This window comes from Parabacteroides vesiculifaciens, from assembly GCF_049860805.1.
Classification (GTDB): Bacteria; Bacteroidota; Bacteroidia; order Bacteroidales; family Tannerellaceae; genus Parabacteroides.
Genome location: NZ_CP187555.1, coordinates 1,787,816 through 2,249,188 on the forward strand (window position 1 = coordinate 1,787,816; position 461,373 = coordinate 2,249,188).

Genomic DNA, 461,373 nt, shown 5'->3' on the forward strand with positions numbered 1-461,373 from the left:
TCCCGATTTAGGAAATCCCCGTTTAGTTTCGTAATGACTATTAGCGCGACAGACTGTCGGATGCGACTTTCGTTCTTTTCTCCGCTTATTGCGGTTGTGCCGTAGCTATGTTCTATGCTCTCAAAGGCTACCTGACAAATGAGAGAGCCACGGTGTGACAATACAACTGCCTTTCGTCACAAGTCCAACATGCCTCACTGAACTATCGTTCAACCAGTATAGGTTTCATCCTCGTGTCTGTCTTTCTCCCCAGCGATGCACTCGCTCTTGGCAATTAGGGCGGCCATGCTGCAACCGACATGCGATACTCCCCATTGGGTTTCCCCGCCGGATAAGTCGGTTGGGAGTAGACTTAGAATCTAGTCTAGTCTCTTGCTAAAGAGACATTCATTACGCAACCTTTACGGGCGCACAGTAGGCGTTTAGCTTCTGATTGCTGATTACGGGAAGTATCTTGCCGTCCGGCAACTTGCCCTTGTACTTCTTCAAAATCATCTTGGGAATGTCAAGCAGGGGAACATTCACGTCCGTGTTGGTCTTTACCCGCTTGGTGATTATCCAAAGGTTGCCGTCAAAGGACTTTTGGATATTCTCCTGCCGCAAGTTGGCAACATCGCTGTAAGCCAAACCGCAGAAACAGGAAAAGACGAACAAGTCCCTGACGTGTTCCAGCCGTTCGGAAACCATTTTCTTTTTAAGGATGATTTTTATCTCGTCCTCCGTCAAGTAGCCCCTATCCACTTTTTCCAGCCGAATTTTGTAGCTGGCGAACGGGTCGCCCACCAGTATGCCGTTGTTGCGGGCAATGATGATGATGCGCTTGAAGAACTGCATGAACTTGGCGGTGGTGTTGTAACCGCACTTGCAGGCGGTACGCAAATACAACTCAAAATCGGTAATGAACATCGGGCTTATCTCCTTTATTGATATGTCCGATACATTGTACTTGCTGCGGATGAACTCGGCGAGGTGGCGGCGGGTCACTTCATACTTGCGGTAGGTCGCTATCGTCTTGGATATGCCCACAAGCTGCTTCACATCGTCATTGTGCTTTTGGAACAATGAAAGGATTGTTTCGTGGCTCTCGCTGTGTCCCAAGAACTCGTTCTTCACTTTCTCGGCGGTCACGTAGTTGTCACGCCGCTGCATTTCGTGGTAAATGGTGTTCAGGGAAGAACGTATGTCGTCCAGCAGGGCGTTTATTCTTCCGGCATCCCTGCCTTTGGCTTTGCCTGCGGCAATGCTCCAGTTATCGGGCTGGATGCTCTGTTTCGTACTGAACTGGCACTGTTTGCCGTCAATGGTGATACGTGCCATAATCATTACCTCGCCGTTTTTCTTTTCAGAACCTTTCTTCAAATAAAAAAGAACCTTGAATGTCGATTTCATAACTCACTTTTTTTAGTTGCAAAATTACTTTTTACCTCTCGTTTTTGAGTTATGCAGACTATGGACTAATCAAGTCATTATCAGGTCATTTATGGACAAATCGTTACCGTTTTTGTCCGGTGAGGAATAGGTAACGATTTAGTAACGAAACTTTGTCTTTTACCGTACTTTTGAAGTCTTGGAAGCAGGACTTTCGGGCAATAAAAAAAGCCACAAATCATTGATTTGTAGCTTTTTGTCCGTTTACTGTCCATTTCTGTCCAGTAAGTTCAGCGGAGAAAGAGGGATTCGAACCCCCGGAACCTCTCAGTTCAACGGTTTTCAAGACCGCCGCAATCGACCACTCTGCCATCTCTCCTTGTCTTTAAGACGGGTGCAAAAGTAGGTGGTTTATTTGAATTATGCAAGCATTTTGTTTCATTTCTTTTCACTTTTTTCGCACCCCATCTATCTATTCCTGATTTTCAGATACATAATAATATCCGTCTACATACAAGAACAGTCGTTCGATTTCCATATTAAAAAAATCCGGTTCCTATGCCAGGCACGGGAACCGGATACAAATATGTATGGAGAAATTAAAACACTCTTATTTTAAGAAACAGGCTATCTGTTTATTTCGTTTGCAAGCTGTTTGAGTGCAAGGCAATATGAACCTTCTCCTGCTCAATGCGGATCGATCCGGCAGCAAGAATCATAGTTACGGCCAAACCGATACAGGCCACTATAGCGATTACTTCCGTGCTTTTGCGGGAAAGATATTCCCCTATGTCCTTTTTCATGCGTATTACTTTTTTAATGAATAATCTGCTGATTTGAAATGTGTGATTCAAAATTAAGAAGAAAGAAAAGGCAAAAGGAGATAATGAATAAATAAGTGGATGCTAAAAATACATAAATTCTTATTTTACAACAAGATATAAATAATTCATATTGCTAAAAAAGTGGATCGGATATAAAAGGATTAATGAATTTCACGGATCATATTCTCAAAATCATCCCGGGAAACGCAGGCTTTGTTCTTCACTTTTGCCCTGTAATTGTAGATGGTGTTCACTGAATAGCGAAGGAATTCTGCAATCTGGGAACTGTCGTTTATACCCAAACGGATCAAAGCAAAAATACGAAGCTCGGTATTCAACAATTCATCCCTTTTCAATACTACCTGCTCGTCTTCTTGCAGAAGCGAATTAAATTGTACCACGAAATTCGGAAACAGATGGAGAAATGCGGTATCAAAATTCTTATAAAGCGCATCCAGTTCGACCTCCAGTCCTTTCGACGAACGGGTAATTTTAACCAGTTCCTCGATCTGTCCGGAAGAAATCTTCTTGTGGACCATACGGCGGTATCCGTCCAGTTTATCGATATAAGAAGAACACAAGCTCATAAAACGCCCGATATATTCTTCTTTGATCTGGTTGGACTCGGATAGTTCGAGGTTGGCAGACTGCAAACGTTGGTTCACCTGATGCAACTCGCCGTTGAGCACCTTCAACTGTTCGTTTGTCTCCTGCAAGTGGTTGCGGGCTTCCGCCAAGCGCTTCATCTGCCGGTATATATAGACGATGGCTGAGATCAATAATAAGGTAAGCACACTGATCAGAGACAGATACGTGACCAACATCCGGTTCTTTCCTTCGATCGTCGCCTGATAGTTTTTATCGATCAGCGAAAGGATATCCGCACTCTGCCAGCTTCTCGAACGGGCACGGAAACGGTTTGTCTCATCCCATGAAAAACGGATATAATGATAGGCACGCTCGATATCGCCATCTTTAAGCAGCAAATCGGCCAGCATCCACAGGGAAGCATGGTCCGTGATAGCGGACTGTATATCCGACAAGGAGGACAGGGCCAAATAATACTTTTCTTTTTCCCGGTCTTCTTTCTGGCGATAAATCATCGCCCGCTGATAAGAAGCAAGCGCGTACTCCGGAGTGCCGAACGGGATCTTAGCCAATCGCGCATCGTTGATCCGGAGGGCTTCATCCACATCTCCGTCTGCACGTAAGGCCAGTTCCTGCAGCTCGATCCGCCTGTCGGCATCAACCGGCAGCATCATTATTAAAGAATCCCGGTAGACAAGGGACCTGTCTTTATAACGGCTTATGCTTTGCGGATCACGGGAATTACCGGATATTTCACGGTAGACCTGTTCTTTGCAGGCGTAATAATCACGGATAAGAGAAACGGGCAAGTCTTCCCGGCCGACTTCTCCCAGCACATCGACAGCTTCCTGGTACATACCGGTTGCAGCATGCAGGGAAGCCAGCAGCAACTTACTTTTATATTCCCGCTCCTGGTCATGTAGCTTATGGGCAATCTGGATATTTTTTGTCAGATAGAGGACTGCCGAATCGCACATATAGGATTTATATTCCCGGTAAATGCTATCGTTCAGCTGGTAGCAGGCGATAGAGTTCGGGGGCGTTTTGGCAACCTTCTCTTTCAGTCCACGAATCCGGGCTTCTCTCCTGTTTTTATAAATTTCATGCCGGAGAATCGTTTGATCGAGGTTGATTAATAAAGAATCGAGGTTAGCTTCCGCAAAAGCCATATTTGCGGCAAAAAACAAAAACAAAATTATCCTGTACCTCTTTTCCATTTCTACTCCGGCTTATTTCCGGCAGACAAATGTAAAACAAAAAAGCTTTTCCCCGGCCATTTGCCCGCAGGAAAAGCTCTTAAATACATAAAAAACAATCTAATATTATGGGGTAGTATGAGCCTGTTTCTTCTTCGATAAGAAATTGTGCGCCATCATCGGGAAAAGTTCCAGAAGTAAGACTTCTTTCTCGTTTTCGGCCAATTGGACACCGTTTTCTTCTATAACAGGATTCTCCTGCATTTCATAATCGGAAGGATCATAGGGTACTTCATCCCGCGAACCCGTAATCTTCAAGCGGAATTCCGGATCGACCGGGACAGGCGTCTTTCCATATTCTCCTTTGACTAAGGCGATAAACTGGTTGGACGGATTACTGTACATCGGACGTCCTTTCAATTGATCCAACGCACATGACACGGCTTGAGCCCCGATGATCTGGCTCGTCGGCGTAACTAAGGGCGGCAGGCCTGCATCCATACGCACCTGGGGAATCAGCGACATCGCCTTCTCCAACAAGTCCAACTGCCCCAATTGCTTCAACTGGGCCACCATATTCGTATACATGCCTCCCGGTATCTGGGCTTTCTTCACCAATTCATTCGGTTCGGGGAAACCAAAATATTCTTCTATGGCATGACAGAAGATAAGCAAATCTTCCTCTTTATCTTTACGGGCCGCGTCGATCGCATCGTTAAAGAAACGGTCGATCTCGGTGGGTATTCTGTCTGTCAACGGATTAAACGGTTTAGGCAATTGTTTTGCCATATCGAAAGCGGATAAATCCTTGCGGATATCCAACAAATGAGCATTAATCTTTGCAATTGCCTCCATATTGATATCCAGCTCGATACCCATTTTCTTGCAGAACACGTACACCAGTTCGATTGCCGGAGCAGCCGTTCCACCGGCGAAATACCAAATATTGGTATCGACGATATCCACTCCGTTGACAATAGCAGCCAAAACCGAGGCCAGACCATATCCGGGCGTACAATGGGTATGAAAATCTACCGGAACTTTGAGGTGCTTTTTAAACAAACGCACCATTTCGGCACTTCTTCCCGGCGGGATCAGACCGCTCATATCTTTAATCGTGATCATATCGGCTCCCAAAGCCTCCATTTGAAGCGCTTTGTCTAAGAAATATTCATTTGTAAAAACAGGCTTATGCAACGAATGTCCATGCAAAGCCGCTACAATTCTTTCTACGGCCGAATGATACGGATCGATCGTGTAGCAAACGGCACAATCGGCTATTCCTCCGAAGCGTTTTACATATTTGACTGTCGATTTTATATTCTCCACATCATTCAGCGCATCAAATATGCGCATGATATCCAATCCGGATTCTATGGAATTGCGGCAGAAGCCTTTAATAATCTTATCGGGATAAGGATTGTAGCCAAACAGGTTACGTCCGCGTGAAAGGGCGGCCAACTTGGAAGCATTCCCAATGGCTGCTTTTATCTTTTCCAATCGTTCCCAGGGATCTTCTCCCAGATATCGCATGATAGAATCCGGCACGGCACCACCCCATATTTCCATCGCGTAAAAACCGGCTTCTCTATAAAAAGGAAGCACTCTGTCTATCTGTTTTTGTGACATTCGCGTTGCAAAAGCAGATTGCTGACCATCCCGGAGAGTCAGATCCCGAATCAATAATTTTCGTATCATACCTAATAAATTGTTTAGACCGTTTCAGACTTAAATCTATCTTTATAACAAAAATTAAACTGTTTTGATTAGAATTACCTGGTTAAGAATAGCAAATGTTTATAAAAACGGGCTTTTCCGCTTATCATTTTGACATTTAGGGCAACCGCACCAAATCCAGCAGTAACAATTCTTTATTTCTATGGAGAGAAAAACCCGTTTTTGTCCCGAATAATTCTTTCTTAAGTGCCTGCTAATTCTGTAATCGGTGTCAGTGATTTTATAATCAGTGGTTATGATTATATAATTGCTGGCACTGATTTTATAATCACTGGCACTGATTACAGAATTGATAGGCACTCCGATGTTTTTTATGCCTATGTAGATAAGTTTTCTTGTAGCAGGGATAGATTATTACTTATATTATGTAGTCCATAAGATCGTATCGCTTAAAAATGAATTTGGTGCGGTCGCCCTGTTTCGACATTCCATATCGCATTGAAATAATAAAATAAGAACTATCTTTGGGGATTCATAATATAAACACGAAAGACGAATGACAACCTCAGATACATCCGACATATTCCGAAAAGCAGCAGAAACAGATATCGAGCGGATCTGGCAAATTATCGGGCAGGCAAAAGCCCAAATGCAACGTCTTGGAAGTCAGCAATGGGACGAGAACTATCCGGCTATCGAACATATCCGGCAAGACATACAGGACGGCAACGGATACGTCATCTGCCGGGAAGGCCGGGTTATTGCATACGGAGTTATTTCATTCGACGGCGAACCTGTTTATAAAGCTATAGAGGGCAAATGGTCGAACGACCTTCCTTATGTCATCGTTCACCGGCTTGCCATTGCCGATGAGATGAAACGGCAGGGCATGGCAAAACAATTTATGTTGCAAGCCGAAGAGGTGAGCCGCCAGAAAGGCATCTACAGTTTCCGTGTAGATACAAAATATGACAATGCTTATATGCTTCGCCTGATCGACACGCTGGGTTTCCGATATTGCGGTGAAGTATATTACCGCAATAACAGCGCAAGAAAAGCATTCGAAAAGACGATTCGTCCCCACTCCCATCCGATCGGTATTTCCGGCTATACAATCAGGGAAGCGACTTTCGAGGATGCAGCTCCGATCTTTGAAGCGATCGACAAGAACCGGGAAGACCTGCGCATCTGGCTGCCTTTTGTAGACGAGCTCAAAAGTGTTGCGGGCGAAGAGGGATTCCTACTGTCCGTACTGGCAGTTCCTTACAAGCAACGCGATCCGGTATATATTTTGGAACAAGGGACAAATATCTGCGGGCTGGCAGGCTTCCATTTTTCCGATGCCCCCAACCACCGCACGGAAATAGGTTACTGGCTGCTTCCTGCCTACCGGGGAAAAGGGATTGTCACACAAGCAGTCCGTTATCTCTGCCAATGGGCTGTCCGTGAACGTAACATAAACCGCATTCAAATCCGGTGTGCCGTCGGCAACATCCCGAGCAATGCCATCCCAAAACGTTTGGGATTCACATTAGAGGGAACGGAGCGGGATGGTGAATTGTTGATATCAGGTAAATATGTAGATATTAATGTATATAGTATATTAAAAAAAGAAATAGAATTGTGGAACAGGAAATCCAATTAAACGAACACAACAAACAGGAATATCCTCCTATGCATACGGCAGAACATATTTTGAATCAGACAATGGTTCGTATGTTCGGTTGCCCACGATCGAAGAATGCTCATATAGAAAGGAAAAAGAGTAAATGTGACTACGAGTTACCGGAAGAACCGACGGCCGAAATGATGGCCGAGGTGGAACGCAGGATTAATGAAGTGATCGACCGGCATCTGCCGGTTACAATCGAATTTGTGCCGAAAGCGGAAGCCGGGAAGATCGTCGATCTCAGCAAGTTGCCGGAAGACGCAAGCGAAACGCTGCGCGTTGTCCGCATCGGAGATTACGACGCTTGTGCCTGTATCGGAGCGCATGTCAACAACACGTCTGAAATCGGACATTTCAAAATGCTGACATACGATTATACTGACGGCCGGCTACGCTTGCGTTTCAAATTAACAGAATGATAAATAATGCGCCACTGTGAATAATGTGCCAATATGCCAATAAACAGGAAACTCCCATTCATTGGCACATCGGCATATTAACACATTGGCACATTATTCACCTTGACCGTACCTCTTTCCTCATAAACGAGACATACGACAAAGCAAAACATACAACTGTTGCTGCAATCAATCCTGTCAGTTGCGGCCAGACAACCAAAAGGCTCTGGCCTAAAGGCAACGGGCTTGGAATCGCACCATGCACCTGCTCCATTGTCAGCGGACCCAGACTCCGCACGGAGGGCATTAACAATGTCATCGTCGCCTCATTAAACAACTCGCTCGGTGCAAAGCGGAGTAAATTCAGCATAAACCGTTGGTAAGCGATCACCTGATAGTCAGAAACCCAAGCCGAAGGGCTCAACGCTTTTCCTACCAAGTTGATAATCATATTATAGAATACGCTGAAAAACAACCAGATCGCCACACAAGCCAATGCCGAAGTTGCCGCCTGTTTGAAACGGATCGAAAAGAATATCGACAGGTTCAACCAGAACGCCACATAAAAGAGGCTTACGACCAGGAAGAAGATGACACGCATAAACTCCTCTGCCGTAGGCGGAATCCCGATCGCAATCAATCCGAATCCCATAACTAAGAATCCCAGCATGAACAACATGATGCCGATTACAGTCAGAGCCGCCACAAACTTCGCATTAATCAGATAATCCCGGTGGATCGGCTGAGACAAGATGCGGCTCAGCGTTCCTTTGTTTTGCTCTGAATTAATAGCATCGAAACCCAGTGAAATCCCCAACAAAGGTCCCAGAAAACTGATAAATACGGCAAAAGAAGGCAGCGTCCCATCCGATACCGTAAACAGTTTCAGGAAAAGGAAAGCTCCGTCCGGATCATTCGGCTTTATCGCTTCGCGGATATTTGTCAGGGCCGTATACAACGAACCCATACAAGTCAACGCAATGATAACGATCAGGATAATAAAACGCCAACTTCTTACATAATCGGAAATTTCCTTATTGACAATAACCCAGAAAGGATGATTCGTATTACTCATGGCTGCGTCCTCCCCCGAAATATTGATTATAGATATCGTCAAGTCCATGCTCGGTCTTATGTAAATCGGTCAGTTCGACCTCCGCCAGCAGCTTCCCCCCACCAAACAATCCTACCCGGTCGCAAACTTGCTGGACCTGGTTCAGATGATGGGAAGAAAACAAGACGGTCAACCCTTCTTCCCGGCTCAGTTGCCGGATCAATCCCATAAACTCCTGCACACCGGCCGGATCTATTCCGGAAGTCGGCTCGTCCAGAATGACAACTTCAGGGCTTTTGATCAACACATCGGCCAATCCGAGACGTTGACGCATTCCTTTGGAATATTTGCCAGCCTTTTTATCCGCCTCCTTCGATAGTCCTACCCGATCAAGCAATTGTTCCGCTTTCGTACGCGCCTCTTTTTTCCGAATACCATTCAAGGCAGCTGTATAAATAAGGTTCTCGATCCCCGTCATGTCCTCATAAAAGCCTACATCCTCGGGCAGATACCCGACTTTACGTTTCACATCTATCGGATGAGTGGTGGAATCGACGCCACATACTTTTACGGAGCCGTCTGTCGGCTCGGTCAGGCCCAGCATCATCAGTATGGTCGTAGACTTCCCCGCCCCGTTCGGCCCCAGCAACCCGAATATTTCACCTTTACGGATCTGCAGGTTCAGATCATTCACGGCAGTAAAGTTTCCATACTTTTTCGTCAAACCGGTAAGTTCGATCACATACTGGCACATGGCTTACCTCCTTCCATATTTACGGAACAGATAAAACACACCGCCCAGCACGAGCACAATAATTAAAATTCCCAACCAACCGTAAATCATAGGAGTATGAACAGATATGCGGAACTCCGCAGTCGTATTGACTTCCGGCGTTTTAGCCGTCATCTTCGTCACATAATCGCCCGGCAGAGCCTTTCCGGATGCTTTTATCGTCGCAGTAACATTCGTCGTGCTGCCTGCCGTCAGTTTCTCTATTTTGGAAGGTTCGAAGGTTACTTCCCAGTCAACCGGCTTAGTGGCTGTCAATTGGACATCCTTCAGTTCGGCAGATCCATTGTTGCGTACTACCAGATCAATACGTTTCATATCTCCTGCCGTAATTTCAGCGCTCAATAATCCCCGCGGAGTCGTCAGTTCGATATCATAAGAGCCGGTGACTACCACCTCCAGCTCGATATCGGCCGAAGTCGAACTGGTGGTCGCATGGACCGGAATCTTATAAGTGCCCGCCTGCACATTTGCCGCCGGATTGATGTCGATACTGATATTCTCCGTTGCATTGGCTTCCACCTGTGCGGAAGTAGCCTGCTTGCCGGCAACCCGGAAAGTGACGTTCCATCCCCTCGGAGCGTCCGCCATCAGTGCATAAAGTTGCTGGTCGGCCGTCTGGTTCTTCAATGTAGCATTAAAGTTGAAAGTCGATTTCGAATTGCCCTGCATATTGGGCTGCTTCGTCATAAATTCAGTCTGATAAGTTCCTTGTTCGGACACAGTTACAGTCAATGGTAGCTCCGCCACACCTGGGGCAGTCAGTGTAAAATGGTACGTTCCCTTATTAACCTTAAACGGAACATCCACTTTAAAAGAAAAATTCTTCTTCTCACCCGGCAGAACGGATATCTGGTCAACCGTCCAACCTCCGGCTTTCATCTCATATTTCCATCCCCGTGGCATTCCTGAGACGGAGATAGAAGCATTCTTCACTTCGTCACAATTATTAATGACATCAACACTGTAATTGATAGACTCTCCCGGCGGAACCGCAATCTTTGTGTAGGGAGTGTACAACATCACACATTCACCGGCGCCATATGCGCGTGTACTCATCGGAAATAATACAAGTACGAGTACAAGTAGTAGATTAAGATGATTTGTTCGCATTGTCATAAAAAATTTTAGTACAAAATTGTTTATCAATAGCTGGCGACAAATATAAAAGTCTTATTTATTACCGTCTATTAAAAGAATTAAAAAAAATTTATCACAATAACCCCTGCTTTCCGATTCCCTATACATATAATAGAAAAACGCAACCGGAAACTACCTTTTTCAAAACACATATGTTTCGCATTCAAAGCATATATGTTTTAAACGCAAAGCATACATGTTTTGATCGAAGAGTATGGAAGTTTTTCATTTAAGCCAATAATTATAGAATATGAAACAATGAAATAAAATATTTTTGTGTAAGTTTGCGTCCGCTAAGCGTGATATTTTAATACAGAACTTAAATATAAGAGTTATGCAATCAATTGACAATTTCAATTTTGCCGGCAAAAAGGCATTTGTAAGAGTTGACTTCAACGTTCCTCTGGACGAAAACTTCAACATCACAGACGACACTCGTATCCGTGCCGCCCTTCCTACTCTGAAAAAGATTTTGGCAGACGGTGGTAGTGTAATCATCGGTTCTCACCTGGGACGTCCGAAAGGCGTTACTGACAAATATTCACTGAAACACATCCTGAAACACGTTTCCGAACTGCTGGGTGTCGATGTTCAGTTTGCTAACGACTGTATCGGTGAAGAAGCCGGCGCTAAAGCTGCCGCTCTGCAACCGGGCGAAGCATTGCTCCTTGAAAACCTTCGTTTCTATGCAGAAGAAGAAGGCAAACCAAGAGGTTTGGCAGAAGATGCAACAGACGAAGAAAAGAAAGCGGCCAAGAAAGCCGTTAAAGAAAGCCAGAAAGAATTTACAAAGAGATTGGCATCTTATGCTGACTGCTATGTAAACGACGCATTCGGTACAGCTCACCGTGCTCACGCTTCTACGGCATTGATCGCCGATTACTTCGATGCTGACCACAAGATGTTCGGCTACCTGATGGAAAAAGAAGTAAAAGCTGTCGAAAAGGTATTGAACGACATCGCCCGTCCGTTTACTGCAATCATGGGCGGTTCCAAAGTTTCTTCGAAGATCGAAATCATCGAAAACCTCTTGAACAAGGTAGATAACCTGATCATCACCGGCGGTATGACTTATACTTTCACAAAGGCTATGGGTGGCAAGATCGGTAAATCGATCTGCGAAGACGACAAGTTGGATCTGGCTCTCGACCTTATGAAAAAAGCAAAAGAAAAAGGTGTAAACCTGGTATTGGCTGTCGATGCTAAGATTGCTGACGATTTCAGCAACGATGCCAAGACTGCTTATGCTGATGTAAACGAAATTCCTGACGGATGGGAAGGCCTTGACATCGGTCCGAAGACAATCGCTCTTTATGCTGATGTTATCAAGAACTCCAAGACGATCCTGTGGAACGGTCCTACTGGCGTATTCGAATTCGAAAACTTTACAGACGGTTCCCGCGCAGTAGGCGAAGCTATCGTTGAAGCAACTAAAAACGGCGCCTTCTCATTAGTAGGTGGTGGTGACTCTGTTGCTTGTGTCAACAAGTTCGGTCTGGCAAGCGGCGTCTCTTACGTTTCTACAGGTGGTGGTGCTCTGCTGGAAGCTATCGAAGGCAAAGTTCTTCCGGGTATCGCTGCTATTAAGGGCGAAGCATACAAATAAGAAAATTTCTTATCCATAAATAAAAGGCTGCTTCTTTCGAGGAGTGGCCTTTTTTGCAAATATTTTTGTACCTTTGCACGTCATATTTGGAATCAATAGAAAAAACATATAGAATTATAAGGAAATGGCAAAAGAGCTGAAAGAACTGACTCCGAGAAGTGTAAACTACTCGCAGTGGTACCAGGATCTGGTAATCAAAGCGGATCTGGCAGAGAATTCTGCAGTGCGCGGCTGTATGGTGATCAAGCCTTACGGATATGCAATTTGGGAAAAGATGCAACGTATCCTCGATGATATGTTCAAGGAAACAGGTCACGTAAACGCTTACTTTCCCTTGCTGATCCCGAAATCATTCCTAAGCAAGGAAGCCGAACATGTGGAAGGCTTCGCCAAAGAATGCGCCGTTGTAACACATTATCGTCTGAAAACAAACCACGACGGTACAGGTGTCGTAGTCGATCCGGCCGCCAAACTGGAAGAAGAACTGATTATCCGTCCGACATCCGAGACAATCATCTGGAACACTTACCGCAACTGGATCCAGTCTTACCGCGACCTGCCTATCCTTTGCAACCAATGGGCAAACGTAATGCGCTGGGAAATGCGTACCCGCCTCTTCCTCCGTACCGCAGAATTCCTGTGGCAAGAAGGACATACCGCTCACGCAACCCGCGAAGAAGCCGAAATCGAAGCAAAGAAGATGCAGGGTGTATATGCTGACTTTGCCGAAAACTATATGGCGATGCCGGTTATCAAAGGTGTCAAGTCTGCAAGCGAACGTTTCGCCGGAGCTTTGGATACTTACACGATCGAAGCGATGATGCAAGACGGAAAAGCACTGCAAGCCGGTACGTCTCACTTCTTAGGACAAAACTTCGGCAAGGCATTCGACGTTACTTTTATCGACAAGAACGGAAAGAGCGACTATGCCTGGGCTACTTCATGGGGAGTTTCAACCCGTCTGATCGGTGCCTTGATCATGTCCCATTCCGACGATAACGGTCTGGTATTGCCTCCACACCTCGCTCCTATCCAGGTGGTAATCATTCCGATCTACCGCAGCGAAGAACAGTTGGCGCAGATCAGCGAAAAGGTAAGCGGTATCGTTGCCAAGTTGAAAGCATTGGGTATTTCAGTCAAATATGATGACGCCGACAACAAGAAGCCGGGATGGAAGTTTGCAGAATACGAACTGAAAGGCGTTCCCGTACGTTTGGCTATGGGCGGACGTGACCTGGAAAACAACACGATCGAAGTCATGCGCCGCGATACACTGGAAAAAGAAACCGTGACTTGCGACAACATCGAAACATATGTTCAGAACCTGTTGGAAGAAATACAGAAAAACATCTTCCAGAAAGCATTCGACCACCGGGCTGAGAAAACAATCGAAGTAGACACCTACGACGAGTTCAAGCAACGGCTTGACGAAGGCTATTTCATTATGGCTCACTGGGACGGCACTCCCGAAACGGAAGAACAGATCAAGAACGAAACAAAAGCTACGATCCGTTGCATTCCTTTGGATAGCGATAAGACACCGGGCACATGCATCGTTACCGGTAAACCTTCCGCACAGCGCGTATTATTTGCACGCGCTTACTAAACCGTCCGATACATACGGAAGAAAATAAAGTTCCATAAGCATGAAACTCTTGTTCCATGCTTATGGAATTTTTGTTTCATGCCTATGGAACTTTTGTTTCACGCCTATGGAATTTTTATTTACCTTTGGGGAAACTAATCGAAGACCAGTTATGGATTTAATTCTTCCTACCAATCAAAATACTTCAGCTCCCGTTACCCTCGACACGAAAGTGCTGGTAGTAATCGGGGCTAACGGAGCCGGTAAAAGCTCCTTCGGCAGAAATTTGCACCAGCGCTACACCGGACAAAGCGTATGGATATCCGGAATGCATTCCCTCTTCCTTAGCAGCGAAGAAAACAAGGCACCTGCGAACGGCAACGAGCTGGCACGGCTTCAATCCATGATTGCGGAACGGCTTTTCATGCCGCGTATGTCAGAATACGAAAAACTGATCCTGCACCTCCAAACCGAAGAATTCGAAGCAGCCGTCCAGTATAAGGAAGAAAGTAAGCTAACGCCCGATTTATTGCCGCCAGTCACCAAGATAGACCGCATCCAGACAATTTGGGAAAAGATGTTCCCGCATAACCGCCTGGTCCGCAAATCCGGCTTTATAGAACTGGCCTCCACCAGTATCGACGGAGATTCCTACACGGCCGGCCGGATGAGCGACGGCGAAAAACTGGTGTTTTATCTGATCGGCGCCGTACTCTGTGCCCGGGAAAACGCACTATTAATCATTGAGGAGCCGGAAATCCTGCTCCACGACTCCATCAAAAATCCTTTGTGGGACGAGATAGAAGCCATGCGACCGGATTGCACGTATGTATATCTGACGCACGACATCGACTTTGCCGCCTCCCGCGACAACAGCAAACGCCTTTGGATTCGCTCTTACAATGCAGATGCCCGGATATGGGACTACGAACTGATCGAAAGCAACGACAGCTTCCCTGAAGAAGTCTATATGGAAATATTAGGCAGCCGCAAACCGATCCTGTTTATCGAAGGAACCGACTCCAACAGCATAGACAGCCGCCTCTACCCGCTTATCTTCCCCGACTACAAAGTAAAACCGATGGGAGGTTGCCAGAAAGTGATCGAAACGACAAAGGCATTCGGCCAATTGAAAGATTTCCATACCCTGGATTCGAAAGGAATCGTAGACCGTGACCGCCGCACGGAAGGAGAAATAGCTTACCTGCGCGAGCAGCATATCTACGTGCCCAACGTTGCCGAAGTGGAAAACCTGCTGATGCTGGAACCGGTTATCAAAACCGTTGCCGCCCGCCTGATGAAAGATCCCGAACAGGTCTTCAATCAGGTCAAAGAAAACGTTATCAAGCTTTTCCTGAAAGACCTTGAAAGCCAGGTTCTGCTCCATGCCCGCCACCGCGTGCAGAAAAAGTTGGAGACAGCCTTGAATCGGAAGATGAGTACGGTAGACGAACTGACCGAACATGTGGAAAGCATCCGTGAAACCGTCCACGTAGACGAAATATACAGAGGAATCAAAGAGAAATTCATCCTGTTTGCCGAAACCGGAGATTACAAAAATATTCTTCGCGTCTACAACCAGAAAGGAATGTTGCCGCAGTCCCAACTCTGCAAATACTGCGGCATCAGTAATAAAGAAAGTTACTTAAACCTCATCCTCTCTATTCTGAAAGAAAATAAAGAAGATGCAAATATCATCCGGACTTCCATCAAAGAATGTTTAGGAACATAAAAAAAATTCTCGAAATGAACAAAAAGTCCGTAAAAAGTCGTTCTTTTGCATTTTAATAAAAATGAATAGAATGGGGCGAAAGCTCCTTACCGATTTAAACTATGCGCACACCTACTCTTCAATATCTTTATCTGCAAAAGCCGGTAACGATGGTTATCGTCATTTGCATAATCTCCGTCCTTCCCTGGATCGGGCTGGGAGATTTTTCGACTAAGGGAGAACCCCGTGAAGCGGCCGTAGCCGTTTCCATGCTCGAAACCGGCAACTGGGTTTTGCCACAGGTCTATGCAAACGAATTTGCTTACAAGCCGCCGTTGGCACACTGGCTGATGGCAGCCGCTTCCCTGCCGCAGGGATATGTTTCCGAGTTCACTTCCCGCCTGCCGTCTGCGCTGGCCTTTATTATACTGATCGGCTTTACGCTGGTTTTCTTTGGCAAACGGTTGCGGTTCCAGCAGGCATTCATAGCGACATTATTACTAATCACATGCATCGAGATACACCGGGCCGCCATGACGACACGTGTGGATATGTTGCTGACGACATTTATCGTGATCGGGCTTTTCCAGCTGTATCGATGGGAAGACAAACTGGAACTTAAAGGCGTGCCGGTCGCTATTCCGGCCTTATTGGGCTGTGCCGTGCTGACAAAAGGGCCTGTAGGTATAATCCTGCCGCTGTTTGTCTTCGGAGTCTATTTGTTGATGCTTCGCAAATATTCTTATTTAGTGATATTCAAAGCACTTCTTTATGCAGGTATTTCTTCTCTGTTCCTGCCCCTATTGTGGTACGTTGCAGCCTGGAAGCAGGGTGGCGATGCATTCCTGAATGTGGTACTGGCAGAGAATTTCGGGCGCTTCTTCCATCTCAGCACGCCTGAAATACATTACAATCTGGGACACGAGAACGGAGTCTGGTATAACTTCATGACATTGGCTGCAGGATTTATTCCCTGGACAATCTTCTTCTTTTTCTCTTTATTCGGATTGAAGCTGCACAAACCGGAAAAGCCGGTGAAGGAGATGCTGGCAGATATCTGGAATAATATCCGGTCGATGGAAAAAGAGAAACTGTTCAGCCTGGTGGCATTGGTTTGCATAATCTTCTTCTACTCGATACCTTCCAGCAAACGAAGCGTATATCTGATGCCGGCTTATCCGTTTATTGCAATATTCCTGGCTCAATATACCTTGTATATTACGGAATACCGGACGAAAGTAACCCGTGTATTCGCTGCATTCATGGCTTCCATCACGGCCGTTGTCGTGATCGCCATCGGCTTGACGATGGCCAGGGCAATCGATCCCGTCAGGATTGCGAGCCAGTACACAAGCCGTCAATCCACATTGGAAACGGTCGAGTTGGTATCGAATATGTTCGCACATCCCTGCGGGCTGACAATATGTATCCTGATCGTTCTTTTGGCTATTCTGGCAACAGTCTATTACCAGATGTTCAAGAAGATCAATATTAAGATCCTGTATGCAACGATCGCATTGGCTTTTGCCATTAACCTGCTGATCGACGGGGTTGTCATGCGCGGTATACGCCAAGGAAGTTCCGCCCGCCCGTTTGCCGAGCAGGTTCAGAAAGAATATCCGTTGGATGACATGAATATGTATGTGATGAATGATCTGAAGACATACGCTAATCTTTACGGGCTGAATTTCTATCTGGGCAACAAGTTCCATAATTTCGGGCAGGAACAGCCGGTAAGCGGCTTCTTTTTCTGTACCGTGAAAGACTTGGAAACAGTACAAAAAAATTATGGAGATAAGTACACATTCAGCTTACTTACCTCCACAAAGAATGTTATTGCCGACGTACGTCAAAGAATCGTACTATGCAGCTTCTTACAGAACGAATAATCAATATTTAAAGACTTTGCCGCCGGCAAGCACTTCCTGTCTTGCTTCGTCAAACGTAGCTTTTTCTCCTGTACGAAGAGAAGCTGTACACATGATGTTGGCGATGGAGTGGTTATAACCGGCATCTACCGGAGCATTCGGTTGCTTGCGGCTCTTTACGCATTCCATCCAGTTGCGCATATGCAGGTTTGTCATCGGATCGGCTCCGGTGTTGGAACCTGTTTCCACCTTGATAGACGGCAATTCGTATTCTTCCAACAAGTTCGGTTGCATTCCCATTTCATCAGCAAAACGTTTGGTCAGGCCACCTTCCGATGTTACCTTATTCGTATCCAGATTCAACGTACCGCCATTGGAGAAGTACAACTCTTTTGTTCCTCCTGCCGAGTTATGCATACGGGAAGAATATACCACCTGGAAATTCTCACCTGCTTTTCCATAATCAAAGACAGCCGTCATCGTATCATAACTGCGGCGTCCGTCATTCCATTGATAGATTCCGCCATTGGCAGCGACACTGTTCGGATGGTTACAACCCGTAAACCAGTGTACCGTATCGATCTGGTGCGACATCCACTGTCCGGGTATGCCGGAAGAATACGGCCAGAACAGGCGATATTCCAGATATTTACGCGGATCCCATTCTTCATACGGACGATTCAGCAGGAAGCGTTTCCAGTCAGTATCTTTTTCAAAACATTGTGCAACCAACGCCGGGCGACGCCAGCGTCCGGGCTGGTTCACGTTCCAGCACATTTCCACCATCGTGATCTTGCCGAACTTACCGGAACGGATAAAATCGTTGGCGGCATGGTAGTTAGGAGCCGAACGGCGCTGGGAACCAATCTGCACGATCTTTCCACTTTCCAACACAGCTTTGCGGGCGGCACGGGCATCCTCCATTGTTTCAGCAAAAGGTTTCTCTACATAAGCATCGCATCCGGCTTTAACCGCTTCGATGCAGTGCAAGGCGTGCTGGAAGTCTGAAGTGGCGACGATCACCGCATCACACATTTTTGCGTCATACAGTTCTTCGTTGTTACGGAATGCTTTCACCTTCTTTCCATATTTCTCCTGGAAGAAAGCAACGCCTTCTTCCCTGCGCCGTTTCCAGATGTCGGAAATAGCGACGATTTCAAATCCCAACTCATCGGCACAAGCCATAAAAGCAGGGATCAGAGAATGGCGGGCACGGTCTGAAAAGCCGACGATACCCACACGAATCTTCTCGTTTGCGCCCATTATGTTAGCGTAACTCTCTGTACTGAACCCCAGTCCGCCAATAGTCAGACCGGCTGCGCCCAAGGCGCTGTGTTTAAGGAAATCTCTACGTGTTGTCATGGTTCCTGTTTTTTAGTTAACTATTTGAGTTCTCTAATCTTGATATTACGGTAAGAAACTTCGTCCCAGTGGTCCTGCAAAAGGATATGGCCTTTTTCAGCAGTACCGAAGCCACCGAATTCATTATATTCTTTCTTCGCGAATTTACTACCCTTCACTAATTCGAGGAATGCATCCGAAGCCCAATCATATTCAACGGTCTTAAAGCCGTTCATCCAATGTTCGACGTGTTTGTTAGGGAATACTTTGATAACACCCTTGTTCCATTGTCCGACACCATTGAAACGTTTGTTTTTCGCCGGGATAATATCGTACAAGCTGGAAACCGTACGGCTACCGGGATAAGTCGTGTACAACTTGGCATCCGGATGAAGCTGGTCGTCCAATACCTGGAATTCCGGACCGATCACGAAGCCTTTATTCTTTTCGCTTTCCTGGATCATATATTTCATACCGCTATTAGCACCCGGAGTCAACTTAAATTCAAAGCTCAGTTCGAATGCACCAAACTCATCGTTTGTCAGGATATCACCGCCTCTTTTGCCTTCCGGACCGCCGTTTTTCATAACTGTCAATTCGCCATTTTCGATCTTCCACCCGTTTTCGGGGAATGCATCCTTTCCGGCACCACGCCATCCGGCAGAAGTCTTACCGTCAAACAATAGCTTCCAACCGGCAGCTTTTTCTGTTTCTGTCAACGTATTCGGAATACAGTTTACTTCCGGAGCCAACTGACCCTGCATGCGCTCAGCTTCCAGGTTTTCCGTTTTAATACGGATATTACGCCACCAGATTTCTTTGCCTTCTTTAGATGTATCTTTGCCGATTCCATGAACCTGGAAAGCGATAAAGCCTTTCGGAGTCAGATCATCTACCAAGTTTGCCGTATTCACGCCGTTCAACCAGATACGGATGCTGTTACCAATGGCTTCAATACGATACTTATTCCAGTCATCTCTTTTGTAAGCGGCACGGCCGGCATCATTATCCGTCAAAGGAACCAACCATCCGCGACGTGCTTCATCATAAACGCCTCCGCTCCAGGCACGATCGGACGGGTCTATTTCACACTGGTAACCGTGTACACGTCCATTCTGGTATTCCGGCAAGCTCTCGCTACGGAACTGTACACCGGAATTCAGGCTCGGATCACACTTCACTTCAAATTCCAGGATGAAATCGCCATAATCCTGTTCGGTAGCCATAAAGCTATTCGGCTGGCCGGATACGGATTTGCCGACCATACAACCATCTTCCACACGGTAAGGAGCTTCCCCGTTCAATTGCTTAAAACCGGTGAAATCTTTCCCGTTAAACAATTTCTGCCATCCGTCGTTTGGCTGGCATGCACCACACAGCAAGGTCAATGACAAAGCTGCTAATTTTAAATACGCTTTCATTTTGTTTTATTGATATTATAATTAGTTAGACAATCAATTTACATTAGTCTTTCTTCATGTGCACGTGCACAAAGATAGAAGTTTTTATACTTCTACGATACTAATTCTCAAAAAAGTCAATAAGATTTATAAATTTGTTCCTTAATTGAGGCTACAGAAGCAGCCAATTGATCATCCATATTCTCCCATTTGCATTCAATCGAAAGCGAACCGGTATATCCGGCCCGGTGCAACGCCTTGAAGAACGGCGTAAAATCATCCCCTTTCACCCCCGGTGCAGAACGGATTTCTTTCTCAGCAATATGACAATGTTTCAACCATTTACCGGCATCGACCAATGCTTCCGCATCTTCATTTTCTCGCAGCATGTGGAAGAAATCCGCCAACACCCCCAAATTAGGATGGTTAACCTTCTCTGCAATCGCAGTCCCTTCGCGTACCGTATTAATAAAATTGGTTTCCGAACTTTGCAAAGGCTCGATTGCGATACACACATCATAACCGGCAGCATACCGGGCCAGCCTCCGGCATAAGGCAGTAAATTGCCCGGTAGCCTCTTCCCTACTGAAGCCGTCGGGAATATTACGGGCGCTTCCACTCCCCAGTACCAACACCTTAATCCCGGCTTCCCGGGCACGTCTGATCGCAACCTCTCCATATTCCATAATCTTATCCAGACAAACATCCGGCCCGGTCAGCCGGAGATCTCCGGGGAAAAAGCTATTTCCCGAATACAACGGTAATACAGCATCTTTTGCCGCCTGCAAATTAGCTTCGAAAATACTGTCCGGCTTATCCGGAACCAGAAAAGAGCGGATGCCGATCTCTACATAAGAACAACCCGCCTGTTTCAACAAAGGAGCTTTATTTACAGAAGCGCAAACGCCAATACGGTCTGCCAATGATTGTGCCTGTAAAAAGGGTACGATACAAAATAAAACAACAAAAAGGAAAATAAATCGTGTCTTCATGGTCTAACGATTTTTGTGATTTTACGCAAATGTAACTAATTATATTCCAATTAAAAGTATATTTGCAGGCAAATTATTTTAAATGAATTGATTTTTATGGAACAACAGTTTATGAAGACTGCTTTTTTTGACTTCGACGGTGTGGTCGTAGACACAGAACCTATTTACGATATTTACTGGAATGAAGCGGGAGAACGCTACCAGACAGGAATCCCCAATTTTGCATCCCATATCAAAGGGACGACATTACCTTATATACTTGATAAATATTTCTCCGACCGGTCGGAAGAATTTAAAGAAATGGTAACCCGCGAATCAATGGATTTCGAACAAAAAATGCCTTTTCCTCCTGTTCCGGGTGCGATGGAATTTATTCATCTTCTGAAAAGCAAAGGTATAAAAATCGGTTTGGTCACCAGCTCCGATGATGTCAAGCTAAAACGGGCCTTTCGCCTTTTGAAACTCGACAATCTGTTCGATACAGTGGTGAGTGCCGACCGGATTACTAAAGGTAAACCGGATCCGATGTGTTATTTACTTGCCGCCTCCGATCTGCATGTATCGCCTTCCGACTGTCTGGTATTTGAGGATTCTTTTGCCGGAATACAGGCCGGGACAAATGCGGGTATGCGGGTTATCGGGCTTAGCACGACTAATTCCGAAGACTCTTTAAAGGGCAAAGTATATCAGGTGATTCCCAATTTCAAAAACATTACGTTCGACACATATAAACAATGGTAGAGCGAAGAATCATAGCCACCTAATATTCAATCAAATACCAGGAAAAACACATCAAAACACAGTTTGTTTCTTGACAGATGTGAATCATAAATGATGATTTATGGGTATATTTAAGGTGTCGCTGTAGGGGCGGGTTCTAAACCCGCCCGATTGCAACATGTATATTTGTCGATATCGGGCAGGTTTAGAACCTGCCCCTACGGAACGACAATCATTTTGCATGACCATGTCATCCATGTTTCACACCCATAAATCATCATTTAATTGGCTCATTATTTCCTCAAAACGAATCTTATTGTCATCTATTACTTATTGTACGATTCACTAAAATACCCGTTGGTCTGAATCGAAACAGTAGCGCATCTAATTTGGTTTTCTACCCCATATATTTCAAATTACCCTTGCGGGTAATATTTTTTAAGAAACTCGAAATAGTACAAATCACTGGATAACAGACAAATATAAATATCCTCCTTTTTGGAGAACTTATTGTATGAAATTTATCAAAAAGACAGATTTACCTTTGCCAAGAAATGAGGTTTTTGATGCGGTTGCCCTGATCCAATACATAATCATGATAAAGAAGAAGCGGTATTGTCTAATTTAAGAACAAAAAAAGGGGATGTGTCGCCACTCCCCTTTCTTATATGTACAAATATCCGATTACTTAGAAATTATATCCGACACGTACAGCCAATGCTGCGGCATCCAAATCTTTTATAATGTTATATTTAGCTTCCAATCCGACAGAAATCCGGTCTGTAGCATACACTTCACCACCTAAACCGACATTGGCTCCAAAGCGGGTTTCATTGAAGGGACCTGCTTTCCAGAAAGAAAGGCTTAACCCGGCCAACGGATAAAAACCAAACATATCACTCAATTTAAACACATAATGGGCATTCATATCGATCGCCCATGCATTCAAACCATCATTCTTTACAAAATGAGTAATAGACGGAGTCAGACGGAACTCATCAGTCACACAATAACGGTAATCGATGCCAATAGTAGCATTGCCAATGTCATTAAAATTGTAACCTAAATTAAATCCAAACGACGATTGCCCCTGCTGTGTCTGTGCATAAGCACCCATACTGAACAAAGCCAGCATCAACATAACAACTAATTTTTTCATACCTTATTTTTTTAGTTCAACAATATCGGCAAATATACTATTTTACTTTTAATCTATCACCTGCACTCTTTACAATACTGCGATAATATTCCTCATCATAGCCGGGGAAATCCGGATATTCGGATAGTCCGTAACCATTCTGCTTGAATTGTCCGTTTTCCTCCTTCTTTACGTTACCGTCCATATATTTGACTAACAGGTATTCTCCCAACTTCTTCCAGCGAGCCGTAGCCTGGTCGGCAGTCGTTGTACTGAACCAGGTCAGGAACTTGACTGCTTCCGCCGGGTTCCTGGCATATAATTCCATCGCCGCCTTATCGATAGCCGGGACCGTTTGTTGATAGCCATTCTCCAACTCCTGCTGGACAGGGCGGATATCCTGAATCATATAGCTATATTTGCCATACGCCATATTAGCCACCCAGTTATGAATCCAGAATGCGGATGTCCAGGAGAAATTCATCATATCGCCGTTTCCGACACGGTAACATTCGGGAGAAGCGGTCACCGAACAATAGATCGGCGTAAAGACTGCCATATCCGCATCGTCCACCCCGAACCAGAGAATACCACCGACAGCATCCGGCAACCAGTTACGCATCTGCGGAACAATCACAAAGCCGGTCTGCTGCGTGGCAATCGCACGTTCGTTCGTATATTCCTGACCGTCCACTTCGAAAGTCATCGGACGCCAACGGTAGGGAACCTTGTAAGAACCGGCACCGGCATCTTTTGTCATATCCAGATCCGTACCTTCAAAATGGTCGCGCATACCGTTCTGCACATCCTGAACAGATAACAAACGATCCGGTTTGACATACAAAGGCATCGGCTTTTTCGTCACGTCCCCTTTGATCAGGTCGGCATATTGGTCCATCGACTTGTCATATTTGCGGAAGAAAGACCATACACGGGCTTCACAACCACGCAAAGAACCGAAATCATACGGGCAATAGGCTTTCTGGAAACTGAAATCCTTGTCCTTCCCGCTGAAATAGCCTTTTTCACGGGCAAAAGAGACAACGTCCGGTGAATAGATGCAGTTTTCCTTATCGTTAAACGGGATCTGCTGGATGCGTGATTGGTTGGCATGAGCCGAAATACAATCGTCCGGAATGCGGATAGCCACCCAGACAGCCCCTTTATTACCCGGCCCTTTACCGATCATTTCCATCACCCAGGCTTCATTCTTATCGGCAATGGAAAATGTTTCGCCACTACTATAGTAGCCATAATCCTTAACCAAACCGGTCATAACCCGGATAGCCTCCCGCGCCGTCTTGGAACGTTGCAAAGCTACATAAATCAGGCTACCGTAATCCATGATACCGGTCGTGTCGACCAGTTCGGAGCGGCCCCCGAAAGTACTTTCCGTAATCGCCACCTGATGTTCATTCATATTACCGACTACAGAGTAAGTCTGCTCAACCTGCGGGATCTTTCCCAGCGGTTTATGGGTATCCCACTCGATGATATCCAGCATCGCCCCTTTCGGCCAGGTCGCTGCCGGCCAACGGTACAGTTCACCATATAGCGTATGCGAATCTGCCGCATAGCTAATCATAACGGAGCCATCCACCGAGGCTTTCTTTCCCACCAACAGCCCCGTGCATGCAACGGCTTCCACTGCGGAAAGCATAACGGCACAGGCTGCCATCAAAATCCATGTTTTTCTCATATAAATAAAGTTTATGCAAATAATAACATATATACGCCGGCACCGCAGCAATAGCCGATCAGTGCCAGTATTGAAAATCGTTTTGTATAATACATAAAATCGATCTTTTCCAACCCCATCACCGTAACGCCGGTTGCAGAACCGATGATCAGGATGCTACCACCAGTCACGGCACAGTAGGCAAGGAATGTCCAAAAACCTCCGTCCGAAACGAAGAACTGTGCGTAAGAAGCCAGATTAGCTGCATCCGGTACAATCGGGTACATACCCATTGTTGCAGCCACCAAAGCCACGTTATCCACACAAGAGGACAGAACACCGATCACAAAACTAATCAGATAAGGTTCGTGCACATGCTTGTCCAAGAAAGCCGACATCAATCCTAACTGGCCGGAAGTTTCCAAAGCTCCTACCGCCATCAGGATGCCCAGGAAGAAAAAGATCGTCGCCAGGTCGATGTTCGGAAGCAACTGGGAAATACGCAATTTATTAGATTCGTGCATATGCAACTTGCTATACATAATATCCGTATAAAACCACAAGATCACCAACCCCAGCAAAACACCCAGGAAAGGCGGAAGATTCGTCAACATCTGGAAGACCGGAACCAGTGCCAGTGAAAGAACGCCGATCACAAAGATGACCCGGCGAGAATGGTTCGGAATCTCCGGTGTATATTCGTCTGCCATTTCCTCTTCGCTCATCACGCGTAAAGTAGCATCTTTCTTAAACAACCAGAAATTGGCAATCGTCAGAGGCACAAGCAGGTTGATTAATGCCGGGATGAACACATGGGAAATCTGGTGCATAGCCGTGACATTCTTACCCACCCAGAGCAAAATGGTGGTCACATCGCCGATCGGAGACCATGAACCACCGGCATTTGCGGCAATAATGACCATACAGGCATACTTCAAACGATCCGTCCTATCCGGAACCAATTTCCGCAACACAGCCATGACCACAATAGCAGCGGCCAGATTATCCAACAAAGCAGAGAAGAAAAAAGCGGCAAAACTTATATACCACAATAATTTCCTCTTGTTGGCCGTGCGGATATATCCGGTAACAGAGCGGAAACCACCATGCTTGTCCACGATATCGACAATCAACATGGAACACATGACAAAGAAAAGCGTTTCGGCTACATTCCCTAAATGGTAAACAATCGAACGATTTGTAATAAATGTAATGAATTGATCTTTCAAAGGGGCATTTGCCATTTCCGGATTTTGAGTCAGGAACTCCTGAAACAAAGGACTGGAGCGTTCGACAAAAATATTATAGGCATCAAACATCAATATCATCCACAGTGATATTGCCATAAACAGAGCTATCGCAGCTTTATTTATCTTTATCTTATCCTCCAATGCAATTGCAAGAATCCCTAAGACAAAGATGACAGGCATTAAAATAAACATAATATAATGTATTTAATTTGTTATTTATTCGCAAAAGTAGAACTTATCTCTCCCAACTCTTGCTCGTTTAGAAAATTCATTGTACATTTGGGCTTTCATAGTTAAGGTTTTGGTTAAATAGAAAGGAGTGACTTGTGAAAGCCGCTCCTTTCGCTTTTATATAGAATACAGATATTCAATCTCTTCCGCCCAAATAGACTCATCCGGTGTTTCCAGAATCAAAGGAATATTATCAAACCGGGGATCTTCCATCAACATTTTAAAGGTAGTCAATCCCATTACTCCTTTTCCGATACTGTCATGGCGGTCCACACGGGTTGCCAGGTCTTTCTTGGAGTCGTTAATATGCATACCTCGCAGATAAGAGAAACCGATTATTTCGTCAAAGCGGCGGAATGTATCCGTAAAACCTTCGGCAGTCTTGATATCATAGCCTGCCGCCAGCGTATGGGCAGTATCGATACAGACCCCGACACGTGATTTATCTTCTACCTTATTTATAATGTAAGCCAACTGCTCGAAGGTATATCCCAAGTTGGTCCCCTGCCCGGCAGTATTTTCCAGTACGGCACAGACACCCGAAGTCTGGTCCAGCACCCAGTTGACCGATTCGGCTATGCGTGTCAGACAGTCCTCCACATCCATCTGGTTCAGATGGCTTCCGGGATGAAAATTCAGACGGTCCAGTCCCAGTTGTTCACAACGTTGCATCTCGTCCAGAAAAGCATCCCGTGACTTCTGCAGACCTTCGGCCTCCGGATGTCCCAGATTGATCAGGTAACTGTCGTGCGGAAGAATATGCTCTGCCGTATAACCGAATTCTTCACAACGTTCCTTGAAAAGGGAAATACTCTTTTTTGTCAACGGAGCGGATTTCCATTGACGCTGATTACGGGTGAACAAGGCAAAAGCCTCCGCCCCGATCGCATTCGCATTCACCGGAGCATTCTCAACTCCACCTGATGCCGACACATGTGCTCCAATATACTTCATTTGTTATTTATGTTTTATTGTTTATTCACCTTCTGCTTTGCATCCTGCGAAATGAAATTTTTCCGTCGCCTGCTCCTGCGTGACAATGAAATAGACCAAGTCTGCACGCGTACATAATTCATCTTGCGAGTTATAGATTTCAGTTTCGATAAAGATTGCATTTCGTTTACGGTCTTTAATACGTCCCCGGATAGTCAGTCTGGGTTCACGGGTGGAAAGACTTTTCAGAAAACGGGCATCCAAACGGGAAGTCATTCCCGAAGTCTGCAACTTCCTAAGCACCACCCAGCCCGCCAGTTCGTCCATCAATGTTGTCAGGATTCCGCCATGCAACGTGTTCAACCAACCTTGATAATGAGCTTCCGGCTCCCAGTAAGCCACTATATCGTCGCCATCCTCATAAAACTCCATGTGAAGTCCCATCGGGTTACTCGGAGCACAGCCAAAACACATGTATCCATCCAGTCCCTCCCAGGGATTAATAATCTTTTTCATACTCGATAATTATTTGCCACAGCCCTATTAATTTACAAAGGTAACAAAAAAAGCAGAAATAAGGTTTTAACATATTCCGGTTCTTTTCTAAATATATTTTCAATAAAACATTATCTTTGTCGCGATTCTGTTATGCATTTTAATCAATATGAGGGAAATATGAACGATCAGGAATTGTCCGGGAGGACAAATAACCGGCTACAGCCCGAAGTAGCAAAACGAAAAAGATATATCTACGCACTATTTATGATCCTGCTGATGATAGGAATGGCCGAAGGTCTGGAAGAAAAGGAAATCATCTTCCCGGAAATGGCCGCACTGGTAATCGGAATGTGGATAGTTGACAAAAGAGTTTGGAAGATCAACCGTTTCCTTTTGGTATTCCTGATGACGATAAATGCATTGGTTGGTATCTGTATCGTCATTTTTTCTCCATTTCCTTTGATCATAAATTTACTCTTATCCTTTCTCTTTCCGGCAATATGCCTGATACTGTCAAGAACAACCTTGATTCCTCAAATCTCCGCTTGCATGCTTCCTGTCTTGTTACAGACAGACAGTTGGGTATATCCGGTAGCCGTATTCATCATGTCGCTGATGATTGTATCGGGACAAGTGTGGATGGAAAAACAAAGGTTACGGGAAAAAATCGAATATATCCCCGATCAGACTGAAAAGAAAAAGAGGCTCATTAAATGGGGCTTATTGTTTATTTCGTTACTGATAATAGCAGCACTGCCAATCTATGCATCATGGAAATATTGCATCCTTCCGCCACTGGTCGTGACCTATGTGGAATTTGCTACTTCAAAAGCCGGATTCAGAAGCCGGCCGACCCAGACATACCTATTATTAGTAATAGTGGCGACTATCGGTACACTTTTCCAACTGGCAGGACATCTATATCTCGGCCTACCGGAAAGTGTCATCGCATGCCTGATCTTCTTCTGCTTGTTTACCCTATTTGAATGGAGTGGTAAATTATTTGCCCCAGCCGGAGCGGTCGCCCTTGTCCCGATGATCATCCCGCAACAGGATCTTTACTGGTTTCCTTTACAGGTAGCCATCGGGGCGGCAATATTCATCTCGGTAGCCATGATCCTTTTCCAGCAATGCTACAAATGGCAAAGATCCCAACTGATCGTTTGTATCATACCCGAATCTATCCGTGTACACCGGAAAAAGTAGAGCAGATCAGAATAGCGCTGCAACAAAGCAATAGATAAAATAGCCGCAAACCGATACTTTCACTACCACACTGAACAGAAAACCGATAAAAGCCCCTAATCCAGCCTTAAATGCTTCGGCAGACTTCTTTCCCCCAAGCAACTCACCGATTACAGCTCCAGCAAACGGACCGATCAGTATGCCCCAGGGAGGAAAGATGAAAAGTCCGGCAATCGTCCCGATCATGCATCCCCAATTCCCCCATTTGCCGCCTCCACTGTATTTCGTGCCCAACATGGGCGTCACATAATCCATAACCTGGACAATTACGACCAGCAAAGCCCATAAGATCAATTGCGTAGTACTAAAATGAACTTTGTCTGTAAAATGCAAAAGCAGCAAGCCCGCATATGAGACAGGCGGACCGGGCAATACAGGCAAGAAACAACCGGCCAGGCCGGCCAGCAAACAAAGCATCCCCAGGATAATGAGAAGGATATCCATAAAGTTCTATTTTAGCTGTATGAGTATTCGTATGCAATAATACGAAAAAACACAAAAACAGTAAAATATATCGGATTATCTTTTTCAGACTTCAGATAGCAGTCGAAGACAGAAGATTTTCTTTTGCACCGGGAGCATGCTGGAGAACGGCACCAACTATCTGACAATCATCCAATTCTTTGCAGTCGCCACAAGTATTAAATCCTTTTTTATTTACACATTTACGGATTTCGCAATAATCACTACAATACGCAAATTTCGCTCCGTCCACACGACAACCCATACAATTTATGGTTGCTGCCGTAATCTCAGGTGCGTTGTTCATTACACTCCACTTTTGGGCGGTCTTTTCTCTTAACTCATTATCATCTCTGACAGTAGCTATGCGGGCATCGCAACTTTCGCAATCTAATCCGCAACACGCAACTAATTGTTTCATCTTCTGTTATAGTATTTATTTTCTTCTCAACCATTCAAAAACACCCCTATTGAAAAATCTCCCTCTAATTTTGAATTAGAGAGAGATTTTTCAATAGCAAACTAAACCAAGGGGGCTTTCAATGACTACAAACTTTAGCCACAAGCCGTAAAGCCATCCTTAGAGCAAATCGGAAGCTAATTCGGATAACTGGCTACGTTCGCCTTTTATCAGATTGATGTGGGCAAACAGTTCTTGCCCTTTCATCTTATCAACCATATAAGCAAGACCATTGCTCTGTGCATCCAGATAAGGAGAGTCGATTTGCTGGATATCCCCGGTAAATACCATTTTCGTTCCTTCTCCCGCACGGGTGATAATCGTTTTGATCTCATGCGGAGTCAGGTTCTGTGCCTCATCGATGATACAGAATGTTTCCGAAAGGCTTCGACCACGGATGAAGGCCAATGCCTCAATCACAAGTTGCCCGTTCTTTTGCAAATCATCTATCTTACGGGCATCCGAGCCACCGGGCGTAAACTGCCCTTTGATCACATTCAGATTATCAAACAAGGGCTGCATATAAGGAGCCACCTTCTGCTTTTCATCACCAGGAAGGAACCCCAGATCCTTATTTGCCAAAGCGACAATAGGACGCGCCAACAGGATCTGCTTATAAACATTCGCTTGTTTCAAGGCCGAAGCCAAAGCCAGCAAGGTTTTACCAGTACCGGCTTTTCCTGTCAGCCCGATAAGTTTCACATCCGGATCATTCAGCACCTCAAAAGCAAAACTCTGTTCCGCATTGCGAGGCTGAATGCCATAATTACTGCTCTTGTCTACTTTTTTGAATTTGTTTGTAAAGGGATTATAACGGGCCAAGACAGTATTACGAACGCTCTTTAAGATAAAACATTCGTTCGGATCCAGCTTCGACTTTATATCGAACAGATCAGCATCGACACCGTCAGGTGAAGCATACATCTTATCAATCAAATCGGGATCTATATTTTCGTAAGTATCTTGTGCACGTTCAAAAATATCGACATTAATAACCTTGTCAGTTATATAATCCTCCACTTCGATACCCAATGAACGCGCTTTCATCCGCAGGTTCACATCCTTCGTTACCAGAATAGTTTTTACCTTCCGGTCTTTCTCTGCTTCGGCAACCGAGAGCGTACATGACAAAATACGATGGTCCGCGGTCTTTTCCGGGAACGACTGGTAGATCTTTTCCTGATATTTATCACCGGTCACCACATGCAAAACACCTTTGCCCGGTCCCAAAGAGGCGCCTTTTAAAAAGAGATCGTTGCTGGTCAACGTATCCAACTCGCGTACAAACTCGCGGGCGTTGTAATTAATCTGGTCGCTTCCCTTTTTAAACTTATCCAACTCTTCCAACACAACGATCGGAAGATAAATATCATTCTCCTGAAAGTTCTCAATACACTTGTAATCGTGCAATATGACATTCGTGTCAAGCACAAAATTCTTCTTTACTCCCATGATCTTTCGATTTAATGATTATCTAAATTATCTATAGCAAAACCTTCTTTTCATCAATCTTTGGCCCCGACTTTCATCATAAGGCTCCTTTACAAAGATACATTATTATATGAATCAGCATTCTTCAAAACAAAATCTTTTTTAGGTAATAATGAATTATGCTTTATATTTGAACCTAATATTATCCGGACAAGTGTATTATTTATGTACGTTTTGCAACGTTGACGTTAAAATTGGATGTGAACGACCCGGCTCTCGCCCCTGACGGCTATATTATCTATACGAATTTTTCTTTTGAAGGCTGCAAAGATGCAGGTTTAGGTTATATACGATATGACAATGCCCGGAAAATCTTCAAAGAGATGGAAGCAGAAGGTTTCACACCCCGTAATATCTTCAGGAAAGCATCCTGCTCTTTTTATAACAGCCTGATGGATATCGGACTTATGAAAGAGGACGGAGATCCGAACCGTCGTTCCGGCAGGTTTGTCGAGCAAGACTTTATCCTCCGCTCGGAAAGCACGGCCTCCATCGTCATACAAGTTGTCAAACCCGGAATGGATGCGGCACTGACAACTATGGAGGCATCTTTAGGTTATCCTCCCACTTCCATGATAATCCATTTACGGGTAATGACAAGACGGTGCAACCTTTTGGAGAGCTCAATCATCATTATTATATAAACACATAAAACATTCAGTTATGAAAACGACACAAGGACTTTGCTTTTTACTTCTTTCGGCTCTGATCGGATGCAATGATATAGATTACGAGCATTCCGCAATGGATTCTTTCAGTGCGTATCCGGTTATAGGAGATCAATCTATCCGGATAGACCTGAGCAGAACCCCTAAATTTGTCTGCGGTACAGTTGACGGGCCGCCAACCGAATACTACGCACCGGATCAGTGCGAACTCTATGTCTCCAACAATCCGGACGGGCCTTTTGACAAAATCTATACAGCCGGCCAATTGAACAACGATAGCGACTCCTATACATTCAAGGCAGTGAACGGTAAGCCGTATTACATCTATACCTTGTCCCATAAAAAAGGATTCCCTACAATTCAGACTCCGACAATCATGGTTGTACCCAACCCCCAACCGGCACAATATGTCATAACTTCAGTGGCACAACAAGATTATGCTTATGGGCAGCACATCTCATATAATCCTGTTCAAGACAAAATCGTTTACTATGATCCTAATTATAATGATGATTCTTCTGCAATTCTGCTAACAGATTCCGACGGATCATCTACAGAACAAATTGCAACAGACGGAACTAATCCCAGTTGGGACAGAACAGGGGAAAAAATATTTTTCTTGAAAGAAGGGCAGCTTCTCTTGTACGATTTTAAAACAAAAGAGATAAATCCTTTTCCCACGGACAATCCTTTAAAATGCAGCAAAGAGGTACTCATATCCCCTAATAATGAACGGCTTCTATATTACTCACAGGATGCCTCATTAAAAAATATACATATATTCAACCTGTCATACAAGAAAGATACGGTTATCCAAAATTTTAATAAGAATTATGGCCTCTCGAGCCTTTGCTGGATAAATGAGAATGAATATCTTTTCAGTGGAGGACCACAAAACGAGAATATCTACAAAGCATCCATACCAGGACAAAGCATCGCTTCGATCATAACTTCCGATTGGAACGATTATGCTCCTTCACTATCTCCCGACCAACAGAAACTTGCTTTTATTTCGGATCGTTCCGGGAGTTTTCAAGTATGGATTTACGACTATATATCCCAATCTTACAGGCAAATAACCGGATATCAGCAAAAAGAGTTCACAGATCCCGTTATGATACAAAGCAACATCGAATGGATGGACAACTCGAGTATATGCTTTATATTTGACAAACAAATCATCCGGATGGACCTATAAATATTCTTTCAGCCGTCCTTCCCTTGCCAACTGAATGAAGAAAAGATTCCAGTTTTCGGAACGAATTTCTTCATTCAGGCGGATAAATTCTGAAATCTGCTCAACAAACTGATGGTTACTTTTGAAAACTTAACGAATATTCCCTACTTTTACAACCGGATTTTGAGAAACCGGCATCAACGAATACATTAAAATTAAACACATAACAGATTTATGAAAAAGATTTTCAGCTTATTGTTAGCAGCCTCCGCGTTTGCGTGCACGCAAGAGAAAGTAGTCGAAATAACCATCAGCAATCCGTCTGCCACGGACCGCACGGACGAAATCACCGAAATCAGTTCGGACGCCGTTGCCAAGCTGAACGGTGAGACATTCATCATTTCGGACAACACAGGCTCACAAGTTCCCTATCAGGTAACGTATGACAACAAGATCATTTTCCCGGTTTCCGTCAAAGCCGGCGAAAACGTGGCCTACAAGATCACCCCGGGAACCCCCGAAGCGTTCAAAACAATTGCTTGCGGCAAACAATATCCCGAACGTGTGGACGATGTTGCCTGGGAAAACGACCGCATCGCTTTCCGTACCTACGGCCCGGCTTTGCAAGCTAGCGGCGAGAAAGCGTATGGTTGTGATATCTGGGTAAAATGTGTATCCGAACCCATCGTCGATATGCGCTATAAGACCGAACTGGACCCGGAAACAAGAGCTAAGATTGCAGAGCTGCGCAAAAGCGATCCGAAAGCCGCACAACAGTTGGCTGAATCTGTTTCCTATCATATCGATCATGGCAACGGATTGGATTACTATAAGGTAGGCCCGACGTTAGGTGCCGGAACTTCGGCTTTGCTGGCCAACGACTCTATCGTTTATCCGTATTGCTACAAAGATTACCAGATTCTTGACAACGGTCCGTTGCGCTTTACTGTCAAGCTGGTTTACAATCCGCTGACGGTAAAAGAGAATAACAACGTGATCGAAACCCGCGTGATCTCTCTCGATGCAGGTTCCCAGATGAATAAATATACCATCACCTACGACAACCTGACTGAAGCGACTCCGGTTGTGACCGGTATCGTCTTGCACGAGCCGAGCGAAGACTACCAGGCCGACGCTGCCAAAGGTTACATCGCCTATGCCGACCCTGCAGACCCTGCGAACGGACAGATTTATGTAGCCGCCGTATTTCCGGAAAAGGTCAACGAAGCTAAAGCCGTTACATTCTCCGACAAAGAAAAGGCGGAACGCGGCGCAGACGGCCATGTACTGGCTTACAGCACTTACAATCCCGGTAGCAGTTATACGTATTACAGTGGTGCCGGCTGGAGTAAATGGGGCTTTGAAAACTCCGCCAAGTGGTTCGACTATGTTCAGAAATTCGCACAGGATCTGAAACAGCCGCTTACTGTAACGGTAAAATAAATCAGAATCTAAAGAAGAAAAAGGCTGTCTAAAAAGTCATTACCCTGTCATCCCAGGCTTGCCCGGGATCGCATCCTAAGCTGATTATCAACGCTTAGTATAAGATAGCGGATCAAGTCCGCCATGACAGGAGAGTGACTTTTTGGGTAGTCTCTTTTTTTTAGTCCGTTTTCGCAGGTTCGAACCTGTTCGAATCAGGGGTGATTTTAATTATTACGCTTGTCTCAAGACTGCCGCAGGAGTTTTTTGTACCTTTGCCAGAAACTATATAAATTGATCAAATGAAAAAAGAAGTCCTATTTCTCATTCTTAACGATTATGCGGATTGGGAAAGTGCATTTTTAGCAACGTCCCTTAATACCGGAGTGATGCCGGATAGTGAAATTAAATACGTATCCAAAACAGTCGCGCCGACTTTGGAAGAAGTTCATTCGATAGGCGGTTTTCGCACATTACCGGATTATAGCTTTCAAAATATGCCATCCGACTATGCCGCATTGGTCTTGATCGGCGGTATGCAATGGAAATCACCGGAAGCGGAGCAGGTTGCACCTATCGTCCGGGAAGCGTTAAGGCAAGGAAAAATTGTAGGGGCGATTTGTAACGCCGCCTCATTCATGTGTGCACATGGTTTTCTGAATAACGTCAAACACACAGGCAACACATTGGCACAACTCAAACTGTGGGGGGAAGCAAATTACACCAATGAAGCGGGATATGTGGAACAGCAGGCCGTCAGCGACAAAAATATCGTTACAGCTAACGGAACGGGGCATCTGGAATTCACCCGTGAACTACAAATACTCTTGCAAGCCGATTCGATTGACAGGATAAATGGGGCCTATGATTTCTATAAAAATGGCCTTGTCAGATGAAATTTGCCCCAGGACGCGACCGACGAACCGGGGCATTTCGGGATCAATATAAATGGAACATCCGCTCCATCATCCGCCACTTCTCTGCAGAGGTGGCACCCGGACGGGCAACCTGGAAGACGGACATATACGTTTCCCATTCCTCCTGGCGAGGCAAAGCAGCCAGCCGCGTAAAAGCCTCGTCCCAGTCAAAATCGAGCGGAGTTTCCACGATCATGAAAAGACGGTTATCCAGGATATAAATCTCCATTTCCAGAATGCCGACACTCCGTATGCCTTGCAGAATTTCCGGCCACGCTTCGTTCTCCGTATGCCGCTTTCTGTATTCGGCGATCAGTCCGGGATCATCTTTCAGATCCAATGTCTGGCAATACCGCTTTGTCGGCACACCGTACTCCTTTGTCTTATATCCTGTCTGTTTCATCTTCCGAAATCCGATTATAGAATTATTTAAGACCTCTGTTCTTCAATAAAGGCTCCGTGTTCGGCTCCTTGCCGCGGAAGTTCTTGTACATATCCATCGCATCGTCGATTCCGCCCGGCGTCAGGACATAGGTGCGGAATTTGGCAGCCATTCCAGGATCGAAGATATCGCCGGTTTCCTTAAAGGCTTCATATGCATCGGCATCCAGCACTTCCGCCCAGATATAACTATAATAGCCGGCTGTATAGCCGCCGCCCATCGTATGGTTGAAATAAGTCGTCCGGTAACGGGGAGGTATTTGTTCCAACAAGCCCCGGTCACCCAGGACCGCCTTTTCAAACATCATGACATCCGCACCGTCGTGCACTTCTTTCAGGATATGGAAATCCATATCGAGCAACGAAGCAGCCAGATATTCAGTCGTAGCGAAGCCCTGTCCGTATTTGCCGCTCTTATCCAGTTTCTCGATCAGGGCAGCCGGAATGACTTCGCCCGTCCGGTAATGCTTCGCATATACTTTCAGGACTTCCGGTTCGAACACCCAATGTTCCATGATCTGGGACGGCAGCTCGACAAAATCGCGGGGTACGCCCGACACACCGTAATAATGGACATCCTTGAAAAGATTATGCAGGCCATGGCCAAATTCATGGAACAATGTTTCCGCTTCGTCGGCACTCAGCAAGGCAGGTTGTCCTTCCGCAGGCTGGGTAAAGTTGCATACGATCGTAACAACCGGAGCCAGCCGCTTGCCATCCTGATAGGTCTGCGAGCGATAGGTTCCGCACCAGGCTCCCCCCCTTTTGCTTGCACGCGGAAAGAAATCGAAATACAGGATTCCTAAGTGCGTACCGTCTTTATCCTTACACTCGAAAGCCTGTGCTTCGGGATGGGGTAACGGAATATTCCGGACCGGCGTGAAAGTGATTCCATATAATTTATTGGCGACATAGAAAGCGCCGTCGCGGACATTATCCAGCTTCAGGTAAGGACGAATCTGGTTCTCATCCAGGTCGAACTTCGCCTTTTTCGCTTTCTCAAAATAATAACGCCAGTCCCAGCCTTCCGCCTCGAAGTTTCCGCCCTCTTTCCTGATCTCGGCATTGATATCGGCCAGCTCTTCTTTGGCTTTAGCGAGAGCAGGCGTCCAGACTTCGTTCAGCAAAGCATACACTTTATCCGAAGACTTCGCCATGCGATCTTCCAAAACGAAAGAGGCATAATCGTCATATCCCATCAGTTTAGCCTTTTCAAGGCGCAGGGTGATCAGGTCTCGGACCACTTTATTATTGTCGGCCTCATTGCCGTTATTTCCCCGGTTGATATAACCGTTGAATATTTTTTCACGCAAGGCCCGGTTATCCGCATATTGCAGGAAAGGCATCACGCTCGGATTATGCAACGTGAACAACCACTTGCCCTCCATCCCCGCAGCTTTGGCGGCATTCGCTACCAAGCTTTCGGGCAGGCCGGAAAGGTCTTCCTTTTTATCGATCACTAACCGGAAAGCGTTTGTTTCCTTCAGCATGTTCTGGCCGAAAGTAAGCTGAAGCATGGAGATACGGCTGTTCAGCTCCCGCAACTTTTCCTGTTTGCCGGCTGGCAGATTAGCACCACCACGAACAAAATCCTTATAAGTTTCTTCCAGCAGCTTCTTCTGCTCCTTGTCCAGATTAAACTTGGCCTGATTGTCATAAACGGCTTTCACACGGGCAAAAAGAGCCGGGTTCAGACTGATATCGTCACTGTGTTTGGAAAGCAACGGAGAAAGTTCGCGGCTCAGCACCTGCATTCCGTCATTCGTATTCACGCTGTTCTGGCCATAAAACACGGAACTCACTCTTTTCAGCAGCTTCCCGCTCTGATCAAGCGCCACAATGGTATTCTCGAAATCAGGCACGGAACGCTGGTTCACGATCGCATCGATCTCCTGTTTCTGTTCTTTCATACCTTGCAGGAATGCAGGCTTGTAATCGGCTAACGTAATCTTATCGAACGGAGGGACGCCAAATGGGGTGGCAAACTCTGTCAGGAAAGGGTTTCCCGTTGTATTCGCACTTTTGCCGGGTGAACCGTATGCACTCAACACTACAGCTAAACCGGCTGCAATAAATGTTCTCTTCATTCTTATTCTTGGTTTATATATGGATAAATAACAAATTCTGTAATTGTCACAAAAATAGGCAATATCTTTCGAAGATAAAAACGATCAGGACGATCGCGGCTGATTTTGTCACCGTCCGCTTCACTTCTTATCCGGAACATACCCTGCCTGTTTCACACCTTATTGTCATATTCATAAAAAAGCCATTGGTTCAAATCGAAACTACTACCGCATCTATTTTGATTTTCTACCCCATCTAATTCAAATTACCCGCAAGGGTAATATTTTTTAACAAACAGTCATTTTTCCATACTGCTAAATATCAAAAACTTATGCAAAATTCATATTTTAAGTGGGATATTGTCGTTTTTACAAAATTACACATTGTGCCTTGTTACGGACAAACCCGTCCGGTAACAATAAAAAAACCTCTATTCTCTCATGTGAGAACAGAGGTTTTTGCGCTAAATAAAGTAGTATTCTTATTTCAATCCGCGATTACGCAGTAGCGGATCGATACTCGGTTCTTTACCCCGGAAGTTCTTGTACATGACCATGCCTTCGTCAATGCCTCCCGGCGACAAGACATAGGTACGGAACTTGGCAGCCACTTCGGGATTGAAGATGTCACCCGTTTCCTTGAAGGCCTCGAAAGCATCGCAATCCAGCACTTCCGCCCAGATATAGCTGTAATAGCCGGCCGTATAACCACCTTCCATCGTATGGCCGAAATATGTGCCCCAATAACGAGGAGCGATCTGTTTCAACAAACCGCGACCGTACATAGCATCCGATTCGAACTTTTCTATATCCAAATCAGCCGGGATCTCTTTCAGAACATGATAGTCCATATCCAACAAAGAAGAAGCCACATATTCGGTTGTTGCAAAACCTTGCCCATACTTGCCACTCTTCACTATTTTATCGACAATCGCCTGCGGGATCACTTCACCCGTTTCATGATGCTTGGCATAGACTTTCAAGACTTCCGGTTCGAACACCCAGTGTTCCATCACCTGCGAAGGAAGTTCCACGAAATCGCGGGGAACGCCAGCCACTCCATTATAATGCACATCGGCAAAAAGGCCGTTCAAGGCATGTCCGAATTCGTGAAAAACGGTCCCTGCCTCGTCAGCACTCAACAAGGCGGGCTGTCCCGTTGCCGGCTTACTGAAGTTGAACACAGTCGTTACGACCGGAGCAACGCGCTTGCCATCCTTATACGTCTGGTCGCGGTAACCGCCGCACCAGGCGCCGCCGCTCTTTCCCGGACGGGTAAAGAAGTCCATATAGAGTACGCCTAAAGATGTACCGTCCTTATCTTTACATTCGAAAACCTGAGCATCCGGATCGGGAAGCGGCATGTCCTGCAACGGAGTAAAAGTGATACCGTACAGTTTGTTTGCCACATAGAAAGCACCTTCCCGGACATTGTTCAGTTCCAGATACGGGCGGACTTCGTTTTCGTCTAAGTCAAACTTCGCTTTCTTAGCCTTTTCGAAATAATAACGCCAATCCCAGGCTTCCGCTTCGAAATTACCACCTTCTTTCTTAATCTCGGCATTGATATCCGCCAGTTCTTCCTTAGCTTTTACAAGAGCGGGAGTCCAGATCTTGTTCAACAAATCGTATACATTCTTTTCATCCTTCGCCATGTTTTCTTCCAGCACGTATGTGGCAAAGTCTTCATAGCCCAACAATTTAGCTTTCTCCAAACGGGCGGAAACCAGCTTTTTGATCACGTCCTTATTGTCGTTTGCATTGTTGTTGTTGCCGCGGCAGATGTAGGCATTATAGATTTTCTCACGCAAAGCACGGTTTTCGGCATATGTCAGGAAAGGCATCACGCTCGGATTATGCAAGGTGAACACCCATTTTCCTTCCATCCCGGCTTCTTTTGCCGCTTCTCCCGCGGCAGCAATCAATGTTTCGGGCAGGCCGGCAAGGTCTTCCTTCTTATCGACAACCAACTGGAAAGCATTTGTCTCTTTCAACGAATTCTGTCCGAAAGTCAGTTCCAGCATGGAGATCTGTTCGTTCAGTTTACGAAGCTCCGCCTGTTTACCTGCATCCAGGTTGGCACCGCCGCGCACGAACCCTTTATAGGTTTCTTCGAGCAGCTTCTTCTGTTCCTTGTCCAAGTTCAGGTTTGCCTGATTCTCATACACGGATTTTACGCGGGCAAAAAGTTCAGGATTCAGGCTGATGTCATCCGAATGCTTGGAAAGCAATGGTGAAAGCTCCTGTTCAAGTGCCTGAATCTCGTCGTTGGTGTTAACGCTTGCCTGGCCGCCGAAAGCATAGGCGACCTTCATGAGCAGTTCCCCGCTCCGGTCCAGTGCAACAATCGTGTTTTCAAAAGTAGCTTCGTCGGGATTGTTGACGATTGCTTCCACTTCAGCAGTTTGTTCCTCCATGCCTTTGAGGAAAGCAGGTTTGTAATGCTCTACTTTGATTTGTTCGAAAGGAGGAACGCCAAACGGTGTCGTGTACTCAGTAAAGAAAGGATTCGGAACGGCAGCATCTGCCACATCGCTTTTCTTCGATGAGTTACATGCTCCTAAAACGACTGCCAGTCCGGCAGCCATAAGTGTCTTATTCATGTTTATAATTATTAATTTGTTCTGACTGCAAAGGTATGTAATTAAACTAAAAATTAGTCTTTTTGCCAGTCTCTCTTTTCAATTGCTCAAAGCGCATCATCATCTGCCGTAGACGGCGCGGCTCCTTGGTTGCCAGATTATTGCGCTGCCCGGGATCATCCTTTACATTATACAACTGGAAAGAATCGCTCAAGCCGGCAAAATCAGCCTCTTCCTGATCACCGTAATAATTGGGATAAGGCGGGATCATCACCCAGTCACCCTGTCGGAAAGCATAGTTATAGTAACCTTCTATCACCAGTTCGCGGCGCCCCTGATCGCTATTCCCCAAAAAGACTGGCAATGTGTTCTGGCTATCGGTCTTATCCGGATAAGCCTGCCCCGTCAGAGCCGCCAGCGACGCCAGCAAGTCCATCTGGCAAACCAACGCATCCGAAACAGCCGGCTTGACTGCTGCCGGCCAGCGAAGAAGGAAAGGAACACAGGTTCCCCCGTCATACAGACTTGTCTTGCCGCCACGATACGGCCCGGCAATCTTATGGTCTCCCACCATCTCGACCGCCTGGTCCTGATAGCCGTCATCCAGGACGGGACCGTTATCGCTCGTAAAGATCACCAGCGTATTTTCGGTCAGGCCGAGGCGGTCCATCTCTTTCAGAAACTCCGTCACGCACCAGTCTGCTTCCAAGATGACATCGCCACGAGGTCCCATACCCGACTTGCCGACAAATTTCGAATTCGGTACGCGAGGCACATGCGGCTGGTGCAGACCATAATATAAGAAGAAAGGTTTGTCTTTATTATCCTGCATAAAACCTTTTGCCTTTTCGAGAAATAGCTCCGCCATGTCTTCATCCTTCCATTGTGCCGCCTTGCCGCCCTTCTGGAAACCGATACGGGGGACGCCATTGACGATAGAGCCGGCATGCCCTACGCTGGGATGCATACGAAGCAGTTCAGGATTATCCTTTCCGGTCGGCTCGCCGGCAAAGTTTTCCCGATAGCTGACATAGAGAGGATCATCCGGTTGCAAACCGACACCTTTGCCGTTTTCGATAAAAATACAAGGAACCCGGTCATTGGTTGCCGCCTGGATAAACGAATAGTCATACCCGACTTCCTTCGCCCCGGGGTAGACGGTTCTATTCCAGTCTACTCCGCCGTCACCCAGGCCCAGATGCCATTTGCCTACGGAACCGGTCACATAGCCGGCCTGTTTCATCACTTTCGGCAAGGTCACTTGCTGCGTGTTGATAATCAGTGCGGCATTTCCCGGCAGGATCTTAGCCTCGGTATTTGTCCAAGGATAAAGGCCGGTCAGTAGAGAATAGCGGCTCGGCGTTGAAGTAGCCGCCGTGCAATAGCCTTGCGTAAAACGCAGTCCTTCGTTCGCAATCCGGTCCATTCCCGGAGTATTAATAGCGGTCGCACCATAGCAACTCAGGTCTCCGTAACCCAAGTCATCCGCAACAATTACTACTATATTAGGCTTTTGAGGGGATATTTGCGCCAGTAGCGGCAGGGAAAAAGCTCCCATAACTCCCATTAATGGAATAGAATAATGTCTCATTTGTTTATTGATTGTGTGTTAGATTGTAATAGCCATTACTTAAAACTTGTGATAAGTCGCAAATATAGCTATAGTTGATGAGAAAAGGCAGCATATTTTCATTAATATTGCATTCCATATGAACTAAATAGAAGATGAATATGAATAGAATTTGTCAACTTTTCGGTATTCAATACCCGGTTATACAAGGTGGAATGGTTTGGTGCAGCGGCTGGCGGCTCGCCTCGGCAGTCAGCAATGCAGGAGGTCTCGGATTAATCGGTGCAGGCTCCATGCATCCGGACGTTTTACGCGAACATATCCGCAAATGCCAGGCTGCCACCGGCAAGCCTTTTGGCGTGAACGTCCCTTTGATGTACCCGGAGATTGATGCCTTGATGAATATACTGGTAGAAGAAGGTGTAAAGATTGTTTTCACTTCAGCCGGTAATCCCAAAACATGGACAGGGTTTCTGAAAGAGCACGGGATGAAGGTCGCCCATGTCGTCAGCAGTTCCAAGTTCGCCGTCAAATGCGAACAGGCCGGTGTCGACGCCATAGTTGCCGAAGGTTTTGAAGCCGGCGGTCACAACGGCCGCGAAGAGACGACGACACTCTGCCTGATCCCTGCCGTACGCCGTGCCACGACCCTCCCGTTGATGGCTGCCGGCGGTATCGGGACAGGTAGCGCCATGCTGGCTACTTTCGCCCTCGGAGCCGAAGGGGTCCAAATCGGAACCCGTTTCGCCCTGACGGAAGAAAGTTCGGCACATGAGAACTTCAAACAATTGTGCCTCAGCCTGAACGAAGGCGATACAAAGCTCTTGTTGAAGAAGCTCTCTCCCACCCGCCTGGTAAAAGGAGATTTCACGACAGCCGTTGAAGAAGCAGAAGCCCGTGGTGCTTCTGTCGAGGAAATGAAAGAGTTGTTAGGAAAAGGTCGCGCCAAGAAAGGAATCTTCGAAGGCAACCTCCAGGAAGGTGAACTGGAGATCGGACAAGTCGCATCCTTATTCCGGGAAACGCAAACGGTTGCCGATGTCATGAAAGAAATCATAGACGATTTCCGCAAAGGAATGGAAAAAATACAACAAGCCTTGTAGGAGGGCGGTTCGCAAACCGCCCGGTCGCGGCAGCCACAAGGGCGATCATTCAATCCGGTTCACCTCTCCGATGAAATAGATTGCCCCTGTGCTGAATTCGCTTATCAGGTAAATAAACGGGCGGTTCACGAAGAAATCCATCCTCTGCATTTCCGGCCTGGGTCCAGGGGAAGATACCCATCCCTCGCCCAATGTTACCACTTCGGCTTTCGTTCCTTCCTCGTCGACCTCGATACGGGCTTTTTGCAGGGCGCGTGACAAGAAAATCTGTGTCGTACTTAACTTGGAGAAATCAGCATCAGAAGAAGAAAATGCCGAAACAACCCCTAACGACCGTAATACATCATTGAGTTCAATATCGTAAGAAGTAACGAACCGGGGCAGCTTCAAATGAATCTTGTAACCATTGCGGTTCTCAGGAAGTTGCTTCCAGGATTCACTGTTCAGCAAAGCGATCACTTCGGCGTTTGTCACACCTTCGTCCGGCAACAAGATCGACATGGAAAAAGCTCCGTTGCCATACGAGCGGGACAACATCCTGAATTTTTCATGTTCACAAACGACACCATCATACGTGGCATTCATCATCTGCACTTCCTGTTCACGCCCCCAGGCATCGGTAAAGACATCCTTACCGGTATTGCTTTTTTCGAAAGGCGTGCTCCATTCGCCCCGGAAAGAAATCGCATTCAGCAGATAAATACAGGCGTTCGGATTGATCTTGTCCAGAATCGCAGGAATCCTGCCATCCGTATTCTTGGAAGCCCATCCGTTAATCTGCTTCAATGCGTCCGGCCTGGAGAAATCCATGTTCTGAACGGAGGCCTTATAATAAGACTCATTGCTTTTCCGGAAATCCGGCAGGATATCCAACCCGTCCCTTACCCAAATGGAATTAGCCGTATGCACCGTCACCTGCGGATCGAGATCAGCCGAGGCGACGATCATTTTCTGATTATACGCGTTTATTTCCTCCGTCTTGGAATCACCGAAACCCAGCGTACGGGCAATCTCAGCCGCTGTTTCCCCGGCAGCTCCGTTGTTCAGCATAGACATCATGTAGTTTACGCTGATCGGCGACAGGATAATATTAGACGGCTGTGCATGGCTGCTGCTGACCTCACGTAACAGGGAAAAGGCAAAGTCATTGCCGGCATCGGCCAATGTCTGCTCGGACTTCGTCAAGGGAATATCCGTGCGGTCTTTCTTACGGGGAATATCGTCACCATTTTCACAAGAAGCGAATGCACAAAGTGCAAGCAAAGCAAAAACAAGATTTTTCATGATTCTTTTCGTTATTTGATTATCGTTTATATACAATAAATGCAAGGCGAAAAGAAACCTTGCATTTATCGGAGAAAAAAATTATACTTTAGCTCTATTCAAGTACCAGCACCTCATTATCCTTATAGCTCTCATAGCTGGAAACGATCACTTTTTCACCGGCTTCGAGGCCGTCAATGACTTCGTAATATTGCGGGTTCTGGCGACCGATCTTGATTTTGCGGCGATATGCTTTCTTGCCGTCTTTGTCAAGAACGAAGATCCAGCTGCCGCCTGTGCTCTGGAAGAATGTTCCGCGCGGGATGATGATGCTTTCTGTCGGCTGTCCAAGTTCCAGATTAATGTAATAGGTCTGTCCACTGCGGATATTATCGGGGCGTTCGCCGGTGAAGACGAAATCCGTACGGAACTTACCGTCGCGCACTTCCGGATAGACTTTGCGTACATTCAATTCAAAATCCGATCCCTGGCGTTCGAATGTTGCGGACAATCCCTTTTTCACGCGGTCGATATAATGTTCGTCGATCAAAGCTTCGATCTTATAGTCCGACAAGTCGTTTATCTGCCCGATTTTCTGCCCGGCCGAAACATTCTGGCCTAATACTACATCCAGCAATCCCAATTCACCGTCTATCTGTGAACGGACATTCAAATGCTCTTTGCGTTCATGCACCAAAGCAATGTTTTTACGCATATTGGACAAACTGGTTTCCATTTCGTCCATCTGGATCGTGCGGGAAATCGAATCCTGGCGCAAACGTTCCACTACCAGATCGTATTTCTTACTTGCCAGCTCATAATCTTCTTTTGCTTTCAGGAATTCTTCCTTTGCAATCAGGTTTTCTTCATACAACTTTTTTTGTTGGTTATAAGCGCGACGGAAGCGTGTCATATCCACATCCAACTGGGCCTTTTCCAACTGGTTATTCAGCTTGTCTTGTTCCATCGCCACCTGCGTATTACGAAGAAAATTCTGTTTTTCCGCCAGTTGGGCTTCGGCATCCAGTATCTGCAGGTCAAGGTTTGAATTGGAAAGACGGATGATCACATCCCCTTTCTTCACCTGTGCCCCTTCCTCTACGACTTTCTCCTGCACGATGCCCCCTTCTTCAGGGCTTAGCTGCACAACCGTAATAGGCTGTACCTGGCCGTTCACACGAACGAAATCGTTAAACTGTTCTTTCGTTACATTCCCTATATTGACACCGCGTGCATCCACCTTCAACGTCGAAGCGTGATCACCAAAAACAATCCATCCTACCAAAACCAGGAAAAAAGCGCCACCTGCTACATAAGGAATATGCTTCTTCTGAAGACCTTTCTTTTTTTCTAACTGTATATCCATGATTGTATGTTTTTATTTCTTAAACTTTCAATTTTCAACTTTCAATTTTCAACTTTCAATTTTCAATTATCAATTATCAATTATCAACGGTTGCCCTTTATAATAATCAACCTGACGGCATTTCATCATGTACAGCAAACGTCTCTGTAAAAGGTCAGCCTTCGAGTTCAACAAAGTCGTTGCATTTGTCTGTACGTCGAGCGGACTCATCAGCCCTTCCTCGAATTTACGGAGAGTAACCTGATAGGCCAATGCATCGGCTTTGACTTTCTTCTCCATCTGGATCGTTTCTTTAGCATAGCCTTCCCGGTCTAAGACAGCCAGTTCGACATCTTTTTGCAACTGACGAAGTGTTTCGGTCTGTTTTTCATAAGCGATGCGGACATTATTGCGGGCACGACGTAGGTTGGTAATCCGTGACAGGCCATCAAACAAAGGAAAACTAAAACTGAAATAGATATATTCTCCCCGGTTATTTTTAAACTGATCCTTAAAGGGTGTTGGAGCGTTTTCCGATTTCAGGTTTTCAAAGTAACTGGTAGTGATACCTGCTTCGACAGAAAGAGTCGGAAGTAATTTCCCTTTTGTTATCAGATAGTTCATTCTGCTGGTTTTCAACTGAAATGCTGCTTGCAAAGCAGTCGGATTGTTTGCCATGGCATAATCTTGTATGGCGCTGACAGATTCCTCGGCCAATATATCCTGCACGGGAGGAACAACCGTATCGACATCGAGTGCCAAATCCGACGGATAGTTCATCGCATTCTTCAAAGTCATCATCGCCGTATTATAAAGATTCTGCTGATGCGTCAAGTTATAATCGTCACCGGCTACCTGCGATTCGATCTGGGCAACATCTGCCTTTCCTTTCAAACCCAACTCTTCCTGACGGCGTGTCTTGTATAAAAGCCGCTGGCTGTCTTCCAACTTTTCGGAGCACATCTTCACCAATCCCTGGTAATAAACAACCGTAATAAATGCATCCATTATACTGATTGCCAAATCATCTTTCTGCTTCTGCAAATCATTTCTGCCCATGTGGCGGTTCACATTTGCCAGGCGCCATTGGTTAATCAACTGTCCGCCTCTGAAAAGCGGCAAGGAAGCATAAGCTCCATAGCCATTATTAAAGGTAGATGTGTTTACATAGGTATTTGTCTCCGGGTCTACAGAACGTCCAAACCTATACTGTGCATCCACCTGTGTACTGATTGAAGGCAAAAAAGAGGCTATGGCAGACTGTTGCTCGGCTTTATATGTATTATTGGTATAAATCTGCTGCTTTACCTTCGGACTGTTTTCCACCGCATACCGCATGCAATCGTCCAAACTCCATATTTTATCCTGCGCCATTACCGAGGCAACCAGGGTAAAAGAAAGTACTGTTGTAAATATGATCTTTTTCATTGCTATATTATTTTCTACCTGATAAAGTGCAAAGAGCGTGCCAAAATAGATAAAACAATAATATACAACGAGTTAGTATAATATCATTTGGCAACAGATGTCAAAAAATTGGACAGTGGTGTAAAATAATTAGACAATGCGAAGACACTATCCGTAAAACATATCCTCTTCCCACCGACCAGGATTATGGTGGATATAACAGGAGATTCGGTCGTAGTCATCATAATTCCGGATGATGTGCTCATAATAATTCCGTTGCCACAAACGATGTCCTTTGGGATAGTGCCAATGCCTGTTATAACGTTTGGTAGACAACGATTTGAACGCACAAACAACATCTCCCACCGTAGGGGCAGGGCTCTGCTCTGCCCTCTTGTCTATTTCCCGGAGATCTCCTATCCGGGCAGAGCAGAGCCCTGCCCCTACGAGTTCGATAATGGCATGAAAATGATTAGGCATAATCGTGTATTCATGCAAAACCACAGGAAAACGTTGTTCTATGCTTAACCATTCTTGTTGAACAAGTTCTCCGATATCATTTATTTCCATGATACCTTCCATAATATTTCCAAGTAGCTGTTTTCTGTCTTGTACACATACCGTCACGAAATATAATCCTTTGCAAGAATAATCATACCCTTTTAGCCGAATAGAGTGTCTATCATATTTTTTCATAGTCTATCTGTTTTAATTAACGATAAACAAAGATACAACTCTCATCAAAATCACAAAATTTCTTTTAAATTATCAGTTACTCCAACAGAACAAATTATCTTTGCAACAGACATACAAGAAAAACAAATGACAAAACAAGGCACCATACTGGTAGTAGACGATAACAAAGGGATCCTTACCGCAGTACAGATGCTGTTAGGCACTTGCTTCGAGAAGGTAATAACCATCTCTACTCCCAATAAGATAAAAGCCACACTGCACGACGAAAATATAGATGTGGTTCTATTGGATATGAATTTCAGTGCCGGTATCAACACCGGCAACGAAGGGCTGTTCTGGCTTTCGGAAATAAAAAAGGAAGATGCATCGATACAGGTGGTTCTTTTCACGGCCTATGCGGATATCGACCTTGCCGTACGGGGGATCAAGGAAGGGGCGGCCGATTTTGTTGTCAAGCCCTGGGACAACGCCAAGTTGCTGGAAACATTGAAAACGGCCTATAACATCCGGACCTCAAACCGCAAAGGCATTGCGATCGCCGACAATAAACTCGTCGTCTCCAAAGAGAGCGGAATGTTCTGGGGAGAAAGCAACGCCATGCAGCAACTCCGTTCCCTGATAGAGAAAGTCGCCCGCACAGACGCCAACATATTGGTTACCGGCGAAAACGGGACCGGCAAGGAAATGCTTGCCCGCGAGATCCACCTGCTTTCCAACCGAAAGAAAGAAACATTGGTTCCGGTCGATATGGGAGCCATTACGGAGACGCTTTTCGAAAGCGAGCTGTTCGGGCACGTCAAAGGTGCATTTACCGACGCACGGGCAGACCGCCCCGGTAAATTCGAAGTCGCCGATAACGGCACGCTGTTCCTCGACGAGATCGGGAACCTCTCCTACCATCTGCAGGCGAAGTTGTTGACCGCCTTGCAACGGCGCAGCATTGTCCGCGTGGGAAGCAATACGCCTATCCCGGTCAATATCCGCCTGATTTGTGCAACCAACCGCGACTTGCAGGAGATGGTACAGAAAGGAGATTTCCGCGAAGACTTGCTCTATCGTATCAACACGATCCATGTGGAGATACCGCCCCTCCGGGAACGGCCCGAAGACATTGTTCCGCTTACCGAGATATTCCTTTCCAAATATGCCAATATCTATGGCAAAGCCGCCATGCGCCTCAGTCCGGATGCCAAAGAGAAACTGAAAGCGCAACCCTGGTTCGGAAATATACGGGAACTCGAACACACGATCGAGAAAGCCGTTATCATTGCCGAAGGAAGCGTACTGGACGATTTCGATTTTCCACGGCCGAAAAAGGAACCGGCGACAAAAGAGGCGACAACCTTGGAAGAGATGGAATATAATATGATCAAAAATGCAATGGACAAGTACAGCGGCAATTTGTCGCTCGTCGCAAGCCAGTTGGGGATTTCCCGCCAGACTTTATACAATAAGATAAAACGTTACGAACTATAATGCTGCTGAAAGGATGTTACCATAATTTCCATCTCCGTATAGCTGTTTTCATTCTTCTGACAATAGCCGAGACCTATTTCGCCCTCCGGCAGGAATGGATATGTTTTATCCCGCTCCTATTAATCTGGGCTTTACTTCTCCGGTTAATCCTGTTGTCCGATAAGCGAAACGCCCAAAAAGTCGCTTTCATGTTCGACGCGATAGACAACAGCGACTACGCTTTCCAGTACGCGACACGCGGCCGCTCGTCGAACGACAAATTAGTCAGTGAATCGCTTAACCGCATCACGCAGATTCTTTTCCAGGCCAAAGCGGATGCCGTCCAGAAAGAGAAATATTACGAGTTGATCATGAACTGCGTAAATACCGGTATTATCGTTCTTGATGACAACGGCGTGATTTTTCAGACGAACAACGAAGCATTGCGGCTGCTCGGACTGACCGTCTTCACCAATGTGCGCCAACTTGCCCGCATAGACGAGAACCTGAAAACCGTCATACAGAATATCCAGCCGGGCGACAAGCACCAGATATCCTTCACCAACGAACGCGGCAACGTGCACCTGTCCATCCGCGTTTCGGAAATGACGCTACAGGAAAAGCATGTGCGCATCCTGGCAATCAACGATATAAACAGCGAATTGGACGATAAGGAGATCGATTCGTGGATACGCCTGACACGCGTCCTGACGCACGAGATCATGAATTCGGTCACTCCTATCACTTCCCTCAGCGACACGCTTCTCTCTTTGCATCAAAATGCGGACGACGAGATACGCAACGGGCTGGAAGTAATCAGTACGACAGGAAAAAGCCTGATCTCTTTCGTGGAGTCATACCGTAAATTCACACATATCCCGACACCGGAGCCGACTCTTTTCTATGTCCTGAAATTCACCGAACGTATGGTGAAGCTGGCGCGGCACCATACCAATTACCCCAACATCACAATCAATATCAGCGTAGAACCTTCCGACCTGATCGTTTATGCAGACGAGAACCTGATCTCGCAGGTTGTCCTGAACCTGCTGAAGAACGCTATGCAGGCGATCGGCAACGAACAGGCGGACGGCCTGATCGAACTAAAAGCCTATTGCAACGAAGAAGAAGCCGTCCTGATCGAAGTCAGCAACAACGGGCCTGTCATTCCGCAGGAAGAGGCCGAACATATCTTCGTCCCGTTCTTCACCACCAAGGAAGGCGGCAGCGGTATCGGGCTTTCCATCTCCCGCCAGATCATGCGCCTTTCGGGAGGCAGCATCGCCCTGAAGAGTGCGCCTGCCGCCAAACGGACGACGTTCATATTGACATTCCCCTGATGAATCGACAATTATAAAGATAAAACAAATCAGCCGATAAAAATTATCAATTATCATAAACATTTACACCGGTAAATATTTTATATCTTTGGACGGTAAATAATGATTTATTGGTATATTTAAGGTGTCGCTGTAGGGGCGGGTTCTAAACCCGCCCGATTGAAATATGTATATTTGTCGATATCGGGCAGGTTTAGAACCTGCCCCTACAGAACGACAATCATTTCGACAACGATGTCATTCCATCACACCCATAAATCATCATTTACAACAATAACATAAACTATCAATATGAATCTATTAGACAAACTCAAAATCAACCACCGTCCGAGTGCCGGCGCTCTGGACCTGCTAAAATATATCGGACCGGGATTACTTGTTACCGTAGGCTTTATCGATCCGGGAAACTGGGCGACCAATCTGGCTGCCGGTTCCGAATTCGGCTATGCCCTGCTTTGGGTAGTCACTTTCTCCTCCATCATGCTGATTATCATCCAGCACAACGTCGCCCACTTAGGGATCGTTACCGGACTTTGCCTCTCGGAGGCGACCAACAAATATATGCCGCGCGCACTAAGCCGCCCCATCCTGGTCTCCGCCATGCTGGCCAGCATTTCGACCTCGCTTGCCGAGGTGCTGGGAGGCGCAATTGCTCTGCGGATGCTGTTCGGGATGCCGATCAAGGTCGGCGCTGTCATCGTGACAATTGTCTGCCTCGGGATGTTGCTTACCAATACGTACAGTAAGATAGAACGCTGGATCATCATGTTCGTTTCGATCATCGGGCTCTCTTTCCTCTATGAGCTGGCGCTGGTCGACGTACAGTGGGGAGCCGCCATCGAAGGATGGATAAAGCCGACTTTCCCGGAAAACTCCATGTTGATCATCATGAGTGTGCTGGGAGCCGTCGTCATGCCTCACAACCTGTTTTTGCATTCGGAAGTCATACAGAGCCGCGAATGGAACCTCGAAGACGAATCGGTGATCAAAAAGCAATTGAAATATGAATTCTACGACACGCTGTTATCTATGGTTATCGGCTGGGCGATCAACTCGGCCATGATTATCCTGGCAGCAGCAACCTTCTTCAAACAGAATATTGCGGTAGACGAACTGGACCAGGCACAACAACTATTGGTCCCGCTGGTCGGAAACAATGCGGGTGTCATATTCGCCGGAGCACTCCTGCTGGCAGGTATTTCCTCCACGATCACATCCGGGATCGCCGGAGCATCCATCTTTGCCGGATTCTACGGTGAAGCATACAACCACAAAGACCTTCACTCCAAATTAGGAGTCTTGTTGTCGTTTATCCCTGCTTTACTCATTATTTTTGTCGTAGGCGATCCATTTAAAGGCTTAATATACTCGCAAATGTTGCTGAGCGTACAGTTGCCGATCACCGTTTTCACACAAGTTTACCTGACATCCAGCAAAAAAGTAATGGGCAAATTTGTGAACTCGCGATCCACAACGATCATTTTAGTCACTTTAGGGGCACTTGTGACCTTCTTAAACGTTGCACTTCTGATAAGCCTGATTTAATACAATAACCCCGATAAAAAAGATACCAGATGCGGGAGTAGTATTTCACCTCCTGCATCTATGTTTTATCTTATCTGCATCCAATGTTCGCCTTTCCGCATCCAATTTCATTTCCATGCCCATATATTCTAAATTCCATGCAAGTGCAATTATAATTTCATGCAAGTGTATTTACAGTTCCATGCAAGTGTATTCAGACATCCGTACAGACAAAATCAAGATCATTTTCAACTATCAAAAACAACAATAAGTCAAAAAATTAAATCCGAAAAAATCCCGTTTTTGTCGAAAAAATCCCGTTTTTATCGGTTAAAAGTACACAAAGAAAAGAAAAGTAAAGAAAATCTCTCTCTCACTTCGTTCGAAAAGAGAGATGCGTGCGAGAACTCTTTTCCTCGCGAAAAAATCAGAACAAAAGAAAAGAAAAGAAAAGCCGGAAAACAGTTGCATTCCGGCCTTTATTTCACTATCTTTGCAAACTTTGAATAGAAAACATTTAACTACAAAGATGAGCGATATCAAAACAAACGAAGAAGAAGGTAAAAAGAGCTTGAACTTCATTGAAGCAATGGTAGAAAAAGATTTGGCGGAAGGTAAAAACAAGGGACGTGTACAGACCCGTTTTCCGCCTGAACCAAACGGATACCTGCATATCGGACATGCCAAAGCCATCTGTATGGATTTCGGCATTGCCCAAAAGTACGGGGGTGTTTGCAACCTGCGCTTCGACGATACCAATCCGGTAAAAGAAGATTTGGAATATGTGGACGCCATCAAAGAAGACATCGAATGGCTTGGTTACCACTGGGATAATATATACTACGCTTCCGACTACTTCCAGCAACTCTGGGATTTCGCAATCCAGTTGATCAAGGAAGGAAAAGCATATATCGACGAACAGACCTCCGAACAGATCGCTTCACAGAAAGGAACGCCGACACAGCCGGGCACAAACAGCCCCTATCGTGACCGCCCGATCGAAGAGAACCTGGCACTGTTCCACAAGATGAACAGCGGCGAACTGGAAGAAGGTTCGATGGTGTTGCGTGCCAAAATCGACATGGCAAACCCGAACATGCACTTCCGCGACCCGATCATCTACCGCATCGTCAAGACTCCGCACCACCGTACGGGCGACAAGTGGAAAGCATACCCGATGTACGACTTTGCACACGGGCAGAGCGACTTCTTCGAAGGTGTCACTCATTCGTTGTGTACGCTCGAGTTTGTCGTGCACCGTCCGTTGTACGACCTGTTCATCGACTGGCTGAAAGAGGGCAAGGACCTCGACGACAACCGTCCGCGCCAGACAGAGTTCAACAAACTGAACCTGAGCTACACGCTGATGAGCAAGCGAAACCTGCTGATCCTCGTGAAGGAAGGCCTGGTACATGACTGGGACGATCCCCGTATGCCGACCATCTGCGGTTTCCGCCGTCGCGGTTATTCACCGGAAGCAATTCATAAGTTCATCGACAAGATCGGTTACACCACTTACGATGCGCTGAACGAATTTGCATTACTGGAAAGTGCCGTCCGCGAAGACCTCAACACCCGCGCAACCCGTGTATCGGCCGTGTTGAACCCGGTCAAGCTCATTATTACCAACTATCCGGAAGGACAGGTGGAAGAGATGGAAGCGATCAACAATCCGGAAGATCCGTCGGCAGGCAGCCATACGATCGAATTCAGCCGCGAGCTATGGATCGAACGGGAAGACTTCATGGAAGATGCTCCTAAGAAATTTTTCCGTATGACTCCCGGCCAGGAAGTGCGTCTGAAAAATGCCTATATCGTGAAATGTACGGGCTGCAAGAAAGACGGGAACGGCGAAATCACGGAAATCTACTGCGAATACGATCCGAACACCAAGAGCGGTATGCCGGACAGCAACCGGAAAGTAAAAGGTACGCTCCACTGGTTGAGCTGTGCACACTGTCTGCCGGCCGAAGTACGCCTGTACGACCGCCTTTGGAAAGTGGAGAACCCGCGCGACGAGATGGCGGCTATCCGCGAAGCAAAGAACTGTTCGCCGCTGGAAGCGATGAAAGAGATCATCAACCCGGACTCTCTGAACATATTGACGAACTGTTATGTAGAGAAATATCTGGCAGACGCCAAGCCGCTCGACTACCTGCAGTTCCAACGTATCGGCTATTTCAATGTGGACAAAGATTCTACGCCCGGCAAATTAGTCTTCAACCGTACCGTATCCCTAAAAGATACTTGGAGCAAGATGAAGGATAAATAATGTGCCAATGAGATAATGTGCCAAAGGGAAGAGATCTTTTTAATTGGCATATTGGCACATTGATTAATTATTAATAGTATGAAGAAAAAAGATATTTCACGCCTGTTACAACGTTATCTATCCGGCCACCAGGAAGGTAAGGAAGCCTATTTTGATGCTGATGAGATCGATGAACTGTTGGACAGTTTTGAAGAATCTGATGATTATACTTACTATGATGAAGTCCTGGCCTTAGGGCTGAGGCTTCATCCCGGTAATCCCGATTTGCAGATCAGGCAATGCAAGTCGTTCGTCTACAACGAAGACTATGACAGCGCGCTCGTCCTGATCGAATCGATAGCTGAAACCGACAATCAGGATCTTGACATGCTACGTCTCGAATGTTATGTCATGCAGGATTCGTACGACAAAGTAATCGAATATATAGAAAAGCTCATCGCCGATAAATGCGAATACCTGGAAACGATATTCGAATATATCGCACCGATCTTGGGGGATGTGGAGATGACGAAGGAAGCACACGATTTCATCAATCGCGGGCTTATGCTCTTCCCTGACAACCTGATCCTGAAAGACGAACTTTGCTACAACCTGGAATTGGAAGGCGATATAAAAAAAGCGATCGAGGTCTGCAACGAACTGATTGACAAGAATCCCTACTCCAACGACTATTGGTTCACATTAGGCCGCCTCTACTCCATCAGCGGAGACTATGAGAAAGCGATCGAAGCATTCGACTTTGCTCTCACATGCGATGACTCGGACGTAGAGCTGAAGATACTGAAGGCTTATTGCCTGTATATGAACGAGAATTACGAGAAGGCGATCGAAGTGTACAACGACATTGCGACGACCGACGAAATCCGTACCCGTATCATGCCTCTGCTTGCCGAATGTTACGTTAAGTTGGAGAACTACGAACAAGCTTATGTTTTGCTGAAAGAGCTACTTAAGCATAACAGCCAGCAAGAGGATTCAAGCACCTATATCAACTATATCCGTTGCTGTGTCGAAACAGGCCGTGAAGAAGAAGCCTCCAATGCCCTGATGAAAGCGTCCAAATTATTCCCGAAGAATATCCGCATCCTTTCCTTGCTGGCTCTGACCTATCTGGAAAACGGGGACGAGCATAAAGCTATGGAAGCGACCGACCGCCTCTTCACCGCCCTCGACCAGGTGGACGATAAACAGCAGGAAGACTTCGAGAGTTTGTACCGTGCCGGACAATATCTGTTTATGAAAGGGGATATAGACAAAGCTCTGCAATATTACAAAAAGGTATTGGAAGCCAATCCGGAAATGCCTTATATGCACCTTCATATGGCAATGGCGTATCTGGCTAAGGGAGATATGAAGCATTTCGGCGAACATTACAAGCAGACTTCCTCCGAAGAGTTGCTCGATTATCTGAAAGACGCCGGACTCAATTACGAAGGGATAATTGAGAACATCGGCAGCAAACATATTCCACCGGAAGACTTAGTGAAAGAATTCCTCAAGAATAAGGATAACAATAATTAAACATGAAAAGAAATCTAAAAGACTACGGCCTCTTAGTTTTAAAAGGCATGGGTATGGGTGCGGCAGACGTCGTTCCCGGCGTTTCAGGCGGGACCATCGCCTTTATTGTTGGAATTTATGAAGAGTTGATCGACTCGATCAAAAGTATTAACGGAGCCAGCCTCAAACTGCTCTTTACCGGAAAGATCGCTGCATTCTGGAATGCGATCAATGCCAATTTCCTGCTATCCATCGTCGCAGGGATCGGGATCAGTATCTTCTCGTTGGCAAAGATCATCACCTGGCTGCTGACCGACCATCCGATCTTAGTCTGGTCCTTCTTCTTCGGCTTGGTACTGGCTTCCACCTGGTTTGTTTCCAAAGATATCAGGAAATGGGATTGGAAGACAGTCCTGAGTTATATCGTCGGGATTGCCGTCGCGTTCTACATTACAGTAGCAACGCCTGCCGAGACGCCTTCCAACCTGTTCTTTATCTTCCTTTGCGGGGCGATAGCCATCTGTGCCATGATCCTGCCGGGCATATCGGGCAGCTTTATATTGGTGCTGCTGGGTAAGTATTTCTATATTATGGAGGCGGTAAAGACATTCAATATTCCCGTGATGCTGGTGTTCATCTGCGGTGCGGCAATCGGCATCACCAGTTTTTCCCGTGTGCTTTCGTTCGCCCTTCGCCGGTTCCACGACATTACGATCTCCGTGCTGGCCGGTTTTATGCTGGGCTCGCTGAACAAGGTTTGGCCTTGGAAAGAAACGATCGAGACCTATACGGATAGTCATGGTATTGTAAAACCTTTGGTCGAGGCTAACATTATGCCTAACGAGCTTGTCTGGGAAGCTGTCGGCCTGATGATTTTAGGCTATGCCATCGTCTACTTCTTAGAGAAACTCTCGATGAAGACGGCTAAATAAACAACATATCATTATCCTCCCGTAAACCATTCTTTGAACTCTCCCACCCTGGCTTTACTCACCAGGATTTTCTCGGCGACAGGGACTTTCAGGTTGATGGAGAGACGACCGTTAAACCAGAGGTCGATGTCAAGCACCGCCTTCCGGGAAATCAGGTATTGGCGGTTGACACGGAAGAAAAGAGCCGGGTTGAGGCTGTCGGTAAGTTCATCTAAGGTTTGCGGGAAGAGGCATTCCTTGCCGTCGGTCAGTACGGCCTTCACTACGCCGTCGTCGATATGGAAAAACAGGATCATATCGGTAGAGACAGGCATCAGCTTATCTCCTTTAGCCGGAATCAGAAAATGCGTCTTGTAGCTCTCCTCTTTTTTCAAGGCACGGATCAGCGAGCGGTAATCCGGTTCGTTGCCGGAGGAGGAAGGCTCCCCATGCAAGTGGTCCAGCTTGTCAAGCGCCTTGCGGATATCGTTTCCGTCGATCGGTTTAAGCAGGTAGTCGATGCTGTTCACTTTAAAGGCTTTCAAGGCATATTCGTCGTAAGCCGTGGTAAAGATGATCGGGCAGGAAATCTCCACATGACCGAATATTTCAAAAGCGGAACCGTCCGCAAGATGAATATCTAAAAAGACCAGATCCGGCATATCATGTGTTCCGAACCAGTCGATCGTCTCGGTGATGCTGTCCAAAACAGCCAATATCTCCATATCGGGAGCAACTTCCGAGAGCAAGGCCTGCAAATTGCGGACTGCCGCTTTTTCATCTTCTATTATTAGTGCTTTCATAGCGTTCTTATATCAAAGGTATTGTGACTATAAATGTGTCGTTCTCCTCGCGGACCACGATCTCCTGCTTGAAGAGAAGCTGATAGCGTTTTGCCAGGTTGGCCAGTCCGATACGGGTTCCGTTACTGGCTGTCAGCTTCGGTTGGAGAGGATTGCTGACCGTCAGGCAATGCCCCTCCGCCTGTATGCGGATGGTGAGCGGGCGACGGTTACTGATCTCGTTATGCTTGACCGCATTCTCGATCAGCAGTTGCACGGACATCGGCGGAAGCTGCAAAGACCCCGTTTCGGCATCCATCCGGATATCGAAGGAAAGATTATCTTCGTAACGCATCTTCAGCAGGAAAATGTAAGCCCTCACAAACTCCATCTCTTCACGGAGCGTCACGCTCTGGCTCTCGTTTTCCTGCAAGGTATAGCGGAGGACGCGCGAAAGTTCCTGCAAGTAATCCTGCGCCTTGTCGGGCGTCTCGCGGATCAGGGAACGGAGCGTGTTGAGCGAGTTGAACAGCATATGCGGGTTCAGTTGGCTCTTCAGGGCTTCATATTGGTTCACCAGGTTCTCGGTGCGAAGCTGCTGGTTCTCGACCTGCACAAGCTGGCTCCGCCGGAGCAGATAGCTCATGTAGCAACTTCCAACCACAATACAGGTGATAATAAAGTCGCGCAACGGATGCAGGTAATGATGGACCATCGCATCGATGGCCGGTATATCGAAATGATGGTGCAGGAAGACGAACCCCTGCCCCAACAAATTACTGACGATCCAGGTCAGGACGAAGGACAGGAGCAGTTTCCACCAGGTGATATGCTCCGTCGGCCGGTCGAACTTGAACAGCACCGTATTCATCACGAAGAGCAGCAACAGGGCGATAAAGGTGAACAATATCTCGTTCGCCACATCCGCCCAATGCATCCCCGGAAACAGGTTGTTCTGCCCCGAACGGTCGAACAGGGAGATCAGCTCGGGGAAATGCGTCAGGAAAGCGACCACAAGGGAAATCACCCCCAGCGCTATCACATACCGGTCTATTCTATTTATCCACTTCATATCCATCGGGGCAAAGATACTCATTTTTCAACATGGGCAGACACATACATACCGGGGCGGAAGCGAGCGTTCGATTCCTTCACGCGGGCATAGACTTCCAGCGAGCGGCTCGTCTCGTCGACTTCCTGGCCGACAGACAGCAGGGTTGCATGGAATGTCTGCTCGCCCATCCCGTTCACCCGGAACTGCACGCGCTTGCCGGGTTCGAGGTCCTGCAAATCCTTCTCGTAGGCGGTCAGGCAAAGCAACGTTTCCCCTTTGTCGATCACATCGCAGACGGGCTGGCCGGCTTCGATATATTTCCCTAAGTTCAGATTCATCGAAGCGACATAACCGTTTAGGGGCGACTTCACTTCCAGATACGGGCGAATGCCGTTCCGCAGCAACTCATCCGGATCAATGCCCAAAATAGTCAACTGAGCGGCGGCGGCTTCGAGGCGGCTCTTCATCGAGAGATAATCCGCCTTGCTCTGCTGGAAACGTTTTTGCGAGGCTGCCTCCTCGGCACTCAGGCGTTCCTGGCGTTCGTATTCCTTCAGCAGGTATTCAGCCTGGGCGTGGGCATCGAGATAGGTTTGCTGAAGGTCGATGAAGTCCGGGTTCTCGAGCGTCACCAAGACGGTGCCTTTCTTCACATACTCGCCGGGGAGCAGGGAAGTGCTGTGGATGGTCCCTCCCATTGTCAGCGTAACGGTGGCGTGGCGCTGGGGCGGTATCACTAAAGTGCCGTTAAAGGAGGAATGGTTAGGCATAGCCGTAGCAGAGGTGACGGCATCCACTTGAGTTGCCGAATCGGATGTTGCCTGGGGTTCCACGATCATCGCGGCAGTGTCAGAAACGGTTGCGGCTGCTGTTTCCTCCGGTTGTGTCGGGCGGTTGCAAGCGACCAGCAACAAAGCTGCAACCGGGATCAGTATTCTTTTCATTCGTTTTTACGTTTATACATTAATAATTCATTACCTTTTTTTATTTTCGGGACATTCGTACCGACTATCAAATTGTCATTCCATACCATCTAAATCGAATTAGTATAGCGGGTATTTGAAATTACCATAGCGGGTAATATTTTTTAACAAATCTATTTGTTTTAAATTGCCCGATTTTCCCGACGAAATGACAAAATCAATATGTGTACATTTCCAGTTCCAACGCAGCTACGTTATAAGCATAGACAGCCTCGATATATCCCCGCCGGATTTCCCGCGCGGCGGTTAGGCTTTGCACGAACTGGGTGATATCGGTTTCGCTCTCCTTAAACAACAGCAAGGCACTCGACAACAAAGCGTCCGCCTCCGGGAGGGCGCCGGTCGTATAGTAGCGGATGCTTTCGGACTGCTTGCGCAAGAGGGCTTGCAACTCGTCTACCTTATTATTCAGGCCGCGGATATTCGCTTCCGCCTCGGTGCGGGCGATATAGGAGTCGATCTTCGCCTGCTTCACCCGGCTTTGTTGCGGGAAAAAGAGGACGGGAAAGGAGACGCCTACCATCCACGAGTTCAGACCGTTCTGCGGGGCGATCTTCTGGCGCACATATCCTAAGGAGAGTTCCGGGAAGAAGCGGCTGCGTTCCACCCGGAGCATCGCCTGTTTCTCCTCCGCCTGGCTGCGGAAGTAGCCCAAATGGGACTCGGAAGGGACAGGCGTATCCGTCTCTGCCGGGAAAAGCGACAAGGCCGTATCGGCCGGAACCAGCGACCCGTCCGCATAACAAACCCACGCCAGGCGGCGGCCTGCCAGCGCGAGTTCCTCTTCCGCCTGCATCAGGCGGGTACGGAGATCAGCCGCCAACGTGTTCGTCATGTTTCGTTCCAGCAACGTGATGTCACCCTGCTCGTAGCGAAGCTGTCCGGCTTTCTGCAAGCGTGCAGCCAGCTCGTTCTGCTCCCGGTAGAGGCTACGGAGATTGGCGGCATAGAGGTAATAGGCCCAGGCACGCTTCACCTCGGCGGTAATCTCCTTTTTCACCATCTCGCGATAATACTCGCCGGTTGCGACCTGCCGGGACACAAGGGCATTCTTATAGAAGGGAGTCAGCAGGGAACCCAAAGATTGCGTCACCTCCAACTGGTTGTCGTGCCGGTACTCGCCGTTGATCTGTCCCCATGAATAGGAGAAAGAGGCAGGCGCCACTTCCCAAGCCTCGCCACGTGCCGCACGGGAACGGTCGACAGCGGCCGTCGCCGTCTTCAGGCGGGGATGATTACGGAGGGCGATTCCGATCGCTTCGTCCAACGTGATGACGCGGGCGGCAACCGTGTCACCGCCTTGCACCCGTTCACCGGCCTGCACCAAGGCAGGGCTCACCGACAGAGCGGCCACCAACAAGAGCAGTGCCCCGCCTTTCGGCTTCCTGCGCCGTTTCCACCAGACCGGGGCGGCATTGACTAAGCGGTAGAAGACCGGAATAACGATCAGCGTCAGGATCGTCGACACGATCAGCCCGCCGATCACCACCGTCGCCAACGGACGCTGCACCTCGGCTCCGGCAGATTTGGCGATCGCCATCGGGACAAACCCCAGCGAAGCGACCAAGCCGGTGAGGAAAACGGGGCGCAACAGATGCGGGCACCCTTTCGCAATAATCTTATCCGTCGTCATCTGATATCTCGTTTGTTTCCGTAAGTCGTTAAAATGATTGATCATCAGGATACCGTTCAGCACGGCAACCCCGAACAGGGCGATAAAGCCCACTCCCGCCGAAATGCTGAAAGGCAGCCCGCGCAGCCAGAGTGCCACGACCCCCCCGATGAGCGACAAAGGCACGGTGGAGAAGACCACCAGCGTATAGGTCACGCTCCTGAAGGCGAAGAACAGCAGCAGCAGGATCAGCGACAATGCCACGGGAATCACGATCAGCAACGTGTTGATCGCATTCCGGAGATTCTCGAACTGGCCGCCGTATTCGAAGTAATAGCCGGGCTTCAGCCGGATGTTCTTATCCAGCGTGTCCTGGATGTCCGCCACCACCTGCTGGATATCGGCATCGCGTACGTTCACGCCGATCACGACACGCCGTTTGGTGGCGTCGCGGTTGATCTGCAACGGGCCGTTCACAAGGGAGATGCTCGCCACCTCGCCGACCGGGATCTGTACGCCTTCCGCCGTGCGGACGAAGAGCTTGTCGAGATTGAGATCTTTCACCTTCCCGCTATCCAACCGCACGACTAAGTCGAAACGGCGTTCGTTCTCGAACACTACGCCTGCTGCTTCACCGGCGTAGGCGGTCCGGATGATCGTGTTCAGTTCCTCTATATTCATGCCGTAGCGGGCGATCCGGGCGCGGTCGTATTTCACAACCAACTGCGGGAGTCCCATCGCCTGCTCGACGATCACATCGGCGGCTCCCGGCACTTCCTCCACGAACCGGGCCGCTTCTTTAGCTTTTGCATACAATTCCGCCATATCCTCGCCATAGAGCTTGATGGCGATATCGGCTTTCGCACCCGTCATCAGTTCGTTGAAGCGCAACTGGATCGGCTGGCTGAAGTTGAACTCCGCGCCGGTAAGCGGTTCGAGCGCCTTCTTCATCTTCTCGACCATCTCCGGACGGCTTGTCGCGGAGGTCCATTCCTTGAAAGGCTTCATGATGATCATGACATCGGCGTCCTCCACCGCCATCGGATCGGTGGGGACTTCGGCCGTCCCGATCTTCGCCACCACATGCTTGATCTCTGGGAATTGTTCTTTCAGCACCTTCTGCGCCTGGCGGGACAGTTCGACGCTTTGCGTCAGCGAACTGCCGGCGGGCAACGTCATCTGCATCGCGAAGTCGCCCTCGTCGAGCGTCGGGATAAACTCGGCCCCGAGGCGGGTAAAGAGCAGCAAGGAACCGGCAAGCAGGGCAAAGGCGGAGACGACCGTCGCCGCGATATGGCGCAGGCAGAAATGGAGGCTGCGCCGGTAGACTTTATTCAGTGCCGCGAAGAAGCGGTCGGCAAAAGTGGGCTTCACGGAGATCGTACGTTTCAGGAAAAGGGAGGCCATCATCGGCACATACGTAAGCGAAAGGACGAGCGCCCCGATGATGCAAAAGACCAGCGTCTTCGCCATCGGCGTGAAGTATTTGCCCTCGATCCCCGACAGCGTCAGAATCGGGAAGAAGACGATCAGGATAATCAGGACGGCAAAAGTCGCGCTGCGCACGACACCGCCTGCACCGGCTTCGACCTCGGCCGCCATCTCCTCACGCGACAGCGTGCGGCCTGCCAGCCGCCGGGTGTAGAGATGGGCCAGGATTCCCTCGACAATCACGATCGAGCCGTCGACCACGATACCGAAGTCAATCGCCCCCAAACTCATCAAGTTGGCCGACACCCCGAACAGGCGCATCATGATGAAGGCGAACAGCATCGCCAACGGGATCACGGAAGCCACGATCAGCCCCGCCCGCACATTCCCTAAGAACAACATCAGGACGATAAAGACGATCAAGGCTCCTTCGATCAGGTTTCGCACGACCGTCGAGATGTTCCGGTTCACCAGCTCGGAGCGGTTCAGGTAAGGCTCTACGCTGACGCCTTCCGGCAACATCTTCTGCACTTTCTCCACGCGGGCTTCCAGCTCTTTGGTCACCACATTGGCATTCGCGCCTTTCAGCATCATGGCGATGCCGCCGACACATTCGCCGGTGCCGTCCATCGTCATCGCCCCGAAACGTTTGGGCGCTCCGAAGCGTACGGTTCCGATGTCGCTGATATGGATCGGGATGCCTCCGCGGTTGGTGATGACGATGCGTTCGATGTCTTTTGTCCGGCCGATCATTCCCTCCGACCGGATGTAATAGGCGCGGTTTGCTTTCTCGATATAGCTGCCTCCGGTATTCTGGTTGTTACGGTTCAACGCCTCGAACACTTCGCCGATCGTTATGTTCAGCGAGTACAAGGCGTCCGGATCTACCGCCACCTCATACTGTTTCAGATATCCCCCGAAGCTGTTGATCTCGACGATGCCGGGGATGCCCGACAGTTGCCGCTTGACGATCCAGTCCTGGATCGTGCGCAGCTCCATCGCGTCGTACTCCTTCTCATATCCGGGAGCTACCTTCAGCACATATTGATAGATTTCCCCCAGCCCGGTCGTGATCGGCATCAGTTCCGGCGTTCCCAATTCGGCAGGGATCTCGCCGGAGACGGCCTGTATCTGCTCGTTGATAAGCTGGCGGGCATCCAGCGTCGGGACACTCTCCTTGAAGACGACCGTCACAAGTGAGAGGCCGAACCGCGACACGGACCGGATCTCTTCCACATTCATGATGTTGCTCATCGCAATCTCGACTGGTAGCGTGATGAGTTGCTCCACCTCCTGAGGAGCCAGGGTCGGCGAGACTGTCACGATCTGCACCTGGTTGTTGGTGATATCCGGGACAGCATCGATCGGGAGGGTCAACATCGCATAGATTCCCCCGATCAGCAGGAACAATGCCGTCAGCCCCACAAACAGCTTCTTCCGGACGGAAAAACGGACAATAGCTTTAAACATATATTCTTCGATTAATTGTTAGTTCGCGTTATTTGTCAATAAATAAACAAAGGCAAAGATATTCTCCATATCTCTGCCTTGAAATAAAAATCGTTTAAAGCTGCTCGAATCGGATCTGAACTGTCTGATTCGCCTTACGAACTTCCGGCTGCCCGGATTTCTATCCGTTCGTCGTATAGACAAACGCCTCTACCGCATGGGAAAGGATATAGGCGGCAGGTGTAGGATTGGTTGCGGAATAGCCTTTTTTCAGTTCTTCAAGCATCTCTTTCTTTCCCGGCCCGAGGACCGGGATCAGTAACGGCGAGTCATTCAGAATCAGCGGACCGGTCATCGTGATGCGGTACTGTCGGGATTCGGGATGTTGGGAAACGGCATAATTACGGCTGTCCGTCAATAACGGCAAGGTATCCGGAAAGATGGACGCAGTATGCGCATCGCCACCGATCCCCAGGATGATGCAATCGAAATAGGGCAATTGCCCGTGCCGGGGCAGATACTCCTTCACGATACGTGAATAGCGCATCGCTTCCGTACCAGGCTCCACTTCGCCGTGAATGCGATGAACATGGTCGGCGGGTATATGCAGAGGCTTGAACAAAAGCTCGTTTGCATGTCCATAATTGCTGTCCGGGTCGGTCGGCGGGACACACCGTTCATCCACCCAAAAGAAACGGATCACATCCCAGTCGATCTTATCTTTATATTCATCCACCCAAAGAGCGAACATCTTCTGTGCCGTCCCTCCTCCCGACAAAGCGAGGTTGAAAGGCAGGCCGTCATCTTTCCGGTCCATATACCGGACAAGCTCCCCGGTCATTGCCCGAAGAGCCTCTTCATCGTCTTTAAAATTCTCTATTATCATAATCATCTATTTTATATCATTGACAACTTTGGCAAGGGCAATCCTTCGGTATCATCCCCAACTTGGCCTTTTCGATCGGGCCGTCTTCACCGGGAGCGTAGAAGAACAGGTTCTTCGCCCCCTCTTCCTTCCAGTGATGAAGGATCGGGTCGATCAGTCGCCAGCTTGCCTCCAAAGCATCGCTACGGGCATACAAAGTCGAATCGCCCAGCATGGCATCGAGCAACAGACGCTCATAGGCATCGGGCAGATAGTTCTTCGAAAGCGAATCATAGCGGAAATCCATACCCACCTGCTTCACTGTGAAACCGGCTCCCGGCATCTTCAAGCCGAACTTCAACGTGATGCTCTCGTTCGGCTGGATACGGATAATCAGTTTGTTACAGGAACCTCCCGAACATTGTCCGGCGAACAGCTGATGAGGAGTGGACTTGAAGTTCACCACGATCTCCGAACTCTTCTCCGGCAATTTCTTTCCGGTAAAGATATAGAACGGGACATCGCTCCAACGCCAGTTATCGATAAACATTTTCATAGCGACGTACGTCTCCGTAGTGGAGTCAGGCGCCACATTCTTCTCTTCCCGATAGCCGTCGTACTGGCCACGCACTATCAGGTTGTCCATATCGTGCGTCTTATACGGACGCAAAGCGCGGAACACCTTCACGATCTCGTCGCGGATCGGCTCCGGGTCGAACACCGAAGGCGACTCCATTGCCGTAAATGCCATCAGTTGCATCAAATGGTTCTGGATCATGTCGCGCAAGGCTCCCGCCCCGTCATAATACTTCCCGCGATTCTCCACGCCAAGCGTTTCCGAGGCGCTGATCTCGATCGAATCGATATAGTTACGGTTCCACAACGGTTCGAAGATACCGTTGGAGAAACGGAGCACTAAGATGTTCTGAACCGTCTCTTTCCCCAGATAATGGTCGATACGGTAAATTTCCTTCTCATCGAAGATATGGATGAGATGCTTGTTCAGCCGCTCGGCCGATTCGAGGCTCGTTCCGAAAGGTTTCTCCACGATCACCCGACGCCAGCCATCCTCGCTTCCGGCAACATTCATCCCGTTTTCTTTCAGGCAGGTCGGAACCAGCTCATACATCACCGGGGGTGTGGCAAGATAATAAATAATCTTGTCCGGCAACTGCTGCTCTTGCTGTAACTGATGAATACGATCTTTCAGTTTATAGTACTCGGCGGAATTGGTCGAATCGAACGCAAGGTAAAAGACACGGCGGAGGAAATTGTCCAGTTCCGTTTCGTCCACCTCTTTGTTCTTCAGGGATTCCCGGATATGCACCTTTTCGAAGGCGCGGTATTCGTCGTCGGAATATTCCGTACGGGATGCTCCCAAGATACAGAAGCGCTCCGGCAATAACCCACGAACGTGCAGTTCGTAGAGCGAAGGCAGGAGTTTCCGCCCCGTCAGGTCGCCGGAAGCTCCGAATATAACTAATAATTGATTGCTTGCTGTTTTCATTTGCTTTTAAATTAATTGAATATCGGGACCCGTAGAGGCGGGGCTCTACTCCGCCCAATGAAAATAACGTCACCTTATCGGATACCAATGGGCAGAGCAGAGCCCCGCCCCTACGATATACGATGTTGGTAATTCAGACGCTATACGTTCCCGAAACCGTGTTACCTCCTTCCCCGGTCCAATTGGTGTGGAAGAAATGACCGCGTTCGCGATCGGTACGTTCGTAGGTATGGGCTCCGAAATAGTCGCGTTGCGCCTGAATCATATTCGCAGCCGAATGCAGCGTGCGCAGCCCGTCGAAATAGCTTAAAGCCGAACTCATGGCAGGCAAAGCTACACCGCTCAGCGCACCTTCGGCGACAATCCGGCGCCAGGCGGGAAGGCAAGCCTGTATCTTACTATGGAAAAAGTCATCGAAGAGCAAGTTTTCGAGGCCCGGGTTCTTCCTATACGCATCCGTAATCTTTTGCAGGAAGACGGAACGAATGATACATCCCTTGCGCCAGATGCGGGCAATCGTCCCGTAGTCCAAATCCCAACCATAATGTTCGGAAGCACGGCGAAGCAAAGAGAATCCCTGTGCATAGGAAACCAACTTGGCTGCATATAGCGCCTGACGAACGTCTTCAATTGAAAGTTGAAAGTTGAAAGTTGAAAGTTGAGTGTTAGAAGTTGAAAGTTGAGCGTTGTCTGATAACTTTCCACTTTCAACTTTCAACTTTCCACTATAAAGGCTTGCCGCCTTTACCCGTTCAGGATACAAAGCCGAGAGCAGGCGGGCATAAACCGCTTCCGTAATCAGCGTCAGCGGATCGTTTTCGTCCATCGCCGCAATCGCGCTCCATTTGCCGGTTCCCTTCTGTCCGGCGACATCTAAGATTTTATCGAGCAACGGCTTTCCATCTTCGTCGCGGAAACGCAGGATATTAGCGGTAATCTCGATCAGGAAACTATCTAACTCCCCTCCGTTCCATTCATCAAAAACGACGGCCATCGCATCGTTGTCCAATCCTTTCCGGTTTTTCAACAGCGAATAGGCTTCGGAAATAAGCTGCATATCGCCATATTCGATGCCGTTGTGCACCATCTTCACAAAATGGCCGGCGCCACCCGCTCCGATCCATTCGCAGCAAGGCGAACCGTCGTCCAACTTGGCGGAAATCCCCTGCAAAATGTCTTTCACCAGCGGCCAGGCTTCCACCGAACCTCCGGGCATCACGGACGGGCCGTGCAAGGCTCCTTCTTCTCCACCCGAAATACCGGTCCCGACGAAATAGATTCCTTTTCCTTCCAACTCCTTCACACGGCGTTCCGTGTCGTGGAAATCAGAATTGCCTCCGTCGATAATCACATCGCCCGGCGAAAGGAAAGGGAGCAGTTGCGAGATCAGCTCGTCTACGGGACGCCCTGCCTTGACCATCATCATGATGATGTGGGGACTTTTTACCGAATCGACCAATTGTTCGATAGAATGCGTCCCGATAAAATGTTTGCCTTTGCCCCGGCCATTGACAAAACGGTCTACAACACCCTCTTCGCCCGGTGCGCTCCGGTTATATACGGCAACCGTGAAACCTTTGCTTTCCATATTGAGTGCCAGGTTCTCGCCCATCACGGCGAGCCCGATCAATCCTATATCTGCTTTCATATTTTATTTGTCTTATTTTATGTTGAATAAATCATTCAGAGACTCACTCATAGAAGGGTGAGTGAAAATATTGTCACGAAGGAGGACATAATCATTGTCAGTACGCATCGCCAAAGACACGAGGTTGATGATTTCGCTCGACTCGGCGCAAAACAGCGTAGCTCCCAATATCTGGTTCGTATCGGCATCCACAACCGTCTTCAGCAATCCTTCCGTCTGTCCGATCGTGCGAGTTCTCGGCATCGAAGCGGCCATGACTTTGGAGACTTTTATGTTACGTCCTGTCCGCCGCGCCTGCTCTTCGTTCAAGCCGACATGCGACAGGGGCGGATCGATGAACACGGAATAGGCGACCGCCTCCCGGTCACCGGTGTTGCGTTTGCCGTCTCCAAAAAGTTCATCACGTATGATGCGGTAATCATCCAGCGAAAGATACGTGAACTGCAAACCGCCGCGCACGTCTCCGATCGCCCATATATTATCGGCGGTCGTATGCAGGCGGTCGTCCACCTCGATCGCCCCGCGCTCCGTCAGCTTCACACCGGCAGCCTGCAAGTTCAGCCCTTCGGTATTCGGACGGCGTCCGGTAGCCAGCAGGATCGCATCGGCATCGACCCGCACCGTATCGCCTGTCAGTGCTTCGCGGTAGACAACGGTAGCTTTGGCGGCATCGTGCTCGATCTCCTGTACGACAGCGTTCAGGCGGATCGAAATGCCTTTCTTTTCCAAAACCGTCTTCACGGCATCAGCGATATCGCGGTCTTCACGGGGAATAAACTTGTCGCCTCCCTCCAAAACCGTCACGTCCGATCCGAAATTGGCAAAAATAGATGCGAACTCAAGTCCGATATAGCCGCCTCCCACGATCGCCAGGCGACGGGGCAGCCGATCCAGTTCCAGGATCGAAGTGCTGGTGTAAACGAAAGGATTGCCTTCGATCCCTTTTATGTTGGGGACGATGGTGGAAGCGCCGGTATTGATAAAGATTTTGCCGCCTTGCAGCACGATCGTCTCACGATCGGTTTTCACCTCCACTTCCGTCGGGGAGAGGAACGAGGCGACACCTGTATAGACAGTTACCGTCTCTTTGCTGTCGAGATTTTCAAAATTCTTCTGACGCAAAGCAGCCGTGATCTTTCTTTTTTCCTCGATTGCCTTGTGAAACGCATCGGCATATTGCTCGAATGTCGTGAAGTGGGAATATTGCGCTACTTTGGAAAGGTGTACCAACATCTTGGTCGGAATGCATCCGATATTTATACATGTCCCGCCGTACATTTCTTTCGAACGTTCCACTACGGCAACGTTCCATCCGCGACTGCCTAAATCAGCGGCCAGCGTCTTTCCGCCTTTACCGAAGCCAATGATGATTGCATCATACTTTTTCATCTTTTGTTTTCCTCCTTTTGATTTTCTACTTAAGGAACATTTCTTTTAACCTAATTGTTCCCAATAAGCATCTATTAATTGTTCTGTTTTTCCAATAGCACAAAAATACAGAGCCTTTAGATTTCAGAGGATAATGATTTTGCCCTTAAATTTGGCAATATTCCCTATTTCGCCACTGCCTCTTTCTTATTCTGGCGACGATATTCGGTCGCGCTCAGCCCGGTTGCGTTCTTGAAGAAGCGGCTGAATGTCGCCTGATCTTCGAAACCCAGCATCAGGGCGATTTCTTTCGAGCTTTTGGCGGTATAGAGCAGCAGGCGTTGGGCTTCGGCCTGGATACGGTTGTGGATGATACGGATGGCGGAAGGCTGCTGATAGGCCGAAAGGATATTCGCCAGTGTCTTCGGAGATTTGTTCAACATATCCGCATATTCCTGAACCTGTTTCTTCTCCTTAAAATAAGTATCGACCAGGACATGGAACTTGCGGATCGTCTCGAACTGGAAACTGTTCTCCCGAACGACTCCCTGCCGGTCTTCTGCTATTCGCGTACATAATATGATAAAACGCTTCAACAATACTCGCAACATCTCGTCCTGCAGGTGGTCGGTACTCTGAAATTCTTCCTTCATGATCCCCGTCAGCGTGTCGATCTTCCGCCGTTCATCTTCCGAAAGGACGAAAGTCAGCACGTGCGACGAACCATGGAACAGCAGTCCGTTACACGACACTTCATGATCGTTTCCATATATGCAATAGAAATTAGCGTTGAACATCAGAGCATAGTACCTGCCATCGATGCGCATAAATTCCAGATGATGTAAATGGGATAGCGGAACCAGTTGCCCTTCCTTCAAAACAATCTGCTGGTGGTCGATATCCAACTCAATTTCGCCGGAACTCACCCAGATAAATTTATACAGCGTCTTGTCTTTCAGAAGATCCAGGTCTTCATGGAGCGAATCAGTCAAGACGACCCGCCCCTTTATCTTTGCATTCTCAAATGTCCACCTCATGGTATTTTAATTTTCAATTTTCAATTCTCAATTCCCATCACCTCCAGTTTCCCGGTAATTCCCCGGTATGTCTCCTGAACCAACGTGCAAAGGTATCATAATTTGAGAAATTCAGCATCACGGCAATGCGGGAAGGTCTCAGGCGAGTCTTAATCAACAAGTCTTTTGCCTCCAGTAATACATACTGGCTTATCCATTCCGCCGCCGAAATACCGGAATACGATTTACATTTATTATTCAACTCCATCGAAGTCATCCCCAACTTCTCCGCGAAATAATAGACCGGATAATGATGGTAGCGGCTAATCAGCAAAGCGAAATCGTGGAAAAAAGGCGGGACTTCGTCATCCCGATCGTCTGCCAGATGTCCTCCCTGCTGTAGGAAGAAAATGAGGGCACGCAACAGCGATTCCACCACTTTGACGCGTACATCACTCATTCGTTCGATCTGCGACTGGATCAACCGGATATAAAGGCCGGCCTCTTCCATCTCGTCCGGCGTAATAGTCCTGGACATCAGACGCTGCCGGTTGATCAGCAGATCGCTGCCGGCATAGATCACAACCCCTTCAAACCCCGTCTCTGAAAAACGGGATATATCGCTCACATCGTCTGTTGCCGCCAGAAACACTTGGCCGGCAGTTATGGATATCTCCTTTTCAAACGCTCTGCATTCGAACTTCCCTGCCCGGCAAATCACGGCAAGAGTACCCGGTTCCAATGGCAGCAATTCATGATCCTGCCCGATTTCGACGTGAATGATCTTCAAAGAACTTTCCAATGTCAAATTCGCGGTTGACACAGCATGATAGAGGTCAATCGGTAATATTTTATTTGTATTCATTTCCTTCTCACTTTAAAATAAAAATCATTTCACTTCGAACATTTAAAGATAGATGTTAGTTTAATATGCACAATCATTTTTATGTTTAGTTAAATTGCTATTAATAACATTTATAGGGTTTATCACGCGATATACAGAATCGATTGATATTATTCCGCATAAAACATTCATGCATTCTTATTAGTTCTATATTTGCACATCAAAAAAGAAAAAGATGAAGATACCGTTCAAACCAATCAGAATCGAAGATAGAGATATTATAACATCCTTTACGATACCGAGCAATTACAAGAATTGCGACTATTCATTTGCTAACATTTGTAGCTGGAGATTCCTATACGACAGTGAGTTTGCCGTTGTCGACGGTAGTCTGCTGATCCGTTTCTGGATCGAAGAAAAATCGAGAGTTGCCTATATGACGCCAACGGGACAAGGGAACCTGAAACAGATGATCGAATTGCTGGAAGCCGATTCCCTCGAGCAAGGGCATCCTCTCTGCATGCTCGGTGTTACGCCTGATGCAAGGGAAGAACTGGAAAAAGCGATCCCCGGAGGATTCTTCTACATTCCCGAACGGGATTATTTCGATTATATCTACCTGCGTGAAGACCTGGCAACCCTGAAAGGGAAGAAATACCAGGCAAAACGTAATCATATCAACAACTTCAATAAAAAATATACGTACGAATACATCCCTATCACCCCGGAACTCGTACCCGAATGCCTGCAACTCGAATGCAAATGGTACAAAGCTAACCGGGAGGATAACGACGAAGAAGATCTGAACGACGAACGCCGCTCCATAATCTATGCCCTGAACCATTACGACGAACTGGGACTGATAGGCGGTGCCATCTGCGTAGACCATCAGATTGTGGCTTTCACCTTCGGCGCTCCGATCAATCACGATACTTTCGGGGTACATGTCGAAAAGGCCGATGTGAACTATGAAGGGGCTTATGCTGTTATCAACAAAGAATTCGCCTCCCATCTGCCGGAGAAGTATATATATGTGAACCGGGAGGAAGACTTGGGCATTCCGGGTCTGCGGCAGGCTAAACTTTCGTATAACCCGTTCATCCTATTGGAAAAATCCGCAGCAATAAAGAAACCTGCTAAATAATATTGAACGATGGATAACAACAAGCCTCAATTGATCGACCTGTGGCGTACTTCTTTCGACGACAGCGAAGAGTTTATCAAACTGTTTTTCGACCGGGTTTACAAAAAGGAAAACGCCCTGTTTATAAAGAAAGACGGAAAGATCGTTTCCGCCCTTCAAATGCTTCCGTATGTCATGACCTACTACGGGAAGGAGATATCCGTAAACTATATATATGGCGCCTGTACCTTGCCTTCCGAACGTGGCCAGGGGCTTATGCGCCAACTGATACAAGACGCTTTCAAAGTGATGGAAAGCCGGAAAGTGGCCTTGACGGTCATCATCCCGGCCGATCCGTGGCTGTTCGATTATTATCGCGATTTAGGATATACGGAGGCTTTCGACTATTCGGAAGAGACCTATATCCGTCCTTATGAGATTGCCTGGGAACAGGGGGTTTTGGTCGTCCCGCCGGAAGTGCCCTCTGTGGATTCGCTCTATAAATTCTTCAATAAGAAACAGCGGGAACGCACCTGCTATGTGTTGCATAGTTATGACGATTTCGTCACCATCCTGCGCGATTTACAGATGTCCGGCGGACAGATGCTGACCGCTCTGAATATTCAGGACGAACCGATCGGCATGATCTTTTTCTATCCAGCCGGCGATCATATCTATGTCAAAGAGTTGATGTACGACAACGATCATATCAAAAACCTGCTCCTGCAGGAAGCGATAACGCAAAGCAAGGTGGAAAAGGCCATCTACCGCACTCCTTTCACCGGCCCGGGCACTTTCCCCTTAGGCATGGCACGTGTCCTGGACCGCGACCGCCTTATCCATCACTGGGCCTCCACCCACGAAAACTCTGTTCTCAACATCGGAGAACTCAAAGAAATGGACACCCAGTCACTCACCCGCCTGCTGCTCGACTACCAGAGCCGGGAAGCTTATATGAGTTTGATGCTTGATTAGTTATTAATATTTATTACATAGGGATACCACAGGAGAGTTGAAGGAATGGTTATCTGATTAAATTCGTACTTTTGCAAACTCATACAAAAATTATACGGATAAAAAGAGTTGACAATGTTACGGAAAGGAGACCTTACACAAGGAGGTATAACCACTACCCTGCTACAATTCACTTTACCGATGTTGGCAGGATCGCTTTTGCAACAATGCTATAACATAGCCGATACGCTGATTGTAGGGCAATGTATCGGTGCAAATGCCTTGGCCGCAGTTGGTTCCGCCTATACCTTGATGGTTTTCCTTATCTCCATTCTGCTAGGGTTGTCGATGGGTAGCGGCACTGTATTCTCACTGCAATACGGAGCCGGCAACTTACCTGCCTTGCGACGCAGCATTTATGTTTCTTTCCTTTTGATCGGCATGGTGACCGTCTTGTTGAATGTGGCAGTGTTCCTCTGGCTCGATCCGATTTTACGCTGGTTGCAAGTCCCCTGTGATGTTTATCCGTTGATGCGTAACTATCTATGGGTCATTTTTTGGGGAATAGCCTTTACTTTCCTGTATAATTTTTATTCGGCGCTGCTTCGGGCCGTAGGCGACTCCGTAACACCTCTATGGTTCCTGGCCGTATCGGTTGTTTTGAATATCGGGCTTGATTTATTTCTTATCCTCATCCTGGACCGAGGCATCGAAGGAGCGGCGGTCGCAACGGTCATCGCACAGGGAACGGCGGCATCCGGAATCTTGTTGTACACTTATAAAGCCCGTCCCGAACTGCGGTTACACCGGGAAGATATGCGCTTCGACCGTTCCAGCCTGAGAGAAATCACTTCCTTCTCCACACTGACTTGCGTCCAACAATCCGTGATGAACTTCGGCATATTGATGGTGCAAGGATTGGTCAATAGTTTTGGTACGGCTGTCATGGCGGCATTCGCCGCGGCTGTCAAGATCGACTCCTTCGCCTATATGCCCGTTCAGGAATTCGGGAATGCTTTTTCCACTTTTGTCGCCCAGAATTTCGGGGCACGGAAAGGGGACCGCATCCGCCGGGGAGTACGTAGCGCATTTCTTATAACGATCGTCTTTTCCCTTGTCGTCTCGCTGTTGGTTTTCTTTTTTGCCAAGCCGTTGATGCTTATTTTCGTCCGTCCGGATGAGACTGAGATACTTCGCATCGGAACAGAATACCTGCGCATCGAAGGGACTTTTTATTTAGGCATCGGAATCTTGTTTCTCCTTTATGGCTATTACAGGGCCATCCGTATGCCGGGAATGTCCGTCGTGCTTACCATTCTGTCTTTAGGTACACGTGTCGTCCTTTCCTATTGGCTGGCATCCATTCCTTCCATAGGGGTTACCGGTATTTGGTGGTCTATTCCTATCGGTTGGTTTCTGGCTGATTTGGCAGGCATCGCTTATTACCGTTATCGCAAATATGCAGTCTCACGAACTTGACAAGGTAGCGCGAGCCGAAAAAATGGTTCTAAACTAAAAATCCGCTTTACCTTCACAGGCGAAGCGGATTTTAAATCGATAAGCTTTTTCTAATCAAATATCTAATCAGAAAACAATATCTCGGGAAGGATAATATCTAATTCTAACAATTAAGTCGCAAAGAATATGCCAGGAACGGGCAAGAAGATATATTTCAACATAAGACACTGGTATACATCGCAATAAATAAAACACACATAATATAGTTGAAATCGGGGAAGTGTGGAACGAATTGTGGAAAGTGTGTAAAAATTCCACAACCCGGTGTGGAATTCTTACTTTTTGGTGTGGAAAGAGCAATAATAATCGATAGCCTTTTTCAGCAAATCTTCCGGGATATTGGAAGCTTCATCGAAAAAAGAAGTTTCGACAACAGGAGCTTTCTTCTTCGAGTCTTTTTTCCAGTTACCAACGATACGACCGTTGTATTGGATAACGGGGTAAAAAATGCCGAAAGTATTGAAAGCCTTAGGATGATGTTCGCGTTGCATAACAGTCGTCCGGTCTTTATAACTGATCAGATATTCATCATACGAGGGCAACAGATGCAGCACCTTCCGGCAACGGGCCTTACAATCACAGGAAGTATGCAAATAAAAGGTTTCCGAATCATACTTTTCCTCAAGCAGATTACCTTCAATCAAAGCGATTGCATGCCGCGCTTCAGTCGCCGTTAAGCCGGACCACCAGATAAAATCGGGCAATGTAGCCGGAGAATGGCTCTGAAAATATAAGGTAGCCAACCGGGCAAGCGCCTCTTCCCGATGAAGTTCTTTCACAGGAGGCACACGTTCTTCCAGCAAAGCATAGGTCGACTTCCTGTTTTTATCCACCCCGCTACATACAAGGCCATCCGTTTCGGCACGGATCAGAAAATGAGAGATAAGAAAATTGTCAACCTCCATTCCCGCCTTACAAAACCCATCTTTCAGTTCCTGTTTGGTCAGGCTGTTATTGCCTCCCAGCAACTTTTCCAGCAAATTGCAACCTCTTATATAATCGCTCCCGGTAATTTCGATTTTATGACTCCTGGCATACGATTCGAAAGCAGTCCTGATACGGGCTCCGGACAATTGCATCATCCAGCGGATATCCCCAGCAACGACAAAATGCCAGGTCGGCCGTAATATATGGGTACGCAGGATTTCCCCCTTTGCAAGCGCATCGTCCACCGCCTGTAACGAGGAAGACTTCAAACGAGTACCGACCGCCCATTTCGCCATGGCATATTCCTGTGCCTGGATCGCTCCCATCCAGGCAACCAGTTCCTTTGGACTCTTAAACCGGGGTTTTGCCAATTGATGGCTTAACAGACGGATATCGGTCAGCATATTCTTTTCGTTAACAGGATTTTCCAGTCATAATGTCCAACACCAGTTTATCAGTAGCTTCCATACCTTTGGAACCGATAGAAGTCAGGTTGACGATCGACTTGTCGACATCCTCATCGATGATGCCCTCGACCGGAGTCACTACCTTGTTTTCCATTGCCATCAGCGCGGACAGCATTGCAGTCGAAACACCGCTGGAAACTTTCATGGCACAACTGGGCTTTGCCCCGTCGCAGATCATACCGGTGATATTACCGATCATGTTCTTGATCGCATAGGAAACCTGCACCTTATCGCCCCCCATCAGATAAGTGATACCGCAACTGGCTCCCGTGGCAGCCACAACACAGCCGCAAAGGGCGGACAGGCGTCCCAGGCTTTGTTTGATATAGATGACCATCAGGTGGCTTAACATCAGGGCACGGATCAACTGTTCTTCCGTACATTCGATATCTTCGGCAAAAGAAAGAACGGGAAGCGTCGCTGCAATCCCCTGGTTCCCACTGCCGGAGTTGCTCATCACCGGGATCATGGCGCCATCCATACGGGCATCACAGGCGGCAGCCGTCATTGCGAGCATGTGGGTATAGGCAGAGTCGCCCATATATTTACGTCCGTACGCACCGGAAACGGTCTTGCTCACCGTATGACCGAAATTGCCCTTCAGGGAAGCCTCGGCCGCTTTCCGGTTGAGATCTGCAGTCTCCAGGATAAAGCGGATCTCGTCGACCGGCATTTGCATCGCAAATTCATAGACGGTAGAGAAAGAGAGTTTCAGTTCTTCATCTTCACCGGCAGCATCGCAGGCATCCCCTTCTTTCCGCAGATCGGTCAGAACCGCACCATTCTTCTCTACATACACGATATTCGTATGTCCGTGGCAGATAATCACCCGCGAAGTTTCATTTCCGGCAGAACAGACAACTTCTATATATAATTTGTCGACATTTTCCTTTAAAGCGATATGAATGCATTTATCTTCGATCATCTGCTTTCCTTCGGCAAGCGCTTCCGGTGTCAGGTCGCGCAACACTTCAAGGCCATAAGCCGATTTACCGATCAGCGTCCCCAAAGCAATCGCTATCGGCAAGCCGACCATCCCAGTCCCGGGAATCCCGACGCCCATTGCATTCTTCAGGATATTGGCACTCAGGAATACTTCCGTCTTTTCCGGCTTGCGACCTAAAACTTCGGCAGCCTTAGCAGCAGCCAACGCGACTGCAACCGGTTCCGTACAACCGATAGCGGGAATCACTTCCTGATGTATAAGTTTGATGATTTGTGTTTGAATTGTTTTATCCATGGATATATAGATTTTTGACTTTACCGGACAAAGGTAATGATTAATTGAAAATAGAGAAATGCTTTGTACAAAAACAATCCGAGACTTACTTATCGAGTAAGTCTCGGATTGCCTTTCGAAAGCTCCAATCTATCATAAATGAAGATTTACGGGTATGAAACATGGATGTCAGGATTATACAAAATGATTGCTTCTTTTGAAATATAGGCATACCCGGTCAATTGCCCATCGTTTCGACGGTAAAGGTTTCCTCTTCCGTACCATTGCCGCGGCTTTCCCGAAGGCGGACGCTGAACACGGCTTCGCCCGTACGCAGTTTCGGGGAGGCCTGTACCGTGACGTTATAAGTGATACGGTCATCGCGGGTGATTTTGGCTATCTTGACCGGCTCGGACAGTTTCAGGTATTTGCCCTTCACGACTTTCACGATCGGCTCCACGTCCAAAGCATCCTGAAAGCTGTTGTTCACGATTACCAGGGAGATGCGGCAGGTTTCGCCTGCATTGATCTTGTTATCGCGGCTGACGCTGTCCTCTTCCAGCAAGATATCTTCGATCTTCAAATCGGGAAGGAGGACATGAGAAGAGGGCGTATAATTTCCCGGATTCCTTTTCTCCACTCTTACCTGATCGCCTGTATTTGCAGCGATCTGCGCACCAGCAATTCCTCCGACCGCCGTCCCGACAAACGCCCCTATGTCACCACCGATATCATCGTCTATAGCATTTCCGACCGCTCCACCGAAAAGCCATCCGACAAAAGCACCGATCTGGGCGCCTACGCCTGCACGTTCCTCCCGGCTCATATTCTTCATCGATCCGCATCCCGTCAGAATCAACAAAGACATCATTACGCATAGAACTCTGTTTTTCATACTCTGCTATTTTTATCCTTCTATTTTAGAAACAAAGATAATCATCTGTTTGACTTCATGACACCGGAAAGGGCAAAAACCCCTATCCGATTGCGTTTTTTTATGTAAGTTTGCGCCCGATTAAACAAAGAACGATGACTACCCAATTCAAGACTCCGGCAGCAGACCTGCAACATCAGCACGATCTCCTGCAGAAAGAATTCGAATATGAAAAGGAGATGTACCGGGAACAAACCGAACGGGCCGGCATACGCCGCCGCATCCAGCAAGGGCTGTGCTGGTATCCTGTCGTACCGGGAAAAAGCTACTATAATTCCCTGAACCAGTTTGTCGTCGAAATCGAACGGCTGGAAGACAAAGAGACCGAACATAATTTCGAATATGGCCGCCCGGTCTGCTTTTTCACGACAAACGGAGGCGGCAAACCCGAATACCTGAACTTCTCAACTGTCATCAGTTATGTACAGGACGACCGGATGGTCGTAGTATTGCCCTCGCCAAGCGCACTTATGGACATACAAAAGGCGGGCGGGATCGGCGTCCAACTCTATTTCGACGAGACCAGCTACAAGACGATGTTCAACGCCCTGTCCACCGTTATCCAGGCGAAAGGGAACCGATTGGCTTACCTGCGGGACGTGTTGCTGGGTAAAACTCCCGCCAGCCGGCGCACGCTTTTTCCCGTTCGCTTTCCCTGGCTGAACGTATCGCAGGAAGAGGCGGTCAACCATGTATTGGCGGCTAAGGATGTGTCGATCGTGCACGGTCCTCCCGGAACCGGCAAAACGACCACCTTGGTTGAAGCGATCTATGAGACTTTACACCGGGAAAACCAGGTAATGGTTTGCGCCCAAAGCAATACGGCGGTAGACTGGATATCGGAGAAATTAGTGGACAGAGGTATTAACGTCCTGCGCATCGGCAATCCGACACGTGTAAACGACAAGATGCTTTCCTTCACCTATGAACGGCGTTTCGAGTCACATCCCGACTATGCCGAATTATGGGGAATCCGCAAAGCGATCCGCGAAATACAGTCCAACCTCCGCAAAAAGAGCCACAGCGAAAAGGAGACGGCACGCAACCGCCTCTCCCGCCTCCGTTTCCGGGCTACCGAGCTGGAAGTAAAGATCGACACGGAGCTGTTTGACGAGGCGCGTGTCGTAGCCTGCACGCTGGTCGGATCAGCCAACCGGGTGTTGACCAACCGTAACTTCACCTCCCTCTTCATCGACGAGGCAGCCCAGGCACTTGAAGCCGCCTGCTGGATTGCGATCGGCAAGGCGGACCGGGTCATCCTGGCCGGCGACCACCATCAACTCCCCCCTACCATTAAATGTATAGAGGCGGCACGTGGCGGCCTGGACCAAACATTGATGCAAAAAATAACCGACCGGAAGCCCGAAACCGTCTCACTACTGAAAATACAGTACCGGATGAACGACGACATCATGCGCTTTCCTTCCCGCTGGTTCTACAACGGCGAGTTGCAATCCGCACCGGAAGTCAAGCACCGCGGCATTCTGGAATTCGACACGCCTGTCGTCTGGCTCGACACGGCGGATTGCCATTTCGAGGAAGACCAGCTCACCGACAGCATGAGCCGTGTCAATAAAGAGGAAGCGGCGTTGCTTGTCTCGACCTTGCAGAAATATATCGAAAAGATCGGCAAGGAACGGGTCTTGGAGGAAAGCATCGACTTCGGACTGATTTCGCCTTACAAATCACAGGTTCAGTATATCCGCGGACTGATCAAGCGCAACGCTTTCTTCAAACCTTTCCGCCGCCTGATAACCGTCCACACGGTAGATGGCTTCCAGGGACAGGAACGCGACGTGATCATGATCAGCCTCGTTCGCGCCAACGACAAAGGCCAGATCGGTTTCCTCGGCGACCTGCGCCGCATGAACGTCGCCATCACCCGAGCCCGCATGAAACTGATGATCCTCGGAGACGCACCGACACTGACACGCCATGCTTTCTACAAAGAATTATACGAATATATCCGGGAGACAGGACAGGTGATCACCGTCCAACCTCCTCCCCCGATATGATCTCTTATTGTCATATTCGTAAAAAAGCCATTAGTCCAAATCGAAACTACTACCGCATCTATTTCGATTTTGTACCCCATCTAATTCAAATTACACGCAAGGGTAATATTTTTTAACAAACTGCTATTTTCATAAGCTACAGGAAATGAAGCGACTATGCCAAATCGCCATTTTCAGGGGGATATTGTATTTTTTTTGATAAAAGCCACATAGGGTTCACCGTATTTATACCGCCAGTCGCATTACAAGTTCGCATCAATCACGGAAACAAGATAGTTTTGATATAGCCCTACAAATGAAAAACGAACCTCTTCCGTTTCGGGAAACTCGAAAATGTTGTTCGAAGAAGTATCAGCCCACTGAAACGCTTCAATTTGTTAATCACAATAATTTATTTCATAAATAATTGTAAATAACAGAAAACTCAATACAAGGTATCTCAAATAATAATAACTTTACAAAAAAATGGCACTAAGGCTGTTCATTATATTCTGTCTCAATTTTGTGATTTTTGCCAGTTGCAAAAATCATGATCAAGCACAGATCGCTCAACTTATTAAAGAATGGCGAGGCAAAAAAGTCATATTTCCCAACAATCCTATTTTTATAACAGCAAATGGTGACACTATCAATTTTCCTATTGCTAAAAATCAAAACAAAATTTTAATATATATAGACTCCGCAGGATGTACAAGTTGCAAACTTCAATTAGGTCAATGGAAAAATTTCATATCTTACATTGACTCAACTACTGATAATGCAATCACATTTCTATTTTTTATCCACACTAAGAATTATCAAGACCTACGATATCTACTAAAACAAAATTCATTCAAATATCCTATAAGCATTAACACAAGAGATAGTTTAAATATATTAAATCAATTTCCAAATCGTATTCTTTTCCAAACTTTCCTATTGAATGAGAAAGATGAAATAGAGATTATCGGTAATCCTATTCACAATACTAATCTAAAAGATTTGTACATAAAACTTATAAAAAAGCGATATCAATAAAAAATGAGCAACATTAAAACAAGAAATTAGTCATACAGTTATAAATCGACAAAGAAAGGAGGTGATTCGAAGCAAACAAATTACAAAAAATACTATATTGTCAATAAACAAGTAGTATTAGTTTAAAACAAAATTAATATTTTTCATCATGAAGACAAAATTTTTTGCAATTATTCTTTTTATCATAATTGGCATATCTATAATATGGTATTCCAACACAAAAGCGCCTAATGCTCAATTGGAAGATTTTGAACAATCTAATATTGATGCTTTTGCAAATATCGACCCTAAATGTGCAGATGGCTGCGTTGAAGGGGAAGATATGTGTTATTGTCACGGATGGCATCCACTAAAACGTGGATTACCTCCAACATAACACAGACTCAATAAACTTCTATTTATCAACAAATTTAATCATTAAGTAGCAGTGTAAGTCATCAACTAAAAAGATATTTGCACTGCTACTAAAAAATAACAATAAAATGAAATACACATTTTATTTACTATTCATCATATTGTTTATTTGTTGCAAAAAACAAATTGAAACAGAAAAAATACAAACAGAAAGGGACAATATCATTAATGTCAAAAACAAGATAAAAGAGATAAAAATAGACAGTATTCTTCTCAGCTCCATCTCTAAACCTTATTTAATTTCAGACTATCTACTCATCGCTGATTTTAAAGCGTATGACGAATGTGTTCATATTTTCAATAAAAACGACTTTCACTACATTAAAAGTTTTGCTTATGCAGGACCAGGTCCAGAGGAAATAACACGTCTTGGATATGTTGGAATTAATGAAATGTGTAATGAAATAGAGCTAACAGACTTAGGTAAACAACAAATATACTATTACAATTTGGACAGTCTACTCCATTATAAGCTCTATACCCCATCAAAAAAACAAAAAATTATTGGAGAAAAGCTCTTACATTATTATCAATATATCAATATTACAACAAGAATGGGATTGATTTTAACTCCTAATGGCTCATCTAACTATAATGTATCAGTCGGAACACAAAACACACTCAGTAGGGAATTTAAAGCTATGCCCTATACTCATCCTTATATAAACAATAAACGTGTATACTTCGATGTATCTCCAAAAAAAGGAATCTATGTTGAGTGTTACCAAGGACAAGATCTAATGTCTATTTGCTCCATAGATGGAACTCTTAAATATAATATATATGGTGGCCATAATTGGAAAGAAAATCAAAAAGGCCGTAAAGAATACTATCGACCAGTACATTTTGTAGGTGATAAAATCTTCGCTTTATATCTTAATGATGCAGGAATAATCAACCAGCCTGCAAAAGGACAAATAGGAAATACCGCTACTAAATTTTTAGTTTTCGACCTATCCGGAAATTACTTATACACTTTAGAAACAGAATATCATATCACAAATTTTTGCTATGACGAATCTAATAACAGGCTCATATTGGCCTGTAATGATGACATACAATTTGGATATTTAAACCTTAAAGAAATACAATGAATGGTATCAATAAGAGAAACAAGTATTAAAACGCATTTATTATCCGTTAACAATATATTCAATATTATTATATTAATAATATTACTTTTTATATCATGGATATGCTACAATGTTTTCTTATTTGCATCCTTTCAAATCAACACAGAGTCCATGACTCCCAGTATTTTACCAAGAGATAAAGTAGTCGTTTTAAAGCCACTAATAGGTGCTAGATTATTTGATTTTTTTTCATTATTAGGAGGTGAAGATGTCGAAATATTTCGTATTCCAGGAATAAGCACCATTAAACGGAACGATGTATTAGTATTTAACTACCCTTATTATTATGGTATAGACAAAATAAAAATGCAATTAGAGAAATATTACGTCAAACGCTGTATTGGTCTTCCCAAAGATACAATTTTCATAAAAAACAAAAAGTATACTATTAAAAAACGCCAAAATGAACTTATCAAAATAAATCATACATATTCATCAAGATCCATTCAAATAAGCACAGATTCAATTTATTCATTTTTTAAAAATTCAATAGAAGAATTTGGGCCACTAATAATTCCTTATAAAAATAAGGAAATACTTATAGATCGGAATAATTATGTGCTTTACAAAACATTAATAGAATGGGAAACAAGCAAAAAATTGCACTTTAACGAACAAATCAATCAATATTATATCGAGAATCAATCAATAACAAAATATAAATTTAAATATGATTACTTTTTTGTTATAGGTGATAATCTAAAAAAATCCGAAGACAGCAGATATTGGGGGTTAGTACCAGAACCATTTATAGTAGGAAGAGTTTATTTTATAATTAAATCTAACAATTCCAAAGGAACAACTATCCAACGAATACGTAATAGCCTGTGATAATCATTATAAAGAAATGATTATCACGAGAATATATGAAACTTCCAATGATTTGACTTGGTGAAGAAAAATAAGAAATGATTTTTACACTTTTGTAGGTAACTACTCAGCCCTCCTCACTACTTCCATCTTACTGGTTTTAACTATATATATTAACCGACCGAGTCTAAATCTTCCCTTTTTTGCACTGACAAAATGTCAAATTTGCCTGCCTCAGATTGCTCTATATGTGTCCCTGGACGGAACGATTACAAATAAGGCCGGGAAACTGCGTTTGCCATTATCATTTTGTCGGTATAAATATCCCGGTAGCTCCTTTTTGCTATCAGGAAACCGGAGGAGGACAGGAAAAATAAACGAGATTGTGAGTTAAACGGAAGGATTGCTGACTAAACGTCAATTAAAAACAGGTTGCTTTATAGAGCCTATGAGATGTTAAAAGGGCATTTTGAGTTCTTTTCGGAACCTTGTCTGACCGTTTTTTCTCACTATTTTGGTTCATCTGGAAAAATCATCTAAATGATTTGCCGAATTCATCTGAATGGTTTGCCCAAAACATCCAAATAGTTTTCCAAAATCATTTAGATGATTTTTAAAATGATCTAAATGATTTTAGGAAAAAGGTAAAAAGACAAGAGCTTTTCAGGCCAAAAGGATGAAAAACGAATATTCGCCCGTTATCAAAACAACTCAAAGCAAATCAAATAGATAGCGAATGAGGCTTGTTTGTGTCAGAATCGTACTTCTGTGGAGATAGGAAGAAAAAATATATTTAATATTTTTCAAGAAAAGAATTGTTTATTCAAAAAAAGTTTTTAAATTTATGGCATTCATATGAAAAGGATAGCTGCCATATTGTTGTTGTTGCTATTTTCCTGTTCAGAAAAGAAGCAAAGTTTGCCAGAGTTATTGGAAACATGGCAAGGCAAGACTGTGAGTTTCCCCGCGAATCCCGTATTTACACGATATGGAAAAGATACCGTTGATTTTAATATCCATCCGTCCCCCTATACTATATTGTTTTATGTCGATTCTAATAGCTGTGTGGATTGCAAATTGAAGTTGAACGAATGGAAACAGTTCAAGCAAGAGGTCGATTCGTTAGGTGGAGAGGTGCAGTATTTATTTTTCATCCATAACAAACGGCCAAAGTATGTGCGAAATATTTTGAGAAGTGGAAATTTCGACTGGCCGGTTTGTTTGGACGAGGAAAACGAATTGGATCATTTGAACCAATTTCCGGAAGACGAGCGGTTGCATGCTTTTTTATTAGATCGTAACTTCTGCGTGCTGGTCGCCGGTGACCCGATGCGAAACCTTGAAATCCGTAATTTATATTTGAAACATATATTAGGAATGCAGCCCGATTGGGTGAAGATGAAAACGGCGGCTATAGTCGATGATCCCATAAAGGACGTTGGTGAGATCGCCGAAAACAAACCAATCCGACACTCGTTTAAGATCCGAAACACAGGATTATCACCTTTGATTGTCACTGATGTTGCTACAACATGCGGTTGCGTGCAATACGAATATGATAAAAAACCTGTAGATTCTGGAAAAGAGTTGATTTTTACGTTGATTTACACACCGAAGCATTCAGGCTTCTTTTCAGAAACAATTCTTGTACGTTGTAATACGAATAAAGCTATCAAAATAATATTGAAAGGAAAAATCAAACCTGCACAGCAGGAATTATAAACCATAAAAACGATGCCTTATGAAACAGAAACTGTTTTCTCTGCTCGCCTTGTTCCTATTTGTGAGTATGGGGCTTACTACCGACACCAAGGCCGGTAGTATAGGTGATGAACTGAACTCTTCCGTTTTGGAAAATCTGAAAGCGTTAACTGCCGGGAATCTGACTCAGCAATGTTGGATGGATGTAACTAAACCAAACACCCCTTGTGCCAAAGAAGGACGGTATGGTTGTGCACCATGTGACAATTTGTTACCCCCTGGACCATTTCCTCCGACACCACCACCTCCTCCTACTCCTGCAAAATAAGGTAAATGTGGTATGCTTTTTATCGAGAGGGTATTTTATCCTCTCGATATTTAAAATCACTCATTAATAAATGTATTATGGCCTACAAAACATATATCTTTATCACTCTATTGATGCTTTCCTGTTCAAGTCCTTCTTCTGATATGACGAACTTGACGCCCGTAGATATCGTCGAGCTTCGTCCTGCGAATAAATGGTTGAAGTTTCCAGTGGATGAGGATACGGAGATCGGGTGGTATCCGAAAGTGATAGAAAAAGATGAACGAGAATATATTGTGATTGAAAATGTCGGCCAGCCACAACTTCTATTTTTTGATACATCTATTGAAAAATGTATCAGAAAAGTAACTTGTCATAAAGAAGGCCCCAATGGCATCGGTAATGCGTATGATTATTATGTAAAAGATTGGGATGAAATATATTGGAATGAACCTGGTGGAGGCCAGTTCTTGATACGTGTAAATGGAAAAGGAGAAAGACAAGGCAATTATTCTTTCAGGCAGGATATTAATGGAGACTATCTACCACCCTTTAAAGATGTCATATTCGTTGATTCTCTTTTTTATATACAGTTATATCATTACAATCATAATCAAAAAGAAGATATAACTCATGTTGTGGCAGTATTGGATACTACAAATAAAACTGTCAAGCAATTGCCCTTTTACCATCCAACAGAGCCGACGTTGGATGATTTGTACCAAATGCGATTATGTGTTGGCGATGAAGATGTCAATTGGCTATATGATGGAAAAAACTTCATCTACGTATTTGGTCAAAACGATTCAATCTATGTAGCTTCTCCGAATCATGAAAAGACAGAGGCTTATAATGCTAAAAGTAAATATTTGAAGCCTGCTAAATATCATATCAAGGAACCTTTTCCGAACCTGAATAGCTATTTCATTGGATGTAATCAGTTGCAATTCTATGATAGGATCTACTACGACAAATACCGTGAAGTCTATTACCGCCTTGCCTACCCCGAATCAGAGGTCGATCCGAAGGAGAACCAGCGAGATATTTGGAGTTTCGGCCGCCGGACCTGTTCGATCGTGATTTTGGACAAGAACTTCCGCATCATCGGTGAGACACTGTTGCCGGACTACCGCTATCAGAACCGTTCGATCGTTGTCCTGAAAGACGGCCTTTACATCTGCGACAGCCATTACAAACGGGAGGATTATGATGAGAATATATGGAGTTTCCAACGGTTCGACTTGGTGAAGAAAAAATAAGAAAAGATTTATGCACTTTTGCTGAATAGACAAGGTTATTTTATCACAGTTGTCCTCTCACGTAACCGCCGGAAACGAAAATTTGTTATATTTGTATCATTAACAAAAAATACAGAGAGGCCATGAAGTATAAATTATTAGTTCTCGACGTAGACGGGACGCTGCTCAACAACAAAAAAGAGATCAGCCCCCGTACCCAGGCTGCCCTTCTGAAGGTACAGCAAATGGGAGTACATATTGTATTGGCATCAGGAAGACCGACTAATGGAGTCATGCCCATCGCTGAAAAGCTGGAACTGAACCATTATGGCGGTTACATTCTTTCTTACAACGGCGGCCAGATCATTAACGCACAGACCGGCGAACTATTATTTGAGAAACGTATCGATCCGGAATGGATCCCCTACTTTGAGAAGAAAGCAAAGAAAAACGACTTTGCCATCTTCACCTATCACAAAGATTCCATCCTGACCGACAAACCGGATAACAAATATGTCATCCAGGAAGCAAACCTGAACAACATGCAGATAATCGGTGTCGACAACTTCGCCGAAGCCATCGACTTCCGGCCATGCAAATGTATGCTGGCCAGTGACGACGAAGAGGCGCTGGTCGGTTTGGAAAACCATTGGAAGAAACGCCTCGACGGTGTGTTCGAAGCATTCCGCTCGGAACCCTATTTCTTAGAAGTCGTCCCCCAGTTCATCGACAAAGGAAACACATTGGGCGTGCTGATGACCAAACTATCCGTATTGCCGGAAGAGGTGATTGCCATCGGTGACGGCGTTTGCGACGTGACCATGTTGCAGCTCGCCGGAGTCGGTATCGCAATGGGAAATGCGGAAGACTCGGTTAAGGCTTGTGTGGACAAAACGACACTCACCAACGAAGAGGAAGGTGTGGCAATAGCCGTCGAACGGGCGATCCTGGCGGAAATTCGTCCGACGGAAGTACCGCTCGACCAATTGAATATGCGGGCCAGACATGCCCTGATGGGAAACCTCGGCATTCAGTACACCTACGCCTCCGAAGACCGCGTCGAGGCGACCATGCCGGTAGACGAACGGACCCGCCAGCCATTCGGCATCCTGCACGGCGGAGCAACCCTCGCACTGGCGGAGACGGTTGCCGGCCTGGGTTCGATGATCTTAGCCAAACCGGACGAAATCGTAGTCGGGATGCAGGTCAGCGGCAACCATATGTCATCCGCACACGAAGGAGACACCGTCCGCGCCGTCGGAACCATCATTCATAAAGGACGCTCCTCGCACGTTTGGAACGTTGATGTATTCACATCCACAGATAAATTGGTATCTTCCATCCGTGTAGTCAACAGTATATTAAAAAAGAAATGACACCAGACGAATCAAAGGTTTGTAACGCAATCGATACATTAATCAACGGGAACCGGAGTTTTGCACTTTGGCGGATACCGGGAGAATCGCCCCGCTTCGCCATGCAGGCCTCCGGTTCTGCACGTCTTCTCTATAACATCGAGGAACTGGACGAACAGAGTGGTTTCGTCATTGCTCCCTTTCATGTGAGTAAACAACATCCGATCGTACTGATCCGGCCGGACATCCGGGAACTTCCGCTCGACGAGGGAAAAAACATTCCATGCCCATGGGACAAAAGTTCCATGCCTATGAAACAAAAATTCCATGCCTATGAAACTTTTGTTTCATGCCCGGGAAACCCGAAGGAAGATTACAGCCGCCGTTTCAACACCTTCATCGAACCGTTGCGCCGGAAGCAATTCGATAAGCTCGTGCTGTCGCGCAGCCAGACGATCCCGGCGGACAAAGCGGGCTTCTCTCCTGCCGCTGCTTTCCATAAGGCTATCGAGCGGTACAAGTATTCCTACGTCTATCTCTGCCATACGCCCGAAACAGGGACGTGGCTCGGCTGTACGCCCGAGATCATCCTCGCCGGGGAGAAAGGGGAATGGCATACGGTCGCCCTCGCCGGCACGCAGCCGCTCCAGAACGGGGAACTGCCGACAGAATGGGACGACAAGAACAGGGAAGAACAGGAATATGTAGCCTTTTACATCCGCAAACAACTGCAAGCATTAGGCATCAAACCGGCAGAAACTGCGCCGGCCCCGGTACGCGCCGGCGAACTGTCGCACCTGAAAAGCGATTTCAGTTTCCCCCTGCCCGATAACAAAAAGCTGGGCGACCTGTTGAAACGGCTCCATCCCACACCTGCCGTCTGCGGACTGCCTAAAGAAGATACCTACCGTTTTATCCGGGAAAACGAAGGGTACGACCGGAGCTACTATTCCGGCTTTATCGGCTGGCTGGCTCCCGAAGAGAAAAGCGACCTGTATGTAAACTTGCGGTGCATGAACATCCTTCCCGACGCGTTTGTTTTGTATGCAGGCGGCGGTATCCTCGCTTCTTCCGAAACGGAAAGCGAATGGCTGGAGACGGAGGCAAAAATGCAAACGATGAAACGGTTGCTCGAAGCATAGACAAATTTATAATTCATAATTCATATGGCACACATAGCAAAAAAACTGACTGACCTCGTAGGTAATACACCGTTGTTGGAGTTCTCGAACTTTAACGCAAGTAAAGGACTGAAGGCGAAAGTAATCGGAAAGCTGGAATATTTCAATCCGGCAGGTAGCGTAAAAGACCGTATCGCATTGGCGATGGTCGAAGATGCAGAAGAAAAAGGCTTACTCAAACCGGGGGCGACGATCATAGAACCGACCAGCGGAAACACCGGTGTGGGACTGGCTTTCGTCTCGGCCGCCAAAGGTTATAAATTAGTGCTGACAATGCCGGAAACCATGAGCTTAGAACGCCGCAACCTGTTGAAGGCATTAGGCGCCAACTTAGTCCTCACTCCCGGAGCGGAAGGCATGAAAGGGGCAATCGCCAAGGCGGAAGCGCTGCGCGACGAGACACCGGGTTCCATCATTCTGCAACAGTTTGAGAATCCGGCAAACCCTGCCCAACACGCCAAAACGACCGCACAGGAAATCTGGCGCGATACGGACGGCAAAGTCGATATCTTCGTTGCCGGCGTCGGAACAGGCGGTACTGTCAGCGGCGTTGGCAAAGGATTGAAAGCGCATAACCCGAATGTCAAGATCGTTGCAGTAGAGCCGACCGACTCGGCAGTGCTCTCTGGCGGCAAACCCGGACCACACAAGATACAGGGGATCGGTGCAGGCTTTATTCCCAAGACCTACGACGGATCGGTCGTAGATGAAATCATCCGGGTAGAAGGAGACGACGCCATCCGCACATCCCGCGAACTGGCTCAAAAAGAAGGCCTACTGGTCGGAATCTCTTCCGGAGCAGCCGTATATGCCGCCTTGCAACTGGCCAAACTCCCGGAGAACGAAGGGAAGACGATTGTGGCTTTATTGCCGGATACGGGCGAAAGATACCTGTCCACGGCGTTATATGCATTCGAAGAATATCCGTTACTTTTGGCTTGATCCAAAAGTAACCAAAAGTTCAAGGCTGAAGCTGCTTCGCTACTCAGTTTCCTCCATTCGCTGTCGCGTCTGAAACTCGCTTCGCTCAAACAGCAGACGCTCCGGACGCTCACTCCGGTCACTTCGCTTAACGCTCACCAGCTTAGGCCGGAGATAGAGCCTGACGGCTCTTTGGGGATTGCCGATACCGGCAGTTTTCCTGCGATCCCGCATCAAGTGCGGGAACAGGCTTGTCCCCGTGCCTGACACGGGACCGCAAAAGAGTTGTCGGTGTCGGCAATCCCAAGAGAAAGCGCAGCTTTCTAAGAAAGGCCTAAGCGGACGGTCGTTAAGCGGAGGGTAAAGGTGTAGCGTCCGGAGCCTGCGCTGTCTGAGCGAAGCGAGTTTCGCAGGCGACAGCGGAACCTTTGCCCGGAGTAGACCGGACGGTTAAGCCTTGATCTTTTGGTTACTTTTGGATCAAGCCAAAAGTAACAATCACTTATAATCTTTCCGGTAAGAACAAGTCGTCTCCGTCGGGAAATCTTTCGGGACCTTTTGAGTTACTTTTCCGGTTGCGGCCCATTCGGCGCCACGAAGCAGCAATACCTGGAAACCTGTGCACTGCATGGCAATATTATCTTCCGGCGTTGCACCGGCATGGCCAAGCATCGTATGGAAAATGCGGGCATTCCCGTAATCGACCGTAAAGATCAACGGTTCTTCACGACCGGAGCCGTTTGTTTCCTTATCCGAATAAGCTGTGTACAAAATATCCCGGATATTGCCCGGCCCCCGCATACGGTCGTAAAGTTCATCTTTGGCATGGCGCCATTTCAAGGGCAGGCCTTTCACGATAGGATGCACTTTGTCACGTCCGTTCAATACATATTCGTGCTGACGCCCATGTGAACCGCCGACACCTGCCGAACTGTCCTTGACCAGCTTGCCGTCCTGCCAGTACACATACGGACCGGAACTTTCGTTACGTCCTTCCCAGCCGCCCAGTGCACAAATCTTATTGAACTCCGGCCATTTGGAGAAAGCATTATCGGCCGCATGGTAGATGACAACCCCACCGCCGTTCTGCACATATTCCAAAAAGCGCCGGTTTGTCTCCTCCGGCCACGAATCGCCATTATAATCCAGTACCACCAATTGGTAAGGACTGAAGTCGAGCACGAAGCCGGACATATCTTCTCCCTGCCCGGGAGAAATGGCAAAGTCAACATCGAAGCGGCCGGAATTTTCGAGAATCTGCTTCAGCACAACATGGCTCACCTGCCAGTTATGGTTGTTTTGTCCAGTGATCAGTAATGTCTTAACCGGTTTGCGTGCCGAAACCGTACAGGCCAGCAAGAGGGAAAAGACAACAAAAAGCAATTTTCCAAAGTGTAAATGTCTCATGGTATTTTATGGTTTAAAGATTTATTTGAGGCAAATGTACTAAATCAATATGAAATATGTACTTTTGTTGCCTTAAGAAAAAATGCATCCATGATGAAATATTTATCCCGAATACTACTGATAACATCCGTATTTGCCCTTTCCGTTGCCGATTGTTACGCCGATAGCTGGCGCGATAAGACGGAACTGCTCATCTATTCCCCACACTATTTCGGTCCGAACGCTTTCCCGATCCCGGAAATGAGGGACGGGCAGGTGAGTGAACGGTACGAGGTGGAAGTACGGGGCGAATACCATTATTATACGGGTGATAAAACCTGGGACATCATGGGGCGCGCCCTGTTGCCGTTCTTCCGGGGACGGGCGGGAGTCGAAGTGAACTGGTGCTTCAAGGAAAAGTATAAGATGACGCCGGAAACGCGCGACGAGCGCTTTGCCGTGGAGACGGAAAGCCCGATCAAATATAACGGCGACATCGTTATCAGCTCCTTTTTCCAGGTTTTGAAAAGTGAGAAATGGGTGGATGCAACCATCAGCGCCAACATCAAGACTGCCAGCGGAGGCCGCTTGTGCGACGCCCGTTTTACAGACGCCGCTTCCTATTGGTTCGATGTAAACGTAGGCCGTAACCTGTGGAAAAGCGCCGACGGCAAGGCTTCCGTCCGTATGCAGGCCCTCACCGGGTTCTATTGCTGGATGACGAACGACATGGTGCATCGCCAGAACGATGCCATCTCCTACGGGGTCGGATTCACGGGAAAATACAGGGGCTTCACGCTCGCCACCAACCTGGCGGGATTTTACGGATACGAGAACAACGGCGACCGTCCCATACACTGGCGCAACAACCTCAGGTACGAGATCAAGAAAAACATAATCTCCTTCCGATATACGCACGGGATGAAGGACAATCTGTACGAGACCTATTCGTTAGGATATATCCGGTGCTTTTGAGAATTGGAAATTAAACCAACTGGCGTTCCTCTGTGTTTAAAGGGGGATGAAGGTTAATCGGATAGTAAAACTGAAGCTGGTAGACGCCAGGCTCTATTTCGTGAGTCTGATTGTGGGACTGCTGACCGGGTTGGTGGCGGTTCCTTACCACTATTTGCTGCAACTTTTCTTCACTATGCGGAAGGACTTCTTCCAGTCTTCACCTCCCTGGTATGAGCATATCGCCTTATTCCTTGCCCTATGGGGCGTACTCTGCTTTGTCGCGTGGATGGTAAGGCGATGGCCTTACATTGGGGGCGGAGGCATTTCGCAGACACGGGGCGCGATCAACGGGCGCATCGAGTATAAACATTCACTCCGCCAGTTATTGGCTAAGTTCGCAGGGGGCGTCCTGACGCTCAGTAGCGGCCTCTCGATGGGACGCGAAGGACCTTCCGTGCAAATGGGTTCCTATATAGGTGACTTAGTCAGCAAATGGGGACATATCCTGAGCGGCGAACGCAAGCAACTCCTCGCCGCCGGTGCAGGAGCGGGACTGGCCGCCGCCTTTGCCGCCCCTCTTGCCGCCACGACGCTTGTGATCGAATCGATCGAACGTTTCGATGCGCCTAAAACAGCTATTACGACACTCCTGGCAGGTGTCGTCGCCGGGGCAATCGCCAGCACGATCTTCCCGATCAACCCCTATCACGACATACAGGCCATTGTGCCGGACCTTTCACTGGGGTTACATATCAAACTGTATCTTCTGTTTGCCGTCATCGTGTCGGTCTTCGGCAAATTCTACTCCCTACTGATGCTTTATGCCAAACGGACATTCCCGGCTATCCGTCAACCGGAATACATCAAGCTCCTGGAGTTGTTGGTCATGGCCTATGCCATCTCCCTGACGATCACCGACCTGACCGGCGGAGGCGAACAGTTTCTGATGCAGCAGGCCGAGGGCGGCAACAGCAACCTCTATTGGATCGCCGGCATGATGCTCCTGCACATGGTGTTCACGGTCTTCTCTTTCTCTTCGGGATTGCCGGGCGGCAGCTTCATCCCGACGCTGGTGACAGGAGGGTTGCTCGGCAAACTGTTTGCACTCGTCCTGGTGCAGCAGGGGATTATCGGGGCGGAAAGCGTGAGCTATATCATGCTGATCGGAATGGCGGCGTTCCTGGTAGCCGTCGTGCGGACACCGATCACGGCGATCATACTGATCACGGAGATCACCGGACACTTCGAGGTCTTCTACCCTTCCATCGTCGTGGGCGGCCTCACGTATTATTTCACGGAACTGTTGGAAATAAAACCGTTCAACGTGATGTTCTATGAAGAAATGATCAACAAGCCGTTCTTCAAGGAACAGAAACGGCTCACCCTGAACGTGGAAGTCATGGCCGGCGCTTATTTCGACAGGAAAGATATCGATACGCTCCAACTCCCCAACCACTGCGTGATCATAAACATACACCGCGACCACAAGGACATCCCTCCTGCCGGGCAAACGATACTTCCGGGCGACCAGCTCACGATCGAGATAGACGCCCAGGATATAGAGAAACTATACGAACCGCTGGTGAGTATGGCCAATATCTATTAAAAATACCCTGTTTCGTCGATGAAATATCCCTATTCATTGATTTCTCATTTCCATTTTTGGCAAACACGTATCTTTGTAGAAAACAATTCAGGGTATTAAACAGATCCCAAATGGAAAAACAGGAACGCAGGCTTCAACTATTAGAAAATTTCATCTACCTGATCATTTGGGTAGTGGTCTTAGTCATGCCTTTATGGGATATCGACAAGCTGGAAAACTCCTCCGAGATCGATTGGGAATCGGTTTTCCATGCCTGGAAGATGATTTGTCCGCTCCTGATACTGTTTTTAGTCAATAATTACATCCTGCTCCCGTTCCTGCTGATCCGAAAGAAATCGTGGTTGTACCTGCTGTTCACTATTTGTGCGATCACCTTGACAATCTTTGTCAGCGTCCAGATCATGCCCGGCCAGGAGATGCCCGGCAACCGGCCGCCGTGGACAAACCGCAACGGGGAACAAGTACAAAGGCAACGGCCGCCGATGATCCCTGAAGGGATGCGACATTCCGATCGTCAAATGCCGAACCGCCGGTTCAAGCCTGACAACAAGGCCAATCCGGGGGTTTTCCGTTTTCCGCCATTCATCGCGCCTCATTTCCTGATCGTCCTGTTGATCATAGGGGTAAACATGGCGATCAAGTTCCTGTTCAAATCCATCCGCGACGACCACCGGATGAAGAGCCTCGAGAAGCAGACTTCCGAGACCGAGCTTGCTTACCTGAAACACCAGATCAACCCGCACTTCTTCATGAACACGCTCAACAATATCCATGCCCTCATCGACATCGACAAAAAGAAGGCGCAAAAGACCGTGCTGGAGCTATCCAAGATCATGCGGTATGTCCTCTACGACGCTTCGCAGCCTTCCGTCCCGTTGGAGAAAGAGATACATTTCCTCTCCAACTACATCGAGCTGATGAAGATCCGGTACACGGAGCAGGTGGATATCCGGGTCTCTTTGCCCGGCGAAATCCCGCACACGCAGGTTCCGCCCCTGCTCTTCATCTCCTTCCTGGAAAATGCATTCAAACACGGCATCAGCTACAAAAACGAATCGTTTATCCATCTTTCAATGGAGACCAGGGAACGGGAACTGCATTGCCTGATTGTAAACAGCAACTTCAATTCAAAGAAAACAGGAGAGACAGGCATCGGCCTGGAAAACACCCGGAAACGCCTTCGCCTGCTTTATGATACGAATTATACACTACATATAGAAAATAAGGATGATCAATATCGTGTCCTTCTGATAATACCCATACAATTATGATACGATGCATTACGATAGATGATGAACCCCTGGCACTTATCCAGCTGACGGGGTATATAGAGAAAGTCCCTTTCCTGGAACTGGTCAAAGCGTGCAACAGCGCCCTGGAAGCACTCGACCTGCTGGCAAAAGATCCGGTAGACTTGATCTTTGCCGATATTAACATGCCCGACCTGAACGGGGTGGACTTTGTCAAATCGCTGGTCAACAAACCGATCATAATCTTCACAACTGCCTACACGGAATATGCCATAGAGGGATTCCGGGTAAACGCACTCGATTATCTGCTGAAACCCTTCGGTTACAACGAATTTCTGAAAGCGGCCAATAAGGCGTTGCACCAGTATGAGCTACAACAGGCGAAAGCCCAACAGCATCCTCTGCCTGCCCCACCGGAAGTCCTGGCGGAAAACGAGAACGATAATCTGTTTATCAAAGCTGATTATAAAATGATCCGGCTGGATATGAATAATATTATTTACATGGAGAGCCAGAACGAATATATCCGCATCTTCTTTGAAGACCAGAAGCCGATCATGACTCTCTTAAGCATGAAGAAGCTGGAAGAACGGTTGCCGGCGGACAGATTCATGCGCGTCCACCGCTCCTATATCGTCAACCTCGAAAAGATAACGGCTGTCGCCAACAACCGCATCATATATGGGAAAGAGACTTATATCCCGATCGGCAACCAGTACAAGGAAAAGTTTAACGAATATCTTGAAAAGCATTATTTAGGTAAATTATAAGTCGGAAATTATCCGATACCTGTGCAGAGGAATTTTATTTTTTATACTTTTGTCAGAATAACAAACGCCATATTCTGCCATGAAAGTAATTATCTGTTGTTTTTCCTTCCTGTTCCTATTCATGTGTTGCCCTCCGCTCCCGGCAATGGAGGGTGCGGGAGTCGCCCTAAAAGTCAGCCTGTCCGGGAAAATCTACAAACGTTTCTCTTTCGTTTTGGAAGAAGACATCCGCCCGCGCGATGATCTGCGGGAAGCCGGATGGTTTCTTACCACAGGAGAGATCAACTACCGCATTTTGCCGGGTTTACGGGCGGGAGCCGGCTATATGTCGTTAGTACGCTACAAGGCTTCGGAAGAAGTGCGCAACCGGTATTACCTGTACGCCTCCGGCTCACACAGGTTCGGGGCATTTAAAATTGCTATCCGCGAACGTTTTCAGAGCACGTACAAAAAAGATTGCCTGCATCCGACCAACTACCTCCGCAGTATGCTCACCCTCTCCTACCGGATCGCCTCTTCGGGATTCGAGCCTTTTATCTATATCGAACCTTTTAACAACGTAGGCTACAACGGAAAGATGCATGCCGATAAAATCCGCTATTCCACAGGATGCGATTACCGGATGAACACCCAAAACTGCATCCAACTCTATTACCGCTACCATACTTTCAACGTATACGACCCGATCAACTACCGCCACGGGATCGGAGTTACCTATTCGCACCGTTTCTAATTTTACGGAAGAAAGCTTTCAGTATTTGACAGATTTGACTCCTCACTTATAGTTCCTAATCTTGCAGATCTTGAAATAAATCTCTTTATATGTATTCGATGTAAATGATAATGCCTACATTTACCGCATGCCTGCTATTGGGCATAACTAAAACATTTTAGCTATGAGTAAATTTGTCAATCCTTTTTCGGACTACGGGTGGAAGTTGATTTTCGGGAGTGAATTAAGTAAAGATCTTATTATCAGTTTTCTCAATGAAGTTATCCAGCAAGAAGTGATAGTCGACATCACGTTTCGGAACGTCGAGATGCTCGGCCTGAAACAAGACCAGCGACGGGCTGTCTTCGATATCTTTTGTGAGAATGAAAAAGGCGAAGTGTTTATTGTCGAGATGCAGAAAAGCCGTCAGAAGTATTTCTCCGACAGAGTGTTATACTACGCTTCGTTTGCTATCCAGCAACAGACGATGATCGTAAAGGAAAAGTTGGAGAAGGAACCCGACGAGGCGGTTCGTAAGCGCTGGAACTACCAGATCAATAAAGTGTACGTCATTTGTGTCTTGAATTACATCATGGAACCGTCGTTGCCGGACAAATACCGCTGGGACATCGTCCGCATGGATCGTGAGTTGAAGGTCCCGTTTAGTGAAACGCTTAATGAAATCTATCTTGAAATGCCGAAATTTGTATTACCTTTGCATGAGTGTGATACGCTTTATAAGAAGTGGTTATATGTCTTAAACAACATCGAGATCATGGAACGATTACCCAAAGAACTGAACAATCAGATATTCCGGAAGCTGAAAAGCATCGTGGAGGTAGAGCGTATGACTCCCGACCAGCGCCTGGAATACGAATTGAGTCTTTCCGTCGAACGCGATCTCTCCGCCGCCCTCGATACCAGTTTTGAAGACGGGATGGAGAAAGGCAAAGCGGAAGAACAGCGCCTTATTGCAGCCAATTTAAAGAAACAGGGAGTTAATATCGAAACGATAGCGCAATGCACCGGTTTGTCGGTAGAAGAAATTAGCGGTTTGTAAATTTATCGATGCTTATCAATAAAGTCAGCCGGGTTGTTTAAAGATACAACAATCCGGCTGATTTTGGTTTACCTATTGGCAGAAGTGAATTATCAATGCTGGTTTGCCGATGTCTCTTGCCAATGCTCTCTCGATACAGAGACAAAACCGGATGCCCTGCCTCTATCCCTCCTGTATTTAAGACATTGTTTTGACTTCCTCCGCCAACAATTTGTCAAGATCGTCGATCTGATGATTAAAGAACTCCACTAATGCATTGATCATCCTTCCGTTTTGAGACATAAAGGTGACGCTATCCATCAGTTGGGCAGTCAATTGATAGGCTTTTCGTTTGCTTACCATCTCATCCGGCTGTCGCATACAATAATAGGTAAAACTTCTAAAAAGGACAGGGATCAGGCGGTCCCAGGGCAACCGGAGATGCACCATCAGGCTTTTTATACATTGCAACTGGTGAAGGAGATAATCCAAATCTTCCTCATCGCTTTTGTTGGCAAACGCTTTCCGAATGCGACTGGCTTCTTCCTCGAAATAGATTTTTTGGATTGCTTCTTTCGGAAGTGTCGAGGTGTTTACTTCTTCCATATTAAATAAGGTATTAAAGTGGGGCGAAAATAGAACGGTCCCGCCTTTCCCGTTACTCAACACATCCAAGATGCTGGAGGCACATTAATACTCTCCACGGGGGTACGGAACCGCCTATGAAGAACGCTGCAGGCATAAAAATGCCCGCAACGAATCAGATGCAGGTTCACCGCATCTTGGATAATATGTTGAGTACCGCAAATATAACTCTTTTCACGGATAAAACAATAAGAAAAGTAAAATATCACTATCTTTGCCCCCCGGAATGGCAAAGGCATTCCTTTACATTATTCACCGAGTGCTTGATAAACCTCGTTAAAAACAAGAAATATGCAGAAGACATCCACTGTAACCGTACCGTTTATGCTGTTAGGCATCCTGTTCAATATCTGCCTGGTAGCTTCCAACCTGTTAGAAACCAAAGTCGTCCAGGTATTCGGCATTACCGCCACTGCCGGACTGATCGTTTTCCCGATCTCGTATATCATCAATGACTGCATAGCCGAAGTATGGGGATTCAAAAAAGCACGCCTGATTATCTGGAGCGGATTCGCTTCGAATTTCCTGGTAATCGGATTCGCACAATTAGCTGTTATGCTGCCCGCCGCCCCTTTCTGGGAAGGCGAAAAAGGTTTTAACTTTGTGTTCGGGATGGCCCCGCGTATCGCCACAGCCAGCCTGATCGCTTTCTTGGTCGGCTCGTTCCTGAATGCTTATGTGATGAGTAAGATGAAAATTGCTTCGGCCGGAAAGCATTTTTCTTTACGGGCCATTGTCTCTACGTTGGTCGGCGAGAGTGCCGATTCGATGATCTTCTTCCCGATCGCTTTCGCCGGGCTGATACCGGTCGGTGAACTTTTCATCATGATCGGTACGCAGGCGGTGTTGAAATCACTCTATGAAGTAATAATCCTTCCCGTCACCATCCGTGTAGTGAAATACATCAAGAAGGTAGACGGGAATGATGTGTATGACGTGGGAACATCATACAATATATTGAAAGTAAAGGATCTTTAGTTGACCGGAAAATCGAGAGATTCCGTCTTTTCATTCCAGTCTTTGACCTCGAAACCGTGTGAGGAACCTTCCTCCACAAACAGGTCGCCCAGCGATATGCGCAAGACCAACCGTGTCCCTGCCGCCAGGGGACCGGCAAGCGGCTTGCGATAGACTTTCTCCTGTCCGTTCTTCAAATTCAGAAGGATCGACAGTTCAGGCGCATCTCCGGAAGGGAATAACATCACGGTCGAATTGGCCGACATCGTAAGGCTGTCGCCCGATACGGTCAGCGGGAAAGCGACCGTTTTGCTGAAATCGGAAGGTTCAGCCGTATAATAATTCAGTTTGCCGGCAATACTGCTCACCAGGATGCGGCAAGAAGCGATGCTTGAATCCATAGTCGAGCCGTCGTAATTGAGGATAGTCACGCGCAGGCCGGCAACCGCTCTTTGCAGTGTCGCCTCCATCTTGTCCGTTCCGACATGAAGCGTTTGGACAGCATGTACGAAGTCATAAACAGGGGTATAGGTGGTGTCGGAATAACTCTCTTTGCGAAGCGAATAAAACAACTCCGCCAGGTTAGCCCCTTGCCTCAGACCGGGTTCGGTCACCGAGCTTGCATCGTAGGTCGAATCAACCTGGCTATTCTTCAAAACACCCCAATAAAGGAAATTATAATCGCCCACCGGAAGGCGGACAGGAGACTGGATAGAGGTAGCTAAACCATTAACCACCGTATAGTTGGCATTAATCACACTGAGTTGTCCGTTCTTATTATAATTACCGATATAGATGGAAGTATCCGGCATACAAGGATAGACCATCAATCCCCCGGTAAATGCAGTAGTCGAAGAGACGGCCATGTTCAACAATTCCGGCGAAACGAGTTCTTCAGTATTCGGAATCTTATCATCATCGTCTTTGGAGCAACTGCCGAACAAAGCGGAGGCGGCAAGTACCGTTAGCATTAACTTATTCATAACTACCATTATTTGTTTCGTTTTTTGTCTAATGAAAACAAACAACGGCCGATATGGTTGTCCGAAATAAGTTAATTAACAAACAGATGAGACCAGTCTTCGCGAGGTTGGGGCGTATAGGTGTGGAAACCCAGCGACTCGGCCGTGCGGCAGTTGGGGACGGCATCGTCTATAAATAAGGTTTCTTCGGGGCGGATGCCGGCGTTTTGCAGGACATATTCGAAAATATCGGCATCAGGTTTCAGCATGTGGAGCCGGTAGGAAAGATAGATATGATTGAAAAAGTCGGAAGCATGATGGCCTTTATAGGAGAAACAGGTCTTTTCGGACCAGTCCCAATGAATCTCGTTAGTATTGCTGAGCAGCATCGTATTGTAACGCTTCCTCAGGTCGAGCAGAAGATCCAGCTTATAATCCGGCACATCATCGAGCATGGCGATCCAGGCGGCATCGATCTGCTCGTCCGTCAACGGTTGCCGCGTCAAATGGCGGATGCCGTCGCGGAACTCGGCGGTCGTTATGGAACCGAGCTCTATCTTCATAAAGAGATCTTTATGCTGGTAGTTGTTGACAATCTGCTCGCGTATATCGGCCACTCCCAAACTCTCGAACGCTTCAATACACCGGTTACGGGTGAGGTTGATAATCACGCCGCCGAAATCTATAACCAAATTCTTAATGCCTTCCATTTATTTAATTGAAAATTTATGATTCCAACTATTTACGTTTCCAGCGGCGGCGACGTCTGTGATGCCGTTGCTGCTGTTTATATTCACGTATCCGGCGATACACGAGCCAAACAAATAACACTCCGAATACGGCAAAAATCAACAAGACGATTCCGGTATTCAGGTTATCGCCTTTCACGCGGCTCCACATCTCGAGGACCAGTTCCGTCCGGTCTCCGAAATCGCGGATCATGGCACAACGTTCCACTACCTTGCGGTCGGGATATTGCACCGGATTGATCCGGAGGCTATCCGCACCGGGACCGAAGAAATAGCTCAGGTCGGAAACCTCCCCGATCGCCGGGTCGATCTTGGCCTCCATTATTTCGGGAGTCGCGATGGCACTGACGTAGCCGATCGCATCCATATTCCGCAAAGCGATGTCCGGACGGCAAAGATAGTCCATGAAATAGCTGGCGGCCTTTACGTTACGGGCATATTTCGGGATCGCCCAGCCATCATACCAGATATTGCTGCCTTCGCGGGGCACTTCGTAGTCCAGCTCCACCCCGACGGTCTCCGCTTCGTCCATTGCCCAGACCGCATCGCCGCTCCAGGTAAAATTAAGCCACGCTTTGCCTTTCGTCATCATCTCCTTGCCAAAATCGGCTTCCCAACCGGCAATGTTGGGTTTCATCTTCTTCAGGTATTCTTCGGCAAGGGCGATGGCTTCAGGGGAATTATCGTTCATCAGTTGTTCGACGGTCACGGTTCCGTCCGCCAGTTCCTTCGCATGGGCATAGATAATAGCCGTACCGTAGGCATCGCGATAACTGTCTTTCATCAGGATCTTATTCCTGAACTCAGGGTCCCAAAGGCATTCCCAACTTTTGACCGTATCTCCGGAAACGAACTTCTTATTATAAAGAATACCTGCCGTACCCCACATATAGGGAACGACATAATCGGTCGTTTTCCGTCCCGGCTGGCTCAGTTTGTTCAGTTGTTGCTGAATATAGGGAGAGACATTGTGCAGGTAATCCGGCGTCTTTCCGAAATTCCGGTCTATCGGGAGAAGGAGGTTTTTCTTCAACATCCGTTCGATGATGTATTCGGACGGACAGATCAGGTCGAAATCCTCATGCCCGCGTTCGATCTTGGTGAGCATGATTTCGTTGATATCGAACACTTGGTAGATGATCCGGATATCTTCGCCGGTCTGTTCCTTGTACCAGGCGGGAAATTCGGCCAGAACATCCTCGTCGATATAATCTCCCCAGTTATAGACTTTCAGAATATGGCTACGCTCCTCATCCGTACGTCCGCATGAGGACATCAGGCCCAGAAGGAGCATACAACCTGCTATTATTGTAATCAGTTTATTCATTTCCTGCTTCTCTTCATTAGCTTTTGGACTTCTCCGCCCGTTTATTAATCACGATCAGAAGGACAAGCACCGTCACGAAGATGATGGTCGACAGCGGACGCAATTCCGGCGTCAGCCCTCCCTTGCGGGCATCCGCATAAATAAAGGTCGAAAGGGTTTCCAGCCCCTCGTTGCCGATCGTAAAGATGGTAACGGCAAAATCATCGATCGAAAGCGTGAATGCAAGTATAAAGCCGCTGATCATTCCGGGACGGATCTCCGGCAGGATCACCTTACGTAACGCCTGGAAAGGAGTCGCCCCGAGATCGAGCGCCGCTTCATACACATTCTGGTTCATCTTTTTCAAGCGGGGCATCACGCTCAGTACCACGTAGGGCGTACAGAATGTAATATGCGCCAGCACGACCGTCGTGAATCCCTGCGAAACGCCAAAACTTACGAACAGCAGGAAAAGAGACACACCCGTAATAATATCGGCATTCATCATCGGGATCGCATTGGCAAAATTCATCACCTGGCGCGTCCTCGACCGCAGGTTGAAAATGCCGATCGCCGCAATGCTGCCTAAGAGCGTGGAGACGGTTGCCGCAATCATCGCAATGGCGAACGTATTCCACAATGCACTGACCAACGAACGCTGCACGCCTCCGTTAAACAGCGAACTATACAGTTTGGTTGAGAATCCCGTCCAGTTCCCCAGCACTTTCGCTTCGGTAAACGAGAAAATCATAATAATCAGAATCGGGGAATAGAGCAGTGCCAACAGCAGCCACAGGTATCCTTTTGCCATCCATTTCGCCATCATATCACACCCCCTCCTTCATTTGAAGCGTTGTCCTCTTCATTCGTAAAGAGGATGGTAACGCCGATCAGCAACAACATGATCAGGGAAAGCGCCGCGCCATAGTTCCACATACCGTTATAGATGTTTTCCTGCACGGTCGTACCGAACAGTTTGATATTATTCATCGTCAGCAACTCGGCAATGGCAAAAGTGGAAACCGTCGGCATGAAAACCATTACGATCCCGCTCATCACGCCGGGCATGGAAAGAGGCAGGATCGTCTTCATAAAAACCTGGAACGGGTTTGCCCCCAGATCCTGGGCGGCTTCGATCAGGCTGCGATCCATCTTCTGCAACGTATTATAAATCGGATAAATCATGAACGGAAGGAAGTTATACACCATACCGAAGACCAGCGCCCCCTCTCCCAACGGCAGGTTCAGAAAATCGAACAAGGCCACCGTAGCCAGCGTACGGATCAGGATGTTCACCCACATCGGGAGGATAAACAGTACGACCATCGTACGCGAGGTGTTAAAACGCTCATGGCTCAGGATATAAGCTGCCGGATAACCCAGGATAAGACAGACCAGCGTCGTGATAATCGCAATCCCGATCGAATAGACGAATGTGTTCATCGCCTCGGGATGCATCATGAACTTACGGAAATTAGCAAACGTGAACGCTCCGTCGGCATCAGTAAAGGCATAAAGCACGATCAACAACAGGGGCATCACCACAAAGACAGCCAAAAACAGAGCATAAGGAATCGTCCAGTTCCTGCGCCGCATAAAAAAAGCCGAGATCTTATTTATCACTTCCTTCCTTTTTAGTTGATTGAACAATCCGTATATCCCCGGGAGCGATCGTAATACCGACCCGGTCGCCGTCGTCCCAAACATCGTTCGTGTCGACAAAGATATCTTCGTCCCAGTCGGTAAACACCGTCAGATGGTAATGGTTGCCTTTATAGAGGATAAATTTCACTTCTCCGGTCAGGCGACCGTCTTCTTCGTTGTCTTCCAAGACGACGCGGTCAAAGTCCACTTCGACCTGCACGGGCGTTTCCGGCTCTATACCGGACACCTCGCCGCACTCGAACGTACAGCCCAAAAATTCCACATGCGTGGCGTCGACCATCTTTCCTTCGAACGTATTGCAGATGCGTTCCTTTTTCATCACGTGGATATCGAACGGTTTGACCAGCAAACCGACTTCCTGCCCGGCCTCGAAACAATGGTAGTCCTGCACCATGAACTCATAGCCTTCGGGCGTCTGCACCATCATTTCGTAGTGAACGCCTTTGAAAATGGAGGACGTAACCGTCCCGGTCAGCATGGCGGCTTCCGACGGCTCGAAAATATAAATATCTTCCGGGCGGAGCACGACATCCACCGGGGCCTGTTCGCCGAAACCTTCGTCCACACATTCGAACTCATGCCCGGCAAAAAACACCGCTTTATCTTTGATCATCAGCCCGTTCAGGATGTTGCTTTCGCCGATGAAGTCGGCGACAAACGAGTTGATCGGTTCGTTGTAGATGTCGATAGGCGTCCCGATCTGCTGGATCTTCCCCTCGCTCATCACGACGATCGTGTCGCTCAGGGTAAGAGCTTCCTCCTGATCGTGGGTGACATAGATAAAGGTAATTCCGAGGGATTTATGCATCTCTTTCAACTCCATCTGCATATCTTTGCGCATCTTGAGATCGAGGGCCGCCAGCGGTTCATCGAGCAGGAGCACCTCCGGTTCGTTCACGATAGCCCTGGCAATGGCAACGCGTTGTTGTTGGCCACCGGAAAGAGAGTCCACATCACGATATTCATAATCGGTCATTCCCACCATCTTGAGGGCTTGTTTCACCTTTTTCTCGATAACGGCCGCCGGGAGTTTTTTCAGCTTCAGGCCGAAAGCGATATTGTTGAATACATTCAGATGGGGGAACAGGGCGTATTTCTGAAATACGGTATTGACCGGACGTTTATGAGGAGGCGTTTGCGTGATTTCCTTTCCCGCAATGGTTATGACACCCTCAGAAGCAGTCTGGAATCCGGCTATCAGGCGCAACAGTGTCGTCTTCCCGCAACCGGACGGCCCCAGAATGGTTACAAACTCGCCCTTGCGGACAGACAAATTCACATCATCCAATACGGCCTTGTCTCCAAAGAATTTAGACACATGCTCCACACCGATGATGCAGTCAGATTTTTGCATAGACAGATTTCCCTTTACCAATACTGATTAAACATATTTCCGCTTCTTCACGTAAAAAGCGGCACAAAGGTAATAATTAATTGATAATAAAGAGTTGAAAATGGAAAATTACTAGGGCAACCGCACCAAATCCAGCAGTAACAATTCTTTATTTCTATGGAGAGAAAAAAACGTTTTTGTCCCGAATAATTCTTTCTTAAGTGCCTGCTAATTCTGTAATCGGTGTCAGTGATTTTATAATCAGTGGTTGTGATTATATAATTGCTGGCACTGATTTTATAATCACTGGCACTGATTACAGAATTGACAGGCACTCCGATGTTTTTTATGCCTATGTAGATAAGTTTTCTTGTAGCAGGGATAGATTATTCCTTATATTATGTAGTCCATAAGATCGTATCGCTTAAAAATAAATTTGGTGCGGTCCGCCCTATCCATATCCGATAAATCATATTATTTATGTACTTTTGCATAAGTAGTCATTCATATACCTAAATAAACGAAACATTATGAAAACAACCTTTTTTGCCATTCCTCTGGTTTTATTGTCAATCGCTACCGGATGCAAGATGAATCCGGAAAAGATAGTCCTTCCCGAATTCGATTTAGGAGCAGCTATCGGAAAACATATCCCCGATACGTTCACTTGGAACAGTATCGCCGAACAGATCACCTATATCCCTGTATCGAGTGCATCGGGTGAGGTCTTCGGTTCCGCCCAGATTGTCTACAGCGGGCCGGATTTTAACTGCATGGCAGACCATAATACGAATTCGATTTTCCTTACGGACAAGCAGGGCAAAGTCATCCGCTCTTTTTCGAAAAAGGGACAAGGTCCGGGCGAATATTCCATGATCACCTATGTGCACGTCAATCCGCAGGAATCGACCATCCAGGTGTTCGACCAAAGAGGGAACAAATATATCGTCTATGACCTGGAAGGGAACCTGAAACAGGAGATTTCCCTGAAAGACAAGGAGATTACGACCCCTCTGCTCATATCGGACAACTATACCGTAGCCAGAGGGCAAAACGATGCCGCCTACAAACTTTATATTACGGATAAAGAACTGAATATCCGCGAAAGTTTGTTCCCGATGGATTCCGCCTTGACAGATATGGAACGGATGTGCCTGACTTGGCAATTCAATTATTGCAGAAACCGCGACGAGGCCATTATCCACTATGCAAACGAAGACACCGTATTCGCTGTTAACGGGAAAGGCATACGGCCGCTCTGTATTTTCAGGAAAGGCGAATACAAACTGCCCGAAGAAGAAGCAAAGAAACCGATGGAAATGACCGAGCAGGGTTCTCCCTATATCCGGGCGATGTGGCTTTCCTCAGTACCGGGCTACTACCTAATCACCTATATGCGGGAAAACCGTTTTTACGATGAGATATGGAGCCGGACAGACAACAAGATCCTGTCGCGTTTCACGAACGAAAACGGGGAATGGGGATTGCCGGTCAGACTCCCCTCGGGGAAAAAGATACGGCTGAACTCAAGATCCTTATACATCTATGGGAATACTGTCGCCTCGTTTATCGACGCTCCAACCGCTGTCGAAGGGAAAGTACCGGGAGTGGATGAAGATGATAATCCGGTATTGATATTTATAACGTTAAAAAGCAGAATAGAATAGCTCCTCGCTAAATGAGGTTCATATTATTTCATCCATAATCAATGTTAGAACATCGATCTTAATCCTACAAAAAGGGTTCAAATGCCCAGCCCTATTGCAAACAGAAAACGCGCCCCGTCCTCGGAACCGAAGCAGGAGTATTGTGTCGTCACCTTATTGACGATCGTCAGCCAGAAGCCGCCGCCGTAGGAGGTATGCCACCGTCGGGAATGTTCGCCGGGAAACCAGACACGGCCGTAGTCGAAGCCGGCGAACAGCCCGTACTTGAGCGGCGTGAACGGATTCCTGATTTTTCCCATATCTAAACGAAAGTCGGTATGTTGGTAGAAAGATTGCTTGCCGATGAAGCGGTTGTCCCGGAACCCGCGCAACGTGATGCCGGCAGCCTGGTAGAAATCGTATTGGTTGCTATACAGCAGCTTCGCTTCCGCTCCTGTCTCGATCGAAAAGCGGTCGGAGCAGCGAAACGTTGCGGAAAGGTTCACGTCAGAGTACGGGAAGTTGCGCCTCGCATCCTTCAGGTTTATTTTCCAGCCGGACGAAGCTCCTACTTCCAGCACCGGGATAAAAGCGGCCGGAGGCATCCTGATCTGCCAGGATGCCTCTACCCCGGCGAACAAGTTCATACCGAACATAGGGTGGTCGCCGGGTAGCGCCTGGTCGATATACCGGCCTTCAGTATGTTTCGCCTTGTATATTTCGAAAGTGGCGGACAAAGTCAATTGCCGGTTCTTCTCTATCTCCATACGGAAGGAAGGGACCACCGAATACTGGCGGAGAGTGACGCGGTTATATGTTTTTCCCTCGTCTTTAAAGCCTTCCGAATTGTTTCCGTACCCGAAGAAGTTGAAGAAGTTGCGGGGCGAAGCGATAAAGGCGTCCAGATTGAAACTTTTCCGTTCATCGTAAAAAGGGAAAGTCCCCTGATACATAAAACCGCGCAGATAGTTATATCCGATACGGTGCCGGAACGTAAACGGGGATTGTTTGAACCCGTACATCGTATAAGTAAAGAAAGCCCCTAAGCTAAAGCCTACGTCCGAATCATAAAAACCCCACGGCGTGAAGTCTGTTTCTCTATATTTGACCTTTTTATAGTCATAGGTATGGATGGCCGGATTGTCTGATATGATTTTATGGACGCCGGTAACATCTTTCAGCCGCTCGCGGTCGGATTCGCAGGCGTAGATGCGAATCTTACGGGCCTGGTCCATCTTGTAGGTGTTCTGCCCAGATCCTGCAATCAGGTAGACGGGGAACTCCCGCCGCGCCTTTCCCCTTACCTCGTATTCATCGTTACCGCCCAGGCCGTACAGCCAGATTTGCTCGGTATCGGCGGCGGAGTATTTCTTTTGGAAGGAAGGGACGGGACTTCCTTTCGGGTAGATACGGACCAGCAGGCTGTCGCGTCCGAAACGTTCAAGCACGATCCGGTCGTCTCCTTCCGTCCCGGTCAGGACAGGTGTACGTTGTAATTTTTTATAATAGTGGCGTGCCATATACGGGAGACTGTCGCGACGGATCAGCAGTTTCTTTTTTATGGCCTCCGTCTCGGCTCCCTGTATCTCCGGCGGGAGAGCCAAAAACGCCTCATCGATAACCGGATCGGACAGGCGCTTTTGGAGAGCGAGGGCCTGTGCCCTCCATGCGGATTCGTCCGCGCTGCTTGCCAACGCCATATCGAGCGTATAGCCGAGCGTGTTTATCTTCCCGATATCTTTCGGATGGTTGCTGTAGTTCGTGATAAAGCCGAGCCCCAGCACTTTCAGCATCCGTTTGAAAAGAAGGCCGTCGACTTTGGTAAAGGCGTGGCTCCGGTCGATGACGATCGGGCTGAACAGGAGACTGTCGGCCGTAGGGACCGCCTGCCAGTTCCAGTTTTCGGGGATTTTGTTCCAATCCCCGATCAGCATGTCATACAGACGTTCGGCGATATACTCTTCCTGGTTTACTTGGCGGGATTTGTCCTGCCGGATCTGTTCGAGCAACGCGCCGGTAGAGAATATGTTCTTTTGGGTCGCGGTGTCGGGCACATCCCGGAGGCTGACTAACTTATTGCCGATATCGGTCCCGTTGGCAATCGTATCTCTCTCCATCCCACCTTGCATGAAATAGATACGGGAGTTGTTGAAGTTCAGGCCGGCCGATTTTGCCATCCGGTCGGCAGCAAGGAAGGTATAAGGATTTATAATGGTATAGGCATCCCCGATAAACTCATCGAGATACGTTCCCTTGAAATCATTCTTATTATACATCTCGCGGAAGAACTTGGATTCGAGAAAACTGGTCGAACCACCCAACGGCTTGAGCATATACAGCCGGTTCTGCCGGTTCGCAACAATCAGAGCATGAAAATCCGCCGCCTGATCCATAACATCCATCCCGCCCTGGAGCGATTGCAGCGTAACGGCATCGGCAGTGACCGGAGTCGAATAGAGCGCCCGGTAGTGCACGCCCCACAGCTTATTATATAGATTACTTTTGTTCTTCATATCCTGCGGATAGATCGAACGTCTCACAATGTCCTGCCCCGCAGCACCCGCGCAGAAGAAGAACGGCAGGATAAACAACAGGCAAGCAAATATTTTCCCGCAATGCCCGGGTTTTTGCTTTAATTTTCTCATTACGGAAATAACATTTAAGCGGAATCAGTTGTTTACTTTATAAAAAGACGAATAGAAATGGATTTATTAAAAGCTCTTCAATGGCGGTACGCCGTCAAGAAATTCGATCCTTCGAAAGAGGTGGATCAGAAATTAGTGGATAAAATCATAGAGGCAGCCTGGCTCGCCCCTACATCTTCGGGTTTACAACCGTTCCAAATAATCGATATAACCAATCATGATTTAAAAAACAAAATTGTCCCTATCGCATTCGATCAGCTTCAGGTAGCGGAGTGTTCGCACTTGCTGGTGTTCGCCGCATGGGATAATTATACAGCCAAGCGGATCGATCATATCTATCATTACATCTCGTCCGAGCGCGGGCAGAAGCCGGATCGCTATAAACCGTATACCGACCGGCTGAAAGACGCCTACCTGAACCGGCCTGCAGAAGAGAACTTCGAGCATGCGGCACGGCAATCTTACATCGCCCTTGCTTTCGCCATGATGATGGCGGCCGAACTGGGGGTTGACACCACTCCGATGGAAGGGTTTGACAACGATGCGCTGGATGACTTGTTGAACCTGCATGAATTGAGGTTGCGCAGCGTTACGATGTTGCCGCTTGGTTACCGGGATGCCGAAAGCGATTGGCTGGTTGATTTGAAGAAGGTCCGCCATCCGAAGAAGGAGTTCCTGATCGAAATAAAATAACAGGATAAGAGGGTGTCAAAAGTCTCTTTGCCATGGCGGGCAAATCCGGGATGGCAGGATAGCGACTTGTTTGATACCCTTGCCTTTAGTTAGTTCGTTTTGAACTGAGCCTACATTCTCCTCTCTGCAAACATAATCCAGACAGTAAAGAGATATCAATAGGCATAATATGATTCACATCTACCCATATTTAAGGCAGCCTTATTCCCAAACGTCAGCATCAAACACTGGATCGATGTGGACGAAGCGGGAAAACCACTCTACCCGGCTGCAAAATAAAAAGAACAGCCGGGAATCCGCCATTTCTCGCAAACTTTAAATACATTTGAACGCACAAATCATCTAAAGCATCATAAGACGTACAAATGAATAAAGTAGTAATAGCCATCGACTCTTTTAAAGGCTGCCTGACCTCGGAAGAGGCCGGGAACGCAGTAATGAAAGGCGTCAAAGCAATCTTTCCCGATTGCGAAACCCTGCTGTTTCCGGTCGCCGACGGAGGCGAAGGGATGTTGGACATACTTGTCTCCGCAACCAAGGGGAAATACCGGACCCTGCCGGCACACGATCCCCTGATGGAACCCATGCAAGGCCGGTACGGTATTTCGGGCGACGGGCAAACAGCCCTGATCGAGATGGCGGCCGTCAGCGGCTTGCCCCTCGTTCCCGAAGAAAAAAGGAATCCGATGCTGACGACTACTTACGGGACGGGTGAACTGATTCGCGATGCCCTCGAACAGGGTTGCCGTCGGTTTATCGTGGGGATCGGAGGCAGTGCTACCAACGATGCCGGGTTAGGGATGCTGCAAGCCCTGGGGTTCCGTTTCCGGGACAAGCAGGGGAACCTGTTGGGAACTGGCGGCAGGATCTTGCCGCAGGTGGCCTCTATCGACACTTCTGCCGTGCATCCGGCTTTAAAGGGGGCCCGTTTCACGATTGCCTGCGACGTGCACAACCCTTTCTGCGGGCCTGATGGAGCGGCTTATGTCTTCGCCCCGCAAAAGGGCGCCGATGCCGGGATGGTCAAAGAACTGGATGCAGGGATGCAGGCTCTTGCGCTGGTTATCCGGTCGGCTACCGGCAAAGACATTTCGGATGTTCCCGGAGCCGGGGCAGCCGGAGGGATGGGTGGCGGTTTCCTCGCGTTCCTGAATGCCGGGCTGAAACCGGGCATCCGCCTGATGCTCGACGCGCTGGACTTCGGCGAGAAAATAAAGGGCGCCGACCTGGTCTTTACGGGCGAAGGACGCGCCGACCGACAGACGGCAATGGGGAAAGTGCCTTTCGGTGTCCTGGAAGAGGCTCGCAAGCAGCACATCCCTGTCATCGTACTTGCAGGATGCATAGAAGATACGGAGCAGATGAACCGGGCGGGCTTTCAGGGGGTATTCTCGATCACACCGGGTCCCGTCTCTCTGGAGAAAGCGATGGAACCGGAATTTGCCGGCGAGAATATCCGGAGGCTGGTGACGCAGATCTGTTCGGTAATCCGCCCGTTATCGGGCAACACGCCGGCGTCCTTCCTCTCGAACCCTATTCCAGACGACGTTCTGCTGACTTACCTGGAATGAAAAAGTCGTTTTTTTACAATAGAGCGGAGAGGTTCTGCCCCTACATTTGCACGTAACTAATAAAACATTGAAATATGAAACTTATCAAAGAAAAAGCAGAACAGTTGTTGCAACATTGCGAGGTTGTGGTGATCACTTCCGTCAATGAAGAAGGCTATCCCCGCCCTGTCCCCATGAGTAAAGTCAAATCGGAAGGCTATTCCGTCGTCTGGATGGCAACCGGCAACGACTCCCTGAAAACGAAAGATTTCCGCCTGAATCCCAAAGCGGGCTTATGCTATAGCGAAAACGGCAACAGCGTGGCATTGACCGGCGAAGTCGAAGTGGTCACCGATCCAGAAACAAAAAAGGAGCTCTGGCAGGATTGGTTTATCGCCCATTTCCCGTTAGGACCAACCGATCCGAATTATGTCCTGCTCAAATTCAAAGGACAAAGGGCTACGATTTGGATCAACGGGGTATTTATTCACGAGTAACCAGATTCAGGATTGAGGGAGGTGTCATCTGCGTCGGGCAAGCACCGATGTAATCTAAATTCTTTGCCTTATGAAAAAAGAAAACATGGTACCGGTAGCAAGTATCCAATTAGAAGTTCTTCTTCTCGTCAATAATATATTCCGGACGTGCCTTGATCTCGTCAAACAGGATGCCGACATATTGCCCCAGTACACCGACCGTCAGCAACTGGACACCGCCGAAAAAAATGACGGAGGTCATGATGGAGGTCCAGCCCGTTTCAGCATTGCTGAAGCCGTATATCTTGCCTAAGGTAAACCAGACGGCCAGTATGATGCCGACCAAAACGGCTATGAATCCCAGGCTCGTTGCCAGGCGCAACGGTTTTTTGGAGAAATAAAGCATGGCGGTGGTGGCGAACTTCCACATCTTGCTGAACGGATATTTCGTCTCCCCGGCGATGCGCGCCTCCCGTTCGTAATAGAAAGGAACTTGCTTGAATCCGACCCAGCTGATCAGTCCGCGGATATATTTCCCGCGCTCCTGGAAACGGTCGAACTGGTCCATCACCTTCCGGTCTATCATACGGAAATCGCCTGTATCGAGCGGAAAATTCACATCACTCATATAGTTCAGCATACGGTAAAAGGCCTTTGCCGTCACTTTCTTGAAAAAACCTTCCCCTTCGCGGGACTTGCGGACGCAATAAACGACATTCGCCTGTTCCTTTTCCTGCAATTCAAGAATGGAAGGGATGAGTTCGGGAGGGTCCTGCATGTCGGCATCGAGGATAACAGCCAGGTCGGCATCACAATTATTGATGCCTGCCGTGACGGCCGGCTGATGTCCGAAGTTACGGGAGAAATGGATCACCTTCACTTGTGGATCGGCGGCCGCGATCTCGTCCAGCATCAGGCGCGTCCGGTCCCGGCTACCGTCGTTGATATAGATTATTTCCGTTAAGACAGGGAGCTTCTGCAACGCTTCCCGTGTACGCCGGTATGATTCGGCTATAACTAATTCCTCGTTATAACAAGGGACTATGACCGCAAGTTTCTTCATCTGCATTTAAGCTTTAAACGTATAAAACTTATTCATGATAAAATTAATCACCGTGTAAAAAGCCATTGCTATCAATTGGTTATAATATGGGTCGATCGACAGGCATGGATTCAGGACATACACTAATAGTCCCAACTGCAACAGATAACATACCCCGAACACGACACCGAAACGGACGGCACTACCGATCCATCCCGCCGAACTTCGGAACGTCCATTGTTTATTCCATATAAAACTATTCAATACGCCTGCTACATAACCGACCACATTCGAAACAACATCCGAACATCCGAACAACTTCATCATGATCCAGATGACGGCGGCGGTTATCACCGTATTACTCACACCCACTATACCATATCTAATGGCTTGCTTGACTGTTTCCTCCATTCTTTTTTATAATCTCTTCCACTTCCTCGGCCGACAACTCCTTCACGTTTGTAATGGTGAAAATATCGGAAAGGAAGTTGCCGTACTCATTACATTCGTTGATCACCTGATCGAGCGTCTGTTTGATATCTATGCGAACCGGGATCAGAAAGACCAACTCCATGTACTTTTCTTCTATTGTCAGCCGCTCGATCTCACAATCCGCTTTCTCCAGGAAATACGGGAATTCACGTTCGATCACTTTCTTCTGGTACTCCAGGAACGGCTTCAGCCCATTCGCCAGGATCAGCACGTAGAAGCGTAACTTTTCTCCTCGTCCGCCCAAACCGGTAGAGATGTATATCTGCTTCTCATCCGACAGTTCGGACTCCAAGGCGATACGGCTTTCCATCAAAGCCATATACGCCCAGTCCGCCACATCCGGGTCCGGTGCCTGCGCATATTCTTCCAGAATCCGGTATGCTTTTACCTGCCGGGAAGTAGCGAGCATAGACAATACATACTTCTTATGTTCCGTAGTCGATCCGGGATCGTCCAGACTATCCTCGAAAACGGAGAAATCCATTTGTGACACATCCGGTTTATCCCGATCCTTCCTGATCTTTTCCGAATATTTAAAATATTCCATCTGCCGCTCTACGGGTACGCGCTGTTCTAATATATGGAAATGTCCGTCAATCTTACTAAAAGAGTCCCGGAACTTCTTGAAAATATCATTATCCTCTTTCATAAAGCCTGCTTTTTAGTTTTGTACATATCCAATAAACAAGAAACTAAGACAAATGTAAGGCTTTTTTGCGATAAATAACTTATCGCAAGGATAAAATTATGCCCCGGCATAAATCAGGAAGCCCAAGCCGATCACAAACAGGACGAACATTCCGGCATTCAGATAATCCGAAGACCGCGGAGCTCCCCTGAACTCATGCCACACCAGAATCCCCCAAAGGGCGGATACAAGCGTCGCCCCCTGCCCCAGGCCGTACGAAATGGCAGCTCCGGCTTTTTCCGAAGCGATCATACTGAAAGACTGACCGATACACCAGATAACACCACCCAATATTCCCACTAAGTGTGTCCTGGCATTCCCCTTGAAATAACCGGAGATAGAAACCGGCTCACCTTCCACCGGACGCTTCATGGCTACCGTATTGAACAGAAAATTACTAATAAACACGCCTAAAGAGAAGATAAACACAGCGGTATAAGGCGTCAGCTTGCCCGGAGCAGGCTCTGCAAAATTGTCCAGATCCATCGAAGCCGCAACAAAACGGTAGAAGAAAGCCATGATCACACCGGCTGCGATAGAAATAAAGATACCCTTTCCCGACACTTTTTTCGAACCGACCAACGCTTTCTTATAAGCCAGCCCGTTCAGCAGGATGGCAACCGTGATCAGGGCTACACCGATAAAGATGTACAAAGGTTCCCCTTTTGCCGCCCCGAAATAGTTGACCAATACGCCTAATACCAACGCCAGCCCGATCCCGACCGGAAAAGCCACCGACATGCCGCAAATCGCAATAGCCGCCGACAACAGGATATTGGCTGCATTAAAGATAATGCCACCCAGAAAAGCGCTCCCTAACGACCCCATATCGGCTTGTGCCAGGTTAGGCAGGAAACTCTGCCCCTCGGAGCCGAAACTACCCAACGTAAAAGCGGAAAGAATGGAAAAGAGCAACACTCCGATCACATAATCCCAATAAAAAAATTCATACCGCCAGGTCTTCGAGGCCAGCTTCTGTGTATTTCCCCACGATCCCCAACAGAGCATTGTGACAACGCAAAACAGGATCGCCAACGAATAATCTTGTACTATAAACATAACTTTCTTATTTTGAAACAGGTTGATGCATCATATAACTTTCAATCAAAGCAGCCATTTCCGCCGCCGGCACTTTCTCAATCAGGCGAAGATCCCTGCCTTTTCCGTCCGGTGTCCAGCTATTGGCGCCTTCATCATTCACAACACGGAATATCCCGCGCTCAACATTGTAATAGGGTTCATATCCTTTGACGGCCACCAGCACAGCCGTGAGATCCCAGCTCATCCGACCGTCCGGATCGCCTTCGGCAAAACAGAGCGAATAGGCGTCTTTCACCGGGCTGTTCTCCACATCCATCTGCACCAGCTTCTTCCCGGTAAAGATCACATTCCCGATTTCAAAACCGCTGAATATGATTTCCGTAGGCCATTGCTCCGCCACCATACGGGATGCCGGGGTATCGCAATAGACATTAAATTCCTTCCCATCGGGAAACAAACCGGCCATCGAAACCACCCGTTTCACCTTCTTTGCGACCAGATCACGACCAGAAAGCGGACTGAACTCGTCACCTCCGGAAAGCAAAAGGTCTTTCAGGTTGGTGAAAAAACCGATCGTACAGACTACAACGCTGGTATCTGGCTGCATGCTCAAAATCCGGCGATAGACCTTCACTGCATCCGGGGCATCCGAGGTTTTTGCCGTTTTATGCGGATAACAGGCCGGAAGCTCTTCAGTCCACTTTGTCTTATGCCAGGTTGTCAACGAAGCGCCTCCCTCGCTTTTCGGGGCACCGACAGGAATGTCCGGTCGGTTGAAATAGGTGTTCAGCACTTCTATGCAGGGTACGACGTGCTCGTCCTTATTAGACGAAACAGTCGCTAAAATGTTCACTTGTCCGCTATCTGCCAACGCATGCATCAGAGCCATCGCACCGACATCGTCATAATCCGGCCCCAAGTCCGTATCCAATATCAGGTTGACAGGTTGTACCGTTACTTCTTCCGAAGCAGTAGCAGCCGGTCTTCCGGAACAGGCCGCCAGCAAAACAGCCAAACAGGTAAAAAGAATCGATTTCTTCATGTTATTAAATTTATGGGTGAACAACTTGAAGAGGACTGTCGGAATAAACCAACGCCTCGTTAAAACGAACGGATGCACCCGCCACCGGGTTCAACCATTTGAATGTAAAGATATGCTTTCCTTTCGGAATTTGGTATTTCCAGAACAGATCGTTCCTGCGTGTCCTGAACTCAGCCGGTAAATTTGCCGTTTCGACAAGCTCACCGTCCATATGCATTTCCACACGGGCCACATACTCTTCGTCGGCAGCACGCACATAACCTTTAAACACGATCCCAGTTCCGTCAAATACGATCTCGCCAACATCGGCAACCTCCCTGTTCACAGGGATGCGCCCGACCGGATACAGTCCTTCGAAGCCTTTCTCCAGACGGACCGGAACAGGTGCTTGACAGGCAATCGTCACGTCCTTCTCTCCCACTGTTCCGCCATTTCTTTCGACCATTTGCAAGGCTTGTTTGAAAGACATTTCATACGTCCGGGTCAATGAGATATCTGTATAGGCAAAATTCATATCTTCCACCTCCTTGAGATTTTCCAACCAGTATTCCGGTATCCGGCTATAGCCCAGAACCGTACCTAAAATACCGGCAGCCGAAGCCGGGTTGCAATCCGAATCCTGGCCGCAACGGGTCGCTATATCCATCGTCTTGAAGAAATCTCCATCGCCATACAACAATCCGATCAGGATATAAGCGCTATTAATGACCGCATCGATATTGAACGGAACGAAAACTCCGTCCGGGCAACCGATATCCTCGCTCCACTTCTTCTCACACTCGAACCAGGTACGTTTCCAGTCATCCGGAAACTCGGCATGCCAACGGATCACGTCCTGCATGCATTGGTAATACCGGCTTTGCTCCGGTATCGTTTTCAAAGCCTCAGTCACGATAAATCCGATATCATCCGAGATAAACGCAAGCGAATACATCGCCCCGACATATACACCACCATACCAACCATCGCCATAATTCATGATATGCCCGATCTTGTCGGATATTTCAGACGCGGAATTCGGCATACCCGGAGACATCAGCCCGGAATAATCAGCTTCTATCTGATAGTCCAGATCGTCTGCATGCGGATTGTTCAGCCAATGGCCGGATGCAGGCGGCATGATCCCCTGTAAGATATTATAACGGGCGGACTGGTTCGCATGCCAGAGCATATAACCGGCACGGGCAAAAGCCACGGCAAACGAATCGACAGGAGCATCCAGTCCCAACCGGTCGAAGACGTCCACAAACGTCAGGTCCATATAGACATCGTCATACAAACCTGGCGAGTTTTCATACCACCACTTGATATATCCGTCTGTCCAGGGAATCGGGACATATTCCTGTATCATCGTCCCGTTATACTTGAACTCTGTCGGTCCTCCATAGGTACAACCGATCGTTTGTCCTGCCCATCCCCCTTTTATCTTATCCAACAGTTTTTCACGGCTGATGGTTAATGATTCGGGAAGAGTCGTCGTTTTTGGTTTGGCTGGTTGCTGCGAACAAGAAGCTGTTCCCAACAGTATAAAACCGGCCAAGACATGTAATATTGCTTTTTTCATAATAACAAAATAAGATTTATATTAACCGAAAATATCCACTTCGTTCCGGTAAGGAGCAGACGACTGCGCCCCTACACGTGTCACCGAGATAGCCGAAGCCTTGCAGGCGAACCGGGCGGCTTCTTTCAGGCTGCGCCCTTCGGAAAGGGCGACGGTCAGAGCGCCATTGAAGACATCGCCGGCGGCAGTGGTATCGACAGCTTCCACTTTCAGGGCGGGAACCATCTCGGCCTTTCCGTCGCTATAGATAAGCGCTCCTTTCGAACCCAGCGTAATAATGACGTGTTGCACTCCCATTCCGGCAAGGACACGGGCGGCTTCGCCTGCCGATGTTTCGTCTGTTATCTTCACACCGGTAATCATTTCCGCTTCCGTTTCATTCGGTGTGATCAAATATAAATGACGAAGCAGATCTGCTGGTAGCGGATGTGCCGGAGCCGGATTCAAAATCACTTTCTTGCCTTTTTGCCAGGCGATATTAGCGACAAAACGCACAGTTTCCATCGGAACCTCCAACTGCATCAGTACCAGATCGGCCTGCTCGATAGCCTCTTCTGCTTTTGCCAGGTCGGACGGCAGAAGATTGGCATTCGCCCCCGAAGCCACGACAATGCAGTTTTCCGCCTTTTCATCCACCGTGATCAAGGCAACGCCGGAAGGATTCTCTGAATCCGAAAAGACATAAGAAGTATTGATACCCTCCTCCTCGAAAAGTTGTTGGGACTGGTGACCGAAGATATCGCTTCCGGTCTTGCATATAAAAGTAACGGCCCCCCCCAGGCGCGCTATCGCCACAGCCTGGTTCGCCCCCTTTCCTCCGGGATTCATAAAGAATGTTCCGCCCAAAATCGTTTCACCCGGACGAGGCAGATGAGCGGCTTTTATTACCATATCGGTGTTGCTGCTACCGACCACCAGGATTTGTTGTCTGGATGTTTGTGTTGTGTCCATGTTCTATTTCGTATTAAATATGAATCGTTTGCAATGAAGCGTTACAAATATAATAGGTATATCGCTTCCTTTTTCCACATAATTCTTTGGGAAAGATAAACCCAAATCTTACTTTTGCAAAAAGCATACACAGAAATACAACTTACAGACAAGCAGATAAGTTTATGAAACAGGCCGCAAAACTCAACCAGATCATCTTATTGATCCAGTCGCTTTCCAAAGCGGAAAAACGATATATCCGGCTCTGCACCAACCTGCAGAACGGGGATAAACAGTATATGATCTTATACGACCTGGCCTGTGAAGGCTTCTCTGCCGAACAAATATACGAGAAGTTTTGCAGCGAAGTGAATGAAAAGAGCTTTGAGATGGCGGCCAAACATCTTTACCGGGTACTGTTGGATTGCCTTGTCCAACTGCGCGAGAAACAAGACATTCAGGCAACCATCTTCAATTATATCACAAAAGCCGGTATCCTTTTCGAACGGGAACTTTCCGCCAATGCTTTTGCCGAATTGGAGAAAGCAAAGAAACTGGCAGTCATGTACGAAAACGATCCGCTGCTTCTCCTGATCTACCGCACGGAATTGAAATATCTGAGCATGCTCGGTTTCGAAGGTATCAGCGAGAAAGAACTGGTCGGCAAGCAGATGCAAATCAGCGACGTGATGAAATATGCCCGCAACACGAATCTCCATCTTCAACTATACGATATTCTGAAACACCGCATCACCTATAAAGGCTATGCCCGTTCGAACAAACAGAAGGATAACCTGAACGACCTGGTCTTAAGCGAACTGAACCTGGTTGCCAATCATTCCTACCAGGGATTCGAGGCACGCAAACTTCACCTGCTGTTCCAGGCGACCTACTATCTGAATGCCGGAAACTATAAATCGGCTATCCGCTTTTACCAGGAACTGATCGCACTTTTCGAAGCGAACCGGCACCTGATCCTCAACCCGCCGATCTACTACCTGAGCGCCATTGAAGGTGTATTGGACAGCCTGCACGTTGCCGGATTATATCAGGAAATGCCTTTCTTCCTCTCCAAATTGAAAGAGATTGGCGCGGGCAACTACCCGACAGAGTTCCTGACGGAGGTACAGGGTCGCCATTACCTGTACGAACTTTCGGGGTTGCTCAACACCGGACAATTTGAGGCGGCTGCACTTCTTGCAGAAGAACATACCGAGTTTTTATCAAAGAAAACAACCATGACCAGACCGGAAACCCAATTAAAGCTGGCTCTCTATTCTTCCATCCTTCACCTTTGCCAGGGTGAACCTGCGAAAGCCCGCAAGAGTATGAAAAAGATACTCGGCTCCGGCAAATCGTTCCACACATTGCCGTCTTACAAAACCGCCCGTCTCGTCAACCTCCTTATCCAAGCGGAACTGGGGAACTATGATTTCTTTGCAAACGAAATAAGCTCCATCAAACGGACGATCGGTTACGAGAAGCAGGTGTATATCACCGAAAAACTACTCTTCCGTTTCCTGATGGCCCACCCCTTGCCCATCTATAAGAAGGACCGGGAGAAACTATGGTCGCAATACCAAAAGGATATAATATGCATCCGGCAGGACAAATACGAAAAGCAGCTGCTCAAGACCTTCGATTTCACAGCCTGGATCGAAAGCCGGCTGACGCATATACCGCTAAAGGATATCCTGATCATAAAGAAGAAATAAAAAGAGGATCAGCATCCGGTCGTATTATACGCGAATTTTATGACCGCTCAGAGCATAATAGAAAATCATCAGGTATGCCGGGAAACAGATCCAGTAGGCTTGCTGCAAATCACCGAATTCATCGGCCAGCCAGCCGAACAACAGCGGGAAGATAGCGCCACCCACGATAGCCATCACCAACAAGGAAGAGCCCGTCTTGGTGAATTTGCCCAAATCTTTCATTGCCAACGGCCACAAAGCCGGCCACATCAGGGAATTGGCAAGACCTAACAAGGCAACGAACCAGATCGAAATATGTACCGGGAGGAATACGACCAGCAGAGAACTGATAATACCTATTATCGCACAGATAAACATCGCCCTTTCCTGCGAGATATATTTCGGAATGAAGAAGACACCGACCAGATAACCGGCAACCATGCCGATCACGGTGTAAGAGGTATATACCTGCGGATCTGCCAGACCGATCGATTTGGCATAATCCACGATACTTGCCATCGCCAGCGTTTCAACTCCCACATAGCACAACAAAGAAACCAGCCCCAGCAACAGGTGCGGGAACTGCCAGACACTTGTCTTCTTTGCGGCATAAGAAGAAGCCATTGCCTCCGCATCGCTCTCATCTTCACCCTCCGCTTTTACTTCCGGCAGTGGAACAAATGCAACCAGAATACCTAAAAGGACAAAAATGCCGGAAATAAAATAGAACGGCATCTTGATATCTTCCAGCTTCACATCGCTCAGGTTCAGGAATACACCCAGGAAAATCGGAGCGATCGCCCAAGCCGCCTTGTTGGCGATCCCCATCATACTCATACGGGTAGCAGCACTATCCAGCGGACCCAGGATCGTAATATACGGGTTCACGGCAGCCTGTAACATCGTATTACCGATACCGCTGATGAAAGAGGCCAGCAGGAACATGGCAAAACTCTGATTCTCGGCGGATGGGATAAACAAATACAATCCGACGGCAAAGAACAGAAAAGACAGAATCATCGTCTTCTTATACCCGATCGCTTTAATGATTAGCCCGCAGGGGTAACCGAAAATAACAAAAGTCGAGAAAGTAGCCGCCAGAACCAGGTAAGATTCGGCAGTAGTCAGATCCAATGCAGTACGCAGGAACGGAATAATCAATCCGTTAATACCTAAGGCGAAGCCAATCATAAAGAAAAGTACGCCGATAACAACCAAAGGGAATAAATACCCTTTTGAAGCAGAGTTTGTGTTTTCCATGTCTATTCGTTTTTACGTTTGTAAATTATTTCCGACAAATGTACAGATATTTTCCCAAAAGACTACGCCGTAAGGTTTATTATTTCCATGCCAGAGATAAAAGAGCCTGCAACCGGCTGCCCAAAAGATATCCCATATCTGACAAAAGAAAAATCTGTCGTTTAATATGTTAAATAATATAAATCATACAAGAAGCCCTTAAAAAAAGACAGTATTTATATTTACCTATTATTCAAGGTATTGCATTATTCCGAGTTTCTTAAAAAATATTACCCGCAAGTGTATTTTGAAATATATGGGGTATAAAATCAAATTTCATGCGCTACTGTTTCGATTTGGACTAACGAGTATTTGAGGAAACCATACAATAAGCCAGGGGTGACAATAAGCTTCATATCGGGCGTACCCATCTAACACCGTATTCTGATGCCGCTTTTTTAAATGCTTTGTATCGGCAAAAACTGTAATCCGGGGCATAATATCGGTAATTTATCTACAAAGAGAAAAGGAATACATACCGACCTTTGCAGAAAGTTCAATGTGACGAACCGGAAAAAGACGTTTAGATAGATTCAAACAACAGAAAAATATGGAATTAAAAGCATTTTTAGAGCATGTAAAAGAGCGCAGACCGCTCGACACGGCAGAGATTTACAGCTTCATGGACGACATGAGCGACGAGGCGAGGCGCATCACCTTCGAACTGAACGGCGCCTACCACACTCCCGACGAGATACGGGGGTTGCTGTCGCGCCTTTTCGGGAAACCCGTAGACCCTTCTTTCCGGGTGTTTCCCCCGTTCTACACAGATTTCGGAAAGAACATCACGATCGGGAAGAACGTGTTCATCAACGCCTGCTGCCATTTCCAGGATCACGGCGGCGTGACGCTTGGCGACGATTGCCTGATTGGTCACAACGTGGTGTTCGCCACGCTCAACCACGGTATTGACCCCGGAGAGCGTTCCTCCATGCAGCCCGCTCCCATCGTGCTGGGCAAGAATGTGTGGGTTGGTTCCAACTCCACCATCCTGCAGGGTGTGACGATCGGCGACAATGCCATCATTGCGGCAGGTTCGGTGGTAAGAACGGATGTACCTGCCAATACCATCGTAGGCGGCATCCCCGCCAAGTTCATACGGAAAATATGATATATAAGGTATGCATACCTATAAATCATCATTTAAACACGAACAACAATTTAAATAAACAATAATGAAAAGAATAATTACAATGGCCTTGTTGGTTACCGGGGTTACGACGATGGTCGCAGAGAACGGAATGATAGAAAAGAATACAATTCAAACTGATAAAAAGAATATTGAAATGGAAAATTTGGAATTGACAAAAGAATGGGATAAGATTTTCCCGAAGAGTGAGAAGGTGGACCACAGTAAGGTAACGTTTCGCAACCGTTACGGCATCACGCTTGCAGCCGACCTGTACGTACCGAAAAATACAAACGGGAAAATGGCGGCGATCGCCGTATCCGGTCCTTTCGGAGCCGTGAAGGAACAGGCGTCGGGCCTCTATGCGCAGACAATGGCTGAACGCGGTTTCCTGACCATCGCCTTCGACCCCTCCTTTACGGGTGAGAGCGGCGGAACACCCCGCTATGTAGCCTCTCCCGACATCAACACCGAGGATTTCTGTGCAGCCGTAGATTACCTCTCCAACCGCGATGACGTCGATCCCGGACGCATCGGTATCATCGGTATATGCGGATGGGGCGGCATGGCGGTCAACGCTGCCGCTATCGACACCCGCATTAAGGCGACAGTAGCCTCTACGATGTACGACATGAGCCGGGTAAATGCAAACGGCTACTTCGACTCCATGAATGCCGACCAGCGCTATGAACTGCGCCGCCAGCTCAATGAACAACGTACGGTCGACGCAAAGAACGGCTCATACGCTCTCGGCGGCGGCGTGGTAGATCCGCTACCAGACGAAGCCCCCGGATTTGTAAAAGACTATCACAACTACTATAAGACCGGGCGCGGCTATCACAAACGTTCGCTCAACTCCAACAGAGGATGGAACAAGACCTCGTCCCTTTCGTTCATCAACATGCCCCTGCTCTCCTACAGCAACGAAATCCGCAGTGCCGTGCTCATGATCCACGGAGAAAAGGCGCACTCCCGCTATTTCAGCGAAGATGCATTCAAGAAATTAACGGGCGACAACAAAGAGTTGCTGATCATCCCCGGTGCCAGCCATGTCGACCTGTACGACAACCTCTCGGTGATCCCGTTCGGAAAAATGGAACATTTTTTCCATGAATACCTGAAGTAGATTGCCTGTCCCCGCCCCGTCTTGGTAAAAGGATTAAAACGGTTCAGAAATTTTGTTCTGAGCATACCGTATGACGAATGATTTATCCAGAAAAAAGTTGACGCATAAATCCTCCTAAAATAGTGTCAACTTTTTTCTGGACAAGCCAAAGTACAAGAAGCCCGTCACCTCGAAATATTTTTTTATGGAATCGTAATCTCTCCGATCAGCGAACAATTCAGATGCTCTTTTACCTCGTCCGGTGTCATATTGTGTCCGAACAGGAACATCAGTTTGGCAACCGCACATTCAGTCGTGCTGTCATAGCCGCTCACCACGCCTGCCTGCAACAATTTGCGCCCGGTTTCATAACGATGCATTTCCACGCTTCCGGCAAGGCACTGGGTAACATTGACAATGACAATTCCCCGTTCGACCGCATCTTTCAACATTTCCAGCAACCAGTCATCCCCGGGTGCATTACCGCTACCGAATGTTTCCATCACGACACCTTTCAAGCCTGGAATATTCAAGATGCTTTCTACAACCTGCGGAGAAATTCCGGGGAATATTTTCAGGATAGCAATATTCCGGTCCAAAAGGAAATGCGGTTTCAGCGGTTTTCTGGATACCGGATGGTAGATCTGGGGAATATCATATTTAATCGAAATACCGGCATGTGCCAACGGGGGATAGTTATAGGATCGGAACGCATTGAAATTATCGGCATTCGTCTTGCTGGTACGATTACCGCGCAGCAGGTCGTTCTCAAAGAAAATACAAACTTCAGGAACTAACGGCATATCATTTTCACGGGCTGCGGCAATCTCTATCGCCGTAATCAGGTTTTCCTTTCCATCCGTACGGAGCATACCGATCGGAAGCTGCGAACCGGTCAAAATCACCGGCTTGCTCAGGTTTTCCAGCATAAAGCTCAAAGCAGAAGCGGTGAATGCCATCGTATCGGTTCCATGCAAAACGACAAAACCATCGTAATCATGATAATGATCCGCAATTATATGCACGATCTTCATCCATGAATCCGGCCCCATCTCCGATGAATCCATCGGCGGGTCGAATTGAATAGACGATATTTTATATCCAAGGTTTTTCAATTCGGGAACATGTTCCTCCAAATGTTTGAAGTTAAAGGCTTCCAGAGAGCCTGTCTCAGGATTTTCTATCATTCCGATAGTGCCTCCCGTATATATAATCAGAATAGAAGCGTCATTTTTGCATACATTCATAATACAATCCGTATTTATGTGATTTTCCTTTTTACGATGCAAAGATAACAACTATCATTTTGAAATCAAATATCGAAATATAATAATTAAAGTTTATTCAAACAATCAAATCAACAAGAATACATACGACCAAAACATTACATTTTGTCAATCATACAAACGAAAGCAATAGCTTTCGTTTGTATTGACCTGGCAATAAAAGCAGGGAAAAAGTCAAACGTTATACAACAAAATGAAAAAAAGTATGTTATTGAGTAGGGGTTTTTCCAAACATCTTAGTCTTATTGACAAAAATAATAATTTTACGAAGATGAAATACATACTGTTTATCGCAATGGATTTAGCTTTATATCCTTTTTTACTTATGCTTTTTATTGGTAAATGCATTAAAGAGAAAATACAGATCGCACATTAAAATGAAGTTTCTTATTTCCCCGATTATTCGTACCTTTGCTCTATCAACTCAATAAGGAGCAATATGTACTTCAAGGATATTATCGGTCAGGAAGAGATAAAAAAACGACTTATACATTCGGCTCGGACAAGTATCGTCCCGCACGCCCAACTATTCACTGAACAGGGCGGTGCAGGAGCTTTTCCTCTTGCACTGGCTTACGCACGTTATCTGAACTGTACGAACCGAACGGAAACAGATTCATGCGGACATTGCCCGTCCTGCTTGAAATACAACGAACTGGCCCATCCGGACCTGCATTTCGTGTTCCCGATCATATCCAAGAAAGAAAAGAAAAAGGAAGTCTGCGACGATTATCTCACCGAATGGAGAGGTTTTCTGAAAGACCGTCCCTATTTCGATATAGACGGCTGGCTGGATTATATCGATGCCGGCAATTCACAGGCTTTGATCTATTCGAAAGAGAGCGACGAAATTATCCGTAAACTGAGCCTTAAGATATACGAAGCGACGTATCGCATATTGTTGGTCTGGTTGCCGGAAAAACTTCATCCGACCTGTGCCAACAAACTCCTGAAGATAATCGAAGAACCGCCCCGTAACACTGTGATCCTGATGGTATCGGAACTTCCCGACCTGGTTTTGGGGACGATCCTGTCCCGTGCGCAACGTATCAATGTGCGCGGGATTCATCCGGAAGACATTGCCGCTTCTATGATCTCCCAATTCAACCTGACTCCCGAAGATGCCAAACATGTCGCCCATCTGGCAAACGGCAGTTATCTGAAAGCGGTCGAAGCCATCAGCCTGGGAGAAGAAAACAAATTCTACTTAGAACAGTTCAAAGGCATGATGCGTAACTCCTGGGCACGAAATGTCAGGGGAATGAAAGATATGGCAGATGTGTTAGCTAGTATCGGCCGCGAACGGCAGAAGAACTTCCTGGCTTATTGTCAACATCTGATACGTGAGAACTTCATGTACCGCTTCCAGTCACCGGAACTCAATTATATGAATATGGACGAAGCCGGTTTTGCCGTGAAATTCGCTCCTTTTATCAATGAACGGAACGTGATCGACATTATGGACGAACTGGCAAAGGCAGAGCGGCATGTGGCACAGAATGTGAATGCCAAGATGGTCTTTTTCGACCTTTCCCTACGGCTAACCGTATTGATAAAACGATAATTGCCGGACATCGATCAAGAGATTACACAATATAACAGGGAATATTTCGTTTTTATGGAAATGAATCGGCATGACCTATCGGCAAAAGGCGGTTTGTCTAAAGGTTCAATACATATTTATTAATGATATTCTTATGAAAGCAAAATTATTGCTGATATTCTCTCTGTCATTCTATCTTTTTAGTTGTAACGGACAGAATTCCAATATCCCGGCTGCGGTCACTTCGGCTCCTCCGGTCAAAATCAACCGCTTCGACAAAGATCTTTTGAAATTGGTCGAAACGGACGATTCCACCCTGCAAACCAAACTTATTCGCGAATATCCGCAAATGCTCGACATATTAGGAAAAGGTATTCTGAACATGAAGTCTCCGGCAATGCCCGGTTTCTTTGAAAAGTTGGTCAACTATTATTCCGAACCGACTTTGAAGGGCCTGTATACCGATGCTATCCGCCAGTATGACGATGCCTCACAGATCGAGCAAGCGCTCGGTAACGGTTTTGCGTGGCTGAAAACCTGTTTCCCCTCGATGCAGATTCCGGCAATCTATATGCACGTTTCCGGCTTCAATCAGAATGTATTGGTTGGCGACAGCCTGTTGTCCATCTCGATAGATAAGTATTTAGGCGAAGGGTATCCGCTGTATCAGGATTTCTTCTATGATTTCCAACGCCGGTTGATGACACCGGAGCAGATCGCCCCCGACTATCTTGCCGGCTGGTTGATGTCCGAATATCCGTTCGAAGGTAACGAGAACGTGTTGCTCGACCGGATGGTCTACGAAGGGAAGATAAAATACCTGATCCACCAGGCATTCCCGGAATTTAGCCCGGAAAGCCTCATGGGTTATACGGAAGCCTCCTATAATTGGTGTAAAGAAAACGAATCCAATCTGTGGAAAGCCATCATAGAGCGCAAGCACCTCTATACGCCTGACCAGATGACGACAGGCAAATACTTCGACAACGTCCCCTGCACATTCCTGGCAAGCGACGCGCCCGGCAATCTCGGCAGCTGGCTCGGCTGGCAGATTATCGACAAATATATGAAGGAAACCAATTCGACTCCGGAAGCCCTGATGCGAAACAACGACTGCCAGGCTATCCTGACCGAATCGAAATACAAACCCTAAAGCTACGGAAAACTGTCACAGAGGTATATAAAAAAGAAAACCGTCCTATTCTCGCGAACTGGACGGATAACCTAATCTAACTTAATTCTAATACCATGAAAAACACTATATCTTAATAACAGGATCGGTATCAAAAAGTTTAACGGAGCGGTTTATTTTTATTTCTTTCACAAAATAACGATCATGTGAGATCAACAACACCGTTCCTCTATAACTCTTTATAGCCGCTGTTATTATTTCAACACTTTGGATGTCCAGATTGTTCGTCGGTTCATCCAAAATAAATACATCCGGTGTATTATTCCCGATCATAAGACAGCAAAAGAGTAACCGGATCTTTTCTCCTCCGCTCAGGCAGGCACACGGCTTGTCCCATGTCCCGTAAGGAAACAGATAACGGTTCAAAATGGATTTCAGTTCATGTTCAGCCAAATGCGAGGTGTTAAAACGTTCCGTCTGCCCGAACACGGTCAGCCCGGGATCGATCACGGAACATTCCTGATCGATATAAAGATAACTGAAATCAGCCCGTGTAACCGTCCCGGCCGTCGGTTCCAATTCACCTAACAGCAGCTTGACCAAAGTCGTTTTCCCACTCCCGTTATTTCCGGTGATATGAATACAGTCACCACTTTTAACCTGGATATCTAAGGACGACTTCCATAGACAGGAAGAAGTGTAACCGAAATTAATCTGATCCGCAGTGATCAGGATTTTGCCGGTATGCAGACCTGAAGATTTGAAATCTGTCTGAAGTGCCCGCAAATCGGGAATCGTATCCTGAAGCCCGGCAATCGAACTTTGCAGGGAAACCATTTTCTCTTCATGGACATCATTCAGCCGGACTGTACTTTTCTCGGCTTTATCTTTCAGCGTATTGACTGCCATGCGCGAGATCCCTTTCTTGAAAGTCGACTTATCGCTGCGGACATTCGACTTATTTTTCCGTTCCATCACTTCACGCGCCGTTTTGCGGACCAGGCGAAGTTCTTTCTCCTTCTCGCTCAACTGGTTTTGCAAAGCTGTTAACGCCAACTCTTTTTGCTCCTTATAAAACTCATAATTGCCACCATAAAGCGTGACCTCACTTTTCTCAAGTTCACAAATACAGGGCAGCAAGTTCAGCAACGTCCGGTCATGGCTAACAATCAACAAGGTCGAATGTCCGCTCCGGACCATCTCATACAGCTTTTCCCGGCTGGAAACATCCAGATGATTCGTCGGTTCGTCCATCAGAATAATTTCCGGTGCATGAACAAGGATACCGGAAAGGAACACTTTCGTCTTTTCCCCTCCGCTCAACGAGCACATCGGCTGGGACAGTTGCAGATGCTCCAAATTCCAGGAAGCAAGAGCCGAAAAACAACGTTCTTCCACATTCCAGTCGTCATTCAGACAGGCAAAGTTTTCTGCCGAGACGTCGCCTGCAAGAATGGCATGGAGCGCCTTTATCCGGTCGTCCACCCGTAGGGCTTCCGCCACCGTCAGGTTGTCGAACTGTCCGAAATGTTGCGGGACATAGTAAGGCCGGGAAGAGCAGATAACCTCTCCCGAAGAGGGTTTCAAGCTCCCTTCGATAATGCGTAGCAAAGTCGATTTGCCGGAGCCGTTATTGCCGACCAGCGCAAGACGCTGTCCTTTATTGACTGTCAGGTTTATGTTCTGAAAAAGTGGTTCTTTGTCGGCATGAACATAGCATAGCTGATGTACGTATATGCACATAGTTTTCTTTGGATTAAGAAATTACAAACTAAAAAAGGATAATTCACTATAGTGCCGAAGGATGGCACTGGACAAGGCCGGACTAAACAACCGGCTTACTTAGATAATTTCATCGGAGTATTTATATAATTATGGTGCAAAGATAGTTGTTTATTTCTAATATCAAACAATATAACCAAACGGACGGGTAACTTTTTCTCACTCTTTTTTGTTCTCTTAATCCCTCTGCTACAAAATAAGACGCATTTTTGCCAAACTAAATTAATAGATTGAGATGAATACAGAAACTATTGAAAATTATCAGCTACTGAGCGATTATGTAGAGCGGCTTATCCGAAAAAAGAGAGAGGCCGAGAAAGAGAGAACGGCCAATAATTACCAGAGTGCCTGGAACAAGTTTTCCTCCTTTTTAGGCCAAAGAATAACCGGGTTCAGGCCCTCCGACTTGAACAACGACCTTGTCCGGCAATACCGGCTATGGTTACTTCAAGACGAAACATCCGGCAACGACCTGCTAAAGCCGGGTAGCCAGAACTTCTATCTGCGCAACCTAAAAGCCATTTATAATAAGATAAAGAAAGATCCGGACATCGACCTGCCGCCGGGTAACCCGTTCGAGGGGGTGCACATTCCGGTTCCTCCTACCCGCAAACGGGCGTTGCCCAAACAAAAGATCAGTATGTTGACGAAGCTCACCCTTTATGAGATATCGGCACTTCCGGAGTTTTCAAACCGGCCGGGACGATTGGAAGCCTTGCATTTATCCCTTTTTCTTTTTTATGCAAGGGGAATGTGTTTCATCGATGTCTTTCAATTAGAGCAGGAGAATGTAAAAGATGAGTACATTCATTATATACGCAGTAAAACAGGTGTCGCCCTGCAAGTGAAGATTACCCCGGAAATGAATACGATCATGCAACAATATAAACGGAGGGACAGCCGCTGGGTTTTCCCCTTCCTGCACGAGAAGATCGTAGGCAAAGGGAAAATAACGGCACAGTCGGCTCTACACCGTGTCAACACCTACCTGAAAGAAGTTGGCGAGGCGTTCAACTTCCCGATCCCCTTCACCACCTATGTGATGCGCCATAGCTGGGCATCCATGATGCTGGAAGCCGACTCGGAGATCAGTGTTATCAGCCAGTCGATGGGGCACACTTCATTGCAAACAACCGAGATTTATCTGGGCCAGCTTTCAATTGCCAAAATGGATAAAGCATCCGACAATATGCTGGATCACTTGCTCCGTAAACCGCACCCCCGGCAAAGGGAGCCGCACCCACGCCGACAGGTTCCGGCTGTAACGGCAGTAGTAGCTCCCAAACCAAAATTTATCGATAAATGTAGAAACATGATGGAGGCTATTACCTCGAAGTTTCAGCTATTCTTTATGTAAGTTTCCATCCACACCCTCATTAAGCTTCAGCAACAGATCTTTGCCAGGCTTAAATTTCAGGCTGTTACGGGCCGAGATTAAAGCAGGTTTTCCTGTTTTAGGATTACGACCCGGACGGGCTGATTGCTGCCAGAGGGTAAAAGACCCGAAGCCTTTCATCACGACATATCCTTCTTCTTTTATCGCTTCGGTAAACATATCTTCCCAAGCATTGATTATGTACAACATATCTTTATGCGAAATAGACAAATGGTCCGCCACTCGTTTTAATAGTTCTGTTTTATTCATATCAAAAGTCTACTTTTACAGGGTCCATAACCACCACATCATCAAATACAGCCACCCTGCCGTCTGTTATTGTCACCCGGACATCGGCGCTGTTCGCCCCGCTGATATTCACTTTCAGGTCATACGAATATCCCCGTTGGATATTGTAGTCGTTCGTCAGGTTACCACCCGGAAAGATTTTATATTGTACGGTAATGGAATCTTTAGAGTAACCAGACTCAAGAGGATATTTATAATACCCGCTCATCAAGATAAAAGTACATCCGTCAAGGTTACCATCCGGTCCTTTTGCCGGCATGTTCTTTTCAGGGAAAGAAGTCCCGGTTCCCATGCCCCGGAGGTTTTCGGGCATATAGAATACCTGCTCACTCCCCTCGCTAAGTTCACCGGTCGTTATAGAAGTCGCATCTGTTTTTATATCTTCTTTTAATTTCGGATATTTATCAGAAAGCTTACCACCCCCACGGGTATATGCAGCCATCTTTTTCGGCAAATTATAGACATCTACTTTTGTTATTTTGAGACTCCCTTTAAAATTGTCCTTCTTACTCCATTTTAACTTCATCCTTGCAAAAGCCCGTTCCAACGGAGCCACAATAACAGCTTTACCATTATATTTACGGATAGAGTCTTGTGTTAACAAAATCTTACCAGCCGTCACAAAAGTAGGTTCGGATGTATAGTTAGCCAACGCAATAGTCTTCTTTTTCAAACTGTCCTCTGCAATAGGTTTCGCCGTTGCTCCCTCACGAAGAGTATCTGCTTTAGCCAAAAAGTCATCGCCGGCATTCGCTATCACATAAAAGTTACTTTCAGCCTCAGAGAAACCATCTGTTTGCACTTCCAAAGTTCCAGCATTAACCTTATTACTAATTTCAGTTCCAGAAAACTTACTTGCTTTCAGCAATTCATTCGTATTGTTTGCATATTGCAATACCCACACATTATTGATGGTTATCCCATCTAATGATCCTCCTTTGGTCGTTACATCCAAAGATTTGGGCAGTTCCAACCGGATTACCATTCCATGGTCCTCATTACTATTGGCAGGCAAACTTGTGTCACATGACATAAGTAATAGACCACAAGTCATAAGAACCATAGACAGACCAGTAATCTTATTCATTGTATTATTCATCTTTCATCTGATTTATAAAGGTTATACTATTCTCCCATTCCATCCGTATCAAGCGGTATCGTATTATACTCTTTAACGGCAAGCGTCAAGTCAGATGGAACGATCTCTCCATAGAATGTTAGCGTAAAATCGAAAACGTAAGCCATTCCGGGAAGTAATACTTTTTGAATAGAAGCAGGATATTCTTTCGTTACCTCTTTTGTTCCCGAACTATACTGAACCCACAATTTCACACTAAACTTTAGCAAACTACTGCCATCTACCGGCAACAGTACCTGAGCAGGGCTTGTCCAGAAATCAAACGTATTACTTCCTGGATTTCCATTTACATCATATCGTTTAAAACCATCTCCGGGATAAGTATAAGAGGCAGCATAATCGGCATTAGTTTCCCAAGTTGTCTTACCCAATGTGTAATCTAATGAAGCCGGCAGGCCGCTTACTTTAATCTCACGCACTTCCAGTTTATCTATAGATACTGGTTGCGAACCATTCTTTGCCGCCGCCCTTACCACCACCTGTGATCCCAAGCGGATAAAAGGTGACGGGAGTGGGACGGTCATGGAGTTGCCACCGGGTGCGGTAGGTTGCACGATGATGTTTTCGAGTGTGGTGTACATGAAGTCTTTACCGTTCGTGACGTTGATCTTTCCGCCTGAGCTGCTTAGTTCGGGGTAGGAACTCTCTTCGTTGTAAGAGACTAAATACATATAATAAGTACCCCGGTAAAGTTTCATATCACCGGTAGCGACCAACTTCTCGTTTGGCGTACCGGCATCCTGCTTTTTCACCGTATAAATAGCGGAAGCGACAGGCGTCTGCGTAAAATCCGGAGTGCTGCCGGCCGTGCTATTATAAGCATAGATACGAAATGTCTTTCCTTCCTGCATCGCTTCCGTTGCAACGGCCTTAGCGGCTTTAGTCAGGTCTGCGCTATACATCTCGAAAGCGATGTTCACCGGTTCGCCTTTGTCTTCGGGTGTCTGGCTGCCATCGTCCGGCAAGTTAGCCGTACAAGCCGTAAACAAAAGCAAAGCCGCCGTTATCTGTGTGTAAATCCTTTTTATCATCATCCTTATTATTTATTATTCATGACTTTTACTCCTGTCAGATACCGATACTCGTATTCGGGCTTGCATCCGTTTGCCAGGTATTGATAGAAACATCCGTCAGTGTACCGCTCATTTTATTGATCTGGATCGCATAGGTGTACTGCTTGCCCTTCTCCCAATGCACGGAAGCAGAGACCGGAGCGGTTGTGAAAACACGTTCGACGTCCCCCACTTTCACATGCAGCGAAAAAGAGAGCGAAGGCTCCGCACCCTTCATCGGGGCGGCGAGGCAATTCACATTAGCCGCAGTCTGTGAAACCGCCAACTCGATACTCCCTTTCAGATGGAGACTGTCGGTCTGGGGAGCATTCAGCGTGCCGTCGTTCAGCAACATCGTCCCGTCTCCTTTCAACAGGCGGCTGTTACGGCTTACGATATCGATAGCAGTCAGCGTCATCTTCTCTGTCACTCCCGATGCCTTGCTGACCCGGAAGCTGATTTTTGCCAGTGCATGGTTCATTTGGAGATTGACACTCCGGGCAGTCGACGACGCCTCGGCAACAGTTGTTCCCTTAGAAGTGGTCGCATAGAGGTAATCGCTCTGGCCGGTGCCCGAAAAATCGTCGGAATCCAACAAAGTAACCGATATTTTAGGCATCACTCCATCGTTCGTGATAGTATTATCCGCCGGATAACATCCATAAACCTTAGCAGAGCCACTGGCAGCAGTCAATTCTACCTCGTGATCCGGGGTCCACGAACCGGATTTATTTGAAAACTTCATAAATGATTTACCGGCCTCATAATCCGAACCGTCGCTCTTCGTCAGATAAACATTCACGTCGCTTATAGTGCTGACGGCTGCTTTTGTCGTTCCTTCATCATCCGGCAGGGTGACAGAAAGGAGATGCAATGAGGTACCGTCCTCTCCCGGCAGATTCGCCGTGCAGCCCGTACAGAGGGCCAAGCCCATTAACGGATATAATATAAGATGTTTCATACTGTTGATATTATAATGTTTCTATTTTATGTCGCATCACCGGCGGAAGTTTCGCTTTGTTTCACGAAATCCACTACTGTAATGCTATTCAGGATTAAATACGTCTTGTTATCGGTCGAGAAATTATAGATATAATTATAGCCAGCCTGCAGATTTTTACTATTTACCGCATATGTATAAGGAGTAGCAAGATCCTTATAAGTCACAGAGATCGTGTACTTTTTAGCATCGCCCGGATGGACAAGCCCTACAAAAGTATGTTTCTTACCGGAGTTAGTAACCGGATGAAAACTGATTGTCTGCTCAGTATCGGTATCACTGATCAGCTTATTTCCTTTCAGAGAAGCTGACCCCTCAGTACTCTCCAAGGCATAACTCACGATTATCGTTATCTTCGCAGCTACCGGAGCAAATTTGAACTTTACCAGATTGGCAGTTGCCGTACTCGAAGCAGCCAGTTCATAGCATTTCTTATATTTATCTTCAGAAGTCTGGTCTTCGACTATACCCGTAAAATCTACCGGTTTCCAGGAAGCGACAAATGTTTCTCCCCCGGTGGTAGAAAGCCCGGTTCCGGTCTTTGGCAGCCAACGGTCATTTGTCAGATCGTATTTGTAGACAGCGGAAGGAGTACCGCCGCTCTTCGTCACTGTTATCGAATCAGTATCAACAAAAGCCATTTTATCCAGGCCGGAAGTACCTGCCTTTGTTTGGGCAGGAATTACCGCTTCGACTTCGAGCGGAGACATCTCGCCTATGGGTTGCTCGGGCGAACAACCGGCCAATAAGAAGCAGGCAGCCAGTCCGAGAGCCTTTACAATCATGTTCATTTGTAATCTTTCCATATTATATATACTGCATTACTTAATTAAACTCTCCTGAATAATCACCGTTAGGATCGCTCTTCCAATCTTCAACCGCACCTCCTTGCGGAACTAATATATCGTCTTTCAAGGTCATCGTATATGTATAATGCGTGCCGGCAGCAAGGCCGCAAGACAAAGACGCTTTATAAACAACCCCCTTATAAGTCAATTGCAGAGAGATAGTTGTCGATGCTCCTTTCGGGTATACGATGCCGCACCAGGTATAAGCGCTTGCATCCGGCCGATACAAGGTTATATTTTCATCATTAGACCCTCCGCTAATCAGTCCGGGGGCGGACAGCAAAGCATTCGTGAAATCTCCGTCGGGCGCCCCTCCGCCATGCAGTTTAAACACAAGCGTCAGTTTGGCATTCTGGCGTTCAAAGGCGCCATCCCCGGTAAAATGAAGTATTCCGTCGCGGGAAGTAACTGTCTTGCTCTTCAAATAGTTGCTTTTCAGGAAACCGGCCCCACCCATAGCCGACTGGTCTTGCAGGATGCCCGTATAGTCGGACGGATAACTCGCCAAGTAGGTGGAGCCGGCCTGCAAAGTGACCGGGTTGGTAGCCGTTGTAGACCAGGCGGAACCGGAATAGGCATAGTCTTCCTGCTGTACGACAGTTCCGCCTATAAGCCTGTAGACACGTATCTTGTCTGCCGAGATAAACGAGCTGCGGTCATAGCTGTTAGCTGTTGTCATCGGATCGGCTTTCGTCTGCGACAATTCTTGTATCTCCGCCATGATTTTGACGGGTGTAGCCTCATCCGCCACTAAGCCCTGTGGCAGTTCCATAGAGCAGCTCCAGCAGGCAGCCAACAGGAAACAGCCGGTTACCCGAAGCAGGATATTTGTGCGATTGCAATGTTTCATATCTCTTATTCCTTTCTTTATCAATTAAAATCCATCCGGTTTCATATCCCCGCTATCTTCCTGGGGTGTCCATTCCGTTATTGTCGTGGTGGCATCTACAGTCACGGCCCGGTTGCTCAGGTTGAGGGTGTAGATATAGCGTTTTCCTTTTGTCCACTGCACCGGAGCCGGGATCGTAACGGTCAGTTCGCGTTCGCCATCCTCCGCTGCCGGCTTGCCCAACAGGATCGTGAGATGTATCGAGCTTGCTGCCGGTGCAGTGGTCATGGGGGCGACCAAGCCATAGGCGACCACCTTCGGGTTAGCACCGTCCCCGCATTTTACGGCAGAGGCAGCAACAGATGGCGCAAAGGTGAGAGCCTTCCCGGCCGTTAGTGCGCCGAGCGTTCCGTCTTTCAGTAGCATCGTGCCAGACGTTCCGGTCCGGAAATAGTCACCGGTTGCCGTCAGCGTGATCTTCTTTACGAAATCGTAGGTATTGTCTACCGGCCGGCCGGAAACGGTTTGCAGCTTAAAGACGACCTGCGCAAGGGCGTGATGCAGATATACGGACGGCTTATAACTCGTATTGCTGGCCGTGATATCGCCAACTGTGCCTATCTCCTGCGAGGTTGTCCCGTACAGGTAATCGGTTCCGCTGCACTCCCAGCCGTTTCCTTCGCTGCCGCTTGTTCCGCCTGCAAAGGTTTGGTCGGCAGGGATGCTGATCGGGATGGTATGCGTATCGGCGTTAGTAGCAGGTGTAACCGTGTTGTCGGATGGCGAATAGGCATACATGCGGGCTTCTATATTCGCGAGCTTGACCTCGGGATCTCCTGTCCAGGTGTCGTCGCTCTGCTTGGTGAAAAGCGAGTAACCGTTTAGTTTGCCACTTGCTGTCACCCCCGGATAAGCGACATGGTTATCTTTCCGGGTGACAAAGAGCGCGACCGTGTTGATCTTGTCTGCACCTCCGGCCGAGGATGTTCCGTTGACAATCGAGCGGGTTTCCGGCGTACCGGCATAGAAGTGCGGCTGCAGCCGCACTTCCTCCTGCCCTCTACCGGCCAGTTCGTCGGAGGAGCAAGCCCCTCCGATCATCCCCATCCCCAAAATAAGCGCCCACACAGGGCTGTATATCTTTTTCTGTTTCATATCTTGTTCGTATCGTTAGATAGTTGGTATGTCCGGTTGCGATTCATCTTTCCACGCGATAACGGTAAAGCCGGTCAGTGCCAGGCCGGTCGGTTTGATGGTGATCGTATAGGAGTATATGTTGCCGGCTTCCCATTCCGGGTCGCTCGCATGTTGCATAGTCATCGCCTTGCCGTCTACGGTGACGGAAAAGGTTGATTTGGAAGCCGCGTTGGGCAGCACATAGTTGACAAGGATAACGGGAGCGGCCTTATCTCCTGTCGCTTCTGTCGTGGCAACTCCTCCCGATGCGGCAAAAGTGAATGAGCAGGGTGTATCGGCAAGATCGGCCGTATTGGCCAACGCCCCGTCTTTCAAGCTCATGGTGGTGGAGCCATCGGACTTCAAGGTCTTCATCTTGCGGGTATAGGTCACCTGCGTTATTTTAGCATCCCCCTTGTAAGCTGCGTCTTTGGAGATTATCAGTTTAATCTGGGCGAAAGCATGTTTCAGGCCGATCGCGACCTTCGGCCCGGAAGTGCCTGCCCCGGCATGGCCATTGTCGGCTACGGGTTGCGTGGTGAGAAACTTAGCTGCATCCGTGGACTTCGTGTCATCGTAGGCGACGCCATACATATAGTCGTGGGCGGCATCGGCAAAGTCATACACGTTACCGCTCACCGTTGCGATGGCTGACTGGGTATGGCCGATAGCAGCAGCCGGGATCTTGACGGTCGGAGCGGGATCGGCGGCCGTACCCCCCGATGCAATGTCGGAAGCAGAAGACGGCGCCGGATGGCAGGAAAAGATAGTGGCTTTTTCCCTGTATAACCATAGCGGGGCGGCTGCATCCTTGGGTGAAGCGACACCCTTATCGATTTTATATTCGCAATAAGTGCCGGAGGGCGCCGTACCGTAGGCTGTTTCAGTGCTTACACTGTTTACAGCATAAATGCCGAGAGTGGAAATATCGGAAGCCGTAGCCGCCCCTCCGCGCGTCACCAAGGAGACGCCCGCGATGCGGGCCTCCAAGCCGGCGGGGGCATTCGGGTTCACCTCCTCTCCCGCTTCCTTGCTACAAGAGCAGAAGAGCGGCAACGCGAGGAAAAGGACGATGTATCTATTTTTTATCATGATGTCATACTTTTGTTTAAATTGAGACGCTTAGTTGATTGGTAAATCACTGCCACCAGTCTGATTCCCCCAATCAGCAACATTGACCGTGACGACCTCCAACGAGGCATCGCTGATCGCAAGGGTGATTTCGTGCGAGACGCCGGATTGAAACGGCTGGGGAGTGCCCTTGTCAAAGGTGATGGGCACATCCGAAAAGATCCCGATAGAGGTTTCAACAGTGATGGAATAGCTTCCGCTTTCCAACGGAGGGAGCAAGAGCGACCCGATAGCGGTGAGCGTGCCGGATACCTCCACGCCGTTTGCGGGGGTCAGGTCCAACTGAGCACTGCCAGAACAGACGGGCTTGCCGGTGGCAAGGGGCACGGACAGGACGTTTTTCACGTTCTTGACGGAGATCTTCGTGACTTTGACCGATTTAGCGGTATTGTTAACTTTCTTGGCTTTAAACTTCAACTGCGTAAGCAGATGGTCGTACACGAGCGGCTTGTCGTTAGCTGAGTTCGTATTACCGGAAAAGCGTTGGTTATCCCAACGGCTTCCGCGTATTTCTTTCGCATAGAGAATGTCTTGCGGAGTATTGCTGAGGGTGTAGGTAACGGTTCCCTTCGACTGATCGATGGTAGCGGCTTTCGGCGCAGCGGCAACCAAATAAATCCAGCCACCCGTTTCCGGGTAGCTGGGTTTAGAGTTGTCTGTAAACGAAACAGAACCATCCTTTCCTACATTGGCTTCTTTCTTCCATTCATAGAGCGCGTCTAAGGTGGTGTAAACGCCGGATTGCGTACTGGCGAAAATCGTGGTACCAAACGGCACTATTTCCGTTGCTTTGGTAACAGCAGACAGGTCTTTTCCGGTGGCATACAAATTAATAGGTACAGGCGCACTTTCTTCCTGGGCCATCTTATCCGAACAGCCTGTAACAGGGAGCAGGGCCAAAAACAGGAGCAGATTTGTTATGTTTCGTTTCATGTTGTCAGTAATTTATATGAATATTAGGTTATTTCAGGTCGGCAGAACCTTTGTCGCCAGCTACCCAGTCAGTGACTGTAGCGGTTGCTTTGATTTCCGTTGCACCTGAAGCCTTATCCGGTTCCGTAACGGAAAGGGTGATAATGTGCGAAGAACCTTCAACGGCTACCAAAGGAGTCGTAGTACTTTCTTTATTTACAACTACATCATTATAGGTATAGGTCTTGCCGCCTCCATTAATTTCGACATTCACCTTGACACCTCCGGCTTTCACCATAACGGCATTACCAGCCTGTGCTTCTGTCGTACCGATTGTCCAGTTGCCAGTTCCCGGAATAGCAAAAGGAGCCGCAGCCGTCCAGCTAACCGTACCATCCGTGAAATTCACAGCTTCGGGCAATTGTGCATCTACCAAGCTGATGCTTTTCAGGGTTGCAGTTCCACCCCACTCGCCTCCTGAAGAAGCAGCTGTCATCTTCATCTTAAAAATCAACTGGGTGGTCTTGTGTGCAAATTCCAGATTAGATGCAGTTACAGTACCCGACGGTTTTACACCGAAATCTTTAGCCGGAGCATACATAACGTCCTGCTCGCCGTCTACCTTCGCCATCTTTACCGTCTGGCCATCCAATGAACCTTTGGGAGCCACAGCCGCTAAGAAAGCATGGTTGGTAGACGATTTAGACGGATAATACAGAGTCGGAGCCAAAGTCACCTCTCCTCCATCGCCTTCGGAAGCAGCAGTAAACGTTCCGGTAGAAACAGTTGCACGGTCTGTATCGGCATTGAAATCATTACTGGTTACCGTATTCTGATAAACTGCATTAAATTTGTTCCATTCCGCAGATGTACTGCTTGCATCATGCATCAACACCGTTGCCTCCACCTTGCTGCCATTTACGACGGGAGCTTTTGTCTCGAGGCCCTTAACGGTTTGTCCGATACAGATTGCCACCGCATTTGTCACTTCATCCGGATTTGTACCGGGAACTTCTTCTTTTGAGCAGCTTGCCAATACCAAGGCTAAAGCCGCCATACTTAAAAATACTTTCTTCATGTCTTTAAATAATTTATGAATAATTAGTTAGTAAATAAAAAATCACATATCTGCGTTACCGCTATCGCCCTGATTCCAGGCGATAACCGTAGCGGTCACTATAATCTTCACTCCATCCGTAACGGGAGGTTCCGGGTCGGGCTTCGGATCGGGTTCCGGGTCGGGTGTCGGATCAGGTGTCGGGTCGGGATCGGGATCAGGTGTCGGGTCCGGCTTAGGATCGGGCGCCTCGATCGAGATCTCGACATTATAGGCTTTTCCCCCTTCACCGCCTCCATCGTCGAAGCTGACCGGGAGGTCCTTGAACGAATGGTCGTGAGCCGGGTTGCCGTCCTCCGCCAACACCAAGTCGAGCGTCAGCGTAGCTTCGGGCTGCACCAAGACATAGCCGGGCAACGTAGCCACTCCGTCGACAATCGGGAAACCGCCCGTACCGGGATCGGCATAGACCACGACAGGCCCGGCGCTGCCCGATGGTTCGACCTTGCCGGTCGAGAGATCCACAACGGCAGTAGACGCCAGCCCGTTCAGCTTGACGGAGCGCACCTTATAGCCGCCTGACACCCCTTTCAGCTTCAACGTGAAGTTAAGCTGCGACAGCAGATGGCTGTAGGTGAGCGGAGTCGTCACGGCATCGAAACGCCGTCCGAGCGACCCGTTCTGTTCCACCGACAGCATCAGGTCTTCCTGGCCGGTCAACTCGTAGTGCACCTTTCCGTTCCGGAGCGGGGCGACCGGATAATACCCGCGCAGGTAGAGCGCCGACCCGTCAGCCGGATAATAACGGCGGGGCGAGAGCACGATCTCGTTGTCCGAGGCGGTTCCCTGCCAGCTGTCCGCATACTGCCCGGCAGCCGTTCCGACGGCGAGCGACACGGGTGTATCGTCGAACTCGTCCACCACCGCACGCGTCCGGATGCCTGTATAGAGGCGTACCGGTTCCAACATGCCGGGGGTGACCACCACATCGATCACCTCTCCCCCGGCGGCCATCGCCTGTTTCAGCGGTTCGGTGATGTCTTCGCTGAATGGGAAGGCATTGCCTTCGGGCGTGTGCAGGGTGAGCGTCAGCAGGTGGGCGCCTTCCTCGACGATGCCGAGGATGGAGGCGGTCGTGCTGCATCCGTCCTGCCCGCCGCGAGGTTCCAACGAGAGGGCGAGGCCGGCAGCTTCGACCGAGACGCCGTCGGACACGCGCAGGGCCGAAGCGACTCCTGAAAGCGTCCCCCCGGCAGTCAGGCCGGAGACGGGCGCGTTCACCGTCAGGCGCAACGTCTTGCGTATATCTTTGTGGACCAGTTCGAGGTTGCAGGTTTCACCTGCACGGATCTCGCACGAATGGTTCATGGCGGCATAGACCGGCTGTGTGAGCGAGGCGAGCAGCCCGTCTTGTCCGGCCCCCTTCACGGCGATACGGGCGGTAGACAGGTTATCGCCGCCGGCAAGCTCCGTCTCCGGAATAACCTCGCCGGCGGGGACGGCCCTTGCCAGCACGCAATAGGTCCCGGCAGGGAGCCATTCGTTCAGTTGCCAGGAGGCTGACAGGGGTTCGGACGTCTTTTCGAGTGCAGGTTTCCGGTCCTCCCCGTAGACATGCAATGCCAGCGAATGCCCGTCTACCGCCATGACCGTGGCGGCAAGCTGCCCTTGCCCTTCGTGCGGCTCCGGATCGTCTGACTTGCAGCTGGTACCGGCTACTAAAGCGATAGCAAGCAGGAGCAGGTGGGAAAACGATGTGTTGTTCAGTTTCATATTTTGTTCTTTGTAAATTGTATCTTTTATCAGCCTTTGACAGGCGTTTTTTACACCGATGGCCTGTGTAACGTTACCCTCGGTATCTGTGCAACGTTACCCTCGAAGCCTGTGCAACGTTACCCTCGGCATCTATGCAACGTTACCCTCGCACCCTGTGTAACCCGGCACAGGTTACCTGTGTAGCGTTACACAGGGTGTCGGTGTAGACGTGCATCAAAGTTCGCCCGGTCTTTCGTCTTCACCACCTTCCACAGTGAGCATCTTTTTATACTCGATAATGCGGGCTTCCTTCAACAGTTGGCTGCCTTGGAGGTATTGGGTGACGATACGGAGGATATAATTGCCGTTGTCCAGTGCCGGAACGCGGGCTAAGATGCGGCTGGGGTCGTTCTGGGTGAGGCGGCGTGACACTTTCACCGTCTTGCTGCCGTCTTCGGTGACGAAGAAGACGCCTACAACGGCTTCGTCGCCGGCAATCTTGATGCGGCTGCCGTCGATGCGGATGTCGTCGTTCGTCGTGATCGTACCGTCGGTCAGGGCGGTGGCGGTATCGGTGACGAGGTCAATGCCGGCCACTTCGGGTTTTCTACCGAGGCTGATCGTCTTCACTTTCTTCAAGGCTTCGCGCATACGCTTGGAAGGCACGATGTCGAGCGTCAGCTTATTGACGGCCGGATTAAACTGTGCGGTCGGACTTGGGAAAGCTCCCGGTATGCGAGGCGTGAACAAGCAAAGGTCTGTCATCACACTTTGCCCGTTCAGGAGGTTTTCTTCGATGATGCCGTTATGTTGCGAGACGATCGAAAGGATCGTTTCGTATTCTGTTTCGGAGCCGCGGCGTTTGATTTCCTTTGCGATATCTTCGTTACGCAACGTCTTGGGGCCGGTCTTCACTTCGGCTACGCAGTCGTTCGCGTCGTCTTTCGTCAAAGGATTGTCACGCAAATAGAACTCCCAGTAATACTCTTTTTCAAAGTTTTCCATAATGTCTTTCGTTTAATGTTTATAAATTTATTTTGTTATCCGGCCTGCGCCGGGGTTGATTGTTTGTTTATTTTTGTTCCTGGATGCAACGGACAGGAAGCGCTTCCTTGAGCCAACCTGTATAAGTCAATGCATTAGTTGTTAGTTGATTTGTATTCTTATTTATTCTTATCTCTAATAAACGACCAGCTTCTCTATTGTTACCATCAGTTCCTAATGAATTCACATTATCACGACACCATAGAAGAGTTGCACTTCCGATCACCGAATAAGTTGTAGTTCCATTCCAATATCCGGTAAATCGAATATAAGTTGTTCTACTGCCCTTTTCGTTGCTTTCAAAACGGACAACAGTACCACCATCTGCAGAAAAATTGCTGTTTGCCAGATTCAACGGAGTATTTGTATTTATACCCGGATCAGATTGAAACAAAGCGTTATAATCATTAATTTTTGTAACACGCCATCCGACCGGGCATGGATCATGAACAGTCTTATCCGCATCACCGCCCCATGCAGTTCTTAAAGCATCCAGCGTATTCCAACCTGTGGATCTGGCCGGTTTATAGAGGATTGCAGGATGCCGGTAGGCTTCCTGGAAACTGACAGGATTTGATGTCGATATATCTCTCTTATAATAAGAAATACCATCCGGTTGATATAAATTCAATAACCCTCTTGTCGGTTTTGACAAATCTGCAGGTATTTCAGTAATGCTTGGATCTGATGTATAAGAACTTGGGAACAAGTCTTTTCTCCCCCATTGATAATGAAAACCATGCGTTTTAGATTTCTCTAAAGCAGAAGGAGGAGTCTCTGTATAGCCGGCCATTGCTCCCAGATTACGATCCATCATCGGTAGTTGATCGGCTGTCCTATTGGTATACTTTTGTTTTCTTTTAAGCGGGTCATCTACAGATTCATTCCCTGTAGGGTTAGGACTGTATTCCGTAACCCAAACATGCCAGCTCCAAAGGATATTACCCGTTCCGTTCGCGCCGTCATAAGCGGCTATCACTCCGCTGCCGCCGGTCGTATTCGGGGCGACACGGCAGTAGATGCGGGCTTTATCGAAATTCGCGCCGTCGGTCAGGTCTACAATATTCGTATGGTCGGCCGAAGAGTTGGCCGTGCCTAAAACGGGGTCGCCGACATCGCCGTTCTCAAGGGTTTGCCACAGGACTTTTACGGACTGGATTTTTGTACCCTCAGGACACCAGCCCTTCAACAGCGTGTTGTCAACCGGGCTGCCATTGACCGTATATTTATAGGGATTGAAGCAGAACGCGCCGCCGGGAGCCACCATAAAGCAGTTGGCGGTCGGCACAAAGTTGTTGTTGTCTTGCGAAGCGGGGATCGGGTCGACAATCGTCACGCGGAGGTCATTGACCGGCAAATTCGTGGAGCTATGCTTGAATGAAGCCTCATAGGCATAGTCGTGGTTCCCGTACAGATTGAAATCGGTCGTCTCCTTGCCGCCTAAGTAGATGCGGTAGTCTAACTTCTTTTTAGCATCCGTATTATTTACGGCTATGAAGCGGATATACGAGCTGCCGGTAGGGGCGTTCGATTTGATACGATAAAGCTGCGAGGTGGCAGCAGGGTTGCTACCGCGCACATTCGCCGGAATCCAGCAGGAATAGCTGCCGGCGGTGGTGCTATTTAGATACTGTATCGTCGTGAACTGGTCGAGCAGCGACGGATAGGTATTGTCTTTTTTATCCGGTGAAGCTACCACCTTATACTGGGTCGGGATGCTGTGGATCAGGATTTGTTGCGGGGTATAACCGTCGACTTTATAATCCCAGGTAAATGTCAAACGGGCTGCCAATCGCTGGAGGCGCAGGCGGACATCAACTGCTTCGCCGTCCTTGCTATAGATACGGCCGTCGGAGGATACATTGACGTCTTTCAGGTGGAGCACATAAGGCATTTTGTTCATGTCTTGCTGGTTTGCCGGGTCCAGATCCTTAATAAGGTAAGAGCCGATCGTGTCTTTAACAGCGTCAAGCGCACCCGTTCCCAAACGGCGGTTATTACCGGCTCCCCAAGCGACAAGGACAAGCTGACAGCGAGTGGCTTCCTGTAAAGCCAGGGTTATTTTAGTGCCGAGGTCGATCTTTTCAAAGGCAGCCCCCCTCAAATGTCCATTAGAACTATTGTACTGGCGGATTTCCAGGTTGTATAGGGCATCCGGTTGATAGGAGGTTCCCGCCTTCGTCTGCTGTGACGGGACGAGCCTGAAATCGAAAGCGCTTTCACGATCCATGCCGCTTTTCGTTGCCGGCGTTGAGGACGTTGACGCCGTTCCCGACATTCCGGGAGTACCTGACAAATCGTAGCTGTCCGCCTCGTCAGCCAGACCAATGTCAAGTGTTACGTCCACCATTTTCCCCTCCCCTGACGGATGTCTTCCGCGGGAGTCGAAACGGTCGTCGCAACCGGTTGCCAATATTAAGAATGTTGTTACTGCCATTACTGCTCGTTTTTGTAATTGAATGCTCTTTGTTCTCATACCCTTTACCTTTTTTTACTACTACATCTGCGCGGTTTTAACACTTTCTCAAAATCTCTTTCTTACCGAGAAAGAGAGAGTTGGAACGTGTGGTACGCAGCTATTGTTGTTCAGCAGGTTACAGGCGTTTTCTCAGAAACGGGATTTACGTCTGTAGAGCATTCGGATTTTTAAGATTATTAAATTGTATCAAATTATAGCCCTATTCTTTGCCGTTCTCGTTAAAAGATGCTACTTTAGCACCCGATTTCGAACAGGAATCAAGCATTTTGATGCACTCTCTCTTTCTCGGTAAGAAAGAGAGAGTGTTTTGTTTTCTATCTCTTTGTTTTTCAATTTGTATCATATCTGTCACCTTTTTCATTTTTATACTGTTACTATTACTATCGCTTTCCTTTTTTAACGTTTCTTGCTACACACGGGGCTTTGCCAAAAACAGCCGTTCGTATCGTCTTTTATCAAGGGTTATTTCTTTTCAACGCCTGTCCTGGATACAACGAACCGGATGGGAATCCCGGAGCTCCCATACACCGGAAATATTATACGCATCTGAGGCAATTCCTTTTTTACTAACAGACAAGGCAAAAGCTAAATTATCGCCATTTGATTCCCGACACCATAAATTCCCCATTCCGCCAATGTTGATAAAAGAATCCGAGTGATCCTGATAGCCCGTCATACGGATATAGGTACTACGTCCGGAATTACTCTGTTCAAAATAAACGACCGCTCCCCCGTCTTTCGACAAGGTCGACAGGTTCTTCATATTCATCGGTTCTTTGGACTCAAGCTTTGAACTTGTCTCATACGAGACATTGGTGAATAACGAACGATAGTTTTGCTTGCTCGGAACACGCCAACCGGCCGGACAAGGATCATAGAAGTTCTTCGTACTGTTATTCCATAGATTAGAATTCGACTCGGAACACCATTTATGTGTCCCCGTGTATGTCGTTGTCGGATGCTGAAAAGATCCCCTAATAGTTACCTCACTTTCTTTGGCAATCCTGACAAAATAAGAAACGCCATCCGGCTGATAATAATTCAACATGCCCGGAGTCAGTTTATCTGTATTTACGGTTATCGAACTACCTTCTATAGACGAAGAATATGTACTTGGAAACGGATCTTTCCTGCCACATTGATAATGGAAACCATTCGCCTTGGATTTGGCCAGGTCGTCTTCCGGCACGTCCGTATAGCCGGCTAACGCTCCTAAATTGCGATCCATCATCGGGTATGTATTCGGATGGTTTCCATATGTATATAACTGGACTCTCTTGTTCGGATCGTCTACAGTTGCGTTTGCCATTGCATCGGGGGCATAATCAGTCACCCAGATATGCCAACTCCAAAGCGGGTCGCCAGTGCCGTCCGTGCTGGCATAAGCGGCGATCACTCCGCTGCCGCCGGTCGTATTCGGGGCGACACGGCAGTAGATGCGGGCATTCGCAAAGTCATCGCCGTTCTTCAGGTCTACGATATTCGTATGGTCGTCCGAAGAGTTGGCCGTACCTAAGACGGGGTCGCCCACATCACCGTTCTCAAGGGTTTGCCACAGAACTCTTACGGACTGGATTTTTGTACCTTCAGGACACCAGCTCTTCAACAGCGTGTTGTCAACCGGGCTGCCATTGACCGTATATTTATAGGGATTGAAGCAGAACGCGCCACCGGGAGCCACCATAAAGCAGTTGGCGGTCGGTACGAAATTGTTGTTGTCTTGCGAGGCGGGGATCGGGTCGACGATCGTCACACGACGGTCATTGACCGGCAAATTCGTGGAGCTATGCTTGAATGCAGCCTCATAGGCATAGTCATGATTCCCGTAGAGGTTGAAATCGGTCGTCTCTTTGCCCCCCAAGTAGATGCGGTAGTCTAACTTCTTTTTAGCATCTGTATTATTTACTGCTATGAAACGGATATACGAGCTGCCGGTCGGGGCGTTCGACTTGATACGGTAGAGCTGCGAGGTGGCAGCAGGATTGCTGCCGCGCACGTTCGCCGGAATCCAACAGGAATAGCTGCCGGCGGTGGTGCTATTTAGATACTGTATCGTCGTGAACTGGTCGAGCAGCGACGGATAGGTATTGTCTTTTTTATCCGGTGAAGCTACCACCTTATACTGGGTCGGGATGCTGTGGATCAGGATTTGTTGCGGGGTATAACCGTCGACTTTATAATCCCAGGTAAATGTCAATCGGGCAGCCAACCGTTGCAGGCGCAGGCGGACGTCGATCGCTTCGCCGTCGGCACTGTAGATACGGCCGTCGGAAGATACATTTATATCTTTCAAATGGAGGACGTAGGGCATTTTGTTCATGTCGGTCTGATCTGTCGGGGCCAGATCCTTAATAAAGTAAGAGCCGATTGTGTCTTTGACGGCGTTAAGCGCACCTGTTCCCAAACGGCGGCCATTACCGACTCCCCAGGCAACAAGGACAAGCTGGCAGTGGGTGGTTGCTTGCAAATTCAGGGTTATTTTAGTGCCGATAGCCGTACTGGCTTCTACGGTCGCACTACCACCCAGATATGCACCGGAAGAACTGTACTGACGAATTTCAAGATTATAGAGGGCATCCGGTTGAAGGGAGGTTCCCGCCTTCGTCTGCTGTGACGGGACGAGGCTAAAATCGAAAGCGCTTTCACGATCTATACCGGCTTTCGTTGACGGTGTTGACGCCGTTCCCGACATTCCGGGAGTGCCTGACAAATCGTAGCCGTCCGCCTCGTCAGCAAGACCGATGTCGAGTGTTACATCCACCATTTTCCCCTCCCCTGACGGATGTCCTCCGCGGGAGTCGAAACGGTCGTCGCAACCGGTTGCCAATATTAAGAATGTTGTTACTGCCATTACTGCTCGTTTTTGTAATTGAATGCTCTTTGTTCTCATACCCTTTACCTTTTTTTACTACTACATCTGCGCGGTTTTAACACTTTCCCAAAATCTCTTTCTTACCGAGAAAGAGAGAGTTGGAGCGTGTGGTACGCAGCTATTGTTGTTCAGCAGGTTACAGGCGTTTTCTCAGAAACGGGATTTACACCTGTGGGGCATTCGGACTTTTAAGATTATTAAATTGTATCAAATTATAGCCCTGTTCTTTGCCGTTCTCGTTAAAAGATGCTACTTTAGCACCCGATTTCGGACCGGAGTCAAGCATTTTGATACACTCTCTCTTTCTCGGTAAGAAAGAGAGAGTGTTTTGTTTTCTATCTCTTTGTTTTTCAATTTGTATCATATCTGTCACCTTTTTCATTTTTATATTGCTTCTATTACTATCGCTTTCCTTTTTTAACGTTTCTTGCTACACACGGGCAACATAAAAACTCACACACCCCTGCCCCCTCTCGAAGAAAGGAAAAGGTACTTTCAGACACACAAAAAGTTGCGCAACACCCGACAAGGATGTTGCGTAACGATTCGTGCACCCGGTTATTCTATACAGATGCGATTGATAAAAAAAGGAGAAAAGTCTTTAATCCGAAAGTGCGGATATGTCTTCAATGGATAGACCTGTACATTGGGCTATTACTTCGGACGGGATTCCCTGTTTTTTCAAATTGATGGCGATTTGACGTTGGCTTTCAGCTTTACCTTCGAGCAGACCTTCTGCTTTACCTTCGGCCAGACCTTCTGCTTTACCTTCTGCTTTGCCTTCTGCTCGACCATCGGCATGGCCTTCGATCCAACCTGTTTTAATAACACTTCGTTGGTAACGAATTGCCTCCATATCCGAATAATAACGTTGTTTTTCTGAAGGGCTGAGCTGGTCTATGCGCAAACGTTCACTGGCTTCCTGCAAGCCGGGAGCTGTGCTACCATGTGCGATTTCGCCGGTTTTGAGGAATTTGATCCATTCGTCAAGCGGTGTTTTTGCCTGGTCGTTGAAGCCTTCGACACGAAGAACATAGTATTCCGGAAATATATCACCTGCCTCCTCGCGGACAAACTGTTCGCGTTGGCGAACCGAGAGCTGCAGGATATCATCATAGTGGATGCCTTTGAAAACCGTACGACCATGATAGACATAATCTTTACCCTGGCCTAACTCAAAATAAACGATATTGATGGAATAGATCTTACGGATTATACCATATTCCTGGCCTTCGTTTATATACTCGGTGACAGCTTTGGATGCACCATACAGCATACGGTGAAAATAATCCAGTTCACGGTTGTTCTGAACCTCTATGATGATAAGCTCGCCTTTGCTGTCTTCAGCAAGCATATCTACACGGTTGAACTTGTCTTCACAGTCATCTTTGTTACCTTCGCTTTCAAGCAGACGCACAATCGTGATCTTCTCTTCAAGCAACGTAGAAAGAAAACCTTCCAAAATAACAAAATTGGATTTGTTACGCAAAAGGCGCTTGACAGCCCAATCGAAACGAACTAATGCAGATTGATTTTCCATAGTTATTTATTTTTATATGAATATCTTACTGCAAAGATACTATTCTTTTTGAGCTTTCAACCTTTTATACAACTATTTATAGGAACATCACGAAATAAAAAGAACCTTTTCCTTTTTATTATCAATCTCATCATGTCAAAGAACTCGTTTTCCCCGGTTGCTGCAAGGTCCGGGGAGGACCTTTATCCTCTTTTTCCTTTATCAATTTCCTTTGTCCTGCACGCAACGGACGGAAAAACCGTAGCCGTCTTCCACCGGATGCTGAAAAGAAAACAGTCCGTTCTGAATCTGGTAAATCTGCTTATACCCTTCTTTTGGGGAGATGGACGTCCAAAGAAATACAGCATTGTTTTTAACACCTGTCCGATATGTTCCATTTGTAACTTCCCGTAATGAGACACCCGGAAAAAACGCTGACTTTTCCGTATAGGCACCATCATTCTCGCCCGAGCCTCCGAAGTAAAGGAAGCCCGAACCGGGAATATCTGTTCCTGTGGCAGAAACACCACCGTTCGTTTTCATGGAAGTCAGTACCAAACCATCGTAATACATTATATTATCATTATTACCGTATGCATTTTCATAAATCGTATTGTCACTCGACGAACCGAAACCCGCACATAGCGACTTCTTGGGGTCAGAAGCCGAATGAGTCGGAACTTTCCATCCATCCGGGCAAGGATCATAGATCGTTTTTGTATCGTTTGTCCCCCAGGCATCCGACTTATCGGCATAGAGTGTCTTGCCTCCTCCGGGAGGATAGAATATCGATGGATTCTCAATCAACGTCTGATAAGGGATATTCGGTTTTGCTGGAGGAATAGTGATATCTATCCCCTTTCCGTCCCAATCATATATCGTTTTCATCTGGGTCAGTGTGCCGTCTGCCGAACTGTAAAAAGGATCTTTCCGGCCTCCCTGATAAAGTAAACCGAATGTACGGGCGGCATCGAGGTTATTGTGCTGGATTCCGGCCCGTATTGCTCCCAGGTTACGGTCCATAATCACCTTTTTATAGAAAGCGCCGTCGGTAGCAGTCCACGAAACGCCGCCATATACTTGCACGGTTCCCCCACGAGTGCCCTCCTGTGCTACCTCGATGGCATGGGTACGACTGGCTCCGTCACCGGAAGTAAACGAGCCAAGTGTAGCAGGAACATAACCGGATATCCAGATATGCCAACTCCAAACCACTTTATCTGCTTCACTATAGGCGGCGATCAGAGCGTTGCCCCCATTCGTGACAGGCACTTTAACATGGATGCGGGCAGACTGGATGTCGTCGCCATTAGTAAGGTTAGCCAGATTGCTATGGTCTTCAGCATCTACCGCATATCCCATCACCAACTCGCCCGAAGTGCCACTGTCTTTGTTTTGCCAAAGCACCTTCACATTCTTAATCTCCGTTTTGATAACAGGAATTCCCGAAGGATTAGTAACCAATTCATCGTTCCAGCCGTTTGTACCGGAAGTATGTTTATAAGGATTGAAACAGAGGTTCGTGCCCGGTTCCATCATCAGGCAGTTGGCGGTAGGCACCAGGTTCGTACTGACAACCGGCGTCCGGTCCAACAACTGAATACGGGCATCTGTCTGATAGTTTGCATTGTTGATGTTGACCACATAACTATAATCGGTATTGCCATACAGGTTAAAGTCCGTAGTGCGGGGACCTCCCACATAAACACGGTAGTAAAGGCGCTCCTGCTTGCCTGCATTATCCATCACGAACTCCAGGAACGAGGATGCTGTCGGGGCGTTTTGCTTATTCCGGTAATACAAGGAAGTGGCAGTCGGAGAAGTTCCACGTACGTTGGCGGGAAGCCAGACGGATTGCTTGCCGTTGGCTGTGGTCAGTTCCGTACCTTTCAGACGGTACAAGTCTACAAACTCTGCGGTAGCCGTAGGGTAGGTTCTCCCCCACTGCGAATCTTCCTCATCCGACAAAAGACGGTAACCGGCAGGAACCTGGCTGAGGCGTACTTCTTTTAATTCGTAACCAGTACTTATCATTTGCTCGCTGACAGTCCATGCCACATCCAGCCGGACAGCAAGGCGCTTCAACAACAAACGGACATCGAGTTTTTGCCCGTCAATGCTTTGAATCTCCCCGCCAGTACCGACTTTAACCGACTCCAAATGCAGGAAATAAGGCATATTATTCATACTAATTCCGGCTCCGAAACCCACCGCATTAATCTTACTCCCGATTGCACTGACCAACAAATCTTTATCTTTACGGATATTCCGAATATCGGATTTACTAATTATAGAAGGGATGACTGCATCCTCGCCTCGTGCCACAATCAAGAGCTGGCAATTGTCGCTCGCCTGCAAGGTTACGGTCAGTTTGGAACCGAGTTCCGCACTCGCAATCGTGGAGGTCGTTCCCATATTGGTGATCTTTGCTCCGTTCGAATTATATTGTATGATTTCGAGGTTATACAATTTGTCCGGCTTATCAGCTACCGCTTTCGTCGGGGAAACGGACACCAATCGGACGTCCAACGCCTGGCTACCGTTGCCCTTCGTCCCGGTTGCCGAGGACAAAGCGGAAGCGTCCGTCTCGTCGGCCAAGCCGATGCAGAGCGTTACTTCCACCGCTTTCCCCTCCCCAGACGGATGTCCTCCGCGGGAGTCGAAACGGTCGTCGCAACCGGTTGCCAATATGAATAATGTTGTTACTGCCATTAGTACTCTTTTCTGTGTTTGAATGCTCTTTTTCGTCATACCCTTTACCGTTTTTTCACTACTACATCTGTTACATTTTAACACTTTCTCAAAATCTCTTTCTTACCGAGAAAGAGAGAGTTGGAGCGTGTGGTACGCAGCTATTGTTGTTCAGCAGGTTACAGGCGTTTTCTCAGAAACGGGATTTACGTCTGTAGAGCATTCGGATTTTTAAGATTATTAAATTGTATCAAATTATAGCCCTATTCTTTGCCGTTCTCGTTAAAAGATGCTACTTTAGCACCCGATTTCGAACCGGAATCAAGCATTTTGATACACTCTCTCTTTCTCGGTAAGAAAGAGAGAGTGTTTTGCTTTCTATCTCTTTGTTTTTCAATTTGTATCATATCTGTCACCTTTTTCATTTTTATACTGTTACTATTACTATCGCTTTCCTTTTTTAACGTTTCTTGCTACACACGGGCAACATAAAAACTCACACACCCCTGCCCCCTCTCGAAGAAAGGAAAAGGTACTTTCAGACACACAAAAAGTTGCGCAACACCCGACAAGGATGTTGCGTAACGATTCGTGCACCCGGTTATTCTATACAGATGCGATTGATAAAAAAAGGAGAAAAGTCTTTAATCCGAAAGTGCGGATATGTCTTCAATGGATAGACCTGTACATTGGGCTATTACTTCGGACGGGATTCCCTGTTTTTTCAAATTGATGGCGATTTGACGTTGGCTTTCAGCTTTACCTTCTGCTTTACCTTCTGCTCGACCATCGGCATGGCCTTCGATCCAACCTGTTTTAATAACACTTCGTTGGTAACGAATTGCCTCCATATCCGAATAATAACGTTGTTTTTCTGAAGGGCTGAGCTGGTCTATGCGCAAACGTTCACTGGCTTCCTGCAAGCCGGGAGCTGTGCTACCATGTGCGATTTCGCCGGTTTTGAGGAATTTGATCCATTCGTCAAGCGGTGTTTTTGCCTGGTCGTTGAAGCCTTCGACACGAAGAACATAGTATTCCGGAAATATATCACCTGCCTCCTCGCGGACAAACTGTTCGCGTTGGCGAACCGAGAGCTGCAGGATATCATCATAGTGGATGCCTTTGAAAACCGTACGACCATGATAGACATAATCTTTACCCTGGCCTAACTCAAAATAAACGATATTGATGGAATAGATCTTACGGATTATACCATATTCCTGGCCTTCGTTTATATACTCGGTGACAGCTTTGGATGCACCATACAGCATACGGTGAAAATAATCCAGTTCACGGTTGTTCTGAACCTCTATGATGATAAGCTCGCCTTTGCTGTCTTCAGCAAGCATATCTACACGGTTGAACTTGTCTTCACAGTCATCTTTGTTACCTTCGCTTTCAAGCAGACGCACAATCGTGATCTTCTCTTCAAGCAACGTAGAAAGAAAACCTTCCAAAATAACAAAATTGGATTTGTTACGCAAAAGGCGCTTGACAGCCCAATCGAAACGAACTAATGCAGATTGATTTTCCATAGTTATTTATTTTTATATGAATATCTTACTGCAAAGATACTATTCTTTTTGAGCTTTCAACCTTTTATACAACTATTTATAGGAACATCACGAAATAAAAAGAACCTTTTCCTTTTTATTATCAATCTCATCATGTCAAAGAACTCGTTTTCCCCGGTTGCTGCAAGGTCCGGGGAGGACCTTTTTTATCCGGTACTTTCGTCCCTACGGGAGTTCCTGGATACAACGGGTTGTTTGGGCATCCTGGGGATACCAAACTTTCGCTATTTCCATACTGTTTGTCTCCTCTCCTAATACGAATGAAAAACCATAACTTGATTTTCCCGTAATTCCGGTATGTTCGCGTACCCAAAAAATAGCCTTCTCACCCACAAAATGAAATTCATCTAAAAACCTCCAATAACCCGTCATACGGACATAAGTGGCTTCTCCGCTACCATTGGCCGTATAATAGAAGTATGCACCTCCGTCGGCATCGGCAGTAGAGGAGTTGGCCATATTCGCATTACCAGATATCATGCCATCCGATCCGGGTGTCCCGGTAAAGAATGTATATAAATTCTTATACGAAATCACCCTCCAACCGGCAGGACACGGATCATTGAATGTCTTTTTGCCATTCTCGTTAAAAGATGCTACTTTAGCACCCGATTTTGAATCCGATTCAAGCATTTTGATACACACTCTCTTTCTCCATAAGAAAGAGAGTGTGTTTTGTTTTATATAATCCTGATATTCATTTCTTATCATGCCAACCGTCTTTTCTACTTCTATGTTGTCATCTCTCTTTATCGCTTTCCTTTTTTACGCACATTAACATTTTAATATTTACACATTCCCTTGCTTCCTCTCGAGAGGGGAAGAAGATACTCCCGGACACACGAAAAGCTGCGCAACATCGGGCGGGATGCTACGTAACGATTCATGCATCTGGTTATTTTTTTTACAGATGCGATCGATAAGGATAGATTGTTTTATATGGAGATTTTCATTCAGTATCTCCTCGAAATACTCGATATCTCCGGCATGCAACACCTGCAACATCAAAACAAGACGGTCATTTTTAACCGGACCTCCATCCAACTCTGGATGATAGTACGATAAACTGTTTTTACTTCACGATTAGGGATCTGCTACTCGTATTCTATCAAATCTTCAGAGGTCAAGACCGGATCAGAGGCTTTCAGATAACCACTGAAAAGCATAAAAGACCAGATATTACTGGATTTAACCAATAAATCAGGAAAAGCTAACTTGTCTTTTATCACGCTACGCCTCTGAATCAACATTCTGCGCCTATAAACGGTTATAGTATCATATAACATAAAATTTAAACGCTATGGGTTTTCTATGGTACATTATTATTGGTATAGTAGCCGGATTTCTTGCCGGTAAAATCATGCGGGGCGGTGGCTTCGGAGTGATAATCAATCTGATTTTGGGGATAGTCGGCGGCGTGTTAGGCGGCTGGGTATTCGGGTTGTTCGGAATTGCGGCTTCAGGTATCATCGGCAGCCTGATCACGGCAACGGCCGGAGCTATTCTGGTATTGTGGATTGCTTCGTTGTTTAATAAGCCGAGAAATGTGGATTAACTGTAATCGGGCATACTAACTTCGACACAAAGTTAGTATGCCTGATTATCTTATTCCTTCACTGTGTACATAATAAAGTAACATCCGTCAGGCACCGTCTTAAAGCGGAAGCCATCCAGGTTCAAAACTGTTCTGCCTCCATCGACCTGGATATTTTTGAAGACTTTCCGATCGATTCTCTTTCCTTTATCGTTTTTCAGTTCGATCGTGAGGTCGACCGTCCGGGGCTGTCCCAAGTTAAACAGGACCGGGTCAATACGATCGCCCGGACCGTACACGACATCGACGTTGCCGCTACCCGCCCAGACCGGCTTGAAAACAGATTGGTTGGCATAATAGGCCAGTTTGGGAACGCCGAACGGGTCGGTCAACGGTTTCTGGTAGGTGAACATATTCGATCCCGATTCGAGGCTGCACCAGGAAAAGCCGTCATAGCCAATCAGGATCTGTTTCTTCATCAACTCCCAGGCAGCAAAAGCCTGGAATGCCTGGCTGATTCTCCACTCCGAAGCATCGAGAAGGCGGCCTATGCTGCCTTTCTCATACTCCCATTCATAGGACTGGACCTCGAACCACGGCTCTTTTTCCGCCAATGTCCAGTTCGGTTGTGCGGCTGATTCTTCGTGTTCAAAGTTAAAATAAGCCTTATCGTTTGCGGCCAGGCAAGAAGCGGCCCATTTGTTGGGAGGTATGTACCTGTGCCCCGGTATAAGGGGCAAACAAGGCACTTAAAAGCATCCAAAAAGCTATATTCTTCATAATGTATTTATTCTTCAGGTATTTAACTTCAGCTTGTAAAAGCCCTATTTCAGTATCACCAATACCCCGACCGGTCCGTGTGCACCAAAAACCAAAGCCTGCTCGATATCGGCAGTTTTGGACGGGCCGGAGATGAAAGCACCGAAATCGTACATCATGTTTTCCGTCCGCCGATAGGCTTCGTGCATATTGTCCACGATCGAATTGCGGTCTATCAGCATAACCAGGCTGTTGGAGATAAAATACAATGCTTTATGCTTCACCTGGCGGGTGATCCAGACGGCGCCGTTCTCGGCTACACCGAAATGGCCTTCCACGATGGCAAGGTCGGTATTATCCAACTCGCGGGGATCGTCGAGATCGTCGAGGTTGAAGGTGGCACAAGTGATACCGGGAAGATTGGAGGCGATGCGGGTTGCCTCCGGAAAATGGCTACGGATGATATCGTTGATATCGTCGCCAGGCTGCATCAGGACGGCTTGTCCCCCGGCTGCTTTCAGAGAGTCAGTGAACTGTGCGATTTTATCTTCGTAAGTGATGGCATCCAGCGTCAGTTCCGGCATCTCGTAACGTTTGCCGGTGTGGCGGCGGATAGCGGATAATATATCGTTTTTACTACTCATTGTCGTATTATTTTATCTTGTTACTTTTCCACATCTCGTTGAACGACTGTTTGGCGAAGGTGGGCAGTTCGCGCCCTTTCCCCCATGCATTCAGAAAGTTATAGATCATAAAACGAGGCATCTCATTGACCACCGGGGCAAACTTCAAAGCCGTGTTGAACAGCTTCGGGCGTTCCATCAGGAACTTCATGCCGCCGGACATGATCTTTTTCTCCGTGCTCGCCTTCCCGACCTTGTCCAAATCCTGACGCCAGCGGTAGATCTGTTCGCCGAGGTCGATCATGACCGGACAGACATTCGAGCAGGAAAGACACAACGAACAAGCGGAAACATTGTCCGAATATTTCACCGGGTCCTTCAGCATTCCTAAATTGATCCCGATCGGGCCGGGAATAAAATAAGTATAGGAATAACCTCCGGTACGGCGATAGACCGGGCAAGTATTCATGCACTGCCCGCAACGGATGCAGTTCAGCGTGCGGATATGGTCGGGACGTGCAAGAATATCGCTCCGGCCGTTATCGACTATGATGATATGGAACTCACCCCCTGCTTTCGGTTTGCAGTAGTGTGACGTGTAGGAAGTTATCGGCTGTCCCGTGCCGGAACGTGCCAGCAGACGGGTGAAGACACCTAACGACTTCCGATCCGGAACGATCTTCTCCATGCCGAACGTAGCGATATGGACATTTGGGAAAGAGGTTCCCATATCGGCATTCCCTTCGTTGGTGCAGACCACTATCTCGCCGGTCGAAGCGACTGCAAAGTTAGCTCCCGTCATGGCGACATCGGCTGTCAGGAACTTCTCGCGCATATTCTTGCGGACAGCATGCGTCAGATAGGTCGGGTCCGAATTTCCTTTTTCCGTATCTAACACGCGTTCCATCATTTCGCCTACCTCCTGCCGCTTGATATGGATAGCGGGCATCACGATATGGCTGGGGTGTAGTTTCATCCATTGGAGGATGCGTTCACCGAGGTCGCTCTCGATGATATCGTACCCTTTCCCGAACAGATAATCGTTCATGCCGCACTCTTCGGTCAACATGGATTTACTCTTTATCAGCGTATGCGCCTTGTGTTGTTGGAGGATTTCATCGACGATCGCATTATGTTCCGCTGCATCTTTCGCCCAATGGACGATCGCCCCGTTGGCCGTGGCGTTCTTCTCGAACTCTTCCAGAAGGGTGTCTAAATGACTATTTGAATAGAGTTTGATGTCACAGGCCAGTTCGCGCAAGCGTTCCCATTCGGGGAGCGAGTGGCTCATTTTATCCCGTTTGGCACGCACCATCCAGAGGGTTTCGTCGTGCCAGGCTTCCTGCTTACGGTTCTTGATGAAGCGGGCAGCCGCTTTTGAATGTTTTGTGCTCATAATCCGGAGGCTAATATTTCAACAATATGAATCGTTTTGATCGGAAGGTTGTCGCGTTTGATCACGCCTTCCATGTGCATCAGGCAGGAACTGTCGGCACCGGTGATGTATTCGGCTCCCGTTTCCATGTGGTCCTTCACCTTGTCCTGTCCCATGCAGACGGAGACTTCGGGTTCCTCCACGGCAAACATACCGCCGAAGCCACAACATTCGTCGATACGCTTCGGTTCGAATATCTCGATGCCCTTCACTAAGGAAAGGAGGTCACGCAACTTGGAGAAATACGGGATATTCCGTTCGCTCGGCGAAGAGAGGTGCAACTCCCGCACACCGTGACAACTATTGTGGATGCTCACCTTGTGGGGAAATTCGGCTTTCAGCTCTTTCACCTTTACGATGTCGTGCAGGAACTCGCAGATATCATAAATCTTCTTGCTGTTCATACACACATGCCCGGCTTTTTCCAGGATGCCGGGATGGTTCTCTTTCACAAAAGCGACACAACTGGCGGAAGGGCCTACCACATACTCGTACGAACGGAACAGTTCTTCCATCCGCAACGCCAACCCCGCCGATTCATGCTCAAACCCGGCATTTGCCATCGGCTGGCCGCAACACGTCTGATCTAACGGATAATCCACATCCAAGCCAAGACTTTTCAATAGTTTATAAGAAGCAACACCAACTTCGGGATATACCGCATTGATATAACAGGGGATAAATAATCCTATCTTCATATTGGTTTATTTTAATTACCACAAATGTAATAATTATTTCTATTACTTTTGGCTTGATCCAAAAGTAACCAAAAGATCAAGGCCGAACCTGCTTCGCTACTTCGTTCCCTTCGTTCGCTGTCGCGTCTGAAACTCGCTTCGCTCAAACAGCAGACGCTCCGAACGCTCACTCCGGTCTCTACGCTTAACGCTCACCAGCTTAGGCCGGAAATAGAGCCTGATGGCTCTTTGGGAATTGCCGACACCGACAGCTCTTTTGCGATCCCGCATCAAGTGCGGGAACAGGCTTGTCCCCGTGCTTGACACGGAGGACGCAGAAGAACTGCCGGTGTCGGCAATCCCCACAGAAAGCGCAGCTTTCTAAGAAAGGCCTAAGCGGACAGGCGTAAAGCGGAGGGTAAAGACGAAGCGTCCGGAGCCTGCGCTGTCTGAGCGAAGCGAGTTCCGCAGGCGACAGCGTAGTCTTTGCCCGGAGTAGCCAGGACGGTTAAGCCTTGACTTTTTGGTTACTTTTGGGTCAAGCCAAAAGTAACAGTTCATTTATACTCTTGCCAACTCCGAATCTGTATATCGTCCATACTCAGCGTACAGAATGCTTCGATGAAGGCGCTTGCCAGACGGGCATTCGTGATGAGCGGGATGTTCAGGTCGATAGCGGCACGGCGGATTTTGTAGCCATTGTCCAACTCACCGGCAGAAAGGTCACGCGGGATGTTCACAACCATGTCGATCTTTTTTTCGTGGAGCATGGTAAGTGCCTGCGGCTCCTTACCCACTTCGCTCGGCCAGTAGACCTCGGTGCTGGGGATGCCGTTTTCTTCAAGGAAGCGGTGCGTCCCACCTGTGGCGAAGAGGTTGTACCCTTTCGCGGCCAGCATCTTGGCGGCATCCAGCATGGCGACTTTCTGTTTCGGCGTACCCGTCGAGAGCAGAATATTCTTTTCAGGGATGCGGAGACCGACGGAGAGCATACTCTTCAGGACCGCCTCGGAAACATCGTCGCCGATGCAGCCTACCTCACCCGTCGAAGCCATGTCGACCCCCAAGACGGGATCGGCTTTCTGCAAGCGGTTGAAGGAGAATTGGGAGGCTTTGATGCCGACATAATCGAGGTCGAACTCGTTCTTATTTGGTTTCTCGACCGGCAAACCTAACATGATGCGGGTAGCCAGTTCGATGAAGTTTATCTTTAGCACCTTGCTGACGAAGGGGAAGGAACGGCTCGCCCGGAGGTTGCATTCGATCACCTTGATCTCGTTGCCTTTCGCCAAATATTGGATGTTGAACGGGCCGGAGATATTCAGCTCTTTCGCGATCTGCTTGCTGATGCGTTTGATGCGGCGTACCGTTTCGACGTAGAGTTTCTGTGCCGGGAACTGGATGGTAGCATCGCCGGAATGCACGCCGGCAAACTCGATATGTTCGGAGATGGCATACATGACGATCTCGCCCTTATCGGCCACCGCATCCATTTCGACCTCTTTGGCATGTTCGATGAACTGGCTGACAACGACCGGATGCTTCTTCGACACGTTGGCCGCCAGTTGCAGAAAGCGCTCGAGTTCCTCCTGGTTGGAGCAGACATTCATGGCGGCACCGCTCAGCACATAGCTCGGACGGACTAAGACCGGGAAACCGACCTCGGCCACAAACTCGTTGATATCCTCCATCGACGAAAGCTCTTTCCAGCGCGGCTGGTCCACACCGATACGATCCAGCATGGCGGAGAACTTCTCGCGGTCCTCGGCATTGTCGATGCTCTTGGCGGATGTCCCTAAGATATTGACATGCTGCTCGTCGAGGCGCATCGCCAGGTTATTCGGGATCTGGCCGCCTGTCGAGACAATCACGCCGTGCGGATTTTCCAGCTCGAGGATATCCATCACACGCTCGAAGGTCAGTTCGTCGAAGTAAAGGCGGTCACACATATCATAGTCGGTCGAAACCGTTTCGGGGTTGTAATTGATCATCACCGAACGCCAGCCCTCCTTACGGATCGTTTCCAACGCCTGCACGCCGCACCAGTCGAACTCGACCGAGCTGCCGATCCGGTAAGCACCGGAACCCAGCACGACGATGGAGCGATGGTCGCCCAGATACTGCACATCGTTTTCCGTACCGCTATAGGTCAGGTACAGGTAGTTCGTCTGCGCCGGATATTCGGCGGCCAACGTATCGATCTGCTTCACGACCGGGACGATACCGTGCTCTTTACGGAACTGGCGTACCTGCATCATACCTTTTTCTATATTCCCTTCAAGGCCGAGGGCACGGGCGATCTGGAAATCGGAGAAACCCTGCACTTTCGCCTTGCGAACGAGTTCCGGATTCAAACGCCAACGCTCGATGCCTTTCATATCGAAGGCGCGCAGTTCCTTATCGGTCTGCATGATTCCGTAGAGTTTTTGCAGGAACCATTTGTCGATCTTCGTCAATTCATGTATCTGGTCGACGGTATATCCGGCGCGGAATGCTTTCGAGATAACGAAGATGCGGGTATCGGTCGGTTCATGGAGCGCCTTGTCGATGTCGGGGATCACCAGTTCCTTGTTTTCCACGAAGCCGTGCATGCCCTGCCCGATCATACGAAGCCCCTTCTGGATCGCCTCTTCGAAGGTACGGCCGATGGCCATCACTTCGCCCACCGATTTCATGCTTGACCCCAATTCGCGGGCCACGCCGTGGAACTTGCCCAAGTCCCAGCGCGGGATCTTGCAGACCACATAGTCGAGAGCCGGTTCGAAGAAAGCGCTTGTCGTCTTCGTCACCGAGTTTTTAAGGTCGAACAGGCCGTAACCCAGTCCCAACTTGGCGGCAACGAAAGCCAGCGGATAACCGGTTGCCTTCGATGCCAACGCAGACGAACGGGATAGCCGGGCGTTCACCTCGATCACGCGGTAGTCTTCGCTCTCAGGATCGAAAGCATACTGTACGTTACATTCGCCCACGATACCGATATGGCGAATGATCCGGATCGCCAGTTCGCGCAGTTTATGATATTCGCTGTTGGTCAGCGTCTGCGACGGAGCGATCACGATGCTTTCGCCGGTATGGATGCCCAGCGGGTCGAAGTTCTCCATGTTGCAGACCGTGATACAGTTGTCGAAACAGTCGCGCACCACTTCATATTCCACTTCTTTCCACCCCTTCAAGCTCTTTTCCACCAACACCTGGGGAGAGAAAGAGAAGGCTTTTTCGACCAGCACGTCTAATTCTTCTTCGTTGTCGCAGAAGCCGGAGCCGAGACCGCCCAATGCGTATGCGGCACGGACGATCACCGGATAGCCCAACCCGGCAGCCGCCCGGCGAGCATCCTCGGCGTTCTCCACCGCTTCGCTCTTGATCGTCTTCACGCCGATCTCGTCGAGCTTGCGGACGAAGAGTTCGCGGTCTTCCGTATCCATGATGGCCTGTACCGGGGTACCGAGCACACGGACGTTATATTTTTCCAGCACGCCGCTCTGGTAAAGCGCCACACCACAGTTCAACGCCGTCTGGCCGCCAAAAGCGAGCAAGATGCCTTCGGGGCGTTCCTTCTCGATTACCTTTTCGACGAAGAAGGGGGTAACGGGCAGGAAATAAACGGTATCTGCCACCCCTTCCGAAGTCTGCACCGTGGCGATGTTCGGGTTGATAAGCACGGTCTGGATTCCCTCTTCCTTAATGGCTTTCAAAGCCTGGCTGCCTGAATAATCGAACTCGCCCGCTTCGCCGATCTTAAGGGCGCCGCTTCCGAGTATCAGGACTTTCTTTATATCTTCTTTCATTTTTCGGACTCTTTTATTCGTTAACATTTTTTAGGGAGGGTGTCTCCGGGTATGCCCGGAGCTCCACTCCCCTTACGCCCGGAGGTCGTCTACGGGCATACCCGGAGATACCCTCCCGGACAGAAGTTTAGAGCAGGTCGACAAACTTATCGAAGATGAACTCCGTATCGGTCGGCCCGCTGCATGCTTCGGGATGGAATTGGGAAGAGAAGAAAGGCTTCGTCTTATGCCGGATTCCTTCGTTTGTCCCGTCGTTCATATTAATAAAGAGCGGTTCCCAGTCAGCCCCCAACGTGTCATTGTCCACCGCGTAGCCGTGATTCTGGGAAGTGATGAAACACTTCTCCGTCCCCACCATGCGCACTGGTTGGTTGTGGCTGCGGTGGCCGTACTTCAGTTTATAGATAGAAGCGCCGCCGGCTTTGGCAAGCAACTGGTTTCCCATGCAGATGCCACAGATCGGTTTGTCTCCACCGAGTGCCTTACGGATATTTTGGACAGCCGCATCGCAAGTGTCCGGGTCGCCGGGACCATTCGATAGGAAAAGCCCGTCGTACTCCAGTTGGTTGAAATCATAGTTCCAGGGGACACGTATCACCGCCACATTCCGCTTCAGGAGGCTGCGGATGATATTGGCCTTCACACCGCAATCGAGAAGCACGACACGCTTCAATTCGGGGTTGAGAGTTGCAATTTGGGTGTTACCGAACGTCCTTGCCGGAAACGACATTTCCGTCCCGCCGGGTTGGTAGCAGATAATATCTTTACAGCTCACACGGTCCACATAGTTGATGCTACCATAGTCCGGCATCTCGAAGGGCATATGCAGGCTGCCCACTTGCATTTGCAATCCGGCGATACCGCCATACTTCGCCCCCGTCTCGTCGTCGATCAGGATACGTCCCATCATTACGCCATGTTCCCGGATCTTCTTCGTCAGTGCACGGGTGTCGATACCGGTGATTCCGGGGATCATCTCACGCTTCAGCCAGTCGCCAAGGCTCTCGACAGCATTCCAATGGCTATATTCTTCGCTATAGTCACTCACGATAATCGCCTCTGCATGGATTTTCTCACTCTCCATGAAGGTCGGCAAGCCGTTCTCTTCGATCGAGAAAGGAGGCACCCCATAGTTTCCGACCAACGGATAGGTCAGAACCATCAGCTGCCCGGCATACGAAGGATCGGTAAGGCTTTCGGGATAACCGGTCATAGCGGTGTTGAACACCACCTCGCCGGCCACTGCCTTGTCGAAACCAAAAGAGAAGCCGTGAAACATGCTTCCGTCGTCTAAGACCAATGTTGCTGTTTTTCTTGTCATTCTTATTCTATTTTTCAATTTTCCATTTTCAATTTTCCATTTCCACATAATGGATAAGCGCCTCGTTCACCATTCGCGCGCCGCCCGGTGTCGGGTAATCGCCGGAGAAATACCAGTCGCCCGGATGATCGGGGCAGGCGGCATGCAACCCTTCGAGTGTCTGGTAGACGATCTCCACCTTCGCACGTGTCCCGGCGGGGGTAAGCAGTTCTGCCATCTTGGCCGAGATTTCCTCGTCGGTGAAAGGCGCATAAATCTCCTTCACATAGTTCACGGTCGCATCGCACGGCACGGACTGTTGTTGCTTGGCTTTCTTATAAGCATTGAGCAAGACGGATTCCATCCCCCTGTCTGCCAGAAGCGCCACGGCAGCCTTGAACGCGATGAACTCGCTCATGCGGGACATATCGATACCGTAATAATCCGGATAGCGCACCTGCGGAGACGAACTGACCACCACGATCTTCTTCGGGTTCAGGCGGTCTAAGATGCCGATGATGCTCTGCCGGAGCGTCGTACCGCGCACGATACTGTCGTCGATCACGACCAGATTGTCCTCGAAAGGCACGATACTGCCGTACGTGATGTCGTACACATGGGCGGCCAGGTCGTTGCGGCTGTTTCCTTCGGCTATAAAAGTACGCAATTTTATATCTTTAATCGCCACTTTTTCACACCGGACGCGCATGGACAGGATTTGTTCCAGTTCTTCCTCCTGAAGCAGGTGGCTGCGATCGGCGATCCATTCCTTTTTCTTCTTGTTCAGATATTCGTTCATGCCTTCCTGCAACCCGAAGTAGGCGACCTCCGCCGTATTCGGGATAAAGGAGAAGACCGTATGGTTCAGATCACCGTCCACTGCCTTCAGGACGGCAGGCACCAAGTTTTCGCCCAACCGTTTCCGTTCGCGGTAAATATCCCGGTCGCTCCCGCGGGAGAAGTAGATGCGTTCGAACGAGCAGGCCTTATTCTCCTTCGGCTCCATGATCTGCGACGTATGCCAGTCGCCTTGCTTGTTGATGATCAGCGCCTCCCCCCTCTTCAGTTCGTGTACGTCCGCGGCAGGCACGTTCATGGCCGTCTGGATCACCGGGCGTTCGCTTGCCAGGATCACGATCTCGTCGTCGGCATAATAGAACGCCGGACGGATGCCCCAGGGGTCGCGCACGCTGAAAGACTCGCCGCTCCCGGTCAGCCCGCAGATCACGAAACCGCCGTCCCACTGCGGGGCACAACGCCGGAGGACATTCGACAGGTCGACATTCGCCTCGATCGCATTCGTGATCTCCATTCCCTTCAACCCTTCGGCTTCGAACTTCCGGTACAGGCGTTCGATCTCACGGTCTAAGCGGTGTCCCACCTGTTCCAGCATGATGAAGGTGTCGGCATAGGCGCGCGGATGCTGGCCGATGGCTGTTATCTCTTCAAAAATATCCTGTACGTTAGTAAGATTGAAATTACCGCAAAGAGCGAGGTTCTTGGCTCTCCAGTTGTTACGGCGTAAAAAAGGATGGACATAGGAAATACCGGATTTACCGGTCGTACTGTAACGCAGGTGCCCCATGTAAAGCTCTCCTGCAAAAGGAAGGTTTGTTTTAGCAAAAAGCGGATCATTCAGTTTACCGGGCGGCAAATCTTTGTAATGCTCATGAACGGCGGCGAATATCTCGGTAATGGCTCCTGTGCCTAATGCTCTTTCCCGAAACATATATTCTTCGCCGGGGCTGGCTTCCAACTTGACGCATGCTAAACCGGCTCCCTCCTGACCGCGGTTATGCTGCTTTTCCATCAACAAATAGAGCTTATTGAGCCCATACATCCAGGTTCCATACTTCTGATGATAATATTCCAAAGGCTTTAGTAACCGGACCATGGCGACTCCACACTCGTGTTTAAGTACTTCCATTTGGTTCTATCTTGTTTATTTCGACTGCAAAGATACTTACATTATATTACATAATGTTCATACAAACGAAATTTATTTGACACATTAATAGAAATAATCATTTTATCCGTCATTTAGTTAAATTATTTTATAAAACGATATTCTTTCGACAAACCTATCAAATAAAAAGAAAAAGCCCTTTCGCCGCATACGGATTGTAAGAAAGCAAAGGACTTTTTGTATATAATCATTATCGGGGCGGTTTTGTTCCGGGGAATCCAACCTTTATCCCATCAGGACAACCGCAATCACTGTAAGTTATTTATGCGAATCGACTTTATAAATAAAATGCGGCATATCCACTCCCCTATAATGCTTTACGAAGGTTGCCACCTTTTGCATACTGTTGCGCTGCGCTACTCTTTGGGAGGCGGTATTGGTGTCCCGATACAAAAAGTCAAATACAGAAATTCTTAACCGGCGCTACTTATTATAAGGTATTAGGGCAACCGCACCAAATCCGGCAGTAACAATTCTTTATTTCTATGGAGAGAAAAAACCGTTTTTGTCCCGAATAATTCTTTCTTAAGTGCCTGCTAATTCTGTAATCGGTGTCAGTGACTTTATAATCAGTGGTTGTGATTATATAATTGCTGACACTGATTTTATAATCACTGGCACTGATTACAGAATTGATAGGCACTCCGATGTTTTTATGCCTATGTAGATAAGTTTTCTTGTAGCGGGGATAGATTATTCCTTATATTATGTAGTCCATAAGATCGTATTGCTTAAATTTCAGCCGATGTTCATTACACAAAGTCCGAATTCAAACGAAACGAACGACATAAAAAGCCAATATCGACCATACAGATTACATTATCACAAGAGACAATCATACTCTGATTTTGATGCTACAGATAATTAAACTGCTATATATGACTGATGTTCTAAAAAATCTAACATTTTCATACCCATTATTACAAAGAATTTCTATATTTGTCTAACGTTAAAATTCAAATTATGAAAATTTACTACTTTATTATCACCCTCATTATTTGTTTTTGTGTTCCCCTTCAGGCACAAAACATAGCGGACAATTTTAAACAACAGGCACAAAGTAGCTTTGAGAAAAAAGACTATACGAAAGCCCGCTATCTTTATATCCAGGCGTATAAAGATTATGCAAATGAAGGAAAAATAACGCAGGCAATCGAATGCGGTACACAGGCGGCATCCCTCTATTACCGCGAGAACTATTACCAGGAGGCGTTCGACCTTTGCCGGCAAATGGGCCAGATAGTGGCGAATCAGGAGCAGGCGGAACAAAAGAAACTGTACGACCTGCGTTTTATGATAACAAAAGAACGCCTGCAAATGTACATCAAGCTGAGAAACGCGGCACAGGCACAGCTTCAGCTTAACACGTTGGACAATCTGGCCGAAGAATCAGGCAGCCCCGAACTTTCCGAAGAGTTGTTGTACACAAAAACCGAGTACTTCTATATCTTCGGACAGAAGAATGAGGGAGATGCGGCCTTCAATAAACTGATCAGCCAATACCGGGAAAAAAAGGAATACGGTAAGGTCAGCGAATGCTATCAAAACCTGATCGCGATTGCACGTAAGGCCAATAACACCTCGCTGATGGAGCAGACCTACGAAAAATACATGGTATGGACCGATTCCGTTAAGATGCTTACCGCAGAGGACAAATTGGGAGCCTTGCAACAAAAATACGACAGCAGCCTGCAAACGATACAGGAAAAAGACGATCAACTATCCGCCAAGCAGTACATCATCGCCGGACTCTGCACGCTGGCCGCCATACTTGTTGCCGCGCTGGCGTTCCTGGCATTCCTGGTTATGCGTTTCATTATCCTGAACCGGAAACTGAAAAAGATTATCCGGACCATCACCGAACACAGCGAACAACAGACCGGATTCATCCAAAGCATATCGGCACAGATGGAACCGACACTGGACGAGATGAGCAAGTCGGTAACCGGATTGCAAGCCGCCGCACCCGGGCAGGCGAAGGCGATACAAACCCGTGTCGATGCCTTAAAACAATTCGGTACCCATATACAAGAACTTTCTTCCCTTGAAAACTCCCTACTGGAAACCTACGAAACACAGTCCTTTAATGTCAGTACCTTCTGCGAGAAAGTGATGGAACAGATAAAAGAGGATGTCCGCCCTGATGTCGAAGTCACCACGGATGTCCCGAAGATCGAAATCAAAACAAATGCCGAACAGTTGCAACGCATCTTGCTGCATCTGCTGAAAAATGCAACGATCTACACGACCTCCGGCAAAATAAAACTGGAATTCAAAAAGAAAGGAGCCCATATCTGCCAGTTTATCGTTACCGATAACGGCCCGGGCATTCCTGCCGAAAAGCAGGAGACGATCTTCAAACCTTTCACCGGGATCAAGGATCTGGCAGATGGCGACGGACTGGGATTACCGATCTGCTCCCTGATCGCCTCGAAGATAAACGGTACATTGTCCATCGATTCCGAGTACAAAAAAGGTTGCCGCTTTATTCTGGTATTACAGGTGTAACCTAATATATAACATTACCGGACGCAGAGGTACGCGTTTTCCGCACCCGCCTGCGTCCGGTAAATTTCACTCCATCCTCGCCTTTACCTTTCCCCTGGCGTGTGTATCGAAAAGGGGTAACAGTCTTTCCTTCCCTGATATCTTTCATATATTTAAAGAGACAGCCACCGATCTTATCGGCCCGGTTCGCAGGCTGATCCGAAAATCAAAAGACGACAAGTAAGGAGGACAAAAAGATACAACAAATCTACTTTTATTACCATTTTGATTATTTCCACAGAAAATAGGCATCACTTTCATTTTTACACTATCACCCAGAGATAACATTACAAATTATCACACAATTCAGCAATATTATTTCAAATAGAAACAAACCGCCTCCCGAAATAAAGAAGTCCCTTCTTATTCACCCTTATCAGTATTACATTTTGAAACAAATACAATATATTTGCCAAACATTTTGACAGATAAAACAGATATTACACAAACATAAGGTCAACAAATGATGAAAGAAAGAAGCCATTTGAACAACAAACAAGGATTATACGATCCTGCCAACGAGCATGACGCTTGCGGCGTAGGACTGGTCGTAAACATCCACGGTGGTAAATCGCACGACATTGTAGAGTCTGCCCTTAAGGTATTGGAAAATATGCGGCACCGCGGTGCGGAAGGAGCGGATAACAAGACCGGCGACGGTGCAGGCATCCTGCTGCAAATCCCGCACGAATTTATCTTATTGCAAGGCATCCCCGTGCCGGAAAAGGGCAAGTATGGAACCGGGCTGGTCTTCTTTCCGAAAGGTGAGACAGAGCGTTCGGCCATCCTCAGTATCATGATCGAAGAGATCGAAAAGGAAGGGCTGACCTTGATGCACCTGCGCAAAGTCCCTGTCAACACGGATATCTTAGGAAAAGACGCACAGGACACGGAGCCGGATATCAAGCAGGTGTTCATCACCGGATGCGACGACCAGCAGGCGCTGGAGTTGAAACTCTACATCATCCGCAAACGGATCGAGAAACGGGTGGCCGCTTCCGAGATACCGGGCAGGGAAGATTTCTACGTAGTGTCGCTTTCCACCAAGAGCATTATATATAAAGGTATGCTGGAATCGATGCAGCTTCGCCACTACTTCCCGGATCTGACCAACCACTACCTGACAAGCGGGCTGGCACTCGTCCACTCCCGCTTCAGCACGAACACATTCCCGACCTGGAGCTTAGCACAACCGTTCCGCCTCCTGGCGCACAACGGGGAGATCAATACGATACGGGGCAACCGGGGTTGGATGGAAGCCCGTGAAAGTGTCCTCTCGTCGCCCCGCATCCCGAACATAGACGAAATACGCCCGATCGTCCAGCCGGGTATGAGCGACAGCGCCTCGCTGGACAACGTCCTGGAGTTCTTCGTGGCGTCCGGCATGAGCCTGCCGCATGCCATGGCGATGCTGGTTCCGGAAAGTTTCAACGAGAAAAACCCGATATCCGAAGACCTGAAAGCGTTCTACGAATATCATTCCATCCTGATGGAACCGTGGGACGGCCCGGCCGCCCTGCTCTTCAGCGACGGACGGTATGCCGGAGGAATGCTCGACCGCAACGGCTTGCGCCCGGCACGCTACCTGATCACGAAGAACGGCATGATGGTCGTGGCATCCGAAGTAGGCGTGATGGACTTCGAGCCGGGTGAGATCGAGGAAAAGGGCCACTTGCAACCAGGCAAAATCCTGCTGGTCGACACGGAAGAAGGCAAGATCTATTACGACGGCGAACTAAAAAAGCAGCTTGCCGACGCACAGCTCTACCGCGTCTGGCTGGCAAACAACCGGGTGGAACTGGACGAACTGAAGTCGGGACGCCGCGTCCCGCACACCATTGCCGGATATGACCGGATGTTGCGCACCTTCGGGTACAGCCGCGAGGACATCGAGCGCATTATCACCCCGATGTGCACAGGCAGCGCAGAACCGGTCGGTTCGATGGGAAACGACACGCCGCTGGCCATCCTCTCCGGACACCCGCAACTGCTGTTCAACTATTTCCGCCAACAGTTCGCCCAAGTAACGAACCCGCCGATCGACCCGCTCCGCGAAGAGCTGGTCATGAGCCTGACGGAATATATCGGCGCCGTAGGGAGCAACATCCTCATCCCTGACGAGGCGCATTGCAAGATGGTGCGCCTCGCCCATCCGATACTGACCAACACACAATTAGATATCCTTTGCAATATCCGCTATAAAGGCTTCAAGTCCGTCAAGCTGCCGATGCTCTTCGAAGTGTCGCGGGGCAGCGAAGGGCTGAAAACCGCCCTCGACCTACTTTGCAAGCAGGCGGAACAGTCTGTGGCTGACGGCGTGAACTACATCATCCTGAGCGATAAGGATGTAGACGAAACCCATGCTCCCATCCCATCGCTTCTTGCCGTCAGCGCCGTGCACCACCACCTGGTCTCCGTGCAGAAACGCGTACAGACCGCATTGGTGGTGGAGACGGGGGAAATGCGCGAAGTGATGCATGCCGCCCTGCTGCTGGGCTACGGGGCAAGCGCCATCAACCCGTATATGTCGTTCGCCATCCTACAGGATATGGTGGACAGGCAGGAGATACAGCTCAACTACGAGATGGCGCGCAAGAACTACATCAAGGCGCTTTGCAAAGGCCTGTTCAAGGTAATGAGCAAGATGGGGATCAGCACGATCCGCAGTTATCGCGGCGCCAAGCTGTTCGAAGCGGTCGGCCTCTCGTCGGAACTCATCGACGCCTATTTCGGCGGGACGGCCAGCAGTATAGGCGGTATCCGCCTGCAGGAGATAGCCGCCGACGCCACCGCCCTGCATCACCAGGCATTCGGTGAAGCGGTGGACAGCCTGACGCTCGAGCACAAAGGGCTCTACAGTTTCCGCAAAGACGGCGAGAAGCACGCGTGGAACCCGGAGACGATCTCGGCCCTCCAACTGGCAACCCGCTTAGGCAGCTATAAGAAATTCAAGGAATATACGCATCTCGTCGATGGGAAGGACGCACCGGTCTTCCTCCGCGACTTCCTGGCCGTCCGCAGAGGGAAGCCCGTCACGATCGAAGAGGTGGAACCGGCAAGCGAGATCATGAAGCGTTTCGTCACAGGCGCCATGAGCTTCGGCTCGATCAGCAAGGAGGCGCACGAGACGATGGCGATGGCAATGAACCTGATACACGGCCGCAGCAACACCGGGGAAGGCGGCGAAGACTCCGCCCGCTTCACTCCCCGCGAAGACGGCCTCTCCCTCCGCTCCGCCATCAAGCAGGTAGCCTCCGGTCGCTTCGGCGTGACGGCCGAATACCTTGTGAATGCGGACGAGATACAGATCAAGGTCGCCCAGGGCGCAAAGCCGGGCGAAGGCGGACAGCTGCCGGGATTCAAGGTGAACGACGTGATCGCCCGGACGCGCCACTCCATCCCCGGCATCTCGCTGATCTCCCCTCCTCCCCATCATGATATCTACTCGATCGAGGACCTGGCACAGCTGATCTTCGACCTGAAGAACGTCAACCCGCGTGCCGAGATAAGCGTGAAGTTAGTATCGGAAAGCGGCGTCGGGACGATCGCTGCGGGGGTGGCAAAGGCAAAAGCCGACCGCATCGTTATCTCGGGGGCCGAAGGGGGAACGGGTGCTTCGCCGATGAGCTCCATCCGCTATGCCGGACTGCCTCCAGAACTGGGATTGTCGGAGACGCAGCAGACATTAGTCATGAACAACCTCCGCGGGCAGGTCCGCCTGCAAACCGACGGGCAGTTGAAGACCGGTCGCGACATCGTCCTGATGGCCCTGTTGGGAGCCGAAGAGTTCGGTTTCGCCACCTCCGCCCTGATCGTGTTGGGCTGCGTGATGATGCGCAAATGCCACATGAACACCTGTCCGGTAGGCGTCGCCACCCAGGACGAGGAACTGCGCAAGCGTTTCCACGGCCGCCACGAATACTTGGTGAACTTCTTCACCTTCCTCGCCGAAGAGGTACGGGAATATCTGGCGGAGATGGGTTTCACCAAACTGGACGACATCATCGGGCGCACGGATCTGATCGACCGGCGTTCCTCCGTGTCCCCTATGCCGCCTGCATCCGGCAAATATGCGTTGCTCGACTTCACCAAGTTGCTGCACGTCCCGGCACAGGCTGCCATGAACGCCATCCGGCATACGACGGAGCAGGTGCACCTGACCGGCAACGTGAAGGATCGCGACATCATCCATCATGCCATGCCGGCCATCGAACACCAGCAGGAGGTTTCATTGGATTATGCCATCGCCAACACCGACCGTTCGGTAGGCGCCATGCTCTCCGGCGAGATTGCCAAACGGTACGGCAACGCCGGACTGCCGGAACATACGCTCAATATCAAATTCAAAGGTTCTGCCGGCCAGAGCTTCGGTGCCTTCCTAGCGCACGGCGTCAACTTCCGCCTCGAAGGGGAAGCCAACGATTATTTAGGCAAAGGACTGAGCGGCGGGCGCATCAGCGTGATGCCTCCGGTACGGTCTACCTTCGTGGCCGAGAACAACACGATTGCCGGAAACACCCTGATGTACGGGGCGACAAGCGGAGAAGTGTATATCAACGGGCGTGTAGGCGAACGTTTCTGCGTGCGAAACTCCGGCGCTATCGCCGTTGTGGAAGGGGTCGGCGACCATTGTTGCGAGTATATGACCGGAGGCCGTGTGGTGGTCCTCGGACGGACAGGACGCAACTTCGCCGCCGGCATGAGCGGTGGTGTCGCCTATGTGTGGAACAAGGAAGGGGACTTCGACTACTACTGCAACATGGAGATGGTCGAACTCTCGCTGATCGAAGACAGCACGACGCGCAAGGAATTGCACGAACTGATCCGCAAGCACTACCATTTCACCGGCAGCCACCTCGCAGGCAAGATGCTCGACAACTGGGACAAGTATGTGGATGAGTTCATCCAGATCGTCCCGATCGAATACAAAAAGGTCTTGCAGGAAGAGCAGATGAAGAAGTTGCAGCAGAAGATCGCCGAGATGCAGCGCGACTACTAAGCAAAGGGGCGACACACCCGACAAGTGAGGACCGGCCTCACGTATGCGTGAGGGGTGGCCGTCCTTATAAGATACGACACCCGTACCTGTCCAGGCAACACATTGAAGTAAGAAACAGTATCAATATAAACAACCGATTGAGTCTTGTCAACTTTCAACTCTCAATTTTCAATTTTCAATTACCAACATGGGAAATCCGAAAGCATTCCTCACCATACCCCGGCAAGAAGCCGGATATCGTCCCGTCCACGAACGCATCGACGATTTTAGTGAAGTAGAACAAACGCTGAACAGCAGCGACCGCCGCACACAGGCCTCCCGCTGCATGGACTGCGGCGTGCCCTTCTGCCACTGGGCTTGTCCGTTAGGCAACAAACAACCCGAATGGCAAGACCTTCTCTATAAAGGCAAATGGCGCGAAGCCTTCCATGTGCTGGAGCAGACCTGCGACTTCCCGGAGTTCACGGGACGCATCTGTCCTGCCCTCTGCGAGAAAAGCTGTGTGCTGAAACTAAGCTGTGACGAACCTGTCACGATACGCGAGAACGAAGCCTCCATCGTGGAAGCTGCTTTCCGCGAAGGATACGTCCAACCGGTCCGCCCCGTCCGCAACGGCAAACGGGTGGCGGTGATCGGCAGCGGCCCCGCCGGGCTGGCAGCCGCCAACCAACTGAACCGCCGGGGGTATGAAGTGACGGTATTCGAGAAGTACGAACTTCCGGGCGGCCTGCTCCGCTTCGGTATTCCGAACTTCAAATTAGGGAAGAACATCATCGACCGCCGCATCCGGTTGATGGAGCAGGAAGGGATCGTGTTCAAAGTCAATACGATGGTCGGCAGCGAAGTGTCTGCGAAAGAGATCGCCTCGACGTTCGATGCCGTCTGCGTCGCCATCGGCTCCGAAGTGCCGCGCGACCTCCCCATCGAAGGGCGCAACCTGAAAGGCGTCCATTTCGCTCTCGAACTGCTGTCGCAACAGAACCGCATCCTCGAAGGGATCGCCATTCCGCCTAAAAGCATCATCAACTGCAAGGGCAAGAAAGTCCTCGTCATCGGTGGCGGCGACACGGGAAGCGACTGCGTCGGAACCGCCAACCGCCACGGGGCCGCAAGCGTGACACAAATCGAGATCATGCCCCAGCCGCCCGTCGGACACAACCCCGCAACGCCCTGGCCCCTGTACCCGCAGGTGCTGAAAACGAGCAGCAGCCACGAAGAGGGATGCATCCGCCGCTGGAACCTCGCCTCCGTCCGCTTCACCGGCGACAAGAACACCTTGAAAGGCGTCGAAGTCGAAGAGGTGGAATGGCTGCCCGACGAAGAAGGCTGCCGTCCGGAAATGCGTAAGACCGGCCGCACGGAAGTGATCGAAGCCGACCTCGTGCTTCTCGCGATGGGCTTCGTCCACCCCGAACAGGAGGGCCTCGTCAAAGAGCTTTCCCTCGCCGTCGACGCCCGCGGCAACATCGCCGTCGATCCGGCGACCAACCGGGTGGCAGGCACAAACATCTTCGCCTCCGGCGATGCCGTCAGCGGAGCCAGCCTCGTCGTCCGCGCCATGGCCTCCGGCCGCAAAACTGCTGCCGCTATCGACAAATACTTACGAGACATATAACTTTCAATTATCAATTATCAATTTTCAATTACCATGTGTGGCATTACAGCAATCTTCAACATCCGCAACAGCGCCGCCGGCCTTCGTCAGCAGGCCCTGAAAATGAGTAAACGCATCCGTCACCGCGGCCCGGACTGGAGCGGCATCTACCAAGGCAAGACCGCCATCCTCGCCCACGAACGCCTCTCCATCGTCGACCCGGCATCCGGCGGGCAACCGCTGAGAAGCAAAGACGGCAAACTGATCCTCACCGTTAACGGCGAGATATACAACCACCGCGAGCTCCGCGAACAGTTGAAGGACGAATATGAGTTCCAGACCGGAAGCGACTGCGAGGTCATCCTCGCCCTCTACCGCAAGTACGGCGTGGGATGTGTGGAGAAGTTGAGCGGCATCTTCGGGTTCGCCCTCTACGACGAGGCGGACGACTGCTACCTGATCGCCCGCGACCCGATCGGCGTCATCCCTTTATATATAGGGCACGACGATGATGGGCATCTCCTCGTTTCTTCCGAACTGAAAGGGCTGGAAGGCTTCGCCACCGCGTATGGCCAGTTCCCTCCGGGGCATTACTTCTATAGCCGCGACAAAGATTTCACTCGCTGGTACGTCCGCGACTGGATGCAATATGACAATGTGAAAGACAATCCCGCCAGCGTAGAGGAACTGCATGACGCCCTCGAAGCCGCCGTGCGCCGCCAACTGATGAGCGACGTGCCCTACGGCGTACTCCTTTCCGGCGGACTGGACTCGTCCGTCACCTCCGCCATAGCCAAAAAATACGCAGCCAAGCGCATCGAAACCGGAGGAAAGGCTGATGCGTGGTGGCCTCAACTGCACTCCTTCGCCGTCGGTCTTAAGGGAGCGCCTGATCTGGCGGCAGCCAGAAAAGTGGCTGATTATATCGGCACTGTCCACCACGAGATCAACTACACGATCGAGGAAGGGCTCGATGCCATCCGCGACGTGATCTACTATATCGAGACCTACGACGTGACGACCGTCCGTGCCTCCACCCCGATGTACCTGTTGGCCCGCGTGATCAAGTCGATGGGCATCAAGATGGTGTTGAGCGGCGAAGGGGCGGACGAGGTGTTCGGCGGTTACCTTTATTTCCACAAAGCTCCGGATGCGAAGGCTTTCCATGAGGAGACTGTCCGCAAGTTAGGCAAACTCTATATGTATGACTGCCTCCGTGCCAACAAGAGCCTGTGTGCCTGGGGCGTGGAAGGCCGCGTTCCTTTCCTCGACAAGGAGTTTCTCGACGTAGCCATGCGCCTCGCTCCCGAAGCCAAGATGTGCCCCGGTAGCGTGATCGAGAAAAAGATCCTCCGCGAGGCCTTTGCCGGCATGCTCCCCCCGGAGATCGCCTGGCGCCAGAAAGAACAGTTCTCCGACGGCGTCGGCTACAGCTGGATCGACACGCTGAAGAAGGTGACCGCCCAAGCCGTCAGCGACACCGATATGACAAACGCCGCCCGGCGCTTCCCGATCAACACGCCACAAAACAAAGAAGAATACTTCTACCGCACCATCTTCGAAGAGCACTTCCCCAGCGAAAGCGCCGCGCGCAGCGTACCGAGCGTTCCCAGCGTCGCCTGCTCCACCGCCGAAGCTCTCGCCTGGGACGCTACCTTCCAAAACATGAACGACCCCAGCGGCCGGGCGGTGAAGGGGGTACATGAGGCGGCATACTGATTTACGATTGAGAATGAATAATGGGGTATTATTCATTCTCAATTAACCTTCATCTTTGCAAAAGCATAAGAACAAGAATATGCATGTTAGTAAAGATATCCAAAACGAGGCTTATTGTCATTCCTGGCTTATTGTACAGTTTCCCGAAATACCCGTTGGTCCAAATCGAAACAGTAGCGCATAAAATTCGGTTTTCTACCCCATCTATTTCAATTTACCCTTGCGGGTAATATTTTTTAAGAAACTTATAATAATACAAAACACTGAGTAGCAAGCAGATATAAATACGCACCTTTTAGGGGAGGTTCTTGTATGATTTAACTTTTCTACTCCATATATTTCAAATTACGTTAGCGGGTAATATTTTTCAAGAAAGGTCTGAAACTTACTTATCGAATAAGCTTGAGTTTACTTACTAAGTAGATTGCCGGCTACTCGATAAGTAACCGGAAGTCTACTCGATAAGCAAGTTTCATATTACTCTATAGACAAAAAAACGTTATAAAAAATCCTTCCGCATCGGGCTGAACGTATCGATCAGCACACCAGCTTCCAGGCACCGGCAACCGTGCAGGACGCCCGGTTTCATATAAACCCCGTCGCCCGCACGGACTATTTTCGTCTCGCCGTCTGTCGTGAACTCGAACACACCGCTTGCTACATAGGTCGCCTGCGTATGCGGGTGCGTGTGGGGCGTACCGACCGCTCCGGTTTCAAACTTGACTTTGACCATCATCAGGTCGTCATTATAGGCCATGATCTGGCGTACGACACCTTCGCCGGCATTTTCCCACTTTATCTCGCTCTCATATTGAAAATTATTACTTTCCATCTTCATCGCGTTCTATATTATATGCAGACAAAAATAGAAATAAATATAGAAAGAGAAGTAGGATAATCCGCTAAAATATCCTACTTTTGAGGAATAATTAAATCTATAATTCTCATGAAAAGCAAGATTTCAACCGGGGCGCTCTTCGCCATGCTTCTGCTTATGGCCATGCTTCCCCGAACAGGACATTCACAAGAAATCGATCCGAACGCCTATTACGAGATCGTAAGCAGTAACAATCTGGTACTCGACAATCAAGACAGCGAAGATGACGGGACGCAGGTATTCATCAACAACCGGGTGGAAAACCGGATGTCGCAGGTGTGGCAACTGACGACGCCGGGCTATGGTGTTTATAAGATCTGCACGCCTCTCTCCGATAAATGTGTGGACAATAACAACACGAAAGAACCGGGCCCGGTGATCCAGTGGGACAATGGCGCTACGAACATGAACCAGTTCTGGAAGCTCACGAAGGTAGGCGAAAACACCTACACGTTCACCAGCATAGCCAACGGGTTGAACCTCGGTATCAGCGACGACGGGCAGCCGGGAAAAGCGGCCCTACAGCTTGTAGCCGATTCGACCAATGCCAAGCAGCAGTGGACACTACGCCGGTCGAACATTAAAATCGACGTGGAGGCCTTGCGCGGTTCAAGCGATAACGATTGGGAGAACGAAACCGTCTTTGCCGTTAATAAGGAGCCGGGGCATACGACATATGTGCCTTTTCCTTCCGTGGAAAGCCTGAAAAACTCGCCCGACTACCGCAAAGCCTGGATTCGCCCGAACTCGCCGCGCTATCAATTACTGAACGGCAATTGGAAATTCAACTGGGTGAAGCAGCCGTCCGAACGTCCGGTCAATTTCTACAAACCGAACTATGATGTTTCGGGCTGGAAAGAAATTCCGGTTCCCTCCAACTGGGAAATGCACGGATACGGCACACCGATCTATACGAACATCACCTATCCGCATCGTAACAATCCTCCTTTCATACAGGGAAAGAAGGGCTATACGATCATGGACGAACCGAATCCGGTCGGTTCCTATCGCCGCGACTTCGATATTCCCGCCGACTGGAAAGGGAGCGAAATCTTTATCCATTTCGACGGTGTCTACAGCGCGATGTATCTCTGGGTGAACGGCAAGAAAGTGGGTTACAGCCAAGGGGCGAACAACGATGCGGAGTTCAACATCACCAAATATGTGAAGCCGGGAAAGAACGTACTGGCTGTCGAGGTGTATCGCTGGAGCGACGGCAGTTATCTGGAAGACCAGGATATGTTCCGCCTGAGCGGTATCCATCGCGATGTTTACCTCTTCGCGACTCCTAAACTGCGTTTGCGCGATTACTACCTGACCGCTTCATTTGCGGGGGACGACCTGAGTAAGGCGACCTTCAATGTACGCACAAACGTAACGAGCTATGATAAAACGGTGGACGAGGCGGTTGTCGATGTCACACTGCTGGATCAGGATGGCAAGCAGGTTGCCTTTATATCCGATGTAGTCAAGGACATCCGGGAAGGACAGGAAGTGGTAAGCGAGGCCAGTGTCGAGGTCAGGAACCCGAACCTCTGGTCTGCCGAAATCCCCTACCTCTACACGGTGATCCTGGAACTGAAAGACAAGACGGGCAAGACGCTCGAAGCAATGACCTCGCAGTTCGGTTTCCGTAAAATCGAGATTAAGAACAAGCGGGTATATATCAATAATGAGCAGGTGTTCTTCAAAGAGGCCGACCGCCATGACATCCACCCGCAATACGGGAAGGCTGTTCCGGTCGAGTCGATGATCGAGGATATACTGCTTTTCAAGCGTTATAACCTGAATACGATACGCACGAGCCATTATCCGAACGATGCCAAGATGTATGCTTTGCACGACTATTACGGTATCTATGTGATGGACGAGGCCGATATCGAGTGCCACGGCAACCATTCGATCAGCAACAAGGAGAGCTGGTTGCCTGCCTATGTGGACCGTATGGTTCGCATGATCGAACGCGACAAGAACCACCCGTCCGTTATCTTCTGGTCAATGGGTAACGAATCCGGCGACGGCAAGAATTTCGACACCGTTTACAAGGAAGCACGCAAACTCGATCCGCGTCCGATCCACTACGAGGGTAAGAACAAGATCGCCGATATGGACTCCCGCATGTATCCTTCCATCGAGTCGATGAAGCAACAGGACGAAGAGAAGAGTGACAAGCCGTTCTTCCTCTGCGAATATGCACACGCAATGGGTAATGCGATCGGTAACCTCGACGAGTACTGGGACTACATCGAGAACCATTCCTGCCGCATGATCGGCGGTTGTATCTGGGACTGGGTGGACCAGGGCATCAACAAATATGGCGAGCTGCCGAACCGTTACTACTTCGGCGGGGGCTTCGGCGACAAACCGAACGACTTCGATTTCTGTTGTAACGGTATCGTGACTCCCGACCGCCAGGTAACTCCGAAGCTGATCGAGGTGAAGAAAGTCTACCAATACATCAAGTTCAAACCGGTAGACCTTCTTGCCGGTAAGGTGAAGTTGGAGAACCGCTACGACTTCCTGAACCTGAACCAGTTTAATTTGCAATGGCAGTTGCTGAAAGACGGCCAAGTGGTAGAATCGGGTGTGTTGCCATTAGGCGACGTAGCTCCGAACAAAGATATCGAAGTGACGATTCCTTATAAAACGGCCTTGGATGCAAACAGCGAATACTTCCTCAACCTGTCGGCCCAATTGAAAAAGGGTTGCAACTGGGCGGAAGCGGGACACGAAGTGGCCTCCGAGCAATATACGCTGACCGGAAAGGTTGCGGTAGCTCCTGTCGACAGGACCTTCGACGATACGCTGAAAGTGGAAGAAGAAAAGGGGCAGGTCGGTTTCCGCGCTCCGGGATTCTTCGTCGCCTTTAATCCGGAAACAGGCAAGATGGTCTCCTTGCGTTATGCCGGCACGGATATGATCTATAATAAGGAAGGCTTCGGCTTCAACTGGTTCCGTGCGATGGACAATGACAAACGGGATTACTTGCCGACCACTATCAAAAAGCAGGCGTTCAACTGGAAGCAGGCTGACGACAAAAAGTCCGTCACCGTCACCACAAGCCTCGCAGCCACAGTAGGCAACGGAGCCAAGAAAGTGACAGTGCCATTCAACATCACCTATACGATCTATGCAAACGGGACAGTCGATGTGGATGCTGCTTTCAAAGCCGGCAACGACTTCAACCTGCCGCGTCTCGGCCTCCAGATAGCCTTGAACCCGACGCTCGAGAAGGTGGAATGGTACGGCCGCGGCCCGATCGAAAACTATTGGGACCGCAAAAACGCAGCCTATGTCGGCCTATACAAAAACACCGTAACCGGAATGGAAGAAGCCTACGTACGCGCCCAGTCGATGGGTAACCGCGACGACGTGCGCTGGCTGACGCTGAAAAGCCTCGATAACCAGGGCATCCGCATCACGTCGAAAGATCACCTGAACTTCAGTGCGCTCCACTTCACCGATCCGGAGCTGTGGGGACTGACTTACGCGCACGACCTCGATAATATCCGCCGTGCGGAAGTGATCCTGAGTCTCGACTGTATCCAGCGTGGCATCGGAAACGGCAGTTGCGGTCCCGGTCCGCGTCCGCATTATGAGATCGAAAAGAACAAAGACTACAGCTACTCATTCCGCATCGAGAACGCTAAATAATCTTTGCTGTTTATTTTGCCGTCAGTTTTAACTGACGGATAGGAATAGATATAAATTATTGGACTTCAGTCCCATTTCTTACTGAATACATCTGTTGTATTTTTAATAGAAATGGGGCTGAAGCCTATATTTAACCGTCAGTTAAAACTGACATCAAGGGAGTTTGGGATGCTATGAGAACACCACTCCGACACTGACAGGCTATCCATCTAATTATAAACAACCATCTATTTAGACCCTATAAAGAATGAAGAAAATCTTATTGACCGCAGGCCTTGTCCTATTCGCATTGGGATCGACCTGCCTGGCGCAAAGTGCATATTTCAACGACAGCCAGGAATGGCTCCGGAAAGCGGAAGCCTGCCGCCCGGAACTGAGTTATCAAACCATAACGCCCGTAAAAGTCGTCCGCTCCGTCCAGGACACAAAAGCATTCCAGGGCTGGCGTATGGAAGACGCCGGACAACCGGAGATCCTTTTCAACGAGCCATTCAAAAAGCATCCTGCCATCACGCTGGATTTCGGTAACCATTATACCGGCTATCTCACCTTCTCCATCAAGCCGGACGGATTGAAAGCGGCCGATGCTCCTGTCCGCCTCAAATTCACCTTTGCAGAAGTGCCGGGCGAACTGAATACCCCGCTCGAACCGTATAAGGGCGGCCTGGCCCGCTCCTGGGTACAGGACGAAATCGTGACGATCACGAGCGTCCCCCACGAAATGACGATCCCGCGCCGTCTGGCAGGGCGTTACCTGAAAATCGAACTGTTAGGGATATCCGGCAGCTTCGACTTCGTGTTCGACAAGCTGACCTTCCGGGCACAAACCTCCGTCACCAACGAAACGCCGGCTTTGGCCTCCACCACCGATCCGCTTATACGGGACATATACCAAGTGGGTTTGAACACCCTGAAAGAATGTATGCAGACCGTCTACGAAGACGGCCCTAAGCGTGACCGCCGCCTGTGGATCGGCGACCTCTATCTCGAAGCATTGGCAAACGCCTATACGTTCAAGAACCATGAACTGACCAAGCATTGCCTGTATCTCTTGGCCGCCTTCGCCAACGACGAAGGTCTGCTTCATGCCACCCTGCTGGAAAAGCCCAAACCACATCCGCAATACGGCACGCATACGCTCGATTATTGCCTTATATATAATGTTGCCTTGCTCGAATACCTGAAAGAGACGGGCGATACGGAAACAGGCAACGACCTCTGGCCTGTCGTCGTCCGCCAGATAGAATTAGCTCTCCGCCAATTCTCACCGGAATGGATCTACGACATGGACAAAAAACCTCAATACTGGTTAGTGTTCGACTGGAAAGATGGCTACGACCGCCAGGCCTCCATGCAAGGCCTAACCATCTTCGCCCTCCAGCACAGCTACGAACTGGCCAAAATGTTAGGCAAAGAAAAAGAAGCCGGCGAATGGCTGACAACAGCCGCCAAGATGAAGAAAGCCGCCCGCCGGCACTTCTACGACAAGAAGCAGGGCGTGGTGGTCAGCGGCAAGGACAAGCAAGTCTCCTACCTGTCGCAAGTCTGGATGATCCTTTCCAACACGCTGGACAAAAAAGAAGGAGCCAAGGCGATGGCAACCGTCATGTCCATGCCCGACGCTTGCTATCCGGGTTGCCCCTACGCTTACCATTATGTCATAGAAGCCCTTCTAAAATGCGGTATGCAGCAGGACGCACGTAAATTGATCACCGATTACTGGGGTAGCATGGTAAAACGGGGAGCCGATACCTTCTGGGAGGTCTATGATCCGGACAACGACTACCTCTCTCCGTACGGTTTCTTTGTAATCAACAGTTATTGCCATGCCTGGAGCTGTACTCCAGTCTATTTCATTAACAAATATCCGGAGATATTCCAGAAATAGCCTCTTCCACACCCTCCTTTCCATTTCAAAAGTAGATGGCGCAAGCCGTGACGGGAACTTTTAACCCTAAAAGTACACGACGCAAGCCACGACGACTTTTCCCCAAAAGCAAACTTACAATAGCAAACACAAAACAGGCTATAACGTTACGAATTATAACAAAACTCATCCCTATCCGTAACAATTCATCACCAGCAACATATTTTCATACATTCAGATACTATTTACATACTTAATATACCAAAACGTCGTATATTTGTATCGCAATAAGACAAAAAGATATTTTAAACGAATTAATAGAAGTAAAATGACAGAACCAATCAGATTCACAAAGATGCACGGAGCCGGAAACGACTATATATACGTGAACGCAATGGCTTTTCCGGTCCGAAACCCGGAAAAACTTGCCATCAGGCTGAGCGCTCCGCATACCGGGATAGGATCGGACGGACTGGTTCTGATCGGTTCGTCGAAGATCGCCGACTTCAGTATGCGTATATTCAATGCGGACGGCTCCGAAGCCATGATGTGCGGAAATGCCTCCCGCTGTATCGGCAAATATGTGTACGACAAGAGGCTGACGGATAAAAAGACCGTTACGCTGGAAACATTATCCGGCATCAAGGAGTTACAACTGACAACCCGGCAACTTTCCGGTTCTCGCGAAGAGGTAACCGAAGTGACGGTCGACATGGGATGCCCGGTCGTGGGCGAAACAGCCCTCGAAATAGAAGCCGGAGGCAATTTTTATACAGGTACGGTCGTCTCGATGGGGAATCCGCACCTCGTTATTTTTGTTGAAGATATTACGAAGATAAATCTGCCGGTCATCGGACCTTTACTGGAATGCCATCCGTTGTTCCCGAACCGGACAAATGTCGAATTTGTCCAGGTATTAAGCCCGGACAAAGTTCGGATGCGGGTTTGGGAACGGGGCTCCGGCATTACGCAGGCCTGCGGAACCGGAGCCTGCGCGTCAGCCGTGGCAGCCTCAGTACGCGGGAAAACCGGACGGAAAACGAAAGTCGTCATGGATGGAGGCCCCCTCACCATCCGCTGGGACGAGAGTTCCGGACACGTCTACATGACCGGCGGAGCGGTGAAAGTATTCGAGGGGGAACTGGAAATATAAAACACAACACAAAACAATTGATTGATATGGCACTGATTAATGAACATTTCCTAAAGCTGCAAAACAATTACCTGTTCTCGGACATCGCTAAGAAGGTAAACAGTTTCAAGGTTACACATCCGAAAGAGAAGATCATCCGCATGGGGATCGGCGATGTGACACAACCGTTAGCCCCTGCCGTCATCGAAGCCATGCACAAGGCGGTTGATGAAATGGCAAGCAAGGATACATTTCACGGATACGGGCCCGAACAGGGCTATCCGTTCCTGATCGACGCCATCATCAAAAACGATTACGCCACCCGCGGCATCTTCCTCGAACCCGGCGAAGTGTTCGTCAGCGACGGCGCCAAGAGCGACTGCGGAAACATCGGCGATATGCTCCGCCACGACAACAGCATCGGAGTGACGGATCCGGTCTATCCCGTCTACATCGACTCGAACGTGATGAGCGGACGGACCGGCACGCTGGAGGACGGCAGATGGAGCGACGTGGTCTACATCCCCTGCACGGAAGCCAACAATTTCGTGCCCGACCTGCCCAGCCGCCGCGTAGACATCATCTACCTCTGCTACCCGAACAACCCGACCGGGACGACGCTTACGAAAGAGGAACTGAAGAAATGGGTGAACTACGCCCTTGCCAACGACTGCCTGATCATGTACGACTCGGCCTACGAGGCATACATCCAGGACCCCAATATCCCCCACTCCATCTACGAGATCAAGGGTGCGAAAAAGGTGGCGATCGAATTCCGCAGCTTCTCCAAGACAGCTGGTTTCACGGGGGTACGTTGCGGCTACACGGTCGTACCGAAGGAGTTGAACGCCTTTACCCTGGCAGGTGAACGGGTTCAGTTGAACCGGATGTGGAACCGCCGCCAGTGCACGAAGTTCAACGGTACGAGCTACATCACCCAGCGGGGCGCCGAAGCCGTCTACAGCCCGGAAGGGAAAGCGCAAATCAAGAAAACGATCGATTATTATATGACCAACGCCCGTATCATGCGGGAAAGCCTCCAGAGTTGCGGTCTGCGAGTGTACGGCGGAGAGAATGCCCCTTACATCTGGCTGAAGACACCAGACGGACTGTCCTCCTGGAAGTTCTTTGACAAGCTACTTTATGAAGTCAACATAGTAGGGACCCCCGGCGTGGGGTTCGGGCCCAGTGGTGAGGGTTTTCTCCGCCTCACCGCTTTCGGAGACAGAGACGACACTTTGGAAGCCATGGCCAGGCTGAAGAAGTGGTTGCTCTAAACTAACTGTCGATGCAAAAAGGGAGGGGAAACCGCGCAAACCTCTCCCTGCCAATCCTGCGAGCAAGGAATGCATTAGGCAAAGTGTTCAACGGTTATCAAAAGGAAAAATGAGATGAAAACAATTACTTTCAAGCGGACGGTCTTGTCCGCTACGGCTCTACTTATGTCCTTTTCGGTCTTTGCACAGGAAGAAAAGAAGTTTGAAATTGCGCCGGCTGCCGACCTCCTCAGCAGCTACGTATGGAGAGGAATGTACCAGACCGGTCCTTCCGTCCAACCCAGCCTCGGCATATCATACGGCGGGTTGTCTCTCACAGCGTGGGGCTCCACGGATTTCTCGACATCTTCGGATGAGTACAAAGCGAAGGAATTCGACCTCACATTCGGATACGGAATCAAAGGATTCAGCATCGCAGTCACCGACTACTGGTGGTCCGGCGAAGGCGCCCGATACGGACGCTACGGCACAGACCACTATTTCGAAGGAACGATCGGTTACAATTTCGGCGAAAGATTTCCCATGAACCTCACCTGGAGCACGATGTTCGCAGGCGGCGACAAGAACCCGGAGGATGGAAACCGTTACTACTCGTCCTATTTCGAAGCAGCCTACGACCTGAACGTCTGGGGCGTCAGTTTCACACCAGGTATCGGCATCTCCCCCTGGAAAAGCCAGTACAGCGACGGCTTCGGCCTGAACAGCATCTCACTGAAGGCAAGCAAGGAGATCAAGATCACAGACTCATTCTCGCTGCCAGTATTCACCCAGGTGGTCGCTGCTCCCGAACATGACGACGTGTTCATGGTATTCGGCGTGTCACTGTAGGACCGGCCCCGTAAAAAACAAGTTTAGGTTATCATAAAGAAAAAGGTCCGTATAGAAAAGCCCGTCCTGTTTATTGATTTTATAGAATGTTATACTGCAACCATCCCAGACTGAAGTGGCGGGCGTTCTATACACCTTTTCCGAAAGTATTAACCGGGTGAAATATCACCCTAACTCTTTAAGGTTATGAAAAAGATTGAAGCTATTATTCGCAAGACCAAGTTCGAGGAAGTGAAAGAAGCGCTTCTCGAAGCCGACATCGAATGGTTCTCGTACTACGACGTGAGAGGTGTCGGCAAAGCGCGTCAAGGGCGCATCTACCGTGGTGTCGTCTATGACACGAGTTACATCGAACGCACGCTGATCTCCATCGTCGTCCGCGACAAGAATGTGGAAAAGACCGTGCAAGCCATCATCAAAGCCGCCCAGACGGGCGAGATCGGCGACGGACGCATCTTTGTCATCCCGGTTGAAGACTCCATCCGTATCCGTACCGGCGAACGGGGCGACATCGCACTCTACAATGCCGAACAGGAGAGATGATTAGCCAATTAACAAATCAAACAATTATTTACAATGGATACTACATATACAATTACAGACTTAGTCCTATCGCTCGATACCGTGTGGATGCTGCTTGCAGCCATGTTAGTATTTTTCATGCAGCCGGGATTCGCCCTCGTAGAAGCCGGCTTTACCCGGACCAAGAACACGGCGAATATACTGATGAAGAACCTGCTCGATTTCATGTTAGGCTCGTTGCTGTTCTGGACCGTCGGCTTCGGCATCATGTTCGGTGCGGGCGGTTTCATCGGGATGCCCCATTTATTCAACCTGAATTTCTATCATTCGCAGCTGCCGGTCGAAGGATTCCTGATCTTCCAGACAGTGTTCTGCGCGACAGCCGCCACGATCGTCTCCGGTGCGATGGCGGAACGGACGAAATTCTCCATGTACCTCGCTTATACCATCCTGATCAGCGTGTTGATCTACCCTGTCAGCGGACACTGGACCTGGGGCGGAGGCTGGCTGATGAACGGCGAAGAGGGCAGTTTCATGATGAACACGTTCGGGACAACCTTTCATGACTTTGCCGGTTCCACGGTCGTCCACTCCGTAGGCGGATGGGTTGCCCTGGTGGGTGCAGCCATCATCGGCCCGCGTATCGGCAAATACGGGAAAGACAAAAGATCGCGTGCCATCCCCGGCCATAACCTGACGCTGGCTTGCCTCGGCGTGTTCATCCTGTGGTTCGGCTGGTTCGGGTTCAACCCCGGTTCACAGCTGGCGGCTTCAGGCGAAGGCAACCGCACGGCGATCTCTCATGTGTTCCTGACGACCAACCTGGCTGCCTGCGCCGGAGGTTTCCTCTCGCTGATCGTGGCCTGGTTCAAATATAAGAAACCTTCCCTTTCCCTGACGCTGAACGGTGTGTTGGCAGGCTTAGTCGGCATTACCGCCGGTTGCGACTTGGTGTCTCCGGCCGGAGCTGTGATCATCGGGGCTGTCTGCGGTACGGTGATGATCTATGCCGTCGATTTTATCGACCACGTCCTGAAGATCGACGATCCGGTCGGTGCCTCTTCCGTACACGGTGTCTGCGGATGCCTCGGCACGATCCTGACGGGATTGTTCGCCACGGAGGAAGGACTCTTTTATTGCGGAAACGCTAATTTCCTGCTGGCACAACTGTTCGGAGCGGTTGTTGTCGGTTGCTGGGCGGCAGGAATGGGATTCGCAGTGTTCAAAGGGCTTGACATCGTTCACGGACTCCGCGTTCCGGCACGTGTCGAAGAAGAAGGTCTGGACATCTACGAGCATGGTGAAACGGCTTACAATGGCTAAACAGACTTTTCGCTTATCTTCAAAAACCTTCTTTGACGGTAATCAAACAGCCTCTTTGAAGATAAGCAAACGACCTGTTCTGCGGTAAAAGAAACAGCCACAGGCATATGGGCAAATTATCACATTAAATCATTATATCTATGTCAAAGTTAAGATTCAGAGTAGTAGAGACAGCCTTCAAGAAACGGGCTGCAGAAGTACCGGCTCCGGCCGAACGTCCCTCCGACTATTTCGGACAGAACGTGTTCAACCGGGCAAAGATGTTCAAATACCTTCCCGAAAAAGCGTACGAACGGATCACGGACTGCATCGACAACGGCACTCCCCTCGACCGCGAAACAGCCGACGCAGTAGCCGCCGGCATGAAGAAGTGGGCGGTCGAAATGGGTGCCACCCACTACACACACTGGTTCCATCCGCTGACCGAAGGAACGGCCGAGAAGCACGATGCTTTCGTCGAACACGACGGCAAGGGCGGCATGGTCGAAGAGTTCTCCGGCAAGCTACTGATCCAGCAGGAGCCGGATGCATCCAGCTTCCCGAACGGAGGTATACGAAACACGTTCGAGGCTCGCGGTTATTCCGCCTGGGACCCTTCCTCTCCCGCCTTTATCGTAGGCGACACGCTCTGCATCCCGACCGTCTTCATCGCCTATACCGGTGAATCGCTGGACTACAAGGCTCCGCTGCTGAAAGCTCTCGAGGCCGTGAACAAGGCGGCCGTCGACGTTTGCCACTACTTCAACCCGGATGTAAAAAAGGTCTATGCCTACCTGGGTTGGGAACAGGAATACTTCCTGGTCGACGAAGGCTTGTATGCCGCACGTCCCGACTTGCTCCTGACAGGCCGCACGTTGATGGGCCACGAAAGTTCAAAGAACCAGCAGCTGGAAGACCACTACTTCGGCGCTATCCCGACCCGCGTCATGGAGTTTATGAAGGATCTGGAGATGGAATCCCTCAAGCTGGGTATCCCGGTGAAAACCCGTCACAACGAAGTTGCCCCGAACCAGTTCGAGCTGGCTCCCATCTTCGAGGAATGCAACCTGGCGAACGACCATAACCTGCTCGTGATGGCTCTGATGCGTAAGATCAGCCGTAAGCACGGCTTCCGTGTCCTGCTGCATGAAAAGCCGTTCAAGGGTGTCAACGGTTCAGGCAAGCATAACAACTGGTCATTGGGTACCGACACCGGCATCCTGCTGATGGCTCCGGGCAAGACACCGGAAGAAAACCTCCGCTTCATCACCTTCATCGTGAATGTCCTGATGGCCGTTTACCGTCATAACGGATTGCTGAAAGCCAGCATCTCGAGTGCCACCAACGCCCACCGCTTAGGAGCCAACGAAGCGCCTCCCGCAATCATCTCCAGCTTCCTCGGCACACAGATTTCACAGGTCCTGGAACACCTCGAAAAGAGCGAACCGGAAGACCTGATGCTGGCAGGCAAGCAGGGTATGAAGCTCGACATCTCGCGCATCCCTGAACTGTTTATCGACAATACGGACCGTAACCGTACCTCTCCTTTCGCCTTCACCGGCAACCGTTTCGAGTTCCGTGCCGTAGGTTCCGAAGCCAACTGTGCTTCCGCCATGCTCGCCCTCAACGCTGCCGTAGCCGAACAGTTGAAACTCTTCAAGACCGAAGTGGATACCAAGATTGCCGACGGCAAGGAAGTATTCGCCGCCATCCTCGAAGTGCTCCGCAAGGACATCAAGGAATGCAAGGCCATCCATTTCGACGGCAACGGTTACAGCGACGAATGGAAAGCCGAAGCTGCCCGCCGTGGCTTAGACTGCGAGACAAGTGTGCCGGTGATCTTCGACAACTACCTGAAAGAAAGCAGCGTCCGGATGTTCGAATCCACCGGTGTCATGACACGTAAAGAGTTGGAAGCCCGTAACGAAGTCAAATGGGAAACTTATACGAAGAAAATCCAGATCGAAGCCCGCGTACTCGGCGACCTGGCGATGAACCACATCATCCCGACCGCCACCAGATACCAGACTTCCCTGATCGACAACGTCTACAAGATGAGAGACCTTTTCCCTGCCGATAAGTCTTCCGTCCTTTCGTCCCGCAACCTGGAGATCATCGAGGACATCGCCAACCGCACCAACTTTATCAAAGAGAAGGTCGACGAGATGGTTGAAGCCCGCAAGGTAGCCAACAAGATCGGGAGCGAACGCGAAAAGGCAATCGCCTACCACGACAACATCGTTCCGATGCTGGAAGCCATCCGCTACCACATCGACAAGCTGGAACTGGTTGTCGACGACCAGATCTGGACATTGCCGAAATACAGGGAACTATTATTTATCAGATAAATCCGAAAAGGTATTCAGACAATAGTTTTTTGTTGATTGTTTTGTGTTTGCAAGGGGAGCATACTGTGAAGTATGGCTCCCCTTCTTTTTTAATCCAAAGGAATTGCATACCTTTGGAGCATAATTCAATAAGAAAGGAGTTTACATCATGACGGCAATGGAATTACAACAATGGAAACAGAACTTCATACGCGATTATCTGGACGAGATAGACAGTCTGGAAATGATGGAGAAACTGGAAAAGTTCGCCAAACGGATACTGAATAAAAAGCCAGTAGTTCTATCTCCGCTCGCTTTCAATATAGAGGAAGCAAATGCAGAAATCGATATTGCTGAAAAAGAGCTAAGCGAAGGTAAAGGTATCAAAGAAACAGAAATGCATCAATTCTTTGAAGGATGGAGAAAGAATTTGAAATAATCTGGGCACCACGTGCACAAGAACAAGCTAATTTAGCCATCACCTATTGCCTGACACAATTTGGGAGAACTATCGCTCGTAGATTTGTAAACAAGCTCGAAAAAGATAATTTACGTATCAAAAATAATCCTTTTATCGGAGTTGTGGAACCAGCCTTTGCAAATAGGACGAAGCAATATCGTTCTTTGATTGAAGGATACTACAAAATTATTTATACCATAGAAAATGATCATCTGATACAAGTCGTTTTATTATGGGATTGCCGTCAAGACCCCGACAAACTCGAACAATCTATAAGACAAATATAAACGAATATGAACTACGGATTTGTAAAAGTTGCCGCCGCCGTACCGTATGTACAGGTAGCGGATTGTTTTTATAATATAGAACAGATAGAAGGGCTGATGCGGCGGGCATCGGAAGAAGGCGTACAGTTGATGGCTTTCCCGGAGCTATCCGTCACCGCCTACACCTGTCTCGACCTGTTCGCCCAGCAAACATTATTGGACAATGCAGAAAAAGCACTGCTCCAACTGGCCGGCAACACGGCGGACCTCAATATATTGGCCATCGTCGGCGTTCCCCTCCGGACGGAGAACCGGCTTATCAATGCGGCTGTAGCTTTTCAGAAAGGCAACATTTTGGGAGTCGTCCCCAAGACCTACCTGCCCAACTATAAAGAGTTTCAGGAACAACGCTGGTTCACCTCCGCCACCGAACTGCAAAAGTCCACAATCGAAATCGGCGGCCTGGAGTACCCGCTCGGCAACCACCTGCTGTTCAATTCGGGACAACTCTCGGTCGGCATCGAGATATGCGAAGACCTTTGGGTTCCCGTTCCGCCCAGTTCGCTATTGGCGATGGAGGGAGCCAACATCATCTTCAACCTGTCTGCCAGCAACGAGCTGATCGGCAAACATAACTACCTGCGTTCCCTGATCGTCCAGCAATCCGCCCGCTGCATGGCCGGCTATGTCTATGCCTCCTCCGGCTTCGGCGAATCGAGCACCGACCTGGTCTTTGCCGGTAACGGGATCATTGCCGAAAACGGGAACCTACTTGCCGAATCCCCCCGCTTCACGATGGAAGAACAACTCATCATCAGCGAGATCGATATAGAGACATTGCAAAACGACCGTCTGGTAAACACCAGTTTCATGTACGGAGCACCCGGCATACTGAAGGAAAAGGCACAGGTTGTAGACTTCCAAGTCCGGGTTCCAGACGGATTCAGCCTGACGCGTCCGGTCGATCCGCATCCGTTCACCCCTTCCGGCGATGCGCTGAAGGAACGTTGCGAAGAAATATTCCACATACAGGTAGCGGGCCTCGCAAAACGGCTCGTCCATGCGCATGCCCAAACGGCTGTCGTCGGTATTTCGGGCGGCCTGGACTCAACGCTGGCCTTGCTCGTCACCGTCATGACCTTCGACGTCCTGAAGATGCCACGCGAGCAAATCATCGGTATCACGATGCCCGGATTCGGCACGACCGACCGTACCTATACCAACGCCTGCGACCTCATCCGTTCCCTCGGTGTCACCCTGAAAGAAATTTCGATTAAGGAGGCCTGTCTGCAACATTTCCGCGACATCGACCACGATCCGTCCGTCCACGACGTGACCTACGAAAACAGCCAGGCACGCGAGCGCACTCAATTGCTGATGGATGTCGCCAACCAAATGAACGGCCTCGTCATCGGCACAGGCGACCTCTCCGAACTGGCACTCGGCTGGGCAACCTACAACGGCGACCATATGTCGATGTACGGCGTGAACGGCAGCATCCCGAAAACATTGGTAAGATATTTAGTCGAATGGGTTGCCAACAACAAGGTGGACCATGCGTCTCGCCTCACCCTTCTGGATATTGTCGATACCCCGATCAGCCCCGAACTGATCCCGGCAGACGAGAACGGCAATATCAAACAAAAGACAGAGGACCTGGTCGGCCCGTACGAACTGCACGACTTCTTCCTCTACCATTTCTTGCGTTTCGGTTCCCATCCGTCCAAAATCTTTTTCCTGGCGCAGAAAGCCTTCACAGGCGTCTACGACAAGGCCACGATCAAGAAATGGCTCTACACCTTCTTTCGCCGCTTCTTCCAGCAGCAATTCAAACGCAGTTGCCTGCCGGACGGCCCCAAAGTCGGTTCCGTCAGCCTCTCGCCACGTGGAGACTGGCGTATGCCGAGCGATGCGGTATCGCGGCTCTGGCTGGAAGAGATAGAACGAATCAAGATCTAACTGCAACCCATAGCATTCGCTCTCGCTATGCTATGGGTTAGCCACTATCTTTAAATTCGCATGAAGGAAGATCATAGTGAGCCGGTCCCACAAAAAAAGGCTACCGGAACCCGATAGCCTTTTAATGGATATTTTCAGTTTTCTTATTCAGACAAAGCGAAAGCCGGTTTACGGTGGATCCACTGTCCACGTGTAAAGTCGGGGAAGTCAACCAATGCGCCTCCACGGGCGATAGACATCTCGGACAAACCGGAAATGGCACTCCATGCAGCAGCATCGTAGCAGTCCATAGGAGCCGGTTTCTTGTTATGGATAGCGTTGATCAAGTCGAACATCATCACATAGTCCATACCGCCGTGTCCGGCCTGAGCAGCTTCGGCTTCGTGTTTAGACCACAAAGTATGATCGTATTTCTTGAACCATTCTTCCGAATCATCCCAACGGTGAGGTTTGGATTTGCCCTGGACATATACATGGTCGCCATCGTTCATCCACAAACCTTCGGTTCCCTGAACACGGAAGCCCAAAGAATAAGGACGGGGAGAGTTGGTATCATGTGTCACGATGATGGTCTGTCCGTTCGCGCACTTGATCATCGAAGTCACGATATCGCCCAAGTTGAAGTTGATCTTGGCATAAGGATGGTTTTCACCGCCATTGTCCACAATAAACTTATGCAAGCCACGAGACTGGGTCGCCATAGCCGACAAGGAGAGGAAACGGTTACCGCGGTTGATGTCAAGGCAGTTTGCCACCGGACCGATTCCATGCGTCGGGTAGATATCACCGTTGCGACGGACAGAATGGTTCGTACGCCACTGAGCCTCTGCAAACGCATCCTTACCCATGCGCAACTCTCCGCCTTTCTGGTAAGTATAATGTTTTCCATCATTGAATTTGACATCGCGCAAATCATGTTCGTACCCGCAAGTAGCATGCAGCAATTCACCGAACAGGCCCTGACGAACCATGTTCAATGCAGCCATACAGTCGCGACGGTAGCAAACATTTTCCATGATGTTCAAATGGCTTCCCGTAGCTTCCGATACGTTGACCAGATCCCAGCATTCTTCCAATGTATTGGCGGCAGATACTTCTACGCCGACATAAGGGACACCAGCTTTCATGGCTGCAAGCGACATCGGTACGTGCCATTCCCACGGGCTGGCGATGATAACGCAATCGAATTCTTCGTTGTTCAACATCTTTTCAAATTCACGTTCGCTACCTGTATATACCTTCGGAGCCGGCACATTGAACTTGGCGATATGGTCCAGCGTACGTTGAATCGGACCGGCCTGGATATCGCAGATAGCCACGATCTTGTTTCCGGGGATAGACAATACGTTGTTGATATGTTCATGACAACGGGAACCTGTACCGATAAAACCGAAGCGCAATTTGCCATCGTCTTTGCCGGCAGGTTTCTTTTTCTTTTCTGCACTTGTTTCTGTTGTAACTGTAGCAGCGGCGGCGTTGCTACTCAATGCAAGACCAGCAGTACCGATTCCGGCTGCAGTCATCTTTTTCAGGAATGAACGACGAGTGTTTTCCATTTTTCAATTTAGAATTTTATGTTAAGTGGGCAAATTTATAACATTCTATGAATATTTCAAAGGATAAATGCCTGTTTTATTTACTTGCCGCTCTTTTCTTATTCCGCCAAAAACTGCCATCCCGTTTGCTACCGAACATATTCCGGCGTTTGGATTCTTCCTGGATCGCTTTTTTCTTTTCGGCAACCGCTTCCTTTACTTCGGCCGTCTCGAACATATGGCCTCCGGCAACCGGCACTTCTTTGCCGATTAGCTTCTGGATATCTTTCAGATACGGAACTTCCTCCACATCGCAGAAAGAGAGAGCGATCCCACTACGACCGGCACGACCGGTACGGCCGATACGGTGCACATACGTTTCAGGCACATTCGGCAAATCATAGTTGATGACATGCGATAGATGGTCGACATCGATGCCGCGGGCGGCAATATCGGTCGCGATCAGGACTCGGAGCGAATGGTCCTTAAAGCTGGCCAAGGCACGCTGGCGGGCGTTCTGTCCTTTGTTTCCATGAATAGCTTCAGCCCCTATGCCGGCTTTATTCAGGACACGGGCGACTTTGTCCGCTCCATGCTTCGTTCGGGTAAAAACCAAAACGGATTCAAGCGAGCGGTCTTCCAACAGTTCCTTCAGCAGGTTGATCTTTTCCGCCTTCTCTACAAAATAGACAGACTGGTCGATCGTATCGACAGTAGAAGAGGCAGGGGTCACCTCCACCTTTTCAGGTTCATGGAGGATCGTTCCGGCCAGGCGTTCGATCTCCGGCGGCATCGTCGCGGAGAAGAAAAGTGACTGGCGCTTTTTGGGCAACAAAGGCAGGATGCGTTTGATGTCGTGGATAAATCCCATATCCAGCATCCGGTCTGCTTCATCCAAAACAAAATATTCCAATGTGTTCAGGCGGATAAAGCCCTGATTGATCAAATCCAGTAAACGGCCGGGAGTTGCAATCAGTACATCCACGCCCCTTTCCAATGCATCCGTCTGCGGCTTCTGTCCTACGCCACCGAAAATGACGGTATGCTCTACGTGAGTATAACGCCCGTATGCCGCAAAGCTTTCGCCAATCTGGATAGCCAATTCGCGTGTCGGAGTCAAGATCAAGGCTTTAATGCCCGGCTTACGTCCGCTTAAAAGCTGCTCTTCGATCTTCTGGATGATAGGGATGGAGAAAGCTGCCGTCTTGCCAGTTCCGGTCTGTGCGCAACCTAATAAATCGGATCCGTCCAATACTACGGGAATGGCTTCGGCTTGTATGGGAGTGGGAGTTGTATACTTTTCTTTTTCGAGAGCCTTACGTATCGGCTCGATCAGTTCTAATTGTTCAAATGTCATATAATAAGTATGAGCCATCGCGGCTCGTTAAATAAATAATGATGACAAAGGTACACAAAAATTCAGGGCACCGTACCAAAACAGCAACAATTTCTTATTTCTATGGAAAGAAAAACCTTTTTTGTCCTGAATAATTCTTTTTTAAGTGCCTACAAATTCTGTAATCGGCGTCAGTGATTATATAATCAGTGGTTGTGATTTTATAATCGCTGGCACTGATTTTATAATCACAACCACTGATTACAAAATTTGTAAGCATTCTGATGTTTTTTTATTCATGTAGATAAGTTTTCTTGTAGAGAAGGAAAGATTATTTCTTATATTTGCGTACTTAAAAAACACTCAGTTCTTTTTTGATTCTCATGAAAGAGTTATTGTTACTACTCAAACGGTTCTTCGGATACACCTCATTCCGCCCTTTACAGGCCGAAATCATACAACGCATCCTACAGAAAGAAGATTCGCTGGTCCTGATGCCTACGGGTGGCGGCAAATCGATCTGCTTCCAGCTTCCGGCGATCTATATGCCGGGAACGGCCGTCGTAGTATCCCCCCTGATCGCTTTGATGAAAGACCAGGTCGAAGGACTGATCGCCAATGGCATACCGGCAACCACACTCAACAGTATGATGCCGGAGGAAGAGCGCCACCGGGTACGGCAACTCTGCATACAGGGGAAAGTGAAACTGCTTTATATCTCCCCTGAAGGGATCATGAGCGAGTTGTATTGGCTCCTGCCCCGTATCGACATTTCGTTGATCGCTATCGACGAGGCGCATTGCATCTCGCATTGGGGACATGATTTCCGTCCCGAATACACCCAGTTGTCCGTTCTGAAAGAGAATTTCCCGAAAGTGCCGATTGTCGCCCTGACGGCAACGGCTGACAAAATCACCCGGACGGATATTGTGAACCAATTGAAACTGCACGATCCGAAAACATTCATCTCGTCTTTCGACCGTCCGAACCTGTCACTCACCATCCGCCGCGGACTGAGCAAGAAGGAAAAGATTGCCGCGATCGTCCATTTCATCAACCGGCATCACCGGCAAAGCGGCATCATCTACTGCATGAGCCGCAACAGTACGGAATCTTTGGTTGAAGAGCTGTCAGAATACAGCATCCGGGCGACCGCCTATCATGCCGGACTCAGCCCCGAAAAGCGCAATAAGGCACAGGAAGACTTCATCAACGACCGTGTCCATGTGGTGTGCGCAACAGTCGCGTTCGGGATGGGGATAGACAAAAGCAATGTCCGCTGGGTCGTCCATTACAATATGCCGGCAAGCATCGAGAACTATTACCAGGAAATAGGCCGCGCCGGACGGGACGGCCTGAAAAGCGATACGCTCCTTTTCTATTCCGTGGGAGACATCCTGCTACTCCGCCGCTTTGCGGAGATGAGCGGGCAGAAAGATACCAGCCTGCAGAAACTCAACCGGATGCGCCGGTATTGTGAAGCGGATATCTGCCGGCGGCGTATCCTCCTAAGCTATTTCGGGGAAGAAACGGATAAAGATTGCGGCAACTGCGACGTATGCAAGAATCCGCCCCAGCGTTTCGACGGCAGTATATTAGTGCAGAAAGCGCTAAGCGGGATTTACCGCACCGGGCAAACAGCCAATATGCATCTCCTGATCGACATACTGCGGGGCTTGGAAAAGGACGAGCTGACGGAAAAAGGATACGACAAACTCAAAACCTATGGCGTAGGCAAAGACCTCAGCTATAAAGAGTGGAAAGAATATCTATACCAGATGCTCCAACTCGGTTATATCGAGATCGATTATATGTCGGCCGGCCACCTGAAAGTAACCCCGTTAGGACGCAAAGTCCTTTTCGGTGAACAGCAGGCGCTCATGACCATTTACCAAAAGACAAAAGATTTTGCCCTGCCGACCAAGAAAGGCGGCTACAAATACCGTCCGATCCGCCCGATCGAATCCTCCTCCGTGGAAGAAACGCTGCTCGACTCCCTGCAACAACTCCGCAAACAGATTTCCGAACGCGAACATACCCCGGCTCATATCATCTTTTCAGATGACGCCCTCGAAGATATGGTCCAGAAGAAACCAGTCACACTCGACGAGTTTAGCGAAATACGGGGAGTCGGACAGCTCAAGTTAGACAAATACGGGAAGGTATTCGTCGCTTTGATCCGCTTCGTCCTTCGCTTACCCAAAAAGGAATGAAAAAGAAAAACAAACAATCATTCTATTCTTTTGTTTATATTTACATCATGAATAGAACGACAGATACAATGAAGACAGTTCCCATACTCTTATTGCTTTGCCTTTCCACGCTAAGTTTCTGTACGACAAAGTCGGGAGAGCCAGAGGAATCCGTTTCCCTCGAACAAGACACTCCGGTTGCCGGAACAGCGCCGGAGCCGGAAACAGAGGCGGTCCCTCCTCCTATTGAAATCGTTATAGAGAAAGAGTTACTTTACGACCAGCATACGCTGGCCGATACCTATCCGTATAAAGATACGACACGGGAATTCCAATGGGATAAGATCCGTGCCGGCCTCCGCTTGCTCGATTCGATCCAGCAAAAGCCGACCCGTTATGCGATCTTTCAAAACTACAGGAACAAGAATGGGGAAGCCCCGTTGGTCCGGAATTTCCATCGCGATGCTTACAAGCGGGTTTCCGACACCTTAGGTATCGAACGTTACCAGTCTGTCCCGCTATATCTGCCGGAAGATACGCTGACGGCCGAACGCTATGGCCGCGACGGGGCTCTTGTGAAATTACTGGACGACAGTAACCGCCTTTTCCGCATCCAAACGATCTATACAAACGGGGAATGGCTGGTTCCCGGAAAATATGTCAAGCCGATAGCCGATAGCGTCACATTCGACAAGGCCATATTCGTCGATGTCACCAACCAGAATATCGCGACGCTCGAACATGTGGGTTCCAGATGGCTTGTCAGAAGCATGAATCCGGCAACAACAGGGCAACACCGCCCTCCATACGCACAGGAAACGCCTTTAGGCATATTTGTCGTCCAGGAAAAGAAGGCAAGGATGATTTACTTAGTCGACGGCAGCAAAGAGACAGGCGGGTTCGCTCCCTATGCAAGCCGGTTCACCAACGGAGGTTATATCCACGGGGTCCCGGTAAACGCACCGCGCAAGTCACTGATCGAATACAGTCCGACGCTTGGAACGACTCCACGCTCCCATATGTGCGTCCGGAATGCGACCTCGCACGCCAAGTTCGTTTATGATTGGGCACCTGTAAATGAGACTATTGTTTTCGTTTTTGATTAAAAGTCTTATCTTTGTGCGACATTATTCAATCTTATGTTATTGCGCATCTGTTTATATTCGGTCTTATTATTTCTTCCTGCCAATTATACGGCAACCCGAAGTTCATCCCCTTTACTCCCGGCTGAACCGGTGGCGGCTATGCCTTCGTTATGCCGGCAGCTCTATACAGACATGCAATTAGATAATGTGGTGAACTATACAGCCTTCGAGCAAGCGATAACCGGAGCACAGGCGGTCGAACGACGTAATAAAGATATCATTACCCTGATCGACTTCACGAAGCCATCCACGGAAGAACGCCTTTACGTCCTGGATATCCGGCACAAGAAACTCCTGTTCTCATCTCTCGTCTCGCACGGGAAAAACAGCGGAGGGAATTACGCCACTTCTTTCTCCAACAAAGTCAATTCATACAAAAGTTCCTTGGGATTTTTCGTTACGGAGAACACCTATCAGGGTAAAAACGGCTATTCCTTAATCCTGAACGGCTTGGAAAAAGGCATTAACGACCGGGCAAAAGAACGGGCGATCGTGGTGCACGGGGCCAATTATTGCAGCCCGTCTGTCGCAGCATCGGCAGGCCGCTTAGGAAGAAGTTTCGGTTGCCCCGCCCTGCCCCAGCCGCTTGCCAAACCGATCATCAACACCATTAAGAACGGAACCCTGCTCTATATCTATGCCAACGACAAGGACTATCTGAGTCAAAGTACGATCTTGTCTACCGAAAGATCGATTTCTCCAAACTCGATCATCGCATTGAACAACCTGATACGGGAATAGCCCGGCAAATCCTCCGGACGGATATCACCTGTAACAATCTTTCCCTGATCCAGCAAAGAGGCCCTTTTCGTTCCTGCCAGCAACGGTACGGAAGGGGTAACCCATTGCTGCCCGTTCCAGAGCGCAAGGTTGCAAATAGAGGTGTCGGTCAACAGCCCTCCCCGGACGATCAGCACGTCGTCTTCCGCTTCGCGCAACGCAAACAAACGGTTCAACACGCTCCGGTCCGTACTTTTATAACGGTAAGCGGCTTCGTCTCCGGTGACCAGCCGCAAAGAAGATACCGGACGGATATGATAGGCGGCATATTCCACTTTCAAGATATCTTTATCATATTCAACCCGGCACTTTGTCCGTTCCCGGTAGTTTCCGGGGCGGATGCATTCATCCAAATCAAGGGAACCGGTTTGGTGCAACACGTCCCGGCGTGTCTCATTCATGCGCCGGTTATGATAGGGCAAGTTATAAATCCGCCCGTTCTCGATCCGGATCGTTTCAATAAATGGGGACATAGACTTTCTGTTTCATTTCGTTATATTCGCTTTCCAAATCACTTTGGGAGGTGATGCCTCCTCCACTCTTAAAGATTAAAGAGCCATCGGCCTGTTGTTCTAAGAAGCGGATCATGACGGCACTGTTCAGGCTGTTCCCGTCAAAATAGCCCATGACACCCGTATAGAACCCCCTTTCGTATGTCTCGGCTTCCGCTATAATCTCCATTGTCTTCTTTTTAGGCGCACCAGTGATAGAACCTGCCGGAAGGAGACGGAAAAGCAATTCCCCTGTCTCTGCCTGCCAGTTCCCTGCAAGGCGCCCCCGGATCTCCGAACTGACCTGCAACAAAGCACCTTTATGTGTCGGCAACTCATCTATGTACCGGTAACGGGTCACCGTCACCTCAGTCGCCACCATACTCAGGTCATTGCGGATCAGGTCGACAATCGTAGCGTGCTCGGCCGTTTCCTTCGGATCGTCCAATATCCGCCTGCGGGCATCCGCGAGCGTGGCATCGATCGTGCCCTTCATCGGATAGGAATAGATATGTCCATCCCGTATCTTCACGAATATCTCAGGAGAGAAAACGACAAAACGGTCTTTCATCCAGAGCTTATACCGGGCTTCCGAACGGACAAAAACTTCTTTCAAATCGAGATTGGTCCGGACAGGAGTGGCACAAGTCAGATTGACCAAGTAAGAGTTTCCGGCCCGGATATGCCCGACAACTTTATGAAACGAGCCGGCATAGTCCTCCTGTGTCACTGGGAATGTCTCCCACCGGATTGCAGAACTCCGATTCTCCGGAGTCTTCATACGACTTGCAGCCGCGGCATTCGTCACCCCCTCCAGGTTGTAAAGCAACTCCCCGGGGTCGACCTTGTCCGGTTCTTCCACAATCACCCGGTCTTGCTTGTAATCGATTACAAACAAGAAAGGCCGCCTTTCCGCACCCAATCGGTTCATACGGCAGACGGCCTCTATACGGTTATAGAATCTCATATCAGAAAACGTTCGGTCAAGCCTCCAAAGGCATCGATACGGCGATCCCGGAAGAAAGGCCACCAACGGCGGACATTCTCGCTACGCGCCTTATCGATCTCCACAATTCGTATTTCTTCATCACTGTTGGAGAGTTCGGCCAATAACTCACCCTGCGGACCGCAGGCGAAACTGTTTCCCCAAAACCGGATGCCCTTCGTCTGTCCGGACGGGTCAGCCTCATGCCCTACCCGGTTTACCGTAACGACCGGAAGTCCGTTGGCTACGGCATGTCCCCGCTGAACAGTCACCCAAGCACCCAATTGGCGTTGTTTCTCATCCTCCGTGTCACTGCTTTCCCAACCGATGGCTGTCGGATAAATCAACAACTCCGCCCCTTTCATCGCCATCAGGCGGGCTGCTTCGGGATACCACTGGTCCCAGCAAACCAATACGCCCAATTTACCGACCGAAGTCCGGATCGGCTCGAATCCGAGATCACCGGGTGTAAAATAGAACTTCTCATAATAAGCCGGATCATCCGGGATATGCATCTTACGGTATTTCCCGGCAATCGTACCGTCTTTCTCAATCACGACAGCCGTATTATGATATAAACCGGGGGCCCGTTTCTCAAACAAAGAAAGAACCAGCACGACGCCCAACTCCTTCGCCAACGCCCCGAATACCTCTGTAGAAGGTCCCGGAACCGGTTCCGCCTGGTCGAAGACACCGGTATCTTCCGTCTGGCAAAAATAAAGCCCGTTATGCAACTCCTGCAAAACGACCAACTCCGCCCCTTGCAAAGCGCAAGCCCGGATATTTTGTTTCAGTTTCTCAATATTAGCAGCCCGGTCTCCCGTATTCGCCTGCTGCACCAATCCAACCTTTAATATATCTTCCATCATAACTTTCAATTTTCAACTCTCAACTTTCAACTAATAACTCCCTCCGGGTACTGCATCGTCACGCAATGCAGCGAACCATGTTGTTTAATCAACGGCAAGCAATCGATCCCTACAATCTCGCGATCCGGGAAAGCCTGTTGCAAAGCATCCTTCGCCAGTTCGTCCTTCGGAGAGTTATAATAAGGAAGCAACACAGCTCCGTTGATAATCAAAAAATTGGCATAAGTAGCCGGAAGACGTTCGCCGTTCCATATCACCGGGTCCGCCATCGGCAGTGCGATCAGCCGGTAAGGTTTGCCGTCAGCCTGCCTGAAAGCCTGCAACTCCTGTTCCATCGCCTGCAGCTCATCGAAATGTTCATCCGACTCATCCGTACACTGCACATACGCAATCGTATCTTCGCTACAGAACCGTGCCAACGTATCGATATGGCTATCCGTATCATCACCGGCCAGATAGCCGTTTTCCAGCCATAAGATGCGTTCGAAGCCAAAGATCTCTTTCAGGTAGGCTTCCAGTTCTTCCTTTTGCAGATATTCGTTCCGGTTCAGGGACGAGAGGCATTCGACGGTCGTCAGCAACGTCCCCTTGCCATCCGATTCGATGCTGCCGCCTTCCAATACGAACGGCTGCATATTGATAACCGGGACGCCTTCGGCAAATGTTCCCTGTGCCGACAGTCGGCGCGTAATCAGGTTATCCAAGTTCGCCGCAAACTTCATCCCCCAGCCATTGAACACGAAGTCATACACGACCGGTTCTCCCTGGTCGAATACCGTAATGCCGCCGTGATCGCGTGCCCAGGTATCATTCGTTGCCATCTCGCGGAAAATGATCCGGCTGTAATCCACTTCGCCCAATTGCCTGCGAACTTCCTGTTCGTCGGGACAGACAATCAACAACTTCTCCCATTTGACCACCTCTTTGGCGATCGACGCGAAACAAGGGAGCACCTCGTCCAATATAGGCGCCCAATCCGTCCCTTCATGCGGCCACGTCAACTGGACGGCACTTTGCGGATGCCACTCTGCCGGTAATACGATCTTATCTTCCATCTGCATCAATATCGTTTTTATATTTCCTGCAAATGTAAGCATTTATAAAAGATGATTAGCCCATGACCCCGTCACCGGAACGAATTTTTATCCCACGGATGACTGCGGTATGCTGCATAACATAATAAAAGCATTGTTTTTCAGGGCATTTATCTGGTTAAAAAGAGTAAGTTTGCCCTGAAAACATAAACAAATTATCATGGCTACTAAAAATTACAAATGGTTCTTCGATCTCGCCGAAAACCTTCTGACAAAAGACGTGACAAACGACTACACCGCTACAGTAAAAACCCTCCTCCCGAAGACGGTCGAAAATCTCGCCGACGACATCGTGAAGGAGACGGCCAATAACCGCGAAACGGTAATCAGTATTATCACCTTGTATGACAAGAAGATCATCGACCTGGTCTGCCAGGGCAACACCGTCAACACCGGCTCGGCACTCTACGCTCCGGCATTGCCAGGTTCGTTCGTCGGGACAAGCGGCACGGTAGACCCTGCCAAGCACAAAGCGTACGTGAACATCAACCCCTCGGCTGCGTTCCGCAAGGAACTGGAAAGGGTACAGCCTGTATTCTCCGGCAACGTGCTCGATTCGGGCGGCGCGCGCATCGGCTTGGTGACCGACTCGGCCACCGGACGCACGGACGGATTCATGACACCGGGCAACACGATCGACATCACGGGCACGAAGATCCGCAGCCTCAACGCGGACGGGTCGGGCATCGGGAGCATCAAGTTCGTCAATGCCGAAACGGAGGCAGTGGCGGCTACGATCACTTCGACTTCGATCAACGAACCGAAACGCATCATACTCGTTGTTCCGGCAAACCTCGCCGAAGGGACGTACCGGCTGGAGGTCGAGACGTATTACAGCAACACTTCCACCTTATTGAAGTCCCCTCGCACGCTGATCTACACACCGCTTTACATCGGTGAAGTACCCAATAGCGGCGGTGGCGGAGAAGAAGAACGTCCGGGAGAATTATAATTCCACATTTTCCGTCTCGTCGAGACGATGGCCATCGTTCAGGCGAAACGATGGCCACCGTTCAGGCAAGACGACGGGCACCGTTCAGGCGAGACGATGGCCACCGTTCAGGCGAGACGGAACTTACCACTCCTTCACACAATAATTTTTCTTTATCCACATACATTTCAAATCTTATGAAAACAACTGTTTTACAATCATTCTTCAAAATCGCCTTGCTGCTATTCGGCATGGCGATAGGGTTCGGATGCGACGATTCGGACGATCCGGACGCTCCGGACAAATGGGAACCGGAAGGATTACTCTTGTGAATGCAACATCATTCAATATTCCGACAAGATTCCACCACAAACCTTTTACTACATCATACTATACATCATTCCAAATCGAGGCATTTTTCCACTATCTCTGTCAGCTTCATATTTTTTCGCCATTTCTTAAGCAGGGAAAGCAATGATTTATCTCTTACTCTCGACTGGTTTACAGCCAGCAGTTCGACAAAGGCTTCGAGCAATCTCTTCAAGTCCTTCACCGGGTTTTTCGGCAAGTGAGTCAGAAAAGAGACGAACATCCGTTCAAGTTCCTTATTATGCAAGGGGGAAATATTCATCATTTCGTCTGTTACAAGGCTCACAAACCGTTGGACCGGCGACCACTCAAAGGTTTCTACTTCGCCTAAAACCCGCCCGACGGCCACACTGTCCATCTTCCCTTTCTTTACCAGGCCGGCCCAGAGCTCCGCGGCATAAGAACGGACCGTCTTGTCGATACTCAACAGGCAAAGAGCAAGATACGTCTTCGACATTTCGCCCCAACGGTAGTCCAAATCAGACAGTGTTTCGAGTGCCGCCATATTAAGACGGCTCAGTTCCATATCATTCCAGTACGCATCGCGGAAACGGTCCCGTATCAATACGGCCAGCAACACCTGGGGAGCATTGGGAGTAAGCAACATGAGCCGCTTCAAATCCCTTTCACGTAAAGACATATTCCAGAACGTCTCCACCAAAAGCGGAATACGGGAAGGAGAGCGATAGGTCATATACAAAGCATAGCCGCCGAAACGTTTCTGTATCGCCACGTTACGGCTTGCAGGCGGAATCAATTGCAAAATGCGGTCGAACTTGCCAAAAGGCTTTTCGAAGACGAACACATCGCAAGTGATATTGCCCGTCAGATAAGCACGGTTCACGGCCGAATACGGAAAATCAGCAAACTCTTCATAGACGGTATCCGGGCTCTTCACCAGACCGGCAGTCATCCACACGGACTGAAACGTAAAAGGCTTCTTGGGAAGCGCTCCGGGAGTAAACAGGAAAAGGAGCAGCTCACGATATTCCCCAGTCAGCTTTTCCTTAATCAAAGGAATCGCCTCGTCCGCCCGGTCGAGCGCCACACGGGAGACGGCTATCTGAAAATCCATATGCTCCGGTTTGCGGTTATGCTTCTGATACTTCTCTATGCGTGAAACAAGGACGGCAGGATCGATCCAGGCCGGACGGTGTGTAGGCGTCGATAATAGGGGCAAAGTATCTTTTTCCTTAATCTTTTTGAGGGCAAGCTTGACAAGTTCCCAATAGCTTTTATAATCCCGGGAGGCAACTTGCACTTTCTTATCCTTCAGCCCTTCATGTTTAAAAAGAATATGGACCAAAAGGTCGTTCAACCCCCGGTCATGCCCAGTAAACTCAGGTAAAAGCAGTTGGGCGTATTCGATAAGAAAAGCAGCTACAAAGATATCCAGATCTCCGGCCGCTTCCGTCCCTTCCGCATGGCCTTTCATGAACAGACAGGCCCGTTCAAAGGCAGGCGCCATGCGGACGGCATCTGCCAACTTCACCGACGTATGCATACGCGCCAATGATGCCAAAAGCAGATCGAGATGGAAACTCTCTTCATTGTTCACAGACCGCTCCATTAAAGAGATCAGATCATCCATACCGGCAATATCCGGTATACGCATTTCTTCACGAATAAGAGGTTGCATAAGACTAAACTGTTTTTCCGATAGATTATTCATAAGTCATAAATTCTTTTGATGCCAGCCAATAACATATCAAATATAAACACAAAAAATAAATGAAGTGTTTCCCGCCAGCAGGAAAGTTTCTCCACGATAGCCGTTCAGCAAAAAAAGGCACCCTTCACAGAGTGCCTCTTTCCAAACGCAACGAATAAATTATTAATTACTTACACACTTATTATTTCTTGCAGTCGCAAGAAGAGTAAGCCACTAACATCCAAACCAATTTTTCCTGTTCTTTCAGGTAATCGCTCATCAGCGCTACCGTTGCCTCGTCTCCGGACTCGGAAGCCAGAGAAAGCAGTTTACGTTCTTCAGCGATAAACTGTCCGTAGGTGTTCAGAACGTTCTCCAAGGCTTCGTCTGCACAAGATACGCCTGAAACCTCCTTTACTTTGGCGACTTTCAGATATTCACTGAATTTGTTAACCGGAACGCCACCCAGCATCAGGATACGTTCAGCCAGTTCGTCTACCTTCTCGGCGGCATCATTATACATATCTTCGAATTTGCTGTGAAGGACGAAGAAACCGTGTCCTTTAATGTTCCAATGGAAACCACGGAGGTTTGTATAGAATACCTGATAATCGGCTAATAACTGTTGTAATGCTTCAACTACTTTACCTGCTGCTACTGCATCCAAATGGATATAATCTAATGTCTTCATACTGCTTTACTTTTTAATTGTTATACTTTTCGTTTTTCTTGTACTGCAAAGATACATCAGATATAAGTGCTTGTCAAACAGATAATTTCTATACATACATAGATGTTTTCTATAAGTATTCGATCGGCTCCCTATTATTGGAAGCTCATTCGACAGACCACTCAAAAAGACCGGAAGAATTCTTTTCGGGTTGCACGACTTCCAGTTTTAAGGCATTTGTCGTGACAGGTGCGAAAGTGACGGTGTTGCCATTTCCTTTTTCGACTCCGTAGGCCGTACGGTTCGTGACAGGCTTCCAACTTCCTCCCGAATCCCGGTAATGCAGCTTCCAACTTGCCGGCACACGGCAACCGCCCCAAGGCGCATCGTCATACCAGTAGACCGTACTGGCGGAAACTGTTTGAGGCTTTTCGAACTCATAAACGATCCACTCCGTCGTGCCTTCTTCCGGCCACCAATGGAAATAGGGCATCGTCCGGTCGTTTTCATCTTCCGGCACCAAACGGTCGTTGATAGCTGTAATCGATTTGGACGAATGGGATGCGGTAATCCTGGAAGTAGATGCAATCGTCGGAGGCAGACTCGGACGCGTAGCGCTCATGTCCTGGGGCAACCAGACCGCCATTTCGCCGGCGCCACGATGGGCCCATGCATAATAGGGGATCAGGGTAAGCGTTACATCCTTGGCAGCCAGACGGCCGTTTTCATCATAGCTCAATGCTTGCGCCGTCGTCTTGATTTCATCGATGCCATACAGGAGGTCCGGTTTGTGCTCGACCGTAAACTCGGGTTTCTGGTTCATCAAGACGCTAAGGACGCTGAAGTCATTGTCCGGCCACTCGGCACAATAAACCACCGGTCCCCGCTCCACAGCGACTCGTCCCCGGTCTGCCACGACCTTCGTATTGGCTTTGACCGTACGCGGTTCCATATCGAAATGCACCTCTACGACATCCCCTTTTTTCCATTGGCGGGAGACTGAGAAATAGCCTTTGTCCAAATCACTCTCCACAGGTTCGCCGTTCACCTTTACGGAATAGCCCAATTGTTTGCGGTCGGAGAATGCATACAAGTTACTCGGCGCAACTTCGCCTTTCACCCAACCCGGCACACGGATCTTCAGGGTGAAATCCTGTTTGCCTTTAGGCGTCACTTCCAGCCGGATGTCGCCGTTCCAGGGATATCCGGTCGTTTGGGCCAGCTTCAAATGCTTTCCGCCCACATTCAATTCGGATGTGTTACTCATAAAAAGATTGACATACACGTCTTTGTCGTGCACGGCATATACATAACCCGGCAACGAGGGAATGAAACGGCAGATATTGGACGGGCAACAGGCACATCCGAACCACGGCCGGCGCTGATGCTGCCCGACGGACTCCAGCGGATTGGGATAAAAGAAGCCGCCGCCATCCAGCGATACGCCCGAAATCAACCCGTTATATAAGGTACGTTCCAACACATCATAATATTTGGATTCGCCATGCAAGAGGAACAGGCGGTAATTCCAATACACATTCCCGATGGCGGCGCAAGTTTCACAATAGGCCGACATATTGGGCAACTCATAGTTTTCACCGAAAGCCTCCCCGTTGTTGGTAGCGCCGATACCTCCCGTGATATACAATTTCTTCGTCACCACGTTATCCCAGATACGGTCGATGGCGTGGATGTAACCTGTATCGCCCGTCAAGGCAGCAACGTCTGCCATTCCGGAATACATATAAGCGGCCCGTACGGCATGTCCGACAGCTTCATCCTGTTCCAGCACCGGTTTATGTGCCTGGCTATAGGCATCCCGGCGTTCCGTATAACCACGTTTATCTAAGAAAAACTTAGCCAGGTCGAGGTACTTCTTCCGCCCTGTCGCCAAGTAGAGCTTACAAAGCGCCATCTCGGCAATCTGATGCCCGGGCACGCGGACAAGCTGTCCCGGCTTGTCGCCTATCGCCTTTTCCACACAGTCGGCATACCGGATCGCAATATCCAGAAACGACCTTTTCCCCGTTGCCTGATAGTGGGCGACAGCACCTTCTACCATGTGTCCGAGGTTGTAAAACTCATGGCTCAGGTCTTCCACCTTTTCCCAGCGGCTACTTCCCGCCCATTCGTGCGGATGCTGCGGATTCATGGTGCGGGCCGTGTATAAATAGCCATCCGCTTCCTGTGCCGAAGCCACGATTGTCAGGACGCTGTCGATGTAACGGTCCAGCCGCTTATCGGGATAGGTTTGCATGGAATAGCTTGCCCCTTCGATCGTCTTATATACATCCGTATCGTCGAATGAATATCCCTCCACCTTATTCTCGCTACTCGGATGAGCCGCTTTCACGAAGTTCTCATAGCGTCCCGTTTCCTCGCATTTGCTAAAGGCGAGCGGGATGGTAACTTCACGGCTTGCCCTCAATCTCTGCCCCCAGAAATTATCCGTTACCTTAACGGAAGTAAAAGGGACAGGAGTGATCGGATAGCCGCCATCATGTGTCTGCGCACTGCCCGCCAAACTTATACCGGCAAGTGCTATCAATACGATTCGTTTCATTTTTATTCAAGATTATGTTACCGATTATCTTTTCAGAGTATGGATCAATTCACTTTCCATTCGATTACTCCGCCCGACTCGCCTTTCTGTAACTGGATAACTAACTTCAATCCGGTAGTTTCGACAGGAGTGAAATCGACAGAATTATAGCAATCCTTCTTGCAACCATACTCGCCTTGTGCTGCCACATCCTTCCAACTGTTGCCGATCCGATACTGGACTTTCCAACTGGCCGGGACACGGTAGTTACCGTCATAATGGTCAAAGTCGAGCCAATAGACTTGAACATTGCGTACGGTTTCCGGTTTGTCGAACACATATTCGATCGATTCCTGTGTTCCCTCCTTCAACCAGAAGTACCAATAAGGTTTCGACATATCGTCCGAGCTTTTCGGGTCCCACTGGTCGTTCACGCCATAACACCATTCGCGACGTTCATGTGCAATTCCGTCTTTCTGGATCGGGGCGCTTACGACCGTAAATGATTGTGCCCGGGAAGCGATGCTCGGTTCGGGAGTCGGTTTGGCATAAGCAGCCGAAGCCGGAATCCAGACAGCCATCTCGGCGTTGCCACGATTATTCCAGGTTGAATAAGGTATCAGCTTGACGGGAACTTCTTTTTCTGAAACAGAACCGCTTTCCTTATCACAATCCAATTCCTTGGCGACTGTCGACAATTCAATAATTCCATTCAACTTATCCTTCTCATATTGGCAGGTGAAAGCAGCATCTTCCGGTAAGAATTTGTTGAACACATGCCGGTCAGGCATATCGACACCTTCGAGGCAATACATCACCGGCCCGCGTTCGACAGCCAGCAATCCTTCGTCAGCACGCACTTTCTCGTGTGCCTTAACCCGGCGTACTTCCATCGGTATACGGAGTTCGACGATATCTCCCGGCTTCCATTCCCGTTCAATCACGACATATCCATGATGGGCTTTCTCCTTCAAAGGCTTTCCGTTAATAAAAATAGCACACGGTTTCCGGTCTCTTTTAGTAAACGCATACAAGTCGCTACCTGGAACAGGCTCGTCGCTGGTCCAGGCAGGAATACGGAGTTTCAGATTAAAAGAGGTAGATTTCTGCGGCGAGACTGTCAGTTTGACAATGCCGTCCCAGGGATATTCAGTCTCCTGGACCAAAGCTACCGTATCATTGGGCAAAACGACCTTGCTGCTACTGCCGGCATATAAATTGACATAGATATTATTCCCTTGTGTCGCATACATATATTTAGGAATGGAAGCCATGAAACGGGTGACATTACCCGGGCAACAGGCACAGCCGAACCAAGGGGCGCGTTCGTGCTGTCCCATCGATTCGAGCGGATTGTCATAGAAAAACTTGTCGCCGCTCAGCGAAACGCCCGAGATTACGCCATTATACAAGGCCCGTTCCAATACATCTATATATTTAGCATCTCCCGTTGCCAGGAACATTCGCTGGTTCCAATACACATTGGCAATGGAAGCGCACGTCTCGCAGTAGGCGCTATGGTTATGCAACTCATATTCCGGGCCGAAGCCTTCTCCCTGAGCACGCGAACCGATTCCTCCCGTGATATACAGTTTCTTTGTCGCCATATTATCCCATATCCGGCAGAGCGCATTGAAATAAGCCGTGTCTTTCGTCAAGGCAGCGACATCCGCCACACCTGAATACAAATACCCCGCCCGGACGGCATGCCCGACAATTTCCTCCTGATCCAGAATCGGCTTATGGTCCTGGCTATAGGCATTCAACCGATGGCCGTCCGTCCCGCGTCCGGTTTCTTCCACAAAATATTTGGCCATATCCAGGTATTTCCGGTCTCCGGTAACCTTGTACATCTTGGCCAGCCCCATCTCGATGATCGGGTGGCCGGAAGGGACATGCTTCTGTCCTTCGCCCGGACCAAAGTCTTTGCAAACCAGATCGGCATTTTTGATTGCGACATCGAGCAGGTTCCGTTTACCCGTTGCCTGGTAGTGAGCGACAGCCGCCTCGTATAAATGGCCGCTGTTATAAAGCTCATGGCTGTTCAGCTTCTCCCAACGGTGGGTTCCCCACCAGCGGTTCAACCGTTCACATTTGTTCGTCACGCAGGTAGTCAGATAACCATCCGGCTCCTGCGCAGCTCCGATCAGCGTAATGACACTGTCCAGATAAGCATCCAGCTTCGGATCGTATTTGACGGCAAGCGAGTAGGAGGCTCCCTCGATTATCTTATAGGGATCAGTATCGTCAAACGGGAAATCCCCCTTATGCTCACCCTTAATCAATCCTCCGGCCAACGCGAAATTATCGAAACGGCCGTTTATTTCACACTGCCTGAAAGCGGAAGGGATAGAGACAGTCCGGTTCACCTCGATGCGGGGAGCCCAGAAATGATCGGTCAGATGTACTCCGGTAAAAGGCACTTCGACTATTAGTTCGTCGGAATGGTACGAATTAGAATGACAGGCACAAAGGACAACTGTGACTCCGATGGCTAACATTAACTTTTGCTGCATAGACTTTATTATTGTATGGTAATATATCAGTTAACAAGTACAAAGAAAATCTATTTCTCAGACTTATAAAAGTATTTAGACAATAAAATGTCTTTTTTACACAAATATTTTTCCACCACTTATCACCTTCCTTTCAGGCACAACTTAATTATAAAAATTATTATATTCCATGTTTTTTTTCTACCTTCGTAGAAATTATCACTATAGAGTCCGTAACACAAACAAAGCATATGAATATACAACAACTCGAATACATCCTGGCCGTAGATACCTACCGCCATTTTGCCAAAGCAGCAGAACATTGCCGTGTGACCCAACCCACATTAAGCATGATGATCCAGAAATTGGAAGATGAATTAGGGGTGAAACTTTTCGACCGTAACATCCAGCCGGTCTGCCCTACCCCTGCCGGCCGTAAGGTGATCGACCAAGCGCGTGTCGTACTTTACCAGACTTCTCTTATTAAAGATATCGTGAACGAGGAAGAGCAATCTTTGAAAGGGACGTTCCGCCTCGCTGTGCTACCGACGATCGCACCTTATCTGCTCCCCCGCTTCTTCCAGCAAGTATCGGAGAAACACCCCGATCTGGATATCCGCATCCTCGAAATGCAAACGGCTCCGACTATGAAAGCCCTCCTGAACGGAGAAATAGACGCCGCCATCATCGCGAACCAACCGACAGAGATGCAGTTGCAGGGAGACATTTTATATTACGAACAGTTTTATGCTTATGTAGCCCGCAACGAAAGTGTCTTTAAAAAAGACATGGTCCGTTCCGCCGATATCAGCGACGAACGTCTCTGGTTATTGGATGAAGGACATTGTTTCCGCGATCAGTTGATGCGTTTCTGCCAGATGGAGAAGGTTAAACTCCGTCAGGCTGCTTACCGCCTGGGAAGTTTGGAAACTTTTATGCGTATGGTAGAGAGCGGCAACGGCGTCACCTTCATTCCGGAACTGGCCACCTACCAGTTAAGCGAACAGCAAAAAGAACTGGTACGTCCGTTTGCCATCCCCAAACCGGCCCGTGAAATCGTTTGGGTAACCCGTAAAGATTTCATCCGGCACTCGGTCGCAAGTATCCTGATCGAAAGCATAAAAAAGTCCGTTCCCAAAGAAATGCGCACATTGCAAGCAGGATTGAAGGTAGTCTGATCACTTATCAGGGCGACCGCACCAAATTCATTTTTAAGCAATACGATCTTATGGACTACATAATATAAGGAATAATCTATCCCCGCTACAAGAAAACTTATCTACATAGGCATAAAAAATATCGGAGTGCCTATCAATTCTGTAATCAGTGCCAGTGATTATAAAATCAGTGCCAGCAATTATATAATCACAACCACTGATTATATAATCACTGGCACCGATTACAGAATTAGCAGGCACTTAAGAAAGAATTATTCGGGACAAAAACGGGTTTTTCTCTCCATAGAAATAAAAAATTGTTACTGCTGGATTTGGTGCGGTTGCCCTAATCACTTATGAGGTATTTAATATTTTTGTCTAAGTTTGTGAAGTTTGTAACACTTCATATATAATTTATGGTATCAGCTAAAAGAATCATCATCATAGGTGCCACTTCCGGTATCGGATACGAGATTACACTACTATATTGTAAACTGGGATGGCGAATCGGGATTGCCGGACGGCGAACGGAACTGCTTGAAAAAATCCGCTCGGAAGCACCTGACCGGATTGAAACGGCGCAATTGGATGTAACCAGCCTGGATGCGCCTAAAAAAATGACGGAACTGATCGACAAGGTCGGCGGAATGGACATCTTTTTGCTTAGCTCTGGCATCGGCAGCCAGAACCGAATGCTGGACCCCGAGATCGAATTGGCTACCGTCCAGACGAATACGGTCGGATTTACAAGGATGGTGACTACCGCATACGACTATTTCAAAAAGCAGGGCGGCGGGCAATTGGCCGTGATCAGTTCCATAGCCGGGACAAAAGGCTTGGGAGCTGCTCCCTCCTATTCCGCAACCAAACGCTACCAGAATACGTATATCGAGGCACTCGACCAACTGGCACACATGGAAAAGCTCCCGATCGTATTTACGGATATCCGCCCTGGATTTGTGAAAACCGATCTGTTGAAAAACGACACATATCCGATGCTGATGTCTCCGGAATATGTAGCCCGAAAAATAGTAAAAGCGATCGGACGTAAAAAACGCCATGCCGTAATCGACTGGAAATATACCCTTTTGGTATTCTTCTGGGAACTGATTCCCGGCTTTATATGGAGACGGTTGCCCATCCACAGTTAACATTTGTAGATCACCCGAGCAATCCCTACCTTTGTGCCCAATTTATAAATATGCACAAATAAACGATGGGATTATTCATTAAAAAGCCTTTGGAGGCCTTGCAGGCCGAAGCCAATCTATCAGGAAGTAAAACATTAAAACGGGTATTGGGACCGTGGAGCCTGGTCGCTCTCGGCGTGGGCGTCATTATCGGTGCCGGTCTGTTTTCCATAACCGGGACAGTGGCCGCCGGATATACAGGGCCGGCCATTACGCTATCATTTGCTATTGCGGCTATCGGATGCTGTTTCGCCGGACTTTGTTACGCGGAGTTCGCTTCGATGATCCCGGTTGCGGGAAGTGCTTATACCTATTCATACGCTACGATGGGCGAACTGGTTGCCTGGATTATCGGCTGGGACTTGGTTCTGGAATATACGGTTGCCGCGACAACGGTCAGCATCAGTTGGAGTCGTTATCTCGTCGTCTTCCTGGAAGGACTCGGGATTAATCTGCCGACAGCCCTTACGGCCTGTCCCTGGGACGGCGGTATTGTCAATATCCCGGCATTTCTAATCGTTGTCCTGATGAGCCTTTTCCTGGTCCGGGGGACGGAAGGAAGTTCCATTTTCAACGGGATCATCGTCTTTCTGAAAGTGTCGGTCGTTCTGATTTTCATTTTCTTGGGATGGAAATATATTAATACGGATAATTACACGCCTTATATTCCGTCAAACACAGGCACGCTGGGTGAATATGGATTGTCGGGAGTCTTACGTGGAGCAGCTATCGTGTTTTTCGCTTTCTTAGGTTTCGATGCGGTCAGCACGGCTGCCCAAGAAGCCAAAAATCCGAAAAGGGATATGCCGATCGGGATCCTTGTCTCACTGCTTGTTTGTACCGTATTATATATGTTGTTCGCCCACGTTATGACAGGTGTAGCCCACTATTCCGAATTTGGCGGTCAACAAGGTATCGCTCCCGTGGCGATCGCGATCGAACATATGGGAGAAGTAGATGCTTCAGGTGTGCTTCACCCGGCTTATCCCTGGATGAATAAAGCGATCGTGCTCGCGATCTTGTTCGGATACTGCTCGGTCATCATGGTGACGCTGTTAGGGCAAAGCCGCGTTTTCCTTAGTATGAGCCACGACGGGTTATTGCCTCCGTTCTTTTCGCATATCAATGAGAAGTTCAGGACGCCGGCACGCAGTAACCTGTTGTTTATGGTGCTTGTTGGTTTGCTGGCAGCTTTCGTTCCTGCACGTCTGGCTGGCGAAATGACCAGTATCGGTACGCTTTTCGCCTTTACGTTGGTTTGTGCCGGCGTACTGATGGTCCGAAAAACAATGCCGGATGTACCCCGTGCTTTCAAGACTCCGCTAGTACCGTTCGTTCCGGTAGCCGGGATTATCACTTGCCTGTGCATGATGCTTTTCCTGCCTGCCGACACCTGGATCCGTTTAGTGCTATGGATGCTGATCGGGTTGGACATCTATGCCTGCTATGGCATCAAGCACAGCAAACTGGAATATAATCATGCCAACCGCCACGGACAATTGGCCCTGAATATGATCGGGATCGTCCTCGCCATCCTCTGCGTGATTACAGGGCTCTGGCATCAGCAAACCGTCGGTTGGGAAGAAAGCAAAATCCTGTTGATTATATCTTTCGTTTTCGCTTTCACACATCTGGCCTTTTACATGATCCGCATCTGGAAAGAAACGACGAAAGCTTAATCTTCATTTGCGTAATAAGAGTGTGCCAAACCCCGGTTAATACGGAGTTTTGGCACACTTTTTTGTATTATATAAATAACAAGAATGTTATAAGACTATTAAATCAAATCTTAAACCCAGAAATAACAGCGTAAAAAAGAAAAATAAAACCACCCGAGTGAATAAACCTTTCACATCATTGACAATCTAATTTATCATATTAACCTTATTATTTTTTATCATGGAAAATCTTATAATAAAAAAGCAGAAAGCCATTATGAGGATTTGGCAGACATCAGATGCTGATGAATTTGTTACAGGGATAAAATCGGCTGATATCGATCAAAACTTACGCCCTGAGTACCCACGCACCATCGCGGATTTTATTGAATTTGTCAAGAGATGCAGATCAAAAGCTGTGCCCCAAGATTTTGCAATAACGCAGGAAAAGACAATTAAAGGAGGCATATCTTTTATAGATAATGGCGATCCAATGATTGAATTAGGTTGCTTATGGATTGCTGAACCCTATCGTAATAATGGGCTGGCAAAAGGTGCGATCAAAACCCTGATAGAACACATTATTAAAATTTATCCCAATCATGGTATTTTCGGACAAGTCTACGACTTTAATGAAAAAGAAATCTCTATGATGGATAAATTAGGTTTTAAACTGGCCGGATGCAGAAATGTACCCTATAAAGGAACAACTACAAATCTTCTTCGCTTTGAGTACAATTAATTCATAAAAACAAAATATACTATTGATAACAATGGGAATCCTATCGTATTATTGTATTATGAAAAATAAAACAAAATAGTCCATATAATTAGCTTAGAAACTAACTATATGGACTATCTGTGTACGCAGGATGAGACTTGAACTCACACGCCGTAACCGGCACTACCCCCTCAAAGTAGCGTGTCTACCAATTCCACCACCTGCGCGAGAAAAGGTGCCCAGAACAGGACTCGAACCTGCATGCCTCTCGACACACGCACCTGAAACGTGCGCGTCTACCAATTCCGCCACCTGGGCCTTTCTTCAGTACATTAAAAAAGCGGCCTCATACCGCCCCTGTTACCGAGTGGAGCGGAAGACGGGACTCGAACCCGCGACCCTAACCTTGGCAAGGTTATGCTCTACCAACTGAGCTACTTCCGCGATAACGGGTGCAAAGATAGAGGTATTTTTTTATTTTCCAAAACCTGACTGCACTTTTTTTGCACTATTTTTACAGTCCGCACCCGCTCAAAATCATATCTTATTTTAATCCAGTCGCTTCCATCCACATGTTAGCCATCAACTGACGACCGGGTAAATCGGGATGCACACCGTCGTTCGACCAATAACGTGCCGGAGCCAACTTCACTGCCGCATCGAAGCCCGACTGGAAAGGTACGAATACGGTATTAAATTCCTCCGACAACTTACGGGCGGACTTACGGAATTCGTCGAACATCGGATACCATTTGGAGTCTTCTATAGCCGCTCCATCGCGCAAGGTGAAAGGTTCGCATAAGACAATCTGTGTATTCGGAAGCTTTTCTTTCGTATATTTCAACAGGGCACGCAGATCGTTTTCATACGTCTCGACTGTTCCTTTGTAATTATGTGTCAGCGTATGCCAGTAATCGTTCACACCGATCAGGATACTCAGAACATCCGGCTGAAAAGCAAGACAGTCGAGCTCCCAACGATCACGAAGCTGATAGACTTTATTACCGCTGATACCGCGATTATAAATCTTAGGCTGCAAAGCCGCTTTCCTCTCCAACAACTGCGTAGCGGTAAAAAGGACGTAGCCGCTACCAAACTGTTCCATTGTATTACAACGGTTGCTATTCTTGTCACGGCCGCAATCCGTGATGGAATCTCCCTGGAACAGGATCACACAATCTTTCTTCAGATTAATCTTCGGAGCATGTACAGATGTATTTTCTTTTACGGCTGCTTTTGCGATCTCTGGGATCATCAGGGCACCGAACCCTGCCAATGCTCCCTTCTTCAGGAAGTCTCTTCTGGAATTCTTCATGGGTAGAAATAAGTTTATTTTATTACATTGATTGAATTGAATACAAAGATAGAAACTTTACAAAAAAACGTATCTTTGTTTCTTCATATTTTCAAAAAAGAATTAATAGCCATGTTTACTAAAATAGTTGCGATAGAGCCGGTCAGTTTGATTCCTTCGGCAGAGAAAGCATTGCACACGTTTGCAAATGAAGTAGTGTTATACCCCGATATTCCAGCGGATGACGAAGAGATCGTCCATCGTATCGGCGATGCTGACGCGGTTCTGCTGAGCTACACTTCGAGCATCGGCCGCGGAGTGATGGAAAGATGCCCCAATATCAAATATATCGGTATGTGCTGTTCGCTTTATTCACCAGAGAGCGCCAACGTGGACATCAATTATGCAAACCGGCACGGTATCACGGTCACAGGCATCCGGGATTATGGCGACGAAGGGGTAGTCGAGTATGTCATTAGCGAACTGGTTCGTTGCCTGCACGGGTTTAGCGGACCGGCCTGGGATGGCGACGTACGCGAAATCACCGGGCTAAAAGCAGGTATTATCGGTTTGGGCAAGTCGGGCGGCATGATCGCCGATGCGCTACGGTTCTTCGGTGCGGAAATATCTTATTTTGCCCGTAGTGAAAAGGAATGGGCACGCGAGAAGGGATATCGTTTCCGGCCTCTGGACGAATTACTCACGCAGAGCGAGGCCGTATTCTGTTGCCTGAACAAAAATACCGTCCTGCTGCACGAAGCCGAATTTCAAATGTTAGGTGATAAAAAGATACTATTCAACACAGGATTGTCTCCTGCCTGGGACGAAGCTCCGTTCGTCAACTGGTTATCGGGCAATAACCTTTGTTTCTGTGATACCGTCGGCGCTTTGGGCGGCGCCCATCTTTTGGAGCATCCGCATGTACGATGCGTACAGACCTCGACAGGCCGCACCCGTCAGGCGTTCGACCGCCTGAGCGAAAAAGTGCTGGCCAATCTTTCAGAATACAATGGGTGAGACAATATTCAGCAGGGTGTTCACGACCGACCATCCTGCGATCTCCGCAGTAGCGCTATACACATCCACGACGGCATGCACCTGATCGTTCCTGATCTCGACCTTCTGGGTGTCTCCCTTAAATCCGGGAGTCGACTGTATGGTCACCTGCATGGCTTCCGGACCGACGGATGCACGTGAGGCGGCCACCGTGACGTTCACTTTCGTAGGGAACAGGCGGATGGCTTCCACGGCATTGCCCGTAAACACCACTTTCTGTTCGTTTTGCAGAGCATCTTCATAAACCGGAGTCCCTTTCAAAGCGTCAGGTCCCTTCTCGTTGAAGAAACGGGCTGTTGCGTTACCCATCAAGGCAGCCGTGCGCAAGACGTCGAAACCTCCGGTAGCTCCCGAAGCGATGTAGATACGCGTCCCGTTCTCTTTAGCCGTTTCGCATACTTCTTGGTAGAACGAGTCGTCGGCCAACGCACCGATCGAAAGGGTAACGATGGAAGTTCCGTTCTTCAGGGCCGGAATGGCAAACTCACGGAGAGCGGCCGGAGAAGCCGTCTCCACCAGTATATCGGGCTTCAAGGCCAGCACTTCATCCGCCGTAGTACATACGGCGCAACGTTTTCCGATCTTTTCCATCTGGCGGGCAATACGTTCTGCTTTGACAGCCGTACGCGAATAGGCTCCCACCAGTTCATACTCAGGCAATAATCCTCTGACGACAGCTTCCGAAACTATTCCGGCAAGCCGTCCGCATCCTACTATTACAAATGTTTTCATATCAGCAAAGGTAATACATTTATATCTTGGCAACCAATTCCCGGAAGAGTACGGTCATGACCGCAGCCGCCTTATTGGCAGCCACAATCACATCGGCTCCGTCGTTCACAAAATCGTCGGCAAAATGATAGCCTTCATTCGTAATCACAGACATGCCGAATACGCGCAGGCCGGCATGACGGGCCACGATTACCTCAGGGACCGTACTCATTCCGATTGCATCGCCTCCTACCCTTCCGTAGAAAGCATACTCAGCCGGCGTTTCAAATGAAGGACCCGTAAGTCCGACATACACGCCTTTCTTCAACGAGATCCCGCGGGATGCGGCAATTTCTTCAACAAGCCCGATAAACTCCCGGTCATACGCGCGTGTCATATCCGGGAAGCGGGTTCCGAGCCGTTCGTCATTCGGGCCGATCAACGGATTAGGCATCATATTGATATGATCGCGTATAATCATCAGGTCACCGACTTTGAAACTCGTATTGATACCGCCTGCGGCATTGGAAACCAACAGGTTCTTAACACCCAACAGCTTCATCACCCGGATTGGGAATGTCACCTGCTGCATCGTGTAACCCTCATAATAATGGAAACGTCCCTGCATGGCAAGCACCTGTTTTCCTCCCAGCCTGCCGCAGATGAAGTTACCTTTATGTCCTGCGGCCGTCGAATGCATAAAATGCGGGATCTCACTATAGAGAATAACCACGGCGTCTTCAATCTGGTCGGCAAGGGAACCCAGGCCACTGCCTAAGATAATAGCGGTTTCCGGATTACCGGTAATACGGGACGACAGGTAACCGGCCGCTTCCTGATAAAAAGCATTGTCATTTGTATTCATATACGTTCAATTTTATTTTTCATACGAATAAGAAAATAGATTCTTGCCGAGGGAACTTGAGTTTCCTGCCGAGGGAACTTGAGTTTCCTGCCGAGGGAACTTGAGTTTCCTGCCGAGGGAACTTGAGTTTCCTGCCGAGGGAACTTGAGTTTCCTGCCGAGGGAACTTGAGTTTCCTGCCGAGGGAACTTGAGTTTCCTGCCGAGGGAACTTGAGTTTCATTGCCTACGATTCTTTCACCAGCTTGTAAGCAAGTTCGGCTGTATGCTCCATAATCTCTTCCTCGCCCGGAACCTTTTTATCCCGCATCAATATCTTGCCATCACAGATAACGGTATCGATACAACTGCCGTTTGCCGCATACACCAGATTGGAGATAAAGTTATGATTCGGGATAAAAGCCGGGATGTTCAGATCGACCAGGCAGAGATCCGCCAGATAGCCTTCGGCAATCCTTCCGGCTTTGAGCCCAATAGCCGAAGCACCTGCTTCTGTCGCCGCCTTGAATATTTCACCGGCAGGAATCGCCTCCGGATCTTTTCTCCAGGCTTTGCCTAAAAGCGAAGCGAGTTTCATCGCCTCGACCATATCCAGATTATTGGAAGAAGAACAGCCGTCGGTTCCTAAAGCGACGGTCACACCGGCTTTTCTCATCTCACAGAACTTAAATTGGATGCCGGAAGCCAGCTTCATATTGGATGCAGGATTATGCACCACTTTCACCCCGTGATCCGCCAACATACAAACTTCATCATCGTCGACATAGATACCGTGCGCAATGATCAGGCGTGGGGACAATATGCCTAATTTATATAAATATCGTACGGGAGTAAGACCGAACTGTTTGACCGAATCCCGGACTTCTCCCTCCGTCTCTGCCAAATGCAGATGGATCGGGACAGAATGCTCCGTAGCAAAACCATGTATCCATTGTAGCAGTTCACCTGACACGGTATAGATGGCATGGGGACCGACGGCATACTGTATGCGTTTGCTATAGTGATCCACTTCGGCAACCAGTTTCTCGTTTTCCCGCTTGCTCTTTTCAGCCAGTTCCGGTTTGAAATGATCGAAGCAGACACCGGCAAGCAAAGCACGCAAACCCATTTCTTCGACGGCATCGGCTGTGTCCCGGAACTTATGGTACATATCGAAGAATGTTGTCGTCCCGCTCTTTATCATTTCGAGGCAGGCGAGCTTCGTCCCCCAATACACATCCTCGTGAGTCAACTTCGCTTCGTTCGGCCAGATCTTCTGTTCCAGCCAGGGCATCAACGGCATATCATCGCCAAAGCCACGAAAAAGTGTCATGGCAGCATGTGTATGTGCATTGACAAAACCCGGAATCAGGGCTTTACGCCTTCCGTCTATCACCTGATCCGCCTGCACCTGAAGATCCGCCCCTATCTGCCTGATCTCCTTTTTCTCGATATAAACATCGGTCACGGCGCCATCCAGCAAAGCGCCTTTTATCAATATGCTCATATAAACTTAGCTTTCATATTCTTTATCTTTTCATCCCGGATGCGACCCAGTAAACCAGCAAGCTTGTCCCGCTTGACAGCAGCAAAAGCACAGCTTTCCTTTACCTCGACAATCCCCAGGTCATCCTTTTCCAATCCACCTTTCCGGAAGAGGAAACCGACTACATCTTTCTTGCTCAGCTTATCCCGTTTTCCCCGGTTGATCGTCAGCGTCACCCATTCGGAACAGACGGGCTTCTTTGCCACTTCCGGCAGGAAAAACTCTTCCGGTTCGCGGGTGATATAGTCAGGGACCGTCTCTACTTCGTTCAAGATCAGGTAGGCAACTCCTTCCGCATTCATACGGGCCGTACGTCCGTTACGATGTACATACGCCTCTTCACCCACCGGAAGATGGTAATGGATCACATTCTTTACTTCCGGAATATCGAGACCGCGGGAGGCCAGATCGGTAGAGATAAATACGGTAGCACTGCCGTTGCGGAAATGCGACAAGGCACGTTCGCGCTCCGACTGCTCCATTCCCCCGTGGAAGTATTCGTTATCCACTCCCATGTCGGTCAGATAATCGCTCACCCGTTCCACCGTCTCACGGAAATTGCAGAAGATAAGGGCAGAACCGCCTTTTAGTTCGCCTAAAAGTTTGTACAATGTTTCCAGCTTGTCCTTTACGGGAGACTTGACCACGCGCAAAGTCAGCCCTTTAGACTCCTTCACCTCCTTCAGGAACGATAACCGTACAGGAGTCGTAATCCCGGTAAAAGCAGGAATATCGACAGCTGCCGTTGCCGAAGTCAGCACCCGGCGGCGCACGCCGGGGAGATGTGCCACAATCTCCTTCATTTCATTGAGGAAGCCCAGTTCGAGCGATTTGTCAAACTCATCCAAGATTAGCGTACGCACACTGTCAAGGTCGATATTTCCCCGTTCCAGATGGTCGACGATACGCCCCGGCGTTCCGATCAGGACCGTCGGCGGATGTTCCAAGCTTTTCTTCTCCGTGCGGATAGGATGGCCTCCGTAACAACAATTCACCTTATATCCGGCCCCCAACGAACGGAATACCGTTTCGATCTGCAAGGCCAGCTCACGAGAAGGAGCAATGATCAATGCTTGTATCTTTTTGTCCTCATCCGTCAATGTCGTCAGCAACGGCAAGAGGAAGGCCAACGTCTTACCCGATCCTGTCGGACTGAGCAGCACCATATCTTTTGTCGTCCCGGCATCCAATACCGCCTGTTGCATCTCGTTCAAAGCAGCAATGCCGGTATTGGCAAGCGCACGGGCGACTATTTCTTTATTTGTCATATCAATTGAATCGTTTATAAAATTCGGCTACCGACTCGATTCCTTTATAAAAGAAATCAAGCGTACAGCTTTCGTTCGGCGAATGAATCGCATTCTGTTCGAGGCCGAATCCCATCAGGACGGTCTTGATGCCCAACACCTGCTCGAAAGTCGAGATAATAGGAATACTGCCACCACGGCGCACAGCCAACGGACGTTTGCCGAAGGCTACGGCAACGGCATCTTCAGCCGCCTTATAAGCGGGAAGGTCGATCGGACAAACATAACCCTGTCCACCATGTTTAGGCGTCACTTTTACCTTTACATAAGCCGGAGCCACACGGTTCATGTACTCTTCAAATAGTTTTGAAATCTTTTCATGGTCCTGATGCGGAACTAAACGGCAGGAAACTTTGGCATAGGCATTGGAAGGAAGAACCGTCTTGCTGCCTTCTTCCGTATAACCGCCCCAGATACCGCAGATATCGAAAGACGGGCGGCAACTGTTGCGTTCCAACGTCGAATAACCTTTTTCACCAAACAGCTCATCCACTCCGATAGCGGCTTTGTATTTAGCTTCGTCAAACGGAATCTGTGCGATCATTTCGCGTTCGGCCGGAGAAACTTCTTCCACGTCGTCATAGAAACCGGGGATCGTGATCCGTCCGTCGGCATCGGTTATATCAGCCATCAACTTGCATAACACATTAATCGGATTAGCGACTGCACCCCCGAAATGCCCGGAATGCAAATCACGGTTAGGGCCTGTCACTTCCACTTCCCAATAGGCCAATCCGCGAAGGCCGGTGGTCAACGAAGGTGTCTCGGCACTGACCATGCTGGTATCGGAAACCAGAATAACATCAGCTTTCAACAAATCTTTATGTGTACGGCAGAAAGCTTCGAGGCTCGGCGAACCGATCTCTTCTTCTCCTTCGAAGATAAATTTCACATTACATTTCAGCAAATCCAGCTTCAGGGCAGTCTCGAAGCCTTTTACCTGCATCATGGCCTGCCCTTTATCATCATCCGCACCACGCGCCCAGATACGACCGTCCCGGATTTCGGGTTCGAACGGACGGCTCTTCCAAAGGTCAAGCGGCTCGGCGGGCATTACGTCGTAGTGCGAATAGACCAAAACGGTTTGCGCCTCGGGAGCAACCATCTTTTCTCCATACACGACCGGATTGCCTTCGGTCTGCATCACCACTGCTTTATCGGCACCGGCGGCAAGCAGGAGTTCCGTCCAGCGTTTCGCACATACCTCCATATCAGGCTTATGCTCATGCTTGGCACTTATCGATGGAATACGGATCAAAGAGAAAAGTTCTTCGATGAAACGGTCTTTGTTGGACTCGATATACTTTTTTATTGACATACTATTTTTATTTAATTAGAAACCTTTTCTTACAGTTCAAAAAAGACAGCTTAAAACAACTTCTCCTTTACAGCATTGCAACGATCTTTCTTATATTGGAAAGTCTTTCCACAAAGGATTTATCAGCCTTTGCCACTTGCAAATTGTAATCAGACTGCATTTTAAGCAACGGTTCAGGATCAATGCCAAGCGCAGCTTCAAACAAAAGGGCATACTCTGTCGAGACGGCACGCTTACCATTTAATATTTCATTAAGCAATGTCGGAGAAATCCCCATTCGCAAGGCAAGTTTTCTTTGCGATATGCCGCGATACTCGACTTCATCTTTCAGGATCTCACCGGGATGTATCGGTTCAGACGGAATTAAATTATTGGCAATCATTTTGGGATCAACACCTTTTAATGTAATCATAACGGCTTTTATTTGTAATGGTTTGACAATTCAATTATGTTACATACGGTAACAATCGGTTCTTCCATCGAATCTCTTACGGCAAATTCGATTCGGTATTTATCATTCACCCTTATAGATGAAATACCTTTTTTGTCGCCTTTCAACGTTTCATAATTCAGCGAATTATATTTTGCCAAAGATGTAATATCCGCAACGCTTTTCATTAATTGGATACATCTTCGATAACGTTTTATGACATCAGGCTGATAACGATGCATCTTATCGTCAGTCCTTCCTTTTTCGTAAAGGTCACTTAAATATGCCTCTTCAAATGCAACAACCATATTGTTTTCGTATTTACGTACAAATATAACAGATTCTTTTTATATTCACAAATATGTGAACCGATACCTAATCGTCAAGAATCGGTATAGGATTACTTCTGCCGTTTATACAAAAACGACTGCCAGCGTTCCTCCGCATTCCCCTGGCGAAACATTTCATAGCGTGCCATTGTAAAAAACAAATCGGAAAGACGATTCACGAACTGCATGATCCCGGGTGAAACAGGATCTTTCCGGTTCAGTGTCCACAGGCAGCGTTCGGCACGGCGTACAATCGTACGGGCCAACTGTAAGTGAGCGGAAACGAGCGTGCCGCCTGGCAGGATAAAGTAGCCGTTATCTTCCATCTTCGCCGACAAGGCGTCAATCTGTTCTTCACAAATAGAAACCAGATCATCGGATATTTTGTTCGGGTTCTTATCACGAATAGCCGATGGGGTCGCCACGTGCGACATCACCGCCATCATCTCCCTTTGTATCCTTCCCAGCAAATCCTGCCACTCATGTCCGGCCGGGAGCAATGCACGGACAATACCAATTTCGGCATTCACTTCATCCAACGTCCCGTTCGCTTCGATCCGGATATCATCTTTATCCACCCGCTCGCCTCCATGAATCCCGGTGCGGCCTTTATCTCCTCCACGTGTATATATTCTCATTTTTATCAAATTTGATAAGTACTGTGACAAATATAACCATTATCTTTGACTATTGTATTTAATCTAATTCTCATGAAAGCAAATCTGATTCCCGCACTCTGCCTGTTATGTTGCATAACGGCAAATGCCAAAGTAAAATTACCGCAATTGTTAAGCGACCACATGGTGCTCCAACAGCAGACCGATGCACGCTTATGGGGAGAAGCGACTCCCAACAGTACCGTTACCATCCAGGCCTCTTGGTGCAACCTGCCCGTAGAGACGAAAGTGAATGACCAGGGATTATGGGAAACGACAATTGTCACACCCAGTGCAAACTTCACTCCGCAAACCCTTACGATCAGCGACGGAGAGCCCGTGACACTTCACGACGTGCTGATCGGCGAAGTTTGGTTCTGCTCCGGACAGTCCAATATGGAAATGCCACTGAACGGTTTTGATAAATGCCCGATCGAAAACTCCAACAACGTAATAGCTGACGCTCCGAACCATCCGGGAATCCGCATGGCGACTATCGAACGCAAAAGCGCCCTTACCCCACAAGCATATGCCAATGGAGAATGGAAACAGCCGACTACCGAAAATGCACAATGGTTCAGCGCCACCGGCTACTTCTATGCTTTGGCATTACAACGCACCTTGCAGGTTCCCGTCGGTATCATCAACTGTTCCTGGGGTGGCTCACGCGTGGAAGGCTGGCTACCGGAAGAGATACTGAAAAACTATCCGGACATCGACCTCAACGAAGCCAAACAAAAGGAACGGAGCTGGACGCATCCGATGATCATGTATAACGCCTTGCTTTATCCCTGCCGGAACTACACGATCAAAGGTTTTGCCTGGTATCAGGGATGCAGCAATGTAGGAAAGGCCGGCACCTATGCCGAACGTCTTGCCACGATGGTCAAGCACTGGCGTTCGATCTGGAAAGAAGGCGATATTCCATTCTATATCGTAGAAATCGCACCTTTTGCTTATGGCAACAAGCCGGAAGGCATCGACGGAGCCTTATTGCGCGAAGCACAATTCAAGGCTGCACATACATTGATTCCCAACAGTGCCATAATCTCGACCAATGACCTCGTGAAACCTTATGAAGCTCCGCAGATCCATCCTCAAAACAAAAAAGATATCGGAGATCGCCTGGCCTATCAGGCTTTGGTCAAGACATACGGTTATAAAGGGATCGTGGCAGACAGTCCTTCCTACAAGGAGATGCAGGCTGACGGAAACAAGATCACTGTCCGTTTCGATAACGCCGACAAAGGGTTCAGTCCGTGGATAGGCATTGAAGGATTTGAAATTGCCGGACAAGACAAAGTATTCCATCCTGCAAAAGCGGAACTCGGCTCCAAACCGAACGAAATCGTCGTATCATCCCAAAAGGTAAAGAAACCTGTGGCCGTCCGCTACTGTTTCCGTAACTTCCGACCTGGAAACTTGAAGAATCCCCGTAACCTGCCGGTTATTCCTTTCCGGACAGATAGTTGGTAAACCATTCGTTTCCGGCCGGGTCTGCCCAGTACAAATGTGTATATCCGGCTAACACATTTTTATAACGATAAAACGGAGTATCCGTTTCCACACCTTTGGCAGTATAAGCGACAGCACAGGATGGAAGCGGATTCTTTTGTTCCACCAAGCGGGAATAATGGAACTCATGCCCTTTCAGGCGATACTCATTATATAATAAGGTACGATAGCCCAGACGTAACTTCATATTCTCCATCGTAGCGGATTGGTGCAGTACGCCTGCCATCGGATAGACTTTTCCATCCTTATCCCGTATCTCGTCGCAAAGATACATCATGCCGCCACATTCGGCCAGCAGCTTTCCTCCACCCTCGGCATACCGGCGAATGGATTGAAGCATCGGTCTGTTTGCCGATAAAGCAGCAAGATATAATTCAGGATAACCTCCGGGAAGATAAACGAAACCGGCTTCCGGCAAAGAAGCATCTGCCAGCGGGCTAAAATAAGTAACTTCTCCGAACTGATGCAAATAGCGGATATTCGCTTCATACATAAAATTAAATGCAGCATCGCGGGCAATCGCAATAGGGAACGAAGACTCACGTTTATAGGAACAACGGTCTGCAGATATAGGAACGACGACTGACGCAACTGGTTTTGTTAGTTCCAGCAAACGGTTGATATCTACATGCTTCTCGACAAGTTCCGCCACACGGTCGGTAAACTCTTCAAAGCAGAAATCTTCATCAAGCGACAGTCCTAAATGGCGGCTGGGAATCTCCACATCCGCACTCTTGGGAAGATATCCCAACGCCTCGACCCCGACATCTTCACAGGCCTGTTTCAAAAAAGAATAATGGCTTTCGGAAGCTACAAAATTAAAAACAGCTCCTACAACCTCCACATTCTTATTAAACTGTTTGAACCCGTACAATAAAGGAGCCACAGAATAGGCCGTACTTTTTGCATTTACAACCAGAACGACCGGTATTTTCAACATACAAGCAATTTCCGCACTGCTCCCTTTCATACCGTCATATCCGTCAAACAGTCCCATCACCCCTTCAGTCACCGCCACATCCGCCTTTTCCGTATAACCGCCATACAGGTCGCGCACGTGCGCTTCCGACATCATAAACAGATCCAGATTCACCGACGGGCTTCCGGCAGCCATCCTGTGATGGCGCGTATCGATATAGTCCGGCCCGCATTTAAAAGGCTGCACCCTTAGCGAACGGTTCTTCAAGGCACGAAGCAAACCGAGCGTAAAAGTTGTTTTCCCGCTCCCCGATGAAGCGGCGCCGATCAGTAGGTGAGATTGCATAAATAATATGTCAATATTGTTCCTTCTCGTTCGGGAAGTCCTGTGTCTTCACATCTTCAATATAAGCCTGTACGGCACGAGTTATATCTTCTGCCAGATTTGCATAACGGCGCAGGAAACGGGGAGAAAATCCCTGGTTGATACCCAGCATGTCATGCATAACCAGCACCTGTCCGTCCACACCTCCGCCGGCACCGATACCGATAATAGGGATGGTCAGTTCAGAAGCGACCTGTGCAGCCAAAGCAGCCGGAATCTTTTCCAATACGATAGCAAAGCAACCGATTTCTTCCAGCAGATGAGCATCTTCGATCAACTTCTTCGCTTCCGCTTCTTCGCGGGCGCGAACCGTGTATGTTCCGAATTTATTAATAGACTGAGGCGTCAATCCCAAATGTCCCATGACAGGAATGCCGGCACACAGAATGCGTTCGATAGATTCCCGAATTTCCGCACCGCCTTCAAGCTTGATACAATCCGCATGCGTTTCCTTCATCACCCGGATAGCCGAAGCCAGCGCTTCTTTCGAATTGCCCTGGTAGGTTCCAAAAGGCAGGTCCACCACTACCAATGCACGCTTAACGGCTTTCATGACCGATTTACCATGATAGATCATATGGTCCAGCGTGATCGGCAGCGTCGTTACGTTACCGGCCATTACATTGGAAGCCGAATCGCCCACCAATATAACATCCATACCCGCCTGATCGATCAGTTGAGCCATCGAATAATCGTAAGCTGTCAACATGGAAATCTTCTCTCCACGCTGTTTCATTTCTATCAGGCGATGTGTGGTCACCTTTCTATTATCCTCTAAATCCCTCTTTGCAACTGACATAATGTTTTTTATTAAATGTTACAGGACGCAAAGGTATACAAAATGTTTAGAAAGTGACATCGATTCCTCCCATGAAGATCGCTTTCGGCATCGGAAAACCATCATTAATAGTATAACGGGCAGCCGTCAGGTTCTCTCCTTTCACAAAGAGATTCAATCCTTTGTCGCGCGTACCGAAACGATAAGCGACCTTCGCATTCAAAGTTGTAAAATCTTCTTTTTTGGTACAATTCGTATCAGTGTATAAATCAAAGACAGACTGTACATTCACATTCAAGGTAAAACGTCCCGGCATATAGGTTGCACCCGCATAGAACTTATGTGCAGGAGCTCCCGGAATGGGTTTGCTCATATGCAAATAACTATAATTCATGTCCAAATTCAAATTCTTACAAATTTGATAGCGGGCTTCAAATTCGATACCCTTATTTACAAATGTCCCAGTATTCAAATTCTTATAAGGAGGCCTGTTGTCTCCATTCACACTTACAGAATAGATCATATCTTTCCCGTCGATGAAGAAAGCGGTCAATTCAGTGAACAAGTCACCTTCCAGAAAATATTGTCCGACAGCGACTTCATAATTCACCATACTCTCCGGTTTCAAATCCGCATTGGCAGCCCCCCACATATACATCTCGCGGATATTCGGACTACGAAATCCTTTGGAGACAGATGCTCGAATGGTATTTCCTTCAAACGGACGTACCGTAACACCTCCCTGTGGAACCCATTCACCTCCGTAAGTGCTGCTGTGTTCATAACGGACACCGGCATTCAGACTCAATATATCAAAAAGATCCTGTTGCATGATGACGTATCCAGCTGTTTCATTCACTGTCTTATCGACCAATTCTTTTTCAGATCCGTCGTTATTATCATTCCAAGCATATCCGCCCCAGTTTTTATAATCCACACCGACAGTGAAATTGTTTCCTTTGAAAAGGCGGAATGATTCATACAGCTGGACTCCCACATTGTGATCATCAGAACGGAAAAGATAGGTCTTAGGTTCCTCTCCCGGATCGTAGCCATCATTGATTTTATGATTCCCCCAGTTATAGAACAGACGCAAAGCGCCACTCATTTTACCGTGGTTATTTTCCAAAGCCATAGAAGCCGTCCCACGCAAAATATCCATTTTATTGTCTATAATAGGTTCAAATGTCTTACCCGGATTCTGGAACTTCGATTTGGCAAGGCTTACATCGCCCGTCATCCGATAATGATCATTAAATACATATCCCAGATTAGCAAAACCATTCGTGATATTAAAATCCGAATTCAGACGGTGCCCGTCTGTGCGGTCATGATTTATCGAAATAAAGCTGCTGAATTTACCGGCGTTAAAACCGTTATTCACCATGTATTTCTGCGTATTGTAAGAGCCATACATTACGCGTGCCTGCGTGCGCCGTCCTTCTTGCTTATGGTGACGGGTAATGATATTGACAACTCCCCCCATTGCATTGGAGCCATATAATAAAGATCCCGGACCACGGATAACTTCCACCCTTTCCACATCCGAAGCGACATACGTATCAGGCAAAGAATGTCCGAACACGCCCGCCCACTGCGGTTGCCCGTCAAACAACATCAGAACCTTGTTACCGCTTCCGACACCGCGAATATTCACCGTACCTGCCGCTCCTTCCGAAACTCCGAAACCAGTAATTCCCTTTTGCGTCACAAACAATCCCGGCACATACTGGGACAACACCGGCAACAAAGCCGATTCGCTACTTGCCTCGATCTGATCCCGGTCAATCACAGAAATAGTAAGAGGCACACTATTCCGGTTCACCTGCACCTTGTTGGCTGAAATAACCACCCCTTGCAGGTTGATCAAACTATCGATTACAGCCGGATCATTTGCAAAAGCCAAAGAACTGCATAACAGTCCGGAGGCGAATAAAATTCCTTTCTTCATATCTCAAATTTGTTATATATTCCTATTGCAAAACACATCTTTCGTGTCACATTTTTTATAATTCGTGTTACCGCACGGGCAAAAAATATATCTAATCCGCCCGACTCATAACCAACTTGCCATGCTTGATCCCTTTTATCGTAGTCAACCGGTCGGACAATTCAGTCAATCGATTAGCCGTACCCATCACAGTTGCGATGTGCAGACAAAAATTCCGGTTCACATAATATTGGGAAGAAGACAGGATAACATCCTGATAATTTTGTTGGATATCGGCAATCCGGGAAGTAATTTCTTTTTTGACCTGGTCGTACATAATGATGATCGTACCCGCCACAATATGGTTGCACTGCCATTTCTTTTCAGCCACGTTCTTTTCCACCAGAAAACGGATTGCCTGCGAACGATTGGCAAAGCCATTCTCGTTCACATATTGGTCCAGGGATTCCAACAGGTTATCTTCTAAAGAGACTCCGAAACGCTTTAAAGACATATACAACTTTTTTTATTGAAATTTCGGGCGTAAAGATAATATATTTTTTAAAATAAAAAATGGGAGCAGACTTTTCACAAGCCCGCTCCTATTGTAGTCTAATCGTTCTAACTTATAATTTTACAGAATCAAATATTTCTTAAAAGTTCCGGCCGGTATCCCACCACAAGCGGGTTCCTCCCGTATCAGGGCCACCCAAAGCCTGGGTCAATTGTCCGTATTGAGTCGGATTGTCACTGATCAGTGCCTGCGGATAAAACAAACGGCGGATCATAATATCCGTATCGATCGTTCCACCACTATTGTTGACAGCCACCTTGAACAACTTCGGATATCCCGTACGTCTCTGTTCGGTCCAGGCTTCACAACCTTCCGGATAGATAGCCAGCCATTTCTGCGTAATGATCTTTTCCAGCTTCTGCTCGTTAGAAAGGGCATTATCCCATTTCGGAGTCACTGTCGAAGCGGCAGGGACATCAAATTTCTTGTCGAATGCATCCTTATAATCGGCAGGGACCTTTTCGCTTGCCAGATAATCGGAAACATTGGCAGCACCCCATTGTGCAAAAGAAGTTTCAACGCCTTTTTTATAATATTCACCCGGATCGCCGGAGATATATCCACGCAAGGCAGCTTCGGCGCGCAAAAACCATACTTCAGCAGCCGTCAGCAGGATCGCATCCGTATTCTGGGCAACCGTACTGGATGAATGGTCGCTATATTTGCTATGCGTAACGCCTGTTCCCTGGCGAACTCCCTTATACTTTCCGGCAATATCGAACAGAGCGCCTTCGGAGCCACCGACAGCCGGATTATAATATTTAGAAATACGAGGATCGTCATATCCAACCAAGTAAGATTCCATATTCGCATTCATAAAGACTTCACCCCAACCTTTGTTGATTTCGCCCAACGGGTTCGAGAATCCGCTTGTCGTAGCGTTTACGGCTATTACGTCAGCCGGTTCTTCAAGCACACCGCCTTCGTCGGACAAAGCTTTTTTCGTTTCTTCGGCAGCTTTCGACGGGTCGACACCGGACAAGCGGATAGCCAGACGCAAACGCAGGGAATTGGCAAATTTAATCCAGTCGCCATAGGTCTGGTTCGGTGTCAGGAAATCCGATTTCTTAAAAGGATTCTTATCCGGATTGGCAGCCACATACGAACGAATAGCAACCAATGCTTCATCCAAATCGGTAAAGAAAGCGTAATAAGCCGTTTTCATATCGTCCGGTTCTGAACCGGTACTTTCACCGTAATTCGTGTAGACCAGCGGTCCGTAGATATCGGCAATACGATGCATCAGTTCCACTTTCAGGATTTTAGCGACACCCAGGAACTCCGGTCTGTCGGCATTCCGGCGTTCGGCATTCTTTGCAGCCGTCATGACATATCCATACGTATAAGTCCAGTTTGAAGAAGTCCAACTATCATTCAGGTGATAGGTAGAGTTATTGCTGTTAAAACTACCGTTCATATCATGGAAATAACCGGAGAACATATCCGCTTCCAAGTTCTGCATCGTCTGGAAAGGCCAGTTCTTACCACCACCCCAATCGTAGTTGAAATAGATACCCTGCTCCACAATTGTCAGCGGCAATGTATAATACATATAGTCATACGACTGCAAATCTTCGGTAAAACCGTTTGTCTTTGTGTTCTGCGATTCAAAATCTTCCGTACAAGAAGCCATCAGTCCGGCCATTCCTGCAATTAGGAACGCAGCTATATATTTATTGAATTTGCTTTTCATAATACTCTTTTTTTAGAATGAAACCTTCAGATTAAAACCTAAACTCCGGGTAGTCGGCATACCGAATACGTCTACGCCCTGGCAACCATTGCCACTTGACAAGCTGGCATCCGGATCGAACGGAGCGTCTTTATAGAAGAAGAACAAGTTACGGGCAACAAACGAAAGCTGCACATCCTGGAACACTTTCGATTTTTCCATCAGCTTCCTCGGGAATGTATAACCTAAAGAAAGTTCACGCAAACGAACGTTCGTAGCATTGTACATATAATATTCGGAACATCCGTTACGTCCACCGACCCGGCTATAGAAGGCTTCTATATTATCCTTTTCGATACGTGTGCCTTCCAGGTCGACAAAACCGGCATTACGGGCATCGGCAGTAGCCTGAGTCACGCCTTTGGAATCCAAATCAGCTTGCGTAATAGACAATACATCGCCACCAAAACGGCAGTCAATCAGGAAATACAAAGAGAAATCCTTATAAGTGAAAGTATTGCTCCATCCTAACAATGCATCCGGATTCGAATTACCGACTTTCACATTGTTACCGGTTTCCACATTCGGCAAGTTGTTTTCATCAAAAACGATCTTACCGTTCTCATCACGCTGGAAAGCATTTCCGTACAAATCACCCAGGGAACCGCCCTCTTTGATACGCATCATATACATCATACTGAATCCCTCGTCGCCATAGGCAAAAGATTTCAGGTCAGGATGCAATTCAACCACCTTATTCTTATTGGTAGAAAAGTTGAATGATGTTTTCCAACGGAAATTATTCGTCATGACCGGAGTAACGCCAACCGTCAACTCCACACCTTCGTTCTGGATATTACCGGCATTTACATAGTAGTATTTATACGGTGCACCTGCAAACGACGGCATTTTCAGCAACTGGTTCTTCGTATTGGTCTTGTAATACGTGAAGTCCAAATCCAAGCGGTAGTTGAAGAACTTCCATTCCGTACCCACTTCCCAAGATGTGCTCAATTCCGGTTTCAGATTGTCGAATGCAGCCGCTTCGTTTACGATGATCTTGCCGCCTGCGCCGATCATATCGACCGGGTTACTTACATATAAAGGTATATCGTTACCCACTTTAGACCATGAGCCTCTCAGTTTACCGAAGTTTATCCATTCCGGCATATCGAGCGTATTATTCATAATCCATGACAAACCGACCGACGGATAGAAGAAACCTTTATTTTTATGCTTAGTGAATGCCAATGTGGAGGACCAGTCGTTACGGGCTGTAACGTCCAGATACAGGCTCTCTTTCCAACCCACCTGGGCAGTTGCGAATACAGACTGGAGCGTACGGCGCTGGTTGATAATCTCATCACAACCGGCAGAAGTGCTCATATTGATATTAGCAACCGTAAATACATTCGGATAATAGAGGGAAGCGGTTTTGGAGTCCAACCGTAGCTCGTCCACTCTCGTGCTGTTGATGCTTGAACCGACAGCAGCATTCAAAGACCAATCGTTCCATTTCTTGTTGACCATTGCCATCACGTCTCCGTAAAGCAACATTTCCGTATGGTTCAGATCGATATAACGGCCATTCGTACCGGCGATATCGACAGATGTCGTAGCATACATTTTCTGCTGGAACTTGTCGTTCGTATAATCCACATTACCACGAGCCTGGATTTTCAGCCAGTCGGTAACAGTTACGGCGGCAGTCAGCGAAGCCAGTGCACGGTAGCGTTTGTCACGGCTTGTCACACGGTTTACCAGCCAATAGGGGTTCTGTTCGAAACTGTTAATATCGGTATGCCAATTCTGTACCGGCATATTCCGTTCGAAATCCGTCGTTTCATAGCCATCTCTGTAAGGAGCGATATCCTCGCCACGCGGGAATCCGTACAAACCGACCAGCGGGTTCATATAGTAACCTCCGGAAGTCGGACGGTTCTTGATAGATTGCGTCATCAGATTGACGTTGGCGTCTATATTCAAGCGATCGTCAAAGAACTGCGCTGTTTCGCGGAAGTTCAGATTATGTTTCTGCAATTTGTTCTTTTCCACGATACCGCTTGCGCTTGTATTAGCATAAGAGAAATAGGTCTGCAACTTGTCGTTACCCCTTGTCAGCGAAAGCGAATTGATGGCAGTCACCCCATTCTGGAAGAAATCGCCGGCATTATCATAATCCTGCAGGTTACCGGCTTTGCCCCAACTCATATTATCTTTGCGGCCGTATTCGTTCTGGAATTCAGGAAGACTAATCGCATGATCGACCGTCAGGTTAGAAGAGAAAGTCACACGCTGCAAACCGGCCTTACCTTTTTTTGTCGTGATCAGGATCACACCATTGGCAGCCTGCGAACCGTAAAGAGCGGCAGCGGAAGCCCCTTTCAGAATGCTCATGCTTTCGATATCGTCCGGGTTCAAGTTGGAGATACCGTCACCGGAGTCACGGTTACCGCCGTTATTCTTACCTCCCATTGTGGAAGAAGCCTGCTCGCTGATCGAGTTCAACATCGGAACACCGTCGATTACATACAAAGGCTGGTTGTTTGCGTCTGCATTGGCGGAACGGACACCACGAATGGAAATCTTTGCCGAACCACCGAGACCGGAAGAGTTCTTATTGATCTGCACACCGGCAGTCTTACCGGCCAGGGCAGTGATCATATTCGGATCTTTGGCACGTGTCAGTTCGTCGCCTCCGACCTGTTGGCTCGAATAAGTCAGTGAAGCCGCCTTCTTCTTGATACCCATAGCTGTAACGACCACTTCGTCCAGTTTTTGCGTATCTTCGGACAAGGTCACGTCGATATTTGCCTGCCCGTTATATTTCAATTCCTGCGAATCGAATCCGATATAAGAAAACACCAATATGGCATCAGCCGGGACATTCTCGAGGACATAGTTACCGTCGACATCGGTGATCGTCCCGTTCGTCGTCCCCTTCACCAGGATATTGGCGCCGATAACCGGTTCGTTGTTCTTATCGACGACCACACCCGTTACCCGTTTGCCCTGCTGCTGCATGATTTCAATTGTTTCTTTCTTGTTCAGAATGATCTTTTTGTTGACTACGGTGTAAGCGATATCGCTGTTACCGAACATCTTGTTCAATACATCAAAGATATTCTTTTCGTTAACACTGACAGAAACCTTCTTATTTATGTTGACCACGTTTGCATCATAGATGAAGGAGAAGTCCGTCTGATTTTCTACCGCTTCCAGCACGTTGGCGATCGTACTGTTCGACATTTCCAACGATAAAGTGGTATTCTGGGCATAGGAATTGTTTGCAACTGCAATGCCAAGACTTAAAAAAAGAAATACAACACTTAATCTCATAACTAATGGTATTTTTCGGAAAAGATTGTAACTTTCCTTCCCTATAATTTCTAAGGTTACAATTTTATTCATATTTTTGTGATGCTTATTATTTATAATAAAGTTATTTGTGAGCTGCGTCAACAGCTTTTTCGACTTTTCATGCGGGGGAATGCGTCAACATTCTTCCGTATGTTTTTTTAATTTCTTTCATTTCTTCATGGGCAATCCGATTTAAAATGGTTATACACTCTACTTATTCTTTATTTTGATATTTCAATCACAGATATCTGCAAGGTATTGTCATCGTTCATCACCGGCTTCCCGATCTTATACTTGATTCCGGAAGCAAGCTTGAGATACTCCATTACCTGCGGCAGCTGCTCGTCCTTGAAACGTGCCGTAATAACCGAATTCAGCACATCGTTATCCTTCACTTCAAACTTGACATTGTAATGGCGGCTCAACGTCTTTATAACCTGCCGCATCGAATGGTTGCGGAAAATGATTTCCCCGTTTATCCAAGCCGTATCGTAATCCGCATTGACGGAAGCAATATTCAGTTTGCAGGTCGATTTGGAAAATTCGGCCCTTTCATTCGGTTTCAAAAGTTGGGAAACCGTCTTGCCGTTTTTCTGGTTAATATTCAGTTTTACAGACCCTTCCACCAGCGTCGTCCCGATCATCTCATCATCCCGGTAGGCCGACACATCGAAAGTCGTTCCTAAAACTTCCACCGAATATATCGGATCTACTTTAACGATAAAAGGCTTTTCCGGATCTTTCGTCACTTCAAAATAACCCTGCCCGGTCAGTTCCACCCTGCGGCTCTCCGGCCAGAAGTTCTGCGGATAGGTCAGTGTACTTCCCGCATTCAGCCAGACCTTCGTACCGTCAGGCAATTCGAATCGGGAAATCACTCCGGGGTTGGTGCGCACTTCAACCATGCGCACCTTTTCACTACCCAACTGCATGAACATATATGCAGATAAAACCAATACCGGAATGAATAACACTGCTGCTACTTTTTGCAATAAAGACAAACTCCTATACAACCTAACCTTTTTATTTTGTTTACGTACTTTCGATTTAAAACGGACAAGCGCCATCTCAGGATCCACAGACTGCATGACATGCAGGCGGTCCGTCACCTGTAACGTAAAATACAACTGCTCGAGTACCTTCTCATTCGCGGGCGACTCTGCCAACCAAGCCTCGACTTCCGCCTGCTCGCTTTCCGTCTGTGTCCCGTCCAGATACTTGATTAATATTTTTTCGTCTATTGTCATCTTTTTTTCCTGTTTCTATAACTAATACAATTCAGCCGAAGGATGTACTAAACGTAAAAGCGTTTTTTTTCAAGAATTTATAAAATCTTTTTCGATACTTTATTTGTTATACTAATAATCAGTCAGTTATAAAGATTAAGAATATGAAAAAAATAGTATTACTTCGCCACGGCGAAAGTGTTTGGAACAAAGAAAACCGTTTTACAGGATGGACGGACGTCGATCTTACCGAAAAAGGCGTAGAAGAAGCGATTAAAGCCGGTGACCTTTTGAAAGAGAAAGGATTCAAATTCGACAAAGCCTATACATCATATCTGAAACGTGCTGTTAAAACCCTGAATTGTGTTCTGGACCGCATGGATCAGGACTGGATTCCCGTTGAAAAAAGCTGGCGGCTGAACGAAAAGCATTACGGTTCGTTGCAAGGACTGAACAAAAGCGAGACAGCCGAAAAATATGGAGACGAACAAGTTTTGATCTGGCGCAGGAGTTACGACATCGCCCCTCTGCCCCTGAAAGAAGACGACCCGCGTAACCCGCGTTTCGAACTCCGTTATAAAGATGTACCCGATAGTGAATTGCCCCGAACCGAATCGTTGAAAGATACGGTAGAAAGAATTCTGCCTTATTGGAAAGAAGTGATCTTCCCTTCGCTCGAGACATCCGACGAGATACTGGTAGCCGCCCACGGAAACAGCCTGCGCGGAATCATCAAATATCTGAAGAATATTCCGGACGACGAGATCGTACACCTCAACCTGCCGACTGCCGTACCGTATGTTTTCGAATTTGACGATGACCTGAATCTTGTGAACGATTATTTCCTCGGCGATCCGGAAGAAATCAAAAAACGAATGGATGCGGTAGCCAATCAGGGAAAGAAGGCTAAATAATAAGTATCAGATTAAACACAAAGAATGTTCCCGGGTAACCCCTAAACTTTATTCCCTTTTTATATCAATACCCGGGAGCATTTATTTCATTTTTAATAAGAATCACGCTTAATTCAAAATAATTCATTACGTTTGCAATAAAAAAGAACCGGGTGGTCTACGAAAACGAAGAAACTATACACAAATTAAATAGCGGTGACGAACAAATGTTCGACATCGTATATAAACAATATTACAGGGGGCTTTGTGCCTTTGCCTCCCAATACGTAGCTGAATCCGAATGTGAAGAAATCGTTCAGGATGTAATGATGTGGTTATGGGAAAACCGTACCCTTTTAAATCCGGAAATGTCTCTAAAATCTCTACTGTTTACGATGGTTAAAAACCGCTGCCTGAATAATATAACCCACAATCAAATCAAGCAGCAAGTCAGGGAAAAACTATACGATAAATTCAAAGATCAGTTTGAAGATCCGGACTTTTATCTGGAAGGAGAATTGATCGCTTTGGTAACCAAAGCGATCCGGGAGCTCCCGGATGACTATAGACAAGCGTTCGAACTGAACCGTTTCCACCATCTCACTTATAACGAGATCGCCGATCGGACAGGCGTATCCCCCAAAACAATTGCGTACCGCATCTGCCAATCTCTGAAAATACTCCGTACGGAGCTAAAAGATTATATGCCGCTACTGCTCTGGCTGCTTTAGAAGAAAAATAATGAACTAATTGGACAATGTGCCAATATGCCAATGAAAGAAGGTGTAAATCTATCTTTTTGAAATGTTAAATCATACAAGAACCTATCTCCAAAAGGCAATATCTATATTCCTTTATTATCCAACCACTTACATCATTGCAAGTTTCTTAAAAAATATTACCCGCAAGGGTAATTTGAATTAGATGGGGTAGAAAATCAAATTTCATGAGCTACTGTTTCGATTTAGACTAACGGGTATTTCCGAAAACTGTACAATAAGCCAGGGATGACTCTAAGCTTCGTTTTGAAGAAGATGTGAACCTATTAAATAATGATTTACCTGTCACTTTCGGCTTGATCCAAAAGTAACCAAAAGATCAAGGCCGAACCTGCCATCACGGACGCATACAGACGAATCTGAGGATGGCAAATCTGACATTTTAACAAAAACTGACTTTGCCGCGTTTAGGCACCTACACGTTGAAGGCGACTATCAACCGGCAGGGAAGCTGTTGTAACAAAAGTAAATGTACGCTGATTTGTAATTTTCTTGATAGAGAATCTTTTCTCAAAAAAGCATGGCATTTGTCTTCAAGGAGAAAGTGACCTTGCAAACCTCTGTACAACCAGCGCCGTCCAGTATATCGGCTCGACGCCGACAGCCATCCTGGGAGCACTCGAACCGGTCACGGCTGTCTTTTTCGGGGTTGCCGTGTTTGGCGAAGCCTTGACGCCGAGGATCGGTTGCGGGATATTATTAATCATTCTGGCTGTGACGATTATTATTGCAGGCAGTAACATCACAAGCCACTTGATCCGCTTCAGAAAACTCTTCCCCCGGTTGCCAATCAAGAGAAAACGGTAAGATAAACGGATAATTCCCCATTTTTGACCTTTATTTTAACCTATTCGTATCTAAAAAACACTTATTTTGCATTCGTATTTAATCTTAATATCGAATCGCATGAATAAAGGTCTTTTTATTACATTGTTCAGCTTGCTGCTGACTTCGGGCATATTTGCCCAATCCAACGGAAAAACCGCCCGTTCCATACCATCGGAAAAAGAGATGGGGGCTTATCTGATGGTCTATTTTACCGACACGACACACAGTCTTTTTATGGCTGTCAGCCGCGACGGCTATTCTTTCACCGCAGTAAACAACGGACAGCCGGTTATCGCCGGAGATACGATAGCCGAACAGCGCGGCATACGTGATCCCCACATCTACCGCGGGCCGGATGGGGCGTTTTATCTCGCCATGACCGACCTGCATCTCTTCGCCAAACAAAAAGGATACCGTACGACCGAATGGGAACGGGACGGAGAGCTCTACGGTTGGGGGAACAACCGCGGACTGATACTGATGAAATCGTTCGACCTGATAAACTGGACACACACCTGCGTACGCATCGACAAAGCATTTCCCGACGAATTTGGCGACATCGGCTGTGCCTGGGCACCGGAGACAACCTACGATCCGGTAAAGAAGAAAATGATGATCTACTTCACGATACGCAAGGAAGGAAAAGGCAAAACCAAGTTATATTATGCTTATACGGATAACGATTTTACCCGCCTCACGACAGAACCCGCCATCCTGTTCGAATACCCGAACCCCGAGATACAGGTCTTGGATGCCGACATCACACACCTACCCGACGGACGTTTCTGCATGACATACGTGGCACAGGAAAAAACCGGCGGCATAAAAATGGCATTTTCAGACAAGATAAACAAAGGCTACAGCTACCAACCCCAATGGATAGACCTGGAACCGGGAGCCTGCGAAGCGCCGAACGTATGGAAGCGGATCGGCGAGGACAAATGGGTACTGATGTACGACATATTCAGCATCAAACCCCACAATTTCGGCTTTGTGGAGACAACGGATTTCATCACGTTCAAAGACCTCGGACACTTCAACGAGGGTGTGATGAAATGTACCAACTTCTCCTCCCCCAAGCATGGAGCCGTCATACAAATCACGACAGAAGAGGCCGACCGGCTGGAAAGGCACTGGAACGGAAAAACGGCTGTCGTTTCATTGGATTCCATTCACCTGAGTGATCCCTGTATTCTGGCGGACAAGAAAACCAATATGTATTATATGACCGGAACCGGAGGACGTCTATGGAAAAGCAAGGATCTCGCCCATTGGGAAGGCCCTTTCAACGCCGTTCAAACAGACCCCGGTTCGTGGATGGGTCCCAAGCCGGAGATATGGGCGGCCGAGCTGCACGAACACAACGGCAAATACTATTATTTCGCCACCTTCACGAACAATGCGATCCGGATCGATTCCGTAAAAGGCCATGTTATCCCCCGCCGTGCCAGCCATGTCCTGGTCAGCGACCACCCGGAAGGGCCTTACAAACCGATGAAAGATCCCGTCTATCTCCCGGAAAAGATGCCGACGCTGGATGGTACATTCTGGGTGGACAACGACGGCAAACCATACATGGTCTACTGCCACGAATGGCTGCAAAACCAGAACGGCACGATAGAAAAGATCGAACTGAAACCTGACCTGAGCGGCCCTGCCGGAAAAGGCCGGATCCTTTTCCGCGCCAGCGACTCCCCCTGGAGCCGTGAAAAGATAGACGGCAAGGTTGTTCCGAACCGGGTAACCGACGGTCCCTGGCTGTTCAGGACAGGCACAGGGCGTTTAGGTATGATCTGGACAAGCTGGATATTTCAGGATTATACACAGGGAGTCGCCTATTCGGAAAGCGGAACCCTCGACGGCCCGTGGATACAGGAGAAAAAACCTGTCACCCCTCCCAACTTCGGCCACGGTATGCTGTTCCAAACGCTGGATGGCAAATGGCTGATGTCTGTCCACAGCCATAAGGACGTAAACGGGAAATACATCCGTATTCCTCATTTATTCGAAGTCGATTTATCCGGTGATAAGCTTATAATCGGTAAATCTTACCGGCCATAACCTTGATTCTGTGAGGCCCCAAATAAACAAAAGCGGGCGCTACCTGTTTTTATAAAAGACGTCTTTTATTAAATACAACTTAAAAAAACACAGAATTTATATGAAACGTATATTTTTAACGGTAGCGCTCGCAATGGGAAGCTTTGCCGGCTATAGCCAAGCAGATGATAAAGGCTATGAAGAGGGGAAATGGGTATTGAAAGGTATCACAGGTATAAATATGTCACAAACAGCCGTCAGCAACTGGTCGGCCGGTGGCGAAAACTCCTTTGCCGGCAACGCCTACCTGAACAGTTCGCTCACGCACAAAAGTGGGAACTGGCTTTGGATCAGCAACCTCGGACTGGACTACGGATTGACGAAAACCAAATCGCAGGGCGTACAGAAAACATCCGACAAGATCGCTTTCTCCACCCAGTTAGGCTACCAGGCAAGCGAAAAATGGTACTACACGGCGATGGCCGACCTCAACACCCAGTTCTATAAGGGTTATAATTACCCCGACAAATCGCATTATATCTCCAAATTCTTCGCGCCCGCCTATTCCAACATCTCCTTAGGTATGGATTTCCGCCCGAAAAGCAATTATTCCCTCTACCTCTCCCCGATTGCCGGAAAGCTGACATTTGTGGAAGACGACTATTTGTCCAATGAGGGCGCCTTCGGTGTCGATCCCGGCGACCGTTTCCGGGCGGAGATCGGAGCATACCTAAAGGCAAAAGCTGAGCAAAAGATCATGGAGAACGTGAACCTGATCACGAGCGTGGACTTTTTCACCCCCTACGACAAGCAGTTCGGCAATGTGGACGTGAACTGGGATGTCCTGATCAACATGAAGATTAACAAATACCTCAGTGCGACGCTCAACACCACACTCAAATACGATAACGACGTGAAAACCTTCAACGATGAAGGAGAAAAACACGGCGCCAAAGTTCAGTTCAAAGAGGTTTTAGGTATCGGCGTAGCTTACAATTTCTGATAAAAAGCAGGTAGTTGCTTCTCTTTTTTCAAAAAAACCCGCCGCAATCCGTTGCAGTATTCAAAGAAAGGAGTAAATTTGCACGTTGAAAATAAAAATGATTAGAAATGATCAATAAGATTAACGCTCTGCTTAAGGAAGTAGAGAACTTGAAAGCGGCAAACGCTGAAGAACTGGAAGCTTTACGCATTAAATACCTCAGCAAAAAGGGTGAAATATCCTTGCTGATGAACGATTTCCGCAATGTAGCGGCAGATCAGAAGCGTGAAGTCGGCCAGCACCTCAACAAACTGAAAGAGGCAACCCAAAATAGAATAAACGAGCTGAAAGCCAGCTTCGAGAATGTACAGACGACGAACGATGATATCGACCTCACTCGTACAGCCTATCCTATCGAACTGGGTACCCGCCATCCGCTTTCACTCGTAAAGAAAGAAATCTGCGACATTTTCGGACGTCTGGGATTCAGTATTGCTGAAGGACCGGAAATCGAAGACGATTGGCATGTGTTCTCTTCTCTGAACTTTGCAGAAGACCACCCTGCCCGCGATATGCAGGATACTTTCTTTATCCAACATAATCCGGACGTATTGCTTCGTACACATACTTCTTCCGTACAGACACGTGTCATGGAGAACCAGGAACCTCCTATCCGTATCATCTGTCCCGGACGTGTATATCGTAATGAAGCGATCTCCTATCGCGCACACTGTTTCTTCCATCAGGTAGAAGCCTTGTATGTGGACAAAAACGTTTCTTTCGCCGACCTGAAACAGGCATTACTGTTCTTCGCCAAAGAAATGTTCAGCGCAGATACGAAAATCCGCTTGCGCCCATCTTATTTCCCGTTCACCGAACCTTCTGCCGAAATGGATATTTCTTGTAATATCTGCGGAGGAAAAGGTTGCCCGTTCTGTAAAGGAACCGGTTGGGTGGAAATCCTCGGTTGCGGTATGGTAGACCCGAATGTACTTGAAAACTGCGGTATCGACAGCAAAGTGTATTCCGGTTATGCCTTAGGAATGGGTATCGAGCGTATAACAAACCTGAAATACCAAGTAAAAGACTTACGCATGTTCTCCGAAAACGATGTTCGTTTCCTGAGACAGTTTGAGTCAGCCAATTAAGTTGAGAACCTAAATCATTTACCATCTTCCCCGGGTCCTTAACCAGCCCGGGGAAAAACACACTAAAAATGTAAATGGTATGATAAAGGTTTTACTGCTTATAACAGGGGGGGCAATCGGCACGGTATTCCGCTACGGAGTTTCCACGTGGGTACAGCGTTCGATGCTACACTCCTTCCCTTTCGGGATACTTTCAGTCAATGTGATCGGCTCTTTTCTGATCGGCTTCTGCTGGAGCATAGCCGAAAGTTGTAATTTCTCTGCGGGCGCAAGAGCTTTCCTCTTCACCGGACTGTTCGGCGGATTTACCACATTCTCTTCGTTTGCACTGGATACGATGTCGCTGATGAAAACAGGCGAATATAAACTGGCACTCCTGAATCTTCTCGCCAGTAACGTGTTAGGATTGTTAGCCGTATTCTTAGGACTGCTTCTTGGTAAAAATGTTATGTCATTAATGAAATAAGATATGCGTAAAGAGGAACGATATAAGGGTGTTTTGAACTGGTTCAACAAAAATGTGCCGGTTGCCGAGACGGAGTTGCATTACGACAATCCGTATCAGTTGCTTATCGCCGTGATCCTGTCCGCCCAATGTACGGACAAACGGGTGAATATGATCACTCCCGCCCTCTTTCGGGACTTCCCGACTCCCGAAGTCATGGCCGCCTCCACGCCAGAAGTGATTTTCGAATATATCCGGAGCGTCTCTTATCCCAACAACAAATCGAAACATTTAGTCGGCATGGCTAAGATGCTGATGTCTGATTTCGGCGGTGTCGTACCGTCCGATATCGACGAGTTGCAAAAGCTACCCGGCGTAGGCCGCAAGACGGCAAACGTCATAGCCTCGGTTGTTTACAACAAACCGGCAATGGCAGTCGACACGCATGTCTTCCGCGTTGCCAACCGCATCGGCTTGACAAACAACAGTAAAACTCCGTTGGAAACGGAAAAGGAACTGGTAAAGCACATCCCGGAAGAACAAATCCCGATCGCCCATCACTGGCTGATCCTGCACGGACGTTACACCTGCATCGCCCGTAAGCCCAAATGTGAGGAATGCGGCCTCAAACCTTGGTGTAAATATTTCCTGAGCCCAAAGAAAACATAACGCATAATGAAAGCTGACAAGCGGGAAATAGTGACATTCGTTATAGCTGCTCTCGCTACGCTGGTGGCAGTCTGGTTCTTTTTAGGCAAAATGCAAAAAGAGAAAGAGACGGTGCGGACTGATCTATATACCTTGGTTGCCCCGGCATCGGAAGCGATCCTGAGCGTAAACCGTCCCGCCGCTTTCGCCAAATATATCTTATCACGAAAACCGGAACGGGACGCTTTCGCCTCGAAAATGCCGGATATCTACCTTTCCATCATTCAAAACAACCGAAATCTCCCGTGGCTGCTTCTCTCTTTCCATCCGCAGGGAGTCGTCCTCTACGCACAGGCAGGGAATAGCCTCGTCAGCCAGATAGAGAAGAACACGTTGCAGAAGACTTTCGGTTCGTTCGCCCCGCAGAAACAGAAGAGGGATGGCATCACCTTCACCTACTACCCGGATGCAGGAAACCGTTTTTTCGGTTATTATCAACACGGCGGCGTGTGGGTGGCGAGCTACAGCAAGAAGTTACTCGAAGAAGTAGCCCAGATCCAGCGGAACCGGCATAGCTATCTGCTTCCCGACCAGGACCGCCTGCGCAGGTCATTCGACAAGAACGCCCCGCTGAACCTGATGGTACAGGCGGACAGCCTCGACCTATATGTCGCCCTCCCCGATTCGACCGAATGGCGCATCCGTAACCGGTGGTTAGGCGCCGACCTCTTCATGAACGAAAACTACCTCTGTTATTTCGGCAACCTTCCCTACAACGCGACGACCGACAGTCTATATGCACCTTTAGGCGACACGCTGGCGCTGCGGCTGGAGCAAGCCTTCCCACAATTCGAAGTGTCCAACCAAACAACACAGGAGGAGGGTCGGGTGTTTTATACAGGATGTTTCACACCTACAGATCAATAGATACCCCATCGTTTCCATAAAAAACGATCACCTTTGTCTCCACATTTGTAAAAACAACAGATATGACAGGAAGATGCAAGTTGACTACTAATTATAGTCAACTGAAAAAGTAATCAAAATATAAAAAGAGGTTTTTATATCTGGGGCGGGGCAGCCGCATCAAAAGTTTCACTTTTTGGTAGGCACGAAATGCAAATTGCCCGCGCTCTCGGTATATAATTTACCCCTACGTTCTTATGTGATTAGTTCTTAAAGCATAGCAAGCAACATCTTCAACGCCGTACCCGCCGCCAACCGGATATTCTCTTCACGCTCCGTTCCGAAATGGTAGCATTCAGATACCACCTTGTCTTTCAGGGCGGCAGCAATCCAGACGGTGCCGACTGGTTTCCCGGGCGTACCGCCACCGGGACCGGCAATGCCGGAAGTCGCAACCGCACAGTCGCAGCCTAACACGCGGATTGCTCCCAATGCCATCTGCTCCACTACCGGACGGCTGACAGCGCCGTACTGCGCCAGGCTCTCTTCCGAAACACCCAAGACATGATGTTTCACTTCATTGCTATAAGAAACCACCCCCCCGCAAAAGTAGTCGGAACTGCCTGCCACACGCGTAATCAGATGGGCGATATATCCGCCGGTACAACTTTCAGCCGTTCCCATCATCAGATGACGGGAACGAAGCAACTCGCCTATTTCATTTTCAATATTCATAGTTCACGCTAACTTATTCAACACCCGAGAGAACGGAACGGCGTCCATCGGGCAGAACTGCTTGTCGAGATATTTATAATAACCTGTTATGGCAACCATCGCCGCATTATCTGTCGTGAAAGAGAACTTCGGGATATGCACTTTCCAGCCGAAACGCTTCGCATGGTCAAGGAAAGCATCCCGCAGGCCGGAATTGGCCGATACGCCACCGGCAACAGCCACCTCCTTAATATCCAGGTCTTTTGCCGCCCGGCGCAACTTGTTCATCAGGATATCGATCACTGTCGCCTGCAAGGAAGCGCAAAGATCCTGCTTGTTCTTTTCGATAAAGTCGGGATCTTCCTGCAGCTTGTCGCGCAGGGTATAAAGGAAAGAGGTTTTCAGTCCGCTGAAACTATAGTCATAACCGGGGATATGCGGTTTGCTGAATGTAAAAGCCTTCGGATTCCCCTCGTTGGCAAGGCGGTTGACGACAGGACCGCCGGGATAACCCAGCCCCATCACCTTCGCACATTTGTCGAACGCTTCACCGGCAGCGTCGTCAATCGTCTGCCCGATCACCTCCATATCGTTATAAGCATTCACCTTGATGATCTGCGAATTTCCACCCGAAACCAGGAGGCAAAGGAACGGGAACGAAGGAGCATGATCATCTTCCGGCGTCTCTTTGATAAAATGAGCCAGCACATGTGCCTGCAAGTGGTTGATCTCGATCATCGGAATATCCAACGAAGCCGCCAACCCTTTGGCAAAGGATGTCCCGACCAGCAACGAACCCATCAAGCCCGGCCCCCGGGTAAAAGCAACGGCGCTTAATTCGGATTTATCGATTCCGGCACGCTTGATCGCCTCGGCAACCACCGGGATAATGTTCTGTTGATGTGCGCGGGAAGCCAGTTCGGGAACAACACCGCCATAGGCTTCGTGAACAGCCTGACTGGCAATTACATTCGACAGCATCACGCCGTCACGTATTACGGAGGAGGAAGTATCATCGCACGATGATTCGATTCCTAATATTGTCACACTCATATCTTCGTTTCAATTTTTGTGCAAATTAACGAAATCTATCGGGATATTGTTGTAGTTTTGTGCTTAAATATAGTAAAGATATCAAAGGACTTAAATACATAATCATCACCCTGCTCACCCTGTTCTGGATTTTCTACGCAACTCCAGCCATCTTGTTGCGCATTCCCTATGTGCAGCACAAAGTGGCAAATACGGCAACGACAGAATTATCCGGGCGTCTGGGTGTACCCGTCCGGATCGGGAATGTGGACATCGAGTGGTTCAACCGCCTGGTGCTGGAAAACCTGTATCTGGAAGATGAAAGCGGGACGGTGCTGTTCGACGCCAACCATGTGTCGGCAGGCTTCGAAATCCTGCCTTTGCTGAATGGCAGGATCGTGTTCTCGACAGTCCGCCTGTTCGGTTTCTCCGTCAACCTGAACAAAGAAACGCCGGCTGACAAACTGAACCTGCAATTCGTCATCGACGCTTTCGCCAGTAAAGACACGGTGAAAAAGCAATCCAATATCGACCTGCGTTTCAACTCGATCCTGATACGGCGCGGTAATCTCCGTTACGATGTCAAAAATGCCGCCACAACCCCCGGAAAGTTTAATGCCAAGCATATCGACATCCGGAACATGAGCGCCAAGATCTCGATGAAGGCATTCAACAAGGACAGCCTCAATGCAAACATCAAGAAGATGAGTTTTGACGAGGCTTCGGGTTTCTCGCTCAACAAACTGTCGCTCAATATCGTCGCAAACAAGGATAGTGCGATCATTAACAACTTTGAAATCAAGCTGCCTGAAACAGATCTTAAAATAGACCGCGCCCATATCCATACCCAGGAAGCGGCCAGTATGTCCGATCTGTTGGATCATTCACCCGTCGAGCTGAATATCGCGCCTTCGCAGATTTGCCTGAAAGACCTTTCCGCTTTCGTCCCGGCGTTCCGCAACTTCTCGGAGACTATCGAACTTTCGGCCGAGGCATCGGGCTATATAAACAATATCGACCTGAAACGGCTGACACTGAAATACAGCGACAAGATGCTTTTCGTCGGCAAGATGGAGATGAAAGGGATCACACATCCGGAAGACGCTTATATCTTCGGGCAGGTCAACAAGCTATATATCACGACCGAGGGAATTTCAGGACTTGCTAACAACTTCAACGAACACCCGGTCAAACTGCCGGATGCGATCGTCAAGTTAGGGACGGTCAACTTTACCGGCGAGATATCCGGTTTCTTCGACAACTTAGTGGCTTTCGGGAAATTCTCGTCGGCGATCGGTTCTGTCCAGACCGACCTGATATTCGGGAACGACAAGGAGAAGAACATCGCAGCCTACCTGAAAGGACACCTCTCGACCTCCACCCTGCATTTGAACGAACTTTTCCCGGACGGCAATCCCTATGGGACAGCTAAGTTGGACGTTACGCTGGACACGCATCGTCCGGTCAACGGATCGTTTTCGGGTAATGTCAAAGCAAATATAGACGAGTTCGAATACAAAGGCTACAAATACGAGAACATACTCCTGTCGGGGAACTTCAAGAAAAACGGTTTCAACGGCGTGCTGGACATCGACGATCCGAACGGAAAACTCTATGCCGAAGGATTATTCCTGCACGAGGGCAAAAACTCCATGTTCAACTTCACCTCGCGGCTGGAACATTTCCGACCCGACAGCCTTCATCTGACCAATAAATACGAAGCGCCGGATATATCCTGCTCGCTGAATGCCGACTTCACGGGCAATAATATCGACAACCTGGAAGGAAGCATTACGCTTGACAGCCTCTCTTTTAAGACCGAGCCGGACAGCTTCTTCCTGAAAAAGTTCCAAGTGGAGGCAACAGGCCATTCGTTAGACCGCCATCTGACCATCACCTCCGACATCCTGAACGGCGAAGTGACGGGCGCTTACTCCTTCAACACCATCGTCCCCAGCCTTATGCAGACGCTAAAAGGATATATCCCCGCTCTGATCAACGTCACGCAGAAGAAACAGAAAGTGATGGAGAACAACTTTTCCCTCTTGCTGACCATCGAAAATACGGAAGCCATGTCCAACACTCTGAAATTGCCATTCACAATGCTGAACCAGGGACGCATCACAGGACATTACAACAACCAATACAACCGCTTCCGCCTCGAAGCCTACCTGCCTAAATTCAACATCGGCAAATCCATGTTCGAATCGGGCTACCTGACCTGCGACAATCCCGAAGACAAAGTCAATCTGCAACTCAAGGCGACCAACTACAATGCCAAAGGATTACGTAACTACGTGGATCTGAAAGCAGATGCAAAAGACAACCTGATAAAAACCAGGATCGGTTGGGCAAACAACAAAGAACGCCTGTTCAAAGCGGACCTGTCCGCCTCCACCCTTTTCATTGAGGAAGAACAGGAAAAAGGCCCGGCCCGGCTACGCACCGAAATCTCTCTGAACGAAAGCCCGTTGATCCTGAACGATTCCATCTGGCACATCGCCCCGTCTACCATCACCCTTGCAGATGGCAAAATAGGTATACAGAACTTTTCCGTCTCCAACGGCACCGAATATCTCCATATGGAGGGGACGGTTTCGAAAGATCCGACCGACACGCTGTTGCTGGATCTGAAACAGGTCGAACTAAGCTACATCTTCGACATCCTGAATATCCCGGTTCTCCAGTTTGCAGGAAAAGCCACCGGGACGTTCAACATCACCGACCTGTATGGCAGCCGTATGCTGAACACCGACCTCGAAGTACAAAACTTCTCGTTCAACCAGGTGCAACTGGGGCGCCTCAACCTTTTTAGCGAATGGGACGACCAGCAAAAGGGTATTTTGATGTTAGGCAGTATCTACAAAAACGACACGACCTGGACCGACGTGAGCGGCTATGTCTATCCGGTCGGCAAGAACGCAGGTCTTTCCCTTTTCTTCGGGGCGAACGACCTGAACCTGGCTTTCCTGCATCCTTTTGTCGAGAATATCGCCAAAAACATGCAGGGGCGTGGCTTCGGAAATATCCACCTGCATGGACCGTTCAAGGCACTGAATGTGGAAGGAGACGCCTTTGTGCTCGACGGCGGGCTGGGTATCGAATATTTGAACACCTACTATACGTTCTCCGACTCCATCCATCTGACGCCGGGAGCGATCATCGGACGTAACGTAACTGTACATGACAAATTCGGCAACTCGGCAAAAGTAAACCTGACGGTCAACCACAAACATTTCAAAGATGTCAATTTCGATGTCGGAGTCCAAACAAACAATATGCTGGTATTCGATGCGCCCCAGAAGCAGAACCCGCTGATATTCGGGACCGTCTTCGGAACCGGAACAGCCTCCATAAAAGGAAACGGGCAGTTGATCAACTTCGACATCAATATGCGAAGCGATCCCAAAACATCCGTCAAGCTCGACTTCATGAACAACTCTTCTGCGGCGGAATACGATTTCATCACCTTCGTGGATAAAAAGGAATTGCGGAAAATGGCACTTACCCAACCGGTCGATTCCATCAAACCCCTTATTTTCAAAGACGAAAACGAAGGGGCGGAAATGCGTATGAACTTTCTCCTCGACATCACGCCCGATGCCGATATCGAGTTGATTATGGACCCCGTTGCCGGCGACAAAATAACGGGAAATTGCAGCGGAAGCCTCCAGATACAATACGGGACGAAGACCGACTTGCGTATGTATGGCAATATAGGTATTGTACAGGGCAATTACAATTTCAGCCTGCAACAACTCATCCATAAAAACTTCAAGATACGCGATGGCAGTGTCATCAGTTTCCGCGGCGATCCGTTCGAAGCCACGATGAATGTCAACGCCATCTACAACCTGACGGCAAACATCCAGGATCTGGATGCCAGTTTCGCCAACGAAAGTGCACGACGGAACATACCAGTCAATTGCGTATTGAATCTGGACGGGGTATTGCGCAATCCGGCAATATCTTTCGACCTGGAGTTGCCCGGCTCCAACGAAGAATTGGAACGGCAGGTAAAAAGCCTGGTCGATACCGAAGACATGATGACCAAACAGATTGTCTATTTGTTGGTACTGAACAAATTCTATACCCCGGATTACACGATCAACCCGTACAAATCCAACGATTTCAGTGCCGTCGCCTCATCGGCAATCTCTTCGCAGATCTCCAATATAATGAACAGCTTTACCGATAAGGTACAACTCGGCACAAACATCCGCACCAGCCAGGACGGCATAGAAGATACGGAAGTGGAAATGTTGTTATCCAGCCAACTATTGAATAACCGCCTTATCTTCAATGGTAATTTCGGATATAAGAGCAGTACGGTAAATAATCAGAAGAATGCATTCATCGGCGAGTTCGATCTCGAATATCTGCTGACGCCAAGCGGCGATATTCGCTTGAAAGCCTACAACCATGCCAATGATATGTATATGTATTTGAAGCAGGCCCTCACCACACAAGGGGTTGGCATTATGTACAAGAAAGATTTCACCCGCTTCTCCGACATCTTCCTCCGCCGTAAGAAATATCCTATGATCCCCTTGCGCCCAGCCGCACCGGACAGCACACAGCAAACACCGGCAGCTGCCGGACAGACAAAAAAATAATCGGGCTACGCATACATGAAAGAAGGAGCTACGCTCTTCTAAAATGAGACTTACATATATAGAAACGGGGGCTTGCATTTATGAAAATGCAAGCCCCCGTTTCTATAATCATTATATGGTTATGCGAAAAACAGGATCAACAGCTGTGCCGTCAATACCCGAAGAAACATGGTCAACGGATAGACAGTTGCATATCCTACCGACGGAGCATCGTTTCCGGCTGTCGCATTCGAATAAGCCAATGCAGGCGGGTCGGTCGTACTACCGGCTATAAGCCCCATAAGCGTGAAGTAGTTGACCTTACAGAAATAACGGCCGATGCAACCGATGATCATCAACGGCACAAACGTGATGATGAAGCCGTAGCCGATCCAGGCAAAACCACCGTTATTCACAATCGTATCGACAAAACCGTCACCGGCACTGATCCCCACGCAAGCGAGGAAAAGCGTAATACCGATCTCACGCAACATCAGGTTTGCACTTTGTGTCGTGTAAGTAATCAATTTATACCGGTAACCGAAACGGCTGATCAGAATAGCCACAACCAACGGACCACCTGCCAGGCCTAACTTGACCGGTTGCGGAATACCCGGGAACGTAATAGGAATACTACCCAGCACGATACCTAATGCTATACCAACGAAGATCGTGATCAGATTCGGTTCGTTCAGGCGCTTCATCGAGTTACCCAAAACCTTTTCCACATTGGAAACCGCCGTTTCGGTACCGACTACGTTCACACGGTCGCCGACCTGCAAGGTCAATCCCGGTTTGGCAACCAGATCGACGCCGGCACGGTTGATACGGGTGATGTTGATACCATATAGCTTACGCAGTTTCAGCTGTCCCAGCTGCTTACCGTTCAGTTCCGGCTTAGTGATCAGGATACGGCGGTTGATAAACTGACTCTCCATACGGATCCACTGTTTACGTTCCATATCGATCTCTTCCCCGATAAAAGTCTTGATCGTCTCTGCATCCGTCTCGGTCGTGATGACAAAGACCTTGTCGTTTTCCTGCAACACCGTATTGGCCGAAGCGATTTCGATCTGTTTGTTGCTGTCGCGCCAAACACGTGAAATAACGAAATCACGATGCTCCAACAGGTTCGACAATTCGGCAACCGTCTTATCGAAGATAGCCGGGTTCTTCACGACCAGCGAAACCGGCTTAGCCTCATTGGTATGCGAAGAATCTTCGCTGTTCAACTGTTCGTTCTCCTTTTCGAAACTTACACGGAAAATATACTTAATCAGGATAATGGACAGGATTATACCGATCACACCTAACGGATAAGCAACGGCATATCCCAAAGCAATCGTATTGTCGGACACTCCGTGCATATCTGAAAACGCCTGCTGTGCAGCACCCAACCCCGGTGTATTCGTTACCGCACCCGACAAAATACCGACCATCGTAGGCATCGGGATACCGGTCACATAGTGCAGAATGACAGCCGTCACGACCCCCAGGAACACGATTCCGCACGCCAGCATATTCAACGTAATTCCTCCCTGCTTGAAAGAAGAGAAGAAACCCGGCCCGACCTGCATACCCACAGAGTAGACAAAAAGTATCAATCCGAACTCTTTAAAAAAGTGAATCACATTGTGGTTGATCGTAAAACCGAAATGCCCTAAAATGATCCCCACAAACAACACAAGAGTAATTCCCAAAGATACGCCGAAGATCTTAATCTTACCTAATTGTATGCCCGCAGCGATCACAAAGGAAAGCAGAAGTATGGAGTGGCCGATGCCCTCGCCCCATAACAAATCATTAATCCAACTCATAATAATACGTGTAGTTATAATCTTAAATTTGCCTTAAAGTCTGCAAAGGTAGACATTTACTTTGTGTTTAACAACATAAATACTATCTTTACCCTCCAAATAATTTAAATAATGAAAAAGAGCTATTATATCTTATTGGGCTTGCTGGCCTGCCTCACGCCAGCCTTCGGACAAAGCGATGCAGACAGCGTAACATCCGCATCGGAACAGGTTCCTGCGAAAATAGTCACCATCAATACGAGTGCCGGAATCCTGAAAGCAAAACTGTATGACGACGTCCCCAACCACGTCCGTACCTTTATAGAACGCGCCAAACGGGGCGAATACGACGGGACACTGTTCACCCGCGTGCTTCCTGAATTTATGATACAGGGCGGCGCTCCCGATTCGCGCAACGCTCCTGCCGGCGCCCGTTGCGGTTTCGGAGACCGGAACTCGGAGATCATGCCGGAAATGCGGCCCCATCGCTTCAACAAACGGGGTGCGCTGGCTGCTCCCCGCCAGAACGACGACATCAACCCGCAAAAGAAGTCGGATATGTCGCAATTCTATATCGTACAAGGAAAAGTCTACACCAACGGGGAGCTGGACACGCTGGAAATGATCGCCAACCAGGACATCAAAGAAAAAGCTATGGAAAAGTTCTTCTATCCCGTCCGAGCCGAACTGCGTATGCAAAAGGTCAGCAACAAACGTGAATACCAAAAGCGCCTGCGTAAAATCAATGCCCAGGTAGACTCGGTAGTACGTGCCACACCCGGACACCTGCTGTTCACTAAAGAGCAACGGAAAGCCTACACCACTGAAGGCGGTTGCCACCATTTAGACGGCAACTACACCGTCTATGGAGAACTCATCGAAGGGTTCGACGTACTCGATGCCATAGCCGGACAACCCCGCGATACATACGATCGTCCCAAAAAGGATATCCGCATCCTTAAAGTGACTGTGGACAGTGGAGAGTAAACCATTAATTTTCAATTATCAATACCCCAACCATGCTCAAACGAGACTTCATCATGATACAGATCGAAGAACTTGCCAAAATAGTCCTTCAGATCATTATGAACCGCAACACGAATGCAGCCCGTCATACCCCGGAGCTGATCCAAACCGTGTACAGCTCTCTCAAATTGGACCGCCCAACCCTTATGACGGTCCCCCCCGAAGAGCTTATCCGCCGCCTCGACAGTGACGACAACGGCGGACTCCTCCGCCTCGAGATAGCAGTCAAGACGCTGATCGAAGAAAGCTACTTCTACCCCGACAAAGAGCAAGCCATGTTACAAAAAGCCAAGGTACTTCTGGAATATATCCAAACGCACGACAAAACATTCTCATTGGAACGCGTGAATATGCTGGACGAATTGGAACGACGCATTCAGTAAACAAACAGTTAAATATTTAACCAATATTTCAGGAATATTTCCTACTTTTGTGCCGTAAAAGCAAGCAAACAGCAATGGCAAATAACGAAGCAGCACACGAATTAATACTCCAAATCCTGAAATCGCGAATGACCTTTCGCCAGACCATACAAAGAGTATTAAAGTCCAACAATGTCGACATGACATTCGAAATGCTCCAAGTAATGCACCGCCTATGGAAGAACCCCGGAGTAAGCCAGCAATATCTGGCGGAACAGACAGCTAAAGACAAAGCCTGCCGCGCATCTGTCGCAGCAGGCTTATCCTCTATCCTCTTACCCTCGATGATCTGTTCCGGCTGGGTACGGAATTGTCATTAACCGTTACAATATATAAATATCTTTTCATTAAAAAAATAACAATAAATAAGACCTTCCCCATTTAAAGAGCATCCATCTCTTCAACAGTTAGGCCGGTAGTTTTTATTATCGCATCAGTGGAAATAGACAGGCTGAAGCAATTCATATTCTTCACCCGTCTTCACCTGACGGACATAAGCCTTGGATGCATTGAACAATACACGTTGGCGAAATTCAGGAGGCCAGATCATCTGCATTTCGACCAGGAACTGACGGCCTTGCAGGTCTTTGCAACGGACATCGACTTGTTTTTACGGAGTGGATTTTCGGGTACCAGTTCTGCCGGCAGATATTCGATAGAGGTAATCTCTTCCTCTTGGGAAAGCGGAAGGAGCGCGTTCAGAAAACTCTTTACAAAGTCGGGATATTCGCCGAAAACTTTTTTTAAGGTCAAATCGGCTTTTGGATCTAAACACTTCATAGTTAAACGGTTTCATTTTATTGATAGGAAAAGATAGGCATTTTCCGGTTGCAACTAAACATTAGGGCAACCGCACCAAATCCAGCAGTAACAATTTTTTATTTCTATGGAGAGAAAAACCCGTTTTTGTCCCGAATAATTCTTTCTTAAGTGCCTGCTAATTCTGTAATCGGTGTCAGTGATTTTATAATCAGTGGTTGTGATTATATAATTGCTGGCACTGATTTTATAATCACTGGCACTGATTACAGAATTAACAGGCACTCCGATGTTTTTTATGCCTATGTAGATAAGTTTTCTTGTAGCGGGGATAGATTATTCCTTATATTATGTAGTCCATAAGATCGTATTGCTTAAAAATGAATTTGGTGCGGTCGCCCTGACTAAACATCAGATTACGAATTATATATTATATTTGTCTTATCATTTATTAATCCATAGACATGAAGATTATCACATACAACGTAAACGGCCTGCGTGCCGCCGTAGGAAAGGGACTTTCCGAATGGCTCGCACAGGAACTGCCTGATGTGCTCTGCCTGCAGGAAACGAAGTTACAACCGGATCAATATCCTGCCGAAGCATTCGAAGCACTCGGCTACAAAGCCTGGCTTTTCAGTGCACAAAAGAAAGGTTACAGCGGGGTTGCGATCCTGAGCCGCCGCGAACCGGACCATGTGGAATACGGCATGGGGATCGAGAAGTACGACCAGGAAGGCCGATTCATCCGGGCCGATTTCGGAGACTTGTCCGTAGTCAGTGTTTATCATCCTTCAGGAACAAGTGGTGACGAGCGGCAGGATTTCAAGATGGAATGGCTGGAAGATTTCCAGAACTATGTGGTGGAGTTGCAAAAGTCACGTCCGAAATTGATCTTATGCGGGGATTACAATATCTGCCACGAGCCGATAGACATCCATGATCCGGTACGCAACGCAACGAATAGCGGCTTCCTGCCGGAGGAACGGGAATGGATGACGCGTTTCCTGAATGCCGGCTATATCGACACCTTCCGCATGCTCAACCCGGACAAGCAGGAATATACCTGGTGGAGCTACCGGTTCAGCGCCCGTGCCAAAAACAAGGGCTGGCGTATCGACTATTGCATGGTCAGCGAACCGGTTAAGGCACAGGTCGAAAAAGCATATATATTGAATGAGGCCGTCCATTCGGATCATTGCCCGGCGGTGATAGAAGTGTCGTAAATCAAATTCTTTACCGCTTCCTGGTAATCCCCCAAACGCGAACTTTTCAGGACTTTTTTCCGTAACCGCTTTTCAGCATCCGGCAACAGATAGTCCCACAAGGTTTTCATCTTATCAAGTATCTGGTGTTCGCCTCCCTCCAAACGCGAAGAATATTTTTCGACTAACAGGGCGTGGAAGGCGAACAACTTTTCTCTCTTCTCTTCTGCGGTAAAGAGGTTGCCGGACCTATATTCCGCCGCCAACCAAGGCGAAGACAGCAAGCCGCGTCCAAGCATAACGCCCCGCAAACAGGGAAAGCGTCCGGTCAATGCGTGTATATCCGCTAAAGTCCGGATATCGCCATTATAAAACAACGGAAGTGTGCACTGCCCGTAAAATCGGGACAAACCGTCTTTGTCCGTCTCTCCTTTATACTGTTGCATCCCAATCCTCGGATGTAGCGTGAGATGCGAAAGCGGCAGCCCGTTCAGGAAAGGGAGTAGTTCGAGTGCTTCATCCGGCGACTCCCAGCCTAACCGCATTTTAACCGAGAACTGTATTTCCGGAAATTCGAAAATCGTTTCCAACAGTGCTTTCACCTCATCCGGATAAGGCAAAATACCGGCTCCCCGATGCTGCCGCACCTGCATAGGAAAAGGGCAACCCATATTTATATCGGCGCGGCGATAACCCGACTCACGAAACAAACCGGCAATCCTCCGGAATTCTTCAGGAGACGATGCGATCATCTGCGGAACCGGCAAAGCGAATGTATTCTCATCCGGGGCAATATCCCGCAGTTCTTTATTCCGGAAACCACCCTTCTCGATGCGGACAAACGGAGTGTAATAGGTTTCGACTCCCCCGAAAACCTGCGCATGCGCTTCCCTGTAAACCGAATCGGTATAGCCCTGCAAAGGGGCGAAATGAATAGCGTAGGGTTCCATCATCCTGGAAACATTTCGACAAAGAGTGAGTAAAGACGAGCTTTGGCCGTTTCGAAATTCTGCTCCGCCCCTAATTCCTTCTGTAGAGAGGTAACGCCTTTATCTTTAAAACCGCAAGGATTGATCAGGGAGAAGTAATCCAGGTCTGTATTTATATTCAAAGCAAAGCCGTGCATGGTCACAAAGCGGCTACTCTTCACACCGATCGCACAAATCTTCCGGGCTTTCCCCGGTACATCAGGATCGATCCATACACCCGTCGCTCCTGCGAGACGCTCCCCTTTGATGCCATAGAGAGCCAAAAAGCGGATGATCGTCTCTTCCAGCTTGTAGATATATTGCTTGAGCCCCAACTTCCAGGCGTCGAGATCGAAGACTGGATATCCGGTGATCTGTCCGGGACCGTGATAGGTGATATCCCCTCCCCGATTGACGTGAAAGAAAGAGATACCCCGCCGGACAAGCAATTCTTCGGGGATCAGCAAGTTGGTATCCTTGCCGCTTTTCCCGATCGTGAGTACCGGCTGATGCTCACAGAAGAACAACCGGCTTTCACCGGTGGCACCTTGTGCTTTCGCTTCCAAGAGGGCGTTGAAAGCAGCCGTTTGGCGTTCCAGCGCTGCTTCATACTCGATACGTCCGAGATCGTGGTATGTAAAATGACTCATATTATTTCGTTCTTGTGTGAATATTCTTTTCTTCCAGACGGGCCGGCACACCGGCATCAGCCCGGAGCTTCTTCCGTTTGCGCGTTTTCTTGCTACCCGTTCCGGGATCAGGATCGCCGCTGTCATGCCCCATTTCGATCTTAAGCAATTTGCCCATCAGCGACATGATCTTCGCCTGCCGTTTCAGCATATAGGGGGAAGGTTTCGCCGAATTGAACTTGCGGGGATTCGGCAAGGTCGCGGCGATCAGGGCCGCTTCCGCCTTCGTCAGTTTATAGGCAGACTTCTTGAAATGGGCCTGTGCGACAGCTTCGGCGCCATAGATGCCGTCTCCCATCTCGATCGAGTTCAGATAGACTTCCATAATGCGCTCTTTTCCCCAGATCCATTCGATCAGGACGGTGAAGTAGGCCTCGATGCCTTTACGCAGATAGGTCTTTCCGGGCCAGAGGAAAACATTCTTGGCGGTCTGTTGCGAGATGGTGCTTGCCCCGCGTACCCGTTTACCTTTTTCGGCATCGGCACGGGCTTTCTGTATCTGCGTCATATCGAAACCGTGATGGTCGAGAAAGAGGTTATCTTCGGAGGCCACGACCGCCTGTGCCAACGGCTGGGAGATCTCCTTCAACGGCACCCATTTGTGCTCCAGCTTAGAGGGCTTTCCGTCCTGAAACTGCTCATACATCCTGATGAACATCAGAGGAGTATAATAAACAGGGACGAACTTATATGCCACCACAGCCAACAAGCTGGAAACAAACAGGAACAGCAACAAGTTCCGGCTTCCTATCAATATCTTCTTCAGTATGCGCATCGATTCTTGTCTTTTTCGAACGGCAAACTTACGGATTTATTTCCAATATTGTTCCATCTGTTCGAGTGTCTTACCCTTTGTCTCGGGGACGAACTTCCAGATAAACAGTGCAGCCAGAACTCCCATAACCCCATAGATCCAGTAGGCCATGCCATGGTTGAACGTATCGGTCAGATACTGGTTCTTATCGAGCATCGGGAAGGTCCAGGAGACAAGGAAATTGGCTATCCACTGTCCGGCAACGGCTATACTCATCACCGTAGAACGGATTGTATTCGGGAAAATCTCGGCCAGCAATACCCAGCAGACCGGTCCCCATGACATCGCAAAGCCTGCCGTGTACACCAGCATACACACTAATGAACCGACACCGACAGAGTGCATATAGAACGTCGTTCCCAGGATCATCATCGATACAGCCATAACCAATGCCCCGATAATCATCAGCGGGCGGCGACCGAAGCGGTCGACCGTAAAGATAGCCAGCACAGTGAAGGAGAGGTTCACAGCCCCCACCACGATCTGCTGCAACAAGGCAGCATCGGTGGCTGCCCCCATCGTCTTAAAGATCTCCGGCGCATAATAGAGCACGACATTGATCCCGACAAACTGCTGGAAACCGGACAACATGACTCCGACAAAGATAATCAACACACCGAACGAGCGGACCGGGAATACCAAAGAAACAAAAAAGCTCCCGATCAGGGAGATCTCCAAAGCACTCGTACTTCCGGCCAGCTCTAAAGCCCCGTACAAAAGCAAAAACAGCACCAGCCACATCCCAATAAACAGGAAATAAGGACGCATGGAAGGCTCCTGCCTCCTGAAACTCTCTTTTATCTCCTCCAGTTCAGGTACAGCCTTCTCTTTTCCCATCAGACGATCCAGGACAGACAGCGCCTTATCCGTTTTGTCACGCATCACCAGGTAGCGGGGCGTCTCGGGCACAAACATCAAGAGAGACAGGAAGAGTTGGGCGGGAATAATCTCGGATGCAAACATCCAGCGCCAGCCGGTCGCGTGTAGCCAGGCGGCATCCCCCTGCAATGCTATGCTGTAATTCACAAAGTAGACGACCAGCATACCAAAAATAATCGCAAACTGATTCCACGACACTAAGTTTCCCCGTTTATCCGCCGGCGCCATCTCGGCAATATACATCGGAGAAACCATCGAAGCCAAGCCGACTCCTATCCCCCCGACAATCCGGTAGCACACAAAAAGATACATATAAGTATGGTCGCCGCTGCCGGGCATCCCGACAAACAGTTCCGGCCATGCCGAACCTACCGCCGACAGCAGAAACAGGATGGCTGCCAACACAAGCGTAGGCTTCCGCCCGTACCGCTGGCTGATCCAGCCGGCAAAGGAGGCGCCCAGGATGCAACCGATCAGGGCACTGCTCACAACAAAGCCTTCCAGTGCATTCGCCTGGTCCAAGGGCAACCCGAAAGGTTCAATGAAGAATTTACGCAGCGACTCGACCGTCCCGGAAATCACCGCTGTATCATATCCGAATAGCAATCCCCCTAATGTCGCCACAAGGGTGATGCCAAAGATGTAGTTGTTGTTGTTTTTCACGATAGAGATTCATAGAAATAAATAATGATTTACAGGTATAAAGCATGGAATGACATTGTTGTCCGAAATGATTGTCGTTCTGTAGGGGCAGGTTCTAAACCTGCCCGATATCGACAAATATACACATTGTTACAATCGGGCGGGTTTAGAACCCACCCCTACGGCGACACCTTAAATATACCGGTAAATCATTATTTATATGTTATTAAATGTACTGGTTGATAATCATTTCATACAATTCCTGTTTCCCGCTGATTTGCTTCGGTTCGCCGGAGGCAAGAGCGATGGTGCGGAGGTCTTCGAGAAGGAGTTTACCATCTTCGAACTTCTTGCCGTCGCCTTGATCGAAGCTGGCATAGCGTTCGGCACGCATCTTTTTGTAATCGGAGTGTTCCAATATATCGGCAGCCGCCATCAAAGCACGGGCAAACGAATCCATACCACCGATGTGTGCCAGGAAGATATCGTCCAAGTCAGTCGAGTTGCGGCGCGTCTTGGCGTCGAAGTTCGTACCACCGGTAGTCAGGCCACCCGCTTCGAGGATAACCAGCCACGCCTGTGTCAGTTCGTAGATGTCGACCGGGAACTGATCCGTGTCCCAACCATTCTGGTAATCGCCGCGGTTGGCGTCGATGCTGCACAGCATACCGGCATCGGCAGCCGCCTGAAGCTCATGTTCGAATGTATGTCCAGCCAATGTAGCATGATTCACTTCGATGTTGATGGCAAAGTCCTTGTCAAGGCCGTAATGACGCAAGAAGCCGATAACAGTTTCTGTGTCCACATCATACTGATGTTTGGTCGGTTCCATCGGTTTAGGCTCTACCAGGAAAGTACCTTTGAAGCCGTTCTTACGCGCATAATCGCGAGCCATCGTCAACATCATGGCGAGATGTTCCTTTTCGCGTTTCATATTGGTGTTCAACAAGCTCATATACCCTTCACGACCGCCCCAGAACACATAGTTTTCGCCGCCCAGGGCAATACAAGCGTCAATAGCGTTCTTAATCTGCGTACCCGCACAAGCGACAGCAGGGAAATACGGATTTGTGGCAGCCCCGTTCATATAACGTTTATTGCTGAACACATTGGCGGTAGACCACAACAGTTTTTTCCCGGTTGCCTCCTGATGCTGCTTGGCATATTCGACCATCGTATGCAAGTCTTTTTCAAATTCGGCCAGTGTCGGAGCTTCATCCACCACATCCACATCATGGAAACAATAGTACGGGATGTTACATTTCGTCATAAACTCAAAAGCAGCATCCATCTTATACTTGGCACGGGAAATACGATCCGCCCCGGTATTCCAGGGAAATGCCTTCGTCCCACCGCCGAACTGGTCGGCGCCTTCCGCACACAGCGTATGCCAATAAGCCATCGCAAAACGCAGATGGTCCTTCAAGGTCTTCCCCATGACAACCTTGTTCTCGTCATAGTAATGAAAAGCCATCGGATTCTTCGATTCACGTCCTTCAAACTCTATTTTCCCGATTCCCGGGAAGAACTCTTTCTCACCTTTAAAGTAATTCATGACAATAAGTTTTTTTTTGATTATACAATTTCCGTTATCTTTTGTTAGTAATGGAAGCATCTTTGCTTTATGCAGGAACACTACCGGATGTATATTATAGATGTATATTATATAAGTAAGCCTACCTTCATAAGAACGCAAGACTACATTTGCAAGAACATCCGCCCGTGCTTCTCTGTTATGGCAAGGGGGTCATAAGAATACCTTCCCCAATCGCTCCTTCCAAATCTCAAAAGCGCCGCAATACTTGTCCGCTTTCAAGCCATCCGGTTCAATCACATCGATCTTCTTGAGAGAAGCGAACGCTTCTTCCGCCGATGTATAGATACCGACGCCGATGCCCGCTCCTTTGGCGGCCCCGACAGCCCCGTTCGTATCGTAAAGTTCGATCACCGAACCCGTCACGCCAGCCAGTGCATCGCGGAAGATGGGACTCAGGAACAGGTTGGCATTACCCGCCCGGATCACCTCGATATCAATCCCCATCTCATTCATGATATCCATACCATACTTGAAAGAGAAGACGATCCCCTCCTGCGCGGCACGGGCGATATGCGCTTTATTGTGAATATTAAAGTTTAACCCGTGGATGGAACAATCCACCTGCTTGTTCTGCAACATACGTTCCGCCCCGTTGCCGAAAGGCAGGATGGAAAGGCCTTCCGAGCCGATAGGCACAGTGGCGGCCAAGTCGTTCAAGGCAGGATAGTTTATGCCTTCCGGAGCCACATTCCGCTTTACCCACGAATTGAGGATCCCCACACCGTTGATGCACAGCAGAACCCCCAAGCGCGTTTGGTCAGCCGAATGGTTCACATGCGCAAAGGTATTCACGCGAGACAGCGTGTCGTAGTTCACCTTGCCGTTCACCCCGTACACCACCCCCGACGTACCGCCTGTAGCCGCGATCTCACCCGGGTTCAGAACATTCAGCGACAGCGCGTTGTTCGGCTGGTCGCCCGCCCGGTAGGTAACCGGCGTACCTTTCTTAAGGCCCAATTCCGAAGCCACCGAACCCAGTAGCTCCCCTTGCACTCCGAACGTAGGACGGATATCCGGTATCAATTCCCTGCTGAAGCCGAAATAGTCCATCAGATCATCGGAAACGCGGTTATTCCGGAAGTCCCAGAAAATCCCTTCCGAGAGACCGGATACGGTCGTCACGATATCACCCGTCATGCGCATGGCGATAAAGTCGCCGGGCAGCATAAACTTATACACCTGTTCGAACACCTGCGGTTCGAACTCCTTCACCCATGCAAGTTTGGAAGCCGTGAAATTACCGGGAGAATTCAGCAGATGCGCCAGGCATTGCTTTTCACCGATCGCCTTGAAGGCGTATTCGCCATAGATCACCGCGCGGCTGTCGCACCAGATAATAGAGGGACGCAGCACCTGCATCTTCTTGTCGACCAATACAAGCCCGTGCATCTGGTAAGAGATGCCAATGGCCTCTATCTCCGTCCCCTTTATACCCGCCTTCGCAATAGCGCCTTTTATCGCCTCTTTCAGATACATCCACCAGTCATCCGGATTCTGCTCCGCCCATCCGGGACGCACGGCATTGATCGCCGCCTCTTCTTTCGGATAAAAATCGGAAGCAAGCGTCAGCCCCGTATCCTTATCAACAATAGAAGCCTTCACCGAAGAGCTTCCGATATCACAACCCAATAAACACATAGTATATCTTTATAACTTATTAAACTTCGAATGCAACTTGTTGTATTTCACCTTGTCAAACCGGTAATATCGGGCGGCCCGATGACTAACTCCCGTTTCCACCTCGTCCGTTTGCACGACATATTCCATAGCCGTCATCTTCTTATGGAAATTACGAACATCTATCGCCTTGTTATAGATGATCTCGAAGATGCGCCGCAACTGATAGGCCGTAAACTTCAATGGAAGATATTCGAAAACGATACCCGGTTCGGCATCCACCCACTGCCGTATCTCCTCCAGTGCCGCCTCGACGATCTCCTGATGGTCAAAAGGCAGATGGGGCAACTCGTTGACGGGTGCCCAGATAAGCGTATCGGACATTTCTCCCATCGTCATCTTTTTTCCGACCTTGCACAACGCCAGGTAAGCGACCGTCACGATCCGCGAGATCTTCATCTTGGAAGCATTTTCCAGCCATTGCACATCCTCTTTATTCTTGGTACGGGCAGGAGAGCCGAAGCTGCGGAACTGCTTTAGGGCAACGCGTTTGAGGCCTGTCGCTTCGTTCAGTACACGATAAGCCGCCGTGTCTAAGTCTTCACTTTCATAAATCAGGCTTCCCGGCAATTTATAGTGCTTCTCATTACTACCCGCCACTTGCCTTTCGACGAGCAACACGCACAATTTATCATCGTTTGTCCCGAGCAACACACAATCGACCGAAACGTGCGGATAAAACATATCATGCTTGTTTTCCAGTGTTTCCATAACTATTACAATAAAGATTCCCGGCAAATATAAGATAAAAACAAGACGCAGCATAATGTAACCCGAACAATATCTATCGAGAAAGGCCAAAACCCCATTATTTAACATACATTACCACGCTCTAAAAAAAAGAGAGAATGCTTCTAACATTTATTTAATACATTTGTTCTTATAAAAAGACACGCAATGGATATCAAACATCTACAGTTCTCTCTCCGTATATACTGGGCCAATATGAAAGGCCTGCTGAATATGGTAGCCGAAGGGATCATACTTATTGCCTCGCTCGCCACCCTCTTCATCCTGGTCTACCAGTTCGGGTTCAAGTATTCGGCCCACATCACCTATATGCTTGAGGCGAGCCGGGTGTACCTCCTGCTGGCATTCTTTACCGGAATTTCGTTGCGTTACATACTTAAATTCAAGGAGATCATACAGGAAAAGATGCTGTATCTCGACATCGGCATCTACTTCTTCCTCTTTGCCGTGCTGTCGGGCAAGGTATTCTTTAAAGAGGCCATCCGCCGATCGCTGCCCTACCTCGGTTTCCTGACGGAACCGCTGTTCGTTTATTTCCTTTTGCTGCTGTTGAGCGTTATCCACCTGTCGCGACAGACGTTCACGCTGCTGCAAAGCCATATCAAGCCGTCGTTGCTGTTCCTGCTTAGTTTTGTGTTCGTCATCCTGATCGGCTCCGGGCTGTTGATGCTGCCGAACGCAACAGTCCATGGCATTCATTTTGTGGACGCCCTGTTCATCTCGACCACCTCCGTCTGTGTAACCGGGTTAACGACAGTCGACGTGGCCACGACATTTACGCACACCGGGCATATCATCATCATGTTCCTCATCCAGATCGGCGGCATAGGCGTTATGACCTTCACCAGCTTCTTCGCCCTTTCCTTCATGGGCCATTCCTCCTTCACGAGCAAGCTCGTACTGAAAGACATGCTGAACGAAGACCGGGTGAGCGACCTGTTCCGGGTAATCCTCAACATCCTGTTCGTGACGCTGTTTATCGAAGGCGTCGGCGCCTACCTCATCTACCTGGATATAAAGGGAGCGTTACCGGGCGGTACGCAGGAGGAGTTGTTCTACGCCGTGTTTCACGCCGTCTCGGCCTTCTGTAACGCGGGAATCTCTACCCTAAGCGGGAATATGTACGACCCCTTAGTTGCCCACAAATACAACCTGCACGTGTGGATCGCCCTGCTTATTGTCTTTGGGGGTCTGGGCTTCCCCATTGTCTTCAACTACCTGAAACTGTTGCGGCATCTGCTCGTCAATACGTTCAGGATCGCGACCGGCCAGCAGAAGCACTACATCCATACTCCCCGCATCATCAACATCAACACCTATATCGTGGTGATCAGCACATTAGTGCTGCTTGCCGGCGGCACCCTCTTCTACTACCTCCTGGAAATAGACAACACGCTTGCCGGACTGCCCGTGAAGGGGCAGCTCGCCAATGCGTTCTTAGGAGCCGTCACCCCGCGAACGGCAGGGTTCTGCGTGGCCGACATGTCGACGCTGACCAAGGGGACGCTCATGCTGACACTGATCCTGATGATAATAGGCGCCGCCCCCATGTCGACCGGCGGCGGACTGAAAGTCACGACCGTCTGCGTCGCCCTGCTGACCGCACACAATGCCGCGCGCGGAAAAGAGAATGTCGAGATACGCAAACGCGAAATATCGCCCGAAACCATACGCAGGGCTTTCGCAACGATCGTCTTTTACTTTTGTTGGCTGGGGCTGGCCGTCTGGCTGCTCTCCGTTACCGAGAAAGGCGTGTCGGTCTACACGCTGACCTTCGAGGTGGTGTCTGCACTCAGCACGGTCGGATTAAGCCTAAACTTTAGCCCGCTGCTGAGCGTCACGGGAAAGCTGGTCATCATCTTCACCATGCTGGTCGGACGCATCGGCATACTGACCTTCTTCATCAGCTTTTACAGGGTGTACCAAAAGAAGAACTACACCTACCCACAAGAAAATATATTAATGTAATATAAAGAAAATGATATGAAATACTTAGTAATCGGATTAGGCAACCTGGGACGCGCTATCGCCGAAAGCCTGACACACATAGGCAACGAAGTGATCGGAGTAGATATAAATCCGCACAAGATAGAAGCCGTAAAGCACACCATCTCCGGGGCGATCGGCCTCAACACGACAGACAAGGACGCCCTGAATACCCTCCCCCTCTGCGAAATGGATGCAATCTTCGTCACCTTCGGCAAAGACTTCGGGACCTCCATACAGACCGTGGCCTTATTGAAGAACCTCGACGTTAACAAGCTGATCGTACGCGGGATTTCTCCGATCCACGAAGCGGTAATCCGTTCGATCGGCGTCGCGGAAATCATCACCCCCGAAGACGACTTTGCAGGTATGTACGCCTCGCAGTCCTTGCTCGGCGAACTCTTCAAGCAGTGGTACCGGGTGACGGACACACACCACCTCTACAAAATAAAAGCCCCTGCCGCCTTTGCCGGCCAGACTTTGCAGACCATAGACCTGGAAGAGAACTTCGGGGTACGCTTGGTCGGCATCGAACGCCCGCATACAGCACGCAACCTGATCGGGTTGAAGCAAACCCAATACTCGGTCATCAACAAGATCACCGACGACCTGAAGATCGAAGCGGGAGACTTGCTTATCCTCTTCGGCAAGATGGAGGTGTTGCAGAAGCTGGCGGAGATATAACGCCGGCCGATCATTTACTGCGGCCTCCTGGTCACTAATACTTTGTCGATACGGGCGCCGTCCATATCGACGATCTCGAACCCGAAGTCGAGCCACTCCAGTTTCTCGCCGGTCTTCGGGACCCGTTCCAGTATCTCCAGGATCAGGCCGCTGAGCGTGTTGTAGTCGTGCTCGGCATATAGATCCTCCATATCGAAATACTCGAGGAAGTCATAAAAATTGTACTGCCCGTCTACCAGCCACGACCCATCGGCGCGCTGCACGATCTCGGCCTCTTCGCCCACGTCGGGCACTTGTCCGATCAGGCCCTCCATGATGTCCTTCAAGGTGACGATCCCCTGGATGCCACCGAACTCGTCGGTCACGATACCATATTTCACCCGTGCCTGCTTGAACTGCTCGAGCGCGTTATAGACGCTCTGGTTCTCGGGCATGAACTCAGCCGGCCGTATCACCTGCGACAGGGAGAAGCCCGGTTCGTCGATGCGCCCGAACAGGTCTTTCAGATAGACCACACCCTTTATGTCGTCAAACTTACCGGCTGCAACGGGATAGATGTTGAACAGGTTCTCTTGCACCTTCCCGCGAATCTGCTCGATACTGTCCGTCAGGTCCAGCCAGACGAGATCGCTACGGTGTGTCATGATAGAGCCGACATTCCGGTCGCCCAGGTTAAACACACGTTCGACGATATCCTGCTCCACCTCCTGCACTTCGCCAACATCAAAGCCCTCTTTGACTATCGCCTTGATTTCCTCCTCCGTTACTTTGTTTTCTTCAGTGGCATCGGTCCCGATCAGCCTGACGGTCAGGGCCGTGCTCTTGGACAAGAGCCAGACGAAAGGCGAAGCGACCAGCGAAAGCAGGTTCATCGGCTTGGCGACCAGCATCGACACCCGCTCGGCATAGCTCATACCGATACGCTTCGGAACCAGTTCTCCTATGATCAGCGTCAGGTAGGTGACGACCACGACAATGGCGGTTTTAGAGATACCCAACGCATATGGTTCGAGCAGCGGGATATGGCGGACGTGTTCGGCCAGGCCGGAGGCGAAAGCCTCGCCCGAATATAAACCCGTCAGGATACCGATAAGCGTGATCCCGATCTGGATCGTCGAAAGGAAGCGGTCCGGCTCGTTAGCTAACTTCAAAGCCGTTTTAGCAGATTTGTTACCCCGTTTCGCCTCTACTTCGAGGCGCGCTTTACGTGCGGAGACGAGAGCGATTTCAGACATAGAAAGAAGGCCATTCAATACGATAAGACCGATGATAATAAGTATTTCCATTAGCTATTTACACAGCGATTGATTTAGAGAGGCGAAGATATGAATTATTCGAACGCCCGTGACAGGCAAAATGAAAATAAATCTAATTAATATATAAGAATATCTATTTAAATTGTTAATTTAGCCACATCATTCATGAAAACAAATACAATATGAAACTAAGTGATCCTAAAGACTGCCTGTATTGCCAGCACAGTCAAACGTTAGACGATCTGATGGTCGAGATCGCCCCCCTCACGGTATCTACAGCATACCTGTTCAAAGAACAAACCTACCACGGCCGTTGCCTGGTTGCCTACAAAGACCATGTGCATGACTTGAATATGCTCAGCGACGAAGAGCGTAACGCCTTCATGGGGGATGTCGTACGGGTAACCCGCGCGATGCAAAAGGTGTTCAACCCGCAGAAGATCAACTACGGAGCCTACTCGGACACACTCTCGCACCTGCATTTCCATCTGGTTCCCAAATACGAAGGCACTCAGGACTTCGGCAACACTTTCGCCATGAACCCACATAAGGTCTACCTCTCCGACGAAGGGTATAAAAAACTGGTCGAGCAGATACAAGAGGTACTGTAACCCGATTGTTTCCAGCGGGACGCAGAAGACGCAGAAGAATGCCGGTCTATCGTGTTTAAAAACACTGAAAGACCGGCATTTTCCTGCGTCTTCTACGTTATATGCGTCTGTTTTTTTATTTGACGAACGATGATTTCAATAGATAGTTGGCGCTCTTCTTGACCCCTTCAAACTGTTTGCCGCTGTCGGTCCCTTCCATTTCGACGAAGTAGTCGCGGTGGCCGTTGGCATAGAAATGCTTGAAGATCTGTTCGAAGTTCATCATACCCGAATCGCCTAAAACATAGCGGTCCTTGATATGCAGCACTTTGATGCGGTCGCCATACTTAGAGATATACTCCACCGGATCCTGTTGGCCCATGACCGCCCAATAGACGTCCATTTCGAAGAACACCAGCGAAGGATCGGTATTCGCAAGGAAGATGTCGTACACCTTTTCGCCCTTGTTGTGGCGCCCGAACTTCATCTCCTTGCCGCCCGGAAGGACTTTGGCGAACTCCATATCATGGTTGTGGTAACCGAAAGGTATGCCCGCCGCTTTGATGATCTTGCCGGCTTCGTTGAAGACTTCGCACACATACTTCGTTTCCTCCACACTGCGCGTACTGGGCTGTCCCGGCTGTACGAGATACTTGACGCCCATCTTCGCATGGTCGTCGGCTGTTTTCTTCCAGAACTCCTTTATCTCGCCGATATTGTCTTTCGTATATTTGCCAACGGGCGGGTTGACGTGCGAGCTCAGTATCTGCAAGCCGGCATCGTCAGCCATCTTCTTGAATTCCATCATGTCGACATCGTGTATCTTGCCGTTTTTGTAACCGGCAAGTTCCAACGTCTGGTAGCCCATCTTTTTCAGTTTTTTCATTCCGCCCGGCACGTCCTTATAAAGCTCGCCACCCAAGGAGTAGATTTGCAAACCGATTTTCTTGGCCGCCATCGCTTCGCCGGCGTCCGGTGTTGCAGGCTGCGCTGCAACGGCATTCCCTACCTTGCCGGCCATCAGGCCACCCAATGTAAAGAGGGATGCATTTCTCAAAAAGTTTCTTCTATTAATCATGGTCTATTAAATTTAGATGGCATCAAAGGTATGCTTTTATTTCAAAAGACGGATATCTTTTGACTAAAAAAGCAAACCGAGATTTGCCGATGCACAGGTCAGATAAACTCGTTGACAGACGACACGATACTGCCGTCGAAGAGATTAATGATCCGGTGGGCGAAGCTGGCGTCATGCTTGGAATGGGTCACCATGACAATGGTCGTCCCCTCACGGTTAAGCTCGGTGAGAAGCTCCATTACCTCGGCGCCGTTCTTCGAGTCGAGGTTACCGGTAGGCTCATCGGCGAGAATGATCTTCGGGTTCGATACCACGGCGCGGGCGATGGCTACGCGCTGCTGCTGGCCGCCGGATAGCTGTTGGGGGAAATGGTTGGCGCGGTGGCTGATATTCATGCGTTTGAGGATGTCGCCGACCATCTGCTTGCGTTCGGAGGCTTTCACCTTGAGATAGGTGAGCGGAAGCTCCACGTTCTCGTAAACGTTCAACTCATCGATCAGGTTGAAGCTCTGGAACACGAAACCGATGTTGCCTTTGCGAACCTGCGTGCGTTCCTTCTCTTTCAGGTGGCCGACCTCTTTGTCGGCGAGGTAGTAGTCACCCGACGTGGGGTTGTCTAACAGCCCCAATATATTCAGCAACGTGGACTTGCCACAGCCGGAGGGGCCCATGATGGCGACAAACTCGCCGTCTTTCACTTCCAAAGATACATTGTTCAATGCGATCGTTTCCACCTCTTCGGTGCGGAAATACTTACTCAAACCTTCGATCTTTATCATACTCGTAATGTTTTTGAATTATTCTGACTTTATGTTATTTACAGGATTTTCGTTGGCTACATGCCAGTTCTGGTACGTCACCGTCAGCGCCGTGATCGCGCCTACGATCGCAAAGGCGAGCGGGAGCACCCACCAGTACATCGGGGTGCGGTAGGCGAAGTTCTCCAGCCATTTATAGACACAGTACCAGGCGACGGGCGCACCCAGGATGAAGCAGACCGACAAGATCCAGAAGTAGCTGATGTTGAACATCCGCAGAATCTGGCCGGTGGTCGAACCCAGTACCTTGCGCACGGCGATCTCCTTGCGCCTGTACTCGCTCTCGAACACTACCAGGCCGAACACGCCGACGATGGAGATGAAAATGGCAACAAGACTGAAAAGCGTGATCAGCGAACTGATCTTCAACTCTTTCTCGTAGGTCGATTGGAGAACTTCGTCGTAGAATCGGACGACGAAGGGAAATTCAGGATCGAACATCTTCAACGACTCGCGCACGTGCTGCATGCCGGCGCGGAGGTCGCTGCCCGCCTTGAACTTCACATAGCCGGTGTTATAGTAGTTGCCTTCGTCGCCCCACTGGTATTTGCCCCAGAGGTAGAATGCCATCGGGCTTACCTCCTGGCGGAAGGAGGCGAACTTGACATCGGGAATGAAGCCGATGATCTCCGAACCGTCGATCTGGTCGCCGAGTTTGATGTCGTACATCGCTTTCGCTTTCTCGTTGAAGATGTAGGCGCCTGTCTCCTTGTGATCGTCTTCGGGACGGAAGTCGCGCCCTTCGCTAATCTCGATGCCCATCACCCCCAGGAATGAAGACGAGACGGGGAGGCATTGGAACTCGATATCTTTACCGTTATACTTGCGCCCCCAGCCCATATACTGATCCTGGCTGGACAACAGGAACTGCGAATAGGTGACGTCAGCGACGCCGGAGAAGGACTTCAACTGGTTCGTGAAGGCGTCGCGGTTCCGGTTAATGGGGTTGTTCAGGGTGATGACGATCATCTCGTCCTTGTCGTAACCGAAGGGCGCGTTCTGCATATAATAGTTTTGCAGGTACATAAAGAGTGATCCGATGATCAGAGTGAATGAGGCTACGAATTGGATGCCGACGAGCAGGCTACGCATATGGCGTCCGGCGGGCGACAGCCCGAAGCTGCCTTTCAAGACCAGCGCGGGGGCGAATGAGGTAATGTAGTACGACGGGTACAAGCCCGCCAACACACCCGTGAGGACAGAGATGAGGGCCGTTGCTCCGATGATAGCGGGCTGCGCGCCGAACGAGATGTCTGCGTCGACGAGCGTGGAGACGAATGTCTTCTGTGCCAGGTACAGCAGCACGAGCGACAGCAGGTAGGCAAAGACGCTGACCGCGACGGCTTCGGCCAGGAGGCTGCCGCGCAGGAGGGCGTCGGAACTGCCCAGCACCTTTTGGGTGTTGATGCTCTTGATGCGCATCGGGGTCAAGGCCGTGCTGAAATTGGTGAAGTTGATGCCTGCAATAATCAGGATCACAAAGGCGATCGAAAAGAGGACAAGCAGCGTTTGGCGGCTCGCCTTCGGCATAGGATCGAACTCGACGTTACCAAGAAAATGAAGCTCCGGCAGAGAGGTGAAGCGGAGATCGATATCTTTGACCCACTCGCCGCCCTCGCCTGTTATTTTCGTGGCATCGAAGTTGGCCTTGAAGTTGGCGGCAACGGTTTCGAGGCTCTGCGGATCATCTAAGCGAATAAAAACGAGGTAGTTACTGTTGCCCCAGTTGTCAAAGTTCTCCTGCGGGTTTATACTGCCGTAGACTAAGTTGCCTAAGGCGGAGTTACGGGGGAAGTCTTTATAGATGCCTTTGACGACCAACGGGTCTGCATTGGCGTTCGACGAGATGAATTGCTTGCCGACGGCAGGTTGGTTGCCGAAGATCTTCTTCGCTAAACTCGCGGGGATAACGACAGCGTTGGGTTCCTCCAAAACATCGTAGTCTCCTTCGAGCATATCGAAGTTGAAGACTTTCAGAAGGCCGGGTGTCGCTAACCAAAGGGTCTCGTCGTAGCTCTTGCGGTCGCCGTCTTGATCGACATAGAAGAAATAGCGGTTAGTCCATGCCGTCATGATGCAGGAAGACTCGATGTGCGGGGAAGACTCGGCGACCGCTCGTGCCAAGGGGCGGCTGCTGACGGCGCACGAGCTGTTGCCATTCACACGGTCCATGCGGAAGATGGCATCCGCACCGGGGTGGCTGCGGTCGAACGTGTAGTCGTAATTCACTTGCATCATGATGAGCATGAATGCGACGTATGCGATGCTCAGCCCCAACACGTTCAGGATGGAGGCCGTCTTGAACCGGCGGAGCACGCTTAAGAAGTTTCGTAAGATTGTTTTCATATCTGTTTATTGTTTTATTCGCTTTTGAGGCTGTCCACGGGGTTCGCGTTTGCGACACGCCAGCTCTGGACCGAAACGGTCAGCAAGGTGATGGCGGTAACCGAGACGAAGGCCAACAGGAACATCCACCACGAAAGGCTTACTTTATATATGAAGCTCTCCTGCCACTGGAGGATGGCATAATAGGCAACAGGGGCGGCGACAGCGAAGCAGGCGAACGTGATTTGCAGGTACGTCTTGTTGAAGAGGCACAGCAATTCACCTACCGTGGCACCGAAGACTTTCCTCACGCCTACTTCCTTGCGTTTGTATTCGCTTTCGAGCATCACGACTCCGAACACGCCAATCAGGGAGATCAACACCGTCACCAAGCTAAAGAAGGTGATCTGGCGGCCAGCGCGTAGTTCCTTCTCATACAGGTAGTCCTGCATCTCGTCGAAAAGCCTGAGGCTAGGCAGGTAATCAGGGTCTATCTCGCAAAGGGATGCGGCGAGAGTGGTTTTCAGCTTCGTGTAGTCAGCACCGGCACGGGTACGGATCATCAACTGAGACAGGCTGCCGACCATTTGGTTCTTACCGGTGAAGAATGCGAACGGCTCCGTGATGCTTTTGAAGGAGTTGTACTTCAGGTCCGGCATAAAGCCGGCTATCTGCTCGCGCAGGTGGACTTCACCCCATGCGTAGCTCATATCCAAAGTGAGGAGGTCGCCCGGCTCGAGGCCGTATTTCTTACGCGCCATCTCGTTGAAGATGTAGACGCCCTCACTGAGTTCGTCTTCCGGCTGGAAGTTACGCCCGGCGGTCGGCCTGACGCCGAGGACATCGAGGATCGAAGGGTCGGCATGGATCATCAAGTAGCCGATCATCTCGCCCTTGTAGGAACGTCCCATACGGATGTAGTTGTCGGTCGCACCGACTAAGTGCGAAACGAGCGAGAGCGACTCGATGTCGGGAATGCCCCCCAGTTTCTGGCGGATCAGATCCGGCTGCTTGCATAGCCGGCCGGTCAGGTTGTTGACGACTACCACCTGCTCCTTGTCGAAGCCGAGGGGCATACGGAGCATTTGCCTGTTTTGCAGGTTCACGAACAGCGCGCTGATGATCAGGATGAAGGAGACGACAAACTGCAAACTGACGAGGCTATTACGCAGCAACCTACCCTTGCGCGACAGGCCGAAATTACCTTTCAACACCACGGCGGGCGGGAACGAGGTGATATAGCGGGCGGGCCAGTAGCTCGCCCCCACCCCGATCAGGATGGATAACATGCCGGCGGTGAGGACCAGCGGCAGCCTGCCTTCCAGCGAAAGGCCGCCTACCACGATGTCGGCAAATGAGGTGAGCGAGAGGTTATAGACATAGAACAAGGCGAGCAAATAGGCCGTTAAGCATAACATCACCGCCTCCAAGACCAGCGAGAAGCGGATCAGGCTGACGGAGCCGCCCAAGACTTTCTGTGTGTTGATGCTCCGCACGCGCATCGGCACTTGTGCATTGCTGAAGTTGGTGAAGTTGATGGCGGCAATGACGACGATCAACAGCGCAATGCCCGACAGCAGGCGGATCAAGGTGTAGCTGCCTTTCTGCTTCTGGGTGTCGAAACTGCAATCCGTCTCGAAATAAACGTCGGGAAGGGCAGTCAACCGGATGCCGTTCTCTTCCCAGTTCCACTGCTCATGCCGGAAGTTACGCTTGAAGTTGTCAACTAAGCCGTCGATGGACGAAGGGTGGTCGAGGCGGATGTAGCACTCGAAGTTATTTTGTTTCCAGCCGCCTTTGCCGTCGCTGTCGGGGATTTTCCGGTAGATGGCATTTCTCACGATCGAATTAGCGGGGAAGTCACGGTAGACGCCGCCGACGGTGGCGGTCCAGCCTGTACCGATGATCTCCTTGCCCGATGCGGACGATGTACCGAAGAATTTCCGAGCCATGCTTTGCGGGATCAATACTTGGCCTGCGATGTCAAGAGCGCGGCGGTCGCCTTCTATCATGGTAAACTCGAATACGTCTGCGTAGTCAGCCGAAACGGGGTATAGGATTTCCAGAAAGGGCCTGCGCTCGCCATTATACTCGACGACCAAATTTACTTTGTCAACGAAGCCGTTCAGGAACGCCCCTTTCTCTATATGTGGCGACGAAGCGGTGAATGCCTCGATCAGCGGGCGGTTGAGGCAGGCTTGCGCCCCATGCTCCCCGTTTGTTATCTCAAGCCTGTACAGGCAATCGGCATGCTTATGGAAACGGTCGAAACCCCACTCATACGTCACCTGCATCATCAAGATCAGAAACACTGCAAAAGCCACTGACATCCCGATCAGATTCAAGGCTGTCGATAACCTGAACCGCCGCAACGCGCCGGAGAAGTTATTTAACAAAGTCTTCATACCCAATTTATTTATCTGTTCTACCCCAAAACAAGCAAAAAACATGCCAAAAGGTCCAATTCGCAAATAATCAACCGAATACCCCTCTCCCCACCCACCCCCCACTGTCCAATAATTAGACACCACTGTCTATTTTCTTGACAGTCACGGTCCGCCGGCGACAAGCAGCTGGCAAGGAACAACCGACCTTGCCGAGGCTTTCCGACCGTTGAAGCCCGCTTGCCGACATCCTCAAACCAACTGTCCTGTCATTCCGAGCTTAACTCGGAACCGCATCCTACACGAACCCTTAATCTTTAATACAAACCGGCCGATCAACTCCCCACCCCGGAATCAAGCATTCCCACCCCGTAATACTTAAGATTTTCCAACTATAATACAGTATCAATCCAGAATTTGCTATCTTCGTGTATTCTAAAAACAGGTTTCAGTCATAACAGGAAAAGGCAATGCTTCTTCTATTCTTCATAAAACTGCTGATAGCGACAGCCATGTACCTCGCCACCCCCCGGACACTCTTTCCGGAGGGCTATTCCACCTTGCTCTATTCCTCCGATGGGCAATTGTTGGGCGCCCGGATCGCACCGGACGACCAATGGCGCTTTCCCCCGTCGGACTCCCTGCCCCCTAAATTTGTAACCTGCCTCTTAGCCTATGAAGACAACCGCTTTTACGGGCATCCAGGGGTAGACCCCATTGCTGTCGCACGTGCCATAAAGGTCAACTTGCGTCATGGCAGGGTGGTTAGCGGAGGCAGCACGATCACCATGCAGCTGGCACGGATCGCACGGGGCAACCGCGACCGTACCCTCTATGAGAAGATGGTCGAAACCGGGTGGGCGCTCCTGTTGGAAACGGCCTATGGCAAGGATAAGATATTGAATCTCTATGCCTCGCACGCACCGTTTGGCGGGAACGTCGTAGGGGTTGAAACGGCAGCCTGGCGTTACTTCGGGCGGAGTGCCGCCGAACTGTCGTGGGCAGAGAGTGCCACACTTGCCGTTCTGCCCAACTCGCCTGCCTTGATCCACCCCGGACGCAACCGGACGCAGTTGAAAGCCAAACGTGACAAGCTACTGGCCACCTTAAAGGAGAAGGGGGTGCTGAACGAAACGGACTATGAGCTCTCCCTCCTCGAACCACTGCCGGAAGCGCCTGTGCCCCTGCCCGACGATGCCCCTCACCTGCTGGAACGGCTCGCGGCTGATGCTCCGGGAAGACGGATAACGACCTCCGTACACAAAATGTTGCAACGGCAAGCACAGGAGATCGTGAATCGTTATGCACGCGAATATGCTTCCAACCATATCCACAACCTGGCGGCCCTTATCGCCGATGTCGAGACGGGCGAAGTGCTTGCTTATGTCGGGAATGTCTCTTTCAGGGCGGATGCACGCAAAGGGAACCAAGTAGATATCGTCACTTCGCCGCGTAGCACGGGTAGCATATTGAAGCCTTTTCTCTATGCCGCCATGCTAAACGAGGGACAGCTGCTGCCGGGGACGCTTGTCCCTGACGTTCCCCTAAATATTAACGGCTTCTCCCCGCAAAACTACAACAAGACTTACTACGGGGCGGTACCGGCACACCGGGCAATCGAGCGTTCGCTCAATGTACCATTGGTGAGGATGCTCTCGGCTTATAACACAGGACGCTTTATGTCTCTGCTGAAAAAGCTGGGGATGACCACGCTTCGCTTTTCCGAAGGGCATTATGGGGCATCACTGATCTTGGGGGGTGCGGAAGGCACGTTGTGGGACCTGGCCGGCATGTATGCTTCCCTGGCACGCACGCTCTCACACTACCGGACTCAGAACGGGCGGTATAACCCGGCGGACATTCACCCACTCACGCCATTCCCAGCCCTGCCCGCCGATCCCATCCGCTCCGTCACCGACAAGCGCCTTACGGACGAGCCGGTCCTCTCCGCCGCCTCTGTCTGGTTCACCTTCGAAGCGATGTCGGCACTGAACCGCCCGGAAGAGGAAGCAGACTGGCAACAGTTTGGCTCCATGAAACAAGTCGCCTGGAAAACCGGGACAAGCTATGGCGGCCGGGATGCCTGGGCCATCGGTACAACCCCGCGCTATACAGTAGCCGTATGGGTAGGGAACGCTTCAGGCGAAGGCCGCCCTGGACTGACAGGCGTGGGCAATGCGGCTCCCGTACTCTTCGACCTCTTCTCGCTCCTTCCCGCAAGCAACTGGTTCGATATGCCCTATGACGAACTCGAACCGATGGCTATCTGCCGCCTGAGCGGACACAAAGCCTCCGCCATCTGCAACCAGACCGACACCCTGTACATGCCTCGCTCCGCCAACAAAACAAAGACATGCCCTTACCACCAGCTTGTCCATCTTTCTGCGGACGGCCGCTTCCAGGTAAACAGCTCGTGCGAGTCCGTCGACCGGATGATCACGCGTCCATGGTTCGTCCTACCCCCTTCCGAAGAATACTATTACCGCAACTATCATATCGACTACACCCCCCTACCCCCCATCAAACCGGGATGCACAGAAGATCAAAGCCGCCAGATCGAACTGATCTATCCGGAGCACAACGCCGTCCTCTACCTCCCGAGCGGCTTCTCCGGCAAACGAGAGAAATTCGTCTTCAAAGCCGCCCACGCACGCTCCGACGCCACCCTCTACTGGCATCTTGACGACACCTTTCTCGGCGAAACGACAGACCAACACCAGATCAGCTGTTCCGCCCCTCCCGGCAAGCACCGCCTGACATTAATCGACAACCAGGGCAACCGCAAGATAATATCGTTTGAGGTGAAATAATTCATTTCTTGGCAGATTTGACTCCTCATTTATAGTTCCTAATCTTGCAGATCTTGAAATAAATCTCTTTATATGTATTCGATGTAAATAATAATGCCTACATTTACCGCATGCCTGCTATTGGGCATAACTAAAACATTTTAGCTATGAGTAAATTTGTCAATCCTTTTTCGGACTACGGGTGGAAGTTGATTTTCGGGAGTGAATTAAGTAAAGATCTTATCATCAGTTTTCTCAATGAAGTTATCCAGCAAGAAGTGATAGTCGACATCACGTTTCGGAACGTCGAGATGCTCGGCCTGAAACAAGACCAGCGTCGGGCTGTCTTCGATATCTTTTGTGAGAATGAAAAAGGCGAAGTGTTTATTGTCGAGATGCAGAAAAGCCGTCAGAAGTATTTCTCCGACAGAGTGTTATACTACGCTTCGTTTGCTATCCAGCAACAGACGATGATCGTAAAGGAAAAGTTGGAGAAGGAACCCGACGAGGCGGTTCGTAAGCGCTGGAATTACCAGATCAATAAAGTGTACGTCATTTGTGTCTTGAATTACATCATGGAACCGTCATTGCCAGACAAATACCGCTGGGACATCGTCCGTATGGATCGTGAGTTGAAGGTTCCGTTTAGTGAAACGCTTAATGAAATCTATCTTGAAATGCCGAAATTTGTATTACCTTTGCATGAGTGTGATACGCTTTATAAGAAGTGGTTATATGTCTTAAACAACATCGAGATCATGGAACGATTACCCAAAGAACTGAACAATCAGATATTCCGGAAGCTGAAAAGCATCGTGGAGGTAGAGCGCATGACTCCCGACCAGCGCTTAGAATACGAATTGAGCCTTTCCGTCGAACGCGATCTCTCCGCCGCCCTCGATACCAGTTTTGAAGACGGGATGGAGAAAGGCAAAATAGAAGGCAAAGCGGAAGAACAGCGCCTTATTGCAACCAATTTAAAGAAACAGGGAGTTAATATCGAAACGATAGCGCAATGCACCGGTTTGCCGGTGGAAGAAATTAGCGGTTTGTAAATCTTCGATGCTTATCAATAAAGTCAGCCGGGTTGTTTAAAGATATAACAATCCGGCTGATTTTGGTTTACCTATTGCCAGATGTGAATCATAAATGATGATTTATCGGTATATTTAAGGTGTCGCTGTAGGGGCGGGTTCTAAACCCGCCCGATTGCAACATGTATATTTGTCGATATCGGGCAGGTTTAAAACCTGCCCCTACAGAACGACAATCATTTCTACAACGATGTCATTCCATCACACCCATAAATCATCATTTAATAGGTTCACATTTTCTTCCATTGGTCTATTGGCACATTGCCCAAAAGGTTCATTATTTCCTCAAAACGAACCTTATTGTCATTCCTGTCTTATTGTACAGTTTTTCGAAATACCCGTTGGTCCAAATCGAAACGGTAGTGCATAAAATTCGGTTTTCTACCCCATCTATTTCAAATTACCCCTGCGGGTAATATTTTTTAAGAAACTTGAGATAACATAAAGTACTGGGTAATAAATAAATATAAATATTCGCCTTTTAGGGGAGGTTCTTGTATGATTTAACATTTAAAAAGACAACTTCACTTATTGCCTGATATGAACCATTGGCATATTGGTACATTGTCCAATCAGCCCATTATCCCTTATAATCCGAATCCCTATACCGATTTATCAAAAACATCGTATCTTTAACCCTGAAAAAAATCAATATTTATTATGAACATTATACCCCGTTTCAAACATACCCTGACCGTTGCCGGAATCTATCTGATAACCGCAGTACCGGTTTTCTCGCAATCGTGGCCGGAGATCACAACCGAAGCACGTCCTGCAACCCGTTGGTGGTGGCTTGGAAGTGCGGTAGACACGGCAAACCTGACTTATAATTTGGAAACCTATGCCCAGGCTGGGTTAGGCGGCGTCGAGATCACCCCGATCTATGGCGTACAGGGAAACGATGCACATGAAATCCCGTTCCTCTCTCCCGTCTGGATGCAGATGCTCCAACACACCCGGTCCGAATGCAAACGCCTCGGGATGGAAACGAATATGAACGCCGGAACCGGCTGGCCTTTCGGAGGCCCGATGATCTCCTTGGAACATGCGGCGACAAAAGCGATTTTCCAGGAATACGCAGCCAAAGGTGGAGAAAGGCTTCAGGTTGCGATCGATGTAGAGGACCCGAAACAACGGGACATCGCCTATCTAAACCGTCTGATGGCCTTTTCCGATAAGGGCGACCGGATCGATATCACGTCAAAAGTGAAAAACAACCGGCTCGACTGGACGGCCCCCTCGGGCAACTGGCGCCTGATAGCTTTATTCTGCGGGAAAACATTCCAGCAAGTGAAACGGGCGGCTCCCGGCGGGGAGGGTTATGTAATGGACCATTTCTCCCGAAAAGCTGTCAAGCAGTATTTCGGTACTTTCGAACAGGCCTTCAGAGAAAACAAAGTTCCCTATCCGCACAGCTTCTTCAACGACTCGTATGAGGTGTACGGAGCCGACTGGACACCCGATCTGCTTTCCGAATTCGTCCGCAGGCGCGGATACCGGTTGGAAAACTATCTGCCGGAATTTCTGAATCCCGTGCGGACAGATACGACTGCACGCATCCGCTCCGACTACCGGGAGACACTGGCGGAACTCCTGCAGGAAAATTTCACCCGCCAATGGACGGAATGGGCGCACCGGGGCGGAAGCATCACCCGCAACCAGGCGCATGGCTCGCCGGGCAACCTGATCGACCTGTATGCGACGGTCGATATTCCCGAATGCGAGGGATTCGGCCTCTCCCGCTTCCACATCAGGGGATTGCGCCAGGACTCGCTGACACGCAAAAACGATTCGGACCTGTCGATGCTCAAATATGCATCTTCGGCAGCTCATATCGCAGGTAAAAAATATACCTCCTCGGAAACCTTCACCTGGCTGACCGAGCACTTCCGTACATCACTATCACAATGCAAGCCGGATATGGACCTGATGTTCGTATCAGGTGTCAATCACATGTTTTTCCACGGCACTCCTTATTCGCCGCGCGAGGCGGAATGGCCCGGCTGGCTGTTCTATGCGTCCGTCAATATGTCGCCGACAAACAGTATATGGAGAGATGCTCCCGCCTTTTTCGATTATATCGCCCGTTGCCAGTCGTTTTTGCAAATGGGAAAACCGGACAATGATTTTCTGGTCTATCTGCCGGTATACGATATGTGGCACGAGGCAAGCGAACGTTTCCTGGCTTTCGATATCCATAAGATGCAACAACGGGCTCCTCAGTTTATTCATGCCATACATACCATATATAATAGCGGATACGATGTCGATTATATCTCCGACAATTTTATCCGGAGCACCAGCCTCAAAGACGGGAAGGTGGCGACTTCGGGCGGCTCTCTCTACAAGGCACTGATTGTTCCGGGCGCCCGTTATATGCCTGCCGATATTTTAAACCATCTGGTACAATTGGCAAAAGAAGGAGCCACCATCGTCTTCGTCGGGAATTACCCGGAGGATGTACCCGGCTTCGGAGATCTGGATAAAAGACGAAAGCGCTTTCGCCAGGCATGGGATAAGCTGCCGGAAATCACTTCTTTCGGCGAAACCACAACGAACCGTTTGCAAAAAGGACGGATCGTGACCGGCTCCGACTATGCTCTTACCCTTCAGGCTTGCGAAGTCGCGCGGGAAGAGATGAAAACCCGTTTCGGCCTGCAATGCATCCGCCGCTCGAATGCAAACGGATATCATTACTTTATCGCCTCTTTGCAGGAGAAGGATGTCGACGGTTGGGTCCCGCTGGGTGTCCAAGCCAATGCGGCTATCCTTTTCGATCCGATGACCGAGGAAAGCGGCGCCGCACGCATCCGGCGGCATAAAGGGAAAACGGAGGTTTACCTGCAAATACCCTCCGGCGGTTCGCTGATCTTACAGACTTTCACCGGAGAGGCTCCCGATTGTCCTGCATGGAAGTATATACAGGAACAGCCTGTCAGTATCGGTTTGGATCATGGCTGGACTTTGAGTTTTCCCGAAAGCGAACCGGCTATTCCGGGAATATTCGAGATAGACCGTCCCGCTTCCTGGACCACGCTCGCCCATCCGGATGCACGGCGGAACATGGGGACTGCCCGATACAGCCTCACATTCGATTTGCCTGAAATAGCGGCAGACGACTGGATTCTGGATCTTGGCGACGTGCGGGAAAGCGCCCGTGTGCGTATCAACGGACAAGAGGCGGGAACGGTATGGGCCGTTCCTTTCCGCTTGAAAGTCGGGAAATATCTGGTTCCCGGCATAAACCGGATTGAAGTGGAGGTAACCAATCTGCCCGCCAACCGGATTGCGGACTACGACCGGCGGAAAAAGGATTGGCGAATCTTCAAAGAAATCAATATCGTCGATCTCGATTACCAGAAAAAACAATACGACAACTGGGAGCCGGTACCGTCAGGATTAAACAGTCCTGTTCGCTTGATTCCTGTAACATTTCATGCTAAATATGGTAAAAAAGATTCTTTCTGTAAAGTTTTTACTACCTTTGGCAGTCGCAAATGAGATAGTTAGTGTTACATTAGTTTTTAAATATAATAAATTATGGCGAAGATAAAAGGAGCTGTTGTTGTAAACACAGAGCGATGCAAAGGATGTAACCTTTGCGTAGTAGCCTGCCCGTCGGATGTACTCGAATTACACCCGCGTGAAGTAAACAACAAGGGATACCATTATGTGTACATGAAAAACCCCGATAACTGTATCGGTTGTGCAAGTTGCGGATTAGTTTGTCCGGACGGTTGTTTAACCATCTATAAAGTAAAAATATAATAAACAGATATGGCAGAAGAAGTAAAATTAATGAAGGGTAACGAAGCCATCGCCCATGCGGCTATCCGCTACGGTGTAGACGGTTACTTCGGCTACCCGATCACTCCGCAGTCGGAGATACTCGAAACCCTGATGGCCGAAATGCCGTGGGAAACTACCGGAATGGTCGTACTACAGGCTGAAAGTGAAGTGGCAGCCATCAATATGGTATATGGAGGTGCAGGTACAGGTAAACGTGTGATGACCTCCTCGTCCAGCCCCGGTGTCAGTCTGAAACAAGAAGGTATATCCTATATAGCAGGAGCCGAACTACCCTGTCTGATTGTGAACGTGATGCGTGGCGGTCCCGGTCTGGGGACGATCCAACCCAGCCAGGCGGACTATTTCCAGACAGTCAAAGGTGGCGGACATGGCGACTACCGCTTGATCACACTCGCCCCCTCTTCCGTGCAGGAAATGGCGGACTTCGTCGGATTAGGTTTCGAACTCGCATTCAAATACAATAACCCCGCCATCATTCTGGCAGACGGTATCATCGGGCAGATGATGGAAAAAGTGGTGTTGCCCCCTTTCCACACACGCCGTACAGAAGAAGAAATCATTGCCGAATGTCCTTGGGCCACACAAGGAAAGACCGCCGGCCGTAAACCGAATGTCGTCACCTCACTGGAGCTGGACCCGGCAAAGATGGAAGAAAACAACATCCGCTTCCAGGCTAAATACCGCAAGATCGAAGAAAATGAAGTCCGTTACGAAGAATTCCAGTGCGATGATGCCGAGTATATGCTGATCGCTTTCGGTTCTTCCGCCCGTATCTGCCAGAAAGTGGTGGAAATCGCACGTGCAGAAGGTATCAAGCTCGGATTGCTCCGCCCCATCACATTATGGCCGTTCCCTAAAAAGGTGATCGCCGCTTATGCCGATAAAGTAAAAGGCATGCTTTCTGTCGAGCTGAACGCCGGACAGATGGTCGAAGACGTACGCCTGGCCGTAAATGGTAAGATAAAGGTTGAACATTTCGGCCGCCTCGGTGGTATCGTGTTCACACCGGATGAAGTACTAAATGCTCTTAAAGAATTGATAATTGAGAATTAAGGAATTATCAATCATGAAACGCGGAAGTAAAATTGATATGATATTGACAGGGTTGTTCATGGTACTGGCTGTAGCAGCCGTAATCTGCTATTTCGCCTTCCCTGAAAACCGCCTGCCATTCCTTTATTGCGGTGGCGCGGCGATTTGTTTCCGCCTGGTTCAGTATCTAATGAGATTTATAAATTAATAAAGTGCTAATTAGACAATGTGTCAATAACGATATGGAGATCAATCATTGTGACTTTTTTTCATTGGCAAATTAGCACATTGAAAAATTATTAATATGGAAGTTAACGAAATAATTAAACCGGAGAACCTGGTATACGGAAAACCCAGGTTAATGAATGAAAATCCCATGCACTACTGTCCCGGTTGCAGTCATGGCGTGATACACAAGCTGATTGCCGAAGTGATTGCTGAGATGGGTATGGAAGATAAAACGATCGGTGTCTCTCCCGTCGGATGCGCCGTTTTTGCCTATAATTATCTGGATATCGACTGGATCGAAGCGGCCCACGGACGTGCACCTGCTATTGCAACAGCTGTCAAGCGACTGAATCCGAGCAAGATGGTATTCACTTATCAAGGTGACGGCGACTTGGCTGCTATCGGTACAGCCGAAACCATCCACGCCGCCAACCGTGGAGAAAATATCGTGATCGTATTCGTCAACAATGCCATCTATGGTATGACAGGCGGCCAGATGGCTCCTACCACATTGGAAGGTATGCCGACAGCGACCTGCCCTTACGGCCGTAATATCGCCCTCAACGGCTATCCGTTGAAGATCGGCGATCTGCTTGCACAGCTCGAAGGGACCTGCCTGGTTACCCGCCAGAGCGTACAGACCGCTGCCGCCGTCCGCAAAGCTAAAAAGATGCTTCGTAAAGCATTTGAAAACTCGATGGCTGGCAAAGGCACTTCAATTGTCGAATTCGTTTCCACCTGTTCATCCGGCTGGAAAATGACACCTGAAAAAGCCAATAAATGGATGGAAGAGAATATGTTCCCATTCTATCCGTTAGGGGATCTCAAAAATAAGGAATAATAAGTAATTATTAATTTTTGAAGCAATGAAGCAAGAAATTATAATAGCAGGTTTCGGTGGACAAGGGGTTTTGTCAATGGGTAAAATCCTGGCTTATTCCGGCCTAATGGAAGGGAAAGAAGTCAGTTGGATGCCTTCTTACGGCCCTGAACAACGTGGCGGTACAGCCAATGTAACCGTTATCCTGAGTGACGACCGCATCAGCTCTCCCGTACTGAACGAATACGATATTGCCATCATCCTGAACCAGCCTTCCATGGACAAGTTCGAAAGCAAGGTGAAAAAAGGCGGCATCATCATTTATGACGGATATGGAATCCATACACCGGTGAAACGGACCGATGTCAACGTTTATCGTGTGGATGCTATGGATGCTGCTACTGAAATGCAAAACGAAAAAGCATTCAATATGTTGATCCTCGGCGGACTGTTGAAAATCGTCCCGATGGTGAAACTGGAAAACGTACTGTTAGGCTTGAAGAAATCTTTGCCCGAACGTCACCATAAACTCATCCCGATGAACGAAGCCGCCATTAAGAAAGGTATGGAGATTATCACCAATGTGCAAATGTGCCATTAAGGTGCTTTGCTAAATGTGCCAATATGCCAATAAAAATATAACTAATATTAATTGGCATATTGGCACATTGTTCATATTGGTACATTATCACTATCTTTGCCCCTCATGAAGCATAGCTTATATATATTATTACTCTTGATAATATCCGCTTCGGCCCTGCATGCGCAACGCCGACCGGGCGGAGACCGGAAAGGATTTTCTCTCGGAAACCTTTCCAAGGCCAATCAGGAAGTACCTGACAGCCTGCTTATTCCGGATAGCGCATCGACGAACAACAGACGTATCACGGCCTATCGGCTTACACCTTTGTTGGGAGATCCTTATATTGCTCCGTTGGACACATATAAACTGAATTTCGCCAACAGTACGCTGGTGGAATCCGAATCGCTGGCAGTCGGCTACCTGGCCAATACGGGGTCGCCGGCACAAACCCGTATCTTTACCGAGCGCAAGGAACCGCGCGATTTTCTGTTTGCCGATGCTTACGATTATTATATCACGGACCCTCAGAACGCCCTGTACTATAATACGAAAATACCCTATACAAATGTAATGTACACGACTATGGGGGGAAGCGAAAGCAAAAACGAACGGTTGAAAGGTACGTTGACCATGAACTTCGGCCCGAAGATCAACGTAGGCGGCGACCTGGATTATATCTACAGCCGCGGATATTACAAGAACAACGGTAACAAGCTGTTGAGCTACCGTCTTTTCGGAAGCTACAAGTCCGATCGCTACGAGGCACATGCCTACCTGAGCAACTTCAACTTCATCAATTACGAAAACGGAGGGCTGGCTAACGACTCGGTAATCACCAACCCGGACCAATACTTTGCCGGTGAAAGAAACCAGGACGACCCCAAGGCTTTCGATACGCGTTATCCGGTCAAAGCCTGGAACCGCGTGCGTGGCAAACAATATTTCCTGAGCCACCATTACAACCTCGGGTTCGAACGCGAACTGGAAGGAGAAGTGGACACGCTAGGTAATCCCGTGAAAATATTCATTCCCGTATCCAGTATCATCCATACATTAGAATATCAGGACAACCGTCGCCGTTTCCGTTCGGAAGCGGACAAGAACCTGAACGAATGCTATCTGACCCCTGATGGGGATCCGCGTGTATTCGGTTTGGAAAACGGAACAGGTGTCGACGACCGTACCTCCTATTGGAATCTGCGGAACACGTTCGGATTGTCACTCCGCGAAGGCTTCCAGGACTGGGCTAAGTTCGGCATCACGGCTTTTGCTACTTTCGACAAACGTAAATTCCAGTTGCCGGCCCAAATACCGGGACTGTCATACAATCCCGAATACGGAAGCGGATTAGATGCCTCCCCTTCCACAATCGAATTTCCGGTTACACAGGTTTATGACGAATTTTCCACTTATATCGGAGCTGAAATATCCAAACGGCAGGGAAGCATCCTGACTTACAACGCCCGTGGAGAACTCTGCGTCGTGGGTGACGATATCGGGGAGTTCCGGGCAACGGGTAACCTACAGACCAAATTCAAACTGTTCAACAAGGACGCAACGATCAGCGCGGAAGGATACTTCAAGAATGTCACCCCGTCGTTCTATATGCGTCATTTCCATTCCCGCTATTTCTGGTGGGATAACCTGGATATGAACATGATCCAGCAGATATATGCCGGAGCCAAGATCAACCTCGAATCCACACGGACCCAGTTGTCTGCCGGAATCGAAAGCATACAAAACTATGTATTCTTCAACAAACAGGGAATGCCGGAACAGAAAAGCGGAAACTTGCAAGTGATAAACGCCCGCATCAAACAGGACGTTATGTACCGGGCTTTCGGATGGGAGAACGAAGTGGCCTATCAGTTGAGCAGCGACAAAAGCGTACTGCCTCTACCGCAGATCAGCCTGTATACAAATATGTACCTGAAGTTTAAGGTAGCAAAGGTATTGACCGTACAGTTAGGAGCCAATATGTATTATAATACTTCTTACTACGCTCCGTATTACGAACCGGCCACACAGCAATTCCAGATACAGGATGAAGTGAAAGTCGGCAATTACCCGCTTGTCAACGCCTATGTCAATTTCCACCTGAAACAGGCTCGTTTCTTTGTGATGGGCTACAACCTGAGTTCCAAGTTCGTCAATCCGAACTACTTCTCGCTGGCGCATTATCCGCTGGATCCGTTCGTCCTGAAAATGGGCGTTGCCGTTACATTCAACAACTAATTTTATGAAATCGAGTAAACTGATAGGAGTCTATACCGGGCTGCTGATAATTGCCGTCGCAACCATGATCATGTTATGGCGTCTGAAAAACAAGCCGAAGGCAGAAGTTCTCCCACGCGATTATCCGGAGATCAAAGAAGAAGGAATCCTGAGGCTCGTAACCGAATACAATCAATCGGGCTATTATGTGGCAGGCGATACGATAGAAGGTTTCCAGTACGAGCTTAGCCAGGCCATCGCCCAATTATCAGGCTTGGAAGTACAGACCCTTTTAGAGATGAGCCTCGCCGAGAGCTTCGATATGCTTGAAGAGAACAAATGCGATGTCGTCGCCCGCAATATCCCGATCACGAGCGAGATCAAAGAAAAATATCTGTTCACCGAGCCGATCGTCCTCAACAAACAAGTCCTGATACAACGGACGGAGGAGGCCAACAACGGGCTCCAACCCATCCGTAACCAACTCGATCTGGCAGGTAAGACCTTATATATTCCCAAAGATTCTCCCGCCCAACTCCGGCTACAGAATCTGGGACATGAGATCGGCGATACGATTTACGTGATAGAAGACGAGTTATATTCCGGTGAACAGCTTGCCATCATGGTAGCCAAAGGAGATATCGATTATGCCGTCTGCGACCAACAGATAGCCATCCTTTCCCAAAAACAACTCCCGGAAATAGATATCAAGACAGATATAAGTTTCACCCAGCTCCAATCGTGGGCAGTACGCAAAGACTCCCCCATCCTGCTCGACAGTCTGAACAGCTGGCTCGATCAGATACGCAAGAACGGTACCTTCAACAAAATCTACAAAAAATACTATAAATAATATGCCAAGGTTCAATACGCCCATGAAAGAAAGTCACAATAAATAATTCCAACATCCCAATTGGCGCATTATTCCTCATGCGACGGCAAGACAAAAGAGAAAGTCGAACCGACCCCCAATTCGGATTCCACGTGCATGGAACCACCCATCTTGGTGACCAGTCCCTGGCAGATGGCAAGCCCCAAACCGATCCCTTCCACATAATCGTTCACTTTGACAAAGCGGGTGAAAAGGCTCTCCAGTTTATCTTTTGCAATACCGATCCCCGTGTCCTTCACATAAAACTTCAGGCATTTATCCGGCAAGCAGGTATATCCCAAAGTGATACTCCCCTCTTTGGTATTCTTAATCGCATTATTCGCCAGGTTATTGATCAATTGCAACAAGCGGATACTATCAGTACCGAAGCTACACGCGCAACTGCCTTTTTCCAGGAACAATAGTACTCCTTCCGGCATACGGAGCTTGACAGAGGCAAATGTCGTATCCATCAGCTCGTTTATATCGACCTGCTCATAACTGATCTTGATCGCATCGGCTTCGATCTTGGAAAGATCGAGAATATCGTTTATCAGTTGCATCAGTAGCTGGTTATTGGTCTTGATGATCTCATAATACCCCTGACGTTCCTCATCCGAATCGGCAAAAGCCATCAATTCGGAAAAACCGGTAATCGCATTCAACGGGGTGCGGATCTCATGACTCATATCGGCCAGATATTTGGACTTCATCTTGTCGGCAAGCTCCGCTTTGTGCTTGGCTTCTTCCAGATTCAGCTCCTGCCCTTTGCGCTCCTGTATATTGATCGTGCATCCCAGAATCACGAGCGCCCTTTCCCGTTCATCCCGTTCGTAAACGGTTGCCGACGATTCACGCCAGTGATAATTACCCATTCCCGGATATTTCACACGCAACTCGATTTTCGTTTCCGATATTTCTCCCAAACACAATTTCCGGAAAGCCTCATCGTGCATTTCCCTGTCATCCGGATGGACCCGCGCGGCAAAGCGAGGCCATGAAATATAGATCAGTTCGTCTTCCTTCCCCGGCAGCCAGTTATTCACCTGGACAACCGCGTCATTAAAATTTCGTTTGCTATCGGGATTTACAAATATGGAACAAAGGCGGATATCATTGGAATGCAGAGCCATTTTGGTCAGTACCTGCGAACGCTTCATGGTGTTTTCCATCTTATTACGGGTCGTAACATCACGCCACAATGCCAGCAAAAGAGGTTTGCCATTGCTCAATGCAATCGGAAATTTTGTCACTTCGATATCTTTCCGTATACCATATATATCCGAAAACTTACCGTTAAACTCGATGGTTCTACCCGTCTCCATGACATCACGATCCAACTCCAAACGCTTTTCCGCAGACATGATCGCATCAAAACGCAATTCAAAATCATTATGCCCCTCAACTATTTCAGTTTCGATACCGGTGATTTTTTCCATAAAATGATTCCAATACAGATATCTGAAATCATCTTCTGCATCTTTTACAAAAACACCTAACGGTAGTTTATCCAAAATCGTATTAATCAATTCATGCAATGAATCTTGCTTTTGTAAGATTGACCGGATATCCTTTCCGACATAAGTACTGCCCATAACAAAATGCTTTAAAACGCTAATTTGGGTATAAAGATATTTATTTTTATAACAACTCTCCTGTAAAACATCATTAAAATCAATATCTTCTTGAAAAAATAACTCTTTTGAAAGAAGAGCAGCGTTCTGTGTAATAAATATTCCCAAATATTATCTACCTTTACCGGGAATTTAATGATGAAAGATGAGATTTGACGAATTGGACTTAGAAGAGGCCGTATTGGATGGCCTCGACGCAATGAATTTTCTGGAGACAACTCCAGTACAGGAACTAACTATTCCGGTTATTTTGGAAGGGAAAGACATTATCGCCTGTGCTCAGACCGGAACAGGAAAAACGGCAGCTTATGTATTGCCGGTGATCAATGAACTTAGCAAAGGATTACATCCGGCCAATGCTATCAATGCCGTTATCATGGCTCCCACACGCGAATTGGCCCAACAGATCGACCAGCAAATCGAAGGCTTCACTTATTTTGTGCCTGTTTCTGCCGTGGCCGTTTACGGGGGTACGGATGGTATAGCCTGGGAACAGCAAAAACGCGGGATGGAAATGGGGGCCGACATCGTGATCGCGACTCCAGGTCGCTTGCTATCGCATATCAAACTGGGAACTGTCGATCTGTCGCAGGTCTCTTTCTTCGTACTTGACGAAGCGGACCGGATGCTCGACATGGGATTCTACGACGACATCATGCAGGTCCAGAAGCTATTGCCTCCGACTTGCCAGACCATTATGTTTTCCGCCACCATGCCTCCCAAGATCAGGACACTGGCCCAAACCATTCTGAAAAATCCGGAAGAAGTCAAGATCGCGATCTCCCGTCCGCCCGAAACGATCATGCAAACGGCCTACGTCTGCTACGATATGCAGAAACTCCGCATCCTGGAAGACCTGTTCTCTCAGAGCCGTCCGCAACGTGTCATCATATTTTCGTCTTCAAAAATGAAAGTAAAGGAGCTGGCATCCACCCTCAAACGGATGAAGTTCAACGTTGCTGCCATGCACTCCGACCTCGAGCAGTCACAACGTGAAGAGGTGATGAAAGAGTTCAAGAACGGACGTATCGACATCCTCGTCGCTACAGACGTCGTTTCGCGCGGTATCGATATCAACGACATCAAGCTGGTTATCAATTTCGACATTCCCCACGATCCGGAAGACTATGTGCACCGCATCGGCCGTACCGCCCGCGGAACGAATGGCGAAGGATTGGCCATCACCTTCATATCCACCGAAGAGCAATTCCAATTCAAACGCATTGAAGAATTCTTAGATAAGGAAGTCTACAAGATACCGGTCGATTCCAAATTCGGAGAGACACCGTTATATGAACCCGAAAAATACTCCAACATGCGCCGCGGCAGGGGACGTCCCCGCAAAGACGGCGGAAAAGGGAAAAGCAACAGCCGCCCCGGAGGTAACAACGACCAACGTCGCAGGGGAAGACCGAGAAAGGAAGCATAAACAGCTTATATAAAATATCGGCCGGTATTTAAAGAAATGCCGGCCGATATTTATAAGTGCATAAAGCCACGAAACTATAATAGCAAAGCCACCTTCCCGGTTATTCGACAACCGGCTGCAACGTAATCGGGAACGGAGCATCTAACGTTCCCTGCACACCTTCATCCGCAAACGGAAAAGATTCCGCAGCTTTATAAACACCGCTGGCCTGCATACTGTAATACATAAAATAGACAGCAGCCGTTTCATCCTTCTTGCCCCGGATCTCAAACTGATAGACCTTTCCACCAGCTTCGGCCAACTCCCCTACGCCACGGCACTCATCACCGACAAAGGCTGCCAAGATATCTTTATCACGCCGTTCAAAAGGCAAGGCTTCGGGCAAAGACACCACAGCAGTCATCGTTTCCGGATATTTCCCGGACTCTTCAAACGGAGGGACTGCCGGTGCGGATACTTTCCCATACGTTCCGTTTTGTTCGAATACAAGAAAATCCTGGCACGTATAGGTCTTCTTGTTTTTGGCACTGTAGTATTTCAACGTCACCTTCTGCGTTTCACCCTGGTTCCCGCGGATATAAAGGAAGAACAGCTTTTTCCCATTATCCTGGACGGTAGCGATCCCCCGGCATTCATTGCCGACGAAGGCGGAAACCTCGTCTTTCGGATCGGCATACTTTTCCAGAAATTCGGACAAGCGGATAATAGCCGTCATGCTGAACTGGTAAATTCCGCTTTCCGGAGCATTCCAGGCAGGATCAGGTTCATCCTCGACCAGGTCGAGTTCCCACTTGGGTTCCGGAACCACCTTTGGCCCCGGTTCATCCGTGCAGCCCCACAAGAATGTGGAGGCTGCCAAAATGATCACATAATGAATTACATTTCTCATTTTTAATCTATTCATACTATTACTTTCTTTTTACTTTATACGCATGTTTTTGTCCATTCACGACTACGACAGCCATATAGACCGTACGCGCCAGATCCTCGTAGCACTCCCAACGGTAGTGCAGATACCCTCCGTTGACACTGGTTTCAGTATGACGATGTATCATCTGTCCTGCCATCGTGTAGAGATAGATACCGATCTTGTCACCCGCCTCGGTGTTCATCACAAAGTTCAGCTCACGTTCAAACGGGTTCGGATAAACCGAAATCTGCAGATCGTTTACGAAATCGAGAATGACAGGCTGCTCGATGCTACCCTGCACATTATTCACCCGGTAGTCGAACATCGGAGACGTCTCGGCAATAATCTCCCCACCCCGTTCAAGAGCGAAAGAGACAGCTTCATTCCGGTCTCCAGCAATCGAGACAAAATACAACGGCTTGCCATCATACGGGTCTTCCGTCAACAAGGCTTCGCCCCGCAACTCACCACCGACATAGGCCTGTAATTTGTCGCCTGCATAAACCGGCAAGCTCTCTGCAACCGTCGCTACAACGGACATATTGGCATCAAAGCGAGTATTCGTATAGGTCGTTCCGGATGTCACCGCTTCTCCCGAACGAGTCTGGAGGCCGCTACTTCTCAAGCCGTTTCCACCCACCATGTCGGGATAAGCAAAAGACGTACCCTCGCCATTGTTCAGCAACATATAACCTTTACCCGGTTCCATATAGGTCAAGCTTCCTAACCAACCAGTCTTCACGCCATACATCGAGAACATATTCTGCGATTTGATAATGTCACCTTCCTTGGCGCTGTAGCCAGACAAAGCCTCAGCGATCGGCAAATTGGTCATCGGCAGATAACTGATATAGTTCCATTTGGCGGCAACCGGTATCGTCAGGTCTTCCTTTTCCTTGATTGCGATACCTGAAACAGAGAGTTTCTGTGCGGCAGAAGACTGGATCAGATACATATGTTTGTTGCCGAATGCAATATCACTGCCCAACCACGTTCCGGATTCTTTGTCGTAAGCCGCAAATGTTCCTCCCGCTTCGTCTTTCACCTGCTCGTCGCCAACCAGCATTAAATTTCTCAGGATTGTCGCCATGTCAGGCGTATCGCTCTTAACATTGAAAGAAACCCAGTTCCAGCCTTCCGCCAGGTTAATATTCTGGACCACCCGTTCTTCGGCGTCGAAGACAACCGGAGTCGAAGCCGTCCCCACAATCGAGTTGCTACCGAACGTAATCGGTGAATCGCAATAGGCATCATAAACAGTACCGGTACTGGCATCCCATACGCGGAAGCTCAACGCCTCGCTACCCCTGATCTCGTTTCCATAGACGGTCAGGAACACATACCACATATCATTCTTATCCGCATACTGGTTGTTAGCAACCCCTACGCAACGGCCGCCATCGAACACGGCAATCATATCTTCGGCATCCGTCGAGAACAGTTTGTTCACACGCAGTTTACCGTAAATATTCATGTTGTATTTGAAATCAGCCGGATCGACCGCCCAGTCCGGTTGCTGGTCGAACACCTTCAAGGTCACCGGCAAGGCTTCCGAAACATTGTTATCGCCCTTCACATAGACTACCTCGTCATAGCGTCCGACATTTGTTCCTTCATCCACCGTAAAGAGGATCGTCTGGCGTCCTAACGGATCGATCGTGCCATACTCCGGATCGGCTTTCAACCAAGCCGGAAGCCCTTCGATCGTGAAGTTCTTTTCCGTACCGCCCTGGTTCTCCACATCGACCATAAAGGTCATCGGGGCATACAGTTTCTTCTCTTTCGTAACGGAAGTCTCGCTCCACTTCAACTGGTTCCGGTTGATATAGGCACTCCAGGTCACCGGACTCTGCATCAGGTTGCCATTAAGGTCGCTCACGTCCTTCACCGTAAAGTTGACCGTCGTCTTCTCCAACGCTTCAGGCGTATCCATCAGGTTGATCACCAACGCATCCTTGTTGACCACGAACGTGAACGGGATGGAAACTTCCGGCCCCTTCGCCCGTACAGGCGCTTTCTCTTCCGAAGCCAGCCTGCTACCGCCGGTAACCAAAGTCGAATCCGTCACCAAGTCTTCACCGCTGAAGACCATCTCCTGGACATTTGCACTATTCCTTATATATTTACTGAACGGCAGATACATCATCAATCCCATTTCCGAACCCTTCGGGCAAACGTTATAGTTCTTGTTGATGATCGTCGAAGGCAACGCCATGTTCCAAAGACGGAGTTCGTCAACCTGCCCTTTCAGATACATATCCGTATGGTCGACCATCTGCCCGGCTTCCGTCCAACGGCGGGCGCCTAAATAAAGGCTCGTAGCGGAGAAGCCGCCCAACTTGCCTGCATCGAAATAAGTATTCAGCGCGCCATCGAGGAATACCTGTGCATTCCCGGCATTACGGTTCACGGCAATAGCAAAATGATGCCAGCTGTCGTCGTCCCATTTTCCGGAAAGTACCTCTTCATGCCCATTATTGCGGAACACCAGCTTGTTATCGGCAAAACCGACAAACACCTTGTTACGGTTCGTGTTGTTTTCATCACCGATACCTTTTCCGTTCGATACCAAAGCGGCATCTTTCTGTCCCGGGGCAGCCTTGAACCAGAATTCAAGCGTATAATCCTGTTCGTCCGTCAACGCCAATCTGGAAGTATTGACACCCACGACCGTATCTCCTCTGAAGGAGAGAGACAGCCCGGCGAGCGTACTCCAATCGGCGCCATAGATCCATGCCGTAGCCCCTTGTGCCTTGTCGGTCACACGGTCACCCTTGCCGTCATTCATCGGATAGTAGGCAAGCATTCCCGCTTCCTGTCCGGTATAGATGGTCAGTTTGTTCGCCATGATATTGTTCGCACTTACCACTTTGTTCCAAACACGGGCTTCGTGCATCTTGCCGGCAAAATAGCTGTCGCCCCTCACACTGCGCCCGAACTGCATCGGCCCGATCGAAGTGTTCGATTCGGTGGTCTGTACCCCGGCGATCACTTCCACTCCTCCGAAATAGGCGGAGAGCTGGCGGTTGGAGGCTTTATAGGTCATAGAGACATGCGCCCAATCAGTCGTTTTGAAGCTCTGAGGCTTGGAGGCATACGTCTTTCCTCCGATGCTTACCTGGATCGAATTGTCGGCGCCGATCGAGAGTTCCAGCGAGTTGGTTGTCGTCCCGTGGCTGAACAGCGTCATCTTCTGTCCGAGTGCGGATGGCAATACCCACATTTCGACCGATACATCTTTGTTAGACAGGTTGCGTTCCGCTTGTGTCGCCAAGTAAGAAGAAGCACCATCGAAAGTCAGCGATGTACTGTGGTCGCCATTCGAACCGTTGCGCACGGCTGTCACCTGGAAGTTCTTCACGTCGGTCATATAGCCTTCGGCAATCTCTTCGTTGAAGTTCAGCCGGATTTCGTCTTCGATGCCCAACACACCGTCGGCAGGCTGGATATTACCGAACACAACCGGGCGTTTGGTGTCTTTCACACCGGAGATAACCGGAGAAGACTTCGTTACGAATTCGTTGCCTACTTTGCTGAACGTCACGGCACGGATGTCGTACTTCTGGTCTTCAGCACCATAGAAACGGGTCGAGATAGTCGCCCCCTCGATCATCGCCTTCTCGCCGGAAGCTGCTTTATAAGGGACAGAGTCATTGAAGAAACTGCAAATATTCGTCCAGTCCTTATCGGAACCGGAAGACGGCTTATACTGGATTTCGATATGGTCGAAGCCTGTAAAGTTCACGTCAAACCCATCGATCGACAGCGGCATATAATACTTGCCGGAAGTCGAATCGAGCGAAGACTGCGTATTCAGCGTCCATTTATCCGTCGGAGTCTTGATGTTGATATCGGAAGACGAAGGGATAAAATGGGCGGAGATGTAGACGGTGTCGGCGATGTCGGCCAAGAAATCATTCGGATCCGACTGGCATTGTGATTTCAGTACTAAGGCTAGATTTTCATAATCGTATTCCGTTCCACGACCTACTTCCAATACTTTATTGAGGACATCACCAAACGGAACCTCGATAGCACGTCCATCGCTCAACGGAACTCCATCTATTGAGAATTTCGCACCATGCTGATTCTGCCAATCAACAATAGCCAAGGTATACACACCTGCAGACTGTGTTTCAGATTCCGTGTACATTTTCAAATTATACTTGGCTGTCTGGTCAGACGGGATATTGCTTATAACCGGATTATCGACCATCAATACAGGTTTCTCTATCTGCATCGTTGCCTCATCCAAAGTAGTACCCGGACGATAATACTTTGTCACCCGCTTATCTTCATACGGACAGGAAGTTGCTCCACCCCGCGTACGGAAAATAAAAGTACCGTACTGCTGTTTGGATATCAATCCCAAATTCTTTTTCTCTTCCCAGTTTTTCTGAATGCCTTCAGTCCACTTTTCATTAAACTCATCACTTTTGTTAGAGACCCGATACACATCCACACTCAGATAATCGGTATCTCCTTCATCTGCCAGCACAAAACCAGACGTACGGTCTTTCTGTTCTGTCCCGTTCCATTCGTGCCCGCCAGTTCCGAATCCCAATTCCTCAACGTTTACAGACATACCGGCTTTATTAAAAGAGAAACCTAATTCGGTTGCAACACCGGCACCTGCCATAAAACTATATGTATAGGCAGAATCCTGTACATAAGAATAAGCTTCAGAGTATTCGATCGGTGAACCTGCCTGGAAAGAATAGTTTTGAACCTTGTCTTTCGCTTCCAGTTTTTCCCTCTCGTTTTGCGTTAATACCCTTACCCACTCTTTTATAGACTGATTCAACGTAAAAATTGTATCACCCGAAGTGGAAGCCGTTCCTCCTTCAGGAGCGAATACTTTATAATGTAAATAAGGTTTATATTGGGAATCGTTATATTTATCCGTTCCTATATAGTTACCCCTTGCATCCACATTATCTTTTCCATAATCCGTATCAGTCGAATCCAACAAAGACAAATAGACGAAATTACCTGTATTATTAGCTCTCCTTTGCGCTTCCGCTTCAGTAATATTGGTAATCAGGTAGGAATTCCTCAACTTCTCTATATTTGGAATCAGCATTTGTTCAATATGGACTTGCGGATATGCAAACAATGTTGCGAACTTCGTATCTACAGCTAATGCCGTATTGCTGACCAAATAATATTCGTCATCATCCGTCTTGGCAACCACGGTTAAACTACCACCAGCTTCTAATGCACTGGATGCTTCATACAGTTTCTTCGGCATAATCCCAATATTAAACGCCGGGCCATAGACTACGTTATTAGTCGTCCCTACAAATACATCGCCATCCGCGCCGACATAAAGAGGATCATCACTCGTCTGGTAACGGCTGGTCATCTGGATTTCATATGATGTCGCATTGGAATTGCCACTTTCAGCCGACTGCCTAACGATAGCAGAAACCGAGTTGTCAAATTCCGTCTCATTAATTGCGAAAGCTCCCACACCGACTCCGGTAATCACACTGGCACCCAATAGTGCAGAAGTTGATTCTTCTCCTTCATGCGCTTTTCCGGTAGAAGTCGAATAGCTGTACGACATCGTTTCCCCTTCTTCTATATATGAATAACTGTTGCTTCCGGGAGGATCTCTCAAAATATTGAGCAAGCGGATCGGACCGGCAGTCACAAAGTCTTTCCCTTTGCTCTTGTGCCCGATCAGGAATGCCTTTATTTGTGGGGCTTGTACATTTGCCCCATCTATAGTCATAGACATATCCAATGTGCGCAATGCACTTTCTCCGGTTAACGAAAATGGCACATTGTCCACATCTATACTGACAACAGCTTTTCCATTTTCGTCCAATGTAGCAGTTGTAGGTGCCGAAGTGGTTTTAAAACCATTTGAAATCATCACTTCACCTCCTTGGACATCCACCGGGTCGACAGTCCCGTTCTTATCATTGTTATAATAATAATCCTCATGGGCAGACACCCTCATTTGATAAGTTGCCGCGTGAAATATAGGATAGCCAAACAAATACTTCTTCGCTTCTTTATCATATAAGGACACATTCTCATTTTCTCCTACCACATTTTGGGCCGTATATTCCGTATCGCCAAAATAGTCCACTTCTTTTCCATACTCATACTGCTTGAATGTCAAAGTAGTACCGGCACGGTAAATCCTATTATAAGATTCATTATACGTAACCCGATCCGTGTTACCCGTTTTTTCATCCGTATATTCGGATTCCTTCTCGGTGAATGTATTTGTCAAATCAATCGTTTCCATAGAAGTTCCATTAGGGAATAACGTCGAATATCCCTTAGCGGAGACCTCATTCACCTGGTAGGCGACCGGATATAAATAGGCGACATATTCGCCGGTTTCCCCATTCGGGCTGATCGTTATAGCCTGTTTATCCATTTTAACATGGTTGGCGTATTTAGGATTATGATGAACCTCGTTTGTTTCGACCGGTGTCTCCGAATCGACAATATAGGAGGTTTTATCATCTTTCAAAGACAATACGATCTTCAACTCATCTCCTAAATTATTCTTCGAGAGTGAAAAACCGAGCGGATAATTTCCTTGTACCGTTCCTCCGGCCACACGTCCGATCAGCTTGACCTTCGTCTGATCCCAGAAACGAATATCCGCCAACGGCTGCTGATAGTTCAGATTTGTCCCGTCCGAATTAACGAGCACACCATCGTTCAGGAACGTATGGTTCGTCAATACCGCCTGCACCTTTTGGGAGCCAGTCGGCACGCTAAATTCAAACTTACCGGCCTTATCACTCTTGATTACCTCTCCGCTCCCATTGACAACCGTTTGCCCGTTGATCTTGAACATAACACCCGGTACGGGTATCGTACTGTTCTCATAAAAGATATACCCCTCGATCTTGATAGCCGAATTATCCTTGAAATCTTGCCCTGACACTGCCGTAGCCGACCCTCCGATCACCACGGTACTCGATTTCGGGTTAAACGAATGGTTCGGATAACTCGGAGTCAACGTATAAGTACTTCCGACACCTTTATAAGGAATGCCGGAAATGGTATAGACACCATCCGTACCGGTTATGCCGATCAAGGCAAGTTGTGACGATGTCGGTATTTCAGCCGAAGCGGAACCGACCGTGGCATTCACGATCGTGCAATGATGGGCATTGTAGGTCGAAGAATAGTAAGAAATATCATAACACTCATCTAACACGCCATCGTCCAAACGCCAATAGGCCATCAGGCCGTTTTCGTTGCCGACCAGCACGCGGTTAAACGTCTGGTTGATGTCTCCCCGACCCAGCGCCCTGTTCCAGAGGCGTATTTCATCGACATATCCCTTGTAGCCCTTCCCGATCGTCACTTTTGTGTCAGACAAAGAGGAACGTGTAGCCGGATTCTCGGCGACAACCTTCGAAGTATCGACGTAAAGCGTCCAACTGCCGGTTGTCGAGTAAACGCCTGATATTTGTGTAAAGGCAGATGTGCCCAAAATCGTATCACAGACTACCCAAGAAGTTCCCCCATTGGCACTAAACGCCGGTTTCCCTTCCTTCAAACCTAATCGATAAACTCCTGCATCCACGACCACTGCCGTTTGATTCGCTTCGGTAGGTTTCACAAATGCTTGTACCGAGAAGTTTTCAGGCAATGCTATCTTTTCTTTCGTTACGGCATAGCTTTCCGCTGATCCCCCGAATAAGAGGCTACTTCCGGAATGTATATCCACGCCATCCAAACGAACGACAACACCCGAAACGGCATCCCCATAATCAAACGTGATCTTTCCTGACACCATACCGGTCGGGCTGCGGAAGCCACGGACGATGGCGGAAGGATTGCTCTTCACTTCACCAGCACAATCCGTCTGTGCCAATATGCGGTATTCGTAGATTTCCCCCGGATTGGCTGTTTCGTCCTTGCCTTGATAGCCGGTCTGTCCGTCAATTCCCTGGACGATACCATCGGAAATAGTCGTAAAACCTTGATCCTTATCCGTCACTTTTGCATCATAGAAACGCCTTTGTATGGCAAAACGCGAAATCGGTTTGCCATCCGTTTCCCAACTCAAGTCTACGCGGTCGGAAAAATAGCCTTTCGAAACCTGTAGCGTTTCGACCTTCCCGATCGAGACAGGCTTGATGGGGTTGCCACCATAATCCGCTTCTATCTCCGTCTGGTTCGCAAAATTCTTGTTCCCCGGTTTGACATAAGCGTAATATTTATATTCCATACAAGTGGCATATATCTTGTCATCGATGATATAAGAATATCCGTCCTCATCTATCTTGATTTGACTGTCCTCCTTGTCCAAAGTATAAGTACAAGTCGTTGTATTGTTATTCGTAACGTTCACTTGGCGGATTATGATTTTAGAGCCCTCCGTCCAAACCGTATTCTGGTCTTTATCAGTCAGTTTCCAAGCGACTTTCGCCTGTAACCCCTCTCCTTCCGTAACGTCTTTAGCTTTCAACTCAGCAAGGACTTGGTGGGAAACATGCTTCTCGATCTGGCATTGTTGCGATAGATTCCACCCCCAACTCGGTTGTTTATTTCGGCGTATACGATAATATTGCACTCCATTTACATTCTCGGCCCCGGTCTCATCTGGAAAACTGTAGTTTAGCTTGCCTGCTTCAAACGATATTGTACCGACATTTTTCGCAGAACTATAATCCGGGGTATTTGCCCTTTGGATTTCAAATTGATCACCTGTCTGACAGTTGGTTTCAGTGTTTGCTATAGACCATGTCAATAATGTATTTCCGTTATCCGCATCCTCTGCCTTGAAGTCTTTTGCCTGATGAAAAGCCGGTATGATTTTGGTCACAGAATTCTCCTTACTATTATAGTACTTGTTCAATTGATACTGCGCCCTAAAAGTATAGTCCGCTTTTATGTCTTGGATGCCAGTGTACAATGTACCGGAAGTTGCATTCGAATTCTTCCAATTCCCATTATCGCAGATTCTGATTGGCTCGGTACTCGTATTATAGGTCATTTGATATTTTCCAACTTCCGAAGAAAGTATCGGCTCCGTTAGTGTCGGTGCGCTAAATGTCCGCCCCTTAGCAGTTCCTATTTGCGACGAGGTAAGATCGGCGGCATTTTCATTTGTCGCCTTCAAAGTGAACTTCATCTCTACCCCTTCATACTCCGGCGGATAATACCAATCAAATGAAATAAAAGTAAGAGTATTTCCTGAACGGCTGATTTCATATGAAGACTGACTGTTTATTATAGATAATCCATATCTGGTTTGAATTTCACCCGTTCCGACATAGAGAGTCGCATAGGTCCAATACCAATTGGCTTCATTTTGCTCACTAGTCCAATACTTAAAGATTTCCGTTCCATTAACATACAGACGTCCATCACTCGTCCATTCATCTTTATCCTCATCATCATAAAATAAAATCTTGAAAGAGACATAACCACTCTCTCGATGATCTGTAACTGTAAAATTATCTAGATTTGTCAAATTATTATCTTGGCCGTATCCCTTCATGACCGACAAGATCATCAAGGAAAAAAGACAGAGATAATACCTTATCTTTTTAGAAGAAAAAGAGTATTCAAGTAAATGTCCATTCATATTTTCTATTGTTTTAATATCTTCATTCTTAATTATCCCGTTAATTCACCTCAGACGAACGCCGTCTCACCCCTAAGACGACACTCGTCTAAGCACTAAGACGACACTCGTCTAAGGAGTGAGACGGCCTCCGGGTATTTACAATTCGCCCGGACGTTCATCTTCGCCGCCTCCACTGGGTTTGCCACCGATGTAAATGGTGGTGCTTACGCTGCGGGGGGTTTTGAGCAATTGGGTCGTTTTGCAAAATTGCGTCGTCACCGCCAACGTGTAGGTCCCGGCCGCCAACGCTGCGGGGATCAACAATGTCAGTTCGGACGGCTTGTTGATGGCGATTTCGTCTTCTTCCAGCTTGGTCACCACACCGGCTTCGCTGGTCAGGGTTACGCCCACCGAGGGATCGTCACCCATAACCTTCAACATCGCGCCACGGACAAAGAAGTTGCGGCCTGCCGTCGCGCTGCCGTCTTTGAGCTTCGTCTTCTTGTCTTCGGTTTCGAGGATGTACATCACGTCGGACTTCATGCCAAGGATATTGACGGTGGTCCGGGCAATCTCTTCGCGGATCATCTTGTCCTGGATAAAAGAGACATAGACGGCGTTCTTGACCGGATCCCACTTGCCGCCTTCCACCACGCCGGTAAACTGGGCGACGGCACGGAAAAGGCCGGTGTTCACATTATAGCCATTCAAGATGAAACGCGCGACAATGCGCAGGAACAGAGTTACGACATGCACGAGTGTCTCCTTCTTGAGACCCGTGTCTTCGTTCTTCATCTCCTCGTAAATGGTATCGAGGTTAACACTTCCCGCCGATTCGAGCAGCAGGATTTTGTCGTCTTTGTTCTCGGAGGTGACAGTATTGTCTGCCAGCCAACCTTTCAAGGTATTCTGCATATTAAATATATTTAGGATAAGGAGTACATTCCCCTTACCGTTTATTTTTGACACTCTTGTTTCTGATTGACTCTTTGCTTCATATAGATTAAAAAGGCCGGCGTTAACCGAAATACGAACGCCGGCCTTTTCTCCATATGGAGAGAGCGGAGACTGACGTCGCATTCTCTTGAAATATATATGATAGTAATGGCCGGATGACCCCGGCCGGGTTAGTGAGCGTAAAGGAATGAATTATGCGACTAACGGGAGTGACAAAAAATACTTTGTTGTGACAATTTACCCCTTTAATCTCCGCTACAGTGGTATTCCTATCATATTAGTAGGTATTCCTATCACGGCAAGCTTTTATAGGGAGATTCTTTTTATAAAGGGAATACGGATTGCGGCAAAGAAAGGATGTGAATGTTTAGCATCTGTATTCATTTTTCATATCTTTGCAACAACAAAATAAGATATAAATGAAAACACTTTTCCCTATCATTAGCCTTTTCCTCGGCTTATTGGCAGGATGCCAAAGCACAACTCCTTCACAGGAAAACGAGCCGTCCTCCCCGAAAAACAGTATGTACACGTACAACTACATACAGTCCATCCATATCACCGACCCCCAGCGGGCGTTGGGTTTGACCGACACCGCTGAAGCAAAAGGCTTCCTGCCGGACATGAAAGCGGACTATTTGCGCTATATGATATACAGCAACAAACGCATGTATCATTTGGCCCATGAATATCTGGAAAAAGTCTTGAAGAGCGACTCCCTGCAGACAGCACCGCCCACATTGGAAATCCAAATAAAGAACGAGGCCTTGAACATCTACATGCTTTCAGCCGAATACCAAAAAGCCATGCAGCTGGCAACCGAGATACAAGACAAGGCAAAGCAGACCGGCCAAAAGCGGATAGAAAGCGACGCGCTGTTCCAAATCGGGACGATCTACCGCGAGCAAGGGCTGCTGGACAAGGCCGACACTTACATCCGGCAAGCAATCCAGATGTTGGAAAACAGCAATAACATACGGGAATTAGCCTCTCTCACCTTTATGTATGGGCAACAAATGGCCCACTATTATTATAAGAAAGAAATAGACAAGGCCATCGAGGTCGGAGAAAAAAGAGAGAAGCTGATCGACAAAATGGCTGAATTAGGAGGCGCCCCTTCCGGTTATGTGGATGAGCAATACGGCTTTTTGTTCAGCAAGATGGCTGTCTTCTATTATGCAAAAGGCCAGAAAGAAAAAGCGGCCGAAACATTCGAACGATATAACAAGACCCAATTCTCCCAAACCCCTAACGGCAAAGGTGAGGCCCTGAACTACCTGATACTGGCCGGAAAATATGACGAGGCGGCCAATTGCCTGGTACAGGAAGAAGAGTTTGTAAGCAACCAGGACAGCATCAGCAACAACTTCATCTGGTACTTGACGCGAAAGGCCGACATCGCAGCCGGTTTAGGAAATTGCAAGGCGGCCTTGAACTACAAAGACCGCATCTTAGTCCTCACCGACAGCATCATCGCACGCGACAAGCAGGATGCCGCCCTCGAACTGGCAACCCTCTACGAGACCAACCAGAAGGACGCACAGATCAGTGAGCAAAAGGCGGCACTCGACCGGCAAAAGATCATCATGTTTGCCACCATCGGCATGTTGCTGCTTGCCGGGCTTGCGATCTACCTGATAATCCGCCATCTGTATACAATCAAACGCAAGAACCGTTTCTTAGCCAAACAAATTGACAGCCAATTAGAATGCAGGGAAGAATTGTATCAGGCCAAAACCGAAATCGAACGATTGAGGCAGAAGTATGAGAATGCGCCCCAGGAAGAAAAAGAATCCGAAAGCACAAGCGAGGAAATAGAGACAAACAATGGCGACAAAGAGCAAACCAATACGGTAAGAAAGACTTTGTTTGACAAACTGGACCGCATCATCGAAGAAGAGAAACTCTATCTGGATCCGGACATCACCAGGGAACGCCTGATCAAAGAAATCCATATCTCCAAAAACGCTTTCGCCCAACTGATCCAAACCTACACCGGAACGAACTTCAGCGGATATATCAACAGCAAGCGATTGGAATATTCAATCCGCCTGCTACGGAAATACGATACCTACACCGTCGAAGCGGTAGCAATGGACTCTGGCTTCAGCAACTCCCGCAACTTCTACCGCATCTTCCGCGAGAAATTCGGCATGACACCCTCTGAATACAGGAATACATTCAAACAAGAATAGGGCACAACAATCTATCAAAAAGGGCTGTAAGCCCGACAGGACATATCTACTATGCTCTGTCGGGCTTACAGCCCTTTTTTGAAACAGCCCTTTGTTAAAGGAATTCTGTTTATCCGTTCATCGAAGCCAGGAACTCCATATTATCGAATGTCTGTTCCATACGTTTCTTGACAAATTCCATAGCCTCCATCGAGTTCATATCGGCCAGGTATTTACGCAGGATCCACATACGGTTAACCGTGCTTTCATCCTGCAACAAGTCGTCGCGGCGCGTGCTGGAAGCTGTAATGTCGACAGCCGGATAAACGCGTTTGTTTGCCAACTTGCGGTCCAACTGCAATTCCATATTACCAGTACCCTTGAATTCTTCAAAGATCACATCATCCATCTTAGAACCGGTTTCGGTCAATGCTGTTGCCAAGATCGTCAGGCTACCGCCGTTTTCAATGTTACGGGCAGCACCGAAGAAACGTTTCGGTTTCTGCAAAGCGTTCGCATCCACACCACCGGAGAGAACCTTGCCGGAAGCAGGTTGAACCGTGTTGTATGCACGGGCCAGACGCGTGATGGAGTCTAACAGGATCACAACATCGTGACCGCATTCAACCATACGCTTAGCCTTGTTCAGGACGATTTCAGCAATCTTGACGTGGCGTTCAGCCGGTTCGTCGAAAGTAGAAGCGATCACTTCCGCATCTACGCTACGGGCCATATCGGTTACCTCTTCAGGACGTTCGTCGATCAGCAGGATTATCATATACACTTCCGGATGATTGGCGGCAATCGCGTTGGCAATATCTTTCAACAGCATAGTCTTACCGGTCTTCGGCTGTGCTACGATCAAACCACGCTGTCCTTTACCGATCGGTGAAAACAAGTCTACTACACGTACGGCGATATTATCGTATACTTTCGGAGCCTTGCGGGCTGTCAGCATGAATTTTTCATCCGGGAAAAGCGGAGTCAAGTGATCGAAAGGAACGCGGTCACGAACCTCTTCAGGCGTACGGCCGTTGATCTTGTCCACTTTGACAAGCGGGAAATATTTTTCACCTTCCTTCGGAGGACGGATAGCGCCTTCCACCACGTCACCGGTCTTCAGGCCGAACAACTTGATCTGTGATTGCGATACGTAAATATCATCCGGGGAAGTGAGGTAATTATAATCGGAAGAACGCAGGAAACCATATCCGTCAGGCATCATTTCCAATACGCCGACGCCTGTCAGTATACCGTCAAACTCATACTGTTTCTCCTGCGCAGCATTGTTATTATTATTGTTGCGCTGGTTGTTATGATTATTCTGATTGTTCTGTCTGTTGTTATTCTGACGAGGATTATTCTGCTGAGGAGCCGCAGACTGTTCAGCCTGTGCCTTCGGTTCCGGCTTTGCAGGCGTAGAAGAGAAAGGGAAAAGCTGGTCGAGAACCGATTTGGTGTCCGGATGACGGAATACCACACGCTTAGGCTCTTCTGCCGTAGTTGAAGTCGTAGCAGCAGATGTTTCTACAACTGCCGGTTCTTCCGTTACCTTGGGAGCGACCTCTACCGGAAGCTCTCCGTCGCCGGATTCCACCACAACAGGAGGAAGCAACGGCTTCTCTACAGGCTTATCTGCTTTCTTAACCATTTTCTTTGCAACCGGCTTTTCTGCTTCTACCGGAGCTTTGGCTGGAGCGTCAGCTACCTGTACAGGAGCTTCGGATATAGGAGCATTAGCTGAAACCAGGTTCTTAGAAACGGTTACTTCTTCGTTTTTGGGAACAGGAACAGCAGCCGTAGCTACCTTTTCTTTCTTTTCAATACGAGTCCGTTTTTTACGTTCGGGTTGTTCAGGAGTCTCTGCAGCAACCTCTTCTACCGAAGCTTCAATGGGTGTGGCGGGAGCAGCGACCTTGGTTTTGGCATCAGCTTTAGCACCTTTAGGAGCTGTAGCTTTTGTTTTCTTAGCCTTAGTCTGCCTTTCTGCTTTCTTTGCTTCCTTTTCTTTCTCCTTTTCTGCCTGAATGCCGGCATACGAAATAGCCTGTTCGTCAAGAATTCTGTATACAAGTTCCTCTTTCTTAAGAGAACTTACTTTTTTAATACCCAACTCTTCCGCTATACTTTGCAACTCAGGAAGGAGTTTTTCATTTAGTTCTAGAATGTTATATTTTTGCATAATGCGAAGTAAATAATAAAAACGACGTACTACACGACCTGATACGGCACGCGTACAACGCAATCATTGTATCTTTTATAATTTGATAATTAATAATTTCATGTGAAAACCGGATTGTTGAGCTAATTTGAATCATTAGTAACACATCTGCGGAGTAAATCTTTGCAAATGTAATAATATTTTTACTTACTCTCGCTTTTTGTCGGAAAAAAATTCACAACTAACACACTTTTAGTTGTTTTATCCAGGCAAAAACGATTATCGGAACGCTCTCCCACAATCCAGACAACAGCGTCTCCGCTGCATAATAGCCACGCCTGTTCTTTATCGATGCGGCTGAATTTATGATCCGAAAAATAATCGCTTAATTTCTTACGTCCTTTCATGCCAAAGGGAATAAACCAATCTCCCTTCTTCCACGTACGCAAGGTAAGGGGAAAAGTCAATTTGTCGTAATCAAAATAGGCGATGTTTTTATCTTTCCGGATATGGAAATCTTCTTTAATAACAACCTTCTCGAAAGAAAGTTCAACAGGACCGGACCAGACTGTTTCATCGCCGGCCAGTGTAAATTCACAAGCCTCATCTTTTACAAGGAAGGACAACAATAAATAATCACGATCTTTTATCAACCGGTGTGTAGAAGAAAAAAAAGTTTTGCCCGATTCTTTCGTCAAGGACAAATAAATATCTTCAGCCACCGGACGGGTAAAATTATAGGCTTTGAGCAACTCATACAAAATTGCATCGGGAGACGGGTAACGCATCAGCGCGGCAATGGAAAGACGGTTTCCCTGCTCTATCACAGTATTCCTTGCTTCCTCCACCACATGCAAATAGATGGCCTCGACCGCCGACAGATGCCCGGACGTGCGGGCTATCGCATCTTTCACGGAGGGATTGATCTCTTCCAGAAGCGGAAGAACACGCAGGCGGATAAAATTACGGGTATAGGCATCGGAGAGGTTCGTACTGTCTGTCACATACGTCAAGCCGCGTTCGGCTAACCAGTCCAGAATATCTTCGCGACTCACGGCAAGCAAAGGACGCACCACAAAACCATTCTTAGGACGAATCCCGCTCATTCCCCGGATACCGGTTCCGCGTACCAGATTCATCAAAAGCGTTTCCACGCTATCGTCACGATGATGGGCCACGGCTATAGCTTGCGCCCCGGTTACAACCCGTTGCTCTTCGAACCAGTCATACCGTAGTTCACGGGCGGCCATTTCGATGGAAATATGCCGGGCGGCCGCGTATTTCGGGGTATCGAAGTCCGTCTTCAGAAAAGGGACATCCAGTTTTCGAACATACCCGCTCACAAACTGTTCGTCACGCATGGATTCGTTTCCCCGCAGATGAAAATTACAATGTGCCGCAATACAGGAATAGCCCGACTCGACCAAAACGGTGAGTAAGGCTATTGAATCTGCTCCGCCGCTTACACCGACCAAAACCGGACGGTTTTCCGTAAGCAACTGATATTTCTCTATATATGCACGGACAATGTCGCGCATCCGATTATTCTTCTACACCTGCCAATTCAGGGTCGATCATGATACGACCGCAGTATTCGCAAACGATAATTTTTTTACGCAACTTGATATCCAACTGTTTCTGAGGCGGAATCTTGTTGAAGCAACCACCGCAGGCACCACGCTGTACATATACGACAGCCAGACCGTTACGAGCCCCTTTACGGATACGTTTGAAAGCAGTCAACAGACGCGGTTCGATATTTGTTTCCAGTTTCTTTGCTTTTTCGCGCAGCCTTTCTTCGTCCTGTTTGGTTTCGGAAATGATCTGTTCCAACTCGCTCTGCTTCTGAACCAGGTCAGCCTTACGGCCTTCCAGTCTTTCAGACAGTTCGGCGATCTCTCCCTTCTTCAGGTTGACAGCTTCACCGAATTCACGAATCTTCTTTTCAGAGAACTCGATTTCAAGTCCCTGGAATTCTATTTCTTTTGACAAGTTGTCGAACTCACGGTTGTTACGCACGTTATCCAACTGCGTTTTATATTTTTCAATCAGACCGGTTGACTCCGTAATCTTATGTTTCTGTTCTACAACAGCATTCTCAAAGTCTTTAATTTCTGACTGATAGTTCTGAAGACGTGTTTCCAGACCTGCGATCTCATCTTCCAGGTCCTGTACTTCCAAAGGAAGTTCGCCGCGAAGTGTTTTGATCTTATCAATTTCAGTCATCATCGTCTGAAGCTGATACAGCGTAGAAAGCTTTTCTTCAACTGTAATCTCTTTTTCAGCTGATTGTTTATCTGTAGCCATTCTATAAATATTTTACCGGGTTTGAATTAACATTCGAAAAATGTACGGCAAAGGTAGGGAATTTTTTCGATATTATGTTATAAAAGATGTCTTTTGTACAGACTTCACTTTCATAATGACCTATAACCGCCAGCAGAATCCGGTCTTCCACATCGTAAAAGTCATTATATTTAGCCTCTCCTGTTATGAAAACGTCTGCCCCGTAGTTGATTGCGTCTTTGATCAGGAAAGCACCGCTACCCCCGCATAAAGCGACCTCCCGTATCGGTTTGCCAGTCAAGGCGGAATGCTTCACGCAACCCACCTGGAACAGTTCTTTGATCCGTTGCAGGAAAACCAGTTCGCCTTCTTCTTCGGGCAACTCTCCCACTATCCCCGAACCGACCTGATCCCAAGCATTATCCAATGGGTAGAAATCGAATACCGGCTCTTCATAAGGATGGACGGAAAGCAAAGCTCGGGTTACCGTCGATTTACGGAAGGCAGGCAATATCGTTTCGATACGGACTTCCGGTTCCACATGCAACTCACCCACTTCGCCACAGAACGGGTTCGTCCCTTCGCCGGCACGGAAAGTTCCGCTACCGGGCAGGTTGAAGCTACAGGAATCATAGTCGCCTATAGCTCCGGCTCCCGCATTGAACAAAGTTGTCCGCACCAGATCGGCATAGGCTTCCGGCACAAAGGTAACCAACTTCAGCAAAGCCCCCTTTTGAGGGCTTAGTACACGCACATTTTCCAGCCCGATCAGTTCCGCCAGACGGAAGTTCACGCCTCCCGCCGCATTATCGAGGTTCGTATGGGCGGCGTAGATCACCAGGTCATACTTGCATGCTTTCATCATGCACCGCTCGATATAGGTCGAACCGGTCAGAGATTTGAACGCTTTAAAGGCCAGAGGATGATGAGAGACAATCAGGTTACACCCCGTCTCTATCGCCTCGTCCACAACCTCTTCGGTAACGTCGAGGCAAAGAAGCGCACCGGTAGCAGGCTGGTTCACATCACCGACCTGTACACCTGCATTGTCAAAGCTTTCCTGCAATGGCAACGGAGCATATTGCTCGATTTCTTTCAGTATATCCTTAACCCGCATCTTACTTTATAATTTATCAATGTACCAATGTGCCAATTGTAAAATTGCCTTTTCATTGGCACATCGGTACATTATCATATTAGCTCATTATTTATTTTCAGGCATAATTCTTCCAACTGCGAATCATCCAGCTGTCCGGGTGCATCCAGCATGACATCGCGGCCGGAGTTGTTTTTCGGGAACGCGATGCAATCGCGGATAGAATCCAGGCCGGCAAACAGAGACACCCAACGGTCCAGACCATAAGCCAGACCACCGTGGGGAGGTGCACCATATTTGAAGGCATTCATCAGGAAGCCGAAGCGTTCCTGTGCCTTTTCTTCGGTGAAGCCCAGCAACTGGAACATCTTATCCTGCAATTTGCTGTCATGGATACGGATAGAACCGCCCCCCACTTCGACACCATTGATCACCATGTCGTATGCGTTCGCGCGAACGGCTCCCGTATCGCTATCCAGCAACGGAATATCTTCGGGTTTAGGAGAAGTAAACGGATGGTGCATTGCATAGAAACGCTGGTCTTCTTCGCTCCACTCGAACAGCGGGAAGTCGATCACCCACAGGCAAGCAAACTTGTTCTTGTCACGCAAGCCTAACTGACCGGCCACTTCCAGACGCAATTCGCAAAGCTGTTTGCGAGTCTTCATCGCGTCGTCGCCGGAAAGGATCAGGATCAGGTCGCCCGGTTTTGCACCGAAGGCTTCCTTCATCTGCTGCAACACTTCCTGCGTATAGAATTTGTCTACGCTCGACTTCACATTGCCGTCGGCTTCCACACGGGCATATACCATGCCCTTTGCACCGATCTGCGGACGTTTCACAAATTCGGTCAGCGCATCCAGTTGCTTACGCGTATAAGAGGCTGCCCCTTCCGCACAGATACCACCGATATAGGCAGCGTTATCGAATACGGAGAAACCGTGTCCCTTCAGGATGTCCATCAGTTCGACGAACTTCATATCGAAACGCAGGTCCGGCTTATCGCTTCCGTAATACTTCATGGCATCGTGCCAGGTCATACGCGGGAAAGCATCCTTTATATCAACGCCACGGATCACTTTGAACAGGTGCTTGGCCATTCCTTCGAAAATGTTCAACACATCTTCCTGCTCCACGAAGCTCATTTCGCAGTCGATCTGTGTAAATTCGGGCTGTCGGTCCGCACGCAGGTCTTCGTCACGGAAACACTTCACAATCTGGAAATAACGGTCGAAACCGGAAACCATCAATAACTGCTTCAAGGTCTGCGGAGACTGCGGCAATGCGTAGAACTGTCCGGGATTCATGCGGGAAGGTACGACAAAGTCGCGTGCCCCTTCAGGCGTAGAGTTCACCAGCACCGGAGTTTCCACTTCCAGGAACCCCTGCTTATCCAGATAGTTACGAACCTCGAAAGCCATACGATGGCGCAGTTCAAGATTCTTGCGGACCGCATTACGGCGCAAATCCAGATAACGGTATTTCATACGCAAGTCGTCGCCTCCGTCCGTATCGTCTTCAATCGTAAAAGGAGGAGTCACGGCAGCATTCAGGACGTTCAATTCTGAAACGATGATTTCGATCTCACCGGTAGGGATATTCGGATTTTTGCTGGAACGTTCGCGAACGGTTCCTGTTACCTGTATAACATACTCGCGTCCCAGTTTATTTGCTTTCTCACAAAGAGCGGCATCTACTTCCTGGTTAAACACCAATTGTGTAATACCATAACGGTCGCGGATATCCACGAACGTCATACCACCCATCTTACGGGTTTTCTGTACCCAGCCGGCCAACGTAATCACCAAGCCTTCATCGGCAAGGCGCAGGTCGCCACATGTTCTTGTTCTATACATATGATATGGATTAAACTATTATTTTCAAACTATGGCTGCAAAGATAATAATATATAAGGATGTTATTGCCAAATGCACCGAAAAACCGGACTGCGGCACCTAAATATTTTATCGCAAAAAGAGTTTCACAAGTATGAAACGAAAGGTTCCCTTACATGAAACGAAGGTTTCTCTTGCATGAAACAAAAGTTCCCTGCCGATGAAACCAAAATTCCATCGGCAGGGAACATCTCTTATCCGGTATCCTATTAATGTTTGCTTTCCAATGTGAACCGCAACGTCCCGGCGTTCACCAGCTCCTGCTGCGAGATCGTATAGCCTTTCAGCTTCTTTCCACCGGCTGTCACCTCCTCGATATAAATATCATCCGGTGTCCGGTGGACGGATTCGATCACCAGGCTACCTTTCGGATAGAACTTTTTGTCTAAGCTGATCGTCACCTTGTCGAAGGTCGGAGAGGTCAGTACATAATCCAGATCGCCGGGGCAAGCCGGGTAGAATCCCATCATCGAGAAGATCGCCCAGGTCGACATCGTACCCGTATCGTCGTTGCCGGGAAGTCCGTTCGGGGCATTATGATAGTATTTGCCCAACAGTTCACGGACCAGTTTCTGCGTACGCCAGGCTTCTCCCTTGAAATAGCTGAACAGGTAGGGATAGGCAATATCCGGCTCGTTTGCCATATCATAGTAGCCCTTGTCGAAGACCATCTGCAATTTATCGACAAACTTCTTCTGTCCGCCCATCAGTTTGGCAAGGCCTTTGATGTCGTGAGGGACATAGAACGTGTAATTCCAGGCATTTCCTTCATGGAAGCCGGGACTCGGCTCGAAGTTTTCCCCCTGCTTCGGATCGAAAGGAGAATAGAACGTGCCGTCGGGCAGGATCGGACGAAGCGTGCCGAATTCTTTGCTATAATAATGTTTATAGCCCATGGCGCGCTCACGGAACAACTTGGCGTCTTCCTTCTTTCCCAACGCATCCGCCAACAACGATAAATTCCAGTCGGCAATATAATATTCCAGTGCATGTGAAACCGAATTGTCATATTGTTCGCGCAAGGCGACGTAACCTTTGCTCATATAATCGTTATTGTCCGGGCGAAGCAGGTTAAATTCACCGGGAGTCGTAGCGCCTTTGCGCATACCTTCGTAAGCAGTCTCGATATCGTAATCGCGCAGGCCGCGCATATAGGCATCCACGATATACGGGATAGACGGGTCGCCTTCCATGGTCAGCGTCTCGCGTCCGTACAGTTCCCACTTCGGAAGCCAGCCGCTTTCCTTATACATGTCGATCATGGTGCGGATGATGTCGAGTTGCTTTTCCGGATAGAGCAACGTCATCAACGTACTCACATTGCGATAGGTGTCCCAGAGTGAAAAGACCGTATAACGGTTCCCGTCCGTATGACCGACTTTCAGGCTTTCCATCATCGGATATTCACCGTTCACATCCTGGATGATATTCGGATGGATCAGCAGGTGGTACATGGCGGTATAGAAGATCGTCTTATCGTCGTTCGTCCCGCCTTCCACCATCACGCGCGACAGATCGTCGTTCCACATTTTGCCGGCAGCCGCACGCACCTTTTCGAAATTGAAATCCGGCTGTTCGGTTTGCATATTCAGACGTGCATTCTCGATGCTGACAAACGAGACGCCCATTTTTACTTCGATCGATTCGTTTTCCTCGGTGTCATACTTGAACCAGACGCCGATATCGTCGCCGCTCATCTCCCGGTCGTACTTCGTGTATAATTTATATTTACCGGAATAGGCATCCCATTCGGCCTCCACTCCCTTCATCTCGCGCTGCTTCTTCCAGTAGCCGGCCTGTTTGGGGGCTTTGCTTAGCTTCATCACGAAATAGATCGGGAAAACGGCTTGCGGGTTATAACAGAATGTACCGAGCAGTTTGCTCCCCTCTATCTCCGTATCGCTCACCATACGGACGGTTGCACCGGTTTCATTGGTCAGCCCTTCACCCAAGTTCAAGAGGATATTCCCCTGCCCTTTCGGGAAAGTGAATCGTGTCAGGCCGGTGCGCATGGAGGCGGTAGCTTCTGTCTTGATGTTATATTTCGTCAGGATATTGCTGTAATAGCCGGGATGAGCCACCTCGTTCTTATATTCGCTACCGTATTCGTGATAATCCACATTCAGTTCCCCGGAAGTAGGCATCAGCAACAGGCTTCCCAATTCGGGGCAACCGACACCGCTCAGGTTCACATGCGCGTAGCCGGTGAAGAAATTATTATCCGACGAATAAGGGGTGGACCACCATTGGCTGTCCTTGTCGAATTTATTACTTTTCGACCCCATCACATTGAACGGTGTAACACTCATCATTCCCTGGGGGCAGATCGCACCGGGATTGGTCGTCCCGTAGTTACTTGTCCCGATAAACGGGTTCACATAATCTACCGGCTGTTGCGCGGAAACCAGCGCAGAACAACAACTCAATAGAAAAGAAAACAACAATCTCTTCATATCACAACTATTATTTATTAATTCTGAATTCTTAATCTACCATACGACTATCTCATCCGCAAAAATGAAACCGGGATTCGCCCTTGGCGCTTTCAAACGGACATAGCGGGCATTCCAGTTGCCGTCGAACGTATATTCCTGGAACAAGAGATTCGGATCGTCTGCCGGAATCGTTGTTGGAACAATCCCGCGGGAAATAAAGTTCTCACCATCGTCGGAAGTCAGCAGTTCTACCTGTCCGGGCTGGAACACCCCCGGACCGATCAGTTGCATGAAACGGATGGACACTTTATGGATATCCGTCTCCTCTTCCATATCGATCACACAGTCCAGGTCATCCAAATAGCCTTGCCAACGTCCGTCCAGATAAGTCAAGCCACCGCGGTAACCGTCCAACAGAGCGTTCATTCCTCCGGCCATATAGCCTTTGTAGAGCTTACTATTATAATGTATAGGTTTATTGATGGCCCGATGGTAATCCACCTTTTTTTCAGTCGGTGTTCCCTGAAGCACTCCGTCGTGGAAAATAGCGGCTTTGATATGAGCGGAATCGTGCACGACTATCGGTCCGGCATAAAGGGCGGAAGAGGCAACCGGGACAGAACCGTCTGTCGTGTAGCGGACTTCCGCCGGATATTTCTCGGCATCCAGTATGACTTTTATCTTTCTGCCTGCCGTATCGACCTGCATGGTCACTTCCAGTTCGTCTGAAAGCGTGAATGTATGGATACCCATTCCTTGTAATTGGGAGATATGAGCATTCATGCGAGGCTTGAAATCCTCCCATGTCCGCAATTCCTGAGGAGTCCACCCTATCTCGGCTACGGCAAGGGCACGCGGGAACATCATATATTCCAGATGTTCGGGTGTCTGGATATACTCGGTCCAGGTATTGGCCTGTACCCCCAAAATATGCTGGCATTCCTCCGCCGTCAACGAGTCTGCCGGGATAGGATCATAGCTATACACTTTCTTTATCGGCGTATAGCCACCGATGGCATAGGGTTGTGTCTTCGGATCGGCTTGGTAGAAATCCAAATACATATAATTACCCGGCGTCATCACCACATCATGTCCCATCCGGGCCGATTTGATCCCACCGTCTTCTCCCCGCCACGACATGACAGTCGCTTCGGGAGCCAGGCCGCCTTCCAGGATCTCGTCCCAACCGATCAGCTTGCGGTCCTTCGATATCAGAAACTCTTCAGCTCTGTGAATCATATAGCTCTGAAGTTCGTCCACGCTCTTCATCCCTTTTTTCTTCATCAGGGCCTGGCATTTCGGACATTTTTTCCAGGCGGACTTTCCTGCTTCATCGCCACCGATATGGATATACTCGGACGGGAAAAGATCGATCACCTCCGTCAATACATCTTCCATAAAAGTAAACGACTGCTCATTGCCGATACAAAAATCGCCGTTCTGGTAAGGCTTACCGGAACAACTCAGTTCGGGATAGGCCATCAGGACCTCTTCGGAATGTCCCGGAAATTCTATCTCCGGTATTATATTAATATGTTTGGAGGCTGCATGCTTCACTATTTCCCGGATGTCCTCTTTCGTATAATAACCGCCGTAAGCGCCCGGCGTTCCTTCCGGCAAATACTTACGATCGCGTCCGTCCCACCACTTCCGCCAATCCGACTCGGTGCGGAAAGCAGTCTCGGTAGTAAGTTTCGGATATTTGTCTATCTCGATACGCCATCCTCCGGCATCCGTCAGATGCATATGCAAGGTGTTCAACTTGTAAAAAGACATCACATCCAGCAATTTCATCACTTCTTCTTTGGAAAAGAAATGCCGGGAAACATCTAAATGCAATCCCCGGTACTCGAAGCGGGGATTATCCAGTATAGAAACACAGGGCACTCCCCCTCCGGCATACAACTGGCGTAACGTTTGCATCCCGTAAAACAAACCGTCCGGCGAACCTGCACGCAGATCGATTCCTTTAGCCGTCACATCCAACTGATACCCTTCCGGGCTACCAGACCAGGCGTCATCGATCATAGCATCGACATTCCGGGGAGATTGCCCGCCGAATAAAGCGAGACTATCGATCTGAAAAGTTCCTCCGGTCATTGTCATCTGTACCGGTTTGGGAATAAGATTCACCTGCTGGACTTCCTTCGGAGCGCAGGCAACCAATAGTAACGAACAGGCAACAGCCAGCCCGGTTACACAATTGCGAGACTGTTTTGGCAGTAACATAAATATTTAGTTTAGTGTGTTTAATTCTTAGAGGGTAAATATACGAAGAAAAAACAGACAACCTCTTGTTTCGGAAATAAAACATAGGTGTTTCGAAAAAAGGGTATCAGGGAAAATAAAAGAAAAGGCTCTCCCCGAAGGGAAAGCCTCTCTTATGTAAAGAAAGCCGCACCGTAGATATGAACAAACTCCGTATGACAGGATTTGAGTGCTTTGCCATCTTTGTAATCCGCCGTGCTAAGCATGCCCCGAAGGGTGCGGCCCGCCATTGACGACAAGAGCTGTGTCTCGGAATTAAAATAAACTGATGAGTTTCCCAATCGAACATGTGCGGCTAACTCATTTTTCTTATCACAAAGATAAGTAATAGGTATGAAACCACCAAACTTTTTATCATAAAAAAAAGAGCTCCAAAATGAAGCTCTTTTCCTATTGCTATATATTGTCAATTACTTAACTTTAGCAACGATTGCTTTGAAAGCTTCCGGATGGTTCATAGCCAAGTCGGCAAGAACTTTACGGTTGATTTCGATACCTGCTGCATGCAAAGCTCCCATCAGGCGAGAATAAGACATACCTTCCAGACGGGCAGCAGCGTTGATACGCTGGATCCACAATGCGCGGAAGTTACGTTTCTTGTTACGACGGTCACGGAATGCATAAGTTAAACCTTTTTCCCAGGTATTCTTAGCAACGGTCCACACGTTCTTACGTGCACCATAGTAACCACGGGTAAGTTTTAAAATCCGTTTTCTTTTTGCTCTTGAAGCAACATGATTTACTGATCTAGGCATAATACTAATCTGTTTTGAATGTTAGCGTCATCACTTTCGGATGATCTTATTTGCTAAATACATTCGGTTAATAAAAATCTTGTAAAACTCGCTTAATTAAAAAAGATTACTTCAAACCAAGCAACTGCTTAACGTTGCTTACATCTACACTGGCAACCAGACCTGTGTGAGTAAGATTTCTCTTCTGCTTTGTAGTCTTCTTTGTCAGAATGTGACTTTTAAAAGCGTGTTTTCTTTTGATTTTACCTGTTCCGGTAAGAGCGAATCTTTTTTTGGCACCGGAATTAGTCTTCATCTTAGGCATTTTCCAATATGTTTTAATTATTAAACTTTACACCCTCTATCGGGTGGTTTCTTTCTTTATTATTCAGACTCTTCAGTCTTTGGCTTGGGAGTCACGATCACCTTCTTCGCCACCGGCTTTGAAACGGCAGGCTTGGGAGCAACGGCAGCAGCCCCGGCTTTCTTCGGTGTCAGCATGATGATCATACGTTTACCTTCCAGTACCGGCAATTGCTCTACCTTTCCGAATTCTTCCAAGTCATTGGCAAAACGGAGCAGTAATACTTCTCCTTGCTCCTTGAAAAGAATGGAACGTCCTTTAAAGAACACATATGCTTTTACTTTTGCTCCTTCTTCCAGAAATCCCTTAGCATGTTTTAATTTGAAGTTGTAATCATGGTCGTCAGTCTGAGGTCCGAAACGGATCTCCTTTACGACTACTTTCACAGATTTCGCCTTCTGTTCCTTCTGGCGCTTCTTCTGTTGATAAAGGAATTTCTGATAATCAGTAATTCTACAAACGGGGGGCGCAGCATTCGGTGAAATTTCAACCAGATCGAGCCCCTGATCTTCAGCCATCTTTAATGCCTGAGAAGTAGGATAAACTCCCTGTTCTACGTTATCACCTACTAAACGAACTTCACGAACACGAATACGTTCGTTGATTCTATACTGTTCTTTCAGACTGTCATTCTTCATTCAAAAAGATTTATTCTCCTCGTTATTAGTTAATTAATTATTATCTTTCTTCCAGTGATTCATCTGTTCCTCTATCTCACCTTTCAAAAGCGCTGCAAAGGTAGCAATTTTCATCGAACCTTTATCACCTTCGCCCTGTTTTCTTACAGAAACTTCATTATTTTCTGCTTCTTTCTCTCCGACAATGAGCATATAAGGGATACGTTTCAATTCTGTATCGCGGATTTTACGTCCGATTTTCTCATTACGGTCATCAACCAAAACACTCAAGTCTTCGGCTTCGAGCTGACGTTTTACCGCATATGCATAATCGTTGAACTTTTCACTGATCGGCAGGATCGACACCTGGTCAGGAGTCAGCCACAATGGGAACTTACCACCTGTATGTTCGATCAGCACGGCAACGAAACGTTCCATTGAGCCGAACGGTGCACGGTGGATCATAACAGGACGGTGCTTCTTGTTGTCTTCACCCGTATATTCCAGTTCGAAACGTTCCGGCAGGTTGTAATCGACCTGGATCGTACCCAACTGCCAGCGACGGCCGATGGCGTCCTTCACCATGAAGTCCAATTTGGGACCGTAAAAAGCAGCTTCGCCATATTCGATCTTGGCTTTCAGGCCTTTTTCCTGACAAGCTTCGATAATAGCGCTTTCAGCTTTTTCCCAGTTTTCTTCCGAACCGATATATTTTTCCCGGTTTACCTTGTCACGCAGAGAAATCTGTGCTTCAAAGTTTTCAAAATCCAAAGCCTTAAAGATGATAAAGATAATATCCATCACCTTCAGGAACTCGTCTTTCAACTGGTCGGGGCGACAGAACAGGTGAGCATCATCCTGCGTAAAGCCACGTACCCTTGTCAAACCGTGCAACTCACCGCTTTGTTCATAACGGTATACGGTTCCGAACTCAGCAAAGCGCAGAGGCAGGTCCTTGTATGAACGCGGGAATGATTTGAATATCTCACAGTGGTGGGGGCAGTTCATCGGTTTCAACAAGAACTCTTCACCCTCCTGCGGAGTATGAATCGGCTGGAATGAATCCTTACCGTATTTAGCATAGTGGCCGGAAGTCACATACAACTGCTTCCCCCCGATATGCGGAGTCATTACCTGCTGGTAACCGTATTTCTTTTGGATACGTTTCAAGAAATCTTCCAGTTTCAGGCGCAACTGCGTACCACGCGGCAACCATAACGGAAGCCCCGCTCCTACTGCTGTAGAGAATGTGAACAACTCCAGTTCTTTTCCGATCTTACGATGGTCGCGCTTCTTCGCTTCTTCCATCAATACCAGATATTCGTCCAGCATCTTCTTCTTCGGGAAGGTGATACCATACAGGCGGACCAACTGTTTACGCTTTTCGTCGCCACGCCAGTAAGCACCGGCGACACTCATTATTTTAACAGCTTTCAGATAGGATGTATTCGGCAAGTGCGGACCACGGCACAGGTCGGTGAACGAACCCTGTGTATAGGTTGTGATCTTTCCGTCTTCCAACTCGCTGATAAGTTCTGTTTTATACTCTTCACCTCTATCGCCAAACATTTTCATGGCGTCAGCCTTCGAAATATCCTGACGTTTGATTTCCTCTTTCTTTGCTACCAGTTCAAGCATCTTTGCTTCGATAGCCGGGAAATCACCTTCTTTGATAACTGCATCACCCGGATCCACATCATAGTAAAATCCGTTTTCAATAGCCGGTCCGATACCGAACTTAATACCAGGATACAATTCCTGCAAAGCTTCAGCCATCAAGTGAGCACTGGAGTGCCAGAATGCGTGTTTACCTTCTTCGTCTTCCCACTTGAAAAGTTTGACGGCGGCATCCTGGTTGATCGGACGAGTCAGGTCCCAAATCTCACCATTCACACTTGCAGCCAGAACTTCCTGTGCCAAACGGGAACTGATACTTTCCGCAATCTGCATAGCGGTCGTTCCTTCGGCATATTCTTTTACGGAATTATCCGGAAATGTAATCTTTATCATAATCTGTTCACTATAAATTCCTAAAAATTAATCAGGATGCAAATTTAGTATTCTTTTTTTGTTAAACAGAACTTTTAGGAAAAAAGTTTCTGCTCCGCAACCTTTTATACAAAAAGAGGCACACGACAGACAATAAAACATTTATTTTTTGTGTTTGATCAGCATGATTACAGGATTGTCATCCTCATTCAATTTAGAGGCAATCTCTTTCAAACGGCCTTTCAACCGACCTTTCTGATAATCAGCAACCAACTTCGGGGCATCTAAGGATTGGCAAGAAGGAATTTCCCTGTTTAAAGGTCTTGACTTAAAAGATACTTCTTCATTCTTTGTATAATCATTATTATGCACTTGATATCGGAAACAGGCATTCTCGTGCTTGGATACTAACATAAACGGCTGTCCCGCGTAAAGTTCTGCAGCCGTGTTTTCATTAAACGAATCATGACAAATCAAAAGTTCTTGATCAAATTCATACATACTATACATTTGCCACAAATCTTTACACCCATCCCGTATCGATAACATACGGCGAAGGGATCAGAGTCGACCGAATCCACACCGTCAAGCGTTTCGGCATCGGTCTCTTCATGCACCAAACGGTCTAAATCCTAATGGATGCGTTTCAGAAGTTCTACTAAGTAGGAAGGTGCGCCAGTCACAAACCAATAGCTGCTAAACCTATAGAGTTACGATGCCTAAAGCATAAGGGACGGAAGAAGTAAATATATTGCCTTTTTTACAATAACCCTCCATTTTTCTATTTCAAGAGAAAACAGTCACTGTTCCGATCTGTCTTTTATCTGCCCATATGGCTTTTTTTCTAACACACGGACTGATCTCCTGCCTGGTTCATCCAAACAACGTTACACCTGTCAATTGATTTTCCCCAATTCCTATCATTCAGAAAAAGCTAAACTCCGGGAGAATCGAATATTTGAGAAAAGAAGGGGAGGATATGGAAAAATAGCAAAGAAAACAGGGATATTTTCAAGGATTCCGGCATCCCGTTTCCGTGACGACCGTCTTCATCGCCATGACGACCGTCTTCGTTGCCGTGAGTTGCCGAGTTCACTATGTATGAACATTGACTTCATGGCGATGAAGACGGTCGTCATTGGAATTTTCTGCGCAACTCATGGGTAAGATGCCCCAAAACTGCTTTCTCCGTTCCAGAAACAATCGTGTGGAGAACACTTGACAGAGGTCTACCAAGCCGTTTTCAAGATATTTTTTACAATAAGGGGAAACTACATTAATTACTTGTCATACGCTTGATAATGCTATAAGCATTGATGATGCCCAATTCTCCGGCTTTGCTCAGATCAGCAATGCCCCGATTGGCGTCTCCTTGCGAAAGGCGTGCCAATCCCCGGTTGAAATAGGCCTCGGCAAATTCCGGATCACGCTGGATCGCCTCGCTGTAATCCTGGATGGCAGCCCGGAAGTCACGTTGAGCACAACGCAGGTTTCCACGATTGAAATAGGCATACACAAAACCCGGATTCAACTTGATTACCATATCATAATCCCGCGTAATCATCTCATGCTCGTAAGCTCGCTTATTATCTTTCAGGGATGCAGAAGTCGGATCGGATGTCACCGGTGTACGAGTAACAGTCGGATTCTTTCCCATTTTCAGGTTCATACTCATGGCAGAAAAATCATCCTGGGCGCTAGCTGCCTGCGACATATTATAGTCAAGCTGTTTATAGCGAACGACAGCCCGGTTGAAATAAGCCATGGCAAAATCCGGATCCAGTTCGATCACCTTCGTATAATCTTTAAGCGCTTCGGCAAAGTCCTGTACAAGCATAAAATCCAGAGCACGTCCGAAATAGGCATCCGCATCTTTCGGATTCTTTGCTATCCGGGCCGAGAAATTATCGATGGATGCGAAATGTACGGCAACCTGATCTTCCGTAAGGGCAGCTTCCTCATTTGTGATACGCAATTTACGTTCCAATACCAAGCGGGCATTATAGGCTTCCACCATCTTGTCATAATAAACCAGTTTCTTTACCGGATCTACTTTTTCGTAATAGGTCAGGACAAACATCGGTTCCAGGTCCACACGCACATTGCGATCCTGTACGCGTCCACGAATTTCGCTATTATACTTCGTCTTGCGCACCTCTTCTTCATCATATACGACAAGGCGGTTGAACTTATCGATATTTTTATCCGACTGTTCACGTGTATTTTCATCCTTTGATGCCGGGTCGGCCGATTGCGCTCCGGCATTGTTACCATTCTTGGAAGCGACATTCCCCGAAGCGTTTCCGTTCTTCTTCTGCTGCTCCATATTATAGGCAGTCCAATAATCGCGGTCGGCTCCCACCTCGTCATGCATTTTCCGCTTCACTTCCGCACGGCTATAATAGCCGGCGACAAAGTTCGGATATTGTTGCAACACGACATCGAAATCACGTACAGCCCCCTGATAGTCTCCGGTCTCATAATTCAACAACGCACGGTTGTAATAAGCCATATAGTTATCCGGTTCGATCTCGATCACAACGTCGAAATCTTCGATAGCCCGGTTGTTATCCCCGATCTGAGCCCGAAGCAATCCTCGGTTGAAGCGGGCAATCAGGTTGTGGCTGTCCATGCTGACCACCTGATCATAATCAGCCATGGCACCACGCAAGTCTTTCAGCTGGTAACGGACCAGACCTCTGTTGATGTAATACCCACTCTCACGGGTATTCAGGCGAATGGCCTCGTTCAAATCGGCAAGCGCATCTTTCAAATTGTTCATCTGATAAAGCAAAATCGCCCGATTTCCATAAGCAGGTGCATAATAAGGATCCATACTGATCGCCTTGTCGTAGTCTGCAAGCGCTTTGACCGTATCTCCTTTCTCGGTGTACATCGCACCACGCGTCAAATAGTTCATGGAATATTTGGGATGAGCCGCCATCAGTTCATCAAAGACCTTTTCAGCTTCCTTAAAATCTTTCTTCTGGATATTGGCAACCGCCATATTCACCAGCATCTGGCGATCTTCCGCCTTAAACTCCAACCCTTTTCTGTAGTCTTCTATTGCTTCGCTAAATTTCTCCTGACTCTGACGGGCAATACCTCGAGCGTAGTACGCCTGTACCAGAAAAGGATTCCGCTCAAGACAAAGCGTGCAATCTTCTTCAGCACCTTTATAATCGTCCAGATTGATTTTCGCCACTGCACGGTAGAAATACGGTTCAGCCAACCAGGGTTTCGATTTGATTACCTGATTGAAATATTGTATCGAAAGAACATAGTCCTCAAAATACAAAGCGTTGCGTCCAATAGTCAGCACACGGTCGGTATTGATTTGTGCAAACATGGCTAATGAACACAACTGGAATATAAATAAAAGAATCGCTTTCTTCATCTATTATAAAAATATTCAACATTGATCGGTCGCAAAAGTAAGTAAATAATCTTAGCCGTTAAAACCAAACTATAAAAAAAGCTTTCACAGACTGCAAAACAGTGTGAAAGCTTTCTATATTTACTTGCTTCAGTAATTTACTTCGGCTGAATCTTAACCATCAAATGGTCCTTAGGGATCTTATCACCTTCCTTTACACCCAGCTCGACAATCGTACCGGCTACGGGAGCAACCACCCGGTTGAACATCTTCATCGCCTGGTGGATCATAAGCAACTGGCCGGCTTCGACTTCCTGTCCTTGCTGTACTTCCACTTTAACGATCGTTCCGGGAAGATGAGAAATCACATCACCGACAAAGGGTTTATGCCACATTTTACGGTTCTTATATTTTGCAGTCAGCAGCGTCTTATATTTACGGGCCGTCACTACAAAATCCACATATTCGTTCTCTTTCTCTTTCTTTTCCATATTTAAAAGTTTTTACAGCGTTAATTAGAACGGAGGCAATCCGTGCTTCTTAGCCGGTCTGTATTCCTCTTTCAATACAGAAAGTTTAAGTGCGTGAAGCAACAATGAACGGGTTTCTTTCGGCTCGATAACTGAATCGATAAATCCTTTGGACGCAGCCACGTAAGGATTTGCAAACTTTTCGATATATTCTTTGACTTTTTCCTGTCGCATTGCGTTCTGGTCTTCAGCTTCCATGATTTCCTTACGGAAGATTATGTTGGCTGCACCTTCCGGACCCATCACCGCAATTTCGGCACTCGGCCAAGCAAACATAAAGTCTGCACCTAAGTGGCGTGAATTCATGGCAATGTAACCACCACCGTAAGCCTTACGCAGGATAACCGTGATCTTGGGAACAGTCGCTTCGGAATAAGCATACAGTACTTTTGCACCGTGACGGATCACACCTGCATGTTCCTGGTCTACACCCGGCAGATAACCCGGCATATCTTCCAGTGTGATAATAGGAATATTGAAAGAATCGCAGAAACGGATAAAACGTGCAGCTTTATCAGCACTGTCGCAATCCAGAACACCTGCCAATACCATCGGTTGGTTGGCTACGAAACCGACAGTTTCACCGCCCATGCGGCCGAAACCGATCACAATGTTGGCTGCCCACAACTCCTGTACTTCCAGGAAGTCGGAATCGTCTACAATACATTTGATAACGTTACGTACGTCATACGGCTGTTTCGGATCTGCCGGAACCACATCTTCAATGTTCATCACCGCAGCCGGTTCCTTCGGCTCTGCCACTTTCGCACGTTCCTGGTTATTCCAAGGAATAAAACTTACCAAACGTTTAACCTGTTCGAAACATTCCTGCTCGCTCTGTGCATAAAAATGGGCGTTACCGGTCGTTTCTGCATGAACGCGGGCACCACCCAAGTCTTCCATCGAAATATCTTCGCCCAATACGGTCTTAATCACATTCGGACCTGTAATAAACATCTTGGAGATATTTTCAACAACAAACACGAAGTCCGTTAAAGCCGGCGAATACACGGCACCACCGGCGCAGGGTCCCAGAATCAAAGAAATCTGAGGAATAACACCGGAAGCGATAGTATTGCGATAAAATATTTCACCATAACCCGCCAATGCACCTACACCTTCCTGAATACGCGCACCACCCGAGTCGTTGATACCTATAATCGGACATTTCATTTTCAGAGCATGATCCATGATCTTCGTGATCTTACGTGCATGCTGCAAGCCCAACGAACCACCGGCAACCGTAAAGTCTTGTGCATAGATACAAACCGGAGCGCCGAAGATCGTACCTGTACCTGTAACAACACCATCACCTGGTAAATCCTTCTTCTCCATTCCGAAATCACGACCGTCGTGCTTCACGAACAGGTCATATTCGTGGAAAGAATTCTTGTCCAACAAGGATAGAATACGATCACGGGCAGTCAATTTACCCATCGCGATCTGCTTTTCGATAGCAGCTTCGCCGCCACCCATCTCAACGACGGCTTTCTTTTCCCTGAGGGCCTGAATGTTTTTACTTAAATCTGTCATACTGATTAGTTAATAGAGTTCTTATTACTTACCAACCGCTTTTGCTTTATAGGAGCAACGGGCTGTACCTTTAATAATACTATTTAGTTTGCTTTTGTTCAACTGGCGGCGGATTCCTGAAATATTGTCTATGAATACATGGCCTTCCAAGTGTTCACACTCATGTTGCACGACACGGGCAGCAAAACCTTCCACCGTTTCTTCATGTTCTTTCAGCTCTTCATCCAGATATTTCACACGCACTCTCGCCGAACGGGATACTTTCTCATGCACACCCGGCAAGCTCAGGCAACCTTCTTCCATCGAAACCTCTTCTTCGCTTTTTTCGAGGAAGACAGGATTGATCATTGCACGCTTAAAGCCTTTGCATTCAGGAAAATCATCTCCCATCACATCGGCATCGATCACCAGAAGACGCAATGACAAACCGACCTGCGGAGCAGCCAACCCCACGCCATCAGCATTGTACATCGTCTCAAACATATTGGCTACCAATTGTTTCAGATCCGGATAGTCCATCGGAACTTCTTCAGCCTCTTTTCTTAACACAGGCTGTCCATATAAATATACTGGTAAAATCATAACTTTTATAACTGATATTTCTTATTTTCCAAATATGATTGCAAGATAATAACGGCACTGATTTCGTCCACCAATCCTTTATCCTGCCTTTTCTTTTTCTTCAATCCTCCGTCCAGCATTGCCTTATGTGCCAAAACAGAAGTAAATCGTTCGTCGTAGTATTCTACCGGAATGTTCGGAAGGGTCCGTTTCAGATGTGTCACAAAAGCTTCCACATACTTCATGTTTTCTGAAGGTTCGTTGTTCATCTGTTTCGGAAGCCCGACTACAAACCGCTCAACAGGTTCATGCGAAACATAATCAGCCAGATATTTTGTCAGTTCACCGCTCGGCACGGTTGTCAGTCCGTTTGCAATCATTTGCAAGGTATCTGTAACCGCCAGTCCGGTACGTTTCCGGCCATAATCAATTGCTATAATCCTTCCCATCGGGCACAAAGATAACATAAATTCAGTTCCCAATTACACATATATACAAAAAGTGTGCAATTTAATACTTAGTAAGCGTTCTTTTCTCCCTTGAACATATTGAGAACCGTTACTACTATAATCTTAAGATCCAAGAAAAAAGACCAGTTTTCGATATACCATACATCTCGTTTCACCCGGCCTTCCATTTGTTCCAGTGTTTTCGTTTCTCCCCTGTATCCGGTTACCTGCGCCCAACCCGTCACGCCCGGTTTAACCAAATGACGCACCATATATTTGTCGATCAGCGCAGAGTATTGCTCGGTATGTTTGAGCATGTGGGGGCGCGGTCCAACAACCGACATTTCGCCTCTCAATACATTAATAAACTGGGGGAACTCATCCAGATTCGTACGGCGAAGAAAATCTCCGACTTTCGTCTTACGCGGGTCGTTCTTTACAGCCTGCAAAGAATCCGCCTGCGAATTTACTTTCATCGTACGGAACTTATAACATCTGAAATCCTGCCCGTACAATCCCGTTCTTTTTTGCTTGAACAGGACCGGCCCGGGAGAGCTAAGCTTGATCATAATACCGACCACTACATACAAAACCGGGAATATTGTCACCAAAATTATAGTAGAAAACAGAATATCGAACGAACGTTTCAACGCCCGGTTGTAAGCTGCCTGCAAAGGTTCGCGGCGAACAGTCATCAAAGGGATGGACTCCAACACCTCCATTACGAGACTCTTCTTCAGGTTTCGATAGAATTCCGGAACGATATAGAAGCGGATCATGTGCTTCTCCGCAAAATTCAGTAAACGTACGATCTTCTCATCATTCGTACCCGGCAAAGTACAATAGATCTCATCCACATCATTTGCCAGCACAAAGCTCTCCACCTCATGCGTCATTCCCAAATAATTCGGCAGGACAGATTTCAAAGACAAATTATCATCAAAAAAGCCCAGGATATTGAAGCCATACGACAAATCGTCTTTCATAACCTTATACAATTCCATTCCGTTCTTTCCGGCCCCGACAATCACGATCTTCTTAAAATTGTACCCTTTCCGGCGGTACATTTTCAAAGTCACACGGACAATAACGCGCCACAATGAAAATATAACGACCGTAACGACATAATAAATCAGCAAGAAAGTTGCCAACACATCTCCGACATTCAGGAATATCAGGCAAGTGGCAAACAGGAAAGTCATAATCGTAACCAAAAGGAACGCCCTTTGCACAATCTTGTCAATAAAGACAATGGACATATGCAACTGTAAAGGGACAAAATAAAGAGAGAAGAAATAGCAGAAATTCAACAATAGCACCACCTCGCGCAAACTTCCGGCGATAGCAGATGTATATAAATTATTCAATCCATAGTAGACAATAAAGAAAAGAAGATTCAGTACAATCAGATCTCCAACGCCTATTAACCATTGAATAAGGTAACCATGTTTTTTATTTAACTCCATAACTACGCGCTAAAATCATGCAAAAATAAGCATTATTTCCGAGCAAAAAAAAGGCTGCACACGATTATGTGCAGCCTTTCGGGATATAATCAAAAATTAATTAATCATTTGCAGTCATGATAACAACACGGTTCCAGTTGTTTTCACTGTACGGTTGAACGTCAGAGCCCTTCCATTCGATTGTAATCTGGTTAGAAGAGATACCGTATTTATCGATCAATTCTTTAGCAACAGCTCTTGCACGTTTTTCAGAAAGCTGCATATTGTAAGAACCTGTACCTGTTTTCTTATCAGCATAACCGATAACTTTGATAGGCACATTCGTATCTTTCATAAACTGTGCAGTATTAAAGATGCTAACCTGCTGGTTCTTGTCGATCTTAGCGCTATTGATACGGAAGTATACCACATTGTCTACATAGTTGTTAACAACGTTAGTTACGACTTCTTCACATTCAGGACAAGAAACCGGACGTTTGCTCAATTCGTCGTTTTCAGCACGCAAAGCATTGATCTGGCCGTTCAGGTCGTTCAGCAAAGCGTAATCCATCGGTTCCAATACTTCGAAATCAGTTTTACCCAGTTTGAAAGTCAAACCTGCGCTCAACTGTCCGATACCGTCAGTCAGGTGATACATAGAAACGCGGTTAAACTGTTCGTTCAGCAATGAACCCTGAACTTCAACGTTCAAATCTACACGTTTGCTCAAACGGAATGCAGTCAGGATACCGAAGTTAACCGTCGGAGATTCTGTTCTTGCAATGCTTCTGTTTTCTTCAGAGTTTTTGAAACGCTGTGCGTAACCAAGACCGACCCACGGAATCAAACGGAACACTTTCTTTTCGTTATAAGGAGCCCAGAAATTAGTTACATCCCACAACAAATCAGCATGAGCAGCTGCATATTTATTGTGCTGCATAAAAGTAGCACCGGTGTTTTCAAAACCATGTAACACACCACCATTCAACTGTAAACGCAGAGCCAAATACGGATTGAACCATTTACCAACAGAGAACTGAGGAGCGAAATTCAAGCGATTTTTGAAATCGGCTTCACTGTTCTGGTCACCAAATAAAACACTTGCGCCACCTGCAATAGAGATAAACCAGTTGTCGCCAGCTTTGTTCTTTTTGAAGTTTGTTTTATAGCCCGCTTCATTGCTAAACCCAACCTGCGGTTTAAATTCCTGTGCAGACACAGAGAAAACAAAACCTGATAACAAAGCTAAAAGTAATACTTTAGTCTTCATATTCATCAACATTTTAATTAAACAATCAATTACCTATAATCATGCTCAAAGAGGTTGCAAAATTAACTCTTTTTCTAATTATAACAAATAAAAACAATAAAAGTTCGACGCTACTCGAAATAATTCAATATTTCATAACCACCTTTTCTAAGATACGATTCTTTCTTCATCAACTTTATATCATTCAACATCATATCTTCAATTAAAGCGGCCAAATCGTACTTTGGCTCCCATCCCAAACGGGTACGGGCCTTTGTCGCGTCACCGATCAGCAGATCAACTTCAGTCGGACGGAAATACTGGGGATCGACACCAACGACCTCATCTCCAATCCGTTTCCTGAAATTATCGAGATAAGCCTCTCCGACTCTTTCAATAAACACTTTTTCGTCAATATAGTTTAAGACAGCTACCTCATTAACATTTTCACCTTTGAAAATAATTTCCACGCCAATCTCGGCGAACGCCATTTTCAAGAAATCGCGGATAGTTGTCGTGATACCCGTGGCAATAACATAGTCGGACGGTTCGTCCTGCTGGAGGATAGCATACATCGCACGGACATAGTCTTTTGCATGTCCCCAGTCACGTTTGGAAGAGAGATTTCCCATGTAAACCTTTTTCTGCATTCCCAAGGCAATACGTGAAACGGCCCGGGTCACCTTACGGGTTACGAACGTTTCCCCCCTCAAAGGAGATTCATGGTTGAACAAAATACCATTCGAGGCATGCATCTTATAAGCTTCACGATAGTTCACCGTTATCCAGTAACCATAAAGTTTGGCCACGGCATAAGGACTTCTCGGATAGAATGGAGTCGTTTCCCTCTGTGGAACCTCCTGCACCAGGCCATAAAGTTCGGAAGTAGAAGCCTGGTAAATACGCGTCTTGGGAATCAGGTTCAGCAAACGGACCGCTTCCAGAATACGCAAAACCCCCAGGCCATCGGCATTAGCCGTATACTCAGGAGTATCGAAACTTACCTTCACGTGGCTCATGGCTGCCAGATTATAGATCTCATCCGGCTGTATCTCACCGATGATACGAGTCAGGTTCAAACTATCGGTCAGGTCACCATAATGCAGGATCAGATTACGGTTTTCCACATGCGGGTCCTGATAAAGATGATCGATACGATCCGTATTGAACATGGACGACCGGCGTTTGATACCATGCACCACATATCCTTTCTTAATCAGATACTCAGCCAGGTAAGCACCGTCCTGTCCCGTTATTCCTGTTATTAAAGCAACTTTACTCATCGTTGTTAAATTAAGAATGAAATATCATTCATCGCTATTTTTTAATTCTTACTTTTTAATTCTCACTCTCCCAAGTACCATCCGTAAAGGCGTTCGACTCCTTCGTCTATTTCGATCGTATGGTGCCAACCTAAAGCGTGCAACTTCGTGACATCCGTCAGCTTGCGCATTGTCCCGTCCGGCTTGGACGAGTTAAATACGATTTCACCCGCAAAGCCGACCTTTTCACGAATCAGGAAAGCCACTTCACGGATAGAAAGTTCCTTTCCGGTACCAATATTAATATGTGTATTCCGGATATCGCCCATCGCAGGACAGAGATCGGCAAAATCGACCTTCTCCATCACATAAACGGAGGCATCCGCCATTTCCTCGCTCCAAAGAAATTCACGAAGCGGTTTGCCCGTACCCCACAACTCCACTTTTCCGGGATAGATACCGTACTTGGCAAGGACCTCCAGTATTTCGGACGCGGAAGCATCACCGGATACGTTTTCAACCGGACGTACATTCAAATCCTTCCGGACGGAATCCCAATCCCCTTCGGTAAGGCATTTTCCCAAATGTATTTTGCGGATCATGGCGGGAAGCACATGTGAAGTCTCCAGGTTGAAATTATCATTCGGGCCGTACAGGTTGGTCGGCATTACCGCGATATAGTTAGTCCCGTATTGCAGGTTATAGCTCTCGCACATCTTGATCCCGGCAATCTTAGCAATTGCATAAGGTTCGTTCGTATACTCCAGGGGCGAAGTGAGCAGGCAATCCTCCGGCATCGGTTGCGGGGCATTTCCAGGATAAATGCAGGTGCTTCCCAGAAACAGAAGTTTCTTTACCTTATTCAGATAAGAAGCATGAATCACATTATTCTGGATCATCAGATTCTGGTAAATAAAGTCGGCCCGGTAACGACTGTTCGCCATAATCCCTCCGACATGGGCGGCCGACAGGAACACATATTCCGGCTTCTCGGCAGCAAAAAAATCATGAACCGCCTGTTGGTCGGTCAAGTCCAGTTCGGCATGCGTACGCAAGACAAAGTTCGTATAACCTTTTGTCTTCAAGTTCTTCAAAATGGCGGAACCGACCAGTCCCCGATGGCCTGCTACAAATATTTTACAGTCTTTATTCATTCTCTCCTTTTATCAAATTCAGTAGATATTGTCCATATTGGTTCTTCAGCATCGGAGTGGCAACCCTCCTCAACCGTTCTGCATCGATCCATCCGTTCCGGTAAGCCACTTCTTCCAGGCAGGCGATTTTCAGTCCTTGCCGTTTCTCTATCACTTCGACGAAGGTAGAGGCTTCGGAAAGGGAATCGTGCGTGCCGGTATCGAGCCATGCGAAACCGCGTCCTAAAAGCTGGACTTTCAGTTCGCCGTCCTTCAGGAACTCCTGGTTGACAGTCGTGATCTCCAGTTCGCCGCGGGCGGAAGGTTTAATCTGTTTAGCTACTTCCACGACTTTGTTCGGATAGAAATAGAGGCCGACAACTGCATAATTCGACTTCGGGACAGCAGGTTTTTCTTCAATGCTCAACACATTGCCCGTCTCATCGAACTCAGCCACGCCATAACGTTCCGGATCATTGACGTAGTAACCGAAGACTGTTGCTTTTTGTTCGTCCTCCGCATTCCCCACGGCGCCTTTTAACATAGCGGTGAAGCTCTGTCCGTAAAAGATATTGTCGCCCAAGACCAGGCAAACGGAGTCATTTCCAATAAACTCCTCCCCGATCAGAAATGCCTGTGCCAGTCCGTCCGGCGAAGGTTGTTCGGCATACTCGAAACGGACGCCATAGTCGGAACCGTCTCCCAGCAAACGACGAAATCCGGGCAGATCCTGCGGTGTGGAAATCACCAATATCTCACGTATTCCGGCCAGCATAAGCACAGACACGGGATAGTAAATCATCGGTTTGTCGTAAATAGGCAACAACTGTTTAGACACCCCTTTGGTTATCGGATACAAACGCGTACCGGACCCTCCTGCTAAAACAATACCTTTCATATCAATATCTTATTATATAGATGTACAAATTATATAAGGGAGGACAAATGTATTAAAAATAATTCACTTTACCGGCCCTATAAAACTTTTCTTTCCAAAGGTTTGTTAGAAAGTAGATTTCAAAATAATTAAAAACGAATTTATTATGAAGACTTTTATTGACACAATCAACTTCGGAGTAAAAAACTGGTGGGTTTCCCTATTGCTGGGCCTGCTTTATATCCTTATTGCAATCTGCCTGATGTTCACACCGCTGGCAAGCTATGTTGCACTGAGTGTATTGTTTAGCGTTTCCATGTTTGTCAGCGGCACGCTGGAAATCCTCTTTGCCGTCACCAATAAAAAGAATATTTCCAGCTGGGGCTGGTATTTGGCAAGCGGTATCATCGACCTGATTTTAGGTATCTACCTGATGGCCAATATCGGCTTAAGCATGGCCGTACTGCCTTTCATCGTTGCCTTCTGGCTGATGTTCCGCGGCTTCGCTTCAACCGGCTATGCCATGGACCTGAAACGTTACGGGACCCGCAACTGGGGCTGGTACATGGCTTTCGGCATACTGGCAATCCTGTGCAGCATCGGTATTATCTGGCAGCCGGGCCTCGGAGCTTTATCGCTTGTCTATATGATTGCTTACACGTTGCTGATCATCGGGATCTTCCGCGTCATGCTTTCTTTTGAACTTAAGAGCCTGCATAAACGGAACAAGGAGTACTACGGAGAACAGGATACCCAAGAAGCATATTAATTCCCCGGCTTTACCGCTATTAGTATGATAACCGGATTGCTATCTTCCGTGAGGCTGTCGAGCATTCGATTCCACTCAGCTTCACGGAAGGGCAGCCCGGGATTCGCTATTTTAAAATCCTTCCGGTGCTCTGACAGGTAACCGGCGTTGATTGCATTTACGATTATCCCGTCAGGGCTTATCTGGAAAGGAGCGATATAAACGGCAGGAGCGCTTATCAGATCATTTTCAAGCCCTGCTTTCCCTTCTCCCGTAACTGCATTCACAAATGAATGATCCGCCTTGTCGAAAACACCTTGATAGCTGTTCTTCTCATAAACATACGAGAGTAGCAAGTACTTATCCGTCTCAAAAATGTTCTGTATCTGAATCCCTTTCATCCGGTTCCGCGGATCGATCTCGGCATTTTTCTTATCGTAGCCTGCTTTCAAATAACCACGATCGCAAACATACGCCGCGACTTTCTTTTTAGGAGACTGGACCAGATAAATTTCATCCTGAAAAGAGCCTTTAAAATAAACCTGTCCTTTATAGGGATAAAAGAAATCGAATGATGAAAGGTTTAATGCTCCCCTCAACTTCTTCTCAACCGGAGAAGCGATCTTTCCCACTATTTTCCCCTTTTGCAAATCGACGGTATAAAGTTGGGGCGCCAGGTTTTCCACCGTATTATTATAGGCGTCGTTTGCGTAAAGCAGTTGATTTTCGTTTAGCATACAGCAAGTTCCCACATTATGATTATCAGCCGGCAAAGTACGGAGGTACTTTCCGTCATAATCATATTCCAACATATCTTTGAACTGCAAGACGTAGATTCGTTTCGTAACAGGATTCACCGTGTACCGGAAAGAATTCAGATATTCTCCCGGCCCTTGCCCTTTACTGCCGATCTTATTCAGGAACTTGCCGGTTTTACCATCGAAACGATACAGGATATCCGACGAAACGAATATTTGCCCGTCGACATACTGGATATAGCAGTCATTGCCCAACAAGCAATCGTCTGTCGTTTCCAACGGAACAAAAGTCACATCGGAGGCAATCTCACTCAGATGGATTGTTTTCGCGTTATGAAGATTATCCTTGATAGGGATAACGACTTGGCTATTCAACTCATGAGCATAAAGTAATGATATGCCAAAACTTAAAAGAGACAGGAGTACAGACTTTTTCATTTTGCAATAGATTTAGATTTCCACAAATATACGTAAAGTTTTATCTCAGTCTGCCTATTACGAATAATTCGTTTACTTTTCTCATCGTTTTCAAAAGTATGAGAAAAAATTCTCATCAAGAGGAGAAAAAATTCCCATCGGCATAAGAAAAAGTTTTCTATAAGATAAAAATTTTTTCTTATGCCAGTATCGCAACCTTACGATTGCAGAAAGGAGAACTTACAAGGGCGGCTGGTCGATCATCCGCAAGGTTACCTGCTGTTCGGAGGAAGTCCCGATAAAACCTAAGCCGCCCGATACGTTTTGGGGGACAATGACCGGCTCCATAAAAGTCTCGTTGTAATCATCCGAATCCAGGCAGTTCATCGCACGCAGATAACGATAATAGGGCTGTGATATGCTCAATACGCGAACCGTAACATCCAGGAGAAGATGATCTTTCTTGTTAAACCCGCTCATAGACGGGACAGAGGTGTAGACTTTAAGAGTGTACGAACCATTTTCAAAACGGCCATCCGTGAAAACATTGTTAAGATTTTGGACGGTCATGTCGAGGATGCCGAATTCTTCGTCGTCGGCAGTCGTCAGGTGGCCGTCAGTCAAGACGATATCCTCCTGGTTGATAATTTCAGGATAAGAGGGGAAAGGGCCGTATTTGATGCCGTCTTCCGAAGAAATCCGGTATGCATTTTCTTCGATAATAAGACGATAGTAGTTTTTCTCGTCCGGACGGTCATGGATTGTTATTTTGTATTGCATACAATCTTTCATGCCATAACTGGCCCTAAGCAGAGTGCGAAGCGTATCGACATGGATGGATTCCCCGATGGGCTGCGGAATTTCTACTTCGCAGCCGGCTCGATATAGCCCGTCTTCGGCTGTCGCTTCGAGGCGGATATGGTCGCCGGGACGAAATAGGGTTTTCAAGGTACAATTGGGTTCGTAGGAAGAGTTATATAGTTTTTCCACCTGGGCTGTTTCGGTCTTTTCACCGTTGACATATACGGTGATGGAACCATTGGCAATGTTTTCTGCCTGTTCCGTATCGGAATCTATTATACGCAGGGAGACTTTGTTTTCTTCTTTTCCGGCTTCCAGGAAAGCGTTCATCAGGAGTTGCGGAGCTTGCGGTTTGTCCATATATGGCAGTTCATTCTCGCAAGCAGAAAGCAGCAGGAAAGCCAGTATGGATAATATGGATAAATTCTTTTTCATATTATATTCTTTTTTATTAGAACCGGTACGTATAGGTTATCGAAGGGACACAAGGCAGAAGTGTCTGTTTGATCAGCCTCGTCTTCCGTTTCCAGAGTGTATCATAGTGGCCATCCGGTTTGATATGCTGTACGCCGATGTATTCTTCTTCCTTATAAATAAGGCTCGGAGTCATGGCATTGTAGGCATTATAGATAGAAATATTCCAGGTTTGCGTACCACGGCGCAACTTCTTATGGAAATTGACACTCAGGTTCAGCCGGTGGCTGACGGGAAGGCGGTAATTGTTGCGGTGGGAGATGTAGTCGATCAGGTTGCCCGATGCCGTCCCGGTGCGCTGTTCGGCGACAGTGGCCGTTCCGCCCGTATTGAAGATCCAGGTGATCCCGACGTCTGTTTTCTTACTGAAAGCATGGTTGATGCAGAGGTTTATGTTATGTCGGCGGTCGTATTTATAGGGGAAGCGTTCACCATTGTTGACTGTCCCGTTTTTAAATTGACGGTCGCTCTTGGCGATCGTATATCCCAGCCATCCCGTTGTTTTCCCGATGGTCTTCTGGGCGAGTATCTCCAGACCGAACGAGCGTCCGCGGCCCATTTCGACCTTCTCCTGCCATCCGCCGGATGATCCGAAAAAGGTAGCGCCATCCTGGTATTCCAAGACATTGCGCATATCCTTATAATAGCTTTCCAAAGAGAACTCCCACCCTTTCACGCCGGTATAATAAGCACCGGCAGCATACTGGAAGGAGCGCATGGGGCGGATCTCTTTCGTAACCGGAACCCAAAGGTCGGTCGGTAACGAAATAGGAGAAGATGATAGCAGGTGCACATACTGTTCCATCTGTGTAAAGGAGGCCTTTGCCGCAAAATCGTCCTGAAAGCGATAACGGGCAGAAATACGGGGTTGTGCCGACAGATAGCCCTTCCCCTGTGTAGAGAACAGGGAGAGATGAAGACCGGCATTCAGGCTCAGGCGGTCGCCAATGTCAATATTATCTTCGGCATAAAGTGAAAACTCGTGCCCGTGCAGGTAGCTGTTCGAGGAATCGTTGTAGACGGTGTCTTGTGCCGTCTGCCCGTTAGCGGCTTCTTTCACACGCGAGGTCGTCACTTCCGGCCGGAACGTGTGATAAAGATAAGAAGCCCCGTACTTTATATGATGGTTGGGAACGGGCATATAATCGAAGTCCGTGCGGAAGCTCCAGTCATGTATGCCGGAACGGTAATCGGAGTTGTAGACAAACGACTCGTTATAGTCTGTCTTGACAGTACCGTTCTTATCGGCCCCGGTGATCTCTTTCCGGTAGCTGTCTGCCATGCCCATCTGGTAATGGTTGTAAGCAACGGTCGTATTACTGAACAGTTTGCTGTTGAAGACATAGTTCCACCGGCCGGCAGCAATCGCATTGCCCCAGTTGAAATCGATCCGACTGTTGTAGAGATACATACGAGGGTTATAGTCGTAGTTATTATCGTACTCCTTGTCCTGCTTATAGTCGTAGTGATCTTTCCCTTTGTAGAAACTGAGGAACAGGCGGCTGCGACCGGAAAACTTATGGTTGATCTTGGCATTGATATCATAGAAATAGTAATTATATTTCTTGTCCTCCGGCAGAAACGGCCTTGCCACTAAGTCAAGGTAAGTGCGCCGTCCGGTCAGGCAAAAGGATGTTTTATCTTTCAGGATCGGTCCTTCGAGATGCAGTTTGCTGGTCAAGAGGCCGACGCTGACTGTGCCGTGGTAATTCTGCATATCGCCGTCGTTTGTCCGGATGTCCACGATAGAAGACAGGCGTCCGCCGTAGCGTGCGGGGAATGATCCTTTAAAGAGCGTGACCTTCTTCATGGCCTCGGGCGTAAAGATGGAGAACACGCCTAACATGTGGTCGGCATTATAGATGGGGATGCCGTCCAGCAGGATCAGGTTCTGGTCCGGGCCTCCCCCGCGCACATACAGACCGCTGAATCCTTCCGTCCCGGCCTGTACGCCAGGCATCAGTTGGATTGTTTTAAGGATATCGGCCTCTCCAAGGATAGCGGGAGTGTTCCGTATCTGTGTCATGGGAATATCCAACGTGCTCATGGCCGTCGCCCAAATGCCTGTTTCTTTTTTATTAGAGAGGACGACGACTTCCTCTAACCGGTTATCCGTCCGGAGACGTATATTCATCACCGTGTCCCGGCTCAGCACGAAACGGCAATGCCCGGTTTCATATCCTAAATACGAATAGAGAAGTTCGGTCTCTCCCTCCGGCAAGGTCAGGCTGTAGAACCCGAAAGGATTTGTCGAAGTACCGGCATGGAGGCGAGCTTCGAGGATATTGGCGCCGATCAGCGTCTCCGACGATACGACATCCGTGATATATCCGCTGACGGTATATTTACTGGAAACAGTTTGCTCACCCAGCAGAATATGAGTGCCGGAGATTTTAAACGTTATCGCTTCCTTTTCGAACGCAAGTTGCAGGATTTCCCCGATAGTCTGCCGACTGACATCAAGGGTAACAGGCTTCCGGAGCCTTATCTTCTCGCTATAGATAAAAGAGAATCCGGTGGAATCTTCCAACTGCCGGACAAAGGTGTCTAATGTAGCCTGGCTGATCCGGAAGTCCAGACGCGCCGCCCGGTCTTGTGCGGCGAGCGGCGCTATTCTGAAGACTATCCATAATAAAAGAATAAGCCGGAACAGCCGGCGGAGACAATATAGGTAATAATTCATGACTTAGTTAAGTTTAGAACGGATCAGGATCGTATCATTTGCCTTTACATAACTGAAATTACCGGCCGACTGGAGCAGGCCGAGTATCTCGTCCAAGCTCTCGCCTTCCGTAAAATGCGCCCTGATACGGAAATTCCTTATATCTTCATCTGTAATCCTTATTTTCACATGAAAAGCGTTTGACAGCTCCCGTGCGATCTCCCGCAAGGGCAGATAATCGAAATGGAAATGACCGTCCCGCCAGTCGGCAGCCGTATCGTTTTCCTCTGTTTTTTCTTCCTGCAGCGTTTTGCCTGCCCGGTCATAGACGGCGCTTTCTCCCGGAGAAAGCACGATCCGGCTATTCATGGCCGGCGTACTGACGGCAACGGAACCTTCCAGCAAGGTCGTCTTTATCTCGGCATCACCGGGATAGGCTTCTACATTAAAATGTGTTCCGAGCACTTCCACACCGATCGGGTCCGCTTTCACGATAAAGGGATGCCGGGCATCTTTCGCCACTTCAAAATAGGCTTCCCCTATCAACTGCACTTCCCGTCTCTCCCCTTTGAAATGATCCGGGTAGGTCAGAGATGAATAACGGTTCAGCGTCACCTCCGTCCGGTCAGGCAATGTGATTACCGATATGGCAGCGCCGGCTGAAGCCGTTAGCATCTTTACCGGTCTATAATAATCATATACAAGCCAGCTTGCAAGACAAAGGACGATGGAAGCCGCAACAGCGCCCGCCAGACGGAACGACAGCAACCGCTTCTTCCGGGGAGATGAGATGCGCCTCTCCAATAACTTCCAGCTTTCCGAAGCCGAATAGCGTCCCCGGGGTGAACGCGTGGAGGCGGCGAGCTTGTCTAATATCTCTTCTATATGATCATGCGGAGGTTCCATACTTTCTTTTTCTATTGATTGGTTTCAGAGATAAAGACAGGAGAAGAAAAGAAACTCACTATGCGCTTCCGTTAAAAGAATGTTAATTGTGCAGACACCGTATTTAACCCATTTTTAAGAGGAAACACAATATTTTTTCAAAAAAACGGCCGGATTATTTGCTGTTTGTCAGAGAATGCATATATTTGCTGCCGTAATAACAACAAAAGTCATGAGAACAATTTTAGTAAATACATATTGGTGGTGGCACTCTTTACAACTCATAAGGTCGTAAGGAACCAGTCCTCATGTATATACTATGGTGATATAATAAAAGGTCTGTCGCACTTGCGGCAGGCCTTTTTTCGTTTAAGGCAATTACAAATAGGTTTGAAAAAATAATGGATAAATAATAAAAGAAAGAACGATGAAAACGTATCAAGTTGACGAAAACGGGTATTATGGTGAGTTCGGAGGTGCATACATTCCCGAAATACTTCACCAGTGTGTGGAAGATTTACAAAAGAAGTACCTGGAAGTGCTGGAAAGCGACAGTTTCAAGAAAGAATTCGACCAGTTGCTCAGGGATTACGTCGGCCGTCCCTCCCCTCTTTACCTCGCCAAACGGCTGAGCGCGAAGTACGGCTGCAAGATTTACCTGAAACGGGAAGACCTGAACCATACCGGCGCGCATAAGATCAACAACACGGTCGGACAGATCCTCCTGGCCCGCCGGATGGGGAAAACCCGCATCATCGCCGAGACAGGAGCCGGGCAGCACGGCGTAGCGACCGCTACCGTCTGTGCGTTGATGAATATGGAATGTATCGTCTATATGGGTAAGACGGATGTGGAACGCCAACATGCCAACGTGCAGAAGATGGAGATGTTAGGCGCGACTGTCGTCCCCGTCACTTCCGGCAATATGACGCTGAAAGATGCGACCAACGAAGCGATACGCGACTGGTGTTGCCACCCCTCAGACACGTACTATATCATCGGATCGACCGTCGGACCGCACCCGTATCCGGATATGGTGGCACGTCTGCAATCCGTCATCAGCAAAGAAATTAAAAAGCAACTGTCAGAGCAGGAAGGGCGCGACTATCCCGATTACCTGATCGCCTGTGTAGGCGGAGGAAGCAACGCAGCGGGTACGATCTACCATTTTATCGATGACGAGCGGGTAAAAATCGTCCTTGCCGAGGCTGGCGGCCTGGGGATCACGACCGGACAAAGCGCTGCAACCATCCAGTTGGGGAAAAAAGGTATTATACATGGAGCGCGGACGCTTGTAATGCAAAATGAAGATGGACAGATCGAAGAGCCCTATTCCATCTCCGCCGGACTGGATTATCCCGGCATCGGACCGATCCATGCGAATCTCTCGGAGACACACCGCGCTACGATCCTCGCCGTCAATGATGATGAAGCGTTAGAAGCGGCTTTCGAACTTACGCGCATCGAAGGGATTATCCCGGCACTCGAAAGCGCACACGCGTTGGGGGCTTTGTCGAAGGTGAAATTCAAACCGGAAGATGTCGTCGTCCTGACTGTATCGGGCCGGGGAGACAAAGATATGGAAACTTACATCGATTATAAGAACAATATATGAATTATACATTTAAAACAATAAGCCGGAAGGTCCTCGGCGACCTCCATACGCCCGTCAGCATCTACTTGAAGGTACGGGATATTTATCCGGAATCGGCACTGCTGGAAAGCTCCGATTTTCATGGTAATGAAAACAGCCTTTCCTACATTGCGCTCTGCCCGCTGGCAAGCATCGGGATCAATAACGGGGAATGCACGGTTACCTTTCCCGATGGGCAAACTGAAGTTACCCCCCTGACAGAAACATTTAATGTTGCGGATGCCATGAATACCTTCCTGAAGCGCTTCACAGTTGAAGGACCCGACAAAAAGGTCTGCGGGCTATTCGGATATACTGCTTTCGACGCCGTCCGCTATTTCGAGAACATCCCGGTGATGGAGGCGCACCATGAGGAAAATGATGCACCCGATATGCTCTACATTCTTTATAAGTATGTCCTCGTCTTCAACCACTTCAAAAACGAACTGACGCTCGTCGAACTGCTACAGCCGGGAGAAAGCTCCAATCTTCAGGAGATAGAGGCGCTGATCGGGAACCGGAACTACGCTTCCTACAACTTCCAGGCCACCGGCCCTGAGACCTCTCCCATCAGCGGCGAGGAATATAAAGCGATGGTACGCGAAGGCATCCGTCATTGCCTCCGCGGGGACGTGTTCCAGATCGTACTCAGCCGCCGGTTCGAGCAACCGTTCAAGGGAGACGACTTCAAGGTCTACCGCGCCCTCCGGAGCATCAACCCTTCCCCCTACCTCTTTTACTTCGACTTCGGAGGGTTCCGTATCTTCGGCTCCTCACCCGAAACACACTGCAAAGTGGCGGACGGCCACGCAAGCATCGACCCGATTGCAGGCACAGCCTTCCGCACGGGAGACGTCGCACTCGACAGGCAGCGCACAGAGGCCTTGCTCGCCGATCCGAAAGAAAATGCCGAGCACGTGATGCTGGTCGACCTTGCCCGCAACGACCTGTCGCGTAACGCGCATGACGTACAGGTCGATTTCTACAAAGAGGTGCAGTACTACAGCCATGTCATCCACCTCGTGTCGCGTGTCAGCGGCGAGATCGAGGCCGGCAGCAACCCGGTGAAAACCTATATCGACACCTTCCCGGCCGGTACGCTGAGCGGAGCGCCCAAAGTACGCGCCATGCAACTGATCACGGAGATAGAGAAACACAACCGCGGCGCCTATGGCGGCTGCATCGGCTTTATCGGTTTCGACGGCGACCTGAACCAAGCCATCACGATCCGTACATTCGTCAGCCGCGGGAATGTCCTGTACTACCAGGCGGGAGCGGGAATTGTCGCCAAGAGCAATGACGAACGGGAGTTGCAGGAAGTAAACAATAAACTGGGAGCCTTGAAGAAGGCGATCGACCTGGCAACGACGTTGGTTAATTAATAATGAATAATGAATAATTGGGGGATGGGATAAATCAGAGATTCTTATTCTACCGGATTAATTTAAAAATGACGTATTATGAAAGTATTATTATTCGATAATTATGATTCCTTTACCTATAACCTATTGCACATACTGAAGGAATTGGGGGCGGATGTAGAGGTGCATCGCAATGACAAGATCACACTCGACGAGGTCGAACGTTTCGACAAGATCCTCCTCTCCCCCGGTCCGGGCATCCCGGAGGAGGCAGGCATCCTGCTGCCACTGATCCGCCGCTATGCACCGACCAAGAGCATCTTAGGGGTATGTCTCGGAGAACAGGCGATAGGCGAGGCTTTCGGGGCGACGCTTATCAACCTGACGGACGTGCACCACGGGGTTTGTTCCGATATCCGGATAAAGGCGAAAGAGCCGTTGTTTGCCGGCCTGGAACCCGGTTTCCGTGCGGGGCGCTACCACTCGTGGGCCGTATCGAAAGAGAATTTTCCGAACTGTTTGGAGATCACGGCCGAAGATGCGGAAGAGGGACAGATCATGGCACTGCGCCACCGCGAATACGATGTCCGCGGCATCCAGTTCCACCCCGAATCCGTCCTGACACCGAAGGGGAAGACGATCATACGGAACTGGATCTTGGGAATTGAAAATTGAAAATTGAAAGTTAAAATGAAAGATATATTATATAGATTGTTTGAGCACCAGTATCTGGGACGGGATGAGGCACGGACGATTCTTCAGAATATGGCCGGAGGGAAATATAATGATTCCCAGATTGCCAGTCTAATAACGGTGTACCTGATGCGTAACATCTCCGTCGAGGAGTTGGCAGGGTTCCGCGAGGCGTTGCTCGAGATGCGTGTCCCGGTGGATTTGTCGGAGTTCAGGCCGATCGACATCGTGGGGACGGGAGGCGACGGAAAGAATACGTTCAACATCAGCACGACCTCCTGCTTTGTCGTGGCAGGAGCCGGCTATAATGTCGTGAAGCACGGGAACTACGGGGCTACTTCGGTCAGCGGCGCCAGCAATGTGATGGAGCAGCACGGCGTGAAGTTTACCAACGACATCGACCGGTTGCGCCGTTCAATGGAGGCCTGCCGGATTGCTTACCTGCATGCCCCGCTGTTCAACCCGGCTTTGAAGGCCGTCGCCCCCGTGAGGAAGAGCTTAGGCGTACGTAGCTTCTTCAACATGCTCGGCCCGTTAGTCAACCCGGTGATGCCTGCCTACCAGTTGTTAGGCGTGTACAACCTGCCGTTGCTCCGCCTCTACAGCTACACCTACCAGGAGAGCGGGACGCGTTTTGCCGTCATACACAGCCTCGACGGGTACGACGAAATCTCGCTGACGGCGGAGTTCAAGGTAGCAATGCCCGAAAAAGAAAAGCTCTACACGCCGGAGATGTTAGGTTTCTCCCGCGCAACGGAAGCGGAACTGGACGGCGGCCAAACAGTAGCCGAAGCAGCCCGTATCTTCGATGCTGTCCTGAGCAACCGTGCCACCCGCGCACAAAAGAACTGCGTAATTGCCAACTCCGCCTTCGCCATCCAGGTCATCTGCCCTGAAAAAAGAATCACAGAATGCCTCGACGAAGCCCGCGAAGCCCTGGAAAGCGGCAAAGCCTTGCAAACATTCAACCGCTTCATCGAATTAAACAGCAAATGAACATCCCCAATATCCCGGATTGGGAGGAGATTATTTATAATATAGACAATAAATTATGAAAGATATATTACAAGACATCATTGCCAATAAGCACATCGAAGTGGAGCGGCAGAAGCAGGCCGTCAGCCTCCGGACCCTTTTGGGTCTGGGCGGCGAACGGATTGAACGCCCGACCCGTTCCATGCGGGCTTCCCTTGCCGCATCGCCGTCGGGGATTATTGCCGAGTTCAAGCGGAAAAGCCCTTCGAAAGGATGGTTGCATCCCGGTGCTGCCGTGGCCGACGTGTTGCCTGCTTATGAGAAGGGAGGGGCGGCTGCTTGCTCCGTCCTGACCGATCCGGACTTTTTCGGGGGTTCCTTAGGCGACCTGTGCAAAACACGCAGACTCGTGGACCTTCCTTTGCTGCGCAAAGACTTCATCATCGACGAATACCAGCTCTACCAGGCACGCGTGATGGGAGCCGACGCGGTGCTGCTGATCGCCGCCTGCCTCAGCGCGGAACAATGCCTTACGTTTGCAGAGCTGGCCCATACACTCGATATGGAGGTGCTGTTGGAAATCCATAGCGAGGAAGAGCTCGGCCACCTCAACGGCTATGTCGATATGCTGGGCGTAAATAACCGCAACCTCGGTACGTTCCATACCGAGATCGAAAACTCCTTCCGCCTGGCGGAGGCGATGCAAACGGTCACCCGTGAAAAGGGCCTTTCCCCCCTGTTAGTTTCAGAAAGCGGCATTTCGGTCACTGCCACCGTTGCGAAGCTCCGCAAAGCCGGTTTCCGCGGTTTCCTGATCGGCGAAACGTTTATGAAAACCGACAAGCCGGGCGACACCCTCGCACAATTCATAGGAGGACTGTCATGATCATCAAAGTATGCGGAATGCGCGACCCCGAAAACATACGGAAGGTCGCTTCCTTAGGGGTCAACTGGATAGGAGTAATATTCTTCGCGGGTTCCCCGCGAAGAATATTTGAAAATGGAAAATGGGAATACCGCTTGCCGCAATTTTCAATTCTCAATTCTCAATTAAAAACCGTTGGTGTTTTTGTTAATGCTTCTTTGGAAGAGATGACGGAGGCGGCAAGCGTTTTCCGGCTCGATTATCTGCAACTGCACGGGAATGAGACACCGGACGAGTGCCATGCGCTGCAGAAGCGCGGCTATTCGCTGATCAAAGCATTCCGGATTGCGACGGCGGACGATCTCTGCCAGACAGCTGGCTACGAAGGGCGTGTCGATTATTTCCTCTTCGACACCAAATGCGACGGTTATGGAGGTTCGGGCAAGCAATTCGACTGGTCTGTCCTCGAAAGCTACAAGGGAAGCACCCCTTTCCTTTTAAGCGGCGGCATACGTCCCGAAAGCGCCGCGGCGATACGCAGTTTCAGGCATCCCCGCCTTGCCGGGATCGACCTCAACAGCGGGTTCGAGATCGAACCGGGACTGAAAGATATCGAGAAACTAAAAATATTTATTAAAGAAATTCATAATGCATAAAGAAATGAACCGTATCACAAACTTATTCAACACAAAGAAAGACGGAATCCTCTCCGTCTTCTTCACCGCCGGATATCCGAACCTGGATGATACGACGAAGATATTAAAAGAGTTACAACACAAAGGGATCGACATGGTCGAGATAGGGATCCCCTTCTCCGACCCGATGGCAGACGGCCCCGTAATCCAAGAAGCCTCGACAGAGGCGCTCCGCAACGGGATGTCGCTGCACGTCCTGTTCGACCAGTTGAAGGACATCCGCAAGGAGGTACACATCCCCGTCATCCTGATGGGTTACCTGAATCCGGTCATGCAATTCGGCTTCGAAGCATTCTGCCGGAAATGCGTGGAAACGGGGGTAGACGGCATGATCATCCCCGACCTGCCTTTCGCCGACTACATGACGGACTATAAAGCCATCGCCGACCGCTACGACCTCAAAATGATCATGCTGATCACGCCCGAAACTTCCGAAGCGCGCATCCGCCTGATCGACGAGCATACGAGCGGTTTCATCTATATGGTATCGAGCGCCTCCACCACCGGGGCACAGCAGGATTTCGACAAGCAGAAACAGGCGTATTTCCACCGCATCGACAGGATGGGCCTCCGCAATCCGCGCTTAGTCGGTTTCGGCATATCGAATAAGGCCACTTTCGAGGCAGCCACCGCCAACTCATCCGGAGCCATCATCGGCAGCAAATTCATGCAATTGTTGAAAAGCGAACCGGCAATCGGAGGTGCCGTAGAGGCATTATTGGATGCTTTAAGACAATAATGCCTTATCGGATCGCCCCGCCGGAATGTTCTCCAATAAAAAACTATCAATGTAATGTCCCGACAGCTACTCTTTCAGAAAGAAAGTGCTGTCGGGGCATTACATTGATAGATTTATTAACTATTAGCTCCCGCCGGGACACAACAACAATAGTTTTTTTAACTATTACTCCTTGCTTAGGCTCCCGAAAACAGATTAATTAACAAAGAACCTCCTATCGGAAACAAGGGCAACGATTATTCCCTTCCGCCTCCCAGCGCCTGGTACAGGTTGATCACACCCTGTATTTCTGTAAATCGGTTGGCCACTTGCGTCAACTGCGCGTTCAGCAAACTCTGGCGGGCGGTCAGGACTTCCAGATAGGTCGTATTGCCGTACTGCATCGTCAGGGAGGTGCTTTCGTATGCTTTTTCGAGCGAAGCGATCTGCTTCTCATAAAGCCCGGCTTTATCCCGGGCAGTCTGGTACTTCACCAATGCATCGTTCACTTCCGATCCGGCATTGAGGAGAGCCTGCTGGAAACTCAGTTTGGCTTCCTCCTGCTGTGCTTTGGCAATCTTCAACTGGGCGATGTTCGCCCCCCGGTTGAACAAAGGCTGGGTGAGCGATCCGACAGCCGTCGCAAGGAATTTCCCGGGGTTGACAATCATGCTACCCGCCGAGTTTGTCCATCCCGCACTACCGCTCAGGACAATGGACGGATAGAACGCCGATCGCGCCTGGTTGGTAGCATAGAAAGCACTTTCGAGCGAATGTTCCGCGTTGCGCACATCCGGCCGGTTTGCAAGCATCTGCACCGGGATGCCGACAGCAAGGTGTTCGGGCAATGACTGTCCTTCCAACTTGCCGCGTACAATGCTGCGAGGACTTTCCGCAAGCAGCAGCGAGAGGCTGTTTTCAGTCTGGTTGATCTGCTCCTTCAGGTCGAGGATCGAGGTGGAGATGCTATAATAGGTAGCTTCCATCTGCGACACAGCGGCTTCGTTGGCGAGGCCGGCAGCCATCAAGGCGCGAGTGGCATCGACGGTTTCCTTCCAGGACTGTTGGGTACGCTCCGAGATGACAAGCTGTTCGTCGAGCATCAGCAAGGTGTAATAGACGTTGGCGATGCTGGAAACAAGCTGCGTCCGGACCGCCTGCCTGTAATCATGGCTTTGTTCGAGCAACGCTTTCGCCTGGCGCTTGGCGTTGCGCATACGGCCGAAGATATCCAACTCCCAACTGGCGGTGACGGGCACGGAATAGGTCTGCGTCGCCTTACCGCCGTCGAAGCTGCTCACCGTCCCTTGCGGGGCGAGGGCGAACGAGGGCAGGAAGGCCAGGCGGGAAGACATCAGCGTGGCCTCGGCCTCCTTGACGCGCCACTGGGCAGACTGAAGGTCGGTGTTGCTCTGCAAGCCCTGCTCGATCAGTTGCCGGAGATGCGGGTCGGTGAAGACATCCCGCCAGCCGAGGTTGGCAAGGTTGTCCGTACTGTCGGTGACGGCGGCTTCTTCTCCGTAGAGGTCTTCCGGAACTTCGGTTGCCGGTTTGTAATTCGTATAGATGCCGCAGCTGTTCAGTGCGAACGCTGCGACGGTTATGATCAGGATCTCTTTTCTCATTTCTTCTCTTCGTTTTTACTTTCTAAGTAACGTTCTCTCTCCTCCTTTGCTTCCGTGCATTCTTCCTGGATCTGCCAGTCGGCCGCCGGCTGGAACTGGATGGGACGAACCTTCTCTTGCAGATATTGGAATACGATGAACAAAGAAGGTACGATAAACAGCAACGCCAGCGTACCGATCAGCATACCTCCTACGGTTCCCGTGCCCAGCGAACTGTTTCCGTTCGCCCCTACTCCCGTCGCCACCATCAGGGGCAACAATCCGAACACCATCGTTCCGGCTGTCATCAGGATCGGGCGCAAACGGGCTTTGGCGGCTGAAAGGGCGGCCGAGGTCAGGCTCATCCCGGCTTTGCGGCGCTCGGCGGCGTACTCCGTCAGCAGGATGGCGGTCTTGGCAAGCAAACCGATCAGCATGATCAGACCTGTCTGCAAATAGATATTATTCTCCAACCCCATCATCCTGGCAAAAAGAAAAGATCCGGTCAAACCGAACGGAACGGCCAGCAACACCGCGAACGGGATCAGGAAACTTTCGTAAAGCGCACTTAGGATCAGGTAGATCATGAGGAAACAAATGCCGAAGATGATGATGGTCGTATTACTCTGGGTGTTCTCCTCGCGGGTGATTCCCCCGAAGTCATAGCCATAGCCTTTCGGAAGGGCTTGCACGGCTGTCTCCTGCACGGCGCGGATGGCGTCGCCGGTACTGTAGCCTTCCGCCGGCATCGCATTTACGGCTATGGAGTTGTACATGTTGAAGCGGCTCAACGACTCGGCTCCGTAACTGCGTGTCAGCGTCACGAACTGACTGAGCGGCGACATCTCGCCGTTGGACATACGCACGAAGATGTTGTCTAAGGAGGCCTCGTCGGCACGATATTTCGGGTCGGCCTGGATCATCACTTTGTAAACCTTCGAGAAGCGGTTGAAATTAGAGACATATTGGCCGCCGTAGTAACCCGACAGCGTGTTCAGCACGGCATCCGGCGTTATTCCGGCCCGTTTGCATTTCGAAGCGTCGATTTCAACGGTCCATTGCGGGTAGCGCACGTCGAAGGTCGAGTAGGCCATCGAGATTTCAGGACGCTGGTTCAGTGCCCCTAAGTATTGCTGAGTCGTCGTGAAGAAGGTACTGATGTCGCCGCCTTGTTTGTCCTGCATGTGCAGTTCCAAGGCGTTACCCATACCGTATCCGGGGATCATACCCGGCGAGATAGCAAAGACGCTGGCGTCTTTTATATCCGCCGTCATGCCGTAGACTTGTCTGATAACGGCTTGTACGTCTTCTCCTTTACCGGTACGTTCGTCCCACGGTTTCAGTTTAAGGATCAGCATACCGAAGGAGTTTCCCTGTCCGGCCAGTAGGCCGTAACCGGCTACTTTCTGGACATGCAATACCTGCGGGATGCCCTCCATGCGCTGCTCGATGCGTTCCATCACGTCGTTTGTCGTCTTCAGGGAGCTGCCGGCTGCCGTACTGACGTTTACAAAGACGACGCCCTGGTCTTCGTCGGGCACGAGACTCGTTTTTGTCGTGTTCATCAGGTATCCGAGCAGCACTACCGAACAGGCCAGAAGCGACCAGACCATCCATTTGCGTTTGATGAAGAACAGGACGCCTGTCTTATACTTCTCGATCATCGAGTCGAACGCCGCGTTGAAGGCTTTACGGAAGCGGGCGGCAAAATTATTGTTCTGCGTGCCGTCTTCATTGATATAGGGTTTGAGGAAAAGGGCACAGAGCGCCGGGCTCAACGTCAACGCGTTGACAGCCGATATGCCGACAGCCACCGCCATCGTCAGACCGAACTGGGTATAGAACGTACCCGAAGTGCCGCTCATAAACGAAACCGGAATAAATACTGCCATGAACACCAACGAGGAGGTGATAATGGCATTGCTGATCCCCTTCATCGCATCGATGCTGGCCATGTAGGAAGAGCGGTACCCGACGTCGAACCTCGCCTGCACCGCCTCGACGACGACAATCGCATCATCGACCACGGTTCCGATCACAAGCACCAATGCAAACAGAGTGATCAGGTTGATACTGAACCCGGCAATCGACATGAACGCAAACGTACCGATCAGCGAAACCACGATCCCGACCAGCGGAATAAACGTCGAACGGATATCCTGCAAGAACACATACACCACTAAGATAACCAACAGTATGGCTTCGAGCAATGTCTTTATCACTTCATGGATAGAGGCAAAGAGGAAGTCGTTGGAGCTCATTACCGGCGTCAGTTCTATGCCTTTCGGCAAGTCTTTGCGCGCTTCTTCCAGGAAAGCGTCGATATTCTGGTTCACCTCCGTGGCATTCGATCCGGCAGTCTGAAAGATCATGCAGGAAATACCGGGATGGCCGTCCATACCGCCGTGGTAGGCGTAGCTTTCTTCGCCCATCTCGATGTCGGCGATGGTCTTCAGCTTCAATACTTCGCCGTCCTCCGACGAACGGATCACGATTTCGCCGAATTCTTCGGGTGTGATCAGACGGCCTTTATACTTCATGGTGTACTGGTAGGTTTCGTCCGAATTTTCGCCGAACGATCCGGTTGCCGATTCGATGTTCTGCTCGGACAGCACCTGCGTCACGTCCGAAGGGATCAACTTATACTGGGCCATCACATCCGGTTTCATCCATATACGCATACTGTAGTCGCCGCCCATGATCATCATGTCGCCGACCCCCTGTATACGGAGGATGTTCGGCTTCAGGTTGATGCTGATGTAATTGGCGAGGGACTTCTCGTCATACGAATTGTCAGGGCTGTGGAGTGAGAACATCTGCAAGATACTGGTCTGGCGCTTGGAGGTCGTGATACCAACCTGCGTCACCTCGGCCGGCAACTGTCCAGTGGCTTTCGACACACGGTTCTGCACGTTGACGGCTGCCATATCCGGATCCGTCCCTTGCTTGAAATAGACGGTGATGCTGACGGTACCGGCGTTAGAGGCCGACGAAGTCATATACGTCATGTCCTCAACACCGTTTATCGCTTCCTCTAACGGAGCGACTACGCTCTTCAGCAACGTTTCGGCGCTTGCCCCGAAGTAGGTCGTGCTGACCTGGATCGTTGGCGGCGCAATGTCGGGATATTGTTCTACGGGCAATGTGAAAAGCCCGATGATGCCCACGACGACTATCGAAATAGAAATGACAGCCGACAGGATAGGGCGTTCTATAAAGGTTCTTAAATTCATTTTCATGTCTTAGTTTTGTTTTACTTTAATGGGAGTTCCTTCACGCAGCAAGCCGACGCCTTCCGCTACAATAACATCGCCTGCCAGCAATCCCTCGTCGACGATATACTCCCGGCCGCCGTTCACACGGGTTACGCTGACGGGAGCGGACTGTGCCTTGCCGTCCACGATCTTGTACACATACACCTTATCCTGTATCTCAAACGTGGTGGATTGCGGGATAACTAAGCTTCCTGTCTTGGCTACCGGCAGGACGACATTCCCCGAAGTCCCGCTATAGAGCAAGCCTTTTTCATTCGGGAAAACGGCCCGGAGGCTGACTGTACCGGTGTTCCGGTCGACCACGCCGCTGATCGTCTCGATCTTCCCTTTTTCTTCATACACCGATTGGTCGTTCAACATCAATTCCACATCCGGCATTTCCTTCAATGCCTCGGCCTTCGAACCATATTGGCGTGTCAGGGCAAGCAACTGGTTCTCCGTCATCGAGAAATACACGTACATATCCGAATTGTCCGAAACCGTAGTCAACGGCTGCGGCAAACTGGCACTCACCAACGCCCCGACGCGATAGGGCAAAGTACCGACCACTCCGTCGCACGGGCTTTTCACTTCCGTATAAGAGAGATTGTTACGGGCACTCAGTTCCTGGGCCTTCATCTGCGCTAATTGCGCCTTGGCGCTTAGCCAAGCGTTCTCGGAGGTCTTCAGGTCAAAATCGGAAACTACGTTGCGGGCACGGAGTTCCTTTTTACTGTCGTAAGTCAGTTTGGCTGTCGACAGCGAAGCAGTGGCGGCCTCGACATTCGCTTCGGCTGTCTGCAAGGCTGCCAGATAGGGCACCTGATCGATCACGAACAGCACCTGCCCGCGGCGCACTGCCTGCCCTTCTTCTACGCATAGCTTGGTTATAAAGCCCGATACCTGCGGATAGATATCGATATCCTGTCGCCCGCGAATTGTCGCCGAATAAGTTGTGGAGATCACCTTGTCGGAAGGTTGTACCTGCAACACTGCATACTCCGCTTCCATTCGTACCGACGGCGCTTGCTTGCAAGACACCACTAACACTGCGCAACTAATAATACCTAAGAGTTGCATCCATCTTTTGTTCATCATTGTCATTTTCCAATCTTTAATTCGCGGCAAAGGTAGATGTGATTCTTTGCTCTGCAGAGTTCAAGACGTAGCCTACATTGTTCAAAACCGGAACAATTATTCCGATTACCCAAAAAAGATCCTTACTTTTGTTCCAAAACAGAAATAAATATGGAAATATTACGCTTACCGGATAAAGAACCGTTCATCGCTAATGCGAATGAAGTGACAAACTTCCCCGTCAACCAGATAGCGAAGCTGGATGACATCACGATCTTTTTCTGCCATCGCGGAACGGCACGCCTCGAGATCGATCTTCAGTCTTATGAGATCGTAGAAAACACCCAACTCGTGATTCTACCCGGAAGTATCATCAATTATACGTACGTCAGCCCGGATTTCACGACTTCCTACATCCATTTCACCAAGACTCTGTTCGAGGAAATTACCTCCCGCCTCGATCCCTCTTTCTTTCACTTCCTGAAAGAACACCCCTGCATCATCGTACCGGAAGAACGAGTCAAACCGATCGTCGGCCTGACGCTTGCAATGGAGGATCTATACAAAGACAGGGACAACAACTTCCGTCTGCAGATATTCAAGAACTATGTACAAAACTTCCTCTTGGATTTCTACGACAAAACCCAGCATCTCTTCTTACAGAAGAAGCCCGACGGCCCGAACCGGCAGGAAGAGCTCTTCAAACGCTTCATCCGCCTGATCCATGCCCATTGCATAACCCAGCGGGAAGTCTCTTTTTATGCCGCCAAACTGTTCATCACTCCACGCTACCTGTCTTCTATCGTCCAGAATGTAACCGGCACTACTGCCAAAAACATCATCGACCGCCATGTCATCCTCGAAATCAAAGCGCTACTCCAATCGACAGACTTGAGCATACAGGAAATAGCAAACCAACTGCAATTCCCGGACCAGTCATTCTTCGGCCGGTATTTCAAAAAGCATACCGGCATCTCTCCGATAAACTACAGACGTAATCCCGGATAACCGGCTTCCGGTCCGTCCGCACGGAATTTTAGTTTCATGCGCATGAAACTTTTGTTTCCCCTGCATGAAAATTTTGTTTCTCGGGCATGAAACTGTTTTTATCTCCTACCTTATCCGATTATTCAAAGATTCATCGTATATTTGTCGTTAGGTTTAAAACCTTGTAAACTGTATATTAACAAGATTAATTCTATTAGTAAATGGGAAGAGTATTAGTGATTGGTGCAGGGGGCGTTAGTACCGTTGCTGTTAAGAAGATCGCGATGAACGCGGATGTCTTTACCGATATCATGGTTGCCAGCCGCACGAAAAGCAAGTGCGACAGGATCGCCGCCGATATTAAAAATGTAAAGGTACAAACAGCACAGGTCGATGCGGACAACGTGGAAGAACTCACCCGCTTGTTCAACTCCTTCAAACCGGACTTAGTGGTAAACCTGGCTTTGCCTTACCAGGACCTCCACATCATGGATGCCTGCCTGGCATACGGCGTCAGTTATCTCGACACGGCCAATTACGAACCGCTGGACGAAGCCAAATACCAATACAGCTGGCAGTGGGCATACAAGAAACGTTTCGAAGACGCCGGCCTGACAGCAATCCTCGGTTGCGGGTTCGATCCGGGTGTAACAGGTGTATATACGGCTTATGCGGCCAAACATCATTTCGATGAAATCCAATACCTGGATATTGTGGACTGCAACGCCGGCGACCACCACAAAGCATTTGCAACCAACTTCAATCCGGAAATCAATATCCGCGAGATCACCCAGCGGGGTAAATATTTCGAAAACGGGGAATGGAAGGAGACAGACCCGCTGTCCGTCCACAAACCTTTGAACTACCCGAACGTCGGCCCGAAAGAGTCTTACCTGATGTACCACGAAGAGCTGGAAAGTCTGACCAAGAACTTCCCGACAATCAAACGTGCCCGCTTCTGGATGACCTTCGGACAAGAATACCTGACTCACCTGCGTGTGATCCAGAATATCGGCATGGCCCGCATCGATCCGATCATCTATAACGGGCAGGAGATCGTTCCGATCCAGTTCCTGAAAGCCGTATTGCCGAATCCCGGCGATCTGGGTGAGAACTATACAGGCGAGACCTCCATCGGTTGCCGCATCCGTGGTATCAAGGATGGCAAGGAGATGACTTACTACGTATATAATAACTGTAGCCACCATGCCGCCTTCCTCGAAACAGGCGCACAGGGTGTAAGCTACACGACCGGCGTTCCGGCCATGATCGGCGCCAAGCTGTTCATGCAAGGCGTTTGGAAGAAACCGGGTGTTTGGAACGTAGAAGAGTTTGATCCCGATCCATTCATGAAGGAACTGAACGAACAAGGTCTGCCCTGGCACGAACTGTTCAACGTAGATCTGGAACTGTAAAAGAGAATGGGCAATATCTACAGGATACTACGTCTGGGTACACAAATCAAAAGCAGAAGGCTCAAATTATTGGGCCTCTGGTTGTTTCATGTGTTAGGCAAACGGTATATCGGAGTTTTCCTCGATCCGGTGCTGGCCTGTAACTTCCGCTGTAAAATGTGTTATTTCAGTGACGAAGAAAAGAGGAAAAGCCTGCGGGGTACCCTGAGATATGAAGAGATTGAAGCCATTGCCGGAAGCCTGTTCCACCGTGCCCTGAAACTTCAGGTAGGCTGCGGAGCGGAACCGACTCTGCATAAGGACCTGGTAAAGATCATCGCATTAGGCAAACGGTACGGCGTCCCTTACGTTTCACTTACGACAAACGGGAATCTGCTGACAAAAGAGCAGTTGACCGCTGCCGTGGAAAACGGACTGGATGAACTTACACTCTCGGCACACGGCTTTACACGCGAAACTTACGAATATCTGATGACGAACGGCAAATTCGACCTGTTCCGCAGGCTGCTTGCCAACGTTGCAGAAGTAAAGAAACAGCATCCGCAATTCAAGTTGCGTATCAACTATACGATCAACAACGACAACCTCGAAGAACTGAGCCGGATATGGGAAGTTGCCGGCGACGAACTGGATATCCTGCAACTCCGCCCGATCCAGAAGATCGGAGAAAGCGAATATCAGGATTTCGACCTGACAAATATCTATGCGAGGTATGATGCCGTCTTGGTTCCGCTCATCGAGGAATGCCGCCGCAGGCATATCACCTGCCTGGCTCCCGACAAGCAGAACATCATCGTACTAAAGGAAAACGAGGCGGATGACAACAGTATCGAAAAGATTACATACTGTTACGTATCTCCCCAAGAATGCTGGCAAGACGATTTCGATTACCGGAAAGAGACATTCGAATCATACGCCGCCGCACATCACATGGGAAGAAAACTGTTCGGGAAAGTCTTCGGACGAAGAGCCCGCAGGAAAGCGGATGTAACGCGCAAAATGAACTATAACATCAAGTAAAATAAATATATGGCAATACAAATAGGTGATAAAGCTCCCGAGGTATTGGGACTCGACCAGAACGGGAAAGAGATAAAGCTGAGCGACTTCAAAGGAAAGAAGCTGGCGCTCTATTTCTACCCGAAAGACAACACCAGCGGTTGCACAGCAGAAGCATGCAGCCTCCGGGACGGCTATCAAGACTTACTGGATGCCGGCTACGCAGTGGTTGGCGTCAGCAAGGACAGCGCCAAGTCCCATCAGGGTTTTATCGCAAAACAAGAACTTCCTTTCAGCCTCATCGCTGATACGGATACAACCCTGCAACAGCAGTTCGGGGTTTGGGCAGAAAAAAAATTGTACGGACGTTCATACATGGGGACTCTCCGCACCACCTTTATTATTGATGAGAACGGCATCGTGACCAATATCATCGGCCCGAAAGAGGTGAAGACTAAAGACCATGCAAATCAAATCCTTAATCTATAAAAGGAAATGGCAAAAGAAGATTTATTCGAAGAAGGCAAGCAGCCTGCAGCCGAGAAACCGGCTGTAAACGCAGACAAGTTAAAAGCGCTCCGTGCAGCAATGGACAAGATTGAAAAGAGCTACGGAAAAGGTTCGATCATGAAGCTGGGCGACGAAAGCGTTGAAAATATCGAAGTGATCCCGACAGGCTCCATCGCCCTGAACGCTGCATTGGGCGTTGGCGGTTACCCCAAAGGACGTGTGATCGAAATCTACGGACCGGAATCGTCCGGTAAGACAACTCTGGCGATCCATGCAATCGCCGAAGCGCAGAAGGCCGGTGGTATCGCTGCATTTATCGATGCGGAACATGCTTTCGACCGTTTCTATGCAGAGAAGTTGGGAGTAGATGTCGAGAACCTCTGGATCTCCCAGCCGGATAATGGCGAGCAAGCGCTGGAAATTGCCGAGCAGCTGATCCGTTCGTCCGCCGTCGACATTGTCGTAATAGACTCGGTTGCAGCTTTGACTCCTAAAGCCGAAATCGAAGGCGACATGGGAGACAGCAAAATGGGATTGCAAGCACGTTTGATGTCTCAGGCGCTCCGTAAGTTGACGGCAGCAATCAACAAGACAAACACGACTTGTATATTCATCAACCAGTTACGCGACAAGATCGGTGTAATGTTCGGCAACCCCGAAACGACTACCGGTGGTAACGCCCTGAAATTCTATGCTTCCGTACGTCTGGATATCCGAAGCATCGGCAAGTTGAAAGACGGCGACGAGATAAAAGGTAACCAGGTCCGCGTTAAAGTAGTCAAGAACAAGGTAGCCCCTCCTTTCCGCAAGGCAGAGTTCGACATCATGTTCGGCGAAGGCATCTCCAAAGCCGGTGAAATCATCGACCTGGGTGCAGAACTGAACATCATCAAAAAAAGCGGCTCTTGGTACAGCTACAACGACACCAAGCTGGGACAGGGACGTGATGCAGCCAAACAATGCGTTGCTGACAATCCCGAACTGGCAGACGAACTGTCCGGCCTGATATTTGAAGCGTTAAAAGGATAAAATCAGTTTACCTCAACCCAGGGTCCATGCCCTGGGCTGAGTATTGCCGGGCTTACAGCTGTTAAACCCACCGATAAATCACCATCTTGCAAAACTTAAATCATTCATGAACATGAAAGACAAATACCATTTGCTTTGTAACACAGAAACAAGTATTCCCATCTTTTCCCGTGACTGGTGGCTCGATACGGTTTGTGGCAAAGATAAATGGGAAGTCTTACTGGTTGAAGAAAGAGAGAGAGTTACGGCAGCAATGCCCCTCTACATACCCCGGCAGGGAATTATCTCGATGCCCTCTTACACACAAACAATGGGTCCCTGGTTCGCACCGGAATCCGGCGATACCAAATACACCAAAGCATTAGGTCGCCGGCAAGCCTTATGCAAGCAACTGTTAAACGCGCTTAAACCCTATTCGCATTTCCTGCAAAATTTCCATTACGGAATCACCGACTGGCTGCCTTTTTACTGGGAAGGTTACCGGCAGACAACACGCTACACCTATCTGCTGAAAGATATTCGAGACACAGATGCGATCCTGGAAAACATGAGTTCCAACATCCGCCGGAACATCACTAAAGCCAGGGACAAATACCACATCACGGTAAAAAAAGGAATTTCTATCGAAGAGTTCTTGCAGGTGCAGGCACAGACATTCGAACGTCAGCAGGTCATAAACAAAGAAGATACGGAGATCCTGGTCAAACTGATCGACATCTGCCGCAAACGGAACCAGGGGGATTTATGGGGCGGCTATGACGAACAAGGGCGTTTGCATGCAGTCGCCTTTATCGTCTGGCAAGAAAGTTCCGCCTGGTATCTGGCCGGTGGAGGTGATCCGGCTCTACGGGAGTCCGGTGCGCACAGCTTGATCTTATGGGAATGCATCCGTTACGTTTCGCAATTCACGAACGTATTCGACTTCGAAGGTTCCATGATTCCGGGAGTCGAACGCTTTTTCCGCGAATTCGGTGCAATTCAAACCCCCTTCTTCACAATAACCAGAGGAAAATTAAGTTTATTAAATAGAGCCTGTCTAAAAATAGGAAGGATAATAAACAGATAGACAATTTATGATACTGAACAGTTATAATAATATATTGGTCTTGGCTCCCCATACGGATGACGGGGAATTAGGGTTAGGAGGAACCATAAGCAAACTCATCGAACTGGGAAAGAAAGTAACTTATGTCGCTTTTTCCACTGCCCAGCAGTCCGTACCCGAAGGTTTCCCGAAAGATATCCTGAAGACGGAAGTCAAGAAGGCTACCGCCCAATTGGGGATATTGCCGGAAAACCTCATCATCTACAATTACGAAGTCCGTAAGCTCGGATACGTCCGGCAGGAGATATTGGAAGAACTGATCCGCCTCAAAAAGGCGAACAACTTCGACCTGGTCTTCATTCCAAGCCTGCACGACATCCACCAGGACCATACGACAATCGCCCAGGAAGGTCTACGGGCTTTCAAAAACACTACATTACTGGGTTACGAGCTGATCTGGAACAATCTGACGTTTAATACGCAATGCTTCGTCGAACTAAACAGGGAACACATTCAGGCTAAGGTCGAAGCATTGAAAGCATACGAATCACAAGGAGCACGCGACTACCTATCCGAAGAGTTCATCTTTTCACTGGCAAAAACACGTGGCGTACAAGCCGGCTGTCCTTTTGCAGAAGCATTCGAGGTGGTCCGTCTGTTCCTGTAAAGCCGTAAAACAGTATGAAAGCCATTATTTCTTATATCATCAAATTCCTGATAGGAGGAGAAAAAGCCGGTGCGATAAGCAGCCTTGTAGGTTACACATCGGACCCGAACAAATTCTCCCGCTATCGCGTAGTCATCATCCCCTCCCCTTTCTTTCGGGATGAAGTTTACGGGACAGCCGGATCCATGCCCAAACTGCCGTTGGAAGAGATAGAAGGCGTACCCTTGCTTTTCGGTTCTTCCAAAGTAGAATGGCTGGGCGATACCTGGGTGGTGCATGCCGATATCATCGCCAGCGCCTATTTCCTGTTGACACGATATGAAGAAATACGGAAACGAAACGTGCGGGACATTCACGGCCGCTTTCCCGGAAAAGAGTCCCTGCCCTGCAAAGCAGGATTCATCCACCGTCCGGTTGTCGACGAATACGGAAGATTGCTGCGCCGATGGTTACGCCAAGCACGTGTACAGTCGGCCGTCGAACCGATCCCGCGCATACAAAAAGTATGGCTGACACACGATGTGGATGCCCCTTTCTATTGCCGGACCTTCCGCAACCTGATACGGGAAACGGTCAGAGGCATGGGACTGATGCAAGCCTGGAAAATGTTCAGCGGCCCGTTACAGGAAGATCCGTTCTACACATTCCCCTGGCTGCTGGAACAACGAAACGAATTAAAGGCGGCTATAGGAAAAGACCGTTGTGAATCCCTGTTCTTTCTCAAGTCGGGCGGATCATCCGCCTACGACAAGCCCTTTTACAAGCTGCATTCAAGAGATTTACAAGAACTATTGCTCCTTTGTAAAACCGAAAATGCACGGATCGGACTCCATTCCAGTTACGATGCAGGTAAAACCCCGGCACTCATCTCCACGGAGAAAGAACTGCTGGAGAAACAAACCGGCAAACCGGTTCTCTATAACCGCCATCATTACCTGACCTCACGCGAACCGGAAGATATGGCGTGGCTGGAAAAGGCAGGGATAACAGACGATTTCACGATGGGCTATCCGGACGTTGCCGGTTTCCGCCTCGGCACTTCCCGACCGGTACACTGGATTAACCCGGAGAACAAACGCATCTCGTCGCTCGTCCTCCATCCGCTGACGATCATGGAGTGCAGCCTCAACGAACCGGTTTATATGAACCTCGGCTACGAGGAAGCGCTGGCCTACTCGATGCAACTGGCCAAACAGGTGGCGCGTGCCAACGGCGAACTGGTGTTGCTCTGGCATAACGACTCCATCACTACCCGGATCAAGCCGAATGTATCTGTCGACTGGCAGCGAAAACTATTCGCCGCCATCATTGAAGAATTGATAAAAGCATGAAAATACTAATATTATGTGATATGTTTCCACCAGCATTCGGACCGCGAATGGGCTATTTATGCAAATACATGAAGCGGGCCGGATGGGAACCTGTCGTCGTCACTGAGCAGATCGATGACAACACCTTCTCTTTCCTGAAGGGAGAAACGCCTGTCACATATGTAAATTTCTTTCGTTTCAAAGGGAAAATCCCGCAAAAGTTAGAGTGGATATGCATATTCATACTCGATTTCTTTTTCCATTATAAAGATAAGAAGATGGCAAAAGCCGCCTCCCGCTTGCTCGAAGAAGGAGGCTATACCGGCATCCTGTGCAGTTCGTACCGGGCTTTCCCCCTGCCGGCCGCCCGGTATGTAGCAGAGAAACACCACCTGCCGTTAGTAATCGACCTGCGGGATATTATCGAACAATATGCTTCCAACGAATATATCGCCCATAACTTCCGCACCTTCCCCTGGCTGGATAGGAAGATCACGGCGGCATTCCGTCATAAACTGTTACGGGACAGGAACAATGCCCTAAGAAAAGCTGATCAGGTCACGACCATCTCCCCCTGGCACGCAGAAAAGCTCAAAGCATATAATTCCCATACGGAGCTGGTCTACAACGGTTACGATCCGGAGCTCTTTTATCCCGAACAACACCGTACCTCCCAATTCGTCATCACCTATACCGGACGCTTGATCAGCCTGGCGACACGTGACCCCCGGCTGCTTTTCGAAGCCGTCAGCCGGTTGGACCGTGAAAAACGTATCGCCCCGGAGCGGTTTCGCATCCAATGGTATGTCGACGCCGAGTCAAAAGCGCTCATCATGCAAGCGGCAGCCGCTTACCCGGTTGCCCGGTATATGGATTTTTTCGGTTATGTTCCCGCCTCCGATATTCCCGGCGTGTTGAACCGCAGTTCCATCCTGCTGCAATTAGCCAACACTTTCGCATCCGACGGACCCAAAGGATTTATGACTACCAAGCTATTCGAATCGATGGCTGTCGAAAAGCCCTTACTCTGCGTAAAGAGCGACGAAAGTTGCCTCGAAGCCACCATCCGGGAAACCCGTTCCGGCCTGGCAGCCCGCACGGCAGAAGAGGCCTATCGCTTTATCCTGCACCATTACCAGTTCTGGCAGGGGAACGGGTACACGCATGTTGATACGGATAAGGAAGCGGTGGAACGTTTCTCCCGTAGAAAACAAGCTGAACAATTTATGCGTATCTTTAGCCGGTTAAACAGCAAATGACAGACATGGAAAGATACCTGAACATCATAGCTTTCAATATTCCCTGGCCCGCCAACTACGGTGGGGTCATCGATGTGTATTATAAGATGAAGGCTCTGCACCAGTGCGGCGTAAAGATCATCCTGCACTGTTTCGAATACGAACGCGAGCATTCGCCCGAACTGGAAGCCATCTGCGAAAAGGTATATTACTACAAGCGGCATACGGGATTGCGTACCAACCTGACCCTGCTGCCTTACAACGTGTACAGCCGCAAACATCCGGAACTGATCGCCAATCTGCTGAAAAACGATTATCCGATCCTGTTCGAAGGACTCCATTGCTGCTACTACATAAACGATCCGCGACTGAAAAACCGGAAAAAAATTTACCGGGAAGCGAATATCGAACATGACTACTATTTCCACCTGTCACAGGCGGAGAGCCATCCTATCCGGAAATGTTTCTTTCGGATAGAAGCCTGGCGTTTCAAACACTATCAGAAGGTATTGGAACATGCAGACCTGATTATCGCCGTGTCGACAACCGACGCCGATTACCTCCGACGCCAATTCCCCGGCAAGCCGGTCGAATTTATGCCATGCTTCCACACCAACGACCGGATTACGGTAAAGCCGGGTTCCTCCGGTTTCATCCTCTATCATGGTAAATTGTCCGTGATCGAGAATACGCAGGCCGCCCTTTTCCTGATCCGGAACGTGTTCGGCCAACTGGATTGCCGCTGCATCATCGCGGGCATGAACCCGCCCGTCTCTTTATCGAAAGCGGCGGCTCCGTACCCGAATATCCGTATCGAAGCCAACCCGTCAGAAGAACGGATGAACCAATTGATACACGACGCCCAGATACACGTCCTGATCACATTCCAGGCGACCGGGTTGAAACTGAAGCTGCTGAACAGCCTCTTCGCCGGACGCCATACGGTGGTCAACCGACTGATGGTGGCAGGCAGCGGACTTGACCAGCTTTGCCATATCGCCGACACGCCGGACGAAATGATCCGCATCTGCCGGGAATTGATGCAGGCCGATATGGACCCGGAGCTGATCGGGAAACGTCGCAACAGCCTTTATCCGACTTATTCAAACCAACATCAAGGCGAACGCCTAAACAACATCATTTATGGAAAAAGATAAATTATACGAATTCCTGACGAATTTCGAGAAACAATTATTTGAATACGATTTTGACAAACTGCCGATCAGCGACTATAACAAACAATATATAGCCAACTTGAAATCGGCATCCAGCTATTATATCAAGATATACAATCACGCCCGGATCGTTGGGGAAAAGATCAAACCTTTGAAAAAAGAAGAACTTATCGTGGTTGACTATGGAGGTGGATGTGGCTTTTTCAGTATCTTTTTGAAAATGTTCGGTATCCACAAAGTCATTTACATTGACCGGAACCCAAACTCAGTCAAGACAGTAGAGGAATTGAGCAAAACGTACGGAATCGGACCGGATGCCATTATATGTGGCGATTCGCCAGAGCTAGTCTCCTGGTGCCGAACGAATAAAGTCAAGCCGCATCTCATCATCGGACTTGATGTGATCGAACATATTTATAACCTCCGCCACTTCTTTGCAGACATATCTTCACTCAATCAAAATCTGGGTTTGGTTTTCACGACCGGTTCCAACCCTATGAATTTCTGGAAATGCAGAAAACTCAGGAAAGAAATGGATGCATACGAAAAAGGGAATGCCTGCACCCCTAACTATTACACAAAAAGACTGGAGTTCATCAAACAGATCCATCCGGAGATGGAGGAAAGCGAAGCCCATAAATATGCGTCCCTTACCCGTGGAATGAACTATGCAGACATCCGGTATTTCATCCAATCCCACAACTGGGAGGGAACAGGAGCCGCCACATTGACCGGCTACAAGGACAAACATAACACCTGTGACCCGGAAAACGGTAATTATATGGAACGCATCCTCCCCCTTAAGGAATATTGTTACCACATGTCGGATGAAGAAGATGGCATATTACGCATACACTGTGGATTATATAACACTTCCACAAAGAACAAACTAAAGAAATGGCTTGCTAAAATAGCCAATTACATTATTTTCAACACCGGAACTTGGGGAGTCCGCATATCCCCGTTCCTCATCATTGCTTCAGTCCGCAACAGAACGGAAAAGTAGTTGCACATACTCCTTTTCCCAATCGGCGGGTTTCAGGACCACACCGTTCCAGAGGAGCAGGTCTATATCGATCGGAATCCGCCCCTTCTGTTTGCTGTCCGGCGTGCGGCCCAATTGTTTTTCCATGTTTTTCAAAGCCTGCCTCACCTCCTCAGGCGAAGCATCCGTACCGGCAACAGCCACCTGGTTCAGGAATAAGCCTGAACCAGGCAAACCTACCGGCTCCGTATAGACCGCCTCGGAAAACCGGATCGAGCTGAAATAGGTGCGCAGCAGACCGGCTGCCGACTTCAGATTCGCCTCGCAGTCCGAATTAGATCCCAAACATAATATAACCTTGTTTCGCATAGTCATATCTTAAAGCCTTTGCCGCAGCAAAACTAACAAAAAATACCTACAATACGGTATTGACCATATTACCATTTCATGCTACCTTTGCGCAAGATTAAAAAAAGATGAGACTATCAGAACTTCGCACAGGCGAAAAAGGGGTTATAGTAAAGGTAATGGGACGCGGAGCCTTCCGCAAACGCATTATCGAAATGGGATTTATCAGAGGGAAAGAGGTCGATGTGATCCAAAACGCGCCGCTTAAAGACCCTATACACTATCGTGTAATGGGTTACGACGTTTCACTGAGACGAAACGACGCGCAAATGATAGAAGTTGTCAGTGCGGCCGAATTTGCAGAAGCCAACGCCGGGCAACCGGAGAACCGCCCGGTAGACTCCTATATCCAACCTTCAGGCAAGAGCTTGCAGGCGATGGCCATGCACAAAGGCAAAACCATCAACGTCGCGTTGGTCGGGAATCCCAATTGCGGTAAAACATCTTTATTCAATTTCGCATCCGGCGCACACGAACATGTCGGTAACTACAGCGGTGTGACTGTCGACGCCAAAGCCGGCACATTCCATCAGAACGGTTATACCTTCAAGATCGTGGACCTACCGGGAACCTATTCGTTATCGGCCTACACCCCTGAAGAACTCTACGTCCGCAAGCATCTCAATGAAGAACAGCCGGACGTCGTGATCAACGTGGTCGACGCATCCAACCTGGAACGCAACCTCTACCTGACCTGCCAGTTGATCGACATGGACGTACGTATGGTTATCGCCCTCAATATGTACGACGAACTGGAACGGCACGGCAACAAGTTCGACCACAACTCGCTCTCGAGGATGATCGGTACGCCGATTGTCCCGACCATCAGCAAAACCGGTTTCGGTATCGAAGACCTTTTCAACCGCGTCATAAAAGTGTACGAAGAGGAAGATCCCGTGCTCCGCCATATCCATATCAACTATGGCGAAGTATTGGAAAAAGCCATTTATCCGGTAAGGCACGCTTTGAAGCTGAACGGGAACGTGCCTAAAAGCCTTTCAAAACGCTACTTCGCCATCAAATTGCTCGAAGGCGATCCGGAAGTAGAGTCGTTCGTAAAGTCGATGCCCGGCTCCGAAGCGGTTATCCAGGAACGCGACCGCAATGCCGCCCAAATCGAAACGCTCCTGCAAGAGGATTGCGAGACAGCCTTCACCAACGCCCGCTACGGTTTCATCTCCGGTGCACTGCGTGAAACGTATGAGCAAAACAAAATAAAAGAAGCGACGAGCACGCAGATCATCGATCTGTTCGTAACCCATAAAGTGCTGGGCTTCCCGATCTTTATCCTCTTCATGTGGCTTATGTTCGAAGCGACCTTCCGGCTGGGAGAATATCCGATGGAATGGATCGAGTCATTCGTAGGCTGGATCGGAGAGTTCGTGCGTATCAACATGAGCGAAGGCCCGCTGAAAGACCTGCTGGTCGACGGTATCATCGGAGGCGTGGGAGGCGTTATCGTGTTCCTGCCCAATATCTTGATACTGTATGCCTTTATCTCCTTTATGGAAGATTCCGGCTATATGGCACGCGCCGCTTTCATCATGGATAAGATCATGCACAAGATGGGGCTGCACGGAAAATCGTTCATTCCGCTTGTGATGGGATTCGGTTGCAACGTGCCCGCCATCATGGCGTCACGCACGATCGAAAGCCGCAACAGCCGGATGATCACCATGCTGGTCAACCCGTTGATGAGTTGCAGCGCCCGCCTTCCGGTATATGTCCTGCTGACAGGCGCTTTCTTCCCGCAGACGGCCGGAACAGTCATGCTGATCCTCTATGCTTCGGGCATCCTGCTTGCCGTCCTGATGGCGCGTCTGTTCAAACGTTTCCTTTTCAACGACGAAGATGTGCCTTTCGTGATGGAGCTTCCCCCCTACCGTATGCCGACCGGAAAGTCGATCACGATCCACATGTGGGAAAAGGCCAAGCAATATCTGCACAAGATGGGAGGTGTCATCCTGGTCGCTTCCATCATCATCTGGTTCTTAGGCTATTTCCCCCGCCACTCGGAAAAGGGGGATGTCTTTGACAAACAGATCGCCGAAGTGGAACAGTCCGATACGAACCCGGAAGATAAAGCCGAAGCCATCGCCGAACTGGAACGCCTGAAATCGATGGAACACCAGCAGGAATCTTATATCGGCCGTATCGGACAAGCGATACAACCGGCACTCCATCCCCTGGGTTTCGACTGGAAGATGAGTGTCAGCCTGCTGACCGGCATGGCCGCCAAAGAAGTCGTCGTCAGTACGTTGAGCGTCTTATACACGGGAGAGTCCGACGACAGCCAGGTCCTGACCGAACGGCTGAAACAGGATAAGAATGCAGAGGGAGAACCGGTCTTCACGCCCTTGATAGCACTGAGTTTCATGCTCTTTGTCCTGATCTATTTCCCCTGTATCGCAACGATCTCGGCTATCGTCCACGAATCCGGTTCCTGGAAGTGGGGTCTATTCGTGATCATTTATACCTGCGTACTCGCCTGGATCGTCTCGTGCGTGGTCTACCAAACGGGACATTTCTTTATAAATCTATTTAGTTAACAACATCGCTTATGTGGCAGGAAGTAATAGTCATCATCATCGGCCTTATCGTCATCTTCTACATAGGAAGAAAAATATATAATTTCCTGATGCATCCTCCTAAGGCAAACGACCCTTGCCAAGGATGCACGGGGTGCGCGCTAAAGGATATCAAAAAGAAAGACGGGGTTCACACAGTGCAAAAGATGTGAATACGGTTTATTTAAAAGAGAACTCGATATTTAAACAAATCATTAGATCCGACATAACAATTTAACAAAAAAAACAAAGATGCATATTAAAACTGTTCGAATCATAGAAAGACTATCCCATGCGATAGAGTTCATCAAGGACATCATATTATTTCCGCTTTTTTAAATAGCCATGAAAAAATGCGGGAACAATATCATATTCGGTCCTGCCCCTACCATTGTCACAGGAAACCCCAGGACAGATGTCATAAGCAAACACATCATTGCCTCGCAAGACAAACTTCTTGAGAATGATAAAAAAGCATGTTTAAAAGATGATATTCGGATAGGTGCCAATGTTGCAATACATTTAAAACCGGCAATGTAAAAGGCATAAACAAGGAGCTGAGTAGTTACCGTAATATCGAAAAAATAAAAAATAAAATATATTAAAGCAATATCAACATGAGATTTATATAGAGTAATTTTATATCTTTACAAAACAATAATTAGAGGTTCAATATGACTAAAAATATAAATTCCAGTTGGATTTGTTTCATCCTTGTTTTTTGTTTTATGAGCTGTTCTTCAGAAGACATAGAGGAAGAAATTTTAACCTATGCATTTAAATCAGAATCTCTATTTATCAAATCTTCATTAGACATACCAAGAAGAAGCGAAGGAGACATTATACAAATCAGAGAAGATCTCCTTTTATTAGTTTACACAAAATTTCATGGAAATTATTATGATCATAGCCCGGCTACATTAGTCAAACGCATTTCGACTGACAGAGGAAAAAGTTGGTCTGATGAAGTTGAATTTATAAACCGGGAAAATAGTTTAAATGTCATGTCGGCTTCTCTGCTGAAGTTAAACAACAATACAATAGCCTTGTTTTACCTTATAAAAAACAGCAATACTGATTGTTATCCTGTTGTCAGGTTTTCCAATGATAACGCTGAGACCTGGTCAGAACCAATCGCATGTATTAAGCCCCAAAGCGGATATTTCGTAATGAATAATAGCCGGGCAATTCAATTATCTACAGGAAGAATTATAATCCCTGTCTCCAAACATTCTTTTAAAAATGGAGAATTTCAAGGAGACGGTACAATCTATTGTTACTATTCCGATGATTTAGGCAAAACCTGGAAGCAAGGTAAGCCTGTTCCTTCTACCCAAAGCCAATTGATTTTTCAAGAGCCAGGAATCATTGAATTACTTAATGGGAATATATTGATGTATATCAGAACAAACGGGGGATGGCAATATTATTCGTACTCAAAAGATGAAGGGCATTCTTGGAGTAAAGTTACAGCCAGTACTCTCCAATCGCCACTGTCTCCTGCTTCAATTGCCAGAAACCCATACAATGATGCTCTAATCGCTGTTTGGAATATGAGCAGCCAAGAGCGGATGCCTCTATGTTTTGCAGCTTCCATAGATGAAGGTCAGACATGGAAAAACAAATCTATATTGGAAAATAAAAAAGGATATTCGGCTTGTTATCCTGCTATTGAGTTTTTATCAGCAAATGAATTACTTATCTTATATAGCATAGCCGAAAAAGAAAAAATGGGATTGGGCAGCTTAAAATTAGTGTATACGAAATATTAAGCAGATATGTCAAAAAATAAGATACACAATTCTATTTAAATTATCGTAGCATGAAAATTGTATATTGTATTTCCGATCATTCACGAGCCGGAGGAACTGAACGAACGCTCTCTATTCAAGCAAATCACTTTGCAGAACATGGACATGAAGTACATGTTGTGACAACTGAAATTCCTCAACGAGAAAAGCCGGCCTTTGAATTCTCAGACAAAATTAATTTCCATAATCTCAATATATGTTATGAGGAAGTTGACAACTCCATGTCTCCAGTGAAAATATGGAATCGAATACGGAAAGGAAGGAAACACAAACGTAAGTTAAATGAGCTCTTACATGTATTGCGACCTGATTTTACAATCTCCTTATTTGATCATGAACTCTCTTTTCTTCACTCGCTAAAGGATGGAAGCCTAAAAATCTTGCAATATCATTTTTCTCACTATTCGCGTGCTATTGAACTCAAATATAATGGAGCTCCCACATATAAAAAATGGTTTGCTTTAACGAAAGAATGGCGTAAACAATCCTTTATCAACCATTATGATGCGTTTGTAGTATTAACAAAAGAAGACGCGAAAAATTGGAAAAATATCCGAAACCTATATGTAATCACCAATGCAATCTCTTTTGTACCCGAAAAAAGTTCCACCAACCTGAACAAACAAGTAATCAGCGTAGGACGACTGACAGTACTAAAGGGATATGATATGCTGTTGGATGCCTGGAATCAAGTGGTTCAAAAGCATCCGGACTGGCAACTTGTCATCTATGGGGAAGGAGAAGACTATGCCAAATTACGATCAATTATCCAGCAATATGCAATTGACGATTCCGTACATATTTTTCCACCAACACGCGATATTGCTGACAAATATTTGAATGCCTCCATATATGTAATGAGTTCCCGCTCCGAAGGCTTTCCTATGGTTCTTCCGGAAGCAATGGCATGCGGTTTGCCATGTATAAGCTTCGCAACCCCTTGTGGTCCTTCAGAAATCATATCGCAGGGAGAAGACGGCTTTATTGTACCGGTTGGCGATATTCAAGCCTTATCCGAAAAGTTGTCTCTTCTTATGGATGACGAGTCTCTACGTTGTCGGATGGGAGAAAAAGCCCGATTGAACATCATGCGCTATTCTGTTAAACATGTCATGGGACAATGGGAGAATTTATTTGATAAATTATTGAAATCCAATTCATAATAAGTAATTATAAGTATGAAATGTATTTTATTTGTTGATTGTGAGAAAGAAGAAGTACAAACCTTTTCAGAAGCCATCTCATCTGTTTTGGGAGAAAATTGTACAATCAAAGTTGCACGCAGTGATTATGGACAAAAAAATAAACTTATCAATATATTGCGCTATATCAAATACTTTATAGCCCCCTTAATGTTCTTTTTAAGTAAGGAAAAATGCGATCTGTTATTGGGATGGCAACAATTTTATGCCTTGAACATGGCTTTCTATTGCCGACTGTTTAAAGTCAAGAAACACACTAAAATCGTTGCACTGAATTTCACTTACAAAAGAAAGAAAGGATTCTTAGGTTCCATTTACTATAAATACATGAAATTCTGCGTAGACAACATCTATTTGGATTTTATGCATGTGCCAAGCTATAACTATGTTGAAAGCTGTAGTGAAGAGCTTGGGATTGATAAAAGTAAATTCATCGTAAGAGGTTTTGGAGTTCCCGACTTATTTGATCACTGGAAACAATCAAAGGTTAATTGTTCCGATTACAGTCTGACCATTGGACGCTCAAACAGGGATTTTGATTTTCTGCTGTCAGTTTGGGATACACCCCAACTAGAAAAACACAGATTAATCATCATTAGCGATACCTATATGCCCAAAAGGGAATTACCAAAAAATGTTATCTTAAGAAACGATATCACAGGAGATCAACAATTTCCTTGGATTGCCAATGCTGATTTGGTCATAATCCCGATTAACGATGGGACTATATGCTCCGGAGACACCGTCTTACTTAATAGCATGATGTTGAAAAAGACCACTATTGTTACAACGCCAAGCACACTGCAAGAAATGTATATAAAAGATGGATATAACGGTGTTGCAATCGCAAAAGATATTGATTTATTTGCACAACAGATATCTGAGTTTCTATCAGATGATAGGAAACGAAATGAAATAGGCGAAAATGCAAGAAAAATGTATTTGGAAAATTTCTCTCGACACGCAATGGGAAGACAGATAGCTGAGTTTTTAAAGAAACACTTAGATATTTGTAAGCATTCAGCAAACCGCGTATTATAGGCCAATATAGTTCTTCATACCTTTGTGCGCAAATTATAAAACGTGAAAGATATGAAGAACTTAACTTTAGATGAATTCAAAAAGATTCATGAGGATTGGAAATCTACTGGCCTTTCCATTCGCGACTATTGTGGTAATACAGGTTTTGAAGAAAGTAAATTCTACTATTGGCGTAAAAAGCTTACAGAGTCATTGTTACCGCAAAGCAATGGATTTGTACCGGTACAGATGAACCGTCAAAATGGAAAAATCACTATGGGCACCACCATCATTCCAGAAGTGAAGATGGAGAACAATGCCGCTTGTGAAATAGTATACCAAAATGGTGTGACCCTTCGAGTGAATAGCGACATGCCGCTTGAGATGCTCCGCTCCTTAATCCTTTTATGCCAGTAGTCTATGTTTAATCTAAATGACTCAAACCGATTCTTCCTATACCCATATCCCACGGATATGCGCAAAAGTTTCTATTCACTAAGTGGTATCGTAACCAATCACATGGGTATGGACGTTCAGGATGGAGAAGCTTACATCTTCATCAATAAATCATTAACCGGTTTAAAGATCCTTCATGCTGAATATGGGGGCTTGGTTATCTATAATATGAAACTTGAGAGAGGAGCCTTTAAACTTCCCGAAATAGACTCGGATGATACAGCTACCTCAAGAAATATAAAGTGGTCTGACTTGATGATGATTGTGCAAGGAATATCAACTTCAGATGTTAAGCGATGCAGCCGTTGGAACCCTAAGAAATAGTAGTGTTTATTGTGACTTTTTGGCATCACAAAGCATGTGAAAATGCCTGATTTTCGTATCTTTACACCATAAATAAAGAACTAAAAGATGTCAGAAAACCCGAATCAACAAACCCTCATTGACCAGCTGCTTCGCGACCGCGATGCAGAATATCGTCGTGCTACTAAAGCAGAACAACAGCTGAAGGAATTGAGCGATGCAAAGAAAATGAAGGCTACGTACGAGGCTAAGCTGGCAGAAAAAGAGGAAGCTCTCCAGAAACGAGATAAAACGATTGAAGATAAAGACAATCTTATCGCCCAACTGGAACAGAAACTTCTCTATCTGGAACGGAAGATGTGGGGAGCCATGTCGGAAAAACGACGAATCCCCGATGATCCGAATCAACTCAAACTTGACTTTGAACAACTTGAGATGACGCCTGAAGAGGAGGAAACCGCTCGAAAGGCCATTGAAGAGATTACCGACTACAAAAAAGTAACAGTCAAAGAGCACGAAAAGCGAGTCCCTGTTCGGCAGAAGTTACCTGAAAGCCTTCCTCGTGTAGAAGAACATATCTATCCTGATGGTTACAAAGGGCATGAAGATGAATGGGTACTGTTTGATGATACTGAGACATCTGAACACTTGGAGTTTAATCCTGCTGAATTATATGTTCGAGTGACTATCCGCCACAAAGGTATGCGCAAAGACACGAAGGAGATACTGACCGCTCCTGTACAGAATGAACCCATTGCCAAAAGTTACGCAAGCGCATCGCTACTTACAGACCTAATGGTTGGAAAATATGTAGATCATCTTCCTTTCTACAGGCAAGTCCAAATGTATAAGCGATTAGGGGTTAGCATACCTCCATCAACCATCGAATCCTGGTTCCATGATGTAGCAGATTTAATGCGGCCTGCTTATTATCGATTAAGAGAACTCGTTTTAGCCACAGATTACGTTCAGTCTGATGAAACTACAGTTCCGGTTATTAATAATGAGAAGCATCAAACGGTAAAAAGATACTTATGGTTGGTTCGGAGTGTAGTAAACAATTTGATTTTCTTCTCCTATAACGAAGGATCAAGAGGCCAAAAAGTGGTTATCCAACTCTTTAAAGATTATCAAGGAGCCATACAAACAGATGGTTACGCTGAATATAACATCTTGGAAAAGTTTAAAGGTATCACCACCCTGTGCTGTTGGGCGCATGCCAGACGCTATTTTGACAGAGCATTAACCCATGATAAGGCTAGAGCAGAACATGCGTTAGCCCAAATCGGCATGCTCTATGATGTAGAACGAATGGCTGACGATCAAAATATGGATACCATCCAACGCATGGAGTTACGCAAACGACTCGCTTATCCCATTATACGTGCTTTTGAAAAATGGTGTATATGTGAACAGAACAATGTGCTTCCCAAGAGCCCTATAGGAAAAGCCATCGGCTACTTCTTGAATTACTCACGTCAGCTGGTGCGTTATACCATGGATGGTCGATATCTGCCCGATAATAATCTCATCGAAAATAGTGTACGCCCGGTAGCTTTGGGCCGCAAGAACTATCTCTTCTGCGGCAATCATGAAGCAGCTGAAGATGCTGCTGTGATTTACTCTCTGATGGGATGCTGCAAAGCGGTAGGCGTAGACTTCAAAGAGTGGATGAACTACTTCCTTAACCACGTTCATGAGTATGATAATGATTACTCAAAGGACTTGGCCGAGTTGCTTCCTCACTCGCTCAAAGAGCGTGCAATCATTTAAGAATCTCCTAAAAAGTAAGAGATGTCTCTTAAAAACTGGAACTTTTTCAGAGAAAAGTCGGAATTCTTAAGAGACATCTCAATATCTTTAAAGACCGTCGTGAGACGGGGTTTACCGAATGCTTACAGATATTTGCCATGGGGATTATATTGTCAAATAGACTGCCTCTGTCTGTTTGGCAATATTATCCCAATCATATTTTGATAAATCATATATCTGGTTCGTCTGTCCATTATTCAACAGTTCCTTAATATGATACATCATATCTTCTATATCATCCAATTTAAAATAATTCTTTTCTGGCAAACCGACTGCTTTATTTGCCGGAATATCACTGACCAATACCTTTTGCCGGCAGGCCATTGCCTCTAATAAGGTGATTGGCAAACCTTCATGAGAAGAAGGAAGGACAAACAAAGCCGCATGTTTATATAATTGATACAGTTTTTCTCCTTTAACAATACCTGGGATGATTACTTCATTTTCAAGAGCGAAAGTCTTGAGAAAATGTGCATACGCCGTAGGATAATCTGTATCTCCGGCGATTATTAATTTGTAATTTTTTAAATGCGATTTTATATATGCCTCAATCAGTTTGTCAAATCTTTTTTCTTCAACAAATCGGCCAACAGCCAATATATATTTACCTGGAGACAAATTTATACTATCCAAATAATCCGTAGAATCAGTGATTCCATCAAAAGAAGTAATTCCATTAAAGATAAGATATACCCGTTTTACCCGCTTATATTTTTCTTTCAAAATATCCGAAATAACAGTTGATATGGATATAATATCCTTTGCTGCAATTGCAGCAAAACGCTCTCCTAACCGAAGTATAAATTTAGCAAATGTCCCCCATTTATCCCGATCATAATCTGGACCATGATGCGTCATAACAACCCTGAGTCCTAACAACCTGGCCAAAGGGATCATAATTGAAGGTCCTATTGCCTGAATGTGAAGAATATCTGCATGTACTTTTTTTGCATACAGAATACCCAAGGCGGTATGAACAACTGCTTCCAAACCCGATATGGAAGGGCTTGGAATATCCTTGAATTTAACACCTTTATATTCAAGGAGAGAAGGATTCTCTTTCACAAAATTCCTCCTTCTAATCACAATGACCTCATGCCCCATCTTTGCAATTCTGGGGAATAATTCTTCACAGTGTGTCTCCACTCCACCTTGTATATTAGGAAAGCCTCTTAGCCCGACAACCACTATTCTCATAACTTACTTTTTAAAGAACCTTGTTCCGGATCTTGACCGACATCATACCATTTTTTCTCTAAACATAAAGGCTTATTCAACAAGCTATTCACCTTATTTTTCACAACCCATTGTAACGGATAGCGAATGTACTTTTTCATAACAGGCGATGCCGTACCTACCATCCAACAGTTCTTAGGACATTTGCGAACTTGTTCTCTAACTCTTTGGGCCTGTTCGCTCTGCCAAATTTCCTGAAAATCAGTTACAGCCCGGATATTCCCCATACTTTCTTTCCAATATTTTTTTTCAAGACCATTGCATGGATACACTTCACCGTAAGGGTCAACAAAAAAATTAACCAGACCTGCCTCACAAGGGAGCATTCTTCGGTTTCCTTCAATATAATTTATCAATCCATTATTAAAAAATGCCCTGAACCAAGATTTGGGAGATGCCTCTTGCATCTGCAAGGAAATAAGTTTCTCGAAATTGGAAATAACCTCCGTCTTATTAGTTATAACATTGTCATACTTGTGGAAATAGTATGAATTATGGAATGCCGCCGTAGCAAATTCCAAATTCAACTGCTTGGCCAAATGGTATAAGGATAGCATATCTTCAGAATTATTGTTTGATACGGTTATACCAAATCCAATATCCTTAATACCCATTTCGCGTAACATAAGAAGTGTTCTTAGGCCTTTATCAAACCCACCTTTACGACCTCGCAATTCATCATTTTTTTGTGATAACCCCTCAATGCTTATCCTGACACCGATTTTTGGATATTTTTCAGCCAATTTGATAACACGGTCTTCAAACCAACCGGAAGTAGAAATAACTACACGTGGAGATTTTTTGAAAAGGACTTCTACAATCTCATCCAAGTCTTCCCGAATAAAAGGTTCTCCCCCTGTAATATTGACAAACTTCACATTTGGCAACAGTTCCAACTCCTTTGGCTGAATTTCTTTACTTTTCTCCGTAGGATTCTGCCAAATATCACACATTTTACACTGCATAGGACACCGATAGGTTGTAATAATACACATATCGGTAGGGCTTTGTATTTTACTTTGTTGATTAGTCATTTATTTTTATTGTTTCTTTCTTACAAAGCGTAAGATAATATTTTCTGTATTATAAGACAAGTTAATAAAAAAAACTTCTTGTGTACGGTTTATAAACCGTACACTTTTATGAGATGATCATAATACATTTCCGCGTTTAATTTTTTTTGCGCAACCTCTGCAATAGCCTGGTAATCAAAGCCAGTATTGAACATTTTCGTTATTTTCTCTGATAAATCAGAAACATTCTTACTCTCAAAACACTTACCGTTTACATTTTCTTCTATCAACTCCGGAATCGCACCAATACGTGCACCCAATACTGGGGTTCCTAAACATTCCGCTTCTATGATTACAAGTCCCAAAACTTCATACCACTCTGAAGGAACAACTATAAAACGTGCTTTACTTACAATTGTTTTTACATCTTCCCACGATTTAAAACCCAAAAAGTCAATCGGTGCATCTTTATTTGCTTTAGCAGCCAGTTCGTCTTTCAAAGGACCATCTCCCACTATTTTTAATTTATATGGTAGCTGATTGGCTGCTTCAATTAAAGTCGTAACACCTTTTTCGGGAGACAAACGCCCGACATAACAATAGTAGTCCTCTTTGTTATAATCAACATCCATGTATTTCTTTTTATCCACAAAATGATAGAACTGTGTTATCTTTGAAGAAGAAAATCCCCCTGACTTCATTTTTTCCAACATAAACTGACTCGGAGCAATAAACTGATCCGTACATTCTTCCAGCCTGCTCCGGTTCCATTTTTTGGCCTCCAAATATGCAATAGAACTCGCTATATATGAATTTTTAAGACATTTATATTTAACTACATTATGCAGATTTTCAAAACACAGTTCGCAAATTGCTCCATTTTGCAAACAGTCATAACGAGGACAAAGTAATTTATAATCATGTAATGTCCAAAAAACTTTGATACCCCGTCTATGTGCCAATTCTGCAATAGCGGGAGAAAGCTGCGAATGAATATTATTCAAATGGACAATATCCGGTTTGAAATCATCTAATAAAGCATTGAACTTTTGTATGACATCAACCGTTCCAAATGGACGCATAACCGCTCTAAAAAAGCTCACCCCCATTCTAAATTTAACCTCTTTCGGAAAATATTTATTCCATGATGTTTGTAATGTATTCGGATGCTGCATTGCAAAAACAGCAACATCATGCCCATGAGATTTTAACAATTCAACCAAGTCGATTGTATAAATACAATCTCCCCCTCTTGGATAATAGAATTTATTCGCTACAAGTATTCTTGCCATAAGAATTATTTTGAAGACAATATTTTTTCATTCTTATCTTGCACTACAACATGTCTTATATCAGAGAACAAGAGTCCTAAAAGCACCATCATAAATAATCCACGATTATGTGTTATTGTTGTATCTGTTGTACATTCAATCATAAAAAAGGCAATAATCATTAATGCCATTAACACCTCTTTATAGGCAAACTTAAAGTTTTTCAATGCTTTTAACGCTAGTTTTCCCCAAAACAGGAAGAATAAACAAATACCGACATATCCAAATTGCGCCAATGCCGGATAATAAGTATCCGCAATGAAAGAACCAAAGTTTTTACTTAATCCATATATTCCATCCATCCCATATTGATTATATAATGGTGAATAATATACACCAGACGCATAAGTTCCATAAGTCCCGAATCCTGGACCAAAAGGGCAATAATCGGCCAAAATATCCGGCACGTAAAAATAAAGCGCTGCCCGTGCAATAGCATCTTGTATCTTTTCATCACTACCCACAAAGTCACCTCCACTGATAAAATAGATATTCAATTTTTTGTAAGTAAAAAATAAAACCAAAGCAAGGACAATTGAACTGAAAATAATATTTTTGATATTCAACTTAAATTTAAATGACGGCTTTACAAAAAGAGTCATAGCCGCACTTATGATAAAGAAGCCATAGAATTTAGAACGTCCGGAACACAATCCGACTAACATCAATAAAATAAATATAAACTTTTCTTTAGCAGTAAAATTACTACAATAAAGATATAAAAGAGCAACTATTGAAACTGCTGTAGCTAATCGAGAAGGATGCTTTAGAGTATATGAGATAGTCACAGGATAAATTACGTAAGCCAATCCTATAATACATAAATAGATACCCAGAACAATACAAATTTCACTTATCAATTTTTTATATGTTGGAGATATAATAGGCTTGATCGCATAAACACTAAAAAAACCGAGATAAGGTTTATATTGTGAGACAAAATCGACTATTACAGCAGCCTTGCTAGTAGTTCCGATGTAGAAAGAATAGCATAGATAGAAAAGAAAAACAGTTGTAGTCACTAAAAACATCTTATTTACTTCCCAATGCGGAGTGGAAAAAACATATTTGAGAAATAAGACAAACAATAATAAAGAGCACAGTTCATCTGTATAATCAAATCCTATTGTATCGTACAGCATCACTCCAAACATGAGTGTGAAAATAAGGAGTCTACAAAAGTTCTTATTTATAAAATCTTGAAACATTATTTATTAACAATTTACATTAAAACGTTTATAGTTTTCAATTATTGTATTGAAGCATTTTAACTAAACTCTTATTCTTCCTTAAACAGAAGAATAACTGCATTCACTTCCACCTCTCTCGTGATACTCAATCTGCTTGTTTACATCCGTGAACTATCACACTGTAGAATCGAAAAACCTTAAGCATGATTTGATTATCTTCGAAGTAACAAATATACTACTTTATCAGGGTTCTCACAATAAAAGTCGCATCAATAGAATGATAAAATTTCACTTTCTCTCAACACCATACCTACTACATTTTGGCAAATTGACCTAATAATATATCTTTATTAAGCATTTTAGATGTTTCTAAAGATGTCAAGTAAGAATAAATATATTTATTCCGTTCTTCCTCGCTTAATTGACATGGATAAAAATTCGACATATCATTTTTATCTATATTCCAAACTGGGATATTCAATGTTACAGACAATTTTTTCTGAACTGATTTTAAATAAAGATTTTTATCATATTCTTCATTTGTTATTAATGCAAAAGGTTTATTATACAAAATACAATACGATACAGAATTACTTGTATGCAATATAACCATATTTGATTTTTCCACTAGAGAATCAGTTTCTCCCTTCACTATTTTTCGATTACCAAATTCAGTCCCTACATATTCTGATTTCGGATGAGCAGCAATAATTATGGGCATATTGCACTGTTTCTCCAAACTATCAAAAAAAGTATTCAAACTACGTTGATAATTAACGACAGATACATTTTTATTTTTCATCATATATATGATATCCGGATGCAAGGGATAATAAACATCTAAAAAGACAATATATCCATCTTTCTTCGCGACAGGATTCAATATATACCGCTCATAATCGGGATGATTAATAGGAATTCGATCCGAATACAAAATAGAAGAAGAAAAGATCATATCAAAATCTTTTACGTTAAAGAGTACTTTATAATATTTCAACAAACACTCTTGTAATCGATTTTTTATTATTTTAAAAATCCTTTCTATTTGTATACTTTTCAACTTTTGCCATATAGAAATATTCATTATTGTATTTCCATACATATCTATTCGAACAATAAAACATTTTTTATCAGACAGCAACCTATAAAACTTTCTTGATTTCCAGTTCGTAAAAGCCTCAACAATAAATATTGTTCTTTTAATATCAATCAAATACAACCGACGTTGTATCTCCGATAAATCAGATAATTTTCTAATATAAGATTCTTCAATCTGTCCCACTAATTTCATTCCTGGGAACATATATTGAGAAATATCCCAATATTCAACAGTAAAACCCGCTTGAATAAAATCATCTATATAAAAATTCGTTTTAATTCTATTTGTCAAAGGCTCATGACAAATTACAACTATATTTTTTAACATACTATATTAACTTATAAACCCGACGACTGTATAAAAAAACTCCCAATGCAATCATCATGTTTACAATCATCGTTACATAAGCCGTATACATCACCGAATACCGTGTCAACAACACAGATAGCAGTACATGAAAGAGAGACATTGAAAATGTTATATACATTAATTTTTTTGTTTTCTTATAATAGAACAGATAATTTACAAACAGATAATATACACATTGAAAAAAGGCCCCCATGCACAACGGGAATAAATAGGATACTGCATCCGCATATTTAGGAACAAATATCGGTATAAAGACAGAAGTCCCGACATAAACACATAATGTAATGATTGCAAAAAATAAAGTCATGACTTTAGTTTGCTTCAATAAACGGCTGGATGTATCCGCCTCTATATTAGCCAGATTCTTATATATATATACTGAATTTGTCGCATTAAAAGCCAATCCTATAATCTGAATAATATTAGCAAAATTGTAAGCAAAGCTATATATTCCGACTTGGGTTGCCATATAAAAGTAATTAATCACATACCGATCCAAACCTTGACGAATCCAGGCAGAAGCACTATGAGGAATCAAAGGAATACCAAAGTCCAAAGCAGATTTTATAGTCTCTTTATTTGGTATCAATTTTTGAAGATAGCCCCTTCTTATCAAGAAATAGATACTGACAAAGAAGAACAGCATACTAACAGCGACCTGTGCATATACTCGTCCCAACCACCCCCAATGGAAACCAATAACCAAAACCAAAGTCAAGATAAAGTTTGCAAGAACTGTTGCGACACTATATATACCATATGAAAGAGGATTTTCTTCTAAACGCCAAATATCCAGATTGACCGTAGAAAATACTTGCATATAACATACCAACAGCCCCAACCATTGATACTCAACAGACAATCCGATTATTCGTTCAAAAAAAGCAGAAAAGAACAAGAGCAATAATGAAAAAACAAGAAATGAAACGGAAGATAGGCATAAAACCGTACTTAACATCCGCCGAAGTTGCGTTTTCTCCGCAGAAAAAAAATCAACAGCGATAATACCTGTTGCATTCAACGAAATAAAAATAGACAACAATGTCACAAATGTATTAAACAGATTCAACTCTCCGTATTCAGAAGGAGGTATAAAACTGGCTAACACCAATAGCAACAAGAAACCAATGCCACTATTCAGAAACGAAAAAAATGCAAATAATGTTCCGTTCCTGAACAATGTATTAGTCCGTATCTTATTTATTAAAGTAAAAAACATGCTACTTTCTTTTATTCATTACAGCTTCCAGATATATCCAATCTGTAAGGGTGTCTAAATCGACTGACATATCCAGTGGCATAACATACTTGCGTATTTTCTTAAAACTATCAAAATATCCCTTACGCAAAGACTCTACATTAAACACATAAATAGCTCCATTAAACATCCAGACAGAAGGTGTATCCTGGCGTCTCCTAAAGGCTCCATCTCCCTTTGAGATACGAAGATATCCATCACTATTCTCCTCAAATAAATTATAATATGGATTCTGAGGAGATTCGCATACGGAAACAACAGCATCAACAGATTTATCGTATAATCCGATAGCCTCCGTTACCTGCTGAGCTGTCCTCAATGGAGAAGTCGGTTGTAAAAGGACTACCGCATCATAGCTAACCCCTAAGTTCTCGTAAAAACCGATTGCATGCAAAATGACCTCGTATGTACCCGCTGAATCAGTAGCAAGGGAATCAGGCCTTTTAAACGGTACTGTCAGACCATAAGATCTAACAACCTGTATAATTTCATCATCATCGGTCGATATACAAATGTTGCAATCATCCGTCAATTGACGAGCCACATCAATTGAATAGGCAATTAAAGGCTTTCCTGATAACTGCTTGATATTCTTATGAGGAATGCCCTTACTTCCTCCTCTTGCCGGTATCAAATACAATAATTTCATTATTCAATTATAAATGGTTCACTAATTCCTGAGCTTTATCAAAATCTTCAAACTTACCGATATCCAACCAATATCCGGTAATGGGATAACGTATGACTTTATACCCCTTCGATATTAACAGATTCAGAAAATCCGTTGCATCAAAGAATCTATTTGAAGGAATAAGTTCCAATAAACTTCTTTTTATCAAATATATACCAGCATTAGCATAATAATTGAATGTCGGTTTCTCTTTTATGCCTTTAATCTCCCGTCCGTCTAAATCAAATATTCCATACGGTACTGAAACCGAGTAAGGCACTGCAGCAACAGACATATCAGCCTTATTTTCTGAAAAATGAGAGAAAAAATCTTCATAATTTATATTTGTAAATAAGTCCGAATTCATCACTAATACCGTATCATGATGAAAACATTCCACAAATCTGATCGACCCTATTGTACCTAAATACTGCGGTTCACGAACACAATGTATATTAGAATCCACACGGGATTCGGCAATATATGACTCAATCTGTTCCTTTAAATAATTTACAGTTATTGAAATATGATCAACGCCATATTCGATTAAACGATCTATATTATAATCTATAATCGGTTTATTGCCAACCTTCAACAATGGCTTAGGGACTGTTTCTGTCAATGGGCGTAAACGCAATCCTTTTCCTCCTGCCATCAAAACCGCATCTACTGGTAAAATAGACTTCTGTTTCTGAAGGTTATATATTTTAATTATACGCCTATCACAATCCAAATAGGGCAATAAAACTATCTTCTTTGATTTTAATGCTTTTATTTCATCAATAGAAATATTACCATATTGTAAATAATGAAAATTTCGATTCATAGCCATAGAAACAGGTGCATCCAATTTCACCCCATTAATCAGACACCGACGAATATCTCCGTCTGTCAATGAACCGACCATTCTCCCCTGACCGTCTACAACAAACAGAGTTAAAATATCATTTGATAGTTGATTCAATGAAACTAAAGCCTCCCCGATATTAAGACTCTCATCTATAATATATTTTGAGTTTACATCCATATTACAAATTATAAAATGATTTCTGAATCAGGTTTTCCAACGGATAAGCCTTCAACTGAGAAACAATCATATCTGTGGTTCCCTCCTTTTCATACGGATTACTCCGCAATTTTGCTACAGATTGAATTGCTTCAGAAAAAATTAATTTAAAACCCTGTTCTATTTCCTCCGTTGACGCTCCGCAATGCACTACGCTTTTTGCAGCAATACGCCCCTTTTGACGATTCCCAATATCCAGGGTCGGTATTCCGAAACTCGGAACTTCCAAGATACCGCTTGAAGAATTACCTATCGCAGCAGAGACATATTTCAATGCCGAAAGATAACGAAGCTTGCCCAAAGACTTAAAGGCGATTGCCCGGTCTTCATTTTTCGCAACAAAATCTTTTATGCAGTCTATTATGACACGCCCGTCCGTGTCTGAATTCGGAAGTGTAAAAAGTATCCGATATTCCGAATGTTTAGCCAAAACCTCCAACAAATTTTCACATTGTTTCCGTGCTGTACACGTTTCCAAAGTCACAGGATGAAACGTGACAAGCAAAGACTTATCTCCTAACTTAAAATCCAAACTATTCTCCAATTCCTCTTTCGAAAGAAAAGAGCCTTTTTTTATATTTTCAACTCCAATAGCTCCTACATTAAACACCCGATCCGGGCTTTCTCCCAACTGGATCACCCTCTTCCGATATTCTTCCGTCGAGGTAAAATGCAAATGGCTCATCTTAGTAATCGCGTGGCGGATCGCATCGTCATAGGCTCCCTCCGTTATCTCTCCTCCATGTAAATGAGCAACAGGAATCTTAAAAAACAAGGCAGTGGAAACGGCAGCCAGAATTTCATATCGGTCTCCTAATACAACTATCAAATCGGGGCACAGGTCTTCATAGGCATCGGCAAAACCAATCATACCTAATCCTACGGATTTAGCCGTAGCACTTGATGTATCCGACGAAAGCAACATTTCAACTCTCTTATCAATAACAAAACCATCTTTCTCAATTTCCTTATACGTCAAGCCAAACTCAGGAGAAAGGTGCATATTTGTTACTATGACCTGTAGTTTTAAATCTTCAGATTCTTCTATTTGCTTCATAAGGCCACTTAGTAAACCATATTCAGCACGGCTACCGGTTATAACGCATATTTTTCTCATAATTCTATCAGATCATCTGGTTCATATAATCTTGTTGCCGTCTTCCCTACTACATCCAACCATTGCATAGGAGAGATGCCGTTTCCCGGACGTTTTACAGTCAGATTCTGTTCTGTAAAAATCTCACCTTTCTCTATTTTGGATGCAGCAACGATACTTTTCCTGGCAACTCCTATATTTTTAGCTTCCGAAGGACTTATCCGTTTTTCAGCATCTCCTAAAGCCTTTTCTATATTACGAATTGATGAAACCATTCTCTTCAGTTCATCCGGCTCCAAAGAAGCTTTATGATCTGGCCCCTTTAAATTCCGATCCAAAGTAAAATGCTTTTCTATAACAGAAGCACCCAATGCAACTGCCGCAATAGGTACCTCTATACCTCTTGTATGATCGGAATATCCGACTTTGACATGAAACCTCTCGGCAATAGACTGCATAGCCCGCAAATTCACATCTTCCATAGGAGTCGGATATTCTGTATTACAATGGAGTATTATTATATCACCATGCCGGACACCATTTTCCACCAGGACAGCCAACGCCTCTTCTATTTCCCGGTATCCACTCATTCCGGAAGAGAGAATTACGGGTTCTCTTCTTCGAGCAATCTTCCTTAAATAAGGATAATTAGTAATTTCTCCTGAAGGAATTTTCCACAACCCCAAATGAAGCTCTGCAAGAAAATCAATACTATCCAAATCAAAAGCAGTAGAGAAAAACTTTACTCCTTTCTTTTTACAATAGTCTATCAATATCAAATGCTGTTCCCAAGTAAGTTCCAGTTGCTTCAGCATTTGGTATTGGGAATCATTACCATCATGCAAGTTTATTTGTTGATACTCTGCCTTGATTGCGCTTTTTGAAACCAGCAACTCGGCTTTAAAGGTTTGAAACTTAACATAATCAACCCCTGCCTCTGCTGCCACATCAATCAACTGCTTAGCTATTTCAAGCGAACCGTTATGATTTACACCTGCCTCCGCTATAACAAGAGTATGTTTCATATCTTACAATTTTATCTTTAATAAAGCCGGATTACCGGAATAAATGCCTTTTTTCACTATATTTTTACGCACAACACTACCAGCCGCAATAACACAAGATTCCATAATACCAACACCGTTCACCAACACAGATTGACTTCCTAAAAAGACACCTTGGCCAACTGTACAATTACCATTCACCATTGCCCCAGTAGAAATATGGCAAAAGTCACCAATAACTGCATCATGCTCAATATTGGCAAATGTATTGATGATGCAACCTTTCCCAATGTGAGCGCCTGCATTAACCATAGCATGATGTAACACGACACTTCCTTCCCCTATGGAAGCATGACGGGAAACATGAGCTGTTGAAGCTACAATCGTAGCCAAACAACCACCAACCGATTGAATATGTTCGTGCAACCGAATTCGCAAACTTGCATCCTTTATATGTCCTACCGTCACAAGGAACAAGGCCTTATCCACATATTTAATCAAATCATCATCCGTTCCGATAACCGGATATCCCAAAACAGAACTACCGACATATTCCGGCATATCAAGTATACCGAGTATCTTATGACCAGCACTCTCGGCGGCTTCTATCACCGATTTGCAATGTCCACCACCGCCGACCAAGACTATATTACCGAGATCACTCATAACCTAACGCTACTTGGAATATTCACAACACGCTCCTCAAACCAATACGTGTTCACCAAATCGTCTGTCTGGCAACCTGCAAACATGGGCTGCTTACTCATCAATCCCCAAATCGGCCGTGTCATAACTCCATGATCATTTGTATAAGTCAGAAATTCGTCACGTGCCGACTTATCAGGCAATAAAACGGCATTCAACCAATAATTGGAACGACAATCTTCCGGTTCGGAAAAGAACTCAATCGGTGTATCCTTGAAAAAAAATTTATACTTTTCAGCAGTTTCACGTTTATTATCTATAAAACGATCCAAATTCTCCATCTGCGCACAACCTAACGCTGCATTTATATTAGGCATACGATAATTATAACCGATATGGTCATGCATAAATTCCCAACGATGAGGAACCTTTGCTTGCGTTGTCAAATGTTTTGCATAATCGCCCAATTCAGCATCCTGAAACAACAACATACCGCCCCCACCAGTCGTAATAGTTTTATTTCCATTAAAACTTAGCGCACTGATTTTAGCAAAAGTACCAGTATGCCTACCTTTATACAAGCTGCCGATACTTTCAGCAGCATCTTCTATTAACTCGATATGATACTGTTCACATATTTGTGCAAGCTCCACTAATCTTGTAGGATGCCCGAACGTATGCATCGGGACACAAGCTTTCACTCTTCTCCCTGTTTCTTTATTATAGCAAACTCCATCCTTTATTTCAGCAAATGCTAAAAGCCATTTCCTCAAACTATCGGGAGACAACCCCATCGTTTCCCTATCTACATCAATAAAAACGGGATGAGCACCAATATAACTAATTGCATTCGCAGTAGCGACAAATGTCAAAGCCTGAGATATTACTTCATCTTCACGCTCTACCCCCGCTAATAGTAAAGCCATATGAAGAGCATTTGTACCGTTTACACAAACTACAGCCTTTGCTGCTCCTGTATAATCAGCAACCATCTCCTCAAATCGATCTACAAACTTACCAACACTTGAGACAAATGTCGTATCAATGCACTCATTCAGATATTTCTTTTCATTACCTATAAAACAAGGGGCATGAAGAGGAACAAAGTCATCCGAATGATATAATCTATGTATAAAATCAACTATAGGCTTATACATTATATATGTCAGCTTTATATTTTCTCAAATTATCTTTATCTAAAAACCAATTTATCGTTTCTTTTAGACCTTCTTCCAAAGAATAAGAAGGTTCGTATCCTGTTAAGGATTTTACCTTCGCATTATCTCCCCATAAACGAAAAACTTCAGAGTTCTTAGGACGGATACGGGCCTGATCCTCTATGAACTTAACATCTGAATTCATCAGACGAGCTATTAAATTCAAAGTATCACGCATCGAAATTTCATTGTTGCTACAGATGTTGACTTCTTGTCCTATCGCTGCATCACATTTAGCCAATTCGATAAACCCTTTACAAGTATCTTTCACGAAATTAAAATCACGCGTCGGGGTCAAGTCCCCTAACTTTATCTCCTTCTTTCCATTTGCTATCTGCGTTATAATGGTTGGAATAATAGCCCGAGCCGATTGACGGGGACCATACGTATTGAACGGTCTAACTAACACAACCGGCAAAGCAAAAGCATTATAAAAACTCATTGCAATTGCATCCGCTCCAATCTTTGTTGCAGAATAAGGTGATTGCGGTTGTCTGGGATGATTTTCGTCAATCGGGACATAACGTGCTGTTCCATACACCTCTGAAGTTGAAGTTACAAGAACTTTCTTCACCCCATTTTCTTTTGCTGCTTGGCAAATATTCAAAGTCCCTTTTATATTTGTATCCACATAACTGTCCGGAGCAACATAAGAATAAGGAATTGCGATCAATGCTGCCAAATGGAAAATAATCTCAACATCTTGAGTTATATGCTTGCAGAAATAAGGATCACGAACATCACCTGTCACCACCTCCAATTCAGGATGCTTAACATGATTTAACCACCCCCAATCATTGAAAGAATTATAATATGAAAGTGCTTTGACTTTATACCCCTGTTCCAATAACATTTCAGTCAAATGAGAACCGATAAAACCATCAGCACCTGTAACCAATACTTTTTCCATATCTTACTTCGTTTCTTTATATTCCTTCTTTAATGCCACAAATTGCTCTTTTCCAAATAAAAATGCAACCGGAACAACCATTGTGAAAATAATCATACCGATAAGAGCATATAATTTTCTAGGAGCAATTGATTTCTTCTTAACATATGCGGTCTCAATAATACGTGCTCGATCCTTATTCTCTCCAATAGAAAGAAGAAAATCTTCCCGCTTCTGCAAAAGGATCAGATAAAGAGCCTGATATATTTCCTGTTGACGGCGAAAGTCGATATATTCTCTCTCTAATGTCGGAACAACTCCCATTTTATCCATAATAATTTTTTCTTTTCCTTTTAGATCATCCAAAGTTAAAGTCAAACTTTTTTTAGCATTATCGATAGAAAGAAAAACACTCTCACGCAATTGATCTACTTGCTTATTCATTTGCCCTATCAACGGATTATCCCCTTTCGTACTTTGCAGAAGTCTTGAACGTTCTAACAACGCTTCATTATATGATAAAACAGATTTAGAAGAATTCTCGCCTTCACCAGAGGCCAGCAAAATAGGAACCAGATTATATTTATTCTGAGGATCGTTCACATATGCATCCAACAAATCAACCAAACGAACTTGGGCTTCCAACTCTATGATTTTCATCTGCAGTTCTTTCATCTGGTCAGCATAGAACTGAACGTCGTATTCAATATCCGTCATCTTATTTTTGAGTTTGTAACGTTCAATATTAACTTCAACATCCGTTAGATCGGCTACAACTGCATTTAAACGCTCATCTAGGAATTGAACGCTTTTTCTACCTTCAGCTTTTTTTATGGAGTCTTCTTGCGAATTATAAACATCCACTAATGTCCTTAACAAATCCAGTCCTCTCTTTTTTTCGTAATCAGTACATGAAATCTCCACCACATTTGCATTTTTCGCAAATTCATCAAACAATAATGATTCGGACAAATCTTGTGCGACCCATATAGACGGAGCTATTTCAAGCTTTAAGGATAAAGGCTTTATCTCTTCTTTCCTAAATGACAAAACGAAAGTTCCTTCTTCCAATTTTATTTCCGCCGGTAAAGACTTAAATTCAAAATACTTCTTGCCATCCTCTTTTTTAGCTACTACTTTAACTCTCCCTGTCTTATCTATATCAACATTAAATGCTATAGGAGATTCCAGACTCTTTTGTGTTACCGAATCAGTAGACAATAATAAAGGAGCATCTTCATACATTTTATATTTATAAGCATTAGGCTTATAGTAAACGATATTCAGACCTAACTTCAAAACAACCTCATTCAAAGTAGTCGTAGACATCAGCTTTGCCAATTCGTCATCCATATTAAAACTACCGCCGCTAATGCCTCCTAAGCCAAACGTCTTCATCAATCCCGAAGCATCACCGATATTCAATCCCGAGCTTGAAGTCCCTTTATCTTCCAACAACAATATCTTTGTCATCATTTCATAAGTACGGGGAACCAAAATCAAATATAATAGAGCTGGGATTAACGAAAAAATGCCTGCTACTAAAAAACATCGCCAGTGACAAAAATAATAAATGATAATCTTTTTCAGATTAATTACCTCATTATCTTGCTGAATAGATTCCATATGTAATTATTATTTATTTAAATTAACAATTGTAATAACCATACTTGTGATAATGGAGAGAGAACTTATCACTGTAGTCAGCAATGACATCGTAAAAGAACGGTCCGCACTAGTTCGGGAACGCTGTTTATTCTTTATCGGTTCAGCATAAACAATATCATTTTGTTGCAAATAAAAATAGGGAGATGCAAATATTGCTGGATCAGTTAAATCCAAACGATGACTTTCTTTTATTCCATTATTGTCACGAATCACCAGAATATTTTTCCGATTAGCAGTCAACTGCAAATCTCCACCTAATCCTATAGCTTCCAATATAGATATCCTATCATTCTTTATCGTATATGCACCTGGACGCGAGATATCTCCCATTAGTGTTATTTTAAAATTTAGCAACTGTACATTTACCAACGGGTTTTCCACATATTTGGAAATCATTTCTTCCATTTTATTGGCTAGCTCCTGTCTCGTCAGACCAGCGGCATGTATCTTACCCAAAACTGGGAAATTTATATTTCCTTCCTGGTCTACCAAATATGTATATAAGTTTTGAGATGCTATGATTGGCTGTTCCCCTTGTGGAGTGGCCGAATATGCATATACCGGAGGATTAAAGGGGGTAACAGCTGCAGGATCCCATGCTGTCACATTAATCGATAAAAGATCATCATTCGTTATTTTAGTCGTATATGATTGACTCATTTTCGCCAATTGTTCTGGTGTCAGAGCATCTATACCTTGAAAATAAACCACATCTTTTGGTGCCGAACACGCACACATCAATCCACAAAAAAGGGCAAACAAATAATATTTCAATCTCATGCTATTAATAAGTATTTCAAAAATTAGAACTGCAAAGATACAACTTTCATAGGAGCCGTCCATCTAAAAACTCCTTATAAAAACTATTACATCTATAACGATGCAAAAAATAATATATTGCTGCTTAGAAAATAAAAAATATAGGATATTAACCCATTTTCCCGTACTTTTGTCAGAAAACAAATAGAATCATGGTAGAAATAGGAAAATATAATAAACTAAAGATCGTAAAAGATCTGGACTTTGGAGTTTATCTGGATGGTGGGGATGGGCTGGAGATACTTTTGCCAGCCCGTTATGTACCCAAAAATGTAAAACCAGGAGATGAAGTCGAGGTTTTTATTTATCATGACAATGAAGGAAGGTTGATTGCAACAACGGCCAAGCCACTTGCGCAAGTAGGAGAATTTCAGTTTATGGAAGTGAAATCGGTTAATAACACTGGTGCTTTTCTGGAATGGGGATTGATGAAAGATTTACTGGTTCCTTTTAAAGAACAAAAAATGCCAATGCGGGAAGGAAAATGGTATCTGGTATATGTGCATGTAGATCATGTTACCGGGCGTATAGTTGCCTCCGCAAGAATTGATAAATATCTGGACAATGTTGTACCGGATTATTCCTTTAATCAGGAAGTAGATTTGCTGGTCGCAGAGGATACAGAAATAGGATATAAAGTAATTATCAACAATACTCATTGGGGGCTGGTTTATCACAGTGAAGTTTTTCAACGCCTGGAAAAAGGAGAACATCTAAAAGGATACATCAAAGAAGTTAGGGAAGACGAGAAGATAGATGTCAGCCTCACTCCTTTAGGATATCAAAAGGTCGAAGGTATTGCCAAGACTATCCTGGATTCGCTAAAAGCTCAAGGAGGATACGTTGCCGTTCATGATAAAAGCGAACCGGAACTTATTTATTCTCTATTTCGCTGTAGTAAAAAAGCATTCAAACAGGCCATAGGAGCTCTTTACAAACAAAAAATAATCGATATCGAAGCTGAAGGAATCCGATTAATCAATAAAGGCTAACCAAGATTTTCCCACTACACGGTAAGATGTATCATCTTACACCAATAACACGATACATCCTATCCGTGTAAGATGATACATCTTCCGCGTGAAGATGACAGGTCTTCCAGGAAAGTTTACAGCACATTTATATCTATTTATAATGTAGGGAAGAGTAATAGTTACCGGTTAGCGAACAATTCCTAAACAGATAATCTGTATATTTAAGGCTTGCAATTTTAAATTCATAAATAAATTGATTTTAATTTGTTTATTCCAATTAATTAGCCGTCCTTTGTAACATTATAGAGAGAAGAGAACAAAATTAAAGATCTTCTCCACATTTGACCAAAGCCTGACTATAATTTGTAATGATTAAGTGGTGGGTAAGAGCGGGCGTTCAGATTTAAGTGAAGAAAACTTCATTTTAGATCTGTCAATTTGACCAAAACGATAACTATGAAGTTAGGGGCTGTCTAGCATGTCTATGACAGTCCCTTTTTTATGTTTAAATTCATACTCTCTACGAGGTTGTTCTCTAATGCTTAATTTTCAGAGACTTTAAAACACTTATAAGATAGCCCTTTTTAATATGTAAATATCATTACTCATATAATAAACTCCCTATAGGGTTTATATTCAAAGGAAGCCTTTACTCCATAGAGGTTGCAGCTTTTCAAAAAGAGATGTATGGTCACATTCCCTGTTAAAAGAGTATGTTCATGTTTGCCGAGAAAGTATTACAGACCAAATGTTCGGTGAGAAGCTCTTTCTTTTCAGACTCACAATAAATTTCGGGTAAATTCAAATAGCACCTGAACATTACAACATTTTTTCCAGAATAAATAACGGTTGGAAAATATTTTCATATGAATTCTTATTATGTGGAAAATGGATTAATATAATAAAAGCGGGAGATAGAAAATTTCTATACTCCCGCCAACCTCATAGTTATCGTTTTAATTAGATTAATAGACTTAAAATGAAGTTTTCTTCACTTAAATCTCTGCCCGCTCTTACCCACCTCTTAATCATTACAAATCATAGTCTGGCTTTGGTCAAATGTGGAGAAGATCTTTAAATTTATTACCTTCCCTCTATGATGTTACAAAGAACGACTATTTAATTGGGATAAACAAATTAAAATCAATTTATTTTTTAATATTCGAATTTAAGATTATTAAACCCTGAAAATATTTGGATTCCACTGGCTCATACCGAAAAACAAAGAAGAAGTTTTTAGCAGCAGGAAAACAAAGGCAGCTTTCTATTGGACGCCATGTCCAATGTTATCTCACGAACCTGAAAGCGATGACGACGAGAAAGTAGTAAGAGGACTTCAGATACTTTTTCAGCACATATCTCTTTGATCTAGGCTATGATGACTGTCTCGCTTACCCTTTGCCTCTTTATTGATTAAAATCGTATAAAGATCACCAGAAGAGAGAGAGGTTCCATCCATACCTACATAGTATCCTATATTGTTCTCGAATAGAAACCAATACTCTGCAAGTGGAAGTCGATTCCAACCCCTAAAATCACTCAGACGGTTTTTGTATTGAGCCTCCAGTTTACTATTCATACCATAGTGATCTGCCAGTGAACTAATGCGCATTAGTGCGAGAGTCCATCTAATGCTTAAAAAAGACGTAGATTCCGGTATGGGCCGGAACACTTTCAGGTTGATTCTTATTATGTGGAAAATGAATTAATATAATAAAAGCGGGAGATAGAAAATTTCTATACTCCCGCCAACTTCATAGTTATCGTTTTGACTAAATTAACAGACTTAAAATGAAGTTCTCTTCACTTAAATCTGAAGGCCCGCTCTTACCCACCTCTTAATCATTACAAATCATAGTCTGACTTTGGTCAAATGTGGAGAAGATCTTTAATTTTATTTTCTTCCCTCTATGATGTTACAAAGGACGACTATTTAATTGGGATAAACAAATTAAAATCAATTTATTTTTCAATATTCGAAATTAAGATTGTTAACTCCTGAAATATATTGATCGGTGGTTCTTCTGTTCCACCGACCTTCTTAAACGAAGAAAGCCGACCCAAAACTGGATCGGCTTTCTTGCTCTAAAACGGCGGCTATCTACTCTCCCACTTTTACGCAGTACCATCGACGTGGTTGGGCTTAACTTCTCTGTTCGGAATGGGAAGAGGTGGATCCCCAACGCTATAACCACCTTAATATCTTTTTTTCTTATATATTAAGATTTTTGACTGGACAACCCCAAGGATTTGTCTTGTAACTCTTATGTTCTTTTCAAGCATACTGCCTATATAGCAACCCTTACATGATTTGAAAGTCCCGGGCTATTAGTACTACTCGGCTTCGACATTACTGCCCTTACACCTGTAGCCTATCTACGTCGTAGTCTACAACGACCCTTGAGGGATATCTCATCTTGAGGCTGGCTTCGTACTTAGATGCTTTCAGCACTTATCCAATCCAGACTTAGATACCCGGCGGTGCTCCTGGCGGAACAACCGGTAAACCAGTGGTCTGTCCAACACGGTCCTCTCGTACTAGTGTCAGAGCCCCTCAAATATCCTACGCCCACGATAGATAGAGACCGAACTGTCTCACGACGTTCTGAACCCAGCTCGCGTGCCACTTTAATGGGCGAACAGCCCAACCCTTGGGACCTTCTCCAGCCCCAGGATGTGACGAGCCGACATCGAGGTGCCAAACCGCTCCGTCGATATGAGCTCTTGGGAGCGATCAGCCTGTTATCCCCGGAGTACCTTTTATCCTTTGAGCGATGGCCCTTCCATGCGGAACCACCGGATCACTATGCTCTAGTTTCCTACCTGATCGACTTGTGAGTCTCCCAGTCAAGCACCCTTATGCCATTACACTCTACGACCGGTTACCAATCGGTCTGAGGGTACCTTTAGAAGCCTCCGTTACTCTTTTGGAGGCGACCACCCCAGTCAAACTACCCACCATACAGTGTCCTCTTTTCCAAGAGTTAGAACTCAAACAATCAAAGGGCCGTATTTCAACGGCGACTCCACAAACACTGGCGTGCCTGATTCATTGTCTCCGGCCTATCCTACACATCAATTGCCCAAATTCAATGTAAAGCTATAGTAAAGGTTCACGGGGTCTTTTCGTCCCATCGCGGGTAATCGGCATCTTCACCGATACTACAATTTCACCGAGCTCACGGTTGAGACAGTGTCCAGATCATTACACCATTCGTGCAGGTCGGAACTTACCCGACAAGGAATTTCGCTACCTTAGGACCGTTATAGTTACGGCCGCCGTTTACTGGGGCTTCAATTCAAACCTTCTCTTGCGATAAGCTCTCCTCTTAACCTTCCAGCACCGGGCAGGTGTCAGGCTGTATACTTCATATTTCTATTTCGCACAGCCATGTGTTTTTGTTAAACAGTTGCCTGGACCTATTCTCTGCGCCCAGCCTTACAGCTGGGACCCTTTATCCCGAAGTTACAGGGTCAATTTGCCTAGTTCCTTAACCGTGAATCACTCGAGCGCCTCAGTATTTTCAACCCAACTACGTGTGTCCGTTTACGGTACGGGTACTTTATGAATATGCTTAGCGGATTTTCTAGGGAGCCTGATTACATCCATATTGCCTTGTACAAGTACTCGGCATACTGTCAGGTTCAACTCTCGGGGCGGATTTGCCTACCCCGATCGACGCCTACACCCTTCAACCATCTATTCCGTCAGATGGCAGGACTGTCACTTCTCCGTCTCCACATCGCTCCATAAAGTAGTATGGGAATATTAAACCATTCTTCCATCGGAATCGCCGTTCGGCTTATCCTTAGGTCCCGACTTACCCTGATCCGATTAACGTTGATCAGGAAACCTTAGTCTTTCGGCGAGGGAGTTTCTCACTCCCTTTATCGTTACTTATACCTACATTTGCTTTTCCATGCGCTCCAGCAACGGTTATCCCTTACCTTCGACGCACATGGAATGCTCCCCTACCATGTATTACTACATCCATAGCTTCGGTAAACAGTTTATGCCCGAGTATTATCCACGCCAGACTCCTCGACTAGTGAGCTGTTACGCACTCTTTAAATGAATGGCTGCTTCCAAGCCAACATCCTAGCTGTCTCTGCAGTCTGACTTCGTTAGTTCAACTTAACTGTTATTTGGGGACCTTAGCTGATGGTCTGGATTCTTCTCCTCTCGGACGCGGACCTTAGCACCCGCGCCCTCACTCCTTATCAATATATAGCACGCATTCGGAGTTTATCTGGACTTGATAGGCGGTGAAGCCCTCGCATCCAATCAGTCGCTCTACCTCATACTATACTTAATAAAGGCTGCACCTAAATGCATTTCGGGGAGTACGAGCTATCTCCAAGTTTGATTAGCCTTTCACCCCTACCCTCAGTTCATTGGAACACTTTTCAACGTATACCCATTCGGACCTCCAGTTAGTGTTACCTAACCTTCATCCTGACCAAGGGTAGATCACTTGGTTTCGCGTCTACTCCCTCCGACTATGGCGCCCTATTCAGACTCGCTTTCGCTTCGGCTCCGGACCTGAAGTCCTTAACCTTGCCGGAGAAAGTAACTCGTAGGTTCATTATGCAAAAGGCACGCCGTCACATCTTACGATGCTCCGACCGCTTGTAGGCAGACGGTTTCAGGGACTATTTCACTCCTCTGTTCGAGGTGCTTTTCACCTTTCCTTCACAGTACTGGTTCGCTATCGGTCTCTCGGGAGTATTTAGCCTTACGGGATGGGCCCCGTAGATTCACACAGAATTTCTCGTGCTCCGCGCTACTCAGGATACCACTAAGCTTCGTCAAGGAGTCGTATACCGGGCTATCACCGTCTATGGCCATCTTTTCCAAGATATTCTACTTCCTTAATTTCTTGCTACGCCGTGGTCCTACAACCCCGACAATGCCTAAACATTGACGGTTTGGGCTATTCCGCGTTCGCTCGCCACTACTTGCGGAATCACTTTTGTTTTCTTCTCCTATGGGTACTTAGATGTTTCAGTTCCCCACGTTCGCTTTCCTTACGGAATGGCTGGCCTTCAACCAGCCGGGTTGCCCCATTCGGAAATCCCGGGATCAATGGTTATTTGCACCTACCCCAGGCTTATCGCAGCTTATCACGTCCTTCATCGCCTCCGAGAGCCAAGGCATCCACCGTCTGCCCTTACTTACTTTCTTTATCACTGACACTTGACGGATTCGCAATTTTGCAATTACTTATCCATCGCGCGTCGGATTGATATATCTTCAGTTTGCTCTTATTTATTCGTTACTTAACTTTTTTGAAGTTGTCCAATACGTCAAAGATCTTTTGTTTAATGAATAATTAATAATTAACAATTAAAAACCACTCATCTTATGTGGAGAATAACGGATTCGAACCGTTGACCCTCTGCGTGCAAGGCAGATGCTCTAGCCAGCTGAGCTAATCCCCCGTTTGTCATTTTGGTAGTCCCAGGCAGAGTTGAACTGCCGACCTCTACATTATCAGTGTAGCGCTCTAACCAACTGAGCTATAGGACTGTCAACTGTTGTGTTGCCTGAGAGTTTCTCATCTCAGCTTCATCTTTCTCTTTACTGGTTGTCCAGTTTTAAGATCATATATGAATACATATTCAACCGTAGTACACGAGAACTACATACTTGTCATTCTCCTACTTTAACCAGATTCAAGCTCCAGAAAGGAGGTGTTCCAGCCGCACCTTCCGGTACGGCTACCTTGTTACGACTTAGCCCCAGTCACCAGTTTTACCCTAGGCCGATCCTCGCGGTTACGGACTTCAGGTACCCCCGGCTCCCATGGCTTGACGGGCGGTGTGTACAAGGCCCGGGAACGTATTCACCGCGCCATGGCTGATGCGCGATTACTAGCGAATCCAGCTTCACGGAGTCGAGTTGCAGACTCCGATCCGAACTGAGACATGGTTTGGAGATTAGCATCACATCGCTGTGTAGCTGCCCTTTGTCCATGCCATTGTAACACGTGTGTCGCCCCGGATGTAAGGGCCGTGCTGATTTGACGTCATCCCCACCTTCCTCACAGCTTACGCTGGCAGTCTCACCAGAGTCCTCAGCTTTACCTGTTAGTAACTAGTGATAAGGGTTGCGCTCGTTATGGCACTTAAGCCGACACCTCACGGCACGAGCTGACGACAACCATGCAGCACCTCGTAATCAGCTATTGCTAGAAGGCCTCTTTCAAGGCCAGTCCGACTACGTTCAAACCCGGGTAAGGTTCCTCGCGTATCATCGAATTAAACCACATGTTCCTCCGCTTGTGCGGGCCCCCGTCAATTCCTTTGAGTTTCACCGTTGCCGGCGTACTCCCCAGGTGGATTACTTAACGCTTTCGCTGTAGAGCTTACTGTCTATCGCAAACTCCTAGTAATCATCGTTTACTGCGTGGACTACCAGGGTATCTAATCCTGTTTGATCCCCACGCTTTCGTGCTTCAGTGTCAGTTATGGTTTAGTAAGCTGCCTTCGCAATCGGAGTTCTGCGTGATATCTATGCATTTCACCGCTACACCACGCATTCCGCCTACCTCAAACACACTCAAGTCTTCCAGTTTCAACGGCAATTTTATGGTTGAGCCACAAACTTTCACCGCTGACTTAAAAAACAACCTACGCACCCTTTAAACCCAATAAATCCGGATAACGCTCGCATCCTCCGTATTACCGCGGCTGCTGGCACGGAGTTAGCCGATGCTTATTCATACGGTACATACAAAACACCACACGTGGTGCACTTTATTCCCGTATAAAAGAAGTTTACAATCCATAGAACCTTCTTCCTTCACGCGACTTGGCTGGTTCAGACTCACGTCCATTGACCAATATTCCTCACTGCTGCCTCCCGTAGGAGTTTGGACCGTGTCTCAGTTCCAATGTGGGGGACCTTCCTCTCAGAACCCCTATCCATCGTCGGTTTGGTGGGCCGTTACCCCGCCAACTGCCTAATGGAACGCATGCCTATCTATCAGCGATGAATCTTTAACAAATAGTCCCATGCGGGACCCCTGTTTTATGGGGCATTAATCCGACTTTCGCCGGGCTATTCCCCTCTGATAGGTAAGTTGCATACGCGTTACTCACCCGTGCGCCGGTCGCCGGCAGTGTATTGCTACACCCCGATGCCCCTCGACTTGCATGTGTTAAGCCTGTCGCTAGCGTTCATCCTGAGCCAGGATCAAACTCTTCGTTGTTAAATTGTTTTATATCTTCGCTCAGAATCTCGTTATTTTATTGTAGTTCCTTGACGGTATGTTTAGTATTTCTACTACGTCTCTTGTACTACTTGTTGATATGTAAATCTTTCAAAGAACTTGTCGCTTTCGTTTTGCGAACGTGGATGCAAAGATAATAACTTTTTATTTTAACTTCCAAATTTTATCAGAACTTTTTTCAAAAGTTTTTTGTTTCATCATTTAAACACCAGCGTTCTCTCTCGAATGCGGATGCAAAAGTAGTGCTTTATAACATACTCACCAAACATTTTTGCAACTATTTTTTAACCCGTTTGTAAGACCTTTGCTCTAATCGCTGAACCACTGAATGTTACAGGCAAAACATTTTTACTCTCTCCCATACTCCCGTTTTCAAGCTATACAGATGGATTTCATATGGGTATTATAATGTACAAGGAAAGATTTAACCAAGACCATCAACCATAATAACGAGGAAAGCCCCCTATCCTAACGGATAAGAGGCTTTTAAATCCTTTTGTCTTCCTCCGGGGGAGGTTAACCTAAATACGATTTGAGGAGCTTGCTACGCGTACCTTGTCTCAGTCTTCTGATTGCTTTTTCCTTGATCTGGCGGACGCGCTCTCTTGTGAGGCCAAATTTGTCGCCAATCTCTTCCAATGTCATTTCCTGACAGCCTATACCGAAAAACATTTTGATTATCTCACATTCTCTTTCGGTCAATGTAGCAAGGGCTCGATCAATTTCTTTTGCCAACGACTCGTTCATTAACGACCGGTCAGCGATAGGAGCGTCATCGTTAACAAGCACATCCAAAAGGCTATTGTCTTCGCCTTCCACAAACGGAGCATCCACCGAGATATGTCTTCCCGATACCTTTAAAGTATCCGAAATCTTATCTACCGGAATATCCAGTTCGTCTGCAAGTTCTTCAGGAGAAGGCCTACGTTCGTTTTCCTGTTCGAATTTAGAGAAGGCTTTGCTGATTTTATTCAACGAGCCCACCTGATTCAATGGAAGACGTACGATTCTTGACTGTTCTGCCAAAGCTTGCAAAATAGATTGACGAATCCACCACACAGCATAGGAAATAAACTTAAAACCTCTGGTTTCGTCAAATTTTTCAGCCGCTTTAATCAACCCCAGGTTACCTTCATTAATAAGGTCTGGTAAACTTAACCCCTGATTTTGATATTGCTTAGCTACAGATACAACAAAACGCAGATTCGCTCTGGTTAATTTTTCCAATGCTCTCCGGTCGCCTCTTTTGATAGCCTGTGCCAATTCTACTTCTTCTTCTACTGTGATCAGATCTTCACGGCCTATTTCCTGAAGATACTTGTCAAGAGAAGCGCTTTCGCGATTGGTAATGGACTTTGTGATCTTTAACTGTCTCATCCAATGTTTTTATATTGAGAATATCAGGGTGCAAAGATAATATTATTTTTATTGACAGAATTGGCTGGATGCACCCTACACCCAGCCAATTATAAACCTTTAACAATCTTCCCGCCAAATAAGACGAATATAACGTTATTTTATTATTCAGCCAGATCTATAGCATATACTTTCGTACGTCCATTCGGATAGAAACCTTTTACTACGATGTAACGATCATCCTCATTGTAACGATCGTCCCCATTACCTTTCAAAACCTTGTCAACTATTCTCTCAAGTTGTTCAGGAGAAGAAATCTTCTGATCGTTTACAACCATGATAATGAAGCCTTTCTTGATACCGGCATCTTTCAGTTTTCCATTCAGCAAACCGGTCACTTCGATACCATAACTTACACCCAATTCACGTTTCTGTTCGTTTGTCAACGCACTAAAAGCGGCTCCCAGAACTTCAGCGCTGTCGGCGGCTCCTTTCACTACGGCCGTACTACCCTGTGCGTTACGAAGTTCCACATTAAATGTCTTGGTGCTACCATTGCGGTCTACAGTTACCTGTACTTTGTCACCCGGACGATATTTACTGATCTGTTCCTGCAAAGCATTAGCAGATTTTACTTTTGCACCATTTACAGCTACAATCACGTCACCCTTTTCTATGCCGGCTTCCTTAGCTGTACTGCGGTCTGCGAAATCGGCCACGCATGCACCTTCAGAAACTTTTATCTTGGATTTCAAGGCACTCAGTTCTTCTTTCTGTTTAGCCGGCAAGTTCGGATAGCCCAACATATCGGCGATGTCGCCCACACTCATAATCTGGACACCCAGGATGGCACGCTGTACGGCACCGAACTGCTTCAAGTCGTTTGCCACTTTCCCGGCAATACTGATAGGCACTGCAAACGAGTAACCGGCAAAGTTTCCTGTTTCGGAATAGATAGCGGTATTGATACCGACCAACTCACCTTTCGTATTGACCAGCGCTCCCCCACTGTTACCCGGGTTCACGGCAGCATCGGTCTGGATAAACGATTCGATCTTGCTCTTATCGCCTCCTCCCATCGAAATGCCACGTCCTTTTGCACTCACGATACCGGCTGTAACCGTAGAAGTCAGGTTAAACGGGTTACCGACAGCCAGCACCCACTCTCCGACTTTCAGCTTTTCAGAATCGCCGAACGGAATAGTAGGAAGATCCTTTGCGTCGATCTTAAGCAAGGCAATATCCGTCGTCGGGTCTGTTCCGACCAATTTGGCTACGAACTTACGGTTGTCATTCAACGTCACTTCCAGTTCGTCCGCTCCGTCGATCACATGGTTGTTCGTTATAATATATCCATCGGTCGAGATGATCACACCGGAACCGGCTCCTACACGCGGCTGTGGCTGCGGACGCTGGAAACCTCCGCCTCCACGTCCTCCGAATCCGAAGAAATATTCGAACGGATCGACATATTGCGGCTGATTGCCTCCGTCGGCATATTGTTTGGCATTTGTCGTGGCCTTAATATGCACAACGCCATGAACCGTACTTTCTGCAGCCTTCGTAAAATCAGTATTCTCTGCAGCAACCGTGTTATAACCGGCTAACCGGATCGGCTGGCTGAAGGTATTTGCCGAGCCTGAAGCGCCAAATACCGGTTGATTCTTATTAATCAGGTAAGCACTCGTCCCAACAGCCGCTCCCGCACTGATTGCAGCTACGAGAACTATACCAAGCACATTTTTCCACATTTTTTTCATACTCTTACTATTTTATCAAACATTTAAATTTAACACTTTTCTTTCGGCAAAGAAAACTCAAAAAACGTGCGGATATTCTATTACCAAGTGATTTTTTATCACTTTTAACGGCACTATCTCAGCACTTAACGGCACTTAACAGTACTGTGTATTACAAAGTACCTTTTTAACAGTCACCTTCTGCCAATTCGTCATCCGTTCACCTATAAAACAGCTGATCCGGCTGAAAGTTCCGATATAACAGCATTCACGTGGTTTTAAAATAAAAATGTTGACGAAAAAGAAGTGACAGACACTTGTCTTCTCTTTCGCCAACACTCTTGTATATGTTTCCCGAGTGGAAATCTGTTTGATCCACTATGAGCACAAGCCTTCTGCGATCAGGTTACTTGGCTGTTTCGGGCATTGTGTTTGCCGGTTTTTCAATGCCTTCACCCGTGGCACGTTCTTCCATACGTTTAATACGAACATCCAAATCGGGATGAGTGGAAAATAATTGATTTAGTTTACTGTTTTTCTGCGCACCCGCTTCTTCTTGCATCTTTTTCAGCTTTTGAAATGACAATGCCATAGCCCAAGGATTCTTACCGGCTTTCTTCAAAAACTCGTAACCATAGTCATCAGCCTCACGTTCTTGCTTTTGCGAATAGGTGGCATTGACCAATGCCTCCCCTAAATCACCCAACTGCGATTCGGTCAAAGAGGCCGCTTTCCCTCCTTGCGATGAAACGCCGTCCTTTAATGCCGATGTCAGCAAAGCAGTACGGAAACCATCCTTTGAATCCCTGTGCGCCACATGACCTACTTCGTGACCGATCACTCCCAGCAATTCTTCATCGGTCATAATATCCATTAATGAAGAAAAAACACGCACACTGCCGTCTGCACAAGCAAATGCATTTACATCAATCACATAATAGACTTTGAAATTCAGAGGTATCCCATCAGCATCGGTCAACCCCTCCGTCAGTTTTTTCAAGCGGATTGTATATGGATTATCGTCTGCGCAAACCTGATTGTGTTTGTCCATCCAGTCAATGTATTCCTTTACATACTCTGCCATCTGCTTATCGGTCAATGTCACCGCCTTTACAGCTTTCAGACCTCCGCTTACCGCTTTCTTCACATTAAACTGAGCCATGACAGGTGCTGTACCAGCCAGACATAGCAGCATAAGCGCTACTTTCAATATTCCTTTCTTAATCATCACATTTTTGTTTTTACAATTACTATCCCCAAAAAGAGGCAAAACGCACCAAATATCCAAACACTTCCCCATATAAACCCATATTCAAAAGGTATCACGACCTCTTCCGTACGGTCCGGATGATACCATAATGATATTTCACTTCCCTGTAATATAAACGGATTATGCAACTGCATCCTCACATGGGTGGGGTAACGTTTTGTTTCATACTGAATGCGTGCCATACGCTTGTAGTATATTTTTCGATGACGATATGTCCTTTCCGTTTTCAAATGCGTTATGACTCCTACGGTATGTTCCATTGCTTGCGATTTGCCATACAGGTTATAAATGCCGTACGAACCGATAACAAACAAAATACCGCCAATAAAAAGCAGCAAAAATATAATACCCTTTGATTTCATATATCACCGTCATCCTGAAAAATAAAGAATTGAAGAAGGGGAAATAAAGGATTTTCCAACCGACTTCAATTCCAAGCGATGTCATATCATGCCTTATTCTTGATAATCATAACCTCTATAATAGAAATAGCGGTCTTTTCAGGAATAGACAACGCTTCTGCCAATTGATTGATAATCGCTTTTTCTTCCTCTTCAAGCACTCCGTCAGCGAGTGCGATATCCACTGCACAAGCAAAAGCTGTAAGTTTCAAATCCTCTGAAAGATTATCGGTAGACGCTTTTACCAAAGCACCAGCACCATCCTTCTTCAAAATTTTGAACACTTTGTCAAACAGCTTGTCAAAAGCTGCAGCGGAAAAATTGTCGTACAATCTTAAACGACGGATGTAATTTACAATCCCGGCCCATTCAGACTCTGCGATACTGCCATCTGCCCCTGCCATCGCAACAGCAATTCCGGCAAAAGCTTCTTGTTGGGTCAACTTGGTCTCTTCAGGTGCCGATTGAAAGATTTTGTCAAAAAGTCCCATAATATTTTCCTTATGCCCCCAGTCCCTATGAGCGTTTATTTAAACCATGAAGCGTGGGAACTGTACCTGCCACTTATCCCTCGCCCCCCAAGCCTTCGCATTCCCGTCAAACAAGAATAAGCAACGCAGGAGCCCACACCGATATGTATATAAATCCCGCCATACCGAAACGGTATAGGGAATAACACTATACAAATTCCGTGGACATCTACCGCTTCTTTATCTTCTTGCTCGATTTCAAAGTCACGAAGTTCGGAACCATAGAAGACAAGACGCCAAGCAAACGCCTCTCATTATAATTATGTACGCATATATGTTTCCCACCCGTGAAAGGATCGGGTGAGTAACGAAACAAAGGTACGACTTTTTATCACATTTCCAATTACCCTGAGGGTAACCGCTCCAAATTCTTTTTCAGCAATACGATCTTATGGATTACATACTATAAGGAATAATGTATCCCCGCTACAAGAAAACGTATCTGCACAGACATGAAAAAACATCGGAGTGCCTATTAATTCTGTAATCAGTGTCAGTGATTAGAAAATTAGCAGGCACTTCTGAAAGAATTATTCGGAACGAAAAAGTTTTTTTCTCTCCATAGGAATAAAGAATTGTAGTTGCCGGACTTGGGCGGTAACCCTAACGGAAAAAGTTTTTCCTCCAATTGTCAATTAAAATTACTACCTTTGTCGCATCGCAGTCTGCCGGTCTGTCGCTCGTCCTTCGGGACGGGAGGAACGTCCGGGCAACACAGAGCACCATACTTCTTAACGGGAAGCTGTCCGCGAGGGTAGAGTAGCGTAACAGAAAACGACCGCCGGATCTGTCCGGTAAGGGTGAAAAGGTGAGGTAAGAGCTCACCGGATCCTATAGTAATATAGGATGCCGTACGTCTTATGGGTTGTAAGGTCATGTATACCGGCGCATGTAGGACTGCTCGTCCGATGCCGGGGGGTAGACCGCTAAAGCTTGCTGGTGACAGTAAGACGAGATAAATGGCAGACGCTCCCGTGCAAGCGGGAGTACAGAACCCGGCTTACAGGCAGACTGCTTTTTTATAATGTGCCAATATACCAATTCAACAATATGCCAATTAAATGGTTTTTATTGGTATATTGGCACATTTAATTTACAGGCACATTATTATATATGAAAACTACCGATAAAAAGACGCTCGGAGAACGGATCAACGCCCTACTGACAAGAACGATCCGTTTCGTCACCTACGACATTTGGCGGATCACCGAAAATGAAGTAAGCGGCTTGAAAGAGCTTTATATCAATATCATCAAGACAATCATTCTTGCTGTCAGGGGTTTTCAGAACGAAAATCTTCAAACGAAAGCCTCTGCCCTCACCTTCAGCACCCTGCTGTCTATCGTGCCTCTTCTGGCGGTTCTGTTGGGGATAGCCAAAGGGTTCGGTTTCCAGAATACCGTGCGCCAGGAGTTGTTCGACTATTTTCCCGGACATGAGGCGGAGTTGACCAAGGCTTTCGAATTCGTGGAAAGCTATCTGGAACAGGCACAGGGCGGCGTGATTATCGGGGTCGGCCTGATCCTGTTGTTTTACACGGTTGTCAATCTGATCTCGTCCATAGAAGACACGTTCAACGATATCTGGCAGATACAGAAGTCACGCCCGTGGTATCGGAAGATATCCGACTATCTGGCGTTGTTCTTGATTTTACCGGTCCTAATGACAGCTTCCAGCGGTTTGTCCATATTCCTGTCTACTTTGCAGAATTCATTTATCAGCCAGTATTTCTTCTTCACTCCGCTGGTCGAACTTGTACTGAACATAACCCCTTATATCATTACGATCCTGGCATTTACAGGGCTATACATTTCGCTGCCCAATACGAAGGTCCGGTTTGTAAACGGGCTGGTAGCCGGGATTCTGTCGGGCATCGCTTTCCAGTTCTTCCAGTTTATCTACATCAGCGGACAGATCTGGGTGAGCAAGTACAATGCGATTTACGGTAGTTTTGCAGCTTTGCCTTTGCTGCTGTTGTGGCTGCAGCTGTCCTGGCTAATCTGCCTGTTCGGGGCAGAGATTTCGTATGCTTCCCAGAACGTGAAGAAATTCAGTTTCGAGCGGGACAGCAAAAATATCAGCCGACGCTATAAAGATTTTCTTACGCTACTGATCGCTTCCCTAATCGTTAAACGGTTCGTAAAGGGGGAAAAGCCTTATACGGCGGACGAACTGTCAGATGCTTACCGCATACCGATCCGTATCACGACACAGATACTTTACCAATTAACGGAATTGAACATCATCATCGAAGTGAATTATGGCGACGATGAACGCGTCGTCCATTACCAGCCGGCTATCGACGTAAACAAGATCACGGTCAGCTACCTCCTGACACGCATGGACGAATATGGCTCGGAGAACTTCAAGATCGACACGTCCAAACTGTTCAGCAAAGAGTGGAAAGCGTTGTTAAAAACCCGCGAGGACATGATTAAGGCGAATGATAATATATTATTGATGGATCTGTAGGGAATTGAAAATTGAAAGTTAAAAAGACACATACGGATCTGACGGAGGGGAAGGTATGGAAGGTGATCGTTCGCTTTGCTTTGCCGCTGCTGATCGGGAATTTGCTGCAACAGTTCTATAATATCACGGACAGCATCATTGTCGGGCAGTTTCTAGGGAAAGAGGCATTGGCAGCAGTATCGGCTTCCTTCTTCATCTACTATTTTATCATATCGTTCGTGATTGGGGTCGGGAGCGGGACCACGGTGGTTATTTCACAACTTTTCGGGGCAAAACAGTACCAGAAGGTACAGCTTGCATTCTCCTCTTTCTTCATCTTTATGCTGGTCGGGGGTGTGATATTATCCATTACGGGGATTATCTTCGCCGAGCCGGTTTTCCGCCTGACCAATACGCCGGAAGAGGTTATTCCGCAGGCGGTGGCTTACTTCCGTATTTATATAGGGGGGACGTTTCTGTTCGTTACCTTCAACAGTGTCATTTCGATTTTGCGAGGCGTGGGCGAGTCTGTCCGCCCGATGCTGTTCATCCTGATAACGACAGCTCTGAACATTGCGCTCGACTTGCTTTTCATACTTGTCTTCAAATGGGGCATCGAGGGGGCGGCACGGGCGACTGTCATTTCACAGGGGATCGGTATGTGTATCGCCCTGGCGTATGTGAACAATACGCATCCGCTACTGTCCATCAAAAAGCAGGATATGCTGTTCGATTGGAAACTGTTCAAAGAGAGTTTGAAAATCGGATTGCCGACAAGCGTGCAGCAATGCGCGATCGCTCTCGGGCTGATCGCCCTGTTGGGAATCGTGAACAGCTTCGGGACCAATACGCTGACGGCTTACGGGGCGGCCGGGAAAATAGATACGATCATCACGCAGGCTATCCTCACCCTTTCGGGGGCGTTGGCAGCTTTCTGCGGACAAAATATCGGGGCAGGAAAGTTAGACCGGGTGAAAAAGGGGGTACGGTTTACGATGTACACGAATATATTCCTGGGGTTATTGACTTTTGCAGCTGTCTATCTGTTCGGCGACGAGATGATGCGGGTTTTCACAAAAGACGCGGATGTCGTGGCGATCGGGAAAGAATATCTGCTGATCATCGGCGGTTTTTTCATTGTACACGGGGCGCTGAATGTATATAACGGGGCGCTCAGGGGAGCCGGAGACACTTTGTTCCCGATGCTGACCAGCCTGGTCTGCCTCTGGCTGATCCGTATTCCCCTTGCCTACTATCTCAGTTCATGGCTGGGACGCAGCGGGATCTGGTGGGCGATCGGTATCAGCATCACAATCGGGTTGATCGTGACCTTCGTTTATTATAAGATGGGGTTTTGGAAACGGAGGTGCATTATAAAGGAAGGGAGAAAACAATAAATCCGTTACTTTTGGCTTGATCCAAAAGTAACCAAAAAATCAAGGCTTAACCGTCCGGTCTACTCCGGGCAAAGGTTCCGCTGTCGCCTGCGAAACTCGCTTCGCTCAAACAGCGCAGGCTCCGGACGCTCCACCTTTACCCTCCGCTTGACGACCGTCCGCTTAGGCCTTTTTTAGAAAGCTGTGCTTTCTCTTGGGATTGCCGATACCGACACCTATATAAGAGACGGTATCGGCAATCCCCAAAGAGCCGCCAGGCTCTACTTCCGGCCTAAGCTGTTGAGCGTTAAGCGCAGAGACCGCAGTGAGCGTCCGGAGCGTCTGCTGTTTGAGCGAAGCGAGTTTCAGACGCGACAGCGAACGAAGGGAACGAAGTAGCGAAGCAGGTTCGGCCTTGATCTTTTGGTTACTTTTGGATCAAGCCAAAAGTAACAGACCATTCACCTGCAGAATTAATCTAATACCGATTATAACTAACCACCTCTTTCGGATCTTTGCGCTTCTTGGGCCGGTCCGGTTGGGTGGAATAGCCGATGACGATGTCCAGCAAGACACGTTTGCCGGAGGGGATATCCAGGAGTTTGCGCACTTTCGTTTCGTCGAACCAGCCGACGATGCAACTTCCCAGCCCTTCGTCTTCGGCGGCCAACACCAGATGGGCGGCCGTTATGCCGATATCCAAATGGGAAAAATTCTTATCCTTGATCCACGAACCGATGCCGGCCGTCAAGTTCGGCTTCTCCTCCACCACCAGGATATGCACGGGAGCCTGCTTGGTGAAATGGTTCATCCCGAGGACGCGGTTAGAGGTTGCATCCGCCACCCGATTCTTCAACTCCGGATCGTCCACCACGATAAAATGCCAGGGTTGCGAATTGCAGGCCGACGGCGCGATACACGCCGCCGCCAGGATGCGCTCTATTTTCTCCTTTTCTACCGGACGCTGCGAGTCAAAAGCCCGGTCACTCTGCCGCTGGCTTGCTAAAGAAAGGAAATCTTTCATTTGAATTGCATCATTTTGCTGATGTACTTTCCTACGATGTCGAACTCGAGATTGACAACCGTGCCTTTTTCGATCTGGCAGAAGTTGGTATTGTCGTGCGTATAGGGAATGATAGCGACCTGGAAACTGTTCTGCTTCGAATTGCAGACAGTCAGGCTCACGCCGTTGACACAGACGGAACCTTTCTCGACCGTTATATATCCCTGCCCGGCCATCTCCTTGTCGAACGGATATTCAAAGGTATAATACCAGCTACCGTTGGCGTCTTCCACACTTGTACAAACGGCGGTCTGGTCGACATGTCCCTGCACGATATGCCCGTCTAAGCGTCCGTTCATCATCATGCTGCGTTCCAGATTCACGAGCGAGCCCGGTTTCAGAAGTCCCAGGTTGGAACGTTCCAGGGTTTCGCGCATAGCCGTTGTAGTGAATGTATCTCCATCTTTACGGACCACGGTCAGGCAAACGCCATTGTGGGCCACACTCTGGTCTATTTTCAATTCATCGACAAAAGAACATTTCATCGTGATATGAATATTGTCCTTATCATGCTCGATCGCCACGACCTGAGCTGTTTCTTCTACAATTCCTGAAAACATAAGATTGTTGTTTTAATGATTATCGAAGTCCAAAGATACGGAAAATAACTATATTTGCCACTGTTTATAAAACTACTATTATAACTATATGGAAGCAGACAAAGTCGATAAATTCCTTCTTGCCCATGAAAGTAAATTTCCCGAATATGAAATACCTATTCATCGGTTGCTCGACCTTCCTCCTGAAAAAGAGGAGGTTTTAACAAAGACCCGTTTTAAAAGACCGGGCGACATGTTGCTCGTCTCTATTTTCTTTGGATATTTTGGGATGGACCGTTTCATGATCGGCAACTGGGGCCTTGGTATCTGCAAGCTGCTTACAGCCGGAGGTTTTGGACTTTGGTACATCATCGACTGGTTTCTGATCACGGGGGTAACGAAAAGGAAAAACATGAAAAGGCTGGAAGAGATTGTGAAGAAGGATAATATCTCCTGAAATAGAGGCAAAGTCCCGCGCCCTGCCCCTATCCCTGCTTCCTGAGCAATCACGACAACGTTTCGTTTTCCTCTGCCAGCAGTTTGTCGAGGTGTTTGCTGCTCCTATAATATTATAAATGCCCGCAAAAAGAAAGTACATCAGAACAGATGGGGAAACAAGCTAAAAACATTCCCTTTATTAAAGGAAAACCTCACAGAGATTCATCCGAAACACCGCATCCCTTAATCGACTCACAAGCGTGATTCGTACGGCTCACGAGTGTGGTTCGTACGGCTCACAAATGTGATTCATACGACTCACAGCTGTGAGCCGATCAGTTCATGCTATATAAGGAACTAATTCTTACCGGATTCGGAGATATCGGATGCCATTAGTACCGTGTTTTTACCTATCCTTCACAGGGTTCACAACAAACCACAGATTATCTATTATTTATACAGATGTGAACCCCGTGTTTATATTCGGACAAACTGTTATGAGGGACTTGGAAGGCTCGAATTGTTCTTGCACAGAACTGATAGCACTCGAAAGTCTATTCCGTTTTTGCCGTTTTTTTATTTTAGATTTTCATCAGTTTGACTTAACCGATTGAAGAATAAACTTTTAGCAGAGTTATTGAAATTCAGAGGTAACGAGTTAGTAACCGTGCTATTTTCAGCGTTTTGCGGTGCTATACTTGTCAAATAACTCGGGGATAAAGATAGGTTATTTCTTCAGAACTCCAAGCATATATTTTTCCTTTTTTATCTGATAAACACCTCCCTTATGGAAAGAATGAATTAGGCGACACTTTTTGGAGATTTACTCTTTTCGGTACGAAAAGGAAGAAATCTTCAAAAACCCGTAGGGCTTGGTGTTTCCGTTTCATTCTTGGAATATATCTTTGTGTCCGGATAAAGAAAGATTAGTTATATTTTTACCAAATATCGACCCGTTTTTCAGGCTTGATATACATAGAATCTTCTGAAGAAATATGAAAGGCTTCATACCATGCGCTAATATGAGGCAAGGCTCCATTGACACGCCATTTATTTATAGTATGAACATCGTTGAGCACCAAATATCGGAGGTATTCTTCGCGGACATTGGTTGCCCACAAATGAGCATTGGATAAGAAGAAACGCTGTTCAGGTGTGAAGCCTTCTTTATCTGCCAACGGTTTATCTTTCAGAACATTTTTAAATGCTTGAAACGAAATCCTCAGCCCACCGTGATCGGCTATATTTTCTCCCAGAGTTAATTCTCCATTGATATAAATACCCGGCAATACTTCAATCCGGTTGAAATAATCTACCAGAATCCGGACACGTTTATTAAACTCTTCAGCATCTTTTTCGTTCCACCAATCAGTCATATTCCCATCTTTATCAAAATGCCTACCCTGATCGTCGAATCCGTGAGTCATTTCATGTCCGATAACCATCCCTATCGCGCCATAATTATAGGCATCGTCGGCATCCATATCGAAGAATGGAGGTTGTAAAATAGCCGCAGGGAAACAGATGGAATTGTACTGTGGACTATAACCGGCATTAACCGTTTGAGGATTATAGCTCCATTCTGCCTTATCGACTGGTTTGCCAACCTGTTTCAAGTCTTCGTCAAATTCCCATGCTTTTATACGGCAAACATTGGCCCAATAAGAATCATTATTAATCTGGACTGATGAATAATCTTTCCACTTGTCTGGATAACCTATCTTGATACTGAAAGCATTCAGTTTTTCAATCGCTTTTGTTTTTGTGCTGCCACTCATCCAATTCTGTGCCTGTATACGATCTGCTAGTACATCTTGCAGATTCTCAACCATTTCGAGCACACGTTGCTTTGATTCAGGCGAGAAATATTCCCTCACATACAGTTGCCCGATCGGTTCTCCCAACAAATCTTCCATATTTCCGATAGTACGTTTCCAACGTGGCGAAAGTTCTTCTATTCCGAGTAATAATTTACCGAAGAAATTAAAATTCACCGACAAAAAGTCATCACTCAAGTAACTCGAAGCTGTTTTAAGCAAAGCATATTGCAGATAGGCAACATGTTTGGAAACAGAAATATTATTCAGTATGGCTGCCACATTCTTCATGGGTTCAATCTGTCGTAAATCAACGTATTGAAGATCCGTCAATCCCAATTTATTGAAAAATAAATCCCAATTGAAATCCGGCACAGTCGATTTTAATTCTTCGACCGACATTTTATGGTAGTTGGCCTGAAGGTCACGCGCTTCCACATTGCTAAGCGAAGCCTGCGCAATATTCATTTCAATATCTATGACATCTTCCATTTTCCGGGTCGCTTCTTGCTCTGAAAGTCCCGTCAACTTAAACAGATTCACAATGTATTTTTTATATTCTTCACGAATATAGGCCAGTTCCGGAGCTTCTACCAGATAATACTCTTTTTGCCCTAATCCCAAACCACCTTGGTTGATAGCGAATAATTGCATATTGCTATTTGCCATATCGGGCAAAGAACTATAAACGAAATAAGGAGATGCTTCCACTTTGCCTAATTCAATAATCATCGGAATAATTTCTTCTTTCCGCGTGATGGTTTCGATTTGGGCGAATAATGGTTTTATTGGTTCATACCCTTCCTTATTAAGCTTTACACTGTCCATCGCTAAATTATACAGATCGGCAATCTTTTGCTCGATGCTCCCCTGCCGATGCTCTCCGGCTGCGAGAGTTGTTATGATTCGTTTGAGACGATCATTCACAGAATCCTGTACTATGGCAAATGCATCTCTGTCGGTATCAGTATCTTTGAGAGGATTATTTATCATCCATCCTCCGCTGGCATATTGATAAAAATCATGCCCCGGATGGACGATAGTATCCAAATCCGCTAAATTAATGCCCGATGTTTGCTGTTTCGGTTGATTACAACCTGTCAGAATGGCTAAAAGTATACCAATAACGGTAAGTCTATTCCAATAATTTCGTATCATATTTATTATTTAATATACATAAATCCTATTCGGTATTTCGCCGCAAAGATATTACTTTTCAGCGAAATAGGAAAACAATCGGCAATAACCAAACTATTGTTTTAAGATCTATCATTCTATCGTTTTTCGTTTTCTATTTTTTTTCGTGTTAAGTTTTGTACGTCATAGCTGACAACTAGCTCATAAATATACGCATATCTCTCACTGAGCCTCCACGACATCAGGCGGTTATTTTTCGTGTAAAGTATTCGGCATATCCCCAAAGAATATTCTATTTGACTTAATGGGTTGTTGCCATTTGCAAATTTAGAAATATCTGGGATTCAGTCCAAATTACCTCTTAATACCTTATATTCCTCTCCCTTTCTTTTGCTCGGGTTGAATGGGCTTAATACGCAGTTTTATGGCTTGTTTCAGTTCCTGATACTTCTGTTTGAACCAATCGATGATATTTTGTCCGTTGATTGATAGTTTGAGTTTGTCGGAGTCCTTGCTCTCCTTAAATAGCTGCAATTTGGCGTCCTGCACACTGAAATCCTGATTGTATTCGGAGGAATGGAGTTTACCCGTAATCGGTACTATTTCTCCATTGAATAACTTCTTAATGGCTTCCACCGTCAATCCGATACTCTTACACAATTGTACTGTCCGCAAGTGTTCGCTTAGCTTGGGGAATACGCCGAAAAACAAATCCATATCTTCCTGCGCCTTGTACGGCTCATAATCCTTTTTGAGTTGTTCCAACCGGGATTCGGTTTCGGATATTTCATTTTCTTTCTGCTTGTTGTACTTGTGCATATTGAGAAACTTTTCCCTCGCTTCGTCCTTACGATCGTATAAGTCCCTAATTTTCTTGTTTATTTCGGCTTTCTCTTCCTGCAAAACCTCTACGTATTCCTGCAATTCATCCTTTTGGACGAACAGATCACGGTAATACTCCTGATTGGTGGTGTGTTTTGCCTCCGAGCCATCAATGCCCCGTTGTAAGCCGTATTTTGCCATTGCTTCGGCGTAGGTGTCCTGAAATAATTTGAGGTTTTTCCTTGTCATCACATCATCGGCACATAAACGGACGGCATTCGGATTTTTCTTCTGGTACTTTTTCTTGTCGGGGGCATCCTGTTCCGGCTTTTCCTCCCTCTTTTTGGTTTCTTTAGTTTTTCTTCTTTCACCGATAACAATTGGGACAACCGTAGCATGAATATGGGGCGTTTTCTCATCCATGTGCAGGACTGCCGACACGACATTATCCGCGCCGTAGGTTTTGCGAAGCCATGTGAGATTGTCCTCGCGCCACTCACCAAGTTTTCCGGCAGCCTCTATACGCTGCATATCCTCCGGTGTACCGGATAGCATAATCCGCAAAGCACGGACTTGGTTCGTACCGATTTTGCGGTTTATCCCCGCATTATCAATGCGGTGTTGGATAGCCTTTGTCCGGTTATCAACTCCTTCTGGGAACTCGATTAACTTCCGGTTCATGTGGGTGCGTTCCTTGTCGGCGTTCGCCGGGTCAATGGTTCGCTCGATGTGGGCGGTCATTCCGGCATCGTTGCCGGATGCCTTATCTATATGTAATACGACAAATCCCATAACTTAATCTAATTTGGAATGAATACTATCCCCCAATAGGCGTACATTGATAACGGAAAATTATTCTTGTTTTCCGCTTGTAAATCCGCTTTAACGGCAGCAGTCATGCAAGACCGCCGGGGTGTCCAGAGGGGTTTATCCCTTTGGCTTATTGGGGCATTTTTAGCAGTAGTGAAACGGATGCGTTAAGAAAATGCCCTAATAAGCTACGGCTTTTCTTTAAAAGCCCTTGGGAACGAGCGCGGTTAAACTCTAATAGCGATTGTCTTTAACAGCATCACTCACTTCAGTCGGTATAGTGAGTGATGTATAGCTGTTTGACGGTATGCGCTTAGATAGCCTTGCAGATATTCTTCTCCATATCTTCTAATTTATGCGAGAGGGATTCCATATCCCGGCTTATCTTCTGACTGGAATACTCAAAATCGTTGATAAAGGTCAGGTTCAGTTCTTTGAGTGGTATATCCTCCCGGCTATAGGCGTGAGGCAGGAACTCCCGGATATGCTTACAGACGGTGCGGTATCGGCTGAACGTACCCTGCGCACGGCTGTAACCTACTTTCTTTTCGAACTCAGCGTTGTGCTGTTCAAACAGTTTTAAGAGCGTTTCCTGCTTTACCCCGATACCGAGATAGGCGTTTTTCAGTTTGGTAGCGGTAACGTAGCCGTCTATTTGCATCAATTCCTGATAACGGCGGTTCACATCTACGCGGATTCTATCGACTGCAACGTTGATTTTCTGTGCTTCTGCGCTCTTTCCCGAGGCACGGTTGTTCTTCACGTCCCACAGGCGAAGCGGGATATCCATTTTACAGCTGAACTGTTTAACTTCGCCGTCCACTGTGATACGGCACATCAAAGGCAGATTACCGTTCGGTTTCTCGCTGCCTTTCTTTACATAAAATAAGACCTTGAATGTTGACCTCATTGTATATTAATTAATCGTTTTACATTTGCATAAAATTGCAACATCAGAGTGTGGAATAAGGCCGAGTTCTCATTAGTCCTAAAGACCGCGAGTTATGTTCTGTCCCCACACTTTTACATCAGAAACCGGATAGTTCAATGGGCTTTTGACCCCGCATTCGCAATGATGGCTCACGATGTACAGATGTTGTCGTTCAATAAATCATTAAGACTATGACCTACGTTGGAATTGATGTAAGACAAAAGCCTTCAAGAACACCACTAAGGGAGTTCACGAGTTCATTCAAACCTTATCCGCGGATGAGCATCATTGTGTGCTGGAAGCAACCGGCAACTACAGTTCCCTGCTCGTCTATCTCCTTTCGCAAGCAGGAATTACCGTCAGTCTGGAGAATCCGCTCAAGATAAAGAACTTCGCACGTGTAATGCTTTCTGTCACCAAGACAGATGAAACAGATGCACGCTTGATAGCCTTGTATGGAGAGAAGATGCAGCCTGCCCCTTACAAACTTCGTAGCGATGCCATTCTCACCTTGAAGCAGAAACGGACAGTCATACGCCAGCTCAAGAAACAGCTCATAGCCACACGGAACTTGAAAGGTTCTATGGAAGCACTTACTTTCTTTGACCCCAAATGCAAGAAAACCATCGAAAAGACAATCGCTTTCCTTGAAAAGCAGATCAAGAACCTCGAGGAAGAACTGGCAGTTCTGGCACAAAGTGAGTACAAGAAGCAGATGGACTTGCTCACCTCCATCAAAGGGATAGGTGTCACGCTCGCGGCAGCCTTGATAATGGCCACGGGAGGATTTACCTACTTTGATAATGCCAAGCAACTCACCCGATATTTGGGGCTGTCGCCTACTTACCAACAATCCGGTACATCAGTCAATGTCAAAGGTCACATCAACCGTAACGGTGATTCATCCTTGCGGGGCTTGCTTTATATAGCTGCCATGGCATCTCTACGATGTAACACCGAATGCAAGGAATGTTTCGACCGATTACGGTCTAACGGCAAGCCTGGCAAAGTAGCGGTCATTGCGGTCGCCAACAAACTCGTAAGGCAGGCTTTTGCAGTGGTCACTCAGGAAAAGACGTATGTCGATGGGTTCAAGTCGGCAAAGCCATAATAGCTCCTGCGGAGGGAACGCCATGCGGCAAGGGGCTGCGCAGTCAGCCCCGACGAGCCTACATGAGTGGGATAATTGCATGCTTATGCTAATTATCGTTAACTGGATTCTGTTTTCGTATTATAGTTCATAACTCAATGTTTTTAATGTTACAAAATTAGTTATCATTGAGTTACCCGATACTATGTAAAACTACGCAATACACTGAATAAGAACCGAATATAAGCAAACTTACATTCCTTATCCGGTAACGGGATAGTAACTGAACTTTTGCGTTGTCTCGCAGAAGTTGGAATTTTAACCCCTTGCAATACAAAGCAAAACAGAGCGTAATGAACGCTCTGTCAGCTAATTCGCTACACTCTGCCTAAATCTGCTTTTTAGTTAGAAGTTTATTTTAGATTTTAGCGAATTATTTTAGAAATAGAAGTAACGATTTGGCAGCCGTGCGAATTTCAGGATTTTGCGATATAAAACATCAATCTCTCAAAATATTATCACCGAATATTTTGTCTGTCTTATAAAAATATATACTTTCGCGAATCATCTGATGATATGATGAATAAAAGCAGAAACAAATAGTATGATTATACAGAAGAAGTCTTTGGCAGATATAGTAGCCGAACAGTTGAGACAACAGATTGCGGAAGGAATTTATACAATCGGGGATAAACTTCCGACCGAACCGGAGTTGATGAAAACGTTTAAAGTCGGAAGGTCGAGCATCCGTGAAGCGGTAAAATTGTTGGTAAATATGGGCGTTGTACAAGTCCGGCAAGGTTCGGGGACATTTGTCGCTGAAGCATCCGATGCGAAAGGAGGCAATATAAATATGAATATTGCCGACCGGACGGAACTCGATGAAGTGAGGAAAATATTGGATATTGCAATTGTGGAGAAAGCCGTGGCACGAAGAACAGAAAAAGATATAGAACGAATGCAGTCCTCCCTTGAAGCCAGAAAAGTAAATGCAAAAAACGGCTTGTTGAAAGAATGTATCGAAGCCGATTTGAATTTTCATATCGCGATTGCCGATGCCACCCACAATCGAATATTGGCAGATATTTACCGTTCTGCTTCCCTGCATCTGCTTTCGGAGTTCAATCGTATTTACGATGGTACGGATTGCTTCATAAATTCACAATCTTCTCATGAGAAGTTATCGAGATACATCATCGCTGGTGATTTGAAGAACGCCCGAAAGATGGCAACACAGATTGTAGAAGAACCATAGGACGAGAAACAACTAAAAATAGAACAATCAAATGATAAAGAATGCAGAAAATGGCAACGAAAGATTATGCACCGACCAACAATAAGTACGATGAAAACAAAAGAAAAGATAAAAGCGGATTGTCCGGCAAAACCTCAGGAAAAGAACATTGTGTTTTATGATACGCTTGAGGAAGCCTTACAAACCGGCTACAGGCCATGTAAAATATGTATGAAAGAATATTATAACAATAAACAGAACAATATGGAAACTATAAAGATTACACGGTATCAATCGCCCATGGGCGAGATGCTTGTCGGTTCTTACGGCGACAAGCTGTGTATTTGCGACTGGGCGGTGGAGAAACGGCGAGGTACGATAGACCGCCGCATACAACGACATCTGAATGCAAAATACGAAGAAGGGACTTCCGACATCATCGAACGGGCAATCGGGGAACTCGAAGAATATTTTGCCGGACATCGTAAGATATTCGACATTCCCGTTGTCTTTACCGGCTCGGAATTTCAATGTTCCGTATGGGAAGAATTGATGAAAATACCTTATGGAACGACCATCTCTTATGGCGAGCTTGCCCGCCGCATCCATAACCCGAAGGCTGTGCGTGCAGTCGCATCGGCCAATGCCACCAATCCCATCTCTATCTTTGTTCCCTGCCACCGGGTAATCGGCAGCAATCATAAACTCACGGGATACGGAGGCGGCCTCGATACAAAAAAAGGATTATTGGAGTTGGAATGTTCTAAAACAGAAGGAATAGGGTTATGGTAGATTCAATTTAATATACAAAAGTACGAAAAGCGCCATTCATAAAGGCTTCGAGGTGGCATTTCGTTGGCTCTACCTCATAGAAAAACAAAGCGTAACGAACGCTGTTTCAGCAAATTCACTACGCTTTGTTCAAATTTGCAATTCCGCTATGCGTTTATTTTAGAAAAGACATCCGATTTTATGGTTTGAATCATTTGAGCCATATCTTCCGAAGAGAAGATGTAAAACATGCAAATAATTTTGTTTATCTTCTGGCTTCAGGGAATAAAGAGCCTGTCCGGTAAAGATAAGAAATAGAGGTAAAGCCTGACGCCCTACCTCTACATTTATAATCTATCTCGATATAGACTTGTCTTATTTAGCCTGTTCCAGCTGCAACGTCTTGGTCGGTTCGTCGCAAACTTCAGTCGGGCCGAAGTACTGGATAGGACCCGGATAAACATAGCTGGTTGTCATAGCCCATTCGTCGCGGTTGGCAGCGAATTTCTTGAAAGGAGCACCGTCGAGCTTAACCAGAGCTTTCTGGATAACCGGTTTCATTTCGCCGTGACGTTTTTCCATATTCATCATCATGGTTACAGGGATACCGCCTGCAATCCATTTGTCAGCCGGAGCTGTCGTGTTGCGTACGGAAGACATATAACCTGTCTTGCCGGCAGCGATCAAGCAAGAAGCCGTATAACCTAAAGAATAGCAGTAGTCGGCATCGTAGTTGGACGGAGCGGCGCAACGGCCTTCGTAGCCGAAGAAGTGGTGCTGTGCAGCGAACTTGCCGGCGTATTTGCCTTCCGCCTTCCATTCAGCCAACTTCTTGCCAACCATTTCAGACAGCAATTTTTCTGTTTCGATCAGAGAAACCTGTACGTTTCCGTGCGGGTCGCGATCTAAAGACAACTGACGTGCCACGCCTTCCGGCAGAGAGGCATATAAGTCGGAGTTTTCTTTTGTCAGTTTGCTGATGATGTAAGCACGCTGTTCGCTCTTCTTGATCATCTTGAATTCGGTATCGTGTTTAGCCAGGAAGTCGTTCAGTTCGGCGATCAGGCGTTTCATAGCCGGAACAAACTCGATCAGACCTTCGGGGATCAACACCGTACCGAAGTTGTTACCTTCGGCGGCACGTTTAGCCACGATTCCGGCGATGTAAGTCACGATATCGTCCAAAGACATGTTCTTTTCCTCAACTTCTTCGGAGATAATACAAATGTTCGGCTGAGTCTGCAAAGCGCATTCCAAAGCAATGTGGGAAGCCGAACGTCCCATCAACTTGATAAAGTGCCAGTATTTCTGTGCAGAGTTACAGTCGCGCTGGATGTTACCGATAACTTCCGAATAAACCTTACAAGCCGTGTCGAAACCGAAAGAAGTTTCAATCTGCTCGTTCTTCAAGTCACCGTCGATCGTCTTCGGACAGCCGATTACCTGGACGCCGGCATTGATTGCCTTGTAGTATTCTGCCAGCACACAAGCATTCGTGTTGGAGTCGTCGCCACCGATGATAACCAGGGCCTTGATGTCCAGCTCTTTCAGGATTTCCAATCCCTTGTCGAACTGTTCTTTTGTTTCCAGTTTGGTACGACCTGAACCGATCATATCGAAACCGCCCGTGTTGCGGTATTCGTCGATAATGTCAGCCGTCAGTTCCATATATTTATGATCGATCAGACCACCGGGTCCCAGGATAAAGCCATACAGACGAGAAGCTGCGTTGTTAGCCTTGATACCATCAAACAGGCCTGCAATCACGTTATGACCGCCAGGAGCCTGACCACCGGAAAGGATCACACCTACGTTCATGGCCGGCAGCGTTTTGCTTTCATTGTTTTTTTCAAAAGTAACAATCGGCATTCCGTACGTGTTCGGGAATAACTTTTTGATTTCGTCCTGATCGGCAACTGATTGTGTGTACTCACCATCTACGGCTTTTACAGCGCCTTTCAATGCAGCGGGTACCTTTGGCTGGTAAGCTGCTCTTGCAATTTGTAATGCACTTTTTGTCATTTCTTAATCTGATTTATTTAGAAAGTATCTGATTCCTATATTAAAGGCGGTGCAAATATAGAAAATTTTCTTCAGCCATTCCAACCTGCGCATATTTATTTCGACAAAGAATGTATGCTATTATCAAGCAGCCTGTTCTCCTGAACAGGCCTAATCACATAAGTCAGTTCCTTGCCCGTCAATTCTAAATACATAAAACCGCTGGATAAGATGATTTCCATTTTATTATCAATCACGATATATCGATCATGATGGGTCAACAGTGAATCGTTCAAAGAAAAAGACCATTGAGAATTATACTTTTGCAGATCGGCAACAGCGCTATTATCCAAATGCTTCGAATGATAGACTAATTCTACTTTTTTGTTTGGCAAAATCAACTTCAAGACATCCTTACAGGCATTCAGGTATTGATCATACAGGCATATCTTTTTCGCATCCTGACATAGTGCTCTTATGTGCATAATCGCTTTATCCCTATGGACATTTCTATAAAAACAACCGGTGATATGGCTACTGATCTGATCGGACATGATATTGACATACGGATAATCCGTTCTATCATCACATAATATCAATTTATAGTCTGTCTTTCTTGCCAGTTCTTCCAAAGTCTGCTTTGTTAACCGGGCATATTTTAAAGAGTCATAAAGACTTTTCGACACACTATCGCCAATGCCGATATCATCTAATTGTCTGGTATTGGTCAGAAACTCGCCACAACGAAATTTAAGCAAGTGCAAGATTATATCTTTATCATAGTCTTGATGCTCCTTAAACAAATAATATTGCTTATACAAAGTATCAGACAACACAAAACTGTATTTCCCCATATTATTCCATTTCAAGCAGTTCAGCTAAAGTAGCATCGAAGAAACCTTCCGGGAAGTCACGAGTAAACTTGCCATCCTCCTTAAAACCAAGTACAATAAACGGATTCTGGATGCCCTCTTTATATAAAATGGTTACATCATCTTTCAAAAAACGCTTTTTATAAATTTCATAACCGACCTTATATATAAGGTGTTCGCAATGTGTTTCTATGATTACCTGTATACCGGCTCTAACAATAAAGGCCAAGAATTCGCCTACCTTTGCCTGGCTGGCCGGATGAAGATGAATTTCCGGATTTTCGATAAGAATAACATCATTCTTTTTTGCCCGCAAACACATGATCAACATTTTGGTAAGATAGCTTACGCCAGCTCCTAACTGGAAAGGCGAAATATTCCCCAGCCCGTCACTCTTATACTGGACTTCAACCACATCATCTAAACGGCGCTCTGTCTGCAACTCCGTCGGTATATCTAAAATATAAGACAACCAATAATTCACCTGAGCTGATAAAGTATAAGAGGAATCGTCTTTAATCAATTCCGGCATTAAGGGATTAGACTTTTCCTTTTCAAATGAACCGACTATATACTCGCCGACTACACCTATTTTAAACTGTGGCGAAATTTTAGAATGCAACTCTGCCCCAATTCTATTGGCTGACAAATAGTATAAATTTTGTTCTATGTCGATCGGCATGCCGGCATCCTCTTCCGGAGGAAGAAAAACCAAAGAAAGTTCATTTGTTCCGTGATAGGAAATATGCACATTATCGACATCAATATCGACCCTGACACTTTTTGCATTATAATATTTATTTCTAATTGCATCAAATGTCAGATTCACAATAGTATCCAGTAGAACCTGTCCATTTTTCCCTATCCTGCGAACAGGAAGTAATACCGACTGTATCAAACTTGACTTACCAGCAGAGTTAACACCCGTTACAATTGTAAAAGGCTTTATCTCCAGGTTCTCGTCATGAAGACATTTATAGTCTTTTATTTGTATATGTTTTATCATAACTGAATCCTATTTATTATTTTGTCCATTCGCTCAAACCTGAAAGAAACACTTGTAGTCGAGTCTATATTACCGGAAAAATAACCGGAATCATCAAACTCTTCCTTTACAGATTCTATATCCAGTATGAGTCTTGATGCCCATGTATAATCGATTTTCTCTGGAACAAAAGAAAACAAATAACTTAATGCTTCAAAGAGGGGCATGTTTATAGGTCTTCTAATCCCATTTCCCGAAAAACGAAAACCATTTTCTCCTAAAAGATCATAACTAATCTGCATACACTGAATAAATAGATTTTCATAACCTACAATCAATTCTTCAGGTGCATTATCATTCACATAAACCATAAAACGAGCCAGAAAATCATCTATATCCCCTCGGTATTGGAGAACTGGAATATCTTTAAATTCTCCACGATGCAACATCATAAAGGCGATTGCCCGTAAAACGACATATTGGTCTTTCATCCTTTCTTTATTAATAGAACGCCCTGTTGCAATCAAAAACTCAGGAGAACAGCAAAGTCTATCCAACATCTGTGTGCAACGTCCACGGTATAAGGCATTCCTCATTTCCTGCTTATTCAACGGAGTTCCTCCTCGATTTACCCGGTCAAAGATATCATATTTTACCCGCTCAGGTGTCGGAGGTTGAATGATATAAAAAAGTAATTGAAAATCCTCGATCACTCCCTGTTGCTTCAAATCCAAATCCTCAAAACAACACCCATTAAACTGCTTTAATATTCTCAGATTATTCAATTTGAACTTTCCTTCCAGAAAATCCAAAATAGCACTTATTCTTTGTCGTCCGTCGACAACTTGCTTCTTCCCATTCTTATCCTCAAACAAATACATTAATGGTATAGGAATTCCCATTAGGATCGATTCGATCAGTTCGGACTTCTGCCTCTGTTTCCAGACATCATGCCTCTGAAAATCCGGATCAATTATTAATTCTTTCCGCTTCAAACAAAGTGTATGCAAATGCATAATACTATATTGAGCCTTTTCCACCCTCACTTCGGCATTCGGATATATGGTATATGAATCATCTCCGTTTATTGACAGATCGGCTTGTTCCACATCGCTAACCACATTTTCATCATTGTTTATTATTGATGCTTCATCTTTTATATCCATATTTCCCATATATTTATCCTAATTTACGATTGAGTAATAGTCTTTAAATTAATAAAGAAATAAATGCTTCATGCAAAGATATTGAGATTTATCGGAAAATCGAATAGAAATCATTCATTTACTTGCTATCGGATTTCTGATAAAACATCGTTTTGCCCGGTAAAGACAATGAAGCCGGACGGGCGTCCGCCGAAACGGCACGCTTGTAGTTCGGCTTGTCGCTCATCACGAAATGAAGCGTGATGCCGGGTTGTACCTCTTCGTAAGTCAGATATGACTTGTCGTATTTCTTTCCGTTCACATACAAATCCTTGACATAGACGTTCTCCTTCGACCAGTTTTCAGTTGTCATACGGATCTCTTTACCGTTACTCATCTCAATAGTTAGCGCTTCGACACAAGGTGAACCCACATTATATATATTGCTGGAGGGAGCAACCGGATAGAAACCTGCGCAGTTGAACATATACCAGGCCGACATCTGGCCACAGTCGTCATTTCCACTCAGCGAACCCGGTTCGTTGCCATAAAAACGGTCTACGATCTCCCGAACCCACTTCTGGCATTTCCAGGGCTTGCCTAAATAGTTGTACAGATAGACGACATGGTGGCAAGGTTCGTTGCCGTGCCAGTAGCCGCCAATACGTCCCTGAATATCGTGCGCTCCGGGAATATCATCCGGCAGTTCGACCGTAAACAGTTCATCCAAACGTTTCTCGAACCATTTTTTCCCTGCCAGATTGATATATCCCTGCACATCATGCGGGACCGTCCAGGTATATTGCATCGTAAAACCTTCGGTTATATCCCCCCAACCATTCACCGAACCCGGTCCCTGGTAGGCGATCGGGGCGAACGGTGTACGCCAGTTTCCCTTGCTGTCGCGGCCGCGCATATACTTCGTTTCCGGGTCGATCAAGGTCTGGTAAGAAAGGGAACGGTTCAGGAAATACCGATAATCGTCCGTCTTCCCCAAAGCTTTGGCGGCTTGTGCGATACAATAGTCGTCATAGGCATATTCCAATGTCTTGGAAACAGATTCGGCTTCCTTATCAAACGGCACATAACCATTCCGGATATAGTCCGGCAGACAGTCGTAATGTTCGTTCAAGGCAGTTGTTTTCATCGCCTCATACGCCCGCTCGTAATCAAACCCCTTTACACCTTTGACAATCATATCCGCCAAAACGGAAACCGCGTGATAACCGATCATGCACCAAGTCTCGTTCCCGTAAAAAGACCAGACCGGGAGCATCTTCTCCACGCTTTTGTCAAAGTGGGCCAGCATCGAATTGGCGATGTCGGCATTCACGTCCTGGTGCACCAGGTTGAACCAGGGATGTAAAGCCCGGTAGGTGTCCCACAAGGAAAAAGTCGTATAGTTGGTAAAGCCTTTCGCCTGCTCGATATTCTTGTCCAAGCCCCTGAAACTGCCATCCGCATCCTGGAAAATAAACGGATGGAGGGCGGCATGATAGGCAGAAGTATAAAACGTTTCCTTTGTCTTCCGCCCCGCGGTTATCCGGTATTTTTGTAATTCCTTTTCCCACAGGTCCACGCCTTTCTCTCTGAGGCTGTCGAAGGTCAGTCCGTCCAGTTCCCGTATGTTCATCTTCGCCCCGGCAGTGCTGACGGAAGAAACGGCTGTTTTTACGATCACCTCATCCCCTTCCTCCGTTGCGAAAGAGAGACAGGCCATCAGGTTCTTCCCCCAGGCCTCGCGGTCACTTCTGAAGCGGGAAGTATTATAGATCACCGGCTTTTTGTCCTGCATAAAGCGTAAGCTTTCCAGCTTTTTGGAGAAGACGGCCGTAAAATAGACGTGGCGTTCAGGCCCCCACCCTTTCACTAACTTATAACCTGTGATGGTCGAATCGTTTTCCATGCGCAGATTGGCCCATTCGCACGACTGCCACAGGGTATGGTTCATGTCGATCATGATAAATGACTTTTCTGATTCGGGATAGGTGAAACGGAACATTCCGCTCCGCAGGCCCGCCGTCATCTCCGCTTTCACGCCGTAGTCCTGCAAGCGGACGGCATAATAGTTCGGAGTGGCCTGCTCCTCATCGTGTGTGTACCGGGAGCGGTAGCCCTCATCGGGGTTCTCACGGCTTCCGGGTTCCAATTTCATCTCTCCGGTTCCGGGGATAAACAGGAAATCTCCCAAGTCGGGAATCCCTGTCCCGCTAAGGTGCGTCAGGCTGAAGCCCAGGATCGAAGTGTGGTTATATTTATAACCGGCAGCCGCATCATAGTATTTGGCATCCGTATCGGGGCTAATCTGGATCCCGCCGAAAGGGATCTGCGCCCCCGGATACACATTGCCGTAACCATCCGTCCCGACCATCGGATTGACATATTCCGTCAACTTCTCATTCCGTGCCATGATAGAAAGCGCGAAGCACGACATGGCGATTAAAGTAGATATTCGTAGTTTCATATTTAAATCGTATTACAAATTATGCAGGATAAATGATGATTTATGGGTGTGATGGAATGACATCGTTGTCGAAATGATTGTCGTTTTGTAGGGGCAGGTTCTAAACCTGCCCGATATCGACAAATATACATGTTGCAATCGGGCGGGTTTAGAACCCGCCCCTACAACGACACCTTAAATATACCAATAAATCATCATTTACCATTTATTTAAAATAAAAAGGACTATCTGAAACAAGATCCAAATAGCCCTTTTGATTATAGTTAGGCTGAAAGTGCTATTATAATTAAGTGCTTATGTTAATATGAATGCTTCCAGCTAATCTATATATATTCTTGTTTATTTCCCTAATTCATTAGAGAACGAGTAAGGAGCATCGCTGTCCTGCGTACCCCGGCTCTTGTTCGGTGTGGCCGACATATTATAATTAATGTTCATGCCACGCATCAGGTCGCCGTGTGTCAGATAGTTCTTCGTGTAGTTCTTGCCATTCACTTTCATGGACGAGATGTAACGGTTTGCCTCACCATTATTGTTAGCCTTGATTACAACCTTCTTGCCGTTTTCCAGATTCAGCGTCACGCTTTTGAACAGCGGAGACCCTAAGATATATTGGTCCGTTCCCGGACAAACCGGATAGAAGCCGAGGGCCGAGAATACATACCAGGCCGAAGTCTGTCCGTTGTCTTCATCCCCGCAATAACCGTCGGGAGTTGCGAAGTAGAGCTTGTCCATCACTTCACGCACCCAATATTGCGCTTTCCAAGGCTCGCCGGAATAGTTGTACAAGTAGATCATATGCTGGATCGGCTGGTTGCCATGCGCATAATTTCCCATGTTCATAATCTGCATTTCGCGGATTTCATGGATCACGCCACCGTAATAACTGTCATCAAACAAAGGCGGTACATTGAACACGGAGTCCATCATGGCATTGAAACCGACTTTTCCCCCCATCAGATTGATCAACCCCTGCGGATCATGGAAAACCGACCAGGTATAATGCCAACTGTTGCCTTCCGTAAAAGCGTCTCCCCATTTCAGCGGGTTGAACGGAGACTGGAACGAACCGTCTTCGTTACGGCCACGCATCAACTTAGTTTCAGGATCGAACAGGTTCTTATAGTTCATGGCATGTTTGGCGAAAATAGCGATTTCGGATTCCGGTTTGCCTAAAGCCTTACCTAATTTATAAATGGCCCAGTCGTCATAAGCATATTCCAACGTACGGGCAGCACTTTCATTGATTTTCACGTTATAAGGCACATAGCCCAATTCATTGTAATATTCATAACCCAGGCGTCCGGTCGATTTTACCTTCGGATGTACGCTGTTAGCTCCATGAACGACAGCCTCCCAAAGCGTCTCGATATCATATCCGCGAAGTCCTTTCAGGTAAGCATCTGCCACAACGGAAGCCGAGTTGTTGCCGACCATGCAACCACGATGTCCCGGACTTGCCCATTCCGGCAAGAAACCGCTTTCCTTATATGTATTGGCAAGGCCCTCCTGCATCTTCGTATTCATATCCGGATACATCAGGTTCAGGAACGGAAACAGGCAACGGAACGTATCCCAGAAACCGGTATCGGTAAACATATAGCCCGGCAGCACTTCTCCGTTATACGGGCTGTAGTGGACCACCTTGCCGTTGGCATCCAGTTCGTAGAAGCTACGCGGGAAAAGCAACGAGCGGTACAAGCAAGAGTAGAACGTGCGCAGTTTGTCCACGTCGTTATCTTCGACAGCGATACGTCCTAATGTCTCATTCCAAACCTGGCGTCCAGCCTCGGCTACTTCGTCAAACGAACGGCCACCTAATTCTTTCAGGTTCTGTTCCGCCTGCTCGGGGCTGATAAAAGAAGAAGCTACGCGAGCATGGACGATCTCGCCTTTGCGGGTGGAAAAACCGATAATGGCGCCGGTATGGTTTTCTTTCGCTTCAGTCTCGCCTTTGCGGATCTCATCGTCGCCGACAGTCGCTTTATAGGTAAAAGGCTTGTCGAACACCACAACGAAATAGTTGCGGAAATTCTGCGGAACGCCCCCGCTGTTACGGGTCGTATAACCGATGATCTTGTTTTCTTCGGGTATGATCTTGACATAAGAACCACGGTCGAAGGCATCGACAATCACATACGAGTTGTCCGATTCGGGGAAGGTAAAACGGAACATGGCGGCACGTTCCGTCGGTGTGATTTCCGTCACCACGTCATGGTCTGCCAGATATACCCGGTAATAATTCGGTTTTGCCACTTCGGCCTTATGCGAGAACCAGCTGGCGCGTTTATCCTGGTTAAACACCACTTTACCGGTAACCGGCATGATGGCGAACTGTCCGTAGTCGTTGATCCACGGGCTGGGCTGGTGAGTCTGCTTGAAACCACGGATTTTATCCGCGTCGTATGTGTACGCCCAGCCGTCTCCCATCTTTCCGGTCTGTGGCATCCAGAAATTCATACCCCAGGGCATGGCAATCGCCGGATAAGTATTACCTGTCGAGAGAGAAATTTTCGACTGGCTCCCGACCAGCGGATTCACGTAATCCACCAGGTCCTTTTTGTCCGCCGCCTCCATCGTAAAGAGGCTGCTGCAAAGCATAATCGCTAAAAAAAATAATTTCTTCATGGATAGAATATGTTTAATTAATTTGAAGACAGAGAATAGGGTTTGTCAGCCCCGTTAAATACACGTTTTTTATTCGGAGAAGAGGTCATTTCGAACGTCAGCGTACCGCCGTCCATAATGTCCTGCTGGGTAATGAATCCTTTCGTATAGGGTTTGCCGTTCAGTTTGACCGACTTCACATAACGGTTCCTGTCGCTCACCTTGTCGGCCTTTACTTCGAATGTCTTGCCGTTCTCCAACGTTACCTTTATATAAGGTAAGTAAGGAGCCCCCAATACATACTGGTCTGTTCCCGGACAAACCGGATAGAATCCCATCGAAGACAGGATATACCAGGCAGACATTTGTCCGCAATCGTCGTTACCGCACAAGCCGTCGATATTATTGCGGTACATCTTATTCATGATTTCACGTTGCCAATATTGCGTTTTCCAAGGTTGTGAGGTCCAGGCATAGAGGAACGGAATATGATGGCTCGGTTCGTTGCCATGCACATAGCCGCCCAACAAGCCTTCCTCCGTCACATCCTCGGTTTGGGCAAAGAACTCGGCGGGCAGGTGCATCGTAAACAAGGAATCGAGTTTGGAGATAAAGGACTTGTCCCCTCCCATCAGGCGAACCATGTTGTTCACATCCTGCGGCACATAGAAAGAATAGTTCAAAGCATTTCCTTCGATAAAACCTTCGCCATGCGTGTTCAGCAGGTTAAAATTCTCTTTCCAACGTCCGTCGGCATAACGGGGACGGGCATACCCGATATTCGTATCGAAAACATTCGTATAATTGGCCGCCCGTTTTTTATAAGTATCGGCAACAGAACGGTTACCGGCCAAAAGCGCCGTGTGGTAGATGGTCCAGTCGTCATAGGCATATTCGAGCGTCAGGGAAGCGGCGCTGCCGTTATGGTCGAGAGCGACATACCCTTTTTCCATATACTCGCCGGTCCCGTCCAAATAAGGAATCGTGGAACTGCTCACCATCGCTTTCAAAACCTCTTCCTTGTCCAACGGAAGGCCTTTCGCTACAGCATCGGCCAAAACGGAAACGGAATGATATCCGATCATGCACCAGTTTTCATTTGCCATGTGGCTCCAGATCGGCAAAGCCTTATGTACGCTCTGCTCGCAATGCTTCAGCATAGAGCGGGCGATATCCGTATTTACCTGGCGGTTGATGATGTTGAACAGCGGATGCAGGGCGCGATAGGTGTCCCAAACGGAAAAGACCGTGTAGTTTGTGAAATCGTCCGCCTTGTGGATATTATGATCCAACCCGCGATACTGTCCGTCCACATCCGTATACACACAAGGATTGATCATGGTGTGATACAAAGAGGTGTATAGCATTGCCAACTGGTCGTCCGTGCCGTTGGCTTCGATAACGGACAATTCCTTATTCCAAGTTTCGCCGGCACGAGCCGCCAACTGATCGAAACTATAGCCGGAGGCTTCAGCCCGCAGGTTCTTCAAGGCTCCGTCGGTACTGACTCCCGAAAGGGCGACTTTCACTTCCAAATCCTCGGAAGCAGCCGGATCGAAATCAAAATAAGCGACGATCTTGCGTCCGCCTATATCCGGGAAGTTTTCTTTCATATTGAATTTGCCGTACCCGCCCCGGTAATTGATTTTTGCTTTTTCCTCGCATCCGTAATGAACGACCGGTTTGGAGAAAGACATGGCGAAATAGGTATAGTTGGTACGCGCCCATCCGTTTGTAATACGATAGCCCGTGACGAGCGTGTCATTTTCAACGCGGATATTCGTCCAAAGGACTTTTCCGTCGTAATTATAGATACCGTGGATCATATCTAAGATGATCCGCTGGTTCTTAGCTTCTTTCGGGAACGTATATTTATGTACGCCTACCCGTTTGGTGGTCGTCAGCTGTGCTTTCACCCCGTAGTCGGCCAGCATCACTTCATAGTAGCCGGGGCGGGACTTCTCCGTATCGTGCGAGAAACGCGAACGGTAGCCGCCGTCCGGGTCGGTAGCTGTTCCGGGATTGAGCTTCAACTCGCCGGTAGCCGGCATAATCAGGATATCGCCGAGGTCGGAATGTCCGGTTCCGCTAAAATGCGTATGGCTGAATCCGACGATGCTGCTGTCCTTATGCTGATAGCCGGCACAATATTCATAGGCACGCGGCTGGTATTTACCCTCCACGTTATGAGGGATCGTATCCGTATCCGGACTCAACTGGACCAGCCCGAAAGGCACGCAAGCCCCCGGAAACGTATGTCCCATACCGTTCGTCCCGATAATCGGATTCACCAAGGCGGTCTTATCCTGAGCGGACAAGCTCCCAAAGGTCAGCAATGCTGAAAATAAAAGAATCGTCTTTTTCATGATATCGTGTTTCTATTTTATTTGGACAAAAAAGCTTGATACTCGTTCCACAACCCTTCAATGCTGGCATCTTCGCCGAACATACGCTTGATGGCCTTATCGAAACTCCATACGTCGAGGTCGCGGACCGTCTCATGGAATTTACGGATGGCATCAGGGTCTTTGGTTGTCAGCCATTGGATAAAAAAGCCGGTCGTACGATAACCGTCCATCCAGTTACCGCCCGGTTTGCGGGTACTCATATCGAAATATCCGGCCTGGGCGCGTACTGCATCCGCCAGCCCTTCGATACAAGCCCAGAATGTCTTGTTGGTCGAGTAGGAACCGATTCCTTTCGGCTCGAACTGATAAGCGTGTACCAATTCGTGGTACAGAACGCCACGGGTTTCAAAATCGAGTTTATAGAGAGATTCGTTTGCTGATTTCTCTATGTGTTGTGTGCTGTAGACAATCGAGATGACAGGCGGGTTGCCACCTTTGGCGGACACTCCGTCGTAATCTTTCAACGTATATTTAATTTCCTGCACGTCGTTCATCGTATCTTTAGCCGTGTAGAACAGGATCTCCGCCACTTTACGGGCATGATAACGGATATAGGCATCCGGGTCCTGTACCAGGCCGGTATAAATGGAAGCTCCTTTCGTCTCAGGATCGAGCACTTCAAAATCAACACCGGGATATCCGAAGTTTTCCCAGTTGGCATTCAAATTAGCATCAAAAAACAAGACATCGCCCAGCACCAGCGTGTCACCGGCAGCCGTAGCGGCTTCCAGCATGTATTGTTTATAATTGGAAGGTTTGGTTATCGGACAAAGGATTTCCTGGTAGCGGGAACAAAACGTCTGGTCTTTCCGCTCATCCACAACCACCCAGTTCTTCCCGTCATAAGAACCTTTCAATGTCCAAGCAGACGGATCATGTGCAGGCGTCTCACCGGACGAATAGATTTTATAACTTTGGACAGGAACAGTATATTGTTCATCAAAAATCACTTTATTCATCCCAGTCGTTCCCACAAAACAGGTTGTCGGATTCCCATCCGACAATTCAGGAACATTGACGGGTAATTTTGCCTGACAAGAACACAATAATAAGCTTATCGATATTAATATATTTATTTTCATAACACAACTTTCATTAAAATTAAACAATATACTGTTCACACTCCAAAATTAACAAATAAAAAAACAACTCCCTATAGTTATTTCTTGTAGGAAAGACCGGTCTCTACCCTACTCTGGTAGAAACCGACCTTTTTGTCCCATATAAACATTTATCGTGTCTTATATTAATTCCATCCTGGATTCTGATGTCCCTGCAAAGCCGGATTAGCTTGCATTTCATCCAACGGAATCGGCCACAACAAAGCATATTCAGGAATAGCTCCAACACGAACCTGTCCATCCGGTTTGTTTTGGATCTTTGCAGAAGTAAGAGGAACCCAATTCAACTTGCCTGAATGTTCACCTGCTTCTTCCGGATACAAACGGGTACGACGGATATCATCCCAAACCTTGAATTCCAGAGGAAACTCATGCAAACGTTCAGTTAATATAGATTGAATCAAAGCATCACCCGTTGCTGTTTCATCCGCCAAACCGGCACGTCTACGAACCTGGTTCAAGTAACCAAGAGCTGCATTTTCCTGACCCGTACGAGCTAAACCTTCAGCAGCAATCAATAAAACTTCGGAATAACGGAACATCGGCATATTGTAGTCGCCATCATGGCCTTCCATCAAAGCTTTTTCATCAAACCAAGCCCAGTTACCATAATTGTTCAAATTATGAGTCACACCTGTAGCATCCGTATACTCTTTGAAGAAATATTGCTTTTCATGTCCGCGGATATCAGCCGGATCATAACTTTTTACAATCATATCACAAGGCAAATAAATATTTTCCAAAACATCACCACCTGGATGGAAAATAGCATTGCCATTCGCATCTTTCCATTGAAAAGCATCTGATCCCATCGAATGGACTGCATAAGAGTTACCTACTTTATGGCTGGAATAGTTATACTCTTTTGCATAGATGATTTCGTTAGACGTATTTGTCGTCTTGATCACATTAAATGCAGAATTGAGATCATCACTGCTTCCATCAGCCTGAACCAACGCATGCTGACCACCTTCGACCACCTTCAATGCCATCTGGGCAGCCTTTTCATAATCAGCATTTCCCCCGTTAAGCGGAGCACCTGCTCTTTGCAAATAAACTTGTGCCAATAAAGTTTGCGCCATCGGAAGAGTTGCATAGCAACCATTATCATAGAATGCTTTATTGGGCAGAGCATTATTGTTTACGATATCAAGCAAATCCTGTTCGATAAAACCGTAAATTTCAGCAGCCGGAATACGTTCTTTAAAGATACCATCTGTAGAAGTGTAAGGCTCGGAAACATAAGGTACATCTCCAAACTCCTTTACCAACCAGAAATAGGCAAACGCACGGAAGAATTTACCTTGTGCAACATAGTTCTTGATGGTTGCCTCACTTAAAACATCCGTCATGTTCGGAACATTGGCAATCACGAAATTTGCACGGGAGATACCTTTGTAAAACTCATGCCAATAGCTCATAGCCTGGTCGTCGAAAGAAGCGATATTAAAGTTGCAACCTTCCGATGCATTTGTAAACTGGCGGTCTTTACGTTTGTCCACATACAAACCGGAGATGATACCTCCCCACTGGGTAGCTTTGGGAGTCCAGCCGCCACCTGTATTGTGCAGATAGGGTACACCACCGAAATACAACGCGTTCACACCTGTTTCCGCATCGGCCTGAGTCTGCCAGAACTGATTTGAATCTTTCTGATCCAACGGTTTCTCTTCCAAGAAACTTTCACATGAACTCATGGCCAATGAGCACATGCACACTAATGAAATATATCTTTTCTTTAGTTTCATAATGATCTTTATTATTTATGACTGATTAAAATGCTACATTAATACCGAACATGAATGTTCTCGGACGCGGATAGGTAAAGAACTGACGGTTAGCACCCCAGTTATTGCCACCTAAACGAGATGAGTTATCCGGGTCAAATCCTAAATAATCCGAAGAAGTAATCAAGAATGCATTGTTCACATTGGCATACAAGCGCAATGAAGATAACCCAAGCGGTTTGATCACGTTAGGATCGAATGTATAACCTAACTGGATCATGTTACAACGCAAATAGGAACCGTTAGCCACCCAATCATCATCAGCAGCATTATTCGCACCCTGTCCGAAGTTGTTCAGACGAATAGCCTGTTCTTGTCCATTCGGATTCAAAGTCGGATGCCATGCTTCCGTATAGATACGGTCAATACCGTTTGTCAGGAAACGTGCTACTGTCGAGTGGTAATATTCCTGCATAACATCAACACCCCATGTGTATTGGAAGTCAACCGTCAAATCGAAATTCTTGTAGTTGAACGTATTGACGAATGATCCCGTCCAATCAGGTAAGCCATGACCAATGATTGTACGGTCTTTAGAAGTTACTTTTTCACCGATAACAGATGGAATATTCATCGTTTCAGGATCCCAGTTCTCAGGTTTGCCATCATATATACCGATACGTTTGTAACCGTAGAATGAAGAAAGCGGTTCGCCTTCACGGATAAGCATATCATAACCGACAAAACCGTCAGTCGTAATCTGGCGTTTTCCTGTAATCGGATCAACAGATGCGCTTTCATCCAATTTTTCTACACGGCTTCTATTGAAACCTAAGTTTACTGTCGAAGTCCACTGGAAATCATTATTTTGGACAGGACGTGCCGTAACCAAGATATCGACACCACGGTTAGATACAGCTCCGATATTGTCCAAAATGGAAGAATAACCTGTAGATTCCGGTACTGGTCTGTCAAGCAACAAGTCTGATGTATATTTATAATAACCGGAAACATCAAAGCTCAATCGGTCATTGAACAAACCTAATTCAGCACCAAAGTCGAACTGTGCAGTCTTTTCCCATTTCAAATTAGAGTTTGGCATATTGTCCAGATAAGAAACGGTATGCAATGCATCACCAATAATCGTGGTTGACTGGCTAACAGTAGCCAAAGAACGATATGTTCCGATTTCAGAGTTACCGGTCAAACCATACGAAGTGTGTAACTTCAACTTACTAATCGTCGAATTATCTTCCAGGAAACTTTCCTTAGACATCAACCATCCTAAACCTACAGACGGGAAAAATGCATATTTATTTCCAGATCCGAACTTAGAAGAACCATCATAACGTCCTGTTACCGTAGCCATATACTTACTGTCATACGAATAAGCCAGACGAAGGAAATATGAATTCATAGTCCATTTGTCATAATCGCTGCCTACACTCGGACGATCCGTTCCTTTTCCCAAGTTATAATAGCCATAAAAGTCATCGGTAAACTTACTATCCGAGGCACTGAAATAAGTATAATCACGTCCTTGCCAAGACAAACCAAGCATGGCATTGATAGAATGCTTATCCAACAATGTCGAATAATTCATATAGGTTTCTTCCTGCCAATAAAGAGCGCTGGAATTATTTGCAGAAGCCGAACCTTCGGAATTTTGATTGATCATCGGACGCGGGGTGAACGGAGTGTAATTGGCATCACGGCTATTCTGGTAGTCCACACCAAACTGTGTTTTCAAATCCAATCCTTTCATCAAATGGAAAGTAAGACCTGCGTTACCAAATATTTTCGTACGATATTGCATACTGTACACTCTCTTCAGCAATTCGACAGGGTTACCCACACCTTCCGGGCTGAATCCTTGATATCCGCTATTTGGATTATCCTTGTCATTCAAAATTGCATTCGTCTTAATTATATTGGTCTGCGTATATACTCCATCCAACATTACCGGTAAGAACGGCAACTGCTCAATCATCGTACGCAATGCACCTTGTCCATACGGATTATCGGATGTACGATTACCCCATGTATGGTTAACCAATACATTCACTGAAGTAGACAGCCATTTTGTAGGTTTGTCGTCATACGCCAATTTTGCATTGATACGTTTAAAATAAGAATTAAGCAAAACACCCTGCTGATCGGTATAGTTGATAAATGCACCGACAGAAGAACCCTCACCCGAACGCTGGATACTTATCTGATGGTTGTGTGAGATAGCCGTACGCGAAGTTTCATCCTGCCAGTTCGTATTATATTTAGGAGAGCCATCAGCGTTAAACAAACGCTCGTCCGTAAATATCTGCGATAAATCGGTTGTAAAATTCTTACCCTGCCATGCATTGGCATTTTCCAAACCTTGTTTGAAAGCTGCCATCCATTCGTTGGAATCCATCACATCCATTTGCTTGGCCATTGTTCCGATAGAAATAGAACCATCATAAGAGATGTGAACACCTTTACCTCCATCACCACGCTTAGTTGTAACCAAAATAACACCGTTTGCACCACGAGCACCATAAATAGCAGCAGAAGAAGCATCTTTTAAAACTTCTACAGACTCGATATCGTTCGGGTTAAGTAATTGGAAGTCGGACATAACAACTCCATCCACAACATACAGAGGAGAAGTCGATGCATTAATTGTAGACACACCACGGATCACAACACGCATTTCACCACCCGGCTGTCCTGTATTGGAAAAAATGTTCACACCCGCCACTTTACCTTTCAAACCGTCAAGGGCATTGAACGATTGTGTTTTGATAATATCAACACCTTTTGCTGTAGAGATAGATCCCGTCAAATCGGATTTGCGCATTGTACCGTAACCAACCACTACAACTTCGTCCAATGTCTGAGAATCTTCTTTCAACATTACGTTAATGGTTGATTGATTTCCTACCAGGATCTCCTGAGTCAGATAACCGATAAAAGAAATTTGCAAAACAGCGCCTGCCGGGACATTAGAAATGGAAAAACGTCCATCCGCATCGGTCATAGTACCGTTTGTCGTACCTTTCACAACGATATTTGCTCCTGCAACCGGACCAAACTCGTCATTCACAACACCCGTCAATGTCTTACCCTGTTGTACCACCATAATGTTGCTATCCGATACCGGAACGGCAAACGCGGCATTAGCAGAAAAAGCAGACATTAGCAAGCATAAGGCTGAGGCCTTCGCTATCCCACATGGAGATAATAGCTTAGATTCATTCATCATTTTTTGCTTTTAAATTTAACACATGTAACATATTTGAAATTCTTAAAAAACCGGAAGAATCACCGTCCGATCTAGTCTTTTAATTTTTTGTAATTTGACGGCAATATTAGCTGATCTTAACACGATCATAGTAACACCGGATCACAAAAAGAGTGTCATATTCTACCAATGGTCGATTATGACACTCTTTTGTACAACCAAGACACCGCTCGGAAATGATAATACTATGAGTTATGACAGCTAAAGCATAGAGTTACGATGCCTGAAGCTATGGGTTACGGGACATAAATAAATACTGAACTTGAAGGTTCGTGCGATTGTCCCATTATTCCAGCCCCTTATTGTAAATAAAAGATTATTTCACATTTGGACGGTCTATTGGCAGAGCAATCGGAATTTCGTTTTTTAGAGGACAAAACGATCCTTTTTTCATCAATCTGCCGGTTTTTCACAATAACGACCGTCTTCATCGCCCTGAAAATTGACTTCATCGCCACGAAGACGGTCGTCATACTCCATGACCCCGGCAACCCACGGCAACGAAGACGGTCGTCATGGAAAAGTTCTGCGCAGCTCATGGCGGAAAGACCGGAAAAAATTGGGGGCGTAAACGGGACGCGACCCGATTTCGTCCGCAAATATTCGATTCTCCGAAAGTTGAGCTTTACCACATTGTCACGTTTTTCCAGTTATAGCGACAAAACGGGACCGATATCCGGATGACATGCCGAACATTTGAGATATAGCGTCACTCCAAAACCGGAAAGACGAGAAAAATGCCAGTTCAAAACGAACCGGAATTTCAATTGAAATAGAAAAATGGCAAAAAAGGGGTTATTGTCTACTTTTTTCTTTTACATCGAAGGAAACTGGATTGAGGATTCAGGGCAACCTCATCAAAAACCTCATCCCTTGGCAAAGGTTAATCTGTCTTTTTTTAATATTAAATCATACAATAAGTCCACTAAAAAGGAAGGATATTCATATTTGTCTATTATCCAACAATTTGTATTATTTCGAGTTTCTTAAAAAATATTACCCGCAAGGGAAATTTGAAATATATGGGGTAGAAAACCAAATTAGATGCGCTACTGTTTCGATTCAGACCAACGGGTATTTTAGTGAATCGTACAATAAGTAATAGATGACAATAAGATTCGTTTTGAGGAAATAATGAACTATTGCCTCTGCCGGTACTGCCCCGGTGTCATTCCGTATTTGGCTGAAAACTCACGATAGAAATAGGATTTGTTGGAGATTCCGACTTGGTAGATGATCTCCTGCACACTCAGGTTCGTTGTGACTAAAAGCTGGGCGGCGTACATCATACGATAGTCTTTGATGAAATCACTCGGTGTCAATGGCGAAATCTTTTTAAAACGGCGATACAAGGCACGGGTATTCATGCCTAATTTATCAGCTATAAGTTCAGGGCGTAGCGTTTCCTGTGTAAGATTTTCCTTGATTATAGCCGTCACGGAATCCATAAACTCTTTATCCTCCTGATGGATCAACTGGCCGCCGGACTGTTCGTAAGCGCTTTCGGGGGAATAATAATAGTCTTTCAGTTCTTTCTTATTCGCCATCAACCGGTTCACGACAGAGCGGAGCACGACGGACGAGAAGGGCTTGGTCAGATAAGCATCGGCACCCAGATCCAAACCTTCCGCCTGCTCACTTTCCGAAACTTTTGCCGATACTACTATTAAAGGTATATGCCGGGTGAATTTGTCAGATTTGATACGGCTGATCAGTTCAAATCCATCCATGCTCGGCATCATGATATCCGTAATAATCAGATCCGGTGTCTGTTGCTCCATCCGGGCCAATGCTTCTTCCGCATTGAAGGCTTCCAATACGACATATTCGGACGATAATGTTTCCTTTATCAGCCAAACGATATCCCGGTTATCATCGACTACCAATATAACCGGATTATCTGTATTTAAATGAGTTTCGGCAGTCACTGCCGAAACTTCCGGTTGTACAACCGGAAGTTTCGGCAGTCACTGCCGAAACTTCCGGTTGTACAACCGGAACCTCTTCGTCGGCTTCTCCATTCAAATCCATCTCTTCAGGTTCCAGATAAGGCAGCGTAATAATAAATTCGGCAGATTCTCCTTCCTTACTCTCCACTCTTATCTCGCCATGAAGCAACTGGACCATACTGTGACAAATGAAAAGACCTAACCCATGTCTGGAAGTCATCTGAGTATAATTATTGCCATCCAGATCACCCAATATGTGGAAACGGTCGAATATCGTTTTCAGGTCTGCTTCCGCTATTCCCTTACCCGTATTATATACTTTAACTTGTAACGTATCATTTTCTATCCGGGCAGAGACATCGATCGCACCATTCTGTTCCGTGTATTTGAATGCATTCGAAACCAGATTGCGTATGATCTTTTTCAAACTGGGGACATCCGTATTCCAGTAAACCGGTTTATCGGATTCACCGAAGGTAAAACTGATTCTGTTCTGCTCGGCGACAGGTATAAACGATTCACATTGTTTCCGGATCAAACCGTCTACAGAGACTCTCTTTATATGTATATGGCTGAATCCGGCTTCCTCAATCTTTCTGAGATCCAGAATTTCCTGGATCAATTCGTTCAGGCTCGTGACATTCTCGGCCAGGATACAAGCGTATTTCTCCAGTTTCCCATCAGCCAACCGGTCGGCGGATGACTTGATATAATCATTCACGCCATTAATCAAGGTCAAAGGCGTACAAAGCTCATGCGTGATATTGGCAAAGAAATTCAGTTTGGCCTCATACAGTTTCTCTTTTTGTTCTTCCCTGATTTTCCTGGCTACATCGGCTTGTTTTTCCACAATCCGGCGACGCAGCCAATAGACGATACCCGAACATAGGACAGCCAGCAACAAGCCATAGAGAATTATAGCCCACGAACTGCGGTACCAGGGAGGCAATACCCGTATATGCAAAGAATACTCTTTGGCATCCGAATCAAACACATCATTCTTGTAACGGACTTTCAACACATAATTGCCATAGGGCAACTTCGTAAAAACAACCTGGTTCTCTTTTTGCAGTTCGGTCCACGCTGTATTATAGTTTTCCAATAAGTACGAATACTCATAATTTTCTCCGTGTATATAGTCGGTCGCCACAAAAGAAATCGAAAATGTGGATATATTGGGAGGAATGGTCACATATCCGGTTTTCCGGTCCGTATAGTCGTAGAGACTATGCGTTTCATCACCCATCTTCAATTCAAAGAAATGCAAGGCCGGCTTATAATTTTCCTGCCGGTCGTTTTGCGGATCTACCCATATCAGTCCATTGATCCCGCCAAAGAACAATTTACCTGTGTAAGGGCATTTCCAATAGGCATCATCCGAAAATTCGGTCACATCCAAATCCGGACTTCCATAATTATGAAAAAAACGGTTATGAGGATTATATTTGGTCAGTCCTTTATTCGTACTCAGCCAGATGCAACCGTCCGGATCTTCGAGAACACCATGAACCATATCGTTCTTGATGCCGTCGATCCGGCTGTATTGGCGTACCTCTGCCAAATTCCCCGAATGCAATTTCATCTGTGTCATACCCGAACTGGCCCCCAGATAAAAAGTAGAATCCTGGCTGTAACACATACAAAGCACATCACCCACCGCCCGGTTGCCAGCATTATTCATCGAAATAAATTCGTATTTCTTTGTCAACAGGTTAAAACGGACCAAGCCATATCCTCCACGACTTCCCAGATAGAGATGGGAAGCCTCATCATCATAATTCATTGCATGGAACTCATTGCAGACTTTACCATTTTTTTCAAGGATGAAAGACTCTACATATTTAATGACGGGTTTTCCTTCTTTCTTACCGATGATTACTTCCAGCAAGCCATCTCCTGTCGTTGTCATCCACAACGTCGAATCATTCACCTCACGAATGGCATGGACATACCGGATCTTCGTATCGACAAGGCTTGCCAACGTATGGACTTTCTTATCCACTAAAGAATAATAGGACAATCCCGGTCCTTCCGTCCCGATCCACACCCAGGGATTATAGTTGCTTTTACGGAAACAATAGACACGGTCGCTGGACAGGCCGTCCGACGTCGTGAAATGTTTGACCTTTCCAGCCGGTATTTTTCCTTTCCCGTAGGAATCGTAGTCTTCCACACGCACAAATCCATTTCCTTTAGTTCCGAACCAGATCGTTTTTTCGTCTTCGGTATAGATCGAACGGACCGGATTACGCATGACAATCGGCAGATTTTCGAGTTGAATCCCCGAGAACCGGTTATATTTGTCATAATACATCCGGACTCCCTGCCCGTCTGTCCCAACCCAGAGGATATCCTGCTTTCGGTCAGGCAGGACACAGAACAACCCGACATCAAAGCCCAATGCTTCTTCCGGATTGTCGATATTCAGCAAAAGCCCATTCCTGAAAACCAGATACGGGTGGGAATGAAACAAAGCAATGCGGGAAAGTTTTCCATACTTATCCATCCATCCGGTCAGGTCTGCCAAAAGCTCTTTCTTGCGGTCTTTCATCCGGTAAGAGTAAAAGCGGTTTTCCACATCCACATAGTACAGAATACCATCGAGATAGTAAGCACGGTCTATTTTTTTATCATGGACCGGACTTTTCTTTATATCCAATGTCAAAGGGAAGGATTTGAAGTCTGGACGGATCTCAAGCAGGCGACCATCGGCGTCAAGAATGAAGAACTGCCTTTCTCCGTCTGCGAACAAGATTTTAGATACTTCTTCATTCATTCCCTGCACATGTATATCCTGGAAAGAACCGGTTTCGGGAGAATAGCAGGAGATAAAATCCTTTTGCTTTATGACCAGCGTATTACCCGCCGAATCAGCCGCCACATTCAGGCATTCAGGGTATTCCGTGTAAGATTCCGTTACTTTCCGGTCTCTCAGTGAGAACCGGTTCAACCCCATAGAAGTCGATATCCACAGATATTCCTCCCCGCCATATACGATTTTATTAATGATATTACTGCATAAAGTATTTTTGTTGTTCGGTTCAAAACGAAATACATACGTGTTTTTGCCATTATACAGGTTTAAGCCATCGTAAGTTCCGATCCACATATAACCGCTCTCATCCTGGTACATGTCAAGAATCGCATTATTTGACAAGTCTATATTGCCTGCCGTATGCAAGGAAATCCCCGCAGACGCCGGGCAAGAAAACAGAAACAAGCAAACAATAACAGACTTGACAAAACAGAAAAGCGCCTCATATTTGGTATCGATACAAGATAAATTCATAATAACGGTTATTAGACCGCAAATATAGCAAATAATGTGTCAATTTTTTCTTACTTTTGCACCAAACGTCTGTAACTAATAAAGTATTAATTGTTTTAATACAACGTAAATATATGAGAAAGTATCTTCCTATCGCCGCTTCCATCCTGCTTCTTGCAGCCTGTAGCGAAAAACCGGGTTACGAAATTACCGGTACCGTTTCAAACAATGATTTGAATGGTAAGTATGTATACCTCTATGAATATGGGGTAAAAGATGCTGCGCCGCTGGACAGCGCTTTAGTACAAAACGGAACTTTTGCTTTGAAAGGGACACAAAATGCCCCTGTTCTCCGTACCCTCCGTTTTTCGGAAGAAGTAGTTGAACCGGTACGTGTCGCCCCCGGAGAAAATGCACCGTTTATGGCCACATTCGTACTGGAGAACGGGAAGTTGGCTGTCGTCCTGGATTCGACTTCTACTGTTAGCGGCACACCGGAAAATGATGCTCAAAAAGAGTTGCAGGCTAAGATTAAAGACTTACGCTCCGGTATAGACAAACTGGTTGCCGATATGAAATCGGGCGATGAAAACCTGATCAAGCAGGCAGAAGCCAAATATGAAGAAATCGACCGGAAAATAACAGAAGCTGTTGTCAACTACATTCTGGCTCATACGGACAAACAGTCTGCCGCCAAGAACCTGTACGATTTCCGTTACAACATCGACGAGGAACAGCAAAACGAAATAATCTCCAAAGCAGATTCTTCTTTCAAGTCCGTTCCGGGAATCAACTACATGATCGATCACCTGAATGTACTGAAGAATGTTGCCGTAGGACAGAAATTTACGGATTTCGAAATGCCGGATGCAAAAGGCGAAATGCACAAACTATCCGAATACGTCGGTAACGGCAAAGTTGTCCTGATCGACTTCTGGGCTTCCTGGTGTCCTCCCTGCCGGGCAGAAATGCCGAACTTAGTCAAAGCCTATAAAGACTACAAGGGCAAAGGATTCGATATCGTCGGTATCTCGCTGGACAGCAAAGCCGATGCATGGGCTAAAGGCGTGAAAGACCTGAACATCACCTGGACACAGTTGTCCGACCTGAAAGGTTGGCAGAACGGTGGTGCCGCTCTCTATGGCGTCAACAGCATTCCTCACACCGTACTGGTTGACAAAGACGGTACGATCATCGCCAAAAACCTGCATGGGCAGGAACTGGAAGACAAAATTAAAGAAGTTTTGAAATAACCGCGCCTGTTGCACGGCTGAATTAAAAATTTTATCTTTGTGCGGTCTTTAGAAAGCGATATTACATTAAAATTAGCATAAAGTTTTATTATCACTTTAATATAATAAATTAGCGATTATGATTTATTCACATGAAGTTCAACACATGTGTGTTGTAAAGAAGGGAGCTAACCACCAGTGTGCTCCGATTCCTGAAGAAGGAAAGTGGGTTAGAGCAACTCAGATTTCAGACATCTCTGGTTTGACTCACGGTATCGGCTGGTGTGCACCGAAACAGGGTGGATGTAAGCTGACATTGAACGTTAAAGAAGGGATTATCCAGGAAGCGCTTGTTGAAACTATCGGTTGCTCCGGAATGACTCACTCTGCTGCTATGGCTTCAGAAATCCTACCGGGCAAAACACTGTTGGAAGCATTGAACACTGACCTTGTCTGTGACGCTATCAACACTGCAATGCGCGAATTGTTCCTGCAGATCGTTTACGGTCGTACACAGTCTGCTTTCTCTGAAGACGGTCTGCCTATCGGCGCTGGTCTGGAAGACCTGGGTAAAGGTCTGCGCAGCCAGGTGGGCACAATGTACGGAACACTGGCTAAGGGTACTCGTTACTTGGAAATGGCTGAAGGCTACTGTACTCGTATGGCTCTCGATGCTGACGACGAAGTAATCGGTTACGAATTTGTTCACCTGGGCAAGTTCATGGATATGGTAAAGAAGGGTATGGATGCTAACGAAGCACTGGAAAAAGCGAAGGGCTCTTACGGTCGTTTCAAAGAAGCTGTAAAATATATCGATCCTCGTAATGAATAAGAAAACACTGACACGTGTCCTCTTCGGGCTGATCGCTATCACCATTGTGGCAACGGTTATCGCTTACTTCGTGATTAAGCCGGACCGTCCCTGGATGGCTTTTTATGTGGCCTGTTGCGGCGGTGTGCTTGTTTTCAATTTTCTGATATCTTTATTTCTGGTAAATAAGAATTTAAAAAAGTAAAAAAGAATATGGCTTTATTTGAAAGTTATGACCGCCGTATCGATCATATCAACGCGGTTTTAAAAGAATATGGTATCAACGGTATCGAAGAAGCAAAGGCTATCTGCGACGCTAAAGGTATCGACCCTTATACAATGTGTAAGGAAACACAACCTATCTGTTTCGAAAATGCTTGCTGGGCTTACGTTGTAGGTGCTGCAATCGCAATCAAAAAAGGCTGCACAAACGCTGCTGAAGCTGCTGAAGCTATCGGTATCGGTCTGCAGGCATTCTGTATCGCCGGTTCTGTAGCCGACGATCGTAAGGTAGGTATCGGCCACGGCAACCTGGCTGCCCGTCTGCTTCGTGAAGAAACAAAATGTTTCGCATTCCTGGCAGGTCACGAATCTTTCGCTGCTGCTGAAGGAGCTATCAAGATCGCTGAAATGGCAAACAAAGTTCGTAAAGAACCGTTGCGCGTTATCCTGAACGGTCTGGGTAAAGATGCAGCTAAGATCATTTCCCGTATCAACGGTTTCACTTACGTTCAGACTCAGTTCGACTATATGACTGGCGAAGTAAACGTAATCGAAGAAAAAGCATACTCAAACGGTCTGCGTGCAAAAGTTAAGTGCTACGGTGCTGACGATGTTCGCGAAGGTGTTGCTATCATGCGTAAAGAAGGTGTTGACGTGTCTATCACAGGTAACTCAACTAACCCGACTCGCTTCCAGCACCCGGTTGCAGGTACTTACAAGAAAGAATGTATGGAAAACGGTCACCCGTACTTCTCTGTAGCTTCAGGTGGTGGTACAGGCCGTACACTGCACCCGGATAACATGGCTGCAGGTCCTGCTTCTTATGGTATGACCGATACAATGGGCCGTATGCACGGTGACGCTCAGTTCGCCGGTTCTTCATCTGTTCCTGCTCACGTAGAAATGATGGGATTCCTGGGTATGGGTAACAACCCGATGGTAGGTGCTACTGTTGCTGTAGCTGTTGCTATCGAGGAAGCTATGAAGAAATAAAAAAGATCATTTATAGCATAGCAAAGTCCTTGCAATCGTGGATTGCAAGGACTTTTTTTATTAATTAGGGTGCATAAACATAAAAAACATATAGAAATTCAAAACAAAATAAAACATCGATTGTTATATTATAGAACAAAAACAGTTTCCACGAAAAATGCAACTTCAATAAATGATAGCATCTAAAACAGGTAAACATTTAGCTGGCTTCATCCTATACCCGATGATGCTCTTCTTATTGCTCTCCTGCCCTACCAAAAGGGAACTTAAGCAGATGATGAATATTCCTTTGCGAACAGTCAAAGTCGAGAGTTGCAATAATGTGCGCAAAACCTGTTCCTTTGAAGCCCCTGCTCCCGATAAGGAGCAAAACAATCCTCAATATATACCTTTGTATGGTCTCTCTACGACCGGTGCACAGATATGTTTGTCTTCTACAACAGCCCAGTCCGGGCAAGTAAGGCGAAACACGGATGTATTCATACAGCAATCGCTGTTCATCTGCTATCGTAAACTAATTATTTAGAAGTCTATCCAAGACAAATTACCTTCACGAAAAAGACTCAAATAAATTAGTACACTTACAAAAACATTAAGAAACATGATAAATCAGAATAAGCAAGAGATGCTCGATGCATACTCTATAGCCGGTCTATTTACCCTTTCATTGCGGCTGGTAGTCGGATGGACCTATTTTTCGGTTTTTTGGAGACGTCTCGTCTTAGAGAATAAACTGATACCAGACGTCCCCGGTTATATCGGAGAGAAATTCAACCATTTCCTTCCTAACGCCTTTGGTATAAAGCCGATGATCGAGTACCTGGTATCGACACCGGATGTCCTCTGGTGGGCAATGGTCATATTTACCATTATAGAAGGAATCGTCGGGCTATTGATCATGCTTGGTTTCTTCACCCGCCTAATGAGTATCGGGGTTTTCAGTTTGGCGACCGGCATTCTGCTGGGATCGGGCTGGTTGGGAACGACCTGCCTCGACGAATGGCAGATCGGGATATTGGGAGCCACTGCGGGTTTCACGATCTTCCTGTCAGGAGGTGGGAAATACTCACTCGATTACCTGTTACTTCGTAAGATACATGCGCTACGCAACCGGTCATGGCTTGTGTGGCTGACTTCCGGAGCACTACCGTTAAGGGCCGGTACGCTCGGCAAGGTTGCCGGGGCAGGAGCTTTCGCCCTTTTGTTTGTGTCGCTTGCGACAAACCAAATCTTCCACAACGGGGTGTGGGGGAAGTTGCATAACAAATCGGTAAAACCTAAGATTGAAATATCAGATGCAAGTATACAAGACGGCAAGTTGTCCTTTACGGTCTACCGTGTTGAAGGGGCGGATGTATATGGTTCTTTCCTGATCGGCATTACGTTGAAAGACAAGAACGGCAATGTGGTTGTGGATAAGGATGCAGAAGCATTGTCGCACTTTCCGGTATCAGACATTCAAAACAAGTACATAGCCAAGGTCGCACCGGGCAAGCACAGCTTGGTCATTCCGCTCGGGAGCAAAGCCAATCTGACGATCAGTGACAACTCTATAGCTGGTCTGCCGAAAGGGCAATACGAATTGCTTCTAACGGATGTCAGCGGCATCACCTGGCAAACGGATCTTAGATACTAACATACCATTTTCCCTAAAAGAAGAGGCTTAATACTCATCTCTTCAGAGATTAAGCCCCTTTTTTCTTCACACTAACCCTTTTTTCCTCACACTAACCCTTCTTGCCAATGCCCTATGCGTCTCACTTGACAAGAGACTTCAGATATTCAGGGAACTCGTTGGTCATCCAGTTACCCTCGTACACTTGTCCGTTCACAAAGAATGTCGGTGTACCTTCCACTCCCGCCTTATTGCCGGAGTCATAGTCTTCCTGTACCTTACGGACGAAACGTTCTTGTCCGAAGTCTTCCTTAAACTTCTTGACATCCATATCGATAATACGGGCGTACTCGATCAGATGGGCATCATCGAGCTCTTTCTGGTTCTCGAACAGGATATCATGCATTTCCCAGAACTTATCCTGTGCCGAGGCAGTTTCGGCAGCGACGGCCGCATGTACGGCATAGGGGTGAAGTTCCTCCAACGGGTAGTTGCGAAAGACAAAGCGGATATTATCGCCCTGCTCTTTCAAGATATCCTTCATAATATGGAAAGCCTTCCCGCAATAAGAGCATTGAAAGTCGGCATACTCTACGATTTCTACCGGTGCACCGGCGGGGCCCAGGATATGATCCTTTTCAGTCACATGCATATTCATATTCATTATTATTTAGTTGATAATGAATAAAGAACAGCACTTTCACCCCGTTTGTTCCGAATATTATACATTCGTTGTAGAACGTTAATTCTCTTTTTGCTTAACTTAGCAGCGATGAAAAGAGGATATGCAGATCTGCCGCTCCATTATGGGACCGTCCCCCCCTGGCTCGCCCAGCGTATGTGCCTGTTGGGGGGCGCCATTGTAGAAGCGATCGTTATGGAATATGGCCGTATGGCGTTGCTGCAACGACTGAGCGATCCGTTCTGGTTCCAGTCGCTTGGCTGCGTGTTGGGGATGGACTGGCATTCGTCCGGCATCACCACGTCGGTTATGAATGCACTGAAGAAGGCGATTAACAGGCGATCGGAAGAGTTGGGCGTGTATGTCTGTGGTGGACGGGGCAAGGCTTCCCTCCGTACCCCGGAAGAACTACTGGCGATCGCCGGCAGGACCGGACTGAACGGGGACGAACTTGTGAAACACAGCAGACTGTCGGCAAAGGTAGATAACACAGCCGTCCAGGACGGCTTTCAGTTGTACCTCCACTCTTTCGTTGTCACGAAGGAGGGAGAATGGGCAGTCGTACAACAGGGAATGAATCCGAACGAACGTATGGCAAGGCGTTACCACTGGCTCTCCTCCTCCCTCCGCTCCTTTATGGAGGAACCGCACACATCCGTCTGCGGCCGAAACCAGGGACAGATCCTGAACCTGACAGACCGGCATGCCACCCCGACCAAAGAAGGCATCCTCGAACTCACGAAAGAGACGCCCGACAAACTTATGCGTGAAGTCTCGCTCATCCTGCCCCGCCACCACGAGGTAAAAGCGGAAGACGTCAACCTCAAACGCTTAGGCACCGCCCTGATCCTGGCCCACGAGACTAATGTCGCCGATATGGAATCCCTCCTCCTGCTCGAAGGCATCGGTCCCCGGACCCTCCAATCGCTTACACTGGTGAGCGAGGTGATCCACGGCACCCCCTCCCGCTTCTCCGACCCAGCCCGCTTCTCTTTCGCACACGGCGGGAAAGACGGCCATCCCTTCCCCGTCCCGACGAGCGTGTATGACGAGACAATCGAGGTGTTTAACAAAGCGATCCGGCAGGCACGCCTGGGAGACAAGGACAAGTCGGAGGCATTGAAGAACCTCTCCATCCTCTCACAAGAGATGGAGAAAGGGTACACCCCCAACAACTATTTCGACAAACTGATCGAGCACGAACGTAGCAGCTCCTACAAGTATGGCGGCAAGACCGTCTACGGGGATGCCCAAAAGCCGAAAGGAAAAGGCGGAACCCAACTAAGCCTTTGGGACGAATAAGCAGGCTATGTTAAAGCCCGTATCTTAGCAGAGGCAGTCTATTTCCTGACCAAGGTATATTTGTAACCCGTCTCCGAGCAGTCCTGCAGGATAAGAGTATCTCCTTTGATAAACACAGGATAAGCCGGGTTGGTTTCATAGAACACATCCATCAGATAGGCTTCGTAGCCCGCTCCCGTATCCGCCTTGCGCCAGTTCAGCACTCCCGGTTCAGCCTTGCCGTCCTCCGTCCAGACATACCGATCGCCGGCAAACTCGATGAAGGTATTTTCATATTCGCAAAACTCACGGGCGTTCTGGCCACTTACCAGTTCCCACTTGCCGTCGACCTGTGCCTTGATCTCCGGCAGTTCCTTATCGTATAAGGTTATATTCATTTTCTCCGCCTGCTGCTTCCTGCTGCTATGATAAGCGAAGCCAAACAGAAGGATAGAGATAAACAACAACGGCAATACAATCTTCTTATTCTTCATACCCCCTCCTTTATTTACAATGCTCCTTTATCAACTTCTCAGCGAGCGGATCACCCAGTTCTTTTGCTTTGTTGAAGGCTTCGCAGGCTTCTGCTTTCTTCTCCAAACGGACGTAGCAGACACCCCGAAGACGGTAGCATGCCCCGAAGTCAGGAGCGATCGCGATAGCTTTCTCAATGCTCTTCAAGGCATCTTCATACTTCTGCTGGCGGACATAGACCGAAGCTTCCTCGGCATAGAAGTCAGGCGTGTCGGGACTTGCCTGGATAGCCGCCTGGATATCCTTTAAAGCCCCCTCCAGGTCACCGGCGCGAAACTTGGCCTGTTCGCGCAGATAGAAGAAGTTCGGGAGCACCTGCCCCCCGACCAGGGTATAATAGAGATCATAGTCGGCGACAGCCTCGGCATATTGTGCCAGACGCAGGCGCCAGTCGATCCGTTCCAGCACATAAGCGGCAGCCTCGGCATTCATCGTTGCCCCACATTTCTCGACCGCCTTGTCGAGCAAGCTGATCACGTCACCTATATTGAAGCCGGTAATCCTTTCCTTCGCCTTTGCAGCGAGGTAGTAGGAAGAAGCAGAGGCGATATCGCTGTCGTTGACAATCATATATTCATTGAACGCCTGTTCGAACTCTCCTTTGTTAAAGAGGATGTCCGCCTTTAGCTGATGGTAGGCAGGCAGGTTGTCGGCCTCGATCGCCTTGTCGAGCGCTTCCATAGCAGCAGCAATTGTCCATGCGGGATCAGTCAGTGTGCTGTCGGCCGAGGCCACGTTGTAAATTAACTTGGCCTGGTTATACCAAAGATCCCCTTTTTTGTCGCTATACTTGGATGCCGTCTTGACGTCATCCAACGCCTTTTGCAGGTAATCTGCCTCTTCGGCAGGCGAGCCAGCCAAGGCTGCCCGATTATAGGCATAGAGGTCGGACCGGTTCAGGTAACCGTCGGGTGCATCCGGGAAGGTGGCGATAAAGTCATTAACCGTCTCGAGGCGCGCCTTCACGTCCTGCGCGCCACCTATAAGATAGAGGGCGACGGTAGCCTGGTCCAGCTCCTTCGGCCATCCTTTCGGCAGATCGATGTTGCGGTATGCAGAGCTAAGATAATCGGCGGAACCGATTGCCAGGCTTGCCACATATCCGGCAGAGAGTCCATAGCAAACGTCCTTCTTGCCACCCGCATCCGCCTGTGCCAGCCCGAACACTTCACCATCGGGCGTCAGCAACGGAGCGTTAAGCTCATCCGCTTCCAACGGGATTGCCATCTTATAATACTTAAAGGGATCTTTGAGTTTGCTTACTTCGGTAATCGCGCCCGATTTGAAGGTGGCGTTCTTGCCGGTAGAGTATAGCAACAGAAAGGCATTCGTCCCGTTTGCCACCGGATCGGCAGCAATCGGCAGGAAAGCGGTCTTTTTAGGTACTTCGACCTGGAACTTCACGGCGTCATAGAGTTCGTCCGCTCCCTGGATATTCTTAACCGGGAACGTCTTTCCCTCGAAGTCCGTAACGGTCGCCTTCGAGGCTCCCTTGAACATATCGTATGCAGTGACTCCCTCGCCTGTTTCGGAGATAAAGAAACCGGTATTAGTCGCGAGCTTGTTGCCGTCCTTCCCGTAAGTGGTAATCGTAAAGACCGCCCTCTTGGCTTTATCCATCCATTTAGGAGCGTTTTTCTGTGCTGCCGCCGATAGACAGAGGCAGCTGATCAAGATTAAATGTAGTATTCGTTTCATTTTGTTATCATGTTATCAGATACAGGGTACAAATGTAACGATAAATACGGAACATCCTACCCCCGTTATAGAGTTTATTCGGGATGTTCTGTAAGTAAGGGTTACAAGTAGTTAGAGATTACCCGTCGGATCATCATTCGGTTAGGGCAACCGCACCAAATCCAGCAGTAACAATTTTTTATTTCTATGGAGAGAAAAACCCGTTTTTGTCCCGAATAATTCTTTCTTAAGTGCCTGCCGATTCTGTAATCGGTGTCAGTGATTTTATAATCAGTGGTTGTGATTATATAATTGCTGGCACTGATTTTATAATCACTGGCACTGATTATAGAATTGATAGGCATTCCGATATTTTTTATGCCTATATAGATAAGTTTTCTTGTAGCGGGGATAGATTATTCCTTATATTATGTAGTCCATAAGATCGTATTGCTTAAAAATGAATTTGATGCGGTCGCCCTGTCATTCGGTCGGATTCCGTAATATTCCGTTTAGTAAAGAAAATAAAATGGCTTTTTTGTCGAAGGACCATCGATAATGTTGTCGATGGTCCTTCGAAAGTATTGCCTTTATGTTAGCTACAACTCGCCGAGGCGTTCTTCGCCACCATTGTCACCCTTGTTTTCCCCTTTATCGCCTTCCGAATGTTATATCGGTACACCCAGCACGCCGCCACAAAATAAACCGCGCACTGTACCCACAGCGTAATATACTCGTGCCCTATCTCGCCCATCGAGGCTCCCATCGAGGTCAGTTTGACATAAGCCATTGTTGCCGGAGCTGCCGGGATGAGGTAATGCGCCAGTTGCCAGTACCAAGGCATTAGCTCCATCGGATAGGAAATGCCGGAGAGGAACAGTAGGCCGACAGAGAAGAAGGGGATCATCAGAGGCGGCATTTCGGAGTCCGTGAAGAACAGGGATGCCGTAAGCCCGAAAAAGCTGGTCGCCATCAGGAAAGGGATCATCAGCATAATGATATGCAGGTGTGAACCGAGATCCGGAAGACCGAAGGCCAAGGGGAGCAGCCCCAAGAGGAAGAGGGTGAAGACCACATACAGCATACTGTAGGTAAACGTCTTGCCGATCACCACATTCGCCATCTGCCCGAATGAGAGTTTCACCGGGTTGCCGGCATACCGGACAATCGTGCCGCTGTGCCGTTCGCCGCCACTTATCGTACCGATCAGCATCATGAGGATCTGGAAGATGATCACGATAAGGACGGCAGGGATCAGGTATGTGCCATAGCCCTCGGTCGGGTTGTAGAGGATCGTTCCGACAACAGTGATGGGCTGCGCGGAAGCTAACTTCGGGGCAGCTTGTTGAGGCAGGAAGACGAGCATCTCCGGCCGGTAGCCCTCGTTCAACGCCAACATGGAACCGGCCGAGGCTTCCTCGATGGAGAGGTAGTAAAGGAAGGTGATCGTCGTCTCGTACATAACAAAGACAGACTGTTCGCCACGCGACACGCGGTCCTCAAAGTCGTCCGGCAGATATAGGATGCCGGCAGCCCGGCCCGTCTTCATCATCTCGCGGGCTTCGGTGTAGTCGGCAGCCGTAGCCGTGACACCGACCTGCGGGGTGGCGTCGAGCAAACGGGTGTACCGGCGGCTCAACTCGCTGCGGGAGTGGTCGACGACGACGACCGGGACTTTGCGGACCACATTGGGCGCGTACATATAATTATAGAGCAAGCCGTAAACAAAGATGCCGCCCATCAGCACGAGCAGGATCGCATAGCTGTGGGTGATCGTCTTGAACTCTTCGCGTATAACTGTTATTACATTCATATTCATATTTCTTTTTCAGGAAAGGAGATGGCTCCATTTCGCTTCGTTCTCAATCGCTTTCTTCAAACGGGGCAACAGCAGCAACGCGGGAAGGAGGAAGGCGAGCAGCGCACTGTAATTCACCCATGTGTAAGCAAAGCCGTAATCGCCATAGAGCAGGTTCTGGCAGATCTCGGTAAAGTGGCGGACGGGAAACAAAAAAGAGCTGTAGTAGACCGGCGCATACATCGATTCCACCGGGAAGGTTACCCCTGCCAACGTAGCCCCCAGCGACCCGATCATCGACACGATGCTAATAACGATACCGAGCACGGGAAAGAGGGAAAAGATAAACAGGGCCAGCGCTTGTGTCGACATCACAAACAGGATCGCCGTCAGGTTGAGCGGCCAGAAGCCGCACGCGAAGGGGATGTGCAAGAGGCCGAACATCACGTAGTTCTCCAATACGCTCATCAGGCTGAAGATGATGGTATAGGGCAATAGTTTCCCCGCCACCGCCGTCACGATATTTCCGCCTGCCGCCGAGAGCCACTCCCTACCTGTACCGAACTTGATCTCGCTGCCGACGGCATAGAGCGTCGTCAGCAGGACAATGATCTGGAAGAACACGAAGAAGAAGGGGTTGCTGAGAAAGACCGAGTAATCCAGGTCGGGGTTGAACAAGGGGTGGTTGCTGGCGGTGACGGGCAAGAGGAAGCTGGTGATCTGCTCCTCCCCGATCCCAAGGGCGGTGGCTTGCATCACGACCGGGTCCATCGAGAGCTGGCCGAGGACGGTGGCGAACGCGCCGTTCACCTCACCGCCTACGCTCAGGAGGGCATAGTGGTAGTAGTAGGCAAGCGTAGCCTGCCGTCCGGCGATGGCGTCCGCCTCGAAATTGGCCGGGATAACGAGGTAGCCGTATATCTCCTTCGCCTGGGTGGCGCGGCGGGCGGCCTCCTGGTCAGCGTAGTGGCGGGTGACTTTGAAGGTCGGGACCGCCGCCACTGTCCGGCTGACTTCGCGTGAGAGCGACGTCTGGTCCTGGTCGACAATGCCGACGGGTATGTTCTCCATCTGCCCGTCCCCGAAGATCGTGGACATGAAGAAGATGCAGAATAGCGGCAGCACGATGCACACCCCGAAGTACAGCCGCCGCGACACCATCCGGTCGAGCTCCCGCCGGACGACGGTTCGAAAGGCGTTATGTTTATTTGTTTCGCTCATTGTTAATTACTTATCTACATCTTTTAGATTGACTAATACCGACATTCCGGGACGAAGGCCTTCCACCCGTTTGACAGGCAGGGCATGTATCTCGAACGTGCGGAGATCGTAGCTGCCCGTCTGCTTGGTCGATTTCCAGGTGGCAAAGCTACCTAAGGGGCTGACATAGTTTATCTTGAACTCGATATCCTTCTTATCGACCGCCGGAACATCGGCAACGAACGTCCCTCCCATCGGGAAGAGCGGCAGGCGGTCTTCACGTACGTTCAGTACCACATGCACGTCGTCGAGCACCACTAAGTTCATGATGGGCATCCCAGCTCCGACAAGTTCACCGCGTTTCGGAAAGATAGTCGAGATCTGCCCCGACTCCGGAGCGGTCAGCCGGGCGTCCTGAAGGAGGGCGGCGACCTCTTCGACCGTGCCTTTGGCGGCGTTCACCAAGGAGCGGGCACTCTCCTTGTCCTGTATCTGGGCGCCGTCGAGCGCCATCTGATATTGGTTCCAGGCTGCCCGCTCACCGGCAACGGCGGCCTCATACAAGGCTTTCACCTCATCGCGGCGTTGCGACGAGACGACGCTGTCCTTATACAGGGCCTCGATGCGGTTGTAGGTGGTCTTTGCCAATTCGAGGTCCGACTTCGACTTGTTCCAGAGCTGCTGGACAGTGGCAATGATCTGCTTGCGCGTTCCCTCGTCCACCTTCTGGTTCTGGAAACGGGCGATGTTCTCCAGGGCGTTCACCTGCTGATACTTGGCGAGAGCCTCGGGACTGTTGATGACGACAAGGGTGTCGCCCGCCTTGACATATTGCCCTTCCTTTACGAGAAAAGTGTCGATACGGCCGGGCAGCTTGCCGGAGATGCGTATCTCGGTCGCTTCAATCTGTCCCTGCAAGATCACAGGTTTATTCTTTAGCAGGAGCATGCCTGCAAACGATATGATGGTTACGGCGGCCAACACTACGATGAATGAGATCGCCAGGTATTTTTTCGATTTGTCCATGACTATACGGTTTAATGTTTATAAGATCTCTGTTTTACCGTCCATCCGGTATTGGTGAAAGGCTTCGGGAATGCCACAAATGGACAGGAGGTTGGCAAGCGCCACGTCGTACTGGTAGTAGGCGAGCAGGAAGGCGGTCTTCACCTTCGAGAGCACCACTTCGGCATCCACCACGTCTGACGAGGTGGCCATCCCTTCCTTGAAAGACTTCTCACGGATGCGGACCAGTTCATTGCTCATCTCTAATGTCGTGTTAAGCGCCTTCACGTTGTCCATCGCGTTCTGCATCTGCGAGTAGAACTTGTCCACCCCTACCTGCAAGTCGGTAACGGCCTTCTCTTTGCCGATGGCGAGCGACTGGCTGGTCAGGCGCGCTTGCCGGATTTTCTTCTCACGGTCGAGGCCGTCGAAGATGTTCCAGGTAAAGCCAACGCCGATCATCGTGCGCGGCATGAGGTATTTGTCGAGGCCGTCGGCATAGAGCGTCTGCTTGCCGATAAGGGCGATGTTGGGGAGGTAGCCTGTACGGCCTATCTTCAACTGGTTGTGGGCGATGCTCTCCTGTAGTTTAAGCTGGTTCACCAAGTAGTTGTTAAACGGGATCATCTCCTTGAAGTAGCCGGCCGAAGGGATGCTCTCGTTGATAAAAAGGGAGGTTGTTGTGCGGATCTCCTGTTCCTCCCCTACGTTGATGAGGCTCTTGAGGGCCTGGCTGGCGACCTCGAGGTCCTTGCGGGCGGATTCGAGTTCGCGTTTCGCCTCCTCCATGCTGACCTGGGCAACAAGGCGTTCTGCCCGGTTGATCATGCCTTGTTGTTCGAGTTTCAATGCCTGGTCGTAATGGGTCTTGAGGGAGTTGTAAGTCTCGGTCTTCACCTCGACGACACGTTGGCCGAGGCGCAGGCCGAAATAGCTTTCGATCAGCAACGCCTGT

At 47.4% G+C, this 461,373-nt stretch carries 342 protein-coding genes, 6 tRNA genes, 3 rRNA genes, 1 other RNA gene and 11 pseudogenes (1 of these 363 running past the window's edge); 148 read left to right on the forward strand and 215 right to left on the reverse strand.

The genetic code is table 11. The features are described 5' to 3' along the window. Positions 1–414: 414 nt before the first annotated feature. The 5 genes and pseudogenes from ACPYIV_RS07320 to ACPYIV_RS07340 form a co-directional block, all read right to left on the reverse strand. Positions 415–1,389: pseudogene (locus ACPYIV_RS07320) on the reverse strand (phage integrase SAM-like domain-containing protein); the annotation flags it as partial. Between the two features lie 273 nt (positions 1,390–1,662). Continuing rightward, positions 1,663–1,747, reverse strand: a tRNA-Ser gene (locus ACPYIV_RS07325). A 256-nt stretch (positions 1,748–2,003) separates the two neighbouring features. After that, complete coding sequence (locus ACPYIV_RS07330; RefSeq protein ID WP_293734933.1) at positions 2,004–2,171, reverse strand: hypothetical protein; 168 nt, start codon at positions 2,169–2,171, stop codon at positions 2,004–2,006. Positions 2,172–2,353: 182 nt separating this feature from the next. Continuing rightward, entirely contained in the window at positions 2,354–3,997 is a 1,644-nt protein-coding gene (locus ACPYIV_RS07335) for a DUF6377 domain-containing protein (protein ID WP_425886242.1), read from the reverse strand. 105 nt (positions 3,998–4,102) lie between these two features. Continuing rightward, the gene (locus ACPYIV_RS07340; RefSeq protein WP_293740383.1) at positions 4,103–5,674 is read right to left on the reverse strand and encodes a carboxylase; all 1,572 of its coding nucleotides are present in this window, start codon (positions 5,672–5,674) and stop codon (positions 4,103–4,105) included. 535 nt (positions 5,675–6,209) lie between these two features. Between ACPYIV_RS07340 and ACPYIV_RS07345 the strand changes: the two genes are divergently transcribed. Continuing rightward, the gene (locus ACPYIV_RS07345) at positions 6,210–7,298 is read left to right on the forward strand and encodes a GNAT family N-acetyltransferase (RefSeq protein WP_293734422.1); all 1,089 of its coding nucleotides are present in this window, start codon (positions 6,210–6,212) and stop codon (positions 7,296–7,298) included. Continuing rightward, a complete protein-coding gene (locus tag ACPYIV_RS07350; RefSeq protein ID WP_293734423.1) occupies positions 7,277–7,741 on the forward strand; it encodes a hypothetical protein in 465 nt (154 codons plus the stop codon). The genes ACPYIV_RS07345 and ACPYIV_RS07350 overlap by 22 nt, the downstream gene beginning before the upstream one ends. Before the next feature lie 97 nt (positions 7,742–7,838). Here the strand turns inward: ACPYIV_RS07350 and ACPYIV_RS07355 are convergent, their stop codons facing one another. The 3 genes from ACPYIV_RS07355 to ACPYIV_RS07365 are packed head-to-tail and all read right to left on the reverse strand — an operon-like array spanning position 7,839 to position 10,677. Further along, positions 7,839–8,795 (reverse strand): ABC transporter permease, encoded by a 957-nt coding sequence (locus tag ACPYIV_RS07355; protein WP_425886504.1) that lies wholly within the window; start codon positions 8,793–8,795, stop codon positions 7,839–7,841. Next, a complete protein-coding gene (locus ACPYIV_RS07360; RefSeq protein ID WP_293734424.1) occupies positions 8,788–9,528 on the reverse strand; it encodes an ABC transporter ATP-binding protein in 741 nt (246 codons plus the stop codon). Before ACPYIV_RS07360 ends, ACPYIV_RS07355 begins: the two co-directional genes overlap by 8 nt. A 3-nt stretch (positions 9,529–9,531) precedes the next feature. Continuing rightward, on the reverse strand, positions 9,532–10,677 hold the full coding sequence (locus tag ACPYIV_RS07365) for an NEW3 domain-containing protein (protein ID WP_293734425.1): 1,146 nt from the start codon (positions 10,675–10,677) through the stop codon (positions 9,532–9,534). A gap of 361 nt (positions 10,678–11,038) precedes the next feature. Between ACPYIV_RS07365 and ACPYIV_RS07370 the strand changes: the two genes are divergently transcribed. From ACPYIV_RS07370 to ACPYIV_RS07385, 4 genes are all read left to right on the forward strand, one after another. After that, a complete protein-coding gene (locus ACPYIV_RS07370) occupies positions 11,039–12,310 on the forward strand; it encodes a phosphoglycerate kinase (protein ID WP_293740469.1) in 1,272 nt (423 codons plus the stop codon). Positions 12,311–12,434: 124 nt separating this feature from the next. Continuing rightward, positions 12,435–13,916, forward strand: coding sequence for a proline--tRNA ligase (gene proS, locus ACPYIV_RS07375; RefSeq protein WP_300762050.1), 1,482 nt, complete (start codon positions 12,435–12,437; stop codon positions 13,914–13,916). Positions 13,917–14,067: 151 nt separating this feature from the next. After that, positions 14,068–15,627 (forward strand): DUF4435 domain-containing protein, encoded by a 1,560-nt coding sequence (locus tag ACPYIV_RS07380; RefSeq protein ID WP_293734428.1) that lies wholly within the window; start codon positions 14,068–14,070, stop codon positions 15,625–15,627. 101 nt (positions 15,628–15,728) lie between these two features. Next, complete coding sequence (locus ACPYIV_RS07385; protein ID WP_425886243.1) at positions 15,729–17,495, forward strand: ArnT family glycosyltransferase; 1,767 nt, start codon at positions 15,729–15,731, stop codon at positions 17,493–17,495. Here ACPYIV_RS07385 and ACPYIV_RS07390 read toward each other — a convergent pair whose 3' ends face one another. The 3 genes from ACPYIV_RS07390 to ACPYIV_RS07400 all read right to left on the reverse strand — a co-directional run bounded on the left by ACPYIV_RS07390 (position 17,496) and on the right by ACPYIV_RS07400 (position 21,207). Next, a complete protein-coding gene (locus tag ACPYIV_RS07390; RefSeq protein ID WP_293734430.1) occupies positions 17,496–18,836 on the reverse strand; it encodes a Gfo/Idh/MocA family oxidoreductase in 1,341 nt (446 codons plus the stop codon). 20 nt (positions 18,837–18,856) lie between these two features. After that, positions 18,857–20,236: a 3-keto-disaccharide hydrolase gene (locus tag ACPYIV_RS07395; protein ID WP_293734431.1), complete on the reverse strand. Its 1,380-nt coding sequence runs from the start codon at positions 20,234–20,236 to the stop codon at positions 18,857–18,859. A 116-nt stretch (positions 20,237–20,352) separates the two neighbouring features. After that, a complete protein-coding gene (locus tag ACPYIV_RS07400; RefSeq protein ID WP_293734432.1) occupies positions 20,353–21,207 on the reverse strand; it encodes a sugar phosphate isomerase/epimerase family protein in 855 nt (284 codons plus the stop codon). A 96-nt stretch (positions 21,208–21,303) separates the two neighbouring features. Between ACPYIV_RS07400 and ACPYIV_RS07405 the strand changes: the two genes are divergently transcribed. After that, on the forward strand, positions 21,304–21,948 hold the full coding sequence (locus ACPYIV_RS07405; protein ID WP_299361199.1) for an HAD family hydrolase: 645 nt from the start codon (positions 21,304–21,306) through the stop codon (positions 21,946–21,948). 667 nt (positions 21,949–22,615) lie between these two features. Here the strand turns inward: ACPYIV_RS07405 and ACPYIV_RS07410 are convergent. The 5 genes from ACPYIV_RS07410 to ACPYIV_RS07430 all read right to left on the reverse strand — a co-directional run bounded on the left by ACPYIV_RS07410 (position 22,616) and on the right by ACPYIV_RS07430 (position 27,673). Beyond that, positions 22,616–23,086: an outer membrane beta-barrel protein gene (locus tag ACPYIV_RS07410; protein WP_293733836.1), complete on the reverse strand. Its 471-nt coding sequence runs from the start codon at positions 23,084–23,086 to the stop codon at positions 22,616–22,618. 37 nt (positions 23,087–23,123) lie between these two features. Further along, entirely contained in the window at positions 23,124–24,764 is a 1,641-nt protein-coding gene (locus ACPYIV_RS07415; protein ID WP_425886244.1) for a dipeptidase, read from the reverse strand. Between the two features lie 11 nt (positions 24,765–24,775). Continuing rightward, positions 24,776–26,185: a sodium:proton antiporter NhaD gene (gene nhaD, locus ACPYIV_RS07420; RefSeq protein WP_293733838.1), complete on the reverse strand. Its 1,410-nt coding sequence runs from the start codon at positions 26,183–26,185 to the stop codon at positions 24,776–24,778. Positions 26,186–26,341: 156 nt separating this feature from the next. After that, positions 26,342–27,178: a deoxyribonuclease IV gene (nfo, locus tag ACPYIV_RS07425; RefSeq protein WP_425886245.1), complete on the reverse strand. Its 837-nt coding sequence runs from the start codon at positions 27,176–27,178 to the stop codon at positions 26,342–26,344. 21 nt (positions 27,179–27,199) lie between these two features. Further along, positions 27,200–27,673 carry a PaaI family thioesterase gene (locus tag ACPYIV_RS07430; protein ID WP_008147783.1) on the reverse strand — a complete coding sequence of 158 codons (474 nt, stop codon included), beginning with the start codon at positions 27,671–27,673 and terminating at the stop codon, positions 27,200–27,202. Between the two features lie 159 nt (positions 27,674–27,832). Here ACPYIV_RS07430 and ACPYIV_RS07435 point away from each other — a divergent pair, with 159 nt between their 5' ends. Then, a complete protein-coding gene (locus ACPYIV_RS07435) occupies positions 27,833–28,861 on the forward strand; it encodes an HPP family protein (protein ID WP_425886246.1) in 1,029 nt (342 codons plus the stop codon). A 6-nt stretch (positions 28,862–28,867) separates the two neighbouring features. On the opposite strand, the gene ACPYIV_RS07440 is transcribed toward ACPYIV_RS07435, so the two are convergent. The 3 genes from ACPYIV_RS07440 to ACPYIV_RS07450 all read right to left on the reverse strand — a co-directional run bounded on the left by ACPYIV_RS07440 (position 28,868) and on the right by ACPYIV_RS07450 (position 31,274). Continuing rightward, positions 28,868–29,344 (reverse strand): DUF456 domain-containing protein, encoded by a 477-nt coding sequence (locus ACPYIV_RS07440; RefSeq protein ID WP_293733842.1) that lies wholly within the window; start codon positions 29,342–29,344, stop codon positions 28,868–28,870. A 91-nt stretch (positions 29,345–29,435) separates the two neighbouring features. Beyond that, positions 29,436–29,783 (reverse strand): DUF3795 domain-containing protein, encoded by a 348-nt coding sequence (locus tag ACPYIV_RS07445; RefSeq protein ID WP_425886247.1) that lies wholly within the window; start codon positions 29,781–29,783, stop codon positions 29,436–29,438. A 159-nt stretch (positions 29,784–29,942) separates the two neighbouring features. Further along, complete coding sequence (locus ACPYIV_RS07450) at positions 29,943–31,274, reverse strand: PhoH family protein (RefSeq protein ID WP_293733844.1); 1,332 nt, start codon at positions 31,272–31,274, stop codon at positions 29,943–29,945. A gap of 221 nt (positions 31,275–31,495) precedes the next feature. On the opposite strand from ACPYIV_RS07450, the gene ACPYIV_RS07455 reads away from it, so the two are divergent. The 4 genes from ACPYIV_RS07455 (at position 31,496) to ACPYIV_RS07470 (ending at position 35,476) form a co-directional block, all read left to right on the forward strand. After that, entirely contained in the window at positions 31,496–31,957 is a 462-nt protein-coding gene (locus ACPYIV_RS07455; protein WP_425886248.1) for a hypothetical protein, read from the forward strand. Positions 31,958–31,976: 19 nt separating this feature from the next. Continuing rightward, positions 31,977–33,179, forward strand: coding sequence for a hypothetical protein (locus ACPYIV_RS07460; RefSeq protein WP_425886249.1), 1,203 nt, complete (start codon positions 31,977–31,979; stop codon positions 33,177–33,179). 213 nt (positions 33,180–33,392) lie between these two features. Beyond that, entirely contained in the window at positions 33,393–34,601 is a 1,209-nt protein-coding gene (locus ACPYIV_RS07465) for a DUF4861 domain-containing protein (protein WP_293733847.1), read from the forward strand. A gap of 281 nt (positions 34,602–34,882) precedes the next feature. After that, positions 34,883–35,476 (forward strand): type 1 glutamine amidotransferase family protein, encoded by a 594-nt coding sequence (locus tag ACPYIV_RS07470; protein WP_425886250.1) that lies wholly within the window; start codon positions 34,883–34,885, stop codon positions 35,474–35,476. 43 nt (positions 35,477–35,519) lie between these two features. On the opposite strand, the gene ACPYIV_RS07475 is transcribed toward ACPYIV_RS07470, so the two are convergent. From ACPYIV_RS07475 to ACPYIV_RS07490, 4 genes are all read right to left on the reverse strand, one after another. Then, positions 35,520–35,900, reverse strand: a complete 381-nt coding sequence (locus ACPYIV_RS07475) for an L-rhamnose mutarotase (RefSeq protein ID WP_293733849.1) — start codon at positions 35,898–35,900, stop codon at positions 35,520–35,522. 22 nt (positions 35,901–35,922) lie between these two features. Next, positions 35,923–38,025 (reverse strand): M3 family metallopeptidase, encoded by a 2,103-nt coding sequence (locus ACPYIV_RS07480; RefSeq protein ID WP_425886251.1) that lies wholly within the window; start codon positions 38,023–38,025, stop codon positions 35,923–35,925. A gap of 461 nt (positions 38,026–38,486) precedes the next feature. Continuing rightward, on the reverse strand, positions 38,487–40,607 hold the full coding sequence (locus ACPYIV_RS07485) for a M3 family metallopeptidase (RefSeq protein WP_425886252.1): 2,121 nt from the start codon (positions 40,605–40,607) through the stop codon (positions 38,487–38,489). A 46-nt stretch (positions 40,608–40,653) separates the two neighbouring features. Continuing rightward, on the reverse strand, positions 40,654–42,153 hold the full coding sequence (locus ACPYIV_RS07490) for a sulfatase family protein (protein ID WP_425886505.1): 1,500 nt from the start codon (positions 42,151–42,153) through the stop codon (positions 40,654–40,656). 164 nt (positions 42,154–42,317) lie between these two features. Between ACPYIV_RS07490 and ACPYIV_RS07495 the strand changes: the two genes are divergently transcribed. Further along, positions 42,318–43,259, forward strand: a complete 942-nt coding sequence (locus ACPYIV_RS07495; RefSeq protein WP_293733852.1) for an NAD(P)H-dependent flavin oxidoreductase — start codon at positions 42,318–42,320, stop codon at positions 43,257–43,259. Positions 43,260–43,304: 45 nt separating this feature from the next. On the opposite strand, the gene ACPYIV_RS07500 is transcribed toward ACPYIV_RS07495, so the two are convergent. The 4 genes from ACPYIV_RS07500 to ACPYIV_RS07515 all read right to left on the reverse strand — a co-directional run bounded on the left by ACPYIV_RS07500 (position 43,305) and on the right by ACPYIV_RS07515 (position 47,844). Continuing rightward, the gene (locus tag ACPYIV_RS07500; RefSeq protein WP_293733853.1) at positions 43,305–44,543 is read right to left on the reverse strand and encodes a serpin family protein; all 1,239 of its coding nucleotides are present in this window, start codon (positions 44,541–44,543) and stop codon (positions 43,305–43,307) included. Positions 44,544–44,637: 94 nt separating this feature from the next. Next, the gene (locus ACPYIV_RS07505) at positions 44,638–45,888 is read right to left on the reverse strand and encodes an efflux RND transporter periplasmic adaptor subunit (RefSeq protein WP_293733854.1); all 1,251 of its coding nucleotides are present in this window, start codon (positions 45,886–45,888) and stop codon (positions 44,638–44,640) included. Between the two features lie 69 nt (positions 45,889–45,957). Further along, positions 45,958–47,295: a TolC family protein gene (locus ACPYIV_RS07510; RefSeq protein WP_425886253.1), complete on the reverse strand. Its 1,338-nt coding sequence runs from the start codon at positions 47,293–47,295 to the stop codon at positions 45,958–45,960. A 147-nt stretch (positions 47,296–47,442) separates the two neighbouring features. Next, positions 47,443–47,844, reverse strand: coding sequence for a transposase (locus ACPYIV_RS07515; RefSeq protein ID WP_301705633.1), 402 nt, complete (start codon positions 47,842–47,844; stop codon positions 47,443–47,445). Positions 47,845–48,096: 252 nt separating this feature from the next. Here ACPYIV_RS07515 and ACPYIV_RS07520 point away from each other — a divergent pair, with 252 nt between their 5' ends. The 6 genes from ACPYIV_RS07520 (at position 48,097) to ACPYIV_RS07545 (ending at position 56,993) form a co-directional block, all read left to right on the forward strand. Next, positions 48,097–49,446: a sigma-54-dependent transcriptional regulator gene (locus ACPYIV_RS07520; protein ID WP_293733857.1), complete on the forward strand. Its 1,350-nt coding sequence runs from the start codon at positions 48,097–48,099 to the stop codon at positions 49,444–49,446. Further along, complete coding sequence (locus ACPYIV_RS07525) at positions 49,446–50,765, forward strand: sensor histidine kinase (RefSeq protein WP_293740485.1); 1,320 nt, start codon at positions 49,446–49,448, stop codon at positions 50,763–50,765. Before ACPYIV_RS07520 ends, ACPYIV_RS07525 begins: the two co-directional genes overlap by 1 nt. Before the next feature lie 291 nt (positions 50,766–51,056). Then, positions 51,057–52,310: an Nramp family divalent metal transporter gene (locus ACPYIV_RS07530; protein WP_293734859.1), complete on the forward strand. Its 1,254-nt coding sequence runs from the start codon at positions 51,057–51,059 to the stop codon at positions 52,308–52,310. Positions 52,311–52,818: 508 nt separating this feature from the next. Beyond that, complete coding sequence (locus ACPYIV_RS07535) at positions 52,819–54,561, forward strand: glutamine--tRNA ligase/YqeY domain fusion protein (protein WP_293740598.1); 1,743 nt, start codon at positions 52,819–52,821, stop codon at positions 54,559–54,561. A 78-nt stretch (positions 54,562–54,639) separates the two neighbouring features. After that, positions 54,640–56,082 (forward strand): tetratricopeptide repeat protein, encoded by a 1,443-nt coding sequence (locus ACPYIV_RS07540; RefSeq protein ID WP_293734857.1) that lies wholly within the window; start codon positions 54,640–54,642, stop codon positions 56,080–56,082. A 2-nt stretch (positions 56,083–56,084) separates the two neighbouring features. After that, positions 56,085–56,993: a DUF368 domain-containing protein gene (locus ACPYIV_RS07545; RefSeq protein ID WP_293734856.1), complete on the forward strand. Its 909-nt coding sequence runs from the start codon at positions 56,085–56,087 to the stop codon at positions 56,991–56,993. Positions 56,994–57,004: 11 nt separating this feature from the next. On the opposite strand, the gene ACPYIV_RS07550 is transcribed toward ACPYIV_RS07545, so the two are convergent. The 11 genes and pseudogenes from ACPYIV_RS07550 to ACPYIV_RS07600 form a co-directional block, all read right to left on the reverse strand. Then, entirely contained in the window at positions 57,005–57,775 is a 771-nt protein-coding gene (locus ACPYIV_RS07550; protein WP_425886255.1) for a LytR/AlgR family response regulator transcription factor, read from the reverse strand. 7 nt (positions 57,776–57,782) lie between these two features. After that, positions 57,783–58,850, reverse strand: a complete 1,068-nt coding sequence (locus ACPYIV_RS07555; RefSeq protein ID WP_425886256.1) for a sensor histidine kinase — start codon at positions 58,848–58,850, stop codon at positions 57,783–57,785. Further along, positions 58,847–59,752 carry an efflux RND transporter periplasmic adaptor subunit gene (locus ACPYIV_RS07560; protein ID WP_425886257.1) on the reverse strand — a complete coding sequence of 302 codons (906 nt, stop codon included), beginning with the start codon at positions 59,750–59,752 and terminating at the stop codon, positions 58,847–58,849. Before ACPYIV_RS07560 ends, ACPYIV_RS07555 begins: the two co-directional genes overlap by 4 nt. A gap of 196 nt (positions 59,753–59,948) precedes the next feature. Further along, a pseudogene (locus tag ACPYIV_RS07565) lies at positions 59,949–61,058 on the reverse strand (TolC family protein); the annotation flags it as partial. Between the two features lie 125 nt (positions 61,059–61,183). After that, a pseudogene (locus tag ACPYIV_RS07570) lies at positions 61,184–64,304 on the reverse strand (efflux RND transporter permease subunit); the annotation flags it as partial. Between the two features lie 160 nt (positions 64,305–64,464). Further along, positions 64,465–65,169: a 6-phosphogluconolactonase gene (gene pgl, locus ACPYIV_RS07575; RefSeq protein WP_293733637.1), complete on the reverse strand. Its 705-nt coding sequence runs from the start codon at positions 65,167–65,169 to the stop codon at positions 64,465–64,467. Between the two features lie 16 nt (positions 65,170–65,185). Then, complete coding sequence (gene zwf / locus ACPYIV_RS07580) at positions 65,186–66,655, reverse strand: glucose-6-phosphate dehydrogenase (protein WP_293733638.1); 1,470 nt, start codon at positions 66,653–66,655, stop codon at positions 65,186–65,188. Positions 66,656–66,788: 133 nt separating this feature from the next. Continuing rightward, positions 66,789–68,303: a decarboxylating NADP(+)-dependent phosphogluconate dehydrogenase gene (gene gnd, locus ACPYIV_RS07585; RefSeq protein ID WP_293733639.1), complete on the reverse strand. Its 1,515-nt coding sequence runs from the start codon at positions 68,301–68,303 to the stop codon at positions 66,789–66,791. A 12-nt stretch (positions 68,304–68,315) separates the two neighbouring features. After that, a complete protein-coding gene (locus ACPYIV_RS07590) occupies positions 68,316–69,692 on the reverse strand; it encodes an FAD-dependent oxidoreductase (RefSeq protein ID WP_425886258.1) in 1,377 nt (458 codons plus the stop codon). Between the two features lie 164 nt (positions 69,693–69,856). Then, a complete protein-coding gene (locus ACPYIV_RS07595; RefSeq protein ID WP_293733641.1) occupies positions 69,857–70,708 on the reverse strand; it encodes an AraC family transcriptional regulator in 852 nt (283 codons plus the stop codon). A 37-nt stretch (positions 70,709–70,745) separates the two neighbouring features. Continuing rightward, on the reverse strand, positions 70,746–71,552 hold the full coding sequence (locus tag ACPYIV_RS07600; protein ID WP_293740592.1) for a helix-turn-helix domain-containing protein: 807 nt from the start codon (positions 71,550–71,552) through the stop codon (positions 70,746–70,748). Between the two features lie 214 nt (positions 71,553–71,766). Between ACPYIV_RS07600 and ACPYIV_RS07605 the strand changes: the two genes are divergently transcribed. The 3 genes from ACPYIV_RS07605 (at position 71,767) to ACPYIV_RS07615 (ending at position 75,087) form a co-directional block, all read left to right on the forward strand. Then, a complete protein-coding gene (locus ACPYIV_RS07605) occupies positions 71,767–72,675 on the forward strand; it encodes a DUF2156 domain-containing protein (RefSeq protein WP_293733643.1) in 909 nt (302 codons plus the stop codon). A 9-nt stretch (positions 72,676–72,684) separates the two neighbouring features. Then, complete coding sequence (locus tag ACPYIV_RS07610) at positions 72,685–73,629, forward strand: GNAT family N-acetyltransferase (RefSeq protein WP_425886259.1); 945 nt, start codon at positions 72,685–72,687, stop codon at positions 73,627–73,629. A 114-nt stretch (positions 73,630–73,743) separates the two neighbouring features. Continuing rightward, on the forward strand, positions 73,744–75,087 hold the full coding sequence (locus tag ACPYIV_RS07615; RefSeq protein ID WP_293733645.1) for an MATE family efflux transporter: 1,344 nt from the start codon (positions 73,744–73,746) through the stop codon (positions 75,085–75,087). A 314-nt stretch (positions 75,088–75,401) separates the two neighbouring features. On the opposite strand, the gene ACPYIV_RS07620 is transcribed toward ACPYIV_RS07615, so the two are convergent. The 3 genes from ACPYIV_RS07620 to ACPYIV_RS07630 form a co-directional block, all read right to left on the reverse strand. After that, entirely contained in the window at positions 75,402–76,457 is a 1,056-nt protein-coding gene (locus ACPYIV_RS07620) for a winged helix DNA-binding domain-containing protein (protein ID WP_293733646.1), read from the reverse strand. Between the two features lie 10 nt (positions 76,458–76,467). Continuing rightward, the gene (locus ACPYIV_RS07625) at positions 76,468–77,760 is read right to left on the reverse strand and encodes a serine dehydratase subunit alpha family protein (protein WP_293733647.1); all 1,293 of its coding nucleotides are present in this window, start codon (positions 77,758–77,760) and stop codon (positions 76,468–76,470) included. Between the two features lie 217 nt (positions 77,761–77,977). Next, positions 77,978–78,634: a glycine zipper family protein gene (locus ACPYIV_RS07630; protein ID WP_293733648.1), complete on the reverse strand. Its 657-nt coding sequence runs from the start codon at positions 78,632–78,634 to the stop codon at positions 77,978–77,980. A 134-nt stretch (positions 78,635–78,768) separates the two neighbouring features. Here ACPYIV_RS07630 and ACPYIV_RS07635 point away from each other — a divergent pair, with 134 nt between their 5' ends. The 11 genes from ACPYIV_RS07635 (at position 78,769) to cysK (ending at position 90,786) form a co-directional block, all read left to right on the forward strand. Further along, positions 78,769–80,688, forward strand: a complete 1,920-nt coding sequence (locus ACPYIV_RS07635; RefSeq protein ID WP_425886260.1) for an AAA domain-containing protein — start codon at positions 78,769–78,771, stop codon at positions 80,686–80,688. A 465-nt stretch (positions 80,689–81,153) separates the two neighbouring features. Next, the gene (locus ACPYIV_RS07640; protein WP_293733650.1) at positions 81,154–81,705 is read left to right on the forward strand and encodes a hypothetical protein; all 552 of its coding nucleotides are present in this window, start codon (positions 81,154–81,156) and stop codon (positions 81,703–81,705) included. A 148-nt stretch (positions 81,706–81,853) separates the two neighbouring features. Further along, entirely contained in the window at positions 81,854–82,081 is a 228-nt protein-coding gene (locus tag ACPYIV_RS07645; RefSeq protein ID WP_293733651.1) for a hypothetical protein, read from the forward strand. Positions 82,082–82,187: 106 nt separating this feature from the next. Next, on the forward strand, positions 82,188–83,213 hold the full coding sequence (locus ACPYIV_RS07650) for a BF3164 family lipoprotein (protein ID WP_293733652.1): 1,026 nt from the start codon (positions 82,188–82,190) through the stop codon (positions 83,211–83,213). Beyond that, a complete protein-coding gene (gene lepB, locus ACPYIV_RS07655; RefSeq protein ID WP_293733653.1) occupies positions 83,214–84,083 on the forward strand; it encodes a signal peptidase I in 870 nt (289 codons plus the stop codon). A 1,062-nt stretch (positions 84,084–85,145) separates the two neighbouring features. Beyond that, the gene (locus tag ACPYIV_RS07660; RefSeq protein WP_293733654.1) at positions 85,146–85,784 is read left to right on the forward strand and encodes a DUF1573 domain-containing protein; all 639 of its coding nucleotides are present in this window, start codon (positions 85,146–85,148) and stop codon (positions 85,782–85,784) included. A gap of 19 nt (positions 85,785–85,803) precedes the next feature. Next, the gene (locus tag ACPYIV_RS07665) at positions 85,804–86,091 is read left to right on the forward strand and encodes a hypothetical protein (RefSeq protein ID WP_293733655.1); all 288 of its coding nucleotides are present in this window, start codon (positions 85,804–85,806) and stop codon (positions 86,089–86,091) included. Positions 86,092–86,168: 77 nt separating this feature from the next. Then, positions 86,169–87,329, forward strand: coding sequence for a DUF4221 family protein (locus ACPYIV_RS07670; RefSeq protein ID WP_299360246.1), 1,161 nt, complete (start codon positions 86,169–86,171; stop codon positions 87,327–87,329). Positions 87,330–87,451: 122 nt separating this feature from the next. Continuing rightward, positions 87,452–88,684 carry a Cof-type HAD-IIB family hydrolase gene (locus tag ACPYIV_RS07675; protein ID WP_293733657.1) on the forward strand — a complete coding sequence of 411 codons (1,233 nt, stop codon included), beginning with the start codon at positions 87,452–87,454 and terminating at the stop codon, positions 88,682–88,684. Beyond that, entirely contained in the window at positions 88,681–89,805 is a 1,125-nt protein-coding gene (locus ACPYIV_RS07680) for an isochorismate synthase (RefSeq protein WP_293740584.1), read from the forward strand. The genes ACPYIV_RS07675 and ACPYIV_RS07680 overlap by 4 nt, the downstream gene beginning before the upstream one ends. Before the next feature lie 24 nt (positions 89,806–89,829). After that, positions 89,830–90,786 carry a cysteine synthase A gene (gene cysK / locus ACPYIV_RS07685; protein WP_293733659.1) on the forward strand — a complete coding sequence of 319 codons (957 nt, stop codon included), beginning with the start codon at positions 89,830–89,832 and terminating at the stop codon, positions 90,784–90,786. A gap of 477 nt (positions 90,787–91,263) precedes the next feature. Here the strand turns inward: cysK and ACPYIV_RS07690 are convergent, their stop codons facing one another. Then, positions 91,264–92,172 (reverse strand): ThuA domain-containing protein, encoded by a 909-nt coding sequence (locus ACPYIV_RS07690; RefSeq protein WP_293740582.1) that lies wholly within the window; start codon positions 92,170–92,172, stop codon positions 91,264–91,266. A gap of 93 nt (positions 92,173–92,265) precedes the next feature. Here ACPYIV_RS07690 and ACPYIV_RS07695 point away from each other — a divergent pair, with 93 nt between their 5' ends. The 6 genes from ACPYIV_RS07695 to ACPYIV_RS07720 all read left to right on the forward strand — a co-directional run bounded on the left by ACPYIV_RS07695 (position 92,266) and on the right by ACPYIV_RS07720 (position 98,506). Next, complete coding sequence (locus ACPYIV_RS07695) at positions 92,266–93,126, forward strand: hypothetical protein (protein ID WP_425886506.1); 861 nt, start codon at positions 92,266–92,268, stop codon at positions 93,124–93,126. Between the two features lie 46 nt (positions 93,127–93,172). Then, entirely contained in the window at positions 93,173–94,714 is a 1,542-nt protein-coding gene (locus ACPYIV_RS07700) for a ClC family H(+)/Cl(-) exchange transporter (RefSeq protein ID WP_293733662.1), read from the forward strand. 110 nt (positions 94,715–94,824) lie between these two features. Beyond that, on the forward strand, positions 94,825–95,985 hold the full coding sequence (locus ACPYIV_RS07705; RefSeq protein WP_425886261.1) for a sensor histidine kinase: 1,161 nt from the start codon (positions 94,825–94,827) through the stop codon (positions 95,983–95,985). After that, positions 95,982–96,734: a LytR/AlgR family response regulator transcription factor gene (locus tag ACPYIV_RS07710; protein WP_425886263.1), complete on the forward strand. Its 753-nt coding sequence runs from the start codon at positions 95,982–95,984 to the stop codon at positions 96,732–96,734. Before ACPYIV_RS07705 ends, ACPYIV_RS07710 begins: the two co-directional genes overlap by 4 nt. 79 nt (positions 96,735–96,813) lie before the next feature. After that, positions 96,814–97,467, forward strand: coding sequence for a DUF2490 domain-containing protein (locus tag ACPYIV_RS07715; protein WP_293740579.1), 654 nt, complete (start codon positions 96,814–96,816; stop codon positions 97,465–97,467). A 163-nt stretch (positions 97,468–97,630) separates the two neighbouring features. Continuing rightward, positions 97,631–98,506, forward strand: coding sequence for an Rpn family recombination-promoting nuclease/putative transposase (locus ACPYIV_RS07720; RefSeq protein WP_301706212.1), 876 nt, complete (start codon positions 97,631–97,633; stop codon positions 98,504–98,506). Positions 98,507–98,683: 177 nt separating this feature from the next. Here ACPYIV_RS07720 and ACPYIV_RS07725 read toward each other — a convergent pair whose 3' ends face one another. Continuing rightward, positions 98,684–99,091 (reverse strand): hypothetical protein, encoded by a 408-nt coding sequence (locus tag ACPYIV_RS07725; RefSeq protein WP_425886265.1) that lies wholly within the window; start codon positions 99,089–99,091, stop codon positions 98,684–98,686. Positions 99,092–99,421: 330 nt separating this feature from the next. Here ACPYIV_RS07725 and ACPYIV_RS07730 point away from each other — a divergent pair, with 330 nt between their 5' ends. Beyond that, entirely contained in the window at positions 99,422–100,108 is a 687-nt protein-coding gene (locus tag ACPYIV_RS07730) for a queuosine precursor transporter (RefSeq protein WP_293741048.1), read from the forward strand. Here ACPYIV_RS07730 and ACPYIV_RS07735 read toward each other — a convergent pair. From ACPYIV_RS07735 to potA, 6 genes are all read right to left on the reverse strand, one after another. Continuing rightward, complete coding sequence (locus tag ACPYIV_RS07735) at positions 100,105–101,070, reverse strand: FimB/Mfa2 family fimbrial subunit (RefSeq protein WP_293734786.1); 966 nt, start codon at positions 101,068–101,070, stop codon at positions 100,105–100,107. The two genes, ACPYIV_RS07730 and ACPYIV_RS07735, sit on opposite strands and share 4 nt — an antisense overlap. Positions 101,071–101,141: 71 nt before the next feature. Continuing rightward, entirely contained in the window at positions 101,142–101,759 is a 618-nt protein-coding gene (locus tag ACPYIV_RS07740) for an HAD family hydrolase (protein WP_293734785.1), read from the reverse strand. A 28-nt stretch (positions 101,760–101,787) separates the two neighbouring features. Further along, a complete protein-coding gene (locus ACPYIV_RS07745; protein WP_293741050.1) occupies positions 101,788–103,125 on the reverse strand; it encodes an ABC transporter substrate-binding protein in 1,338 nt (445 codons plus the stop codon). Between the two features lie 16 nt (positions 103,126–103,141). Beyond that, positions 103,142–103,930 carry an ABC transporter permease gene (locus ACPYIV_RS07750; protein ID WP_293734783.1) on the reverse strand — a complete coding sequence of 263 codons (789 nt, stop codon included), beginning with the start codon at positions 103,928–103,930 and terminating at the stop codon, positions 103,142–103,144. Next, positions 103,927–104,700 (reverse strand): ABC transporter permease, encoded by a 774-nt coding sequence (locus ACPYIV_RS07755; RefSeq protein ID WP_293734789.1) that lies wholly within the window; start codon positions 104,698–104,700, stop codon positions 103,927–103,929. The genes ACPYIV_RS07750 and ACPYIV_RS07755 overlap by 4 nt, the downstream gene beginning before the upstream one ends. A 16-nt stretch (positions 104,701–104,716) precedes the next feature. After that, the gene (gene potA / locus ACPYIV_RS07760; RefSeq protein WP_293734782.1) at positions 104,717–106,123 is read right to left on the reverse strand and encodes a polyamine ABC transporter ATP-binding protein; all 1,407 of its coding nucleotides are present in this window, start codon (positions 106,121–106,123) and stop codon (positions 104,717–104,719) included. 509 nt (positions 106,124–106,632) lie between these two features. On the opposite strand from potA, the gene ACPYIV_RS07765 reads away from it, so the two are divergent. Then, the gene (locus ACPYIV_RS07765) at positions 106,633–107,769 is read left to right on the forward strand and encodes a 6-bladed beta-propeller (protein ID WP_425886267.1); all 1,137 of its coding nucleotides are present in this window, start codon (positions 106,633–106,635) and stop codon (positions 107,767–107,769) included. A 77-nt stretch (positions 107,770–107,846) separates the two neighbouring features. Here the strand turns inward: ACPYIV_RS07765 and ACPYIV_RS07770 are convergent, their stop codons facing one another. Further along, complete coding sequence (locus tag ACPYIV_RS07770; RefSeq protein ID WP_425886268.1) at positions 107,847–110,393, reverse strand: hypothetical protein; 2,547 nt, start codon at positions 110,391–110,393, stop codon at positions 107,847–107,849. Positions 110,394–110,450: 57 nt separating this feature from the next. Here ACPYIV_RS07770 and ACPYIV_RS07775 point away from each other — a divergent pair, with 57 nt between their 5' ends. From ACPYIV_RS07775 to ACPYIV_RS07785, 3 genes are all read left to right on the forward strand, one after another. Then, entirely contained in the window at positions 110,451–111,086 is a 636-nt protein-coding gene (locus ACPYIV_RS07775) for a nitroreductase family protein (RefSeq protein ID WP_301705574.1), read from the forward strand. 365 nt (positions 111,087–111,451) lie between these two features. Beyond that, positions 111,452–112,657 (forward strand): glycerate kinase, encoded by a 1,206-nt coding sequence (locus ACPYIV_RS07780; RefSeq protein WP_425886269.1) that lies wholly within the window; start codon positions 111,452–111,454, stop codon positions 112,655–112,657. A gap of 74 nt (positions 112,658–112,731) precedes the next feature. Next, a complete protein-coding gene (locus ACPYIV_RS07785; RefSeq protein WP_293732912.1) occupies positions 112,732–113,133 on the forward strand; it encodes a pyridoxamine 5'-phosphate oxidase family protein in 402 nt (133 codons plus the stop codon). 109 nt (positions 113,134–113,242) lie between these two features. Here ACPYIV_RS07785 and ACPYIV_RS07790 read toward each other — a convergent pair whose 3' ends face one another. The 7 genes from ACPYIV_RS07790 to rbsK all read right to left on the reverse strand — a co-directional run bounded on the left by ACPYIV_RS07790 (position 113,243) and on the right by rbsK (position 119,932). Continuing rightward, on the reverse strand, positions 113,243–114,175 hold the full coding sequence (locus tag ACPYIV_RS07790) for a glycosyltransferase family 2 protein (protein ID WP_293732913.1): 933 nt from the start codon (positions 114,173–114,175) through the stop codon (positions 113,243–113,245). A gap of 6 nt (positions 114,176–114,181) precedes the next feature. Continuing rightward, positions 114,182–114,565, reverse strand: a complete 384-nt coding sequence (locus tag ACPYIV_RS07795; RefSeq protein ID WP_293732914.1) for a GtrA family protein — start codon at positions 114,563–114,565, stop codon at positions 114,182–114,184. Further along, positions 114,537–115,295 carry a hypothetical protein gene (locus ACPYIV_RS07800; RefSeq protein ID WP_293732915.1) on the reverse strand — a complete coding sequence of 253 codons (759 nt, stop codon included), beginning with the start codon at positions 115,293–115,295 and terminating at the stop codon, positions 114,537–114,539. Before ACPYIV_RS07800 ends, ACPYIV_RS07795 begins: the two co-directional genes overlap by 29 nt. Before the next feature lie 96 nt (positions 115,296–115,391). Beyond that, the gene (locus ACPYIV_RS07805; protein WP_293732916.1) at positions 115,392–116,393 is read right to left on the reverse strand and encodes a GRP family sugar transporter; all 1,002 of its coding nucleotides are present in this window, start codon (positions 116,391–116,393) and stop codon (positions 115,392–115,394) included. A 7-nt stretch (positions 116,394–116,400) separates the two neighbouring features. Continuing rightward, a complete protein-coding gene (locus tag ACPYIV_RS07810) occupies positions 116,401–117,417 on the reverse strand; it encodes a nucleoside hydrolase (protein WP_293732917.1) in 1,017 nt (338 codons plus the stop codon). Between the two features lie 10 nt (positions 117,418–117,427). Beyond that, complete coding sequence (locus ACPYIV_RS07815; protein ID WP_308550281.1) at positions 117,428–118,981, reverse strand: ADP-ribosylglycohydrolase family protein; 1,554 nt, start codon at positions 118,979–118,981, stop codon at positions 117,428–117,430. Positions 118,982–119,002: 21 nt separating this feature from the next. Then, positions 119,003–119,932 carry a ribokinase gene (rbsK, locus tag ACPYIV_RS07820; RefSeq protein WP_425886270.1) on the reverse strand — a complete coding sequence of 310 codons (930 nt, stop codon included), beginning with the start codon at positions 119,930–119,932 and terminating at the stop codon, positions 119,003–119,005. A gap of 164 nt (positions 119,933–120,096) precedes the next feature. Between rbsK and ACPYIV_RS07825 the strand changes: the two genes are divergently transcribed. Then, the gene (locus ACPYIV_RS07825; protein WP_425886271.1) at positions 120,097–121,626 is read left to right on the forward strand and encodes a hypothetical protein; all 1,530 of its coding nucleotides are present in this window, start codon (positions 120,097–120,099) and stop codon (positions 121,624–121,626) included. 24 nt (positions 121,627–121,650) lie between these two features. Here ACPYIV_RS07825 and gluP read toward each other — a convergent pair whose 3' ends face one another. Then, entirely contained in the window at positions 121,651–122,865 is a 1,215-nt protein-coding gene (gluP, locus tag ACPYIV_RS07830) for a glucose/galactose MFS transporter (protein ID WP_301706159.1), read from the reverse strand. A gap of 589 nt (positions 122,866–123,454) precedes the next feature. On the opposite strand from gluP, the gene ACPYIV_RS07835 reads away from it, so the two are divergent. Continuing rightward, positions 123,455–124,015 (forward strand): sugar O-acetyltransferase, encoded by a 561-nt coding sequence (locus tag ACPYIV_RS07835; protein WP_293732922.1) that lies wholly within the window; start codon positions 123,455–123,457, stop codon positions 124,013–124,015. 130 nt (positions 124,016–124,145) lie between these two features. Beyond that, a complete protein-coding gene (locus ACPYIV_RS07840; protein WP_293740837.1) occupies positions 124,146–125,159 on the forward strand; it encodes an alpha/beta hydrolase in 1,014 nt (337 codons plus the stop codon). 182 nt (positions 125,160–125,341) lie between these two features. Here ACPYIV_RS07840 and ACPYIV_RS07845 read toward each other — a convergent pair whose 3' ends face one another. Then, a complete protein-coding gene (locus ACPYIV_RS07845) occupies positions 125,342–126,385 on the reverse strand; it encodes an asparaginase (protein WP_293732923.1) in 1,044 nt (347 codons plus the stop codon). A 478-nt stretch (positions 126,386–126,863) separates the two neighbouring features. Here ACPYIV_RS07845 and ACPYIV_RS07850 point away from each other — a divergent pair, with 478 nt between their 5' ends. Next, positions 126,864–127,988, forward strand: a complete 1,125-nt coding sequence (locus ACPYIV_RS07850) for an ATP-binding protein (protein ID WP_293732924.1) — start codon at positions 126,864–126,866, stop codon at positions 127,986–127,988. A 133-nt stretch (positions 127,989–128,121) separates the two neighbouring features. Continuing rightward, positions 128,122–129,120, forward strand: a complete 999-nt coding sequence (locus ACPYIV_RS07855) for a gliding motility protein GldB (protein ID WP_293740818.1) — start codon at positions 128,122–128,124, stop codon at positions 129,118–129,120. Positions 129,121–129,225: 105 nt separating this feature from the next. On the opposite strand, the gene ACPYIV_RS07860 is transcribed toward ACPYIV_RS07855, so the two are convergent. Beyond that, positions 129,226–130,842, reverse strand: a complete 1,617-nt coding sequence (locus ACPYIV_RS07860) for an ABC-F family ATP-binding cassette domain-containing protein (RefSeq protein WP_425886273.1) — start codon at positions 130,840–130,842, stop codon at positions 129,226–129,228. Between the two features lie 274 nt (positions 130,843–131,116). On the opposite strand from ACPYIV_RS07860, the gene ACPYIV_RS07865 reads away from it, so the two are divergent. Continuing rightward, complete coding sequence (locus ACPYIV_RS07865) at positions 131,117–132,238, forward strand: tyrosine-type recombinase/integrase (protein WP_425886274.1); 1,122 nt, start codon at positions 131,117–131,119, stop codon at positions 132,236–132,238. Here ACPYIV_RS07865 and ACPYIV_RS07870 read toward each other — a convergent pair. The 20 genes from ACPYIV_RS07870 to ACPYIV_RS07965 form a co-directional block, all read right to left on the reverse strand. Continuing rightward, the gene (locus ACPYIV_RS07870; RefSeq protein ID WP_293732928.1) at positions 132,224–132,526 is read right to left on the reverse strand and encodes an HU family DNA-binding protein; all 303 of its coding nucleotides are present in this window, start codon (positions 132,524–132,526) and stop codon (positions 132,224–132,226) included. The genes ACPYIV_RS07865 and ACPYIV_RS07870 overlap by 15 nt on opposite strands. 1 nt (position 132,527) lies before the next feature. Beyond that, the gene (locus tag ACPYIV_RS07875) at positions 132,528–133,664 is read right to left on the reverse strand and encodes a DUF4906 domain-containing protein (RefSeq protein ID WP_293740822.1); all 1,137 of its coding nucleotides are present in this window, start codon (positions 133,662–133,664) and stop codon (positions 132,528–132,530) included. Positions 133,665–133,690: 26 nt separating this feature from the next. Next, positions 133,691–134,737 carry a hypothetical protein gene (locus tag ACPYIV_RS07880; protein ID WP_425886276.1) on the reverse strand — a complete coding sequence of 349 codons (1,047 nt, stop codon included), beginning with the start codon at positions 134,735–134,737 and terminating at the stop codon, positions 133,691–133,693. A 34-nt stretch (positions 134,738–134,771) separates the two neighbouring features. Continuing rightward, positions 134,772–135,716, reverse strand: a complete 945-nt coding sequence (locus ACPYIV_RS07885; RefSeq protein WP_425886277.1) for a fimbrillin family protein — start codon at positions 135,714–135,716, stop codon at positions 134,772–134,774. A 26-nt stretch (positions 135,717–135,742) separates the two neighbouring features. Further along, positions 135,743–136,561, reverse strand: coding sequence for a hypothetical protein (locus ACPYIV_RS07890; RefSeq protein ID WP_425886278.1), 819 nt, complete (start codon positions 136,559–136,561; stop codon positions 135,743–135,745). Positions 136,562–136,580: 19 nt separating this feature from the next. Then, positions 136,581–137,453, reverse strand: coding sequence for a fimbrillin family protein (locus ACPYIV_RS07895; RefSeq protein WP_425886279.1), 873 nt, complete (start codon positions 137,451–137,453; stop codon positions 136,581–136,583). Between the two features lie 24 nt (positions 137,454–137,477). Then, a complete protein-coding gene (locus ACPYIV_RS07900) occupies positions 137,478–138,587 on the reverse strand; it encodes a fimbrillin family protein (protein WP_425886280.1) in 1,110 nt (369 codons plus the stop codon). A 15-nt stretch (positions 138,588–138,602) separates the two neighbouring features. Beyond that, entirely contained in the window at positions 138,603–139,700 is a 1,098-nt protein-coding gene (locus ACPYIV_RS07905; RefSeq protein WP_425886281.1) for a fimbrillin family protein, read from the reverse strand. A 30-nt stretch (positions 139,701–139,730) separates the two neighbouring features. Then, positions 139,731–140,672 (reverse strand): fimbrillin family protein, encoded by a 942-nt coding sequence (locus ACPYIV_RS07910; protein WP_425886282.1) that lies wholly within the window; start codon positions 140,670–140,672, stop codon positions 139,731–139,733. A 28-nt stretch (positions 140,673–140,700) separates the two neighbouring features. Further along, entirely contained in the window at positions 140,701–141,729 is a 1,029-nt protein-coding gene (locus tag ACPYIV_RS07915) for a fimbrillin family protein (protein ID WP_425886283.1), read from the reverse strand. Positions 141,730–141,771: 42 nt separating this feature from the next. Further along, complete coding sequence (locus ACPYIV_RS07920; protein ID WP_425886284.1) at positions 141,772–143,481, reverse strand: fimbrillin family protein; 1,710 nt, start codon at positions 143,479–143,481, stop codon at positions 141,772–141,774. Between the two features lie 216 nt (positions 143,482–143,697). Next, positions 143,698–144,468: a DUF4469 domain-containing protein gene (locus tag ACPYIV_RS07925; RefSeq protein ID WP_293740832.1), complete on the reverse strand. Its 771-nt coding sequence runs from the start codon at positions 144,466–144,468 to the stop codon at positions 143,698–143,700. Positions 144,469–144,535: 67 nt separating this feature from the next. Continuing rightward, on the reverse strand, positions 144,536–146,944 hold the full coding sequence (locus ACPYIV_RS07930) for a DUF4906 domain-containing protein (RefSeq protein WP_293740833.1): 2,409 nt from the start codon (positions 146,942–146,944) through the stop codon (positions 144,536–144,538). Positions 146,945–147,458: 514 nt separating this feature from the next. Beyond that, complete coding sequence (locus ACPYIV_RS07935) at positions 147,459–149,837, reverse strand: FISUMP domain-containing protein (protein ID WP_425886285.1); 2,379 nt, start codon at positions 149,835–149,837, stop codon at positions 147,459–147,461. Between the two features lie 184 nt (positions 149,838–150,021). Further along, entirely contained in the window at positions 150,022–150,240 is a 219-nt protein-coding gene (locus ACPYIV_RS07940; protein ID WP_425886286.1) for a hypothetical protein, read from the reverse strand. A 219-nt stretch (positions 150,241–150,459) separates the two neighbouring features. After that, entirely contained in the window at positions 150,460–151,398 is a 939-nt protein-coding gene (locus tag ACPYIV_RS07945) for an Rpn family recombination-promoting nuclease/putative transposase (protein WP_425886288.1), read from the reverse strand. Positions 151,399–151,599: 201 nt separating this feature from the next. After that, positions 151,600–154,089, reverse strand: a complete 2,490-nt coding sequence (locus ACPYIV_RS07950; RefSeq protein ID WP_425886289.1) for a DUF4906 domain-containing protein — start codon at positions 154,087–154,089, stop codon at positions 151,600–151,602. A gap of 242 nt (positions 154,090–154,331) precedes the next feature. Then, positions 154,332–154,493 (reverse strand): hypothetical protein, encoded by a 162-nt coding sequence (locus tag ACPYIV_RS07955; protein WP_425886290.1) that lies wholly within the window; start codon positions 154,491–154,493, stop codon positions 154,332–154,334. Positions 154,494–154,712: 219 nt separating this feature from the next. Continuing rightward, complete coding sequence (locus tag ACPYIV_RS07960; RefSeq protein ID WP_301827949.1) at positions 154,713–155,603, reverse strand: Rpn family recombination-promoting nuclease/putative transposase; 891 nt, start codon at positions 155,601–155,603, stop codon at positions 154,713–154,715. 204 nt (positions 155,604–155,807) lie between these two features. Continuing rightward, a complete protein-coding gene (locus ACPYIV_RS07965; RefSeq protein WP_293732944.1) occupies positions 155,808–156,353 on the reverse strand; it encodes a hypothetical protein in 546 nt (181 codons plus the stop codon). 589 nt (positions 156,354–156,942) lie between these two features. Here ACPYIV_RS07965 and ACPYIV_RS07970 point away from each other — a divergent pair. Continuing rightward, a complete protein-coding gene (locus ACPYIV_RS07970; RefSeq protein WP_425886291.1) occupies positions 156,943–157,197 on the forward strand; it encodes a GlsB/YeaQ/YmgE family stress response membrane protein in 255 nt (84 codons plus the stop codon). A gap of 50 nt (positions 157,198–157,247) precedes the next feature. Here ACPYIV_RS07970 and ACPYIV_RS07975 read toward each other — a convergent pair whose 3' ends face one another. The 7 genes from ACPYIV_RS07975 to ACPYIV_RS08005 form a co-directional block, all read right to left on the reverse strand. Next, positions 157,248–157,916 carry a hypothetical protein gene (locus ACPYIV_RS07975; protein ID WP_425886292.1) on the reverse strand — a complete coding sequence of 223 codons (669 nt, stop codon included), beginning with the start codon at positions 157,914–157,916 and terminating at the stop codon, positions 157,248–157,250. An 84-nt stretch (positions 157,917–158,000) separates the two neighbouring features. Beyond that, on the reverse strand, positions 158,001–158,579 hold the full coding sequence (locus ACPYIV_RS07980; protein WP_425886293.1) for a LutC/YkgG family protein: 579 nt from the start codon (positions 158,577–158,579) through the stop codon (positions 158,001–158,003). Between the two features lie 7 nt (positions 158,580–158,586). Next, a complete protein-coding gene (locus tag ACPYIV_RS07985; protein WP_293732948.1) occupies positions 158,587–159,954 on the reverse strand; it encodes a lactate utilization protein B in 1,368 nt (455 codons plus the stop codon). Beyond that, positions 159,951–160,691: a (Fe-S)-binding protein gene (locus ACPYIV_RS07990; RefSeq protein WP_293732949.1), complete on the reverse strand. Its 741-nt coding sequence runs from the start codon at positions 160,689–160,691 to the stop codon at positions 159,951–159,953. Before ACPYIV_RS07990 ends, ACPYIV_RS07985 begins: the two co-directional genes overlap by 4 nt. Before the next feature lie 536 nt (positions 160,692–161,227). Then, entirely contained in the window at positions 161,228–164,458 is a 3,231-nt protein-coding gene (gene carB, locus ACPYIV_RS07995; RefSeq protein ID WP_425886294.1) for a carbamoyl-phosphate synthase (glutamine-hydrolyzing) large subunit, read from the reverse strand. 127 nt (positions 164,459–164,585) lie between these two features. Further along, on the reverse strand, positions 164,586–165,779 hold the full coding sequence (gene carA / locus ACPYIV_RS08000; RefSeq protein ID WP_301705179.1) for a glutamine-hydrolyzing carbamoyl-phosphate synthase small subunit: 1,194 nt from the start codon (positions 165,777–165,779) through the stop codon (positions 164,586–164,588). A gap of 28 nt (positions 165,780–165,807) precedes the next feature. Next, positions 165,808–167,685: an amidophosphoribosyltransferase gene (locus ACPYIV_RS08005; protein ID WP_425886295.1), complete on the reverse strand. Its 1,878-nt coding sequence runs from the start codon at positions 167,683–167,685 to the stop codon at positions 165,808–165,810. A 1,002-nt stretch (positions 167,686–168,687) separates the two neighbouring features. Between ACPYIV_RS08005 and ACPYIV_RS08010 the strand changes: the two genes are divergently transcribed. Beyond that, positions 168,688–170,232: a sensor histidine kinase gene (locus ACPYIV_RS08010; RefSeq protein WP_425886296.1), complete on the forward strand. Its 1,545-nt coding sequence runs from the start codon at positions 168,688–168,690 to the stop codon at positions 170,230–170,232. A 1-nt stretch (position 170,233) separates the two neighbouring features. Here the strand turns inward: ACPYIV_RS08010 and ACPYIV_RS08015 are convergent, their stop codons facing one another. Further along, a complete protein-coding gene (locus ACPYIV_RS08015; protein WP_425886297.1) occupies positions 170,234–170,380 on the reverse strand; it encodes a hypothetical protein in 147 nt (48 codons plus the stop codon). 357 nt (positions 170,381–170,737) lie between these two features. On the opposite strand from ACPYIV_RS08015, the gene gltB reads away from it, so the two are divergent. From gltB to asnB, 3 genes are all read left to right on the forward strand, one after another. Next, the gene (gene gltB / locus ACPYIV_RS08020) at positions 170,738–175,270 is read left to right on the forward strand and encodes a glutamate synthase large subunit (protein ID WP_425886507.1); all 4,533 of its coding nucleotides are present in this window, start codon (positions 170,738–170,740) and stop codon (positions 175,268–175,270) included. Positions 175,271–175,457: 187 nt separating this feature from the next. After that, positions 175,458–176,885: a glutamate synthase subunit beta gene (locus tag ACPYIV_RS08025; RefSeq protein ID WP_425886298.1), complete on the forward strand. Its 1,428-nt coding sequence runs from the start codon at positions 175,458–175,460 to the stop codon at positions 176,883–176,885. Between the two features lie 33 nt (positions 176,886–176,918). Then, positions 176,919–178,583, forward strand: a complete 1,665-nt coding sequence (asnB, locus tag ACPYIV_RS08030) for an asparagine synthase B (RefSeq protein ID WP_425886299.1) — start codon at positions 176,919–176,921, stop codon at positions 178,581–178,583. 499 nt (positions 178,584–179,082) lie between these two features. Here asnB and ACPYIV_RS08035 read toward each other — a convergent pair whose 3' ends face one another. After that, positions 179,083–179,421 (reverse strand): cupin domain-containing protein, encoded by a 339-nt coding sequence (locus tag ACPYIV_RS08035; protein WP_293733553.1) that lies wholly within the window; start codon positions 179,419–179,421, stop codon positions 179,083–179,085. 108 nt (positions 179,422–179,529) lie between these two features. Here ACPYIV_RS08035 and ACPYIV_RS08040 point away from each other — a divergent pair, with 108 nt between their 5' ends. From ACPYIV_RS08040 to ACPYIV_RS08090, 11 genes are all read left to right on the forward strand, one after another. Further along, on the forward strand, positions 179,530–183,114 hold the full coding sequence (locus ACPYIV_RS08040) for a glycoside hydrolase family 2 TIM barrel-domain containing protein (RefSeq protein ID WP_425886300.1): 3,585 nt from the start codon (positions 179,530–179,532) through the stop codon (positions 183,112–183,114). Between the two features lie 247 nt (positions 183,115–183,361). Continuing rightward, a complete protein-coding gene (locus ACPYIV_RS08045) occupies positions 183,362–185,002 on the forward strand; it encodes a glycoside hydrolase (protein ID WP_425886301.1) in 1,641 nt (546 codons plus the stop codon). Between the two features lie 307 nt (positions 185,003–185,309). Next, complete coding sequence (gene dapF / locus ACPYIV_RS08050) at positions 185,310–186,134, forward strand: diaminopimelate epimerase (protein ID WP_293733550.1); 825 nt, start codon at positions 185,310–185,312, stop codon at positions 186,132–186,134. Between the two features lie 26 nt (positions 186,135–186,160). Next, a complete protein-coding gene (locus ACPYIV_RS08055; protein ID WP_293733549.1) occupies positions 186,161–187,390 on the forward strand; it encodes an LL-diaminopimelate aminotransferase in 1,230 nt (409 codons plus the stop codon). Positions 187,391–187,504: 114 nt separating this feature from the next. After that, positions 187,505–188,218 (forward strand): hypothetical protein, encoded by a 714-nt coding sequence (locus tag ACPYIV_RS08060; protein WP_293733548.1) that lies wholly within the window; start codon positions 187,505–187,507, stop codon positions 188,216–188,218. 186 nt (positions 188,219–188,404) lie between these two features. Beyond that, complete coding sequence (locus ACPYIV_RS08065) at positions 188,405–188,761, forward strand: P-II family nitrogen regulator (protein ID WP_293733547.1); 357 nt, start codon at positions 188,405–188,407, stop codon at positions 188,759–188,761. A gap of 33 nt (positions 188,762–188,794) precedes the next feature. Then, positions 188,795–190,063, forward strand: coding sequence for an ammonium transporter (locus ACPYIV_RS08070; protein WP_321781310.1), 1,269 nt, complete (start codon positions 188,795–188,797; stop codon positions 190,061–190,063). 140 nt (positions 190,064–190,203) lie between these two features. After that, positions 190,204–192,390, forward strand: a complete 2,187-nt coding sequence (locus tag ACPYIV_RS08075) for a glutamine synthetase III (protein WP_293733546.1) — start codon at positions 190,204–190,206, stop codon at positions 192,388–192,390. 157 nt (positions 192,391–192,547) lie between these two features. After that, positions 192,548–192,808, forward strand: coding sequence for a hypothetical protein (locus ACPYIV_RS08080; RefSeq protein ID WP_293740128.1), 261 nt, complete (start codon positions 192,548–192,550; stop codon positions 192,806–192,808). Beyond that, positions 192,787–193,116: a type II toxin-antitoxin system RelE/ParE family toxin gene (locus ACPYIV_RS08085; RefSeq protein WP_293733544.1), complete on the forward strand. Its 330-nt coding sequence runs from the start codon at positions 192,787–192,789 to the stop codon at positions 193,114–193,116. Before ACPYIV_RS08080 ends, ACPYIV_RS08085 begins: the two co-directional genes overlap by 22 nt. A 6-nt stretch (positions 193,117–193,122) precedes the next feature. After that, a complete protein-coding gene (locus tag ACPYIV_RS08090) occupies positions 193,123–195,054 on the forward strand; it encodes an NAD(+) synthase (protein ID WP_293733543.1) in 1,932 nt (643 codons plus the stop codon). A 143-nt stretch (positions 195,055–195,197) separates the two neighbouring features. Here the strand turns inward: ACPYIV_RS08090 and ACPYIV_RS08095 are convergent, their stop codons facing one another. Both ACPYIV_RS08095 and ACPYIV_RS08100 read right to left on the reverse strand, forming a co-directional pair. Further along, entirely contained in the window at positions 195,198–196,610 is a 1,413-nt protein-coding gene (locus tag ACPYIV_RS08095; RefSeq protein WP_293733542.1) for a Gfo/Idh/MocA family protein, read from the reverse strand. A 76-nt stretch (positions 196,611–196,686) separates the two neighbouring features. Further along, complete coding sequence (locus ACPYIV_RS08100) at positions 196,687–197,946, reverse strand: DEAD/DEAH box helicase (RefSeq protein ID WP_293733557.1); 1,260 nt, start codon at positions 197,944–197,946, stop codon at positions 196,687–196,689. 362 nt (positions 197,947–198,308) lie between these two features. Here ACPYIV_RS08100 and recQ point away from each other — a divergent pair, with 362 nt between their 5' ends. The 3 genes from recQ to ACPYIV_RS08115 are packed head-to-tail and all read left to right on the forward strand — an operon-like array spanning position 198,309 to position 202,003. Next, a complete protein-coding gene (gene recQ, locus ACPYIV_RS08105) occupies positions 198,309–200,138 on the forward strand; it encodes a DNA helicase RecQ (RefSeq protein ID WP_293733541.1) in 1,830 nt (609 codons plus the stop codon). 47 nt (positions 200,139–200,185) lie between these two features. After that, positions 200,186–201,223 carry a L,D-transpeptidase gene (locus tag ACPYIV_RS08110; protein ID WP_425886302.1) on the forward strand — a complete coding sequence of 346 codons (1,038 nt, stop codon included), beginning with the start codon at positions 200,186–200,188 and terminating at the stop codon, positions 201,221–201,223. A gap of 33 nt (positions 201,224–201,256) precedes the next feature. Further along, a complete protein-coding gene (locus ACPYIV_RS08115) occupies positions 201,257–202,003 on the forward strand; it encodes a murein L,D-transpeptidase catalytic domain family protein (protein ID WP_370648531.1) in 747 nt (248 codons plus the stop codon). On the opposite strand, the gene ACPYIV_RS08120 is transcribed toward ACPYIV_RS08115, so the two are convergent. From ACPYIV_RS08120 to ACPYIV_RS08135, 4 genes are read right to left on the reverse strand one after another with little or no spacing between them, the layout of a single operon-like run. Next, positions 201,925–202,515 carry an aminotransferase class IV family protein gene (locus ACPYIV_RS08120; protein ID WP_293740125.1) on the reverse strand — a complete coding sequence of 197 codons (591 nt, stop codon included), beginning with the start codon at positions 202,513–202,515 and terminating at the stop codon, positions 201,925–201,927. The two genes, ACPYIV_RS08115 and ACPYIV_RS08120, sit on opposite strands and share 79 nt — an antisense overlap. Beyond that, positions 202,499–203,500 (reverse strand): aminodeoxychorismate synthase component I, encoded by a 1,002-nt coding sequence (locus ACPYIV_RS08125; protein WP_425886303.1) that lies wholly within the window; start codon positions 203,498–203,500, stop codon positions 202,499–202,501. The genes ACPYIV_RS08120 and ACPYIV_RS08125 overlap by 17 nt, the downstream gene beginning before the upstream one ends. Beyond that, the gene (locus tag ACPYIV_RS08130) at positions 203,497–204,384 is read right to left on the reverse strand and encodes a carbon-nitrogen hydrolase (protein WP_370648532.1); all 888 of its coding nucleotides are present in this window, start codon (positions 204,382–204,384) and stop codon (positions 203,497–203,499) included. The genes ACPYIV_RS08125 and ACPYIV_RS08130 overlap by 4 nt, the downstream gene beginning before the upstream one ends. 29 nt (positions 204,385–204,413) lie before the next feature. Continuing rightward, entirely contained in the window at positions 204,414–205,442 is a 1,029-nt protein-coding gene (locus ACPYIV_RS08135; protein ID WP_425886508.1) for an agmatine deiminase family protein, read from the reverse strand. Positions 205,443–205,641: 199 nt separating this feature from the next. Here ACPYIV_RS08135 and ACPYIV_RS08140 point away from each other — a divergent pair, with 199 nt between their 5' ends. Together ACPYIV_RS08140 and ACPYIV_RS08145 are read left to right on the forward strand one after the other, a co-directional pair. Next, positions 205,642–206,433, forward strand: a complete 792-nt coding sequence (locus ACPYIV_RS08140; RefSeq protein ID WP_293733537.1) for a DNA-binding domain-containing protein — start codon at positions 205,642–205,644, stop codon at positions 206,431–206,433. A gap of 176 nt (positions 206,434–206,609) precedes the next feature. Next, positions 206,610–206,744: a hypothetical protein gene (locus ACPYIV_RS08145; RefSeq protein WP_293733536.1), complete on the forward strand. Its 135-nt coding sequence runs from the start codon at positions 206,610–206,612 to the stop codon at positions 206,742–206,744. 65 nt (positions 206,745–206,809) lie between these two features. Here the strand turns inward: ACPYIV_RS08145 and ACPYIV_RS08150 are convergent, their stop codons facing one another. The 4 genes from ACPYIV_RS08150 to ACPYIV_RS08165 form a co-directional block, all read right to left on the reverse strand. After that, positions 206,810–208,420 carry a DUF6493 family protein gene (locus ACPYIV_RS08150; protein WP_425886304.1) on the reverse strand — a complete coding sequence of 537 codons (1,611 nt, stop codon included), beginning with the start codon at positions 208,418–208,420 and terminating at the stop codon, positions 206,810–206,812. 214 nt (positions 208,421–208,634) lie between these two features. Beyond that, positions 208,635–209,123: a Dps family protein gene (locus tag ACPYIV_RS08155; RefSeq protein WP_008158421.1), complete on the reverse strand. Its 489-nt coding sequence runs from the start codon at positions 209,121–209,123 to the stop codon at positions 208,635–208,637. Positions 209,124–209,268: 145 nt separating this feature from the next. Beyond that, positions 209,269–211,665 (reverse strand): beta-L-arabinofuranosidase domain-containing protein, encoded by a 2,397-nt coding sequence (locus ACPYIV_RS08160; RefSeq protein ID WP_425886305.1) that lies wholly within the window; start codon positions 211,663–211,665, stop codon positions 209,269–209,271. Between the two features lie 44 nt (positions 211,666–211,709). Further along, the gene (locus ACPYIV_RS08165; protein WP_425886306.1) at positions 211,710–214,160 is read right to left on the reverse strand and encodes a glycoside hydrolase family 127 protein; all 2,451 of its coding nucleotides are present in this window, start codon (positions 214,158–214,160) and stop codon (positions 211,710–211,712) included. 230 nt (positions 214,161–214,390) lie between these two features. Between ACPYIV_RS08165 and ACPYIV_RS08170 the strand changes: the two genes are divergently transcribed. From ACPYIV_RS08170 to ACPYIV_RS08185, 4 genes are all read left to right on the forward strand, one after another. Continuing rightward, positions 214,391–215,317, forward strand: coding sequence for a hydrogen peroxide-inducible genes activator (locus tag ACPYIV_RS08170; protein ID WP_293733532.1), 927 nt, complete (start codon positions 214,391–214,393; stop codon positions 215,315–215,317). A gap of 395 nt (positions 215,318–215,712) precedes the next feature. Next, positions 215,713–216,447 carry an SDR family NAD(P)-dependent oxidoreductase gene (locus tag ACPYIV_RS08175; protein WP_425886307.1) on the forward strand — a complete coding sequence of 245 codons (735 nt, stop codon included), beginning with the start codon at positions 215,713–215,715 and terminating at the stop codon, positions 216,445–216,447. A 65-nt stretch (positions 216,448–216,512) separates the two neighbouring features. After that, a complete protein-coding gene (locus tag ACPYIV_RS08180) occupies positions 216,513–218,165 on the forward strand; it encodes an amino acid permease (protein WP_425886308.1) in 1,653 nt (550 codons plus the stop codon). A 220-nt stretch (positions 218,166–218,385) separates the two neighbouring features. Then, entirely contained in the window at positions 218,386–218,886 is a 501-nt protein-coding gene (locus ACPYIV_RS08185; protein ID WP_293734959.1) for a GNAT family N-acetyltransferase, read from the forward strand. Between the two features lie 122 nt (positions 218,887–219,008). Here the strand turns inward: ACPYIV_RS08185 and ACPYIV_RS08190 are convergent. From ACPYIV_RS08190 to ACPYIV_RS08205, 4 genes are all read right to left on the reverse strand, one after another. Beyond that, positions 219,009–219,092 (reverse strand) — tRNA-Leu (locus ACPYIV_RS08190). A 9-nt stretch (positions 219,093–219,101) separates the two neighbouring features. Beyond that, a tRNA-Leu gene (locus ACPYIV_RS08195) sits at positions 219,102–219,183 on the reverse strand. A 50-nt stretch (positions 219,184–219,233) separates the two neighbouring features. Continuing rightward, a tRNA-Gly gene (locus ACPYIV_RS08200) sits at positions 219,234–219,309 on the reverse strand. A 100-nt stretch (positions 219,310–219,409) separates the two neighbouring features. Beyond that, positions 219,410–220,180, reverse strand: coding sequence for an SGNH/GDSL hydrolase family protein (locus ACPYIV_RS08205; protein ID WP_293740117.1), 771 nt, complete (start codon positions 220,178–220,180; stop codon positions 219,410–219,412). A gap of 111 nt (positions 220,181–220,291) precedes the next feature. Between ACPYIV_RS08205 and ACPYIV_RS08210 the strand changes: the two genes are divergently transcribed. Next, entirely contained in the window at positions 220,292–221,176 is an 885-nt protein-coding gene (locus ACPYIV_RS08210; RefSeq protein ID WP_425886309.1) for an NAD(P)-dependent oxidoreductase, read from the forward strand. Here ACPYIV_RS08210 and ACPYIV_RS08215 read toward each other — a convergent pair. The 8 genes from ACPYIV_RS08215 to ACPYIV_RS08250 form a co-directional block, all read right to left on the reverse strand. Beyond that, the gene (locus ACPYIV_RS08215) at positions 221,159–221,947 is read right to left on the reverse strand and encodes an aspartate dehydrogenase domain-containing protein (protein WP_425886310.1); all 789 of its coding nucleotides are present in this window, start codon (positions 221,945–221,947) and stop codon (positions 221,159–221,161) included. The genes ACPYIV_RS08210 and ACPYIV_RS08215 overlap by 18 nt on opposite strands. A 19-nt stretch (positions 221,948–221,966) precedes the next feature. Then, on the reverse strand, positions 221,967–222,791 hold the full coding sequence (locus tag ACPYIV_RS08220; RefSeq protein WP_425886311.1) for a purine nucleoside phosphorylase I, inosine and guanosine-specific: 825 nt from the start codon (positions 222,789–222,791) through the stop codon (positions 221,967–221,969). Positions 222,792–223,015: 224 nt separating this feature from the next. Further along, positions 223,016–224,275 carry an amidohydrolase family protein gene (locus ACPYIV_RS08225; RefSeq protein ID WP_425886312.1) on the reverse strand — a complete coding sequence of 420 codons (1,260 nt, stop codon included), beginning with the start codon at positions 224,273–224,275 and terminating at the stop codon, positions 223,016–223,018. Continuing rightward, positions 224,272–225,582, reverse strand: coding sequence for a DEAD/DEAH box helicase (locus ACPYIV_RS08230; protein ID WP_425886313.1), 1,311 nt, complete (start codon positions 225,580–225,582; stop codon positions 224,272–224,274). Before ACPYIV_RS08230 ends, ACPYIV_RS08225 begins: the two co-directional genes overlap by 4 nt. A gap of 1 nt (position 225,583) precedes the next feature. Beyond that, positions 225,584–226,939, reverse strand: coding sequence for a dipeptidase (locus ACPYIV_RS08235; protein WP_425886314.1), 1,356 nt, complete (start codon positions 226,937–226,939; stop codon positions 225,584–225,586). Positions 226,940–227,006: 67 nt separating this feature from the next. After that, positions 227,007–227,351 (reverse strand): HigA family addiction module antitoxin, encoded by a 345-nt coding sequence (locus ACPYIV_RS08240; RefSeq protein ID WP_293740110.1) that lies wholly within the window; start codon positions 227,349–227,351, stop codon positions 227,007–227,009. 8 nt (positions 227,352–227,359) lie between these two features. Continuing rightward, positions 227,360–227,677: a type II toxin-antitoxin system RelE/ParE family toxin gene (locus ACPYIV_RS08245; RefSeq protein WP_293740109.1), complete on the reverse strand. Its 318-nt coding sequence runs from the start codon at positions 227,675–227,677 to the stop codon at positions 227,360–227,362. A 92-nt stretch (positions 227,678–227,769) separates the two neighbouring features. Then, complete coding sequence (locus tag ACPYIV_RS08250; protein ID WP_293734231.1) at positions 227,770–228,336, reverse strand: cob(I)yrinic acid a,c-diamide adenosyltransferase; 567 nt, start codon at positions 228,334–228,336, stop codon at positions 227,770–227,772. 72 nt (positions 228,337–228,408) lie between these two features. On the opposite strand from ACPYIV_RS08250, the gene ACPYIV_RS08255 reads away from it, so the two are divergent. Beyond that, on the forward strand, positions 228,409–229,830 hold the full coding sequence (locus ACPYIV_RS08255) for a sialate O-acetylesterase (RefSeq protein ID WP_425886315.1): 1,422 nt from the start codon (positions 228,409–228,411) through the stop codon (positions 229,828–229,830). Here ACPYIV_RS08255 and ACPYIV_RS08260 read toward each other — a convergent pair. The 7 genes from ACPYIV_RS08260 to ACPYIV_RS08290 form a co-directional block, all read right to left on the reverse strand. After that, positions 229,802–231,133 carry a cobyrinate a,c-diamide synthase gene (locus tag ACPYIV_RS08260; protein ID WP_301704951.1) on the reverse strand — a complete coding sequence of 444 codons (1,332 nt, stop codon included), beginning with the start codon at positions 231,131–231,133 and terminating at the stop codon, positions 229,802–229,804. The two genes, ACPYIV_RS08255 and ACPYIV_RS08260, sit on opposite strands and share 29 nt — an antisense overlap. A 10-nt stretch (positions 231,134–231,143) precedes the next feature. Beyond that, the gene (gene panB / locus ACPYIV_RS08265; RefSeq protein ID WP_301704950.1) at positions 231,144–231,971 is read right to left on the reverse strand and encodes a 3-methyl-2-oxobutanoate hydroxymethyltransferase; all 828 of its coding nucleotides are present in this window, start codon (positions 231,969–231,971) and stop codon (positions 231,144–231,146) included. A 46-nt stretch (positions 231,972–232,017) separates the two neighbouring features. Continuing rightward, positions 232,018–233,901: a TonB-dependent receptor plug domain-containing protein gene (locus tag ACPYIV_RS08270; RefSeq protein WP_425886316.1), complete on the reverse strand. Its 1,884-nt coding sequence runs from the start codon at positions 233,899–233,901 to the stop codon at positions 232,018–232,020. 91 nt (positions 233,902–233,992) lie between these two features. Continuing rightward, positions 233,993–234,394 (reverse strand): nickel-responsive transcriptional regulator NikR, encoded by a 402-nt coding sequence (gene nikR / locus ACPYIV_RS08275; RefSeq protein WP_293734226.1) that lies wholly within the window; start codon positions 234,392–234,394, stop codon positions 233,993–233,995. Between the two features lie 139 nt (positions 234,395–234,533). Then, positions 234,534–236,147, reverse strand: coding sequence for a SusD/RagB family nutrient-binding outer membrane lipoprotein (locus tag ACPYIV_RS08280; protein ID WP_425886317.1), 1,614 nt, complete (start codon positions 236,145–236,147; stop codon positions 234,534–234,536). A gap of 12 nt (positions 236,148–236,159) precedes the next feature. After that, positions 236,160–239,465, reverse strand: a complete 3,306-nt coding sequence (locus tag ACPYIV_RS08285) for a TonB-dependent receptor (RefSeq protein ID WP_293734224.1) — start codon at positions 239,463–239,465, stop codon at positions 236,160–236,162. 242 nt (positions 239,466–239,707) lie between these two features. Beyond that, complete coding sequence (locus tag ACPYIV_RS08290) at positions 239,708–240,733, reverse strand: FecR domain-containing protein (RefSeq protein ID WP_425886318.1); 1,026 nt, start codon at positions 240,731–240,733, stop codon at positions 239,708–239,710. Positions 240,734–240,876: 143 nt separating this feature from the next. Here ACPYIV_RS08290 and gpmA point away from each other — a divergent pair, with 143 nt between their 5' ends. The 9 genes and pseudogenes from gpmA (at position 240,877) to ACPYIV_RS08335 (ending at position 249,402) form a co-directional block, all read left to right on the forward strand. Further along, positions 240,877–241,626 (forward strand): 2,3-diphosphoglycerate-dependent phosphoglycerate mutase, encoded by a 750-nt coding sequence (gpmA, locus tag ACPYIV_RS08295; protein ID WP_293734222.1) that lies wholly within the window; start codon positions 240,877–240,879, stop codon positions 241,624–241,626. Between the two features lie 206 nt (positions 241,627–241,832). Beyond that, complete coding sequence (locus tag ACPYIV_RS08300) at positions 241,833–242,336, forward strand: RNA polymerase sigma-70 factor (RefSeq protein ID WP_301704954.1); 504 nt, start codon at positions 241,833–241,835, stop codon at positions 242,334–242,336. A gap of 606 nt (positions 242,337–242,942) precedes the next feature. Continuing rightward, a pseudogene (locus ACPYIV_RS08305) lies at positions 242,943–243,191 on the forward strand (EamA family transporter); the annotation flags it as partial. 1,176 nt (positions 243,192–244,367) lie between these two features. Further along, positions 244,368–245,273 (forward strand): annotated as a pseudogene (locus ACPYIV_RS08310) (glycoside hydrolase family 43 protein); the annotation flags it as partial. A 100-nt stretch (positions 245,274–245,373) separates the two neighbouring features. Further along, entirely contained in the window at positions 245,374–246,255 is an 882-nt protein-coding gene (locus ACPYIV_RS08315; protein ID WP_425886319.1) for a DUF3078 domain-containing protein, read from the forward strand. Positions 246,256–246,362: 107 nt separating this feature from the next. After that, a complete protein-coding gene (gene pheS / locus ACPYIV_RS08320; protein ID WP_008155519.1) occupies positions 246,363–247,382 on the forward strand; it encodes a phenylalanine--tRNA ligase subunit alpha in 1,020 nt (339 codons plus the stop codon). A 79-nt stretch (positions 247,383–247,461) separates the two neighbouring features. Further along, a complete protein-coding gene (crcB, locus tag ACPYIV_RS08325) occupies positions 247,462–247,848 on the forward strand; it encodes a fluoride efflux transporter CrcB (RefSeq protein WP_425886320.1) in 387 nt (128 codons plus the stop codon). 3 nt (positions 247,849–247,851) lie between these two features. Continuing rightward, positions 247,852–248,496: an endonuclease III gene (gene nth, locus ACPYIV_RS08330; protein WP_425886321.1), complete on the forward strand. Its 645-nt coding sequence runs from the start codon at positions 247,852–247,854 to the stop codon at positions 248,494–248,496. Positions 248,497–248,502: 6 nt separating this feature from the next. Then, complete coding sequence (locus ACPYIV_RS08335) at positions 248,503–249,402, forward strand: hypothetical protein (protein ID WP_425886322.1); 900 nt, start codon at positions 248,503–248,505, stop codon at positions 249,400–249,402. Between the two features lie 249 nt (positions 249,403–249,651). On the opposite strand, the gene ACPYIV_RS08340 is transcribed toward ACPYIV_RS08335, so the two are convergent. Further along, positions 249,652–250,116, reverse strand: a complete 465-nt coding sequence (locus ACPYIV_RS08340; protein WP_293741021.1) for a CinA family protein — start codon at positions 250,114–250,116, stop codon at positions 249,652–249,654. A 3-nt stretch (positions 250,117–250,119) separates the two neighbouring features. Continuing rightward, complete coding sequence (tsaD, locus tag ACPYIV_RS08345; RefSeq protein ID WP_293734532.1) at positions 250,120–251,148, reverse strand: tRNA (adenosine(37)-N6)-threonylcarbamoyltransferase complex transferase subunit TsaD; 1,029 nt, start codon at positions 251,146–251,148, stop codon at positions 250,120–250,122. Between the two features lie 110 nt (positions 251,149–251,258). Here tsaD and ACPYIV_RS08350 point away from each other — a divergent pair, with 110 nt between their 5' ends. Further along, positions 251,259–255,743, forward strand: a complete 4,485-nt coding sequence (locus tag ACPYIV_RS08350) for a translocation/assembly module TamB domain-containing protein (protein ID WP_425886509.1) — start codon at positions 251,259–251,261, stop codon at positions 255,741–255,743. 119 nt (positions 255,744–255,862) lie between these two features. Here the strand turns inward: ACPYIV_RS08350 and ACPYIV_RS08355 are convergent, their stop codons facing one another. Next, complete coding sequence (locus ACPYIV_RS08355) at positions 255,863–257,539, reverse strand: putative transporter (protein ID WP_293734942.1); 1,677 nt, start codon at positions 257,537–257,539, stop codon at positions 255,863–255,865. Between the two features lie 111 nt (positions 257,540–257,650). Here ACPYIV_RS08355 and ACPYIV_RS08360 point away from each other — a divergent pair, with 111 nt between their 5' ends. The 3 genes and pseudogenes from ACPYIV_RS08360 to ACPYIV_RS08370 all read left to right on the forward strand — a co-directional run. Then, positions 257,651–258,505 carry a peptidylprolyl isomerase gene (locus ACPYIV_RS08360; RefSeq protein WP_293734941.1) on the forward strand — a complete coding sequence of 285 codons (855 nt, stop codon included), beginning with the start codon at positions 257,651–257,653 and terminating at the stop codon, positions 258,503–258,505. A gap of 32 nt (positions 258,506–258,537) precedes the next feature. Further along, positions 258,538–258,927: a hypothetical protein gene (locus tag ACPYIV_RS08365; RefSeq protein ID WP_299361441.1), complete on the forward strand. Its 390-nt coding sequence runs from the start codon at positions 258,538–258,540 to the stop codon at positions 258,925–258,927. A gap of 74 nt (positions 258,928–259,001) precedes the next feature. After that, positions 259,002–259,229 (forward strand): annotated as a pseudogene (locus ACPYIV_RS08370) (MarR family winged helix-turn-helix transcriptional regulator); the annotation flags it as partial. A gap of 179 nt (positions 259,230–259,408) precedes the next feature. Here ACPYIV_RS08370 and ACPYIV_RS08375 read toward each other — a convergent pair. Continuing rightward, positions 259,409–259,746 (reverse strand): annotated as a pseudogene (locus tag ACPYIV_RS08375) (Rpn family recombination-promoting nuclease/putative transposase); the annotation flags it as partial. 443 nt (positions 259,747–260,189) lie between these two features. On the opposite strand from ACPYIV_RS08375, the gene ACPYIV_RS08380 reads away from it, so the two are divergent. Further along, complete coding sequence (locus tag ACPYIV_RS08380; RefSeq protein ID WP_293734125.1) at positions 260,190–260,951, forward strand: exodeoxyribonuclease III; 762 nt, start codon at positions 260,190–260,192, stop codon at positions 260,949–260,951. Here the strand turns inward: ACPYIV_RS08380 and ACPYIV_RS08385 are convergent. The 7 genes from ACPYIV_RS08385 to ACPYIV_RS08415 form a co-directional block, all read right to left on the reverse strand. Beyond that, positions 260,921–261,883 carry a tRNA-dihydrouridine synthase family protein gene (locus tag ACPYIV_RS08385; RefSeq protein WP_293734126.1) on the reverse strand — a complete coding sequence of 321 codons (963 nt, stop codon included), beginning with the start codon at positions 261,881–261,883 and terminating at the stop codon, positions 260,921–260,923. The two genes, ACPYIV_RS08380 and ACPYIV_RS08385, sit on opposite strands and share 31 nt — an antisense overlap. Then, a complete protein-coding gene (lipB, locus tag ACPYIV_RS08390) occupies positions 261,880–262,548 on the reverse strand; it encodes a lipoyl(octanoyl) transferase LipB (RefSeq protein WP_425886324.1) in 669 nt (222 codons plus the stop codon). The genes ACPYIV_RS08385 and lipB overlap by 4 nt, the downstream gene beginning before the upstream one ends. A 1-nt stretch (position 262,549) precedes the next feature. Further along, positions 262,550–263,362 (reverse strand): monofunctional biosynthetic peptidoglycan transglycosylase, encoded by an 813-nt coding sequence (gene mtgA / locus ACPYIV_RS08395; RefSeq protein ID WP_425886325.1) that lies wholly within the window; start codon positions 263,360–263,362, stop codon positions 262,550–262,552. Between the two features lie 36 nt (positions 263,363–263,398). Next, positions 263,399–264,943, reverse strand: coding sequence for a D-xylose transporter XylE (gene xylE / locus ACPYIV_RS08400; protein ID WP_425886326.1), 1,545 nt, complete (start codon positions 264,941–264,943; stop codon positions 263,399–263,401). A gap of 205 nt (positions 264,944–265,148) precedes the next feature. Beyond that, on the reverse strand, positions 265,149–266,477 hold the full coding sequence (xylA, locus tag ACPYIV_RS08405) for a xylose isomerase (RefSeq protein ID WP_293734130.1): 1,329 nt from the start codon (positions 266,475–266,477) through the stop codon (positions 265,149–265,151). A 192-nt stretch (positions 266,478–266,669) separates the two neighbouring features. Beyond that, a complete protein-coding gene (locus tag ACPYIV_RS08410) occupies positions 266,670–268,157 on the reverse strand; it encodes a xylulokinase (RefSeq protein WP_425886327.1) in 1,488 nt (495 codons plus the stop codon). A gap of 9 nt (positions 268,158–268,166) precedes the next feature. Beyond that, positions 268,167–268,907 carry an NUDIX hydrolase gene (locus ACPYIV_RS08415; RefSeq protein WP_293734132.1) on the reverse strand — a complete coding sequence of 247 codons (741 nt, stop codon included), beginning with the start codon at positions 268,905–268,907 and terminating at the stop codon, positions 268,167–268,169. 186 nt (positions 268,908–269,093) lie between these two features. Between ACPYIV_RS08415 and ACPYIV_RS08420 the strand changes: the two genes are divergently transcribed. Then, positions 269,094–270,914 (forward strand): TrkH family potassium uptake protein, encoded by a 1,821-nt coding sequence (locus ACPYIV_RS08420; RefSeq protein ID WP_425886328.1) that lies wholly within the window; start codon positions 269,094–269,096, stop codon positions 270,912–270,914. A 15-nt stretch (positions 270,915–270,929) separates the two neighbouring features. Then, positions 270,930–271,616, forward strand: a complete 687-nt coding sequence (locus ACPYIV_RS08425) for a potassium channel family protein (RefSeq protein ID WP_425886329.1) — start codon at positions 270,930–270,932, stop codon at positions 271,614–271,616. A 14-nt stretch (positions 271,617–271,630) separates the two neighbouring features. On the opposite strand, the gene ACPYIV_RS08430 is transcribed toward ACPYIV_RS08425, so the two are convergent. Next, complete coding sequence (locus tag ACPYIV_RS08430) at positions 271,631–272,902, reverse strand: hemolysin family protein (RefSeq protein WP_293734135.1); 1,272 nt, start codon at positions 272,900–272,902, stop codon at positions 271,631–271,633. A gap of 152 nt (positions 272,903–273,054) precedes the next feature. Between ACPYIV_RS08430 and ACPYIV_RS08435 the strand changes: the two genes are divergently transcribed. Next, positions 273,055–273,483: an HIT family protein gene (locus ACPYIV_RS08435; RefSeq protein WP_299363772.1), complete on the forward strand. Its 429-nt coding sequence runs from the start codon at positions 273,055–273,057 to the stop codon at positions 273,481–273,483. Positions 273,484–273,598: 115 nt separating this feature from the next. Here ACPYIV_RS08435 and ACPYIV_RS08440 read toward each other — a convergent pair whose 3' ends face one another. The 4 genes from ACPYIV_RS08440 to ACPYIV_RS08455 all read right to left on the reverse strand — a co-directional run bounded on the left by ACPYIV_RS08440 (position 273,599) and on the right by ACPYIV_RS08455 (position 280,088). Continuing rightward, positions 273,599–274,540: a sugar phosphate isomerase/epimerase family protein gene (locus tag ACPYIV_RS08440; RefSeq protein ID WP_425886330.1), complete on the reverse strand. Its 942-nt coding sequence runs from the start codon at positions 274,538–274,540 to the stop codon at positions 273,599–273,601. Positions 274,541–274,638: 98 nt separating this feature from the next. After that, positions 274,639–275,319, reverse strand: a complete 681-nt coding sequence (locus ACPYIV_RS08445; RefSeq protein ID WP_293734138.1) for an ABC transporter ATP-binding protein — start codon at positions 275,317–275,319, stop codon at positions 274,639–274,641. An 18-nt stretch (positions 275,320–275,337) separates the two neighbouring features. After that, complete coding sequence (locus ACPYIV_RS08450; protein ID WP_425886332.1) at positions 275,338–277,704, reverse strand: ABC transporter permease; 2,367 nt, start codon at positions 277,702–277,704, stop codon at positions 275,338–275,340. A gap of 14 nt (positions 277,705–277,718) precedes the next feature. Beyond that, positions 277,719–280,088: an ABC transporter permease gene (locus ACPYIV_RS08455; protein WP_425886334.1), complete on the reverse strand. Its 2,370-nt coding sequence runs from the start codon at positions 280,086–280,088 to the stop codon at positions 277,719–277,721. 449 nt (positions 280,089–280,537) lie between these two features. Between ACPYIV_RS08455 and pbpC the strand changes: the two genes are divergently transcribed. The 10 genes from pbpC (at position 280,538) to ACPYIV_RS08505 (ending at position 293,490) form a co-directional block, all read left to right on the forward strand. Next, positions 280,538–282,877 carry a penicillin-binding protein 1C gene (gene pbpC, locus ACPYIV_RS08460; RefSeq protein WP_425886335.1) on the forward strand — a complete coding sequence of 780 codons (2,340 nt, stop codon included), beginning with the start codon at positions 280,538–280,540 and terminating at the stop codon, positions 282,875–282,877. Between the two features lie 146 nt (positions 282,878–283,023). Further along, entirely contained in the window at positions 283,024–283,911 is an 888-nt protein-coding gene (locus tag ACPYIV_RS08465; RefSeq protein ID WP_425886336.1) for an Rpn family recombination-promoting nuclease/putative transposase, read from the forward strand. Between the two features lie 699 nt (positions 283,912–284,610). Continuing rightward, positions 284,611–287,451 (forward strand): alpha-L-rhamnosidase, encoded by a 2,841-nt coding sequence (locus ACPYIV_RS08470; RefSeq protein WP_425886337.1) that lies wholly within the window; start codon positions 284,611–284,613, stop codon positions 287,449–287,451. Positions 287,452–287,490: 39 nt separating this feature from the next. Beyond that, positions 287,491–287,718: a 4Fe-4S dicluster domain-containing protein gene (locus ACPYIV_RS08475; protein ID WP_122343683.1), complete on the forward strand. Its 228-nt coding sequence runs from the start codon at positions 287,491–287,493 to the stop codon at positions 287,716–287,718. Positions 287,719–287,727: 9 nt separating this feature from the next. Then, a complete protein-coding gene (locus ACPYIV_RS08480) occupies positions 287,728–288,813 on the forward strand; it encodes a 3-methyl-2-oxobutanoate dehydrogenase subunit VorB (RefSeq protein ID WP_293733381.1) in 1,086 nt (361 codons plus the stop codon). Between the two features lie 13 nt (positions 288,814–288,826). Further along, complete coding sequence (locus ACPYIV_RS08485) at positions 288,827–289,000, forward strand: hypothetical protein (RefSeq protein ID WP_293733382.1); 174 nt, start codon at positions 288,827–288,829, stop codon at positions 288,998–289,000. A gap of 96 nt (positions 289,001–289,096) precedes the next feature. Then, a complete protein-coding gene (locus tag ACPYIV_RS08490; protein ID WP_293733383.1) occupies positions 289,097–289,861 on the forward strand; it encodes a thiamine pyrophosphate-dependent enzyme in 765 nt (254 codons plus the stop codon). Between the two features lie 25 nt (positions 289,862–289,886). Further along, the gene (locus tag ACPYIV_RS08495; RefSeq protein ID WP_293733384.1) at positions 289,887–290,441 is read left to right on the forward strand and encodes a 2-oxoacid:acceptor oxidoreductase family protein; all 555 of its coding nucleotides are present in this window, start codon (positions 289,887–289,889) and stop codon (positions 290,439–290,441) included. A 105-nt stretch (positions 290,442–290,546) separates the two neighbouring features. Continuing rightward, positions 290,547–292,658 carry a putative porin gene (locus tag ACPYIV_RS08500; RefSeq protein ID WP_300761833.1) on the forward strand — a complete coding sequence of 704 codons (2,112 nt, stop codon included), beginning with the start codon at positions 290,547–290,549 and terminating at the stop codon, positions 292,656–292,658. Positions 292,659–292,662: 4 nt separating this feature from the next. Beyond that, on the forward strand, positions 292,663–293,490 hold the full coding sequence (locus ACPYIV_RS08505) for a transporter substrate-binding domain-containing protein (RefSeq protein WP_293733386.1): 828 nt from the start codon (positions 292,663–292,665) through the stop codon (positions 293,488–293,490). 68 nt (positions 293,491–293,558) lie between these two features. Here ACPYIV_RS08505 and ACPYIV_RS08510 read toward each other — a convergent pair whose 3' ends face one another. Further along, positions 293,559–295,103: a PAS domain-containing sensor histidine kinase gene (locus ACPYIV_RS08510; protein WP_293739597.1), complete on the reverse strand. Its 1,545-nt coding sequence runs from the start codon at positions 295,101–295,103 to the stop codon at positions 293,559–293,561. Positions 295,104–295,287: 184 nt separating this feature from the next. Between ACPYIV_RS08510 and ACPYIV_RS08515 the strand changes: the two genes are divergently transcribed. Then, a complete protein-coding gene (locus tag ACPYIV_RS08515; RefSeq protein WP_293733388.1) occupies positions 295,288–296,571 on the forward strand; it encodes a DEAD/DEAH box helicase in 1,284 nt (427 codons plus the stop codon). Positions 296,572–296,671: 100 nt separating this feature from the next. On the opposite strand, the gene ACPYIV_RS08520 is transcribed toward ACPYIV_RS08515, so the two are convergent. The 3 genes from ACPYIV_RS08520 to ACPYIV_RS08530 form a co-directional block, all read right to left on the reverse strand. Further along, positions 296,672–297,475 carry a hypothetical protein gene (locus ACPYIV_RS08520; protein WP_299362672.1) on the reverse strand — a complete coding sequence of 268 codons (804 nt, stop codon included), beginning with the start codon at positions 297,473–297,475 and terminating at the stop codon, positions 296,672–296,674. A 4-nt stretch (positions 297,476–297,479) separates the two neighbouring features. Further along, a complete protein-coding gene (locus ACPYIV_RS08525) occupies positions 297,480–306,941 on the reverse strand; it encodes a LamG-like jellyroll fold domain-containing protein (RefSeq protein WP_425886340.1) in 9,462 nt (3,153 codons plus the stop codon). Between the two features lie 252 nt (positions 306,942–307,193). Continuing rightward, positions 307,194–307,952 (reverse strand): DNA-binding domain-containing protein, encoded by a 759-nt coding sequence (locus ACPYIV_RS08530; RefSeq protein WP_299363627.1) that lies wholly within the window; start codon positions 307,950–307,952, stop codon positions 307,194–307,196. Between the two features lie 461 nt (positions 307,953–308,413). Here ACPYIV_RS08530 and ACPYIV_RS08535 point away from each other — a divergent pair, with 461 nt between their 5' ends. Then, positions 308,414–310,189 (forward strand): helix-turn-helix domain-containing protein, encoded by a 1,776-nt coding sequence (locus ACPYIV_RS08535; protein ID WP_299363625.1) that lies wholly within the window; start codon positions 308,414–308,416, stop codon positions 310,187–310,189. Between the two features lie 109 nt (positions 310,190–310,298). On the opposite strand, the gene rho is transcribed toward ACPYIV_RS08535, so the two are convergent. The 22 genes from rho to rfbA form a co-directional block, all read right to left on the reverse strand. Next, positions 310,299–312,350: a transcription termination factor Rho gene (gene rho / locus ACPYIV_RS08540; protein ID WP_425886341.1), complete on the reverse strand. Its 2,052-nt coding sequence runs from the start codon at positions 312,348–312,350 to the stop codon at positions 310,299–310,301. A gap of 182 nt (positions 312,351–312,532) precedes the next feature. Further along, a complete protein-coding gene (tilS, locus tag ACPYIV_RS08545) occupies positions 312,533–313,867 on the reverse strand; it encodes a tRNA lysidine(34) synthetase TilS (RefSeq protein ID WP_425886342.1) in 1,335 nt (444 codons plus the stop codon). A 4-nt stretch (positions 313,868–313,871) separates the two neighbouring features. Further along, a complete protein-coding gene (locus ACPYIV_RS08550; RefSeq protein WP_293733394.1) occupies positions 313,872–314,636 on the reverse strand; it encodes a zinc ribbon domain-containing protein in 765 nt (254 codons plus the stop codon). Between the two features lies 1 nt (position 314,637). Beyond that, entirely contained in the window at positions 314,638–315,732 is a 1,095-nt protein-coding gene (locus ACPYIV_RS08555; protein ID WP_299363618.1) for a Nif3-like dinuclear metal center hexameric protein, read from the reverse strand. A 74-nt stretch (positions 315,733–315,806) separates the two neighbouring features. Then, positions 315,807–317,567: an aspartate--tRNA ligase gene (aspS, locus tag ACPYIV_RS08560; protein WP_293733396.1), complete on the reverse strand. Its 1,761-nt coding sequence runs from the start codon at positions 317,565–317,567 to the stop codon at positions 315,807–315,809. A gap of 248 nt (positions 317,568–317,815) precedes the next feature. Beyond that, positions 317,816–320,059 (reverse strand): GH92 family glycosyl hydrolase, encoded by a 2,244-nt coding sequence (locus ACPYIV_RS08565; RefSeq protein ID WP_425886343.1) that lies wholly within the window; start codon positions 320,057–320,059, stop codon positions 317,816–317,818. A 36-nt stretch (positions 320,060–320,095) separates the two neighbouring features. Further along, complete coding sequence (locus ACPYIV_RS08570; RefSeq protein ID WP_425886344.1) at positions 320,096–322,270, reverse strand: family 20 glycosylhydrolase; 2,175 nt, start codon at positions 322,268–322,270, stop codon at positions 320,096–320,098. 449 nt (positions 322,271–322,719) lie between these two features. Then, a complete protein-coding gene (gene rplT, locus ACPYIV_RS08575) occupies positions 322,720–323,064 on the reverse strand; it encodes a 50S ribosomal protein L20 (protein WP_005635321.1) in 345 nt (114 codons plus the stop codon). 106 nt (positions 323,065–323,170) lie between these two features. Continuing rightward, positions 323,171–323,368 (reverse strand): 50S ribosomal protein L35, encoded by a 198-nt coding sequence (gene rpmI, locus ACPYIV_RS08580; RefSeq protein WP_005635323.1) that lies wholly within the window; start codon positions 323,366–323,368, stop codon positions 323,171–323,173. A 59-nt stretch (positions 323,369–323,427) separates the two neighbouring features. Then, the gene (gene infC, locus ACPYIV_RS08585) at positions 323,428–324,045 is read right to left on the reverse strand and encodes a translation initiation factor IF-3 (protein WP_300427909.1); all 618 of its coding nucleotides are present in this window, start codon (positions 324,043–324,045) and stop codon (positions 323,428–323,430) included. Between the two features lie 33 nt (positions 324,046–324,078). Continuing rightward, positions 324,079–326,034 carry a threonine--tRNA ligase gene (thrS, locus tag ACPYIV_RS08590; protein ID WP_301705999.1) on the reverse strand — a complete coding sequence of 652 codons (1,956 nt, stop codon included), beginning with the start codon at positions 326,032–326,034 and terminating at the stop codon, positions 324,079–324,081. A 141-nt stretch (positions 326,035–326,175) separates the two neighbouring features. Further along, positions 326,176–326,523 (reverse strand): hypothetical protein, encoded by a 348-nt coding sequence (locus ACPYIV_RS08595; protein ID WP_300427905.1) that lies wholly within the window; start codon positions 326,521–326,523, stop codon positions 326,176–326,178. 766 nt (positions 326,524–327,289) lie between these two features. Beyond that, the gene (locus ACPYIV_RS08600; RefSeq protein WP_293739585.1) at positions 327,290–329,410 is read right to left on the reverse strand and encodes a tetratricopeptide repeat protein; all 2,121 of its coding nucleotides are present in this window, start codon (positions 329,408–329,410) and stop codon (positions 327,290–327,292) included. Between the two features lie 137 nt (positions 329,411–329,547). Continuing rightward, positions 329,548–329,880: an acetyl-CoA carboxylase biotin carboxyl carrier protein subunit gene (locus ACPYIV_RS08605; protein ID WP_293733527.1), complete on the reverse strand. Its 333-nt coding sequence runs from the start codon at positions 329,878–329,880 to the stop codon at positions 329,548–329,550. Between the two features lie 24 nt (positions 329,881–329,904). Further along, positions 329,905–331,452 carry an acyl-CoA carboxylase subunit beta gene (locus tag ACPYIV_RS08610; RefSeq protein ID WP_293733526.1) on the reverse strand — a complete coding sequence of 516 codons (1,548 nt, stop codon included), beginning with the start codon at positions 331,450–331,452 and terminating at the stop codon, positions 329,905–329,907. 24 nt (positions 331,453–331,476) lie between these two features. Beyond that, positions 331,477–332,034: a peptide deformylase gene (gene def / locus ACPYIV_RS08615; protein WP_293733525.1), complete on the reverse strand. Its 558-nt coding sequence runs from the start codon at positions 332,032–332,034 to the stop codon at positions 331,477–331,479. 5 nt (positions 332,035–332,039) lie between these two features. Continuing rightward, the gene (gene ruvX, locus ACPYIV_RS08620) at positions 332,040–332,462 is read right to left on the reverse strand and encodes a Holliday junction resolvase RuvX (protein ID WP_293733524.1); all 423 of its coding nucleotides are present in this window, start codon (positions 332,460–332,462) and stop codon (positions 332,040–332,042) included. A gap of 68 nt (positions 332,463–332,530) precedes the next feature. Further along, positions 332,531–333,928 (reverse strand): undecaprenyl-phosphate glucose phosphotransferase, encoded by a 1,398-nt coding sequence (locus tag ACPYIV_RS08625; protein ID WP_293733523.1) that lies wholly within the window; start codon positions 333,926–333,928, stop codon positions 332,531–332,533. Between the two features lie 100 nt (positions 333,929–334,028). Next, entirely contained in the window at positions 334,029–335,177 is a 1,149-nt protein-coding gene (locus tag ACPYIV_RS08630; RefSeq protein WP_293733522.1) for an OmpA family protein, read from the reverse strand. Positions 335,178–335,287: 110 nt separating this feature from the next. Further along, the gene (gmd, locus tag ACPYIV_RS08635) at positions 335,288–336,439 is read right to left on the reverse strand and encodes a GDP-mannose 4,6-dehydratase (RefSeq protein WP_293733521.1); all 1,152 of its coding nucleotides are present in this window, start codon (positions 336,437–336,439) and stop codon (positions 335,288–335,290) included. A 62-nt stretch (positions 336,440–336,501) separates the two neighbouring features. Then, a complete protein-coding gene (locus tag ACPYIV_RS08640) occupies positions 336,502–337,572 on the reverse strand; it encodes a GDP-L-fucose synthase family protein (RefSeq protein ID WP_425886347.1) in 1,071 nt (356 codons plus the stop codon). Then, complete coding sequence (rfbA, locus tag ACPYIV_RS08645) at positions 337,565–338,449, reverse strand: glucose-1-phosphate thymidylyltransferase RfbA (RefSeq protein WP_293733519.1); 885 nt, start codon at positions 338,447–338,449, stop codon at positions 337,565–337,567. Before rfbA ends, ACPYIV_RS08640 begins: the two co-directional genes overlap by 8 nt. 145 nt (positions 338,450–338,594) lie before the next feature. On the opposite strand from rfbA, the gene ACPYIV_RS08650 reads away from it, so the two are divergent. Then, the gene (locus tag ACPYIV_RS08650; protein ID WP_293733518.1) at positions 338,595–339,197 is read left to right on the forward strand and encodes an HdeD family acid-resistance protein; all 603 of its coding nucleotides are present in this window, start codon (positions 338,595–338,597) and stop codon (positions 339,195–339,197) included. Here ACPYIV_RS08650 and ACPYIV_RS08655 read toward each other — a convergent pair. From ACPYIV_RS08655 to ACPYIV_RS08670, 4 genes are all read right to left on the reverse strand, one after another. Next, complete coding sequence (locus tag ACPYIV_RS08655) at positions 339,194–340,372, reverse strand: 6-bladed beta-propeller (protein WP_425886349.1); 1,179 nt, start codon at positions 340,370–340,372, stop codon at positions 339,194–339,196. The two genes, ACPYIV_RS08650 and ACPYIV_RS08655, sit on opposite strands and share 4 nt — an antisense overlap. Positions 340,373–340,591: 219 nt before the next feature. Beyond that, on the reverse strand, positions 340,592–341,587 hold the full coding sequence (locus ACPYIV_RS08660; protein ID WP_293733516.1) for a DUF4249 domain-containing protein: 996 nt from the start codon (positions 341,585–341,587) through the stop codon (positions 340,592–340,594). Positions 341,588–341,603: 16 nt separating this feature from the next. After that, on the reverse strand, positions 341,604–344,309 hold the full coding sequence (locus tag ACPYIV_RS08665) for a TonB-dependent receptor domain-containing protein (RefSeq protein ID WP_425886350.1): 2,706 nt from the start codon (positions 344,307–344,309) through the stop codon (positions 341,604–341,606). 3 nt (positions 344,310–344,312) lie between these two features. Next, entirely contained in the window at positions 344,313–345,194 is an 882-nt protein-coding gene (locus ACPYIV_RS08670) for a FecR family protein (protein ID WP_301704216.1), read from the reverse strand. 406 nt (positions 345,195–345,600) lie between these two features. Between ACPYIV_RS08670 and trpB the strand changes: the two genes are divergently transcribed. From trpB to trpA, 7 genes are all read left to right on the forward strand, one after another. Next, positions 345,601–346,788 (forward strand): tryptophan synthase subunit beta, encoded by a 1,188-nt coding sequence (trpB, locus tag ACPYIV_RS08675; RefSeq protein ID WP_293733513.1) that lies wholly within the window; start codon positions 345,601–345,603, stop codon positions 346,786–346,788. Further along, positions 346,785–348,188, forward strand: a complete 1,404-nt coding sequence (locus tag ACPYIV_RS08680) for an anthranilate synthase component I family protein (RefSeq protein ID WP_425886352.1) — start codon at positions 346,785–346,787, stop codon at positions 348,186–348,188. Before trpB ends, ACPYIV_RS08680 begins: the two co-directional genes overlap by 4 nt. Positions 348,189–348,266: 78 nt before the next feature. Then, positions 348,267–348,842 carry an anthranilate synthase component II gene (locus ACPYIV_RS08685; protein WP_425886353.1) on the forward strand — a complete coding sequence of 192 codons (576 nt, stop codon included), beginning with the start codon at positions 348,267–348,269 and terminating at the stop codon, positions 348,840–348,842. A gap of 15 nt (positions 348,843–348,857) precedes the next feature. Then, positions 348,858–349,856, forward strand: a complete 999-nt coding sequence (gene trpD / locus ACPYIV_RS08690; protein WP_293733510.1) for an anthranilate phosphoribosyltransferase — start codon at positions 348,858–348,860, stop codon at positions 349,854–349,856. A 55-nt stretch (positions 349,857–349,911) separates the two neighbouring features. Beyond that, positions 349,912–350,721 carry an indole-3-glycerol phosphate synthase TrpC gene (gene trpC, locus ACPYIV_RS08695; RefSeq protein ID WP_300761822.1) on the forward strand — a complete coding sequence of 270 codons (810 nt, stop codon included), beginning with the start codon at positions 349,912–349,914 and terminating at the stop codon, positions 350,719–350,721. Then, positions 350,718–351,356 (forward strand): phosphoribosylanthranilate isomerase, encoded by a 639-nt coding sequence (locus ACPYIV_RS08700; protein ID WP_425886354.1) that lies wholly within the window; start codon positions 350,718–350,720, stop codon positions 351,354–351,356. Before trpC ends, ACPYIV_RS08700 begins: the two co-directional genes overlap by 4 nt. A 4-nt stretch (positions 351,357–351,360) precedes the next feature. Beyond that, entirely contained in the window at positions 351,361–352,134 is a 774-nt protein-coding gene (trpA, locus tag ACPYIV_RS08705; RefSeq protein ID WP_425886510.1) for a tryptophan synthase subunit alpha, read from the forward strand. Between the two features lie 236 nt (positions 352,135–352,370). Here trpA and ACPYIV_RS08710 read toward each other — a convergent pair whose 3' ends face one another. The 3 genes from ACPYIV_RS08710 to ACPYIV_RS08720 are packed head-to-tail and all read right to left on the reverse strand — an operon-like array spanning position 352,371 to position 358,075. After that, entirely contained in the window at positions 352,371–353,738 is a 1,368-nt protein-coding gene (locus ACPYIV_RS08710) for a TolC family protein (RefSeq protein WP_425886355.1), read from the reverse strand. Then, positions 353,735–356,950, reverse strand: coding sequence for an efflux RND transporter permease subunit (locus tag ACPYIV_RS08715; protein ID WP_425886511.1), 3,216 nt, complete (start codon positions 356,948–356,950; stop codon positions 353,735–353,737). Before ACPYIV_RS08715 ends, ACPYIV_RS08710 begins: the two co-directional genes overlap by 4 nt. Positions 356,951–356,959: 9 nt before the next feature. Beyond that, on the reverse strand, positions 356,960–358,075 hold the full coding sequence (locus tag ACPYIV_RS08720; RefSeq protein ID WP_425886357.1) for an efflux RND transporter periplasmic adaptor subunit: 1,116 nt from the start codon (positions 358,073–358,075) through the stop codon (positions 356,960–356,962). Positions 358,076–358,219: 144 nt separating this feature from the next. On the opposite strand from ACPYIV_RS08720, the gene ACPYIV_RS08725 reads away from it, so the two are divergent. From ACPYIV_RS08725 to ACPYIV_RS08775, 11 genes are all read left to right on the forward strand, one after another. Next, positions 358,220–359,056, forward strand: a complete 837-nt coding sequence (locus tag ACPYIV_RS08725; protein ID WP_293733504.1) for an AraC family transcriptional regulator — start codon at positions 358,220–358,222, stop codon at positions 359,054–359,056. Positions 359,057–359,256: 200 nt separating this feature from the next. Continuing rightward, positions 359,257–360,450, forward strand: a complete 1,194-nt coding sequence (locus ACPYIV_RS08730; RefSeq protein WP_293734920.1) for a saccharopine dehydrogenase family protein — start codon at positions 359,257–359,259, stop codon at positions 360,448–360,450. Positions 360,451–360,456: 6 nt separating this feature from the next. Continuing rightward, positions 360,457–361,470: a radical SAM protein gene (locus tag ACPYIV_RS08735; protein ID WP_293734919.1), complete on the forward strand. Its 1,014-nt coding sequence runs from the start codon at positions 360,457–360,459 to the stop codon at positions 361,468–361,470. A gap of 9 nt (positions 361,471–361,479) precedes the next feature. Next, the gene (bcp, locus tag ACPYIV_RS08740; protein WP_293734918.1) at positions 361,480–361,938 is read left to right on the forward strand and encodes a thioredoxin-dependent thiol peroxidase; all 459 of its coding nucleotides are present in this window, start codon (positions 361,480–361,482) and stop codon (positions 361,936–361,938) included. A gap of 6 nt (positions 361,939–361,944) precedes the next feature. After that, the gene (gene recA, locus ACPYIV_RS08745; RefSeq protein WP_293734917.1) at positions 361,945–362,988 is read left to right on the forward strand and encodes a recombinase RecA; all 1,044 of its coding nucleotides are present in this window, start codon (positions 361,945–361,947) and stop codon (positions 362,986–362,988) included. A 106-nt stretch (positions 362,989–363,094) separates the two neighbouring features. Beyond that, positions 363,095–364,054, forward strand: coding sequence for a GNAT family N-acetyltransferase (locus ACPYIV_RS08750; RefSeq protein ID WP_301202007.1), 960 nt, complete (start codon positions 363,095–363,097; stop codon positions 364,052–364,054). A gap of 7 nt (positions 364,055–364,061) precedes the next feature. Continuing rightward, complete coding sequence (locus ACPYIV_RS08755; protein ID WP_425886360.1) at positions 364,062–364,700, forward strand: PIG-L deacetylase family protein; 639 nt, start codon at positions 364,062–364,064, stop codon at positions 364,698–364,700. Positions 364,701–364,714: 14 nt separating this feature from the next. Next, positions 364,715–366,031 carry a polysaccharide deacetylase family protein gene (locus ACPYIV_RS08760; RefSeq protein ID WP_425886362.1) on the forward strand — a complete coding sequence of 439 codons (1,317 nt, stop codon included), beginning with the start codon at positions 364,715–364,717 and terminating at the stop codon, positions 366,029–366,031. Then, on the forward strand, positions 366,028–367,269 hold the full coding sequence (locus ACPYIV_RS08765) for a glycosyltransferase (RefSeq protein ID WP_425886363.1): 1,242 nt from the start codon (positions 366,028–366,030) through the stop codon (positions 367,267–367,269). The genes ACPYIV_RS08760 and ACPYIV_RS08765 overlap by 4 nt, the downstream gene beginning before the upstream one ends. 5 nt (positions 367,270–367,274) lie before the next feature. Further along, positions 367,275–368,405, forward strand: a complete 1,131-nt coding sequence (locus ACPYIV_RS08770; protein WP_425886364.1) for a glycosyltransferase family 1 protein — start codon at positions 367,275–367,277, stop codon at positions 368,403–368,405. Further along, positions 368,392–369,429 (forward strand): class I SAM-dependent methyltransferase, encoded by a 1,038-nt coding sequence (locus tag ACPYIV_RS08775; RefSeq protein WP_293739570.1) that lies wholly within the window; start codon positions 368,392–368,394, stop codon positions 369,427–369,429. The genes ACPYIV_RS08770 and ACPYIV_RS08775 overlap by 14 nt, the downstream gene beginning before the upstream one ends. On the opposite strand, the gene ACPYIV_RS08780 is transcribed toward ACPYIV_RS08775, so the two are convergent. Then, positions 369,403–369,783 carry a 2-amino-4-hydroxy-6-hydroxymethyldihydropteridine diphosphokinase gene (locus ACPYIV_RS08780; RefSeq protein ID WP_293739569.1) on the reverse strand — a complete coding sequence of 127 codons (381 nt, stop codon included), beginning with the start codon at positions 369,781–369,783 and terminating at the stop codon, positions 369,403–369,405. The two genes, ACPYIV_RS08775 and ACPYIV_RS08780, sit on opposite strands and share 27 nt — an antisense overlap. Positions 369,784–369,884: 101 nt before the next feature. Between ACPYIV_RS08780 and feoB the strand changes: the two genes are divergently transcribed. The 7 genes from feoB (at position 369,885) to tnpC (ending at position 378,948) form a co-directional block, all read left to right on the forward strand. Continuing rightward, positions 369,885–372,365, forward strand: coding sequence for a ferrous iron transport protein B (gene feoB / locus ACPYIV_RS08785; RefSeq protein ID WP_300761813.1), 2,481 nt, complete (start codon positions 369,885–369,887; stop codon positions 372,363–372,365). Positions 372,366–373,057: 692 nt separating this feature from the next. After that, positions 373,058–374,155: a sialidase family protein gene (locus ACPYIV_RS08790; RefSeq protein WP_300761811.1), complete on the forward strand. Its 1,098-nt coding sequence runs from the start codon at positions 373,058–373,060 to the stop codon at positions 374,153–374,155. A gap of 50 nt (positions 374,156–374,205) precedes the next feature. Beyond that, positions 374,206–375,357, forward strand: coding sequence for a glycosyltransferase family 4 protein (locus tag ACPYIV_RS08795; protein WP_300761810.1), 1,152 nt, complete (start codon positions 374,206–374,208; stop codon positions 375,355–375,357). 15 nt (positions 375,358–375,372) lie between these two features. Beyond that, entirely contained in the window at positions 375,373–376,437 is a 1,065-nt protein-coding gene (locus ACPYIV_RS08800; protein ID WP_425886365.1) for a glycosyltransferase, read from the forward strand. Between the two features lie 51 nt (positions 376,438–376,488). After that, positions 376,489–376,833, forward strand: a complete 345-nt coding sequence (tnpA, locus tag ACPYIV_RS08805; protein WP_301424079.1) for an IS66 family insertion sequence element accessory protein TnpA — start codon at positions 376,489–376,491, stop codon at positions 376,831–376,833. 57 nt (positions 376,834–376,890) lie between these two features. Continuing rightward, positions 376,891–377,196, forward strand: a complete 306-nt coding sequence (gene tnpB, locus ACPYIV_RS08810) for an IS66 family insertion sequence element accessory protein TnpB (RefSeq protein WP_425886366.1) — start codon at positions 376,891–376,893, stop codon at positions 377,194–377,196. 87 nt (positions 377,197–377,283) lie between these two features. Next, the gene (gene tnpC / locus ACPYIV_RS08815; RefSeq protein ID WP_301424077.1) at positions 377,284–378,948 is read left to right on the forward strand and encodes an IS66 family transposase; all 1,665 of its coding nucleotides are present in this window, start codon (positions 377,284–377,286) and stop codon (positions 378,946–378,948) included. A 144-nt stretch (positions 378,949–379,092) separates the two neighbouring features. Here tnpC and ACPYIV_RS08820 read toward each other — a convergent pair whose 3' ends face one another. The 15 genes from ACPYIV_RS08820 to ACPYIV_RS08890 all read right to left on the reverse strand — a co-directional run bounded on the left by ACPYIV_RS08820 (position 379,093) and on the right by ACPYIV_RS08890 (position 395,518). After that, positions 379,093–380,184 carry a glycosyltransferase family 4 protein gene (locus ACPYIV_RS08820; protein WP_425886367.1) on the reverse strand — a complete coding sequence of 364 codons (1,092 nt, stop codon included), beginning with the start codon at positions 380,182–380,184 and terminating at the stop codon, positions 379,093–379,095. Beyond that, positions 380,181–381,257, reverse strand: coding sequence for a radical SAM protein (locus tag ACPYIV_RS08825; protein ID WP_425886368.1), 1,077 nt, complete (start codon positions 381,255–381,257; stop codon positions 380,181–380,183). Before ACPYIV_RS08825 ends, ACPYIV_RS08820 begins: the two co-directional genes overlap by 4 nt. Before the next feature lie 89 nt (positions 381,258–381,346). Then, a complete protein-coding gene (locus ACPYIV_RS08830; RefSeq protein ID WP_425886369.1) occupies positions 381,347–382,528 on the reverse strand; it encodes a glycosyltransferase in 1,182 nt (393 codons plus the stop codon). Positions 382,529–382,533: 5 nt separating this feature from the next. Beyond that, positions 382,534–383,721 (reverse strand): O-antigen ligase domain-containing protein, encoded by a 1,188-nt coding sequence (locus ACPYIV_RS08835; RefSeq protein ID WP_300761805.1) that lies wholly within the window; start codon positions 383,719–383,721, stop codon positions 382,534–382,536. A 349-nt stretch (positions 383,722–384,070) separates the two neighbouring features. Beyond that, the gene (locus ACPYIV_RS08840; RefSeq protein WP_425886370.1) at positions 384,071–385,183 is read right to left on the reverse strand and encodes a hypothetical protein; all 1,113 of its coding nucleotides are present in this window, start codon (positions 385,181–385,183) and stop codon (positions 384,071–384,073) included. A 1-nt stretch (position 385,184) separates the two neighbouring features. Beyond that, on the reverse strand, positions 385,185–386,444 hold the full coding sequence (locus tag ACPYIV_RS08845; protein WP_300761803.1) for an oligosaccharide flippase family protein: 1,260 nt from the start codon (positions 386,442–386,444) through the stop codon (positions 385,185–385,187). Between the two features lies 1 nt (position 386,445). Then, positions 386,446–387,132: a cytidylyltransferase domain-containing protein gene (locus tag ACPYIV_RS08850; protein ID WP_300761802.1), complete on the reverse strand. Its 687-nt coding sequence runs from the start codon at positions 387,130–387,132 to the stop codon at positions 386,446–386,448. 7 nt (positions 387,133–387,139) lie between these two features. Next, entirely contained in the window at positions 387,140–388,180 is a 1,041-nt protein-coding gene (locus ACPYIV_RS08855) for a nucleotidyltransferase family protein (protein WP_425886371.1), read from the reverse strand. Between the two features lies 1 nt (position 388,181). Beyond that, the gene (gene neuC, locus ACPYIV_RS08860; protein ID WP_425886372.1) at positions 388,182–389,336 is read right to left on the reverse strand and encodes a UDP-N-acetylglucosamine 2-epimerase; all 1,155 of its coding nucleotides are present in this window, start codon (positions 389,334–389,336) and stop codon (positions 388,182–388,184) included. After that, a complete protein-coding gene (neuB, locus tag ACPYIV_RS08865) occupies positions 389,333–390,340 on the reverse strand; it encodes an N-acetylneuraminate synthase (protein ID WP_300761799.1) in 1,008 nt (335 codons plus the stop codon). The genes neuC and neuB overlap by 4 nt, the downstream gene beginning before the upstream one ends. Before the next feature lie 3 nt (positions 390,341–390,343). Next, a complete protein-coding gene (locus tag ACPYIV_RS08870) occupies positions 390,344–390,985 on the reverse strand; it encodes an acetyltransferase (protein WP_300761798.1) in 642 nt (213 codons plus the stop codon). Beyond that, complete coding sequence (locus tag ACPYIV_RS08875; RefSeq protein ID WP_300761797.1) at positions 390,982–392,121, reverse strand: LegC family aminotransferase; 1,140 nt, start codon at positions 392,119–392,121, stop codon at positions 390,982–390,984. The genes ACPYIV_RS08870 and ACPYIV_RS08875 overlap by 4 nt, the downstream gene beginning before the upstream one ends. Then, positions 392,114–393,091 (reverse strand): NAD-dependent 4,6-dehydratase LegB, encoded by a 978-nt coding sequence (locus ACPYIV_RS08880; protein WP_300761796.1) that lies wholly within the window; start codon positions 393,089–393,091, stop codon positions 392,114–392,116. Before ACPYIV_RS08880 ends, ACPYIV_RS08875 begins: the two co-directional genes overlap by 8 nt. Positions 393,092–393,094: 3 nt before the next feature. Further along, a complete protein-coding gene (locus ACPYIV_RS08885) occupies positions 393,095–394,696 on the reverse strand; it encodes a GumC family protein (RefSeq protein WP_425886373.1) in 1,602 nt (533 codons plus the stop codon). A 9-nt stretch (positions 394,697–394,705) separates the two neighbouring features. Further along, positions 394,706–395,518, reverse strand: coding sequence for a polysaccharide biosynthesis/export family protein (locus tag ACPYIV_RS08890; RefSeq protein WP_300761834.1), 813 nt, complete (start codon positions 395,516–395,518; stop codon positions 394,706–394,708). 191 nt (positions 395,519–395,709) lie between these two features. Between ACPYIV_RS08890 and ACPYIV_RS08895 the strand changes: the two genes are divergently transcribed. Beyond that, positions 395,710–396,549: a CvfB family protein gene (locus tag ACPYIV_RS08895; protein WP_293739553.1), complete on the forward strand. Its 840-nt coding sequence runs from the start codon at positions 395,710–395,712 to the stop codon at positions 396,547–396,549. 2,070 nt (positions 396,550–398,619) lie between these two features. On the opposite strand, the gene rrf is transcribed toward ACPYIV_RS08895, so the two are convergent. The 9 genes from rrf to ACPYIV_RS08940 all read right to left on the reverse strand — a co-directional run bounded on the left by rrf (position 398,620) and on the right by ACPYIV_RS08940 (position 409,023). Next, positions 398,620–398,730 (reverse strand): 5S ribosomal RNA (gene rrf, locus ACPYIV_RS08900). Positions 398,731–398,840: 110 nt separating this feature from the next. Continuing rightward, positions 398,841–401,716: ribosomal RNA gene (locus tag ACPYIV_RS08905) — 23S ribosomal RNA — on the reverse strand. 183 nt (positions 401,717–401,899) lie between these two features. Then, positions 401,900–401,973: transfer RNA gene (locus tag ACPYIV_RS08910), tRNA-Ala, on the reverse strand. A gap of 11 nt (positions 401,974–401,984) precedes the next feature. Next, positions 401,985–402,061: transfer RNA gene (locus ACPYIV_RS08915), tRNA-Ile, on the reverse strand. A gap of 157 nt (positions 402,062–402,218) precedes the next feature. Then, positions 402,219–403,745, reverse strand: a 16S ribosomal RNA gene (locus ACPYIV_RS08920). The 16S, 23S and 5S rRNA genes sit together here with 2 tRNA genes alongside, the layout of an rRNA operon. 537 nt (positions 403,746–404,282) lie before the next feature. After that, positions 404,283–405,143, reverse strand: coding sequence for a sigma-70 family RNA polymerase sigma factor (locus tag ACPYIV_RS08925; protein ID WP_005641668.1), 861 nt, complete (start codon positions 405,141–405,143; stop codon positions 404,283–404,285). 143 nt (positions 405,144–405,286) lie between these two features. Further along, positions 405,287–406,882, reverse strand: a complete 1,596-nt coding sequence (locus ACPYIV_RS08930) for a Do family serine endopeptidase (RefSeq protein WP_301705392.1) — start codon at positions 406,880–406,882, stop codon at positions 405,287–405,289. Between the two features lie 385 nt (positions 406,883–407,267). Next, a complete protein-coding gene (locus ACPYIV_RS08935) occupies positions 407,268–408,086 on the reverse strand; it encodes a M48 family metallopeptidase (RefSeq protein WP_293740510.1) in 819 nt (272 codons plus the stop codon). A gap of 493 nt (positions 408,087–408,579) precedes the next feature. Then, positions 408,580–409,023, reverse strand: a complete 444-nt coding sequence (locus tag ACPYIV_RS08940; protein WP_425886374.1) for a tellurite resistance TerB family protein — start codon at positions 409,021–409,023, stop codon at positions 408,580–408,582. 699 nt (positions 409,024–409,722) lie between these two features. Between ACPYIV_RS08940 and rnpB the strand changes: the two genes are divergently transcribed. The 3 genes from rnpB (at position 409,723) to ACPYIV_RS08955 (ending at position 412,910) form a co-directional block, all read left to right on the forward strand. Next, an RNA gene (gene rnpB / locus ACPYIV_RS08945) (RNase P RNA component class A) lies at positions 409,723–410,081 on the forward strand. 94 nt (positions 410,082–410,175) lie between these two features. Then, on the forward strand, positions 410,176–411,534 hold the full coding sequence (locus tag ACPYIV_RS08950; protein ID WP_293734830.1) for a YihY/virulence factor BrkB family protein: 1,359 nt from the start codon (positions 410,176–410,178) through the stop codon (positions 411,532–411,534). 11 nt (positions 411,535–411,545) lie between these two features. Further along, complete coding sequence (locus tag ACPYIV_RS08955) at positions 411,546–412,910, forward strand: MATE family efflux transporter (RefSeq protein ID WP_425886375.1); 1,365 nt, start codon at positions 411,546–411,548, stop codon at positions 412,908–412,910. A gap of 457 nt (positions 412,911–413,367) precedes the next feature. On the opposite strand, the gene ACPYIV_RS08960 is transcribed toward ACPYIV_RS08955, so the two are convergent. Both ACPYIV_RS08960 and ACPYIV_RS08965 read right to left on the reverse strand, forming a co-directional pair. Beyond that, positions 413,368–413,913: a nitroreductase family protein gene (locus tag ACPYIV_RS08960; RefSeq protein ID WP_293740503.1), complete on the reverse strand. Its 546-nt coding sequence runs from the start codon at positions 413,911–413,913 to the stop codon at positions 413,368–413,370. Beyond that, positions 413,910–414,512, reverse strand: a complete 603-nt coding sequence (locus tag ACPYIV_RS08965) for a riboflavin synthase (protein WP_298549890.1) — start codon at positions 414,510–414,512, stop codon at positions 413,910–413,912. Before ACPYIV_RS08965 ends, ACPYIV_RS08960 begins: the two co-directional genes overlap by 4 nt. Positions 414,513–414,600: 88 nt before the next feature. Here ACPYIV_RS08965 and ACPYIV_RS08970 point away from each other — a divergent pair, with 88 nt between their 5' ends. After that, positions 414,601–414,948: a TM2 domain-containing protein gene (locus ACPYIV_RS08970; RefSeq protein ID WP_293740501.1), complete on the forward strand. Its 348-nt coding sequence runs from the start codon at positions 414,601–414,603 to the stop codon at positions 414,946–414,948. 919 nt (positions 414,949–415,867) lie between these two features. On the opposite strand, the gene ACPYIV_RS08975 is transcribed toward ACPYIV_RS08970, so the two are convergent. From ACPYIV_RS08975 to ACPYIV_RS08985, 3 genes and pseudogenes are all read right to left on the reverse strand, one after another. Beyond that, positions 415,868–417,904, reverse strand: coding sequence for a M13 family metallopeptidase (locus tag ACPYIV_RS08975; RefSeq protein WP_425886376.1), 2,037 nt, complete (start codon positions 417,902–417,904; stop codon positions 415,868–415,870). A 348-nt stretch (positions 417,905–418,252) separates the two neighbouring features. Next, positions 418,253–419,497 (reverse strand): MobV family relaxase, encoded by a 1,245-nt coding sequence (mobV, locus tag ACPYIV_RS08980; RefSeq protein WP_425886377.1) that lies wholly within the window; start codon positions 419,495–419,497, stop codon positions 418,253–418,255. 415 nt (positions 419,498–419,912) lie between these two features. Then, positions 419,913–420,425, reverse strand: a pseudogene (locus ACPYIV_RS08985) (phage integrase SAM-like domain-containing protein); the annotation flags it as partial. A gap of 235 nt (positions 420,426–420,660) precedes the next feature. Here ACPYIV_RS08985 and ACPYIV_RS08990 point away from each other — a divergent pair. From ACPYIV_RS08990 to ACPYIV_RS09005, 4 genes and pseudogenes are all read left to right on the forward strand, one after another. Then, positions 420,661–421,557: pseudogene (locus ACPYIV_RS08990) on the forward strand (IS110 family transposase); the annotation flags it as partial. Positions 421,558–422,140: 583 nt separating this feature from the next. Then, positions 422,141–422,791: a FadR/GntR family transcriptional regulator gene (locus tag ACPYIV_RS08995; protein WP_299360526.1), complete on the forward strand. Its 651-nt coding sequence runs from the start codon at positions 422,141–422,143 to the stop codon at positions 422,789–422,791. 90 nt (positions 422,792–422,881) lie between these two features. Then, a pseudogene (locus tag ACPYIV_RS09000) lies at positions 422,882–422,959 on the forward strand (hypothetical protein); the annotation flags it as partial. A 75-nt stretch (positions 422,960–423,034) separates the two neighbouring features. Then, positions 423,035–423,562 carry a methylated-DNA--[protein]-cysteine S-methyltransferase gene (locus tag ACPYIV_RS09005; protein ID WP_425886512.1) on the forward strand — a complete coding sequence of 176 codons (528 nt, stop codon included), beginning with the start codon at positions 423,035–423,037 and terminating at the stop codon, positions 423,560–423,562. A gap of 354 nt (positions 423,563–423,916) precedes the next feature. Here ACPYIV_RS09005 and ACPYIV_RS09010 read toward each other — a convergent pair whose 3' ends face one another. From ACPYIV_RS09010 to ACPYIV_RS09060, 11 genes and pseudogenes are all read right to left on the reverse strand, one after another. Next, positions 423,917–425,563 (reverse strand): diphosphate--fructose-6-phosphate 1-phosphotransferase, encoded by a 1,647-nt coding sequence (locus ACPYIV_RS09010; protein ID WP_293734801.1) that lies wholly within the window; start codon positions 425,561–425,563, stop codon positions 423,917–423,919. Positions 425,564–425,658: 95 nt separating this feature from the next. Next, positions 425,659–426,396 (reverse strand): hypothetical protein, encoded by a 738-nt coding sequence (locus ACPYIV_RS09015; RefSeq protein ID WP_425886378.1) that lies wholly within the window; start codon positions 426,394–426,396, stop codon positions 425,659–425,661. 1 nt (position 426,397) lies between these two features. Beyond that, the gene (locus ACPYIV_RS09020) at positions 426,398–427,420 is read right to left on the reverse strand and encodes an AAA family ATPase (protein ID WP_293734799.1); all 1,023 of its coding nucleotides are present in this window, start codon (positions 427,418–427,420) and stop codon (positions 426,398–426,400) included. Beyond that, the gene (locus ACPYIV_RS09025; RefSeq protein WP_293734798.1) at positions 427,417–428,565 is read right to left on the reverse strand and encodes a DUF262 domain-containing protein; all 1,149 of its coding nucleotides are present in this window, start codon (positions 428,563–428,565) and stop codon (positions 427,417–427,419) included. Before ACPYIV_RS09025 ends, ACPYIV_RS09020 begins: the two co-directional genes overlap by 4 nt. 118 nt (positions 428,566–428,683) lie before the next feature. Then, entirely contained in the window at positions 428,684–431,008 is a 2,325-nt protein-coding gene (locus tag ACPYIV_RS09030; protein WP_425886379.1) for a GH92 family glycosyl hydrolase, read from the reverse strand. Between the two features lie 339 nt (positions 431,009–431,347). Further along, positions 431,348–433,636 (reverse strand): GH92 family glycosyl hydrolase, encoded by a 2,289-nt coding sequence (locus ACPYIV_RS09035; protein ID WP_300761563.1) that lies wholly within the window; start codon positions 433,634–433,636, stop codon positions 431,348–431,350. A 17-nt stretch (positions 433,637–433,653) separates the two neighbouring features. Beyond that, entirely contained in the window at positions 433,654–435,981 is a 2,328-nt protein-coding gene (locus ACPYIV_RS09040; RefSeq protein WP_425886380.1) for a GH92 family glycosyl hydrolase, read from the reverse strand. A gap of 17 nt (positions 435,982–435,998) precedes the next feature. Beyond that, positions 435,999–437,105 carry a basic secretory protein-like protein gene (locus ACPYIV_RS09045; RefSeq protein ID WP_293734587.1) on the reverse strand — a complete coding sequence of 369 codons (1,107 nt, stop codon included), beginning with the start codon at positions 437,103–437,105 and terminating at the stop codon, positions 435,999–436,001. Between the two features lie 164 nt (positions 437,106–437,269). Then, the gene (locus ACPYIV_RS09050; protein WP_293740494.1) at positions 437,270–438,892 is read right to left on the reverse strand and encodes a RagB/SusD family nutrient uptake outer membrane protein; all 1,623 of its coding nucleotides are present in this window, start codon (positions 438,890–438,892) and stop codon (positions 437,270–437,272) included. A gap of 25 nt (positions 438,893–438,917) precedes the next feature. Next, a complete protein-coding gene (locus ACPYIV_RS09055; protein WP_425886381.1) occupies positions 438,918–442,046 on the reverse strand; it encodes a SusC/RagA family TonB-linked outer membrane protein in 3,129 nt (1,042 codons plus the stop codon). Positions 442,047–443,290: 1,244 nt separating this feature from the next. Then, positions 443,291–447,389: pseudogene (locus ACPYIV_RS09060) on the reverse strand (response regulator). 113 nt (positions 447,390–447,502) lie between these two features. On the opposite strand from ACPYIV_RS09060, the gene ACPYIV_RS09065 reads away from it, so the two are divergent. From ACPYIV_RS09065 to ACPYIV_RS09090, 6 genes are all read left to right on the forward strand, one after another. After that, on the forward strand, positions 447,503–448,621 hold the full coding sequence (locus ACPYIV_RS09065) for a redoxin domain-containing protein (protein ID WP_293740492.1): 1,119 nt from the start codon (positions 447,503–447,505) through the stop codon (positions 448,619–448,621). A 118-nt stretch (positions 448,622–448,739) separates the two neighbouring features. Further along, entirely contained in the window at positions 448,740–449,432 is a 693-nt protein-coding gene (locus tag ACPYIV_RS09070; protein ID WP_186927939.1) for an iron-sulfur cluster assembly scaffold protein, read from the forward strand. Beyond that, positions 449,425–449,616 (forward strand): hypothetical protein, encoded by a 192-nt coding sequence (locus ACPYIV_RS09075; RefSeq protein WP_008145831.1) that lies wholly within the window; start codon positions 449,425–449,427, stop codon positions 449,614–449,616. The genes ACPYIV_RS09070 and ACPYIV_RS09075 overlap by 8 nt, the downstream gene beginning before the upstream one ends. A gap of 8 nt (positions 449,617–449,624) precedes the next feature. Then, complete coding sequence (locus ACPYIV_RS09080) at positions 449,625–450,626, forward strand: GGGtGRT protein (RefSeq protein ID WP_008145829.1); 1,002 nt, start codon at positions 449,625–449,627, stop codon at positions 450,624–450,626. A gap of 172 nt (positions 450,627–450,798) precedes the next feature. Further along, positions 450,799–451,152 (forward strand): hypothetical protein, encoded by a 354-nt coding sequence (locus tag ACPYIV_RS09085; RefSeq protein ID WP_293740491.1) that lies wholly within the window; start codon positions 450,799–450,801, stop codon positions 451,150–451,152. A gap of 75 nt (positions 451,153–451,227) precedes the next feature. After that, complete coding sequence (locus ACPYIV_RS09090) at positions 451,228–452,262, forward strand: TQO small subunit DoxD (RefSeq protein ID WP_425886382.1); 1,035 nt, start codon at positions 451,228–451,230, stop codon at positions 452,260–452,262. A gap of 121 nt (positions 452,263–452,383) precedes the next feature. On the opposite strand, the gene ACPYIV_RS09095 is transcribed toward ACPYIV_RS09090, so the two are convergent. After that, positions 452,384–452,899 carry a DsbA family protein gene (locus tag ACPYIV_RS09095; RefSeq protein WP_425886383.1) on the reverse strand — a complete coding sequence of 172 codons (516 nt, stop codon included), beginning with the start codon at positions 452,897–452,899 and terminating at the stop codon, positions 452,384–452,386. Between the two features lie 114 nt (positions 452,900–453,013). On the opposite strand from ACPYIV_RS09095, the gene ACPYIV_RS09100 reads away from it, so the two are divergent. Beyond that, positions 453,014–454,225: a DUF763 domain-containing protein gene (locus ACPYIV_RS09100; RefSeq protein WP_425886384.1), complete on the forward strand. Its 1,212-nt coding sequence runs from the start codon at positions 453,014–453,016 to the stop codon at positions 454,223–454,225. 38 nt (positions 454,226–454,263) lie between these two features. On the opposite strand, the gene ACPYIV_RS09105 is transcribed toward ACPYIV_RS09100, so the two are convergent. The 6 genes from ACPYIV_RS09105 to ACPYIV_RS09130 all read right to left on the reverse strand — a co-directional run. Continuing rightward, positions 454,264–454,698 (reverse strand): hypothetical protein, encoded by a 435-nt coding sequence (locus tag ACPYIV_RS09105; RefSeq protein ID WP_425886385.1) that lies wholly within the window; start codon positions 454,696–454,698, stop codon positions 454,264–454,266. Between the two features lie 10 nt (positions 454,699–454,708). Next, positions 454,709–456,436, reverse strand: coding sequence for a tetratricopeptide repeat protein (locus ACPYIV_RS09110; RefSeq protein ID WP_301704356.1), 1,728 nt, complete (start codon positions 456,434–456,436; stop codon positions 454,709–454,711). 574 nt (positions 456,437–457,010) lie between these two features. Next, positions 457,011–458,234, reverse strand: a complete 1,224-nt coding sequence (locus tag ACPYIV_RS09115) for an ABC transporter permease (protein WP_425886386.1) — start codon at positions 458,232–458,234, stop codon at positions 457,011–457,013. A gap of 9 nt (positions 458,235–458,243) precedes the next feature. Then, positions 458,244–459,434 (reverse strand): ABC transporter permease, encoded by a 1,191-nt coding sequence (locus tag ACPYIV_RS09120; RefSeq protein WP_425886387.1) that lies wholly within the window; start codon positions 459,432–459,434, stop codon positions 458,244–458,246. 6 nt (positions 459,435–459,440) lie between these two features. Further along, positions 459,441–460,439, reverse strand: a complete 999-nt coding sequence (locus ACPYIV_RS09125; RefSeq protein ID WP_293732216.1) for an HlyD family secretion protein — start codon at positions 460,437–460,439, stop codon at positions 459,441–459,443. Positions 460,440–460,457: 18 nt separating this feature from the next. After that, positions 460,458–461,373: the 3' portion of a TolC family protein gene (locus ACPYIV_RS09130; RefSeq protein WP_293732217.1), read on the reverse strand. The gene runs 518 nt beyond the window's last position; only the last 916 of its 1,434 coding nucleotides appear in the window; its start codon lies off the right edge, out of view; the stop codon is at positions 460,458–460,460.

Bases quoted from the DNA above. Each gene is read 5' to 3' on its own strand.
- ACPYIV_RS08770 (WP_425886364.1), top strand. From the start codon at position 367,275: ATGGAAAGATACCTGAACATCATAGCTTTCAATATTCCCTGGCCCGCC.
- ACPYIV_RS07470 (WP_425886250.1), top strand. From the start codon at position 34,883: ATGAAAAAAGAAGTCCTATTTCTCATTCTTAACGATTATGCGGATTGG.
- ACPYIV_RS07840 (WP_293740837.1), top strand. From the start codon at position 124,146: ATGATAGAAAAGAATACAATTCAAACTGATAAAAAGAATATTGAAATG.
- ACPYIV_RS08780 (WP_293739569.1), bottom strand. From the start codon at position 369,783: ATGACTATGCGAAACAAGGTTATATTATGTTTGGGATCTAATTCGGAC.
- ACPYIV_RS08765 (WP_425886363.1), top strand. From the start codon at position 366,028: ATGAAAATACTAATATTATGTGATATGTTTCCACCAGCATTCGGACCG.
- ACPYIV_RS08070 (WP_321781310.1), top strand. From the start codon at position 188,795: ATGGATACTACATATACAATTACAGACTTAGTCCTATCGCTCGATACC.
- ACPYIV_RS07330 (WP_293734933.1), bottom strand. From the start codon at position 2,171: ATGAAAAAGGACATAGGGGAATATCTTTCCCGCAAAAGCACGGAAGTA.
- gluP (WP_301706159.1), bottom strand. From the start codon at position 122,865: ATGGAAAACACAAACTCTGCTTCAAAAGGGTATTTATTCCCTTTGGTT.
- ACPYIV_RS08235 (WP_425886314.1), bottom strand. From the start codon at position 226,939: ATGTCAATAAAAAAGTATATCGAGTCCAACAAAGACCGTTTCATCGAA.
- ACPYIV_RS09125 (WP_293732216.1), bottom strand. From the start codon at position 460,439: ATGGACAAATCGAAAAAATACCTGGCGATCTCATTCATCGTAGTGTTG.
- ACPYIV_RS07925 (WP_293740832.1), bottom strand. From the start codon at position 144,468: ATGGAAAACTTTGAAAAAGAGTATTACTGGGAGTTCTATTTGCGTGAC.
- ACPYIV_RS07890 (WP_425886278.1), bottom strand. From the start codon at position 136,561: ATGGAAAGATTACAAATGAACATGATTGTAAAGGCTCTCGGACTGGCT.
- ACPYIV_RS07795 (WP_293732914.1), bottom strand. From the start codon at position 114,565: ATGGAGGAAACAGTCAAGCAAGCCATTAGATATGGTATAGTGGGTGTG.
- neuC (WP_425886372.1), bottom strand. From the start codon at position 389,336: ATGAGAAAAATATGCGTTATAACCGGTAGCCGTGCTGAATATGGTTTA.
- ACPYIV_RS07345 (WP_293734422.1), top strand. From the start codon at position 6,210: ATGACAACCTCAGATACATCCGACATATTCCGAAAAGCAGCAGAAACA.
- ACPYIV_RS08150 (WP_425886304.1), bottom strand. From the start codon at position 208,420: ATGCAACCTCTTATTCGTGAAGAAATGCGTATACCGGATATTGCCGGT.
- ACPYIV_RS07695 (WP_425886506.1), top strand. From the start codon at position 92,266: ATGAAATATTTATCCCGAATACTACTGATAACATCCGTATTTGCCCTT.
- pheS (WP_008155519.1), top strand. From the start codon at position 246,363: ATGATCAATAAGATTAACGCTCTGCTTAAGGAAGTAGAGAACTTGAAA.
- ACPYIV_RS08280 (WP_425886317.1), bottom strand. From the start codon at position 236,147: ATGAAAAGCAAATTCAATAAATATATAGCTGCGTTCCTAATTGCAGGA.
- pbpC (WP_425886335.1), top strand. From the start codon at position 280,538: ATGCTTCTTCTATTCTTCATAAAACTGCTGATAGCGACAGCCATGTAC.
- ACPYIV_RS09055 (WP_425886381.1), bottom strand. From the start codon at position 442,046: ATGTCTGCTTTTTCTGCTAATGCCGCGTTTGCCGTTCCGGTATCGGAT.
- ACPYIV_RS08855 (WP_425886371.1), bottom strand. From the start codon at position 388,180: ATGGATGTAAACTCAAAATATATTATAGATGAGAGTCTTAATATCGGG.
- potA (WP_293734782.1), bottom strand. From the start codon at position 106,123: ATGCAAAAATCTGACTGCATCATCGGTGTGGAGCATGTGTCTAAATTC.
- proS (WP_300762050.1), top strand. From the start codon at position 12,435: ATGGCAAAAGAGCTGAAAGAACTGACTCCGAGAAGTGTAAACTACTCG.
- ACPYIV_RS09020 (WP_293734799.1), bottom strand. From the start codon at position 427,420: ATGATAAAACATATACAAATAAAAGACTATAAATGTCTTCATGACGAG.
- ACPYIV_RS07490 (WP_425886505.1), bottom strand. From the start codon at position 42,153: ATGGGAGTTATGGGAGCTTTTTCCCTGCCGCTACTGGCGCAAATATCC.
- ACPYIV_RS07675 (WP_293733657.1), top strand. From the start codon at position 87,452: ATGAAGTATAAATTATTAGTTCTCGACGTAGACGGGACGCTGCTCAAC.
- ACPYIV_RS08655 (WP_425886349.1), bottom strand. From the start codon at position 340,372: ATGAAAAAGTCTGTACTCCTGTCTCTTTTAAGTTTTGGCATATCATTA.
- gnd (WP_293733639.1), bottom strand. From the start codon at position 68,303: ATGAAAGCAGATATAGGATTGATCGGGCTCGCCGTGATGGGCGAGAAC.
- ACPYIV_RS07480 (WP_425886251.1), bottom strand. From the start codon at position 38,025: ATGAAGAGAACATTTATTGCAGCCGGTTTAGCTGTAGTGTTGAGTGCA.
- ACPYIV_RS08090 (WP_293733543.1), top strand. From the start codon at position 193,123: ATGAACTACGGATTTGTAAAAGTTGCCGCCGCCGTACCGTATGTACAG.
- ACPYIV_RS07880 (WP_425886276.1), bottom strand. From the start codon at position 134,737: ATGATGATAAAAAGGATTTACACACAGATAACGGCGGCTTTGCTTTTG.
- ACPYIV_RS08290 (WP_425886318.1), bottom strand. From the start codon at position 240,733: ATGACAATAGACGAAAAAATATTAATCAAGTATCTGGACGGGACACAG.
- ACPYIV_RS08495 (WP_293733384.1), top strand. From the start codon at position 289,887: ATGAAGCAAGAAATTATAATAGCAGGTTTCGGTGGACAAGGGGTTTTG.
- ACPYIV_RS07400 (WP_293734432.1), bottom strand. From the start codon at position 21,207: ATGAAGACACGATTTATTTTCCTTTTTGTTGTTTTATTTTGTATCGTA.
- panB (WP_301704950.1), bottom strand. From the start codon at position 231,971: ATGTCAGTTGCAAAGAGGGATTTAGAGGATAATAGAAAGGTGACCACA.
- neuB (WP_300761799.1), bottom strand. From the start codon at position 390,340: ATGAAACATACTCTTGTTATAGCGGAGGCAGGTGTAAATCATAACGGT.
- ACPYIV_RS07915 (WP_425886283.1), bottom strand. From the start codon at position 141,729: ATGAAGAAAGTATTTTTAAGTATGGCGGCTTTAGCCTTGGTATTGGCA.
- ACPYIV_RS08045 (WP_425886301.1), top strand. From the start codon at position 183,362: ATGAAGAAAATCTTATTGACCGCAGGCCTTGTCCTATTCGCATTGGGA.
- ACPYIV_RS07465 (WP_293733847.1), top strand. From the start codon at position 33,393: ATGAAAAAGATTTTCAGCTTATTGTTAGCAGCCTCCGCGTTTGCGTGC.
- ACPYIV_RS08065 (WP_293733547.1), top strand. From the start codon at position 188,405: ATGAAAAAGATTGAAGCTATTATTCGCAAGACCAAGTTCGAGGAAGTG.
- ACPYIV_RS07555 (WP_425886256.1), bottom strand. From the start codon at position 58,850: ATGAGTATCTTTGCCCCGATGGATATGAAGTGGATAAATAGAATAGAC.
- ACPYIV_RS08480 (WP_293733381.1), top strand. From the start codon at position 287,728: ATGGCAGAAGAAGTAAAATTAATGAAGGGTAACGAAGCCATCGCCCAT.
- ACPYIV_RS07605 (WP_293733643.1), top strand. From the start codon at position 71,767: ATGAAGATACCGTTCAAACCAATCAGAATCGAAGATAGAGATATTATA.
- ACPYIV_RS08755 (WP_425886360.1), top strand. From the start codon at position 364,062: ATGATACTGAACAGTTATAATAATATATTGGTCTTGGCTCCCCATACG.
- ACPYIV_RS08710 (WP_425886355.1), bottom strand. From the start codon at position 353,738: ATGAGAAAAGAGATCCTGATCATAACCGTCGCAGCGTTCGCACTGAAC.
- ACPYIV_RS08930 (WP_301705392.1), bottom strand. From the start codon at position 406,882: ATGAAAAAAATGTGGAAAAATGTGCTTGGTATAGTTCTCGTAGCTGCA.
- ACPYIV_RS07940 (WP_425886286.1), bottom strand. From the start codon at position 150,240: ATGAAAAAGGTGACAGATATGATACAAATTGAAAAACAAAGAGATAGA.
- ACPYIV_RS07770 (WP_425886268.1), bottom strand. From the start codon at position 110,393: ATGAGAAAATTAAAGCAAAAACCCGGGCATTGCGGGAAAATATTTGCT.
- nfo (WP_425886245.1), bottom strand. From the start codon at position 27,178: ATGAAGTATATTGGAGCACATGTGTCGGCATCAGGTGGAGTTGAGAAT.
- ACPYIV_RS08410 (WP_425886327.1), bottom strand. From the start codon at position 268,157: ATGTGTTTATTGGGTTGTGATATCGGAAGCTCTTCGGTGAAGGCTTCT.
- ACPYIV_RS09005 (WP_425886512.1), top strand. From the start codon at position 423,035: ATGGAAACTATAAAGATTACACGGTATCAATCGCCCATGGGCGAGATG.
- ACPYIV_RS07370 (WP_293740469.1), top strand. From the start codon at position 11,039: ATGCAATCAATTGACAATTTCAATTTTGCCGGCAAAAAGGCATTTGTA.
- ACPYIV_RS08230 (WP_425886313.1), bottom strand. From the start codon at position 225,582: ATGACAAATAAAGAAATAGTCGCCCGTGCGCTTGCCAATACCGGCATT.
- ACPYIV_RS07525 (WP_293740485.1), top strand. From the start codon at position 49,446: ATGCTGCTGAAAGGATGTTACCATAATTTCCATCTCCGTATAGCTGTT.
- rplT (WP_005635321.1), bottom strand. From the start codon at position 323,064: ATGCCTAGATCAGTAAATCATGTTGCTTCAAGAGCAAAAAGAAAACGG.
- bcp (WP_293734918.1), top strand. From the start codon at position 361,480: ATGGCAATACAAATAGGTGATAAAGCTCCCGAGGTATTGGGACTCGAC.
- ACPYIV_RS08130 (WP_370648532.1), bottom strand. From the start codon at position 204,384: ATGGAAGATATATTAAAGGTTGGATTGGTGCAGCAGGCGAATACGGGA.
- ACPYIV_RS07810 (WP_293732917.1), bottom strand. From the start codon at position 117,417: ATGAAGAAATCGATTCTTTTTACCTGTTTGGCTGTTTTGCTGGCGGCC.
- ACPYIV_RS08155 (WP_008158421.1), bottom strand. From the start codon at position 209,123: ATGAAGACATTAGATTATATCCATTTGGATGCAGTAGCAGCAGGTAAA.
- ACPYIV_RS08025 (WP_425886298.1), top strand. From the start codon at position 175,458: ATGGGAAATCCGAAAGCATTCCTCACCATACCCCGGCAAGAAGCCGGA.
- ACPYIV_RS08440 (WP_425886330.1), bottom strand. From the start codon at position 274,540: ATGATTAATAGAAGAAACTTTTTGAGAAATGCATCCCTCTTTACATTG.
- ACPYIV_RS07505 (WP_293733854.1), bottom strand. From the start codon at position 45,888: ATGGATATACAGTTAGAAAAAAAGAAAGGTCTTCAGAAGAAGCATATT.
- ACPYIV_RS07535 (WP_293740598.1), top strand. From the start codon at position 52,819: ATGAGCGATATCAAAACAAACGAAGAAGAAGGTAAAAAGAGCTTGAAC.
- ACPYIV_RS07450 (WP_293733844.1), bottom strand. From the start codon at position 31,274: ATGGGAGTAAAGAAGAATTTTGTGCTTGACACGAATGTCATATTGCAC.
- ACPYIV_RS07960 (WP_301827949.1), bottom strand. From the start codon at position 155,603: ATGGAAAATCAATCTGCATTAGTTCGTTTCGATTGGGCTGTCAAGCGC.
- ACPYIV_RS08475 (WP_122343683.1), top strand. From the start codon at position 287,491: ATGGCGAAGATAAAAGGAGCTGTTGTTGTAAACACAGAGCGATGCAAA.
- ACPYIV_RS09110 (WP_301704356.1), bottom strand. From the start codon at position 456,436: ATGAAACGAATACTACATTTAATCTTGATCAGCTGCCTCTGTCTATCG.
- ACPYIV_RS07390 (WP_293734430.1), bottom strand. From the start codon at position 18,836: ATGACAACACGTAGAGATTTCCTTAAACACAGCGCCTTGGGCGCAGCC.
- lepB (WP_293733653.1), top strand. From the start codon at position 83,214: ATGGTATCAATAAGAGAAACAAGTATTAAAACGCATTTATTATCCGTT.
- ACPYIV_RS08625 (WP_293733523.1), bottom strand. From the start codon at position 333,928: ATGGAGTTAAATAAAAAACATGGTTACCTTATTCAATGGTTAATAGGC.
- ACPYIV_RS07790 (WP_293732913.1), bottom strand. From the start codon at position 114,175: ATGAAGAAACTTGCGGTCATAGTCCCTTGTTATAACGAGGAATTAGTT.
- ACPYIV_RS08010 (WP_425886296.1), top strand. From the start codon at position 168,688: ATGAAAATTTACTACTTTATTATCACCCTCATTATTTGTTTTTGTGTT.
- ACPYIV_RS08110 (WP_425886302.1), top strand. From the start codon at position 200,186: ATGAATAGAACGACAGATACAATGAAGACAGTTCCCATACTCTTATTG.
- ACPYIV_RS07780 (WP_425886269.1), top strand. From the start codon at position 111,452: ATGAATAAAGTAGTAATAGCCATCGACTCTTTTAAAGGCTGCCTGACC.
- thrS (WP_301705999.1), bottom strand. From the start codon at position 326,034: ATGATAAAGATTACATTTCCGGATAATTCCGTAAAAGAATATGCCGAA.
- tnpA (WP_301424079.1), top strand. From the start codon at position 376,489: ATGAAGAACTTAACTTTAGATGAATTCAAAAAGATTCATGAGGATTGG.
- ACPYIV_RS09090 (WP_425886382.1), top strand. From the start codon at position 451,228: ATGATAAATCAGAATAAGCAAGAGATGCTCGATGCATACTCTATAGCC.
- ACPYIV_RS08790 (WP_300761811.1), top strand. From the start codon at position 373,058: ATGACTAAAAATATAAATTCCAGTTGGATTTGTTTCATCCTTGTTTTT.
- ACPYIV_RS08870 (WP_300761798.1), bottom strand. From the start codon at position 390,985: ATGAGTGATCTCGGTAATATAGTCTTGGTCGGCGGTGGTGGACATTGC.
- ACPYIV_RS08515 (WP_293733388.1), top strand. From the start codon at position 295,288: ATGAGATTTGACGAATTGGACTTAGAAGAGGCCGTATTGGATGGCCTC.
- ACPYIV_RS07835 (WP_293732922.1), top strand. From the start codon at position 123,455: ATGGAATTAAAAGCATTTTTAGAGCATGTAAAAGAGCGCAGACCGCTC.
- tilS (WP_425886342.1), bottom strand. From the start codon at position 313,867: ATGCGCGACATTGTCCGTGCATATATAGAGAAATATCAGTTGCTTACG.
- ACPYIV_RS08735 (WP_293734919.1), top strand. From the start codon at position 360,457: ATGGGCAATATCTACAGGATACTACGTCTGGGTACACAAATCAAAAGC.
- ACPYIV_RS09065 (WP_293740492.1), top strand. From the start codon at position 447,503: ATGAGAAAGTATCTTCCTATCGCCGCTTCCATCCTGCTTCTTGCAGCC.
- ACPYIV_RS07365 (WP_293734425.1), bottom strand. From the start codon at position 10,677: ATGCGAACAAATCATCTTAATCTACTACTTGTACTCGTACTTGTATTA.
- ACPYIV_RS08250 (WP_293734231.1), bottom strand. From the start codon at position 228,336: ATGAGAATATATACACGTGGAGGAGATAAAGGCCGCACCGGGATTCAT.
- ACPYIV_RS08995 (WP_299360526.1), top strand. From the start codon at position 422,141: ATGATTATACAGAAGAAGTCTTTGGCAGATATAGTAGCCGAACAGTTG.
- ACPYIV_RS09015 (WP_425886378.1), bottom strand. From the start codon at position 426,396: ATGGGGAAATACAGTTTTGTGTTGTCTGATACTTTGTATAAGCAATAT.
- ACPYIV_RS08470 (WP_425886337.1), top strand. From the start codon at position 284,611: ATGAACATTATACCCCGTTTCAAACATACCCTGACCGTTGCCGGAATC.
- ACPYIV_RS07635 (WP_425886260.1), top strand. From the start codon at position 78,769: ATGACTACCCAATTCAAGACTCCGGCAGCAGACCTGCAACATCAGCAC.
- ACPYIV_RS07900 (WP_425886280.1), bottom strand. From the start codon at position 138,587: ATGAAACAGAAAAAGATATACAGCCCTGTGTGGGCGCTTATTTTGGGG.
- ACPYIV_RS08315 (WP_425886319.1), top strand. From the start codon at position 245,374: ATGAAACGTATATTTTTAACGGTAGCGCTCGCAATGGGAAGCTTTGCC.
- ACPYIV_RS07700 (WP_293733662.1), top strand. From the start codon at position 93,173: ATGAAGGTTAATCGGATAGTAAAACTGAAGCTGGTAGACGCCAGGCTC.
- ACPYIV_RS08430 (WP_293734135.1), bottom strand. From the start codon at position 272,902: ATGGAAATACTTATTATCATCGGTCTTATCGTATTGAATGGCCTTCTT.
- ACPYIV_RS08125 (WP_425886303.1), bottom strand. From the start codon at position 203,500: ATGAGATTCTATAACCGTATAGAGGCCGTCTGCCGTATGAACCGATTG.
- ACPYIV_RS07885 (WP_425886277.1), bottom strand. From the start codon at position 135,716: ATGAAACATCTTATATTATATCCGTTAATGGGCTTGGCCCTCTGTACG.
- ACPYIV_RS08840 (WP_425886370.1), bottom strand. From the start codon at position 385,183: ATGTTAAAAAATATAGTTGTAATTTGTCATGAGCCTTTGACAAATAGA.
- rfbA (WP_293733519.1), bottom strand. From the start codon at position 338,449: ATGAAAGGTATTGTTTTAGCAGGAGGGTCCGGTACGCGTTTGTATCCG.
- ACPYIV_RS08730 (WP_293734920.1), top strand. From the start codon at position 359,257: ATGGGAAGAGTATTAGTGATTGGTGCAGGGGGCGTTAGTACCGTTGCT.
- recQ (WP_293733541.1), top strand. From the start codon at position 198,309: ATGAAAGAGTTATTGTTACTACTCAAACGGTTCTTCGGATACACCTCA.
- ACPYIV_RS08595 (WP_300427905.1), bottom strand. From the start codon at position 326,523: ATGTATAGTATGTATGAATTTGATCAAGAACTTTTGATTTGTCATGAT.
- ACPYIV_RS07515 (WP_301705633.1), bottom strand. From the start codon at position 47,844: ATGGAAATAAATGATATCGGAGAACTTGTTCAACAAGAATGGTTAAGC.
- ACPYIV_RS07910 (WP_425886282.1), bottom strand. From the start codon at position 140,672: ATGAAACGAAACATAACAAATCTGCTCCTGTTTTTGGCCCTGCTCCCT.
- ACPYIV_RS07510 (WP_425886253.1), bottom strand. From the start codon at position 47,295: ATGAAAAAGATCATATTTACAACAGTACTTTCTTTTACCCTGGTTGCC.
- ACPYIV_RS08660 (WP_293733516.1), bottom strand. From the start codon at position 341,587: ATGAAAAAGAATTTATCCATATTATCCATACTGGCTTTCCTGCTGCTT.
- ACPYIV_RS08885 (WP_425886373.1), bottom strand. From the start codon at position 394,696: ATGGAATCTATTCAGCAAGATAATGAGGTAATTAATCTGAAAAAGATT.
- trpA (WP_425886510.1), top strand. From the start codon at position 351,361: ATGAACCGTATCACAAACTTATTCAACACAAAGAAAGACGGAATCCTC.
- ACPYIV_RS07970 (WP_425886291.1), top strand. From the start codon at position 156,943: ATGGGTTTTCTATGGTACATTATTATTGGTATAGTAGCCGGATTTCTT.
- ACPYIV_RS07920 (WP_425886284.1), bottom strand. From the start codon at position 143,481: ATGAAACTGAACAACACATCGTTTTCCCACCTGCTCCTGCTTGCTATC.
- ACPYIV_RS07895 (WP_425886279.1), bottom strand. From the start codon at position 137,453: ATGAAACATTGCAATCGCACAAATATCCTGCTTCGGGTAACCGGCTGT.
- ACPYIV_RS07410 (WP_293733836.1), bottom strand. From the start codon at position 23,086: ATGAAAAAATTAGTTGTTATGTTGATGCTGGCTTTGTTCAGTATGGGT.
- ACPYIV_RS07825 (WP_425886271.1), top strand. From the start codon at position 120,097: ATGAAACAGGCCGCAAAACTCAACCAGATCATCTTATTGATCCAGTCG.
- ACPYIV_RS08140 (WP_293733537.1), top strand. From the start codon at position 205,642: ATGGCTACTAAAAATTACAAATGGTTCTTCGATCTCGCCGAAAACCTT.
- ACPYIV_RS08820 (WP_425886367.1), bottom strand. From the start codon at position 380,184: ATGAGAATAGTGGTTGTCGGGCTAAGAGGCTTTCCTAATATACAAGGT.
- ACPYIV_RS09040 (WP_425886380.1), bottom strand. From the start codon at position 435,981: ATGAAAAAGACGATTCTTTTATTTTCAGCATTGCTGACCTTTGGGAGC.
- ACPYIV_RS08100 (WP_293733557.1), bottom strand. From the start codon at position 197,946: ATGACATTTGAACAATTAGAACTGATCGAGCCGATACGTAAGGCTCTC.
- ACPYIV_RS08060 (WP_293733548.1), top strand. From the start codon at position 187,505: ATGAAAACAATTACTTTCAAGCGGACGGTCTTGTCCGCTACGGCTCTA.
- ACPYIV_RS07520 (WP_293733857.1), top strand. From the start codon at position 48,097: ATGACAAAACAAGGCACCATACTGGTAGTAGACGATAACAAAGGGATC.
- rho (WP_425886341.1), bottom strand. From the start codon at position 312,350: ATGCAAAAATATAACATTCTAGAACTAAATGAAAAACTCCTTCCTGAG.
- lipB (WP_425886324.1), bottom strand. From the start codon at position 262,548: ATGAGTCATTTTACATACCACGATCTCGGACGTATCGAGTATGAAGCA.
- ACPYIV_RS07630 (WP_293733648.1), bottom strand. From the start codon at position 78,634: ATGAAAAACAGAGTTCTATGCGTAATGATGTCTTTGTTGATTCTGACG.
- ACPYIV_RS09100 (WP_425886384.1), top strand. From the start codon at position 453,014: ATGAAAAGAGGATATGCAGATCTGCCGCTCCATTATGGGACCGTCCCC.
- ACPYIV_RS07395 (WP_293734431.1), bottom strand. From the start codon at position 20,236: ATGAAAGCGTATTTAAAATTAGCAGCTTTGTCATTGACCTTGCTGTGT.
- ACPYIV_RS07435 (WP_425886246.1), top strand. From the start codon at position 27,833: ATGAACGATCAGGAATTGTCCGGGAGGACAAATAACCGGCTACAGCCC.
- ACPYIV_RS08880 (WP_300761796.1), bottom strand. From the start codon at position 393,091: ATGGAAAAAGTATTGGTTACAGGTGCTGATGGTTTTATCGGTTCTCAT.
- ACPYIV_RS07415 (WP_425886244.1), bottom strand. From the start codon at position 24,764: ATGAGAAAAACATGGATTTTGATGGCAGCCTGTGCCGTTATGCTTTCC.
- ACPYIV_RS07955 (WP_425886290.1), bottom strand. From the start codon at position 154,493: ATGAAAAAGGTGACAGATATGATACAAATTGAAAAACAAAGAGATAGA.
- ACPYIV_RS08650 (WP_293733518.1), top strand. From the start codon at position 338,595: ATGAAGACTTTTATTGACACAATCAACTTCGGAGTAAAAAACTGGTGG.
- ACPYIV_RS08435 (WP_299363772.1), top strand. From the start codon at position 273,055: ATGAAACTAAGTGATCCTAAAGACTGCCTGTATTGCCAGCACAGTCAA.
- ACPYIV_RS08975 (WP_425886376.1), bottom strand. From the start codon at position 417,904: ATGATACGAAATTATTGGAATAGACTTACCGTTATTGGTATACTTTTA.
- ACPYIV_RS07855 (WP_293740818.1), top strand. From the start codon at position 128,122: ATGAAAGCAAAATTATTGCTGATATTCTCTCTGTCATTCTATCTTTTT.
- rpmI (WP_005635323.1), bottom strand. From the start codon at position 323,368: ATGCCTAAGATGAAGACTAATTCCGGTGCCAAAAAAAGATTCGCTCTT.
- ACPYIV_RS07755 (WP_293734789.1), bottom strand. From the start codon at position 104,700: ATGCGGCGCAGGAACTGGACGATTCCTTATGCTCTGTTTTTGGCTGTC.
- ACPYIV_RS07340 (WP_293740383.1), bottom strand. From the start codon at position 5,674: ATGATACGAAAATTATTGATTCGGGATCTGACTCTCCGGGATGGTCAG.
- ACPYIV_RS07625 (WP_293733647.1), bottom strand. From the start codon at position 77,760: ATGGATAAAACAATTCAAACACAAATCATCAAACTTATACATCAGGAA.
- ACPYIV_RS07610 (WP_425886259.1), top strand. From the start codon at position 72,685: ATGGATAACAACAAGCCTCAATTGATCGACCTGTGGCGTACTTCTTTC.
- ACPYIV_RS08115 (WP_370648531.1), top strand. From the start codon at position 201,257: ATGTTATTGCGCATCTGTTTATATTCGGTCTTATTATTTCTTCCTGCC.
- ACPYIV_RS07845 (WP_293732923.1), bottom strand. From the start codon at position 126,385: ATGAATGTATGCAAAAATGACGCTTCTATTCTGATTATATATACGGGA.
- ACPYIV_RS08210 (WP_425886309.1), top strand. From the start codon at position 220,292: ATGTTTACTAAAATAGTTGCGATAGAGCCGGTCAGTTTGATTCCTTCG.
- ACPYIV_RS08180 (WP_425886308.1), top strand. From the start codon at position 216,513: ATGGGATTATTCATTAAAAAGCCTTTGGAGGCCTTGCAGGCCGAAGCC.
- asnB (WP_425886299.1), top strand. From the start codon at position 176,919: ATGTGTGGCATTACAGCAATCTTCAACATCCGCAACAGCGCCGCCGGC.
- ACPYIV_RS07355 (WP_425886504.1), bottom strand. From the start codon at position 8,795: ATGAGTAATACGAATCATCCTTTCTGGGTTATTGTCAATAAGGAAATT.
- ACPYIV_RS08800 (WP_425886365.1), top strand. From the start codon at position 375,373: ATGAAATGTATTTTATTTGTTGATTGTGAGAAAGAAGAAGTACAAACC.
- ACPYIV_RS09035 (WP_300761563.1), bottom strand. From the start codon at position 433,636: ATGAAGAAATTATTTTTTTTAGCGATTATGCTTTGCAGCAGCCTCTTT.
- ACPYIV_RS07440 (WP_293733842.1), bottom strand. From the start codon at position 29,344: ATGGATATCCTTCTCATTATCCTGGGGATGCTTTGTTTGCTGGCCGGC.
- ACPYIV_RS08565 (WP_425886343.1), bottom strand. From the start codon at position 320,059: ATGAAGAGATTGTTGTTTTCTTTTCTATTGAGTTGTTGTTCTGCGCTG.
- ACPYIV_RS07980 (WP_425886293.1), bottom strand. From the start codon at position 158,579: ATGAGTAGTAAAAACGATATATTATCCGCTATCCGCCGCCACACCGGC.
- ACPYIV_RS07985 (WP_293732948.1), bottom strand. From the start codon at position 159,954: ATGAGCACAAAACATTCAAAAGCGGCTGCCCGCTTCATCAAGAACCGT.
- ACPYIV_RS08850 (WP_300761802.1), bottom strand. From the start codon at position 387,132: ATGAAATTATTGTATTTGATACCGGCAAGAGGAGGAAGTAAGGGCATT.
- ACPYIV_RS08285 (WP_293734224.1), bottom strand. From the start codon at position 239,465: ATGAGATTAAGTGTTGTATTTCTTTTTTTAAGTCTTGGCATTGCAGTT.
- ACPYIV_RS08550 (WP_293733394.1), bottom strand. From the start codon at position 314,636: ATGGCTACAGATAAACAATCAGCTGAAAAAGAGATTACAGTTGAAGAA.
- ACPYIV_RS09025 (WP_293734798.1), bottom strand. From the start codon at position 428,565: ATGGATATAAAAGATGAAGCATCAATAATAAACAATGATGAAAATGTG.
- ACPYIV_RS07775 (WP_301705574.1), top strand. From the start codon at position 110,451: ATGGATTTATTAAAAGCTCTTCAATGGCGGTACGCCGTCAAGAAATTC.
- ACPYIV_RS07875 (WP_293740822.1), bottom strand. From the start codon at position 133,664: ATGAATAATACAATGAATAAGATTACTGGTCTGTCTATGGTTCTTATG.
- mtgA (WP_425886325.1), bottom strand. From the start codon at position 263,362: ATGCGCATACTGAAGAAGATATTGATAGGAAGCCGGAACTTGTTGCTG.
- ACPYIV_RS07600 (WP_293740592.1), bottom strand. From the start codon at position 71,552: ATGAATACAAATAAAATATTACCGATTGACCTCTATCATGCTGTGTCA.
- ACPYIV_RS07560 (WP_425886257.1), bottom strand. From the start codon at position 59,752: ATGAAAAGAATACTGATCCCGGTTGCAGCTTTGTTGCTGGTCGCTTGC.
- ACPYIV_RS07495 (WP_293733852.1), top strand. From the start codon at position 42,318: ATGAATAGAATTTGTCAACTTTTCGGTATTCAATACCCGGTTATACAA.
- ACPYIV_RS08450 (WP_425886332.1), bottom strand. From the start codon at position 277,704: ATGAAAACAATCTTACGAAACTTCTTAAGCGTGCTCCGCCGGTTCAAG.
- feoB (WP_300761813.1), top strand. From the start codon at position 369,885: ATGAGACTATCAGAACTTCGCACAGGCGAAAAAGGGGTTATAGTAAAG.
- ACPYIV_RS08165 (WP_425886306.1), bottom strand. From the start codon at position 214,160: ATGCAGCAAAAGTTAATGTTAGCCATCGGAGTCACAGTTGTCCTTTGT.
- ACPYIV_RS07785 (WP_293732912.1), top strand. From the start codon at position 112,732: ATGAAACTTATCAAAGAAAAAGCAGAACAGTTGTTGCAACATTGCGAG.
- ACPYIV_RS08890 (WP_300761834.1), bottom strand. From the start codon at position 395,518: ATGAGATTGAAATATTATTTGTTTGCCCTTTTTTGTGGATTGATGTGT.
- ACPYIV_RS07640 (WP_293733650.1), top strand. From the start codon at position 81,154: ATGGCACTAAGGCTGTTCATTATATTCTGTCTCAATTTTGTGATTTTT.
- ACPYIV_RS07905 (WP_425886281.1), bottom strand. From the start codon at position 139,700: ATGATAAAAAATAGATACATCGTCCTTTTCCTCGCGTTGCCGCTCTTC.
- ACPYIV_RS08035 (WP_293733553.1), bottom strand. From the start codon at position 179,421: ATGAAGATGGAAAGTAATAATTTTCAATATGAGAGCGAGATAAAGTGG.
- gltB (WP_425886507.1), top strand. From the start codon at position 170,738: ATGAAAGAAAGAAGCCATTTGAACAACAAACAAGGATTATACGATCCT.
- ACPYIV_RS07725 (WP_425886265.1), bottom strand. From the start codon at position 99,091: ATGGAAGAAGTAAACACCTCGACACTTCCGAAAGAAGCAATCCAAAAA.
- ACPYIV_RS08505 (WP_293733386.1), top strand. From the start codon at position 292,663: ATGAAATCGAGTAAACTGATAGGAGTCTATACCGGGCTGCTGATAATT.
- ACPYIV_RS09105 (WP_425886385.1), bottom strand. From the start codon at position 454,698: ATGAAGAATAAGAAGATTGTATTGCCGTTGTTGTTTATCTCTATCCTT.
- ACPYIV_RS08605 (WP_293733527.1), bottom strand. From the start codon at position 329,880: ATGGAAAAGAAAGAGAAAGAGAACGAATATGTGGATTTTGTAGTGACG.
- ACPYIV_RS08160 (WP_425886305.1), bottom strand. From the start codon at position 211,665: ATGAAACGAATCGTATTGATAGCACTTGCCGGTATAAGTTTGGCGGGC.
- ACPYIV_RS07645 (WP_293733651.1), top strand. From the start codon at position 81,854: ATGAAGACAAAATTTTTTGCAATTATTCTTTTTATCATAATTGGCATA.
- ACPYIV_RS08260 (WP_301704951.1), bottom strand. From the start codon at position 231,133: ATGCAATCTCACCTACTGATCGGCGCCGCTTCATCGGGGAGCGGGAAA.
- ACPYIV_RS08530 (WP_299363627.1), bottom strand. From the start codon at position 307,952: ATGCAGAATACCTTGAAAGGTTGGCTGGCAGACAATACTGTCACCTCC.
- ACPYIV_RS07550 (WP_425886255.1), bottom strand. From the start codon at position 57,775: ATGAAAGCACTAATAATAGAAGATGAAAAAGCGGCAGTCCGCAATTTG.
- ACPYIV_RS07620 (WP_293733646.1), bottom strand. From the start codon at position 76,457: ATGCTGACCGATATCCGTCTGTTAAGCCATCAATTGGCAAAACCCCGG.
- ACPYIV_RS08240 (WP_293740110.1), bottom strand. From the start codon at position 227,351: ATGATTACATTAAAAGGTGTTGATCCCAAAATGATTGCCAATAATTTA.
- ACPYIV_RS08640 (WP_425886347.1), bottom strand. From the start codon at position 337,572: ATGAATAAAGACTGTAAAATATTTGTAGCAGGCCATCGGGGACTGGTC.
- ACPYIV_RS07500 (WP_293733853.1), bottom strand. From the start codon at position 44,543: ATGAAAAATCTTGTTTTTGCTTTGCTTGCACTTTGTGCATTCGCTTCT.
- ACPYIV_RS07430 (WP_008147783.1), bottom strand. From the start codon at position 27,673: ATGAAAAAGATTATTAATCCCTGGGAGGGACTGGATGGATACATGTGT.
- ACPYIV_RS08630 (WP_293733522.1), bottom strand. From the start codon at position 335,177: ATGAAGACTAAAGTATTACTTTTAGCTTTGTTATCAGGTTTTGTTTTC.
- ACPYIV_RS07650 (WP_293733652.1), top strand. From the start codon at position 82,188: ATGAAATACACATTTTATTTACTATTCATCATATTGTTTATTTGTTGC.
- ACPYIV_RS08965 (WP_298549890.1), bottom strand. From the start codon at position 414,512: ATGTTTTCAGGAATTGTAGAAGAAACAGCTCAGGTCGTGGCGATCGAG.
- mobV (WP_425886377.1), bottom strand. From the start codon at position 419,497: ATGGGATTTGTCGTATTACATATAGATAAGGCATCCGGCAACGATGCC.
- ACPYIV_RS07335 (WP_425886242.1), bottom strand. From the start codon at position 3,997: ATGGAAAAGAGGTACAGGATAATTTTGTTTTTGTTTTTTGCCGCAAAT.
- ACPYIV_RS08535 (WP_299363625.1), top strand. From the start codon at position 308,414: ATGAAAACACTTTTCCCTATCATTAGCCTTTTCCTCGGCTTATTGGCA.
- xylA (WP_293734130.1), bottom strand. From the start codon at position 266,477: ATGAATTACTTTAAAGGTGAGAAAGAGTTCTTCCCGGGAATCGGGAAA.
- ACPYIV_RS07590 (WP_425886258.1), bottom strand. From the start codon at position 69,692: ATGAAAAAGTATGATGCAATCATCATTGGCTTCGGTAAAGGCGGAAAG.
- ACPYIV_RS08845 (WP_300761803.1), bottom strand. From the start codon at position 386,444: ATGTTTTTTACTTTAATAAATAAGATACGGACTAATACATTGTTCAGG.
- ACPYIV_RS08960 (WP_293740503.1), bottom strand. From the start codon at position 413,913: ATGAAAGATTTCCTTTCTTTAGCAAGCCAGCGGCAGAGTGACCGGGCT.
- ACPYIV_RS08340 (WP_293741021.1), bottom strand. From the start codon at position 250,116: ATGAATATTGAAAATGAAATAGGCGAGTTGCTTCGTTCCCGTCATCTG.
- ACPYIV_RS07765 (WP_425886267.1), top strand. From the start codon at position 106,633: ATGAAAACAACCTTTTTTGCCATTCCTCTGGTTTTATTGTCAATCGCT.
- ACPYIV_RS08385 (WP_293734126.1), bottom strand. From the start codon at position 261,883: ATGATGGAACCCTACGCTATTCATTTCGCCCCTTTGCAGGGCTATACC.
- ACPYIV_RS08895 (WP_293739553.1), top strand. From the start codon at position 395,710: ATGGTAGAAATAGGAAAATATAATAAACTAAAGATCGTAAAAGATCTG.
- ruvX (WP_293733524.1), bottom strand. From the start codon at position 332,462: ATGGGAAGGATTATAGCAATTGATTATGGCCGGAAACGTACCGGACTG.
- ACPYIV_RS08360 (WP_293734941.1), top strand. From the start codon at position 257,651: ATGAAAAAGAGCTATTATATCTTATTGGGCTTGCTGGCCTGCCTCACG.
- ACPYIV_RS08795 (WP_300761810.1), top strand. From the start codon at position 374,206: ATGAAAATTGTATATTGTATTTCCGATCATTCACGAGCCGGAGGAACT.
- ACPYIV_RS09030 (WP_425886379.1), bottom strand. From the start codon at position 431,008: ATGAAACTACGAATATCTACTTTAATCGCCATGTCGTGCTTCGCGCTT.
- ACPYIV_RS07850 (WP_293732924.1), top strand. From the start codon at position 126,864: ATGTACTTCAAGGATATTATCGGTCAGGAAGAGATAAAAAAACGACTT.
- ACPYIV_RS07405 (WP_299361199.1), top strand. From the start codon at position 21,304: ATGGAACAACAGTTTATGAAGACTGCTTTTTTTGACTTCGACGGTGTG.
- ACPYIV_RS07680 (WP_293740584.1), top strand. From the start codon at position 88,681: ATGACACCAGACGAATCAAAGGTTTGTAACGCAATCGATACATTAATC.
- nikR (WP_293734226.1), bottom strand. From the start codon at position 234,394: ATGTCTTTAAAGCGTTTCGGAGTCTCTTTAGAAGATAACCTGTTGGAA.
- ACPYIV_RS08085 (WP_293733544.1), top strand. From the start codon at position 192,787: ATGGAGAAAGAATTTGAAATAATCTGGGCACCACGTGCACAAGAACAA.
- ACPYIV_RS07705 (WP_425886261.1), top strand. From the start codon at position 94,825: ATGGAAAAACAGGAACGCAGGCTTCAACTATTAGAAAATTTCATCTAC.
- ACPYIV_RS08570 (WP_425886344.1), bottom strand. From the start codon at position 322,270: ATGTTACTGCCAAAACAGTCTCGCAATTGTGTAACCGGGCTGGCTGTT.
- ACPYIV_RS08510 (WP_293739597.1), bottom strand. From the start codon at position 295,103: ATGGGCAGTACTTATGTCGGAAAGGATATCCGGTCAATCTTACAAAAG.
- ACPYIV_RS08555 (WP_299363618.1), bottom strand. From the start codon at position 315,732: ATGCGGGTTAAGGATATACTGAAAGAAATCGAGCAATATGCTCCGTTG.
- ACPYIV_RS08685 (WP_425886353.1), top strand. From the start codon at position 348,267: ATGAAAGTATTATTATTCGATAATTATGATTCCTTTACCTATAACCTA.
- trpD (WP_293733510.1), top strand. From the start codon at position 348,858: ATGAAAGATATATTATATAGATTGTTTGAGCACCAGTATCTGGGACGG.
- ACPYIV_RS08215 (WP_425886310.1), bottom strand. From the start codon at position 221,947: ATGAAAACATTTGTAATAGTAGGATGCGGACGGCTTGCCGGAATAGTT.
- ACPYIV_RS07935 (WP_425886285.1), bottom strand. From the start codon at position 149,837: ATGGCAGTAACAACATTCTTAATATTGGCAACCGGTTGCGACGACCGT.
- ACPYIV_RS08075 (WP_293733546.1), top strand. From the start codon at position 190,204: ATGTCAAAGTTAAGATTCAGAGTAGTAGAGACAGCCTTCAAGAAACGG.
- ACPYIV_RS08925 (WP_005641668.1), bottom strand. From the start codon at position 405,143: ATGAGACAGTTAAAGATCACAAAGTCCATTACCAATCGCGAAAGCGCT.
- ACPYIV_RS08005 (WP_425886295.1), bottom strand. From the start codon at position 167,685: ATGGAAGTACTTAAACACGAGTGTGGAGTCGCCATGGTCCGGTTACTA.
- ACPYIV_RS08970 (WP_293740501.1), top strand. From the start codon at position 414,601: ATGGAAGCAGACAAAGTCGATAAATTCCTTCTTGCCCATGAAAGTAAA.
- ACPYIV_RS08120 (WP_293740125.1), bottom strand. From the start codon at position 202,515: ATGTCCCCATTTATTGAAACGATCCGGATCGAGAACGGGCGGATTTAT.
- ACPYIV_RS07360 (WP_293734424.1), bottom strand. From the start codon at position 9,528: ATGTGCCAGTATGTGATCGAACTTACCGGTTTGACGAAAAAGTATGGA.
- ACPYIV_RS07475 (WP_293733849.1), bottom strand. From the start codon at position 35,900: ATGAAACAGACAGGATATAAGACAAAGGAGTACGGTGTGCCGACAAAG.
- ACPYIV_RS08775 (WP_293739570.1), top strand. From the start codon at position 368,392: ATGGAAAAAGATAAATTATACGAATTCCTGACGAATTTCGAGAAACAA.
- carB (WP_425886294.1), bottom strand. From the start codon at position 164,458: ATGAAAGAAGATATAAAGAAAGTCCTGATACTCGGAAGCGGCGCCCTT.
- gpmA (WP_293734222.1), top strand. From the start codon at position 240,877: ATGAAAAAAATAGTATTACTTCGCCACGGCGAAAGTGTTTGGAACAAA.
- tnpC (WP_301424077.1), top strand. From the start codon at position 377,284: ATGTCAGAAAACCCGAATCAACAAACCCTCATTGACCAGCTGCTTCGC.
- ACPYIV_RS08420 (WP_425886328.1), top strand. From the start codon at position 269,094: ATGGATATCAAACATCTACAGTTCTCTCTCCGTATATACTGGGCCAAT.
- ACPYIV_RS08445 (WP_293734138.1), bottom strand. From the start codon at position 275,319: ATGATAAAGATCGAAGGTTTGAGTAAGTATTTCCGCACCGAAGAGGTG.
- ACPYIV_RS08185 (WP_293734959.1), top strand. From the start codon at position 218,386: ATGGAAAATCTTATAATAAAAAAGCAGAAAGCCATTATGAGGATTTGG.
- ACPYIV_RS08490 (WP_293733383.1), top strand. From the start codon at position 289,097: ATGGAAGTTAACGAAATAATTAAACCGGAGAACCTGGTATACGGAAAA.
- ACPYIV_RS07485 (WP_425886252.1), bottom strand. From the start codon at position 40,607: ATGAATAAGACACTTATGGCTGCCGGACTGGCAGTCGTTTTAGGAGCA.
- ACPYIV_RS08365 (WP_299361441.1), top strand. From the start codon at position 258,538: ATGCTCAAACGAGACTTCATCATGATACAGATCGAAGAACTTGCCAAA.
- ACPYIV_RS08170 (WP_293733532.1), top strand. From the start codon at position 214,391: ATGAATATACAACAACTCGAATACATCCTGGCCGTAGATACCTACCGC.
- ACPYIV_RS07870 (WP_293732928.1), bottom strand. From the start codon at position 132,526: ATGAATAAAACAGAACTATTAAAACGAGTGGCGGACCATTTGTCTATT.
- ACPYIV_RS08825 (WP_425886368.1), bottom strand. From the start codon at position 381,257: ATGACTAATCAACAAAGTAAAATACAAAGCCCTACCGATATGTGTATT.
- nth (WP_425886321.1), top strand. From the start codon at position 247,852: ATGCGTAAAGAGGAACGATATAAGGGTGTTTTGAACTGGTTCAACAAA.
- ACPYIV_RS07735 (WP_293734786.1), bottom strand. From the start codon at position 101,070: ATGAATAAGTTAATGCTAACGGTACTTGCCGCCTCCGCTTTGTTCGGC.
- ACPYIV_RS08245 (WP_293740109.1), bottom strand. From the start codon at position 227,677: ATGGTTGTTGCATTTGAAGAGGCATATTTAAGTGACCTTTACGAAAAA.
- ACPYIV_RS08080 (WP_293740128.1), top strand. From the start codon at position 192,548: ATGGAATTACAACAATGGAAACAGAACTTCATACGCGATTATCTGGAC.
- ACPYIV_RS08135 (WP_425886508.1), bottom strand. From the start codon at position 205,442: ATGGAAGATAAGATCGTATTACCGGCAGAGTGGCATCCGCAAAGTGCC.
- gmd (WP_293733521.1), bottom strand. From the start codon at position 336,439: ATGAGTAAAGTTGCTTTAATAACAGGAATAACGGGACAGGACGGTGCT.
- ACPYIV_RS08715 (WP_425886511.1), bottom strand. From the start codon at position 356,950: ATGAATTTAAGAACCTTTATAGAACGCCCTATCCTGTCGGCTGTCATT.
- ACPYIV_RS09095 (WP_425886383.1), bottom strand. From the start codon at position 452,899: ATGAATATGCATGTGACTGAAAAGGATCATATCCTGGGCCCCGCCGGT.
- nhaD (WP_293733838.1), bottom strand. From the start codon at position 26,185: ATGTTTATTTTAATGCCTGTCATCTTTGTCTTAGGGATTCTTGCAATT.
- ACPYIV_RS08720 (WP_425886357.1), bottom strand. From the start codon at position 358,075: ATGACAATGATGAACAAAAGATGGATGCAACTCTTAGGTATTATTAGT.
- pgl (WP_293733637.1), bottom strand. From the start codon at position 65,169: ATGATAATAGAGAATTTTAAAGACGATGAAGAGGCTCTTCGGGCAATG.
- carA (WP_301705179.1), bottom strand. From the start codon at position 165,779: ATGACAAGAAAAACAGCAACATTGGTCTTAGACGACGGAAGCATGTTT.
- ACPYIV_RS07595 (WP_293733641.1), bottom strand. From the start codon at position 70,708: ATGAGGTGGACATTTGAGAATGCAAAGATAAAGGGGCGGGTCGTCTTG.
- ACPYIV_RS08500 (WP_300761833.1), top strand. From the start codon at position 290,547: ATGAAGCATAGCTTATATATATTATTACTCTTGATAATATCCGCTTCG.
- ACPYIV_RS07615 (WP_293733645.1), top strand. From the start codon at position 73,744: ATGTTACGGAAAGGAGACCTTACACAAGGAGGTATAACCACTACCCTG.
- ACPYIV_RS08700 (WP_425886354.1), top strand. From the start codon at position 350,718: ATGATCATCAAAGTATGCGGAATGCGCGACCCCGAAAACATACGGAAG.
- def (WP_293733525.1), bottom strand. From the start codon at position 332,034: ATGATTTTACCAGTATATTTATATGGACAGCCTGTGTTAAGAAAAGAG.
- ACPYIV_RS09085 (WP_293740491.1), top strand. From the start codon at position 450,799: ATGATAGCATCTAAAACAGGTAAACATTTAGCTGGCTTCATCCTATAC.
- ACPYIV_RS07380 (WP_293734428.1), top strand. From the start codon at position 14,068: ATGGATTTAATTCTTCCTACCAATCAAAATACTTCAGCTCCCGTTACC.
- ACPYIV_RS08225 (WP_425886312.1), bottom strand. From the start codon at position 224,275: ATGAGCATATTGATAAAAGGCGCTTTGCTGGATGGCGCCGTGACCGAT.
- trpB (WP_293733513.1), top strand. From the start codon at position 345,601: ATGAAAACGTATCAAGTTGACGAAAACGGGTATTATGGTGAGTTCGGA.
- infC (WP_300427909.1), bottom strand. From the start codon at position 324,045: ATGAAGAATGACAGTCTGAAAGAACAGTATAGAATCAACGAACGTATT.
- ACPYIV_RS08205 (WP_293740117.1), bottom strand. From the start codon at position 220,180: ATGAAGAATTCCAGAAGAGACTTCCTGAAGAAGGGAGCATTGGCAGGG.
- ACPYIV_RS07445 (WP_425886247.1), bottom strand. From the start codon at position 29,783: ATGAAACAATTAGTTGCGTGTTGCGGATTAGATTGCGAAAGTTGCGAT.
- ACPYIV_RS07805 (WP_293732916.1), bottom strand. From the start codon at position 116,393: ATGTTTATAGTACAAGATTATTCGTTGGCGATCCTGTTTTGCGTTGTC.
- ACPYIV_RS08145 (WP_293733536.1), top strand. From the start codon at position 206,610: ATGAAAACAACTGTTTTACAATCATTCTTCAAAATCGCCTTGCTGCTA.
- ACPYIV_RS08830 (WP_425886369.1), bottom strand. From the start codon at position 382,528: ATGGCAAGAATACTTGTAGCGAATAAATTCTATTATCCAAGAGGGGGA.
- ACPYIV_RS07740 (WP_293734785.1), bottom strand. From the start codon at position 101,759: ATGGAAGGCATTAAGAATTTGGTTATAGATTTCGGCGGCGTGATTATC.
- ACPYIV_RS07665 (WP_293733655.1), top strand. From the start codon at position 85,804: ATGAAACAGAAACTGTTTTCTCTGCTCGCCTTGTTCCTATTTGTGAGT.
- ACPYIV_RS07860 (WP_425886273.1), bottom strand. From the start codon at position 130,842: ATGTGCATATACGTACATCAGCTATGCTATGTTCATGCCGACAAAGAA.
- ACPYIV_RS08670 (WP_301704216.1), bottom strand. From the start codon at position 345,194: ATGGAACCTCCGCATGATCATATAGAAGAGATATTAGACAAGCTCGCC.
- ACPYIV_RS07715 (WP_293740579.1), top strand. From the start codon at position 96,814: ATGAAAGTAATTATCTGTTGTTTTTCCTTCCTGTTCCTATTCATGTGT.
- ACPYIV_RS07720 (WP_301706212.1), top strand. From the start codon at position 97,631: ATGAGTAAATTTGTCAATCCTTTTTCGGACTACGGGTGGAAGTTGATT.
- recA (WP_293734917.1), top strand. From the start codon at position 361,945: ATGGCAAAAGAAGATTTATTCGAAGAAGGCAAGCAGCCTGCAGCCGAG.
- ACPYIV_RS07950 (WP_425886289.1), bottom strand. From the start codon at position 154,089: ATGGCAGTAACAACATTATTCATATTGGCAACCGGTTGCGACGACCGT.
- ACPYIV_RS08015 (WP_425886297.1), bottom strand. From the start codon at position 170,380: ATGAAAGATATCAGGGAAGGAAAGACTGTTACCCCTTTTCGATACACA.
- ACPYIV_RS09010 (WP_293734801.1), bottom strand. From the start codon at position 425,563: ATGACAAAAAGTGCATTACAAATTGCAAGAGCAGCTTACCAGCCAAAG.
- ACPYIV_RS07730 (WP_293741048.1), top strand. From the start codon at position 99,422: ATGCAGAAGACATCCACTGTAACCGTACCGTTTATGCTGTTAGGCATC.
- crcB (WP_425886320.1), top strand. From the start codon at position 247,462: ATGATAAAGGTTTTACTGCTTATAACAGGGGGGGCAATCGGCACGGTA.
- ACPYIV_RS07530 (WP_293734859.1), top strand. From the start codon at position 51,057: ATGAATCTATTAGACAAACTCAAAATCAACCACCGTCCGAGTGCCGGC.
- ACPYIV_RS08455 (WP_425886334.1), bottom strand. From the start codon at position 280,088: ATGAAGACTTTGTTAAATAACTTCTCCGGCGCGTTGCGGCGGTTCAGG.
- ACPYIV_RS09045 (WP_293734587.1), bottom strand. From the start codon at position 437,105: ATGAAAATAAATATATTAATATCGATAAGCTTATTATTGTGTTCTTGT.
- ACPYIV_RS07385 (WP_425886243.1), top strand. From the start codon at position 15,729: ATGCGCACACCTACTCTTCAATATCTTTATCTGCAAAAGCCGGTAACG.
- ACPYIV_RS07690 (WP_293740582.1), bottom strand. From the start codon at position 92,172: ATGAGACATTTACACTTTGGAAAATTGCTTTTTGTTGTCTTTTCCCTC.
- ACPYIV_RS08520 (WP_299362672.1), bottom strand. From the start codon at position 297,475: ATGAATAGATTAAAAATGAGAAATGTAATTCATTATGTGATCATTTTG.
- ACPYIV_RS08725 (WP_293733504.1), top strand. From the start codon at position 358,220: ATGGAAATATTACGCTTACCGGATAAAGAACCGTTCATCGCTAATGCG.
- tsaD (WP_293734532.1), bottom strand. From the start codon at position 251,148: ATGAGTGTGACAATATTAGGAATCGAATCATCGTGCGATGATACTTCC.
- ACPYIV_RS07945 (WP_425886288.1), bottom strand. From the start codon at position 151,398: ATGGAAAATCAATCTGCATTAGTTCGTTTCGATTGGGCTGTCAAGCGC.
- ACPYIV_RS08175 (WP_425886307.1), top strand. From the start codon at position 215,713: ATGGTATCAGCTAAAAGAATCATCATCATAGGTGCCACTTCCGGTATC.
- ACPYIV_RS07540 (WP_293734857.1), top strand. From the start codon at position 54,640: ATGAAGAAAAAAGATATTTCACGCCTGTTACAACGTTATCTATCCGGC.
- ACPYIV_RS07930 (WP_293740833.1), bottom strand. From the start codon at position 146,944: ATGGCAGTAACAACATTCTTAATATTGGCAACCGGTTGCGACGACCGT.
- ACPYIV_RS07545 (WP_293734856.1), top strand. From the start codon at position 56,085: ATGAAAAGAAATCTAAAAGACTACGGCCTCTTAGTTTTAAAAGGCATG.
- ACPYIV_RS08665 (WP_425886350.1), bottom strand. From the start codon at position 344,309: ATGAATTATTACCTATATTGTCTCCGCCGGCTGTTCCGGCTTATTCTT.
- ACPYIV_RS08270 (WP_425886316.1), bottom strand. From the start codon at position 233,901: ATGAAGAAAGGAATTTTATTCGCCTCCGGACTGTTATGCAGTTCTTTG.
- ACPYIV_RS08335 (WP_425886322.1), top strand. From the start codon at position 248,503: ATGAAAGCTGACAAGCGGGAAATAGTGACATTCGTTATAGCTGCTCTC.
- ACPYIV_RS07815 (WP_308550281.1), bottom strand. From the start codon at position 118,981: ATGAAAAAAGCAATATTACATGTCTTGGCCGGTTTTATACTGTTGGGA.
- ACPYIV_RS09070 (WP_186927939.1), top strand. From the start codon at position 448,740: ATGATTTATTCACATGAAGTTCAACACATGTGTGTTGTAAAGAAGGGA.
- ACPYIV_RS08380 (WP_293734125.1), top strand. From the start codon at position 260,190: ATGAAGATTATCACATACAACGTAAACGGCCTGCGTGCCGCCGTAGGA.
- ACPYIV_RS07800 (WP_293732915.1), bottom strand. From the start codon at position 115,295: ATGAAAGAGGATAATGATATTTTCAAGAAGTTCCGGGACTCTTTTAGT.
- ACPYIV_RS08760 (WP_425886362.1), top strand. From the start codon at position 364,715: ATGAAAGCCATTATTTCTTATATCATCAAATTCCTGATAGGAGGAGAA.
- ACPYIV_RS08940 (WP_425886374.1), bottom strand. From the start codon at position 409,023: ATGGGACTTTTTGACAAAATCTTTCAATCGGCACCTGAAGAGACCAAG.
- rbsK (WP_425886270.1), bottom strand. From the start codon at position 119,932: ATGGACACAACACAAACATCCAGACAACAAATCCTGGTGGTCGGTAGC.
- ACPYIV_RS09080 (WP_008145829.1), top strand. From the start codon at position 449,625: ATGGCTTTATTTGAAAGTTATGACCGCCGTATCGATCATATCAACGCG.
- aspS (WP_293733396.1), bottom strand. From the start codon at position 317,567: ATGTATAGAACAAGAACATGTGGCGACCTGCGCCTTGCCGATGAAGGC.
- dapF (WP_293733550.1), top strand. From the start codon at position 185,310: ATGACAGAACCAATCAGATTCACAAAGATGCACGGAGCCGGAAACGAC.
- ACPYIV_RS07990 (WP_293732949.1), bottom strand. From the start codon at position 160,691: ATGAAGATAGGATTATTTATCCCCTGTTATATCAATGCGGTATATCCC.
- ACPYIV_RS08610 (WP_293733526.1), bottom strand. From the start codon at position 331,452: ATGACAGATTTAAGTAAAAACATTCAGGCCCTCAGGGAAAAGAAAGCC.
- ACPYIV_RS08040 (WP_425886300.1), top strand. From the start codon at position 179,530: ATGAAAAGCAAGATTTCAACCGGGGCGCTCTTCGCCATGCTTCTGCTT.
- tnpB (WP_425886366.1), top strand. From the start codon at position 376,891: ATGCGCAAAAGTTTCTATTCACTAAGTGGTATCGTAACCAATCACATG.
- ACPYIV_RS08220 (WP_425886311.1), bottom strand. From the start codon at position 222,791: ATGAATACAAATGACAATGCTTTTTATCAGGAAGCGGCCGGTTACCTG.
- ACPYIV_RS08465 (WP_425886336.1), top strand. From the start codon at position 283,024: ATGAGTAAATTTGTCAATCCTTTTTCGGACTACGGGTGGAAGTTGATT.
- ACPYIV_RS09115 (WP_425886386.1), bottom strand. From the start codon at position 458,234: ATGAATATGAATGTAATAACAGTTATACGCGAAGAGTTCAAGACGATC.
- ACPYIV_RS07460 (WP_425886249.1), top strand. From the start codon at position 31,977: ATGAAAACGACACAAGGACTTTGCTTTTTACTTCTTTCGGCTCTGATC.
- ACPYIV_RS07965 (WP_293732944.1), bottom strand. From the start codon at position 156,353: ATGATAAGAAATGAATATCAGGATTATATAAAACAAAACACACTCTCT.
- trpC (WP_300761822.1), top strand. From the start codon at position 349,912: ATGAAAGATATATTACAAGACATCATTGCCAATAAGCACATCGAAGTG.
- ACPYIV_RS09120 (WP_425886387.1), bottom strand. From the start codon at position 459,434: ATGAGCGAAACAAATAAACATAACGCCTTTCGAACCGTCGTCCGGCGG.
- ACPYIV_RS08425 (WP_425886329.1), top strand. From the start codon at position 270,930: ATGAAATACTTAGTAATCGGATTAGGCAACCTGGGACGCGCTATCGCC.
- ACPYIV_RS08835 (WP_300761805.1), bottom strand. From the start codon at position 383,721: ATGTTTGGAGTGATGCTGTACGATACAATAGGATTTGATTATACAGAT.
- ACPYIV_RS08415 (WP_293734132.1), bottom strand. From the start codon at position 268,907: ATGGAAACACTGGAAAACAAGCATGATATGTTTTATCCGCACGTTTCG.
- cysK (WP_293733659.1), top strand. From the start codon at position 89,830: ATGGCACACATAGCAAAAAAACTGACTGACCTCGTAGGTAATACACCG.
- zwf (WP_293733638.1), bottom strand. From the start codon at position 66,655: ATGAAAACAGCAAGCAATCAATTATTAGTTATATTCGGAGCTTCCGGC.
- ACPYIV_RS08095 (WP_293733542.1), bottom strand. From the start codon at position 196,610: ATGGAAAACACTCGTCGTTCATTCCTGAAAAAGATGACTGCAGCCGGA.
- ACPYIV_RS08355 (WP_293734942.1), bottom strand. From the start codon at position 257,539: ATGAGTTGGATTAATGATTTGTTATGGGGCGAGGGCATCGGCCACTCC.
- ACPYIV_RS07865 (WP_425886274.1), top strand. From the start codon at position 131,117: ATGAATACAGAAACTATTGAAAATTATCAGCTACTGAGCGATTATGTA.
- ACPYIV_RS08950 (WP_293734830.1), top strand. From the start codon at position 410,176: ATGAAAACTACCGATAAAAAGACGCTCGGAGAACGGATCAACGCCCTA.
- ACPYIV_RS08255 (WP_425886315.1), top strand. From the start codon at position 228,409: ATGAAAGCAAATCTGATTCCCGCACTCTGCCTGTTATGTTGCATAACG.
- ACPYIV_RS09075 (WP_008145831.1), top strand. From the start codon at position 449,425: ATGAATAAGAAAACACTGACACGTGTCCTCTTCGGGCTGATCGCTATC.
- ACPYIV_RS07670 (WP_299360246.1), top strand. From the start codon at position 86,169: ATGGCCTACAAAACATATATCTTTATCACTCTATTGATGCTTTCCTGT.
- ACPYIV_RS08875 (WP_300761797.1), bottom strand. From the start codon at position 392,121: ATGTATAAGCCTATAGTTGATTTTATACATAGATTATATCATTCGGAT.
- ACPYIV_RS08485 (WP_293733382.1), top strand. From the start codon at position 288,827: ATGAAACGCGGAAGTAAAATTGATATGATATTGACAGGGTTGTTCATG.
- ACPYIV_RS09050 (WP_293740494.1), bottom strand. From the start codon at position 438,892: ATGAAACTAAAGAAAAGATATATTTCATTAGTGTGCATGTGCTCATTG.
- ACPYIV_RS07745 (WP_293741050.1), bottom strand. From the start codon at position 103,125: ATGAATAAACTGATTACAATAATAGCAGGTTGTATGCTCCTTCTGGGC.
- ACPYIV_RS08055 (WP_293733549.1), top strand. From the start codon at position 186,161: ATGGCACTGATTAATGAACATTTCCTAAAGCTGCAAAACAATTACCTG.
- ACPYIV_RS08680 (WP_425886352.1), top strand. From the start codon at position 346,785: ATGAATTATACATTTAAAACAATAAGCCGGAAGGTCCTCGGCGACCTC.
- ACPYIV_RS07710 (WP_425886263.1), top strand. From the start codon at position 95,982: ATGATACGATGCATTACGATAGATGATGAACCCCTGGCACTTATCCAG.
- ACPYIV_RS08300 (WP_301704954.1), top strand. From the start codon at position 241,833: ATGTTCGACATCGTATATAAACAATATTACAGGGGGCTTTGTGCCTTT.
- ACPYIV_RS08750 (WP_301202007.1), top strand. From the start codon at position 363,095: ATGAACATGAAAGACAAATACCATTTGCTTTGTAACACAGAAACAAGT.
- ACPYIV_RS07750 (WP_293734783.1), bottom strand. From the start codon at position 103,930: ATGATGGCGAAATGGATGGCAAAAGGATACCTGTGGCTGCTGTTGGCA.
- ACPYIV_RS08600 (WP_293739585.1), bottom strand. From the start codon at position 329,410: ATGAAGAAAGCGATTCTTTTATTTATATTCCAGTTGTGTTCATTAGCC.